The 461373-nt window shown below is 52.6% G+C and carries 460 protein-coding genes, 8 tRNA genes and 2 pseudogenes (2 of these 470 cut by a window edge); 213 read left to right on the top strand and 257 right to left on the bottom strand.

Translation table 11 applies throughout. The annotated features are described in order from the left end of the window. Nucleotides 1-403, bottom strand: partial view of a carnitine 3-dehydrogenase gene (locus AC6CHM_RS03845; protein WP_498172048.1) — the start only. The gene continues 662 nt to the left of window position 1, outside the view; the window shows 403 of its 1065 coding nt (coding positions 1-403); it begins with the start codon at nt 401-403; its stop codon lies beyond the left edge, outside the window. 4 nt (nt 404-407) lie between these two features. Next, nucleotides 408-1313 (bottom strand): beta-keto acid cleavage family enzyme, encoded by a 906-nt coding sequence (locus AC6CHM_RS03840; RefSeq protein WP_115052967.1) that lies wholly within the window; start codon nt 1311-1313, stop codon nt 408-410. A gap of 78 nt (nt 1314-1391) precedes the next feature. Between AC6CHM_RS03840 and AC6CHM_RS03835 the strand changes: the two genes are divergently transcribed. Together AC6CHM_RS03835 and AC6CHM_RS03830 are read left to right on the top strand one after the other, a co-directional pair. Then, nucleotides 1392-2372, top strand: a complete 981-nt coding sequence (locus tag AC6CHM_RS03835; RefSeq protein ID WP_115052968.1) for a helix-turn-helix domain-containing protein — start codon at nt 1392-1394, stop codon at nt 2370-2372. Nucleotides 2373-2451: 79 nt separating this feature from the next. Beyond that, on the top strand, nt 2452-2943 hold the full coding sequence (locus tag AC6CHM_RS03830; RefSeq protein WP_337354703.1) for a thioesterase family protein: 492 nt from the start codon (nt 2452-2454) through the stop codon (nt 2941-2943). On the opposite strand, the gene AC6CHM_RS03825 is transcribed toward AC6CHM_RS03830, so the two are convergent. After that, nucleotides 2930-3838 (bottom strand): LysR substrate-binding domain-containing protein, encoded by a 909-nt coding sequence (locus tag AC6CHM_RS03825; protein ID WP_498172046.1) that lies wholly within the window; start codon nt 3836-3838, stop codon nt 2930-2932. The two genes, AC6CHM_RS03830 and AC6CHM_RS03825, sit on opposite strands and share 14 nt — an antisense overlap. A gap of 151 nt (nt 3839-3989) precedes the next feature. Here AC6CHM_RS03825 and AC6CHM_RS03820 point away from each other — a divergent pair, with 151 nt between their 5' ends. From AC6CHM_RS03820 to AC6CHM_RS03810, 3 genes are read left to right on the top strand one after another with little or no spacing between them, the layout of a single operon-like run. Continuing rightward, complete coding sequence (locus AC6CHM_RS03820; protein WP_498172044.1) at nt 3990-5222, top strand: aromatic ring-hydroxylating oxygenase subunit alpha; 1233 nt, start codon at nt 3990-3992, stop codon at nt 5220-5222. Between the two features lie 28 nt (nt 5223-5250). Continuing rightward, nucleotides 5251-7698 (top strand): GcvT family protein, encoded by a 2448-nt coding sequence (locus AC6CHM_RS03815; RefSeq protein ID WP_354343801.1) that lies wholly within the window; start codon nt 5251-5253, stop codon nt 7696-7698. After that, the gene (locus AC6CHM_RS03810; RefSeq protein ID WP_498172043.1) at nt 7695-10139 is read left to right on the top strand and encodes a GcvT family protein; all 2445 of its coding nucleotides are present in this window, start codon (nt 7695-7697) and stop codon (nt 10137-10139) included. The genes AC6CHM_RS03815 and AC6CHM_RS03810 overlap by 4 nt, the downstream gene beginning before the upstream one ends. Before the next feature lie 395 nt (nt 10140-10534). Here the strand turns inward: AC6CHM_RS03810 and AC6CHM_RS03805 are convergent, their stop codons facing one another. Both AC6CHM_RS03805 and AC6CHM_RS03800 read right to left on the bottom strand, forming a co-directional pair. Further along, entirely contained in the window at nt 10535-10882 is a 348-nt protein-coding gene (locus AC6CHM_RS03805) for an antibiotic biosynthesis monooxygenase family protein (protein WP_115052974.1), read from the bottom strand. After that, on the bottom strand, nt 10879-11208 hold the full coding sequence (locus AC6CHM_RS03800) for an NIPSNAP family protein (protein WP_307285298.1): 330 nt from the start codon (nt 11206-11208) through the stop codon (nt 10879-10881). The genes AC6CHM_RS03805 and AC6CHM_RS03800 overlap by 4 nt, the downstream gene beginning before the upstream one ends. A 192-nt stretch (nt 11209-11400) precedes the next feature. On the opposite strand from AC6CHM_RS03800, the gene AC6CHM_RS03795 reads away from it, so the two are divergent. Beyond that, nucleotides 11401-12096 carry an ArsR/SmtB family transcription factor gene (locus tag AC6CHM_RS03795; protein ID WP_498172041.1) on the top strand — a complete coding sequence of 232 codons (696 nt, stop codon included), beginning with the start codon at nt 11401-11403 and terminating at the stop codon, nt 12094-12096. Here AC6CHM_RS03795 and AC6CHM_RS03790 read toward each other — a convergent pair. Then, nucleotides 12093-12806: an SDR family oxidoreductase gene (locus AC6CHM_RS03790; RefSeq protein WP_498172040.1), complete on the bottom strand. Its 714-nt coding sequence runs from the start codon at nt 12804-12806 to the stop codon at nt 12093-12095. The two genes, AC6CHM_RS03795 and AC6CHM_RS03790, sit on opposite strands and share 4 nt — an antisense overlap. A gap of 187 nt (nt 12807-12993) precedes the next feature. Here AC6CHM_RS03790 and AC6CHM_RS03785 point away from each other — a divergent pair, with 187 nt between their 5' ends. Further along, nucleotides 12994-13656, top strand: a complete 663-nt coding sequence (locus AC6CHM_RS03785; RefSeq protein WP_307285291.1) for a YiaD family glycine zipper/OmpA-like lipoprotein — start codon at nt 12994-12996, stop codon at nt 13654-13656. Here the strand turns inward: AC6CHM_RS03785 and AC6CHM_RS03780 are convergent. After that, nucleotides 13646-14569: a pseudouridine-5'-phosphate glycosidase gene (locus AC6CHM_RS03780; protein ID WP_498172038.1), complete on the bottom strand. Its 924-nt coding sequence runs from the start codon at nt 14567-14569 to the stop codon at nt 13646-13648. The two genes, AC6CHM_RS03785 and AC6CHM_RS03780, sit on opposite strands and share 11 nt — an antisense overlap. 10 nt (nt 14570-14579) lie before the next feature. Then, the gene (locus AC6CHM_RS03775; RefSeq protein ID WP_498172037.1) at nt 14580-15530 is read right to left on the bottom strand and encodes a carbohydrate kinase family protein; all 951 of its coding nucleotides are present in this window, start codon (nt 15528-15530) and stop codon (nt 14580-14582) included. A 319-nt stretch (nt 15531-15849) separates the two neighbouring features. Here AC6CHM_RS03775 and recA point away from each other — a divergent pair, with 319 nt between their 5' ends. The 3 genes from recA (at nt 15850) to AC6CHM_RS03760 (ending at nt 20561) form a co-directional block, all read left to right on the top strand. Further along, nucleotides 15850-16944, top strand: coding sequence for a recombinase RecA (recA, locus tag AC6CHM_RS03770; protein WP_115052980.1), 1095 nt, complete (start codon nt 15850-15852; stop codon nt 16942-16944). A gap of 198 nt (nt 16945-17142) precedes the next feature. Next, the gene (gene alaS, locus AC6CHM_RS03765) at nt 17143-19800 is read left to right on the top strand and encodes an alanine--tRNA ligase (RefSeq protein ID WP_498172036.1); all 2658 of its coding nucleotides are present in this window, start codon (nt 17143-17145) and stop codon (nt 19798-19800) included. A 224-nt stretch (nt 19801-20024) separates the two neighbouring features. Further along, nucleotides 20025-20561, top strand: coding sequence for a hypothetical protein (locus AC6CHM_RS03760; RefSeq protein ID WP_498172681.1), 537 nt, complete (start codon nt 20025-20027; stop codon nt 20559-20561). Nucleotide 20562: 1 nt separating this feature from the next. Here AC6CHM_RS03760 and AC6CHM_RS03755 read toward each other — a convergent pair. The 3 genes and pseudogenes from AC6CHM_RS03755 to AC6CHM_RS03745 all read right to left on the bottom strand — a co-directional run. Then, nucleotides 20563-20691, bottom strand: a pseudogene (locus tag AC6CHM_RS03755) (N-acetyl-gamma-glutamyl-phosphate reductase); the annotation flags it as partial. Nucleotides 20692-20779: 88 nt separating this feature from the next. After that, nucleotides 20780-22000: an aminotransferase-like domain-containing protein gene (locus AC6CHM_RS03750; RefSeq protein WP_498172035.1), complete on the bottom strand. Its 1221-nt coding sequence runs from the start codon at nt 21998-22000 to the stop codon at nt 20780-20782. 154 nt (nt 22001-22154) lie between these two features. Continuing rightward, on the bottom strand, nt 22155-23369 hold the full coding sequence (locus AC6CHM_RS03745) for an NADP-dependent isocitrate dehydrogenase (protein WP_307285273.1): 1215 nt from the start codon (nt 23367-23369) through the stop codon (nt 22155-22157). Between AC6CHM_RS03745 and AC6CHM_RS03740 the strand changes: the two genes are divergently transcribed. Genes AC6CHM_RS03740 through murI form a run of 3 tightly spaced genes read left to right on the top strand, consistent with a single transcriptional unit; the run spans nt 23368 to nt 25316 of the window. Further along, entirely contained in the window at nt 23368-23667 is a 300-nt protein-coding gene (locus tag AC6CHM_RS03740; RefSeq protein WP_307285270.1) for a hypothetical protein, read from the top strand. The two genes, AC6CHM_RS03745 and AC6CHM_RS03740, sit on opposite strands and share 2 nt — an antisense overlap. Further along, complete coding sequence (locus AC6CHM_RS03735) at nt 23654-24520, top strand: TrmJ/YjtD family RNA methyltransferase (RefSeq protein WP_115052986.1); 867 nt, start codon at nt 23654-23656, stop codon at nt 24518-24520. The genes AC6CHM_RS03740 and AC6CHM_RS03735 overlap by 14 nt, the downstream gene beginning before the upstream one ends. Continuing rightward, nucleotides 24513-25316 (top strand): glutamate racemase, encoded by an 804-nt coding sequence (murI, locus tag AC6CHM_RS03730; protein WP_498172033.1) that lies wholly within the window; start codon nt 24513-24515, stop codon nt 25314-25316. The genes AC6CHM_RS03735 and murI overlap by 8 nt, the downstream gene beginning before the upstream one ends. Nucleotide 25317: 1 nt before the next feature. On the opposite strand, the gene AC6CHM_RS03725 is transcribed toward murI, so the two are convergent. Next, entirely contained in the window at nt 25318-26358 is a 1041-nt protein-coding gene (locus tag AC6CHM_RS03725) for an LLM class flavin-dependent oxidoreductase (protein WP_307285261.1), read from the bottom strand. 227 nt (nt 26359-26585) lie between these two features. Here AC6CHM_RS03725 and AC6CHM_RS03720 point away from each other — a divergent pair, with 227 nt between their 5' ends. Continuing rightward, entirely contained in the window at nt 26586-27224 is a 639-nt protein-coding gene (locus AC6CHM_RS03720) for a LysE family translocator (protein ID WP_115053292.1), read from the top strand. 45 nt (nt 27225-27269) lie between these two features. Here AC6CHM_RS03720 and rocD read toward each other — a convergent pair whose 3' ends face one another. Next, nucleotides 27270-28478, bottom strand: coding sequence for an ornithine--oxo-acid transaminase (rocD, locus tag AC6CHM_RS03715; RefSeq protein WP_307286544.1), 1209 nt, complete (start codon nt 28476-28478; stop codon nt 27270-27272). Nucleotides 28479-28502: 24 nt separating this feature from the next. Then, entirely contained in the window at nt 28503-29492 is a 990-nt protein-coding gene (gene rocF / locus AC6CHM_RS03710; protein WP_307285255.1) for an arginase, read from the bottom strand. 133 nt (nt 29493-29625) lie between these two features. On the opposite strand from rocF, the gene AC6CHM_RS03705 reads away from it, so the two are divergent. The 6 genes from AC6CHM_RS03705 to AC6CHM_RS03680 all read left to right on the top strand — a co-directional run bounded on the left by AC6CHM_RS03705 (nt 29626) and on the right by AC6CHM_RS03680 (nt 35797). Further along, nucleotides 29626-30048 (top strand): Lrp/AsnC family transcriptional regulator, encoded by a 423-nt coding sequence (locus tag AC6CHM_RS03705; protein ID WP_115052990.1) that lies wholly within the window; start codon nt 29626-29628, stop codon nt 30046-30048. Nucleotides 30049-30249: 201 nt separating this feature from the next. Beyond that, nucleotides 30250-31644 (top strand): aminodeoxychorismate synthase component I, encoded by a 1395-nt coding sequence (gene pabB, locus AC6CHM_RS03700; RefSeq protein WP_498172032.1) that lies wholly within the window; start codon nt 30250-30252, stop codon nt 31642-31644. Further along, a complete protein-coding gene (locus AC6CHM_RS03695; protein WP_498172031.1) occupies nt 31641-32237 on the top strand; it encodes an anthranilate synthase component II in 597 nt (198 codons plus the stop codon). Before pabB ends, AC6CHM_RS03695 begins: the two co-directional genes overlap by 4 nt. Nucleotides 32238-32387: 150 nt before the next feature. Beyond that, complete coding sequence (locus AC6CHM_RS03690) at nt 32388-33836, top strand: aldehyde dehydrogenase family protein (protein ID WP_115052993.1); 1449 nt, start codon at nt 32388-32390, stop codon at nt 33834-33836. A 50-nt stretch (nt 33837-33886) separates the two neighbouring features. Beyond that, the gene (gene mgtE, locus AC6CHM_RS03685; RefSeq protein ID WP_336440056.1) at nt 33887-35299 is read left to right on the top strand and encodes a magnesium transporter; all 1413 of its coding nucleotides are present in this window, start codon (nt 33887-33889) and stop codon (nt 35297-35299) included. Nucleotides 35300-35410: 111 nt separating this feature from the next. Further along, complete coding sequence (locus AC6CHM_RS03680) at nt 35411-35797, top strand: MerR family transcriptional regulator (RefSeq protein ID WP_115053294.1); 387 nt, start codon at nt 35411-35413, stop codon at nt 35795-35797. 4 nt (nt 35798-35801) lie between these two features. Here the strand turns inward: AC6CHM_RS03680 and AC6CHM_RS03675 are convergent, their stop codons facing one another. Next, nucleotides 35802-36767 carry a heparan-alpha-glucosaminide N-acetyltransferase gene (locus tag AC6CHM_RS03675; protein ID WP_498172029.1) on the bottom strand — a complete coding sequence of 322 codons (966 nt, stop codon included), beginning with the start codon at nt 36765-36767 and terminating at the stop codon, nt 35802-35804. A gap of 196 nt (nt 36768-36963) precedes the next feature. Between AC6CHM_RS03675 and AC6CHM_RS03670 the strand changes: the two genes are divergently transcribed. Then, a complete protein-coding gene (locus AC6CHM_RS03670; RefSeq protein ID WP_498172028.1) occupies nt 36964-38163 on the top strand; it encodes an MFS transporter in 1200 nt (399 codons plus the stop codon). On the opposite strand, the gene AC6CHM_RS03665 is transcribed toward AC6CHM_RS03670, so the two are convergent. After that, entirely contained in the window at nt 38158-38871 is a 714-nt protein-coding gene (locus AC6CHM_RS03665; protein WP_307285235.1) for a DUF599 domain-containing protein, read from the bottom strand. The genes AC6CHM_RS03670 and AC6CHM_RS03665 overlap by 6 nt on opposite strands. 241 nt (nt 38872-39112) lie before the next feature. Between AC6CHM_RS03665 and AC6CHM_RS03660 the strand changes: the two genes are divergently transcribed. Then, a complete protein-coding gene (locus tag AC6CHM_RS03660; RefSeq protein WP_498172026.1) occupies nt 39113-40513 on the top strand; it encodes an L-serine ammonia-lyase in 1401 nt (466 codons plus the stop codon). Between the two features lie 69 nt (nt 40514-40582). Next, entirely contained in the window at nt 40583-41020 is a 438-nt protein-coding gene (locus AC6CHM_RS03655; RefSeq protein ID WP_115052997.1) for a DUF1489 family protein, read from the top strand. Nucleotides 41021-41207: 187 nt separating this feature from the next. Here the strand turns inward: AC6CHM_RS03655 and AC6CHM_RS03650 are convergent, their stop codons facing one another. Together AC6CHM_RS03650 and AC6CHM_RS03645 are read right to left on the bottom strand one after the other, a co-directional pair. Then, nucleotides 41208-41480, bottom strand: a complete 273-nt coding sequence (locus AC6CHM_RS03650) for a hypothetical protein (protein WP_498172025.1) — start codon at nt 41478-41480, stop codon at nt 41208-41210. Between the two features lie 49 nt (nt 41481-41529). Then, nucleotides 41530-42864 carry a serine hydrolase gene (locus AC6CHM_RS03645; protein ID WP_354343772.1) on the bottom strand — a complete coding sequence of 445 codons (1335 nt, stop codon included), beginning with the start codon at nt 42862-42864 and terminating at the stop codon, nt 41530-41532. A 284-nt stretch (nt 42865-43148) separates the two neighbouring features. Between AC6CHM_RS03645 and AC6CHM_RS03640 the strand changes: the two genes are divergently transcribed. From AC6CHM_RS03640 to AC6CHM_RS03620, 5 genes are all read left to right on the top strand, one after another. After that, nucleotides 43149-43481 (top strand): phasin family protein, encoded by a 333-nt coding sequence (locus AC6CHM_RS03640; RefSeq protein WP_498172024.1) that lies wholly within the window; start codon nt 43149-43151, stop codon nt 43479-43481. Nucleotides 43482-43696: 215 nt separating this feature from the next. Continuing rightward, nucleotides 43697-44029, top strand: coding sequence for an ATP-dependent Clp protease adapter ClpS (gene clpS / locus AC6CHM_RS03635; RefSeq protein ID WP_162802512.1), 333 nt, complete (start codon nt 43697-43699; stop codon nt 44027-44029). Between the two features lie 6 nt (nt 44030-44035). Then, nucleotides 44036-46504, top strand: coding sequence for an ATP-dependent Clp protease ATP-binding subunit ClpA (clpA, locus tag AC6CHM_RS03630; RefSeq protein WP_115053000.1), 2469 nt, complete (start codon nt 44036-44038; stop codon nt 46502-46504). Between the two features lie 66 nt (nt 46505-46570). Further along, entirely contained in the window at nt 46571-47329 is a 759-nt protein-coding gene (locus tag AC6CHM_RS03625) for an AzlC family ABC transporter permease (RefSeq protein WP_498172022.1), read from the top strand. Beyond that, the gene (locus tag AC6CHM_RS03620; protein WP_498172021.1) at nt 47326-47670 is read left to right on the top strand and encodes an AzlD domain-containing protein; all 345 of its coding nucleotides are present in this window, start codon (nt 47326-47328) and stop codon (nt 47668-47670) included. Before AC6CHM_RS03625 ends, AC6CHM_RS03620 begins: the two co-directional genes overlap by 4 nt. Here the strand turns inward: AC6CHM_RS03620 and AC6CHM_RS03615 are convergent. From AC6CHM_RS03615 to AC6CHM_RS03600, 4 genes are all read right to left on the bottom strand, one after another. Beyond that, nucleotides 47665-48096 carry an HIT family protein gene (locus tag AC6CHM_RS03615; RefSeq protein ID WP_498172020.1) on the bottom strand — a complete coding sequence of 144 codons (432 nt, stop codon included), beginning with the start codon at nt 48094-48096 and terminating at the stop codon, nt 47665-47667. The genes AC6CHM_RS03620 and AC6CHM_RS03615 overlap by 6 nt on opposite strands. Before the next feature lie 64 nt (nt 48097-48160). After that, nucleotides 48161-49345, bottom strand: a complete 1185-nt coding sequence (locus AC6CHM_RS03610) for a GNAT family N-acetyltransferase (protein ID WP_498172018.1) — start codon at nt 49343-49345, stop codon at nt 48161-48163. Nucleotides 49346-49450: 105 nt separating this feature from the next. After that, a complete protein-coding gene (locus tag AC6CHM_RS03605; RefSeq protein ID WP_498172017.1) occupies nt 49451-50170 on the bottom strand; it encodes a glycerophosphodiester phosphodiesterase in 720 nt (239 codons plus the stop codon). A gap of 2 nt (nt 50171-50172) precedes the next feature. Continuing rightward, nucleotides 50173-50637 (bottom strand): RidA family protein, encoded by a 465-nt coding sequence (locus tag AC6CHM_RS03600; protein WP_115053006.1) that lies wholly within the window; start codon nt 50635-50637, stop codon nt 50173-50175. A 155-nt stretch (nt 50638-50792) separates the two neighbouring features. Between AC6CHM_RS03600 and AC6CHM_RS03595 the strand changes: the two genes are divergently transcribed. The 14 genes and pseudogenes from AC6CHM_RS03595 (at nt 50793) to lpxB (ending at nt 64954) form a co-directional block, all read left to right on the top strand. Further along, nucleotides 50793-51578, top strand: a complete 786-nt coding sequence (locus tag AC6CHM_RS03595; protein ID WP_307286537.1) for a cell envelope integrity EipB family protein — start codon at nt 50793-50795, stop codon at nt 51576-51578. A gap of 177 nt (nt 51579-51755) precedes the next feature. Then, the gene (gene rpsB, locus AC6CHM_RS03590) at nt 51756-52553 is read left to right on the top strand and encodes a 30S ribosomal protein S2 (protein ID WP_115053299.1); all 798 of its coding nucleotides are present in this window, start codon (nt 51756-51758) and stop codon (nt 52551-52553) included. Nucleotides 52554-52770: 217 nt separating this feature from the next. Next, a complete protein-coding gene (gene tsf, locus AC6CHM_RS03585; RefSeq protein ID WP_498172015.1) occupies nt 52771-53694 on the top strand; it encodes a translation elongation factor Ts in 924 nt (307 codons plus the stop codon). Between the two features lie 99 nt (nt 53695-53793). Then, the gene (gene pyrH, locus AC6CHM_RS03580) at nt 53794-54516 is read left to right on the top strand and encodes a UMP kinase (protein WP_115053009.1); all 723 of its coding nucleotides are present in this window, start codon (nt 53794-53796) and stop codon (nt 54514-54516) included. A gap of 36 nt (nt 54517-54552) precedes the next feature. Continuing rightward, nucleotides 54553-55113 carry a ribosome recycling factor gene (frr, locus tag AC6CHM_RS03575; protein WP_115053010.1) on the top strand — a complete coding sequence of 187 codons (561 nt, stop codon included), beginning with the start codon at nt 54553-54555 and terminating at the stop codon, nt 55111-55113. 32 nt (nt 55114-55145) lie between these two features. Next, nucleotides 55146-55874, top strand: a pseudogene (locus AC6CHM_RS03570) (isoprenyl transferase); the annotation flags it as partial. Beyond that, nucleotides 55871-56698 carry a phosphatidate cytidylyltransferase gene (locus AC6CHM_RS03565; protein WP_354343760.1) on the top strand — a complete coding sequence of 276 codons (828 nt, stop codon included), beginning with the start codon at nt 55871-55873 and terminating at the stop codon, nt 56696-56698. The pseudogene AC6CHM_RS03570 and the gene AC6CHM_RS03565, both read left to right, overlap by 4 nt. 55 nt (nt 56699-56753) lie before the next feature. After that, nucleotides 56754-57890 carry an RIP metalloprotease RseP gene (gene rseP / locus AC6CHM_RS03560; protein WP_354343758.1) on the top strand — a complete coding sequence of 379 codons (1137 nt, stop codon included), beginning with the start codon at nt 56754-56756 and terminating at the stop codon, nt 57888-57890. A 230-nt stretch (nt 57891-58120) separates the two neighbouring features. Beyond that, on the top strand, nt 58121-60505 hold the full coding sequence (gene bamA, locus AC6CHM_RS03555) for an outer membrane protein assembly factor BamA (RefSeq protein ID WP_307285180.1): 2385 nt from the start codon (nt 58121-58123) through the stop codon (nt 60503-60505). Nucleotides 60506-60559: 54 nt separating this feature from the next. Next, the gene (lpxD, locus tag AC6CHM_RS03550; RefSeq protein ID WP_337354730.1) at nt 60560-61615 is read left to right on the top strand and encodes a UDP-3-O-(3-hydroxymyristoyl)glucosamine N-acyltransferase; all 1056 of its coding nucleotides are present in this window, start codon (nt 60560-60562) and stop codon (nt 61613-61615) included. Beyond that, nucleotides 61608-62090 (top strand): 3-hydroxyacyl-ACP dehydratase FabZ, encoded by a 483-nt coding sequence (gene fabZ, locus AC6CHM_RS03545; protein WP_115053016.1) that lies wholly within the window; start codon nt 61608-61610, stop codon nt 62088-62090. The genes lpxD and fabZ overlap by 8 nt, the downstream gene beginning before the upstream one ends. Beyond that, nucleotides 62090-62914, top strand: a complete 825-nt coding sequence (gene lpxA, locus AC6CHM_RS03540) for an acyl-ACP--UDP-N-acetylglucosamine O-acyltransferase (protein WP_336440066.1) — start codon at nt 62090-62092, stop codon at nt 62912-62914. Before fabZ ends, lpxA begins: the two co-directional genes overlap by 1 nt. Beyond that, nucleotides 62895-63782, top strand: coding sequence for an LpxI family protein (locus tag AC6CHM_RS03535; protein ID WP_498172004.1), 888 nt, complete (start codon nt 62895-62897; stop codon nt 63780-63782). The genes lpxA and AC6CHM_RS03535 overlap by 20 nt, the downstream gene beginning before the upstream one ends. Beyond that, nucleotides 63779-64954, top strand: coding sequence for a lipid-A-disaccharide synthase (gene lpxB / locus AC6CHM_RS03530; RefSeq protein ID WP_498172644.1), 1176 nt, complete (start codon nt 63779-63781; stop codon nt 64952-64954). Before AC6CHM_RS03535 ends, lpxB begins: the two co-directional genes overlap by 4 nt. A gap of 57 nt (nt 64955-65011) precedes the next feature. On the opposite strand, the gene gltA is transcribed toward lpxB, so the two are convergent. Together gltA and gltX are read right to left on the bottom strand one after the other, a co-directional pair. Continuing rightward, nucleotides 65012-66304, bottom strand: a complete 1293-nt coding sequence (gene gltA, locus AC6CHM_RS03525) for a citrate synthase (protein WP_115053020.1) — start codon at nt 66302-66304, stop codon at nt 65012-65014. A 145-nt stretch (nt 66305-66449) separates the two neighbouring features. After that, a complete protein-coding gene (gltX, locus tag AC6CHM_RS03520; protein WP_115053021.1) occupies nt 66450-67877 on the bottom strand; it encodes a glutamate--tRNA ligase in 1428 nt (475 codons plus the stop codon). A 111-nt stretch (nt 67878-67988) separates the two neighbouring features. Here gltX and AC6CHM_RS03515 point away from each other — a divergent pair, with 111 nt between their 5' ends. Continuing rightward, nucleotides 67989-70430, top strand: coding sequence for a ComEC/Rec2 family competence protein (locus AC6CHM_RS03515; protein WP_498172002.1), 2442 nt, complete (start codon nt 67989-67991; stop codon nt 70428-70430). A gap of 107 nt (nt 70431-70537) precedes the next feature. Here the strand turns inward: AC6CHM_RS03515 and lexA are convergent, their stop codons facing one another. Continuing rightward, the gene (lexA, locus tag AC6CHM_RS03510) at nt 70538-71254 is read right to left on the bottom strand and encodes a transcriptional repressor LexA (protein ID WP_115053023.1); all 717 of its coding nucleotides are present in this window, start codon (nt 71252-71254) and stop codon (nt 70538-70540) included. 152 nt (nt 71255-71406) lie between these two features. Continuing rightward, the gene (locus AC6CHM_RS03505) at nt 71407-72429 is read right to left on the bottom strand and encodes a substrate-binding domain-containing protein (protein ID WP_115053024.1); all 1023 of its coding nucleotides are present in this window, start codon (nt 72427-72429) and stop codon (nt 71407-71409) included. A gap of 284 nt (nt 72430-72713) precedes the next feature. Here AC6CHM_RS03505 and AC6CHM_RS03500 point away from each other — a divergent pair, with 284 nt between their 5' ends. The 6 genes from AC6CHM_RS03500 (at nt 72714) to AC6CHM_RS03475 (ending at nt 78863) form a co-directional block, all read left to right on the top strand. Continuing rightward, nucleotides 72714-73976 carry an ABC transporter substrate-binding protein gene (locus AC6CHM_RS03500; protein WP_440809189.1) on the top strand — a complete coding sequence of 421 codons (1263 nt, stop codon included), beginning with the start codon at nt 72714-72716 and terminating at the stop codon, nt 73974-73976. Nucleotides 73977-74088: 112 nt separating this feature from the next. Continuing rightward, nucleotides 74089-75036: a carbohydrate ABC transporter permease gene (locus AC6CHM_RS03495; protein ID WP_115053026.1), complete on the top strand. Its 948-nt coding sequence runs from the start codon at nt 74089-74091 to the stop codon at nt 75034-75036. After that, nucleotides 75036-75863 carry a carbohydrate ABC transporter permease gene (locus AC6CHM_RS03490; protein ID WP_307285152.1) on the top strand — a complete coding sequence of 276 codons (828 nt, stop codon included), beginning with the start codon at nt 75036-75038 and terminating at the stop codon, nt 75861-75863. Before AC6CHM_RS03495 ends, AC6CHM_RS03490 begins: the two co-directional genes overlap by 1 nt. A gap of 27 nt (nt 75864-75890) precedes the next feature. Beyond that, nucleotides 75891-76898 carry an ABC transporter ATP-binding protein gene (locus AC6CHM_RS03485; protein WP_115053028.1) on the top strand — a complete coding sequence of 336 codons (1008 nt, stop codon included), beginning with the start codon at nt 75891-75893 and terminating at the stop codon, nt 76896-76898. A 38-nt stretch (nt 76899-76936) separates the two neighbouring features. After that, nucleotides 76937-77719, top strand: a complete 783-nt coding sequence (locus AC6CHM_RS03480) for a ThuA domain-containing protein (RefSeq protein ID WP_498172000.1) — start codon at nt 76937-76939, stop codon at nt 77717-77719. Between the two features lie 85 nt (nt 77720-77804). After that, nucleotides 77805-78863 (top strand): Gfo/Idh/MocA family protein, encoded by a 1059-nt coding sequence (locus AC6CHM_RS03475; RefSeq protein ID WP_336440073.1) that lies wholly within the window; start codon nt 77805-77807, stop codon nt 78861-78863. Here the strand turns inward: AC6CHM_RS03475 and AC6CHM_RS03470 are convergent. Genes AC6CHM_RS03470 through AC6CHM_RS03450 form a run of 5 tightly spaced genes read right to left on the bottom strand, consistent with a single transcriptional unit; the run spans nt 78855 to nt 84301 of the window. Then, the gene (locus AC6CHM_RS03470) at nt 78855-80063 is read right to left on the bottom strand and encodes a molybdopterin molybdotransferase MoeA (RefSeq protein ID WP_498171998.1); all 1209 of its coding nucleotides are present in this window, start codon (nt 80061-80063) and stop codon (nt 78855-78857) included. The genes AC6CHM_RS03475 and AC6CHM_RS03470 overlap by 9 nt on opposite strands. Continuing rightward, nucleotides 80064-80564 (bottom strand): cyclic pyranopterin monophosphate synthase MoaC, encoded by a 501-nt coding sequence (gene moaC / locus AC6CHM_RS03465; RefSeq protein ID WP_354343745.1) that lies wholly within the window; start codon nt 80562-80564, stop codon nt 80064-80066. Beyond that, nucleotides 80561-81376: an indole-3-glycerol phosphate synthase TrpC gene (gene trpC / locus AC6CHM_RS03460; protein WP_115053033.1), complete on the bottom strand. Its 816-nt coding sequence runs from the start codon at nt 81374-81376 to the stop codon at nt 80561-80563. The genes moaC and trpC overlap by 4 nt, the downstream gene beginning before the upstream one ends. Nucleotides 81377-81378: 2 nt before the next feature. Further along, on the bottom strand, nt 81379-82398 hold the full coding sequence (gene trpD / locus AC6CHM_RS03455) for an anthranilate phosphoribosyltransferase (RefSeq protein ID WP_498171996.1): 1020 nt from the start codon (nt 82396-82398) through the stop codon (nt 81379-81381). Between the two features lie 13 nt (nt 82399-82411). Beyond that, nucleotides 82412-84301 carry a SurA N-terminal domain-containing protein gene (locus AC6CHM_RS03450; protein ID WP_498171994.1) on the bottom strand — a complete coding sequence of 630 codons (1890 nt, stop codon included), beginning with the start codon at nt 84299-84301 and terminating at the stop codon, nt 82412-82414. Between the two features lie 161 nt (nt 84302-84462). Between AC6CHM_RS03450 and tpiA the strand changes: the two genes are divergently transcribed. The 8 genes from tpiA (at nt 84463) to eno (ending at nt 92044) form a co-directional block, all read left to right on the top strand. After that, nucleotides 84463-85227, top strand: coding sequence for a triose-phosphate isomerase (gene tpiA, locus AC6CHM_RS03445; RefSeq protein ID WP_498171992.1), 765 nt, complete (start codon nt 84463-84465; stop codon nt 85225-85227). Nucleotides 85228-85304: 77 nt separating this feature from the next. Continuing rightward, a complete protein-coding gene (gene secG / locus AC6CHM_RS03440) occupies nt 85305-85745 on the top strand; it encodes a preprotein translocase subunit SecG (protein ID WP_115053037.1) in 441 nt (146 codons plus the stop codon). Between the two features lie 207 nt (nt 85746-85952). Further along, entirely contained in the window at nt 85953-86600 is a 648-nt protein-coding gene (locus AC6CHM_RS03435) for a L,D-transpeptidase (protein WP_115053038.1), read from the top strand. Nucleotides 86601-86746: 146 nt separating this feature from the next. Then, a complete protein-coding gene (gene pyrG / locus AC6CHM_RS03430; RefSeq protein WP_307285123.1) occupies nt 86747-88375 on the top strand; it encodes a CTP synthase in 1629 nt (542 codons plus the stop codon). 53 nt (nt 88376-88428) lie between these two features. Next, nucleotides 88429-89325, top strand: a complete 897-nt coding sequence (locus AC6CHM_RS03425; protein ID WP_336440080.1) for a VOC family protein — start codon at nt 88429-88431, stop codon at nt 89323-89325. A 1-nt stretch (nt 89326) separates the two neighbouring features. Beyond that, complete coding sequence (kdsA, locus tag AC6CHM_RS03420) at nt 89327-90157, top strand: 3-deoxy-8-phosphooctulonate synthase (RefSeq protein WP_498171989.1); 831 nt, start codon at nt 89327-89329, stop codon at nt 90155-90157. Between the two features lie 100 nt (nt 90158-90257). Next, nucleotides 90258-90620 (top strand): PRC-barrel domain-containing protein, encoded by a 363-nt coding sequence (locus tag AC6CHM_RS03415; protein WP_115053042.1) that lies wholly within the window; start codon nt 90258-90260, stop codon nt 90618-90620. 146 nt (nt 90621-90766) lie between these two features. Beyond that, complete coding sequence (eno, locus tag AC6CHM_RS03410; RefSeq protein ID WP_498171987.1) at nt 90767-92044, top strand: phosphopyruvate hydratase; 1278 nt, start codon at nt 90767-90769, stop codon at nt 92042-92044. 57 nt (nt 92045-92101) lie between these two features. Here the strand turns inward: eno and AC6CHM_RS03405 are convergent, their stop codons facing one another. Beyond that, on the bottom strand, nt 92102-92446 hold the full coding sequence (locus tag AC6CHM_RS03405; RefSeq protein ID WP_498171985.1) for a hypothetical protein: 345 nt from the start codon (nt 92444-92446) through the stop codon (nt 92102-92104). A 153-nt stretch (nt 92447-92599) separates the two neighbouring features. On the opposite strand from AC6CHM_RS03405, the gene AC6CHM_RS03400 reads away from it, so the two are divergent. From AC6CHM_RS03400 to AC6CHM_RS03355, 10 genes are all read left to right on the top strand, one after another. Beyond that, a complete protein-coding gene (locus AC6CHM_RS03400) occupies nt 92600-92932 on the top strand; it encodes an FtsB family cell division protein (protein WP_115053045.1) in 333 nt (110 codons plus the stop codon). A gap of 128 nt (nt 92933-93060) precedes the next feature. Next, the gene (gene pdhA, locus AC6CHM_RS03395) at nt 93061-94092 is read left to right on the top strand and encodes a pyruvate dehydrogenase (acetyl-transferring) E1 component subunit alpha (protein WP_115053046.1); all 1032 of its coding nucleotides are present in this window, start codon (nt 93061-93063) and stop codon (nt 94090-94092) included. 13 nt (nt 94093-94105) lie between these two features. Then, complete coding sequence (locus tag AC6CHM_RS03390; RefSeq protein WP_115053047.1) at nt 94106-95509, top strand: pyruvate dehydrogenase complex E1 component subunit beta; 1404 nt, start codon at nt 94106-94108, stop codon at nt 95507-95509. Nucleotides 95510-95524: 15 nt separating this feature from the next. Continuing rightward, nucleotides 95525-96892: a pyruvate dehydrogenase complex dihydrolipoamide acetyltransferase gene (locus tag AC6CHM_RS03385; RefSeq protein ID WP_498171983.1), complete on the top strand. Its 1368-nt coding sequence runs from the start codon at nt 95525-95527 to the stop codon at nt 96890-96892. A gap of 8 nt (nt 96893-96900) precedes the next feature. Continuing rightward, complete coding sequence (locus tag AC6CHM_RS03380) at nt 96901-97539, top strand: SGNH/GDSL hydrolase family protein (RefSeq protein WP_336440084.1); 639 nt, start codon at nt 96901-96903, stop codon at nt 97537-97539. Between the two features lie 18 nt (nt 97540-97557). Then, nucleotides 97558-99003, top strand: coding sequence for a dihydrolipoyl dehydrogenase (gene lpdA / locus AC6CHM_RS03375; RefSeq protein WP_115053300.1), 1446 nt, complete (start codon nt 97558-97560; stop codon nt 99001-99003). A gap of 309 nt (nt 99004-99312) precedes the next feature. Continuing rightward, a complete protein-coding gene (locus AC6CHM_RS03370) occupies nt 99313-99591 on the top strand; it encodes a GlsB/YeaQ/YmgE family stress response membrane protein (RefSeq protein ID WP_115053050.1) in 279 nt (92 codons plus the stop codon). A 9-nt stretch (nt 99592-99600) separates the two neighbouring features. Beyond that, nucleotides 99601-100566, top strand: coding sequence for a lipoyl synthase (gene lipA, locus AC6CHM_RS03365; RefSeq protein WP_115053051.1), 966 nt, complete (start codon nt 99601-99603; stop codon nt 100564-100566). Nucleotides 100567-100569: 3 nt separating this feature from the next. Next, entirely contained in the window at nt 100570-101043 is a 474-nt protein-coding gene (locus AC6CHM_RS03360; RefSeq protein WP_115053052.1) for a type II toxin-antitoxin system RatA family toxin, read from the top strand. A gap of 13 nt (nt 101044-101056) precedes the next feature. Next, nucleotides 101057-101485: a GNAT family N-acetyltransferase gene (locus tag AC6CHM_RS03355; RefSeq protein WP_115053302.1), complete on the top strand. Its 429-nt coding sequence runs from the start codon at nt 101057-101059 to the stop codon at nt 101483-101485. On the opposite strand, the gene AC6CHM_RS03350 is transcribed toward AC6CHM_RS03355, so the two are convergent. After that, nucleotides 101472-101975: a CinA family protein gene (locus AC6CHM_RS03350; protein ID WP_115053053.1), complete on the bottom strand. Its 504-nt coding sequence runs from the start codon at nt 101973-101975 to the stop codon at nt 101472-101474. The two genes, AC6CHM_RS03355 and AC6CHM_RS03350, sit on opposite strands and share 14 nt — an antisense overlap. Continuing rightward, nucleotides 101972-103192, bottom strand: a complete 1221-nt coding sequence (locus AC6CHM_RS03345; RefSeq protein WP_498171981.1) for a bifunctional 2-C-methyl-D-erythritol 4-phosphate cytidylyltransferase/2-C-methyl-D-erythritol 2,4-cyclodiphosphate synthase — start codon at nt 103190-103192, stop codon at nt 101972-101974. The genes AC6CHM_RS03350 and AC6CHM_RS03345 overlap by 4 nt, the downstream gene beginning before the upstream one ends. A 174-nt stretch (nt 103193-103366) precedes the next feature. On the opposite strand from AC6CHM_RS03345, the gene dusB reads away from it, so the two are divergent. The 3 genes from dusB to ntrC are packed head-to-tail and all read left to right on the top strand — an operon-like array spanning nt 103367 to nt 106961. Next, a complete protein-coding gene (gene dusB, locus AC6CHM_RS03340) occupies nt 103367-104359 on the top strand; it encodes a tRNA dihydrouridine synthase DusB (protein WP_498171979.1) in 993 nt (330 codons plus the stop codon). Then, a complete protein-coding gene (locus AC6CHM_RS03335) occupies nt 104359-105498 on the top strand; it encodes a two-component system sensor histidine kinase NtrB (protein WP_115053055.1) in 1140 nt (379 codons plus the stop codon). Before dusB ends, AC6CHM_RS03335 begins: the two co-directional genes overlap by 1 nt. 2 nt (nt 105499-105500) lie before the next feature. After that, nucleotides 105501-106961 carry a nitrogen regulation protein NR(I) gene (gene ntrC, locus AC6CHM_RS03330; RefSeq protein WP_498171978.1) on the top strand — a complete coding sequence of 487 codons (1461 nt, stop codon included), beginning with the start codon at nt 105501-105503 and terminating at the stop codon, nt 106959-106961. A 35-nt stretch (nt 106962-106996) separates the two neighbouring features. Here the strand turns inward: ntrC and AC6CHM_RS03325 are convergent, their stop codons facing one another. Both AC6CHM_RS03325 and AC6CHM_RS03320 read right to left on the bottom strand, forming a co-directional pair. Continuing rightward, nucleotides 106997-107506 carry a DUF1993 domain-containing protein gene (locus AC6CHM_RS03325; protein WP_115053057.1) on the bottom strand — a complete coding sequence of 170 codons (510 nt, stop codon included), beginning with the start codon at nt 107504-107506 and terminating at the stop codon, nt 106997-106999. A gap of 134 nt (nt 107507-107640) precedes the next feature. Next, a complete protein-coding gene (locus AC6CHM_RS03320; protein WP_115053058.1) occupies nt 107641-108429 on the bottom strand; it encodes a GGDEF domain-containing protein in 789 nt (262 codons plus the stop codon). A 214-nt stretch (nt 108430-108643) separates the two neighbouring features. Here AC6CHM_RS03320 and AC6CHM_RS03315 point away from each other — a divergent pair, with 214 nt between their 5' ends. From AC6CHM_RS03315 to hflX, 7 genes are all read left to right on the top strand, one after another. Next, nucleotides 108644-110923, top strand: coding sequence for a sensor histidine kinase NtrY-like (locus AC6CHM_RS03315; protein ID WP_498171975.1), 2280 nt, complete (start codon nt 108644-108646; stop codon nt 110921-110923). Next, nucleotides 110913-112274, top strand: coding sequence for a nitrogen assimilation response regulator NtrX (gene ntrX / locus AC6CHM_RS03310; RefSeq protein WP_115053060.1), 1362 nt, complete (start codon nt 110913-110915; stop codon nt 112272-112274). The genes AC6CHM_RS03315 and ntrX overlap by 11 nt, the downstream gene beginning before the upstream one ends. 4 nt (nt 112275-112278) lie before the next feature. Then, nucleotides 112279-113655 carry a Trk system potassium transporter TrkA gene (gene trkA / locus AC6CHM_RS03305; protein WP_498171973.1) on the top strand — a complete coding sequence of 459 codons (1377 nt, stop codon included), beginning with the start codon at nt 112279-112281 and terminating at the stop codon, nt 113653-113655. 92 nt (nt 113656-113747) lie between these two features. After that, entirely contained in the window at nt 113748-114848 is a 1101-nt protein-coding gene (locus AC6CHM_RS03300; RefSeq protein ID WP_498171972.1) for a lactonase family protein, read from the top strand. Nucleotides 114849-114859: 11 nt separating this feature from the next. Then, nucleotides 114860-115726, top strand: a complete 867-nt coding sequence (locus AC6CHM_RS03295; protein WP_115053063.1) for a D-amino-acid transaminase — start codon at nt 114860-114862, stop codon at nt 115724-115726. Between the two features lie 121 nt (nt 115727-115847). Continuing rightward, a complete protein-coding gene (hfq, locus tag AC6CHM_RS03290) occupies nt 115848-116087 on the top strand; it encodes an RNA chaperone Hfq (RefSeq protein WP_008129219.1) in 240 nt (79 codons plus the stop codon). Between the two features lie 6 nt (nt 116088-116093). Then, nucleotides 116094-117506: a GTPase HflX gene (hflX, locus tag AC6CHM_RS03285; protein ID WP_498171971.1), complete on the top strand. Its 1413-nt coding sequence runs from the start codon at nt 116094-116096 to the stop codon at nt 117504-117506. 1 nt (nt 117507) lies between these two features. Here the strand turns inward: hflX and mazG are convergent, their stop codons facing one another. The 4 genes from mazG to AC6CHM_RS03265 all read right to left on the bottom strand — a co-directional run bounded on the left by mazG (nt 117508) and on the right by AC6CHM_RS03265 (nt 122328). Further along, on the bottom strand, nt 117508-118329 hold the full coding sequence (gene mazG, locus AC6CHM_RS03280; RefSeq protein WP_115053065.1) for a nucleoside triphosphate pyrophosphohydrolase: 822 nt from the start codon (nt 118327-118329) through the stop codon (nt 117508-117510). A 77-nt stretch (nt 118330-118406) separates the two neighbouring features. Next, a complete protein-coding gene (locus AC6CHM_RS03275; protein WP_498171969.1) occupies nt 118407-120077 on the bottom strand; it encodes an ABC transporter permease in 1671 nt (556 codons plus the stop codon). A gap of 48 nt (nt 120078-120125) precedes the next feature. Next, nucleotides 120126-121148, bottom strand: a complete 1023-nt coding sequence (locus tag AC6CHM_RS03270) for an extracellular solute-binding protein (protein WP_307285050.1) — start codon at nt 121146-121148, stop codon at nt 120126-120128. Nucleotides 121149-121269: 121 nt separating this feature from the next. After that, nucleotides 121270-122328 (bottom strand): ABC transporter ATP-binding protein, encoded by a 1059-nt coding sequence (locus AC6CHM_RS03265; protein ID WP_498171967.1) that lies wholly within the window; start codon nt 122326-122328, stop codon nt 121270-121272. Nucleotides 122329-122599: 271 nt separating this feature from the next. Between AC6CHM_RS03265 and AC6CHM_RS03260 the strand changes: the two genes are divergently transcribed. Next, nucleotides 122600-123001 (top strand): GFA family protein, encoded by a 402-nt coding sequence (locus tag AC6CHM_RS03260; protein ID WP_498171965.1) that lies wholly within the window; start codon nt 122600-122602, stop codon nt 122999-123001. 254 nt (nt 123002-123255) lie between these two features. Here the strand turns inward: AC6CHM_RS03260 and AC6CHM_RS03255 are convergent, their stop codons facing one another. The 10 genes from AC6CHM_RS03255 to AC6CHM_RS03210 form a co-directional block, all read right to left on the bottom strand. Then, nucleotides 123256-123726, bottom strand: coding sequence for a YbaK/EbsC family protein (locus AC6CHM_RS03255; protein WP_337354750.1), 471 nt, complete (start codon nt 123724-123726; stop codon nt 123256-123258). Further along, the gene (locus AC6CHM_RS03250; RefSeq protein ID WP_354343713.1) at nt 123723-124529 is read right to left on the bottom strand and encodes an MBL fold metallo-hydrolase; all 807 of its coding nucleotides are present in this window, start codon (nt 124527-124529) and stop codon (nt 123723-123725) included. Before AC6CHM_RS03250 ends, AC6CHM_RS03255 begins: the two co-directional genes overlap by 4 nt. Then, nucleotides 124522-125310: a TatD family hydrolase gene (locus AC6CHM_RS03245; protein ID WP_498171964.1), complete on the bottom strand. Its 789-nt coding sequence runs from the start codon at nt 125308-125310 to the stop codon at nt 124522-124524. Before AC6CHM_RS03245 ends, AC6CHM_RS03250 begins: the two co-directional genes overlap by 8 nt. Nucleotides 125311-125314: 4 nt before the next feature. After that, the gene (gene metG, locus AC6CHM_RS03240) at nt 125315-126862 is read right to left on the bottom strand and encodes a methionine--tRNA ligase (RefSeq protein ID WP_337354753.1); all 1548 of its coding nucleotides are present in this window, start codon (nt 126860-126862) and stop codon (nt 125315-125317) included. 98 nt (nt 126863-126960) lie between these two features. After that, nucleotides 126961-128013, bottom strand: coding sequence for a DNA polymerase III subunit delta' (locus AC6CHM_RS03235; protein ID WP_498171963.1), 1053 nt, complete (start codon nt 128011-128013; stop codon nt 126961-126963). Further along, on the bottom strand, nt 128010-128681 hold the full coding sequence (gene tmk / locus AC6CHM_RS03230; protein ID WP_498171962.1) for a dTMP kinase: 672 nt from the start codon (nt 128679-128681) through the stop codon (nt 128010-128012). Before tmk ends, AC6CHM_RS03235 begins: the two co-directional genes overlap by 4 nt. A 91-nt stretch (nt 128682-128772) precedes the next feature. Next, nucleotides 128773-129981 carry a D-alanyl-D-alanine carboxypeptidase family protein gene (locus AC6CHM_RS03225; protein WP_354343703.1) on the bottom strand — a complete coding sequence of 403 codons (1209 nt, stop codon included), beginning with the start codon at nt 129979-129981 and terminating at the stop codon, nt 128773-128775. Further along, a complete protein-coding gene (locus AC6CHM_RS03220; protein WP_498172643.1) occupies nt 129968-131224 on the bottom strand; it encodes a septal ring lytic transglycosylase RlpA family protein in 1257 nt (418 codons plus the stop codon). Before AC6CHM_RS03220 ends, AC6CHM_RS03225 begins: the two co-directional genes overlap by 14 nt. Before the next feature lie 437 nt (nt 131225-131661). Continuing rightward, the gene (locus AC6CHM_RS03215) at nt 131662-132216 is read right to left on the bottom strand and encodes a cytochrome b/b6 domain-containing protein (protein ID WP_354343701.1); all 555 of its coding nucleotides are present in this window, start codon (nt 132214-132216) and stop codon (nt 131662-131664) included. Continuing rightward, the gene (locus tag AC6CHM_RS03210) at nt 132206-132670 is read right to left on the bottom strand and encodes a PepSY domain-containing protein (protein ID WP_498171960.1); all 465 of its coding nucleotides are present in this window, start codon (nt 132668-132670) and stop codon (nt 132206-132208) included. Before AC6CHM_RS03210 ends, AC6CHM_RS03215 begins: the two co-directional genes overlap by 11 nt. 304 nt (nt 132671-132974) lie before the next feature. Here AC6CHM_RS03210 and AC6CHM_RS03205 point away from each other — a divergent pair. Next, nucleotides 132975-133064, top strand: a tRNA-Ser gene (locus AC6CHM_RS03205). Between the two features lie 91 nt (nt 133065-133155). Here the strand turns inward: AC6CHM_RS03205 and gap are convergent. Further along, nucleotides 133156-134163 (bottom strand): type I glyceraldehyde-3-phosphate dehydrogenase, encoded by a 1008-nt coding sequence (gene gap, locus AC6CHM_RS03200; RefSeq protein ID WP_307285010.1) that lies wholly within the window; start codon nt 134161-134163, stop codon nt 133156-133158. Between the two features lie 178 nt (nt 134164-134341). On the opposite strand from gap, the gene AC6CHM_RS03195 reads away from it, so the two are divergent. Next, on the top strand, nt 134342-134998 hold the full coding sequence (locus AC6CHM_RS03195) for a TetR/AcrR family transcriptional regulator (protein ID WP_498171958.1): 657 nt from the start codon (nt 134342-134344) through the stop codon (nt 134996-134998). On the opposite strand, the gene AC6CHM_RS03190 is transcribed toward AC6CHM_RS03195, so the two are convergent. Then, nucleotides 134988-135563 carry a peroxidase-related enzyme gene (locus AC6CHM_RS03190; protein ID WP_498171957.1) on the bottom strand — a complete coding sequence of 192 codons (576 nt, stop codon included), beginning with the start codon at nt 135561-135563 and terminating at the stop codon, nt 134988-134990. The genes AC6CHM_RS03195 and AC6CHM_RS03190 overlap by 11 nt on opposite strands. Beyond that, nucleotides 135560-136042: a CMD domain-containing protein gene (locus AC6CHM_RS03185; RefSeq protein WP_307285003.1), complete on the bottom strand. Its 483-nt coding sequence runs from the start codon at nt 136040-136042 to the stop codon at nt 135560-135562. Before AC6CHM_RS03185 ends, AC6CHM_RS03190 begins: the two co-directional genes overlap by 4 nt. Nucleotides 136043-136212: 170 nt before the next feature. Here AC6CHM_RS03185 and AC6CHM_RS03180 point away from each other — a divergent pair, with 170 nt between their 5' ends. Genes AC6CHM_RS03180 through AC6CHM_RS03155 form a run of 6 tightly spaced genes read left to right on the top strand, consistent with a single transcriptional unit; the run spans nt 136213 to nt 141727 of the window. Then, complete coding sequence (locus tag AC6CHM_RS03180; RefSeq protein WP_498171955.1) at nt 136213-137202, top strand: LysR family transcriptional regulator; 990 nt, start codon at nt 136213-136215, stop codon at nt 137200-137202. Further along, nucleotides 137199-138680, top strand: coding sequence for an NAD(P)-binding domain-containing protein (locus AC6CHM_RS03175; RefSeq protein ID WP_498171954.1), 1482 nt, complete (start codon nt 137199-137201; stop codon nt 138678-138680). The genes AC6CHM_RS03180 and AC6CHM_RS03175 overlap by 4 nt, the downstream gene beginning before the upstream one ends. Nucleotide 138681: 1 nt before the next feature. Then, nucleotides 138682-139419 carry an ATP-binding cassette domain-containing protein gene (locus tag AC6CHM_RS03170; RefSeq protein ID WP_115053083.1) on the top strand — a complete coding sequence of 246 codons (738 nt, stop codon included), beginning with the start codon at nt 138682-138684 and terminating at the stop codon, nt 139417-139419. A 17-nt stretch (nt 139420-139436) separates the two neighbouring features. Further along, nucleotides 139437-140261 (top strand): transporter substrate-binding domain-containing protein, encoded by an 825-nt coding sequence (locus tag AC6CHM_RS03165; RefSeq protein ID WP_115053084.1) that lies wholly within the window; start codon nt 139437-139439, stop codon nt 140259-140261. A gap of 46 nt (nt 140262-140307) precedes the next feature. Beyond that, nucleotides 140308-141015: an amino acid ABC transporter permease gene (locus AC6CHM_RS03160; RefSeq protein ID WP_307284984.1), complete on the top strand. Its 708-nt coding sequence runs from the start codon at nt 140308-140310 to the stop codon at nt 141013-141015. Between the two features lie 19 nt (nt 141016-141034). Next, nucleotides 141035-141727 (top strand): amino acid ABC transporter permease, encoded by a 693-nt coding sequence (locus AC6CHM_RS03155; protein ID WP_115053086.1) that lies wholly within the window; start codon nt 141035-141037, stop codon nt 141725-141727. A 10-nt stretch (nt 141728-141737) separates the two neighbouring features. Here the strand turns inward: AC6CHM_RS03155 and AC6CHM_RS03150 are convergent, their stop codons facing one another. Further along, the gene (locus tag AC6CHM_RS03150; RefSeq protein ID WP_498171953.1) at nt 141738-142667 is read right to left on the bottom strand and encodes a LysR family transcriptional regulator; all 930 of its coding nucleotides are present in this window, start codon (nt 142665-142667) and stop codon (nt 141738-141740) included. Between the two features lie 104 nt (nt 142668-142771). On the opposite strand from AC6CHM_RS03150, the gene AC6CHM_RS03145 reads away from it, so the two are divergent. The 3 genes from AC6CHM_RS03145 to AC6CHM_RS03135 all read left to right on the top strand — a co-directional run bounded on the left by AC6CHM_RS03145 (nt 142772) and on the right by AC6CHM_RS03135 (nt 145229). Beyond that, the gene (locus AC6CHM_RS03145; RefSeq protein WP_498171951.1) at nt 142772-143668 is read left to right on the top strand and encodes an MBL fold metallo-hydrolase; all 897 of its coding nucleotides are present in this window, start codon (nt 142772-142774) and stop codon (nt 143666-143668) included. Nucleotides 143669-143739: 71 nt separating this feature from the next. After that, a complete protein-coding gene (locus AC6CHM_RS03140) occupies nt 143740-144168 on the top strand; it encodes a BA14K family protein (protein ID WP_115053089.1) in 429 nt (142 codons plus the stop codon). Nucleotides 144169-144356: 188 nt separating this feature from the next. Further along, entirely contained in the window at nt 144357-145229 is an 873-nt protein-coding gene (locus tag AC6CHM_RS03135) for a lipid kinase (RefSeq protein WP_115053308.1), read from the top strand. A 16-nt stretch (nt 145230-145245) separates the two neighbouring features. On the opposite strand, the gene AC6CHM_RS03130 is transcribed toward AC6CHM_RS03135, so the two are convergent. Next, entirely contained in the window at nt 145246-145515 is a 270-nt protein-coding gene (locus tag AC6CHM_RS03130; RefSeq protein WP_115053090.1) for a phosphatidylethanolamine N-methyltransferase family domain-containing protein, read from the bottom strand. Nucleotides 145516-145930: 415 nt separating this feature from the next. On the opposite strand from AC6CHM_RS03130, the gene AC6CHM_RS03125 reads away from it, so the two are divergent. The 3 genes from AC6CHM_RS03125 to AC6CHM_RS03115 all read left to right on the top strand — a co-directional run bounded on the left by AC6CHM_RS03125 (nt 145931) and on the right by AC6CHM_RS03115 (nt 148528). After that, the gene (locus AC6CHM_RS03125; protein ID WP_498171948.1) at nt 145931-147457 is read left to right on the top strand and encodes an ABC-F family ATP-binding cassette domain-containing protein; all 1527 of its coding nucleotides are present in this window, start codon (nt 145931-145933) and stop codon (nt 147455-147457) included. A gap of 116 nt (nt 147458-147573) precedes the next feature. Then, entirely contained in the window at nt 147574-148281 is a 708-nt protein-coding gene (locus tag AC6CHM_RS03120) for a glutathione S-transferase N-terminal domain-containing protein (RefSeq protein WP_115053091.1), read from the top strand. A gap of 121 nt (nt 148282-148402) precedes the next feature. Next, on the top strand, nt 148403-148528 hold the full coding sequence (locus tag AC6CHM_RS03115; RefSeq protein ID WP_307284959.1) for a hypothetical protein: 126 nt from the start codon (nt 148403-148405) through the stop codon (nt 148526-148528). A 25-nt stretch (nt 148529-148553) separates the two neighbouring features. Here AC6CHM_RS03115 and AC6CHM_RS03110 read toward each other — a convergent pair whose 3' ends face one another. Next, complete coding sequence (locus AC6CHM_RS03110) at nt 148554-148877, bottom strand: hypothetical protein (protein ID WP_115053092.1); 324 nt, start codon at nt 148875-148877, stop codon at nt 148554-148556. 245 nt (nt 148878-149122) lie between these two features. On the opposite strand from AC6CHM_RS03110, the gene AC6CHM_RS03105 reads away from it, so the two are divergent. From AC6CHM_RS03105 to AC6CHM_RS03095, 3 genes are all read left to right on the top strand, one after another. Continuing rightward, nucleotides 149123-149368, top strand: a complete 246-nt coding sequence (locus AC6CHM_RS03105; protein WP_115053093.1) for a hypothetical protein — start codon at nt 149123-149125, stop codon at nt 149366-149368. A 204-nt stretch (nt 149369-149572) separates the two neighbouring features. After that, on the top strand, nt 149573-149722 hold the full coding sequence (locus tag AC6CHM_RS03100) for a hypothetical protein (protein WP_162802492.1): 150 nt from the start codon (nt 149573-149575) through the stop codon (nt 149720-149722). A 211-nt stretch (nt 149723-149933) separates the two neighbouring features. Beyond that, on the top strand, nt 149934-150092 hold the full coding sequence (locus tag AC6CHM_RS03095; protein WP_162802493.1) for a DUF5320 domain-containing protein: 159 nt from the start codon (nt 149934-149936) through the stop codon (nt 150090-150092). A gap of 217 nt (nt 150093-150309) precedes the next feature. Here the strand turns inward: AC6CHM_RS03095 and AC6CHM_RS03090 are convergent, their stop codons facing one another. Beyond that, a complete protein-coding gene (locus AC6CHM_RS03090) occupies nt 150310-150756 on the bottom strand; it encodes a baeRF12 domain-containing protein (protein WP_498171945.1) in 447 nt (148 codons plus the stop codon). A gap of 179 nt (nt 150757-150935) precedes the next feature. On the opposite strand from AC6CHM_RS03090, the gene AC6CHM_RS03085 reads away from it, so the two are divergent. From AC6CHM_RS03085 to bfr, 8 genes are all read left to right on the top strand, one after another. After that, complete coding sequence (locus tag AC6CHM_RS03085) at nt 150936-151115, top strand: hypothetical protein (protein WP_115053095.1); 180 nt, start codon at nt 150936-150938, stop codon at nt 151113-151115. A gap of 92 nt (nt 151116-151207) precedes the next feature. Then, a complete protein-coding gene (locus AC6CHM_RS03080; protein WP_115053096.1) occupies nt 151208-151573 on the top strand; it encodes a putative quinol monooxygenase in 366 nt (121 codons plus the stop codon). 108 nt (nt 151574-151681) lie between these two features. Further along, the gene (locus tag AC6CHM_RS03075; protein ID WP_115053097.1) at nt 151682-151912 is read left to right on the top strand and encodes a hypothetical protein; all 231 of its coding nucleotides are present in this window, start codon (nt 151682-151684) and stop codon (nt 151910-151912) included. A 175-nt stretch (nt 151913-152087) separates the two neighbouring features. After that, nucleotides 152088-152396: a hypothetical protein gene (locus AC6CHM_RS03070; RefSeq protein ID WP_162802494.1), complete on the top strand. Its 309-nt coding sequence runs from the start codon at nt 152088-152090 to the stop codon at nt 152394-152396. Between the two features lie 266 nt (nt 152397-152662). Continuing rightward, nucleotides 152663-152908: a hypothetical protein gene (locus AC6CHM_RS03065; protein WP_115053099.1), complete on the top strand. Its 246-nt coding sequence runs from the start codon at nt 152663-152665 to the stop codon at nt 152906-152908. A gap of 143 nt (nt 152909-153051) precedes the next feature. Beyond that, nucleotides 153052-153513 carry an iron-responsive transcriptional regulator RirA gene (rirA, locus tag AC6CHM_RS03060; RefSeq protein WP_115053100.1) on the top strand — a complete coding sequence of 154 codons (462 nt, stop codon included), beginning with the start codon at nt 153052-153054 and terminating at the stop codon, nt 153511-153513. Between the two features lie 622 nt (nt 153514-154135). Then, nucleotides 154136-154447, top strand: a complete 312-nt coding sequence (locus AC6CHM_RS03055) for a (2Fe-2S)-binding protein (RefSeq protein ID WP_307284937.1) — start codon at nt 154136-154138, stop codon at nt 154445-154447. Next, nucleotides 154413-154898 carry a bacterioferritin gene (gene bfr, locus AC6CHM_RS03050; RefSeq protein WP_115053103.1) on the top strand — a complete coding sequence of 162 codons (486 nt, stop codon included), beginning with the start codon at nt 154413-154415 and terminating at the stop codon, nt 154896-154898. Before AC6CHM_RS03055 ends, bfr begins: the two co-directional genes overlap by 35 nt. 107 nt (nt 154899-155005) lie before the next feature. On the opposite strand, the gene AC6CHM_RS03045 is transcribed toward bfr, so the two are convergent. From AC6CHM_RS03045 to pcsA, 6 genes are all read right to left on the bottom strand, one after another. Continuing rightward, nucleotides 155006-156088, bottom strand: a complete 1083-nt coding sequence (locus AC6CHM_RS03045) for a BMP family ABC transporter substrate-binding protein (RefSeq protein WP_115053104.1) — start codon at nt 156086-156088, stop codon at nt 155006-155008. Between the two features lie 79 nt (nt 156089-156167). Next, nucleotides 156168-157088 (bottom strand): ABC transporter permease, encoded by a 921-nt coding sequence (locus tag AC6CHM_RS03040; protein ID WP_498171941.1) that lies wholly within the window; start codon nt 157086-157088, stop codon nt 156168-156170. A gap of 1 nt (nt 157089) precedes the next feature. Then, complete coding sequence (locus AC6CHM_RS03035; RefSeq protein WP_336440118.1) at nt 157090-158181, bottom strand: ABC transporter permease; 1092 nt, start codon at nt 158179-158181, stop codon at nt 157090-157092. Further along, nucleotides 158181-159764: an ABC transporter ATP-binding protein gene (locus AC6CHM_RS03030; RefSeq protein WP_498171939.1), complete on the bottom strand. Its 1584-nt coding sequence runs from the start codon at nt 159762-159764 to the stop codon at nt 158181-158183. The genes AC6CHM_RS03035 and AC6CHM_RS03030 overlap by 1 nt, the downstream gene beginning before the upstream one ends. Nucleotides 159765-159879: 115 nt before the next feature. Beyond that, nucleotides 159880-160857 carry a quinone oxidoreductase family protein gene (locus tag AC6CHM_RS03025; protein WP_498171938.1) on the bottom strand — a complete coding sequence of 326 codons (978 nt, stop codon included), beginning with the start codon at nt 160855-160857 and terminating at the stop codon, nt 159880-159882. Continuing rightward, a complete protein-coding gene (gene pcsA / locus AC6CHM_RS03020; protein WP_115053109.1) occupies nt 160857-161582 on the bottom strand; it encodes a phosphatidylcholine synthase in 726 nt (241 codons plus the stop codon). Before pcsA ends, AC6CHM_RS03025 begins: the two co-directional genes overlap by 1 nt. A gap of 180 nt (nt 161583-161762) precedes the next feature. Between pcsA and AC6CHM_RS03015 the strand changes: the two genes are divergently transcribed. Next, nucleotides 161763-162962, top strand: coding sequence for a UbiH/UbiF family hydroxylase (locus tag AC6CHM_RS03015; protein ID WP_115053110.1), 1200 nt, complete (start codon nt 161763-161765; stop codon nt 162960-162962). On the opposite strand, the gene AC6CHM_RS03010 is transcribed toward AC6CHM_RS03015, so the two are convergent. Then, nucleotides 162963-164309 carry an Nramp family divalent metal transporter gene (locus AC6CHM_RS03010; RefSeq protein ID WP_498171937.1) on the bottom strand — a complete coding sequence of 449 codons (1347 nt, stop codon included), beginning with the start codon at nt 164307-164309 and terminating at the stop codon, nt 162963-162965. An 87-nt stretch (nt 164310-164396) separates the two neighbouring features. Then, on the bottom strand, nt 164397-165341 hold the full coding sequence (locus AC6CHM_RS03005) for an AEC family transporter (protein ID WP_498171935.1): 945 nt from the start codon (nt 165339-165341) through the stop codon (nt 164397-164399). Nucleotides 165342-165430: 89 nt separating this feature from the next. On the opposite strand from AC6CHM_RS03005, the gene hspQ reads away from it, so the two are divergent. Then, the gene (gene hspQ, locus AC6CHM_RS03000; RefSeq protein ID WP_162802495.1) at nt 165431-165763 is read left to right on the top strand and encodes a heat shock protein HspQ; all 333 of its coding nucleotides are present in this window, start codon (nt 165431-165433) and stop codon (nt 165761-165763) included. Nucleotides 165764-165827: 64 nt separating this feature from the next. On the opposite strand, the gene AC6CHM_RS02995 is transcribed toward hspQ, so the two are convergent. Continuing rightward, nucleotides 165828-166448, bottom strand: coding sequence for an invasion associated locus B family protein (locus AC6CHM_RS02995; RefSeq protein ID WP_115053113.1), 621 nt, complete (start codon nt 166446-166448; stop codon nt 165828-165830). Between the two features lie 288 nt (nt 166449-166736). Here AC6CHM_RS02995 and AC6CHM_RS02990 point away from each other — a divergent pair, with 288 nt between their 5' ends. Together AC6CHM_RS02990 and AC6CHM_RS02985 are read left to right on the top strand one after the other, a co-directional pair. Further along, nucleotides 166737-168554 (top strand): extracellular solute-binding protein, encoded by a 1818-nt coding sequence (locus AC6CHM_RS02990; protein ID WP_498171934.1) that lies wholly within the window; start codon nt 166737-166739, stop codon nt 168552-168554. A 9-nt stretch (nt 168555-168563) separates the two neighbouring features. Next, entirely contained in the window at nt 168564-169229 is a 666-nt protein-coding gene (locus tag AC6CHM_RS02985) for a DsbA family oxidoreductase (RefSeq protein WP_354343657.1), read from the top strand. Here AC6CHM_RS02985 and mfd read toward each other — a convergent pair whose 3' ends face one another. Further along, complete coding sequence (gene mfd, locus AC6CHM_RS02980; protein WP_498171932.1) at nt 169230-172730, bottom strand: transcription-repair coupling factor; 3501 nt, start codon at nt 172728-172730, stop codon at nt 169230-169232. Between the two features lie 43 nt (nt 172731-172773). Continuing rightward, nucleotides 172774-173061 (bottom strand): FAD assembly factor SdhE, encoded by a 288-nt coding sequence (locus AC6CHM_RS02975; protein ID WP_354343653.1) that lies wholly within the window; start codon nt 173059-173061, stop codon nt 172774-172776. Nucleotides 173062-173176: 115 nt separating this feature from the next. Here AC6CHM_RS02975 and recG point away from each other — a divergent pair, with 115 nt between their 5' ends. Then, the gene (recG, locus tag AC6CHM_RS02970; RefSeq protein WP_354343652.1) at nt 173177-175285 is read left to right on the top strand and encodes an ATP-dependent DNA helicase RecG; all 2109 of its coding nucleotides are present in this window, start codon (nt 173177-173179) and stop codon (nt 175283-175285) included. Here the strand turns inward: recG and glmS are convergent, their stop codons facing one another. From glmS to AC6CHM_RS02955, 3 genes are all read right to left on the bottom strand, one after another. Then, nucleotides 175286-177109 carry a glutamine--fructose-6-phosphate transaminase (isomerizing) gene (glmS, locus tag AC6CHM_RS02965; protein WP_498171930.1) on the bottom strand — a complete coding sequence of 608 codons (1824 nt, stop codon included), beginning with the start codon at nt 177107-177109 and terminating at the stop codon, nt 175286-175288. It lies immediately after the preceding gene. A 98-nt stretch (nt 177110-177207) separates the two neighbouring features. After that, the gene (gene glmU, locus AC6CHM_RS02960) at nt 177208-178569 is read right to left on the bottom strand and encodes a bifunctional UDP-N-acetylglucosamine diphosphorylase/glucosamine-1-phosphate N-acetyltransferase GlmU (protein WP_498171928.1); all 1362 of its coding nucleotides are present in this window, start codon (nt 178567-178569) and stop codon (nt 177208-177210) included. An 83-nt stretch (nt 178570-178652) separates the two neighbouring features. After that, the gene (locus AC6CHM_RS02955) at nt 178653-179399 is read right to left on the bottom strand and encodes a cytochrome c biogenesis CcdA family protein (protein WP_307284899.1); all 747 of its coding nucleotides are present in this window, start codon (nt 179397-179399) and stop codon (nt 178653-178655) included. Between the two features lie 246 nt (nt 179400-179645). On the opposite strand from AC6CHM_RS02955, the gene AC6CHM_RS02950 reads away from it, so the two are divergent. After that, nucleotides 179646-179721, top strand: a tRNA-Lys gene (locus AC6CHM_RS02950). An 18-nt stretch (nt 179722-179739) separates the two neighbouring features. Here AC6CHM_RS02950 and AC6CHM_RS02945 read toward each other — a convergent pair. Next, nucleotides 179740-180510 carry a class I SAM-dependent methyltransferase gene (locus AC6CHM_RS02945; RefSeq protein ID WP_498171926.1) on the bottom strand — a complete coding sequence of 257 codons (771 nt, stop codon included), beginning with the start codon at nt 180508-180510 and terminating at the stop codon, nt 179740-179742. Between the two features lie 166 nt (nt 180511-180676). Here AC6CHM_RS02945 and AC6CHM_RS02940 point away from each other — a divergent pair, with 166 nt between their 5' ends. Continuing rightward, the gene (locus tag AC6CHM_RS02940) at nt 180677-181534 is read left to right on the top strand and encodes an alpha/beta fold hydrolase (protein WP_115053122.1); all 858 of its coding nucleotides are present in this window, start codon (nt 180677-180679) and stop codon (nt 181532-181534) included. A 14-nt stretch (nt 181535-181548) separates the two neighbouring features. Here the strand turns inward: AC6CHM_RS02940 and AC6CHM_RS02935 are convergent, their stop codons facing one another. Then, nucleotides 181549-182445, bottom strand: coding sequence for a hypothetical protein (locus AC6CHM_RS02935; RefSeq protein WP_115053123.1), 897 nt, complete (start codon nt 182443-182445; stop codon nt 181549-181551). A 241-nt stretch (nt 182446-182686) separates the two neighbouring features. Between AC6CHM_RS02935 and AC6CHM_RS02930 the strand changes: the two genes are divergently transcribed. From AC6CHM_RS02930 to AC6CHM_RS02920, 3 genes are read left to right on the top strand one after another with little or no spacing between them, the layout of a single operon-like run. Beyond that, entirely contained in the window at nt 182687-183472 is a 786-nt protein-coding gene (locus tag AC6CHM_RS02930; protein WP_498171924.1) for an ImuA family protein, read from the top strand. Next, nucleotides 183375-184928, top strand: a complete 1554-nt coding sequence (locus AC6CHM_RS02925; RefSeq protein WP_498171923.1) for a Y-family DNA polymerase — start codon at nt 183375-183377, stop codon at nt 184926-184928. The genes AC6CHM_RS02930 and AC6CHM_RS02925 overlap by 98 nt, the downstream gene beginning before the upstream one ends. Continuing rightward, nucleotides 184925-188173, top strand: a complete 3249-nt coding sequence (locus tag AC6CHM_RS02920) for an error-prone DNA polymerase (protein WP_498172640.1) — start codon at nt 184925-184927, stop codon at nt 188171-188173. The genes AC6CHM_RS02925 and AC6CHM_RS02920 overlap by 4 nt, the downstream gene beginning before the upstream one ends. On the opposite strand, the gene AC6CHM_RS02915 is transcribed toward AC6CHM_RS02920, so the two are convergent. From AC6CHM_RS02915 to AC6CHM_RS02900, 4 genes are all read right to left on the bottom strand, one after another. Next, entirely contained in the window at nt 188157-189269 is a 1113-nt protein-coding gene (locus tag AC6CHM_RS02915; RefSeq protein ID WP_498171921.1) for an alcohol dehydrogenase family protein, read from the bottom strand. The genes AC6CHM_RS02920 and AC6CHM_RS02915 overlap by 17 nt on opposite strands. Before the next feature lie 8 nt (nt 189270-189277). Continuing rightward, complete coding sequence (locus AC6CHM_RS02910; RefSeq protein WP_498171920.1) at nt 189278-190657, bottom strand: aspartate aminotransferase family protein; 1380 nt, start codon at nt 190655-190657, stop codon at nt 189278-189280. Nucleotides 190658-190679: 22 nt separating this feature from the next. Next, nucleotides 190680-192173 (bottom strand): NAD-dependent succinate-semialdehyde dehydrogenase, encoded by a 1494-nt coding sequence (locus AC6CHM_RS02905; RefSeq protein WP_498171918.1) that lies wholly within the window; start codon nt 192171-192173, stop codon nt 190680-190682. A 118-nt stretch (nt 192174-192291) separates the two neighbouring features. After that, nucleotides 192292-192789 carry an Lrp/AsnC family transcriptional regulator gene (locus tag AC6CHM_RS02900; RefSeq protein WP_336440157.1) on the bottom strand — a complete coding sequence of 166 codons (498 nt, stop codon included), beginning with the start codon at nt 192787-192789 and terminating at the stop codon, nt 192292-192294. An 84-nt stretch (nt 192790-192873) separates the two neighbouring features. Between AC6CHM_RS02900 and ehuR the strand changes: the two genes are divergently transcribed. From ehuR to AC6CHM_RS02845, 11 genes are all read left to right on the top strand, one after another. Then, on the top strand, nt 192874-194259 hold the full coding sequence (ehuR, locus tag AC6CHM_RS02895; RefSeq protein ID WP_498171916.1) for a MocR-like ectoine utilization transcription factor EhuR: 1386 nt from the start codon (nt 192874-192876) through the stop codon (nt 194257-194259). Nucleotides 194260-194384: 125 nt separating this feature from the next. Next, nucleotides 194385-195182 carry an ectoine/hydroxyectoine ABC transporter ATP-binding protein EhuA gene (ehuA, locus tag AC6CHM_RS02890; RefSeq protein WP_115053131.1) on the top strand — a complete coding sequence of 266 codons (798 nt, stop codon included), beginning with the start codon at nt 194385-194387 and terminating at the stop codon, nt 195180-195182. Nucleotides 195183-195229: 47 nt separating this feature from the next. Next, a complete protein-coding gene (gene ehuB / locus AC6CHM_RS02885; RefSeq protein WP_370878820.1) occupies nt 195230-196078 on the top strand; it encodes an ectoine/hydroxyectoine ABC transporter substrate-binding protein EhuB in 849 nt (282 codons plus the stop codon). A gap of 72 nt (nt 196079-196150) precedes the next feature. Then, entirely contained in the window at nt 196151-196810 is a 660-nt protein-coding gene (ehuC, locus tag AC6CHM_RS02880) for an ectoine/hydroxyectoine ABC transporter permease subunit EhuC (protein ID WP_498171914.1), read from the top strand. Nucleotides 196811-196819: 9 nt separating this feature from the next. Beyond that, nucleotides 196820-197476 carry an ectoine/hydroxyectoine ABC transporter permease subunit EhuD gene (gene ehuD, locus AC6CHM_RS02875; protein WP_115053133.1) on the top strand — a complete coding sequence of 219 codons (657 nt, stop codon included), beginning with the start codon at nt 196820-196822 and terminating at the stop codon, nt 197474-197476. A gap of 11 nt (nt 197477-197487) precedes the next feature. Then, the gene (eutA, locus tag AC6CHM_RS02870) at nt 197488-198267 is read left to right on the top strand and encodes an ectoine utilization protein EutA (RefSeq protein WP_498171912.1); all 780 of its coding nucleotides are present in this window, start codon (nt 197488-197490) and stop codon (nt 198265-198267) included. 2 nt (nt 198268-198269) lie between these two features. Further along, nucleotides 198270-199274 carry a hydroxyectoine utilization dehydratase EutB gene (gene eutB / locus AC6CHM_RS02865; RefSeq protein WP_440809008.1) on the top strand — a complete coding sequence of 335 codons (1005 nt, stop codon included), beginning with the start codon at nt 198270-198272 and terminating at the stop codon, nt 199272-199274. Further along, entirely contained in the window at nt 199262-200254 is a 993-nt protein-coding gene (gene eutC / locus AC6CHM_RS02860; RefSeq protein WP_498171911.1) for an ectoine utilization protein EutC, read from the top strand. Before eutB ends, eutC begins: the two co-directional genes overlap by 13 nt. Before the next feature lie 34 nt (nt 200255-200288). Next, nucleotides 200289-201470 (top strand): ectoine hydrolase DoeA, encoded by a 1182-nt coding sequence (gene doeA, locus AC6CHM_RS02855; protein WP_115053314.1) that lies wholly within the window; start codon nt 200289-200291, stop codon nt 201468-201470. A 7-nt stretch (nt 201471-201477) separates the two neighbouring features. Further along, nucleotides 201478-202482, top strand: coding sequence for a N(2)-acetyl-L-2,4-diaminobutanoate deacetylase DoeB (gene doeB / locus AC6CHM_RS02850; RefSeq protein ID WP_498171910.1), 1005 nt, complete (start codon nt 201478-201480; stop codon nt 202480-202482). Nucleotides 202483-202628: 146 nt separating this feature from the next. Continuing rightward, complete coding sequence (locus AC6CHM_RS02845; RefSeq protein WP_008123031.1) at nt 202629-202883, top strand: GlsB/YeaQ/YmgE family stress response membrane protein; 255 nt, start codon at nt 202629-202631, stop codon at nt 202881-202883. A gap of 54 nt (nt 202884-202937) precedes the next feature. Here the strand turns inward: AC6CHM_RS02845 and AC6CHM_RS02840 are convergent, their stop codons facing one another. Further along, complete coding sequence (locus AC6CHM_RS02840; protein ID WP_307284843.1) at nt 202938-206024, bottom strand: efflux RND transporter permease subunit; 3087 nt, start codon at nt 206022-206024, stop codon at nt 202938-202940. Beyond that, complete coding sequence (locus tag AC6CHM_RS02835; RefSeq protein ID WP_354343631.1) at nt 206021-207238, bottom strand: efflux RND transporter periplasmic adaptor subunit; 1218 nt, start codon at nt 207236-207238, stop codon at nt 206021-206023. The genes AC6CHM_RS02840 and AC6CHM_RS02835 overlap by 4 nt, the downstream gene beginning before the upstream one ends. Nucleotides 207239-207311: 73 nt before the next feature. Here AC6CHM_RS02835 and AC6CHM_RS02830 point away from each other — a divergent pair, with 73 nt between their 5' ends. After that, nucleotides 207312-207950 carry a TetR/AcrR family transcriptional regulator gene (locus tag AC6CHM_RS02830; protein WP_307284839.1) on the top strand — a complete coding sequence of 213 codons (639 nt, stop codon included), beginning with the start codon at nt 207312-207314 and terminating at the stop codon, nt 207948-207950. Here AC6CHM_RS02830 and tgt read toward each other — a convergent pair whose 3' ends face one another. The 6 genes from tgt to gyrA form a co-directional block, all read right to left on the bottom strand. Continuing rightward, a complete protein-coding gene (tgt, locus tag AC6CHM_RS02825; RefSeq protein ID WP_498171909.1) occupies nt 207951-209084 on the bottom strand; it encodes a tRNA guanosine(34) transglycosylase Tgt in 1134 nt (377 codons plus the stop codon). Continuing rightward, the gene (queA, locus tag AC6CHM_RS02820) at nt 209081-210160 is read right to left on the bottom strand and encodes a tRNA preQ1(34) S-adenosylmethionine ribosyltransferase-isomerase QueA (RefSeq protein ID WP_498171907.1); all 1080 of its coding nucleotides are present in this window, start codon (nt 210158-210160) and stop codon (nt 209081-209083) included. The genes tgt and queA overlap by 4 nt, the downstream gene beginning before the upstream one ends. Nucleotides 210161-210177: 17 nt before the next feature. Then, nucleotides 210178-210687 (bottom strand): peptidylprolyl isomerase, encoded by a 510-nt coding sequence (locus AC6CHM_RS02815; RefSeq protein ID WP_115053142.1) that lies wholly within the window; start codon nt 210685-210687, stop codon nt 210178-210180. Between the two features lie 24 nt (nt 210688-210711). Next, nucleotides 210712-211290 carry a peptidylprolyl isomerase gene (locus AC6CHM_RS02810; RefSeq protein WP_498171905.1) on the bottom strand — a complete coding sequence of 193 codons (579 nt, stop codon included), beginning with the start codon at nt 211288-211290 and terminating at the stop codon, nt 210712-210714. A 13-nt stretch (nt 211291-211303) separates the two neighbouring features. Next, the gene (coaD, locus tag AC6CHM_RS02805; RefSeq protein WP_115053144.1) at nt 211304-211798 is read right to left on the bottom strand and encodes a pantetheine-phosphate adenylyltransferase; all 495 of its coding nucleotides are present in this window, start codon (nt 211796-211798) and stop codon (nt 211304-211306) included. Nucleotides 211799-212138: 340 nt separating this feature from the next. Next, entirely contained in the window at nt 212139-214856 is a 2718-nt protein-coding gene (gene gyrA, locus AC6CHM_RS02800; RefSeq protein WP_370878866.1) for a DNA gyrase subunit A, read from the bottom strand. Between the two features lie 339 nt (nt 214857-215195). Here gyrA and AC6CHM_RS02795 point away from each other — a divergent pair, with 339 nt between their 5' ends. After that, nucleotides 215196-215825 (top strand): MarC family protein, encoded by a 630-nt coding sequence (locus AC6CHM_RS02795; protein WP_115053147.1) that lies wholly within the window; start codon nt 215196-215198, stop codon nt 215823-215825. A 21-nt stretch (nt 215826-215846) separates the two neighbouring features. Here AC6CHM_RS02795 and AC6CHM_RS02790 read toward each other — a convergent pair whose 3' ends face one another. Together AC6CHM_RS02790 and AC6CHM_RS02785 are read right to left on the bottom strand one after the other, a co-directional pair. Next, complete coding sequence (locus tag AC6CHM_RS02790; protein WP_354343622.1) at nt 215847-217142, bottom strand: NAD(P)/FAD-dependent oxidoreductase; 1296 nt, start codon at nt 217140-217142, stop codon at nt 215847-215849. A 110-nt stretch (nt 217143-217252) separates the two neighbouring features. Then, nucleotides 217253-217870: an NAD(P)H-dependent oxidoreductase gene (locus AC6CHM_RS02785; protein ID WP_498171903.1), complete on the bottom strand. Its 618-nt coding sequence runs from the start codon at nt 217868-217870 to the stop codon at nt 217253-217255. 80 nt (nt 217871-217950) lie between these two features. Here AC6CHM_RS02785 and AC6CHM_RS02780 point away from each other — a divergent pair, with 80 nt between their 5' ends. Then, the gene (locus tag AC6CHM_RS02780) at nt 217951-218571 is read left to right on the top strand and encodes a TetR/AcrR family transcriptional regulator (protein WP_115053150.1); all 621 of its coding nucleotides are present in this window, start codon (nt 217951-217953) and stop codon (nt 218569-218571) included. Between the two features lie 104 nt (nt 218572-218675). On the opposite strand, the gene AC6CHM_RS02775 is transcribed toward AC6CHM_RS02780, so the two are convergent. After that, nucleotides 218676-219197 carry a single-stranded DNA-binding protein gene (locus tag AC6CHM_RS02775; RefSeq protein WP_115053151.1) on the bottom strand — a complete coding sequence of 174 codons (522 nt, stop codon included), beginning with the start codon at nt 219195-219197 and terminating at the stop codon, nt 218676-218678. Between the two features lie 425 nt (nt 219198-219622). Here AC6CHM_RS02775 and uvrA point away from each other — a divergent pair, with 425 nt between their 5' ends. The 4 genes from uvrA to glnA all read left to right on the top strand — a co-directional run bounded on the left by uvrA (nt 219623) and on the right by glnA (nt 225449). Continuing rightward, nucleotides 219623-222544: an excinuclease ABC subunit UvrA gene (gene uvrA / locus AC6CHM_RS02770; RefSeq protein WP_115053152.1), complete on the top strand. Its 2922-nt coding sequence runs from the start codon at nt 219623-219625 to the stop codon at nt 222542-222544. A gap of 52 nt (nt 222545-222596) precedes the next feature. Next, on the top strand, nt 222597-223397 hold the full coding sequence (locus tag AC6CHM_RS02765) for a DUF72 domain-containing protein (RefSeq protein ID WP_337354973.1): 801 nt from the start codon (nt 222597-222599) through the stop codon (nt 223395-223397). A 242-nt stretch (nt 223398-223639) separates the two neighbouring features. Further along, nucleotides 223640-223978, top strand: a complete 339-nt coding sequence (locus AC6CHM_RS02760; protein ID WP_008123000.1) for a P-II family nitrogen regulator — start codon at nt 223640-223642, stop codon at nt 223976-223978. Nucleotides 223979-224039: 61 nt separating this feature from the next. Next, nucleotides 224040-225449 (top strand): type I glutamate--ammonia ligase, encoded by a 1410-nt coding sequence (glnA, locus tag AC6CHM_RS02755; protein ID WP_115053154.1) that lies wholly within the window; start codon nt 224040-224042, stop codon nt 225447-225449. A gap of 71 nt (nt 225450-225520) precedes the next feature. Here glnA and AC6CHM_RS02750 read toward each other — a convergent pair whose 3' ends face one another. The 3 genes from AC6CHM_RS02750 to crcB form a co-directional block, all read right to left on the bottom strand. Continuing rightward, entirely contained in the window at nt 225521-226312 is a 792-nt protein-coding gene (locus AC6CHM_RS02750) for an ATP12 family chaperone protein (protein ID WP_498171901.1), read from the bottom strand. A 38-nt stretch (nt 226313-226350) separates the two neighbouring features. Continuing rightward, nucleotides 226351-227337, bottom strand: a complete 987-nt coding sequence (locus AC6CHM_RS02745; RefSeq protein ID WP_115053156.1) for an RluA family pseudouridine synthase — start codon at nt 227335-227337, stop codon at nt 226351-226353. 120 nt (nt 227338-227457) lie between these two features. Then, nucleotides 227458-227835: a fluoride efflux transporter CrcB gene (gene crcB, locus AC6CHM_RS02740; protein ID WP_115053157.1), complete on the bottom strand. Its 378-nt coding sequence runs from the start codon at nt 227833-227835 to the stop codon at nt 227458-227460. 199 nt (nt 227836-228034) lie between these two features. Here crcB and AC6CHM_RS02735 point away from each other — a divergent pair, with 199 nt between their 5' ends. Next, nucleotides 228035-229810, top strand: a complete 1776-nt coding sequence (locus AC6CHM_RS02735; RefSeq protein WP_115053158.1) for a glucan ABC transporter ATP-binding protein/ permease — start codon at nt 228035-228037, stop codon at nt 229808-229810. A gap of 24 nt (nt 229811-229834) precedes the next feature. Here AC6CHM_RS02735 and yidD read toward each other — a convergent pair whose 3' ends face one another. Next, on the bottom strand, nt 229835-230197 hold the full coding sequence (gene yidD / locus AC6CHM_RS02730) for a membrane protein insertion efficiency factor YidD (RefSeq protein WP_354343613.1): 363 nt from the start codon (nt 230195-230197) through the stop codon (nt 229835-229837). Nucleotides 230198-230201: 4 nt separating this feature from the next. Next, the gene (locus tag AC6CHM_RS02725; RefSeq protein WP_307284793.1) at nt 230202-230648 is read right to left on the bottom strand and encodes an iron-sulfur cluster assembly scaffold protein; all 447 of its coding nucleotides are present in this window, start codon (nt 230646-230648) and stop codon (nt 230202-230204) included. A 265-nt stretch (nt 230649-230913) separates the two neighbouring features. Between AC6CHM_RS02725 and folE the strand changes: the two genes are divergently transcribed. The 3 genes from folE to AC6CHM_RS02710 all read left to right on the top strand — a co-directional run bounded on the left by folE (nt 230914) and on the right by AC6CHM_RS02710 (nt 233078). Continuing rightward, nucleotides 230914-231540: a GTP cyclohydrolase I FolE gene (gene folE, locus AC6CHM_RS02720; RefSeq protein ID WP_115053161.1), complete on the top strand. Its 627-nt coding sequence runs from the start codon at nt 230914-230916 to the stop codon at nt 231538-231540. 7 nt (nt 231541-231547) lie between these two features. Further along, nucleotides 231548-231961: a phosphoribosyl-AMP cyclohydrolase gene (gene hisI / locus AC6CHM_RS02715; RefSeq protein WP_115053162.1), complete on the top strand. Its 414-nt coding sequence runs from the start codon at nt 231548-231550 to the stop codon at nt 231959-231961. 145 nt (nt 231962-232106) lie between these two features. Continuing rightward, nucleotides 232107-233078 carry a patatin family protein gene (locus AC6CHM_RS02710; protein WP_115053163.1) on the top strand — a complete coding sequence of 324 codons (972 nt, stop codon included), beginning with the start codon at nt 232107-232109 and terminating at the stop codon, nt 233076-233078. 94 nt (nt 233079-233172) lie between these two features. On the opposite strand, the gene AC6CHM_RS02705 is transcribed toward AC6CHM_RS02710, so the two are convergent. The 3 genes from AC6CHM_RS02705 to AC6CHM_RS02695 form a co-directional block, all read right to left on the bottom strand. Beyond that, on the bottom strand, nt 233173-233724 hold the full coding sequence (locus AC6CHM_RS02705; protein ID WP_498171897.1) for a chloramphenicol phosphotransferase CPT family protein: 552 nt from the start codon (nt 233722-233724) through the stop codon (nt 233173-233175). Between the two features lie 89 nt (nt 233725-233813). Continuing rightward, nucleotides 233814-234245 (bottom strand): CBS domain-containing protein, encoded by a 432-nt coding sequence (locus AC6CHM_RS02700; protein WP_307284786.1) that lies wholly within the window; start codon nt 234243-234245, stop codon nt 233814-233816. 223 nt (nt 234246-234468) lie between these two features. After that, entirely contained in the window at nt 234469-235176 is a 708-nt protein-coding gene (locus AC6CHM_RS02695) for a rhomboid family intramembrane serine protease (RefSeq protein ID WP_336440170.1), read from the bottom strand. Between the two features lie 302 nt (nt 235177-235478). On the opposite strand from AC6CHM_RS02695, the gene AC6CHM_RS02690 reads away from it, so the two are divergent. From AC6CHM_RS02690 to AC6CHM_RS02680, 3 genes are all read left to right on the top strand, one after another. Continuing rightward, nucleotides 235479-236123 (top strand): PAS domain-containing protein, encoded by a 645-nt coding sequence (locus AC6CHM_RS02690; RefSeq protein WP_498171896.1) that lies wholly within the window; start codon nt 235479-235481, stop codon nt 236121-236123. A gap of 57 nt (nt 236124-236180) precedes the next feature. Continuing rightward, nucleotides 236181-236789, top strand: coding sequence for a PilZ domain-containing protein (locus tag AC6CHM_RS02685; RefSeq protein WP_498171895.1), 609 nt, complete (start codon nt 236181-236183; stop codon nt 236787-236789). A gap of 333 nt (nt 236790-237122) precedes the next feature. Beyond that, nucleotides 237123-237728: a transglutaminase-like cysteine peptidase gene (locus tag AC6CHM_RS02680; protein ID WP_115053169.1), complete on the top strand. Its 606-nt coding sequence runs from the start codon at nt 237123-237125 to the stop codon at nt 237726-237728. A 38-nt stretch (nt 237729-237766) separates the two neighbouring features. Here AC6CHM_RS02680 and AC6CHM_RS02675 read toward each other — a convergent pair whose 3' ends face one another. Further along, a complete protein-coding gene (locus tag AC6CHM_RS02675) occupies nt 237767-238294 on the bottom strand; it encodes a gamma carbonic anhydrase family protein (RefSeq protein WP_498171893.1) in 528 nt (175 codons plus the stop codon). A 70-nt stretch (nt 238295-238364) separates the two neighbouring features. On the opposite strand from AC6CHM_RS02675, the gene AC6CHM_RS02670 reads away from it, so the two are divergent. Continuing rightward, entirely contained in the window at nt 238365-239120 is a 756-nt protein-coding gene (locus AC6CHM_RS02670) for a hypothetical protein (protein WP_498171892.1), read from the top strand. A 33-nt stretch (nt 239121-239153) separates the two neighbouring features. Here the strand turns inward: AC6CHM_RS02670 and AC6CHM_RS02665 are convergent, their stop codons facing one another. The 5 genes from AC6CHM_RS02665 to AC6CHM_RS02645 form a co-directional block, all read right to left on the bottom strand. Further along, on the bottom strand, nt 239154-239360 hold the full coding sequence (locus tag AC6CHM_RS02665; protein ID WP_008122972.1) for a DUF3126 family protein: 207 nt from the start codon (nt 239358-239360) through the stop codon (nt 239154-239156). A gap of 99 nt (nt 239361-239459) precedes the next feature. Further along, nucleotides 239460-240284 carry a serine O-acetyltransferase gene (cysE, locus tag AC6CHM_RS02660; protein WP_115053171.1) on the bottom strand — a complete coding sequence of 275 codons (825 nt, stop codon included), beginning with the start codon at nt 240282-240284 and terminating at the stop codon, nt 239460-239462. Nucleotides 240285-240493: 209 nt separating this feature from the next. Next, nucleotides 240494-241255, bottom strand: a complete 762-nt coding sequence (locus AC6CHM_RS02655; protein ID WP_435530128.1) for an alpha/beta fold hydrolase — start codon at nt 241253-241255, stop codon at nt 240494-240496. An 11-nt stretch (nt 241256-241266) separates the two neighbouring features. Continuing rightward, on the bottom strand, nt 241267-241743 hold the full coding sequence (locus AC6CHM_RS02650) for a DUF192 domain-containing protein (RefSeq protein ID WP_498171890.1): 477 nt from the start codon (nt 241741-241743) through the stop codon (nt 241267-241269). 10 nt (nt 241744-241753) lie between these two features. Further along, a complete protein-coding gene (locus AC6CHM_RS02645; RefSeq protein ID WP_115053174.1) occupies nt 241754-242335 on the bottom strand; it encodes a cold-shock protein in 582 nt (193 codons plus the stop codon). 266 nt (nt 242336-242601) lie between these two features. Here AC6CHM_RS02645 and gloA point away from each other — a divergent pair, with 266 nt between their 5' ends. From gloA to AC6CHM_RS02625, 4 genes are all read left to right on the top strand, one after another. Next, nucleotides 242602-243042: a lactoylglutathione lyase gene (gloA, locus tag AC6CHM_RS02640; RefSeq protein WP_115053175.1), complete on the top strand. Its 441-nt coding sequence runs from the start codon at nt 242602-242604 to the stop codon at nt 243040-243042. 138 nt (nt 243043-243180) lie between these two features. Further along, nucleotides 243181-244713, top strand: a complete 1533-nt coding sequence (locus AC6CHM_RS02635) for an acyl-CoA carboxylase subunit beta (protein WP_115053176.1) — start codon at nt 243181-243183, stop codon at nt 244711-244713. Nucleotides 244714-244763: 50 nt separating this feature from the next. Further along, on the top strand, nt 244764-244976 hold the full coding sequence (locus AC6CHM_RS02630) for a hypothetical protein (RefSeq protein WP_307284753.1): 213 nt from the start codon (nt 244764-244766) through the stop codon (nt 244974-244976). A gap of 297 nt (nt 244977-245273) precedes the next feature. Next, entirely contained in the window at nt 245274-245705 is a 432-nt protein-coding gene (locus AC6CHM_RS02625; protein WP_307284748.1) for a DUF2267 domain-containing protein, read from the top strand. Here the strand turns inward: AC6CHM_RS02625 and AC6CHM_RS02620 are convergent. The 10 genes from AC6CHM_RS02620 to AC6CHM_RS02575 all read right to left on the bottom strand — a co-directional run bounded on the left by AC6CHM_RS02620 (nt 245702) and on the right by AC6CHM_RS02575 (nt 253685). Further along, a complete protein-coding gene (locus AC6CHM_RS02620; protein WP_115053179.1) occupies nt 245702-245881 on the bottom strand; it encodes a flagellar FlbD family protein in 180 nt (59 codons plus the stop codon). The genes AC6CHM_RS02625 and AC6CHM_RS02620 overlap by 4 nt on opposite strands. Before the next feature lie 57 nt (nt 245882-245938). After that, nucleotides 245939-246304, bottom strand: coding sequence for a GFA family protein (locus AC6CHM_RS02615; protein ID WP_336440177.1), 366 nt, complete (start codon nt 246302-246304; stop codon nt 245939-245941). A 108-nt stretch (nt 246305-246412) separates the two neighbouring features. Next, a complete protein-coding gene (locus AC6CHM_RS02610) occupies nt 246413-247591 on the bottom strand; it encodes a BaiN/RdsA family NAD(P)/FAD-dependent oxidoreductase (RefSeq protein WP_498172638.1) in 1179 nt (392 codons plus the stop codon). Next, on the bottom strand, nt 247591-248385 hold the full coding sequence (locus AC6CHM_RS02605; RefSeq protein WP_498171886.1) for a YdcF family protein: 795 nt from the start codon (nt 248383-248385) through the stop codon (nt 247591-247593). Before AC6CHM_RS02605 ends, AC6CHM_RS02610 begins: the two co-directional genes overlap by 1 nt. Then, the gene (locus AC6CHM_RS02600) at nt 248385-248864 is read right to left on the bottom strand and encodes a GNAT family N-acetyltransferase (protein WP_498171884.1); all 480 of its coding nucleotides are present in this window, start codon (nt 248862-248864) and stop codon (nt 248385-248387) included. The genes AC6CHM_RS02605 and AC6CHM_RS02600 overlap by 1 nt, the downstream gene beginning before the upstream one ends. Then, a complete protein-coding gene (gene gatA, locus AC6CHM_RS02595) occupies nt 248855-250336 on the bottom strand; it encodes an Asp-tRNA(Asn)/Glu-tRNA(Gln) amidotransferase subunit GatA (RefSeq protein WP_498171882.1) in 1482 nt (493 codons plus the stop codon). The genes AC6CHM_RS02600 and gatA overlap by 10 nt, the downstream gene beginning before the upstream one ends. Before the next feature lie 10 nt (nt 250337-250346). Beyond that, nucleotides 250347-250829, bottom strand: coding sequence for a GNAT family N-acetyltransferase (locus AC6CHM_RS02590; RefSeq protein WP_115053184.1), 483 nt, complete (start codon nt 250827-250829; stop codon nt 250347-250349). 7 nt (nt 250830-250836) lie between these two features. Then, a complete protein-coding gene (gene gatC / locus AC6CHM_RS02585; protein ID WP_115053185.1) occupies nt 250837-251124 on the bottom strand; it encodes an Asp-tRNA(Asn)/Glu-tRNA(Gln) amidotransferase subunit GatC in 288 nt (95 codons plus the stop codon). Nucleotides 251125-251205: 81 nt separating this feature from the next. Continuing rightward, complete coding sequence (locus AC6CHM_RS02580) at nt 251206-252897, bottom strand: hypothetical protein (protein ID WP_498171879.1); 1692 nt, start codon at nt 252895-252897, stop codon at nt 251206-251208. Nucleotides 252898-252980: 83 nt separating this feature from the next. Beyond that, nucleotides 252981-253685, bottom strand: coding sequence for a metal-dependent hydrolase (locus AC6CHM_RS02575; RefSeq protein WP_115053187.1), 705 nt, complete (start codon nt 253683-253685; stop codon nt 252981-252983). Between the two features lie 102 nt (nt 253686-253787). Here AC6CHM_RS02575 and ruvX point away from each other — a divergent pair, with 102 nt between their 5' ends. Then, nucleotides 253788-254288, top strand: a complete 501-nt coding sequence (gene ruvX, locus AC6CHM_RS02570; protein WP_115053188.1) for a Holliday junction resolvase RuvX — start codon at nt 253788-253790, stop codon at nt 254286-254288. Here ruvX and AC6CHM_RS02565 read toward each other — a convergent pair. Beyond that, entirely contained in the window at nt 254252-254575 is a 324-nt protein-coding gene (locus AC6CHM_RS02565; RefSeq protein ID WP_115053189.1) for a DUF6105 family protein, read from the bottom strand. The two genes, ruvX and AC6CHM_RS02565, sit on opposite strands and share 37 nt — an antisense overlap. 272 nt (nt 254576-254847) lie before the next feature. Further along, nucleotides 254848-256479, bottom strand: a complete 1632-nt coding sequence (locus AC6CHM_RS02560; RefSeq protein ID WP_307284726.1) for an acyl-CoA dehydrogenase family protein — start codon at nt 256477-256479, stop codon at nt 254848-254850. A gap of 212 nt (nt 256480-256691) precedes the next feature. On the opposite strand from AC6CHM_RS02560, the gene AC6CHM_RS02555 reads away from it, so the two are divergent. The 11 genes from AC6CHM_RS02555 to AC6CHM_RS02505 all read left to right on the top strand — a co-directional run bounded on the left by AC6CHM_RS02555 (nt 256692) and on the right by AC6CHM_RS02505 (nt 269698). After that, the gene (locus tag AC6CHM_RS02555) at nt 256692-257657 is read left to right on the top strand and encodes an aspartate carbamoyltransferase catalytic subunit (protein WP_354343591.1); all 966 of its coding nucleotides are present in this window, start codon (nt 256692-256694) and stop codon (nt 257655-257657) included. Beyond that, nucleotides 257654-258940: a dihydroorotase gene (locus AC6CHM_RS02550; RefSeq protein ID WP_498171875.1), complete on the top strand. Its 1287-nt coding sequence runs from the start codon at nt 257654-257656 to the stop codon at nt 258938-258940. Before AC6CHM_RS02555 ends, AC6CHM_RS02550 begins: the two co-directional genes overlap by 4 nt. An 18-nt stretch (nt 258941-258958) precedes the next feature. Next, nucleotides 258959-259567, top strand: coding sequence for a glycerol-3-phosphate 1-O-acyltransferase PlsY (gene plsY, locus AC6CHM_RS02545; RefSeq protein ID WP_498171873.1), 609 nt, complete (start codon nt 258959-258961; stop codon nt 259565-259567). Continuing rightward, nucleotides 259564-260697 carry a DNA-processing protein DprA gene (dprA, locus tag AC6CHM_RS02540; protein WP_354343584.1) on the top strand — a complete coding sequence of 378 codons (1134 nt, stop codon included), beginning with the start codon at nt 259564-259566 and terminating at the stop codon, nt 260695-260697. Before plsY ends, dprA begins: the two co-directional genes overlap by 4 nt. Nucleotides 260698-261189: 492 nt before the next feature. Further along, complete coding sequence (topA, locus tag AC6CHM_RS02535) at nt 261190-263799, top strand: type I DNA topoisomerase (protein WP_498171870.1); 2610 nt, start codon at nt 261190-261192, stop codon at nt 263797-263799. 9 nt (nt 263800-263808) lie between these two features. Next, entirely contained in the window at nt 263809-266160 is a 2352-nt protein-coding gene (rnr, locus tag AC6CHM_RS02530; protein WP_370878818.1) for a ribonuclease R, read from the top strand. Next, a complete protein-coding gene (locus AC6CHM_RS02525; RefSeq protein ID WP_115053197.1) occupies nt 266157-266582 on the top strand; it encodes a DUF983 domain-containing protein in 426 nt (141 codons plus the stop codon). The genes rnr and AC6CHM_RS02525 overlap by 4 nt, the downstream gene beginning before the upstream one ends. A 7-nt stretch (nt 266583-266589) precedes the next feature. After that, nucleotides 266590-267330, top strand: coding sequence for an NUDIX hydrolase (locus tag AC6CHM_RS02520; protein WP_115053198.1), 741 nt, complete (start codon nt 266590-266592; stop codon nt 267328-267330). Between the two features lie 3 nt (nt 267331-267333). After that, nucleotides 267334-268506 carry an MFS transporter gene (locus tag AC6CHM_RS02515; protein WP_115053199.1) on the top strand — a complete coding sequence of 391 codons (1173 nt, stop codon included), beginning with the start codon at nt 267334-267336 and terminating at the stop codon, nt 268504-268506. 534 nt (nt 268507-269040) lie between these two features. Next, a complete protein-coding gene (gene rpmG, locus AC6CHM_RS02510) occupies nt 269041-269208 on the top strand; it encodes a 50S ribosomal protein L33 (protein ID WP_008122896.1) in 168 nt (55 codons plus the stop codon). Between the two features lie 82 nt (nt 269209-269290). Continuing rightward, nucleotides 269291-269698 (top strand): GNAT family N-acetyltransferase, encoded by a 408-nt coding sequence (locus tag AC6CHM_RS02505; protein WP_440808931.1) that lies wholly within the window; start codon nt 269291-269293, stop codon nt 269696-269698. A 7-nt stretch (nt 269699-269705) separates the two neighbouring features. On the opposite strand, the gene AC6CHM_RS02500 is transcribed toward AC6CHM_RS02505, so the two are convergent. Next, the gene (locus AC6CHM_RS02500) at nt 269706-271085 is read right to left on the bottom strand and encodes a PleD family two-component system response regulator (RefSeq protein ID WP_115053201.1); all 1380 of its coding nucleotides are present in this window, start codon (nt 271083-271085) and stop codon (nt 269706-269708) included. An 18-nt stretch (nt 271086-271103) separates the two neighbouring features. After that, a complete protein-coding gene (locus AC6CHM_RS02495; RefSeq protein ID WP_008122893.1) occupies nt 271104-271475 on the bottom strand; it encodes a response regulator in 372 nt (123 codons plus the stop codon). Nucleotides 271476-271812: 337 nt separating this feature from the next. Between AC6CHM_RS02495 and AC6CHM_RS02490 the strand changes: the two genes are divergently transcribed. Together AC6CHM_RS02490 and AC6CHM_RS02485 are read left to right on the top strand one after the other, a co-directional pair. After that, nucleotides 271813-272097, top strand: a complete 285-nt coding sequence (locus AC6CHM_RS02490; RefSeq protein WP_115053202.1) for a DUF3572 domain-containing protein — start codon at nt 271813-271815, stop codon at nt 272095-272097. Between the two features lie 84 nt (nt 272098-272181). Further along, entirely contained in the window at nt 272182-273498 is a 1317-nt protein-coding gene (locus AC6CHM_RS02485; RefSeq protein ID WP_115053203.1) for a DNA polymerase IV, read from the top strand. A gap of 110 nt (nt 273499-273608) precedes the next feature. On the opposite strand, the gene dnaE is transcribed toward AC6CHM_RS02485, so the two are convergent. The 4 genes from dnaE to proS form a co-directional block, all read right to left on the bottom strand. Next, nucleotides 273609-277079: a DNA polymerase III subunit alpha gene (gene dnaE, locus AC6CHM_RS02480; RefSeq protein ID WP_115053319.1), complete on the bottom strand. Its 3471-nt coding sequence runs from the start codon at nt 277077-277079 to the stop codon at nt 273609-273611. A 389-nt stretch (nt 277080-277468) separates the two neighbouring features. Continuing rightward, nucleotides 277469-278149: an ABC transporter ATP-binding protein gene (locus AC6CHM_RS02475; protein ID WP_115053204.1), complete on the bottom strand. Its 681-nt coding sequence runs from the start codon at nt 278147-278149 to the stop codon at nt 277469-277471. A gap of 1 nt (nt 278150) precedes the next feature. Further along, the gene (locus AC6CHM_RS02470) at nt 278151-279437 is read right to left on the bottom strand and encodes a lipoprotein-releasing ABC transporter permease subunit (RefSeq protein ID WP_307284673.1); all 1287 of its coding nucleotides are present in this window, start codon (nt 279435-279437) and stop codon (nt 278151-278153) included. Continuing rightward, a complete protein-coding gene (gene proS / locus AC6CHM_RS02465; protein WP_115055280.1) occupies nt 279434-280783 on the bottom strand; it encodes a proline--tRNA ligase in 1350 nt (449 codons plus the stop codon). The genes AC6CHM_RS02470 and proS overlap by 4 nt, the downstream gene beginning before the upstream one ends. A 612-nt stretch (nt 280784-281395) precedes the next feature. Here proS and AC6CHM_RS02460 point away from each other — a divergent pair. After that, a complete protein-coding gene (locus AC6CHM_RS02460; protein ID WP_498171863.1) occupies nt 281396-282370 on the top strand; it encodes a glycosyltransferase family 2 protein in 975 nt (324 codons plus the stop codon). A gap of 2 nt (nt 282371-282372) precedes the next feature. On the opposite strand, the gene AC6CHM_RS02455 is transcribed toward AC6CHM_RS02460, so the two are convergent. From AC6CHM_RS02455 to AC6CHM_RS02355, 21 genes are all read right to left on the bottom strand, one after another. Beyond that, entirely contained in the window at nt 282373-282642 is a 270-nt protein-coding gene (locus AC6CHM_RS02455) for a DUF1467 family protein (protein ID WP_115055284.1), read from the bottom strand. Then, entirely contained in the window at nt 282642-283046 is a 405-nt protein-coding gene (gene mce, locus AC6CHM_RS02450; protein WP_115055286.1) for a methylmalonyl-CoA epimerase, read from the bottom strand. Before mce ends, AC6CHM_RS02455 begins: the two co-directional genes overlap by 1 nt. Nucleotides 283047-283054: 8 nt before the next feature. Further along, the gene (locus AC6CHM_RS02445) at nt 283055-284728 is read right to left on the bottom strand and encodes a ribonuclease J (RefSeq protein WP_115055288.1); all 1674 of its coding nucleotides are present in this window, start codon (nt 284726-284728) and stop codon (nt 283055-283057) included. 22 nt (nt 284729-284750) lie between these two features. Further along, nucleotides 284751-285593, bottom strand: a complete 843-nt coding sequence (locus tag AC6CHM_RS02440; RefSeq protein WP_115055290.1) for a biotin protein ligase-related protein — start codon at nt 285591-285593, stop codon at nt 284751-284753. 10 nt (nt 285594-285603) lie between these two features. After that, nucleotides 285604-287040: an NADH-quinone oxidoreductase subunit NuoN gene (nuoN, locus tag AC6CHM_RS02435; protein WP_307284662.1), complete on the bottom strand. Its 1437-nt coding sequence runs from the start codon at nt 287038-287040 to the stop codon at nt 285604-285606. 19 nt (nt 287041-287059) lie between these two features. Then, nucleotides 287060-288565, bottom strand: a complete 1506-nt coding sequence (locus tag AC6CHM_RS02430) for an NADH-quinone oxidoreductase subunit M (protein WP_307284659.1) — start codon at nt 288563-288565, stop codon at nt 287060-287062. After that, on the bottom strand, nt 288565-290556 hold the full coding sequence (gene nuoL, locus AC6CHM_RS02425) for an NADH-quinone oxidoreductase subunit L (protein ID WP_115055296.1): 1992 nt from the start codon (nt 290554-290556) through the stop codon (nt 288565-288567). Before nuoL ends, AC6CHM_RS02430 begins: the two co-directional genes overlap by 1 nt. A gap of 7 nt (nt 290557-290563) precedes the next feature. Beyond that, on the bottom strand, nt 290564-290872 hold the full coding sequence (gene nuoK / locus AC6CHM_RS02420; RefSeq protein WP_115055399.1) for an NADH-quinone oxidoreductase subunit NuoK: 309 nt from the start codon (nt 290870-290872) through the stop codon (nt 290564-290566). A 2-nt stretch (nt 290873-290874) separates the two neighbouring features. Further along, complete coding sequence (locus tag AC6CHM_RS02415; RefSeq protein ID WP_115055298.1) at nt 290875-291495, bottom strand: NADH-quinone oxidoreductase subunit J; 621 nt, start codon at nt 291493-291495, stop codon at nt 290875-290877. Nucleotides 291496-291650: 155 nt separating this feature from the next. Next, nucleotides 291651-292142, bottom strand: a complete 492-nt coding sequence (nuoI, locus tag AC6CHM_RS02410) for an NADH-quinone oxidoreductase subunit NuoI (RefSeq protein ID WP_115055300.1) — start codon at nt 292140-292142, stop codon at nt 291651-291653. Further along, a complete protein-coding gene (gene nuoH / locus AC6CHM_RS02405) occupies nt 292139-293185 on the bottom strand; it encodes an NADH-quinone oxidoreductase subunit NuoH (RefSeq protein ID WP_115055302.1) in 1047 nt (348 codons plus the stop codon). Before nuoH ends, nuoI begins: the two co-directional genes overlap by 4 nt. A 16-nt stretch (nt 293186-293201) precedes the next feature. After that, complete coding sequence (nuoG, locus tag AC6CHM_RS02400) at nt 293202-295283, bottom strand: NADH-quinone oxidoreductase subunit NuoG (protein ID WP_336441828.1); 2082 nt, start codon at nt 295281-295283, stop codon at nt 293202-293204. Nucleotides 295284-295377: 94 nt separating this feature from the next. Next, nucleotides 295378-295929, bottom strand: a complete 552-nt coding sequence (locus AC6CHM_RS02395; RefSeq protein WP_498171857.1) for a helix-hairpin-helix domain-containing protein — start codon at nt 295927-295929, stop codon at nt 295378-295380. 13 nt (nt 295930-295942) lie between these two features. After that, nucleotides 295943-297247: an NADH-quinone oxidoreductase subunit NuoF gene (gene nuoF, locus AC6CHM_RS02390; protein ID WP_115055306.1), complete on the bottom strand. Its 1305-nt coding sequence runs from the start codon at nt 297245-297247 to the stop codon at nt 295943-295945. Between the two features lie 65 nt (nt 297248-297312). After that, a complete protein-coding gene (locus AC6CHM_RS02385; protein WP_498171855.1) occupies nt 297313-298491 on the bottom strand; it encodes an NADH-quinone oxidoreductase subunit E in 1179 nt (392 codons plus the stop codon). After that, nucleotides 298491-299681 (bottom strand): NADH-quinone oxidoreductase subunit D, encoded by a 1191-nt coding sequence (locus AC6CHM_RS02380; RefSeq protein ID WP_498171853.1) that lies wholly within the window; start codon nt 299679-299681, stop codon nt 298491-298493. The genes AC6CHM_RS02385 and AC6CHM_RS02380 overlap by 1 nt, the downstream gene beginning before the upstream one ends. A gap of 56 nt (nt 299682-299737) precedes the next feature. Then, entirely contained in the window at nt 299738-300346 is a 609-nt protein-coding gene (locus AC6CHM_RS02375) for an NADH-quinone oxidoreductase subunit C (protein WP_498171851.1), read from the bottom strand. A 10-nt stretch (nt 300347-300356) separates the two neighbouring features. Then, nucleotides 300357-300938, bottom strand: a complete 582-nt coding sequence (locus AC6CHM_RS02370) for a NuoB/complex I 20 kDa subunit family protein (RefSeq protein WP_115055314.1) — start codon at nt 300936-300938, stop codon at nt 300357-300359. Continuing rightward, the gene (locus AC6CHM_RS02365; RefSeq protein ID WP_115055317.1) at nt 300929-301294 is read right to left on the bottom strand and encodes an NADH-quinone oxidoreductase subunit A; all 366 of its coding nucleotides are present in this window, start codon (nt 301292-301294) and stop codon (nt 300929-300931) included. The genes AC6CHM_RS02370 and AC6CHM_RS02365 overlap by 10 nt, the downstream gene beginning before the upstream one ends. Nucleotides 301295-301730: 436 nt before the next feature. Next, entirely contained in the window at nt 301731-302942 is a 1212-nt protein-coding gene (locus tag AC6CHM_RS02360) for an MFS transporter (RefSeq protein WP_498171848.1), read from the bottom strand. Nucleotides 302943-303094: 152 nt separating this feature from the next. Beyond that, nucleotides 303095-303442 carry a hypothetical protein gene (locus tag AC6CHM_RS02355; RefSeq protein WP_115055319.1) on the bottom strand — a complete coding sequence of 116 codons (348 nt, stop codon included), beginning with the start codon at nt 303440-303442 and terminating at the stop codon, nt 303095-303097. A 128-nt stretch (nt 303443-303570) separates the two neighbouring features. On the opposite strand from AC6CHM_RS02355, the gene AC6CHM_RS02350 reads away from it, so the two are divergent. The 3 genes from AC6CHM_RS02350 to AC6CHM_RS02340 all read left to right on the top strand — a co-directional run bounded on the left by AC6CHM_RS02350 (nt 303571) and on the right by AC6CHM_RS02340 (nt 307080). Further along, nucleotides 303571-305391: a class I poly(R)-hydroxyalkanoic acid synthase gene (locus AC6CHM_RS02350; RefSeq protein ID WP_115055321.1), complete on the top strand. Its 1821-nt coding sequence runs from the start codon at nt 303571-303573 to the stop codon at nt 305389-305391. 304 nt (nt 305392-305695) lie between these two features. Next, nucleotides 305696-306859: a D-Ala-D-Ala carboxypeptidase family metallohydrolase gene (locus tag AC6CHM_RS02345; RefSeq protein ID WP_498172636.1), complete on the top strand. Its 1164-nt coding sequence runs from the start codon at nt 305696-305698 to the stop codon at nt 306857-306859. Between the two features lie 146 nt (nt 306860-307005). After that, nucleotides 307006-307080: transfer RNA gene (locus AC6CHM_RS02340), tRNA-Glu, on the top strand. A 113-nt stretch (nt 307081-307193) separates the two neighbouring features. On the opposite strand, the gene AC6CHM_RS02335 is transcribed toward AC6CHM_RS02340, so the two are convergent. Further along, complete coding sequence (locus AC6CHM_RS02335) at nt 307194-307370, bottom strand: hypothetical protein (RefSeq protein WP_307284627.1); 177 nt, start codon at nt 307368-307370, stop codon at nt 307194-307196. Nucleotides 307371-307873: 503 nt separating this feature from the next. Between AC6CHM_RS02335 and sfsA the strand changes: the two genes are divergently transcribed. The 3 genes from sfsA to radC are packed head-to-tail and all read left to right on the top strand — an operon-like array spanning nt 307874 to nt 310239. After that, nucleotides 307874-308575, top strand: coding sequence for a DNA/RNA nuclease SfsA (gene sfsA, locus AC6CHM_RS02330; RefSeq protein WP_498171845.1), 702 nt, complete (start codon nt 307874-307876; stop codon nt 308573-308575). Nucleotides 308576-308593: 18 nt separating this feature from the next. After that, the gene (gene map / locus AC6CHM_RS02325; RefSeq protein ID WP_115055327.1) at nt 308594-309424 is read left to right on the top strand and encodes a type I methionyl aminopeptidase; all 831 of its coding nucleotides are present in this window, start codon (nt 308594-308596) and stop codon (nt 309422-309424) included. An 11-nt stretch (nt 309425-309435) separates the two neighbouring features. Further along, a complete protein-coding gene (radC, locus tag AC6CHM_RS02320) occupies nt 309436-310239 on the top strand; it encodes a RadC family protein (protein ID WP_307284622.1) in 804 nt (267 codons plus the stop codon). Here the strand turns inward: radC and AC6CHM_RS02315 are convergent. Continuing rightward, nucleotides 310236-310925: a class I SAM-dependent methyltransferase gene (locus AC6CHM_RS02315; protein WP_498171842.1), complete on the bottom strand. Its 690-nt coding sequence runs from the start codon at nt 310923-310925 to the stop codon at nt 310236-310238. The two genes, radC and AC6CHM_RS02315, sit on opposite strands and share 4 nt — an antisense overlap. A gap of 118 nt (nt 310926-311043) precedes the next feature. After that, nucleotides 311044-312468 (bottom strand): trigger factor, encoded by a 1425-nt coding sequence (tig, locus tag AC6CHM_RS02310; RefSeq protein WP_498171840.1) that lies wholly within the window; start codon nt 312466-312468, stop codon nt 311044-311046. Between the two features lie 572 nt (nt 312469-313040). Here tig and AC6CHM_RS02305 point away from each other — a divergent pair. Both AC6CHM_RS02305 and AC6CHM_RS02300 read left to right on the top strand, forming a co-directional pair. Continuing rightward, complete coding sequence (locus AC6CHM_RS02305) at nt 313041-314225, top strand: efflux RND transporter periplasmic adaptor subunit (RefSeq protein WP_337345122.1); 1185 nt, start codon at nt 313041-313043, stop codon at nt 314223-314225. Further along, nucleotides 314222-317386: an efflux RND transporter permease subunit gene (locus AC6CHM_RS02300; protein WP_336441833.1), complete on the top strand. Its 3165-nt coding sequence runs from the start codon at nt 314222-314224 to the stop codon at nt 317384-317386. Before AC6CHM_RS02305 ends, AC6CHM_RS02300 begins: the two co-directional genes overlap by 4 nt. A 53-nt stretch (nt 317387-317439) precedes the next feature. On the opposite strand, the gene AC6CHM_RS02295 is transcribed toward AC6CHM_RS02300, so the two are convergent. Then, nucleotides 317440-317646: a hypothetical protein gene (locus AC6CHM_RS02295; RefSeq protein WP_115055340.1), complete on the bottom strand. Its 207-nt coding sequence runs from the start codon at nt 317644-317646 to the stop codon at nt 317440-317442. A gap of 115 nt (nt 317647-317761) precedes the next feature. On the opposite strand from AC6CHM_RS02295, the gene AC6CHM_RS02290 reads away from it, so the two are divergent. Beyond that, the gene (locus AC6CHM_RS02290; protein ID WP_307284610.1) at nt 317762-318649 is read left to right on the top strand and encodes a LysR substrate-binding domain-containing protein; all 888 of its coding nucleotides are present in this window, start codon (nt 317762-317764) and stop codon (nt 318647-318649) included. Here the strand turns inward: AC6CHM_RS02290 and AC6CHM_RS02285 are convergent. The 4 genes from AC6CHM_RS02285 to AC6CHM_RS02270 form a co-directional block, all read right to left on the bottom strand. After that, nucleotides 318639-319160, bottom strand: coding sequence for a GNAT family N-acetyltransferase (locus tag AC6CHM_RS02285; RefSeq protein ID WP_307284608.1), 522 nt, complete (start codon nt 319158-319160; stop codon nt 318639-318641). The genes AC6CHM_RS02290 and AC6CHM_RS02285 overlap by 11 nt on opposite strands. Before the next feature lie 73 nt (nt 319161-319233). Continuing rightward, nucleotides 319234-319316 (bottom strand) — tRNA-Leu (locus tag AC6CHM_RS02280). 120 nt (nt 319317-319436) lie between these two features. After that, nucleotides 319437-320009: a GDYXXLXY domain-containing protein gene (locus AC6CHM_RS02275; RefSeq protein WP_498171836.1), complete on the bottom strand. Its 573-nt coding sequence runs from the start codon at nt 320007-320009 to the stop codon at nt 319437-319439. After that, nucleotides 320009-321115 carry a DUF2157 domain-containing protein gene (locus AC6CHM_RS02270; RefSeq protein WP_307284604.1) on the bottom strand — a complete coding sequence of 369 codons (1107 nt, stop codon included), beginning with the start codon at nt 321113-321115 and terminating at the stop codon, nt 320009-320011. Before AC6CHM_RS02270 ends, AC6CHM_RS02275 begins: the two co-directional genes overlap by 1 nt. A gap of 251 nt (nt 321116-321366) precedes the next feature. Between AC6CHM_RS02270 and AC6CHM_RS02265 the strand changes: the two genes are divergently transcribed. Further along, nucleotides 321367-321513, top strand: coding sequence for a DUF1127 domain-containing protein (locus tag AC6CHM_RS02265; RefSeq protein WP_081497128.1), 147 nt, complete (start codon nt 321367-321369; stop codon nt 321511-321513). A gap of 150 nt (nt 321514-321663) precedes the next feature. On the opposite strand, the gene AC6CHM_RS02260 is transcribed toward AC6CHM_RS02265, so the two are convergent. Continuing rightward, the gene (locus AC6CHM_RS02260) at nt 321664-322230 is read right to left on the bottom strand and encodes a hypothetical protein (RefSeq protein ID WP_336441837.1); all 567 of its coding nucleotides are present in this window, start codon (nt 322228-322230) and stop codon (nt 321664-321666) included. A gap of 126 nt (nt 322231-322356) precedes the next feature. Here AC6CHM_RS02260 and AC6CHM_RS02255 point away from each other — a divergent pair, with 126 nt between their 5' ends. Both AC6CHM_RS02255 and trmFO read left to right on the top strand, forming a co-directional pair. Further along, nucleotides 322357-323304: an aldo/keto reductase gene (locus AC6CHM_RS02255; RefSeq protein WP_115055351.1), complete on the top strand. Its 948-nt coding sequence runs from the start codon at nt 322357-322359 to the stop codon at nt 323302-323304. Between the two features lie 87 nt (nt 323305-323391). Continuing rightward, nucleotides 323392-324801, top strand: a complete 1410-nt coding sequence (trmFO, locus tag AC6CHM_RS02250) for a methylenetetrahydrofolate--tRNA-(uracil(54)-C(5))-methyltransferase (FADH(2)-oxidizing) TrmFO (RefSeq protein WP_115055409.1) — start codon at nt 323392-323394, stop codon at nt 324799-324801. 169 nt (nt 324802-324970) lie between these two features. Here the strand turns inward: trmFO and lpdA (AC6CHM_RS02245) are convergent, their stop codons facing one another. The 5 genes from lpdA (AC6CHM_RS02245) to AC6CHM_RS02225 form a co-directional block, all read right to left on the bottom strand. Next, on the bottom strand, nt 324971-326368 hold the full coding sequence (lpdA, locus tag AC6CHM_RS02245) for a dihydrolipoyl dehydrogenase (RefSeq protein ID WP_440806290.1): 1398 nt from the start codon (nt 326366-326368) through the stop codon (nt 324971-324973). A gap of 3 nt (nt 326369-326371) precedes the next feature. Then, the gene (locus AC6CHM_RS02240) at nt 326372-327673 is read right to left on the bottom strand and encodes a dihydrolipoamide acetyltransferase family protein (protein WP_498171832.1); all 1302 of its coding nucleotides are present in this window, start codon (nt 327671-327673) and stop codon (nt 326372-326374) included. A 1-nt stretch (nt 327674) separates the two neighbouring features. Continuing rightward, nucleotides 327675-328691 (bottom strand): alpha-ketoacid dehydrogenase subunit beta, encoded by a 1017-nt coding sequence (locus tag AC6CHM_RS02235; protein WP_354344608.1) that lies wholly within the window; start codon nt 328689-328691, stop codon nt 327675-327677. A gap of 5 nt (nt 328692-328696) precedes the next feature. Then, complete coding sequence (locus AC6CHM_RS02230; protein ID WP_115055358.1) at nt 328697-329944, bottom strand: 3-methyl-2-oxobutanoate dehydrogenase (2-methylpropanoyl-transferring) subunit alpha; 1248 nt, start codon at nt 329942-329944, stop codon at nt 328697-328699. Between the two features lie 288 nt (nt 329945-330232). Then, nucleotides 330233-331381, bottom strand: a complete 1149-nt coding sequence (locus AC6CHM_RS02225) for a DUF2336 domain-containing protein (RefSeq protein ID WP_498171829.1) — start codon at nt 331379-331381, stop codon at nt 330233-330235. 125 nt (nt 331382-331506) lie between these two features. Between AC6CHM_RS02225 and AC6CHM_RS02220 the strand changes: the two genes are divergently transcribed. Both AC6CHM_RS02220 and AC6CHM_RS02215 read left to right on the top strand, forming a co-directional pair. Next, entirely contained in the window at nt 331507-331998 is a 492-nt protein-coding gene (locus AC6CHM_RS02220; protein WP_498171827.1) for a MaoC family dehydratase, read from the top strand. Continuing rightward, on the top strand, nt 331998-332867 hold the full coding sequence (locus AC6CHM_RS02215) for an HpcH/HpaI aldolase/citrate lyase family protein (protein WP_115055362.1): 870 nt from the start codon (nt 331998-332000) through the stop codon (nt 332865-332867). The genes AC6CHM_RS02220 and AC6CHM_RS02215 overlap by 1 nt, the downstream gene beginning before the upstream one ends. Nucleotides 332868-332874: 7 nt before the next feature. On the opposite strand, the gene AC6CHM_RS02210 is transcribed toward AC6CHM_RS02215, so the two are convergent. Beyond that, a complete protein-coding gene (locus AC6CHM_RS02210; RefSeq protein ID WP_115055413.1) occupies nt 332875-333468 on the bottom strand; it encodes a nitroreductase family protein in 594 nt (197 codons plus the stop codon). A 123-nt stretch (nt 333469-333591) separates the two neighbouring features. Here AC6CHM_RS02210 and AC6CHM_RS02205 point away from each other — a divergent pair, with 123 nt between their 5' ends. Beyond that, complete coding sequence (locus tag AC6CHM_RS02205; protein WP_115055364.1) at nt 333592-334659, top strand: RgsD C-terminal domain-containing protein; 1068 nt, start codon at nt 333592-333594, stop codon at nt 334657-334659. A gap of 442 nt (nt 334660-335101) precedes the next feature. Here the strand turns inward: AC6CHM_RS02205 and AC6CHM_RS02200 are convergent, their stop codons facing one another. The 4 genes from AC6CHM_RS02200 to AC6CHM_RS02185 form a co-directional block, all read right to left on the bottom strand. After that, on the bottom strand, nt 335102-335926 hold the full coding sequence (locus AC6CHM_RS02200) for a lysophospholipid acyltransferase family protein (protein WP_307284578.1): 825 nt from the start codon (nt 335924-335926) through the stop codon (nt 335102-335104). Nucleotides 335927-336012: 86 nt separating this feature from the next. Further along, a complete protein-coding gene (gene thrS, locus AC6CHM_RS02195; RefSeq protein ID WP_498171824.1) occupies nt 336013-337995 on the bottom strand; it encodes a threonine--tRNA ligase in 1983 nt (660 codons plus the stop codon). Between the two features lie 282 nt (nt 337996-338277). Continuing rightward, complete coding sequence (locus AC6CHM_RS02190) at nt 338278-339591, bottom strand: AAA family ATPase (RefSeq protein ID WP_115055370.1); 1314 nt, start codon at nt 339589-339591, stop codon at nt 338278-338280. A 111-nt stretch (nt 339592-339702) separates the two neighbouring features. Then, on the bottom strand, nt 339703-341142 hold the full coding sequence (locus AC6CHM_RS02185) for a DegQ family serine endoprotease (protein WP_498171822.1): 1440 nt from the start codon (nt 341140-341142) through the stop codon (nt 339703-339705). A gap of 157 nt (nt 341143-341299) precedes the next feature. Here AC6CHM_RS02185 and AC6CHM_RS02180 point away from each other — a divergent pair, with 157 nt between their 5' ends. Then, nucleotides 341300-342124: an AraC family transcriptional regulator gene (locus AC6CHM_RS02180; RefSeq protein ID WP_498171820.1), complete on the top strand. Its 825-nt coding sequence runs from the start codon at nt 341300-341302 to the stop codon at nt 342122-342124. Nucleotides 342125-342225: 101 nt separating this feature from the next. Continuing rightward, nucleotides 342226-342837, top strand: coding sequence for a LysE family translocator (locus AC6CHM_RS02175; protein WP_115055374.1), 612 nt, complete (start codon nt 342226-342228; stop codon nt 342835-342837). 184 nt (nt 342838-343021) lie between these two features. Here the strand turns inward: AC6CHM_RS02175 and rplQ are convergent, their stop codons facing one another. From rplQ to rpsL, 31 genes are all read right to left on the bottom strand, one after another. Beyond that, on the bottom strand, nt 343022-343450 hold the full coding sequence (gene rplQ, locus AC6CHM_RS02170) for a 50S ribosomal protein L17 (protein ID WP_115055376.1): 429 nt from the start codon (nt 343448-343450) through the stop codon (nt 343022-343024). Nucleotides 343451-343547: 97 nt separating this feature from the next. Beyond that, nucleotides 343548-344561 (bottom strand): DNA-directed RNA polymerase subunit alpha, encoded by a 1014-nt coding sequence (locus AC6CHM_RS02165; protein WP_008124954.1) that lies wholly within the window; start codon nt 344559-344561, stop codon nt 343548-343550. Nucleotides 344562-344685: 124 nt separating this feature from the next. Further along, nucleotides 344686-345075, bottom strand: a complete 390-nt coding sequence (gene rpsK / locus AC6CHM_RS02160) for a 30S ribosomal protein S11 (RefSeq protein ID WP_008124952.1) — start codon at nt 345073-345075, stop codon at nt 344686-344688. A gap of 129 nt (nt 345076-345204) precedes the next feature. Further along, complete coding sequence (gene rpsM / locus AC6CHM_RS02155) at nt 345205-345573, bottom strand: 30S ribosomal protein S13 (protein WP_008124949.1); 369 nt, start codon at nt 345571-345573, stop codon at nt 345205-345207. A gap of 211 nt (nt 345574-345784) precedes the next feature. After that, a complete protein-coding gene (locus AC6CHM_RS02150) occupies nt 345785-346435 on the bottom strand; it encodes an adenylate kinase (RefSeq protein WP_307284552.1) in 651 nt (216 codons plus the stop codon). Continuing rightward, complete coding sequence (gene secY, locus AC6CHM_RS02145) at nt 346432-347772, bottom strand: preprotein translocase subunit SecY (protein WP_115055380.1); 1341 nt, start codon at nt 347770-347772, stop codon at nt 346432-346434. Before secY ends, AC6CHM_RS02150 begins: the two co-directional genes overlap by 4 nt. A gap of 213 nt (nt 347773-347985) precedes the next feature. Then, nucleotides 347986-348462 (bottom strand): 50S ribosomal protein L15, encoded by a 477-nt coding sequence (rplO, locus tag AC6CHM_RS02140; RefSeq protein ID WP_115055382.1) that lies wholly within the window; start codon nt 348460-348462, stop codon nt 347986-347988. 17 nt (nt 348463-348479) lie between these two features. Further along, on the bottom strand, nt 348480-348680 hold the full coding sequence (gene rpmD / locus AC6CHM_RS02135; RefSeq protein ID WP_008124941.1) for a 50S ribosomal protein L30: 201 nt from the start codon (nt 348678-348680) through the stop codon (nt 348480-348482). A 67-nt stretch (nt 348681-348747) separates the two neighbouring features. Beyond that, complete coding sequence (rpsE, locus tag AC6CHM_RS02130; RefSeq protein ID WP_008124939.1) at nt 348748-349314, bottom strand: 30S ribosomal protein S5; 567 nt, start codon at nt 349312-349314, stop codon at nt 348748-348750. 168 nt (nt 349315-349482) lie between these two features. Continuing rightward, a complete protein-coding gene (gene rplR, locus AC6CHM_RS02125) occupies nt 349483-349845 on the bottom strand; it encodes a 50S ribosomal protein L18 (protein ID WP_008124937.1) in 363 nt (120 codons plus the stop codon). A gap of 12 nt (nt 349846-349857) precedes the next feature. Next, complete coding sequence (rplF, locus tag AC6CHM_RS02120) at nt 349858-350391, bottom strand: 50S ribosomal protein L6 (RefSeq protein WP_115055384.1); 534 nt, start codon at nt 350389-350391, stop codon at nt 349858-349860. 25 nt (nt 350392-350416) lie between these two features. Continuing rightward, nucleotides 350417-350815: a 30S ribosomal protein S8 gene (rpsH, locus tag AC6CHM_RS02115; protein WP_008124933.1), complete on the bottom strand. Its 399-nt coding sequence runs from the start codon at nt 350813-350815 to the stop codon at nt 350417-350419. Nucleotides 350816-350827: 12 nt separating this feature from the next. Further along, nucleotides 350828-351133 carry a 30S ribosomal protein S14 gene (gene rpsN / locus AC6CHM_RS02110; RefSeq protein WP_008124931.1) on the bottom strand — a complete coding sequence of 102 codons (306 nt, stop codon included), beginning with the start codon at nt 351131-351133 and terminating at the stop codon, nt 350828-350830. A gap of 25 nt (nt 351134-351158) precedes the next feature. Continuing rightward, nucleotides 351159-351716, bottom strand: coding sequence for a 50S ribosomal protein L5 (rplE, locus tag AC6CHM_RS02105; protein WP_115055386.1), 558 nt, complete (start codon nt 351714-351716; stop codon nt 351159-351161). Next, nucleotides 351709-352020, bottom strand: a complete 312-nt coding sequence (gene rplX / locus AC6CHM_RS02100) for a 50S ribosomal protein L24 (RefSeq protein ID WP_008124927.1) — start codon at nt 352018-352020, stop codon at nt 351709-351711. The genes rplE and rplX overlap by 8 nt, the downstream gene beginning before the upstream one ends. Nucleotides 352021-352030: 10 nt before the next feature. Continuing rightward, a complete protein-coding gene (rplN, locus tag AC6CHM_RS02095; RefSeq protein ID WP_008124924.1) occupies nt 352031-352399 on the bottom strand; it encodes a 50S ribosomal protein L14 in 369 nt (122 codons plus the stop codon). Nucleotides 352400-352483: 84 nt separating this feature from the next. Continuing rightward, nucleotides 352484-352726: a 30S ribosomal protein S17 gene (gene rpsQ, locus AC6CHM_RS02090; RefSeq protein WP_115055388.1), complete on the bottom strand. Its 243-nt coding sequence runs from the start codon at nt 352724-352726 to the stop codon at nt 352484-352486. An 11-nt stretch (nt 352727-352737) separates the two neighbouring features. Continuing rightward, nucleotides 352738-352938 carry a 50S ribosomal protein L29 gene (gene rpmC, locus AC6CHM_RS02085; RefSeq protein WP_008124920.1) on the bottom strand — a complete coding sequence of 67 codons (201 nt, stop codon included), beginning with the start codon at nt 352936-352938 and terminating at the stop codon, nt 352738-352740. A 12-nt stretch (nt 352939-352950) separates the two neighbouring features. Further along, nucleotides 352951-353364 (bottom strand): 50S ribosomal protein L16, encoded by a 414-nt coding sequence (gene rplP / locus AC6CHM_RS02080; RefSeq protein ID WP_115055391.1) that lies wholly within the window; start codon nt 353362-353364, stop codon nt 352951-352953. Nucleotides 353365-353405: 41 nt separating this feature from the next. Further along, nucleotides 353406-354116 (bottom strand): 30S ribosomal protein S3, encoded by a 711-nt coding sequence (gene rpsC / locus AC6CHM_RS02075; RefSeq protein WP_115055393.1) that lies wholly within the window; start codon nt 354114-354116, stop codon nt 353406-353408. Next, nucleotides 354116-354505: a 50S ribosomal protein L22 gene (rplV, locus tag AC6CHM_RS02070; RefSeq protein ID WP_106716807.1), complete on the bottom strand. Its 390-nt coding sequence runs from the start codon at nt 354503-354505 to the stop codon at nt 354116-354118. The genes rpsC and rplV overlap by 1 nt, the downstream gene beginning before the upstream one ends. A gap of 2 nt (nt 354506-354507) precedes the next feature. Further along, the gene (gene rpsS / locus AC6CHM_RS02065; RefSeq protein WP_008124912.1) at nt 354508-354786 is read right to left on the bottom strand and encodes a 30S ribosomal protein S19; all 279 of its coding nucleotides are present in this window, start codon (nt 354784-354786) and stop codon (nt 354508-354510) included. Between the two features lie 15 nt (nt 354787-354801). Continuing rightward, the gene (gene rplB / locus AC6CHM_RS02060) at nt 354802-355635 is read right to left on the bottom strand and encodes a 50S ribosomal protein L2 (RefSeq protein WP_008124910.1); all 834 of its coding nucleotides are present in this window, start codon (nt 355633-355635) and stop codon (nt 354802-354804) included. 20 nt (nt 355636-355655) lie between these two features. Beyond that, a complete protein-coding gene (locus AC6CHM_RS02055) occupies nt 355656-355949 on the bottom strand; it encodes a 50S ribosomal protein L23 (protein WP_008124907.1) in 294 nt (97 codons plus the stop codon). After that, nucleotides 355946-356566, bottom strand: a complete 621-nt coding sequence (gene rplD, locus AC6CHM_RS02050; RefSeq protein ID WP_115055395.1) for a 50S ribosomal protein L4 — start codon at nt 356564-356566, stop codon at nt 355946-355948. Before rplD ends, AC6CHM_RS02055 begins: the two co-directional genes overlap by 4 nt. Continuing rightward, nucleotides 356566-357315, bottom strand: coding sequence for a 50S ribosomal protein L3 (rplC, locus tag AC6CHM_RS02045; RefSeq protein WP_115055397.1), 750 nt, complete (start codon nt 357313-357315; stop codon nt 356566-356568). Before rplC ends, rplD begins: the two co-directional genes overlap by 1 nt. 25 nt (nt 357316-357340) lie before the next feature. Beyond that, nucleotides 357341-357649, bottom strand: coding sequence for a 30S ribosomal protein S10 (gene rpsJ / locus AC6CHM_RS02040; protein WP_008124902.1), 309 nt, complete (start codon nt 357647-357649; stop codon nt 357341-357343). Between the two features lie 63 nt (nt 357650-357712). After that, nucleotides 357713-358888 carry an elongation factor Tu gene (gene tuf / locus AC6CHM_RS02035; protein ID WP_115055874.1) on the bottom strand — a complete coding sequence of 392 codons (1176 nt, stop codon included), beginning with the start codon at nt 358886-358888 and terminating at the stop codon, nt 357713-357715. 65 nt (nt 358889-358953) lie between these two features. Continuing rightward, entirely contained in the window at nt 358954-361041 is a 2088-nt protein-coding gene (gene fusA / locus AC6CHM_RS02030) for an elongation factor G (RefSeq protein WP_115055801.1), read from the bottom strand. Between the two features lie 33 nt (nt 361042-361074). Beyond that, a complete protein-coding gene (gene rpsG / locus AC6CHM_RS02025; RefSeq protein ID WP_008121762.1) occupies nt 361075-361545 on the bottom strand; it encodes a 30S ribosomal protein S7 in 471 nt (156 codons plus the stop codon). Nucleotides 361546-361605: 60 nt separating this feature from the next. Further along, complete coding sequence (gene rpsL, locus AC6CHM_RS02020; RefSeq protein ID WP_008121760.1) at nt 361606-361977, bottom strand: 30S ribosomal protein S12; 372 nt, start codon at nt 361975-361977, stop codon at nt 361606-361608. 500 nt (nt 361978-362477) lie between these two features. Between rpsL and AC6CHM_RS02015 the strand changes: the two genes are divergently transcribed. Beyond that, complete coding sequence (locus AC6CHM_RS02015) at nt 362478-362759, top strand: hypothetical protein (protein ID WP_337353875.1); 282 nt, start codon at nt 362478-362480, stop codon at nt 362757-362759. A 365-nt stretch (nt 362760-363124) separates the two neighbouring features. Here the strand turns inward: AC6CHM_RS02015 and rpoC are convergent, their stop codons facing one another. The 12 genes from rpoC to AC6CHM_RS01955 all read right to left on the bottom strand — a co-directional run bounded on the left by rpoC (nt 363125) and on the right by AC6CHM_RS01955 (nt 377326). After that, nucleotides 363125-367333 (bottom strand): DNA-directed RNA polymerase subunit beta', encoded by a 4209-nt coding sequence (rpoC, locus tag AC6CHM_RS02010; protein WP_115055805.1) that lies wholly within the window; start codon nt 367331-367333, stop codon nt 363125-363127. A gap of 143 nt (nt 367334-367476) precedes the next feature. Then, nucleotides 367477-371631 carry a DNA-directed RNA polymerase subunit beta gene (gene rpoB, locus AC6CHM_RS02005; protein WP_115055807.1) on the bottom strand — a complete coding sequence of 1385 codons (4155 nt, stop codon included), beginning with the start codon at nt 371629-371631 and terminating at the stop codon, nt 367477-367479. A gap of 184 nt (nt 371632-371815) precedes the next feature. Beyond that, nucleotides 371816-372190, bottom strand: a complete 375-nt coding sequence (gene rplL / locus AC6CHM_RS02000; RefSeq protein WP_115055809.1) for a 50S ribosomal protein L7/L12 — start codon at nt 372188-372190, stop codon at nt 371816-371818. Between the two features lie 47 nt (nt 372191-372237). Continuing rightward, on the bottom strand, nt 372238-372756 hold the full coding sequence (gene rplJ / locus AC6CHM_RS01995) for a 50S ribosomal protein L10 (RefSeq protein ID WP_115055811.1): 519 nt from the start codon (nt 372754-372756) through the stop codon (nt 372238-372240). A 343-nt stretch (nt 372757-373099) separates the two neighbouring features. Then, nucleotides 373100-373798, bottom strand: a complete 699-nt coding sequence (gene rplA, locus AC6CHM_RS01990; protein ID WP_115055813.1) for a 50S ribosomal protein L1 — start codon at nt 373796-373798, stop codon at nt 373100-373102. Nucleotides 373799-373802: 4 nt separating this feature from the next. Further along, nucleotides 373803-374231 (bottom strand): 50S ribosomal protein L11, encoded by a 429-nt coding sequence (gene rplK / locus AC6CHM_RS01985; protein ID WP_115055815.1) that lies wholly within the window; start codon nt 374229-374231, stop codon nt 373803-373805. Nucleotides 374232-374396: 165 nt separating this feature from the next. Then, nucleotides 374397-374927, bottom strand: a complete 531-nt coding sequence (gene nusG, locus AC6CHM_RS01980; protein WP_008121728.1) for a transcription termination/antitermination protein NusG — start codon at nt 374925-374927, stop codon at nt 374397-374399. A 38-nt stretch (nt 374928-374965) separates the two neighbouring features. Continuing rightward, nucleotides 374966-375166, bottom strand: a complete 201-nt coding sequence (gene secE, locus AC6CHM_RS01975) for a preprotein translocase subunit SecE (RefSeq protein WP_008121726.1) — start codon at nt 375164-375166, stop codon at nt 374966-374968. Between the two features lie 225 nt (nt 375167-375391). Continuing rightward, nucleotides 375392-375467 (bottom strand) — tRNA-Trp (locus AC6CHM_RS01970). A 205-nt stretch (nt 375468-375672) separates the two neighbouring features. Continuing rightward, complete coding sequence (gene tuf, locus AC6CHM_RS01965; protein WP_115055874.1) at nt 375673-376848, bottom strand: elongation factor Tu; 1176 nt, start codon at nt 376846-376848, stop codon at nt 375673-375675. Between the two features lie 240 nt (nt 376849-377088). Further along, a tRNA-Gly gene (locus AC6CHM_RS01960) sits at nt 377089-377162 on the bottom strand. A gap of 79 nt (nt 377163-377241) precedes the next feature. Further along, nucleotides 377242-377326: transfer RNA gene (locus AC6CHM_RS01955), tRNA-Tyr, on the bottom strand. Between the two features lie 240 nt (nt 377327-377566). Between AC6CHM_RS01955 and rlmB the strand changes: the two genes are divergently transcribed. After that, nucleotides 377567-378424 (top strand): 23S rRNA (guanosine(2251)-2'-O)-methyltransferase RlmB, encoded by an 858-nt coding sequence (rlmB, locus tag AC6CHM_RS01950; RefSeq protein ID WP_307284438.1) that lies wholly within the window; start codon nt 377567-377569, stop codon nt 378422-378424. A 30-nt stretch (nt 378425-378454) separates the two neighbouring features. Here rlmB and AC6CHM_RS01945 read toward each other — a convergent pair whose 3' ends face one another. Further along, nucleotides 378455-380107 carry an FAD-binding dehydrogenase gene (locus AC6CHM_RS01945; RefSeq protein ID WP_307284436.1) on the bottom strand — a complete coding sequence of 551 codons (1653 nt, stop codon included), beginning with the start codon at nt 380105-380107 and terminating at the stop codon, nt 378455-378457. Nucleotides 380108-380372: 265 nt separating this feature from the next. Here AC6CHM_RS01945 and AC6CHM_RS01940 point away from each other — a divergent pair. From AC6CHM_RS01940 to AC6CHM_RS01925, 4 genes are all read left to right on the top strand, one after another. Further along, nucleotides 380373-380448: transfer RNA gene (locus AC6CHM_RS01940), tRNA-Thr, on the top strand. 173 nt (nt 380449-380621) lie between these two features. After that, nucleotides 380622-381428, top strand: coding sequence for an NAD kinase (locus AC6CHM_RS01935; protein WP_354345041.1), 807 nt, complete (start codon nt 380622-380624; stop codon nt 381426-381428). A 201-nt stretch (nt 381429-381629) separates the two neighbouring features. Then, nucleotides 381630-383153 carry a DEAD/DEAH box helicase gene (locus AC6CHM_RS01930; protein WP_307284428.1) on the top strand — a complete coding sequence of 508 codons (1524 nt, stop codon included), beginning with the start codon at nt 381630-381632 and terminating at the stop codon, nt 383151-383153. Nucleotides 383154-383155: 2 nt separating this feature from the next. Beyond that, entirely contained in the window at nt 383156-383563 is a 408-nt protein-coding gene (locus AC6CHM_RS01925; RefSeq protein ID WP_498171806.1) for an NUDIX domain-containing protein, read from the top strand. Between the two features lie 2 nt (nt 383564-383565). Here AC6CHM_RS01925 and AC6CHM_RS01920 read toward each other — a convergent pair whose 3' ends face one another. Together AC6CHM_RS01920 and sufA are read right to left on the bottom strand one after the other, a co-directional pair. Then, a complete protein-coding gene (locus AC6CHM_RS01920; RefSeq protein ID WP_115051639.1) occupies nt 383566-383886 on the bottom strand; it encodes a TfoX/Sxy family protein in 321 nt (106 codons plus the stop codon). A gap of 10 nt (nt 383887-383896) precedes the next feature. Continuing rightward, nucleotides 383897-384271 (bottom strand): Fe-S cluster assembly scaffold SufA, encoded by a 375-nt coding sequence (gene sufA / locus AC6CHM_RS01915; RefSeq protein ID WP_115051640.1) that lies wholly within the window; start codon nt 384269-384271, stop codon nt 383897-383899. Nucleotides 384272-384396: 125 nt separating this feature from the next. On the opposite strand from sufA, the gene AC6CHM_RS01910 reads away from it, so the two are divergent. Then, on the top strand, nt 384397-384975 hold the full coding sequence (locus AC6CHM_RS01910; protein ID WP_336441849.1) for a hypothetical protein: 579 nt from the start codon (nt 384397-384399) through the stop codon (nt 384973-384975). Nucleotides 384976-384998: 23 nt separating this feature from the next. Here the strand turns inward: AC6CHM_RS01910 and AC6CHM_RS01905 are convergent, their stop codons facing one another. The 8 genes from AC6CHM_RS01905 to AC6CHM_RS01870 form a co-directional block, all read right to left on the bottom strand. Continuing rightward, nucleotides 384999-385250 carry a hypothetical protein gene (locus tag AC6CHM_RS01905; protein WP_498171803.1) on the bottom strand — a complete coding sequence of 84 codons (252 nt, stop codon included), beginning with the start codon at nt 385248-385250 and terminating at the stop codon, nt 384999-385001. Nucleotides 385251-385911: 661 nt separating this feature from the next. After that, nucleotides 385912-386313: an SUF system Fe-S cluster assembly protein gene (locus AC6CHM_RS01900; RefSeq protein ID WP_370878865.1), complete on the bottom strand. Its 402-nt coding sequence runs from the start codon at nt 386311-386313 to the stop codon at nt 385912-385914. Further along, the gene (locus tag AC6CHM_RS01895) at nt 386313-387554 is read right to left on the bottom strand and encodes a cysteine desulfurase (RefSeq protein ID WP_498172633.1); all 1242 of its coding nucleotides are present in this window, start codon (nt 387552-387554) and stop codon (nt 386313-386315) included. Before AC6CHM_RS01895 ends, AC6CHM_RS01900 begins: the two co-directional genes overlap by 1 nt. A 38-nt stretch (nt 387555-387592) precedes the next feature. Next, nucleotides 387593-388873 carry a Fe-S cluster assembly protein SufD gene (gene sufD, locus AC6CHM_RS01890; RefSeq protein ID WP_498172632.1) on the bottom strand — a complete coding sequence of 427 codons (1281 nt, stop codon included), beginning with the start codon at nt 388871-388873 and terminating at the stop codon, nt 387593-387595. Between the two features lie 2 nt (nt 388874-388875). After that, nucleotides 388876-389631 carry a Fe-S cluster assembly ATPase SufC gene (gene sufC / locus AC6CHM_RS01885; RefSeq protein WP_115051645.1) on the bottom strand — a complete coding sequence of 252 codons (756 nt, stop codon included), beginning with the start codon at nt 389629-389631 and terminating at the stop codon, nt 388876-388878. 72 nt (nt 389632-389703) lie between these two features. Further along, nucleotides 389704-389913 carry a hypothetical protein gene (locus AC6CHM_RS01880; RefSeq protein ID WP_307284406.1) on the bottom strand — a complete coding sequence of 70 codons (210 nt, stop codon included), beginning with the start codon at nt 389911-389913 and terminating at the stop codon, nt 389704-389706. After that, nucleotides 389913-391442 carry a Fe-S cluster assembly protein SufB gene (gene sufB / locus AC6CHM_RS01875; protein ID WP_115051647.1) on the bottom strand — a complete coding sequence of 510 codons (1530 nt, stop codon included), beginning with the start codon at nt 391440-391442 and terminating at the stop codon, nt 389913-389915. The genes AC6CHM_RS01880 and sufB overlap by 1 nt, the downstream gene beginning before the upstream one ends. Nucleotides 391443-391608: 166 nt before the next feature. Further along, on the bottom strand, nt 391609-392784 hold the full coding sequence (locus AC6CHM_RS01870; RefSeq protein ID WP_498171800.1) for a cysteine desulfurase family protein: 1176 nt from the start codon (nt 392782-392784) through the stop codon (nt 391609-391611). Between the two features lie 205 nt (nt 392785-392989). Here AC6CHM_RS01870 and AC6CHM_RS01865 point away from each other — a divergent pair, with 205 nt between their 5' ends. Together AC6CHM_RS01865 and tyrS are read left to right on the top strand one after the other, a co-directional pair. Then, entirely contained in the window at nt 392990-393664 is a 675-nt protein-coding gene (locus tag AC6CHM_RS01865; protein ID WP_008120868.1) for an alpha/beta hydrolase, read from the top strand. Nucleotides 393665-393773: 109 nt separating this feature from the next. Further along, a complete protein-coding gene (gene tyrS / locus AC6CHM_RS01860) occupies nt 393774-395027 on the top strand; it encodes a tyrosine--tRNA ligase (protein WP_498171798.1) in 1254 nt (417 codons plus the stop codon). Nucleotides 395028-395081: 54 nt separating this feature from the next. Here the strand turns inward: tyrS and AC6CHM_RS01855 are convergent, their stop codons facing one another. Continuing rightward, nucleotides 395082-398516: a YhdP family protein gene (locus AC6CHM_RS01855; RefSeq protein WP_498171797.1), complete on the bottom strand. Its 3435-nt coding sequence runs from the start codon at nt 398514-398516 to the stop codon at nt 395082-395084. Between the two features lie 108 nt (nt 398517-398624). Between AC6CHM_RS01855 and AC6CHM_RS01850 the strand changes: the two genes are divergently transcribed. Further along, nucleotides 398625-399098, top strand: coding sequence for a peroxiredoxin (locus tag AC6CHM_RS01850; protein WP_115052174.1), 474 nt, complete (start codon nt 398625-398627; stop codon nt 399096-399098). Between the two features lie 103 nt (nt 399099-399201). Beyond that, nucleotides 399202-400464: a M23 family metallopeptidase gene (locus AC6CHM_RS01845; RefSeq protein ID WP_498171795.1), complete on the top strand. Its 1263-nt coding sequence runs from the start codon at nt 399202-399204 to the stop codon at nt 400462-400464. A 6-nt stretch (nt 400465-400470) separates the two neighbouring features. Here the strand turns inward: AC6CHM_RS01845 and prfB are convergent. The 3 genes from prfB to AC6CHM_RS01830 form a co-directional block, all read right to left on the bottom strand. Continuing rightward, nucleotides 400471-401599, bottom strand: a protein-coding gene (gene prfB / locus AC6CHM_RS01840; RefSeq protein ID WP_336441854.1) for a peptide chain release factor 2 whose coding sequence is annotated in 2 segments (ribosomal slippage) — nt 400471-401529 and nt 401531-401599 — 1128 coding nt in all. Because the reading frame shifts where the segments join, the coding sequence is not laid out codon by codon here. A 104-nt stretch (nt 401600-401703) separates the two neighbouring features. Then, complete coding sequence (locus AC6CHM_RS01835; protein WP_115051652.1) at nt 401704-404163, bottom strand: penicillin-binding protein 1A; 2460 nt, start codon at nt 404161-404163, stop codon at nt 401704-401706. 249 nt (nt 404164-404412) lie between these two features. Then, nucleotides 404413-405642, bottom strand: a complete 1230-nt coding sequence (locus AC6CHM_RS01830) for an N-acetylmuramoyl-L-alanine amidase (RefSeq protein ID WP_498171794.1) — start codon at nt 405640-405642, stop codon at nt 404413-404415. Between the two features lie 925 nt (nt 405643-406567). Here AC6CHM_RS01830 and AC6CHM_RS01825 point away from each other — a divergent pair. The 8 genes from AC6CHM_RS01825 to AC6CHM_RS01790 all read left to right on the top strand — a co-directional run bounded on the left by AC6CHM_RS01825 (nt 406568) and on the right by AC6CHM_RS01790 (nt 415504). Continuing rightward, on the top strand, nt 406568-409495 hold the full coding sequence (locus AC6CHM_RS01825; RefSeq protein WP_498171793.1) for an Rne/Rng family ribonuclease: 2928 nt from the start codon (nt 406568-406570) through the stop codon (nt 409493-409495). A 171-nt stretch (nt 409496-409666) separates the two neighbouring features. Next, the gene (locus tag AC6CHM_RS01820; RefSeq protein WP_307284380.1) at nt 409667-411076 is read left to right on the top strand and encodes a M48 family metalloprotease; all 1410 of its coding nucleotides are present in this window, start codon (nt 409667-409669) and stop codon (nt 411074-411076) included. Nucleotides 411077-411124: 48 nt separating this feature from the next. Next, nucleotides 411125-411916 (top strand): DsbA family protein, encoded by a 792-nt coding sequence (locus AC6CHM_RS01815; protein ID WP_498171791.1) that lies wholly within the window; start codon nt 411125-411127, stop codon nt 411914-411916. A 114-nt stretch (nt 411917-412030) separates the two neighbouring features. After that, on the top strand, nt 412031-412471 hold the full coding sequence (aroQ, locus tag AC6CHM_RS01810; RefSeq protein ID WP_498171790.1) for a type II 3-dehydroquinate dehydratase: 441 nt from the start codon (nt 412031-412033) through the stop codon (nt 412469-412471). A gap of 39 nt (nt 412472-412510) precedes the next feature. Then, on the top strand, nt 412511-412978 hold the full coding sequence (accB, locus tag AC6CHM_RS01805; RefSeq protein WP_498171789.1) for an acetyl-CoA carboxylase biotin carboxyl carrier protein: 468 nt from the start codon (nt 412511-412513) through the stop codon (nt 412976-412978). 28 nt (nt 412979-413006) lie between these two features. Beyond that, the gene (gene accC / locus AC6CHM_RS01800) at nt 413007-414368 is read left to right on the top strand and encodes an acetyl-CoA carboxylase biotin carboxylase subunit (protein ID WP_498171787.1); all 1362 of its coding nucleotides are present in this window, start codon (nt 413007-413009) and stop codon (nt 414366-414368) included. A 14-nt stretch (nt 414369-414382) separates the two neighbouring features. After that, nucleotides 414383-414997 (top strand): leucyl/phenylalanyl-tRNA--protein transferase, encoded by a 615-nt coding sequence (gene aat / locus AC6CHM_RS01795; RefSeq protein ID WP_498171786.1) that lies wholly within the window; start codon nt 414383-414385, stop codon nt 414995-414997. 84 nt (nt 414998-415081) lie between these two features. Continuing rightward, nucleotides 415082-415504: a VOC family protein gene (locus tag AC6CHM_RS01790; RefSeq protein ID WP_115051659.1), complete on the top strand. Its 423-nt coding sequence runs from the start codon at nt 415082-415084 to the stop codon at nt 415502-415504. A gap of 7 nt (nt 415505-415511) precedes the next feature. Here the strand turns inward: AC6CHM_RS01790 and AC6CHM_RS01785 are convergent, their stop codons facing one another. From AC6CHM_RS01785 to gatB, 5 genes are all read right to left on the bottom strand, one after another. After that, complete coding sequence (locus AC6CHM_RS01785; RefSeq protein WP_307286496.1) at nt 415512-415883, bottom strand: DUF2155 domain-containing protein; 372 nt, start codon at nt 415881-415883, stop codon at nt 415512-415514. 147 nt (nt 415884-416030) lie between these two features. Continuing rightward, nucleotides 416031-416429, bottom strand: coding sequence for an NADH:ubiquinone oxidoreductase subunit NDUFA12 (locus AC6CHM_RS01780; protein ID WP_337353865.1), 399 nt, complete (start codon nt 416427-416429; stop codon nt 416031-416033). Between the two features lie 70 nt (nt 416430-416499). Beyond that, on the bottom strand, nt 416500-416988 hold the full coding sequence (locus tag AC6CHM_RS01775; RefSeq protein WP_498171785.1) for a GNAT family N-acetyltransferase: 489 nt from the start codon (nt 416986-416988) through the stop codon (nt 416500-416502). After that, nucleotides 416985-417494 carry a GNAT family N-acetyltransferase gene (locus AC6CHM_RS01770; RefSeq protein WP_115051663.1) on the bottom strand — a complete coding sequence of 170 codons (510 nt, stop codon included), beginning with the start codon at nt 417492-417494 and terminating at the stop codon, nt 416985-416987. The genes AC6CHM_RS01775 and AC6CHM_RS01770 overlap by 4 nt, the downstream gene beginning before the upstream one ends. Beyond that, nucleotides 417495-418997, bottom strand: coding sequence for an Asp-tRNA(Asn)/Glu-tRNA(Gln) amidotransferase subunit GatB (gatB, locus tag AC6CHM_RS01765; RefSeq protein WP_498171783.1), 1503 nt, complete (start codon nt 418995-418997; stop codon nt 417495-417497). 191 nt (nt 418998-419188) lie between these two features. Here gatB and AC6CHM_RS01760 point away from each other — a divergent pair, with 191 nt between their 5' ends. The 6 genes from AC6CHM_RS01760 to AC6CHM_RS01735 all read left to right on the top strand — a co-directional run bounded on the left by AC6CHM_RS01760 (nt 419189) and on the right by AC6CHM_RS01735 (nt 424720). Continuing rightward, the gene (locus AC6CHM_RS01760; protein WP_336441860.1) at nt 419189-419680 is read left to right on the top strand and encodes an anthrone oxygenase family protein; all 492 of its coding nucleotides are present in this window, start codon (nt 419189-419191) and stop codon (nt 419678-419680) included. Nucleotides 419681-419885: 205 nt separating this feature from the next. Next, the gene (locus AC6CHM_RS01755) at nt 419886-420143 is read left to right on the top strand and encodes a YjhX family toxin (RefSeq protein WP_354344664.1); all 258 of its coding nucleotides are present in this window, start codon (nt 419886-419888) and stop codon (nt 420141-420143) included. Between the two features lie 171 nt (nt 420144-420314). Then, nucleotides 420315-422546 (top strand): phosphoribosylformylglycinamidine synthase subunit PurL, encoded by a 2232-nt coding sequence (gene purL / locus AC6CHM_RS01750; RefSeq protein WP_354344666.1) that lies wholly within the window; start codon nt 420315-420317, stop codon nt 422544-422546. A gap of 12 nt (nt 422547-422558) precedes the next feature. Beyond that, on the top strand, nt 422559-422792 hold the full coding sequence (locus tag AC6CHM_RS01745; RefSeq protein ID WP_008120822.1) for a BolA/IbaG family iron-sulfur metabolism protein: 234 nt from the start codon (nt 422559-422561) through the stop codon (nt 422790-422792). Nucleotides 422793-422907: 115 nt separating this feature from the next. Continuing rightward, the gene (grxD, locus tag AC6CHM_RS01740; RefSeq protein ID WP_115051668.1) at nt 422908-423240 is read left to right on the top strand and encodes a Grx4 family monothiol glutaredoxin; all 333 of its coding nucleotides are present in this window, start codon (nt 422908-422910) and stop codon (nt 423238-423240) included. Nucleotides 423241-423514: 274 nt separating this feature from the next. Further along, nucleotides 423515-424720, top strand: coding sequence for a multidrug effflux MFS transporter (locus AC6CHM_RS01735; RefSeq protein ID WP_337353951.1), 1206 nt, complete (start codon nt 423515-423517; stop codon nt 424718-424720). A 23-nt stretch (nt 424721-424743) separates the two neighbouring features. Here the strand turns inward: AC6CHM_RS01735 and ttcA are convergent, their stop codons facing one another. The 3 genes from ttcA to rpsD all read right to left on the bottom strand — a co-directional run bounded on the left by ttcA (nt 424744) and on the right by rpsD (nt 427284). Continuing rightward, complete coding sequence (ttcA, locus tag AC6CHM_RS01730; protein ID WP_498171781.1) at nt 424744-425601, bottom strand: tRNA 2-thiocytidine(32) synthetase TtcA; 858 nt, start codon at nt 425599-425601, stop codon at nt 424744-424746. 55 nt (nt 425602-425656) lie between these two features. Further along, entirely contained in the window at nt 425657-426586 is a 930-nt protein-coding gene (locus AC6CHM_RS01725; protein ID WP_115051670.1) for a glutaminase, read from the bottom strand. Nucleotides 426587-426666: 80 nt separating this feature from the next. Beyond that, nucleotides 426667-427284 carry a 30S ribosomal protein S4 gene (rpsD, locus tag AC6CHM_RS01720; protein WP_008120815.1) on the bottom strand — a complete coding sequence of 206 codons (618 nt, stop codon included), beginning with the start codon at nt 427282-427284 and terminating at the stop codon, nt 426667-426669. Between the two features lie 295 nt (nt 427285-427579). Here rpsD and AC6CHM_RS01715 point away from each other — a divergent pair, with 295 nt between their 5' ends. Then, a complete protein-coding gene (locus tag AC6CHM_RS01715) occupies nt 427580-428527 on the top strand; it encodes an extensin-like domain-containing protein (RefSeq protein WP_498171780.1) in 948 nt (315 codons plus the stop codon). A gap of 16 nt (nt 428528-428543) precedes the next feature. Here the strand turns inward: AC6CHM_RS01715 and AC6CHM_RS01710 are convergent, their stop codons facing one another. Both AC6CHM_RS01710 and AC6CHM_RS01705 read right to left on the bottom strand, forming a co-directional pair. Continuing rightward, nucleotides 428544-428732, bottom strand: coding sequence for a DUF3008 family protein (locus tag AC6CHM_RS01710; RefSeq protein ID WP_115051672.1), 189 nt, complete (start codon nt 428730-428732; stop codon nt 428544-428546). A gap of 62 nt (nt 428733-428794) precedes the next feature. After that, the gene (locus AC6CHM_RS01705; protein WP_115051673.1) at nt 428795-429211 is read right to left on the bottom strand and encodes a winged helix-turn-helix transcriptional regulator; all 417 of its coding nucleotides are present in this window, start codon (nt 429209-429211) and stop codon (nt 428795-428797) included. Nucleotides 429212-429360: 149 nt separating this feature from the next. Here AC6CHM_RS01705 and AC6CHM_RS01700 point away from each other — a divergent pair, with 149 nt between their 5' ends. Then, entirely contained in the window at nt 429361-430005 is a 645-nt protein-coding gene (locus AC6CHM_RS01700; RefSeq protein ID WP_498171779.1) for an NAD(P)-dependent oxidoreductase, read from the top strand. A gap of 32 nt (nt 430006-430037) precedes the next feature. Here the strand turns inward: AC6CHM_RS01700 and AC6CHM_RS01695 are convergent, their stop codons facing one another. The 7 genes from AC6CHM_RS01695 to AC6CHM_RS01665 form a co-directional block, all read right to left on the bottom strand. After that, complete coding sequence (locus AC6CHM_RS01695) at nt 430038-431282, bottom strand: Y-family DNA polymerase (protein WP_115051675.1); 1245 nt, start codon at nt 431280-431282, stop codon at nt 430038-430040. A 68-nt stretch (nt 431283-431350) separates the two neighbouring features. Then, nucleotides 431351-433141, bottom strand: coding sequence for a single-stranded-DNA-specific exonuclease RecJ (gene recJ / locus AC6CHM_RS01690; RefSeq protein WP_498171778.1), 1791 nt, complete (start codon nt 433139-433141; stop codon nt 431351-431353). Between the two features lie 55 nt (nt 433142-433196). After that, complete coding sequence (gene glpX / locus AC6CHM_RS01685; protein WP_115051677.1) at nt 433197-434186, bottom strand: class II fructose-bisphosphatase; 990 nt, start codon at nt 434184-434186, stop codon at nt 433197-433199. 169 nt (nt 434187-434355) lie between these two features. Next, nucleotides 434356-435672, bottom strand: a complete 1317-nt coding sequence (locus AC6CHM_RS01680; RefSeq protein WP_498171775.1) for a homoserine dehydrogenase — start codon at nt 435670-435672, stop codon at nt 434356-434358. A gap of 72 nt (nt 435673-435744) precedes the next feature. Then, nucleotides 435745-436962 carry an LL-diaminopimelate aminotransferase gene (locus AC6CHM_RS01675; protein ID WP_337353855.1) on the bottom strand — a complete coding sequence of 406 codons (1218 nt, stop codon included), beginning with the start codon at nt 436960-436962 and terminating at the stop codon, nt 435745-435747. Nucleotides 436963-437146: 184 nt separating this feature from the next. Then, on the bottom strand, nt 437147-437329 hold the full coding sequence (locus tag AC6CHM_RS01670; protein ID WP_307284307.1) for a Flp family type IVb pilin: 183 nt from the start codon (nt 437327-437329) through the stop codon (nt 437147-437149). 255 nt (nt 437330-437584) lie between these two features. Then, the gene (locus AC6CHM_RS01665) at nt 437585-438358 is read right to left on the bottom strand and encodes an SDR family oxidoreductase (RefSeq protein ID WP_307284305.1); all 774 of its coding nucleotides are present in this window, start codon (nt 438356-438358) and stop codon (nt 437585-437587) included. A 134-nt stretch (nt 438359-438492) separates the two neighbouring features. On the opposite strand from AC6CHM_RS01665, the gene AC6CHM_RS01660 reads away from it, so the two are divergent. The 7 genes from AC6CHM_RS01660 (at nt 438493) to AC6CHM_RS01630 (ending at nt 442654) form a co-directional block, all read left to right on the top strand. After that, complete coding sequence (locus tag AC6CHM_RS01660) at nt 438493-439401, top strand: LysR family transcriptional regulator (protein WP_307284302.1); 909 nt, start codon at nt 438493-438495, stop codon at nt 439399-439401. An 809-nt stretch (nt 439402-440210) separates the two neighbouring features. Then, nucleotides 440211-440687, top strand: a complete 477-nt coding sequence (locus AC6CHM_RS01655) for a hypothetical protein (RefSeq protein WP_498171773.1) — start codon at nt 440211-440213, stop codon at nt 440685-440687. After that, entirely contained in the window at nt 440680-441354 is a 675-nt protein-coding gene (locus AC6CHM_RS01650; protein ID WP_498171772.1) for an SOS response-associated peptidase, read from the top strand. Before AC6CHM_RS01655 ends, AC6CHM_RS01650 begins: the two co-directional genes overlap by 8 nt. Before the next feature lie 11 nt (nt 441355-441365). Continuing rightward, entirely contained in the window at nt 441366-441719 is a 354-nt protein-coding gene (locus AC6CHM_RS01645) for a hypothetical protein (protein WP_498171770.1), read from the top strand. Beyond that, nucleotides 441716-441958 carry a hypothetical protein gene (locus AC6CHM_RS01640; RefSeq protein WP_498171769.1) on the top strand — a complete coding sequence of 81 codons (243 nt, stop codon included), beginning with the start codon at nt 441716-441718 and terminating at the stop codon, nt 441956-441958. Before AC6CHM_RS01645 ends, AC6CHM_RS01640 begins: the two co-directional genes overlap by 4 nt. Continuing rightward, nucleotides 441951-442127 (top strand): hypothetical protein, encoded by a 177-nt coding sequence (locus tag AC6CHM_RS01635; RefSeq protein ID WP_498171767.1) that lies wholly within the window; start codon nt 441951-441953, stop codon nt 442125-442127. Before AC6CHM_RS01640 ends, AC6CHM_RS01635 begins: the two co-directional genes overlap by 8 nt. A gap of 251 nt (nt 442128-442378) precedes the next feature. Further along, on the top strand, nt 442379-442654 hold the full coding sequence (locus tag AC6CHM_RS01630) for a DUF982 domain-containing protein (RefSeq protein ID WP_498171765.1): 276 nt from the start codon (nt 442379-442381) through the stop codon (nt 442652-442654). Nucleotides 442655-442656: 2 nt separating this feature from the next. On the opposite strand, the gene AC6CHM_RS01625 is transcribed toward AC6CHM_RS01630, so the two are convergent. After that, a complete protein-coding gene (locus AC6CHM_RS01625; protein WP_498171764.1) occupies nt 442657-443502 on the bottom strand; it encodes an NAD-dependent epimerase/dehydratase family protein in 846 nt (281 codons plus the stop codon). A gap of 115 nt (nt 443503-443617) precedes the next feature. Next, nucleotides 443618-444493: a class I SAM-dependent methyltransferase gene (locus AC6CHM_RS01620; RefSeq protein ID WP_498171762.1), complete on the bottom strand. Its 876-nt coding sequence runs from the start codon at nt 444491-444493 to the stop codon at nt 443618-443620. 157 nt (nt 444494-444650) lie between these two features. On the opposite strand from AC6CHM_RS01620, the gene AC6CHM_RS01615 reads away from it, so the two are divergent. From AC6CHM_RS01615 to AC6CHM_RS01600, 4 genes are read left to right on the top strand one after another with little or no spacing between them, the layout of a single operon-like run. Beyond that, the gene (locus tag AC6CHM_RS01615; protein ID WP_498171760.1) at nt 444651-445742 is read left to right on the top strand and encodes an acyltransferase family protein; all 1092 of its coding nucleotides are present in this window, start codon (nt 444651-444653) and stop codon (nt 445740-445742) included. A 16-nt stretch (nt 445743-445758) separates the two neighbouring features. Then, on the top strand, nt 445759-446649 hold the full coding sequence (locus tag AC6CHM_RS01610; protein ID WP_498171759.1) for a glycosyltransferase family protein: 891 nt from the start codon (nt 445759-445761) through the stop codon (nt 446647-446649). After that, the gene (locus AC6CHM_RS01605; RefSeq protein WP_498171757.1) at nt 446646-448550 is read left to right on the top strand and encodes a methyltransferase domain-containing protein; all 1905 of its coding nucleotides are present in this window, start codon (nt 446646-446648) and stop codon (nt 448548-448550) included. Before AC6CHM_RS01610 ends, AC6CHM_RS01605 begins: the two co-directional genes overlap by 4 nt. Next, nucleotides 448547-448729 carry a hypothetical protein gene (locus AC6CHM_RS01600; RefSeq protein WP_498171755.1) on the top strand — a complete coding sequence of 61 codons (183 nt, stop codon included), beginning with the start codon at nt 448547-448549 and terminating at the stop codon, nt 448727-448729. The genes AC6CHM_RS01605 and AC6CHM_RS01600 overlap by 4 nt, the downstream gene beginning before the upstream one ends. A 49-nt stretch (nt 448730-448778) precedes the next feature. Here the strand turns inward: AC6CHM_RS01600 and lysC are convergent, their stop codons facing one another. The 20 genes in view from lysC to AC6CHM_RS01500 are tightly spaced (at most 55 nt apart) and all read right to left on the bottom strand, a layout consistent with a single transcriptional unit that may run on beyond the window. Beyond that, the gene (lysC, locus tag AC6CHM_RS01595) at nt 448779-449006 is read right to left on the bottom strand and encodes an Rz1-like lysis system protein LysC (protein WP_498171754.1); all 228 of its coding nucleotides are present in this window, start codon (nt 449004-449006) and stop codon (nt 448779-448781) included. Further along, nucleotides 448972-449334, bottom strand: a complete 363-nt coding sequence (locus AC6CHM_RS01590; RefSeq protein ID WP_498171752.1) for a hypothetical protein — start codon at nt 449332-449334, stop codon at nt 448972-448974. The genes lysC and AC6CHM_RS01590 overlap by 35 nt, the downstream gene beginning before the upstream one ends. Further along, nucleotides 449331-449816, bottom strand: a complete 486-nt coding sequence (locus AC6CHM_RS01585; protein WP_498171751.1) for a hypothetical protein — start codon at nt 449814-449816, stop codon at nt 449331-449333. Before AC6CHM_RS01585 ends, AC6CHM_RS01590 begins: the two co-directional genes overlap by 4 nt. Next, nucleotides 449794-449982, bottom strand: a complete 189-nt coding sequence (locus AC6CHM_RS01580; protein WP_498171749.1) for a hypothetical protein — start codon at nt 449980-449982, stop codon at nt 449794-449796. Before AC6CHM_RS01580 ends, AC6CHM_RS01585 begins: the two co-directional genes overlap by 23 nt. Nucleotides 449983-449986: 4 nt before the next feature. Then, nucleotides 449987-450220 carry a hypothetical protein gene (locus AC6CHM_RS01575; protein WP_498171748.1) on the bottom strand — a complete coding sequence of 78 codons (234 nt, stop codon included), beginning with the start codon at nt 450218-450220 and terminating at the stop codon, nt 449987-449989. A 4-nt stretch (nt 450221-450224) separates the two neighbouring features. Further along, on the bottom strand, nt 450225-450749 hold the full coding sequence (locus AC6CHM_RS01570) for a peptidoglycan recognition protein family protein (protein WP_498171746.1): 525 nt from the start codon (nt 450747-450749) through the stop codon (nt 450225-450227). A gap of 26 nt (nt 450750-450775) precedes the next feature. Then, nucleotides 450776-451210 carry a tail fiber assembly protein gene (locus AC6CHM_RS01565; protein ID WP_498171744.1) on the bottom strand — a complete coding sequence of 145 codons (435 nt, stop codon included), beginning with the start codon at nt 451208-451210 and terminating at the stop codon, nt 450776-450778. Nucleotides 451211-451220: 10 nt separating this feature from the next. Continuing rightward, nucleotides 451221-451742 (bottom strand): hypothetical protein, encoded by a 522-nt coding sequence (locus tag AC6CHM_RS01560; protein ID WP_498171742.1) that lies wholly within the window; start codon nt 451740-451742, stop codon nt 451221-451223. 3 nt (nt 451743-451745) lie between these two features. Beyond that, nucleotides 451746-452759 (bottom strand): gp53-like domain-containing protein, encoded by a 1014-nt coding sequence (locus AC6CHM_RS01555; RefSeq protein WP_498171740.1) that lies wholly within the window; start codon nt 452757-452759, stop codon nt 451746-451748. Next, complete coding sequence (locus AC6CHM_RS01550; protein WP_498171739.1) at nt 452759-453058, bottom strand: hypothetical protein; 300 nt, start codon at nt 453056-453058, stop codon at nt 452759-452761. The genes AC6CHM_RS01555 and AC6CHM_RS01550 overlap by 1 nt, the downstream gene beginning before the upstream one ends. Before the next feature lie 55 nt (nt 453059-453113). Then, the gene (locus AC6CHM_RS01545) at nt 453114-456086 is read right to left on the bottom strand and encodes a phage tail protein (RefSeq protein WP_498171738.1); all 2973 of its coding nucleotides are present in this window, start codon (nt 456084-456086) and stop codon (nt 453114-453116) included. Further along, nucleotides 456086-456487: a DUF6950 family protein gene (locus tag AC6CHM_RS01540; RefSeq protein ID WP_498171736.1), complete on the bottom strand. Its 402-nt coding sequence runs from the start codon at nt 456485-456487 to the stop codon at nt 456086-456088. The genes AC6CHM_RS01545 and AC6CHM_RS01540 overlap by 1 nt, the downstream gene beginning before the upstream one ends. After that, nucleotides 456484-457092: a DUF2163 domain-containing protein gene (locus AC6CHM_RS01535; protein WP_498171735.1), complete on the bottom strand. Its 609-nt coding sequence runs from the start codon at nt 457090-457092 to the stop codon at nt 456484-456486. Before AC6CHM_RS01535 ends, AC6CHM_RS01540 begins: the two co-directional genes overlap by 4 nt. Next, on the bottom strand, nt 457089-457703 hold the full coding sequence (locus AC6CHM_RS01530; RefSeq protein WP_498171733.1) for a hypothetical protein: 615 nt from the start codon (nt 457701-457703) through the stop codon (nt 457089-457091). Before AC6CHM_RS01530 ends, AC6CHM_RS01535 begins: the two co-directional genes overlap by 4 nt. Then, on the bottom strand, nt 457703-459481 hold the full coding sequence (locus AC6CHM_RS01525) for a hypothetical protein (RefSeq protein WP_498171732.1): 1779 nt from the start codon (nt 459479-459481) through the stop codon (nt 457703-457705). Before AC6CHM_RS01525 ends, AC6CHM_RS01530 begins: the two co-directional genes overlap by 1 nt. Continuing rightward, complete coding sequence (locus AC6CHM_RS01520) at nt 459478-459663, bottom strand: phage tail assembly chaperone (protein ID WP_498172630.1); 186 nt, start codon at nt 459661-459663, stop codon at nt 459478-459480. The genes AC6CHM_RS01525 and AC6CHM_RS01520 overlap by 4 nt, the downstream gene beginning before the upstream one ends. 26 nt (nt 459664-459689) lie before the next feature. After that, complete coding sequence (locus AC6CHM_RS01515; RefSeq protein WP_498171730.1) at nt 459690-460112, bottom strand: hypothetical protein; 423 nt, start codon at nt 460110-460112, stop codon at nt 459690-459692. After that, nucleotides 460109-460540 carry a phage tail tube protein gene (locus AC6CHM_RS01510; protein WP_498171729.1) on the bottom strand — a complete coding sequence of 144 codons (432 nt, stop codon included), beginning with the start codon at nt 460538-460540 and terminating at the stop codon, nt 460109-460111. The genes AC6CHM_RS01515 and AC6CHM_RS01510 overlap by 4 nt, the downstream gene beginning before the upstream one ends. A 53-nt stretch (nt 460541-460593) precedes the next feature. After that, nucleotides 460594-461058, bottom strand: a complete 465-nt coding sequence (locus tag AC6CHM_RS01505) for a hypothetical protein (protein WP_498171728.1) — start codon at nt 461056-461058, stop codon at nt 460594-460596. Next, nucleotides 461058-461373 carry the 3' portion of a head-tail joining protein gene (locus AC6CHM_RS01500; protein ID WP_498171726.1) on the bottom strand. Its footprint extends 5 nt past the window's final position, so 316 of the gene's 321 nt are visible here — the last part of the coding sequence; its start codon lies off the right edge, out of view; the stop codon is at nt 461058-461060. The genes AC6CHM_RS01505 and AC6CHM_RS01500 overlap by 1 nt, the downstream gene beginning before the upstream one ends.

Genomic DNA, 461373 nt, shown 5'->3' with positions numbered 1-461373 from the left:
CCAGCCTCTCCGGGTGTTTCATGGCCGTCTGCATGTCTGACGGAAGAATACCGGACGTCGAAGACCCGATGATCGCGGTCACATCGGCATATTTGTCTATCTCTGCCAGCACTTTGTGTTTCAGATCGAGACGTTCGGGAACGCTTTCCTGGATGAAATTTGCACCAGCAACGGCTTCCTCAATCGACTTGGCAAAAGTCAACTTGCCTTCTTTAGGCAGCCCATCCGGCAACATCGTCTTATAGGCGCGACGCGAATTCTTCATCACCTCGCTGACTTTGCGTTCTGCTTCCGGATCGGGATCGAATATTGAAACATCAATTCCGTTGAGAAGTAGGCGGGCTACCCAGCCAGCACCAATAACTCCGCCACCGACAGCGGCTGCCTTGCGAATGCTTGCCATGATTTTACCAGCCCTTTGTCAATTTCATGCGTTCACGAACTTCTTGAGGACCGAGAATACGGGCTCCCATGCCTTCGGCAACTTTTACGGCTCGTTCTACCAATGGGCCGTTTGTCGCCAGCACGCCTTTATCGAGCCAGATATTATCTTCCAGACCGACACGGATATTTCCGCCCGCAAGCATCGCCATTGCCGCATAGGGCATTTGGTTGCGACCAATAGAAAATGCGGAAAAGGTCCAGTTGGAGGGCAGGTTGTTGGTCAGGGCAAGCAATGTACCAATATCGTCTGGCGCACCCCAAGGAATACCCATGCAGAGTTGAACCATAACAGGATCATCGAGCAGACCCTGATCATAGAGCCATTTGGCGAGAAGGAGGTGACCCGTGTCGAAGATTTCGACTTCAGGGCGAACGCCCAGCGCCTGAATCTGTGCTGCCATTGCTTTCAGCATGGCTGGCGTATTGGTCATGACATAGTCGCCTTCACCAAAATTCATGGTGCCACAGTCGAGCGTGCAGATTTCGGGGCGAAGTTTAGCCACATGTTCCAAACGCTCCGTCGCGCCGGCCATGTCCGTTCCATCTGCGGAAGGCGGCATAGGCTGCTCGACACTGCCGAGCGTCAGATCCCCGCCCATGCCTGCGGTCAAATTGAGCACCATGTCCACGCCAGAGGCCTTTATGTGCTCAACGACTTCCGTGTAGAGAGTTATATCGCGTGAACCCTTACCAGTTTTCGGGTCGCGTACGTGAATATGAGCAATCGCAGCACCCGCATTGGCAGCGGCAATACACTCATCAGCAATCTGGCGGGGAGTTACCGGCACCTTGTCCGAACGGCCTGTCGTGTCGCCAGCGCCAGTAACGGCGCAAGTGATAAATACTTCGCGATTGGGGGTAAGTCCCATTTGTCTGCTCCCATTATTTATTGACCTGATCATGCCCCCATTGCCAAGGAATGCTTTGCGATATACGAATTGAAATTGATGAATAACGAAATATCTCCACTGTTTTTGCCCAATACCGAGCCGTTAAATGTAACGGTTCTCGTATTCAGTGGCGCTTCCCTGATGTGTGTTGCCTCGACGATTGACCCCATGCGAGCAGCGAACCGGGTTTCAGGCGCATCATTGTTCAAATGGCAAGTCGTTTCCCTTGACGGTAAACCCACCATGACGACCTGTGGCTTGCCTATCGCTGTTTCCGGTCAGTTTAATGCATCGGAAAAGGGCGATATGCTGCTGGTCGTCGGGGGCTTTGGCACCGCGGACATTGCACGCACGACATTCACTGCAAATTTGCGGCGGGCAGTACACAATTATCAAATGATCGGCGGCATCGAGGCAGGTTCATGGTTGCTCGGACGTGCCGGACTATTGACCGGGCGTCGCGCAACCACCCATTGGGAAGATATGGAGGAGTTTACCGCAGAGTTTCCTGATGCGGACATCAGACCGGATCGCTATGTCATTGATGGCCCGGTTTTCACGAGCGGCGGCGCATCGCCGACTTTCGATCTCATGCTGCATTTGATCCGCTCGCGCTACGGCATGTCGGTCGCGCTCGATGTTGCAAGCGTGTTCATCTATGACGAGGCCCATGCGTCCAATGATGCACAGCCTTTGGTCTCACTCGGAAGACTGGACAATGTGCATCCAAAGCTAGCGGTCGCTATCCGATTGATGGAAGGTCATATCGAGCAGCCGCTGACGGTTGGAGCAATCGCCAAACGATGCGGACTTAGTGCCCGAAGCCTTGAGAAGATATTTGCAAAAGCTGTCGGGGAAGGGCCGGGGCGGTACTATCTGCGCTTGCGCTTGAAAGTCGCGCGCCGACTAATCACCGATACCAAGTCGCCGCTTGCCGATATTGCTGCACGAACGGGATTTTCCTCTGCCGCAGCGTTCACCCGCACATTTCGGAGTTTTGAGGGCAAGCCGCCAAGTGCTTTCCGGCCTGTTCAATGAGAGTCGCTTTTGACAAAGCGATGAATTGCCCATCCATGCTTCAAGCTAAAACATCAATTTCCAGAGTCAGGAGCACTCGATGCTAATCAATCATCAGTCCGGAGAATTATACAGGTCAGCACCGATCTCCATGGAAAAGGAGTGGATTGACTATAATGGCCATCTGAACATGGCTTATTACAATGTAGTGTTTGATCGTGGTGGCGATGAGTTTCTGGCCGAGCTGGGCTTTGGGCCCCAATATGCCGCCGCACGCAGGCTTACGATATACACGGCGGAAGTGCATATTTGCTACGTTCAGGAAATTCATCTCGACCATCTCGTCACGGTTACAAGCCAACTCATTGATTTCGATGGCAAGCGCCTTCATACCTATAATGAGATTGTTCATGTGGACGGATGGCTGGCGGCGACCGCGGAAGTACTGTCATTGCATGTTGACATGAATGGTCCGAAAGTCGTGCCGTTTCCGGACGATGTGTTGCCAAAGCTTGAATTTTACAAAGAGGCACACGAGAAATTGCCAAGGCCTGAGCGCGTAGGCCGGGCAATAGGCATCAAGAGGAAGTGACACGGCTGAATTGATCGGCCAGCCAGTTCTCGAACTTTTTTATGCGTGCTTCGCCAACGCGCTCTTTGCGGCAGATCATATACCAGGCACCGGGCTGTGGCACCTTCAACGAGAACGGGGCGACCAGCCTGCCAGCCTTGATATCTTCCTGGACCAGAAAGTCAGGGGCAACGACAACTCCCTGACCATCGAGCGCCGATTGTAACGCCGCAAGATAGGTGTCGAACTTCAAAGTATCAGTTCTTGCCGTGTCGGTGATACCAGCAGCATCGAGCCAGGTGCCCCAGTCCTCCGGCGCAGTGTAAAGTGCCAGGCGGGGTACTTTTCCAAGAGCTTTGGCATCGGTATCCCCGGTAATGCGCTCAGCAACTGCCGGACTGCATACGGGTCGCATTTGGGCTTTTACCAATTGGCGATAATGCAGATTCATGCGCTCCGGACGTGTGGTATGGATAATGCCAATATCAGAGCTATCGATGTTCAATTCCCAATCCAGTTGGCTTGTACCGATGCGGATGGCAAGATTTGGATTGATCTTCCGAAAGTCAGTCAAGCGCGGAATGAGCCAGCGAATGGCGAAGGTCGCATAGGTCTCGATGGCAAGATCGTCTGCAGTGCCGATGCGGTTTATAAGTGCCGTGCCGCGCGCAATCTTTTCGAATGCGTCGCGCATATAGGGATAATAAAGCGTTCCGGCATCTGTGAGCGAAACGCCGCGTGGCAGCCGCTCAAACAGCTTGACGCCAAGGATCGTTTCAAGCTCTGCAATGCGGTGGCTTATCGCAGACTGCGTCACCCCAAGTTCATCACCTGCAAGCCGAAAGCTCAAAAGCCGCGCTGATGCCTCAAAGGCTCGGAGTGAACCCAGTGGCGGTATTCTTGGCTTGGACATCATAGGTGAGAACTTTCACATTGAGATGGGTGAGAATAATTCATGTCTTTATGAGTAACCATCGCTTGTATGCTGCGCAATGCGGAATCATTCTAAACTGAGACGCGCACTTTGAGAAAACAAGCGTCCGGGAACAATGCTTTCGGAGAATAAAATGGGTGCAGAACAGGCATTTGCAGAAATTGCGCCGCCTCTGGAGAAGATTGATCGGCTAATCGCGGAACATAGAGCGGGTCATGGTCTCGTTCGGGCCTTCTACATGGACCCGGATATCTATGCGCGGGATATGGAACGTGTGTTCCGCCGCCATTGGCATTGTATCGGGCATGCCAGCATTATCCCGAATGCCGGTGATTTTGAGCTGTTCAAGATTGATACGGAAGCTGTCATTGTTTCGCGCACGGAAGACGGTTCCATCCACGCATTTCTGAATGTCTGCCGCCATAGAGGCGCAGAGGTTTGCACAAAATCCAAGGGCAATGCGCGCTTTTTCGTCTGTCCCTATCATGCCTGGACCTATACGAATGATGGCAGCCTACGAGCTGCACGGCTTATGCCGAGAGATTTTGACCGTGATGCGCATGGATTGAAAAAATTGCATGTGCGTGTTGCTGAAGGTTTGATTTTCATCTGCTTTGCCGACGAACCTCTAGATTTTTCAGTTGTAGAGCAGTCACTGCGCACGACTTGTGGGCAATATGGCTGGGCGGATGCCAAAGTAGCACATCGGGAAACCTATCCAGTTGATGCCAACTGGAAGCTGGCCGTTGAAAATTACGTCGAATGCTATCATTGCGGTCCGGCTCATCCGGAATATTCGCAAACCCATGCGCTGGAGCAGCCCGCAGAGAAAATCGTAGAGCTTAATGCGCGTATGGAGCAGCGCACCTGCGCACTCGGTATAGATATTGCTACGGGAGATCATTGGCAAAGTTCAGCGCAGGGATATGAGGCAATCCACACTTTCCGCTATGCGCTTTATGACGGCGTTTCGAGCGGCAGCGAGGATGGATCGCCAGTTGGTCCGCTAATGGGCCGCTTCACCCAATTTGATGGCGGGGTAACATCCATCCACCTTGGAGGCACGAGCTTTCTGGTCTGCTATCCAGACCATGGCATGATCTATCGCTTCATTCCGAAAACAGTCGATACGTGTGAAATGGAGTTGATCTGGCTGGTGCGAGGCGATGCCGAAGAAGGCAAGGATTACGATCTCGAAAAGCTTACCTGGTTGTGGAAAGTAACCACCGCCGAAGACAAGACGATTATCGAGCATACCTCGCGGGGTGTTCGTTCGCATTACTTTGTGCCGGGGCCAATCGCACCAATGGAATATAACGAGTTGCGGTACATCCAGTGGTACCTCGATGAAATCGCACGGGCCTGAAACAGCATGATAATGCGGGAGACTATGTATGTCTGATTTTCCAACATCGGCGCGCGTCGTCATCATAGGCGGCGGGGCGGTCGGTGTTTCTTCGCTTTATCACCTCGCAAAAGCAGGCTGGACGGATTGTGTGCTGCTTGAGAAAAACGAGCTGACATCAGGTTCCACTTGGCATGCGGCGGGCAACGTACCCACATTTTCGGCTTCGTGGTCCGTAATGAATATGCAGCGTTATTCAGCCGAGCTTTATCGGGGGCTCGCTGCCGAAGTTGACTACCCAATGAATTATCATGTCACCGGTTCGTTGCGCCTTGCTCATACCAAGGAGCGCATGCGCGAGTTTCAGCGCGTCAAGAGCATGGGCCGATATCAAGGAATGGATATTGATGTGCTGGGCGTTGACGAAATCAATGGCCGCTATCCATTCATTGCGACGCATGAGCTGGCCGGTGCGCTTTATGATCCCAATGATGGAGATATTGACCCGGCACAGCTCACGCAGGCTTTGGCAAAAGGCGCGCGTGATTTGGGCGCCAAGATTATTCGGTTCTGTCCCGTTACAGGCGCGCGGCGCGAAAATGAAGAGTGGATCATTACAACCCCGCAAGGCGAAATTCGCTGCGAATATGTAGTCAATGCAGCTGGCTATCGCGCGCAAGAAATTGGAAAATTGTTTGGGCGCGATGTCCCTATGATGGTGATGAGCCATCAATATTTGCTCTTTGATGAAATTCCGGAAATTGCAGCATGGTCTAGGGAGCATGGCCAAAAGCTACCGCTTCTCCGCGATGTCGATTCCTCTTATTACCTTCGACAAGAAAAGAACGGTATGAATCTTGGGCCTTATGAGCGCAATTGCCGTGCGCATTGGGCAACAGCAGACGATCCAATGCCGGACGATTTCTCTTTCCAGCTTTTCCCGGATGATCTTGAGCGATTGGAGTGGTATCTCAACGATGCAATCGCGCGTGTTCCCATCCTCGGGACTGCCGGATTGTCGAAAATCATTAATGGTCCCATTCCTTATGCTCCAGACGGCAATCCGCTGATCGGACCTATGCCCGGTGTTCCCAATGCGTTTGAGGCATGTGTATTTACATTCGGCATTGCACAGGCCGGAGGAGCAGGAAAAGTGCTCGCAGAATGGGTGATGGAGGGCGCGACCGAGTGGGATATGTGGTCCTGCGATCCACGCCGCTTTACCGGCTTTACGGATAAGGACTACTGCGTTGCCAAGGGCATGGAAGTCTACGGGCACGAATATGCCATTCATTTCCCCCGTCATACTTGGCCAGCAGGGCGCAATAAAAAGCTTTCGCCAATCCATGATCGTATTGCAGGATTGGGCGCGCAGTTCGGCGCATATAATGGTTGGGAACGGGCAAACTGGTATGCGCAACCCAGCGACGATATTTCCGAAGAGGCGACACAGACTTTTACGCGGGAAGGGCCATGGCAAAAGCGCATCCGCGAAGAATGCCACGCGGTTCGCGATGCGGTCGGCATTCTCGATCTGCCGGGATTCTCGCGTTTTAAAGTGAGCGGTGAGGGTGCGCGCGCCTGGTTGACGACACTCGTCACAGGGATTGTGCCAAAGCCGGGCCGTATTGGACTCGGATATTTCTCGGATGACAAGGGCCGCGTTGTCACCGAAATGTCCATCATGGCCATTGATGAGGATGTATTCTTTCTCATTACTGCGGGTGTTGCTGAGTGGCATGACCGCGATTGGTTGATGAATCATCTTCCAAAAGATAGCGCCATTACGATCAGCAATGTTACAGATGATTTTTCCTGTCAGATCGTCACGGGGCCAAAAGCACGCGCATTGTTCAGTGATATTTGCGATGCGGACCTTGAGAAATCCTGGCTTTCACATCAGACGACACAGATCGCCGGGCGCTATTGCCAATTGGTGCGCGTGTCTTTTGCCGGTGAACTTGGCTGGGAAATCCATACGAAAATTGATGATACTGCGGCGATTTTCGACGCGGTTTGGGAAGCCGGCCAGAAATACGGGATCAAGCCATTCGGCATGTTTGCACTTGATTCATTGCGCCTGGAAAAAGGTTATCGCGCTTGGAAGGGTGATCTATCGACCGACTATACGCCCCTGCAAAGTGGTCTTGAGCGCTTTATCAAATGGGAGAAGCCAGAATTTCTCGGCAAGAGCGCGCTTGAAAGTGAAAAGCAGCAGGGAGTGAAGAAACGCTTTGTTACACTCACGGTGGAAGCCGGAGATTGTGACGCGCCCTATATGTCCACGCTCTGGCATAATGGATCAATCGTGGGTGAAACCACGTCCGGTGGCTGGGGCCATCGCATTGATAAATCCATTGCCCTCGGCATGTTGAAAACTGAATTGACTGAACCTGGAACCGAAGTCGAAGTGGAAATCTTTGGCGAACGATACAAAGCAATGGTCCATCCGGACGAACCTCTCTGGGACCCAAAGAACGAAAGAATCCGCGCATGAGTTCTCTACCGGCCAAGGCCCGGGCCGTTATCATCGGCGGCGGTATTTCCGGCTGCTCTGTTGCATATCATCTGGCAAAGCTGGGGTGGACGGATATCGTCCTTCTCGAACGCAAACAACTGACTTCCGGCACGACATGGCATGCTGCCGGGTTGATCGGGCAGCTTCGTGCTTCGCAAAACATGACGCGTCTGGCGAAATATTCCGCCGACCTCTACGTCAAGCTCGAGGCTGAAACGGAAGTTGCCACCGGTATGCGACAGGTCGGATCAATTACAGTCGCATTGACCGAAGAGCGCAAGCACGAAATATATCGGCAGGCGTCACTGGCGCGAGCATTTGATGTGGACGTTAGGGAAATATCTCCTAATGAAGTCAAGGAGATGTATCCGCATCTTAATATCGCGGATGTAGTTGGCGCTGTGCATCTGCCGCTGGATGGACAATGTGATCCTGGCAATATCGCCATGGCCTTGGCGAAAGGTGCGCGTCAGCGCGGCGCGAAGATTGTTGAGAATGTGAAGGTCACCGAGGTACTCAAAAAGAATGGCCGGGTTGCGGGTGTGTCTTGGGCCAAGGGCGAGGAACAGGGAACAATCGAAACAGATGTTGTGATCAATTGCGCGGGAATGTGGGCGCGTGATTTGGCTGCCAGTTCCGGCGTCACTGTGCCATTGCATGCCTGCGAGCATTTCTATCTGGTGTCCGAGCCGATTGAGGGATTGGGGCGGTTGCCTGTACTTCGTGTCCCGGACGAATGCGCCTATTACAAAGAAGACGCCGGCAAGATGATGCTTGGCGCGTTCGAGCCCGTTGCCAAGCCATGGGGCATGAACGGCATTTCTGAAGATTTCTGCTTTGACCAGTTGCCGGAAGACTTTGAGCATTTCGAGCCAATTCTGGAAATGGGTGTCAATCGCATGCCCATGCTCGGCACGGCTGGCATTCACACCTTCTTCAACGGTCCTGAGAGCTTCACGCCGGATGACCGATATTATCTTGGCGAAGCGCCGGAATTCGGCGGTTACTGGGTTGCCGCGGGCTATAACTCTATCGGGATCGTGTCATCAGGCGGTGCTGGAATGGCGCTTGCGCAATGGATACATGATGGCGAAGCGCCATTCGATCTTTGGGAAGTCGATATTCGCCGCGCGCAACCATTCCAGAAAAACCGGCGCTATCTGAAAGAGCGCGTTTCTGAAACGCTTGGGCTGCTCTACGCCGATCATTTCCCATATCGCCAGATGGCAACATCGCGCAATATTCGTCGCTCGCCCATTCATGAACACCTCAAGGTGCGTGGCGCCGTTTTTGGCGAAGTTGCAGGTTGGGAGCGGGCAAACTGGTTTGCCCGAGAAGGCCAGGAACGCGAGTATCGCTATTCGTGGAAGCGGCAAAACTGGTTTGATAATCAACGCGACGAGCATTTGGCCGTACGCAACGGCGTCGGTCTGTTCGATATGACGTCATTCGGTAAAATCCGCATCGAGGGCCGCGATGCGCTTGCATTTCTACAAAAGCTTTGTGCCAACCAGCTTGATGTGGAAGCCGGTCGCATCGTCTACACGCAAATGCTCAATAATCGCGGAGGGATTGAAAGCGACCTGACAGTCACGCGGCTTTCCGAGACGTCATTTCTGGCCGTCGTGCCCGGGGCTACTTTGCAACGCGATCTGGCCTGGATGCGCAAACATCTCAAGGACGAGTTTGTTGTCATCACAGACGCAACCGCCGCAGAATCGGTGCTTTGCCTCATGGGGCCAAAATCGCGTGAGCTGATCCAGAAAGTCAGCCCCAATGATTTTTCCAATGAAGCCAATCCATTCGGTACGGCGCGGGAAATCGAGATTGGCATGGGGCTGGCCCGCGCGCACCGCGTAACTTATGTCGGTGAACTTGGCTGGGAGCTTTATGTCTCGACCGATCAGACAGCGCATGTTTTCGAGCAGATCGAAGAGGCAGGACGAGAACTCGGTTTAAAGCTCTGTGGGCTGCATACGCTTGATTCTTGCCGTATCGAGAAAGCCTTCAGGCATTTCGGCCACGACATCACCGATGAAGATCACATTCTGGAAGCGGGATTGGGCTTTGCGGTAAAGGTCGACAAGGGAAGCTTCATCGGTCGTGATGCCGTGTTGAAGAAGAAGGAGGCCGGCCTTGACCGGCGGCTTGTGCAGTTTCGCCTCAGCGATCCAGAACCATTGCTTTTTCACAATGAGGCAATCATACGCGACGGCGCGATAGTCGGGACGATTACATCGGGCAATTATGGGCATCATCTCGGCGGAGCAGTCGGCCTCGGCTACGTCCCTGCAAAGGGTGAGACTGCCGATCAAATATTGGCTTCCTCATACGAAATCGAAATTGCCGGAACGCGCGTCAAGGCGGAGGCTTCGTTGAAGCCGATCTATGATCCGAAGGCAGAACGGGTGCGAATGTAAATTAACGAATGGGGGCAGTTTCGCGTTTGGAAAAGTTTAATTCGAGACATTTGTTAGTCGTCTGAAAACCCAGCAAAACGGGCATAATTCAGCCCGTTGCACTGCAGTTTGCCTTACTGGTTAAAGCTAATTTTTCATGAATTCAGATGATTTTAACCAAATGCGTTCAGGAGCCGTTCATCTTTTTAAGTTAAGTTTTAGCTAATTGATCGCTATCCGGCTTTGTCCGGCAAGCATGAGCATGAACCAAGGCACACGACAATGACCATGATTTTCCAGCTGCGCGATACGCTTCGTATCGTCCGTGAATTTGTTGTTCCAAGCTATCGGCCAGAGCGCCATTATATGCGTGGTCCTGGACCCGCTTGCGCACAACGCAATCACGGATCCAGCGTTCAGGCGTGATGATATACTCTCGCATCAAGCGGAGCCTCATCACGGGCACGCAATCCATAGTCGCGCATAACGGACGCGATCCTCAGCCGATAATCAGCAAAGATTCCGGCTCTGCCATCACTTTGGGCCATTCGATGTTCTTCGGTGTTGCGCCAAGCCGCAACTGACTCCTCGTCGCGCCAGAATGACAGTGACAGATAGCGGTTTTCATCCGATAGGCTGCGAAACCGTTCCACGGAAATAAATCCATCCATTGTTTCGAGTATTGGCCGCAGATTTGCGGCCCGCTCAAAATAGTCTTTGCCGCGTCCCTCTGCTGGCTCGACTTCGAAAATCACCGCTATCATTTGACTAATCCTCCATTCGTACCGGTCACAAGACGCAGAAAGGTTCGATCCTCGCGGCGAATAAAGCGTTTTTCCCTTGCGAATTCATAATTTGCTCGCCCAACCGGATCGGCCATAAGCCGGGAACGATATTCTTCATATGCGGCGAGATTTTCAATATTATATACCCCATAGGCCAGCGTAGATGACCCTTCATGTGGTGCGTAATAGCCGATCAGGTCGGCTCCGCAGCGAGGAATCGCTTCATTCCAATTGCGGGCATATTCCTCAAATGCATCTTTCTGAAACGGGTCTATCTCATATTGGATGAAACAGGTGATAGGCATTTTCGTTGCTCCTTTGTGACTGTCTTCACTATGAGTGAGCAGAACTATTGATGCTTCGAGGATGATCGAAGTGTTGCAGCCTTTTGAACCTGTCAGGAGACTTTGCGATGCGTCTTGATAGTTCGACCATTTCCGAAGCAACATGGCCTTGCTTCGCTCAATGTCTCACAAGTGACAACACGGAACCGCACCATGCCCAACAATGCACGATTTGCAGAAATAGCAGCCCTTGCCGGAGATCCGGGGCGCGCCAGCATGCTTACCGGCCTTATGGACGGGCGTGCGTTGACCGCATCTGAATTAGCGCAGTTGGCCGGGATTACAGCGCAGACTGCAAGCAGTCATTTGATGCGCATGACGGAAGCGGGCCTGTTACAGGTCGAAAAACAGGGCCGTCACCGCTATCATCGCCTTGCTTCCCCGGCAGTGGCGCAGATGATTGAAAGCATCATGCGACTGGCCGCACCTGCCGCATGCGGCAAGTCGGTCAGAACCGGGCCTCGTGATGCAGCATTGCGGGCAGGGCGCACATGCTACGACCACCTGGCGGGACATCTTGGCGTGTCCATTGCAGATACGTTGATCGATGCCGGTCATATTGATCTTGGAATCGATGCAGGCGAGGTGACATTGAGCGGAATCAAGCTGTTTGAAAGCGCGGGAATAAATGTTGAAACGATTACGGCAAAGAGCAGCCGTATTCTTTGCAGGCCATGCCTGGATTGGAGCGAGCGCAGGCCCCATCTCGCAGGCGCTATTGGTGCCGCTTTATGCAGCCACTGTTTCGATCAAGGTTGGATCAGGCGCATAGAAGGCACGCGTGCTGTCTCGATAACCCCCAATGGGCAGCGACAGCTACGCGCGACCTTTGGCGTTAACCTCGCCTAGACATGCCTTGTGATACCGCCATCGACGCGAATGTTTTGGCCGGTGATATAACCTGCATCGTCTGAAAGCAGGAAAGCTGCGGTTTTTGCGATTTCATTCATTGTGCCGACCCGTTTCATCGGCACATTGTCTCCGGTGCCGGGCTTGTGATCTAAACTATCGATAAAGCCGGGTAAAAGCGCATTCATACGGATGTTATTTGCGCCATAACGATCAGCATAAAGCTTGGTATATGCGCCGACAGCAGCCCGATACGCGCAGGACACAGGGAATACCAAGCTTGGTTCAAATGCTGCAAAGGTGGTAATATTCACCCAGGCACCTTTGCCTTGCTTGAGCATATAAGGCGTTACAAGCCGCGCCATGCGAACAACGCTCAGAACCATCAGATCATTGCCAGCGGCCCACTTTTCATCGGTTATGTCGATCAAATCGCCCTTCGGCGGATGGCCGGTGTGGTTGACGACCGCATCCACACGTCCATAGGCCTCGACGGTTTTATTCACGAGTTGCTCCAGATCGCTCGCCTCGCCAGCCGAACCCTTGATACCGATGCCCCCAAGCTCGGCAGCCAGTTCAACAGCGCTGCCCGATGGCGACATCAAGCCAAGCCTGTAGCCGCGATCGTGCAATTCCCGAGCTATGGCGGCGCCCATGCCGCGCCCTCCGCCAGTTATGATTGCGACGGGAGCTTGTGTTTTATCGGTCATCGTATCTGCCTTGATTTATTGAACTGGCAGAGCATGTTCGATCAATGCCATTGAAGCAAATGAATTTCAGGCCATACTTCGCTCAAATATATTGAACGATTGACAGGACAGGCCAAGGGAATTCGTTGGCGTTTTTTCGCCTAAATCAATTGTATATTCGCTGCCATATTCAACGGGGACTGATTCCATGATTAAGAAATTTGCCATCGCCTGTCTTGCGGCGACGTTTCTGGCAGGCTGTACAACGACTGACCCCTATACGGGCGAGCAGAAAATGTCGAACACCGCGGGCGGTGCTTTGATTGGTACGGCGGCTGGTGCTCTTGCCGGTCTGGCAGTTGGTGGCAGTGGACGGGCGCAGCGCAATGCCGTGCTGATCGGTGCTGGTCTTGGTGCTCTCGGTGGAGGTGCTATCGGCAATTACATGGATCGACAGGAATCGGAGTTGCGCGCGCAGCTGCAAGGTACCGGCGTATCCGTTACCCGGAATGGCGATCGCATCATTCTCAATATGCCGTCCGCCATCACCTTCAATATTGATCGCGACCAGGTAAAACCCGAGTTTTTCTCAACATTGGCGTCGGTTGCCGTTGTCTTGCGCAAGTTTGACCGGACCATTGTCGACGTTGCGGGTCACACGGACTCAACCGGCAGTATGGAACACAATCAGTTGCTCTCGGAGCGCCGCGCGCTTTCTGTTGCCAATTATCTGACGCAGCAGGGCATCGACAATCGCCGTTTCGACGTTCGTGGCTATGGCCCGACAGAGCCGGTCGCCAGCAATGCCAGCGAGTCCGGCCGCGCGCAAAACCGCCGCGTCGAGATTCAGATTTCGCCGCTTACCGAGTAGAGAGCGCCACCGCGATTTTTGCGGCGAGACGAGCATTATTTTCTACAAGGGCGATGTTTGCCACAAGACTCTCGCCCTTGGTTATCGTCAGTATTTCCGACAACAGGAATGGCGTTACGGCTTTACCGGTAATGCCATTTCTTGTTGCGCGGGAAAGTGCTTCGCTTATGTAGCCGGCCATGATTTCTGCAGGAATTTCGCTTGCCTGAGGAATGGGATTGGCAATCAACATGCCGCCGACAACGCCAATGGCTTCACGTGCTTTTTGAAAATCAGCAATGTTTTCGGCAGTATCAAGGCGCAGAGGCGCTTTGAGCGGAGATTGCCGCGACCAGAATGCCGGCATTGTATCTGAACCATAGACGACTACCGGCACGCCTTTTGTTTCAAGCACTTCGAGCGTTTTCTCAATGTCCAGAATTGCCTTCGCGCCTGCCGACACGACGATAACGGGCGTGCGGCCAAGCTCTTCCAGATCCGCAGATATGTCAAAGCTGGTTTCTGCACCCTTGTGGACACCCCCGATACCTCCGGTGGCAAAAACCTTGATACCAGCAAGATGAGCGGCGAGCATTGTAGCTGCAACGGTTGTTCCCCCGGTGCGGCCTTCGGACAGCGCAAATGCCAAATCGGCTCGGGAGAGTTTCATCGCTCCCTTCACTTGCGCAAGTGCTTCGCGCTCTTCAATGGAAAGACCAATTTTCAATCTCCCATCGACGATAGCGATTGTAGCGGGAACAGCACCTTCCTGCGTGATGATGGCCTCCACATCGGCTGCCATGCGGCTATTGTCTGGATAGGGCATACCATGCGTAATTATTGTGCTTTCAAGGGCAACTACAGGCTTTCCTGCCGCGAGAGCGTTTTCCACATCACTGGAGATGTCCGTGTATTGGTTCAGGTTCATTGTCATTATCGCTTCCTTATGCGAGCGGATTTGCGGCGGGGATGCACGCAAGCGCTTGGTCGAATTCGTGTTGTGAAAATTTGGGGCTGGCTGAGTGAACCTGTAGCGTCAGCAAGGATGCGGCCATTCCTTCGCGGCACGCCTGCTCAAATGGCTCGCCGCGCATGAGTGCAGCAATGGTGCCTCCTGCTACTGCATCACCGGCGCCCGTTACATCTGCAATACCGGGAACCTCCGGCGGCTGGATCGTAAAGACGTCATCGCTGTTAAAGGCGAGCGCGGCGTTACCTCCATTGGTTATAATTGCGCTACGAAGCCCCTGATCGCGTAAAGCGGCATGAATTTGAGTAAGTGAGGCATCTTGCTCCAGGTCCGAAAGGGCCAAAGCCTCGCGCCGGTTCATGAAAAGGCAAGCAAGCTCGGAAAAGACAGGGCGCAAGCGGATAGACTTTGCAGGGGAAATCGCCAAGGCGAAGATTGGCAGACTGCCGGACAGCTCGGCAAGGCGCTTTAACCCTTCCGGCGGCAGGTTGGCATCGCAGAATATCGCATTGGCGGATGAGATGGCATCGCGCACCTTGCGCCGGCGCAATTGCTTTGGCAGCGCAAGTTCGTAAAGCGCCATATCGGCGATCGCAGCAACCACGTCGCCGTTTTCATCGAGGATAGCCGTATAGCTTGGCGTGGGCCGATCCATAAACACGGCAGAACTGTCCTTTATGCCTGCCAATTCCATTGCCAATGCCACCGCATCTCCGGCAGGATCCGCACCCCGCACCGAAAGAATATCAGCTGAAATGCCGCGCTGCACCGCTAGCCTGAGGGCGTTGAAAACACCGCCGCCGGCTTCTTCGCGCATAATTCCGGGATTGGAGGCTCCAGGAACAAAAGGTACTGTGCTTTGGCCCCGCCGGTCGAGATGAGCACCGCCGACAGCAAAGAGCAGCGGTTTAATATATGTGGCCATGGTTGAAAACTTGCCTGGATAAAACTGAAGGTTGCGACGTTGATCGCGTTCCTCTTTCTCTAGACCGCAGAATCGCCCGACGCAACAATGAGAGCGATTCGACCACATCGAGCGATCTTAACCCCGGTGCTTGGTAAAACAGGTCAAAACAAAATGTGGACGGCAGTGGCAGTCATGACAAGAACATTATCAGAACAAAATTGATTTCTATATTAATTTCAGCCACATAGCGCTATTGCAAAATAAGAACAAAACAGATACAAATAAGTTCACAAACAGGAACATCCGGACTTCATGCATATCACAGGGGTAGTGTAACATGGCTCAGAATTCTTTGCGGTTGGTTGAGGGTAATTCGGTGGATAAAACTAAAGCGCTTGATGCGGCATTGTCGCAGATTGAAAGATCCTTTGGTAAGGGGTCGATTATGCGGCTGGGGCGCAACGAGCAGGTCGTTGAGATTGAAACTGTGCCTACCGGTTCATTGTCGCTCGACATTGCGCTCGGTGTTGGCGGTCTTCCCAAGGGACGTATTGTAGAAATTTATGGACCGGAAAGTTCTGGTAAGACGACGCTCGCACTGCATACAATTGCAGAAGCGCAGAAGAAGGGCGGGATTTGCGCTTTTGTCGATGCGGAACACGCGCTTGATCCAGTCTATGCACGCAAGCTCGGCGTTGATCTGGAGAATTTGCTGATCTCCCAGCCCGATACGGGGGAGCAGGCGCTTGAAATCACCGATACACTGGTTCGTTCTGGCGCAATCGATGTTTTGGTTATCGACTCTGTTGCTGCACTGACACCACGTGCCGAAATTGAAGGCGAAATGGGCGATAGCCTGCCAGGCTTGCAGGCTCGGTTGATGAGTCAGGCACTGCGCAAGCTGACAGCTTCGATTTCGCGTTCCAACTGCATGGTCATTTTCATCAACCAGATCCGCATGAAGATCGGCGTGATGTTTGGCTCGCCCGAAACAACGACTGGCGGCAATGCGCTTAAATTCTACGCTTCGGTTCGCCTTGATATTCGGCGCATCGGTTCGCTAAAAGAGCGTGATGAAGTCGTGGGCAATCAGACTCGTGTAAAAGTGGTCAAGAACAAGCTTGCTCCGCCCTTCAAGCAGGTTGAATTCGATATCATGTATGGTGAAGGTGTTTCGAAGACGGGTGAACTTGTTGATCTTGGTGTCAAGGCTGGCCTGGTCGAAAAGTCTGGATCCTGGTTCTCCTATAATTCGCAGCGCCTTGGTCAGGGCCGAGACAATGCCAAATTGTTCTTGAAGGAAAATCCCGATCTGGCCAATGAGATCGAACTTGCAATCCGCCAGAATGCAGGATTGATCTCCGAGCAGATGCTGGACAAGGGTCCGAATGATATTGAGGATGATGACAATTTGGATGCTGCTGAAGGCTAAGCCGATAAACAGCGTTAGTTGATAGTTGCAATAACCCGCACACCTTCACGGTTGCGGGTTTTTTGTAATCCATTGCCGCGGGAAGAGGGATTTTCTGGACAGCGGCAGAACGCATCGCTACAAGCGTTTCGTTCTATCCCTTCATTTTGGGGAAGTAGTGAATCCGCATTGGATATACAGGATCAGAGGCTGAGAATTATGAGTGGCGTCAACGAGATACGGTCGACATTTCTGAACTATTTTAAGAAGAACGGCCATGAGATTGTCGCGTCGAGCCCGCTTGTGCCCCGCAATGATCCGACGCTGATGTTTACCAATGCCGGAATGGTCCAGTTCAAGAATGTTTTCACAGGTGTTGAGCAGCGCCCCTATAACCGCGCGACGACTTCGCAAAAATGCGTGCGAGCAGGCGGCAAGCATAATGATCTTGACAATGTCGGCTATACTGCCCGTCATCATACCTTCTTCGAAATGCTGGGCAATTTTTCCTTTGGCGATTACTTCAAGGAAGAAGCGATTTCTCTCGCCTGGAATTTGATCACCAAGGAGTTTGGCCTGGACAAGGACAAATTGCTTGTGACCGTCTATCATACGGACGACGCTGCTGCGGAATACTGGAAAAAAATCGCAGGCCTTTCGGATGACCGGATCATTCGCATTGCAACCAGTGATAATTTCTGGGCCATGGGCGATACCGGACCTTGTGGGCCTTGCTCTGAAATATTCTACGATCATGGCGAGGATATTTGGGGCGGTCCTCCCGGTAGCGCAAATGAGGACGGAGATCGCTTTATCGAGATCTGGAATCTGGTCTTCATGCAGTTCGAACAATTGACCAAGGAAGAGCGGATAGAGCTGCCACGTCCCTCTATTGATACCGGAATGGGGCTTGAACGCCTTGCTGCCGTGCTTCAGAACGAGCATGACAATTATGATATTGATCTGTTTCGTGCGCTGATCCGGGCATCGGAAGATGCAACCGGCGTAAAAGCCGAAGGTAAGTTTCGCGCCAGTCATCGTGTGATCGCTGATCATCTGCGCTCGGCAAGCTTCCTTATTGCCGATGGCGTGCTGCCATCTAACGAAGGCCGTGGTTATGTACTTCGTCGCATAATGCGTCGCGCCATGCGCCATGCGCAATTGCTCGGTGCCCGCGATCCGCTGATGTGGCGTTTGCTTCCGGCTTTGGTGCGGGAAATGGGACAGGCCTATCCAGAGCTTGTTCGCGCAGAGTCGTTGATCTCGGAAACGCTCAAATTAGAGGAAACACGCTTCCGCAAGACATTGGAGCGTGGTCTTGGACTTTTGGGCGATGCAACGGAATCTTTGGGTGAGGGCGACAGCCTGGATGGCGAAACCGCATTCAAGCTATATGACACTTTTGGCTTTCCGCTTGATTTGACGCAGGATGCTTTGCGTCAGCGCGGCATCAACGTCGATACCGATGGGTTCTCCGCTGCCATGGAGCGGCAGAAGGCTGAAGCGCGCGCGCATTGGTCAGGTTCCGGTGACGCTGCGACCGAAACTGTGTGGTTCTCGGTTCGAGACAAGGTGGGCTCGACGGAATTTCTCGGCTATGAGACGGAGAAAGCCGAAGGCGTTGTCACCGCATTGGTTCAAAACGGCAAAACGGTCGATAGTGCCAGCGAAGGGCAATCCGTATCTGTTGTGGTCAATCAAACACCATTTTATGGCGAGTCCGGTGGTCAGCAGGGCGATACGGGCGTAATTACCGGTGAAGGCTTCAGCATCACCATCAGCGATACGCAGAAGAAAAATGATGGCGTGTTCGTTCATATTGGCACAGTCACCAAGGGCACAGTAAAAGTGGATGCGGCGGTTGAGCTTGTCGTGGATAGCGCTCGTCGCAACCGCATTCGCTCCAACCACTCGGCAACGCATTTATTGCATGAGGCTTTGCGCGAAACATTAGGAACCCATGTGGCGCAGAAGGGATCGCTTGTTGCGCCTGATCGCCTGCGTTTCGACTTCTCACATCCCAAGCCGATTTCCGACAAGGAACTTGCGGCGATTGAAGATCTTGCCAATGAAATTGTTTTGCAGAACGCGCCCGTTTCAACGCGGCTGATGGCGGTTGATGATGCAATTGCCGAAGGCGCAATGGCATTGTTCGGAGAAAAATACGGAGACGAGGTGCGTGTCGTTTCGATGGGCACTGCGCTTCACGGAGAAAAGGCCGGAAAAAGTTATTCCACAGAGCTTTGCGGCGGCACGCATGTGCGCGCAACGGGCGATATTGGTCTTATTCGCGTTGTTTCTGAAAGCGCGGTGGCAGCTGGTGTTCGTCGCATGGAAGCGTTGACGGGCGAAGCTGCCCGCCGTTATCTCGAAGAGCAGGATGACCGGGTAAAGGCAATTGCGGGCGCACTCAAATCATCGCCCGCAGACGCATTGTCTCGTGTAACGGCACTCATCGACGAACGGCGCAAGCTTGAACGCGAACTTACCGAAGCGCGCAAACAGCTCGCTTTGGGAGGCGCAGCATCTGGCGGTGCCAAGTCTGAAACCATCAATGGCGTGGGCTTCCTTGGTAAAGTTGTTTCCGGTGTCAATCCACGCGACCTCAAGCCATTGGCAGACGATGCCAAGAAAACAGTTGGCTCTGGCATTGTCGCTTTTGTTGGCGTGTCGGACGATGGAAAGGCAAGTGCTGTGGTTGGCGTTACCGACGATCTGCTCGGGAAGTACAGCGCTGTCGAACTCGTCCGCATTGCATCTGCGGCGCTGGGCGGTGCTGGCGGGGGCGGTCGCCCGGACATGGCGCAGGCCGGCGGTCCCGATGGGGCAAAGGCGGAAGAGGCAGTCTCTGCGGTTCGTCAAGCTTTGCTGAATTAATTTTCGTACTCCTACCCAAGCGTAAGTCGGGTAGGAGTACACTTTTTAATTGTTATTGGGCATATATTGGTCATTAGACTTATTGTTTATTGCGTGTTTTGAGTTTTTATTTAAACTCTGTAAGTGCATTGAAATAATTTATATTTCTTATTGATCTTATTGAATTGTATATTTTACGGTCACACGCAAAATTTGTATTTTCTTTTAAATATTTAGGGAATTCCGTGAAGAGAATACTTGGTTTATTGTTTATTTCGATTTCTCTGAGTTCTTGTTTAACTCCACCAAGTATTGTGAACGATGTTCATATGAACGACAAGACGGCATATGGTTCGATTGCCACGGCTTACTATGCAGTATTCTCTTTCTTGCAAGTTCAACCATTCTATTCGACGACGGCCGGTTACGGCTTCAAAACTGTCTATGCGGCTTTTGACAGGGTTAATTTCGAGGAAGCCTGGAGTTTTGGAAAACGGCTTGAATTCACCAAAGGCACTTTCGAGAGGCAGCCATGTTTTCAGGCGCCGTGCATGGTCTTTTCGAATGGCATTGTGATCTTGACCGAAGCAGAGTTCCTGGAGGCGTCGTCCAATGGGTTTGCCTTTGAGCTCGTTGGCAAGTCGGGTAAGGTGGTTGGCAAGGTGAACCCACTGGCCTTTCGCGATGCTCTGAAACTCAAGAGTAAACTCGGTCCACCTGCCGCGCCATCTGTAAGCTCTTCAGCAGAACAGGTTGTGGCCGGGCAGGAGGGCGATCAATAGCATTACCATTAAGATCGCTCGTATAGACCTGCATTTGCACAATCATGCCTTGGACAAGGTCAACGCTGGCGCTGAAAATCGGTTTGCGGTCAAGGCGACCATGCAGCTGCAATTCGGGAACGCGCTTGTGCACTGATTTGTGAATCATCTTTGAACCAATGCCGCCGGGAACTGTCTATGTCCGGCAACATTGTGTGAGCTCATTAAAATGGCGCTTATCAAACAGCCAATTGGTTTTTGATAAGCGTTCCCAAGCGGGCCATACCCGTATCAATGGCTTCGGCATTTGGCAGGGAGTAGTTCAGTCTGATTGTGTTCTTGCCGCTGCCATCGGCAAAGAATGCGGATCCGGGCACGAAAGCCACCTGGATTTCTTTTATCGATTTTGCCAGCAGATCCGCACCGTCCATATGTTCGGGTAGCGTCATCCACACAAACATTCCGCCTTCTGGTTTTGTCCAGGTAACACCCTCTGGCATGTAATTTTGTAAGGCTTGCAACATTTGATCGCGGCGCAGCCTGTAGCTATCGCAGGCCTTGCTGACCTGTTGGTCGAAATGCCGCTCAGCCACATGGTGAATAACCATCTGGTTGATTGTCGGGCTGTGCAAATCGGCAGCCTGTTTTATCAGGACCAGCTTGGAGATGATGGGCTTTGCCGTACAAACCCAGCCCACTCGAAGGCCGGGCGTCAGGGTTTTTGAAAAACTGCCGGAGTAAATAACCCGCGTCTTGTCAATGTCTCCCTCGCGCTCAATATCGAGAGCAAGCATGGAAGGGGCGTTCTCGCCGTTGAACCGCAGTGACCGGTAAGCGGCATCTTCGATGAGGGGAATATCGAGCTCATGGGCAAGCTCGATCAGCTTGGCACGCTCGCTGCGTCCGATTGTTTCGCCAGTCGGATTGGAAAAATCAGCGGTAAGATAGGCGAGTTTTACCTGCCCGCCGGCTTTCTCTGCGCTCTGCATATAAGCTGCAGGGGTCGTATTGCCGCCTTCCGGTGTCAGACGATCATAACGTGGCTCGTAGGCATTGAATGCCTGAAGCGCTCCGAGATAGGTGGGCCAGGTGGTAAGTATCGTATCGCCTGGCGAAATAAACAGCTTGCCGAGATAATCGAGCGCCTGCTGAGAACCCGTGGTAATGATGATATTGTCTATCGTGCATTCAACACCGAGCGATGCCATATGGCCAACGAGCCACTGACGCAGTGGCTTATAACCCTCGCTGACCGAATATTGCAGTGCTGCGCCAGCATTTTCACTCAGGATCGCGTTGTAAGCTTCCTGAATCGCATCTTTCGGAAACAGCGCCGGATCAGGTATGCCGCCGGCAAAAGAGATAATGCCGGGCTGATCCAGGAGCTTGAGCAGTTCGCGAACTTCGGAAGCACGCATATTATCGATGCGCGTTGAATATCGGTCGTTGCGATTGCTCATTTCTTCCTCCGCAATTTTGCAGGCACTCGACTGCAAAACAGATAATATGTCAACAATGCTGTCGTATATTTATTGCTTTGGAGCAAAAAAGACCGCATCTATTAAAAAAGCCCCGTCACAGTGTGAACGGGGCTTTTGAATTCAAGTGGTTTTATCAGGCAGCCATAGCTTTTGTAAGATTTTCGCTGATCTTGTCGAGGAAGCCTGTTGTTGAGAGCCAAGGCTGATCAGGGCCGATCAAAAGCGCCAGATCCTTGGTCATGAAGCCCGATTCAACGGTGTCGACACAGACTTTTTCAAGCGTGCTTGCGAAGCGATCCAATTCGGCATTGCCGTCAAGTTTGGCACGGTGTGCCAGACCGCGGGTCCATGCAAAAATCGACGCGATGGAGTTTGTCGATGTTTCCTGTCCCTTCTGGTGCTGGCGATAGTGACGGGTAACCGTGCCGTGAGCAGCTTCTGCTTCCACTGTCTGGCCATCTGGGGTCATCAGAACGGAAGTCATCAGACCAAGTGAGCCAAAGCCTTGCGCAACGATGTCAGACTGAACGTCGCCATCATAGTTCTTGCAAGCCCATACGTAGCCGCCAGACCATTTCAGTGCCGAAGCAACCATGTCATCGATCAGGCGATGCTCATAGCCGATCTTCTTTTCTGCAAACTTTTCCTTGAACTCGGTGTCGAAGACTTCCTGGAAAATGTCCTTGAAGCGGCCGTCATAGGCTTTGAGAATTGTATTCTTGGTCGACAGATAGCAAGGAACGCCGCGATTATATGCGTAGTTCAATGATGCACGCGCAAAATCGCGAATTGAGTCGTCAAGATTGTACATGGCCATGGCTACACCAGCGCTTGGTGCGTCATAGACATCGTGTTCAATGGTCTGGCCATCTTCGCCGACGAACTTGATCGACAACTTGCCCTTGCCGGGGAACTTGAAATCTGTCGCGCGGTACTGATCACCAAAGGCATGACGGCCAACGATGATTGGCTGTGTCCAGCCTGGAACCAGACGGGGAACGTTTTTGGCGATGATAGGCTCGCGGAAAATAACGCCGCCAAGAATATTGCGGATGGTGCCGTTAGGCGACTTCCACATCTTCTTCAGGCCAAATTCTTCAACGCGCTGTTCGTCAGGCGTAATGGTGGCGCACTTTACGCCCACACCATATTGCTTGATAGCGTTTGCAGCGTCGATCGTTACCTGATCATCCGTTGCATCGCGGTGTTCCATGCCCAGATCATAATATTTCAAATCAATATCGAGGTAAGGATGAATCAGCTTTTCCTTGATATATTGCCAGATGATGCGAGTCATCTCATCGCCGTCGAGCTCGACAACCGGATTTGCAACCTTGATCTTTGCCATGAATATTGGGCCTCTTTTTTGCCGGGTTTGGGATGCCGGCTTTGGTTTGATTGAGGGTTCGCGCCCCTATAGCATTGGAAAACAGTTACGCAAAGACGCTCGCACATGGTTTCGCGCAAACAGTTGGATTGCATCACAACGCCATGCTTGTTTTTTGATGCCCAAAGGTCGCCGCAACGCTTTTAATGGCGCAAAATCCTTCTCCAGCAGTCAAAATAAGATTTTTGGGGTTTTGTGTAAAAAAAACGCGAGCTATTACGGCGCAATCAAAGCAAGGATTGAAAATGGCCGGAACTGACAGACAGCGCACCCTTATTGCGGAAGGCCCGGCAATTATTCTGGTAGAGCCGCAATTGCCGGAAAATATCGGCATGGTGGCGCGTGCAATGGCAAATTTTGGACTGGCCGAGTTGAGATTGGTCAAGCCGCGCGAAACCTTCCCAAATGAGAAGGCGCGTTCGGCTGCCAGTCGTGCCGATCATATTATCGATAATGCAAAGGTTTTTGATGATCTGGCTTCGGCGATCAAGGATTTGCATTTTGTCTACGCGACCACGGCTCGCGAACGTGACGCTTTCAAGCAGGTGCGTGGTCCTGTTGAAGCTGGACAGATATTGCGGCAACGTTTCAACAATAAAGAAAAAACCGGAATTCTGTTTGGTCGCGAACGTTTCGGCCTCAACAATGATGAAATCAGCCTCGCTGATGAACTTGTGACCTTTCCCGTCAATCCGGCTTTTTCTTCGTTGAATATCGCGCAGGCAGTCCTCCTCATGTCTTACGAGTGGATGAAATCAGGACTTGCAAAGGAAACCGATACGGCCTTTCGTGGCCCGGAACTTGAGCCTGCTCCGAAAGAGCAATTGCAAGGATTTTTCAACCATCTTGAAGATGCGCTTCAAGCTCGCGGTTACTTCCGTCCCATGGCGCGTAAGGAGATTATGGTCAATAATTTGCGCGGAGTACTGACGCGAGCTGGTTTTTCCGAGTCAGAATTAAGACTGCTACGCGGCGTTGTTGTTTCGCTGGATTACTTCAGTCCAAAGACCCCGCGCGGTTCCGGCGCACCCGAGGGGCGCAAGCGCGAAAAGTCCATGCCGCCAGAAAATGACATGCAAACTTTGGACAGGGATTCATCAAGCGATGAGTAATGCGGCCAGCGACAGACCAATTATTGCTTTTGACAGCGGTATTGGAGGTCTTACAGTCCTGCGCGAGGCGAGGGTGCTCATTCCAGATCGCCGCTTTGTCTATATCGCCGATGATGCCGGTTTTCCTTATGGCGATTGGGAAGAAGAGGCTTTGAAGCAGCGTATCATCGGCCTTTTCGATGGTTTCATCAAAACCTATGATCCTGAAATAGTGATCATTCCTTGCAATACGGCATCGACACTCGTGCTGGATGATTTGCGTAAAGCATTTCCAGCAGTGCCGTTTGTGGGCACAGTTCCCGCGATCAAACCAGCAGCCGAAAGAACGTCTTCAGGTCTGATCAGCGTTCTGGCAACGCCGGGCACTGTGAAACGCGCCTATACGCGTGATCTCATCCAGTCTTTTGCAACAAAATGCCACGTGAGGCTTGTCGGCAGTCAAACACTCGCTCGAATGGCTGAAATGCACATGCGTGGCGATAAGCTGGATGATGCGGCACTGCTGGACGAAATTATGCCGTGCTTCTACGAGAAGGACGGCAAGCGTACGGATATCGTGGTGCTGGCCTGCACCCACTATCCGCTACTGGTCAATGTATTTCGCCGCCTTGCTCCCTGGCCCGTGGATTGGCTTGATCCAGCTGAAGCCATAGCAAGGCGGGCATTATCCTTGCTCAAGCCCAATGTCGACGGTGTGGAGCCGGAACATGGTGACGATATCGCCGTGTTCACCTCAGGCTTGCCGGATTTTCCAACGCGGCGTCTGTTGCAGGGTTTTGGACTAAATCCGGTCTAGCTCAGCCAAGCTGACCAAGCTCTTTGCGGATGACCGGCGCTACCTTCGTACCGTAAAGCTCAATCGCTTTGAGCGTGTTCTTATGCGGCAAGCTGCCAAGATCAATCTGCAACATGAAGCGATCATGTTTGAAGTAAGTGTATTGCAGCATGATCTTGTCGATGATCTCTTGCGGAGAACCAACCAAGAGAGCGCCCCGAGGCGTGCGTCCAGCTTCATATTGCGCACGATTGCTCGGCGGCCAGCCACGTTCGCGGCCGATTTTATTCATGACAACTTCGTAAGATGGCCAGTATCCATCAGCGGCTTCTTGCGACGTATCAGCCACATAGCCATGCGAGTTGATACTAACCTTGAGCGTCTCCGGGGAATGTCCAGCTTTGCTTCCCGATTCACGATAGAGTTCAACCAAAGGCGCGAAGCGATGCGGCTCGCCGCCGATGATCGCAACGGCAAGCGGCAGCCCCAGCGTGCCGGCTCTGACAACCGATTCCGGCGTTCCACCGACAGCAATCCATACGGGCAAGGGATTTTGCACCGGGCGGGGATATACAGCGATGTTATCCAATGGTGCCCGCAATTTGCCGTGCCATGTCACACGCGTACTTTCGCGTAGCTTCAGCAATAGATCGAGTTTTTCTGTGAAAAGCTCATCATAATCGCGAAGATCATATCCGAATAAAGGGAAAGACTCGATGAAAGAGCCGCGTCCGGCCATGATCTCAGCGCGGCCAGACGAAATCAAATCAAGTGTGGCATATTCCTGGAACACCCGTACCGGGTCTTCTGAACTCAGAACGGTAACGGCGCTGGTAAGGCGAATATTCTTGGTGCGGGCAGCGCCAGCGGCGAGCGCTACTGCAGGTGTAGAGATTACAAAGTCAGGGCGGTGATGCTCTCCAATACCAAATACATCCAGCCCAACCTGATCCGCCAGTTCCATCTCTTCAATGAGATTCTGCATCCTTTGATGAGCATCAATCGCAACACCGGTTGTTGGGTCCGGGCTCATACCCGCAAATGTATAAATGCCAAGTTCCATGATTGTGCTCTTCGTTTTCAAACTAGACCGTAGGTAAGCTTGTCGACTCGTATTGTGAAGAACGCACATTTCAGTGTCCGAGGCACCAAAAAGTGACCGTTCAATTTGCAGGCGAAACGTGATTTGCGTGGAATGCCCGGCTGAACATGCCACCGTGACAAGATTCGCAGTGACTAATTCATGTTCATTTGTCAGATATATGCAAAAGCAAAAGGATGGTGACGCATATGAGCTGGTCAGTAATATTTGCCTTCGTGATCACTGCCACGCTTTTGGTCACATCACCCGGACCCAACGGCATGTTGATTGCCAAGACGGTTCCGACCTCTGGCCGCGCAGCCGGATTTGCCAATATTGCGGGATTCTTTACCGCATTTTACATACATGGCGCTTTGTCAATTCTGGGTATTTCCATCATTGTCATGAAATCCGCAACGGCATTTATGATCGTCAAATATATTGGCGTGGCTTATTTGTGCTGGATCGGAATTAAGGCGCTGATGGCTGCCTTCAAGGGTGTTGAAACTGCACCCAGGATCGCCCCCGCAAAGCGTCAGCGTACTCTTTTGAAGGCGTTCTTCGAGGGGTTGCTGACGAATGGCTTGAATCCCAAAGTATCAATGTTTTATCTTGCGATTTTCCCGCAATTCATTCCTTTGAATGCTCATCCCGTAGCATCGGCTTTTCTGCTCGTTTTCCTGCATTCCATGATCAATATTGTCTGGTTCGGCTCGATTGTGTTTCTTTTTTCAAAGCTGACGGCCTTCACACGGCAAGGAAAATTCCAGCGCTGGCTCAAGGGGGTGACAGGCGTTGTTTTCATCGGGTTTGGGCTGAAACTGGCTACTTACCGGCCAGCTATCTAAAACTGCTCCGCACAACTCAGAGTACAGAGCAGTTTTGGTTTAGTGTTAGTTGAGCCTTGTCAGTACTTCATCAAATTGTTCGAGCGCCCAATCCACCTGATCGCGCTTGATAACTAAAGGCGGGGCAATGCGGATTGTGTCGCCATGGGTATCCTTGGCAAGAATGCCACGCTCTTTCAGCTCATAGCAGAAGCGGTTTGCGCCACCGGCTTCAGGATGCAATTCGACGGCCAGCATCAACCCACGGCCACGGACTTCCCGCACGATGTTGCTACGAATGCCCTTTAGCTGTTCAAGGAAGTACTGACCTTCGACCCGGGAATTCTCGATCATGCCTTCTTCTGTAAGGACGCGGAGCGCTGCTCTGGCAATTGCGCAGGCAAGCGGGTTCCCGCCAAACGTGCTGCCATGCTGACCAGGCTTTAGGACGCCAAGCACGTCGGTATTGGAAAGAACGGCAGAAACCGGATAAAAACCGCCGGAAAGCGCTTTTCCTATTAACGTTACGTCGGCTTCGATGCCTTCATGTTCTTCAGCAAGTAGCGCGCCTGTCCGGCCAAGCCCTGTCTGGATTTCATCAAGAATAAGCGTCACATTATTGCTGGTGCAAAGCTCGCGCACTTTAGTGAAATAGCCTTGGGGTGGAATGATAACGCCAGCTTCGCCCTGAATGGGTTCAACAAGGAAGGCAACAGTATTAGGGGTCAAGGCGGCGCTGAACGCATCGATGTCGCCAAAGGGAACCACCTTGAAGCCGGGAGCAAATGGTCCGAAGTTTTCTCGCGCTGAAGGATCTGTGCTGAAGCCAACAATTCCCATGGTCCGGCCATGAAAATTATCGGAACAGACGATGATTTCCGCACTGTTTTCCGGAACGCCTTTTACTTCATAACCCCATTTGCGAACGGCCTTGATCGCTGTTTCGACAGCTTCCGCGCCGCTGTTCATGGGTAGAATTTTATGGGAGCCGGTCAGTGCCGCCAGTTCTTCATAAAACAAGGCAAGCTGATCATTGCGAAAGGCGCGGGAGGTCAGCGTCAACTTGCTGGCCTGCTCAGTCATGGCCTTTAGAATTTTGGGATGGCAATGCCCCTGATTGACCGCTGAATAGGCAGACAGGCAATCTAGATAGCGATTGCCTTCAATATCCCACACATGGACACCTTCACCGCGCTCCAGCACTACGTCGAGGGGTTTGTAGTTATGTGCCCCAAGACGGGATTCGGTAGAAATGAGATCGGCGGCTGTGTGCAGCAAAATATCCTCCTATTGCCATATTCAAGCATTGATGGCGGTTGTGCCCTGATCAACGCGATTTGGTTTTCCGAAAACTGAGCGGCCAAAAAGGCTGGCCACGAGATCGACGAGCAACAAAGCGCTCTTGCCCCGCTCGTCCAGAAAAGGGTTCAGCTCGACAACATCGAGCGAGCAGACGACCCCTGAATCATGCAGCATTTCCATGACGAGATGTGCTTCACGATAGGTCGCGCCGCCGGGCACTGTGGTGCCAACACCGGGTGCAATGGACGGGTCAATAAAATCAACGTCAAAGCTGACATGGAGAACGCCATTTGCCTTTTGCACGCGTTCGAGAATTCGGCGCAGGAGCGGTGCAACGCCGAACTCATCGATCTGGCGCATATCAACGACATCAATACCCCGTTCGCGCAGAAGCACGCGCTCGGTGCTGTCAATTGAGCGGATGCCAAAAAGGTGGAGGTTTTCCGGTTTGACGAAACCATGCGGTTCATCGCCGAAAACGCCTTCGAGGCCGGGTTCCCGGCACAAAAGAGCCAAAGGCATGCCATGCATGTTGCCGGATGGCGAAGTGGCAGGCGTATTGAAATCAGAATGCGCATCAAGCCAAAGCACGAAGAGTTCACGATTCTGCTCTTCACAATAGCGCGCAATGCCGCCGACCGATCCGATGGAAAGACTATGATCGCCACCAAGAATAATCGGAAAAGAGCCTGATTTCATTGCGTTATAGGTTTCGATCGCTAGCATGCGCGACCATGCGGCGATTTCTTCAATATGATGGGCAAGACCGTTAACCGGCGGGACATTGGGCAATATTTCAGGAAGGTGCAGGTCGCCGCGATCTTCCGCAGCATGGCCGAGTTCTTCAAGTGTACGCACAAGCCCTGCCGTGCGCAAAGCGGCCGGTCCCATCAATGCGCCAAGCCGACCTGCGCCCTCTTCAATAGGGGCGCCGATAATGGTCAGGTTTTGCTTTTGAGTATCATCAAAATTGCCGTGCATATTCATGAATCGTCGCCATTTCGCAGATTGTCGTTTCCTGATGTTCGCATTTTTTAATGGTGACAAAAAGCCAGCATCTTGATAGAAATGCGCAACATAATGAGCAGTTTGCTTAATAATATTGATCGGTTTGATAGGTATGGATGACATTGATCGTCGGCTTTTGTCATTGATGAGAGATGATTGCCGCCTGCCGGTTTCATCGATGGCTACAATCCTGGGCATATCGCGCGCCACCGTGCGCACTCGTATCGACAAAATGACCAATGATGGCACTATTCAGGGCTTCACAATCACCTTGAAAGCTGGCGCTGGTGTCTATGGAGTACGGGCCATCGCCATGATCGAAGTTGCCGGGCAGGGTGGCGAGAAGGTTATTCGCCGCCTTCAGGGTTTCCCGGAAATCCGGGCCATGCATACCACCAATGGGCGCTGGGATATTGTTGCTGAGATTGAGGTCGAGACCCTTGAGGCTTTTGACAAAACGTTGCGTGATATTCGCCACATTGACGGAATCACCTCAACAGAGACAAGTATCCTTTTGTCTACGCGTAAAAGCTAAGCGATTATAATGTTTGCACCAGCATTATGCGTGGTTCGACGGGGCTCACCATGAGGAAGGTGAGTTGATTTTAAGACAGTTTCTATGAGCTGTTTTATAAAGCAGCCAAACCACTTTTCTCATGGTGAGCCCCGTCGAACCACGCATAATGTTACTGTAAAAATATCTAATGTCCGGTGCTGATACTCTCGGGAGAGCCATTTGCATATTCGTGAAATTCCATGGCTGGAGCCTGTCGATGCTGCCGAACGTTTGCGGGCGCTCGGAGGATTGAGCTTTCTCGACAGTGCGATGCGTCACGAATCCCTCGGACGGTACTCCTACGTGGCCGCTGATCCGTTCGGTCAGCTGATCGCCGATCAGGGCAGTGTAAGATGGAATAATGAGCCGGTGAGTATGCCCGCACGGGACGCTATTTCACATTATCTCGAATTATACCGCACGGTAGAACAAGCCGGATTGCCGCCATTCCAGGGAGGCGCGATAGGCTATTTCTCTTATGAATTCGGGCGCTTGCTTGAGCGATTGCCAAAGCCAGAAGTGCCAGAACAAGGGACAATGCTGGATGCCATATGGAATTTTTATGATGTCGTTCTGGCCTTCGATCACACAGAACAAAAAGTTTGGCTGATTTCAACCGGGTTTCCGGAACTGGAAGAAAGTGCTCGTGCAGAGCGCGCTGCGGAGAGGGCAGGACTGTTTTTAGACCAACTCACCAGATTGGAAAGCGGCGTTGCGGAACGAAAGCCAGCCATCCCCCGTACAGAGTGGGACTCCAATTTTGACCGTGAAAGCTATATGCAGGCGGTGAGCCGGGTCGTGGAATATATTCTCGATGGAGATATTTTTCAGGCGAACATTGCCCAGTGTTTCAGCGCAAACATTCCCGAAAATTATGCGCCATGGCAATTCTACAAGCAATTGCGCCAGAAAAATGCTGCAACTTTCGCTGCTTTTCTCGATCATGGTGACATCATTATTGCGTCAAGTTCACCGGAGCGGTTTCTCGCTGTCACTGGAAGCCACGTCGAGACACGGCCGATCAAAGGCACAATGCCGCGATCTTCCGATCCTGTGAAGGATAAGCAACTTGCCGACATGCTTCTTGGATCTGAAAAGGATCGCGCTGAGAATCTGATGATTGTCGATCTGATGCGCAATGATCTGTCGCGCGTTTGTCGTCCACACTCGGTTCTGACGCCAGTGCTTTGCGGTCTGGAAACCTATGCCAGCGTTCATCATCTGGTTTCGGTGGTGACTGGCGAGTTGGCCAAAAACACATCATTGATGGATCTGATCGCTGCATCATTCCCCGGAGGATCAATAACCGGCGCTCCAAAGTTGCGGGCAATGGAGATCATTACCGAGATCGAGCGGCAGGCGCGGGGCATTTATTGCGGTTCGATAGGCTATATGGGTTTCAATGGTAATTGCGACAGCAATATCGGGATCCGAACCGTGTTGTTTCAGGGCGGTAAGGCTGTTTTTCAAGCTGGCGGCGGGATAACAGCGCTGTCGGATCCGGCAGCCGAGTATCAGGAAACCCTTGATAAAGCCGCTCGCATCTTCAGCGTTTTTGAAGAGGATGCGCCGTGATCCTGATCATCGATAATTACGATTCTTTTGTTTTTACCGTTGCACGCTATTTCGCAGAGCTTGGCACGATCCCGAAAGTGGTTCGAAACGACGCCATATCAGCTGAAGCAGTAAAGCACCTCGCTCCAGAGGCCATTATCCTTTCACCGGGACCATGCGGACCGCGCCAGGCCGGGCAGTCGCTGGCAATTATCGAACAGCTGAGCGGGGAAATTCCTATACTCGGCATATGTCTTGGCCATCAATGTATTGGAGAAGTGTTTGGCGGCAGCGTTGTGCGGGCACGCGAACCAATGCATGGTCGCTCGTCGGCAATCCAGCATGACGGCACGGGTGTTTTCAAGGGCCTGCCGAGCCCCCTTAAAGCGGGACGCTATCATTCATTGATCGTGGAGTACGAGCCGCAAGCGGGTCCATTATTGATTAATGCACGTTCCGGCTCGGGTGAAATCATGGGGCTGACCCATGCAAGCCACCCAACCCATGGCGTTCAGTTCCATCCGGAATCCGTATTGACCGAGTATGGTCATGCCATGCTCGGGAATTTTTTGCGGCTTGCACGGCAGTTCAATCGCGAACAAATAAAGGTGTAAATTAGCGCGCGCCGCAATTTTCGCCTCTTTGTTCGATATTCCTGTTGGACGTTTCGCCTATCCTCGCTACACAAACAATATGACGTCCGCCGATCGTGGGCGGTCTTGTTACAATCGCCTTTTATAAAGCAAATGAGCAGGAGACAGATCATGCTGCGCAAGACCGATTTCTATATTGATGGAAAATGGATAGCTCCTATTGTCGCCAAAGAGCTTGAAGTGATCAACCCGGCTGACGAGCAAGCATTTGCCACGATCTCTCTTGGTTCTGCCGCTGATGTGGACAAAGCAGTTATCGCTGCCCGCAATGCCTTCACCACGTGGAGTATCAGCACCCGCGAGGATCGCCTCGCTTGGCTGGAACGCCTGATCGCCATTTACGAATCGCGCCTCTCCGATATGGCCAGGGCAATATCGTCTGAGATGGGTGCGCCCATGACCATGGCGCTCGAAGAACAGGCGGCTTCAGGAATGGGGCACCTCAAGGCCTTTCAGCGCGCGCTGAAGAATTTCGAATTCGAACGCCCGCTTGATGCACACAACAAGAATGTACGTATCGCCTATGAGGCAATTGGCGTTTGCGGCCTCATTACACCTTGGAACTGGCCGATGAATCAGGTGGTGCTGAAAGTCGTTCCTGCGATTGCTGCGGGCTGCACAGTCATTCTGAAGCCATCTGAAGTTGCACCAATGTCCTCCATGCTCTTTGCGGAAATTATTGACGCTTCTGACTTGCCCGCAGGTGTTTTCAACCTCGTCAATGGCGATGGGCCGACTGTGGGCGAAGCTATGTCACGCCATCCGGGCATTGATATGATGTCCTTTACCGGTTCTACGCGCGCTGGCATTGCTGTCACCAAAGCTGCTGCCGATACGGTCAAGCGGGTTTCGCTGGAACTTGGTGGTAAATCACCAAACATTGTTTTCGCTGACACGGATGTTGAAGCAGCAGTAAAGCGCGGCGTCGCCCATGTGTTCAATAATACCGGACAGTCCTGCAACGCGCCGACACGCATGCTCGTCGAACGTTCTGTCTATGACAAGGCAACAGAAGTTGCCGCACAAACGGCCAAAGCGACCAAGGTTGGCGATCCTTCGCAGGAAGGTGACCATATGGGCCCCTTGGTTTCCGAACTTCAGTTCAACAAGGTGCAGGGTCTGATAGAACAGGGCATCAAGGAAGGCGCGCGGCTCATTGCCGGCGGAACCGGACGTCCCGAGGGTTTCAATCGTGGCTACTATGTCCGCCCGACCGTTTTTGCTGACGTGAACAACGGCATGACCATTGCTCGCGAAGAAATATTCGGTCCGGTTCTGACGATGATTCCCTTTGATACAGAAGAGGAGGCTGTCGAAATCGCCAATGACACGCCCTATGGCCTTGCCGCCTATGTTCAGTCCGGTAATGTTGAGCGCATCAAACGCGTATCGAAGCAGCTTCGTGCAGGCATGGTGCGTATCAATGGCGCGAGCCATGCGGCAGATGCACCTTTCGGTGGCTATAAGCAGTCAGGTATCGGCCGCGAAGGCGGTCATTGGGGCCTTGAAGACTTCCTGGAAGTGAAGGCCATAAGCGGTTGGGAAGACAGCACCGCTTGAGCCTGTATTGCCTGAACGACGATTGATGCCAGCAGACGGGTGCGGACAGAATGGATGAAACAGAACGCCTGAGCAATGCCGCGCCTGATGTTGAGGACGTGGACATCTATGGCGAAGATGGCGCTGTGCGCTCGTCTTATCTTGCTCGCGTCGGCGCGGCTATTGCCGATCGCGATGTGCTGTTTCTGCGTTCGCATGTTGGCAAGCTGCATCAATCCGAGTTGGGTCATGTTCTTGAAGCCTTGCAGTCAGAACAGCGGCGCGCATTGGTTGAATTGCTTGGCGATGAGTTCGACTTTGCATCGCTCACCGAGGTGGATGAGGCTGTCCGCCTCGAAATCGTCGATGCAATGCCAAACAGGCAGATTGCCGAGGCCGTTCAGGACCTCGATTCCGACGATGCCGTCTACATTCTTGAAGATCTCGATCAGGAAGACCGCGACGAGATTCTGGCGCAATTGCCATTTACCGAGCGGGTGCGCCTCCGGCGTTCACTGGGTTATCCGGAAGAGACGGCTGGCCGCCGCATGCAGACCGAGTTTGTGGCTGTGCCGCCGTTCTGGACGGTGGGGCAGACCATCGACTATATGCGCGAGAATGATGATCTGCCGGAATCCTTTTCGCAGATATTTGTCATTGATCCGATGTTTCGGCTGCTGGGCGCCATTGATCTTGATCGCATCTTGCGCACGCGCCGCGATACGAAGATCGAAGATATCATGCACGAAACACGGCATGCGATCCCGGCAACGATGGACCAGGAAGAAGCTGCGCAAATTTTCGAGCAATATGATCTGCTATCTGCCGCTGTTGTCGACGAAAATGAGCGTCTGGTCGGTGTTCTGACAATTGAAAACATCGTTGACGTTATTCAAGAAGAGGCCGAGGAAGATATTATGCGCCTCGGCGGCGTCGGCGACGAAGAGCTTTCCGACTCGATCCTTTCCACCTCGCGCTCGCGTACGCCGTGGCTTGTGGTCAATCTGTTCACGGCATTTCTATCGGCATCTGTCATTGGGCTTTTCGACGGCACGATCCAGCAGATGGTCGCGCTCGCCGTGCTCATGCCGATTGTTGCCTCCATGGGCGGCAATGCAGGCACGCAGACGATGACTGTTACAGTGCGCGCGCTGGCCACCCGTGACATGGATATCTATAATGCTGGCCGTATCATAAGACGTGAAGCATCCGTGGGACTGATCAACGGCGTCATCTTTGCAATACTGATAGGTCTGGTCGCGGCTTTCTGGTTCAGCAGTGTCAATCTTGGCGGCATCATCGCTTGTGCGATGATAATCAACATGCTGGCGGCCGCGCTTGGCGGAATCCTCATTCCGCTGCTCCTCCACCGATTCGGCGCAGATCCGGCGATTGCCTCAGCGGTATTCGTGACAACAATCACCGATGTGGTTGGCTTTTCGTCATTTCTCGGCCTTGCAACATGGTGGTTTGGCTTCAAATAAAAGTTGTTATGCACCAAAGTTTTCAACCGAGTACAATCGTTCAATTGACTTTTACGTAAATTCGTGACCACTACATTCAATCGGTTAAAGAGAGAATGATCTGTGTCTGCTATCCGCGAATATTATTCAATTACAGAATTGACACGGGAGTTCGGTGTTTCAACCCGGACATTGCGCTTTTATGAAGATGAAGGACTGATCCACCCTGTGCGTCGCGGGCGCACACGCTTATTCCGTCCCTCTGATCGGCATCTGCTAAAGCAGATTCTTCGTGGCAAGCGCCTGGGTTTCTCGATCTCCGAGATTCAGGAAATCATCCAGATGTACAAGGCACCCCCCGGTGAGCTTGGACAGATTCATCTTATGATGAAGCGCGTGGAAGAAAAACGCAGTGAGCTGCGCCAGAAGCGCCGGGATATCGAAGAAACCTTGGCAGAACTAGATCAGGTGGAAGAGGGTTGCATTGAGCGGCTCGCTGAGCTGGGCGTTAATACCTGAAGTCTCACTGACCGGTTTCGTTAAGACAAATCTGCTGGATTTCCTGCATTTGCGGATCGGTTTGCGGATTTCGCTTTCCCGATAGTGCGTCAGCGAATATTCCGTCTGCCTGAAATCTACCCACGACACATCCGCAGAAGTTTTCGCAAAGGGCCTTGTCATAGGTCACTTCGCAGCTTTGCACACATTCACCCGCATAGCGGCTGGCAGGCAGGAATGGGGGGGAAATCTGCGAAATAACGTAGACAGAACCGATAAGCACAGGTTGATGAATCAGATAGAAGGCAAGGCTATGGCGACCGATAAAGCGCAGCCCTTTGTCCAGCCAAGCCGGTTTGATATTGCCCGCAAACAAGGTCAGCAAATTGAGATGCTGGAATGTTTTGGCGAGGGCCATCCCCACCAATACCGCTCCGAACCAGGGAAATATCGGTACAAAATCATTGGAGCGGATCGAAATTTCGGAAAGACCCAGCGGCCATAGCCACGGGGCATCAAAGGCCGATGATGCCAGAAAATGGGACGCGGCAACAACTCCAGCAGCGGCGAAAGCGATGATAAATGCTGGCAAGCGCAAGAAAAGCAGGCCAAGAAGGCTCGCAGCCGCAATTTGATGGAGTATACCAAAGAATACAAAGCTGTCCGGGGTGAATTGATAGGTGGCAATTGTAATTGCCAGCGCTGCGGCAACAATTTGCGCTAGTCGGATGCCGAAGGGTCGCCAGCGAATGCCGCGACTATGAGCCAGAACGAGACTGAAGCCGACAAGCACCAGAAATGTCGATGCAATACAGCGGGCATAGAGCTTCCACATACCATGTCCGGTTGTGCCGGGCTCCAAATAGCCGAAGAACTCAAAATCCCAACCGGTATGATATGTCGCCATTGCAATAAGAGCGATGCCGCGCAACACATCGAGTTTGCCAAGGCGTGCTTTTACCGGAGGATTTGAGACAGCGTTTTGGCTCATTTTATGGAATCTCGTAGCTAAAGTTTGCCGCAAGCTATTGGAGCTGGCGCTTAAAATCCATGACGTTTCAGCAATCCCATCACGGATTGTGAAAAATCCATCGAAAGTTGCATGTTATGTCGCCTAATTGACTGCTATCGATGGATTCTCGTTCGATGCTTCCTGCAGCGTTCGAATCAATATTCAAAGTCCCATCGTGATAAATCAAGTTCGGCATCCCATCTGGATCAACACGGCCAAGCGTCCAACAGTGCGGGTATTTGCCATCCTTTTCGGCATCGAATCGATGGCCCGTGCGATCATTACTAGTGTGGTGCCGATCCAGACCTATGATCTTTTGCAAAGCGAACGCAGCGTCAGCATTCTTTATACCTGTATGTCTTTGCTCGGGCTTATTTCAACCTTATCGATCCCGCTGCTGATCGTGCGCATTCCACGGCGATGGGTGTACACAGCTGGTTCAGTTTCCCTGATGCTGGGATGCGTCGCATTTGCGCTTGATACAATATCAGGACAGGCAATTGGACTGTTCCTTCGAACCTTCGGGGCAGGAACGCTTTCGATAACGCTCAGCCTTTACATTATGGACCATATCAAGAAAGGCGAACTTGTCCGAGCCGAGTCCGTACGTATGGCAACTGCGACGCTCGCCTGGACGGCCGGGCCTTTTTTGGGTGTTTTTCTTTACACCCGCATCGGGATGATCGCTCCATTTTTGTTATCGATCGGTTTTTCCATTCTTTTGCTGACGCTGTTCTGGTATTTCCGGCTTAGCGATAACCCGGCCTTGCAAAAGGGCCCCAGCCGTCCGGCAAACCCCATTGCAAATGTGCGCCGGTTTGTCGTTCAGCCGAGGTTGCGACTGGCTTGGCTCATTGCCTTTTCCCGCTCTTGTTATTGGAGCACTTTCTTCGTCTACGGCCCGATCCTCATGGTAGCGACGGGGCAGGGATCGCTCGCCGGCGGGCTGCTCGTATCTTTAGGCAATCTGTTTCTTCTTGGTTCCATTCTGTGGGGCAAAATCGGAATGGCGCAGGGTTTAACGCGAACAATATCCGGCATATTTATCCTATTGGCTATTGCCCTGATCGGTGCGGGAATTGCTGGCGAAAGTTTTCCGATGATTGCAGCACTCATGCTGCTTTCCGGTTCATTTTTCTGTGTCGCGCTCGATACATTGGCATCCACGACATTCATTCGGGCTGTACACCCGCATGAACGAGCCCAAATGACCGCTGTATATCGGACTTATCTCGATTTTTCCGAAATACTGCCCGCCTTCTTTTACTCGATCATCCTGACATTCTTCAGCTTCGGCTCGATCTTTATCGCATTGGCAGCGTTGATGCTGTTCACAGCCATATTCGTCTGGCGATATCTGCCACGCCGTCTATAGGCCAGTTTGGGCATTGCGGATGAGAACGTCGCGCGCTTTTGAGAAGAACTGCCGGCGTAAAAGCACGAAGGCAACCAGTGTTGTCGTGACCATGAACAGCGCCGGGTGAAGAAACCAGCCTAAATATCCTATCGAGAAGAATATGCCGCGAAGGCCGCTGTTAAAATGCTGCCCGGCCTGAATGTTTATCCCGGCGGCGCGATTGATTCCGGCAACCACCTGCGGATCATCGGGACCTCTATCGCGGGCCATAGGCACACTGCCGATCAATATGGAGCAATAATTAAACAGCCGGTATGACCAGGCAAATTTAAAGAACGCATAGGCGAACAGGATGAGCAGACCAAGTATCTTTGTCTCAAACAGCTGTTGCGTTGTTTCGCTGATGAATGGCAGTTCGTGAAACAGGGTCAGAACGCGACCCGAAGAGTTGAGAAGGCCGAAACAGCCGCCGATTGCCAGGATCGAAGTTGAGGCAAAGAATCCTGTGCCTTGCTGCAACCCGATCATGATGCTGGTATCGATCATGCGCAGCTCGCGCGTGGCCATTGTCGTCATCCACTGGCTTCGTGCGTGATTCATCTCGGATGTCAGGGATTTTCTGCCACCAAAGCCATTGGCCGTGGTGTGCGAATAAAGCGCCCAGACGGCGAAAAAATACACTAGCGCCACAACATCGAGCCAATAGGACATATTCGGATTCGTCATTGTTCCATCACCCTTGGGGTCGGACCCCAGGATGTGCAGGCTCCGAGAATGGGGTACTATTCAACCTTTATTCGGGCAGTTCTGTTTCGTGTCAATAATTGCTGACACAAATAGCTATTGGACTTTCGTCTCACACACCCTATGTCGTATAAATGCAAGGCTAGGTCGGTGGCTGGCTGCGCCTTTCCTCGCCGACCAGCCATTATCGAATATTCCGGATTCCACCTTTTGAGGTTGCTTGATGTTCCTGTCGGTTTTCGATCTGTACAAAATCGGCATTGGTCCTTCGAGTTCCCACACGATGGGACCGATGACTGCCGGTGGACAATTTCTTGATGAATTGAAGAATGGCCAGTGGCCGCGCCCTACGGGTGTGAAAGTCCACAGGCTGCGTGTGCATCTGCATGGATCCTTGGCCTTTACTGGTATCGGGCATGCTACGGACCGGGCGGTGATTCTGGGTTTATGCGGGCTTTTGCCGGCAACTGTTGATCCAAACGAGATGGATGCCCTGCTTGAGAAAGTTAAGCAGACAAAGACGCTCGCACCAGAAGGTCATCCCGTCTATCGCTTTGATCCGGCTATGGACCTCATCATGGATCGTCGCACTGCGCTTCCCGGCCATGCCAATGGCATGGCTTTCGAGGCTTATGATGTTGATGATAGGTTATTGCTCCGCCGGATTTTCTACTCAATCGGCGGCGGTTTCGTTGTAACCGAAGAAGAATTGGAATCAGCGAAGACACGCACGGCGCCCAAAGCAGATCATTCGGTGCCGTTTCCTTTTAAAAATGCCGCGCAGATGATGAGCATGGCAAAGGAAAGCGGCCTTTCCATCGCTGAAATGAAGCGGCGCAACGAAGAAATGTTCATGAGTCGCGCTGATTTGGATGCTGGTCTTGATCGCATCTGGTCAGCCATGCGCTCATGTATTGATCGCGGCTTGGAGCAGGAAGGCATTATGCCAGGTGGCCTTAAGGTCAAGCGCCGTGCCCGTTATCTGCATGATCGGCTTCAGGAAGAGTGGCGGCAAAATCGCATCAATCCCCTGCTGGCCAATGATTGGCTGTCAGTTTATGCGATGGCTGTGAATGAGGAGAATGCTGCCGGTGGCCGTGTTGTAACTGCCCCGACAAATGGCGCCGCTGGCGTTGTTCCGGCAGTTCTGCGCTATTATCTGCATTTCCACGAGGACGCGGATCAGGATGGCATTCGGGATTTTTTGCTGACATCGGCAGCCATTGGAGGGATCGTCAAAACCAATGCCTCCATTTCGGGCGCTGAGGTCGGTTGTCAGGGTGAGGTCGGCTCTGCATCAGCTATGGCCGCTGCCGGTTTGGCGGCTGTCCTTGGCGGAACGCCGGAGCAGATTGAAAATGCTGCCGAAATTGCCCTTGAGCATCATCTTGGCATGACTTGCGATCCTGTCGCTGGCCTTGTGCAGGTGCCCTGTATCGAGCGCAATGCGCTTGGCGCGGTGAAGGCGGTTACGGCGGCTTCATTGGCGGTTAAAGGCGACGGAACCCATTTTGTCCCGCTGGATGCCTGTATCGAAACCATGCGCCAGACAGGTATGGACATGAATGAGCGGTACAAGGAAACCAGCTTGGGTGGTCTGGCTGTCAATGTGGTGGAATGCTGATTCATTGCCGCTGTGGACGAAACGTTGCCCAAGGTTGACCGAACAACCCGGAAGCGTAAAAGCTAGCCTATGGCTCTTAACCTCGTAAAACTCTGTGTCGGCTGTACGGCAATCGAAGATCTGGCCGCCTGGATTGATTTCCGTCTGGATGAACGCCGCCGCGCGGGTCTGCCTGCGGAACAGTTTCATACAACGCGCATGGTGCCAAAACGTGCTGAAGAGCTTCTGGATGGCGGATCGCTCTATTGGGTCATCAAGGGCAATATTCAGTGCCGCCAGCGCCTGACCGATCTGCGGACATTTACGGATGATGAAGGAATTTCGCGCTGCAATCTCGTATTGGAGCCGCGCATTATCGTAACCGAATGGCAGCCGAGGCGGGCATTTCAGGGGTGGCGCTATCTTACGAGCGAAGACGCACCCTTGGATGAGGGGCAGGGCAAATCCGGCCGTGCCAAACTGCCACCGGAGCTGCGGAATGAGCTGGCCTCGCTGGGGCTACTTTAGTTACCCTGATTGCATTGATTTATTGCGTGGTTCGACAAGCTCACCATAAGGGAAGTTTTATGGGTTGCAGCGACAACTTGCTAGAGTTGGCGCCCTGCAATCAACCCACCTCCCTCATCCTGAGTTTGTCGAAGGGCGCACAATATCGTTGTCACCATTACAAACTCAGCGCATGGCCGGTATTTTATCAGTAAAGACGCAGGCGCACCGCGGTTAAACCATTGCGGCCTTGCGACTGCAAACGCACGCGAACAGCCGGCAAAGCCGCGCGGCGGGTCCGTGCTGCCTGACACAACAACACATTGACGAGATCCATGGTTTTGAAGGCGTTAGTACCGCCCCGGCGCAGATCGGCAAGACGCAATGCTGCCTGCTGCAATGCTCCAATGCCGCTCAGCCGTGGCTTGGCAGACTTGGGGGCAAAACCAAAGGAACTATCTTGTTCTATGATACTCGACATGACCTAAACCCTTAACGCTAAACAATCGGGGCCTTCTTCATCAATCGCCTTACGATTGTGGTGCAATCGCAAAGCAGTTGAAACTTTGACGCTTCAGAGCGGCGCAAGCGCTGTTGGCAGCCTTGGCGGAGGAGATGCCAGCAAAGCGCGCGCGGTGATAGGTAATGGAACCCTTCTGGAATTTTTCCGTATAGGGCGAAAGGCTTGCAACAGGGGCGCCAACCTGTGAGACGGCCTTGGACAGCAGAGCCTTTGCTTCTTGAGGGCTGCCTGTGGAGCCAATCTGCACCATCCAGCCGCCGGGAGATGCCGAAGCAGTCGTTACAGGGTCAACCTCAGACTGATCGCCTTCGCCGACTTCCTCTTTAGGTGTTGGGGCTGGTATGCGCAAAATCTGTGCTGCCGGTGAGGCGGCTGGGGCAGGTGCCGCATAGGCTGTTACAACTTCTTCAGCCTCTACTGGAGCAGCGGCGACTTCGCGCTGGACCGGGACAGGAACATTATCGTTTTCAGGCAATTCGAGAGCAGCAACGCTGATTTGACTGTTTTTGCGGGATGCGAGCAGATTTCCACCATCGCGGCGCGATGCAGAAGGAAGATATTGCGCAATCAACTTGGCCATTTGAGCGTCGCGTGAGCCCCCGCTTGATCCGCCCATTACGACGGCTACGAGCTTTTTGCCGCCTGTATTGACCGACGAAACAAGGTTGAAGCCGGACATGCGGGTGTAGCCGGTCTTGATTCCATCAACGCCTTCGACTTTACCGAGAAGCCTGTTGTGACCAACGATGCGGCGGCCACGATAGCTGAAGCTGCGGGTTGAGAAATAGCTGTAATATTGTGGGAAATGCTCGCGGAGCGCGATGCCGAGCACCGCCAGATCACGTGCTGTTGAATATTGCTGACCATCAGGCAAGCCGCTCGCATTGCGGAATTGAGTATTGCGCATGCCAAGCTGGCGTGCCTTGTTGGTCATCATCACTGCGAAACGCTGCTCTGAGCCGCCAAGATGTTCACCTATGGCAGTTGCAGCATCGTTGGCGGATTTGGTGATCAGAGAAAGAATTGCAGCTTCGGCGCTGATTGTCTGGCCGGGTTTGAAACCGATCTTTGTGGGCGGCTGGGAGGCAGCATAAGCCGACACAGCGATTGGCGTCGATTTTGAAACCTTGCCTGCCGCCATCGCTTCAAAGAGCATATAGAGGGTCATCATCTTGGTCAGTGAAGCGGGATAACGCTTTGCATCTGCATTGGATGAATAGAGGGTCTTGCCCGTATTGGCATCCACGACGATCGAGGCAGCCTTGCTTTGAGCTTCGGCCTGCGTGGCGATGCCCAAACTCAACCCGGATATGATTGCCACTGCGAGCAGGGCATAAGCCATTTTTGTAATTAGTTTTGAAGTCTGGCGGGCCGGGTAAAGCACAATCAACACCTGCTCGGTATATGCGTCGAAATTTACTGATGATCAAAGGCATCAGAACGGATGTGTAGACTTTAGCCGTATCAGCGTTACCAAACCCTTTATGGTAACCGGAAGGTTCACGGTTTTCCGTCGATTTTGATTAATTTTTAAGGTTAAAATCGCAGCTACCTTGAATTTGACTTTTTGTGCAGTGCACACTAACTCCACGCCAATAACAAAAGTTCATTTGAAAGGTCTGAATTATGGTCACCTCACTCAGCGCGCTGAACGAGAAAAGCAAAGAATTTCTGGGCAATAGTATGGCCAGCGTTTCTGCAATGAACGAAGGCTTGCAGACGATTGTAGGCGAAGCTACCGATTATTCGACAAAATCGCTCCAGGATGGCTCAGCATTGGTTCAAAAGCTCGCATCCACTCGGTCCGTCGAGCAGGCCTTCCATGCTCACAGCATTTTTACCAAAAATGCTTACGAAGCATTCGTGGCGCAAGCTGCCAAATTTAGTGAGCTTTACGCGGATATCGCGAAAGAAGCGTTCAAGCCTTATGAAGCAGTGCTGGTAAAACTGCGGAGCTGACACGCTCTCACAAGGTTGATTTTGAGCCTGCTTGCCCTGCAAGCGGGCTTTTTTTATCCTTGAAGCAGCAAATCGCCTTTGCCAAGTGTAACTTGATATTGCAAGCTTCAGGATAGGGCTTAAAATTAGCTCATCGCGACCTACATAGAATGTACAGAGCGACACATGGCGATCAGAATGCAGGCAGCAACAACATGAATACGTTTTCACCCAAAATGCAGGATGAGGACCAAGGCAATGGCAACGGTCCCGGTCGGGGCACGGCTGTTATTACCCGTACAAAACCAAAGCTGAAAAAGCCGAGTCTCTACCGTGTGTTGATTCTTAATGACGATTACACTCCCATGGAATTCGTCATTCATGTTCTGGAACGTTTTTTCCAGAAGAACAAAGAAGATGCCACCAGAATCATGCTTCATGTGCATAATCATGGAGTCGGTGAATGCGGTGTCTTTACCTATGAGGTCGCGGAGTCCAAGATGACCCAAGTCATGGACTATGCGCGGCAAAACCAACATCCGCTGCAATGCGTGATGGAGAAAAAGTGAGGTTTCATGCCATCTTTCTCACCTAGTCTTGAGCGGGCCCTGCATCAGGCGCTGACCATCGCCAATGAGCATCATCACGAATATGCCACGCTGGAGCATCTGCTTCTTGCCCTGATCGATGATCAGGACGCAAGCAGTGTCATGCGCGCGTGCAATGTCGATCTGGTGCAACTTACCCGTACGGTGAACGATTATGTTGATCATGAGCTCGATAATCTTGTTACGGGCTATGATGAAGATTCAAAACCGACTGCCGCTTTTCAGCGCGTAATCCAGCGTGCTGTTATCCATGTGCAATCTTCCAACCGCGAGGAAGTGACCGGCGCAAACGTGCTTGTCGCGATTTTTGCCGAACGTGAAAGTCATGCGGCCTTCTTCCTGCAGGAACAGCAGATGACCCGCTATGATGCGGTCAACTACATTTCCCACGGGATTTCCAAGCGTCCAGGCATGTCGGAGCCGCGCACACCGCTCGGCACTGAAAGTAATAATGAAGAATCACATGCTTCGGAGTCCGATGAAACGACGAAGAAAAAGCAGGATGCCCTGACGGCTTATTGCATCAATCTGAATGACCGCGCCAAGATTGGCAAGATTGATCCATTGATCGGCCGTGATCAGGAGATCAACAGGACCATCCAGATTCTTTGCCGCCGTTCGAAAAACAATCCGCTTTATGTCGGTGATCCCGGCGTCGGCAAGACGGCAATAGCCGAAGGTCTGGCAAAGCGTATTGTGGAAAAGAAGGTTCCAAGTGTACTTCAGGACGCAACAGTGTTCTCCCTGGATATGGGTACATTGCTGGCCGGAACGCGCTACCGTGGCGATTTCGAAGAGCGTTTGAAGCAGGTCATCAAGGAACTCGAAGAGTTTCCGGGTGCAATCCTGTTCATCGACGAAATTCACACCATCATTGGTGCCGGTGCTACATCTGGAGGCGCTATGGATGCGTCGAACCTGTTGAAGCCGGCTCTGTCATCAGGGGCGATTCGTTGCATTGGTTCAACGACTTACAAGGAGTTCCGCCAGTTCTTTGAGAAGGACAGGGCGCTTGTACGCCGTTTCCAGAAGATCGATGTGAACGAGCCTTCAATTCCTGATGCAATTGAGATCATGAAGGGCTTGCGGCCATATTTTGAAGACTTCCACAAGGTCAAATACACTGTGGAGGCGATCAAATCGGCTGTAGAACTTTCAGCACGCTATATCAATGATCGCAAATTGCCGGACAAGGCAATCGACGTGATCGATGAGACTGGTGCAAGCCAGATGCTGCTGCCGGAGGCCAAGCGCAAGAAATCGATTGGCGTCAAGGAAATAGAAGCAACCATTGCAACAATGGCGCGCATTCCACCGAAAACTGTCTCGAAAGATGATGAAGCAGTCCTTTCAAATCTTGAGGCGGAATTGAAGCGGGTTGTCTATGGTCAGGATCTGGCCATCGAAGCGCTGTCTTCATCAATCAAGCTGGCCCGTGCAGGTTTGCGCGAACCGGAAAAGCCGATCGGCTCTTATCTGTTCTCCGGTCCTACCGGCGTCGGCAAGACCGAGGTTGCTAAGCAATTGGCTGCATCACTTGGCGTGGAACTCCTGCGTTTCGATATGTCGGAATATATGGAGCGCCATACGGTGTCGCGTCTGCTCGGCGCACCTCCCGGCTATGTCGGGTTTGACCAGGGCGGCCTTTTGACCGATGGCGTCGATCAGCATCCGCATTGCGTGCTGCTGCTGGACGAAATCGAGAAGGCGCATCCGGATCTGTTCAATATCCTCTTGCAGGTCATGGATCACGGCAAGTTGACAGATCATAATGGCAAGCAGATCGATTTCCGCAATGTCATTTTGATCATGACGACGAATGCCGGCGCTTCGGATGCGGCAAAGGCGGCTATAGGTTTTGGCTCTTCACGGCGTGAAGGCGATGATCTGGAAGCCATCAACCGCCTGTTCACGCCAGAATTCCGCAACCGTCTCGATGCGATCGTGCCATTTGGTCCTCTACCTGTTCCGGTCATTCATCAGGTGGTGCAGAAGTTTGTTATCCAGCTTGAGGCACAGCTTGCCGATCGCGGCGTAACATTCGATCTGCAACAGGAAGCAATCGCCTGGTTGGCTGACAAAGGTTATGATGATCGCATGGGTGCGCGTCCGCTGGGTCGCGTTATCCAGGAGTACATCAAGAAGCCATTGGCTGATGAAGTGCTGTTCGGAAAACTCAAGAAGGGCGGCACCGTCAAGGTTTCCGTTGCCGAGAAGCCGGATGGTTCACGCGGTCTGGTACTCGACTACATAGCCGACGAGGTTGTGGTAAAGCCGAAGAAGGAAATGCCGGTAGAGAAAAAGCCGCTGGCACGTAAGAAGCCAGCGCCTAAAAAACCGGTGCTCGAGAAAGCTTCGGCAGATGCGGTCATCGGGGAACGCTCCACCCCCGTGACCCCCAAGGCATCAGTGCCAAAGGTTCCGCGCAAGAAATAACAGAAAGGCCACCTTCGGGTGGCCTTTTTCTTGCCCCCTATGAAAGTTGCGTTTAACGCTTGAAGCATGTCTGATTCCGATCTTGCCCCCGAAGACACACAGATGACCGAGCGGACACCATTTCAATGGTTTCTGGCAGGTGCTTCGTTGATCGCAAGTATCCCGGCACTTATCCTCATGACCGCTCATGTTGGCTTCGCCGGCTTTGCCAGTGAAAATGGCGTCTCGATGCTGCAAGCGACGTTCATGGTAGCTTCAATCTGGGCGCTTCCGGCTAATATCGTGCTGATAGGTGCCATTTCGGGTGGCTATTCCATTGTCGCAACAGCCATTGCAGTAGGGCTTTCATCCATCAGGCTAATGCCAATGGTTGCGGCGTTCATCCCTGAGGTGCGCGGCCCAAAAACCAGGAAAAGAGCGCTTCTGCCCATTGCGCATTTCATTGCGATTACTGCGTGGGTGGTGGGCATGGAAAAGCTCAAGCATGTGCCGCGCGACATGCGCCTGATATTTTTCGCAGGTCTGGGCATTACTCTAACCACTGTGAACACATTGGTCGTGGCGATGGTGTATTGGCTTTCGGCCAGTTTTCCGCCACTTGTCTTTGCTGCGCTGTTTTTTTTGACGCCGATGTACTTCCTGGCTTCCCTTTGGGGATCGGCGCATGATCGTTCTGTGCATGTTGCCATGGTTTCGGGGCTGTTGCTGTTCCCGCTGATCCATACCATCGCCCCGGCTTATGATCTGCTGTTAACGGGCTTTGCCGGTGGTTTGGTGACAATGGCATATGTGCGATTTGCAGCTATGCGGGGCAGGTCGTCATGACTTGGCAAAGCTATTCCGATTGGTGGTGGCCTTACGTTTTCATTCTGCTGGCAGGAGCATTTCCCACCTATATCTGGCGCTTCATCGGCGTATTTATTGGTGGGCGCGTTAGCGAAGATTCAGAAGCGCTGACGGTTGTGCGCGCTGTTGCAACATCGCTTGTGGCAGGCGTTATCGCCCAGTTGATACTTTATCCAAGCGGCGCTTTAGCAGAGTCGTCAGTCTATTTGAGAATAGGCGCCGCCTTGGCAGGATTTCTCGCCTATCTCTACCTGGGTCGACGGGTCATTATTGGCGTTGTCGTCGGGGAAGCTATTTTGATTGCCGGCTTGCTTTTATAGCTCTGCCAAAGCCGCCCTGATCTTTTCCGCGTTGGCCGCCAGTACGTCGTTGTCTTCCATCGTGCCGCTGTGTGGTTTCAGCGCAATTCCTTCAAAGCGCGGAATGACGTGAAAATGCAGATGGAAAACCGTTTGTCCTGCGGCAGATTCGTTGAACTGTGCAATGCCGACCCCATCGGCATTGAAAGCCTTCACCACGGCTTGCGCAATTTTCTGCGTTGTAGCGATGGCGGCGGAAAGCGCCTCTGTATCGGCGTCGAGCAGGTTGCGGCTTGGAGATTTGGTTAATACGAGGCAATGACCCTTTCCCTGCGGCATTACATCCATCAACGCATAGGTTCTGTCATCTTCGTATATCTTATGAGACGGAATCTCTCCGCGGAGAATTCGCGCGAATATGTTGGTGCTTTCATATTGCTGGTTCATTCTGTGCGTGTCCTTACAAAATCATGGCTGATGTTTTTGATCATGCCCGTTTTGCGGGTCAAGCTCATTGTTCGGATTTTTTGAATGGCGCATGTTCATTGAGCGCATCGCTCATCAAAGCAACATCAGCGCGTTCATGCCTGAGGAAATCATTGACTGCGCGCCGCAACCCCTCATGGGCAATGTAGTGCACTGAATTTGTAATGACGGGCAGATAGCCACGTGCCAACTTGTGTTCGCCTTGCGCACCCGCTTCGACGACACGCAATTTGCGCTCAATAGCGAAATCAATGGCTTGATGATAGCAAACCTCGAAATGCAGGAATCGGTGGTCTTCGATACAGCCCCAGTTCCGGCCATATAATCTGTCTGAGCCGATGAAATTGATGGCTCCCGCGATATAGCGACCATTACGGCGAGCCATGACAAGCATGATATCGTCGGGCATGCGCTCACCAATCAGTTGGTAGAACTTGCGGTTCAGATAGGGGCGACCCCATTTGCGGCTGCCAGTATCCATATAGAACGTATAAAAATCGTCCCAAACCTCTTGAGTGAGTTGGGCGCCGGTCAGTCGCTCAATGGTGATACCATTCGCCACGGCTTCGCGGCGTTCTTTCTTCAAAGCCTTGCGCTTGCGGGATGCAAGCGTATCAAGGAATTCGTCATAATTGGCATAATCATCATTGATGAAATGGAATTGCTGGTCGACGCGATGCAGGAACCCGGCTTCAGTGAAAGACACAAGATCGGTCTCATTCACGAAGGTTGAATGTGCGGACGAAACGTTCAGCTGCGTGGCGAGTTGCTGCAACCCATTAGCCAGCGCGGCGCGGACTGCATCGCCATCCCAATCATAATTGACCAGCAGACGTGGGCCGGTGGCTGGCGTAAACGGTATGCTTGCCTGCAATTTCGGGTAATAGCGCCCGCCCGCCCGTTCAAATGCATCAGCCCAACCATGGTCGAATACATATTCCCCTTGGCTATGGCTTTTTAAGTAGCAAGGAACGGCGCCGACGAGCACGCCGCATTCATCTTCAAGGCGCAAGAACTGCGGTAGCCAGCCTGCCTTGGTGGCAACGCAGCCGGAATCTTCCAGCGACGACAAAAAGGCATGCGAAATGAATGGATTGTAACCCGGTCGATCACGGGAGGTGTCAGTCAGCCGCGACCACTCGGCTGGCGTGAATGCGCCAATGCCTTCGCAGGCACGCAAGGTGAAATTGCCGTGTTCAAGATTTTGCATCAGCAAATTGGGCTTTCCCTAAGCGAAGACGAACCGGAAGCAACGATTCCGGTTCAATCAATAAGCTAGGTGATTGATTTGCCGATACAAGAGGCAAAGCCAGCCTTATGGCAAGCGAGGATCAAAGCCTTCAAATGTGATCTGGTCTACAAGAGCATCGCTTTTCACCTTGTCTGCCGCGCTACGCACAGTCCAGGAGATCACAGGCAGGTCAAGGTGCGAGTTTACAAACTCCAGAAAGCGATTTTCCAGATGGTGGACATTATAGGAAATGAAGTCGATTTCGTAGGCCAGCATTGAGAAGTGCGCTTCCATATCCTCATCGCGCAGGCCCTCGGCTGTCAGCCCGGCTGGAATGCCAGGTGCGTCCTTGCCGAAAAGGCGAATGAGATGGTGATCGAACGACATAATCGCGGCTTGACCTTGATAAGCCGCCAAATCACTTGCGACAGCCTTGACCAGACCGTCGTCGCGTCCGGCAATGCCCTTCAGTTCGATGATAATCGGTACGCGGCCATCAATCAGCTTCAGGGCTTCGGCAAGGGTAGGGATATGGTCCTTGGTTCCGCCGACGCGGATTTCGCAGGCCTGTTGCGCAGTCAGTTCATCAATATTGCCCTTTTGGCCCGTGACGCGGTCCAAGGTGCCATCGTGAAAAACAACCGCTTTGCCATCGGCGGATAGATGAACGTCGCATTCTATGGCGAAGCCCGCGCTTGCTGCGGCGTCAAAAGCAGACAGCGTGTTTTCCCAGCGCTTATTGTTCAAATCATGCAAGCCACGATGGGCTATTGGAGTTTTCTTCAACCAGTCAATTGAGGGCATAATCAGCGAACCTCAATGATAGCTTCGATTTCGACAGGAGCATTAAGGGGCAGTGCCGCTGTGCCAACTGCAGAGCGTGCATGGCGTCCAATATCGCCCAACGCCGCGACAAGAAGATCAGAAGCGCCATTGGCGACAAGGTGCTGTTCGGTAAAACCTGGCGTTGAGGCGACAAAAACAGTGATCTTTATGACGCGAACAATCTTTTCAAGATCGCCAAGTGCAGCTTTTGCCTGAGCCAGAATATTGACGGCGCACGCCTGAGCACAGGCTTGACCCTGTGCCACATCCAGATCCGCACCGAGCAATCCCGTATGAACGAGCTTGCCGCCGACCAAAGGCAACTGGCCCGATGTGAGCAAAAGATTTCCTGTTTGCGAATAGGGCACATAATTTGCTGCCGGCGCTGCGGCGACGGGGAGGCTGATGCCGAGCTCGGCAAGGCGGGATTCGACAGGATTGCTCATGGTTATTGTCCTTGTGTTTCGGAATCGCAATTGATTGTGATGGAAGTTGCGATTTTTGCCTCGCTTCCGCCAAGAGTTTTTTTAATATGCACGTTCAAATAGTGGAGAATCTTTTGATGCGCGTATTTTCAATCCTTGGTTACAGTCTTGGCGTCATGGCTTTGAGTGGTTCTACCATGACATTTGCTGCCGGAACTGCAACGCTTGTTCCTCATCGCGCTATTTATGACCTGAAACTGGACAATGCACAGGATTCTAGCGGCATTACCGGATTGACGGGGCGTATGGTCTACGAGTTCAATGGGTCGGATTGCGAAGGCTACACGACGAACTTCCGCTTTGTGACGCGCGTCGATATGGAAGAGCAGCCGCAAAGGGTGACAGATCAACAAACGACGACGTTCGAAACCGCAAATGGTGAGAAATTTCGCTTCGTCAACAAAACATTTGTCGATCAAAGCCTGACCAAGGAAGTTCGCGGCGATGCATCGCTGTTGAAAGACAAGACGGAAATTTCACTGACAAAGCCGATTGCTTCGAAAGAAGATCTTGATCTTTCCCAATTTCCCACACGTCACATGCAGCAATTGATCGAGAAAGCGCTTGCTGGCGAGGTTTTTTATCAAACCAAGCTTTTCGATGGCTCGGAAGATGCCAACAAGATCATGGCGACGACCGTCGTTATTGGCAAATCAGCCGTTACCGAGCCTGATGACGAGATCAAGCACATGGGCCCATTGGCGAAAGATGCGACCTGGCCTGTATCAATCGCTTACTTCGACGAAAAGGAAAAGGCAGAAGGACTGCCAAGCTACCGCATCAATTTCAAGATGTATCGCAACGGTGTAACCCGCGACCTGAAAATGGATTATGGTGATTTTTCCATGACCGGCAAGCTGGTCAATCTCGAGCTGTTTGATACGCCAAAATGCAAGAAGTAGACCAAGGCTGAGGTCTTTTGTGCTGGACGCCCTTGCGTTTGCCGCAAATATCCATTAACAGCCGCTTCATTCCACACACGGGATTTGGGTTGATATCGGGAGAAATCCGATATGGCCTCCGGTGGCGGGTTTCCCGCCTCTTCCCGTGGAGGTTCAACCGGAAAAGGAAAACACAAGATGGCATTGCCTGATTTCAGCATGCGTCAGCTCTTGGAAGCTGGCGTTCACTTCGGACACCAGACACATCGCTGGAACCCGAAAATGGCACCATATATTTATGGTTCCCGTAACAATATCCACATTCTTGACCTTGCCCAGACCTATCCGCTGCTGAATACAGCGCTGAAGAAGGTTTCAGACACCGTTGCCCGTGGCGGCCGCGTTCTGTTCGTCGGCACCAAGCGTCAGGCTTCGGACATCATTGCCGATGCCGCAACACGGTCTGCCCAGTATTATGTCAACGCGCGCTGGCTCGGCGGCATGATGACCAACTGGAAGACCATTTCGAATTCCATCCAGCGTCTGCGCAAGCTTGACGAACTTCTTTCCGGCGAAGCACAGGGCTTCACCAAGAAGGAGCGTCTGAACCTTGACCGTGAACGCGAGAAGCTCAACCGCGCTCTTGGCGGTATCAAGAACATGGGTTCGGTTCCGGATCTTATTTTCATCATTGATACCAACAAGGAAGCGATTGCAATTCAGGAAGCCAAGCGTCTTGGTATTCCAGTTGTTGCAGTGATCGATTCCAACTGCGATCCGGACCAGATCGATTTCCCGATCCCCGGCAATGATGATGCTTCCCGCGCTATTTCGCTTTATTGCGATCTGATTGCCAAGGCAGCTCTCGATGGCATTCTGCGTCAGCAGGGCTCGCTCGGCATCGATGTTGGCGCACAGGAAGAAGCTCCTGTTGAACCAGCACTCGAAGCAGCGGCTGAAGAAACACCTGCACAGGAAGGTGAAGCCTCCGCTTGAGGCTTCATACACCCGTCTTATCGGGTGTTTAAAAACGATTCGACTGGCGCATGATGCGCCGCATAGTTGGCATGCTGGTTCACCAGTATGCCTTCGTTTTTAAAGTGGTTTTGGTTTCGGTAGATTCTGAAGACACTTTATCTATTTGTTTTCACGCAGTTTCAAACGGAAGGCCGTATCGGTTTTCGTGAGATTGCTTTGAGAAGAGGCGATTAGAATGAGCATTACCGCAGCACAAGTAAAAGAACTCCGCGAAATCAGCGGCGCTGGCATGATGGATTGCAAGACAGCCCTGACAGAAACCAATGGTGATATGGAAGCCGCTGTCGACTGGCTGCGTGCGAAGGGTATTTCCAAGGCCGACAAGAAGGCTGGCCGTACCGCTGCCGAAGGTCTGGTTGGCGTGGCAACAAACGGCACCAAGTCGGTTGTTGTAGAAGTGAATTCTGAAACAGACTTCGTTGCCCGCAACGATGCGTTTCAGGATATCGTTCGCAATGTTGCCAGTGTTGCACTGACAACAGACGGTTCGACTGCTGCTGTTACGGCTGCAACCTATCCTTCAACCGGCAAGTCGATTGTAGACACAATCAAGGACGCTGTCGGCACAATCGGCGAAAATCTTTCATTCCGCCGCTCCACCGCTTTGAGCGTCAGTGAAGGCGTCGTTGCAACATACATTCATAACGCCGTTTCCGACGGCCTCGGCAAGCTCGGCGTTCTTGTTGCTATCGAGACAGCAGGCAATGCAGATGCTGCAAACGCATTTGGCCGCCAGGTTGCGATGCATGTTGCTGCTACTAACCCGCTTGCTTTGACCGCCGCTGAGGTTGATCCGGCAGCAGTTGAACGCGAAAAGGCAGTATTTACCGAGTCTGCTCGTCAGTCCGGCAAGCCAGACAACATCATCGAGAAGATGGTTGAAGGCCGCCTTCGTAAGTTCTACGAAGAAGTCGTACTTCTTTCGCAGGCATTCGTGATCAACCCTGACCTGACTGTCGAAGCTGCATTGAAGGATGCGGAAAAGGCAATCGGCGCGCCAGCAAAGATCACCGCATTTGCCCGCTTTGCTCTTGGTGAGGGCATTGAAAAGGAAGAAACAGACTTCGCAGCAGAAGTTGCAGCGGCTGTTAAGAAGTAATATTCAATAGTTGAAATGAAAGGGCATCGCGTGACAACGCGATGCCCTTCGTGTATCCGGAATTCACATTCAATTAGAAAAGACCCTGAGGGAGACTCCATGGCTGGTACGGCTGTTTACAAACGCGTTCTGCTGAAAGCCTCCGGTGAAGCTCTGATGGGCGACCAGGGGTTTGGTATTGACGTTGCGGTTGCTGACCGCATTGCCAGCGACATTGCCGAGGCGCGGGCGCTTGGCGTCGAGGTTGGAGTCGTTATCGGCGGCGGGAATATTTTTCGCGGTGTGGCAGTGGCATCCAAAGGCGGCGACCGCGTAACCGGCGACCATATGGGGATGCTTGCAACAGTGATCAATTCGCTGGCGCTGCGCACGTCCCTTGTCAAGCTCGGCATTGATACCGTTGTGCTATCTGCTGTTGCCATGCCGGAGTTCTGCGAGACTTTTTCACAGCGTCTGGCGACTGCCTATATGGATATGGGCAAGGTGGTGATATTCGCCGGTGGCACCGGCAATCCATTCTTCACAACAGATTCCGCCGCCGCGCTTCGCGCTGCTGAAATCAGCGCCGATGCCTTGTTCAAGGGAACACAGGTCGATGGAATTTATTCGGCCGATCCCAAAAAAGACCCGAATGCTGTGCGATTTGATCGATTGACTCACAAGGATGTCCTGGATCGCGGCCTTGCAGTCATGGACACAACAGCGGTCGCTCTTGCACGCGAGAACAACATTCCAATTATCGTCTATTCAATCCACGAAAAAGGTGGTTTTGCAGAAGTGTTGCAGGGTAAAGGACGCGCAACAGTCGTATCCGATAGCTAACCAGCCTTGCCGCCCAAGAATATAGGAGCATTGAGTATGAGTGATGCACTCGATTTGAACGATCTGAAGCGCCGTATGGATGGTGCCGTGCAAGCGTTGAAACATGATCTGGGCGGACTTCGCACGGGACGTGCTTCTGCCAGCCTGCTCGAACCGATTACTGTTGAGGCTTATGGCTCGCAAATGCCCCTCAATCAGGTTGCCAATATTACTGTGCCAGAATCGCGCATGTTGTCCGTATCCGTTTGGGACAAGTCGATGGTTGGCAAAGTAGAGCGCGCGATCCGCGAATCCGGGCTTGGCCTCAATCCGATTACTGACGGAAACAATTTGCGCATTCCTTTGCCTGAGTTGAACGAGCAGCGCCGCAAGGAACTCGTCAAGATTGCTCACCAATATGTCGAGCAGGCAAAAGTGGCGGCACGCCATGTTCGCCGCGATGGAATGGACGAGCTGAAGAAACTCGAAAAAGACGGCGACATCAGTCAGGACGATAACCGTATCTTGTCTGAAAAAGTTCAAAAGCTGACAGATGACACCATCGCTGAGATGGATAAGGTTGTGGCTGTTAAAGAAGCGGAAATTATGCAGGTTTAGAACTATAGCCCGGTTCTAATACTCATAGGAGGTCTACACCCATGTCCAACCCGCGCCACATTGCCATCATCATGGATGGAAATGGCCGTTGGGCGAAGGCGAGAGGCCTTCCGCGCGCTGCAGGACATAAGGCCGGGGTGGAAACGCTGCGCGAGACAATCCGAGCCGCCGGGAAGATGGGTATTCCTTTCCTCACGCTTTTTGCTTTCTCCTCTGAAAACTGGTCGAGACCACGATCGGAAGTTTCCGATCTCATGGGCCTGTTAAAACTATTCATTCGCCGCGATCTGGCGGATTTGCACAGGGAAAATGTTCGCGTTCGAATTATCGGAGAACGCGACGGACTGGCAAAAGACATTTTGGGGCTTTTAAACGAAGCCGAAACATTGACGGAAAAGAACCAGGGCCTGACCTTGGTAATTGCCTTTAACTATGGCTCGCGCAACGAAATTACCCGCGCAGTCAAGAAGCTGGTCGATGACGTTTCAGCCGGCATTATCGCAAGTACAGCAATCACGATGGAGGCGATATCGGCCCGTCTCGATACGGCGGATATGCCAGATCCGGACCTGATTATCCGGACGAGCGGCGAGATGCGGCTCTCCAATTTCCTGCTCTGGCAGGCGGCTTACTCGGAGTTCATGTTCCTGCCATGCTACTGGCCGGATTTTCGTCCTACGCATTTGTCAGAAGCGATTGAAGTGTTTCAATCGCGTGAACGCCGTTTTGGCGGGGTTACGGCACAGGAAATCGCTCTGTGAAACTTTCCGGCAATGGGCTTTCCAATCTGCAAAAGCGCATCCTTAGTGCGATAGTTCTGGTAGTCGTTGCAGTCATTCTTACTTGGGCGGGCGGCTTCGGTTTTGGTCTGCTTGCCAGCGCAATAGCGTTTGGCGTGATGTTTGAGTGGCAGTTAATGTCAAAAGGGCGGATGAGCGGCCTGACCGGCGGATTATCCTGGGTGGTTCTGATCGCCACATTGCTGGCTCTGTTATTCACTCAGCATGTGTTGTCAATGTTTCTCATTCTATTCGTTGGTGCGGCAGTTGTGGCCATGCTGGGCGGGCGCCAATCCGGCTATTGGCCAGCGGCAGGTCTGGTCTATGCGGGATTTCCCGCCATTGCTCTGACATTGTTGCGCGGCGATACTGGTGATGGTTTTGCGGCGATTCTGTTTTTGTTTGCCGTGGTGTGGGCAACGGATATTTTTGCCTACTTTAATGGAAAAGCACTTGGTGGCCCCAAGCTTGCTCCGCGTTTTTCACCCAACAAGACATGGTCGGGAGCGATCGGCGGGACAGCGGCGGGCGTTGCCGCCGGTGTGGCATGCGCCTCGTTCATCACTCCTGGTGGCGGGATGTCTCTGCCCTTCATCGCATTGTTGATCTCGATTATCGCCCAGTTGGGTGATCTTGGTGAATCCTGGATGAAGCGAAAGTTTGGAGCCAAGGACTCAGGTACGTTGATTCCCGGTCACGGTGGCGTGATGGACCGTGTGGATGGGCTTGTAGCTGCTGCTGCATTACTATACGTCATCGGTGCAATTCTGGTAACGCCAGAAACCCCATACGACATACTTTTCTAGACGGCTGAGCTTTCGAAGCCTTTTGGCTTATTCTGTTGCGGGCCCGGAGGATAATTTGACAGATCTGTTGCACACCATATTTGGTACTCAAAGCGTGCTCGTTGGAACAATCGTACCGTTTCTTATCGTTTTAACGGTTGTTGTCTTCGTTCATGAGATGGGACACTATCTGGTGGGCCGGTGGTGCGGTATCGGCGTAAAAGCTTTCTCGATTGGTTTTGGGCCTGAGTTGATAGGCTTTAATGATTCCAGAGGGACGCGCTGGAAGCTTTCGGCTATTCCGCTCGGCGGGTATGTAAAATTTGCCGGTGACGAAGACGTAACCAGTTCTACCGCAGCCGATGTATCGACCATGACGGATGCTGAGCGTGCTGTGGCCTTTCACACTCAACCGGTATGGAAACGTGCCGCAACGGTATTTGCAGGCCCGGCGTTCAATATTTTGCTCACGGTCGCGATTTTCTCGGTGTTTTTTGCGCTCTATGGGAGGATGATTTCCGATCCTATGGTCGCCGAAGTGCGTCCTGGTGGCCCGGCAGCCATTGCCGGTTTCCAGCCGGGAGATCGCTTCGTCAGCGTTGATGGCGAGAAGATCGTGACTTTTGCGGATGTGCAGCGCCATGTCTCGGCAAGGGGCGGGGATGCACTTGATTTTGTGGTCGAACGTGCAGGCAAAGAGGTACATCTGACTGCGACGCCTGAGCTTTCCGAGCAGGAAGACGCGCTGGGCAACAAGGTAAAGGTTGCAGTAATTGGCGTTGTTACCAATTTGCAGGCGGGGAATATTCGTCGTATCGAGTATGGCCCAATCGAATCGGTTGGTCAGGCCGTGCGCGAAAGTGGCTTTATCATTGCCCGCACAGGACAATTCTTCAGCCGTTTTTTCGCAGGTCGCGAAGATAAATGCCAGTTGGGTGGTCCGGTCAAGATTGCGACAATGGCGGGGCAGGCGGCCAGTCAGGGCATTGATTGGCTGATTCAGCTTACTGCCATGCTTTCAATTGGTATCGGGCTGCTTAATCTCTTCCCATTGCCTCCGCTTGATGGAGGGCATCTGGTTTTTTATGCTGCCGAGGCAGTTATAGGCAGGCCCGTAAAACCGGCTGTACAGGAGTTGTTTTTCCGTACAGGGTTCTTCCTTGTGCTCGGATTTATGGGATTCGTCATCTTCAATGATCTGTTCGCTTGCTGATGCGAAAATTAAACATTAGTGAAAATTTGAGGCGTGTTATGGCAAAACGACATGATCTGTTTACTATACGTGCTGAATGGCGTGGCATGGATGCCACTGTTATGTGGGAAGTAAACAGTTTTTAACCGTAAGCCTTGCGTGTATATAAAAACCGGCTATGACGGTGTACGAGTAATGCTTAGTCCGGGATCTCGCCCGGGTATAACGAGAAACGAAGGTTCATAAGGCCTATGGCGGCAAGTTCAAAATTTGTAGGTGCGGCGTCAGCGCTCGCCATTTCAGCGGCACTCGTCAGTTCGGGTGCGATCGTAACAACGGTCGCAGGCGTTGCTACAGCTCAGGCAGCTACTGTCAGCCGTATCGAGGTGCGGGGCAATACACGTGTTGATGCGCAGACTGTGCGCGACAATATCGGTATCACGCCTGGCAAGCCATTCTCCAATGGAGATATCGATGCTGCCACCAAGCGTCTTTTCGCTACTGGCCTGTTCAGCGATGTGCGCATCAGCCAGTCGGGCGGTGCTCTTGTTGTTACCGTCAATGAAAATCAGGTTGTGAACCAGGTTATTTTCCAGGGCAACAAGAAGATCAAAGACCCAGCGCTGCAAAACGCTGTTCAGTTGAAGCCTCGTGCCGCTTTCGATCAGGCAACGCTTGATGCAGATACAGAAGCGGTCCGCGCAGCCTATCGCAATGTTGGCCGCAGCGATGCAACTGTAAATTCGCGTTTGATGGACTTGGGCGAAGGCCGCGTTAATGTTGTCTTCGAAATCAATGAAGGCGACCGTACAAAGATTGCCAAGATCAACTTTGTCGGTAACCAGGCATTCGGCAATCGCCGTCTAAGCGACGTGATTTCGACAAAGAAATCCAACCCATTGTCATGGTTGACCCGAAACGACGTTTACAGCGAAGATCGTCTGCGTGCAGATGAGGAAGCGCTGCGCCGTTTCTATTATAACCGCGGTTATGCTGATTTCCGCGTTGTTTCCTCAACTGCCGATCTCGATCCGGCAACCAATGATTATACAATCAATATCACCGTCGAAGAGGGTGAGAAGTATACGTTTGGCGGCGTGCAGATCGAAAGCTCTGTCGAGGGCGTTGATACTGCGCAATTGAATGGTCTGGTAAAGTCTCGCGAAGGCGACACCTACAGCGCCAAGGATGTTGAAGATTCAATCATCAAGGTTTCCGAAAAGGTTGCCGGTCAGGGTTATGCTTTTGCGAAAGTAGAGCCACGCGGTGATCGTAATTTCGAAAATCACACGATTTCCGTTACTTATGCGATCGATCAGGGCCCTCGCGCCTATGTTGAGCGTATTGAAATCCGCGGCAACGAAAAGACCCGCGATTTCGTTATTCGCCGTGAATTCGATGTGAGCGAAGGCGATGCGTTCAATCAGGTTCTCATTCAGCGCGCAAAGCGTCGTCTTGAGCGCCTTGAGTTCTTCCAGACCGTCAATATTTCGACTGCGCCTGGTTCGCAGCCGGATCAGGTAATTCTGGTCGTTGACGTTATTGAGAAGCCGACAGGTGAATTCTCCATCGGTGGTGGTTATACGACCGGCGGTGAAAGCCCAGGGCCTACAGTGGAAGGTTCCATCACGGAGCGTAACTTCCTTGGTCGCGGTCAGTATATTCGTCTTGGCGCCGGTGGCGGTCTCGACAATAACAGAACCTATTCATTCTCGTTCACAGAACCCTATTTCTTGGGCCAACGCGTTTCTGCCGGCTTTGATATCTTCAAGCGCCAGTCAGGCGTCAAGGACAAGTACGACACAGATTTGACCGGCGGTACAATCCGCTTTGGTCTGCCGATCACGGAAGAGCTGACTGCAGGCGTTGCCTATAATCTTACTCGAGAAGAGTATGAGATTGACGGCGATGCCAAGCTTCCAAATGGTGAATATGATCCATCCGAAATATCCAAGGCGTTTGCTGATGCTGCGGAGAAAAGCCCTTGGATCAAGTCATCGGTCAGCTGGTCGCTTACCTACAATACAATTGATGACGTGAAGAACCCGCGCGATGGTATCTATGCGAAGTTCAATCAGGAATATGCCGGTATCGGCGGTGATGCCAACTTCCTGAAGACAACGGTTAAAGCCAGCTATTACAAGACATTGCTTGATGAGTTGGATGTTGTCGGCTTGGTTGGTGTAGGTGCAGGCCACATTGAAGGCTTCGGCGGCGATGATCTGCGCGTGTTCGATACGTTCAAGAACACGCAAGACATGATCCGCGGCTTTAAATATGCCGGTATCGGTCCTCGTGACGCCAATACAGACGACAAGAAGGGTAGCTTCCTTGGTGGTAATACCTACCTGAATGCAAGCGTTGAAACCCAGTTCCCGATACCTGTTATTCCAGAAAGTCTTGGTATTCGTGGTGCATTCTTCGCCGATGCTGCGACCCTGTTCGGTAGTGATTTGAAGGGTAGCGACGGTATCGACGTTGAAGGCGAAAAGATGGAATGGCGTGCATCTGTCGGCGCCAGCATCATGTGGGCATCACCATTCGGTCCGTTGCGCTTCGATTATGCGGTGCCGGTCAAGAAAGTTGATGGCGATCAGGTGCAGAATTTCAACTTCGGCATGTCGAGCAAGTTCTGATAGATTGCTGACCTCCCGGGGGGAGCAAGTTTCCCCGGGGGAGAAAGTTAGTCGATGGCCGATCCGATCTTTTATGAGTCACTGTCAAACGTAACCATTGGTCAGATCGCCGATCTGACCAATGGCGTTCTTGTGGACAGTTCTCTGGCCAACCGGCCAATTTCCCGTTTAGCCTCGCTAAATGATGCCGGTCCTGATGCACTCGTTTTCGTTGAAAGCAGAAAAAGTGCATTGGATTTGAGCGGTCTGAATGCCGCTTGTGTGCTCTGCACCGAAGAAGTCAGACCCAGCATACCAAAAAATGTCGCGATCATTGTCACGCGCCACCCACAGCAGGCATTTGCCGCTATCGGACGTGCGCTTTATCCGAATGCTGTCAATGCGCATTTGTGGAGCGGGCAAACCGGCATTTCATCGCATGCTATTGTTCATGAAACTGCTGAAATTGAAGACGGCGTAACAATTGAACCGGGTGCAATTATCGGCAGTCATGTGTCCATAGGCTCCGGCACTGTGATTGGCGCCAATGTGGTCATTGGTAATGGCTGCAAGATTGGACGCGATTGCTATGTTGCCCCAGGTAGTTCCGTTCAATATGCATTTCTCGGCAATCGGGTGCTGCTGCATCCAGGCGTGCGCATCGGACAGGATGGATTCGGCTATGTGCCGGGCAAAGCCGGTCTTGATAAAATGCCCCAACTTGGCCGCGTGATCATTCAGGACAATGTGGAAATTGGCGCAAATACGACCGTAGATCGCGGTGCTTTGGCTGATACTGTCATTGGCGAAGGCACGAAAATCGATAATTTGGTGCAGATTGCCCACAATGTGCAGATCGGCCGCCATTGCGTTATCGCGGCGCAGTGCGGTATTTCCGGCAGCGTCATTCTCGGCGATATGACGCGGCTTGGCGGCAGTGTCGGAATTAAAGATCACGTCACGATTGGGGCGAGTGTTGAGATTGCCGCGGCAAGCGGCGTTATGAATGATATTCCGGACGGTGAGAGATGGGCTGGAGCGCCTGCCCAACCGTTCAAGCAGTGGTTCCGTGAGATTGCCAGCGTTCGCGCCATGACCCGGACCAAGAAGGAGAGCAGTTCAGATGACTGATGCCATAAAAACAGAGAGCCTTGGCGTTGCGGATATCCAGAAACTTCTGGCCAATTTGCCACATCGCTATCCGTTCCTGTTGATCGACCGGATCGTTGATATTGACGCAGACAGATCAGCGACTGGGATCAAGAATGTCAGCATCAACGAGCCGCATTTTGCCGGACATTTTCCGGAACTGCCCATTATGCCCGGTGTGCTGATCATCGAAGCTATGGCCCAGACTGCGGGTGCTATTGTGTTGTTCAACAATGGTAGCGGCAAGCCTGGTCAGGTTTTCTTCATGACCATCGATAATGCCAAGTTCAGAAAGCCGGTTGTACCGGGTGACCAATTGAAATTGCGCGTCACAAAGCTCAAGCAACGCGGCAATATCCATAAATACGCCTGCGTTGCCGAGGTGGACGGATTCAAGGTCGCCGAGGCCGAAGTTGCGGCCATGGTTAGCTTCCCTGTTGAAGAGACCGGGGTTTAATGTCGAGCATTCATCCCACCTCCATCATTGAGCAGGGCGCGGAAATCGGCGAAGGGGTAACCATCGGCCCGTTTTGCCATATTGGTTCCCAAGCCGTTATTGGCGACAATGTTAGTCTTCTCAGCCATATCGTCATTATGGGGCCAACCACGCTCGGAGATGGCTCTAAAGTCTATCCCAATGCGGTGCTTGGCGGCGAGCCCCAGAATACCAAACACAAGGGTGGGCATACCACCCTTGTTATCGGCAAGAACTGCGTTATTCGCGAAGGTGTCACTATGCATCGCGGGACTGATGGGAGCCGCGGCATCACGACAGTCGGCGACAATTGCATGTTTCTGGCTTATTCCCATGTCGCGCATGACTGCATCATCGGCGATAATGTTACGTTTTCAAACAATGTCATGATCGGCGGTCACGTCACTATTGGAAACAATGTGATTATTGGCGGCGGTGCGGGTATTCATCAGTTTGTACGTGTGGGCCATCACGCCTTTATTGGCGGCCTCGCGGCGTTGGCCAGCGATCTCGTGCCTTATGGCATGGCTATCGGTAATCATGCTTATCTTGGTGGTCTTAACATTATCGGAATGAAACGCTCGGGCATGGCGCGGCCCGAAATCCATAATTTGCGCCATGCCGTGCGCATGTTATTCGATCGGTCGAAATCGATCAAAAATCGTGCCGATGATGTTCGCATCGCATTTCCGGAATCGCCTGCCGTGGCTGATCTCATCGATTTCATCAGCACCGACACAAAGCGCGCCTTCTGTACACCGCCGCTCGATTCTGCAATCGAGATCAGTGACAGTGACGTCAGCTAGAGCGAAGAAATCTCCAGAGCCGATTATTGGCCGCACCGCCATCGTAGCGGGTAATGGTTCTCTGCCGGTCGCAGTTGCAGCCAGTTTGCGAAAGCAAGGCGCTAACCCTTTGATTGTAACAATCAAAGGGGAGGCTGATCCTGAACTTTATGCCGGCGAGCATGCCGAGATATCCATTGTGGAACTTGGCGGGTTGATGAGAATCTTGAAAGCGGAGAACATCACAAATGTTGTTCTTGCTGGTGGTATTCGGCACCGGCCGGAGTTCAGTGCCGCACTTAAGCCCGGAAACGGTAATCTTGTGGCGCTCTATCGGTTTATGCGCGCTTTCAGGCTTGGAGATGATGGGTTGCTTCGGGCTGTCATCTCGACAATTGAATCCTATGGTTTTCGCGTGCTTGGAGCGCACGAAGTCGTGCCTGATATTCTCGCGCCAGCGCCGGGATGCATCACACGTAAGAAACCTACTCAGGAAGGACATGAGAACATCGAAGCCGCGCGTAAAGCAGCGACATTGATTGGTTCTCTGGACATTGGTCAGGCGGCTATTGCCGTAGGGCGGCGCGTCGTGGCGCTGGAGGGCGTCGAAGGGACGGATGCGATGCTACAGCGTGTCGCCGACCTGCGTGAGGCAAAGCGGATAAACCGCAAAGGTGGTGTCTTGGTCAAATGTGCCAAGCCGCAACAGGAGGTTAGGGCGGATCTCCCTGCTATTGGTGTGAGCACTGTTGAAAACGCGGTGAAGGCCGGTCTCAGCGGAATTGCGGTGGAAGCTGGCCGCACCCTTATACTTTCCTACGAAGATACCCTTGCCGCTGCCAATGCAGCCGGCCTGTTTATCCAGACTTTTGAGCAGGAGAAAAGCTGATGACAGCTCGAAAAACACTGCGTCTGGCTATCATAACCGGTGAGGAGTCCGGTGATCAGTTGGGAGCCGATCTGGTCAGGGCGCTGCGCAAAGATTATGATGGAGAGATTACGCTGACCGGCGTTGGTGGCGACCATCTTTCTGAGCTTGGGCTTGATAGCCTGTTTGACCAGCACGAAATAGCGCTTGTCGGGCTTAGTGCGATCATACGCAAATTGCCTCAGTTGGTTCGCCGGATATCTCAACTTGCTGCCTCAATTGTCGCTGCAAAGCCGGATTGTCTTATCATTATCGACAGTCCCGATTTCACGCACCGCGTGGCACGCAAGGTGAGGGCCGCTGATCCATCCATCCCCATCGTTAATTACATCAGCCCATCCGTATGGGCTTGGCGTCCTGAGCGGGCGAAGGCAATGCGCTCGTACATAGATCACGTCCTGGTTATTTTGCCTTTTGAAGTACAGGCATTAAAGGATCTGGAAGGACCCCCATCCACCTATGTCGGGCATAGGCTGGTTTCCTATGCGCCGTTGCTGGAAGCAGCCGAAAAAAACCGGGCACGAAATGCGGGACTTGGCGATCGAGATATCAAGAATATCCTGATTTTGCCGGGTTCGCGAAGATCGGAAATCGCCAGTCTGATTGATGTATTCGGTGAAACGGCAGGATTGCTGGTGAGCCGGGGCAATCGCATAAATGTCACTATACCGACATTGCCCCGGGTTGAGGCAATGGTTCGTGAATTAACGGCAAACTGGACGGTCCGCCCGAATATTGTTGTTGGTGAAGCCGAGAGGCTGCGCGCTTTTTCGCAAGCAGATGCAGCGCTTGCCGCGTCGGGCACGGTATCGCTTGAATTGGCGCTGGCTCGCATACCAACCGTACTTTCCTACAAGGCGGATTGGCTAGCGCGCACTTTTCTTGCGCCACGTATCAAAATATGGAGCGCCGCGCTTCCCAATATCATAGCCGATGAACCTGCTGTGCCTGAATATTTCAATATATTCGTGCGCGCAGGATCGCTTGCCCGCCAAATTGAGCAATTGCTGATGCCAGGTCTGCGGCGTGACGCTCAGCTTGAGAGTTTCGACAAGATCAGCCGATTGATGCAAACGGATCGGCCTGCCGGCGAAATTGCCGCTGAAAAAGTTCTTGAGCTTGCAAAGCGATAATTGTCGCTCATAACTCAAGAAAAAGGCGCCATCTGGCGCCTTTTTCTTTGTCTTCATTTATTTGCGATTTTCAACGCTCACATAATCACGCTGCGTTGCGCCAGTATAAAGCTGGCGCGGACGGCCAATCTTCTGAAGTGGATCTTCGATCATCTCTTTCCACTGGGCAATCCAGCCAACAGTACGTGCAACAGCAAACAGCACTGTGAACATGGTGGTGGGGAAGCCGAGCGCCTTCAATGTGATCCCGGAATAGAAATCGACGTTTGGATAGAGCTTCTTTTCGATGAAATATTCATCAGTTAGCGCAATCCGCTCAAGCTCCATTGCAACGTCGAGCAAAGGATCATCCTTGATGCCCAGTTCTGCCAGAACCTCACGGGTGGTCTGCTGCATGATCTTGGCGCGCGGGTCATAGTTCTTATAGACGCGGTGGCCAAAGCCCATCAAGCGGAACGGGTCGTTCTTATCCTTGGCGCGGGCAATATATTCAGGAATACGATCAACAGTGCCAATTTCACCAAGCATGGTCAGCGCAGCCTCGTTGGCTCCGCCATGGGCTGGACCCCAAAGGCAGGCGATGCCCGCTGCAATACAAGCAAACGGATTTGCGCCCGACGAGCCTGCAAGGCGGACTGTCGATGTCGAGGCATTCTGCTCGTGGTCAGCATGCAAAATGAAGATGCGATCCATTGCACGGGCAAGCACGGGATTTGGAACGTAATCTTCGCAAGGCACTGCAAAACACATGTGTAGGAAGTTGGTTGCGAAATCGAGATTGTTCTTCGGGTAAACGAAGGGTTGACCGATATGATATTTATAGGCCATGGCGGCCAGCGTCGGAATTTTTGCGATCATGCGGATCGATGCGACCATGCGCTGATGCGGATCGGAAATATCTGTTGAGTCGTGGTAGAAAGCCGATAGGGCGCCTACGCAGCCGACCATGACTGCCATTGGATGCGCATCGCGGCGGAAGCCGCTGAAAAAGCGCGACATTTGCTCGTGCACCATGGTGTGGCGCGTCACGCGAAAATCAAAATCAGCCTTCTGGCTCTTTGTCGGCAGTTCGCCGTAAAGCAGCAAATAGCAAGCTTCCAGAAAATCGCCATGTTCGGCGAGTTGTTCAATTGGATAGCCGCGATGAAGCAGTACACCCTCGTCGCCATCAATATAGGTAATTTGCGACTCGCAAGACGCTGTCGAGGTGAAGCCCGGATCATACGTGAATGCGCCAGTGTTCTTGTATAGAGTCCCAATGTCTACGACATCCGGTCCGATGGTCCCCTTTTTTATGGGTAAAGCGAATGCGTGACCATTGAGATCGATGTTTACGCTGTTCTCAGACATTGCCGTTCCTTTCTTGCTTTGACTTGCGCTGAACCAGCGCAAAAGCACCTTCCTCAAATGAGGTTATTTCCGTGATTTTTGCAGGCAGTGCACCGTACCCGAAAGGCATAATGTTGCAATGCAAAATTCGATGAAAAGCGCCTCACTATTGCGCTTTTAACTGATCCTCTATCCGACCGAGTGATTCATCCCGGCCCAGCACAGCCAATACGTCAAAAACTCCCGGAGACGTTGCCTTTCCCGTCAGTGCGGCACGTAGTGGCTGAGCGATCTTTCCGAGTTTCAGGCCGGTTTTTTCAGCATGAACACGAACAGCCGCATCAAGAGCTTCGGCGTTCCAATCACTAACTGCAGCCAAATCGGGCAATACGCCTCGAAGGACGGTCAAACCTTCCTCATTGAGCAGGGTGGAGGCTTTTTCGTCAAGCGGGAGCGGTCGTTCAGCAAACAGATATTTGGCACTGTCGGCAAGTTCCACAAGTGTCTTGGCGCGCTCTTTCAAGCCGGGCATGGCGGCGAGAAGCTGTGCCCTAGTTGTATCATTCAAGCGGGAAATTATGTCAGCCCCACCTTCGATCTCCGGCAAAACGTCGATCATGGCCTTTACCAGATCGGCATCGCTGGAAATTCGCATATAGTGACCGTTAATCGCCTCGAGTTTCTGAAAATCAAAGCGTGATGCGCCGCGATTAATGTCGGATATTTCGAACCATTCGATCATTTGCGCATCGGACATGATCTCGTCATCGCCGTGGCTCCAGCCTAACCGTACGAGATAGTTCCGCAGAGCTGCTGGCAAATATCCCATGGCACGATAGGCTTCAACGCCGAGCGCACCGTGGCGCTTGGAGAGTTTTGCACCGTCTGCGCCATGGATGAGCGGGATATGGCCCATGACAGGCACGGCCCAGTCCATTGCGTTATAAATAACAGTTTGCCGTGCCGCATTGGTCAAATGATCATCGCCACGGATAATGTGCGTGACGCCCATATCGTGATCGTCGACGACGACCGCATGCATATAGGTCGGGTTGCCATCCGAGCGAAGGATAATGAAATCATCAAGGTCTTTATTGGGAAAGCGCACATCGCCTTGCACCTGATCGCGCACCAAGGTTTCACCCTCTTGGGGTGCTTTGATACGAATGACGGGCTTCACGCCAGCAGGGGCTTCCTTCGGATCGCGGTCGCGCCAACGGCCATCATAGCGGGGCGGGCGGCCTTCGGCACGGGCCTTTTCACGCATTTCCTCCAGTTCGGCCTGTGATGCATAGCAATAATAGGCTTTGCCCTTGGTAACCAGTTCTTCAGCTACGTCGCGATGGCGCGGAGCACGATCAAATTGGGAGACAACCTCGCCATCCCAATCAAGACCAAGCCATTTCAATCCATCAAGTATGGCGGTTACAGCTGCTTCGGACGAACGCTCGCGATCGGTATCCTCAATGCGCAATAACATTTTCCCGCCAGTATGCTTGGCATAAAGCCAGTTAAACAGGGCTGTACGGGCGCCGCCAATGTGCAGAAAGCCGGTGGGCGAGGGAGCGAAACGGGTAACGACAGAAGATGACATAGGGTCTCCAGGGCAGTTCGGTCTATTAGTCGAACGTCCAATCGAATTGATTTGGCGTTGATGTACCATAGCGGTGCTGTCGTGCAAGGGCATTGGCAGAAATGGGGATCAATGGCCGAACCGTCAACCGACGAGAAAACGAGCGAAAGGCTTTTCTGGTTTCAACCGGAAAGTCTTGGGCAGCCGCTTGTCAAAACGTCTGGCACCGGAACGATCGATCATTATGGCGTTGGCTCGAATGGCCGCGTCGCCGTATTCAAACGGTCAGTCGAAGGTAAGCTGCAAGCCATTGCCCATGGAATTCCGGCGGCAATCAACGACGAGATTGCGCGAGGCGCGAAATTCTTGTTTTTGCCGGTGTTCGCTGGAACTGGAGCTATCCTTTATTTCGGCGCAAGCGGAGAGCCAAGACTAAGCCCGATGATCCTGGGAATCACGCTGCTTGTCGGATTTTATCTGCTGGCACACAACAGACCTTCGATAAGGATGGTCTGTCTCGGCTTCATGGCAATCACGGCAGGCATGGTTTGCGCAAAGCTGGAAACCAACAGAGCAGCGACGCCTATGCTTGGGTCTGAAGTGACGACCCGGGTGACGGGGCGTATTTCAGCATTGGCAAAGGATGCAAACGGAGGATGGCGGGTGATCCTTGACGTCATAGGCACCGAACGTCCTTCATTGCGTTATGGACCGGAGCGTATTGCGGTTTCTGCACGTCATTTGCCGCGAGATTTGAGCATTGGCGATGGACTCAAAGCACTGGTCCATCTGCGTCCGCAATCGGGCCCGGTTCGGCCAGCCAATTATGATTTTGCCTTTAACAATTATTATCGCGGCATTGGAGCCAACGGCTTTTTGCTGGGCCTGCCTCAAAAAGCCGATGTCGCGCCAAAGGCCGGAATAGCAGCAGCGGCATTCCTGACAATTAGCAATATTCGCCAGCAACTCACCCATCGCATATTGAAAAGCATTAAAGGGGAGCCGGGCGATATTGCGACATCGCTGGTGACAGGGCAGCGCGACGGCATAAGCGAGGAGACCAACAATGCCATGCGCCGCAGCGGCTTGTCACATATTTTGTCCATATCCGGCTTCCATATGGCATTGGTGGCTGCAATCAGCATAGGTTCGCTGCGCGCTGTATTCGCATTCTTTCCAAGTGCATCGGCCCGCTATCCCGTCAAGAAACTCGCGGCTGTCATCGCCCTGTTTGGCTCGGCATTCTATCTTCTGCTTTCAGGCGCCGACGTTGCCGCACAACGCAGCTTTGTGATGCTGGCAGTCATGTTGCTTGCAATGACCGTTGATCGCGCGGCGATATCGATGCGTAATCTCGCAATTGCCGCCTCAATTACAATTGCGGTTTCACCACATGAAATTCTCGGACCAAGTTTCCAGATGTCCTATTCAGCAACTGCTGCCCTTATAGCTTTATATGGCTGGTGGTCACGCTACCATTTGAGACGAGGCCTACGGAAACAGACAAGTGCCAAGGCCGGCATATGGCTGTTTCCATCAAAAGCAACGGCCTATATTGGCGGCATTGCCATGACCTCGCTGGTTGCTGGCGGAGCAAGCTCGATCTTTGCTGCCTATCATTTCAATAATACCGCTCCTTTTGGCCTTGTCGGAAATGCCTTGGCGCTACCAATTGTCTCAATTCTCGTGATGCCCTTCGCAGTGCTTGGCCTGCTCGCCATGCCTTTTGACCTCGATTGGCTTCCGTTTAAAATCATGGGATGGGGCATCGAGATTGTTATCGCCATAGCAAAAGCCGTGGCGTCGCATTCACCAAGTGGAAATCTTGGGTTGATGTCCGAAACTTCGCTTATTCTTATGGCGATAGGGCTTTTGCTTCTTCTATTTCTTTCAACGTGGTTGCGCCTGCTTGCCTTGCCATTGGTAGCATTGGCAATTGGTTTGACGGGACGGGCATCCTATCCTGCGATTATGGTCTCAGAAGACGGAAAACTGGTCGCGTTAAGAACGGACGACGACCATCTGGCGATCAATAAACAAGTGGGCAGCGCCTTCAGCCTCGATAATTGGCAGTTGGGGTATAGGGCCGGGCAGATCATTAAGCCGGCAATGAAAGGCGAGGTTGCAAGCGGCGCTCAATTCGAATGTGCCGATAAGCTTTGCACTGCCCGGGAGCCAGGAGGATTAATCGTTGCCTATACCGATGATGCAACAAGAACAGCAGATGCATGCCTAGAAGGGGATATCATCATTTTGGCTTTTGCCGCGAAGGCTACAAATTGTCCAAATGCTGGAAAATTGTTGCTTTCATCGCAAATGCTGGCGCTCAAAGGCGCTGCGGAGATCAGGTTTGATGCTCCACAATCTGACTCTGTCAAAGCCGATTCCACACCAGTTGGCACCGATTTGGCAAAACAAGAGCTTTCTCAACGCCTGAATTCGGTTGATATAAAGTATGCGATTGGCACGCCCAATCGCCCTTGGAATAATTACCGCATCTATTCCCGCGCCGCGCGCAATCTTGAAGAGCGGCAACTATCCAAGAAACCACCGGATACAAGCAATAAAATGTAGTTCGGCGTTTATGGTAGTCCCAAACATTTTTCGCTAGCTGCTATTCTGTGGCTGTTCGAATGGAGCCTACGAACAAAAGCACACCGTCCAGCGAAGCGTAAACGCCATCAATATCTGCGTATCAGACCGACCAGCTTGCCCTGTACCTGAACGCGGTCCGGTCCAAAGATGCGGGTTTCATAGGCGGGGTTTGCTGCTTCGAGAGCAATGGATGCACCTTTTCGGCGAAAACGCTTCAACGTTGCTTCTTCATCATCCACGAGTGCCACAACGATTTCACCGGGGCTCGCGGTATCTCCGCGCTTGATAACAACAGTGTCGCCGTCAAAAATACCCGCTTCGATCATGGAGTCACCTTTGACCTCAAGCGCATAATGCTCACCGCTGCCGATCATATCGGGCGGGAGATTGAGCATGTGAGTCTGGTTTTGAATTGCAGCGATCGGCACACCGGCAGCGATACGTCCCATAACAGGAATGCTGATCATGTTGGCAGCAACAATATCGGCAGTGCTTGCTTGCGGGCGAGGCGGCGCAACATTTCGTCCCAAACTGCCTTCAATAACGCTCGGAGAAAATTTGCGTTGCGCGTTCAGACCCGGCGCAATTGAGTCGGGCAGGCGAAGCACTTCCAGCGCCCGTGCCCTATTTGCTAGCCGACGAATAAATCCTCGCTCCTCCAGTGCGGTAATCAGGCGATGAATGCCGGATTTAGATGCGAGATCAAGTGCATCCTTCATTTCATCAAAAGAAGGGGGAATGCCCGTTTCCTTCAACCGTTCATGTATGAAGAGCAGAAGTTCATGTTGTTTGCGCGTCAGCATAGGGGCGATCCTTAAGTGTGGAATCGGAAAAACAAAACCAGAACAAACACTATATGTTCCAGTTGTGTTCCACAAGGATTAATATCTGGTATAAACCAGCCCTATATGCCCAATTACTCTGAAAATCAGATGGAATGACGCAAAATATGGGCCTATCCGCTTATCGGAGGACCGCTCGACTGGCGCACTGTGAGTTCTACGGGCCATAATTCATGAATATTGTCCACGGGTTCGCCATCAAGGACGCGCACGAGCATTTCAGCGATTCTCGTGGCGGCGGAGCGCATTGATGATCGCGTGGTGGTCATGGATGGAACCATGTTGCTGGCATTGAGATATGGAAAGACATCGTCATGGGTGATGAGCGATACTTGTTTGCCCAACTGATAACCCTTGTTGCGAACTGCACGTGACACACCCAAAGCGGTCATCATTGATCCTGCAATGATTGCTGTCGGTTGCGGAGTGCATGAAAGCAGCCGTTGCGTTTCACGAAAACCGATTTCATCAGAGAAGTAGTCGTGTACGATGAAGCGCGGGTCGATTTCGACGCCGCGTTCGCTTAGCGCTTGGCGATATCCGAGCTCGCGATGCTCAGAGAACGTAAACCCTCTTAACCCGTCAATCATGGCTATATGCCGATGTCCAAGGTCGAGGAGGTGGCTTGCGGCCTGATAGAATGCGCCCTGATTGTCGATATCCAGCCAGGCATGGGGCCTGTCTATGTTCGTACGGCCATGCAGAACAAAGGGAAAGTTTGCATCGATCAGCATGGATACGCGCTCATCGACCAAAACAGGCCCGGAGACGATGATCGCATCAACCCGTTTGCTCGAAATCAGGCGCTTATAGACCGAAATCTCGTCATTATCGACAATGGGACTGAGCAGAAAATCAATCTCGTCCCGGGAAAGGCGCTCCGCCAAGCCGGCAAGAAATTCCGCGGTATGAGGCCCAAATCGCTGGCTGGAATCTGCGGGGATAACCAGACCGATAGCACCGACACGGCCCATGGCTAGACGTCGGGCATTTGCATTTGCGCTATAGCCAAATTTCAATGCGGCTTTATTGACGCGCTCGCGCGTAGCCTCATTCACTTCCGGATAACCGTTCAGCGCGCGGCTAACGGTCGTCTGGGAAAGGTTGAGCTTTTCAGCGAGTTCTTTCAGCTTCATGCCGGACGGTCCAAAACTGTATTCCTATCTGCGTCGTTCGATGTCTTTGCCTTCGTAATATAATCATACTTCAAAGCGCTTTAAATGATCTGCACAATTTTATTTGCCTGATTAATGGCGTTCATAAACTATTTATTGACATTCGTTTTGCGTTTTGACACCTTTTATCCAAAGCGCTTTGGATAGGTTAATTTCACTGTCTGATGTGCTTGAGGAGGATCGTCAATTGGGGATTGAGTGCCGTCCGGCATGGGTTGATCCATCAAATATTTCTGGGAGGATTTATGAAAAAGAGTTCAGTTTTTGCGGGCATCCTGCTTACAGCGCTGTTGTCTTCAGGTGCCTATGCAGCCAATCTTTCTATTGTTTACAGCTCGACCGGCAATGAAAATGCCGAGTTGCGCAAGCAGCTTGACCGTTTTGAAAAAGAAACAGGCAACAAGGTTTCCATTGTGGCGATGCCATCAAGCAGTTCTGACAATTTCGGTCAGTATCGCCTTTGGCTTGCAGCCGGAAACTCGGATATCGATGTCTATAAGACCGATGTGGTATGGGCGCCTCAGCTATCAGAGCAATTTCTCGATCTGACCGAAGCGGCAAAAGGCGTGGTCGACCAGCATTTCCCGTCGATCATTGAAAGCCAGACAGTGGACGGCAAATTGGTTGCCCTGCCATTATACACAGATGCGCCAGCACTTTATTATCGCAAGGATCTGCTCGAAAAGTACAAGAAGCCGGTCCCCAAGACATGGGATGAAATGGCTGCGACCGCCAAGGAAGTGCAGGATGGCGAGCGCCAAGCCGGAAACAAGGGAATGTTCGGATTTGTGTTTCAGGGAAATGCCTATGAGGGTTTAACCTGTAATGCATTGGAATGGATAAAATCATCCGGCGGCGGCCAGATTGTTGAGGCTGACGGTACCATCTCGGTCAATAATCCGGAGGCGGTTGCTGCGATTGATCGTGCCAAAGGCTGGATAGACACCATATCGCCAAAGGGTGCGCTGGCCTATAAGGAAGAAGAGTCCCGCGGGGTCTGGCAGACAGGCAATTCCGTCTTCATGAGGAATTGGCCTTACGCTTATTCATTGAGCCAAGGCGCTGACAGCGCCGTCAAAGGTAAGTTCGATGTTGCGCCGCTGCCCGTGGGAAAAGAGGGCGAGAAATCTGCCGCAACGCTGGGCGGTTGGAATGTGGCTGTTTCAAAATATTCCAAATCACCGGATGAGGCCATAAAGCTTGCTTTGTTCCTGGCAGATGAAAAGCAGCAAAAGGAAATGGCAATCAATATTTCTCATTTGCCGACCATCAAATCGCTCTACGATGACAAGGATATTGCTGCGGCGCAGCCTTTGATCCCATTGTGGAAGCCGGTTTTTGAAACGGCGGTTCCACGACCGTCTGCTCCGACAAAGGTCAAGTATAACGAAGTCTCCTCAATGTTCTGGAGTGCTGTTCACGACACATTGTCCGGAAATGGCACGGCCGCTGAAAACATTGAAGTACTTGAAGCCAAGATCGCCGAGCTTCAGGGAGGTAGCTGGTAGTTTTCTGCCAGCATAAGGGCACGGTGCGAGCGGTTGGAAGCCTCCTGACAATCCGCTCGCACCGACTGCCTGAGTTCACATCCCGATGTTTTTCCTGGGCAGGAATTCAAACATGACCTCAACAGCATTGCGATCAGATCTGTTACGCCAGCGATCCCGCTCGGCTCAGCTTTTCCTCATACCGATGATCATTGCTTTGGCAATCGTGGCTGGCTGGCCATTGATCCGAACCATCTATTTTTCCTTCACCGATGCTTCGCTCACAAATATGGGGGAAGCTAAATGGGTGGGATTCAAGAACTATCTTTCATGGGTCCAGCTGAAAAGTGGGCGCACGCTTTATTCCGGCCTGCTCGTCGATCCAGCATGGTGGAATGCAGTCTGGAACACAGTACGCTTTGCTGTCATTTCGGTGGCGCTTGAAGCCTTTTTCGGAATGATTATCGCCCTCGTGCTGAACGCCGAATTCAAGGGCAGGGGCATTGTCCGCGCAGCAATTCTTATCCCTTGGGCGATACCGACTATCGTCTCTGCCCGCATGTGGGGCTGGATGTTGAACGATCAGTTCGGCATTCTCAATGACCTTTTCATGCGCCTTGGCTTTATCGACAATCCAATCGCATGGACCGCAAGTTCCGATACGGCAATGATCGCCGTGTTGATCGTGGATGTATGGAAGACCACACCTTTTATGGCGCTTCTGATCCTTGCAGGTCTGCAAATGGTTCCGAACGATGTTTACGAGGCTGCAAAGATTGACGGCGTCCATCCTGTAAAGCAGTTCTTCCGTATAACGCTTCCTCTCGTAAAACCGGCGCTGATGGTCGCAATCATCTTCCGGCTGCTTGATGCCATGCGTATTTTTGACCTGATTTATGTCCTGACGCCAAACAGTGCTCAGACGAAAACCATGTCGGTGCTGGCCCGCGAAAATCTCATTGAATTCGACAAGTTTGCCTATGGCTCGGCGCAATCGACACTGCTTTTCGTCGTTATTGCTCTCATGACCATTGTCGCAATCTGGGTCGGCCGAGTTCGGCTGGATGGGGGAGATCGCTGATGCCCGTAGCTATCAAGAATACAGCATTTTATGCGCTTGTGGTGCTCATTGTCCTGTTTGCGGTGTTCCCATTTTACTACGCGATCATCACGAGCTTCAAAACGGGCAGTGCGCTTTTCACGATTGAATATTGGCCGACGTCATTTTCCCTGGCCAATTATGTCAGTGTTATCGAAGCGGGCAGCTTTCCCCGCAATCTTCTGAATTCGCTTATTGTCTCCGGCCTCGTTGTAGCCTTGTCGCTGCTTATGGCGGTTACGGCAGCCTTCGCTTTGGCGCGTGTGCGGTTTCGTGGCCGCTCGCTTCTATTGCTGACAATTCTTTCGGTTTCCATGTTTCCGCAGATTGCAGTGCTGGCGGGGCTGTTCGAGGTTATCCGTTTCCTCGGGCTTTATAATACATTGTGGGGCCTGATCTTCTCGTACACGATATTCACATTGCCTTTTACCGTGTGGGTGCTCACTACATTCATGCGCGATCTGCCGATTGAAATCGAGGAGGCGGCTATTGTTGATGGTGCCACGCCTTGGGTGATCATCACCAAAGTATTCCTGCCGCTCATGTGGCCAGCGCTGGTAACAACAGGCCTTCTGGCATTCATCGCTGCATGGAATGAGTTTCTGTTTGCCTTGACGTTTACATCGTCCACGGAAACGCGAACGGTTCCCGTCATCATTGCACTTCTATCCGGCGCCAGCGCTCACGAGGTACCGTGGGGTCTGATCATGGCTGCATCCGTCATCGTAACGGTACCGCTGGTGGTTCTAGTGCTTATTTTCCAACGCAAGATCATTTCCGGTCTCACCGCCGGCGGCGTCAAAGGCTAGAGCCTTGCGCTCAGGGGAGTTTCAAAAATGACAGTTATTCGTTTGAACAATGTACGCAAATCCTTCGGTACCTTTGATGTGATCAAGGGCGTGGATCTCGAAATCAATCCTTGCGAGTTCATGGTTTTCGTGGGGCCGTCCGGCTGCGGAAAATCGACGCTCCTTCGCTTGATTGCAGGGCTTGAAGACATCACCTCCGGCACGCTGGCTTTCGACGAGAAGGTTGTAAACAGCCTCACTCCATCGCAGCGTGGCATCGCCATGGTGTTCCAATCCTATGCGCTTTATCCGCATATGACTGTTTACGACAACATGGCTTTCGGGCTGAAGCTGGCAAAGGGTGGCGCGGACGAAATCAAGCGCCGGGTGAACGAGGCGGCGGAAATGCTGCAAATCACCGATTACCTCGACAGATTGCCCAAACAACTCTCAGGAGGGCAAAGGCAGCGCGTCGCCATTGGCCGGGCGATCGTGCGAGATCCGAAAGTATTTCTCTTCGATGAGCCGCTTTCGAACCTCGATGCCGCATTGCGGGTGCAAACGCGTCTTGAAATCGCCAAGCTCCACGCGAAAATGCATGAGACGACGATGATCTACGTCACGCATGATCAGGTGGAAGCCATGACGTTGGCTGATCGCATCTGTGTATTGCGTGATGGCAATGTGGAGCAGGTCGGTACGCCGATGGAGCTATATGAGAAACCGCAATCGACTTTCGTTGCCGGATTTATAGGATCTCCAAAGATGAACTTCCTGACTGAAAAATTCGCCGATGCCTATAAGGCGCACACGCTTGGGGTGCGTCCGGAGCATCTTGAAGTTCGGGAAAAGGCTGGCACTTGGGCTGGAAAGCTCATCCATTCTGAAAATCTCGGTTCTGAAAGCTATCTCTATATCGATATTGGCGCAAAGGAACCGCTTGTCGTTCGTCAGGACGGGAAGCCAAGCCGGCAGCCGGGGGATCTTCTCCATGTTTCGCCCATCAACGACAATGTTCACCGCTTCGACCAATCGGGCTACCCGGCCCGGGCATGAAGCAAAAGCAGCACACAGCATAAAGTAAGGAAATAATCATGCCGATTCGTACGCTCGTCTGGGGTGAAAACGTTCACGAGCATATCAACAAGACCGTTGCCGACATATATCCGGAAGGTATGCACAATCAGATAGCCAAATTGATTGGCAAGGATGCCAATATCAGTGTGAAGATCACGACGTTGCAGGAACCCGAACATGGCTTGACCGACAAGGCACTTGAAGAGACGGACGTTTTGGTCTGGTGGGGCCATCGCGCTCACGGCGATGTTGCCGATGAAATCGTAGAGCGTGTTGCAAAGCGTGTTTGGGAGGGAATGGGCCTTATTGTTCTTCACTCCGGGCACTTTTCCAAGATTTTCAAGCGTCTGATGGGATCACCTTGCGCCCTGAACTGGCGTGAGGCAGGGGAACGCGAGCGTCTTTGGGTGGTCAATCCAGGACATCCGATTGCCAAGGGGTTGCCAGCTTATTTCGAGCTCGAGAATGAGGAAATGTATGGCGAACCGTTTTCGGTTCCAGAACCTCTGGAAACAGTTTTCGTGTCATGGTTTCAGGGTGGCGAAGTTTTCCGCTCGGGACTGACCTATCGCAAGGGCGCGGGTAACGTTTTCTACTTCCGTCCTGGTCATGAAACCTATCCTACCTATCATGATGAGACAGTGGGCCTGGTCTTAAGAAATGCCGTCAATTGGGCCTATAATTCCAATCGGTTCCCGCACATTACGGATGCTCCGAATGTGCCTGTAGAGAAGGCTCTGGAGCCTATCAAGGCTCGGGGTGAAAGTTTGCACGAGGCTGGCGAAGAAGGCTTCCGCTAGACCTTCAAGTACGATTAGAGATGATGAATATCGATCGCGGCGCTTGCACTCGGGGAGTGCAGCGCGCGTTTAAAGGACCGCAAGCATGCGTTTATTGATCCTAGGAACCGGCAGCATGGCCAATGCCCATGCAAAGAATTTCTCTGAAATTGAGGGGGTGACACTTGCGGGTGCTGTCGATGTGAACATCAATAGTGTCGAAGCGTTCCGCGAAAAATACAATATTGAGCGGGCCTTCACATCGCTCGATGACGCGCTTGCATGGGGTGATTTTGATTCGGTTGCCAATATCACGCCCGACAACATTCACTATGCAACCACTATGCAATGCCTAAGGGCTGGCAAGCATGTTTTCTGTGAAAAGCCTCTGGCCGTGAACCATCAGGACGCGATGGAAATGGCTCAGACGGCGGAAGCGGCACATCTGGTCGGTATGGTCAACTTGACCTATCGCAATGTCGCGCAGTTGCAGGCTGCTCGTAAACTCGTGACCAGCGGTCAGATCGGGCAGGTCAAGCATGTCGAAGCTTCATATCTGCAAAGCTGGCTTGTTGCGAAAATGTGGGGCGAATGGCGCACTGAAAGTCGTTGGCTTTGGCGGCTGTCGAAAAAGCACGGCTCAAACGGAACTCTGGGCGACGTTGGCGTCCATATTCTGGACTTTGTGGTTTATGCCACCGACACAGAAATTGACGAAATATTCTGCCGGTTGAAAGCCTTCGACAAGGCTGACGGCAACAGGATCGGCGAATATGATCTTGATGCGAATGACAGCTTTACCATGACAGTCAGCTTCACAAACGGCGCGCTGGGCGTCGTGCATTCAAGCCGTTGGGCAACGGGCCATGTCAATGAATTGAGGTTGCGGGTCTATGGCGACAAGGGATCGCTGGAAATCCAGCATCGGCATGATGGCTCAAAATTGATGGTTTGTCTCGGCGACGATGTTGAAGCTGCAACGTGGAAAGAACTTGATGTCGAGCCGGTCTCAACAAATTATCAGCGTTTCGTTGAAGCGGTTGGACAGGGCAGAACATTAGAGCCGTCATTCCGCCACGCCGCAAAATTGCAAAAAGCAATAGACCTTGCCACGATCACGGAGATGGATCGCAAGGAACATCAGCTGGAAACAAATTCAGCGTAGCAACATCACCTTGCACATGGTTCCGGCCCTGAGGGCGGGGGCATGTGGTTCGCGGATGATAAGGCATTCGGCATCGCTCAAAAACTTCAGCATTGACGAATCCTGCAAGGGAAAAGGCGTGGCTGTGAGCGTGCCGTCGGCATTTCGTGTAAGCGTGGCGCGCACATAGTCCTGACGTTGATCATTCGTGTCCATGTCACGACCCAAAACTGCTGCACGCAGGTTGGAGTGGTGCTCCAGCCCAAGCATCGCGCGGATCAGCGGTACCAGGAAGATGTGACCGCATATCAAGCTGGATACGGGATTACCCGGCAGGCCCAGAATATTCATGTCGTTCAATCGCCCGAACATGAGTGGCTTGCCGGGGCGCAAAGCAATCTTCCAGAAATCGAGTTTCATGCCCTTGGCAGCTAAAGCAGGCTGAACCAGATCATGATCACCAACGGATGCGCCGCCGAGCGTTACTAGAATATCCGCTTGAGCTACCACGGCGCGGTCTACAGCCTCGCTCAAAGCTTCCAGTCGGTCTTCTGCTATGCCAAGATCAATAGGCAAACCACCTGCCTGGCGTATGATTTCGGCCAGACCAAAAGTGTTTGAGGCAATAATCTGGTCGGGCCGGAACACTTCGCCAGGATTCACCAATTCATCGCCGGTTGCAAGAATTGCAACTTTTGGTTGCCGATATACCCGCACTGCGGGATAATTTGCTGCGGCAGCCAGTGCAAGGGCCGAAGGATCGAGCGTTCGGCCATTTTTCAACAGCAGATCACCCTCCTGAAAATCCAGTCCCGCCTTGCGAATATTTTTGCCGAGGGTAATCGTCTCTTTGATTTCGACTTGGGAGCCGTGGGCAATGGTATTTTCCTGAATTACCACGCTATCAGCACCAGCAGGAACGGGCGCGCCGGTGAAAATTCGAACAGCCTCTCCAACGCCCAACGAACCTTGAAAGGCATGACCCGCTGCAGATTGGCCAATCAGTTTCAAGTTGACGGGGACGTTTGCGATATCGGCAGCGCGAACAGCATAGCCATCCATCGCCGATGCGGCGAAGGGCGGTTGTTGCCGTTTTGCATAAAGGTCTTCAGCCAGAACACGCGCCCCGGCTTCGCTTAGCGGAACTGTTTCCGCATCTGTTCTGACAGCGGCACCGACGATGCGCGACAGGGCTTCATCAACGGGGAGGAGTCCAGCCATTTAACGCTCGCTGGCAGTAATATTGGCAGACCAATCGCCAGATTTTCCGCCGGTTTTCTGCAAGAGCCGAATGTTTTGAATATTCATGCCCTTGTCCACGGCTTTTGCCATGTCATAAATCGTCAGACAGGCCACGGAAACAGCGGTTAGAGCCTCCATCTCAACACCCGTCTTGCCCGTCAATTTAACAGTCGCAGTGACGTGCAGGCCGGGCAATGTCTCATCGGCTTCAATATCGATCGATATTTTGCTCAACAGCAGTGGATGGCATAGCGGGATGAGTTCGTGCGTCTTCTTGGCGGCCATGATGCCAGCGATGCGTGCGGTGCCGATAACATCGCCTTTAGCGGCATTGCCGGTCTGGATAAGCTTTAGCGTCTCTGGGAGCATGGAAACAAACCCCTCAGCTGTTGCCAGACGCACTGTTTCAGTCTTGTCGCCAACATCCACCATATTGGCTGCGCCTGTCGCATCGAGATGGGACAGTTTGGAGGGCGTCATGCGGCATCCGTTTGCGATGTATTGCCGAATAGAAGTGATTTGGTTGCAGCTGTCACGTCGACTTGACGCATCAGGCTTTCGCCAACGAGGAATGAGCCGATATTGGATTGTGCCAACCGCCGACAATCGTCATGAGTGAACACGCCACTTTCGCTGACAAGGAATTTAGAGTCCGGCACCATGGCAGCCAGTCTTTCTGATACAGCCAGATCAACTTCAAAGGTGCGCAGATTGCGATTATTGATACCCAGAAGCGGCGAGGATAGTTTCAGCGCGCGCTCCATCTCTGCTTCGTCATGAACCTCGACAAGTACGTCCATACCGAGCGAGAACGCAGTTTCTTCAAGCGCAATCGCCAGATCGTCAGTCACGCTGGCCATAATGATCAAAATGCAATCAGCACCCCAGCTCCGCGCTTCATAGACCTGGTAGGTATCGAAGAGAAAATCTTTACGCAGGGCAGGGAGCTTCACCGCAGCACGTGCTGTCTTCAAGAATTCCGGCGCACCTTGAAATGATGGGCCATCGGTCAAAACCGAAAGACATGCTGCACCGCCGAGTTCATAGGCTTTTGCCAAAGCAGGCGGATCAAAGTCTGCCCGGATCAATCCCTTGGATGGGCTAGCCTTTTTAATTTCGGCAATCAGGGCAAATTCGCCCTTGGCGCGTTTCGACTTCAGAGCATCGAGAAAGCCACGGCAGCTATCTTGATCGGCGATATAGGCTTTGAGATCTTCCAGCGACGCGGTGGCCTTTGCGGCTGCGATTTCCTCGCGCTTATAGGCCTCAATCTTGCGAAGAATATCTACCATGGTCAGGCAACCCTGCTGTTTGACACTTGCACGAGGTTCTTTAGCACATTTCGCGCCGCGCCGCTGTCAATGGAATGAGCGGCCATCTCAATACCAGCCTTCAGATCGTTTACAGCTCCGGCTATTACAAGTCCTGCACCGGCGTTGAACAGTGTGATATCGCGATAGGCGCCATGTGCCCCATCCAGCACGGAAAGCAAGGAAACAGCATTCTCATCGGCTGTTCCGCCTTTCAGGTCCTGGGGGTCAACCCGCCTTAAACCAAACGTTTCCGGTTCAATTTCGAAGGTACGGATTGTACCGTTTTCGAGAGCGGCAACCTTGGTCACCCCTGCGGTGGTGATTTCATCCAGACCGTCGCCATGCACCACCCAAACCGACTGGGAGCCGAGATTTTTTAGCACATGCGCAATCGGCTCGACCCATTCGGGTGCGTAGACGCCAACCAATTGACGTTTTACGCCTGCCGGATTTGTCAACGGTCCCAAAAGGTTGAAAATAGTACGTGTTCCAAGCTCAACGCGCGCAGGGCCAACATGCTTCATTGCCTGATGGTGCATTGGCGCGAACATGAAGCCAATTCCCGCCTGCTCAATGCAGGTTGCTATGAGTTCCGGACCAATTTCAATATTAATACCAAGCGCGGCTAGCGTATCGGCGGCCCCTGATCGGGATGATAACGCCCGGTTGCCATGTTTTGCGACCGGCACACCGGCTCCTGCAGCGACGAAGGCAGCACATGTCGAAACGTTGTAGGACCCTGACTGATCACCGCCGGTGCCAACAATATCAATCGCGTCGACGGAAATGGCAACCTTGAGCATCTTCGAGCGCATGGCAGCAACGGCGCCTGTGATCTCATCAATGTTTTCACCGCGAACACGCAAAGCCATCAGCAGCGCGCCAATCTGGGCCGGGGTAGCCTGTCCCGACATCATGATGTCGAAAGCTTCAACCGCCTCGTCCTGGGAAAGTGCGTTGCCGGAAGCGGCAATACCAATGAAACGCTTTAGCTCAGCCATTATTCACACATTCTTACCGGGCGAGCGCCTGATCGATGACTGTCTTGTTGACTGTCACCGGATAGACGGTCTGCAATTGCGCTATCAACTGGTCGAGGAGATCATCTGCAAGACGCGAACCAAATGCATCTTTCTCTGCGGCTGTAAGAGATTCAGGACCGACATTGGCGGGTTCGATTGCCTCGGTAACCTTAAAGATCAACTTCGATCCATCGCTTGCCGATTCACTCATTCCAACCAAGCCCTGAGGTCCATCGAAAACAGAATCTACGCCACCTTGACCGAGGTCAGCATCCTTGCTTTCGCGCGTAATCCCACGCTTGGTTTCCTTGGTGAATTTGAACTCAGTGGCAATGTCGTCGAGTGACGTTCCATCCGCAACGCGCTTGCGAACTTCCTCAGCTTTCGCATTCAGCTGTTTTTCGAGTTCGGCTGTCTCCCAATGCTCGATGACCTTGGCTTTAACTTCGTCCAATGGCCGTTCACGGGCTGGCGTTACGCTGTCGACATCGTACCAGAGATAGGCATTCGTGCCGAGGCTGAACGGCTCATTGTCAAAACCGACATCAGCCTGGAAAATTGCGGCCATCTGGTTTTCATCAAACGGCAAGTTTGGAACGTCTTTTTCGTCGGGCGAGCGACCATTCTGGTCCACCGCATCGATCGTTACCACCTTCAGGTTTTGAGCTGCGGCAGCTTCCGCCATGGTCTGGCCATCAGCGCGCGCATTTTCGTAGGCGTCATGGACATCCGCTACGGCATTTGTCGCCTGTGCAAGGGCAATATTCTCACGAATTTCTTTTTCAACTTCAGGAAGCTGCTTGACTACTTCAGGTGTGACCGCAGTGACGCGAACAATCACAGGACCAAACGTTCCCTTCAATACGTCGCTTACGCCATTGGCTTGAAGCGCGGAGATTGGCTCGGCGATGGATTGGTCGGGCAGGGCACTCTTCGGGAATGTGCCAAGATGCACATCATTCATGCTCTTGCCTTCGGCCTTGACCAAATCCTCGAAGCTCATGCCTGTTTTAAGCTTTTCCAATCCAGCTTTCGCAGCAGCTTCGTCGGCAAATGACAGCTGTTCGATAGTGCGCGTTTCCGGTGTGGAGTAGCGGGCAATGTTCTTTTCGTACTCTGCCTTGATCTCTTCAGGCGTTACCGTTGCCGGGTTTGCAATATCCGACGCCTCAAGTTTGACGTAGCTGACCTTGCGGTATTGCGGCGCGCCATAGACTTCTTTGTTGGCTTCGAAATATGTCTTCAGGTCCGCATCACTTGGGTCGGCAACGCTTGAGACGAAGTTTTTCGGCATAGCTACATATTCAATGGTGCGCGATTCGCCTTTGTAAATAGCGATGGCTTTAACCAGCGTTTCTGGAGCCTTGATCCCGTCTGCGACAGCCTCGACGATCTGTTGGCGGCGTGCAACCTGGGCGCTATTGTCCAGATAGTTTTGCGGCGTCATGCCAGCATTGCGCAGAACGGCGTCAAACTGTGCGCTGCTGAACTGTCCGTTTGCGCCCCGAAATGCGGGATCTTCGGCTGCAAGCTGGGCCAGACGGTCTTTTGACAGACCCAAAGACATCTTGCGGGCCTGCTCATCAAGCAAGGCGCCGGCAACAAGCCGCCCCTGGACCTGATTGCTAATGCCGATGGCATCAGCCTGTTCGCGTGTCAGCCGTTGACCAAAGCGTTGCGACAATGACGCAAGCTCGCGGTCATAAGCCAAGCGGTAATCGAGAGGCGATACTTCGGAATCTCCCGCCTTGATGGCAGCATTGCCGTTAATGGCGCCAAGCAGGGTGCTCGACGCGCCCCAGCCTATAAAGCTGAGTCCGAGAAGAGCTAGAAGCAACTTGGCTACCCAGGTCTGGGCAACATTGCGGAGGGAGTCGAGCATATTAAAGTCACCGTATTAAACGAAACGCAGTTGAATCCTAGCGGGAATAGCGTGATGCAAAGCTTGTGTCGATTGCTTTATCAAGTGAATTTGCTAGTCAGGCAATCAAAGACTTCAGAAAATCGCCCAAACCATGACTTTCGTGACTTAAGGAAGAGAAGATGACCCCCAATATTCGCCCTCTCGTCGCCGGTAACTGGAAAATGAATGGCATGGGAGATCAGCTTGATGAACTTCGCGTGATCATTAATCGTCCCAACTCGGCAATCGGCGAAAAAATAGATGCTCTCATTTGCGTGCCTGCAACGCTTGTCTGGCGAGCTGCGCAATCCGTAGAGGGTGAGAAGTTGAGCATTGGTGGTCAGGACTGCCACGCAAAGCAGTCTGGCGCTCATACAGGCGATATTGCTGCCAGCATGCTGAAAGACGCGGGAGCATCGCACGTCATCGTCGGTCACTCGGAGCGCCGCACCGACCATGGCGAGACCGATGCCATCGTCAATGCCAAGGCGCGCGCTGGCTGGGAAGCTGGTCTTACTGCCATTATCTGCATCGGAGAAACCGAGTTGCAGCGCAAAGCAGGTTCGACGCTGGAAATCATCGCGACGCAACTTGCCGGGTCAGTTCCCGATAATGCCACCGCAGGAAATACGATTGTCGCCTACGAGCCCGTCTGGGCAATCGGAACCGGACTGACACCGACTGCCGAAGACGTGCGGGAAGTCCACGCATCTATTCGGGCGGCATTAAGCGATAGCTTTGGTGAGGAGGGTAGGGCAATGCGCATCCTCTATGGCGGGTCGGTGAAACCATCCAATGCTGTTGAACTTCTTGGTATAGAGAATGTCGATGGCGCACTTGTGGGTGGTGCGAGCTTGAAAGCACCGGACTTTCTAGCCATCTGTGAAGCATATCATTCCCTCTAAGCGTAAAACCGGGCTTGGTTTATCGACCGATACGGTGTAAAGAGCCGCGTCCGACACTTGAGAAGCAGAAAATACCCATGCAAACCGTCCTTATTGTGATTCATCTTCTGATAGTACTTGCCCTCGTTGGGGTTGTGCTCGTGCAGCGTTCCGAAGGCGGTGGTCTGGGTATTGGCGGCGGGTCCGGTTTGATGACGGCACGGGGTGCTGCAAACGTGCTGACCCGCGCAACAGCCATCCTGGCAACAGGGTTCTTTATCACTTCCTTGGCGCTCGGCATTCTTTCGCGCTATAGCGAAACGCCCACTGACATTCTCAACCGTATTCCGACGACGACAGGCAGTCAGCCTGCCGGTCAGCAGCCTCCTTCAAGCGGCGGTGTTCTTAATCAGTTGGGCGGCGCATCGTCGACCGCCCCGGCAACGCCAGCGGCACCAGCCCCCGAATCGACCGCGCCCGCGCCTACAGCACCGGTTACTCCAGCGCAGCCTGCAAATCCTGTTCCGAACTCGCAGTAAAACGCATACGGTTATATAGTTACGCGGAACCACAACAATGTGTTGCGGTTCCGCAACTTCTTTGATGCATCCATCATTCGTCAGGAATGATCACAGCGATTTGCATTGAGAAGGGCCCTGTCTTCAGTTATCGCAATATCAAGTTGGCCTAGGGGGCCCGGCAAGCGTCGCTTGGGACGCTTTGCAATCCATTCGGGAATACACATCATGTTGTCACGTCGCTCATTGCTTATTGGAATGTCGGTACTGGCCTTGGCCGGCCCTGCATCTGCCGAGCCGATCCTCAAGAAACTTACAAAGCCTTTCACTGGCGAACGCGATGCAGCAAAGCCGGTAGAAGTGGCGGAGGTGCGCACGCCAGCCCGTCCGAAGAAAACAAAATATGGCATTGACCCAAAATACATGCCGCAGGAAGTTGAATTCTCCGGGTACAAGCCGGGCACGATCGTGATCGATCCGCAAGCGAGATTTCTCTATCTGGTCCAAAGCGCCTATTCTGCCCGCCGTTATGGTATTGCCGTTGGCAAGGAAGGGCTCGAGTTCAAGGGTACGGCTGTTGTCCAGACAAAGCGCGAATGGCCTCGTTGGATTCCAACCAAGGAAATGATCAAGCGCGAGCCAGCTCATTATGCCAAGTATGAGAACGGTATGGATGGCGGTCCTGGTAATCCTTTGGGCGCCCGTGCAATCTATCTGTCACAGGGAAATCGTGACACCTATGTGCGTATCCACGGCACCGTGCAGCCTTGGACTATTGGTAGCTCAGCTTCCAATGGCTGCTTCCGCATGGTCAACGATCACGTTATTGATCTCTATGATCGCGTGAAAATCGGCACGGAAGTTGTTGTTCTATAACAACTAATACCGGATTTAATTGAACGGCCAGACTTTGCGTCTGGCCGTTTTGTTTGAAATGAAGAAAAGATTTGTGCGGGAAAACGGCGCTTCAGCCGAATTTTTTTGTGGCCAAATCACTTGCAAAGGACTAACGAGATAAGCCCATGGCCCGATATGTTTTCATCACTGGTGGCGTGGTTTCTTCCCTCGGAAAAGGCATCGCTGCAGCCGCTTTGGCGGCACTCCTCCAAGCTCGTGGATACCGTGTACGGATTCGCAAGCTTGATCCTTATCTCAACGTCGACCCCGGAACGATGTCGCCCTATCAACATGGCGAAGTGTTTGTAACCGACGATGGCGCCGAAACTGACCTTGATCTTGGTCATTATGAGCGTTTCACGGGGCGTCCTGCCAATAAGCAGGACAACATCACGACAGGGCGGATTTATCGCAACATTATCGAAAAGGAACGCCGGGGCGATTATCTCGGTGCGACGGTTCAGGTAATTCCGCACGTCACTGATGAGATCAAGAACTTCATTGTCGAAGGCAATGAGGATTATGATTTCGTTCTTTGTGAAATCGGCGGTACGGTCGGTGACATTGAAGCAATGCCTTTCCTTGAGGCGATCCGCCAACTTGGCAATGATTTGCCGCGCGGCAGCGCTGTTTATATCCACCTGACCCTCATGCCCTACATACCGGCTGCGGGTGAACTCAAGACCAAGCCAACCCAGCATTCGGTAAAAGAGCTGCGTTCCATTGGTATTGCTCCCGATATTCTTCTCATTCGCGCTGATCGCGAGATTCCGGAATCCGAGCGCCGCAAGCTATCGCTGTTCTGCAACGTCCGGGCTTCTGCCGTTATTCAGGCGCTTGATGTGGATACAATTTATGATGTGCCTATGGCCTATCATAAAGAAGGTCTGGATTCAGAAGTCTTGGCCGCATTTGGGATCGATCCGGCACCGAAGCCTCGCATGGAGCGTTGGGACGAAGTCAGCCAGCGCATCCACAATCCGGAAGGCGAGGTTACGATTGCCATTGTTGGTAAATATACCGGCCTGAAAGATGCGTATAAATCGCTGATTGAAGCGCTCCATCATGGCGGCATGGCCAATAAGGTAAAGGTCAATCTGGACTGGATCGAATCCGAAATATTCGAACAGGAAGATCCTGCGCCTTACCTGCAAAAGGTTCACGGTATTCTCGTGCCTGGCGGGTTTGGCGAGCGCGGTTCGGAAGGCAAGATACTTGCCGCCAAGTTCGCCCGCGAAAAAAAGGTTCCGTATTTCGGTATTTGTTTTGGCATGCAGATGGCTGTGATCGAAGCCGCTCGTTCCTTGGCTGGCGTCGAAAAGGCATCTTCTACCGAGTTTGGCCCAGCGAGCGAGCCCGTTGTTGGCCTGATGACCGAGTGGCTTAAAGGCAATATGCTTGAAAAGCGCGCGCAGACCGGGGATTTGGGCGGAACGATGCGTCTTGGCGCCTATGATGCGTTGCTCAAGTCGGGCACACGGATTGCTGATATTTACGGTTCTACCGACATTTCCGAACGGCACAGACATCGGTATGAAGTGAATATCGAATATAAGGACCGTCTTGAAGAATGTGGTTTGGTATTCTCGGGCATGTCGCCGGATGGCGTTCTGCCTGAAACGGTGGAATATCCTGACCATCCCTGGTTCATCGGTGTACAGTATCATCCGGAATTGAAGTCGCGTCCGTTTGAGCCACATCCATTGTTTGCATCGTTCATCAATGCGGCGATGGCGCAAAGCAGGCTCGTTTGATCGGCAAGGGTGTGACTTGAATTGCAGTCAGCATTGAGGCACACCCTTTCATCATGAGTAATTTGTCACCCCGCACGCCCCGTCCTGTCGACCATCTGGTTTTGCCCACGGCAGATCTGGAAATCGCACGCGTGCGATTGGAACAACTTGGGTTCACGGTCGCGCCTGTAGGGGTACATCCGTTCGGAACCGAAAATGTTTGCGTATTCTTCGGCGATAATAGTTTCCTTGAGTTTTTGGCCATAGGTCAGCGCGAGACATGCGAGGCTGAGGCGATTAAAGGCAATGTGTTTGTCGCGCGGGATCAGGCCTATCGGTTCCGTAACGGGCAGGAAGGTTTTTCTGCACTCGTCATGGGCAGCGAGAACGCAAAAGCTGACCATCAATCTTTCGCAGAGGCAGGGATTTCTGCCGGCAATATTCTGGATTTTTCCCGGCCGTTCATTTTGCCGGATGGCAAAGAGGACCGAGCGGGATTTCGCTTGGCTTTTGCCGCGGACCTGCGCGCGCCCGATATATTCTTCTTTACTTGCGAGCGCATAAACACCCCAAAGGTAGATCGGAGCGCGTTGCAATTACATGCAAATGGTGCTGCCGTTTTGCGGGAAGTGGTTCTTTCTGAGGTCAATCCCACGGATTTCCAGTATCCTTTGCAGGAAGTGATCAATCAGCGGGACGTCAACGCGCATTCATTCGGCATGGATATGGCTGCGGCCAATGCAAATATTACCGTGCTTACGCCATCCGGATTGAAGGCATTCACCGGCATAGAATCATCAACAATGGAGCGCGGTCTGCGCCTGCAAGCTTTCGTGCTTGGCGTTCGTGATCTGGCGGCAGTTGAATCTTTGCTCATCAGCAACAATATTCCAATCGAAAAGCGTGGCTCCCGCCTGATCGTGCACAAGGCACCAGGGCAGGGCGCTGCCATCGCATTTGAGGCCCTCTAATATGTCCCAGAATTCCATCGTTTCCGCTGGCAATGTCGCATTTTCCAATAGCGGCAGACTTTCGCTCATTGCGGGCCCTTGCCAGATGGAAAGCCGCCAGCACGCTTTCGACATGGCAGGCGCATTGAAAGAAATGACCGAAAAGCTTGGCATTGGCCTCGTCTATAAATCCAGCTTTGACAAGGCAAATCGCACGTCGCTCTCCGGCAAGCGCGGCTTTGGCCTTGAAAATTCCTTGCCGGTATTTGCTGATATTAAAAAGGAGCTTGGTCTTCCAACGCTCACCGATGTTCACACGGAAGAGCAATGCGCAATTCTCGGCGAAGTTGTCGATGTTTTGCAGATTCCAGCCTTTCTTTGCCGCCAAACCGATCTTCTGATTGCCGCCGCCAAGACAGGTAAAATCGTGAATATCAAAAAGGGTCAATTTCTTGCGCCTTGGGATATGAAGAATGTCGTGGCCAAAGTGACAGAAAGCGGCAACCCAAATGTGATGGTGACCGAGCGCGGAGCTTCCTTCGGTTACAACACGTTGGTGTCCGACATGCGATCCCTGCCAATTATGGCAAGCTTTGGCGCGCCGGTTATTTTTGATGCGACTCACTCCGTGCAGCAGCCGGGTGGCCAGGGTGGTTCGACTGGCGGTCAGCGCGAATTCGTTGAAACTCTATCGCGCGCGGCAGTGGCCGTTGGTGTGGCGGGTGTCTTTATCGAGACGCATCAGGATCCCGATAACGCCCCGTCAGATGGTCCCAATATGGTGCCGCTGGATCAGATGCCTCGTTTGCTTGAAAAACTGCTGGAATTCGACCGCATAGCAAAAGCTGTTTGACCACGCGCGACATTGTTCCGCAATTAAAGTTGGAGTTTTTTGCAACCATGGGCCAATTCACTCATTAACCCTTCATGCAAAAGCAAGAAGGAGTAGTAAAATGCCAACCAGTTCAGGTCATACAACAGCTATCCGCGCTTCACGTGTTATTGGCACCAATGTCTATAACACTGCCGGCGAAAAGATGGGCGAGATTGAGGATGTCATGCTTGATAAGACATCCGATAAGATAATGTTCGCAGTCGTCGGCTTTGGAGGTTTCTTGGGCATTGGTGAAAAGTACCACGCCATACCTTGGTCACTGCTCGACTATGACAAAAACAATGGCGGTTACACAGTTGGGTTCACCCGCCAGCAGCTGGAACAGGCTCCTGTGAACACAATCGCCGAGCTTACGGAAAATGATGGCCGCAAGGTAAGGGATATGTCGTTCTCTTATTATAAGGTCGATAAGGCGGCTTAACGTCGCTGATCTTCAAAAGAGGCCGCTTTCGAGCGGCCTTTTTTCCGTTTTAATGCACAAATCGACTTGTCAGGGTTTTCCTTGTCATCTTCATTCGCTATTCAGGGGCCAGCTTATGCTGTCCCACGTTTTCAAAAGGAACTCCCATGACTGCGATTGTCGATATTATTGGCCGTGAAATTCTGGATAGTCGCGGTAACCCGACTGTGGAAGTCGATGTCATCCTCGAAGACGGTTCCATGGGCCGCGCTGCTGTACCTTCGGGCGCATCGACTGGCGCACATGAAGCTGTTGAGTTGCGCGACGGCGGAACCCGTTATCTCGGCAAGGGCGTTCAAAAAGCTGTTGACGCAGTGAATGGCGAACTGTTTGACGCGATTGGCGGTCTAGAAGCAGAAAACCAGATCCATATCGATCAGACCATGATTGAACTTGATGGCACGCCGAACAAGAGCCGTCTTGGTGCCAATGCCATTCTCGGCGTTTCGCTCGCTGTTGCCAAGGCCGCCGCTGAGGCATCGGGCCTGCCGCTTTATCGCTACCTCGGCGGTCCAAACGCTCATGTCCTGCCAGTGCCCATGATGAACATCATCAATGGCGGCGCCCATGCCGACAACCCAATCGACTTTCAGGAATTTATGATCCTGCCAGTCGGCGCGTCATCTTTGGCAGAAGCCGTGCGTTATGGTTCGGAAGTGTTTCACACGCTGAAGAAGCGCCTCAAGGATGCGGGCCATAGCACAAATGTCGGCGATGAAGGCGGCTTTGCTCCAGATTTGAAGTCTGCTGAAGAAGCGCTCGATTTCATCATGGAGTCGATTGAAAAAGCTGGATTCAAGCCAGGTGAAGAAATCGCGATCGGTCTTGATTGTGCCGCCACTGAGTTCTTCAAAGGCGGAAACTACGTATACGAAGGCGACAACCAGAGCCGTAACCCGAAGGCGCAAGCTGAATATCTCGCTCAGCTCGTTGGCAATTATCCCATCATAACGGTCGAAGACGGCATGTCGGAAGATGATTGGGAAGGCTGGAAGCACCTCACTGATCTTGTTGGAAAGAAATGCCAGCTCGTCGGCGACGATCTTTTCGTGACCAACTCGGCCCGTCTTCGTGATGGCATCAAGATGGGTGTTGCCAATTCGATCCTCGTCAAGGTCAACCAGATTGGCACATTGTCTGAAACTTTCGATGCTGTGGAAACGGCCCATCGCGCTGGCTATACATCTGTGATGTCGCATCGTTCTGGCGAAACCGAAGATGCAACCATTGCGGATCTTGCAGTTGCTACCAATTGCGGACAGATCAAGACCGGATCGCTGTCACGTTCCGACCGGATCGCGAAGTACAACCAGTTGATCCGTATTGAAGAAGAGCTTGGTCCGCAGGCCAGCTATGCGGGCCGCGGCATTTTTCGCTTCATCTAATATTTGAACCTATCGAATCTAAATGGCGGGCTCAGGTCCGCCATTTTTTTGGGCGGATTAGAGCCCGCTGCCGCATGTTTCCTGATACGCATCAGTTTGAAGCTCATGAATGCTCAAGGCGATCTGAATGCCAAGCGCACCGCAAATAATCAGGCTGGATGCGGCTATCAGGATTCTCAATGCTGGCGACTTCGGAAATGCGGATATCGCGAAAATGCCAATACCCAGTGCATAGACAACAAGAGCCGCCAGCGCGAAAACGAGAACCCCAAATGGCCCGTCACAATCCACACCGGATTGCCCCATCGCCGTGTACTCATTTGGTGTTGTTATTAGTGCTATTATGGCGAGTGGAACTGCCAGTACCGGCAAAGCAATTGCGCTGATGTTTCGAATGCTCATACCGGCGCCATTAGATGTTTGTCAAAAGATGCCCGGACTTCGTAACATGGTTTTGAGGTGGCTGGTAATCGCCTGTTAAGCAAAACACTGTTTTATGAGTGTGTGACAAATCAGGCCATCGTGACCTGATTCCGTAGCGATCCGGATAAGACAATGTGGACAAAACAGAGACGTAAAACCAGGCGGGGGCGCTTAATTGTTCCGCTGCTCGCCACCCTGTTTTTCGCCTATTTCGGCTTCCATGCCTATCACGGCGAATATGGTCTTTATTCCACCATTAAACTGCAGGAGCGAACCCAGCTGCTTCAGGCTCAGCTTGCTGCTGTCGTCGAGAATCGCAAGGAGCTTGAACGACAGGTTAAACTTATGCATGATGGGACAATTGAGAAGGATATGCTGGACGAGCAAGCTCGCAAAGCACTGAACGTTTCCCGTCCGGATGAGGTCACGATAATGCGTGGTTCCGGAGATTTAGCTATTAACTGATATCCGGTTAATAGCTATTTTGTTGTGTATTTTGAACGTCTTATTTGCATAGCACTTATTCGATTCTGCGTATTGTAAGTTCTGTCTCTGCTGCTATTCTCTTGCGACCAAGTCACAGGGAGTGAGATATGGCCACGAGGGCGAAAAAAAGCCCTGCGCGTTCCGCGCAGACTTCTGCTGCTAAAGCACCAAAACCAATCGAATTCACCAAAGAGCAAGAGCTGGAAGCCTACCGGCAGATGTTGTTGATCCGCCGCTTCGAAGAGAAGGCTGGTCAACTCTATGGCATGGGCTTTATCGGCGGCTTCTGTCACCTTTATATCGGACAGGAAGCGGTCGTCACAGGCATGCAAATGTCGCTCAAGGAAGGTGACCAGAATATCACCGGCTATCGTGACCATGGTCACATGCTCGCTTGCGGCATGAGTCCGCGGGGCGTGATGGCTGAACTGACTGGACGACGAGGCGGTCTTTCGAAGGGCAAGGGCGGCTCGATGCATATGTTCTCCAAGGAGAAGCATTTCTACGGCGGTCACGGTATCGTTGGTGCACAGGTTTCGCTCGGTACAGGTCTGGCATTCGCCAATCGCTACCGCGACAATGGCAATGTCTCGCTTGCCTATTTCGGCGACGGCGCCGCCAATCAGGGCCAGGTTTATGAAAGCTTCAACATGGCATCGCTATGGAAGCTTCCTGTCGTCTACATCATTGAAAACAATCGCTATGCGATGGGCACCTCGGTTTCTCGTGCATCTGCCGAAACTGACTTCTCCAAGCGTGGTCTCTCGTTCAATATTCCCGGTATTCAGGTTGATGGTATGGATGTTCGTGCCGTTAACGCTGCGGGCGAGGAAGCAACAGCCTGGGCCCGTTCCGGCAAAGGCCCGATGATCCTTGAGATGCAGACATACCGGTATCGTGGTCACTCCATGTCGGATCCGGCCAAATACCGTTCGAAGGACGAAGTGCAGAAGATGCGCTCCGATCATGACCCAATTGAGCAGGTGAAGAACCGATTGATCGAAAAAGGATGGTCCACAGAGGACGATCTGAAGAAGATCGATAAGGACGTTCGCGATATCGTTGCAGATGCAGCTGATTTTGCGCAGTCCGATCCGGAGCCGGATGCATCCGAGCTCTACACCGACATTTTGCTCTAAGGGAGGCGCGATCATGCCTGTAGATATTTTGATGCCAGCACTCTCGCCAACTATGGAAGAGGGCAAGCTGTCCAAATGGCTGAAGAAAGAAGGCGATAAGGTCACGTCCGGTGACATTCTCGCCGAAATCGAAACCGACAAGGCGACGATGGAGGTCGAAGCTGTTGACGAAGGTACAATCGGCAAGATTCTTGTCGCCGAAGGTACTGACGGTGTAAAGGTGAACACCGTGATCGCCGTGCTGCTTGGTGATGGTGAAAGCGCTGATGATGCCGCAGCGCCCAAGGCAGATGCTTCCGCCAAGGCAGAAGCTGCGCCAGCACAGGCTGAGCCGGAAGCTCCCAAGCAAGAGACTGCTCCTGAAAAGACCAGCGTTCCTGCTGCGCCGAAAACTGAAGTTGCCGCTGATCCCGATATTCCGGCAGGCACCGAAATGGTTTCGACGACCGTTCGTGAAGCTTTGCGCGATGCGATGGCTGAAGAAATGCGCCGCGACGACTCGGTGTTTGTCATGGGCGAGGAAGTCGCTGAATATCAGGGTGCCTATAAGATCACTCAAGGCCTGCTTGATGAATTTGGTCCGCGCCGCGTTGTCGATACGCCAATCACGGAGCATGGCTTTGCCGGTGTTGGCGTCGGCGCTGCGATGACCGGCCTTCGTCCAATCGTTGAATTCATGACATTCAACTTTGCCATGCAGGCAATCGACCAGATACTCAACTCTGCTGCCAAGACGCTCTATATGTCTGGTGGTCAGATGGGTGCGCCGATGGTTTTCCGTGGCCCAAGCGGTGCAGCCTCACGCGTGGCAGCCCAGCATTCGCAATGTTACGCTGCATGGTATAGCCACATTCCCGGTCTGAAGGTCGTTATGCCTTATTCGGCTGCCGATGCAAAAGGCCTGCTCAAGGCTGCAATCCGCGATCCTAATCCGGTGATCTTCCTTGAGAACGAAATCCTCTACGGTCATTCCTTCGACGTGCCGAAGCTTGATGATTTCGTACTGCCAATCGGCAAGGCCCGTATCCACAAGAAGGGTAAGGACGTTACGCTCGTCTCGTTTGGCATCGGCATGAACTATACGGTGAAGGCTGAAGTCGAGCTTGCCAAGATGGGTATTGATGCGGAAATCATTGATCTGCGCACAATCCGCCCAATGGATATTCCAACAGTGGTTGAATCTGTGAAGAAGACAGGTCGCCTTGTGACCATTGAGGAGGGCTATCCGCAGTCTTCAGTTGGTACGGAAATTGCCACCCGCGTTATGCAGCAGGCCTTTGATTATCTAGATGCTCCAATCCTGACGATTGCGGGCAAGGATGTTCCAATGCCTTATGCTGCCAATCTGGAAAAGCTGGCGCTGCCAAACATTCAGGAAATTATCGACGCCGTCAAAGCTGTGACCTACACAGCATAAGGGGAGGAAACCGATATGCCGATCAATATCACCATGCCGGCGCTTTCTCCTACGATGGAAGAGGGCAACCTTGCCAAATGGCTCGTCAAAGAAGGCGATAAGGTTGGTCCCGGCGATGTTATTGCCGAGATCGAAACCGATAAGGCAACAATGGAAGTTGAAGCCGTTGACGAAGGTACCGTTGCCAAAATCGTCGTTCCGGCAGGCACTGAAGGCGTCAAGGTCAATGCCTTGATTGCTATTCTTGCGGCTGATGGCGAGGATGTTGGCGCTGCTGCCCAAGGCGGTGGCGATGCTGCTCCTGCCAAAGCAGAAGCAAAAGAAGAGAAGAAGGCTGAGCCAGCCGCAGAAGCCCCCAAAGCCGATGCACCCAAATCAGAACCGGCCAAGGCAGAAGCGCCAAAGCAGGAAGCACCTGCTGCTGATGCCAAGGCGGGCGATCGTCCATTTTCATCGCCGCTTGCGCGCCGCATAGCCAAGGATGCAGGGATTGATCTTGTCGCGGTTACGGGCACTGGACCGCATGGCCGCGTTATAAAGAAAGACGTTGAAGCCGCTATTGCCGGAGGCGGTGCCAAATCGGCTGCGCCTGCCGCTGCAGCGCCAGCTACTGCTGCATCCGCGCCCAAGCCGATGTCTGATGACGCTGTGCTTAAGCTGTTTGCCGAAGGCTCTTACGAGCTTGTACCGCATGACGGCATGCGTAAAACAATCGCCAAGCGTCTTCTCGAGGCAAAATCGACGGTTCCTCACTTCTACCTAACTGTCGATTGCGAGTTGGATGCCCTTCTGGCCCTACGCCAGCAGATCAATCTTGCTGCACCAATGCGCAAGACCGACAAGGGCGATGTTCCGGTCTACAAGCTCTCGGTCAATGATTTCATCATCAAGGCGATGGCTTTGGCCTTGCGCGATGTACCGGAAGCCAATGTTTCCTGGACCGAAAGCAATATGGTCAAGCACAAGCATTCCGATGTGGGTGTGGCTGTCTCCATCCCCGGTGGATTGATCACACCAATCATCCGCAAGGCAGAAGAGAAAACCCTGTCGGCAATTTCCAACGAAATGAAAGACTTGGCCAAGCGCGCGCGTGATCGCAAGCTGAAGCCCGAGGAATATCAGGGCGGCACGACAGCAGTCTCCAACCTCGGCATGTTCGGCGTGAAGGATTTTGCGGCGATCATCAACCCTCCACATGCCACCATCCTTGCCATTGGGGCAGGCGAAGAACGTGCTGTGGTGAAAAAAGGCGAGATCAAGGTTGCTACGGTAATGTCCGTTACGCTTTCAACCGATCATCGTGCGGTTGACGGGGCCCTTGGGGCAGAACTCGCTCAGGCTTTCAAGCGGCACATTGAAAACCCGATGGGTATGCTGGTCTGAGAAAAGATATGAAAACAGTCCTCTGCTATGGCGACTCACTGACCTGGGGATATATCCCGGGAGGATCGGGTCGCCATGCACTGGCTGATCGTTGGCCAAATGCGCTTCAGGCAGAGCTTGGAGCGGGCGTCAATGTCGTCGCGGACGGTTTGAACGGTCGCACGACTGCCTATGATGATCATCTGTCAGGATTTCAAAGGAATGGTGCCAAGACACTGACCACCGTTCTTGGCACCCATTTCCCTCTCGATCTGATCATTATCATGCTTGGCACAAATGATATGAAAGCATTTATCTGCGGCAATGCGCAGGGTGCAAAACGAGGCATGCAGCGGCTGATTGAGATCGTCCGCACAGCGCCATACCAGTTCAATGCCCAGCCACCGCAGATACTTGTCATGTCGCCGCCCGCATTGGGCGAAACGGAAGGGCCGGAATTCCGGCTGACCTTCGAGCAGGGCATTGAGCAGTCGCGCTTGCTTGCTGCGTTTTATCGTGATGCCGCAGATATTGCCGGTTGCGCTTTCTTTGATGCCGGATCCGTTGTGAAAACATCACCGCTTGATGGCGTACATCTTGATGCAGAAAATACCCGGGCAATCGGCAAGGCCGTTGCACCCATCGTTCGAGACATACTCGATCTTTAATTCAGGAGGATAATGGTCTTGGCCAATAATTACGACGTGATCATCATTGGTTCTGGCCCTGGCGGCTATGTGACCGCAATTCGTTCCGCGCAGCTTGGCCTTAAGACCGCTATTGTCGAGCGGGAGCATCTGGGCGGCATATGTCTCAACTGGGGCTGCATACCGACCAAAGCATTGCTGCGTTCAGCGGAGATTTTCCATTACGGCCAGCACGCCAAGGACTACGGTCTTACTATTGAAGGCAAGATTTCCGCCGATATCAAGGCTGTTGTGCAGCGTTCGCGCGGCGTCTCTGCCCGCCTGAATGCCGGCATCGGCTTCCTGATGAAGAAGAACAAGGTCGATGTGATCTGGGGCGAAGCAAAGCTTTCAAAGCCTGGTGAGATCGTCGTCACAAAGACTTCAAAGAAGCCCATGGAGCCCCAAAATCCGGTTCCGAAGAACGCGCAGGGCGAGGGCACTTATACTGCCAAGCATATTATTCTCGCCACCGGCGCGCGCCCTCGTGCGCTGCCAGGTATCGAACCGGATGGCAAGTTGATCTGGACATATTTCGAAGCCATGATCCCGCCGGAAATGCCTAAGTCCCTTGTAGTCATGGGCTCGGGTGCGATTGGTATCGAATTCGCATCATTCTATCGCACCATGGGTGCGGAAGTCACAGTCGTCGAGCTTCTGCCAAATGTCATGCCTGTGGAAGACGCGGAAATATCCGCCATTGCCCGCAAGCAATTCGAAAAGCAGGGTATGAAGATCATCACGGAGGCCAAGGTAACCAAGGTTGAGAAAGCGGCAAATTCCATCACAGCCCATGTCGAAACCAAGGATGGCAAGGTTGAGAAAATTACTGCCGACCGTTTGATTTCAGCTGTGGGCGTTCAAGGCAATATCGAAAATCTTGGGCTTGAAGCGCTCGGCGTGAAGACAGATCGCGGCTGTGTGGTCATTGATGGTTATGGCAGGACCAATGTTCCGGGCATTTATGCCATTGGGGATGTGGCTGGCCCCCCCATGCTGGCGCACAAGGCCGAGCATGAGGGCGTTATCTGCGTTGAGAAGATAGCAAATGTCCCCGGGGTGCATCCAATGGAAAAAGACAAGATTCCTGGCTGCACTTATTGCCACCCGCAGGTCGCGTCTGTCGGTCTGACCGAAGCCAAGGCCAAGGAAGGCGGCCGTGAAATCCGCGTGGGCCGGTTCCAGTTTGCTGCAAATGGCAAGGCCATTGCTCTTGGTGAGGATCAGGGTTTGGTAAAGACCATCTTTGACAAGAAGACCGGCCAGCTGATCGGCGCTCATATGGTTGGTGCAGAAGTGACTGAACTGATACAGGGCTTTGTCGTTGCCATGAATCTGGAGACGACGGAAGAAGAACTCATGCATACGGTATTCCCGCATCCAACCTTGTCGGAAATGATGAAGGAAAGTGTGCTGGATGCTTATGGGCGCGTGCTTAACGCCTGATAGTTGAGGCGACAGGAAAGGAACCGAAGCTGGTAGTCATCAAAGACAGCAGGCCGTGGATCAGCTTTTCATGGTTGATCCTAAAATGGTCGACCCTGATCGGCATCGTGCTGGGGTTTGTGCCTGCTGCCTTGAGTCTGGTTTCAGGCAACACCATATCAGTCAACGGTTTGGCAATTACTGGCTGGACCGGAGTTTGGATGGTAACTTTTGCCTTTGGCTTGGGCGGGTTTCTTTTCGGTGCTATATGGGCCTTGGTATTTCGCGCCATTGCCATGGCGTCTGGACGCTAAAAAAGGGAACGAAGAGATGGATCAGCCAGTCGGAATAATGGGTATGCCCGAAGTCGGTTTCTTCGGCATGCTGCTTATCGGCTTCCTTGCTGGCTATATTGCCGAGAAGGCGATGAGCCGCAATCATGGGCTTTTCACCAATATTTTGGTTGGCATCGCCGGTTCCTTTGTTGGCGGGACGCTGGCAGGTCTGGTGAATTTCAATTTCTATGGATTCTTTGGAAATCTGATCGTTGCGACAGTTGGCGCAATTCTCATCCTGTGGGTCTTTGGTAAAGCCAAAGCCGCAAATTAGGATATTCTAATGGTAACGGTACTCGACACCATCGATCAAAAAAGGCGCTTGCGCCATCCGGAAAAAGCTAACCGTCCGGACACGGAGCTTCTCAAGAAGCCTGATTGGATACGTGTAAAAGCGCCCGTATCGAAGGGATACTCCGAAACCCGCGATATTGTGCGTTCCCATAACCTTGTCACGGTTTGTGAAGAGGCCGGCTGTCCGAATATTGGTGAATGCTGGGATAAGAAGCACGCGACCTTCATGATCATGGGCGAGATCTGCACGCGTGCCTGTGCATTCTGTAATGTCGCAACTGGCCTGCCGAAGGCGCTGGACCCTGAAGAGCCGGAGAATGTTGGCAAAGCAGTCCTGAAAATGGGTCTGCAACACGTCGTGATTACATCTGTTGATCGTGATGATCTGGCCGATGGCGGGGCGCAGCATTTTGCCGATGTCATCCTGGCCATTCGCCGCATTTCTCCCGGCACGACCATTGAAATTCTGACCCCCGACTTCCTGCGCAAGCCCGGCGCACTGGAAATCGTTGTTGCTGCCCGTCCAGACGTCTTCAACCATAATCTTGAAACTGTGCCTTCGAATTATCTGAAGGTTCGTCCGGGTGCGCGATATTTCCATTCCATAAGGTTGTTGCAGCGCGTCAAGGAAATCGATCCCACCATCTTCACTAAATCCGGCATCATGGTTGGGTTGGGCGAAGAGCGGAACGAAGTTTTGCAACTTATGGATGATCTTCGCTCTGCGGATGTGGATTTCATGACGATTGGCCAATATCTCCAACCAACGCGCAAACATCACGCTGTGCTCAACTATGTCACGCCTGACGAGTTCAAGTCTTACGCCACTATCGCCAAGACCAAGGGCTTTCTTGTTGTTGCCTCGAGCCCGCTCACACGTTCCTCGCACCATGCGGGCGAAGATTTTGCCAGATTGAAAGCTGCGCGCGAGGCGCTGCACGCAAGCCGCGCCTGACAAATGCCGAAGTTTGACACGACTCGACCTGTCGCCCACCGCGCAGAGCAGATGTTCGACCTTGTTGCCGATGTGGAAAGCTACCCGCAGTTTTTGCCGATGTGCGAGAGCTTGAAAGTACGCTCGCGCAAGGAACGGGACGGCAAGGTGCTGCTGATTGCGGATATGACAGTCGGCTACAAGCTTATCCGTGAAACCTTCACCAGTCAGGTTTTGCTGAAGCGCGAAGAAAACATCATCGAAACCAAATATATTGATGGTCCATTCCGCTATCTCGATAATCGCTGGCAGTTCGTTCCGGATGCAAATCCTGAGCGATCGACAGTGAAATTCTATATCGATTATGAGTTCAAAAGCCGTACGCTCGGATTTCTGATGGGCTCGATGTTCGATATTGCGTTCCGAAAGTTTACCGAGGCGTTTGAAAAGCGTGCGGATGCCATTTACGGTGTCGACGGCAAATCGCCAATTGCTTGAGAAGAGTTTGCCCGTGCAGGACGAAAACACCGAATATCAGCTTTGTGTCGAAACGCCATCCGTGGATGACTATCTTCGTCTTCGAATAATCTCGGGGTTAAGTCCGAAGGGCAGGGAAGCTGCCGAAATCGGACTACCGAACACCATTCACGCCGCGATCATTCGATATCAAGGCCAAGCAGTTGGAATGGGCCGGATTGTCGGCGACAAAGGCTGTTTCTATCAGGTCGTTGATATTGCAGTCGATCCGGAGCACCAGGGCAAGGGGCTAGGCAAGATCATCGTGGAAAATCTGGTGGACTATGTGCAAAACAATGCACCGGATGGTGCCTATTGCAGTTTGATTGCCGATGGTCCCGCTAAATATCTCTACGAAAAATTTGGTTTCGAGCCGGTCACTCCCAAATCGATTGGTATGGCGCTGAGGGTCAAGCGGACTTAGTTTCAAGTGCCGAAAGTGCCATATCTAGCGCAGTATTGACCGCGGCCATGCGAATTGAGGCCCGTCCCTTATCTTCAAACAGGTGGTGTGCGGCAACGGGCTCCTGACCCTTCAGTGCCAGTCCAAACCACACAAGTCCGACCGGCTTTTCCTTCGACCCGCCGCCGGGTCCCGCAATGCCGGTGACAGAAAGCGCAATTGCTGCGCGGGAGTGGGCAAGCGCACCCGTGGCCATTGCCAACGCCACTTCCTTTGAGACAGCGCCGTATTTCTCGATCATTTCCATAGGAACGCCCAGCATGTCATGTTTGGCTTCGTTAGAGTAGGTAACGAAGCCTCTGTCGACAACATCGGAAGAGCCGCCAATATCTGTCAGCGAAGCGGCAATTAGTCCGCCAGTGCAGGATTCGGCGGTAACCAGCAGGATACCCTCACGCCGGCACGCTTCAAGCAATGCTATTGCCTTGGTTTCTGCAATAAGTGTGCTCATTCAGGTAGTCCGCCAGGATATATGACCGAGGCAGTTGCTATTGCGGCTATCCCTTCCTCGCGTCCGATAAAACCGAGTTTTTCATTTGTCGTCGCTTTTATAGAGATACGATCCGGCGTAATGCCCAGCATTTTTGCCAAAGCTGCGGTCATAGCTTCGCGGTGGGGCCCAACCTTGGGTGCCTCGCAGATTAAGGTAATATCCGCATTGGCGATCCTTCCGCCAGCCTCTTTCACAATCTTCACTGCATGTTCAACGAAGATGTGGGAAGCGGCGCCCTTCCACTGGGGATCAGAGGGCGGGAAGTGCGTCCCGATATCTCCGGCGCCGCGCGTCGCCAGCAGGGCATCAGTTAGGGCATGCAGGGCGACATCAGCATCTGAATGCCCCGAAAGCTTCCTATCGTGCGGGATGAACACGCCAGCCAACCAGACACCATCGCCCGGTTCGAATGCATGAACGTCATATCCATTGCCGGTGCGCACGTCCGGGAAGGAGAATTGCTTTTGCGACAGACGATCATCGGCCATTTCAATATCCTTTGCCCAGGTGAGCTTTGTATTATCAGCGGACCCTTCGACTATGCGCACGGGCAGACTGTGCCATTCGGCGATGGCGGAATCATCTGTAAAGTCAGAGCGTCCGGCGGCATAAGCTGCATTATGGGCATCAAGAATGGGCTGGTAGGGGAAAGCTTGAGGGGTTTGCGCTGCATATAGGCCTGCACGAGGAACCGTTGCACTCACCATTGCATCGGGGCCAGCAGCCTTCAATGTATCGGACACCGCCAGTACCGGCAGGACACCGATATGAGGAGTAAGATTAAAGATAACACGCTCGAGCAAATCTGCAGCTATGAAAGGCCGCACGCCATCGTGAATGAGTACGTGATCGATTCCCGCATTGTTCAAAGCCAATAAGCCAAGACGGGTTGATTCCTGCCGCGTTGGTCCGCCGGTAACAGCCTTCACTTTATCGGCGACATCGCCCAGCGCCTGGGCAAACAGTGCGCCATCCTCTTTGTGAATGACCACGACAATTTGATCGATCATGGGACAGCCAAGAAAAGCCCGAACCGTATGCATCAGCACGGCTTCGCCGCCGATCCTGCGATATTGCTTGGGACCTTCGACGCTTTGGCCAGCGCGTTCGCCGCGTCCTGCTGCCACGATGACAGCAGCTACTCGCAGTTTATTGTCGTCAGTCTTGGCAGGCACAATTCTCTCCGATCAATCAATCTGCGTTACCCTTTGCCAAACCGAAAGGCTAGAGGCCTTAGTTATTAAAGGTCGAAAACTGATCAGAGAAAGGCGTGGATTGCCTTGCGAAGCAGCATGATCCTGTCTAAAGGTTAGGCTATTATAAAATTGCATACGAAACAGGCAGACGTGGTGATCGATTTAAAGCAACCATTGACCGTAGGCGGCGTCAAATTGCGCAATCGCGTATTTCTGGCGCCGATGTCCGGCGTATCGGATTTGCCGTTCCGCCAGCTTGCGTGGCAGGCTGGCGCGGGAATGGTCGTATCCGAAATGGTCGCGAGTGCGGAGCTTTGCACGCGGGAGCGTGGAAATCTGCTGCGGCTGAAGGGCGATGGATTAGGCACCCATGTCGTGCAGATTGCTGGTCGTGAAACCAGATGGATGTCGGAGGCCGCTCGTATTGCCGAGGGTGAAGGCGCCCATATCGTGGACATCAATATGGGCTGTCCTGCAAAAAAAGTAACTGGAGGCCTGTCCGGATCTGCGCTTATGCGTGACCTTGATCACGCTTTGACGCTGATTGAGGCAACCATCAATGCCGTCAAAGTGCCCGTAACGTTGAAAATGCGTCTAGGCTGGGACGATAATAGCATCAATGCGCCGGAACTTGCATCCAGAGCGCAGCAGGCGGGTGTACAGATGATAACGGTGCATGGGCGCACACGCTGCCAGTTTTATGAAGGCAAGGCGGATTGGCGGGCGATTCATGCGGTGCGTGATGTTATCTCCATACCGCTTGTTGCCAATGGCGACGTTCTGACCCGTGATGATGCTATTGCGATCCTGAGAGATTCTGGAGCCGACGCTGTCATGGTGGGGCGGGGATCATATGGGCAACCGTGGTTGCCGGGCTGGATTGCTGGCGATAGCAGCACGACGGGCCCCGAGACGGTGGCTGACTATGCGATTGCCCATTACGAAGCAATGCTGGCGCATTATGGATCAACGACAGGTATCCGCCATGCGCGCAAACATCTTGGCTGGTATCTCGATTTGCACGGGGTTGATATCGGCCCTGCCACGCGCGGTTCCATCATGACGGAAACCAATCCACTCCTTGTGGCAAAACGTTTGCACGATGCTTTGAGCCGCCCGCAGACAGATTTGAAGAAAGTGGCTTGATGACGGTACCTGAAAATACGCTTGCGAGCATGGTTCTCAATTCACTGCGCCATCCCGTGATAATGCTGGATGAAGCGGGTTATATCTCCTACGCCAATGCGGATGCGGAAGCTTTTTTTCGTTCAAGCGCCACAATCTTGAGCCGCAATACACTTGATATGCTGCTGCCCTTTGGCAGCCCTCTATTGGCTCTTGTTAAACAGGTGCGCGAGAGCCCATCGCCGGTAAATGAATATCGCGTGGATGTCTCATCGCCGCGCCTTGGCCAAGACCGGATCGTCGATCTTTACGTGACGCCGGTGAGCGAGTCTCCGGGGTCCATCGTTATCCTGTTCAAGGAACGTTCCATGGCGGAAAAGCTTGACCGCCAGATGACGCATAGGGGCGCTGCGCGTTCGGTTACGGGCCTTGCCTCGATGCTCGCACATGAGATCAAGAATCCTCTGTCAGGCATACGCGGTGCAGCCCAGCTGCTGGAAACCGGTCTTAATGACGATGACAGAGCTTTGACGCGGCTGATAACCGACGAAACTGACCGTATTGTATCGCTTGTAGATCGCATGGAAGTGTTTTCGGATGAGCGACCGATTGAACGGGAAGCAGTCAATATCCACGTGGTTCTGGATCACGTCAAAGCTATCGCCAGAAACGGTTTCGCCAGCCACATAAAGTTTCATGAGGATTATGATCCCTCGCTGCCCTATGTTTTCGCCAATCGCGATCAACTTGTGCAGATATTTCTCAATCTCGTAAAAAATGCAGCCGAATCCATAGGCGCAAACGAGCCCGGTGAAATCACACTCTCCACGGCATTTCGCCCCGGAATCAGGCTGTCGGTACCGGGGATGCGCAACCGCGTTTCGCTCCCGCTTGAATTTTGCGTTTCCGACACCGGCGCTGGCGTTTCACCCGATATCATGCCGCATTTGTTTGATCCGTTTGTCACGACAAAACCCAACGGTTCTGGCCTTGGGCTTGCACTTGTAGCGAAGATCGTTGGTGACCATGGCGGTGTCATTGAATGCGATTCATTTCCCCGCAAGACAACATTCCGGATTTTGATGCCTGCTTGGCAAAACGGTCCGCTTGACGATGACCACGCAGATGACAATCCATACCCCACTAAGACAGGATTCTGATAATGAGTTTGGGTAGCATTCTCGTAGCCGATGACGATGCGGCAATCAGAACGGTTCTCAATCAGGCGCTTTCGCGTGCCGGTTATGATGTTCGCATAACGTCGAATGCCGCAACGTTGTGGCGCTGGATCTCGGCAGGTGACGGCGATCTCGTGATTACCGATGTGATCATGCCGGACGAAAATGCCTTTGATCTTTTGCCGCGTATAAAGAAATCCCGTCCGGATCTGCCGGTTATCGTTATGAGCGCGCAAAACACGTTCATGACAGCTATTCGCGCCTCGGAAGCTGGTGCTTATGAGTATTTGCCAAAACCGTTTGATCTGACCGAATTTGTCAGCATTGTTGGCCGGGCTTTGGCTGAGCCGAAAAAGAAGCTCGACAAACGACCTGTAGATGAGCAACCCGATACATTGCCGCTGGTGGGTCGTTCTCCCGCCATGCAGGACATTTACCGCGTGCTTGCCCGTATGATGCAGACTGACCTGACGGTCATGATTTCCGGTGAATCCGGTACGGGCAAGGAATTGGTGGCTCGTGCGTTGCATGAATATGGTCGGCGACGTAAAGGGCCCTTCGTTGCAATTAATATGGCGGCAATTCCTCGTGATCTGATTGAATCAGAATTGTTCGGGCATGAGCGCGGAGCCTTTACCGGAGCGCAGAACCGCTCAAGCGGGCGTTTCGAACAAGCCGATGGTGGAACACTTTTTCTCGACGAGATTGGCGATATGCCAATGGAGGCCCAGACGCGCCTGCTACGTGTCCTGCAGCAGGGCGAGTACATGACCGTCGGTGGACGAACACCGATCAAGACGGATGTCCGTATAGTTGCGGCAAGCAATAAGGATCTTCGCACCCTCATCAATCAGGGGTTGTTTCGCGAAGATTTGTACTACCGCCTTAACGTGGTGCCGCTGCGTTTGCCGCCGCTGCGTGAACGCGGGGAGGACATTCCTGATCTGGTCCGGCATTTCTTCAAAATGGCGGTCAAGGATGGTCTTCCGGAAAAACGCATTACCGGCGCCGGTTTGGATCTTATGCGCCGTTATCCCTGGGCGGGAAATGTGCGTGAACTCGAAAACCTCGTTCGGCGCTTGGCAGCGCTCTATCCGCAAGAAGAAATCAATGCGGATGTCATTGAAGTTGAACTGAAAGCGGATTTGCGCCCCGCAGAGCCATCATCGAATGGCTTGGCGAATGAAGACATTACCATTGCTCAAGCAGTGGAATTGAATATGCAGCGGTACTTTCTGTCCTACGGAGACGACCTGCCGCCAGCGGGACTTTACCAACGCGTACTAGAAGAGGTTGAGTACCCGCTTATCCTGTCGTGTCTGACTGCCACTCACGGCAATCAGATCAAGGCCGCCGAGCTTTTGGGGTTGAATCGCAATACGTTGCGCAAGAAAATTCGCGAATTGGGAGTCAATATCTACAAGAACAATAAAAGCGACCGCTAAGGGCGGCCGCGTAAACGGCCACCCGAATATTTCTCTCAGGCAATCGGTCCGAGATAGTCGAGCTTGCCTACTGAAACGCCATTATGGCGCAGGATGTTCTGCGCGGTTGTGACGTGAAAATAGAAGTTGGGCAAAACGAACTTGGTGATGTAATCATCGCCGCTCAGCGTTGTCTTCAATTTGCCGAAGCTCAGCGTGACTTCTTTTGAAGAAGCGTCACGAAACGCGCTTTCATCCACGCTTTTCAGAAAATCCACTGTTTTTGCAACGCGCTCCTGCAACTCTGCAAACGTCTTCTCTTCGTCGGGCATTTTAGGTGGTTCGATAGAGGTAAGGCGGCCAATAACACCTTTTGAGGTATCGCTTACCCGCTGTACCTGACCGGAAAATGGCAGCATGTCCGGTGCAAGCCGCGCATTGATAAGTACGTCTGGGCTTATTTTCTTCTCAGTCGAAAACGCTTCTGCCTTATCAATCAGCGATGAAACAATGGAAAGCCCGCGTAACAGAGCGGGTATTGAAATAGCGTAGGTTGAATTGGACATGGGTGTCTTTCTTGGAAGGTCGTTGCAACTGCATGGATGCCAACTTCACGCGCAGCTGGCTGAGTGGCAGATACGCCTCAGCTTTGTTTTTTCAAGGCCAGCGCCAAAGATTGCCGCCATTCAGACGTATCTGTCTACACTGTTTGGCGCTTTGGCTGATATATTTCTATGTATTCGCTGTTTGCGTGAACGATCCGGTTTCGCCCTTGATTTTTGGCGGCGTAGAGGCACTTGTCAGCTGCCACAAGCGCTTCTTCCAAAGGCTGGCCTGGCTGGTGAATAGCAATACCGACACTCACGGTGACGTTCAGTTCAGAAATGCGCAAGTAAGTGGGGATTTCCCGCATACCCATAAGAATTTTGTGTGACAGCCAATCAGCTTTGCCAATGTCGGCATTGGTGAGAAAAAGAGCAAATTCTTCGCCGCCGAACCGTGCGGCAAAATCCCATTCGCCAATAACGGATCGCAGCAAGATGCCGATTTCCTGTAAAACGCTGTCGCCGACTGCATGTCCATAACGATCATTGATTGATTTGAAATGGTCGGCATCAATGTAGAGGATTGCGCCTGCACTTTTCGCTGGGTCGCACAACGTAATTTGCCTTTGCGCTTGGAGATAAAATTCATTCCTGTTTGACAGTCCCGTCAAATCATCTCTGCGCGATGCAAGATCAAGCAGCGATGCGGTCTGTTTCAGGCGATAGTTCAAGCCAACCAGAAATGAACCGAGTGGAGCACTAACAATTATGACGATGGCCGTTGTCACGATCAGAACATTGTTAATTTGGCCCAGATCAACCAAGGCAAAGAACGCCACAGCTAGGACATTTGCCGCGATAGTTGCCATTAAGACCATTATGACGACCTGTCGATAAGGCGACATATTGCCAAATTTGGTCATCCAGAAGTCGTAGGTCGTCATTGCACCCACCGCGAAGTTGATACACTTAATTACAACCGTGATTTGTGAAGAAGCTATGCGTAAAACGCCGTAAATTTTAATAGTTGGCTGAATTGTTGATGTTTCATGTCGACTATTGCAAATGGTTGTGCATTTCACACAACCCAAACGATAAAGCGTTGCATTTCCGCCACAATGTGTTGCATGAGTGCCACTTGGTTGGGGTCACATAGCAATGCTCTTGTCAAACTCGGTCAACACATTGAATGGTTCTGTATCCGGCGCTAGGGGCGGCGTTACGCAGAGGTTCTTTTCACGTCTGGGTATTGCAACAGTAATACTGGCGTTGCTGACCACAGGCGTAACATTCCTTATTCTGACCGGGGTTACACCGATCCATCCGGATAGCGATGTAACTTTGCTGCTGACCAGCATCAATGCGGTTTTAATCGTCGCGCTCATTTTGTTGATTGGCCGCGAAATTTACCGTGTTGTCCAGGCGAGGCATCGGGGAAAGGCGGCATCCCGTCTTCACGTGCGTCTCGTTGTGCTTTTTTCGCTCGTGGCTGCCGTGCCGGCAATGATCGTGGCAATTGTCGCCTCCATCACCCTGGATATGGGGCTTGATCGGTGGTTCGAAATGCGAACCTCAACGATTGTAAAATCGTCGATCAGCCTGGCGGAAGCCTATATTCAGGAAAGCGCACGGAATCTGCAGTCCACGAGCCTCGAAATGGTCGATGACCTGGACACGCAACGCACATTGTTTGATCTGGACCGCAGCGGTTTCGTCCGGCTAATGACACAGCAGGCACTCGGGCGGAACATGATTGCGGCGTCGATAATCCGTACTGACGGAAGCACGGTGGTGCGCGCTGATATTCAAACGGCAACACCGATACCGACAGTTGCAAAGTCAGTTCTTGAAACTGCCTCTGACGGAAAACCTGTGCTTATTCCGCCAGATCAGACCAATCTGTTGAGTGCCGTCATCAAACTGCGTGAGATCCCGGGCGTATTTCTCTATGCGATACGGCCGGTCGATCCGGATATTCTCAATACCAGTCGGGCGATGGAGAAAAAGACCGCTGACGCTGCAATCGCCGCCGACGGCAATGGCATCACAACACAGATTCTCTTTGCGATGCTGTACTTCGGATTGACGCTTACTCTGCTTCTCTCTGCAATTTGGACCGGCATTGCGGTAGCGGATCGTCTCGTTCGCCCAATACGCTTGCTCATCGGTGCAGCCGATAATGTTGCGACTGGCAATCTGAATGTTTCTGTTCCTGTTCACCGCTCTGACGGTGATGTCGGGTCATTGTCCCAGACGTTCAATACAATGGTCCGTCAATTGGGCAGCCAGCGCAAAGACCTTGTTTCGGCGAAAGATCAGATCGACGAGCGGCGCCGCTTTTCAGAGGCTGTGCTGTCAGGCGTTACCGCAGGTGTCATCAGCGTCAATGCTGATGGCGCGATCGGCATTTTAAATCGCTCTGCTGAAACCATGCTGGCACTCGATCCGATTGCCTCGCGTGGTAAAAACCTGTCCGCTCTTGTTCCGGAAATCGGTCTGGTATTTGAAGTGGCGCATGCCACCGGACGATCCGTCTATCGTGAACAGGTAACCATGTCGCGTCGTGGCAGCGCCCGGACATTTAACGTTCAGATTACCGTGGAAGATGCTGAATCCATAGAACACTCATATGTTGTGACCGTCGATGACATAACGGATCTGGTTGAAGCGCAACGCTCATCTGCCTGGGCCGATGTGGCGCGGCGCATTGCGCATGAAATCAAGAATCCGCTTACGCCCATTCAGCTATCGGCAGAACGCTTGCGCCGCCGTTTTGGCAAGGTGATCACTGAAGACCGGGAAGTTTTCGACCAATGCACCGCAACCATTATCCGGCAGGTCGGCGATATTGGTCGCATGGTTGACGAGTTTTCGTCGTTTGCGCGCATGCCCAAGCCGGAGATTAAGGCGATGGACTTGCGTGAAGCGCTTCGTGAAGCTTCGTTCCTCGTGGAAGTAAGCCGCAGCGATATCCGTTTTGAACGAGATTTCGGTACCGTGCCGTTAATTGGTCAGTTTGACAGCCGTCTTTTGGGGCAAGCCTTTGGCAATGTTATCAAGAACGCCGCTGAAGCGGTGGAGGCGGTTGTCAAGGAAGGGCATGTTGACGGCCATATCCTCATCAGATCACGCGCGCAGGAGGGTTCGATCGTTGTTGAAGTTCTCGACAGCGGCAAAGGATTGCCGCGCGAGCATCGTCAACGTCTGCTCGAACCCTATATGACGACACGCGAAAAAGGGACTGGCCTTGGCCTTGCTATCGTCAAGAAGATCGTTGAGGACCACGCCGGTCACATAGAACTACACGATGCGCCGGACGATTTTTACGGGGGGCGAGGCGCAATGATCCGCATGATTTTTCCAATGAACCAATCTGCTTCCGCAGATTCAGAAAATCCCGATAAAACGGCAAAACAGGTGAATTCAAATGGCATCTGACATTCTTGTAGTCGACGACGAAGTCGATATCCGCGAGCTTGTTGCAGGCATACTGAGCGACGAAGGTTATGATACGCGCGTGGCATCGGACGCCGACAGCGCTCTGGCTGCCATAGATGAACGAATTCCGCGTCTCATATTCCTTGATATCTGGATGCAGGGTAGCCGTCTTGACGGTCTGGCCCTGCTTGATGAGATCAAGCTGCGTCATCCGGAAATTCCCGTTGTCATGATTTCGGGTCACGGAAACATCGAAACAGCTGTCTCGGCAATCCGCCGGGGTGCCTATGATTTCATTGAAAAACCATTCAAGGCTGACAGGCTTATCCTGATTGCCGAGCGCGCGCTTGAAACCTCCAAGCTTCGCCGCGAAGTCTCCGACCTGCGCAAGCGTTCGTCGGAGAGCTTCGAGCTTTTAGGCTCTTCGCTATCCATGAATCATTTGCGGCAAACAATTGAGCGCGTGGCGCCAACCAACAGCCGAATCATGATTACCGGTCCATCAGGCGCCGGTAAGGAACTGACGGCCAGGGCAATTCATGCCTTGTCCAGCCGGTCGAAGGGTCCATTCGTCAATCTCAATGCTGCGACCATCACGCCTGAACGTATGGAGGTTGAACTTTTCGGTACGGAATCCGATGGCGGCGAACGCAAGGTTGGCGCGTTGGAGGAGGCACATGGTGGCATTCTTTATCTCAATGAGATCGCTGATATGCCGCGTGAAACGCAAAACAAGATTCTGCGCGTTCTCGTCGATCAGCAATTTGAGCGTGTGGGCGGTACCAAGCGGATCAAGGTTGATGTGCGGATCATCTCGTCGACGGCGCAAAATCTTGAGGCGATGATCGCAGAGGGCCGTTTCCGCGAGGATCTTTTTCACCGGCTTGCAGTTGTTCCGGTTATTGTTCCGCCGCTTGCGGACCGCCGCGATGATATTCCCGCTCTGGTAGACTTTTTCATGGCACAGATCGCTGATCAGGCCGGTATCAAGCCACGCAAGATCGGCCCCGATGCGATGGCGGTTTTGCAATCGCATTCCTGGCCGGGCAATATTCGGCAGTTGCGCAACAATGTTGAGCGATTGATCATCCTTGCTCGCGGCGATGATCCTGACGCTGTTATCACCGCAGATCTGCTTCCAGCGGAAATTGGCGATACTTTGCCCAAGGCTCCTACAGAATCTGACCAGCACATTATGGCCTTGCCGCTGCGCGAGGCGCGTGAGCGTTTTGAGAAGGAATATCTGATCGCGCAAATCAACCGATTTGGCGGAAACATCTCGCGTACGGCGGAATTCGTTGGTATGGAACGTTCGGCACTGCACCGGAAGTTGAAGTCCCTCGGGGTATAGCAAAATGCGAGTAATTATCTGCGGGGCGGGCCAGGTAGGTTATGGCATAGCTGAACGGCTTGCCGCCGAAGATAATGATATTTCCGTCATCGATACGTCTGCGGAACTCATTGAGGTTATTCGCGATACGCTGGACGTACGCGGCTTCGTTGGACATGGCGCTCATCCGGATGTTTTGGCGGCGGCAGGCGCTGATCAGGCGGATATGATTATTGCCGCGACGCTTTATGACGAAGTAAATATAGTTGCGTGTGAGGTCGCGCACGCGTTGTTCAATGTGCCTACCAAGATTGCGCGTATCCGCGCGCAGGCCTATCTTCAATCGCACTATCAGGATCTATTCTCACGCGATCACATGCCCATCGACGTGATCATTTCGCCGGAATTGGAAGTGGGCGAGATGGTGTTGCGGCGCATCGCGCTTCCCGGTGTTAGCGATGTCGTTCGGTTTGCCGATGAGAATGTAGCGGTATTGGCCATCGAATGCCTTGAGGACTGCCCGGTCATCAACACGCCCTTGTTTCAGCTTACCGATCTTTTCCCCGATCTGGTTGCGACAGTCATGGCAATTGTGCGTAATGACAAGCTGTTCATACCTCACTCGACAGACCAGATGTTTAGCGGCGATATCGCTTATGTCGCTTCCATTAAATCGCAGATCCATCGAACATTAGCTTTATTTGGCCATGAAGAACCTGAGGCGACCCGCATTGTCATTGCTGGCGGCGGCAATATCGGCCTTCATGTTGCGCAGACTATCGAAGCGAAGCAGTCAAAGACCAAGGTCAAGCTGATAGAGCCAAATCTCAAACGCGCCAACACGATCGCGGACGAGCTTCGCCGGTCCCTGGTTCTGCACGGCAGTGCGCTGGATCAGAAACTTCTCTACGAAGCCGAAATACAGGATGCCGACCTGATGGTCAGCCTGACGAATGACGATCAGGTCAACATGCTTGCAGGTGTCATGGCAAAGCGCATGGGCTGCAAGTCCAATCTCGTGCTGATCAACAATCCTGATTATCTCGACTTGAGCAAATCACTTGGCATAGACGCGCATATCAGCCCGCGCAGCGTCACGATTTCCCGTGTGTTGCAGCATGTCCGCCGAGGCCGAATTCGCGCTGTTCATAGCGTGCAGAAAGGGCAGGCGGAAATCATTGAAGCGGAAGCGTTGGAAACCTCGCCGATGGTTGGTGCTCCTTTGCGCGAGCTTGATTTGCCGGCTGGCTTGCGGATAGGCGCAATCTATCGCAATGGTGAAGTTATCAAGCCCGATGGTAACGTTCGCATAAAACCAAAAGACAGAGTGGTGCTTTTTGCCACGGCGGAGACAGTCAAGCAGGTTGAGCAGATGTTCCGGGTCAGTCTCGAGTTCTTCTAGCGTAGTTGAGCTGAATAAAAACAAAGAGTTGCATTGTAGACCTGCATTCAAGAAATCCTCCATCTCACAGCTTCCAATCCATGAGTATGACAATGCCCAAAACATTTGCTTTCGTCGGAAACCTGAATCGCAATGCTTTGCCCGGTCAGGGCAAGGGCATCAGTGTGTATCAGTTCGATACCGAAACCGGCGATCTCGCGCTTGCGAGTGAGTATCTGGCAATCGATAATCCTGGTTATCTGGCAATAGATGAGCAGCGCAAGCGTCTCTATGCAGCAGTTGAAATTCCCGAGTGGAATGAAAATCTCGTAGCCGCGTTCGACATTGATCCCGAAAACGGTGCGCTGTCCTACATCAACATGCAGTCCACACTCGGGAATACCACGTGCCATCTGGGCTTTGATCAGACGGGTGAGAAGATTTTCGCATCCAATTACACCGTGGCTCCGTTGGGAGAGCGTCCGGGCAATGCAATTGTTGCCTTCGCCATTCGTAATGATGGCGCTATTGACCCTGCCTTTGCAGCCGCTTGCCATGAAGGCCGAAATGCCATCCTGCCGACCAAGAAAAGACAGCATGGTCATTGTGCGGTGGCTAGTCCGGATAATAGGACATTATTTGTCTGTGATCTTGGGTTGGATCAGATCCTTGCTTATGAAATGCCCAAGCAGGGCGCAAAGCTGAAACTCGCCGCGACGCCGTTTACCCAGTTTCCGGAAGGTGCAGGGCCGCGCCATTTGACATTTCATCCCAATGGCAAAATTGCCTACGTTATCAATGAATTAAACTGCACTGTTTCTGTTTTGGATTATGATGCTGAAAAAGCCAGCCTGACAATATTGCAGACTTTGCCAACAATTCCTGACGATTTCACCGAAACAAATACATGCGCGGAGATTGCTGTCAGTGCCGATGGTCGTTTCCTTTACGGATCAAACCGTGGCCACCACAGCATCGTAACGTATTCCATCGAGGATTCCGGAAAGATTTCACTGGTCGGATGGACGCCATCGCAAGGTATTGGCCCGCGTAATTTCATTATCGATCCTTCCGGAAAATTCATGCTGGTGTCGAACCAGAAGGGCGGCGGTATTGCAGTGTTCAGACGCGATATCGAGACGGGAGCGTTGGAAGACACAGGCAAGCGTGTTGATTTGCCGACACCCATGCGTATCGTCTTCGGCACGTTTTAAGGAGCCTCAGAATGTCCCGAATTGCCTATGTAAACGGACAATATGTGCAGCATTCAGATGCCGGGGTGCATATTGAGGATCGCGGCTACCAATTCGCTGATGGCGTCTACGAGGTATGCGAGATTGCCCGCGATAACATTATGGATATGACGCGGCACCTAGACCGGCTTGGTCGTTCATTGTCAGAACTGAAGATCGCCTGGCCGATGGAGCGCAAGGCATTGCAGCTCATCATCAGGGAAGTGGTGCGACGGAACAAGGTTCACAATGGTCTTGTCTATTTGCAGGTGACACGCGGCGTTGCCCGCCGCGACCATGTGTTCCCGTCAGCTGATACGCCGCCCTCGCTCGTCATTACTGCCAAGCGCACCAGCCCGGCGGCATCCGCAGCACGTGCTGCAAAGGGCATCAAGGTAATCACAGTTCCTGAAAACAGATGGGAGCGGGTGGATATCAAATCGGTAGGGCTGCTTCCAAACGTGCTTGCCCGCCAGCAAGCCAAAGAGCAGGGGGCTCAGGAAGCCTGGTTTGTGGATCCGGATGGGACCGTTAAGGAAGGCGCTGCCACCAATGCGTGGATTGTCACAAAGGACGGCGTTCTTGTTACGCGGTCAGCGGAAACCGGTATTTTGCGCGGCATTACCCGAACGACAATCTTTGATGTGGCTAAAAAGCTTGGTTTGAAAATTGAAGAACGGGGATTTTCAGTAGACGAAGCAAAAAATGCAAAAGAGGCTTTCATCAGCGCCGCAACCACTGTAATTATGCCCGTTGTTGACATCGATGGCGTTGTGGTCGCAAACGGGCACCCCGGTACTATAACACTTTCGTTACGCGAAGCGTTTTTTGAGATTGCGGAAAAAACGCCATCCTGTTAACCCGTGAGTGAGGGGACTTTACAAACGCTGTTTTCCACCTCCTGTTGGAGCAGGGTTACCTGTTTCCACTGCAGAATTTTGCACGAGACACATTTGCTGATCGCATAAAAGGATAAAAACAATGGCTGAACGATCGCAGAATCTTCAAGACCTTTTTCTGAACTCCGTCAGAAAACAGAAGATTTCTCTGACAATCTTCCTGATAAATGGTGTAAAACTGACCGGTATTGTTACTTCGTTTGACAATTTCTGCGTGCTTTTGCGCCGTGACGGCCATTCGCAGCTTGTTTACAAGCATGCCATTTCGACCATCATGCCAAGTCAGCCTGTGCAGATGTTCGAAGTTGAAGAAAGTGACTAACCGCATTTGACCAAAGAAAATACGCGTAACGCAGACAAAAAGGGCGGAATTGCCGAGGATGGCGATACCGCCCGCGAAGCTACTCGCGCGCTCGTCATAGTTCCAGTGTTGCCGCATCGCTTTGCAGATGGTGGCAAGCAGGAAGATCACAAAACACCTGCCTACTACCGCGAATTTCAACGCAGCGATGAAGCACGCCTGGAAGAGGCCAAAGGTCTCGCTCGCGCCATTGATCTGGATATTGTCCATTCCGACATCGTACAGGTCTCTGCGCCCCGACCAGCAACGCTGCTCGGTTCAGGCAAAGTCGACATGATCGCTGAGATCATTGAAGAAACGCATGCCGAACTGGTGATTGTCGATCACGCACTGACACCCGTACAGCAGCGCAATCTTGAAAAAGCGTGGAATGCCAAGGTTCTTGATAGAACTGGACTTATTCTGGAGATTTTCGGTCGTCGTGCCCAAACAAAAGAAGGCACGTTGCAGGTCGAACTGGCGCATCTGACCTACCAGAAAGGCCGGTTGGTTCGAAGCTGGACCCACCTTGAGCGGCAGCGTGGCGGCGGCGGATTTTTGGGCGGGCCGGGTGAAACACAGATTGAGTCTGACAGACGCGCACTGCAGGAAAAAATTCTGCGTATCAAGCGCGAGCTGGAAACTGTTGTCCGCACACGCGCCTTGCACCGTAGCAAGCGCCGCAAGGTTCCGCATCCCATCGTTGCGCTCGTAGGCTATACCAATGCCGGTAAATCCACGCTTTTCAATCGCATGACCGGCGCCGGAGTGGTCGCGGAAGACATGCTCTTCGCAACGCTTGATCCAACCTTGCGGCGAATCCGCCTGGAACATGGCGAAATGGTTATCCTGTCTGATACGGTGGGATTCATATCAAACCTGCCGACGCATCTTGTTGCGGCATTCCGGGCGACACTTGAAGAAGTTGTCGAGGCGGATCTGATCTTGCACATACGCGATATTTCCGATCCGGATACCGCTGCGCAGGCCGAAGATGTTCATGCCATCATGGCCGATCTTGGTATTGAGCGAGGCGATACGAAGCGCATTATCGAAGTCTGGAACAAGATTGACCTACTGGATGAGCCGGGCAGGGAATCTGCGCAAAGGCTTAGTGCCGCTGCCACAGGCAACGAACACCCAATTCCTGTTTCGGCGATCACGGGAGAGGGCGTAGACACCCTTCTGGCTGAAATTGAAAACCGCATCGCCGGAAAGCTTGCTCATGTGAAGCTTACATTAAAGCCAGAGCAAATGGGCCTCATTGATTGGATTTACCAGCACTCCAGCAATCTGAAGCGCAAAGATGAGGATGATGGCTCAGTTGTACTGACCATGGATATGACGGTGACTTCAAATGCCGTTTTACAAGAGAAACTGCTGACCAAAAACAAAGCCTAATTCACTTCTTGGTCTTTGCTTCGCTCCAGAGTGCCTCCATTTCGTCCAGTGTAGCATCTTCAAGGGATTGTTGGCGTTCTGTCAGCTTGCGCTCAATATAATGAAAGCGTGTGCGGAATTTCTCGTTGGTTCCGCGCAATGCGCTTTCCGGTTCCAGTTTCAAATGTCGACCAAGATTGACCATGGCGAACAGCAAGTCGCCATATTCCTCTTCGGTCTTTTGCTGGTCGCCAATGCTTATTTCATGTCTCAACTCGGCGATTTCTTCTTCAATCTTGTCAAGAATGGGAAGGGCTTCCGACCAGTCGAAGCCCACTTTGGCGGCTTTTTGCTGTAATTTCAGGGCCCGCATCAGCGATGGAAAGCCCTGAGGAATATCGTCAAGAAATCCACTCGGCTCGGCAGTTTCAAGCTGCAATGCCGCCCGTCGCTCGCGCCGTTCTGCCTTCTCTTCAGCCTTGATCTTGTCCCACATGCCCTTGGCCATGCCTGCGCCACGGGCATTTTCGTCGCCAAAAACATGCGGATGGCGCCGTATCATCTTGTGCGTGATGGCTTGCACCACATCGCCAAAATCAAAAGCCTTCATTTCCTCCGCCATTCGAGCGTGAAATACGACCTGAAGCAACAGGTCGCCCAGCTCCTCGCGCAAATCATCAATGTCATTGCGTTCGATGGCATCAATGACTTCAAACGCTTCTTCAAGCGTATACGGGGCGATTGACTTGAAATCCTGCTCGATATCCCATGGACAGCCGGTAACAGGCGTGCGCAAAGCGGCCATGATGTCGAGGAGACGTGTAATTTCGCGCGATGGTTTCATTGCACGACCATAAGCGAGGTCACTCCTTACAGCCATCTCACATGCAAAGGCCGGGTCAATTGTCCACAACAAGCGGATCAGGCTCTACGCCCGATTTTCGACAATAGAATGACTGGCAATATGCCTATGACAACAATAGCAAGCGCCGCGATGGATGCTTCTTCATAAGTGCCACGTGCAGCTTCACCGTAAAGGTGCGTTGCAAAGGTTTCAAAGTTAAGCGGTCGTAGCAGCAATGTGGCTGGTAGTTCTTTTACGCAATCCACAAAAACGAGAAGGGCGGCCGCAGTCAACGCCGCTTTTGACAAAGGTAAATGGACATGCCGGAACGTACCGCTGGCACTTTGACCGAGCGTGCGCGAAGCGTGGTCGAATGAAAGCGGTATCCGCGTCAGCCCGGCGTCCATGCCGCCCGCCGATATGGCGAGGAAACGGGTAGCGTAGGCATATATCAGCGCTGCGCCTGATCCCATAAAAAGCAGACCGGTCGAAACGCCGAACCAGGCTATGGCATTTCTGTTTATGAACTGGTCCAGCCCCGCCAGCAGAATAAGGACACCAATGGCAATAACAGTGCCGGGTGCGGCATAACCGATAGTCGCCAGCCTGAAAAACCAGGCGGAAGCTGGTCCTGGCCGCAGACGGGCAACATAGGCAAGCAAGACGCCAAGCCCCACGGTGACTATTGTCGCTGTAAAAGCAAAAACGACAGTGTTGGCCGCCTCAATAAGAAACCGGGGCGAAAGCCCGGCAAATTGGAAACGGCGCCAAGCTTCGGTTACAAGATATATGGCCGGGAAAACAAATCCTATGAGAACTGGAATGGACCCGATGCAGAAAAATATCAGCCCTTGCCGCGAGGTTACTTTTAGCGGCTCGGAAATGCGGCTTCTCTGCGCGCTGATGGAGTAGCGTTGTTCGCGTCTTGCCCAACGCTCCATTGCCACCAGTGCAACGACGATGAAAAGCAGCGAAAGCGCGATCTGCGAAGCGCCCGGCAAATCGGCGCGCGTTATCCATGTTGTATAGATCGAGACCGTAAGCGTGCGGATGCCCAGGAATTCAGAGGCACCGATATCATTTAACGCTTCCATGAGTGCCAGACTGACACCAACTGCTATGGCGGGACGGGCGAGGGGCAGGGCCACCCGCCAGAATATGTGACGTCGCGAAACGCCAAGCGTACGGGCGGCCTCGATCAAACTGGACGACTGCATCAGGAAAAGTGCCCGTGTTGGAATATATACGTAAGGGTACAGGACGAAACCAAGCAGGATGATGCAGCCCGTCATGTTGCGTATATCCGGAAGGCGGAACTCACGCGGGCTGGAATAGCCGAAGAGCCAGCGTATCGCACCTTGCACAACGCCTATCGGGTGAAGAATATCCAGATAGGCGTAGGCGATAATATATGTTGGTACTGCCAGGGGCAGGATGAGCGCCCATTCGAGGATGCGCCTGCCCGGAAAATCATAGGCAGTGACGAGCCAAGCGGCTCCTGTGCCCAAGATTGCGACGAGCAGTCCCACGCCGCAAAGCAAAATAAGCGTATCGGCGAGTGCTGTGGGTAGGGTGGTCACAAGCAGATGAGACCATAATCCGGCTGAGCCTTGAATAGCCTGTAGCGCCAGTGCAAAAACAGGCAGGAGAACCAGAACAGCTATAATTGCTGCCGAGACGATCCATCCCGATCCGCTACGGCTGTGCCGCCGGTTTGTTGTTAACGGGGTGGTCAAACGCGCATCCATTCAAGGTAAGGACGAGCGCCCGTGAAGCCGGGCGCTCGTCCTTTTTGATTAGTTGTCGAAACCGACTTTGTCTACGAGTTCGCTTGCTTCTTTGCGATGGCTAACAACTTCGGTCAACGGGGTTGAGTCGATCTTGAGCTCGCCAAAAGAGGCAATGATCGGATCTGCTTTGGCACCGGCCTTTACAGGATATTCGAAATTGGCTTCGGCATAGATTTTCTGTGCTTCATCAGAAACCAGATATTCGAGCAGCTTGACAGCCTCGGCCTTGTTTGGAGCATGTTTTGCAACTGCTGCGCCGCTGATATTGACCTGCGTTCCTCCATTTTTGAAGGTTGGAAGTACGACCTTGATTGCTTCGCCCCATTTGACCTGGTCTTCGCCGCCCTTTCCAGAGCGCATCAAACCAACATAGTAAGAGTTTGCAATTGCGATATCGCAGATCCCGCCAAGAATGTCCTTGGCGCCGTCGCGATCACCGCCGCCAGCTTTGCGGGCGAGGTTGCCTTTTACGGCTGCAAGCCACTTTTCGGTCTCGGCTGCATCATAATGGGCCAGATAGCTGGCAAAAAGCGCTGTGTTGTAAGGATGCTGGCCGGAACGAATGCAAATCTTGCCCTTCCATTTCGGGTCTGCAAGGTCTTCATAATTGAAGCTGGCTAGATCGAGGTCCTTGGCCGCATAAAGAACGCGGGCACGCATGGACAGGGCAAACCAGTTACCCTTTGGATCGCGCAAAGTTTCCGGAATGGATTCTGTCAAAACTGCGGATTCGACCGGCTGTGTGACACCTTTATCAACCAGATCGACGAGGTTGCCTGCGTCAACTGCCATCAAAATGTCTGCAGGAGAGCTTTCGCCTTCGCTGGCAACGCGTTCAGCAAGTCCGTCTTTCATAAATACGGTATTGACCGTGATTCCTGTCGAAGCCTTGAACGAGTCCAGCAAGGGTTGAATCAGGCCTGGTTCCCGGGTGGTATAAATATTGAGTTCGGCAGCGGATGCTGCGCCCGCACCAATGGCAAGAACGCCGGCCAGTACAATTGATTTTGCCGTATTGGATGGATGCATTGTAACCCCCTTGGAAAATGAAAAAACACAGTCATGGCAAAACCATACTTGATTGATCTTATCAAGTTTTTAGGATGTAGCTGGTTCCATATCACGAAATGTTGATTGGGTTTGTCTTTGGCTAGAGGGCTGGGAAAACCAACAAACCTTCTGCTTTTACCGTAAGGCCTATATGGTCTGCCGTGCCGGGAAGCCGGTCGAATGTCTTCACATGCAATGGCTCAGTCAGCCCTTCAACATTGACCATGATCTGTTCGGTATCGCCCAGGAATATCCGTTTGGCTATTTTCCCTTTCAGTTGGCTCTGGTCAGTGCTGACCGAAATCGCCTGAGGGCGCAAATAGGCGGTGACTGCTGTCCCGTCATTTACCGGGGCTGTACAAGCATAGGTGCCTATCGCTGTTTCAATATGCCCGTTGCGATAGATGCCCGGGACCTTGTTAAAATCTCCAAAGAAGTCTGCTGCATAGGGTGAATTTGGCGCGTCGTGCAGTTCATACCCTGTCCCTGATTGAACGATACGTCCTTGCCGCATAAGGATAATGCGATCTCCGGTTGAGAGCGCCTCTTCAGGATCATGCGTTACCATGATGACCGTTGTGCCCAACTCCCGCAGCAACCCGAATGTATCGTTTCGAACTTTCTGCCGTAATCCCGAATCCAGACTGGAGAATGGCTCGTCCATGAGCAGGATATCAGGGCTGGGGGCGAGGGCACGCGCCAAGGCCACGCGTTGCTGCTCGCCGCCGGAAAGCATGTGCGGGTAGCGCGTGATAAGCGATGCGATTCCTACATGCTCGATGACTTCTTGGGCGCGCTTAAGCGCTTGCTGCTTGGGCAAAGCCTTCAAACCAAACAAAATATTCTGTTCGGCCGTCAAATGCGGGAAGAGGGCGTAATCCTGAAATACAAACCCGATCTTGCGCATTTCAGGCTCAACGAAACGCTGCGGCCCGGCGATTTCCTCACCCTGCATTAACAGGACGCCACTGTCGGGGCTGTCGACGCCTGCAATAATTCTTAGAAGCGAGGACTTGCCGCAACCAGAATGACCTGCAAGGCAGATGATTTCACTCGCCTGGATCGACAGCGATATGTCTTTAAGCGCATCAACTGCCCCAAAGCGTCTGCTGACCGTGTCTAGCTGAAGAATCGCCGCTTGGTGCTCAGGTTTTTGCATGTTCATTTCGTTTGTCTCGGTCTGCTGCCATTGCATGTTGCCTTGATCTGTTAAATTGCGATGAAATGCAAATGATGTGCGGCTTTTCAAGGTAGGGCGCGGACAGGTTTTAGATGCGGCGGTTGACAATTCCGTGAAGCTATACAATCGTTGATACTGCGCATCCCGGTCCTACGGGCCGATAAATCATGCTGTCCGCCTGTGACAGCGATCAAACTGCGCCTCACCAAAATCCCAAAATTTCATTACCGAAAAGACGGAGGGTTTTCCCATGACTGATGCTCAATGCGTATGCGGTGGACTTAGACTGACAATGCGAAAGCCAACAAAGTTGGTTGCCGTGTGTCATTGTTTCGCTTGCCAGAGGCGAACAGGCACATCATTCAGCGTTAATGCGTTCTATGCGGCTGATAGTGTCGAGATTTCAGGAGCTGTAACGGAGTACAGCCGTGTTGCCGAAAGCGGGCGCAAGGTTCGCATGTATTTTTGCCCGAGCTGTGGTTCAACGGTCTATTGGAAACCCGATGCGGATCCGACAATTGTTGGTGTAGCAGTGGGTACTTTGGCTGACCCAAATTTCCCGGCGCCGACGATGTCAGTTTTCGAGCAATCAAAACATCATTGGGTGAGTTTTGCCGAAGGAACCGAATGTTTCCAGGCAAGTCCGGTGTAGGATTGCAATTGGCACGTCGACGCCAAAAACAACCGGGCGACCGTGCGGCGTTCGTCCACACTCAACTGTACAAGAGCGAGATTGCTCATCCGCAATTTCCTGGATGTCGTATGATCCGGGGAGTGTGACATTTCAACTTTACAGAGCGCCTACACTTAAGTCGCATAAGATAGATTATGGAACTAATGGGATGACCAAAACCCAGCTATGACGCGGTTTTGCTTGATCAAAAACCTTGATTAATGCATCGAGATCTAAATTGTAATGTCAGCAATATGCGCTTTGGCGGCTGTTGCCAGCCTGTGTGGTTCACATGGAAAAACAAAGTTCGTTCCACCTGCTGCTGCCCATACAATATCAAACTGCATCAGGCTTTCATCTGCATATGTCTTGATGTCGATCAGATGTCCCAATGGCGATACTCCGCCGATAGCAAAGCCCGTTTCCTTGCGCACATATTTCGGGTCGGCCCGATGCAATGGCTCGCCTGTCAGTTTGGCGGCCTTGTCGAGGTCAAGCTTGCGCGGCCCGGATACAAGGAAGAGATAAAGACTATTGCTGTCTGCACCCTGGAAAACCAAGGATTTGACGATTTGCGCTACCGTGACGCCGCATTGTACTGCCGCATCTTCAGCCGTATGCGTTGAATCAGCCATTTGGCGAATTTCGATGTCGAGACCGGCGGCTACGGCGGCCTGGCGGACACGTTCAACGCTCTTGCTCACAATTCGACCTCAAAAGACAGCCCGTCATAGGCCGGTTCGACACTGTCTGGAGTTTCGCGCAGCACAGTTCCATAATCCAGGGGTATATGCATATGTGTAAGATATGCTCGACGAGGCTTCAACTTATCAATCCAATCCATTGATTCTTCGAGTGAAAAATGGCTTGGATGTGGACGATACTGCAAAGCGTCGATGATCAAAGTATCAAGGTTGAAAAGCTGAGCTGCAGTTGTGTCGGGAAACGCATTCACATCGGAACAATAAGCAACATCGGCGATCCTGAAAGCCAGGGAAAGAATGTCGCCATGTATCTGAGGCAAAGGTAAAAACCTGATTGGTCCGCCCGGCCCGTCAATTTCGAAGGCTTCGTGATGGATAATCTCATGCGGTCGCAAGATCGGCGGATAGCTTGAGCCTTCCGGTGTTTTGAAACAGTAAGAAAATCCCTCCATCAAGCGTCTTTGCGTCGCTGCGTCGGCATAGATATTCACAAGATCGCGTCTGTCGATGACAAAGGTGCGCAAGTCATCGAGCCCATGAATATGGTCGGCATGGGCGTGAGTATAGACAACGGCGTCCAGCTTGCCGTGACCAAAATCGATCATCTGCGAGCGGAAATCCGGCCCCGTATCAACAATGACTGTTGTGGTGCCATGATCGCCAATACGCTCGACAAGCATCGATGCGCGCCGGCGTTTGTTTTTTGGCTCGTTCGGATCGCAATTGCCCCAGTCACCATTAAGCCGCGGCACGCCGGGCGACGAACCGCATCCAAGGATAGTGAAGCGCAAGCGATCAGGCATGAGCTGGCCTTGGCATCTTTGTAAACAGGCGGAACACATTGTCAGACGTTATATTGGCGATTTCAGCCTCGCTTACGCCAATCGTTTCGGCCAGAACAGCAGCCGTATGGCGAACGAAGCTCGGCTCGTTGCGTTTTCCGCGATGCGGCATGGGTGCAAGATATGGAGCATCGGTTTCGACCAAAAGCCGGTCGCGCGGAACATTTCGTGCAATCTCCCGAATTTCGGGCGAGTTTTTGAAAGTCAGAATACCGGAAAATGAGATATAGCCACCAAGCTCTACACCCACTTGTGCAAGTTCGGCACCGGACGAAAAGCAATGTAGAATGAAAGGGAAGGCGCCCTTCCCTGTTTCTTCACGCAAGATCGAGATCATGTCTTCGTCGGCGCTGCGCGCGTGAATGACCAATGGCAGCTGCGTTATTCTGGATGCCGAGATATGTGTCCGGAAACCCTGATCCTGCGCTGCGGGCGGCGCATAATCATAGTGATAATCAAGTCCTGCCTCGCCAATGGCCACGACCTTTGGATGTTTTGACAACTCGACAAGCTCGTCAACCGTCACATCCAGCTCTTCGTGGGCATTATTGGGATGCGTGCCAACGGAGGCGTAAACGCTCTCATAGGCCTCCGCGATCGCAATGATGCTATCGAAACGGCGAACACGCGTGCAAATCGTTACAAGGCGCTTGATGTCATTATCAAGCGCCCGCTGAACGATGGCATCGCGTTCCTCGGCGAAATCTGCAAAATCCAGATGGCAGTGACTATCAACAAGCATCAGTCTATTCCGCTTTGTCTGCTTCGACGTAGCGAGGGAAAATAGGCTGCGGTGCAGGCAAATCGCCACCCGGAACAAGTTGGCTTTCCACGAGGTCAGTAAAGTTGCGCTCGTCTGCCGGTACCGCCAGAATATCGAGCAATTTCTCAGCCGAACCCGGAATGAATGGCTGGCAAAGAATACCGATACGCCGGATCACTTCTGCTGTCACATAAAGAACAGTTTCCATGCGGGCCGGATCGGTTTTCTTCAGCGCCCAAGGCTCCTGCCCTGCAAAATAGCGGTTTGCTTCGGCCACGACGCCAAAGATTGCCGCCAAGGCCTGATGCAGTGCCTGAACGCCAACAGCTTTGCGCGCCGTGTCCAATGCCGCGATTGCCTGATCGAGAATTGCCTTGTCGGCTTCAGTCAATTCGCCAGGTTTTGGCACTTTGGCCTCGCAATTCTTGGCGATCATCGACAGCGAACGCTGCGCCAGATTGCCAAGATCATTGGCAAGATCGGCATTTGTACGATTGACGATCGCTTCATGGCTGTAATTGCCATCCTGACCGAACGGTATTTCCCTCAGCAGGAAATAACGCAACTGATCAAGCCCGTAATGTTCCACGAGCGCAGTTGGATCAATCACGTTGCCAACCGATTTCGACATTTTCTCGCCGCGGTTAAAGACAAACCCATGCCCGAAAACCCGCTTAGGCAATTCGATCCCGGCAGACCAGAGAAATGCTGGCCAGTAAACCGAGTGAAAGCGGATAATGTCCTTGCCGATAATATGCACATCAGCGGGCCAATAATGCCAAAGATCTGCATTTTCGTCCGGGTAACCTGTTGCCGTGATGTAATTGGTCAGGGCATCCACCCATACATACATCACATGCTTTTCGTCGCCGGGAACAGGGACGCCCCAATCAAACGTGGTTCGTGAAATTGAAAGGTCTTTCAGTCCGGATTTGACAAAGGACACAACTTCATTGCGTCGCTCGTCGGGTCCGATAAAGCTTGGATTCTCGCTGTATAGTGCAAGCAGGCGGTCCTGATAGGCTGACAGACGGAAGAAATAACTCTCCTCTTCAAGCCATTCCACAGGCGTGCCCTGCGGGCCGTAGCGCACATTGTCCGCACGCAGCTCCGTCTCTTCTTCCTGATAATAGGCTTCGTCGCGCACGGAGTACCAGCCGGCATAACCGCCCTTATAAATGTCGCCCGCATCGGCCATTTTCTGCCAGATCGCTTGCGAAGATTTATAGTGGCGCTCTTCCGTCGTGCGAATGTAGTCATCAAACGAAGCATTCAAAAGATGCCCCATGTCACGGAAAAGTTTAGCATTTCTATCAGCGAGTTCACGCGGGCTGATGCCTTCTTTGCGCGCCGTCTGCAGCATCTTGATACCGTGCTCGTCCGTTCCACTCAGGAACATGACATCCTTACCGTCATGGCGGTTGAAGCGTGCAATAGCGTCGGTAGCAATCACCTCATAGGCGTGACCGATATGCGGGCTTCCGTTTGGATAAGCGATGGCAGTCGTGATGTAGAATTTTTCGCGGCTCATGGGTACCTGACTCTGTCTCTTCTTTCCGCATCTTGGGAAAAGTTGACATAACGCAAGTCAGACGTGATTGCCATAGTGGGCGGGTTCGCTGTGCGGCTCTAATTGAATGCCCGCTGGCTACGCTCAAGAAAAATCAAAACGGTTTGTTTGCGATCAAGATTGAAGGCCGCAGCATCCCTCGCCTCATTCTGGATTTCCCGCCATAGCAATGACCAGCGATTGGCTTCGTCGGCACTGCCCCGCTCGGCGGCAAGTCGTGCTTTTACGGCGATCCGCGCCAGCAAATCATCGAGGAACAAGTCGTATTGAATCTCCGCGTCACGGCCCGAGAGGGCTGTTGCCAGAGCGTGAGCCTTCGGCACGTCAAACACGCGTTTTGCCAGTATGCTGTCCACCTCCGCCGAGATTTCGAGCCCGCCAAAGGCGAGCAATAGCGCGGCCTTGCGCACGCTGCCATCCGCATGAGCCATCAATTGATCTGCATCGGGCAGTGTTTGGGTGTCGAGATTAATCGCCTGTAATGCCGCTGATAGATCCTCGTTCGCCAGTGGTTCGAAACGAATCGATTGGCAGCGCGAACGAATTGTCGGCAATAGCCGCCCTGAAGAATGCGATATCAAAATGAAAAGTGTTCGCTTGGGTGGTTCTTCAAGAGTTTTTAGTAAGGCATTGGCAGCATTACGATTCATGTCATCAGCTGGATCCACGATTACAATGCGCCATGCGCCATCATGCGATGTCCGGTTTAGAAAATGTCCTACGCGCCGAATTTCTTCAACCGGTATTCCGGTCTTGAATTTTCCGCCTTTTGCATCAAATGGCCGGCTTATATGCAGAATGGAAAGATGCGTTCCGGTCGCAATTTGCCTGTAGGGTGCGGTTGCGAAATCAGGTGTTGCAAGCGTCAATGGTGCGGTTTCAGGCTGGGGATATTTCAGCATATGTCCAGCGAGATGAAATGCCAGCGTCGCCTTGCCAACACCTGGAGGACCTTCAAGAAGCAAGGCGTGGTGCATTTGGCCGGACTGATAGGCTTGAGCCAAAAAGGCTCGTATCCCTACATGACCAAATAGTGCTGGATTTGCTGAAGGCGACGGAACGCCATCAATAGCGTCATGTGTGGCTGGTACGTCCAGAACTGGCTCGCTCACTTCGCCGCCTCAACTGTTTGAGTGTCTTTGTGCTCGTTTGCAGCCCTCACCTGATCAACATAAGCGATGATCTCGGCCGATATTATATCGATAGGCCGATCCGCAGCGATAACTTTGCAGCGCTTCGGCTCTGCATTGGCGATAGCAAGATATGCCTCGCGCCGTTTTATATGCAGTTCCACGGTCTCTTTTTCAAAGCGGTCCGCAATGTCAGTGCCGCGCCGCTTATTGGCCCGTTGAAGGCCAAGTTCCGCAGGCAGGTCGAGAATGATCGTCAGGTCCGGAACTAGGCCGTTAATAGCTGTTCGTTCTATGGCACGCATAAGCTGAGGATCCAGATTTCCCGTAACGCCCTGATAGACGCGGCTTGAATCAATATAACGATCGCATAGCACAGTACGCCCAGCCTGCAATGCCGGACGGATAACCTGCTCCACGTGGTCATTTCTCGCAGCGGCAAACAAAATTGCTTCCATTGCGGGCCCCAGTGATTCTGCCGCACCGCTCAGAATAACGTGGCGGGCAGCTTCAGCTCCTGGCGTCCCGCCGGGCTCGCGCGTTACCAGCACATCTTCGCCGTCAGAACGCAAATACTCGCTCAACCGGGCAATCTGGGTGGATTTGCCAGCGCCCTCGCCGCCTTCAAATGTAATGAACAATCCCTGCACGCCTCGATCTCTTCGTTACTGGCATGAACCACGTACTGCAAACATGCAATATGGCATGTCTACTGATATTGGGAGGCAATTGCCAAGAAGTTTAAAAGTTCAATCGACGCATCCAGCCCGTGGTCAGCTCGAATACCGCATTCAGCGAGCGTTCCGTGAGATCGCCGCTTTCTACGGCTTCCGCTGTATAGACCGGCGTTTCCTGCACGAGTGCATCGCCAATCCAGATACGTAATGTGCCAACTTTTTGATCCGCTTCGAGCGGTGCCACCAATGGTCCATTATAGACCACATGTGCCTTGAGGCGGTCGCGGTTAGCCACGGGAACAAGTATGCTCACTTTCTCATGCGCTTTTAGTGGAACGCCGGACTTTACGCCGCCAAATACGCTGGCCTCGCCAACAGATTCGTTGGGTGCGAAAATGTCGACTTCTTCGAAGGCCTGATAAGCCCATTCAAAAATGCGCTTGGCTTCCTCGGCACGTTCTTTGTCTGTCGCAAGGCCGCTCAATGCAACGATGTAACGCCGGCCGCCCCGCTCTGCTGCACCGACAATGCCATAACCGGATTGCTCGGTGTAGCCGGTACCCATGCCGTCTGCGCCAATATCAAGCCGCAACAGCGGATTGCGGTTGCGCTGAAAAATGTTGTTCCAGGTAAAATTGTCCTGCGCATAGGTTTTGTAATATTCAGGGTATTCCTTTTTTATGTGTCGCGCCAACTTCACAAGATCGGTTAGCGATACCCGCTGCTTTGGGTCCGGCAGCCCGGTGGAATTGACGAATGTCGAAGCGGTAAGCCCTATTTCCTTGGCGCGCGCGTTCATTAATTCGGCAAATTTCGCCTCTGAGCCCGCAATTCCTTCCGCGAGAATGATGCAGCCATCATTAGCCGACTGCACGATGACGCCTTGTATCAGATCGCCGACCGCGAGCTGGGATTTAAGTTTGGCGAACATGGTCGAGCCACCAGATGGCGCGCCGCCCGTGCGCCAGGCATTCTCGCTGACAGTATATTGCGTCGTCTGCGAAATCCTGCCCGCCTTCAACTCATGAAACACCACTTCCATCGTCATGAGCTTTGCCAGAGCCGCCGGCTCGATCAGCGTGTCGGGCGATTTGGCGAATAATATTGTTCCGGTCTGGTCTTCGACCATAAGAGCCTGCTTGGCTTTGGTGTCAAACAGCGCTTCCTCGGCATTGGCAACCAAGGGCGTGAGCAAAATACCAATACTCAAAGCACAGGTATGAATATGCTTTGTCAGATAAGAGAATGTCCTGCCGGGCTTAGCTTCTGTCATCGCGAACAACAAATGCGTCTGTTGCGCCAGCCTTCCAGGCTGCCTGTAACAATGCATCAGTCTGTTTTGCGGTGTCAGCCTTCGCGGCGAGCGCGATACGGCTACCGGTAGGGCTGGCGACTTCGGAAAGTTTTATTTTGCCAAGTGGCGCAAGTGTGTTCATCAAGCGCGTGGCTTCTTCCTTGTCGGCAAAAAGGCCAATATCAACATACTCGCCCTGGAATGCGCTTTGCGAGGCGCTCATTGATTTCCAAGCGCTTGTTACAGCTTCCGACGTCAACAGCATTTCCGTCGCTGCGGCAGGCGCATGCGCCATTTCTATACGCTCGCTGGCATAGGAATTGACGAAGGGTGAGGATGTAGGCTTCTGGGCCTTATATGAGCCTACGAGTACCGCAGGTTTATCGGCAATAAATGGTCCGATCAGAGGCAGAACCGGATCAATATCCGTGTTGAACGACAGGCCCGTGTCATCGACCAGACTTGGCTGGGATTGCGGCATCGCCAATTGATTGGCCTGCTCCCCTAAAGAAATTGGCTGTGTGCCAAGGCTCGCGACCTGAATACCGGCTGGTTCAGGACGCACCATACCAGGAACGGGCGTCTGCTTTCTCGCTGTTGGCGTGGTGCCATTCATTGCGATCATGACGCCGGATGCCGGTTGCCCCCAAGGATCGGATGCGCCTGGTCCGCGATAGGAAGCCATGAGAAAACGATCATCATCGCCCTCAAGCGGTGCGCGGCCAACATATTCAACTTTTACATCTGCAGTGCCTGTATGCTGATAGTCCAGCATAGTGGCAGCACGCTGCGACAGATCGATTACCCGGTCGCTATGATAGGGTCCGCGATCATTGACGCGCACAATAACTGACGCGCCATTTCCAAGATTGGTGACGCGTGCATAGCTTGGCAGCGGCATAGTTGGGTGCGCTGCGGAAAGTTGTGCCGTGTCATAGACTTCGCCATTGGCGGTCAAGCGCCCGTGAAATGCCGAACCATACCATGAGGCCCTGCCCTTGCGCACATAGCCCGGCTCTTCCTTGGGGTAATACCACTTGCCTGCAACCTGATATGGACGTCCGACCTGATTGCGGCCACCGCCGCGTGTGATCTTTCCGCCGGTCCAAACGCGCGGGCTTGCCTTCACACCATATTTGGATTCGGCAAAATATTCCTTGCCGTGGGACTTCTTGGCGATTTTGGCCTTTGGCGAAGCGCAGGCTGTCATGAGAACACCCATGGCCACGACGCCCGCAATGCGGCTGAACTCGAAAACTCGGAAGGTTTTGGCTTTTGGCAATGCAAACCACCGGCCTGCACGGCCGTCCCCACAATTTTACATCAAGGCATAAATACCAGATTGAAACATCTGCGCAAAGCCGAGACACATAACCGGATTTGTACGACGTCCATCAATGTCATCCAGAGGTTGATACGTTGTTAACAAATGCTTTGCGGGATTGATAATATTACGCATGTTTATGGATGGATTTGCAAGCGTAAGTCAGGTGATCTTGAGCACGCGCCCCGACGTCTAGGAGATGGCCTCCAGACTGCCATCTCCATAAACAATTGTTAATGCTGTTTCCCAACTGAAAATGACGTCTGGTCGCATTCTCCCAATGACGACAACCCTTTTCCAAGCGTTGCAGTATATTTCTGAGGGATTCGGGTGCCCTATTTCAGTCTCTTCCGCCCCGTAATCATCGCTGCGACGAGATTTTCCTTGTGACGAACACTGGCGAGAAGGACGCCGGCCAAATGAAGCGCCACAAGAAAAATGACACCGTTGGCAAGAAACTGGTGCACATCTTCAAGTAACTCTTCGCCAAAGAAACGATCTGTTGTTAACAGCCAGCCGGTCAGCCCTGTCATGCTTATGGTGAGCAATAGCGCCAGGATCATTGCGCCACCGGCAGGATTATGCCCGATATGACGCTCTTCTTTTCCCCGCCAGATTTGCTTGAGATACCCAACTGTCTCGGCAGGTCCTTTCACAAAGTTTGTAAATTTGACAAAGCCACCATCCAAAAAACCGGCAAAAATACGGATGGTAACGATGGTAACGGCGCCATAGCCCAGATATTCATGAACCCAGCGGATATTCTCGGACATTATCCAGGCGCCCAATACACAGGATGCGAGTGTCCAGTGCATGGCCCGGATATATCCGGGCCATGTCTTAATGGATTGTCGCTCTTGCGACGCTATTTCTGATAGCTCACTTGTCATCGCCCATGGCCTTGAAGCTTACTGGATCAAAGAACCTTTCCAGTTTCTCACCACTCGCTTTGGTCGCATAGGCTTCATAGCAACCATTCTCTGTCTTGATCTTTTTGACTTTCCATCCCTCACCCTCAAGCTGTTTCTGCAGCGCCTCTTTTGGCTGCCACTTCTCTTTAGGGGCATCGCATTTGGGGGCAGCCATTGCGGTGCTGGCAACGAGAGAAAGTGTCAAAGCGGCAAAAATGGATTTCATGGTCTTGTCCTTCTTCAGGTTGTGACGTGACCTGTCTGAAGGCAATTGCTGACACGACACTGAATGGTGAGCGCTGGTCCCTTCATAATTGAACGTGCTGATTTTCGCCGATTTTTTTGGAATCAGAAAATTCGTCAATAGTGAATTAATTACTGGAACCAATCGTGCGGAGATGGATTTTACTAATATCAGGACGGCATCGAACATGTTTCGGAAAGCATCCTGATAGAGGCTCAGTATCGTCCATGAATAAAATCATGCGGCAATCTGGGCCTCACTTTTGAGTGGTTTCAGTCCCACCTTGAGAGCCTGACATTGTTTCCCATTTGGGGCTCGTCTGGCCTTTATTCACATCTAATATCGCCAATGCAAATAGTCGCTGCAGAACAGGTTGACGCGGCAATCCGAAAGGCTATAAAGGCCCCCGAACAACATTCGGCAGACAAGTAATTGCAATTGCTTTATCCCCGAAATGACCCTGAACCAGGTCATCAAGTGTTTTCAACAGGTTGGAGGGGTGGCCGAGCGGTTTAAGGCACCGGTCTTGAAAACCGGCGTAGGTGAGAGCCTACCGTGGGTTCGAATCCCACCCCCTCCGCCATTTTATTGCAGTAAATGATAAAAAGGCAGGTTAGCGGACAAAGGCAGAGTTTACTTTCGTTCGGCTTTTTCTAATCGTTCCAATCCGGCTGCTACCTCGCGCGCGAAACATGCGCTGCCAAGTCGAGGCAACGGCAGGCATATCCCCATTCATTGTCATACCAGGCAACGACCTTGGTCAGTCCGCTTTCAATCTGCATGCCGGCGAGCGCGTCGATGATTGAAGAATGCGGATTACCGCGCATATCGGTAGAGACGACAGGCTCATCGCAATAAGCGAGAATGCCATGCATCGCGCTTGCCGTCTGCTCGCGGAGCATCGCGCAAATGTCCTTATAAGACACGCTTTCCCTAAGCCGGCATGTAAGATCAATCATCGAGACGTCCGACACCGGCACGCGCACCGCCATGCCGTTGATCCGTCCATTCAGCTCGGGGATAACTTTGCCCACCATGCGCGCCGCACCGGTGGTCGCCGGGATGATGTTTTCAAGGATGCCACGCCCGAAACGCCAATCCTTGCGCGCCACGCCATCGACTGTGTTCTGGCTCGACGTTGTCGCGTGAACCGTAAGCATCAGCGCTTCCTCAAGGCCGAAAGCGTCATTCAGTGCTTTGGCGAGCGGCGCTACACAATTCGTCGTGCATGACGCATTCGAAACAACGTTTTCACCGGCGTAGTTGACCGCATTGACACCCATCACAAAGACAGGTGTGTCGTCCTCTGGCGGTGCGGAGAGCAATACTTTACCTGCACCGGAAGCAAGGTGTCCTTCCACGGCCTTTTTTGTCAGGAACAGACCGGTGGACTCAATGACGAGATCGACGCCGACGTCGCCCCAACGGATCGCGCCCGGTTCCCGTTCGCCGAAAGCCCTGACCTTGCTACCATTGATATCGAGGGCGTTATCCGCAGCGGCTAGACTGGCCCCGAAGCCGCCATGCACGCTGTCATATTTGAGGAGATAAGCCAGATGATCGATTGGCAGCAGATCGTTGATTGCCACGACCTCGACGTCGTCGCGCGCCATGGCAGCCCTTAGAACTGTCCGGCCAATACGTCCGAACCCGTTAATGCCGATGCGGATTTTATCAGTCATGGATTGTCCTTTTCCGGGACGGTTCGCCGCTTGCGTATGCGGCCTGAGCGCTGCAGGGCGGAATGCAAGCGCCTATTCGCCCGACTTCTTCCAGAGCGGTGTTTTTTCTGAGTCACTTATTTTATACTAGTTCGCATAAAAATATGGCGCAACGAATTTATTGCGATACGGTACAAAAATGAATGAGAAATCCACCCGTGGGCGTCCACGCAAATACGACACCAGGGCAGCGCTCGACGCTGCGCTCCTGGAATTTAGGCGCCATGGCTACACCGCCACGTCGCTGGATCATCTGTCGGAGGCCACGAAAATGGCGCGGCCGAGCCTTTATGCCGCCTTCGGTCACAAGCGCAGCATCTATCTGCGGGCAGTCGGACAGTATGTCGAGGACAAAGCCGTAGACTGGAACCGTGCCCTCTTCGACGAACCTTCGTTTGCAAAAGCGCTCGAAGCCTATTTCCTTATACTTGTTGCTATCTATTCGGAAGGTGATGATCGCCCGCTCGGTTGCCCCATGCTCAGCGTCATAGCCGGCGAAGCTACGGCCGATCCTGTGATGAGCGCGGAACTGTCTGCCGCTCTCGAACGCACCGACGCGCGGTTTCGCAATCGTATCGCGGTGGCACGCGACGACGTTCAGTTACCGCCTGAAACCAATGTAGATGCCCTCGCCGACCTGCTCGCCGCCTTGCAGCACAGTCTTGCATTGCGCGCCCGTGCCGGGACAGAACAGCCGGAACTTGAGCGCATCGCACGCAACAGTGTTGCGCTGATCCTCAGGTCCGCAGGCGCTATCCCGGTATCAGCCTACGCTACAGTCGCCCCTAATCCTTGATCGGTTCGCCGAGGGTGTGCATCAGGCGGTTGGCCCAGCCGAAGATTGCGGATGAGAGAACGAGGTCAAGAACTTCGAGTTCGTTGAGCCCGACATCCGCCAGAGCCCGCACATGGGCCGCTGTTGCCTCGGGCGGTGTCGGCGATAAATGTGCTGAAAAATCAAAAATGGCTTGTAGATGCTCGTCAATTGTTGCGTTCAGCCCATCAGCGAAGATCGCGTCAATTACGTCGCTGCGTTTCGTCTGGGCGGTGAATCGCGAAGCGTGAACGGCGGCACAGTAGACGCAGCGGTTAACGATGGATGCCGCAACTGCGCCCAGTTCGCGCTCGCTCGATGCCAAGCCGTCTTTTCCATACATGATCAGGTTGAACAGGGGCGAGCGAACAGCAAGTGTCTCAGGATCGTGCGCCAAAGTAAGCACATAGGGCGAAATGCCCTTGTTCGACGGCGTTGTCTGCATCGCCGCATGCTGCTCTTCTGTCGCGGTCGCGAAATCCACCGGGACAACATAGGGCTGCCAGCGCGGAACCGTTGTAGTAAAAGTATGGACAACCTCGCTCATCGCATTTCTCCCATCAGTTTCAAGCCTGCAAGAACACGCACCTGATAATTGACAAAGGCCGCAAGCTCCGCGAGCCGAACGATATCGGCGTCGGTGACGCCGACCTGACGCAAAGCCTCGATATGAGCCTGCGTCGCATCTCGTGGCGCGACTGTCAGCCGGTCGGCATGGCGGACAATCTCCGCGACACGTGGTTCGGTAACGGTGGCTTCGGGATCAGCAAGCGGGGCCGTGGCCGGTTCGGCAGCGCGCGCAACCAGCGTGTCATAATGGTCTGCGAGCGCGGCGTTGCGGTTCTGCCGCGCCATTCGAGCGGCAAGTGCTGCCCTTAATCCAAGCGAAAGACCACCTGGATCACGCGGTAGGACAACGGCGTCGTGCGCTGCTTCACTGAGGCGCAATATTTCCGCGCGTTTCTCCATAGCGTCCGCCAGGGCGGTGCCCGGCCTGACGGAGGCAAGGGTTTCGATGAGTGTCAAAACTAGCTCCTCATATTGATGGCTGGTGTGCCATGTAATTAGGCACGACCTGTTATCATGTCAATTTATCATGATACATCGCTAATGATGCGGAATAATAATCCAATTTCGTGACTAAATTGAGCATCATTATACTGTACGTGCATTGAGATGGGTGCTTAATATAAAATATGCATTCTAGATTATTTGACATTCGGCAACTTGAAGCATTCGCAGCAGTCATGTCCGCTGGTAGCGTGACCGGGGCAGCGAGGCTCCTTGGCCGCTCGCAACCTGCCGTCAGCAGATTGATTCAAGATCTAGAAGCCGATCTAGGCTACGCACTGCTCCATCGCAGTGGACCGCGCATCACGCCGACGTCGCGAGGCTTGCAGTTTCATGCGGAAGTCGAACGCCACCTTGCCAGCTTGACGCATATCCGCGAGCGGGCAAACGCTATTGGTCTTGATGAGCCAATCTCGCTCACCATCGCCGCCACGCCCTCGCTTGCGGCTGGCGTTCTTCCGCGGGCACTTGCGGCTGTCTCGCCGGATCTCATTCCTCGCCATCTCCATATCCAGGCATTGGCTGCCGAAAATGTCGTGCAGGCCGTTCTCGCCCGCTCGGCGGACTTCGGCATTGCCAGTCTCCCTTTGGAACATCCGGGCCTGGATGTGCACTGGATTGCCGATGCGCCATGCGTCGTCGCTCTTGCCGTAGACGATCCTCTCGCAGGAAATGACGTGGTGAGTCTCGCCGATCTTGCCGAGCGCCGTATCATCACTTTGGCCAATCCGTTCCGATTGCGCCATCGCATTGACGAAGCTTTGGCGCGGGCGGGCGTCGTGCCGCAGCGGATTATCGACGTTAATTCCTCCATGACAGCACTCACGATGGTCCGCGTCGGACTTGGGGTGGCGCTCGTTGAACCAGCGACCGTTGTTGGCGTGCCGCTGGAGGGGATTGTGATGCGAACGCTCGACCAAACTATCCCCTTTCTGTTCGGCGCGATCTCGCCTGCCGCACATCCGCTGAGCCCGACCGTCGCCGCCGTGATTGACGCTGCCCGTGCCGTCGCACTGGCCATGCCTGGCTGTCGCCTGCGCGAGTTGGGTGGCGACGGGGCATTGGCCGAAGCCATCTATGGAAATAGCATAGTGCCGGAAGGAACGCTGTCATGAGCGAGCCTTCCATTTTGCCAACCGGCCTCGATGCATTGGAGGCACGCCTGCGGCAGGATCTTACCTGGCTGGAGCTGCCTGCCAAGTCCTGGGTTCCCCCGCGCATGGCAAATGGCAAAGCAATTGTCGATGTCGTCATCATCGGCGGCGGCATGGCTGGCCTTGTCGCCTCCGGTATGCTCAAACGGCTCGGCGTTGCCAACCACATCGTTCTCGACAAGGCACCTGCTGGACAAGAGGGGCCGTGGATCACGTTTGCGCGCATGCGCACCTTGCGCTCACCCAAGCAATTGACCGGACCCGCCATGGGGCTGCCTGCCCTCACTTTCCGGGCATATTATGAGGCCCGCTATGGTATTGAGGCTTGGGCTGCTCTCGACCGGGCGCCGCGCGAAATCTGGATGGACTATCTGATCTGGTATCGCCGGGTGCTTGAACTGCCGGTCCGCAACAATATCTCGGTGGATGCAATTCTTCCGCGCGACGACGGCATGCTCGATCTGATTTGCCAGCAAGACGGCCGCACCGAAACGATAATCGCCCGCCATGTGGTGCTCGCGACAGGTCGAGATGGTCTGGGCGGTCCATATGTGCCCCCTATCGCCGACGGCATTGAACGGAAATTCTGGGCTCATACCGCCGATGAGATTGATTTCGCGGCGCTGAAAAACAAGCGTGTCGGGGTTATAGGCGCTGGCGCATCGGCGATGGACAATGCTGCGACAGCGCTTGAAGCTGGGGCGGGACGCCTGGACATGTTTGTGCGCCGCAAGGAACTGCCACGGATCAACAAGTTCACCGGCATTGGCAGCCAAGGGGTTGTGCACGGATTTGTGGGCCTTCCGGATGAGTGGAAGTGGCGATTCCTGGACTATACGATGGGCCAGCAGACGCCGCCGCCCCGCCCGAGTGTTCTGCGGGTCAGCGCGTTCGCGCAAGCTCATCTTCACCTGGGAAGCCCCATCACCTCGTTGGAGCACCACGGAGACCATATCGTGGTGGTGACTCCGAAAGGGCGTTATCCCCTCGACTTCCTGATTTTCGGGACCGGCTTCAGGATCGACGTGATCAATCGGTCGGAACTTGCTGCGGTCGCACCGTCTATCCGCTTGTGGCGCGACAGGTTCCCCGTCCCGGCAGATATGCAAAACAACGAGCTGCAGGCGTCGCCCGATCTTGGAGAAGCATTCGAATTCCTCGAAAAAGAGCCCGGTGCATGCCCGGCCCTGTCAAAGATTCACTGCTTTAATTTCCCGGCGACCCTGAGCCACGGCAAGCTCACGGGCGACATTCCCGCAGTCAGCGAGGGCGCCGATCGTCTCGCGCGCGGCATCGTAAAAGCGCTCTTCGTCGAAGATCGCGAGCGTCACTTCGCTGATCTTCAGGCGTTCGACACACCCGAACTAAATGGAGACGAGTGGGTCGACAGCGAAACCCCGACGAATTGTGCAACACCTTCCGAAAGGACATTGATCTGAAATGCTTGAGCTCAAGAACCTAAAGCTGTCCTACGGAAAGACGCAGGTCCTCAATGGCGTTGATCTCGTTGTCAATCGCGGGGACGTGGTTTCGATCATCGGCCCCAGCGGCACCGGCAAGACCACGCTCCTGAAGTGCATCAATTATCTGGCAAAGCCGGCATCCGGCACAATCGCCTTCGATCAAATCCGCATGGACTATGAAAAACCGGATAAAAACGCGATCCAGGCGATCCGGCTTCGCACGGCCATGGTTTTTCAGCAGTTCAATGTCTTCAAGAACATGACGGTCATCCAGAATGTGATGGACCCGCTCATAGTTGTACAGCGAAAGTCAAAAGACGAAGCTCATGCCATTGCGCTGCAAGAGCTTGACCGTGTGGGCCTGTCCGACAAGATCGACAGCTATCCATCCCAGCTTTCAGGCGGGCAACTTCAGCGTACCGGCATTGCGCGCGCGCTCGCCGTCAAGCCGGATGTCATGCTGTTCGATGAACCAACGTCATCACTCGATCCTGAACTTGTCGGCGAAGTTCTCAAGGTTATTCGTGACGTCACATCGTCTGGAATCACCTCGCTCCTTGTCACCCATGAAATGCAGTTCGCCAAGAATGTCTCGAACCGCATCGTGTTTATGGATCGCGGCGTCGTCGCATCTCAAGGTAGTCCGTCCGAAATTTTTGACGCGCCGTCAAATCCGCGTCTTACGCAATTTCTCAACTCTGAACACGCCTTTTAAAGAAAGGATACCCCGATATGTCTTCATTCCAATCAATCTCCCGTAGAGCCTTTGGCCTTGCCGTAGCTGGCGTCGCAATTGCCGTCGTTACCACTGGCGCAGCTCTTGCCCAGGATGTTCGTACGATAAAGATCGCCACTGCAGCGGAATCCAAGCCGCTGTCCTGGGGTGCAATCGGTGTCGAGCCGCAGGGTTACGAACCTGATGTGCTCAAGGCGATCAATGCCAAGCTGCCTCAATACAAGTTCGTCATGGAAGGCGCTGCAGACATTGCGCAAGAGACCGGCCTCGTCACCGGCAAATATGATATCGCGACCGGCGGCTACTACCGGGCGCCCGCTCGCGAAAAGCAGTTCCTCATCCCTGAAAGCCCAATCGGCGCAAGCCTGATTAAGATTTACAGCCGTAAGGACAGCGGCATCAACGAGATGAAAGATCTGGTCGGCAAGAAGATCGTGCCCGTCACGGCTGGCGGCGGCATCTACAAGTTTGCCACGGCGTGGCAGGAAAAGAACCCCGACACCAAGATCGAGATCACTGCATCCAGTGCCGGCATCCCTTATCCTGACCGTCTGAAAGAAGTCGAGAACGGCAAGTATGATGCGCTCGTCCTGCCTTCCAATCTCGGTGAGCAGACTGTGATCGACCAGCAGAAGCTCAACATCAAGGCGAGCGAACCAGTTGCGATCAACAGCACCTTTATCCTGATCCATCGCTCCGAAGAAAATCAGGCTCTCTCCGATGGCATCGACAAGGCTTTGAAGGAACTCAAGGCGGACGGCACACTCGCCAAGCTGTCGCAGAAATGGTTTGGCGAAGACATCACCACCTACATGAAATAACGCCGCGCCTGACGGTCAAAGCCCAAACTGAAATAAGGAGTGCAAGGTGGATCTTTCGATAATGGTTCCCGAGTTGTTGAAGGCATTGCCGCTGACGCTCGCGATAACATTCACGGCCATGATCGTCGGCTTCTGCCTGGCGTTGATCGCAACGACGTTCCGGGTGCGCAGGATACCAGTGATCAGCCAACTGGCTGACCTTTACGTGTCCTATGCCCGGAGCGTCCCTGTGGTGCTCCAGTTGTTCGTAGCGTTTTACGGGCTTCCTCTGGTGGTAGCCTTATTCGAGGTTGAGGATTTCGTGTCACCGAACGTCGCTGCGATTGTCGGTCTAAGCCTCTATCATGGCGGTTATCTGTCGGAGGTCCTGCGTCCAGCCTACCTTGCCATTGACCGGGGCCAGCATGATGCAGCCGACAGTCTCGGCTACACATTTCTAAAGAAGCTTTTGCGCGTCGTGGGCCCGCAGGCTATCCACATCGCCCTGCCCGGCTACGGCAATGCCATCATCTATCTCATCCATAACGTGGCACTGGTCATGTATATCGGCGCGGCTGATGTGATGGCGACGGCGCATCTTGTTATGGAGCGGGATTACAACCAGTACCAGTTCGAAACCTACCTCGTGCTGGCGGTAATTTATTCGCTCTTATGCTTGGTGGCATGGCTGATTGTACGCTTTTTTGAAGCGCGAAACGCAAAGTTTACCTCCAACACCACGCCGGCCGCAGCCACACTGATGCCAAGCGTCTGATTGAAGAGAAGTTCATCACATGTTCGCTTCCGAAGTCCTCCTCCCCGATCTGTACGACATTCTCGGCGCTGTTCCCGTTACACTCGGCATGGCGCTGATCATCTTTGTTTGCTCAACGATTATCGGCAGTTTGTTCGCGATGATCGAATACCGACGGATTCCCGTACTGCGTGAAATTGTGGTCGCCTATAAGGTCGCTTTCAAGGGTGTCCCAATGGTTATCGTGATCTTCCTCGCCTATTACGGGCTCCCGCCAGCCACGCGTTTCCTCGCTTCCCTTGTCGGGTTAGATTACAATGGCCATGCAACTCCAAACTGGGTGACGCTCATTGTCGCCTTGACCGCTTGTGTTGCAGCATTTCAGGCAGAGGTCGTGAAGGGTGCGCTGAATTCTTTTGACACTGGCCAAGCTGATGCGGCCTACTCGTTGGGCTACAAGAAGAGCCAGGTGTTTCGGCGTGTCATGCTTCCGCAAGTGATTGTTGCGGCCATCCCGGACCTTGCCAATTCAATCATGGTGATCATGAAGGCGCTATCCCTGGGGTTTGCAATCGAGGTTGTCGATATTTTTGCCCAATCACAATTGAGCGCCGCGCTGAATTTCTATTATCTGGAAGCGTTTCTCATCGCCGTCGTAGTTTACATGGTCATCGCCTATATCGTCACATATGCCGCAGACCGAATGGAACGTGCCCTTAGGGTTTGGGCGTAGCGACCAAAGATTACAAGTTTGAGGGTGTTGCGCTTTCGCGCATGCGCTGACGCTCTGCGACCACCAGCATGTCCAGAAATGCCTTGACCTTGGCGGGGCGAAACCGGGCGGCAGGAAATACGGCATGAATACCTCCTTGCGGCAATGACCATTCCGGGAAAAGTCGTACGAGTTTTCCAGCTTGCATATCGGCCTTGGCCAAGTAGTCGGGAAAAACCGAAACTCCAATTCCTGCCAGCGTGCAGGCATAGGCTGACGGTGTCTTGTCGGCCATCATGATGGCACGAATTTCAACGGTCAAAGCTTCCGTTTGTCCGCGTGAAAACGTCCAGCGAAAAGGGTTCTTCAAAGCCCCATTGGCGATCCATGGTAGGTTGCACGCGTCTGCTGGGGTTAAGTCAGCTGGAATGCGAGCGGCAACAGACGGTGTTGCGGCAAGTATCTGTTCAAACGTGCCGATCCGACGTGCCTGATGACTGGTATCGGTTAGCCATCCGACTCGAATCGATAAGTCGATTTGGTCAGCCATCAGATCGCTCACGCTGTCGTCGAAGATCACGTCGACCCGCATCTGCGGATATGCCTGCATATACGATGCAATCGTGGGTGCTACGACAGCAGTGCCATAGTCGAGCGGGGCCGTTAACGTCAGCGTTCCTGAAGGCTCCGTGCTGCGAAGCGACAATTCCCCGTAGGCGGCTTCCGCCTCTCTTAAGATGAGTATGCAACGCTTATAGAACAGATTGCCCTCTTCGGTTGCATGTAGACGGCGTGTCGTACGCAAAAGCAGCGTTACGCCCAGTTCCTCCTCAAGGCGCGCGATTTGATGACTGACGACCGCCTTGGCGACGCCGAGACGATCAGCAGCCACTGTGAATGAGCCCGCTTCGATAACCGAGGTAAAGAAGATGAGCCGGTTCAGATTGAGAAGATCACGCATGTTTGTCTCATTAAATCGTACAGTCTGTATGATTGATTGATATTTATTACCGCATCAAGGCGTGAAATAAAGCAGGAAGAGAAATCAGCCTCGGGAAACATCTCATGATCACGCGCCGCGAAACCTTTAAGCTCGCCGCTATTGCCGGCTTGGCGACAGTCCTGCCCCTCGCCTCCGCTCGCTCTAGTAGCAGTGCCCTTGCATGGACGTTTTTCCAGGCAAACGAAGCTGGATTCCGCCGCACGCCGGTGCTTTTGACCGGTGAGAAAGACGCAATTCTGATCGATGGTGGTTTCACTCTTTCCGACGGTAAAGCCGTCGCGGCCGCCATCAAGGCGACTGGCAAGAACCTGACTACGATCTATGTGAGCTGCAACGACCCGGATTATTATTTCAGCCTACGCCCGATTGTTGAAGCCTTTCCGATGGCGGCGGTCATTGCCAAGCCGGTCACTGTCGCGGCGATCAAAGCCAATGTTGAGGCCAAGCTGGGTGTTTGGGGACCGCAATTAAAGGAAAACGGTCCGCAGACACTCGCAGACGTCGTGATTCCGGAAGCATCGAGCGCTGCCTCGCTTGACCTTGAGGGAAATACGATCGAGATCGTTGAAATCCCGGACATGCATGACCGTCGCTATCTGTACGTTCCCGCACTCGAAGCGGTGTTCGGCGGCGTGCTGGTCGATTCCGGGAATCATGTCTGGATCGCAGATACAGCCACCATTGAACTGCGCGCGGCATGGGTCAAGGCGCTCGACGGAATCATCGCGCGCGCACCGAAAATCGTCGTTCCTGGACATCAGGTCGAAGGGGCCCCGCAAGGCATTGATGCCGTCATGTTTACGCGTGATTATCTTATTGCTTTTGACAAAGAAATGGCTCGCACGAAAAACAGCGCGGAACTGATCGCAGCCATGACCAAGCTTTACCCGAACCTCGCCGATGTCTCTTCGCTCGAACTCGGCGCGAAGGTGGCAAAGGGCGAGATGAAGTGGGGCTGAACCTCTATTATATTCATCCAATATTCATCTGAAAAAGCTCATTCTGGACGCCTCATTCAGGAGGAATAAGCATGAGGAAAATAGTATCTGGAATTTTCGCAGGCGCTTTAAGCTTAGCAATGGGCGTCACCTCCATCATTCCGGCATCGGCGGCTCCATTTGTCCCTGCCCCGCTCGAAATCAAATCGAGTGTCGAGCAGGTTCAATACCGTCATGACAGGCGCTGGCGTGGCCATCATTGGCGGGGCCATCGCGGTTATCGCCACTCCCGTCCAGGCTATCGCCGCCACAATGATGGCTGGTGGTATCCATTGGCTGCCTTTGGCGCGGGTGCGATCATTGGAGGTGCAATCGCCAATCAGCCTCGCCGGGTTGCCCCGGCCCGCGGCAGCGCCCATGTGGAGTGGTGCTATAACAAGTATCGCTCGTACCGTTCATCGGACAATAGCTATCAGCCCTATGGCGGCCCGCGCGCCCAGTGTTATTCACCCTATAATTGATAGCGATGCGTGAAAGGCGGCTTTCGAAGCCGCCTTTTCCTTTGTTTTCCTCTCGCAAATACCTCCCCGACGAGACCATTTGTTGAATATAGCCCCTGCCCGCCACATATGCGGATGACTGCCGGAAAATGACCAGAATCATATTGGCAGTGTGATTGATGAATTTAATCCCCAATCTGGAGACCGGTTTGACAGCGAAAAGAGCTTTGGTTCTGGTGAACCCCTATGCACGCCGTGGCAAGGCCGGCATTGTTCAAGTCCGGCAACTGCTCGATCAGGCTGACATTGATGTCATCGAAGATACGCCCAGCCGCGGCCAACCCCTTTCCGACCTTATTCACAAACATTCCGGAAACATTGATCTGGTGATTGTCGGAGGCGGTGATGGGTCGCTGAACGACTGCGCCAAGGCTTTGCTCGATACCGGTCTTCCGCTGGGTGTCCTACCGCTCGGTACCGCCAATGACTTTGCCCGTACAATTGGTATTCCTCTGGATATTCCCGCTGCCATCAACAGCATCGTCAAGGGCAAAACGACACTGGTCGATCTCGGCGACGCCAATGGATTTCCGTTTTTCAACGTTGCCAGCATTGGTTTCAGTGCAGATCTGGCTATGTCACTGACAGAAAAAGCCAAGAAATATTGGGGCAAGCTTGGTTATGGTCTGGTTGCAGCGCGGCTTCTGGCGGACTCCCGCCTTTTTACCGCAACCCTTGAACATGATGGGATAAGCGAAGAGCTGCGCACCTTACAGATCGCAGTAGGCAATGGCAGGCATTATGGCGGCGGCATGACTGTTCATGAGGATGCGACGGCGACCGATGGCCTGCTCGATTTTTACAGTCTTGAGGTTGATCACTGGTGGCGTTTGCTCACTCTGCTGCCAAGTCTGCGGAAAGGCACCCATGGTCAATGGGATGATGTGCGGGCCTTTTCCACCAAGGACCTGACGATTCGCACACGCAAACCACGTCGCGTTAATCTCGACGGTGAGTTGAAAACAGAAACGCCGGTTCGCTTTACCATCCGTGAAAAGGCAATCGCCGTTTTTGTGCCCTGAGCCGGCCACACGCCAGTTAAGGCAGAACCAGCACTACCGGCAAATGGCCGGATGCGTGCAGCGCTTGCAGCAATAGTGCGAATGGTAAGGCTGCGAAATAGTGAAGCGAGTCGAGAAGACCGGTGGCTGCGGCTTCAGTTGAATAGCTGGGCAGTCTTCCGGGGTGCCAGTGGCGCAATCCGGGAATGAATCGCCGGACGTGCCGCCTGTAATATTCATATTCGGTACCGTGCAAGTTAGCCAGAAAGCGCTCTTCTCTGGCGATTTTCGATGAAAAGATCATCATTGCCGTGATGCCCGCAGCAATGCCATGACATATTTCCCCCGACCACTATGAACTACACAGTCAGATAGGGCTGTCAGATTGCGCTTGCATTACGCTGAAGCGATTGCGCCTATCAAAAAGCAATGTTATCCATGCGTCGAACATTGAGTATTTTACCAAGAAAGGAGGGCTGCACATGAACGGACCATTCCACCAGCATCGTCGGCGCGGCCCTGTCTACGCCCTGCAATCGCGTTTGCAGGGCTGACCGGAATCTATTTCAACTTCATATCCTGGTCTGCCCTTCGTTGAGAGCAGCGCCCAACCTGAAATTCAGGCGCGCTGCCAATCGATAATCACCGAGTAATCGCGGGAATATCCCGCCATGGATTCGCATCAAAGATGCAGTATCTGCTCGGCAGACCAGAGAATGAATATGACTTTGATCAACGTCAGAAACCTCGGCATCACCCTTGGTGCGCCACTTTTCTCCAAACTTAATCTTTCCATCGCAAATGGCGACCGCCTGGGTATTGTCGCGGCCAACGGGCGGGGTAAATCCACCCTTTTACGCTGTCTTAACGGCGATCTCGAACCAACGACCGGCGATATCACCCGCACACGAGGTCTGCGGGTTGGGCATGTCGAGCAGGTCGTTCCGCACAAACTCATGGGCGTGGCTTTTTATGAGGCGGTGCGCCTTGCCCTGCCTGCTGACCAGATCGACAGTGAGAGTTGGCGGGTTGATATTGTACTGGACTCGCTCAATGTGCCCGAAGAGCTTCGCCAGCGTGCGCTATCGAAACTCAGCGGAGGCTGGCAAAGGCTGGCCATGCTTGCCCGCATTTGGGTGACAGAGCCGGATGTTCTGTTGCTGGATGAGCCGACAAATCATCTTGATCTCTCCAAGATCAACCAGCTGGAGCGTTGGATTAATGATCTGCCGCGCGATGTGCCGCTTGTCATCTGCAGCCATGACCGCGCATTTCTCGATGCGACGACAAACCGGACGCTGTTTCTTCGACCTGAGAACTCGCAGATATTCTCGCTGCCTTATAGCCCTGCCCGCCAGGCTTTGGACGAGATTGATGCATCGGAAGCGCGCCGTTTCCAGCGCGATATGAAGGTCGCGCAGCAACTGCGCCAACAGGCTGCAAAACTCAACAACATCGCCATCAATTCGGGTAGCGATCTGTTGACAGTCAAGACCAAGCAACTCAAGCAAAGGGCGGAGCGGCTGGAGGATGCCGCCAGACCGGCGCATCAGGAACGCTCTTCCGGGGCAATCAAGCTTGCCAATAGCGGCACTCACGCAAAGGTTCTGGTAACGCTGGATGAGGCAGCCGTGTCAACGCCCGACGGTATGCTTCTGTTCAACTCGGGAAAACGCTGGATATGTCAGGGTGACCGTATCGTCCTTCTGGGCTTGAACGGCGCGGGAAAGTCACGCCTTGTCGATATGATCCGCAAGTCTATCATTGATCCGGCAACATCTCAGGTTGGGGTAAAGGCAACGCCTTCTCTGGTTCTTGGCTATGGCGATCAAGCATTGTCAGACCTCTCTGACAGCTCAACGCCGTTCAATACAATCAGCCGCCGGTTTGATATTGGCGATCAGCGGGTTCGCACGCTTCTTGCAGGCGCTGGCTTGGGAATCGATATCCAAAACAAGCCAAACAGCATTCTTTCGGGCGGACAAAAAGCCCGGCTTGGAATGCTGGTTCTGCGCCTGTCAGACCCCAACTTCTATCTTTTGGATGAGCCGACAAATCATCTGGATATTGACGGTCAGGAAGCATTGGAAAACGAATTGATGGCGCATGAGGCAAGCTGTCTGGTTGTTTCGCATGATCGCAGTTTCGTTCGGGCAATAGGCAATCGCTTCTGGCTTATCGAGAAGCGTCGCCTGATTGAGGTTGAAAGCCCGGAAGAATTTTTCGCGTCCTTTGCCAAGACCGCCTGATGACGCAAAAATGTTCCGGCGAAGCCCCCATTTCGCCGGAACATTTTAGTGGATGATTGTGGTAGCTTTTCCACGAGTCGCACACACCAGAACAGGTCTTTTCAAGGGAATATCAAATGACTGATCTATCGTCCTTCCCCATTACTAAAAAGTGGCCGGCACAACATCCTGATCGCTTGCAGCTTTATTCCTTTGCCACGCCCAATGGTGTGAAGGTTTCCATAGCCTTGGAAGAACTTGGCCTCGCCTATGAAGCCCACACGGTCAATATCGGTGCCAATGAGACATGGACGCCGGAGTTCCTGTCGCTAAACCCAAATGGCAAGATTCCGGCGATTATTGATCCGAACGGGCCTGGCGGCGAGCCACTAGCCTTGTTTGAATCAGGCGCGATCCTGCTTTACCTTGCCGAGAAGACCGGCAAATTGCTTCCCGCTGATCCTGCCAAGCGCTATGAAACCATCCAATGGGTATTCTTCCAGATGGCAGCCATCGGGCCAATGTTCGGTCAGGTCGGTTTTTTCTACAAGTTTGCCGGTCGTGAGTATGAAGACAAGCGGCCGCTTGAGCGCTACCGCGCTGAATCGCAACGTCTGCTTGGTGTTCTTGAAACGCGCCTCGAAGGGCGTGAATGGATTATGGGCGAAGAATACACAATCGCAGATATTTCGATGCTTGGTTGGGTGCGAAACCTTATCGGCTTTTATGGAGCTCGCGAAATCGTGCAGTTCGACGCGCTCAAGAATGTTCCAGCTTGGCTGGAGCGTGGCCTGGCTCGCCCCGCTGTGCAACGTGGTTTGGATATCCCCAAACGTCCAGCATGAAGCTCACAATCAGGCAGTGTTGAAACTGTTTGCATTGAGAAGCGTTATCCTACACCATAAATAATCTGAGGCCGGGGTCGTTATAATCCCGGTCCCGGCCCATCCCGAAAGGATTGGATATTTGGTAGTAGATGATTTTGATGAAGACGATGAAGATGCATGGGCTGTTCATAATTCCCAGGGTTGGTATCTTGCGATCTTCGGTATCGGTGTCGCCTTCGCAGCTTTGGTCGTCTATATTTGCTGAATTGCCGGTCGCAATTCAGCCCGTACTAATCCAGTGCTGCACGCGCATTTTCTAAAGCGCGCATTGCCGCAAACAGCACTTCCCTGTCGCGCTGATGAGCCTCAAATAACTCGACAAAGGCGGGGTTGCTGATTTCATGCGGCCGTGGTGCAGATTTTGCACGCAAAAGGCTTTGATCGGCCGCAATTTTAGCAATGGAAACCTGATGTTTGGCCGCGTCGATGCGGGAAAGCGCCTGACGCATTTTGGTATTGATGGTCGTGCGTATTGCCTGCCCTGACAGCACAGATGCCAGAAGCTTTTCGCCGGCCACCGCCGGATTTTCATTTGGAACGACTCGTTCGTTCATCTTGGTTACGCTTTCTGTCCACGATTCAATTTTCCCCAATTATAGGCATTGTTCATGACAGCAGAACGATGGGCCGGTTAAATTCCATGACAAATGGGGTAGGCAATTCCTGTTTTTGTGCAAATTGTGGAATTCAGTTGCAGTTGCTGGACGAAGCCGGGCAAGAGCGCAAACTGATTTGACTGTGTAGACTTATTCAGTTGTAATCGCCGCCGATTGATACGCATGGACTGCAGGAGTGAAATATGGACCGCTATGAAACTTTCGCAACGTGGATATTTATTGTCTTCGGGGCGCTCATCATTGCTGGCCTGATGGCTTTCGCCATTTCCACCGGCGACAAGCCGGCATTTATCTTCGCGCTTGCTGCAGCCTGCAGTGCCTTTTTCCTCGGTTTCGCAGTTATTTTCGACCGGCCGCGGCTTTACGGGCTGATCTTGTTTGTTTCATTTGTAATGATTGCCGGTTCAGTGACCAATATTGTCACTTGAGACGCCAGGGCGGTGGGGCGGACAGCAGATCGCCCGAATCCTTCTGCTAACCGCCCTCAAACTGCAATTCTCCAGTGAATTTTTTCGCTGTTTGGTCGTTTAGTAAAAAATTTGTTCGATAATACAGGGTGCGGGGTAATCTCTATCGTTTCAATCGTGTATCAACTGTTGCATATTGCCTCCAACTCAATGTGAGATCTCGGCATGGCACTGATTGATGTTACCTCCTGCGAAACGTCACCTTTGAAAAGGCAGCAACTTATTCGCACGGATCGTCTCGGCGTTATTCTCATTTTCGCCGGTGCTGTGGTGTTCCATCTGGCGATACTCTTCAATCTTTTGCCATCGGTGTAAATTAACCAAATATTTTTTACCAAGGCCGGAACCAATTTTCGGCACATGCATTCTGCATGTACTGGTTCCCCCAAACCAGTTTTGGCTAGACCCCACAAGCCAATAGCCCAATCCTCATGCCCCTGAGGGTTGGGCATTTCTTTTTGGGCTGGAGCGCTCTGGCAGGCGCGGTTTTAACGGGCCAGTTTATACGGGACCTTGGAGGAGAAAGATGTCGCTCGAAAATGCCAGACAGGCAATTGAAGCTGCAATTCACAGTGGAGACTTCAAAAGTATGGGCGTGGCAGTATTTAAGGCCATCAATGCTTTGGAAGAAAGAATTAAAGCGTTAGAAGAAGAAAATGAACGGCTAAAGGCGCAATTGAAATAATACGTGCTCAAGCTGATTGTTGAATCTACTGACGATTGTGCTAGACTATAGTTAAGTTGAGTGTAGCGGTGTCTTGAGCCTGAGCCGCACTGAAACGATGCGCGATATATTTATCCAGAGTCCAGTTTGTTAGAGCCGAATCAAGCCTCAACTTGCAAAACCCTTGACCGATTGGCCAGGGGTTTTGTTTGACTGCTTTATATTTGCGATGAATTCATTACGCCGCGAGAATTGACTGAATATCGTTGATCGAATGGTTGGTCAGCGTTTTTGGAATTTCGCTTACGATTTTGTCTGAAACTTCCTTATGAAATTCCTGACGCATCTGGCCGAGCACGACGGGCGGTGCGATAATTATAAGCCGCTCGAAGTTTCCTTTGTGAGCGAAACCGTAAAGTTCGTCGGCGACTTCCTTTGCAAACCGTTTTTTTGAAATTGCATGCCAGTCTGTCTCTTCAGTGGCGCTCCTATGTGCGCTTGGTCCATCGGAAAAGCGGCCCGGTTTATCTGTCCCCTGCTCGCGCGTTGCCGGATTAGACTGGTTCATTTCATGGATTGTATGTAATTCGACATTGTTTACCTCGCGCTCGTTGCGGAGAAATAAAGCCTTCTCACCGTCTGCCACTATAACCCACGTGTGACGGTTCAGCATGACATCCACCATTTTACGCTCCACCTTTCCTGTTTGGGTCCTGGATAAATTTCATTAGGAGTTTCCTTCCATGTGAGGTTGGCTGCGAGCACCGCTTTGAAATAAGCGGATAAAAACTAACGTCTCGAATCTTGAGATGTTCCAGATTTTTTAGACAGACTGATTGCGCCGAGAGCGTAGTGGAGGACCGAATGAAAATGGTTTTACGTGTTGTTGCAGCCTTGCTGATCATCGCTGGTTGCATATGGACGTTGCAAGGACTGAGTCTGATTGGCGGCAGCTTCATGGTCGGGCAGACACGTTGGTTGGTCATTGGCCTATGCACGATGATCATGGGTGCGCTTTTGTTGATTTTCCTCCGCCGGCAATAAGCCCTTGTCTGGATTTAAGCCACCTCGCCTGTTAGAAAACAAAGAGTTAGAACCGCGACTCTGTTGCGGCTAAAAATTCCGGGGAGAGAAAAATGACGGCATGGACCATTATCGTTGAGTTTGAAACGAACGAGGGCAAGGAAGAGGAGTTCCTGACGCGCATTCGCGAACATGCCAGAAAGACGCTTGAAGAAGAGCCCGGTTGTCTGCGTTTTGAGGTTATCAAGCCAGTCCAACGTGACGGAACGCCCATACCCAACAAGGTAATGGTCAATGAGCTTTATGCAAATGAAGCGGCTGTGACCGCCCACGAATCCAATCCTCGGATGCCCAAAGTGCGCGAGGCGAACAAGCCTTTGTTGAAGTCGAGCAGGCTTATTTATGCGCAAGCTGTAGATGGAAAAGTCGCAGCCGAAGGTTTGCGGCCGCAAGAACTCAATGCCAGCAATGATGATTGATTTCGATCATCTGCAACGAAAGTATCATGGTGCAAGTTGCACGTTATGTGTCATGCTTATTTCAAGCCTTGTCATGTTTGCGGGCGGCCATATTGAGAGTCTGGGACGATGAAAATACTTGCCACGGTTGTTATCTTGCCATGTGTATTGGCGCTGACGGGATGCGGAGCAATGCGTTGGGCCGATAAGAACCCGCCAAGAACTTCGAACTGCGCAGGCTGGAACAAGATAAGAATTAAAGCTGAAACAGCGGTTTATCTGGCGAAGAATGATTTTTCTGCGGGTATCGACATCGATTCACACAATTTGAATGGTCAGAATAATGGCTGCTGGAAATAGCTCTCCAGCTTTGTGCGGAACCAAACATATCCTTCGACGTTTTCCAAACGATAGAACAGCGGAGCGAAATGCCGAATTTCGGTTTTCGACTAATTTGCTGTTTGAATAAATGAACGATCACCATTTGCCGCAGAAAGGCATTCGGCGATCGGGAAATCACAAAGGAATGTTTGGAATGGCAACGAATACATCGAAAGTTCGCGACGCAATTGAAGATGATCTGGAAACGCAGATCGCCTCCTTGCGCAAAGAGCTTTCCACAATCAGCAAATCTTTGTCTGACCAGGGATATGATCTATATGATCAAGCCAGTTCTACATATGATAGTGTGAAGCAAGGTGGGCGCAAGGCAGTGCGGTTTGTTGGTGATGAAGCGCAATATGTGGCGGAAAAAGCCAAGGAAAACCCTTTGACAGCTGTTGCTATTGTGTCCGTCGTGGCCGCAGTCGGGCTGCTGATTGGCCTTAGCGCATATCGCCGCTAAAGCAAATTCCGGGAACGCGAAGCTGGGTTTTTTTCGCCCGCATCGTGAGTAACAACATTGGTTTATACGTTACGAGGCCGGGGCTCTGCCCGGCCTTTTTTATGTTGATACTGAACCTGCCACTATTTTACCGGCTTGCATCGCCAATATTGCTTTCGCAAGGCTGAACAGTTTATGTATTGCGAAATTCATCGGCTTTGTACCGAGGTTGTGTTTGGAAGGCTATGTTTTCAAAATAGCCAGTTCGAGAGTGAGTTATATCCGCGATGGACAAGTTCGAGAATTATGCACTGGCTCTGATGGTCGTGTTCGGTGCACTGATCATTGGCGGCCTTATGGCTGTTCACATAGCCATGATGCATAAGGCTGGCTTTATTCTGGCTCTGAGTGCTGCCGTAGTCGTGTGGGCCGCCGGGTTCGCCGTGCTTTTTGACAAGCCGCGGCTCTACGGTCTTTCGCTCCTCGTTGCAATTGGTCTGATCGCTGGTTCTATAGCAGTACTCGTTGTCTGACGTATTCAACATCATAATCGTGCAATGGCGATAATATGAATATTGTCGTCATATTTTTTTATTTACTTTATTGAGAATAGTTCTAAAGTAGAATGCGTAGAGAGTGAACGTACCTGAAACTTCAGGTTGAGAAAGACATTCCCATGCGACTGACACGTCAAACAAATTATGCCATCCGTATTCTCATGTATTGCGCTGCCAATGATGGCAAGCTTAGCCGTATTGGCGAGATTGCGCAGGCCTATACAGTCTCGGAGCTTTTTCTTTTCAAGATCCTCCAGCCCCTCGTAGAAAATGGTTTCATTGAAACAGTGCGCGGCCGCAATGGCGGCGTGAAGCTTGGCAAGCCTGCGACCGACATTACGCTGTTTGATGTTGTTCGCGTGACTGAAGAGAATTTTGCAATGGCCGAATGCTTTGAAGCTGATGGCGCCGATTGCCCACTGATCGACAGCTGCGGTTTGAACTCGGCACTGCGCAAGGCGCTCAACGCGTTCTTCGAAGTGCTGGCCCAATACTCAATCGACGACATCGTGGACAAGCGTGATGTTCGCGCTTTGCTCGGAATAGATGCGCTTGCGCCGCGCCTAGCCACCGCGAGTTGAGTTGGCATTAGCCGGGCGCCCTGCCCGGCATTTTGAAAATAGCGGCGCCATTTTTGTGGCGACTCGCCAGATGCTTCCAGCGATTCGGGGAAGATCGAAGTGTTTTTGCTCAAAAATTGATTGTTTTTGCTGAAGAATTTCCATCAGAAGTGGTAAAAAGATTGTGCCGGGTTGCATGCTTCGGCATTCGCAGCTGGAAATGACGCCAATTTTCACCGGTTGAGACGTTATGACACACGCCATCTCGCGTTAAATTTTACAACCTTTTACAGCCCATTTTGGTCAAATATGATTGAAATGGTTATGTTATTTTCCTAGTTTAGAACTATTCTAAGTTATTGAAATCATGGCGCAATCTGGCCTCCCCGTTTGACACATTGCCCAAAAATCCGTTTTATAGAGCCAGCGTTGCACAAACGCACAACCTTTAATGTTTGGGCCTTGAACCCTTGCGATTGGAGGAACCATTGTCTGGTTCGGAAGTATTACCCGCTTGCGGGAACGTCTTTACAGGTACAAAAAACTGGCTTGAGATCAATTCTCGGCTTATTTTTCGTATTGTTGAGAAAAGATTCAGCATTTCCAATAGTTTGTCTACTTTGCAAAACGGCATTGAACCACGATGCTAGTTTGCCATTGCAATATCATTACCCAGAAAGAGATCGAGAATACTATCATTGAGTTTCTCGATGCTGATCCTTGGCAGCTTCTTGTCCCTGCAAAAATTTACCATGCCCTGAAGAAGCGCGGTCGCTGCTGCGGTTGCTTCCCAAACGTCGTTGAAACCATCATAAAGGTGACGGAAGATTATCACCTCCGCCATGGTCCGAACGACTCCAATGCTGTGTTGTTCATAGACCGTGTGCGGTCATTACGGCACGAATACGGGAGTTCACGACATGAAGGGCGATCCAAGGGTCATCGAGCGGCTTAACGAGGCACTTTTCCTCGAACTGGGAGCCGTCAATCAGTATTGGTTGCATTACCGTCTGCTCGACGACTGGGGCTTCAAAAAGCTGGCCAAGAAAGAACGCGCTGAATCCATTGAAGAGATGCAGCATGCGGATCGTATTATCGAACGCATTATTTTTCTTGAAGGCCACCCAAACCTGCAATCCATTGGCGCATTGCGTATCGGCCAGAACATCAAAGAAGTTCTGGAGGCGGATCTACAAGGCGAGATGGATGCTGTGGCATCCTACAAGAAGTCCCGTGAGATTTGTTCTGAATTGGGCGACTACGTCAGCAAAGAACTCTTTGACGAACTTCTTAAAGACGAGGAAGGTCATGTCGACTTCCTGGAGACCCAGCTTGATTTGCTGAACTCGATTGGTATCGAGCGCTATGGCATGCTCAATGCCGCTTCGGCTGACGAAGCCGGCTGATATCGTTTTTACGAGTTCCGGGAAAAATGCCTAAGGGCTTTTCACCCGGAGTTGTAAAAACAAAAAAGGGCGCCAAAAGCGCCCTTTTTATTATGGTTGGTTCAAGCTCAATTGGGCAGCTTGTCGTCCACGCCTGCGACGTAGAAATTCATGCTCAAAATGGTCTTGTCGTCGGCGGTCTCACCGGCCTTCAGCCATTCGGAACCATCCTGCTTTTTCAGCGGGCCGGTAAACGGCTTCAGTTCGCCGGAAGTGATCTTCGCCTGTGTTTCTTCGGCGAGCTTCTTCACATCCTCTGGCATATTTGTGTAGGGCGCCATGACGACCAGCCCTTCCTTCATACCTTCGAAAACATTGTGCGACTTCCAACTGCCGTCAATAACAGCCTTGGCACGTTCAATGTAGTATGGGCCCCAATTATCGACGATTGATGTCAATTGAGTTTCAGGACCGAATTTGATCATATCGGAGGCCTGACCGAAGGCTTTGATTTTGCGCTCAGATGCCACCTGCATTGGTGCTGTCGAATCCGTGTGCTGGGTGATGATATCAACGCCCTGATCGACGAGCGCCTTAGCTGCGTCGGCTTCCTTGCCAGGATCAAACCAGGAGTTCGCCCAGATTACTTTGACCTTGAAATCTGGATTGACCGACTGCGCGCCAAGCATGAATGCGTTAATGCCCTGCACGACTTCCGGGATCGGGAATGAGCCAATATAACCGGCAATGCCTGCCTTCGACATTTTCGCAGCTATGACGCCCTGTACGTAGCGGCCTTCGTAAAAACGCGAATTATAGACCGAAACATTTTCAGCAGTTTTATATCCCGTAGCATGTTCAAACTTCACGTCCGGGAACTTCTGCGCGACTTTGATAGTCGGATCCATATAACCGAAAGATGTTGTGAAAATCAGCTTGTTACCAGCACGGGCAAGGCGTTCAATTGAACGCTCTGCATCTGCGCCCTCTGGAACGCTTTCGAGAAATGTCGTCTCAACCTGATCGCCGAGCGCCTTCTCCATCTCCTTGCGGCCTTGATCGTGCTGGTATGTCCAGCCAAAATCACCGGGCGGTCCGATATAGATAAAGCCAACCTTCAGCTTTTCCGCTGCGAAGGCAGCGCCTGTCACAGCAAAGCTGGTAACCCCAAGGGTCGCAGCTATTGTCAGCCCCATAATCAGTTTTTTCATTAAAGTTCACCTCTCTGTTAAAGCAATGCGTTGTTTGGTCCTGTTCCCGCGCGAGGGATGTGAATGTTAATTCACTCCACTAGCGAGCAGGTACAAAAGCTTTGCCAAGCGATGTTGGCGTATTCATCAGCGTCAGACGCTTGTTTCGAGAAATCAAGACAAGAACGATGATCGTTGCAAGATAGGGCAATGCTGACATGAGCTGCGACGGGACACCGATACCTAGAGCCTGAGCATGCAACTGCCCAATGGTAACTGCTCCAAACAGATAAGCACCTGCCATGATGCGCCAGGGCCGCCACGAAGCAAAAACCACCAGCGCCAATGCAATCCAACCGCGCCCGGAACTCATATTTTCAACCCATTGCGGCACGTAAACCAGCGATAGCTGTGCACCGGCAAGACCGGCGCAGGCGCCCCCAAACAGCACGGCGAGGTAGCGAATCCGGATTACCGGAACCCCCAAAGCATGGGCTGAAGTGTGGTTGTCGCCGACAGAGCGAAGCGTCAATCCGGCGCGAGTTTTGAACAGGAACCACGCGACGCCGATGGTCAGAAGAATGGAAATGTAGAAGATAGGGTCCTGTCCAAAGAAGAACTTTCCGATATAGGGTAAGTCTGTAAGCCCTTGAATATAAAGAGACTGCATGCGTATTCCGGGCAATCCCACAAAGCTTTCACCGATCATTGCGGAAGCTCCGAGGCCAAGCAAGGTGAGTGCCAGACCGGTAGCAACTTGATTGGTCGCCAGGGTCAATGTCAGAAAACCGAAAAGCAGTGAAAAGGCAGCGCCGGCAAGCACGGCAGCCAGAAGGCCAAGCCAAGCAGAGCCGGTCATTTGCGCGGCAGCAAAGCCAGAAACCGCCCCCATGATCATCATGCCCTCAACGCCGAGATTGAGAACGCCGGAACGTTCAACGACAAGCTCGCCCAAGGCAGCGATCAGCAGCGGTGTGGCAGCCGTTGCAATCGTCAGAAGAATGGCCTCGAACATCGTCATTTCACGCGCCTTTCGCCGCTGCATCGCCCAAACGGGACACAATCCGGATGCGATAATAAATCAAGGTGTCACTGGCGAGGATAAAAAACAGCATTATCCCTTGGAAGATTCGGGCTGATTTTTCCGAAATACCCAATGAAATCTGGGCTGCTTCGCCACCAAGATAAGTTAGCGCGAGCACTAAACCTGCAGCAACTATCCCCAGCGGGTTGAGCCGGCCGAGAAATGCCACGATGATCGCCGTAAAGCCGTAGCCCGGCGAAATGCTGGTGCGAAGTTGCCCGACGGCGCCGGACACTTCAGCTATTCCTGCAAGTCCCGCCAGGGCACCTGAGATCAGGAATGCAAAAAAGGTCAGTCGCCCTGCGCTGAATCCAGCAAAACGCCCTGCCCGAGCGCTACGCCCGAATACCTTTATTTCAAAGCCGCTTAGCGTGCGCGAGAGCGTGAACCACACGGCAAGGGCAGCAATCAACGCCAGTATAAACCCCCAATGGGCCCTGCCCGATTCTGTCCAGATTTCCGGAAGAACCGCACTTGCGTTGAACTGTATTGTTTCGGGAAAATTATATCCTTGCGGATTGCGCCATGGACCGCGCACCAGCCAATCCAAAAACAGCTGCGCTACATAAACCAGCATCAGACTTGTCAGGATTTCGTTGGTGTTGAACCGCACTTTCAGGAAAGCCGGAATTGTTGCATAGGCCGCGCCACCGGCCATGCCCAGCAGAAGCATCAGTGGCAAGACGTACCAGCCTTGAAAGTCAGGAAAAACAATTGGAAGAAACGAACCAGCAATGCCACCGGCGATAAACTGCCCTTCCGCACCAATGTTCCAATTATTCGAAAGAAAACAAACCGATAGGCCAACCGCAATGAGGATCAGCGGCGCTGCTTTTATCAGTAGCTCGTGAATGGACCAGACTTCGGTCAATGGCTCAATGAAATAGGAATAAAGAGCAGCAAACGGGTTTTTGCCAAGAATGGAAAACAGGATCGCGCCTGCTATCAGAGTCAGGAATAGCGCGATGAAAGGAGATAATGCGCTGAACAAAGCCGAATGCTGCGGGCGCCTGACAAGTTCTATCCGCATCAAGCCGCTCCTGCATGTGAAGTAGCCGATATATCCGCGCCGCCCATCATCAGCCCTGCGCGCTCCATTGTCATGGCTTCGATTGGTATGGGCTGGGACAATCTTCCATGGACCATGGCTGCCATCATGTCGGAAATTTCAAACAATTCATCAAGATCCTGGCTTATGACCACGACAGCGGCGCCGTTACGGGCAAGATTGACCAAGGCCTGCCGAATGAGCGCAGCAGCACCCGCATCGACACCCCATGTTGGCTGATTGACGACCAGCACTGACGGATTGCGGTCAAGCTCCCTACCGATGAGGAATTTCTGCAAATTTCCGCCTGAAAGTGCCGAAGCATCAGGATTATCGGCGCTTTTGCGTACATCCATGCGAGCCACTATACGTTTGGCTGCCATTGCAAGGCTTGATTGGGCAATAAGTTTGAACAAACCGCCGGAAACGAATACTTTCTTATCGGTAGAATGGCGCGACAACAGCAGATTTTGCGTCAATGCCATGTCCGGCACGGCTCCATGCCCGAGGCGCTCTTCCGGTACGAATGCTGCGCCAAGCTTGCGACGCGCGGAAATACCGATCTGACTGGCATCAATCCCGCGAATTGTCACTTTGCCAGATTGTTCCTGTCGTATCTCGCCGGAAATTGCGTCGAATAATTCACCCTGCCCATTGCCGGCAACGCCAGCAATACCAAGAACTTCGCCCGCATTCACTACAAGGTTGATGTCGTGCAACGCGATGGAAAAAGGTCCGCGTGGTCTTTGTGAGAGGCTGTTTATCTGCAATAGCGGCAGCGGCTTGTTATCCGATTTTTCTACTGCCGGTCGTTCAATGATATGAATGTCGCTTCCAACCATCATGCGCGCCAGTGAAGAGGCTGTTTCGCCACGCGGGTCGCAATGACCGACTACTTTACCGTGCCGCAATACCGTTGCCCGGTCGCAGAGCCGCCGCACCTCTTCGAGCCTGTGGCTGATGTAAAGGATCGACTTTCCTTCAGAACGCAGCCGCTCCAGCGTGAGGAATAGCAGATCAGCCTCCTGTGGCGTGAGCACTGAAGTAGGCTCATCAAGAATGATCAGGTCGGGGTTTTGCAGGAGGCAGCGAATAATCTCGATCCGTTGACGCTCCCCAACGGAAAGATCACCCACCAGCGCTTCCGGATCAACCGGCAATCCATAGGTTTGACCAATCTGTCTGGCGCGCTCGGCAATGCTATCGAGCGGCGCTTTCTCGTCGAGCGACAGGGCAATATTTTCCGCTGTAGTCAGCGCGTCGAAAAGCGAAAAATGCTGGAAAACCATGCCGATACCGAACGATCTTCCCACAGCAGGGCTTGCGACCGTGACCGGCTGCCCCTTCCAGAAGATTTCGCCGGATGTTGGCTGCAATGCACCGAACAGCATTTTAACGAGCGTGGATTTGCCCGCACCATTTTCCCCAAGCAACGCATGAATCTCACCGGCGCCGATTGATAAATCGATCCCGTCACACGCTTTCAACGTTCCAAAAATTTTGGTGAGCTTGTTTGCTTCCAGTAGCGGATTTTTAGAGCCGTCTTTTGTTGTTGTTGTTGTCATCGTTCCCCGCGGCCAAGACCGGGATTGATCCTACGTCAGGCATATTCCGCTTGGGAAGTGCAAACTGTAAGTTGCGGCTATTTGCGCACATTATTCGTGCATCAACAAAAAAGGATTAAGGAATAAGCACCGTCGTGCCTGTTGTTTTGCGCGATTCGAGTTGCTGATGTGCTTCAGCAGCGTCTTTTAACGGAAAGCTCTGCCCCACTTCTATGCGAATAATGCCTTTCGCAACAAGGTCAAACAGTTCGCTTGATGCTTTCACGAGCGCTTCGCGCGCAGCTACATAAGTTACCAGTGTTGGGCGAGACAGGAAGAGAGAACCTTTCCGTGCCAGCACGCCAAGGTCGAATGGCGGAACCGGTCCTGAAGATTGCCCAAAACAAACCAGCATGCCCAGGGGCCTCAGGCAATCCAGCGAGCCTTCAAATGTATCCTTGCCGACAGAATCATAAACGACATCGACACCCTTGCCGCCGGTTAATTCTCGAACCCGCTCAATAAAGTTTTCGCTTCGGTAATTGATGACATGGTCGTAACCATGTTCCAGCGCCAGCTTGACCTTTTCATCAGAGCCGGCAGTCCCGATCACTGTCGCTCCGAGGTGTTTTGCCCACTGCCCTGCGATTAATCCCACGCCTCCCGCGGCAGCGTGAAACAGAATAGTGTGGCCTTGTTTTACCGGAAAAGTCTGCCGCAAAAGATATTGCGCGGTCATTCCCTTAAGCATCATGGAAGCGGCCTGCTCAAACGCTATAGCGTCGGGCAGTTTGACGAGCCGTACCGCCGGGATCAGCCGTTCTTCGGCATAGGAGCCCATTGGATCGGCATAGGCCACGCGGTCACCAGGTTTAAAATCTTGCACGTCAGCTGCAACAGACAAAACGACACCGGCACCCTCATTGCCCGGGACAAAGGGCAAGCCCTTAGGCGCGGGATAGAGTCCAGTGCGAAAATAAACATCGAGGAAATTCAAGCCTATCGCTTCATTGCGGATATGAACTTCGCCGGGCCCGGGAGCGGCAATCGATATATCTTCATAGGTCAGAACCTCAGGACCGCCTGTGTGATGAACTCGAATAGCTTTAACCATTATGCCTTCTCCGTCCGTCCCAGATTGGGAAATAGCTGCATCACCGCGCCGATGCAGAAGAGATAAATACCGGTCGCCGAAATGCCGACGCGCACCCATAGTGGCGAATCCAGCTGCTGATACAGGGATAGAGCACCAAGTGCGCACCAGATGAAAAATATCGCCAGATTAAGCGGGCGTAGCCGCTGAACGCGCACTGGATGAAGAAAATAAATCGGCAGGAAGGAAACGATTGCGGCAGCCAGTACGATGGCGAATGCGACCCATTCGCCGGGCCGAACGATGAACAAGGTGAAAACCACCATATTCCAAACAACAGGAAACCCCTTGAAGAAGTTCTCTTTGGTTTTCATGCCCGTATCGGCATAGTAAATTGCACTTGAAACGACGATAATCGCAGCGGCAAGAAATGACAGCCCCTCGCCCATGAAACCACGCTGATAGAGCGCGAAGGCGGGTATGAGCACATAGGTCATATAATCAATAATATTGTCCAGCAATTCGCCAGACCAGTTGGGAAGGACATATTTCACGTCCAGCTTACGGGCAATCGGCCCATCAATCCCGTCGACAAAAAGGGCCAGCCCCAGCCACCAGAACATTGCAGTCCAGCTTTCTTCGCTGGCGGCGACTACGGATAAAAAAGCCAGGAAAGAGCCGGAAGCTGTAAGAAGATGGACGGAAAATGCCTTTGCCTGCGGTGCGGTGACCTTCTTTGGCTTCATGCCTTTGGGTAAAGTCGGTTTTTTCACAGTCCGCGCCAATCTGCTGCATGATAATTTTCTGCTCACCATCATATCTTATGAGGAGATGAGCAATTTGTGAGAAGCTTTTCTTGAAAACGGCCCAAAGTGCAAGCAAAGAAGCTTATATAAGCTGTTGAAAGCTATGAAATGGAGAAAACCATGACCGATATCAGAACCGATCCGATTATTGTCGCCGGCGCAGGTCATGTTGGATTGATTGCTGCGCTTTCCTTGGCGCGCTCTGGCCATAACGTTGTCAATCTTGGCGAAACACCCGGTCAAAGCGATAAGCGGACCACCGCTTTGATGATGCCGGCCATCCGTTTTCTTCAAAGCGTTGATCTTTGGCAGGATATTGAGCCGCATGCTGCGCCCATGACGACCATGCGAATCCTCGACGGTACGAGGCGGCTTGTCAGAAGCCCTTCGGTCACGTTTGAGGCCAGCGAAATAGGTGAGACTGCTTTCGGCTACAACGTACCGAACAGCACACTTACCGCAGTGCTTAGTGATGCGTTGAAGAGATCGACGGTAGACCATAAGCCAGTGTCGGTCGTGAAATATAGCCATGTTGGCGATACAATTCGCGTGGAAACCCGCGATGGTTCAACATTAACGGCGAATATTGTCATTGCTGCTGATGGGCGCTCTTCGCTGGCCCGGGATGCCGCGGGGATCGACGCGCGTACATGGAGCTACAATCAGACCGCTGTCGTGCTGAGTTTCGCCCATACCCGCGATCACCATGATATTTCAACCGAATTTCATACCGAATATGGCCCCTTTACCATTGTTCCGTTGCAAGGGCAGCGCTCCAGCCTTGTCTGGGTTACAACGCCGGAAATGGCAGCGGAACTGCTTGCCATCAGCCATGACGAGCTTGCAAGACGCGTAGAGGATCGGATGCAATCCATGCTCGGGGCCGTGACCATTGAAGTTGCGCCGCAGAGTTGGCCGCTGTCGGGTCTCGTACCAACTTCGTTTGCGCGTAACCGGATATTTCTGGCTGGGGAAGCAGCCCATGTATTTCCGCCCATCGGCGCACAAGGTCTCAATCTCGGCATTCGTGATGTCGAAGCGCTGACCGAAATATTGCCTGAAGACGGTAGTGACCTTGGCGGTGCAAACGTAATTTCGGCTTATAACCGCAAGCGTAGTCCCGACATTCTTGCGCGAACAGGGGCAGTCGATGCCTTGAACCGTTCCCTGCTCTCAGATTTTTTACCCGTTCAGATGGTTCGCAGCGGAGGCTTGGAACTCTTGCGGGCTTTTTCGCCATTGCGCAGCTTTGTCATGCGCGAGGGTTTGCGGCCCGGAAGTGGCTTTCGCCTTTCCGGCCGCGGCGCGGACCAGCAGTGATCAGCCGATAACAAAATCGCTTAGCAGCTTCACATTCAGTAAAGCGATAACGATCGCGATAAACATGGCAAAGGTCGAAAGCCAGCGCGGCGAAACCAATTCGCCCATCTTTGACTTGCTTGCCGTGAATATCACCAATGGAAACACGGCAAATGATAGCTGAAGACTAAGCACCACCTGCGTCAGGATCAATAGTCTGGCCGTCCCCTCATCGCCAAACCAAATGGTAACGATAGCTGCGGGAACGATGGCAATGCCACGTGTGATCAGTCGGCGTAACCAGGGCGACAACTTGATGTGAAGAAAGCCTTCCATCACAATCTGGCCAGCCAATGTCGCTGTCACGGTCGAATTGATACCGCAGCAGAGCAATGCAATGCCAAACAGCGTTGGTGCAAGTGACCAACCCAGCAAGGGCGCAAGTAGCGAATGAGCATCGCCAAGTTCGGCAACCTCGGTTTGACCGGTTTTATGAAAGGTAGCTGCCGCGAGAATAAGGATCGATGCGTTGATCAGCAGAGCAAACATCAGGGCGACGGTCGAATCTATCGTGGCATATTTCAATGCCTGCCGCTTTTCAGGAATTGAGTGCCCATAGTCGCGCGTTTGTACGATACCTGAATGCAAATAGAGATTATGCGGCATGACGGTTGCGCCAAGAATCCCTAAGGCCAGATAGAGCATTTCCGGGTTGCGGACAATTTCAGTTGTCGGCGCGAAGCCTTTGATAACTTCGCCCCATACGGGATCGGCAAGGAAAATCTGTATACCGAAGCAGACGGCGATGACGCCGAGTAAAGTGATAACCAGCGCTTCAACCCAACGAAATCCGAGTTTTTGCAGATAAAGAATGAGAAAAACATCAAGCGCAGTGATCAGAACGCCAATTTCCAGCGGTATTCCGAATATCAGATTGAGGCCAATTGCTGTCCCGATTACTTCAGCAATATCCGTCGCGATAATGGCTATTTCCGCCAGAAACCAAAGGATATAGGCGACCGGCCGGGGAAACGCATCACGGCAAGCCTGGGCGAGATCCCTTCCAGAGCCTATAGCCAGTCGGGCACATAGCGCTTGCAGAACAATAGCCATGATATTCGAAATAAGCGCGACGACCAGCAGCGTGTAGCCGAATTTTGAACCGCCAGCGAGCGAAGTCGCCCAATTACCGGGGTCCATATATCCAACCGCGACGAGATATCCCGGCCCTACAAAGACAGCGACCCTACGCCAACCGGGGCCGCGGGTCTGGACAGCGATGGAGCGGTGAACATCCGACAACGAGGCCTCACCTCTCTTGCGCAGCCAACCTTCCGGCTGGACGTCCAACTCTTTCTGCTGATCCATGATATTTATCCGCAACTGCAAATCATTTGCAATTATAAGCATTCCAAACTGCCGACTGCAAGTTATCGCCGGAAGAATCTGAATATTTTATGGGATAAGTCCGTTCGTCATGGCATAGAGCCAAAGCGTCAAAGTCAGGATCGAAAAAAGCGTGGTGGCAAGAATGCTGCTTGATGCGCGCTCGACCCAAACTCCATATTGTTGCGCTATGACAAATACATTCGTGGCTGTAGGTAGTGCAGCCATGAGCATTGCCGTATGAATCCAGACTGGTGGAAAATCTCCGGTCAGATTCAGCATGGCGTAAATCATGAGCGGTTGGACCAGGAGCTTTAGCGGCACAATAAGATATAGCTCCTTTGGTACTCTTTTGAGCGGCCGCAATGCGAGAGTGGCACCCATTGCAAATAAGGCGCATGGCGCGGCGGCTGCTGCCAGCAAGTCGATCATTCTGGTCATTGCCAATGGAGGCGTTAGCCCGGCAACGGCAGCTCCAATGCCCAAAATTGTAGCAATAATAAAGGGATGGAAGAAAATCTTCTTCAAGACACCGAGCATCAACTCAGATTTTGAACGCTTGTCATTTCCGGAGATAGCCATCATCAGAGGTGACATGACAAAATGAAATATATTGTCGAAGCAAAAGATTAGCGCTACCGGCACAGCGGCGGGAGCGCCAAACGCCAATATCGCCAGTGGTGGCCCCATATATCCAATATTGCCATATGCGGCAGCCAGCCCCTGAATTGTGCTTTCATCAATCCTGCGAGTTCGTACCATTCCGATTAGGAACATGATCGCGAAAATGCAGAAAGTGGATGCAGTGCAACCAATAATGAAACCCCATTGCGTCAATTCAGATACTGGCGTGCGCGACAATATCTGGAAAAACATGGCAGGAAGCGCCACATATACGATGAAGGTGTTCATCCATCCCAGCGCTTCAAGCGGCTGGCGATTGATTCGCGCCACGAAAAAGCCGAGAAAAATCAGTCCAAAGAACGGCAGTACAAGATTGAAGACGCTGAGCATGATGGGCTTTTATCGTTGTGGCGGGCAAGAACCCATGATTTATGCTCGCGTGTTTTAACAGAAACCGATAGTTATAACGAATGAACACAATGACACAGATACGACATGCAAAATTTCAGATCGGCCAGGTGGTCAGCCATCGAATCTTTGCGTTTCGCGGCCTGATTTTCGATGTTGATCCGGAATTCAACAATACGGAAGAGTGGTATCGCTCAATTCCTGAGGATATCCGTCCTCGGCGCGATCAGCCCTTCTATCATCTTTTTGCTGAAAATGCAGAGAGCGAATACGTGGCGTATGTTTCAGAACAAAATCTGGTGGCTGATACGACAGGAATACCGCTCAGGCATGCCCAAATAGCGGCAATGTTCGATAAATCCGAAGACGGCTCCTACCGCGTGAAGAGGCCGCATATCAACTGAAAACCCTTTTAGGCCAATAAAAAAAGGGGATGCATCTGCATCCCCTTTTTATTGCAAGACTAAATTATTGCGGTGCTTTTGCTTTTTCCTGCTCCGCCTTCATTTTTTCCTCAAACTCTTTTTGACGCTTCTGCACTTCATCCTGAAGTGTCTTTTGGCGTTGTTCGAGTTCATTTTGCTGAAGGCCGGGGCCATCATAAGCCTGTGTGAAACCCGTCAGCGCAACATTGATCGGATTTGGCTTGTTCTGGAAATTGACCGAAGTTAGCGTAAGCTGGCTGCCCTTCTTGAAGGAAGCAAGTAATTCGTCGGACAGGGCAACTTCGGAAATGCAGCGATCCGGGAAGCAGATGGCGTAATCAACCTTGACCGCCTTGGCACCATTAACCTGAAGTCCGACGCCAGGACCGATCAAGCGCCCGGTTGGAACTGAGATCTGGAAGATTTTGCGGTTAACTTTGCCCTTGATCTCAATGAGATTGACGGCTGTCAAAAGCTGGCCGCTGTCGGCAGTTACGATATTCTGCGTATTGCAGATGTCATTGTCTTCCTGCTTGGAGCAAACCTTGAACCAGCCCTGCGGCGCTCTCTGCTGCTGGGCTGATGCTGGTACTGCAGCTGCGGCGAGCAATGCAATAGCACCCGCGATAGATGTGGTTGCAGCGAAAATCTTAGGGCTGGACATGGTCAACTGGTTCCTTTCAGCGCACTTATCCGAAGTGTGACTTGGTCACGTAAAGTTGCTCGTCTGGCTTTTGGGTGCCAAATAAGGCAACAGAGTGACCCCTTGTTATCGAACGCCGTGTTACACTGCAAGACAACGCAAATCCAGCCACCTTTTGCTGTACTTATCGATTCAATCCCGGGTTAAGCGGCGTGACGCCCTATAATTGTCGTCAAATGATAGTCTTTGACACGAATCATAATAAACCGCTCGAAAGAGCGCAGAATGAACGGGCACAGGGTCCAAAGAATGATCAGGCAGAGTTTCAAGGTTTTGGCGTTGGCTTTAGCCTTTTTGGCGACGGTAGCCACAGCAATAGCCGAGCCGAGTTATGGCCTTGCAATGCGGGGCGAACCCGCCCTGCCCGCTGACTATACGCATTTTCCTTACGCCAATCCTGATGCTCCCAAGGGAGGATCTATAACCTATGGTGTGGTTGGTACATTCGACAGCCTGAATTCCTTTCTGGTCAAAAGCTTGCGAACGACGGCACGCGGTGTCTTCAACGATCCGCAGTTTGGAAACCTGGTTTACGAAACGCTGATGCAGCGGAGTGCCGATGAGCCTTTTACGCTTTACGGTTTGCTGGCGGAAAAAGTTGAAACCAATGACGAGCGGACATGGGTTGAGTTTACGCTCAATCCAAAAGCCAGATGGTCCGATGGAAAACCTGTCACCACAGATGACGTAATTTTCACGTTCGAGCTTCTCGCCGAAAAAGGCCTGCCGCAATATAAACAGCGCATGGATCGCATCGACAAGATCGAGAAGATCGGGGAGCGCGGCATCAGGTTCACGTTCAACGATCAGGCTGACCGAGAATTTCCGCTGGTGCTTGGTTTAATGCCGGTTTTACCGAAACACGCCATAGATCCAGAGAAATTCGACCAGTCTCCTTTGCGTATTCCGGTAGGCAGTGGCCCCTATATCATTTCCAAGGTTCAGCCAGGCCAGCGAATTATTTACAAGCGCAATACCGACTATTGGGCCGCCGATATACCCAGCAGACGTGGATTTAATAATTTCGATACAATTACTGTTGAGTATTTTCGAAACGAGCAATCGCAATTCGAAGCCTTCAAGAAAGGTGTCTTCGACATTTTCATGGAGGGTGATCCCAATAAATGGGCCTCTTCGTATAATTTCCCTGCGTTTAAAGAAGGCCGTGTCGTCCAGGAGACGTTCGAAACTAAAGCACCGTCCAATATGTTCGGTTTTGTTTTCAATACGAGACGGGCCAAATTTGCTGATCGTGATGTGCGCGCTGCCTTGGGATTGATGTTTGATTTTGAATGGACCAACCGAAATCTCTATGCGGATCGTTACAAGCGTCTTGCCAGCTTCTGGCAAGGATCGGATTTGTCGGCGTTGGGTGTCCCCGCCAATGAAGCAGAGCGGCAACTGCTAGCGCCTTATCCTGATGCCGTGGCACCTGACGTAATGGACGGCACCTATGTGCCCGCAAAGACAGATGGATCCGGACGCGACCGCAAGGAGATGAAGCGTGCTTTTGATATCCTGACGGATAAAGGCTTTTCCATCAAAGATGAGAAGATGCAGGATGCCAAAGGTAACGTTCTTAGCTTCGAGATATTAACCAGGTCCGTGGCGGAAGAGCGTCTTGGACTTGCCTATAAGCGCACGCTCGAACGGCTGGGCATTGGAGTCACCATTCGCACTGTTGACGATGCGCAATACCAAAAGCGGCTCGAAACATTCGATTATGACATGATATTGGGCGCTTATTCCGGTTCATTATCGCCTGGCTTTGAGCAATTCCGACGTTGGAGCAGCCAGTTCCGCGATATTAATGGCAGTTTCAATTATGCTGGCGTAGCCGATGCTGCAGTTGATGCTTTGATCGGCAAAATGCTTTCGGCGCGTAAGCAGAATGAGTTTGTCGATACAGTACGCGCGCTGGATCGAGTGCTCATGTCCGGAAATTATTTTGTACCGATCTATTTTCAGCCATCACAGTGGGTGGCAAGATGGACTCATATCAAACATCCAGACAAGACATCGCTTAATGGCTACCAATTCACCACCTGGTGGTCAGACAAAAAATAGGCCCCTATAATGACCGAAAAGAAATTCATAATAGATGTTGTGTCCGACGTTGTTTGCCCATGGTGCTTTCTAGGTAGAAAGCGTCTGGAAAACGCCTTAGCAATGAACCCTGATATCGAGGCCACCGTGAATTGGCGGCCGTTTCAGCTTGATCCGACCATTCCGCGCCAAGGTAAGGATCGCAATCGATATATGCAGGAGAAATTCGGCAGCTCCGACAAGATATTCGAAATCCATCAGCAACTGATTGAGCTTGGCAAGGAAGAAGGCATTGAGTTTGATTTTGAAGCGATCAAAATCAGCCCGAATACACTTGATGCGCATCGGCTGATCCGATGGGCATCGCAAGCCACGCCCAATGTTCAGGACGCAGTGGTTGGAATTCTCTTTTCGTATTATTTCGAACAGGGAAAGGACATTGGTGATCGTCAGGTTCTGCTTGAAGCTGCTGAAGAAGCAGGCATGGATGTCGCCATTGTCGATAGCCTGCTTGCTACGGATGCTGACACTGTCGGTGTCCAACAGGAAATTGATACCGCCAATCAGGTGGGCGTGCGCGGCGTTCCCTGTTTTATTCTCGACCAGAAATATGCGGTTATGGGCGCGCAGTCAGCAGATGCGCTTGCCGATGCCATTCGCCAGACTGCCGATGGATACGAGCCGCGTCCTGTTTGATCAGGACGCCTCGGCCAATTTGGCAAGCTGGGTCATTACGACTGCCGCTCCGTTAAGCCGCTTCTCCGCCGTCGGCCAATCGCGAACAAAAACAACGCTCTGGTCGGGGCGAATCTTCGCCATAGACCCCTGTTCGCCAATCATCCTCACCAAGGCAGCAGGGTTGTTGAACGTCTTGTTGCGGAACTGAATGACGACGCCCTTTGGTCCAGCATCGACCTTTTCCACATTCGCCCGGCGGCAAAGCGCTTTGATGTAAACGATTTTAAGCAGATGCTGGACCTCTTCCGGCAATGGACCAAATCTGTCGATCATCTCCGCACCGAAGCCGTCAATGTCCTGAAGTTCTTCGAGGTCTGCCAAACGGCGATAAAGGCCGAGGCGCAATTGCAGATCAGGAACATAGGTTTCCGGTATCATCACAGCAGTGCCTACAGCAATTTGCGGTGACCAATGTCCGTCTTCAACCTCACCTGTTCCCTTGATTTCGGCGACTGCCTCCTCAAGCATCTGCTGGTAAAGTTCGAAACCGACCTCACGAATATGGCCCGATTGTTCTTCGCCGAGCAGATTACCGGCTCCGCGGATGTCCATATCGTGGCTCGCAAGTTGAAAACCTGCGCCAAGCGTATCAAGAGATTGCAGAACTTTCAGTCTGCGATCCGCCATCTGGGTGAGAACCTTGTTTGCAGGTAGTGTGAACAAAGCATAGGCGCGCTGTTTCGATCGCCCCACACGCCCACGCAATTGGTAAAGCTGAGATAGGCCGAACATGTCGGCGCGATGAATAATCAACGTGTTGGCAGTGGGAATATCAAGCCCTGACTCAACGATCGTGGTCGATAGAAGCACATCATACTGGCCATCGTAGAATGCATTCATAATGTCATCGAGCTCGCCCGGTGCCATTTGCCCATGAGCCACAGCCACTTTGAGCTCCGGCACCTGTGCATCAAGGAACTCCTTGATTTCATTGAGATCCGAAATGCGCGGGCAGACGTAGAAGCTTTGCCCGCCACGATAGCGTTCGCGCAACAATGTCTCGCGAATAACGAGCGGATCGAAAGGCGAAACAAAGGTACGTACAGCCATGCGATCCACTGGCGGTGTCGTGATAAGCGAAAGCTCGCGAACGCCGGTCAAAGCCAACTGTAAAGTCCGCGGAATTGGTGTCGCAGACAAAGTGAGCACATGAACATCCGATTTCAGTTCTTTAAGCCGTTCCTTGTGTTTGACGCCGAAATGCTGCTCTTCATCGATAATCAGAAGGCCTAGATTCTTGAACTTGATGCCCTGCCCGAGCAGCGCATGCGTACCAACCGCTATGTCGACCTGACCTTCGGCGATGCCTTTTTTGTTCTCGGCAAGCTCTTTCGAACCGACCAGTCGTGAGGCTTGCACAACATTGACTGGCAACCCCTGAAACCGGGACGTAAATGTCTTGAAATGCTGCCGGGACAGCAAGGTGGTAGGCACGACCACCGCGACCTGAACGCCGTTCAGCGCTGCTACAAAAGCTGCGCGCAGCGCCACTTCTGTTTTGCCGAATCCCACATCGCCGCAAATCAGGCGGTCCATCGGTTTTCCAAGCGATAGATCATCAATCACCGCATCTATCGCGCGGTCCTGGTCTTCGGTTTCGTCATAGGGGAAGCGAGCCGCGAACTCGCCATAAAGACCCTCAGGTGGCAGTAATACCGGTGCGCCGCGCATTTGCCGTTCGGCAGCAATGCGTATCAGATGCCCCGCAATATCGAGGAGACGCTTCTTGAGCTTGGCTTTACGGGCTTGCCATGCGCCGCCGCCGAGCTTGTCCAGAATGGCAGTCGATGTCTCCGAGCCGAACCGCGATAGAAGCTCGATGTTTTCAACAGGTAGAAAAAGCCGATCATCACCAGCATAATGCAGTTCCAGACAGTCATGTGGCGCCCCCGCTGCCGTAATCGTACGCAAGCCGATGAAGCGGCCGATACCGTGGTCAACGTGAACGACAATGTCTCCGGCATTCAGGGCAGCAACTTCGCTGATAAAGTCCCGGTCCCGCTTACGCCGCTTGGAATGGCGAATGAGACGATCACCAAGAATATCCTGTTCGGCGACAACAACGAGCTCGCCTGCATTGAATCCAGTTTCAAGCGACAAGACGCCTGCTGTAACTTTGTCGCGAGCAAGCGCTTTAACGGTGCGCAAATCTTCGACCAACTCGATCTTCTCAAGACCATGCTCGCTCAGAACTTGAACGAGCCTGTCCCGCGTTCCCTCGCTCCATGCAGCAACAAGAACTTTCTTACCGGCAGCACGTTCATCGGAAATGTGCTTGACCACACTGTCAAAGACGTTGGTATCCTTGGCGGTTCGTTCTTCGACAAAAGTACGTCCGCGATGCACACCCGCGTGAATCGTCGAGCGCCCCGTTACAAATGGCGCATCAAATGGAGTAAAGTCTATCTTTAGTCCTGAACTAAGTGCTGCTGCTTCAACCTGGTCCGGCGTTAGATAGAGCGTTTCCGGTTCAACAGGTTTGTATGGAATTGTATCGCCCGGTTCCTTGCCATCGGACTGCCGCTTGCGGGCTTCATAGTGATCGACCACCATTTTGTGGCGCTCAGCCATGGATTCATGTGCAAGATGATCGAACACAACGGGCATATCGCCTGCATGGTCGAAAACGGTTTCGAGGTTGTCGTAAAATAACGGCAACCAATGTTCCATGCCCGCGAAACGGCGGCCCTCCGAAATCGACTGATAGAGAGCGTCATCACGTGACGGTGCACCGAATTTTAGAACATACTGAGTGCGAAAGTGGCTGATGATCTCAGGCGACAGCGTAATTTCGCTCATCGGCTGCATCGAAAATTCAGTTTTCTGGCTGGATGTACGTTGCGACGCGGGATCGAATGTGCGGATCGTTTCGAGCGTATCGCCGAAAAAATCCAGACGAAGCGGCTCTTCGGCGCCCGGTGCGAAGAGGTCCAATATGCCGCCGCGTACCGCATATTCACCAACATCACGAACTGTCGGAACACGCTCAAAACCATTGCTTTCAAGGCGTTGCACGAGAGAGTTCATATCGATTCTATTGCCTGGCTTTGCCAGAAATAGCTGTTTGCTGAGTATTTTTCGTGGCGGAAGTTTTTGCAGGACCGAATTGGCAGTCGCCAGAATTACGCCCGGATGCTTGCCCTGCCGCATGGCAGCAAGGCCAGCAAGTGCGCTCAGACGGCGAGCAGAGGTATCCGCCCCGGGGGAAACGCGATCATAGGGAAGGCAATCCCACGCAGGAAGTTGCAACACTGGCAATTCCGGCGAGACAAATCCCAATACCTGCTCAATATCCGCAATACGTTGTCCATCACGCGCGATGAAAAGCACGGGTCCACCGGCCCCCGCTTCCGCAACGACCTTTGCCAGAGCAAATGCCTCATAACCATCGACAACGCCGTCAACAACAATGTGTCCACGTGCATCCGGTTTCAGTCCGAGTTTGGTAAAAGCAGTCATTTCGATTTCAGGATTTCATTTCAGAGTCAGGCCTTGGCACGACCTAATATTTCAGACTATGGCGAGAGGCGACAACCTTGTGAAAAATCGGCGTGTCGAATTCGGCGGGTACTTCTGCTTCGCCTGTCACCCATTTTAGCAGGTCACGGTCCAGCGCTTCCATGAGAGACTCATATTGGTCAAGCTCTTCTTCAGACAAGCTGTCAATGTTGGCGTCGGCAAATTGACCTAGAATCAGATCCATTTCACGCATTCCGCGATGCCAGCAGCGAAAAAGTATCCGTCTTTGCCTTGGTGGCAAGTCAGCGGTTGTGCGACTGCTTCCAGTCATGAGCAAGCTCCGTTTGTAATATTCAAGGCACCGATCAACTGATGCGGCTGGGTATAGCCTGCCTTGTGGCATCTGTCAGCCTTGCAACGCAAATCGAACGCGTTAAACGTTACATATGCGTCCTTCCCTGCTTGATCCTTTATTCGCCTCGGTTCGTTCGCTTTCGGGTATTGGCCCGAAAGTATCCATCCTTTTGGGGACATTGCTCGGAACACAGCCGCCGGGAGCCGAGCCGCGTGTCGGCAATCTTGTGTACTTGCCGCCCCATAGCGTCATAGATCGTCGTAATCGTCCCGGCATCGCCTATGCGCCCGAAGGTGCGATTGTGACCCTTGAAGTCCGCATCGACCGCCACCAGCCAGCGCCAAGCGGTCGCAGCAACGTCCCCCATCGCGTTTACGCCCATGATGATACAGGTGAAATCAGCCTGACATTTTTTCATGCAAAGCAAGCCTGGCTGGAAAAAGTCATGCCTGTTGGTGAAACAATTATCGTTTCCGGCACCATGGAATGGTTCAACGGACGACCGACGATGGTCCATCCGGATCATATTGCAAGTTTGGAGGATGCGGCTTCACTTCCATTGGTTGAGCCGATCTACCCACTGACAGCCGGATTGTCACCCAAAGTCCTGGCAAGAAGCGTTCAGGAGGCACTCGGCAAAACGCCAGACATGCCCGAATGGATTGATCCACCTGTCATTGAAAAATACAATTTGCCCTCCCACCGCCAGGCTTTGCAAACGCTGCATAATCCGCAAGACCCAAGTGATATCGCGCTTGATCACCCCGCAAGGCAGCGGCTAGCCTATGATGAGTTTCTGGCCGGGCAATTGGCGCTTGCTCTGGTTCGTATGAAAACGCGCCGGCTTTCCGGTCGCAAGCTTGAGGGAGACGGTCATCTCAAGGCGAAGATCATCGCTGCACTTCCCTATAAGCTGACCAATAGTCAACAACAGGCAATCGAGGAGATCATAACCGATCTGCGTGCGCCGGACCGCATGCTGCGGCTGTTGCAAGGCGATGTTGGTTCCGGCAAAACTATTGTTGGTCTGCTGGCCATGGCTCATGCAGCAGAGGCTGGCGGCCAGTCAGCGCTCATGGTGCCAACGGAGGTTCTTGCCCGGCAGCACTTTGCAACAATTTCGCCCTTCGCGCAAAAGGCCGGGCTGCGGGTTGCATTGTTGACGGGGCGCGAAAAGGGCCGCGAACGGGAGGAGATTCTTGAGGGACTAAGAACCGGCGCGATCCATATTATCGTTGGAACGCACGCGCTCTTCCAGGAAAAGGTCAATTATCACGATCTGGTATTGGTGATTGTCGATGAACAGCATCGTTTTGGAGTGCACCAGCGCCTGCTTTTGACATCCAAAGGCACTGCCCCTGACATGTTGGTTATGACAGCAACTCCAATTCCACGTACCTTGGTACTCACCGCATTTGGCGATATGGATGTGTCAAAACTGACGGAAAAGCCTGCTGGACGCCGCCCGATTACCACAGCAATCCTGCCGATGGAGCGGTTGAGCGAACTTGTCGAACGCATGCGTACAGCCATCAATGAGGGGCAGAAGATTTATTGGATCTGTCCTTTGGTGGAAGAATCCGAATTGGTCGATCTTGTTTCTGCCGAGGAGCGCTTTCAATCTTTGCAGCCACTGTTGGGCAGTCGCATCGGGCTGGTTCACGGCCGAATGAGCGGTGCCGAAAAAGATGCGGCAATGGCTGCTTTCAAGAGTGGTGAAACGCGGTTGCTTGTTGCCACTACCGTCATTGAAGTCGGGGTTGATGTTCCCGATGCAACCATAATCGTTATCGAGCATGCAGAACGCTTTGGCCTCGCGCAATTACATCAGCTACGGGGGCGTGTTGGTCGTGGAGACAAGCCTTCCACCTGTCTTTTGATCTACAAAGGCCCGCTTGGCGAGGTCGCGCAAGCACGCTTGAAGATCATGCGCGAGACTGAAGATGGCTTCCGTATTGCGGAAGAAGACCTGAAATTACGCGGTGAAGGTGAACTTCTAGGTACACGTCAATCCGGCGTACCCGGCTTCCGGCTTGCAAATATCGAAGCGCATGCGGAGTTTCTTGAAGTCGCCCGCAAGGATGCGCGCTATATTCTGACGCGAGACCCGGAACTGCAGAGCGCGCGCGGCGAGGCCCTACGCGTTCTGCTATATCTTTTTGAGCGAGACGAAGCAGTCAGGCTGCTTCGCGCTGGCTAATCATTCCACTGTGACCGATTTGGCTAGGTTGCGTGGCTGATCAACATCCGTTCCCATGAAAACGGCTGTGTAATAGGCCAGCATCTGGATCGGCAGCGTATAAATGATCGGCATGATAATCTCCGGCATGTCGGGCAGGACAATCGTATGCCAGGTTTTCAAACTATTGGCCGCAGCGCCCTTTTCGTCAGTAATGAGAATGATCTTGCCGCCGCGCGCTGCTGCTTCCTGCATGTTGGATATGGTTTTTTCAAACCAACGATCATGTGGAGCAATGACAATGACCGGCATCGATTCATCAATCAGCGCGATTGGTCCATGCTTTAATTCACCTGCGGCATAGCCTTCTGCGTGAATATAGGAAATTTCCTTGAGCTTCAGCGCTCCTTCAAGAGCCAATGGATAATTGGTGCCACGACCGAGATATAAGGCATGTTTGACTTGGCTGAGTTCACGGCTGATCGCCTCGATCTGGCTCTCAAGTTTCAATGCCTGGGTGGCATAACGTGGGATCTCGGATAGCTCACGCACAAGCTGGCGTTCTTCCTGATCGGTGATGGTCCCTCGCATTTTGCCAGCAGCGACGGCAAGGGAGGCCAGAACGGAAAGCTGGCATGTAAACGCCTTGGTGGATGCGACACCCACCTCTGGTCCGGCAAGAGTCGGGAAAATTGTGTCTGACTCACGCGCCATCGTCGATTCTTTGACATTGACGATGGTGCCGACTGTGAGGCCCTGCTCCTTGCAATAACGTAACGAGGCCAGCGTATCGGCTGTTTCTCCCGACTGCGAAACAAACAGAGCAAGACTGTCTTTCGACAGCGGCATTTCGCGGTAGCGGAATTCAGAGGCAACGTCGATATCTACCGGTAATCTTGCAATGCGTTCAAACCAGTATTTACCAACGAGACCGGCATAAAAAGCAGTGCCGCAAGCCGAAGCTGCAATCCGGTCAACTTTTGCAAAATCAATTGGCGCGGCATCGGCCCGAATGGTTCCGTTGGCAAAATCCAGATAGTTGGCAAGCGTGTGAGAAATAACTTCCGGCTGCTCATGGATTTCCTTTTCCATGAAATGTCTGTGATTGCCCTTGCTGACCAAAAATGCCGAGCCGGCGGATTTTTGCATGGCTCTATGCACTGTTGCGCCGGATTCATCGTAGATCGTCACGCCGTTACGGGTCAAAACTGCCCAATCACCATCTTCAAGATAGGATAGATTATCCGTGAAGGGCGCGAGCGCTATAGCATCGGAACCCAAGTACATTTCGCCTTGCCCGTACCCTACGGCAAGCGGCGGCCCGTTGCGGGCTGCAATCAGCAAATCCTCCTGTCCCTTGAACATGATGGCGATTGCAAAAGCGCCCCGCAACAAGGGCAGTGACTCACGAACAGCTTCGATCGGGGCAAGGCCACGATCTAAAGCACGCGTCACCAGATGGGCGACAGTTTCTGTGTCTGTTTCCGTTTCGAAAACATAGCCGTCAGCTTCCAGCATGGAGCGAAGCTCAGCAAAGTTTTCGATAATCCCATTGTGAATGACAGCAAGGCGCGGCGTTGTATGTGGATGAGCATTGCGGACGATCGGCGCGCCGTGCGTGGCCCAACGCGTATGGCCAATACCAATTGTTCCGCCAAGCGGGTTTTCTTTGAGCAGGTTGTCGAGGTTTATAAGTTTGCCTTCGGCCCGGCGACGGTCAAGCAGGCCATTTTCCAACGTTGCCACACCAGCAGAATCGTAACCACGATATTCGAGCCGCTTGAGCGCATCGACCAGAAGGGGGGCAACCTGTTCCCGTCCGATTATTCCTACAATTCCGCACATATAAAACTCCGATGCCTCAATTTACCACTTCTGCCTATGGCTCGTCGCCATGGCAGAAAGCCTATTACCTAACCCTTGCATGATTTAAAGGGACTGCCCTACTCTGCCTTTTTCGACAGCTTCAAGGCAGCATATCGCGCCCGCAATTGGACGGCACGCCCTTCCTTAATTTCTTGACGCGCTCTACCAAAGGCCAGCGCATCTGCCGGCACGTTTTCTGTAATCACACTGCCGGAAGCAACATATGCATTATCACCTATCGATACCGGCGCAACGAGAGACGAGTTGGACCCTACAAATGTGTTGGTTCCAATTTCAGTATGGTATTTGTTGTAACCATCATAATTACACGTAATCGTGCCTGCGCCAATATTTGCGTCCGCACCAACGGTAGCATCTCCGATGTAGCTCAAATGATTTAGTTTGGCGCCCTGCCCAATCTTGGCGTTCTTCACTTCAACGAAATTGCCCACTTTTGCTTTTGCCGCGAGATTTGCACCCGGACGAAGACGGGAAAACGGGCCAATACTTGCGTTTGCTCCAATGCTTGCACCTTCAATATGCGAAAATGCGTGGATTACAGTACCGGACGCAATCGAAACACCCGGGCCAAAAACAATATTGGGCTCCAGCGTAACATCTGCCTCAATCACTGTATCATGAGAGAAAAATACTGTTTCCGGCGCTTGCATGGATACGCCTGCCAGCATCATTTCGCGGCGTTTGCGGTTCTGCCAGATTGCTTCCGCTTCCGCCAGTTCCAGGCGCGTATTAATGCCGATCACATTGTCCGGAGAAATCTCGATGGCAACAACAGACTTCCCTTGCGAATTGGCGATCTCCACCACATCGGTCAGATAATACTCACCTTTTGCATTCTCATTCTTAATCATGTGAAGCAATGCCAAGGCACTATCACCACGCAAAGCCATCAGACCGCCATTGCAAAACCCAATTTTCTTTTCGGACTCGCTTGCGTCCTTTTCTTCACGAATCGCAATTAAGCGGCCATCCTGTTCAATAAGGCGGCCATATCCATGGGGGTTTTCAGGCCGAAATCCCATCACCACAATGTCTGAACCGCCAGCCAGTTTCTCACGAGCCATTTCCAGCGCAGATGTTTCGATGAGCGGGGTATCACCAAAAACCACGATGATGTCGTCGTAACCTGCCTCTATGGCAGATTGTGCGGCAAGAACGGCATGTCCCGTGCCAAGGCGCTCCACCTGCTCGTGAACGGTGATATTGCTGACGAGCGCGCGCACGGAGGTTTCAACCTTGTCGGCGCCACGGCCCACCACCAAGGCTATATCGCTGCCTCCAGCACCTTGCACTGCCTTGGCGACGTGTCCCACAATTGGTAATCCGGCTATTTCATGCAGCACTTTCGGCAATGAGGACTTCATCCGCGTGCCCTCTCCGGCAGCGAGAATAACCGTAAGACAAGTGCGTGATGTCATGGTTCAGACTTTCAGTTTGGCCAAAGCGTTATCAGGCTGCAACATGGCACAATGCTGGTTGCAATTTGGTAACTTGCGCTTCTTTAGCCAAGTTGGCCGAGGATGGGAAATGTTTCAAGCAGCCAGAATGAAAATGTCTGCAGCCCTCCGGTCAGGAAAAGTACTCCTGTAATCACCAGCAGTCCTCCCATGATTTTTTCGACCTTGCCAAGATGCATGCGAAACCGGGATAGGAATCGCATGAACACACCGGAAAATAGCGCGGCAATAATGAAGGGAATGCCGAGCCCAAGAGAATAGATCGCAAGCAGTAGCGCCCCGTCAGCGACAGTATCGCGTGCTCCAGCCAGCGCCAAAATTGGACCAAGCACCGGTCCTATGCATGGGGTCCAGCCAAATGCGAATGCCAATCCCATAATATAGGCTGCAAAGGGATTGGCCGGTGCTCCTTTGCTTTGAAAGCGTGCCTCGCGGGATAGAAAAGCTAATCTGAACACACCGAGGAAGTTCAATCCCATAATGATGATGATGATTCCGGCCAGGATGGCTATTTCCTGCTGCCACATGCGCAGGAATGCCCCAATTGTCGATGCGCCTGCACCCAGTAGAACAAAAACTGTGGTGAATCCCAAGACGAAGCAAAAGGACGATAAAAGGAGCGCGCGCCTGACCGGTGAAATTTTGGCGGTGGAAGCATCAGCTCGGAAGTCTTCTACAGTCACCCCTGCCATGTAGCACAGGTACGGCGGCACGAGAGGCAGCACACAAGGTGAAAGAAATGAGAGCGCCCCGGCCCCGGCGGCAGTCAGATAGGAAACATCCAGCGCCATATGCGCTCCTTCATGGTCATTCAGGTTGCGCCGGATTAAGCCGAATCTGTTCGGATTTCCAATCACCTTTTCGCCATTCCTCTGATCAAATACCGCATTACGGGGTAGCTCTGCCGGGGAAATTTGAAGAAAGCTGTAAAAACAACGCTTTTTATCACAGAAACTATGCACAATAGCTGTTGACCGATTGCCATCTCGCACCTATGTTCCGCCGCACTTCCCGAGGCCAGTTTATGGCTTTCAAGGGAGCGCGTAGCTCAGCCGGTAGAGCAACTGACTTTTAATCAGTAGGTCCGGGGTTCGAACCCCCGCGCGCTCACCATCATTCCCGCAAAATATCCTATTCTCTTCGAGCGGTAATTATCCAGGCGCGGGAGTCAAAGAGCACCCCGTCAGTGGTCATATGAGTCTCAAGCAGATTGCGCAGCCGTTGCAAGGCAGGTTCGGGTGCTTCATTCGTTTGAGCAAGCATATCCTTTATAGAGAAGATTTTCATGAGAGCGTCAAACGCGCTGTCGACAGATGCTCCGTAGAATACCGGTTCCCGCACGTCGATAAAATCGACGGATACAAACCCTGCGGTATTGAGAAGCTCTTTGGCGGTAGCAGGCTCACCAAGGGAAAACGCCTTCCGGGTTTCCGGTGAGGCCATCGTGGTCGGAGCTACGGTTCGCCGAATGGCGCCAGACCATTCATTTTTATCCTGGTTCTGCCATACCATCCATGCCAGTCGCGCATCGGGACGCATGGCGCTGGCAATATTTGCAAACGCGGCAGCCGGATCAGAGAAGAACATAGCGCCAAACCGGCTGATGCAAAGATCGAATCTGGCTTGGGGAAATACGTGGCTTTGGGCGTCGCCCTGCTCAAATGAAACATTTTTGAGCCCAGAATCATTTGCCCGTTGCCTGGCAACTTCCAGCATATCGCTTGACGTATCCACACCAATCGCCTTGCCATTGACAGCAAGGCTGGCGGCATCGCGCGTGGTTTGTCCTGCCCCGCAACCCACATCAAGCACATGGTCACTCACTCCAACGCTGGCAGCGGCAATCAAGTGTTTGGTGTGACGTTTTAATTCTGCGTCATAGAAATCTGCACGATCCAACATTTGAACCTCTTCTGGTTTCTGCTGTCATTGCCGGCGGTTGCTTCTTTGGCAAGACTGGTTGCATTATAGGATCAGTTATGTAAGTTCACAACCAATGTAGTTGCTGTTCGTTTGAGACGAGGCTCGAGGCATTGACACCTCAGATGCTGTGCAGGGGGATGACGAAATGAATGAACGGATCATCATTGCTGACAATGTAGAGATCGCCACGCAGGCTTTTGGAGATCCAACCCATGAGCCTGTTCTGCTTATCATGGGCGCCATGGCTTCCATGTTGTGGTGGCCGGAGGGGTTTTGCAAGCAACTCGCCGCCCAAAATCGCTACGTCATTCGTTATGATAATCGGGATACCGGCCTTTCGACCGCTTATGAGCCGGGAAACCCTGACTATACAATGGACGACATGGCTCAGGATGCATTTCGCGTGCTCGACGCCTACAATATCAAAACCGCACATCTGGTCGGTATGTCGCTGGGTGGTATGATCGCGCAAATGGCCACTTTCGCCCATCCTGAACGCGTAAAAACGCTGACCTTGATCTCAACCACGCCCATCGGCGTTGATACCTCCAACCTTCCGCAGACGAGTAGTGCCTATATGGAGCACGCAGCGACAGGCGAGAGTGTTGATTGGACCGATAGCGCTCAGGTCATAGATTTTATTGTTAAAGATACGCAGATGATTGCAGGTACACGGCATCCCTATAATGAGATGCAGGCCCGTAAACTCGTAGAGCATGATGTGAAGCGTGCTAAAAACTTTGCCAGCGCTACCAATCATTTCATGTTGAAAGGTGATGACAGCTGGGACAACAAGCGCGACGAATTAGCTAAACCTCTTCTCGTTGTCCACGGCACAGCGGACCCGATTTTTCCGATCGAGCATGGCGAATTGCTGGCACAAAGCGTTCCAGGTGCAGAACTTCTCCGTGTTCCAGGTGGCGGCCATGAAATTCACCTTGAGGATTGGGATGACATTATTCGCGCTATCGGCGCTCACACAGGGCTTAACTGCCGCGCCTAACTTTTCAGGCGGACTTAGTTTTCTTGTTCCGTTGGGCCAAGAAGCCTGTCTCTTTCGCTTATAAAAGTATCAAGCGCCTGATGACCCTTGACTGTCCAGAAAGCGGCTTCCGGCTCGTAATCATATCCCATGAGTTTGGGGGGAATATCCACAGTGGAAAAATTCTGAATCGTTTTGCTTGCAAATTCGCAGACGTAAAACGGTAGAATCTGGTCGATATGATATTTGGGTTTCTTCCCCAAGCTAACTGCTATCGAAACGGCAATTGCATTTGCCAATCGCATTGAACCTGGCGAATTATTTAAAAGAACGGCAGATGCAAGAATTTTGCGCCACGGATGTTTTTCATTCCTTCTAAATATGAATGCTCCGCTTTGATGGTCGAAATCAGATGGAATTATTGGCCAGGGAGACCGATTCATCACGGCGTCGACATCAATCATAAGAAGGCGTTCGACACCAGCTTCCAGAATTAAAGGCGCTAGCAGGAAGCGTGCGGCGGTATAATAGATTTCACGGCGTGGCAGCCCCTCTGCCAGTGCGCATGGATCAATAGAATAGGTCAGCCTCACGTGCTTGAGAGTCTTGGAAAGGGTAGCCGCTTCCTCGATGACCTTGCCGGAAGGTTGAAGAAGCAGAAGATGGAATGCCTCAGGCTGACCTAGACGTTCGATGGATTTGATCAGTCCCAGAGCGAAATTGTAGAAATAGCGATCATCGCATGCTGCCAGGAGAACATTACCTGAATTTGGCAAATTTCCCTTTATACTTTCACGAAACAGCTCTGTTTCTCGGGCTCTGACCTGTGGCAGCTTTAGCGCCTGCCGAGCATTCCGCCTCAACATCCAGCGAAATAATAGTGAATGTCTCTTTTCCGATTTAGGTATGGGAGCGGTGGATTTGGCAGACATGCGATCATTTCTATAACTTTGAGCGTAGTTTCACCTCAATCTATAACACAACCATTATCGCGAAGAAGGGCTTCAGAACCAGATCAGAAATCCTTCCCATGAGTCTCAACAGCGAAAGGCTGGATGCCTCTGAAATCTGCAATTGATGATCTGATTCTAACCATTCGCATCGGGAAGCGCTTGACACCGGATACCTTAAATTTGATAATGGAACATATCATGAACAAACGAGGGTTCTATAGTGGCGATCGTCGATCTAACGGCGTTAAGACGCGATATTGCGTCTTTAAATGAGCAAGGCACGCAAGGTGTGTCTGGCTCTGCCTTTGATCTTGGCTGCCGGACTGTAGACGGCATATTTCGGGGTGGCCTTCAGCGGGGCGCTCTGCATGAGATTTTTGCGAAGGAAAGTGGGGACGCAGGTGCCGCAACAGGTTTTGTTATTGCCCTCGCCTTGCGCGCATCAGCCAACCGAAGCCCCATTCTTTGGATTGAAGAAGATTTTACAGGCAATGAACATGGCTTTCCCTATGCTCCCGGCCTGCATTATTTGGGTCTCGACCCGGAACGGGTGATTTTCGTTCGGTGCTCCTCGCCTCATAATGTTTTAAAGGCTGCAGCAGACAGCCTTGGCATTCGCGGTATGGGAGCAGTTATTATTGCGCCGTGGGGCCATCCCAAATGTCTGGATTTGACTGCCTCGCGAAAATTACTGCTTAGCGCACAACAGGCCGAAGTGCCCGCCTTTCTCCTGAGGCTGGGAGCTGTTCCGGGTGAAAATGCTGCCGTCACACGGTGGTTAATTCGTGCTGCAACCTCACAATCCCCTGGTGCAAACGCGCCGGGCAACCCTGTTTTTCAAGTCCAACTCATTCGCAACAGGCAGGGCAACACAGGCCAATGGCTATTACAATGGGAGAGTGAAAATCATGTTTTCCAACGGATCGAGCCGGTTTTTGGCTCTGTGGTTTCCACATCTTCCTACGGATCGTCTCAAACGCGAAAATTCGCAGCGCGACCGTTCTGATCAGTATCTCATTGTTGTTGACAAGATTGCCAATACTTTACGGCTGGTAGCGGTTGATCAGAGAGCTGCAAAAGCAGGTCTATACAAAAGCATGACTTTGGCTGATGCACGTGCGCAGTTTGAAAAGCTGGATATCGCATTTGCCTCACCTCGTCAGGATTCCGCATTTTTGGAGCGTCTGGCAGATTGGTGTGATCGATACACGCCTCTGGTCGCTTTTGACGATCCGGATGGTCTTATCCTCGACATTACAGGCTGTGTTCATCTTTTTGGGGATGAGCACACTATGCTCAAGGATATTCACAATCGTCTCAATCAACAGGGCGTGGCAGTAAAATCAGCCATCGCAAGCAATGCAGCCTCTGCCCGTGCCTTTGCACGCTATTCATCCGGCGGTGTCATCGGCGATGATGAAGAAAAGAGACTATATAAACTGCACCTTGCCTGTCTTGAGATAGAAGCAGCACATCTTGCTGGTCTGAAGCGCGCAGGTCTGCTGCATGTTGGCGAAGTCGAGGTTCTGCCCCGTGCTGCCCTTGCTGCCCGTTTCGGAAAAGAGCTGATCAATCGCCTGGACAGTCTTTTTGGCAGGCAAGACCAGCCAATTTCTCCGCGCCGTATTGTGCCTGTCTGTATGGTTGAGCGACGCATGGCCGAACCATTGGTTGTTATGGATTCCGTCGAGCTTTTACTTCAATCCCTTGGCGATGAACTTTTCAGGCAATTGCAAACCCGTGTTCAAGGTGCGCGTGAAATCGAAGCGAGCTTTTTTCGTGTTGATGGAAATGTGAGACGGATTCGTATTGAATCCGGAAGGCCGCTTGTAGAGACAAAAACATTACTGCGATTGCTCAAGGAGAGGCTATCAAGCTTGGCAGAACCTCTGGATGCAGGCTATGGCTTTGATATTGTTCGGCTCTCTGCTATTCGAACAGAACAAACACATGCGCTGCAGAAAAGTCTCGACAATACGCGGCAAGAGACAGAAGCATTTGATGCGCTCATCGATAGACTTTCTATAAGATTGGGCAGTTCGCGTGTGTTGCGACCTGTTGCTATTGATACGCACATTCCTGAACGTGCTGTCATGCTTGAAGCTGCAGCCGGGAATAGATCGGATCAATCAGTTCAGTGGTCACCAGAACATTACCCTGGAAATCCTCCCGAAAGACCAATCAGACTGTTTAATCCACCCGAACGCATTGAAACGACATCAGGAGTTCCTGACGGTGCACCGGCGCGCTTTACGTGGCGCCGCGTACAGCACACGATTGTTTTAGCTGAAGGACCCGAGCGTATTGCACCAGAATGGTGGCGCGAGCATGCGGGTGCTCTCACACGCGACTATTACCGGGTTGAAGACAATCAGGGAAAGCGTTTTTGGGTATTCCGCGAGGGTCTTTATGAGCGAGGCGATCCCACCCCCCGATGGTATTTGCATGGGATTTTTGCCTGATGGATTATACTGAGCTTGCCGTCACCAGCAATTTTTCCTTCCTCAAGGGGGCGTCGCAACCCCAGGAACTGGTTCTGGCTGCAACTCTTCTGGGGCTTAAAGGCATTGGTATTGCCGATTGCAATACACTTGCTGGCGTGGTGCGAGCCCATAGCGCCAGAAAAGAAATCAAAAAAGAACAGGGTCTTTCAATAGACCTCTATATTGGTTGTCGGCTAAGTTTCACTGACGGCACGCCTGACCTTGTTGTTTATCCGCGAGATCGCCCTGCTTACGGTCATCTCTGCCAGATTTTGAGTGTGGGAAAGCACCGTGCCAAGACCAAAGGGGAATGCCATCTGCTTTTCGAAGACTTTCTGTTCAAGGCAGACAATTTTCAGATAGCTGTAATGCCTCCCGAAAATCCCGACGAAAGCTTCACGGGCTTCCTAAAAAAACTAGCTTTTGCGGCGGCGGATTGCGTTTGGCTTGGTCTGGTGATGCCGCGCAAGGGAGCCGACAGGCGTCACGGTGAAAAACTGGTTCGAATTGCAGCCGATGCAAACATTCCATTTTTGGCAGTTAATGATGTGCTTTATCACACTCCTGCCCGGCGACCACTTCAGGATGTGCTGACCTGTATCCGTGAGCATGTTACGATAGAGACAGCTGGCCGCAAACTGGAAAAGAATGCAGAGCGGCATCTGAAATCACCAACCGACATGCTGTATCTCTTTCGGTTTTTTCCGGAAGCACTTGAAGAGACGCAGCGCTTTGTGAAGCCGATCAGTTTTTCTCTTGATGATTTACGCTATCAATATCCTGATGAACCTGTTCCACCCGGCAAAACACCCCAGCAACATCTGATCGATGAAACATGGATCGGCGCCAATAAACGCTATCCGGATGGCATTCCCAAAAATGTGTCTACGATCCTGGAAAAAGAACTGACCCTGATCGGGGAGTTGGAATATGCGCCCTACTTCCTGACTGTTTATGACATTGTTACCTATGCCCGCTCACAAAATATCCTTTGTCAGGGGCGCGGTTCCTCGGCCAATTCTGCTGTCTGTTATTGTCTGGGCATTACGGCCGTTGATCCCGCCACAAGCAACCTGCTTTTTGACCGGTTTCTTTCGAAAGAACGTAAAGAACCGCCCGATATTGATGTGGATTTCGAGCATGAGCGCCGCGAAGAAGTCATGCAATGGATTTTCGAGCGATATGGGCGCGACCATGCTGCTATTATTGCAACCGTCATCAGTTATCGGCCGCGCAGTGCAATCCGTGATGTTGGGAAAGCACTGGGCCTGACAGAAGATGTCACTGCCGCTTTGGCCAATATGGTTTGGGGTAGTTGGGGATCGGTCGTTGAAAAGCAGGAAATAAAGCAGGCTGGACTTGATCCTGATAATGTCATGATCCGCCGCACCATAAGGCTTGCCAAGGAACTGCTTGGTTTCCCACGTCATCTTTCCCAACATGTTGGCGGTTTCGTCCTCACGCAGGAACGTCTTGATTTGACCGTTCCGATAGGGCCCGCCGCCATGAAAGACCGTACTTTCATCGAATGGAACAAGGATGATATTGACGAACTCAATATCATGAAAGTCGATGTTCTTTCGCTTGGCATGCTCACTTGTATCCGCAAGGCCTTTGATCTCATTCATCTACACGGTGGTAAACGCTATGGACTTGCGGACATCCCATTGGATGATGACGACGTCTACGACATGCTCTGCAAGGCAGATTCCCTTGGGGTCTTCCAAGTGGAAAGCCGTGCTCAAATGAATATGCTGCCGCGTCTTCGTCCGAGGAAATTTTACGATCTGGTTATTGAAGTCGCCATAGTAAGACCGGGACCCATTCAGGGGGATATGGTTCATCCCTATCTGAAACGCCGTAATAATCCTAACTCAGTGACTTATCCCTCACCCTCGCCTGAGCATGGTCATAAGGACGAATTGAAAGAGGTTCTTGTCCGAACCCTTGGCATCCCTCTTTTTCAAGAGCAGGCAATGAGTATTGCCATCGTAGCAGCAGGTTTTACCGGCGATGAAGCCAATCAATTGCGCCGCGCCATGGCAACTTTCCGGCATGTGGGAACTATTCACAAACTGGAAAACAAGATGGTGGAAGGCATGGTTCGCCGAGGCTATGAAAGGGATTTCGCTCAAAACTGCTTCAACCAGATCAAAGGATTTGGTGAGTATGGTTTTCCTGAAAGCCATGCTGCGAGTTTTGCCATCCTGGTCTATATTTCATCTTGGATTAAGTATCATTATCCCGCTGCTTTCGCGGCGGCATTGTTGAACTCACAGCCTATGGGTTTTTATCCGCCAGACCAGATTATTCGCGATGCGCGCAAGCATGATGTCGAAGTACGTCCTGTAGATATTAATTTCAGTCATTGGGACAACACATTGGAATCAAAGGAAAATGGTGTTTTATGCACAAGACTCGGTTTTCGTCAGGTCGACGGTTTTTCAAAGCCTTGGGCCGACTTGATCTGTGAGAGAAGAAAGCAAGCCTATACCGATATTGAACAGGTAAGGCGTCTGACGAAACTTGAAAGACGGGCTTTTGTCTTGCTTGCCGATGGAGATGCATTTCGTTCGCTAGGTATCGACCGGCGAGAGGCACTTTGGGCCGTGCGCCGCTTCCCTGACAACACGACGTTGCCCCTATTTCATGCGGCTGAAACAAATGAGTTGGCTACGGAAGTCAAAACGGTTCTTCCTCAAATGAAACTCTCTGAGCACGTCATTGCCGATTACGAATCGACAAGGCTTTCGCTCAAAGGGCATCCGATGCAGTTTTTGCGAGAAATGTTTGCGTCAGAAGGCGTTTCCACATGCCAATTTGCAAATAGTCTGGCGAATAATAAGCGCGTCAAACTGGCTGGAGTGGTGACTGTTCGGCAAAGGCCTGGAACTGCAAAAGGCGTAGTCTTTATGACTATTGAAGATGAAACAGGCATCTCCAACATTGTCATCTGGCAAAAACTCCTCAACATTTATCGTAAGGAAGTGATGGGATCTCGGCTGATCCAGATCGAAGGAATAGTTCAAAGCGCCGATAATGTGGTGCACATCGTTGCCAGAAAGCTTATCGATCGGACTGGCGACCTTTATCGTCTCTCTGAGCAGCGGGCCATTTTGCCCGTATCACGCAGTGACGAAGTCAACCATTCTGTCCAGGAAGACGCGCGGGCGCGTCATCCCAGAAATGTTCGCATAATGCCGAAATCTAGGGATTTCCATTAATTCGGATATTGTCGAATTTGGCATCCGGCACGACAACCAGTTTCCCGACAAAGGATTTGGCCATGAAATCCGTTTGTGCGCGGTGAAACTCAGAAAGCGGATAGACGCCGCCAACAAGCGGCCGGATCTTGCCTTCTTCGATATAGCGCACGATCCGGCGGAAATCTCCCCGCGTGCCCTGCGATGAGCCATGCAAAGCCAGTTGTTTAAGATACATGGTGCGAAGATCGAGCTGCACAACAGGTCCAGCAATTGCTCCGGCTGTGGTGTAACGACCCTCAGCTCTGAGAATGCGCAGCAAATCGTTGAATATTGAACCGCCAACAAGATCGGCTACGACGTCAATTGGCTCTCCGCCGGTCGCATCATTCACCGCTGCCACAAGGTCATTGGTGCCCCGTGTGATCACTGCTTCAGCGCCAATGTCGAGCAATGCCTGTTCTTTGCCCGCTCCCACAAGCGCATAGGGAATTGCACCCCGAGCCCTTGCAAGTTGAACAATACCGGAGCCCACGCCACCTGATGCGCCAGTAACAAGCACTCGCTCTCCTGCCCGCAATCCGGCACGTTCCAGCATCTGTTCGCCGGTTAAATATGCACAGCAGAAGGTGGCAAGTTCGATATCGCTCAAATCCGTGTTGACGTAATGGGCATTTTCAACCGGCACGGTTACATATTCGGCATAACCGCCATCGCGTCCATGACCAATATAATCGATATCGGCAAGACTATCATCATCGCGATTATAGATGGAAAAATCGACCATTACGCGTTGCCCGATTCGCGCCTTGTCGACGCCCTCGCCAACAGCAACAATCGTCCCGACTATGTCAGTCCCCTGAACGCGCGGAAACCTTAATGTCGGCTCTTGTCGGCGCCAGGTTGAAACGGCGCCAGCATCTTCCTCGGTGCCGTAGGCGCCTTCCCGCACCCAGACATCCGTATTGTTCATACCGCAAGCGGTTATTTCGATAAGAACCTCGCCCGGCGCAGGTGTAGGAACCGGCGTGTTCTCATTGTAAATCAGCTTGTCGAGCCCGCCATGGCCAATGAGTTGTATAGCGGCCATGGTCTGCGGAATGTTTTGCTCTTTCATTCTGAACCTCAGAGCGTTTTTGCAATCGACTCGACCGCTTTGGCCGCGGCATTGACAACCGTATCAGCCTCGTCCCGGGTCAAACATAATGGTGGTGCAAAGCCCAGAATATCGCCTTGCGGCATGGCCCGCCCAAGCACGCCAAGTTCAGCCAGAGCTGCCGCAATGCGTGGTCCGACTTTCAATGCAGGGTCAAAAAATTTCCTATCGTCTTTGTCAGCAACAAATTCTACGGCGGCGAGCATCCCGTCACCGCGCACTTCACCGACGATGGCATTCTCTGCCAAGGCTTCAGTCAACTGCTTGCGGAAATAAGCACCGGTTTCACCGGCATTTGCCACAAGATCGAGCTTGTCGATAAGTTCGAGATTGGCGATACCAGCCGCGGTGCAGATCGGATGTGCTGAATAGGTCCAACCATGCCCGATTGCACCAAGCATATCGGATCCCTTGACCAGTACCTGCCAAACCTTGTCTGAAACGATGACGCCCGAGAGCGGTGCATATGCTGAGGTGAGCCCCTTCGCGATGGTGATCAGATCGGGCTTAATGCCATAATGATCCGATCCGAACATTGTACCCAAACGGCCAAATCCGGTAACCACTTCATCAGCTACGAGTAAAATGTCGTATTTGTTGAGTACGGCCTGAATTTTTTCCCAGTAACCTGCTGGCGGCGGGACAATGCCGCCTGTCCCAAGAATTGGCTCACCGATGAAGGCTGCGACTGTTTCCGGTCCTTCTGCAAGGATCATCTCTTCCAGCTTGTCGGCACAATGTTGCGAAAATTGCTCTTCGCTCATCGAACGATCTTCGCGGCGGAAGTAATAGGGTGCTTCCGTGTGGAGAATTGGCGCACGCGGCAGATCAAAGGCATTATGGAAAAGCTCAAGCCCTGTCATGCTGCCGGTCATGATTCCCGAGCCATGATAGCCACGCCAACGGGAAATGATTTTCTTCTTTTCAGGACGACCCAGAACATTGTTGTAGTACCAGATCAATTTGATGTTGGTTTCATTGGCGTCAGAGCCGGAAAGCCCGAAATAGACCCGGCTCATTCCTTCCGGCGCGCGATCAATGATCATCTTGGAAAGTGTTATTGATGCATCCGTGCCATGCCCGACATAGGCATGGTAATAAGCGAGCTCGTGAGCCTGTTTTGCAATGGCGTCGGCGATTTCGGTTCGGCCATAGCCAACATTGACGCAGTAAAGCCCCGCGAATGCATCAATACTGGTGCGACCGGTACTATCGGTAATATGAACGCCCTCACCGCTTTTGATAATACGCGTTGGTGTTTCACCGCGCGCATGAGCGCCCATATGAGTTGACGGGTGAAAGAAGTGGTCCCGATCCCAGGCGTTCAATTCGTTCGAGCGTTCAAGCATGGTACTATCCTGTTCTTCTAAATCAGTGAGTGTCGATGCAGAGATATTTTAGTTCTGTGAAAGCCTCGATTCCGTGCCGCGATCCTTCGCGCCCCAGCCCGGACTGTTTAATGCCCCCGAAGGGAATTGGCGCGCCGGTGATTTTCACCCGGTTTATCGCGACCATTCCATATTCGAGGCTACGGCCAAGACGCAGCATTCGCGCCCCATCCTTGGTCACGGCATAAGCAACCAAGCCATATTCTGTATCGTTGGCGCGCTGAACGACCTCTTCTTCCGTATCAAATACGGCAAGAGCCGCCACAGGGCCGAATGTCTCTTCGCGCATGATCAGTGCATCTTCTGGTACATTCAAAAGAAGCGTGGGCTCATAAAATAATGCACCGGCGTGATGGCGCTTGCCGCCGGCAGCGCATTTCGCGCCTCGTGCCACGGCATCCTCAACCTGCTCTTCAACCTTTTGAACGGCTCGTTCATGCATCAGTGGACCGATATCAACGCCCTCAGTCAGTCCCGGAGCGACCTTCAGCTTAGAAATCCGCCTGGCAAATGCTGCAGCAAAAGCCGCATGTATTGGGCGCTCAACGTAAATCCGGTTTGCAGCGAGACAATCCTGTCCCGAAGTGGCGAACTTTGCATCAATGGCGATGTCTACGGCGCGATCAATATCCGCATCGGCAAACACGATAAGCGGTGCATGACCGCCCAATTCCATCACGAGAGTTTTCATGGTTGGCGCACATTGCGCCGCGATAAGCCGGCCAATTTCTGTTGAACCAGTGAAGCTTAACGCCCGAACGCGCGGGTCTTCGCACATGCGTCCAACCACTGTTGCAGCGTCGCCTGTGACAATATTGAAAACGCCAGCAGGAATACCTGCACGATCAGCAAGCTCTGCCAGAGCAAGCGCCGAAAGCGGCGTTTCCGATGATGGATGCGCAACGACAGTACAACCAGCGGCCAAGGCGGCGGCTGCCTTTCGCGTCAGCATGGCTGATGGGAAGTTCCAGGGCGTAACAATCCCGACAACGCCAATTGCCTCGCGGCGAACAATCATCTCAGCGCCGGAAAGATGACTTGTTACATTCTCGGCGTTTAAGCGCTTGGCCTCTTCCGCATACCACTCGATAAAGGAGGCGGCATACTCGATTTCGCCGCGCGATTCACTGAGCGGCTTACCCTGCTCAAGGGTCATGATCAAAGCCAGATCATCCTTCGCAGCCAATATGAGTTCGTACCACTTCCGCAATCTTGCCGTTCGCTCTTGAGGGAGAAGCGCCCGCCAAGCCGGCCAAGCTCTCACGGCAGCATCAACGGCAATCGAAGTTTGATCCGCATTGAGCTTGGATACCCAGGCTATAGCAGCACCGGTCGCAGGGTCAGAAACTTCAAAGGTCTGTCCTGCGTCACCTGCAGTCCAATGGCCATCGACATAGGCCAATTCGCGCAGCATGCGCCGGTCGGTCAGGCGATCAAGTGCGGCATGGCGATCTGGTCGTGCAAAGTGAGCGGACATTCAACTCTCCCGGAATTGTTCGGTGCAAGGGTCGCACAAATCGGAAGAGAGACAGCCTATATGAGACGCCGGGTTAAGAGAGATTGTCTTTATTTCGTAACACTGAAAGAGAGATTGACTAGCTATTATCCGCGTCGGTCAACAACTCTGCCACAGGCAATACCGCGTCATCTTTGACGGTCTTTGTCACGATATAGGTAAAATACCGGTCTATGCCGATTTCGCGTTGCAAAAGGTCATCCACCAGTCGCTGATATGCATCGATATCGCGAGTCATGACTTTGAGAACGTAGTCGACGCCTCCTCCGACCGACCAACAGGCAACCACTTCTGGCAGCGTTTTGATTGCGCGTTCAAACCGTTCGAAATCCGCTTGTTTGTGCGCACCCAGAGTAACTTCCATGAGCACGGTCGTAATGGGCGCGATAAGCCGCAACGCGATACGGGCATGATACCCTGTAATGACACCTGCCTTTTCCAGGCGGCGCAGGCGTGTCCAGCAGGGTGTCGGAGATATTCCCACCCGTTCGGCCAGTGCAAGCTTGGTGATCCGGCCTTCCTGCTGGATTTCATCAAGGATGCGTATATCGATTGGATCTAGCTTGATTGAGGTCATGATACGCCCGTTGGATTCATGTTATAATCATGACGTTGTGATTTTTTGATTGTCAATTGCACTGACTTCGATCACTTATAAATCATGACATTGTGGCAACCAGATCCGACAAGCCTTCGCCGTCCAGCCTATCTATCGCTGGCAGAACAGATTGCACGTGCTATCGCTGATGGCAAACTGGAAGGTGGCGCCCGTCTGCCAACGCATCGACGAATGGCCGATGATTTGCGACTTTCGGTACAGACTGTCAGTCGCGCCTATGAAGAATTGATTCGCCGCAATTTGATTTCGGGTGAAACCGGGCGTGGTACATTCGTCTGTCAAAACAGCCGTGAGCCGGATCCTCCCTATCTGCCGGAACGACTTGGCGAGGTTATCGATCTGTCCATCTTGAAGCCCATATGCGAGCCAATGCATTTGGAGCGCATGAAAAAAGCCCTGGCGTGGCTGTCGGAAACCCTGCCTCCAAGTTCGGCTTTGTCATTCCGGCCAAATGTTGTTTTCCCACGCCACCGTACCATCGCAGTGGAATGGCTGCGCGCGTGCGGGCTGGAAGTGGCGCCTGCGAATATCAGTGTAACAAACGGTGCGACTGCTGCCATGACGGTCGCCTTGATGAGCGCAGCGCCACCCGGTTCAAAGGTGGCGACGGAAGGGATAGGGCATCACACATTGACGCCGCTAGCCTCCTATCTTGGCCTTACGCTTGAAGGCCTTGCCATCGATGATCAGGGCATTATTCCGGAATCGCTCGACGAATGCTGCAGGGTTACCGGTATCCAAGCAGTTTTCGTTCAGCCCTCGGTTATCAATCCGACCGGGACACTGATGGGCCTGGAGCGGCGAAATGCTCTGGTGGCTATTGCCCGCAAGCATGACATCGCGATCATCGAGAGTGATGTGCTGGGCCCGCTTGTCGAGCATCGTCCGCCTCCCATCGCATCAATTGCGCCAGAGCGAACGCTCTATTTCACCAGTTTCACCAAGATCGTCATACCCGGCCTGCGGATCGGCTATTTGGTGGCACCTGATCGGTATGTCGCTGCTGTTGCCAACAGGCATCTTGTTTCAAACTGGATGGCGACACCGATCGTTGCAGAAATTGCGAGCCGATGGGTATCGGACGGCACGGCCATGGAATTGGTCAACTGGCAGCGTGAGGCGCTGCGGGCCAGACATTCCGTTGCTGCCGAAGTCTTAAGCGGCATTCCTTTCTTGTCACATCCGCAAAGTCTGCACATCTGGTTACCTCTGACTGGCGAGCGGACTGAAGAAGCTTTTGTGGCGCATGCAAGGCTGCAAGGAGTTGCCATCGCACCCGGCGCGTCCTTCCGCATCTCAAATTATCCGTGGCATCCGGCGGTACGGATCTCGCTCGGCTCAACAACTGAGCAGGAGCTGCGGTCCGGACTTGGTGTTGTTGCCAATCTTCTTCGTGGCGACCTTGAACATCTGCTCCTTGCTATTTGACCAAACTGCCTGATTTTTCATCACGATCAGTTAAATTGTCATGATTTAATTTTAACAATTGACATGATTTCATAAGTCTCCCATCGTTAGCGCATGAGGTTGTCTCAACCAGAAGGGAGACACGCATGCCACCATCCGCAGCCGCACCAATCATCGAGATTGACGGCATCAGTAAAAGTTTTGGTGCGTTCAAAGTTTTGAACGACCTGTCATTCAGTGTAGCACCGGGCGAAAAGCTCGCTCTCATTGGACCATCGGGCTCGGGAAAGACTACGATCCTGCGCATCCTCATGACGCTTGAGGGAATAGATTCCGGAACGATCCGCGTTGCCGGCGACAATCTTTATCAGATGGAGCGTAACGGAAAGCTGCAACCAGCGGATGACGCGCATCTTCACAAAATGCGCGAAAAGATTGGCATGGTCTTTCAGTTGTTCAATCTGTTTCCGCACAAATGCGTGCTCGATAATGTGACGTTAGCGCCCATGCTGACAAAGGGCGTCGCGAAAAAAGATGCCGAGCAGCACGCAATGGAATTGCTGGACATGGTTGGGCTTGCGGATAAGGCGAAATCCATGCCGTCGCAACTCTCCGGTGGCCAAAAACAGCGCGTCGCAATTGCCCGTGCTTTGGCCCTCCAACCGAAGATCATGTTGTTTGACGAAGTTACATCTGCCCTCGATCCAGAACTCGTGGAGGAAGTGCTGAACGTGCTTTGGCGTCTGTGCCGCGAAACAGACATGACAATGCTTCTCGTTACCCACGAGATGGGTTTTGCCCATGATTTTGCTGATCGCGTTCTGTTCTTTGATCGCGGTCGAATTGTCGAGGATGGCAAGCCGGACGAAATTTTCAGACATCCGAAGCAGGAAAGAACACAGGCCTTCCTGAAAAAGATCATCGCCGCAGGTCACCGCATCTAACAGGCCCTCGGCGATCCTACAAAAAAGAAAACCAAGGAGTTGGGAACATGATGAAACTACAAACGATCAGTGCATTGTTGGGAGCCGCAGCATTGTCTGCTCTGGTTTCTTCAATGCCGGCAAAGGCTGACGAAGCGCTCGACAAGTTGAAAGCGCAAGGCTTTGCCCGCATTGCAATTGCAAATGAACCGCCATTCACGGCCGTTAAGGCCGATGGCAGCGTATCGGGTGCCGGTCCGGATGTTGCTCGTGCGGTGTTCAAAAAGCTCGGCGTCAACGATGTCGTTGCTTCAATTTCCGAGTATGGCGCCATGATCCCCGGTCTTCAGGCTGGCCGTCATGATGTTGTTACTGCTGGTCTTTTCATGAAGCCAGAACGCTGCAATGCAGTGTCCTATTCGGAACCGATCCTTTGTGACGCCGAGGCATTCCTCGTTAAAAAGGGCAATCCAAAAGGCTTCAAGAGCTATGCGGATATTGCCAAGGATGAGAAAGCTACAATCGGCGCGCCGGGCGGCGGTACGGAAGAGCGCCTGGCTCTTGAAGCAGGCGTACCACGTGAGCGCGTTATTGTTGTGCCGGACGGCCAGAGCGGTTTGAAAATGCTGCAGGACGGTCGCATCGATACATATTCCCTGCCCGTTCTTTCAATCAATGATCTGGTCAAAAAGGCAAATGATCCGAACATCGAAGTCATTGCGCCGGTACAGGGTGCTCCTGTTTATTGCGATGGCGCAGCTTTCCGCAAGGGCGACACTGCTCTGCGTGATGAGTTTGACAAGGTTCTTGCCGAGATGAAGACATCTGGCGAATTTGCCAAAATCATAGAGCCATATGGTTTCTCGGCAGCGGCAGCCATCTCGACCAATCGCGAAAAGCTTTGCGCCGCCAAATAAGGCCGCAAGCAATGCCGCTTCGCTTAAAGGTGAAGCGGCTCTTTCCTTTACTCTTACAAAGGTGGCGAAGCGATGGGCCAATGGGCCGGCTATCTGCAACTTATCCTCGACGGCGCAATCGTCACCATCCAGCTGACGCTGATGGGCTCAGTGCTGGCATTGGCAATGGCATTTCTCGCCGGGCTTGGGAGATTATCTCGCATCGCTCCCGTTCGCTGGCTTGCGACGGCCTATATTGAATTTTTTCGTGGCACGTCGATTTTCGTACAATTATTCTGGGCCTATTTTGTGCTGCCGCTCTTTGGCTTTTCGCTCACGCCGTTGCAGGCGGGCGTGCTTGCGCTGGGCCTGAATGTAGGCGCTTACGGCGCAGAAGTGGTTCGCGGAGCAGTCAAGTCCATTGGTAAAGAGCAATACGAGGCTTGTATCGCGCTCAATCTGACACGCTGGCAGGGCCTGCGCAAAATCATCCTGCCGCAGGCATTCGTCCTGATGCTTCCGACATTTGGTAATAATGCCATTGAGCTTTTAAAAGCTTCAGCTGTCGTATCGCTCATATCGCTTTCGGATATGACATTTCAGGCCCAAGTCGTACGTGCGCAAACCGGCAATACACTCGTCCCGTTTCTTACGATCCTTGTGCTGTACTTTCTTATCGCCAGCATCATCTCCCTCGCAATCCGTGGTCTCGAGCGTTACCTGACGCGCGGCCTAGACGGCATCAGGTCATAGGAGGCGAAAATGGAATGGGATTGGGCTTTCGTCGTTCAAATTCTTCCAACGCTGATCGAAGGCGTGAAAATTACCATTATTGCCACCCTGCTCGGGTCGGTCCTGGCCGCGATTGTTGGGCTTGTTATTGCCATTATACGCCGTTCCAGCAACCGGCTGATATCAATGCCAATGGGTTTTATTGCCGAGTTCATTCGCGGCACGCCATTGCTGGTGCAGCTCTACTTCATTTTCTACGTGTTGCCGGACCTCGGCGTTACGCTTTCGCCGCTCGTTGCAGGTGTCATCGGGCTCGGGCTGCATTACGGCACATACACGGCTGAAGTATACCGCGCTGGCATTGATAATGTGGCGCGCGGCCAATGGGAGGCGGCAAAGGCATGCAATCTTAGCCCTTTCCAGACATGGACCCAGATTATTATGCCGCAGGCATTGCCGCCAATGATCCCGGCTTTGGCTAACTATTTCATCGCCATGTTCAAGGAAACCCCGCTGCTTTCAGCGATCACGGTACTTGAGTTGATGAACCAGGCTCGCAGCATCGCCAACTACAATTACAGATATATTGAACCAATCACGATGGTTGGTGCGTTCTTCCTCGTCATTAGTGTCGTTTCTGTAATCGGGCTGCGTTGGCTGGAACGCCGATATGGCAAGATCGATTGAGGAGTACAAAGATGGACTCGATCCCGACTATTCGCCAGACGGACTTGCATCTTGATTTTGATGATCGGCCTTTATCAAAGCGCGTCGGCCTCCTCATTCTTGCCACCGATCACACGACCGAGCCGGACTTTCAGCGTATGGTGGCCAGCAGCAATATTGGCCTTTATACGTCACGCATTCCCTATGCCAATCCAACCACACCTGGAAATCTGCGGCGTATGCTTCGTCCGATGAGCGAAGGCGCATGGATGATCCTGCCCGACGAAGAGCTTGATGCAATCTGTTATTCCTGCACGTCAGCCTCTGTGGTCATTGGCGATGATGAAATTGAGCATGCCATTCGGCAGGCCAAACCGAACGTGCCTGTGGTTACGCCCACATTGGCCGCCGTTAAGGCATTGGAGGCGTTCGATGCGAAAAGGATCAGCATTCTTACGCCTTACACGCTAGAGACCAGCACTCCAATGGCGAGCTATTTCAGCGACAAGGGCTTTGAGATTGCGAATTTCAGCTGCTTTGGACTGGATGATGACCGGGAGATGGCAAGGATCAGCACAAAGTCATTGATCTTGGCTGCACGCGAAACAATCGCCAGCGATGCGGATGCCCTGTTCATATCTTGTACTGCCGTTCGCGCAGCAATTGTGGCGGCAGAAATCGAACAGGCGATTGGCAAGCCAGTTGTGACCAGTAATCTTGCAACCGCATGGGCAATTCTGCGTATATGCGGTGATCACTCGTTTAAGCCTGAACACGGCAGCCTGATGGCTCAGCCCATGGCAAGCTGGTGAAAATGGCTTCAAACCTCGTCAGCATAAACGATATTGAACGGGCGCATGATGCCATTGCGGCTAAAGTCGTGCGAACACCTACAGTTCAATCCGCATATCTTACTCAACAGCTGGGCGTCCCCGTCTGGCTGAAACTTGAACATCGGCAAACAACCGGTAGCTTCAAATTACGCGGCGCGACCAATGCATTGAGCCAGCTTTCCGAGGCTGAAAAGCGGCGCGGCGTTGTTGCTGCGTCAACAGGAAATCATGGCCGTGCACTTGCCTATGCTGCAAGGCTGGAAGGCATGCGAGCTGTTATCTGCATGTCCCGTCTCGTTCCCCAGAACAAGGTTGATGAAATTCGCCGCCTTGGTGCCGAGATACATATTGTCGGAAAATCGCAGGATGACGCTCAAGAGGAAGTCGAGCGCCTGGTTCTTCAAGACGGTTTGGTGATGGTGCCGCCTTTCGACAATGCACATGTCATTGCAGGACAAGGCACGCTCGGACTGGAGATGGCCGAAGACGTTCCAAATATTCACACGGTCTTTGTTCCTCTGTCAGGTGGCGGGCTGGCCTCCGGCGTTGCCTGTGCGATCAAGTCGAAGCAGCCGAATGCAAAAGTCATTGGTGTTTCCATGCAGAATGGCGCCGCTATGCACGCAAGTTTGAAAGCAGGCAGACCCGTGCTCGTTGAGGAAAGCGCTAGTCTGGCGGATTCGCTCGGTGGTGGTATCGGCCTCGATAATCGTTTCACCTTCGCAATGGCTCGTGACCTTCTTGACGATGTAATTTTACTGACCGAGCCGGAAATCGCAGCAGGCATGCGTCATGCCTATCAACATGAGCGCGAAGTGATAGAGGGTGCCGCTGCTGTCGGTATTGGCGCGTTGCTTTCAGGCAAAGTGCGCGCGGACGGGCCAATCATTGTCATTTTATCCGGGCGCAACGTCGATATGAATCAGCACAAGAGTGTCATCTGCGCTGATCAGTCCAGTGGAAGAGCAGAACAATGCCCCGCATGATCATTCTGACAGAAGCAGAACTACGCAAAATCATCTGGTTGAATCTTGACGCTGTCGCCTGCGTTGAAAACGCTTTTGAGGCACTCGCAACAAAAGCAGTGGCCATGCCATCTATTTTGCGCCTCGATATTCCCGAACATCGAGGCGAAGTTGATGTCAAAACCGCCTATGTGCCGGGCATTGATAGTTTTGCAATAAAGATCAGCCCCGGTTTCTTTGACAATCCAAAACTTGGTTTGCCGAGCGTCAATGGAATGATGGTTTTGCTGAGCAGTAAAACCGGGCTCGTAGAAGCATTGCTTCTCGATAATGGCTATTTGACCGATATTCGTACCGCCGCTGCCGGTGCAGTGGCAGCCAAGCATTTGTCGCGCCCCGATTCTACCGTCGCGACGATTTTCGGTGCGGGTGTGCAGGCACTGTTACAGTTAAAGGCGCTCACTCTCGTTCGGCCTATCGAGAAGGCATGTTTCTGGGCAAGAGATTACGCCAAGGCCGAACAGATTGCCGATAGCGCAAGCAAAGAATTTGGTTTTCCGGTTAAAGCGATTGCCGATCCGGAACATGCGACGGCTCTTGCAGACATTATTGTCACGACTACCCCCTCCTCCGATCCCCTTCTGCAAGCTGCCTGGCTACGTGCCGGGCAACACGTCACCGCCATGGGGTCAGACGCCGAACATAAGAACGAGCTGGCTCCCGACATCATAACTAAGGCTGATCTCTACATTGCTGACAGTCTCAAGCAGACCCGCATTTTGGGCGAACTGCATCACGCAATCAAAGCCGGCTTAGTAGGTCCAGACGCTGCATATGGTGAGCTCGGGGCAGTCATTGCCGGTTCCGCAAAAGGCCGCGCCTCATCGTCCCAAATCACATTGGCTGACCTGACGGGCACGGGCGTGCAGGACACAGCCATCGCCACGCTGGCACGGGAACGCGCAGCCCACGCAAATGCTGGAACCAGTTTCGAAAGTTGATAAGGGGCTTTTGCCCAAGCATGAGGAAATAGAAATGACCGGACCTAACCTGAAGTTTACGAGGCAGGAGTTTGCCGATCGATTGAAGAAGACACGCGCTGCAATGCAGGCACGCGGAATCGATCTTTTGATCTGCAGCGATCCATCCAATATGGCGTGGCTTACCGGATATGATGGCTGGTCGTTTTACGTTCATCAGGCTGTCCTTGTGCCGCCAGAAGGAGAGCCTGTCTGGTATGGTCGCGGGCAGGATGCGAATGGCGCCAAACGCACAGCCTATCTGAACAATGACAACATCATTGGTTATGCGGACCACTACGTTCAGTCAACAGAACGCCATCCCATGGACTTCCTGTCGCAAATTATTGAGGAGCGCGGTTGGGACAAGCTCACTATCGGCGTCGAGATGGATAATTACTGGTTTTCCGCCGCCGCCTATGGCTCGTTGCAAAAACATCTGCCCAAAGCCCGCTTTGTTGATGGGACGGCTTTGGTGAACTGGCAGCGCGCAGTCAAAAGTCCCACCGAAATTGATTATATGCGCAAGGCTGGGCGTATTGTCGAACTGATGCATCAACGTATCGTCGATAAGATCGAGCCCGGAATGCGTAAATGCGATCTGGTGGCAGAGATTTACGATGCTGGAATTCGTGGAACGCCAGAGTTTGGCGGCGACTATCCCGCCATCGTGCCTTTGCTTCCTTCCGGTGCGGATGCTTCCGCACCCCACCTCACCTGGGATGACAAGCCAATGAAGCTTGGCGAAGGGACATTCTTTGAGATTGCAGGTTGCTACAACCGTTATCACGTACCACTTTCCCGCACAGTGTTTCTCGGCAAGCCGACACAGGAGTTCCTGGATGCGGAAAAAGCCACGCTTGAAGGTATGGAGGCAGGTCTTGCGGCAGCGAAACCCGGTAATACATGCGAAGACATTGCCAACGGCTTCTTTGGTGTCTTGAAGAAATACGGCATCGTGAAAGACAATCGTACCGGCTATCCAATCGGGATTTCCTATCCACCGGATTGGGGCGAACGCACCATGAGCCTGCGTCCCGGCGATAAGACGGTGCTTGAACCGGGTATGACATTTCACTTCATGACCGGACTTTGGCTGGAGACGATGGGGCTTGAGATCACCGAGAGCATTTTGATCACCGATACCGGCGTTGAATGTCTCGCCAACTTCCCGCGCAAGCTTATCGTCAAAAACTGAGGCTACGATGCAGTTACAGACACTTCGGCCGTCACCTGTCACGCCCACCATTGATCTCGACAAGCAGGGTGTACAGCATGGTTTCTTGAGATTGCCTTATAGCCGCGACGACTCTGCGTGGGGATCTGTAATGATCCCTATAGCGGTTCTGCGTAATGGAGATGGACCGACGGCACTTCTAACGGGCGGCAATCACGGCGACGAGTATGAAGGTCCGATAGCCCTGTTCGATCTTGCCCGGACACTCGACATCAATACCATCAATGGCACCGTCATCATTGTGCCCGCGATGAACTATCCGGCATTTCAGGCTGGCACGCGGACATCGCCCATCGATAAAGGCAATATGAACCGAAGCTATCCCGGGAAGCCAGATGGCACGGTAACGCAGAAGATCGCCGACTACTTCACTCGGGAATTGCTCCCGCGTGCGGATGTGGTCCTGGATTTCCATTCAGGCGGCAAGACGCTTGATTTCGTGCCTTTCGCTGCGGCTCATATTCTGCCTGACAAGGTCCAGGAGGCCAAAGGCTTTGATGCGGTCAAAGCATTTTCCGCCCCATGGTCCATGCGGATGTTGGAGATCGATGCCGTCGGAATGTATGACACGACCGTGGAAGAAATGGGCAAGGTGTTTGTCACCACTGAACTTGGTGGTGGCGGTACGGCTCGCGCCGAAACGGTGGCGATAGCAAAGCGCGGCGCAGCAAATGTTCTTCGGCATGCGGGCATTTTGCACGGCGCAATTGAACATCGTGAGACCCGTTGGCTCGACATGCCATCTGGAAACTGCTTCTCATTTGCCGAGGATGCAGGCCTCATTGAAACCATGGTCGATCTTGGCGAAGCAGTTCAGGAAGGGCAATTGATTGCTCAAATCTATCCGATTGGCCGCACTGGTGCTGCTCCCGCGGAAATAAGGGCTAGGTTAACCGGCGTTCTTGCGGCTCGACACTTCCCAGGCTTGGTCAAACCGGGTGATTGTGTAGCTGTCGTTGGAACTGTTGACTAAGCAGCGGTTTTGGCTCGATCAAGTTTCGTTATCCAAAAGCACGGGCTCAGCGTAAACTTCGTCTTGATGATTCTCTTGCCGATTATGGATTGAGGAATCCAGGCCTGCGAACCATCGTGGTGAAACCGGTTATTGGAGAACTTGATATGGGCGGAGAAGGTCTTCTCGTATTTCTACTGGTTGGACTGATTGCTGGCTGGCTGGCCAGCATGCTGGTTCGCGGCGGTGGCTTTGGCCTCGTCGGCGACCTTGTCGTCGGCGTGATCGGCGCTTTTATTGCAGGGTTCTTGTTTCCAAGGCTCGGCATCTCGTTGGGTGCGGGCATAATCGGACAGATTATCGCTGCAGCAATTGGCGCGATTATCCTGCTTGTAATCATCCGCGCCGTTAAACGCGCCTGATTACTGTACCGTAAAAAAGGCCTCCGGATCGATCTGGTCCGGAGGCCTTTTTGTTTATTGGTTTACTCTGCCGTAGTGGCCCGCCGCAGTGGGCTCAGGGTCGGCGGCCTCTGACTTCAAATCCTTTCTGGAAATGAAGGTGTAGAACATCGGCACCACAAACAGTGTGAAGATCGTTCCGACCAAAATACCGGAGAAGATCACCAGACCGATAGAGTAACGAGCGGCTGCACCTGCGCCTGTTGCCGTGATCAATGGGATAACGCCCAAGGCCATAGCTGCAGTTGTCATCAGGATCGGGCGAAGACGTGTCTTTGCCGCCAGAATAATCGCGTCATGTCGCGAAATTCCATGAAGCTCACGTTGCTGATTGGCAAACTCCACCATCAAAATACCATGCTTGGTAATCAGCCCGACGAGCGTGATCAGTCCAACCTGCGTATAGATGTTCAGAGTGCCCAGCCCGAGATTCAGCGGTACGATAGCACCAAAGATCGACAGGGGAACCGACATCATGATGATGAACGGATCACGGAAGCTTTCGAACTGCGCCGCAAGCACGAGATAGATAACCACCACAGCCAAAGCAAATGCGATCAGGATTGTGCTTCCCTGTTCGATTTCAAGACGAGACTGGCCTGAATAATCCATGAAGAACCCATCCGGCATCAATGGACGTGCAGTGTCGATAACCGTTTGCAGGCCCTGACCGGTCGTCACGCCAGGCAGTGGCAATGCCGAGATGGTCGCGGAATTGAGCTGGTTGAACTGCTCGATAGCCGCTGGCGATGCATTCTCGCTGATTTTCACAACCGCAGACAGAGGAACCATTGTTCCCGATGCACTCCTGACGAAGTACTGTCCCAGTTTATCCGGATTGGACCGGAAATCCTGCGGGACCTGCGGATAGATATCATAGCTGTTGGAGTCGCGATCAAACTTCGACACTTTCGGCTCACCAACGAGCAAACCGAGCGTCTGACCTATCTCGCTGACGGGAACGCCCAAGGCCGAAGCCCTGTCACGGTCGATCGTGATCGTGACTTGAGGTGCGTTGAATGACAGCGAGTTCTGGACGATAATGAACTGACCAGACGCCTGCGCCTTGTTCTTGATCTCTTCGGCAACTTCAAAGACCTTGTCAGCCGGTCCCGTTGACTGAATGACCACCGAGATAGGCAAGCCACCGCCTGTACCCGGAAGCGTTGGTGGTGAGAAGATGAATGCCTCCGCGCCGGCTATAGGCGAAATACGGCCTTGCAACTCTTCCTGCAATTGCTTCTGCGACTTGTCACGATCAGACCAGTCCTTGAACACCCAGATCGCAAATGCCGAATTTGTCGTTCCCAATCCAAGAATATTGAAGCGGGCTTTTAGCTCCGGCAAATCTTTGGTCAGATTGTCGATCTGATCGGCATAAAGCTTCGTATAAGCAGAGGTAGCATATTGCGGAGCGTTGACGATTGAGAACAGAGCGCCGGAATCTTCTTCCGGAGCCAGTTCAGAAGACGTCTTGGTGAAGAGGAAGCCGGTCAAAGCAACAAGTGCGATAACAATGAACAATGTTACCGGGCGGAAGCCCAGCGACCCGGCAACGCGCCGTTCATATGCACCTTCAAGCCAGCCAAAAGCACCATCGACGATCCGCTGGAACCGGCTATGGTTGCCGCCGCGAAGCAGGAGAGCGCACATCATTGGAGATACGGTCAGAGCGGCCACACCGGAGATGATAACCGAGCCTGCGAGCGTAAACGCGAATTCGCGGAACAATGAACCCGTAAGACCACCCGTAAAGCCTAGCGGTGCGAACACAGCGGCAAGCGTTACAGTCATAGCGATGATAGGGCCGGTAATTTCCTTCATACCGCGCAATGCGGCATCGACTGGTTTCAGCCCCTCTTCGATATGGCGATGAATATTCTCCAAAACGACAATCGCGTCATCCACCACCAGCCCGATCGCAAGAACCATCGCCAGAAGCGATAGAAGATTGATCGAATAGCCAAGCAGGAAAAGGAAAAAGCACACACCGACAAGCGAGATCGGAATAGTTACGACCGGAATAATAACCGACCGGAACGAGCCGAGGAACAGCAAGATAACCGCGACAACGATCAGCACCGCTTCAACAACAGTCTTCAACACTTCTTCGATGGACGAGCTGATTTGCTCAGTAGCATCATAAAGCATGGTGATTGTCATGCCTTCCGGAAGCGACTGTTGAATCGACGGAAGTTCTTCTCGAACAGCGGCGGTCATATCAATCGGATTGGCCGCCGGTGTCGGGAAAATGCCCAGGAATGTACCGCTGGAACCATTGAAGGTCACAACTGTGTCTTTGCTTACCGCACCCAATTCCACGCGCGCAACGTCACGCAGACGCACGATATTGTCGCCTTCGGATTTGATCGGCATCGCGCCGAATGCTTCAGGCGTCTGCAATGTTGTCTTCAGGGTAATTGGTGAAGCGACATAAAGGTTCTTCACCTTGCCCGGCGCTGACAGGAAGTTTGACTGATTGATCGCAGTCAGAACTTCCGTTGCGGTTGTCCCGCGTGCTGCAAGCTTGATCGGATCGATCCAGACACGCATCGAGAATACCTGACCACCAAGAATCTGAGCGTCTGCAACACCTTGAATCGTCGACATGCGCGGTTGAATAACGCGTTCGAGATATTCAGTGATCTGCTCACTGCTCATATTGGGGTTCTGCACGGCGAGATACATCGTCGCGAAGTCCTGACCTGTTCCCTTTGTGATGATCGGATCATCGGATTCCGTTGGCAGATCGCCGCGAACCTGATTGACCTTGGAGATAACTTCGGTCAACGCAGCATCGGGGTCAGCGCCAAGCTTCATCTGTACAGTAACTTTACTGGACGATGGCGACGAGGACGAGGTCACATAGTCGATGTTTTCAGTCGTCGTTACCGCTTTTGCGATAGGCGACGAAATAAAGCCCTGCATCAGATCCGCGCTCGCGCCCGGATAGGCTGTTGAAATGGTGATAACCGTTTCCTCGACCTTCGGATATTCGCGAACGGACAAGTTCACGAGACCCTGGGCGCCAAGCAGAATGATCATCAATGCTACAACCGTCGAGAGGACTGGACGGCGAATGAATATCTCGGAAAAATTCATTTCTTTGGCAGTCCTGCGTCGGTTGTATTGGCTGGGTTAACGGAGTTGTCGATCTTCACCGCAGCGCCGGGGCTCAAGCGGTTTTGACCTGCGGTTACAACTATATCGCCCTTTTTCAGGCCCTTGGTGACTTCAACCACCAATCCAGAGCGACGGCCGGGCGTAACGAAGACCTGAGCTACGACGAGCTTTTCTTCTTTCTTCTCGCCCTCAGCCGGCTTTGCTGCGTCTACAGGTTTTGCTTCGTCAGACTTTGCGGCGTCTGCAGGAGCCGTGCCTTCAGCTGGCTTTTCTGGAGCAGGACGAACAACAAACACATAGTCGCCATACAAGCTGGAAACGAGCGCTGTCTGAGGCAAGGTCACAACGTTCTCTTCCTTGGGAAGCGTTACGCGAACCTGAGCAAACTGGCCGGGACGAAGCTTGCCGGACGAGTTTTCAACCTTGGCACGTACAGATACAAGCCGGGTCGATGGGTCGATACGTGGTTCAATAGCGGTAATTACGCCATCGAAGCTTTCATCATTGTCTGTCAGATTGAGCTTGATCGGTTGATCAATGTTGATCGAGGCAAGCGACTGTTCGGGCACAGTAAAATCAACACGCATTGTGTTAAGATCCTGCAACGAAACAACGACCGTGCCTGGCGACAAATACTGACCAAGTTCGATACGAGGAATACCAACCGTCCCCTTGAATGGAGCTTTGATGAGCTTTTGATCAAGTACGGCCTGCAACTTGGCGATTTCTGCCTTCTTGGCCAAGGAGGCCGACTGGGCTTCATCTACGCTCGAAACCGCACCGACGCCGCGTGTATTCAGCGTACGTGCGCGCTCCAGCGTCTGGTCAGCCAGAACATCCTGTGCCTTCGCAGCAACGATATCCGCCTTTTCGATGGCATCATCGAGTTGCAACAGAGCTTCACCCTTCTCGATCATCTGGTTGGCTTTGAAAGGAATATCCTTGACGATACCAGCCACCTCTACGGCCAGCTCAACACCCTGAATGGCGCTAACTGTACCAATTGCTTCGATATTGGGCGTCCACACGCCAGGCTCAACCGTATAAGTTGATACGGGAGCGGCTGGCTGCTGCATGGTTGCGAAGAAATCTTTGATAGCCTTATCCCGGAACAGATTGAATCCAACCAATCCAACACCGAGCAATACGACCAGGATCAGAACGATCACGGGGACTATGTAGCGCTTAATCATGGGGGAAACCGCTCCGAAACAAAACAATGGCCAGCAAAATTTCTGCCAGCCTGTCATATGACATTAACGTGGTGTGGACTTGATTGCCACATGTAATGTACTGTACCGTCTGGACGGTATTGTCAATATCAGTTGGCAGGTTGACTACAACGAAAGTTTTAGAATGAAGGCGGACACGCTCTCCACGAAAGATAAAATTCTCCAGGCAGCAGCCGAAATAACTATGGAGATCGGGCCGGTTAATCTTTCGCTTGATGCGGTTGCACGCAGAGCGGGACTTTCAAAAGGAGGGCTTCTTTACACTTTCCCGACCAAGGCAAAACTGCTGGAAGCCCTTGTTGAACAACATATGGCTGAGTTTGACGAATCATTAAAGAAAGAAGAGGCAGCCAGAAATCACGGCAGGAATAGCGTCATTCTCGCTTGTATTGCGGTTTTCAGGGCGCAATTTATCTGCAATGAAAAAGAGCCATCGGGCATTCTGGCGGCGATTGCCAATGACCCGACATTCCTTGATCCGATTCGTCGTTATAATAAGCAGCTATTTCAACGTATTCGTGAAAATTCAGACGATCCGACGCTTGCACTGATGGCATTTCTGACCATTGAAGGCATGCGCAGCCTCAAACTCTTTGAGATGGAGGGTTTAAGCCATGATGAGCAGATCGCAACAATCGATCGTTTAAAACTGCTCTTTCAATCAGCAGATTAATCAAACAACAGGAATGTCGCCAGTCGCCCAAGCAGCCTGTGTTTCACCGACAAAATCATCAAATCGTGTTGCTTCAATTGCACTACGCACGCCCTGCATGAGTTGCTGGTAATAGGCAAGATTATTCCATGTCAGCAACATTCCACCGAGCGCTTCACCTGATTTGACGAGATGGTGAAGGTAGGCGCGGCTATAATCCCGTGCTGCCGGGCACATCGACTCTTCGTCAAGCGGACGGGGGTCATCCGCGTGGCGCGCATTGCGCAGATTGACTTTACCTCGCCGGGTAAAGGCCAGCCCGTGCCGCCCTGCCCTGGTTGGCATTACGCAATCGAACATATCAATACCGCGCGCGACCGACTTCAAAATGTCATCAGGCGTACCAACACCCATCAGGTAGCGGGGCTTTTCTGATGGCAGCTCGGGGCAAGTCACGTCCAGCATATCGAGCATGACTTCCTGCGGTTCGCCAACCGCCAATCCGCCAACTGCATAGCCCTTCAAGTCCATAGATTTGAGAGCTTGCGCCGAGCGAATACGCAGATCCGGTACGTCACCACCTTGCACAATGCCAAACATTGCCTTTCCCGGCTGAGTACCAAACGCAATTTTGCATCGTTCTGCCCAACGCAACGAAAGCTCCATGGCGCGTTGAATATCTTTTGGCGTGGAAGGCAGCGCAACGCACTCATCCAACTGCATCTGAATATCCGAATCCAAGAGGCCCTGAATTTCAATCGAGCGCTCAGGTGTCATTTCATAGGCGCGGCCATCTATATGTGACCGGAAGGTAACGCCCTTCTCGTCAAGCTTGCGCAGTTGCGCCAGCGACATAACCTGAAAACCGCCGGAATCAGTGAGAATGGGGCCGGGCCAACGAGCGAAATCATGAAGCCCGCCGAGTTTGGCGACACGTTCCGCGCCCGGACGCAGCATTAAATGATAGGTATTGCCCAGAATAATATCGGCGCCGAGATCCCGCACCTGATCCATATACATGGCTTTGACAGTTCCCGCCGTGCCAACAGGCATGAAGGCAGGTGTACGAACAGTACCGCGCGGCATGGTGATTTCACCACGCCGGGCTTTGCCGTCAGTTGCTATCAATTTGAATTCAAAGTTTTCGCTTGTCATGATGCCGATCGCCATAACAGGCTTGCGTCACCATAGGAATAGAAGCGATAGCGGTTTTTGATCGCATAGTCATAAGCGGCATGCATGCGTTCAAACCCGCTGAATGCCGAAACAAGCATGAACAGGGTCGAGCGCGGCAGGTGAAAATTGGTCATCAGCATGTCCACTGCACGAAACTGATAGCCGGGGGTAATGAATATGTCGGTCGGCCCGGACCAAGCCTTTATGGTTCCGTCAACATCCGTCGCACTTTCAAGCAAGCGTAATGATGTCGTGCCAACAGCAACAATACGCCCGCCCCGCGCTCTTACGGCATTCAATGCCTCTGCAGTTGCCGCATCGACCGTGCCAATCTCTGCATGCATCTTATGATCGGCCGTGTCATCGGCTTTAACCGGCAGAAAAGTCCCCGCGCCAACATGCAAAGTGACAAAATGTTCTTCAATCCCGCGCGTTTTCAGTTCCGCCAGCAACTCCGGGGTAAAATGCAGTCCGGCAGTCGGGGCAGCAACAGCGCCTTCTTCACGGGCATAAACAGTCTGGTAGTCTGCCTGGTCCCGCTCATCTTCCGCGCGTTTGGAGGCAATATAAGGCGGCAAGGGAATGTGCCCCACCGCGGCAATGGCTTGATCAAGATCAGGGCCACTGAAATCAAACACGAGCAATGCTTCGCCAGCATCACCTTTTTCGGCGACAGTCGCCTGTAACGAACCGAGCAGGCAGGCATTATTGCCATGTCCGAAATCGATACGCTCGCCCTGCTTGATGCGCTTTGCCGGTCGCAGAAAGGCCTTCCAGCGATCAGGCCCGACCCGCATATGCAGCGTCGCGCTTATTTGTGCTTTCACACCCTCCCGTTCACGAAACCCTTCAAGTTGAGCGGGTATCACTTTGGTATCATTGAATACCAGAGCATCGCCTTCCCGAAGAAAATCCCCAAGGTTGCGCACGCTGCTGTCCTGAAATTCGGAACCATCATTCTTCACAAGCAAAAGCCGCGCTGAATCGCGCGGCTCTACTGGTCTCAATGCAATGTTGTCTTCCGGCAGGTCGAAATCGAAAAGATCAACACGCATGATAGATAAACAATGCCTTATTCAGCGTCGGCTGCGACGCGCATGGAAACGATTGAGTCAGGATCCTGCACTGGCTCGCCGCGCTTGATCTTGTCTACATTGTCCATGCCTTCAATGACCTGACCCCAAACCGTATACTGACGATTGAGGAAAGCAGCATCATCAAAGCAGATGAAGAATTGCGAATTGGCTGAATTCGGGTTCTGGGAACGAGCCATCGAGCAAGCGCCACGACCATGATTGGCATTGGAGAATTCGGCCTTCAAGTCTGGCTTATCCGAACCGCCCATACCGGCACGCGATGGATTGAACGAGCTGCCGCCCTGCTTGCCGAATTTGACATCGCCGGTTTGCGCCATGAAACCGTCGATCACGCGGTGGAATACAACGCCATCATAAGCGCCTTCGCGTGCCAATTCCTTGATGCGCTCGACATGTCCAGGAGCAAGATCTGGATACAGTTCGATAACAACATTACCCTTTGTTGTTTCCAGCAGGATGGTATTTTCTGGGTCTTTATAAGCCATTTCAGGCAATCTCCTTGTTAGTAATTATTGGCCAACTGTGACCTTGAGCATCTTGTCGGGGTTATCGACAGAACCATTATCCGCCTCAGAACCCTTCTTGATTTTGTCCACGGCTTCCATGCCGCTCGTCACCTTGCCGACGACCGTGTACTGGCCGTTGAGCGATGGATATTCGGTGAACATGATGAAAAACTGCGAGTTTGCGGAGTTTGGATTTTGCGAGCGGGCCATACCCACCACGCCACGAACAAACGGCTCCTTGGAGAATTCCGCTGGAATATCCGGGCGGGTTGAACCGCCAGTACCGGCAGCCGCCTGGTTGTATCCCTTTTCGGTATTGCCATACTGAACATCACCGGTTTGGGCCATGAAACCTGAAATCACACGGTGGAACACGACATTATTATAAGCGCCCTCTTTGGCGAGCGCCTTGATCTGCTCAACATGTTTTGGCGCGAGGTTGGGGAGAAGCTCCACTTTGACGTCACCATCCTTGAGTTTGATCGTCATTGTGTTGGCATCGTCAGCCCAACTCGAGTTTGCAGTAGCAAAAGATAGAGACGTAACGGCAGCAACAAGCAATGCTGTGCGGAATACGGACATGAAAGACTCCAGATCAGGATTTGAATTTAGTCTTGAGCGCATCAGCGACAAGCGCGGGAACAAAGTGCCGGACGTCGCCGCCCATGGACGCAATCTGGCGAACCAATGTGGCAGTAATTGTGCGGACCGATGGATCAGCAGGTAGAAACACAGTTTGCAGTTCCGGCGCCATCTTGCCATTCATGCCAGCCATCTGCATTTCGTAGTCGAGATCAGTGCCGTCACGCAGGCCCCGCACCATCAGCGAAGCCTTGTGTTTGCGGGCAGCATCAATAAGCAGTCCATCGAATGCTACGACCTTGATCCTGGCACCATCCTTGCCCAGTACATCGAGAGCAACCTGTTTAATCAAGTCCATTCGCTCTTCAAACGAAAATAATGGTGCCTTGCCCGGATGAATACCTATGGCAACGAACACTTCGTCGGCAAGTCTCAGCGATCCTTGCAAGACATCCATATGGCCATTGGTGATGGGATCGAATGATCCGGCATAGATTGCTATCGTCATGAGCGCTTACTAGCGGTTTTGCCAAGGGGTTTCAATGGCCCGAACCAATTGCCCTGAACAGGGAATGAACAAGCAGATCAGTAAGCATTCATCCCCTTTCAACTATGCGTGAACCCAAATGGTGAAACCATTTCATAGTTACTGCGTTGTTAACCATGAAATGAACTGTAATGATTCCGAAGGGAAGACCAATGTTTATTCTTCTGAGTATTGCCATGATGATTGCAATGGTAGTGTCCGCTATCATTATGATTGTTGAAGAAAACAAAAAACGGGAAGCTCCGTTAAGAACCTCCCGCTTTGGTGTTTATCACATACGCGATAACTAGGTTGTCGCGTATTATTCTTCGTTGGCACCCTGATCTGATGTCGGTGTAACCACTTCTTCTCCGACCGTCCCCTCGTCCTCAATGTCTTCGGACTCGGTTTCAGAAATACGCTCCACTGAAACGACCTTTTCACCATCGGCAGTATTGAAAATAGTGACGCCCTTTGTGGACCGCCCGGCAATTCGAATGCCGTTTACGGGGACCCGAATGAGCTGACCGCGATCGGAAACCAGCAAGATTTGATCCGCTGCTGCGATCGGGAACAAAGCTACCAGCTTACCAATTTCATCCGTCTTTGACGTATCGGTGGCGCGAATCCCCTTGCCTCCGCGGCCCGAAACGCGGAACTCATAAGATGATGAGCGCTTGCCATATCCAAACTCACTGACCGTCAACACTGTCTGTTCACGATCGCGAAGTTCTGCATAGCGTTCAGCCGAAAGGCTGGTCAGTTCAGTTGCCTCTTCGCCGACCAGTGCGATTTCCTCAACATCATCAGCACCTTGCGCCCGGCGCTCCGCTGCCGCCTGCTTCAGGTAAGTCGAACGCTCTGCCGGACTTGCGTCCACATGGCCAAGAATTGCCATGGAAATGATCTTGTCCCCCGGTGCGAGGGTAATACCGCGCACACCAATGGAGTTGCGACCGACAAACACACGAACATCGGTTACCGGGAAGCGTATGCACTGTCCGCCAGCGGCTGTCAGCAGCACGTCGTCAAACTCGTTGCATGTATCGACGCTGAGAATTTCATCGCCTTCTTCTTCCAGCTTCATCGCAATTTTACCGTTGCGATTGACCTGAACAAAGTCTGACAACTTGTTGCGACGAACCGTGCCACGTGTCGTCGCGAACATGACATCGAGATTTGCCCAGCTGGCTTCATCCTCGGGCAGAGGCATGATCGTTGTAATGCGTTCGCCCTGTTCGAGCGGCAGCATGTTGATCAAAGCCTTGCCGCGTGACTGCGGCGTGCCAATTGGCAAGCGCCAGACCTTTTCCTTATAGACAATGCCGCGTGACGAGAAGAACAGCATAGGCGTGTGCGTATTGGCGACGAAAAGCCGTGTTACAAAATCTTCGTCCTTCATCGACACACCGGAGCGGCCTTTGCCACCACGACGCTGGGCGCGATAGGTGGCGAGTGGCACGCGCTTGATATATCCGGCGTGACTTACCGTAACCACCATATCTTCGCGGGCGATAAGGTCTTCATCATCCATATCTGCGCCGCCCTCCGTCAGCACAGAGCGACGGGGCGTTCCAAACTCATCACGAATGGCGATAAGTTCGTCCTTGACGATGCCCATGATGCGGGTACGTGAGGCGAGAATTTCAAGATAATCGGCGATTTCAACACCGATCTTATTCAATTCATCAGCGATTTCATCGCGTCCGAGAGCTGTCAGCCTCTGCAAGCGCAGATCAAGAATGGCTCGGGCCTGCTCTTCTGACAGATTATATGTGCTGTCATCATTCAACTTGTGACGAGGATCGGCGATCAATGTGATCAAAGGCGCAACATCATTGGCTGGCCAACGACGCTCCATCAACTGATCGCGTGCAGTCGCTGGATCTGGAGCTTTCCGGATGAGCGCGATGATTTCGTCAATATTCGCCACAGCAATGGCAAGACCAACCAATACGTGTGCACGGTCGCGAGCCTTGCGCAGCAGGAATTTAGTACGGCGGCTGACCACTTCCTCGCGGAAGCTGACAAAAGCGCGCAATATATCGAGCAGGTTCAAAAGCCCGGGCTTGCCGCCATTCAATGCCACCATATTGGCACCAAACGAGGATTGCAGTGGGGTAAAGCGGTAAAGCTGGTTCACGATGACATCGGCAACCGCGTCACGCTTCAACTCAACCACAACGCGATAGCCGTCACGATCCGACTCATCCCGGATGTCCGAGATGCCTTCAATCCGCTTTTCACGGACAAGATCGGCCATCTTCTCGATCATCGTCGCCTTGTTCACCTGAAAAGGCACTTCGGTAATGATGATCGCTTCGCGATCGCCGCGCATGCTCTCGATGGCAACCTTGCCGCGCATCAAGATAGAACCACGCCCGGTGCTATAGGCCGATATGATACCGGAGCGGCCGAGGATCAAACCGCCAGTCGGGAAATCTGGACCGGGGATATATTCCATCATTTCCGGCAGGTCGATTGCCGGATTGTCGATCAAGGCAACGCAACCATTGATGACTTCAGTCAGATTGTGCGGGGGTATGTTTGTCGCCATGCCAACGGCAATACCGCCGGAGCCATTGACGAGCAGATTGGGGAAGCGCGCCGGCAGAACCGTTGGCTCTTGCTCGCGGCCATCATAATTGTCCTGGAAGTCGACAGTTTCTTTGTCGATATCGGAGAGCAAAGACTCCGTAACTTTTTCAAGACGGCATTCGGTATATCGCATCGCAGCCGGGCTATCACCATCGATGGAACCGAAGTTTCCTTGCCCATCCACGAGCGGGTCGCGCAGCGACCAATCCTGCGCCATGCGCACAAGCGCATCATAAATCGAAGCATCGCCATGAGGATGGTATTTACCCATCACTTCACCGACAACACCGGCGGACTTACGATAAGACCTGTTCCAGGAGAGGCCCATTTCATTCATCGCATGAAGAATACGGCGATGAACAGGCTTCAAGCCGTCGCGCACATCAGGTAGCGCACGGCTGACGATCACGCTCATTGCATAATCGAGATAGGAACGCTGCATCTCCTCGATGATGGAAATGGCTTCAATACCGGAGCCAGGTCCGGTCTTGTCGTCTTCTGGGCCAGGAGGTGGAGTTAAATCAGACACGAGGCACTCATCTTTCGAATAGAATCAATCTTTGATCTTATAGCGGCTTTCCAAACCAAATGCCAATTAACACGTCGGTAATGCACAGATGAAAACCCTTTAAAATCAAGAACATAAAATGGAGTTTCTCATGCAGTGAAAAAGTTGCATAAGGATTTTCATCTTTATCGACGCTGAACAGCAAATCCGGTAAGTTAAGGCGGGGACAGCCATGGGCTTGCATGGCATTAATCAGAAAAGAAAAGCAAAATCGTGGCATTATATGACACAATTCTAAATGCGCTCGTTACCCTCATGGTAACGATTGATCCGCCGGGGCTTGCTCCGCTTTTCCTCGCCCTTACTCAGGGCATGAACCGGAAGGAACGCGGCCAGGTTGCGTTGCGCGCCAGCCTTACAGCGTTCATTGTACTCACGGTTTTTGCAATTGCAGGCGCGCAAATATTGGCGCTTTTCGGCATAACGCTCGGAGCTTTCCGCATTGCCGGTGGCCTGCTCTTGTTCTGGATTGCCTTTGAAATGATTTTCGAAAAACGTCAGGATCGCAAGGAAAAGAGCGCCGCCGTCGCAATCACCAAGGATCACATTCGAAATATTGCAGCCTTTCCTTTGGCAATACCACTTATTGCAGGCCCCGGAGCCATATCGGCAACGATCCTGTTGGCCGGAACGATGGCCACTCCAGCTTCGCGTATCGCCCTTATTGGCGTTATTCTCGTATGTATTGCCTCGGCTTATCTCGTCTTTTTCGTTGCGGAACGTGTTGATCGTTTTTTGGGAGAAACGGGACGTTCGATCCTGACACGCTTGCTGGGCGTGATCCTTGCCGCGCTGGCAGTGCAGTTCGTTGCAGATGGCATCAAGACGTTCATTACGACCTGATCAAATAGCCCGAGCCAACCACTATAGCGGCTTGTCTTCTTCCGCAGCTTCCCGCTGAGTGATCAGGCGGGCACTGCGTGCGCCGGTGAACGATATCCATAGCCAGCTTAATGCAACGGCGAGCCGGTTGCGCACGCCTATCAAAAAATAGATGTGCGCCAGTCCCCACAACCACCATGCGGGGTAGCCCTTCAACTTTATGAATCCGAAATCTGTCACCGCAGCCCGCTTGCCTATCGTTGCCAGATCGCCTGAATGTCGATACCGGAAAGGCTTCGTCGCAGTATCGCCAGCAAGGCGCGCCTTGATGATTTTCGCAACATGCGCACCTTGTTGCTTAGCCGCAGGTGCTATTCCCGGAACAGTGCCCTTATCGCCATTTGCCACCGTTGCGGTGTCGCCAATGACAAAAATTTCGGGGTGACCTGGTGCGGTCAGGTCCGGATTAACGGCAAGGCGCCCTGCCCGGTCTGCCTGCGCATTCAACCATTTGGCGGCTGGCGACGCCTGAACGCCTGCTGCCCAAATGATTGTTTTTGCGCGCAGGGAATGTCCTGCAAATTCGACGCCGTCTGCATGACATTCGGTTACCGGATTGCCGACATGCACGATAACGCCGAGCTTCTCGAGCGCCCGTTGCGCATAGGCAGAAAGATCCTCGTTGAATGCGCCGAGAACACGCGGACCGCCTTCGATCAGCACCACGCGGGCTGTGGCTGGATCAATCACGCGAAAATCACCCTTCAATGTATCACGTGACAAGTCAGCCAAAGTTCCGGCAATTTCCACGCCGGTTGGTCCGCCACCTATGATTACGAATGTCAGAAGTTCCTGGCGCTTTGCCGGGTCAGGTTCGCGTTCAGCTTTTTCGAATGCCGTGAGAATACGCCGGCGGATCATCGTGGCATCTTCGAGCGTCTTCAATCCGGGAGCATAGGGTTCCCAGTCATCGTGACCAAAATATGCATGCCGCGCACCAGTAGCCAAGACGAGCGTGTCATAAGCAATCACCTCGCCGTCGAGCGTCGAAACAGTTTTTGAGGCGGTATCAACCCCATCGACTGTTCCCAGCAGTGTCTTCACATTCTTGAATTTGCGCAAAAGATGCCGGATCGGCCAGGCAATTTCGGAGGTCGCCAGCGTTGAGGTTGCGACTTGATAAAGCAGCGGCTGAAACAGGTGGTGATTTCGCTGATCAATCAGCGTCACATCGATATCGACATTGCGAAGGTTTTGAACTGTAACCAGACCACCAAAACCTGCGCCGACGATCACGAGGCGATGACGAGATGCAACTGGTGTTTCGACTTGTGTCATAACCGGGCTCCGATGCACTATCGCGACTGGTCTAACAGACCAGCCTTTCCACGACAATTGCGTCAAACGCCGGACAGCAATGCGTTATGTATTGGTCCCAGTGAACCGCTTCAGGCTGCCACTGTTGGCTTGACCTGCATGTGCTTATCGAAAAGGGACGCACCAATATTGCGAGCAGTATTGAAATGTTGAAGCGGGTCTCGCGAATCTGCCTCCAGCAGCCGTGTTGATGATATGACACGAGCCCCGCAATAATCGAAAATTCCGTGATCGATCTGTCTTTCCATAGCGATATCATAGCCATGTTTCTCGTAAGTCCTCGCGTCTGCGCCACCTATCCCGACGAGATGGATTTGAATATCGCCAAGCTTTTTCGACAGCTTCCCTTCGAAATTGTCGTCATATGCCCAACCATTCGAGAAAACACGATCGATCCAGCCCTTGAGCAAGCCCGGCATTGACCACCAATAGACCGGAAATACGAGTACCAAGCTGTCTGCCCGGTCTATCCGTGCTTGCTCGGCTGCCACGTCTGGCGGCGTCTTGGCACGTCGTTTGTGGGAAGCAATGTCTGCCTGGCTAAATCGCGGATCAAAACCCTCTGCGGCAAGGTCTGCAATCTCAAATGTATGGGGGCCGCTCTGCGACAGACCTTCGCCAATCTTTAATGCAATGCTGTTGGTCAGTGATTTGGATTCTGGATGCGATGTAACAATGAGCGCATGCATGTCGATAACTCCATGATTAGAGATTGTGGAACCGTCCGAAACCTTATATACTTTTAGTAAGTTACTTTTGGTATATAGTGATGTCAAGCTCAGTTTCAAAAAACTCCTCATCTCAAACATCTCCCCGCCAGCGTCTTTCCCGCGAGGCACGCCAGCGGCAATTACTGGATGTTTCATGGAAATTAATTCGTGACGAAGGTACGGAAGCTTTGACGCTTGGTCGCCTGGCTGAGTTGTCCGGTGTTACAAAGCCCGTTGTCTATGACCATTTCGGCACAAGGCCAGGACTTCTCGCGGCCCTTTTCAAAGAGTTCGATGCGCGTCAGACCGTTATAATGGATGCGGCGCTTGAGCGTGCCGCACCCAATCTCACCGACGTCGCCAAAGTGATCGCCTCGTCTTATGTTGATTGCGTTCTTACACAGGGACGCGAAATTCCCGGTATCACTGCCGCATTAAAAGGCTCGCCGGAACTTGATAAGATAAAGCACGACTTCGAGGCCGTGTTCATAGAAAAGTGCAGGCATCTGTTAAATGCGTTTACCGGCGCAGAAGGTGTTTCATCGGCTGGGCTGTGGGGAATGCTCGGAGCTGCAGAAGGCTTGTCAAATGCTGCAGTAAACGAGGATATCGCTCCTGCTCAGGCAAAAGATGAGCTCTATGAAATCATTATTTCAATGGTGAAGCGCTCCGGAAACTAGGAGAAGTTGTTTTCTCATCTAAAAACAAACATCGGGCAGTCTTGGACTACCCGATGCCTGCATAATAATGAGAATACGATCAAGTCCGGTCTTTTGAACTCAACTCAGAACGGGATTTCATCATCGAGATCGCGTGAGAAATTACCGCCGCTCGAGCTTGAGGATCCGCCTGCATTGGACCGGCCAAAGTCGGAGCCGCCACGATCGTCGCTCATCTGTCCGCGCCCGGAATTGCTCTCGAAGGACCGACCGCCGCCAGCTCCCGCACCTTCTCCGCGTGAATCCAGCATCTGTAGTTCACCCCGGAATTTTTGCAGTACGACTTCGGTGGAATAACGATCATTGCCCGTCTGGTCCTGCCATTTACGGGTCTGAAGCGCGCCTTCCAGATAAACCTTCATACCCTTCTTAAGGTACTGCTCGGCAACTTTTGCGAGATTGTCATTGAAAATGACGACGCTGTGCCACTCGGTCTTTTCCTTGCGTTCGCCGCTATTCTTGTCGCGCCAGCTTTCCGAGGTCGCAATGCGTAGATTCACGACGGGATCACCTGAACCGAGCCGCCGGACTTCTGGATCAGCGCCAAGATTTCCTACCAAAATGACCTTGTTGACACTGCCTGCCATGTTCAAACTCCACAAATTCCAATTTTAAATTTTGCCTATCATACAGAAGCCATGGGTGTGGCGGGCAATTGATTGCCACTATCCACAATATACACCTCATATCGGCATCGTCTGCTGCGATCACTCTCCTGCCAGATTTGTCAGGAGACATTTTTCGATCATGCAGCCGACTATCTCAGCTCAAAGCGTCCTTTTACAATCAATTCGCAGCCGTATACATCCGGATATGGCGAAGACCGCTGTCAATATTATTTGTTCTTTCTTTGTTCTAGCACTTGCTCTAATAATGTCAACATGGCTATGGTGATTCAGGATGGTTGATAAAGTCCGGCCTCGTAAATTATCCATGAAGCACTAGATAAAGGGAACTGTTCTCTTAAAGAACAATTCCCCATAACAGCATGCCCTCTTAAAGGCGAACCGACATGAGCGATCAGAAGTACATTTCCATTCGCGGCGCGCGCGAACATAATTTGAAAAATATCGATCTTGATCTGCCGCGCGACAAGCTGATTGTCATGACCGGCCTTTCGGGTTCGGGCAAGTCTTCGCTCGCCTTCGATACGATCTATGCAGAAGGCCAAAGACGCTATGTCGAAAGCCTGTCGGCCTATGCCCGGCAGTTTCTGGAGATGATGCAGAAGCCAGACGTGGATCAAATTGACGGTCTTTCTCCGGCAATTTCGATTGAGCAAAAGACAACCAGCCGCAACCCCCGCTCAACTGTGGGTACAGTCACCGAGATTTACGACTATTTGCGCCTGCTTTATGCGCGTGTCGGTGTCCCTTATTCACCGGCAACAGGCTTGCCTATCGAAAGCCAGACCGTCAGCCAAATGGTGGATCGTGTCATGGCGCTCGAGGAAGGCGCCCGTCTATTCATCCTTGCGCCCATAGTACGCGGGCGTAAGGGGGAGTATCGCAAGGAGCTTGCGGATCTGCAGAAACGCGGTTTTCAGCGCGTGAAGGTCGATGGTATTTTTTATGAAATTGCCGATGTTCCGGCACTCGATAAGAAGTACAAGCATGATATCGACGTTGTGGTTGACCGCATCGTCGTCCGACCTGATATTTCCGCACGTCTTGCCGATAGCCTCGAGACCTGCCTGAAGCTTGCAGATGGTATCGCTGTCGCAGAATTTGCGGATAAGCCGCTGCCTGCTGATGAAACCTCGAGTGAATCAGCCAATAAATCCAAGAACGAAACACATGAACGCATCATGTTTTCGGAGAAATTCGCCTGTCCTGTTTCGGGCTTCACCATTTCGGAGATTGAACCGCGCCTTTTCTCGTTCAATAATCCCTTCGGTGCCTGCCCGACCTGCGATGGCCTGGGTACTCAAAAGGCGATTGATCCGACGATGATCATTCCTGACGAGGCCCTGACGCTTAAGAATGGTGCAATTGCGCCTTGGGCAAAATCGAGTTCTCCTTATTACAGCCAAACATTGCAGGCGCTGGGCGAAGCCTACGGTTTCAAGCTCGCAGATCGCTGGCGTGATTTGAATGAAGAGGCGCGCGAAGCCATACTTTACGGCACTGGCAGCCGTGAAATTGCATTCTCCTATGATGATGGTTTGCGATCATATCGCACAACAAAATCTTTCGAGGGTGTCATTCCCAATTTGGAACGCCGCTGGAAAGAGACGGATTCAGCATGGTCGCGCGAAGAGATCGAGCGTTTCATGTCTGGCACGCCTTGCCCCGCTTGCAAGGGTTACCGCCTGAAACCCGAGGCTCTTGCGGTAAAAATTGGCGGTCTGCATATCGGCCAGATTACTGAAAAATCCATTCGTCATGCGGATGCCTGGTTCAGCGATATTGATAAAAGCTTCAATGAGAAACAGACAGAAATCGCTGCGCGCATTCTTAAGGAAATTCGCGAGCGTCTGCGCTTCCTGAATGATGTCGGCCTGGACTACCTGGCGCTTTCACGCAATTCGGGCACTCTTTCCGGTGGTGAAAGCCAGCGTATCCGCCTTGCATCGCAGATCGGTTCCGGTCTGACTGGTGTTCTCTATGTTCTGGACGAGCCATCCATTGGCCTGCATCAACGCGACAATGAGCAGTTGCTGAAGACTTTGCGTCATCTGCGGGATCTCGGAAATACGGTTATCGTTGTTGAGCACGACGAGGATGCGATTTTGACCGCGGATTATGTCGTCGATATCGGTCCGGCCGCCGGTATTCACGGTGGTCAGATAATCGCCGAAGGCAGTCCAGCGGACATTATGGCCAGCCCGAAATCCTTGACCGGCAAATATTTGTCAGGCGAAATCGAGGTGGCCGTGCCGGCAGAACGCCGCAAGGTCAATAAGAAACGGATTAAAGTTGTCGGCGCGCGTGGCAATAATCTGAAAAATGTCTCGGCAGAAATTCCGCTTGGCACCTTCACCGCTGTAACCGGCGTGTCGGGTGGCGGAAAATCCACCTTCCTTATCGAGACATTATTCAAGGCCGCCTCACGCCGGATCATGGGCTCCCGCGAGCATCCTGCAGAGCACGACCATATTGATGGTCTGGAATTCCTCGATAAAGTCATCGATATCGATCAATCGCCAATCGGACGTACACCCCGGTCCAATCCGGCAACTTATACGGGTGCGTTTACTCCAATCCGTGACTGGTTTGCGGGTTTGCCTGAAGCCAAGGCGCGTGGCTATCAGCCGGGTCGTTTTTCGTTCAACGTCAAAGGCGGGCGCTGTGAAGCCTGTCAGGGCGATGGCGTCATCAAGATTGAGATGCACTTCCTGCCGGATGTCTATGTCACGTGCGACGTATGCCATGGCAAGCGCTATAATCGCGAAACGCTGGAAGTTCTGTTCAAGGGCAAATCAATCGCTGATGTGCTCGATATGACTGTTGAAGAGGGTGCGGAGTTTTTCGCCGCCGTTCCTGCCGTTCGCGATAAGTTGCAAACATTGGCGAAGGTCGGCCTTGGTTATATTCATGTCGGGCAACAGGCAAACACGCTTTCCGGCGGTGAGGCGCAACGAATCAAACTCGCCAAGGAACTGTCCCGCAAGGCAACTGGCAGAACGCTTTATATTCTTGATGAGCCGACAACAGGCTTGCATTTCCATGATGTAGCCAAGCTTCTTGAAGTTTTGCATGAGCTTGTGGATCAAGGCAACACGGTGGTTGTGATCGAGCATAATCTCGAAGTCATCAAGACCGCTGATTGGGTGATTGATCTTGGTCCGGAAGGCGGCGACGGCGGCGGTGAAATCGTAGCGGTTGGTCGTCCTGAGGATATTGTCGATGTTGAGCGTTCTTATACGGGTCAATTCCTGAAGGAGCTGTTGCGGCGCCGTCCGGGACATAGGGTGCAAGCAGCGGCGGAATAGCTGCTTGCAGAGATGTCGTGGCGTTGGTCTGGATACGGTCAGGGAGGAAACTATGACTGCAGGAACTATTCGGGCGGGCATCGGCGGCTGGATATTTGAACCTTGGCGCGGGACCTTCTACCCGGAAGGTCTTTCAAAGGCCAAGGAGCTTAATTATGCAGGACAGCATCTCCAGACGATAGAAATCAACAGCACCTATTACGGCACGCAAAAACCGGAGACCTTCGCCAAATGGGCTGGCCAGGTGCCGGATGGTTTCATTTTCTCCGTTAAAGGAAATCGTTTTGTCACCAATCGAAAGGTGCTGGCGGAGGCTGGAGAGTCCATGGAGCGATTTATCAAATCGGGACTTGCAGAACTTGGTGACCGTTTAGGACCGCTTATCTGGCAGTTCGCGCCGACAAAAAAGTTTGATATTGAGGATTTCGGCGCTTTTCTCGACCTCCTTCCCCGAAAGGAAGCGGGCTTGCATTTGCGGCACGCGGTTGAAGTGCGCAATCCATCTTTTATCGATCCTGATTTCATTGCCTTGGCACGCAAGAAGAACGTGGCCATCGTCTATGCCGAGCATTTTGAATATCCGGAGATCGCTGATGTGACGTCCGATTTTGTCTATGCACGACTTCAAAAAGGCGATGATAATATTGAAACGGCTTATTCAACTGACGCATTGGACAAGTGGGCTGAGCGAGCGCAATTATGGGCCAAAGGCGGGGTGCCGGATGATCTTCCCTTGGCTGCTCCCAACGAGAAGACGCAGAAGCATCCTCGTGATGTGTTCGTTTACTTCATCCACGAAGGCAAAGTGCGCGCTCCGCAGGCAGCGCAAGCGCTCACAAGGCGAATCCAGTAAGTCGCCGCCCCTGCCCGGCCTAATAATGTTGCAATTCGCCTAATTTTTAGGCTGCGCAACGGTCTGATTTGTGCATTCATGGTTCAATTCATCGACGGGAAATAAAATTCCCTCTGCCAAAGCGGCATTAAAATTGCCATTTCAAGAATATTCTTCAAAAGCGATGGAATTGGCACGCTTCATGCTTTTATGATGGGCAAGCGGGCATAGGCCCGCCGGTTATATAGGGAGATCGATCTCTGATGAAGAAAATCGAAGCCATCATCAAGCCGTTCAAGCTGGACGAGGTGAAAGAAGCACTGCAGGAAGTGGGGCTTCAAGGCATCACGGTCACCGAAGCCAAGGGCTTTGGCCGTCAAAAGGGTCACACGGAATTGTATCGTGGCGCGGAATATGTCGTCGACTTTTTGCCCAAGGTTAAAGTGGAAATCGTTCTCGGCGATGAATCTGTCGAAGCCGCAATAGAGGCAATTCGCAAGGCTGCGCAGACCGGGCGCATCGGCGACGGAAAAATCTTCGTCTCGAATATCGAGGAAGTCGTTCGCATTCGTACTGGTGAATCCGGTATCGACGCCATCTGATCCAACTGTTGCCGGCGATGAATCCGGTACCCAATCATCGTGCTTAATAAGGAAAATTGGTATGACGACTGCAAATGATATTCTCAAGCAGATCAAAGACAACGACGTAAAGTTCCTTGATCTTCGCTTCACAGATCCCAAGGGCAAGCTGCAGCATGTGACAATGGACGTTGCTGAAGTTGATGAGGATATGTTCGCCGATGGCGTTATGTTCGACGGCTCGTCCATCGCCGGTTGGAAAGCCATCAATGAATCGGACATGGTGCTGATGCCAGATACCGAAACGGTTCACATGGATCCGTTCTTTGCTCAGTCAACCATGGTTATTCTTTGTGATATCCTTGATCCGGTTTCTGGCGAATCCTACAATCGTGATCCGCGCGGCACTGCCAAGAAGGCTGAAGCCTATATGAAGGCCGAAGGCGTTGGCGATACAATTTTTGTTGGCCCAGAAGCGGAATTCTTCGTCTTTGACGATGTGAAGTACAAGGCTGACCCTTATAATACAGGTTTCAAGCTGGATTCAACGGAACTGCCGTCAAACGATGACACAGACTATGAGACCGGCAACCTCGGTCACCGTCCGCGTGTCAAGGGCGGCTACTTCCCGGTTCCTCCGATTGACAGCGCACAGGACATGCGCTCGGAAATGCTTACCGTTTTGACGGAAATGGGCGTGCGCGTCGAAAAGCACCACCACGAAGTGGCAGCTGCTCAACACGAGCTCGGCATCAAGTTCGATCACCTGACACGCAATGCCGACAAGATGCTTATTTACAAGTATGTCGTTCATCAGGTTGCCAATGCCTATGGCAAGACGGCTACCTTCATGCCAAAGCCGATCTTCGGCGATAATGGCTCGGGCATGCACGTGCACATGTCGATCTGGAAAGATGGCAAGCCGACATTCGCTGGCAATGAATATGCGGGCCTGTCAGAAAACTGCCTGTTCTTCATTGGCGGCATTATCAAACACGCCAAGGCAATCAATGCCTTCACCAACCCGTCGACCAACTCCTACAAGCGTCTGGTACCGGGTTATGAAGCTCCGGTCCTGCTGGCATATTCTGCGCGCAACCGCTCGGCTTCATGCCGTATTCCATTCGGCTCTTCGCCAAAGTCGAAGCGCGTTGAGATCCGCTTCCCTGATCCAACAGCAAATCCATATCTCGGGTTTGCTGCCATGTTGATGGCCGGTCTGGATGGCATCAAGAACAAGATTCATCCTGGTCAGCCAATGGACAAGGATCTTTATGATCTTCCAGCAAAGGAACTCAAAAAGATCCCGACTGTCTGCGGTTCGCTGCGTGAAGCGCTCCAGAGCCTCGACAAGGATCGCTCCTTCCTCAAGGCAGGCGGCGTATTTGACGACGATCAGATCGACTCCTTCATCGAGCTGAAAATGGCTGAAGTGATGCGTTACGAAATGACCCCGCATCCGGTCGAATATGACATGTACTATTCGGTCTGATAGCGACCTCTGCCTACGAAAAACCCCGGCTCGCGCCGGGGTTTTTTATTGAGTCAAATCGGGCAAAATGCCTATACCGAAACCGCTTGCAACATTTGCACGGCGGCCTGCATTTCACGCTTACGTATATCACGGCGAATAGCGGCTTCGGCATCTTCGCCCCACTGCTCTGATGTCCAGTCCTCCTCCAGATGGGCAAGTTCCCAAGCCTCGTCGCCGGAGATTTCACCTTTGGCTACCGCTAGCGCCAAAATGGCCGAACCCGTTAGGGTTGTGATCGTATGGAGCGCCGCAATCGCAAAGGGATCGGTAAAAGCTCCAAGGTGAACACCAAAAGCGCCAAGCGCTTCGCGTGGCTGCTCCACATGGATCACACCTTCGGCCAAGATAAAACGCGCATTAAGCACAGCCGCCGCCCAGTCGATAATCGGATCCCAGGACTCAGTCTGGCGTTGGACCAGACGTTGCGGAGAACCGGCGCGATAGCAAAGCATATCCGACGAGGCAAAACGCAAAACATCTTCCAGCACCGCCTGTGGATCATTGATGATACCGTCAATTGCTGTGTTGGCCAGTCGTGTTGCGGGCATCTGCGCCGGATCGATTTCCTTCTCCTGTGCGGTAAATTCGTCAGCGATGAGTTGTGCTGCGGCACGTGTTGGCAGAACCAGATTTTGCCGGGCGGGGGTTTTAACCACACGCCCATCCAGCTCCACTGAAAATCCGCCATCGCGCTCTGCAACAGCGGCCTCTTTGTAGAATCGCTTTGGCAGAGGCAGTTTTGAGGTTATTTGCGCACGGCGAACAGGGTCCGGATCGGAAAGCTCCTGTTTTGCATCCATGCTGAAAAGTTCATCGCGCATTGTTAAAGTCCATTTCTACGCCTGAGAGGTTATCCCTCTCAATTGTCTTCGTCTGCATCATTTTCGTCCAGACCCAAGAGGTTCCATGTCTGGACCATATGTGGTGGCAGAGGTGCTGTAACATCAATGATACCACCGGATGGATTTGGTATGCGAATGCGCCTTGCATGAAGATGCAGGCGATTTTGGATGCCGCCCGGAAATGACCAGTTTGTATCGGCTTCGAAATATTTCGGATCACCGATGATCGGGCAACCAATATGGGCTGCGTGAACGCGAAGCTGGTGCGTGCGCCCGGTGTAAGGCTCCATTTCAAGCCAGGTCAGCACCTGCCCTGCAGATTCAATAACCCGGTAGTAGGAAATCGCATGATCGGAATCCGGCTCGCCATGAGGGACAACGCGCATTCGGTCGCCATCTTCCGTTGCTTCCTTGGCTAGCCAGGTGGCGATTTTGTCTTCCCGCTTGCGTGGAATACCCTTGACCAGAGCCCAATAGGTTTTCTTGGTTTCACGCTCGCGAAATGCAGCGGTCAATGCCTGCGCGGCACCGCGCGTGCGGGCAACGACCAGCACACCCGAAGTATCGCGGTCAAGCCGGTGCACAAGCCGAGGCTTTTCACCTCTTTTGTTGCGCCATGCTTCCAGCATATCGTCCACGTGGCGGTTAACGCCCGAACCACCCTGAACGGCTAGACCCGCAGGTTTGTTGAAAACATAGACTTTCGGATCTTCATAAAGCAGCATCTGCTTTAGAACATCGCCATCATCGCGGCCGCGTATGCTTTTGCCTGTCAGATGGCCTTCAGCTTTGGAATCTACGGGCAGCGGCGGGATACGGACCGTCTGTCCTGCCTGAAGCCGCGTATCGGATTTGGCGCGCGACCCATCAATTCTTATCTGGCCGGAACGCAGCAATTTTTGCAAATGCCCGAAACCGAGGCCCGGATAATGTACTTTGAACCAACGGTCGAGGCGCATTTCCGCCTCACCCGTATCGACTGTTTTTTGTTCTACCGCTGCCATCAGCTCAAGCCTTTTAATCGCAGACCTTTAGATTCGGCGTGTCCTCAAGCGTATGAAACGCGGAAATCGCATCGAATGATTATTTATGGAATTACATAGGTCTTGCGGCAGCGCTTAGCACTATGCGACGGTTCTTGCGAGCCATAATCCTAAAAACACTGCGCAAATGCTCAATACGACGCTTATTAGCACGTAAAAAGCGGCGCTTGCCGTCTCGCCGCGCTGCCAAAGCATAACAACATCGAGCGAAAACGACGAAAAGGTTGTGAAGCCGCCCAGTATGCCAACCGCAACGAACAGGCGAAGCTCTTCCGAACCCTCAAATCGCCGCGTTAGCAGTTCGATAAACAGGCCCATGATCAGCCCGCCAACCACATTGACCACCAACGTGCCATAGGGAAACGCGGTACCAAATAGACGTGTCATTGCCAGACCGGTGAGATATCGCAGAACCGAGCCAATGGCTCCTCCAGATGCGACCAGTAAAATTGCGTTCATGTTACATTCAGTTCGGCTGGATTAATTTGCGATCTCAGTAAGTTGACTCATCACGGGACGTTACGAGCCGTAGAAAAATGTTCCCACTTACGACAGGGAACGATCAAGACTTTAGAGCATTGAATATTGCGGTGCACAAGAGTCTGATGCAGTGTCATTTCTACGCGTTAGTGGCGGACCAAGCAATCGGAGTGGCAAAGTGTCATTATTAAACATCTATTGGAGATCCCTCCAATATCTCGGCGCCGAAAAGCGCGCGACCATGTTTATATGCATCGCCAATATTGCACTCGCTGCAAGCATGATCGTAGAACCATGGCTTGCTGGCCGGGTGATTCAGGCTATCGCAACAAAAACCGCCATCATTCCCCCGCTTAGCCAGTTGGCTGCTGTGGGCTTGTTTCATATTGGTGCCAATGTTCTGGTTTCTCGTGAAGCCGACAGGCTGGCCCATCGTCGCAAGCTCGCCGTACTAACTGAATCCTACAATCGCGTGATCAGCATGCCGCTCGCATGGCATCATCAGCGCGGCACATCAAACGCGCTGCATACATTGCTGCGCGCAATCGAAACTCTGTTCGGCCTGTGGCTCGAATTCATGCGCACCCATCTGGCAACTGCCGTTGGCCTGGTGCTGCTGTTCCCGCTTGCTCTCAGCCAGGATTGGCGTTTGACCTCAGTGCTCGTTGTGCTCGGCGTGGTCTATATGATGGTTGTCCGTGTCGTTACCAGCAAGACCAAGGATGGTCAGGCTCAGGTGGAACGTCATCACATCACAGCTTTCAGCCATGTCAGTGACTCCATGAGCAACATCTCGGTATTGCAAAGCTACAACCGTGTTGAAGAAGAAACACGGGCGTTGCAGACCTATACAAAGAACCTGCTGGATTCCCAGTATCCGGTTTTGAACTGGTGGGCTCTCGCCGCTGGTATCAACCGCATGGCCTCAACAATTTCCATGATCATAGTTTTGCTGCTTGGTTCTTATTTCGTCATGCGTGACGAGATGAATGTAGGTCAGGTTGTTGCGTTCACAGGTTTTGCCGGTTTGCTGATCGGCCGTCTCGACCAGTTGAGTGCCTTCGTGAACCAGATTTTCGCGGCTCGTGCCAAGCTTGAAGACTTCTATGCAATGGAAGAATCTGCTGCCTATGCAGTCGAGCCGAAGACTGTGCACGATATCGACAATGTAACCGGTGATGTGGAATTCGAAAATGTCTCGTTTGAATTTCCGAACTCTACGCAGGGCTTGAAGAATGTAAGCTTCAAGGCAAAGGCTGGTGAGACTGTTGCCATTGTTGGACCGACAGGTGCCGGCAAGACAACGCTGATCAATCTGTTGCAGAGGGTTTATGATCCCAAGGAAGGCCGTATTCTTGTCGACGATATCGACACGAAGACAATCAGCCGCCGCTCGTTGCGTAATGCCATTGCGACAGTGTTCCAGGATGCTGGCATGTTCAACCGCACGATTGAGGACAATATCCGCGTTGGTCGCCCCAAAGCTTCTGATGAAGATGTCTTTGCCGCTGCGGAAGCTGCCGATGCAAGCGACTTCATCCTTTCGAAGTCTGCAGGCTATAACACTGTTGTCGGCGAACGTGGCTCGCAATTGTCCGGCGGTGAGCGCCAGCGTGTGGCTATCGCCCGTGCGATCCTGAAGGATGCTCCCATCCTCGTATTAGATGAGGCAACGAGTGCTCTGGACGTTGAGACAGAAGCCCGAGTTAAAGTTGCGGTCGACAAGCTTTGCCAGAACCGTACAACGTTCATCATTGCGCACCGTCTGTCGACCGTCCGTGACGCTGACCTCGTACTGTTCATGGATCAGGGTGAAGTTGTTGAATCCGGCAGCTTTGATGATCTGGCCCGTCAGAATGGCCGCTTTACCTCACTGCTGAAGGCTGGCGGTCTGAAGCTTGATGATGACACAGCCAATGTCACGCCCTTCCCGCGCAAGCCGGAAGCGGCCTGAAAGGCTGAATAAACAAAAGGCCGCTCATGAGCGGCCTTTTTCTTTTGCAGCGATACGCCAATAGCGCCAAGGCAGGTACCAGACGAAACGCTTATCAAGCGCTACGGGCACCGGGTCCAACCCGCTGGTGCCGCCCGGCCCGCAACGGGCAAACCTGAACAATCCCATCCACCCGCCCGCCCAAAATCCATGACGCGCAATTGCCTCATAGGCATATTCCGAGCAGGTCGGCAAATGCCGACAGGAATTCCCGATGAATCCAGACAGGGTGAGTTGATAAAAGCGAACCAGCCCGGTTCCGATCAGGCGTCCCGGTGTCTTGCGCCATGGACCGCCCCAATTGCGGGAATATTTTACCGGATGCTTATGCGCGGGATCATTGCACATCCCGTCAGGCTGCGGCTTCAGCGTTTTTTCTATCGATCTGATCAAGACAATCCACAACTGCATCGAAGGTCAGCATTGTGGAGTTGTGCCTGGCTTTATAATCGCGGACAGGTTCCAGAAATTTCAAATCTTCAAAGCGACCTTCCGGGGGTGGACCATTTTCTTTCAACATGCGCAACATCGTCAGGCGTAATGCGCGAAGTTCTTCGGGCGTTGCGCCGATCACATGACGGGCCATGATTGAAGACGAAGCCTGACCGAGCGCGCATGCTTTCACATCGTGAGCAAAATCGGAAACTACGCCATTTTCGACCTTGAGATCGACGATGACAGTGGAACCGCACAGCTTGGAATGCGCCTTTGCAGACGCATCGGGAGCGTCCAAACGGCCAAGCCGTTGAATATTGCCGGCAAATTCCAGAATTCGCGTATTGTAAACGTCATTGATCATGATTTGCCACTCTTGACACAGTGTTCATCTCAAAGGCGTCACAACTCGCCGTTGATGCTCTATGAATTTCCTATAGACTACCTATATAGTATGCGAGCAGGCCCTCATAAAGTCGCGTAGATTAATTTTGCGATGGCATGTATGCCTACGGGGTGGATGATTGATCCGCTCATGCTTCAATACACCGTCCGTTCCCGCGAGGAACGATTATCGTGTATTGCCGTTTAACTCGTCGCTCCTTTGAGGGCGACTACGGGAGATCGCGATGGATGCGGTAGTGAAAAACTTGCAGCCTATAACTGCAAAGCAAAATAATATTCGCCGACCAACTCAGGAAGAAGCAGAAGCAGCGGTACGCACCCTGCTTCTTTGGGCTGGCGATAATCCTGACCGCGAGGGCCTGCTCGACACGCCTGAACGCGTCGTCAAATCATACAAGGAACTCTTCTCCGGCTATGCACTCGATCCTGCTGATGTGCTGGGGCGGACCTTTGAAGAAATAGCTGGCTATGAGGATATGGTCCTCATTCAGGACATTCCTTTCTTTTCACACTGCGAGCACCACATGGTTCCGATCATCGGCAAGGCCCATGTCGCCTATTTGCCTGATGGTGAAAAAGTTGTCGGACTTTCGAAAATTGCGCGCGTTGTCGATATTTTCGCGCATCGCTTGCAAACGCAGGAAAGCATGACTGCCCAGATTGCCAGCGCGATACAAAGTTCCCTGCGTCCGCGCGGTGTTGCCGTCATGATCGAGGCCGAGCATATGTGCATGGCCATGCGCGGTATCCGCAAATCGGGCTCCTTAACAACCACGACGACATTTACCGGATCGTTCAAGGACGAGGTCAATGATCAGGTTCGTTTCATGACCATGGTCCGAGGTCGTTGAGGACAAAATGGCAGAAACGTCTTTTCCTCGTCCTGCAGCGCATAATCATGACGTTGAAGAAGGCAATGTTTTCACCCCGCGGTTTGACGCTGCGGGGTTGATAACCGCTGTTGTTACCGATGCCAGGGACGGTGAACTTCTCATGGTCGCGCATATGAATGCCGAAGCTCTACAATTGACCATCGAGACCGGCATTGCTCACTATTGGTCACGGTCGCGGCAATCACTGTGGAAGAAGGGGGAAACCTCCGGCAATCTGCAAAGCGTTGTCGAGCTCGGCACAGATTGCGATCAGGATGCCCTCTGGCTGAAGGTTCGAGTCGCAGGAGACGGGCCGACATGCCACACCGGCCGCAGGTCATGTTTTTATCGCAACATCGTTGCGCATGACGGAAAGCCGTCGCTGGTCATGAAGTTTTAGATGGCGTAATGCCTCGCATCTGCCGTTTTCTGCGTTTGTAGTCAGGTTTCATTGGTCAGCTAAGAATTGTTATTCACGCAATATTCAGCTTTTGGTTACCACAATCGAAATTGAATGAAAGTCCACGACTCTAGGAGTTCATGCCATGCTCGAATGGGCATCGCGCCGGACACGTGCGGCGGAATCTATCGGCATCAGCAATGCCACTGATGAGAAGATCGCAGCACCTGAAAGGCCCGTTCAAAGCAAAACACCCATAGCACTTGCTCTGGGAGGCGGAGCTGCTCGTGGTTGGGCGCATATTGGCGTGCTTCGTGCTCTCGATGAAGCGGGCATAGAAATATCGATGATCGCCGGCACTTCGATTGGCGCGCTCGTTGGCGGCTGCTATCTCGGCGGCAAGCTCGACCAGCTTGAGGAATTTGCCCGAAGCCTTACCAAGCGTGGCATTTTCAGTCTGCTTGATCTGCGATTTGGTGGAAATGGGTTGTTCGGCGGTATGAAGCTGGACCGCCGATTGCGTGACCATCTCGAAGAATTATCCATCGAAGACCTGCCCAAGCGGTTCATCGCGGTGTGTACAGAAATCAATACGGGTCATGAAATCTGGCTGACGCGTGGCAGCCTCATCACCTCGATGCGTGCATCCTACGCCCTGCCCGGCGTATTTGAGCCTGTCGAGTGCAATGGCCGCATCCTTGTAGATGGCGCTCTGGTCAACCCTGTGCCCGTCGCCGTCTGCCGCTCCTATGAGCAGCCACTGGTCGTCGCGGTTAACCTGCATTACGATCAGTTTGGCCGTGCAGCGGTCATAAAACATAGCGCCGAGGCACCTCATCCGCAAACTGGCGATATTGAAAATTCCGGCTTGCGGCGCCCTGCTTATTCCAAGCGCCTGGGCATTACAGGTGTGATGATGGAATCGTTCAATATCATTCAGGACCGGATTTCACGCGCTCGCATGGCGGGCGATCCGCCGGATATCGCATTATTGCCAAAAGTTGGCAAAATCGGTCTTGCTGAATTCCATCGCGCTGATGAAGCGATCCGAAGCGGATATGAAGAGACCATGACCCGCCTCGGCGAGCTTGAGCGCATGCAAAAGCTTGTTTTCTAGTATCAGCATCACTCGCGGAAATGATGTCAATCAATACAGTAGCATCGCGCTAAACGTAGGCCTTGCTTAAAAATTTCCACAGGCTGAACAATTTCTATTCCAGCAACTGCTGAAAAACAGACGGCATCCGTCGATTGGCCCACGTTGACAGTACTTGGTTCGCGTATTCCTGCGTAGTCTGCCCTGCAGGCAGCTCCAAATCATATCTCTGACCAACATGAATCCGATGATAATCATCGGCAGCGCTTCCCATCGGCCGATCTGCTCGCAATGTTTCCCTTTTTACGAGTTCATCAAGATCGCAATGAAGCCCGACGAAGAAAACATCGAACGGTTTGAAAAGCTGGGCCAGATTGGTGACCCACCAATCTTCCTCGAGAATATGTTCAAGCAAAATATTATTGCCTGCTGAAGCATAAGCCACGAGCGAACGATGAAATCCGTCAAAGAATTTGGTGCGATTCTCCCTCCAATTGAAGTCGCCGTTCCGAAAACGGTCCAGAGGCAACATCCCGGAATCACGGAGATGATCAATAGAAACATGCCAGAATGGTTCTGGCAGTTGTGCCTGAAGGACTCGCGCAAGAGTAGACTTCCCGCTGCTTGATGCCCCGTGGATAAAGATTATCTTTGCCGTCTTTTCCAATTCAAGCCTAATCCCCGTAATGAACCATTACGGTATTAGGTCGGCTTCATTGCAGCAAAATGAACCTCACTACGTCGATAAATCTAGAACTAAGCCGTCGCGATATAGCTCCGAATCTCTTGTGACTCGCGTTCCACTTCCTCGATCCGCAGCTTAACAACGTCGCCGATCGATACGATGCCATAAAGTTGGCCATCCTTTTCAACCGGCAAATGGCGGAAACGGCCTTGCGTCATCGTTTCCATGACCTGATTAATCGTATGACTTTCGTTGCAGACCTTGACCTTTATGGTCATTGTTTCTGAAATCGGCTTCCATAGAGCATCGGCACCGTCGGCCGATATGGCGCGAACCACATCGCGTTCGGACAAGATACCTTTGATAGCCTTGTTCTGATCGCAAACGACAAGTGCGCCGATTTTGTGCTTGGCCAAAACCGTAATTGCATCCGCTAGCGACACATCAGGCGTAATGCTGAAAACGTCATAGCCCTTGCGTTCAAGAATCGATCTGACTGTCATGCGCATCCTCCTTACATGTTTGATTGCTGCATCTCCCCCGATGCTTTTAGCAACCTAACTCATCGTGCTTATATGTTGCACCCATTGCAAGTGCATTGCAATTGCGCATGTCGCCTCCATAGTTATCTTTACACAAGAACACTTGGCTCAGATCGATTTGATAAACGCAATCCAATCTATTGATTATAAAACATCTTTTGCATTCAAAAATTGATTGCACTTATCAGGCGCGGTGCCGGTCAAACAGCGATATTCCGAAGAAACCGACCACAAATCCGCCTATATGCGCCTCCCAGGCGATCGACGCAGATTCCTCTACTCCCAATGATAAAAGCCCGGCCGCAATATTGGTGACAAACCAGACTCCAAGAAACGTCAGCACTGTGCGCATGCGCAGTGCAACGGCAATCGGCAATATGTCACCAACAAAGGCTGCCGAGTTGCGCGATGTTGAGCGACGAAATCCAAAACGCGCTGCAGCGCCCATCATGCCGGACACTGCACCGGACGCGCCTACCAGGGGAGCCATGCTATCAGGGTAAATAGCATAATGCGTCAATGCGGCGGCGATGGATGTCGCGATCCAAAAAAGTGTCAAACGCACCGGGCCAATGCGCGCCGCAAGCGGGGATCCGAATGCTGCCAGCCAGATCATGTTTAATGCGATATGAGCCACGCTTCCATGCATGAATGAATAGGAGATCGTCGTAAACCATGTCCACACGTCGCCCTGGCCGCCCATTTGCGCAAAGCGTGCAGGAATAAAGGCATAGTACCAAAGAAACTCGACAGCCTGTCCATCGTCAAGAATATAGGTCTGGTAGAGAAATACTGCGATGCAGATGCCGATAGCTGCGAGGATAATACCCGGAATGTTGAACATCGGCTCTCCGCCTGATGGTTTGTCCCGCGCTATGTCTGGTTCGGTCATTCTGTATCGGCCTCGTTTCGGTCCCGGCAAGCTATAGTATCAAGCCGGCAAGTGGAATCCCGGTTTTCGAATAATCCGATGCATAAACAGAAAGAAGGCCGCCCGGTTACGGACGGCCTTAAATTTAAGGTCAGGTATGAAATCTCGTAAACCCTTGTCTCACATTCGTTGCGACACCTCAACGTAAACCACTTGTTAACCCTAACAGCCCGCCACGGTGGACATGGACACATGAAACGTGGCGTTACCCTGCCGTCGGTGACACAGTCCGTGGACATCCGATCAGACAAACAGACAAATTTATGCAGCACGGAAGATCAAACGAGCTTATCGCTTATTGGGAGCAGTTGCGTGGCACACGCGCTGCGCCCGAACGCAGCGAGATAGCGCCTGCTGCCATCCCCCGCCAATTGGCCGATATATTCATTTTGCAGGCCAGTCAGGATACCGAAGCAAAGTTCCGGCTTGCGGGCACCCGGATTTGCTCAATTCACGGCCGCGAATTGAAAGATTCAGCTTTCGAATTGCTTTGGCAGGCACGAGATCGCCGCAGTATCTCGCGTTTGCTTGTCAATTCGATAACCCGAAAAAGCCCCGTCGCTATAAACGCCGAAGGCATAAGCGCACGCCAGCGCACCGCGCTGTTTGAATTCATCCTCTTGCCGCTTGCCAATGAAGTGCATGAACAATTTCTGATCGGAATGATTGTCGCCTTGGGACAGCCGTTCTGGCTAGAGTCAGACTCTATCGTCGAAAGCCGCATAAGATCAATCACGACGCTGGATACAAGTCGGAGCCAGTATGCTGGCGGATCGCGATCATCGCCAAACCCGAAAGGCGCTATTCATACAATTATCGGGCAAAATACTGACCGCCTGCAATTGCTCGATGGCGGAAAATCCTCGCGACCACTTAAAACGCGCGCGAAACCATTACCGCCACATTAAGAATCATGGAATAGCTTGTCATCAAGGCTAAACGAATTCTGCCAGTTGGACGTGACTATGCAACCTACCCACGATGGCTCAAGTCCAAACCCTACCGCTCCGACAAGGTATTATAGCGTTAAAGTGCAGCTCTATGGGCGTTTTATGCTCGAAGACCGCACGGAACATGTTTGCCAGATCAGCGAAATGTCGCCTGGCAATGTTGTCATCGGCACAGATATCATGGCCAATAATGGCGAGCGCATTATCGCTTATATAGACCATATTGGCCGTGTCGAAGGAACTGTCGAAAAGCTGGTTAGTGGGGGCTTTCTCCTGTCGCTCATCGTTTCTGACCGCAAGAAAAACAAGATAGCGGCGCAGCTGACATGGCTTGCAAACAAACATGAACTGGATACGCCTGAAGATCGCCGGCATCAGCGTATCGCACCGCGCAACCCAATCACCACGCTATCCATGGCCGATGGTCGGCAATATCCCTGCCGTATTGTTGATCTATCCATATCGGGTGCAGCGGTGGAACTGCGCATGCGCCCTGCCCTGAACAGCCAGGTCATTCTCGGCACCATGAGGGGCCGTGTTGCCCGGCATTTTGACGAAGGCGTGGCAATCGAGTTTGCCTCGGTGCAAAGCCGCGACGCCATTGATGCGGCCTTTGAGAGTTAAAGCCAGTTTTTCTCTGACTTAGTTTTTCTTCACACGGCAGAAATATTTTTGGCGCGATTGCTGCGAGAGAACGGCATTTGTCTGGCATCTGTATGGAGCGCGTTAAGCCAATGGAAATAATGACATATTTATTTAAACCGATGCTTAATTCTAATATTCTGCAACTTACTTAAATCTATACTTTGTTAAACCAAATAATAATAAACATTAATACATCGTAATTGCCTAATTCCTTTATTTTTTACTACCTAATTCGATCAGATTTACTCGCCATCGTTTCCGCTCAATCAAACTCTGTCTGCCATTGTCGCCTCAACCGGGGAGACGACGGTAATGATAAAAAAGACAATCCTATTTGGCGCTGCATTCCTTTTAATGTGCATCGCCGCCTATGCTGAGGCAGGCACTTCGGCAATGATCATGAAGACCGGCGGTCGCACCTCGCAGCCGATTGGTCATTATGAATTCTGCCAGACATATCGCGGCGAATGCAGCGTCAAGAGTAGCAATGATACGCCGCTTAGCCTGACATCAAAGACATGGAATTTGCTGGTTCTGGTCAACAGTCAGGTAAACGCGCAGGTTCGCCCAGAGACGGACATGGATATCTGGGGTAAAGCAGAAGTCTGGTCCTATCCGACAACAGTTGGAGACTGCGAGGATTATGTTCTCCTGAAGCGCAAGCTGCTGAATGAAGGCGGCATTCCGCTCAGCGATCTATTGATCACCGTCGTTCGGCAGATGAACGGCGAAGGTCACGCCGTATTGACCGTGCGCACCGGCCAGGGCGATTACATTCTTGATAATCTCGAAGCCCGTATCAAGCCATGGAATGAAACGAACTATGATTACCTCAAGCGCCAATCAACGAAGAACACCGGCGCATGGGTTTCAATCAATGATGATCGCCAGGTGCTGGTCGGCAGTATCGAGCAATGAGTCCAGATCCAATTGGCCGGTGTATTTACACCGGCTTGTTAAGCAATCTCCAGACCGCTCATGAAACGCTTCCCGTTTTCGACATAGTGAGCGGCAGAAAGCTTCAACTGTTCTACCGCTGCCTCGTCCAGCGTACGGACCACCTTGGCCGGTGATCCCACGATCAGGGAATTATCCGGAAATTCCTTGCGCTCGGTGACCAAAGCCCCCGCACCCACCAGAGAATTCTGGCCGATTTTTGCACCATTGAGAATAATCGCTCCAATACCGATCAGGGTATTTTCCCCAATAGTACAGCCATGCAGCATGGCGCGATGCCCGATGGTGCATCCGTCGCCGATTGTCAGCGGATATCCCAGATCGGTGTGCATGATCGTGTGTTCCTGCACATTCGTATTGCGACCAATGTGAATGAGCTCGTTATCCCCGCGCAATACAGCGCCGAACCAGATCCCGGCATTTTCACCTAGAAAAACTTTGCCGATAATCGTCGCATCAGGCGCTATCCAGTTTGACTTTCGGTGCTCAAACTGCGGTGCTTGGCCGTTAAGCGTATAAATCGGCATTTGGCGTCCTCCAGAATCACGCGGTTCATTGATACTCAATTAACCATAAATCAGCACATGAGCAGTTAGAATGCGCCGAAGGAAACCTTCGGGCCACATCATGCAGGCGACCACAGAGAAAATAGAGGCAATTTCGGCAAGCTTTCTCTTGCGAAAGGTCTTCTATGGCGTGGTCGCACTTGGCTTCTTGTCCCTATGTCTGGCTCTTGCCGGCTTTTTCCTTGGACACATAATTTCCCTTGGCGGCCATACGGAAGATCGTTCTGCGCAGCAAATCGTCATTGGCAATGACGTGCTCGAGATTCCCGCAAATATGATCCGGTTTGATAGGCAGCGGCGCGATGGCATAGCCGAGCGCGTTGACCTTTATCTGCACTGGCCGGAAATGCAGGGGTACGCCGCAGAATTTAAAAATGATTTCAATGGCGCGGGACCAGACAAGAAATTGATCTTCCTGACATTTGAGGCAAGGCAGGGATCGCAGGATATGCCGGGGCGTTATGGTCCCGTCTATCTTCCACTGACCGAAGGGCCCGGCGCTGCCGGTCCTGCCGGTTTAACGCTCCAACGCTTCAGGGGCGATAGCGGCTTCATCAATGAGGAGCTTCTCGTTGCACCGGATCACGGTGCGAAACCTTCATTTGTTGCGCGTTGTCTTGATGAACCGTCATCCCGCGATAATCTTGCATCCTGCCAAAGCGATATTTTCGTCGGCGGTGATTTGCAGCTGACCTATCGGTTTCCGAGAGAAATGCTTGAGGATTGGCCGCTTCTGGACAAAAAGATTGCAGAATTTGCGCGTGGCCACATCAAAAGTGTTGAGTGATGCTCGAGCACCACTCAACATAGTAAGAATGGGCTAAAGGTCCATTTCCAGGATTGCCATGGAGAAATTATAAGACAATTCGCCTTCGTCTTCATCCTTGTAGATCAGACCGAGGAACTCGTCGCCCAGATAAAGTTCTGCGGAATCATCTTTCCGCGGGCGAGCCTTCACTACCAATTCCGTGTTGCGGAATGTCCGCTTGAAGTAGCTGTCGAGTTTTTTCAGTTCTTCGGGTTTCACCTAAAATCTCCTGTCTTATTCGTCGAGTCAGAGCGGTTTGCCATGTGGCATGGCGCCCTGTAAAGGGTTGACTGCAATCGTTAGTGGTAAGAACCAGGCTTATTCGAAGTTGGTAACGAGCTGATCCATGGCGCGCGAAGGCTCCGAGCAGCCTGCTTCCCCGACAATACGGGCAGGCACACCAGCCACGGTCACATTATGCGGGACAGGCTTCAGAACGACCGAACCGGATGCCACCTTTGAGCAATGACCAATTTCGATATTGCCAAGAATATTGGCTCCTGCGCCAATCAGCACGCCATTACGAATTTTCGGATGACGGTCGCCGGTCTCTTTTCCCGTGCCGCCAAGGGTAACACCCTGCAGGATTGAAACATTGTCTTCAATAACAGCCGTCATGCCCACAACGATGCCCGTTGCATGGTCGAAAAACACGCCCTGCCCCATGGGAACTGCGGGATGAATATCTGTCTGGAAAACTGAAGATGAGCGGCTTTGCAAATAAAGCGCAAAATCATGACGACCCTCATGCCACAACCAGTGCGCAAGACGATGGGTCTGGATAGCCTGAAACCCCTTGAAATAAAGGATGGGCTCCATAAACCGCGTGCATGCCGGATCGCGGTCATAAACAGCCTGTATGTCGACGCGTAAAATCTGCGACCAGGAAGGATTGGCGTCAAGCATGGCTGTAAACGTCTGGCGCAGCAGTTCAGACTCCACATCCGGGTGGTCAAGGCGCTGGGAAATACGATGTATAACCGCCTGTTCCAGCGACTGATGGTTCAGGATGGTAGTGTAAAGAAATGTCGCAAGCAGCGGTTCATTGCGCACGACCTCTTCTGCCTCGGCCCGGATCGCATGCCAGATCGGGTCGATCTGTTTGATCGATCCAGTCATCTTTATAGGAAGGCTTGCTGACATTTTCTAGCTCCAGGCATTCAGCCGAATTTTATACTCTGCAACGGATTATACGGCAAAAGTGGTTTCTTGACACCTCAAAATCCAGTGCCGCAAGCGCAAGAAATTTTGAAGATACCATTCATCTGCCTGATGCTGATCAATGCCAGCATCGCCATGGGTAAGTTAAACTGTGCTTTTTCGCAAGGAATGAAGCGTTTCCGGATCGCAAATCACACAGTAATGGGATTACGCTTCAGAAACTCCAGCACCGCCTCTTTAAAGACCTTGTCGCCTACTGCCAGCATATGGTCACGGTTCGGAATGTCGATTGCTTCACCTTGGGGCATCAGCTCTGCAAGCTTTTGCGCGCTGCCGCCAATGTCATCCTTGGTGCCGACAGCTACAAGCGTTGGCTGCTTGATGCGCGCCATGTTTTCTGCGCTAATCTCTTCCTTGGAGGTGATAACGCACGCAGCCAGCGCGATCTTATCGCTCTTGGTCTTGTCGGCAAACATCCTGAACATTTTGCCGCGTGGATGAGTAATTGCATCAGGGTCGTCTGCCAGAAGAGCCTCGGCTATCGGCGACCAGTCCCCGGCACCTTCGACCATGCCAATACCAAGGCCGCCAAACACCAGATCATGCACGCGATCCGGATGCTTAAGGGCAAGAAAAGCACTAATGCGTGCACCCATGGAGTAACCCATGACATGAGCCGACTTTATACCGAGATGATCGAGCAGCGCCGCAGCATCCCCAGCCATGCGGGTTGGTGTGTAAACTGACTTGTCATGTGGCTTATCGGAATTGCCGTGACCACGATTGTCGATAGCAATTGTCCGGTATCCCGATGCGGTCAAAGTGGAAATCCAGCCCGGCTGAATCCAGTTGTATAATGACGACGATGCAAAGCCGTGAATAAGCAGGATCGGTTCGCCCTCGCCTTCATCAATATAGGCAAGTTTTAAGCCGTCATTTTCAAAGAATTGCATTTTTCCGTCCGTTATTTGGCTGCAATTGCGGGATGCCACACCTTATCGCCAACTCTTAAACCGAGACGCTGCACGGTTCCAGCCTTTACCTCAACAACAAATTTCACCGGACCGCCGGACGAAATCACATCACGCGAAAACGGCACGGCGTTCTGATGAATTGCAGTAATGCGCCCGCCATGATCGAGAAACAGCATATCCAAGGCCGATGGCGTATTTTCCATCCACATGGAGATCAGCCTGGCCTGGTCAAAAACAAACAGCATCGCGCTATTGTCTTTAAGGTCCGTGCGGAACATCAATCCGCGCTGACGTTCCTCCTCATTATCGGCGATTTCGACCGTGAAAGGCACATCGCCCTTGGCCGTATTAATGGTCAGCGCAACAGGATCGATGGGCAAATGCATGGGCATCTGCTGTGCCAGCACCGGAAAAGCGGAAATCAAGCAGAATATGACGGCGGCCAGAGATAATCTCAGACGATTCATCAACTGATCTTCAGTGGGAGACCGGCATCTGCGTGCCGATATCAGGATGAATTTCCGAAGCCATAAGACCTTTTTCGCCATTGCCGAAACGAATAAGGACGACCTGTCCGGGCCGCAGCTCAGTGAGACCGAAATGACGCAGCGTTTCCATGTGAACGAAAATGTCTTCCGTACCCTCGCCCCGCGTTAGAAACCCGAAGCCTTTCGTGCGATTGAACCACTTGACGAGAACCCGTTCAAGCCCGCTCGAAGGCGTTACCGTGACATGGGTACGCACAGGCGGTAACTCGGTCGGATGCACCGCAGTCGAATTGTCCATCGACTTTACGCGGAAGCACTGCATACCACGCTCGCCCTGCTTGACCTCGCAAACAACGCGGGCACCCTCCAGCGCCGTCTGGAAGCCATCGCGGCGCAGGCAGGTTACATGGAGCAAAATGTCGGGAAGATCAGAATTGTCGGGAACTATGAAACCATATCCCTTGGCAACGTCGAACCATTTTATCGAGCCTGAAATCTCGACAAGATCAAGACTGTCGCTTGCGCCTTGGTCGTTATGAGAGATCTGGGTCGATACTGTTCTGTCTGACATGAAGCGATCCCCTCCTCTCCATAAACTAAACACTGATTCTCTTGTTGAAGAATAACACCGGTCCGATAGCGGAGAGCAAGCATCATCTTGATGTTTTCTTTCAAACTATAACCAAAACCCGTGTTTATCCTCAATCAGTCTCGTCAAATTAGCTCACAGATTTGTTTGCGTAAGCAATTAGTGTTATCGATATTGCCAGTCACTTGCCCTTGCTGGCGAGCAGACGTTGCTATTTCAATCCCATGAAAAGAATTCAAAGGCAAAAGATGCGTTATCTTCACACTATGGTTCGCGTTCGCGACATCGATGAATCGCTGGATTTTTACTGCAACAAGTTCGGCTTGAAAGAAGTTCGCCGCACGGAAAACGAAAAAGGCCGGTTTACATTGATCTTCCTGGCCGCGTCGGAAGATGAAACCCGTTCTGCCGCTGAACGTGCTCCCGAGCTTGAATTGACCTATAATTGGGATCCTGAAGAATATACGGGCGGACGCAATTTCGGTCATCTCGCCTATGTCGTGGATGACATTTATAAAACTTGTCAGGATTTGTCAGACAAAGGCGTGGTGATCAACCGGCCTCCCCGCGATGGCAATATGGCGTTCATTCGCTCGCCCGATGGCATCTCGATTGAGCTTATCCAAAAAGGGCCTGCACTGGCGCCACAGGAACCATGGCTATCCATGCCAAACACCGGCTCCTGGTAATCTGCACTACTACACAATACATCGCCTGCCCGGTCGTTCGGGGCAGGCGAAAACCGCAACCCGGCTAAATTCAATCCCCGGCATCTTCCAAGCCTTGACGTCTCCTGTTATCAGAAATGGTCAATGTGGAGGAACGCTATGAAGGATGTGCTTATCGAGCTTGAGCGTCGCAGGACCCTTGCGCGCGAAGGTGGCGGAAAGGCCCGTATCGAAGCGCAACACAAGCGCGGCAAACTCACAGCGCGTGAACGTATCGATATTTTCCTCGATGAAGGCTCTTTTGAAGAGTTTGACACATTCGTCGAACACCGCTCCACTGATTTTGGTATGCAGGACACCAAATTTGCAGGCGACGGTGTTGTTACCGGCTGGGGCACCATCAATGGCCGGACTGTCTTTGTCTTCGCCAAGGATTTCACCGTGTTCGGCGGCTCACTCTCTGAAGCCCACGCGGAGAAAGTTCAAAAGATCCAGGATATGGCATTGCGCAATCGCGCGCCGGTCATCGGGCTTTACGATGCGGGCGGTGCACGCATTCAAGAAGGCGTTGCCGCGCTGGGCGGTTATGCGGAAATTTTCCAGCGCAATGTACTGGCCTCCGGCGTCATTCCGCAAATCTCGGTGATTATGGGTCCCTGCGCGGGCGGCGATGTTTATTCGCCAGCCATGACCGATTTCATCTTCATGGTCCGCGACACTTCATACATGTTCGTCACAGGGCCGGACGTTGTGAAAACCGTCACCAATGAAACTGTGACGTCAGAACAGCTTGGCGGAGCATCAATCCACACGACCAAATCATCTATCGCCGATGGCGCTTATGACAATGACGTGGCGGCACTGCTTCAGATGCGCCGTCTGATCGATTTTCTCCCGGCTTCGAACACTGCCGAACTGCCTCAAATCGAATGCTATCAGCCAACAGACGAAATGGATTACTCATTGGATCGTCTGGTGCCCGATAACGCGAACAAGCCCTATGACATCAAGGAACTGGTTCGCAAAACTGTCGATGAGGCTGACTTCTTTGAAATTCAGGAAAGTTTTGCCAAAAACATCGTGGTCGGCTTCGGCCGTATCGAAGGTCGCACCGTCGGCATAGTCGGCAATCAACCAATGGTTCTGGCCGGCGTTCTCGATAGTGATGCGTCGCGCAAAGCCGCGAGGTTCGTCCGGTTCTGCGACTGTTTCAACATTCCGATCGTAACCTTTGTCGATGTACCGGGCTTTCTTCCGGGCACCGCGCAGGAATATGGCGGGCTTATCAAGCATGGCGCCAAACTGCTTTTTGCCTATGCGGAAGCAACGGTTCCTAAAATCACGCTCATTACCCGCAAGGCCTATGGCGGCGCCTATGATGTGATGGCCTCCAAACATCTGCGCGGCGACCTCAATTACGCCTGGCCATCCGCCCAGATTGCCGTCATGGGCGCAAAAGGCGCTGTCGAGATCATTTACCGGAAAGACATTGGTGATGCCGAGAAAATCGCCGAGCACACCAAGCGTTACGAGGATCGCTTCCTGTCACCGTTCGTCGCTGCCGAGCGCGGCTATGTTGACGAGGTGATTATGCCCCATTCCACTCGTAAGCGGATTTCACGGGCATTGCGCATGCTGCGCAATAAGGATCTCGAAAATCCCTGGAAGAAGCACGATAATATTCCGCTCTAATAATACCGAGCAGAACCACACAATAAAAAGGCTCCCATGGGGAGCCTTCGATGCCGTTTATGAAACTTCAAAATTACCTGCGGAAGCTGAAGCCGCCGCTTGAGTCACGTAAAATCTGGGAAATTGTACGCTTGTCACATGGCTCGCTTAGTTTCGCCGCAGCTTTTACCAGCGCAGGCTTAACTTTGGCCACTTGTGCAATCTTAAGTGCATTTGTTCCAATTGTTGACGATGTATCTTTATTTATTGTTATCATTCTTTGATACCTCCATTAAAAATACTCTCAGCGAGAGTAATCCTCTACCGGCATACAGTTTATATTCCGTTGCATAGTGAACTTCTAGAGAAACTAAACCGATTTAACAAATCACTATTTGTATCCAATTTTGACTTGTATTTGAATAAACCGATCCCGAGGTAAAAGGTTCCGCTAAGCCCAGAAAAACGCCTGCGACGTCGGCATCCGCGCTTTCGCCTGCTATCGGTGGTGGCCTGACCCGAAAAATGTCAAAAAATGACGCTTAATTGGCTTCTACATCATGAGGAAAGCGAGACCGCGCATGACACAACCACAAGAGATCGTTCAGGCTTCGAAACAATTTCAAGATTGGTTGGCTGCGCTCAAAGCGAAATCCATGTTTTCGACCCACAATCAGAGCTTTGCGAGCATGCGCGGCGTTATGCATGGTTTGCGCCGCCACATGGACACGGACCAGATACTGACATTTGCGGACGCGCTGCCGCCTTTGCCGCGCGGCCTATTTCTAGAAGGATGGCGGCCCGCTCTTGCGCTTCCTTTGCAGTCGGAAGCGCAACTTGCCAAAGAAGTCTATGATAATCTCACGGCGCATCACAGCCCGCCCGAGACCATTGTCAGCGATGTGCTCGCCACTATCGCCCAGCATCTCGATCCGCATAATGCCAAGATGGCAGGTGAGCAGTTGCCAACTGCGCTAAAGCCGATCTGGTCAAAACATCGACAAGATCTCTAGCTGCTTTTTACGCCAACCTTGTTTTGGATGTCTTCGGCGGTTTCTTTGACGAAGAAGGTAAGTCCTTCCGTGATTGTCACGATATGAGTCCCCGTCCCATAGGGATTGAACGAAACAACATGGTCGAAATTCAGCGTGATGTGATCGCCATTAACGTCTGTGAGTTTGATCCACATGGCCATACCTCCCTGTATAGGACCAAGGAAGCAGGATTCTCTCAATGAAGCAATAATTTACCAGAGATTCCTTCCGTCAATATGATCTACCCTTAACGACGCAATATCAAAATCATCGAAGAGCCGGACATTCACGCTGACGCGCGGATTCTCAAAATCCGGTTTGAAATCCACCCAGTTGGGTACTTCCGAAAAAGTACCGCAGCCGCAAACATTGCAATGATGATGCTTGTTCATGCCGTTGCGGGAATAAATGGCATCGGCTTCCGGCTTCACCGAAATTGTCACTTGGTCGGGTGTGTAATAAGCCCAGAGCGCACCCCGCTTGGTGCAGAAAGTGCAATTGCACACCGTGACCGACTCCGGCGCTTCGCTGATTTCGAGCTTGATTGCACCGCAATGACAACTGGCAAAAATGGCCATGATTTCCTCCCGTTTGAACATGTCTCCTGGAATCGATATAGCACATCCACTGACAACCTCATGTCAGCAGGCTTTGTGCTCATTCGTTCTTATCGCGAGTGATTTGCCCTAAACCACTTGCCCTGACACCCAGCCGGAAGACCATGCCCATTGGAAATTATATCCACCTAGCCAACCGGTTACATCGACAACCTCACCTATGAAATAAAGACCTTTCGCTGACTTTGCTTCCATGGTTTTTTGGTCCAGGCCATCCGTATCAACACCGCCAAGTGTCACTTCGGCAGTCCGGTAGCCCTCCGAACCTGCAGGTTTCACCTGCCATTCATTCACCGCTTTTTCGACCGCCAGCAATTGCTTATCGGTCAGGTCAGCCAGATGCCGGTCAATGCCGCTATTTTCCGCAATCAACTGCGCCAGACGCTTCGGCAGAAGCTCACTTAGGGCTGTTTGCAATGCCTGTCGGCCATTGCGGACTCGCGCTGCGCGCAAAGCATCAAACACTTTCACACCGGGCAACATGGCGACGCTGATCGTATCGCCTTCCCGCCAATAAGAAGAAATCTGCAATATGGATGGACCACTCAATCCGCGATGGGTGAAGAGCATTGCCTCTGCAAATTTTGTCTTGCCGTGGCTTACCACTGCATCGACCGAAATACCCGATAGCGGTTTCAACGGAGCAAGTGTGTTTTCGTCAAAGGTAAGCGGAACCAGTGCAGGACGTGTGTCTGTAATTTTCATGCCGAACTGCCGGGCGATATCATAGCCGAAGCCGGTTGCACCCATTTTCGGAATGGATTTCCCACCGCACGCGACGACCAGTGACGTGCATCTCACCTTGTCTCCGGCCAGATCAACCAGATACCTATTATCTTCTCTTACGATGGAATCGATCGTAGTGCGCAACCGTAACTCGACCCCGGCCTGCCTCATTTCTGTTACCAGCATATCGATGATCTGCTTGGCTGAACCATCGCAGAAAAGCTGACCGAGGGTCTTTTCGTGCCAGGCAATACTGTATCTGTTTACCAGAGCGAGGAAATCGCGCTGCGTATAGCGGCGCAAAGCCGAGATACAGAAATGCGGGTTTTTGCTGATGTAGTTTTGCGGCGCCGCGTTAATATTGGTGAAGTTGCAGCGGCCGCCACCGGATATGCGTATTTTGTCGCCTGGTGTTGCGGCATGATCGATGATCAGCACGGAACGTCCACGCTTGCCCGCCTCAATAGCGCACATCATGCCAGCCGCGCCTGCGCCTATGATGAGAACGTCAACTTGTTTTATCATGGCGCAGGCAATAATTGTTCAGTTCGACCAGCCAGCCAATAGGCCAGCAGCCCTGCCCATTCGCGCGCAGCAATCGCCATATTCTGCAATGAATCCTGTGGGTTGTCTTCTGCAAGTCGAATGGTTTCGGCACCAGATGCGCGATAATCCGCTGGCCATGGCACCACGTCAAACCCCGCTTTGCGAAACAGGCCGATCGAACGCGGCATATGGAATGCCGAGGTGATGAGCAGCCAGGTTTCGCCCGGCTTCGCGTCTACCATCTGCTTTGTGAATAGTGCATTTTCGTAAGTGTTGCGCGACTTGCTTTCGAGAATGAGGCGCTCTGGTGCTACGCCAAGAGCTGTCAGCAGGCGCGGCGCGGTCACGCCGTCGGCTTCGCCATCCAAAAGCAATGTGCCTGTTCCACCCGTAACGACAACCTTCGCTTCCGGATGTTTGCGCGCCAAAATGGCAGCCTCGACAAAGCGGTCGCCACTGGCATTGAGTTCATAGCCGCCGCGCACCAGATTTACACCGCCTTCAAAGCCGCCGCCAAGAACGATTATGCCATCCACCTTTGCCGGAAGTGCGTCTGGGCGTTGGAAACGATCCTCCAACGGATTGATCATTAAAGCACCAAGCGTCGTCCACGCGCCAAGTCCCAGAACAAGAAATGCGATAGCAGCCGTTGCCATTGCCAGACGCCGCCAGCGCCAGATGAGCAGCAGGAAAGTCAATCCCATGAAAATGATAGCGAAGTTCAGCGGTTGGGCGAAAAACCAGAAGACCTTTGAAAGCACGAAAAACACTATTTGAGCTCCGCCAGCATCTGCACTTTGTCGATTTCACGTTCAAGACTTGTAGACCATTCCGGTCCTCGTTCGACAATATTGAAGCCTTCGCGCTGATAGAGTCTGATTGCGCCGATATTGCGGGCATGCGTGCTGATGCGCGCCTTCAAGTACCCCGCATGTCGAATTGCCGCCATCATTTCACGCAGCAGCGACGATCCGACCCCTTGCCCCTGCACGGCTGGGTCCACCCAAAGATCGGAAATATAGTCGTTATTTTCTTCCCGAGCGCCCCAGCCAAGCACCGTCTGCTCCAATTGAGCCACCAGCACCGTATTATAAGAGCTTCGTGCGAATTCCCTGAAAGCCTTTTCGACATGCATGCGCATGCCGGGCAGTTCCGGTTCAAACGAAAAGATATTTGATGCCCAAGCGCTGGAGCCGACAGCAGCGATTGCTGTTATGTCAGCTTCTGTGGCGCGCCTGATTACCACCATTTCGGCGCGTTGAACTTGCCTGCCGCCTGTTCAATCACATAAGCGGTCTGAAACAGAGTTTCTTCGTCGAATGGACGGCCGATCAGCTGGAGACCCAGCGGCAGTCCGCGGCTGTCCAGCCCGGCAGGAACGGCGATACCCGGCAAGCCCGCCATGTTCACGGTCACGGTGAAAATATCATTGAGATACATTTTCACCGGGTCGGAATTCATTTCCTGATCAGCGATGCCGAAAGCAGCAGAAGGCGTAGCTGGCGTAAGGATAGCATCGACACCTGCATGGAAGGCGTCTTCGAAATCCTTCTTGATCAGCGTGCGCACCTTCTGAGCCTGCAAATAATAGGCATCGTAATAGCCAGCCGAAAGCACATAGGTGCCAATCATGATACGGCGCTTCACCTCTTCGCCAAATCCCTTGGCGCGAGTGTTTTCGTACATGTCGACAATGTCCTTGCCGGGAACGCGCAGGCCATAGCGAACGCCGTCATAGCGCGCCAGATTTGACGATGCCTCGGCAGGCGCAACAATATAATAGGCCGGCAGTGCATATTTCGTATGCGGCAGCGAAATATCGACAATGGTTGCCCCTGCATCCTTCAGCCAGCTAATGCCCTGCTGCCAAAGCTTTTCGATCTCTTCCGGCATGCCGTCAACGCGGTATTCCTTGGGAATGCCGATCTTTATGCCCGCAAGCGGCTTGCCGATAACCGCCTCATAGTCAGGCACCGCAATATCGACCGAGGTTGTATCCTTGGCATCGACGGAAGCCATGGACCTCAACAGGATCGCGGCATCGCGCACATCGCGTGCAATCGGCCCCGCCTGATCCAGCGACGATGCAAACGCGACAATGCCCCATCGCGAGCAACGGCCATAGGTAGGCTTGATTCCGACCGTGCCGGTAAAAGCCGCAGGCTGGCGGATTGAACCGCCCGTATCGGTTGCGGTCGCTCCTGCGCAAAGCCGTGCGGCGACAGCTGCTGCAGAGCCGCCCGATGATCCACCCGGAACGAGATCAACATTGGAGCCTTTTGCGCGCCAAGGGTTTTTCACTGGCCCGTAATAGGAACTTTCATTGGAAGAGCCCATTGCGAACTCGTCCATGTTGAGCTTGCCGAGCATCACCGCGCCGTCAGCCCATAAATTTGCTGTTACAGTGGATTCGTAATGCGGCTTGAACCCATCCAGAATATGCGATGCAGCCTGCGTATGGACACCTTCCGTACCGAATAGATCCTTGATGCCAAGTGGAATGCCTTCCAGCGCGCCGCCATTGCCAGCCGCCAGCCGTGCATCGGATGCCTTCGCCATTTCCAGCGCCTTCTCAGGCGTGGTGACGATATAGGCGTTCAGCGCCTCATTTGCGTTCTCGATTGCCTGAAGATAGGCGCTAGTAAGTTCCGTGGCGGTAATCGCCTTGGCTTTCAGCTGGTCGCGCGCCTCTGCAATGGTGAGAGCGGTAAGATCGTTCATCTTAAAGTCCTTATTGAGCAACTGCTAAAGCGAGCCGCTTTTCGTAAAATGCACTATATTCGGAATCCGGATAGTCAAGCAGCACACCGCAGCGGGTAAATCCGGAGCGTTCATAAAGTCGCCAGGCCGGTTCAAAGCCCGGTGTAGTGCCCGTCTCCAGAACGAGGCGATTCATGCCCTTTTCATTGGCCAGCGCCGTAATTGCATCGAGCAAAGCAGAACCAATGCGCTGTCCGCGCACGGTGGGCCGGGTGAACATGCGTTTCACCTCACCAATTCCATCATCATGTTCTTTGAGTGCGCCGCAGCCGATAGCCTTGCCTGTTTCATCGCGAGCTACAAAAACAGTCGTGTCTTCATCTGCCATCTGCTCGACAGTCATTTTGAACTGGAATTCCAGCGGTGAAAGCGGCGAAAGGTGATCATTGAGATCGCTTACCAGCGAGCGCACATCGTCCTGCAAGGGTGTCTCTATCGCAATGGAAACAGCCATGGTTCAATTACTCCACGACTTTTGGCACAACAAAGAAATTTTCTTCGGTTGTCGGGGCATTGGCGACGATATCTGCAACCTTGTCGCCATCGGTGACAACGTCCTGGCGCTTCTTCATCGCCATGGGGGTTACCGACGTCATCGGCTCCACGCCTTCGACATTCACTTCGTTCAACTGTTCCACGAAACCAAGGATCGCATTCAATTGGCCGGTCATCCGGGAAACATCATCCTCGGTGACCGCGATGCGGGCAAGATTCGCAACGCGTTTTACAGTGGCAGTATCGACGGACATAGGGATTCCTGAATTCAGATTTTGATGTTGAAGCTATAGTGTCCGTTACGCCCAAGCGCAACGGACAACAACAGATAAGCGCTACTGCGCCGCGTCTGGCGCAACTTCCTGCTGCTCGCTATCCAGCGGGGCATCTTCAGTGTCCAAGGCATCATCATCCGATGCAGCGGCACCGTCATCTGTCGCAGTTGTATCATCATCGGGAGCAATCCCGAAGATGGAACTGTCAAACAGCGGCTTTCCAGCGGCATCGGGACCTTTGACGGCATTGCCGTTAACCTGGATCGATCCATCGCTTTTCTGGTCGACAATCCACTGAATGCGGCCATCGGGCAGCTCATTGCCAAAGTCTTTGGCCAGTTTGACGAAGACGATGTAATTCTTGATCTCAGGCTCTTCTTCTGATGCCTTGTTCAGCCGGTCGACCAGCTTGTCAAACCCTGCCATTTCCCAAGTTGTCCGGCTCTGCGGCTTTAGCGTGGCAAATGTGACCTCGCCTTCGACGGTAAGTTCAGCATCTACGGTTCTCACAAGGCTTTTCGAGATCGTGACCTTTGGCGGATTGAGCATGAAGGCGGTGCCCATTTCCTCGGCAAACGCATCCGAAATCGGCTTCTCCTTGCTCAGATCCATCTCCTTGATCCCACCACGCACCACCGTATCGAGATCAAGCCCTGCGGCGCCGAAAGAAAGCTCCACATCGGTTGGAAGGAAAGGAATGGTCCAATCAGGAATTGGCAGAGGCGGATACTGAAGTCCATTTGTGCGCACTGCGTAATTATAGGCGCCGCTTTTGCTGATGCCGTCGAAGTTCACCTCCTGAGAAATGTTCTTCGTTACGAATGGGCCGATCGGGGTGTCGACGCTCATATCCGAGAACCGATATGAGCCAGCCAATTTTTCCCAAAGCGGCAAAGCGGCAAGCAATTTTGTTTTCAACTCGGCTTGTTCAGCGTCGCTAAGCTTCGTCTTTTCTTCCGGTGTTTTTGCAAAGTCGTCGGAATGGGCGACGAAAAACGCCCAAAGATCCAGAATCTCAACATTCCTCACACCGCTGCCTTTTGCGTCGACACCAAGGTTGGCAGCACTGATACCCACCTTCATAAACTCTTCCGGTGTTGTCGGGACGGCTGGTTTGGCTTCACCATCCGTCACTGTCTCTTCAACTGCCGGGTCAGATTTGAATGAAATCGTTTCCTTGAAGTTCTCGGCTGTCTGGACTTGAGTGAAGTCCACTCCTCCCGACGCGCCAGCAGATGCAGCCATTTCAGCCTTTGCCTTGCCGGCAGTGGCTTCCATTTCCTGCGTCGACGATGACGAACTCATTTTAAAACCGTCATACGTGGAAGTAGCCTTGGAGAAAGTGCCGATTTTCGGATCAAAGACGCCGCGAAGGTCCATATTGTCGATAGACCACTTGAAGCTTTCCTTGCCGGTTGGCGCATTTATCTCGACAGAACCGTTCACGGTGGTTTTCGACGAAACGTCCCACGAGCCGTCAGCCAGCGGCTTGGTCAAAAAGCTATATTCGCCGAAGTCACCTTTGAAGAGGTCCTGCTTCGGCAAAATCTCCAACAGCTTGGCTGTGCTGAAGGTGATTTTGTAGCTGTCTCCTTCCGGCTTGACACTCAGAACCTTCTTCTCAAGAGCGGTTTTACCAAAATACTTCGACAAGGTAGCTGACAGTTCTTTTGCCCCATTGGCATCGACCGTTTGCGCACTGGCAGGTGTTAGCGCCAGCAGAGAACAGGAAATCAGCAGCAATTTACGCAAGATATTCTCCAAAGCTCGGTTATCTGACGATAGGGTCAACAACCCTAGCGATCATCTTTTGCAACGGCTCTAACAAACTCAAATCAAACAGTAAAATGCTTATTTGGTTCGGCGACGATTACTTCGCTCGTGCCACCTTCCATTCCGGCAACAAACTTGTCGGCCGTCTGATCTATTATCGGAAAGGAAGCATAGTGACAGGGTATGACCTTGCCAAACTTGAAGTAGCGCCGCGAAGCAAGCGCTGCTACCGCACCGCCCATGGTGAAGCGGTCTCCAATCGGCACAATACCGATTTCCGGCTGGTGCAGCTCATTGATCAAGGCCATGTCGGAAAAGATATCCGTATCGCCCATATGATAGAGCGTAGGTTCATCGTCAAAATGCAGCACCACGCCATTTGCATTGCCGAGTGAATGCGAAACGCCATCCTCGGTCATTTGCGCAGATGAGTGCAGCGCATTGACGTAAGTCACTGTAAATCCGTCATAAGAAACGGTTCCGCCTGTATTTGTCGGATCGACGCGCGCCACGCCTTTCGAGCCGAGCCATGTCACAAGATCAGCATTGCCAGTCACCAGCGCACCTGTATCCTTGGATATATCAACAGTATCGCCCACATGGTCGCCATGGCCATGTGTGAGGATAATGTGATTGGCGCCCTTGGTTGCATCCTTGAAGTCCACGCCCTTGGCGCCGGGATTCCCATTCAGAAACGGATCAATGAGGATGATGTTCTTCGCAGTTTCGATACGGAAACCGGATTGTCCCAGCCAGGTAATTTTCATTGTTCAGAATCCTTCATCATTTAGGTCAGGCCTCGCCAGAGGCGTCTAATAGCGTTATGTGAACAGATTAAACCGATCAGACAACCGCAGGAAGCAAACAGTTTGACAATTTTGGCGATTGAGCAGTTGGAAGAGCATGTTGCGGACGGTAAGACTGTTGCTGGTCTTGATCTTGGCACAAAGACGATTGGTATCGCCATATCAGATCGTGGCTTTTCCTTTGCCAACCCGCGTCCGGTTCTCAGGCGCAGCAAGTTCACCCATGATGCGCAAGACCTGCTGAAGGCGCTCGCCGCAGACAATGTCGGGGCAATTATCATCGGACTGCCGGTTAATATGGATGGTAGCGAAGGACCGCGTGTCCAGGCCACCCGCGCCTTCGTCCGCAATATGGAGAAACTTACCGATCTGCCATTTGTCTATTGGGATGAGCGTCTATCCACTGTTGCAGCGGAACGCGCTCTCATCGGCATGGATGTTTCAAGGCAAAAACGGGCGGAGCGGATTGATTCCGCCGCCGCCGCCTTCATTCTGCAAGGCGCATTGGACCGCCTGCAAGGCCTGCGTCAGGAAGCTGATGCAGTCGGCAATTCTTCAGAATAACGCGCACGCTCCGCGCGCCATGCCTTGACCCATGCGATAATCTTGCGGCGACGCCGGAAGGCGATCAGCAATAGAACCAATCCTGTGTCGAAAACACATGCTCTGGCGACCAGCGGAGGAATGCTCTCAGGCGCTATTCCGAGGATGTTGCCGTAGATCATGAAGACCTGATCATGCAACTCACGGCTGAAAAAATGCATGCCCATGTTGAGATCGTAATAAGACAGAAAATACCATCCCCACAAGAAAACCAGCGGTCCGCCCCAGAAAATCAGGAAATTGCGCATTCAATGCTCCTCGAAGGGCTTGCATGGTTCATTGGCTAACCCTCGGTTTTTATGAAGGCTTTTCGACTCAGAGTGATATCTGTTAAGACGTTAGCCGCAACGTAAACCGTTTGTTAAGGTTAATTTAAGAAAATTTAATTCAAATTGAAGGAATTAGCGAGGGCCCTATCCGAGCCTTCGGCAAATTTTTTCAGCTATTTTAGGAAAATTTGACTCAAATGCCACGCAAGCGGTGGCAAGAGGCTCGCCGGTCGGCATCTCTGCTACTCGAATCAGCCTGCAGATGGATAGAGTGAATTAACGATATTGGCGGCGTTATGCCGGGCGTCCAGCATGCCGTAGGTCGTGCGCCATTGACCACCAAGGCGCGTTTCAATAAAGGCGTCTGCAATATCTTCGGACTGAAGATAGCGCAATTCCGCTCCTGCCGCAGCCAATGCCAATTGCTCGGTCAGGATGCGTGCTGCACCTTCATCATTTTCAGCCACACGCATGGCGGCGCGGAGCACTTCCACCGTCCCCTGCCCGCCACGGCCAAGCTGGGAGCCGATCCAGTTCAGCACTTCATCGAAAAGCTGCGGTCCGCGCTTCAATACGCGAAGCACATCCAGCGCCATGACATTGCCGGAGCCTTCCCAAATCGCATTGACCGGCGCTTCACGATAAAACCGCGCCAGATTGCCTTCTTCGATGTAACCATTTCCGCCAAGGCATTCCATTGCCTCATAGAGCATTGCCGGGGCAATTTTGGCCACCCAATATTTAACGACAGGGGTCATGACGCGCGCGAATGCCGCCTCGCCGCGATCTCTGGCTGCATTATCAAATGCCCGTGCCAGACGCAGTGTCAGTGCTGTTGCGGCAGCAGAATCCAGCGCCATGTCCGCCAGAACGCGCAGCATTAAAGGCTTGTCTATCAGCGGACCGCCAAAAACGACACGGTGTCTGGCGTGATGCACTGCCTCGGCCAGGCCCGCCCTCATCAAACCAGCTGAAGCAATGGAGCAATCGAGCCGTGTCAACGTCACCATATCGATGATGGTTTTAACGCCATCACCAGGATTGCCGACCATCTGGCCAAGCGCATTCTCAAATTCCACCTCCGATGAGGCATTCGAGCGATTGCCGAGCTTGTCTTTCAACCGCTGGAATCGAAAGCCATTGGACGAGCCATCAGGCAGTATGCGCGGCACCAGAAAGCACGACAGACCTTCGCGGGCTTGCGCCAATACCAAAAATGCATCCGACATTGGCGCGGACATGAACCATTTATGCCCGGTCAGACGATAAAAGCCGCTGCCAGCGGGCTCCGCCTTGGTTGTATTCGTATTGACGTCTGTTCCGCCCTGCTTTTCCGTCATGCCCATGCCGAGCGTCAGGCCTGTTTTCTTCGCGGGCGATTTATTACTGGAATCATATTTGCGCGGCAGGATCAGCGGCGACCATTCGCGGTAGAGATGAGGCGCAGCCATGAGCGCTGCCAGTGAAGCGCTTGTCATCGTCAATGGGCAAAGATGCCCGCATTCCAGTTGCGACGTCAGATAGAAACGGCTTGCGCGCGACTGATGCCGCAAACCGGATTCCGCCTTGCCATCTTCCCAGATCGAAGAATGCAGTCCTTGCCCGACAGACCGCCGCATGAGCGCATGGTATGCTGGATGATACTCAACCACATCAGACCGAAAGCCCTGGCGATCATGGGTGCGCAGACGGGGTGCTTCCGTATTGGCGAGCCTTGCCAGATCCAACGCATCAGCCGACAGCACAAAACGACCGCTCTGTTCCAGCTCGTCACGTACGCTTTTCGGGAACCGCTTGGTGATCTGCATCAGCAATGGATCACCCAGATAAGCGTTTTGCCCGGTCATTGGTGGTGTCTGGTTAAGAACGTCGTGGGTTTTCAAGAAACTGTCCTGATTCAAATTCGCTTTTCTTTTATATGGAGCGAACATTCTGACAAGCGGTTAATATATGGACTCTTCGATGATAGTCGATATTCATCATACCTATGCTAAGTCCGTTCCGGCTTTTCAAAATTTTTATTGGGGAGCGATGGACAATGACGCATGGCAGCGCTTGCAGCCGTAAGCTATCGCGCTTATAGGGGGGACTTGATATGACATCAAAAACATCTCCTTTGCTTTTCCCCCATCGCCACTTGCTTGGCATCAAGGGCCTTTCCCCGCAAGATATCATCCATCTTCTCGATCTCGCCGACAGCGAAGTCGCCGTTTCGCGGCAATCGGAAAAGAAAAAGAGCGTCCTGCGGGGCCGCACACAGATCAATCTGTTCTTTGAAGCATCCACCCGCACGCAATCATCCTTTGAGCTTGCGGGCAAACGCCTTGGCGCTGATGTGATGAACATGTCGGTCGGCAATTCGTCGGTGAAAAAGGGTGAAACGCTGATTGATACAGCGATGACGCTCAATGCAATGCGCCCCGACATTCTTATCATCCGTCATGCGTCTGCCGGTGCCGCGGCGCTCCTTGCCCAAAAGGTAGGCTGCTCGGTGGTCAATGCCGGCGACGGCGCCCATGAACACCCGACGCAAGCCCTACTTGATGCGCTCACCATCCGCCGCGCCAAGGGCAAGGTCGCACGGTTGACGGTGGCGATCTGCGGTGACGTTCTTCATTCCCGGGTCGCGAGATCGAATATCATCCTGCTAAATGCGCTGGGTGCGCGGGTGCGCGTGATTGCGCCGTCCACCCTCTTGCCTGCCGGCATTGCCCATATGGGTGCAGAGGTCTTCCACAACATGGAAGAAGGCCTGAAGGATGTGGACGTCATCATGATGCTGCGTTTGCAGCGCGAGCGTATGGCCGGCTCATTCGTCCCGTCCGTGCGCGAATATTTCCGCTATCACGGCCTTGATCGCGAGAAGCTCAAATATGCCAAGCCGGATGCGCTTGTCATGCATCCCGGCCCGATGAATCGCGGCGTCGAAATCGCTTCCGATGTTGCCGACGGCTCGCAAAGCGTCATTCAGGAACAGGTGGAGATGGGCGTTGCCGTTCGCATGGCGGTCATGGAAGCCCTGCTTGATCCACGCCGTAATCCGGAAGGAGTTGCCGGATGAACACCACGGTTCTTAACAATGCCCGCATTGTCGACCCCTCGCGCGGTCTCGACGAAATTGGCACGCTGATTATACAAGACGGAAAAATTGTTGCCAGCGGCGCCGATGTCCGCAATCAGGGTACACCTGAAGATGCGACCATCATTGATTGCCGTGGCAAGGCTGTGCTTCCGGGCCTCGTGGATGCGCGCGTTTTCATCGGTGAGCCCGGCGGCGAACACCGCGAGACTATCGCATCGGCAAGCCATGCAGCTGCGGCAGGCGGTGTTACCTCAATCATTATGATGCCGGACACCGATCCGGTCATCGATAATGTTGCACTGGTCGAGTTCGTCAAGCGTACCGCGCGCGACACGGCAGTCATCAATGTTTATCCGGCGGCGGCGGTCACCAAGGGCTTATCCGGCGAAGAAATGACCGAGATTGGTCTGCTGCGGGAGGCTGGCGCGGTGGCTATCACCGAAGGGCGCCATTCCATCGCCAACACGCAGTTGATGCGCCGCGCCCTCACCTATGCGCGGGATTTCGGTGTCGTCCTTGCCCATGAAACGCAGGATGCTCATCTGGGCGTCAATGGCGTTATGAATGAGGGCCTTTACGCCAGCTGGCTCGGCCTTTCCGGCACACCGCGCGAAGCCGAAGTCATTCCTCTGGAGCGGGACATGCGCCTTGCTGCCTTGACGAAGGGCGCCTATCACGCTGCACAGATTTCCACCGCCATGTCTGCGGAAGTCGTCAATCGTGCAAAACAGAACGGCTTGAATGTCACCTCTGCGGTGTCCATCAATCACCTTTCGCTCAATGAGAATGACATTGGCGAGTTCCGGACATTCTTCCGCCTGCAACCTCCTCTGCGTCTCGAAGAAGATCGCCTCGCCATGGTTGAAAGCCTGCGGGACGGAACGATTGACATTATCGTATCGGCACATGATCCGCAGGATGTCGACACGAAGCGCCTGCCTTTTGCCGATGCGGCAGCGGGTGCGATCGGTCTTGAAACCCTGCTCGGTGCGGCGCTGCGGCTTTATCACAATGGCGATGTTCCGCTTCTTCGCATCATTGAAGCATTGTCCACCGCCCCGGCCCGGATTTTCGGTCTGGATGCGGGATCGCTTCGTCCGGGTTCGGTCGCGGATATGACCATAGTCGATCTTGACGAACCATGGATTGTCAGAGAAGAAGATTTGACGTCACGCTCCAAGAACAGCTGTTTTGAAGGCGCGCGTTTTCAAGGCCGTGTTGTCCAGACATTTGTTGCTGGAAAGTCAGTTTTTTCCATCTAAAACCCGAGGGGATGGGTCATGTCGGATTTCTTCAATGCCGGAATTCCACTTTTACTCCTCTCATTGATTTTCGGTTACCTGCTGGGTTCGGTTCCCTTCGGGCTGATTCTGACACGCATGGCTGGTTTGGGTGATGTGCGCAGCATTGGCTCCGGCAATATCGGCGCGACCAATGTGCTTCGAACCGGCAATAAAAAGCTGGCCGCAGCGACGTTGATCCTTGATATGCTGAAGGGAACTGTTGCCGTGCTGGTTGCCGGTATTGCCGGTCCCGAGGCTGCAATCGCTGCTGGGCTGGGCGCTTTTCTTGGTCACATTTTTCCGGTCTGGCTGAAATTCAAAGGCGGCAAGGGCGTGGCCACATATCTTGGCGTATTGCTTGGACTGTTCTGGAAAGGTGCGCTTATCTTTGCCGCCGTCTGGCTGCTGATTGCCTTTGCCACCCGTTATTCATCTCTTGCGGCTCTTGTAGCAGCCGTCGTCACACCTATTGCCTTATACTTTTTGGGTTATCATCAGATCGCATTTCTATTTCTCATTTTGACAATCATCGTATTCCTTAAACACCGAGCCAATATTCAGCGGCTTGTTTCGGGTACCGAAGGTAGAATCGGCTCCAAAAAATGAACGAAGAGAAGAAAGGCATTCGCCTTTCTGATGAGCAAAGGTTGAGCTGGGTTCGGCTCATCCGCAGCGAGAATGTGGGTCCGGCTACATTTCGTGAGCTGATAGCCCATTGCGGCTCTGCGTCGAACGCCATTGAGATGCTGCCTGATCTCGTTCGGCGTGGTGGCAGAGGAAAGCCCATCCGCGTCACCAGCAAAGAAGATGCCGAGCGGGAAATTCATGCCGCAGCCAAAATGGGCGCTTTCTTCATCGGCATCGGCGAACCCGATTATCCGCGTTACCTCAAACAATGCGACAATCCTCCGCCTCTAGTAGCAATAAAGGGAAATCCTGATGTTTTCCGTTTGCCGCCCGTGGCAATTGTCGGCGCACGAAATGCTTCATTGGTCGGAATCAAATTTGCCCGAACCATCGCTCGCGAGCTTGGTGAGGTTGGGTTTGCCACGATTTCCGGGCTTGCACGAGGTATCGATACCGCTGCCCATGAAGCAAGCCTGCATCACGGGACTGTCGCTGCTATGGCGGGCGGTCTTGATCACCCCTATCCCCCGGAAAATCTGGGATTATACAAGGCTATTCCCGAACATGGCGGTGCCGTCATCAGCGAAATGCCTTTGGGATGGGAGCCACGCGCCAGGGATTTTCCACGACGGAACAGAATAATCGCCGCTTTGTCTCTTGGCCTGGTCGTTGTGGAAGCAGCGGAGCGGTCAGGTTCGCTCATCAGTGCAAGACTGGCCGGTGAGCTTGGCAGACTGGTGTTCGCCGTGCCCGGATCGCCGCTTGATCCAAGAGCAAAAGGTACCAATGCACTGTTGAAAAACGGTGCGATTGTTACAACGGGCGCCGAAGATATCATCAGCGCTATTGTGCCGCTGATTGACCGTCCCACTCTCGACGAGACCGGCTTTCCTGCCCCTTCAGAAGATTGGATCTCGCCAGTGCCTCCCGATCAAACCGAGAGAGACCGGCTGTTTAATCTGCTGGGGCCGGTGCCGGTGGATATCGATGATTTGATCCGAACCAGCCAGTTACATCCGTCAGTGGTAATGCTGATTTTGCTGGAACTTGATCTGGCCGGTCGACTACAGCGCCACTCAGGAGGTAACGTTTCTCTTGCGTGGGACTGACTTCACGCCCATTTGCTTGCGCAATTGGTCATTGCTCTCTATATACGCGATCTCGATCAAATAGCTTAACATATCCATATTGTTGGTTTTTGCCATTACACGTAATTCACCAAGCATTTGCTGAATAAATCTCGCGCTTTCGATTTCATTAATTTCCTTGCTGCTCATAAATGTTACCCTCAAATACAATTTAATATCTAAAATATATGTTATACGCGGCTAAGAGCATTCAAATTTAAGTTAATATAAGCTTCTGTTTTTAATGCTTTTTCCACGCAACCAAAAACAGTTGCATGAATCAGTTCTCCCTTTGCACCTGAATTCAAATTACCATTAATTGCACAAGACCGGCGAGCAACTCAGGGTTGTATTTCACGATTTTTCGCTTACAGACCTTGACGTTGTGTGTAAGCCTGTTCATTTCACAGGCCAATTCCGAACTGAAATTAGTGCTTTTGTAATCTGACAAGGGCAGGAAAGCTCAATTCTGCAATGAACGTTGTTGTCGTCGAATCGCCTGCCAAGGCCAAAACCATCAATAAATATCTCGGCTCGGGTTACACCGTCCTGGCTTCGTTTGGCCATGTCCGTGACCTGCCTGCCAAGGATGGGTCTGTGCGCCCGGATGATGATTTTTCCATGTCCTGGGAGGTGGATTCAGCCTCATCCAAGCGCCTTGGGGATATTGTAAAGGCTCTCAAAGACAGTGACGGCCTCATTCTCGCAACCGATCCGGATCGCGAGGGCGAAGCCATTTCGTGGCATGTGCTGGAGGTTTTGCAGCAGAAAAAGGCGATCGGCAAAAAGTCGGTCAAGCGTGTTGTATTCAACGCAATAACCAAGGGTGCCGTGCTTGAGGCCATGGCCAACCCGCGTGACATTGATATGCCGTTGGTTGACGCCTATTTGGCGCGCCGAGCGCTGGATTATCTGTTCGGCTTTACGCTTTCGCCCGTACTTTGGCGCAAATTACCCGGTGCTCGATCCGCTGGGCGTGTGCAGTCGGTTGCATTGCGGCTTGTCGCGGATCGCGAAGCGGAAATCGAACGTTTTGTTCGCGAAGAATACTGGAACATCGCTGCGCTGCTCAAGACTCCGCGTAATGATGGCTTTGAAGCGCGTCTGGTTTCCGTCGATGGCAAGAAGCTCGGCAAGCTGGACATAAAGAACGGCGAGCAGGCAGGCGAGATTCGCACCATGCTTGAAGGCGCAGCTTTCAAGGCGGCGTCTGTTGAAGCCAAGCCGATCAAGCGCAGCCCTGGACCTCCCTTTACCACATCCAGCTTGCAGCAGGCGGCATCGGGCCAACTCGGCTTCTCCGCTTCGCGTACCATGCAGATCGCGCAAAAGCTTTATGAAGGTATGGACCTTGGCAATGAGACTGCCGGTCTGATCACCTATATGCGTACGGATGGCGTGCAGATGGCACCGGAGGCTGTCCAGGCAGCGCGCCAGACCATCGGCAAGGTATTCGGCGAGAAATATGTGCCGGAAAAGCCGCGCTTCTACTCGACTAAAGCCAAGAATGCGCAGGAAGCCCACGAAGCAATCCGCCCGACGGACTTCAACCGGCATCCAAAGGATATGCGCAAGTTTCTTGATGCGGATCAGGCCAAGCTTTACGAGCTGATCTGGAAACGTGCGATTGCCAGCCAAATGCAATCGGCTGATATTGAGCGGACCACTGTCGAAATCGATGCAAACAATGGAGCGCGATCGGCCCAGCTACGTGCCACCGGTTCTGTCGTTCGTTTCGACGGGTTCCTGGGTGCCTACACGGATCATCGCGAAGAAGAAGATGTCGATGAAGACGGCGCACGTCTTCCTGAGGTTCGCGCTGGCGAGGCTCTTGCCCGCGAAAAAATCAATGCCACACAGCATTCGACCGAACCGCCGCCTCGCTATTCGGAAGCCACGCTCATCAAGAAAATGGAAGAGCTGGGCATTGGTCGCCCTTCCACCTATGCCTCGACGCTCGCTACGTTGCGGGATCGTGAATATATTACGATTGAAAAGCGCAAACTCATCCCTGAAGCCAAGGGCCGTCTGGTCATCGCGTTTTTGGAAAGTTTCTTCCAGCGTTATGTCGAATATGATTTCACGGCGGACCTCGAAGAGAAGCTTGATGAGATTTCCGATGGCAAGCTCAAGTGGAAAGATGTCCTGCGCGCCTTCTGGACGGATTTCTTCGGTTCTGTCGATGGAATCAAGGAGCTGCGCGTAACCAATGTGCTCGACGCACTGAATGATCGCCTCGGACCGCTTGTGTTCCCTCCCCGTGAGGACGGTAGCGATCCGCGCATTTGTCAGGTCTGCGGTACGGGTAATCTGTCGCTCAAGCTTGGGAAATACGGCGCTTTCGTCGGTTGCTCGAACTATCCCGAATGCAAATTCACCCGTCAGCTGGGCGGTAGCGAGACTGCAAGCGAAAATGGCAATGGCGGCGATGAGCCGAAACTGCTTGGTAAAGATCCTTATACGGATGAGGATATTACTGCCCGCAATGGCCGGTTTGGTCCTTATGTGCAACGCGGCGAAGGCAAGGAAGCCAAGCGCGCCAGCTTGCCAAAAGGCTGGACATTCGATGCGCTCGACCATGAAAAGGCGCTGGCACTTCTGTCGTTGCCGCGCGATGTCGGCCAGCATCCTGAAACGCAAAAAATGATTTCGGCTGGTATTGGCCGTTATGGCCCCTATCTTACCCATGATGGCACTTATGCCAATCTGGAAAATGCCGATGAAGTTTTCACAATCGGTCTGAACCGGGCTGTGACAGTCATTGCGGAGAAGCAGGCCAAAGGTCCAGGACGTGGGCGGGGTACGCCAGCGGCTCTTAAAGAACTTGGCGAGCATCCCGATGGCGGCCCGATTACAGTTCGCGATGGCAAATATGGGCCTTACGTTAATTGGGGTAAGGTCAATGCCACGCTGCCCAAAGGCAAAGATCCGGCTGGCGTCAGCGTTGAGGAAGCGCTTGTATTGATTGCCGCAAAAGCTGGTTCGGCGCCGAAAAAGAAAGCGCCAGCCAAAAAAACAGCGGCAAAAAAGCCCGCAGTCAAAAAGGCGGCTCCTAAAAAAGCCGCAGCGAAAAAAGCAAGTTAGGATAAAGAATTGGCACGCCGTATCTCTCCACCCAGCGGAAAAAAAAGGCCTGCCCATTCTGCCACTTCCGGCCTTATCAAGCCAGTTCGTGAAGCTCGCATGCCCAGCCGCGAGGAAATTCTCCAGTTCATCAAGGAGAATCCCGATCTGGCCGGAAAGCGGGATATCGCCAAGGCCTTCAATCTGAAGGGCGATGCCCGTATTGCTCTGAAAGATATTCTGCGCGATCTGGCTGGCGACGGTCTGGTTGAAAAACGTGCCAAGCGTCTCGCCGTGCCTGGAAGCCTGCCAAGTGTAGCAGTTCTTGACATTACCGGACGCGAAGGCGATGGCGGCTTGATAGCAAAACCAACCGAATGGGAAGCAACCCATGCGGACGAACGCCCGCCGGTCGTTTTCATCCGCGCCTCGCGCGGGCACAAAGGCCCTGCTGTCGGCGTTGGTGATCGCGTGCTTGCCCGTATCTTCCAAGGTGCTGATCCAAGCGGTCCAGCCTATACGGGCCGCGTCATCAAGAAGATTGAGCATCGCAAGGATGCCGTGCTTGGCGTTCTGCGCAAACTCGACAATGGCGAATGGCGTCTTGAACCTGTCGAACGTCGTCAGGCTGAACTTGCCATCGATCCGGCACAACTCGACAACGCCAAGGTTAATGATCTGGTCGAGGTCGAGGTCTCGAAGATAAGCCGCTACGGTCTTGCCCTTGGGCGCATTACCCAGATCATCGGTTCAGTTGCCAGTGAAAAAGCACTGTCCATGATCGCTATTCATGAACATGAGATACCGCACGTCTTTCCCGACAGTGTGATGGCCGAGGCTGAAAAAGCCAAGCCGGCAACCATGGCGCATCGCGAGGACTGGCGGAAGGTGCCGCTCGTGACGATTGATCCGGCCGATGCCAAGGATCATGATGATGCTGTATATGCGGAGCCCGATACGGACGAGAAGAATATCGGCGGATATATTGCGACCGTTGCCATTGCCGATGTTGCGGCCTATGTGACGCCGGATTCACAGCTCGACCGGGAAGCATTGAAGCGGGGCAATTCTGTTTATTTCCCTGACCGGGTTGTGCCGATGCTCCCTGAGCGCATCTCCAACGATTTGTGTTCACTCAAAGAATTGGTGGATCGCCCTGCCCTGGCCGTTCGCATGATTTTCGACAGCGAGGGGCGTAAAATCTCGCATACATTCCATCGCATCATGATGCGCTCCCATGCGCGCCTGTCCTATCCGCAGGCGCAGGCTGCGATTGATGGCGCAACGGATGAGAAAACAGCGCCTATTCTCGATACGATCCTCAAGCCGCTTTGGGCTGCATATGCCGCTTTGAAACGTGGACGCGATGCGCGCGAGCCGCTCGAACTTGATTTGCCGGAAAAGAAGATTTTGCTGACGCCCGAAGGTGGTGTCGACAAGGTCATTATCCCGCCCCGCCTTGATGCGCACAAGCTCATCGAGGAATTCATGATCCAGGCGAATGTTGCTGCTGCCGAAACGTTGGAGCGCAAGAAACAGCCGCTCATCTTCCGGATTCACGACGCCCCATCTTTGGCAAAACAGGAAGGCCTGCGGGAATTCCTGCGCACGCTCGACATCTCGCTCGCTCGCGGCGCCGATATGCGTCCCAGCCACTTCAACAATATATTGAAGCGCGTTGATGGTTCTGAACAGCAGGACATGGTCAATCAGGTCGTGCTGCGTTCGCAATCGCAGGCCGAGTATAATCCAGCCAATATCGGGCATTTCGGCCTCAACCTGATGCGCTATGCGCACTTCACCTCGCCGATCCGCCGCTATGCCGATCTTATCGTGCATCGTGCGCTTATTTCAGCATTAGGTTTGGGCCCCGATGGCATCACGCCCAAGGAGGAAGCCGCGCTAGCCGAGATTGCAGCGCTCATTTCCACCTCTGAACGACGCGCCATGGCAGCCGAACGGGCCACCGTGGACCGCCTGATAGCGCATCATCTTGCCGATAAGATCGGTGCGAGTTTCGAAGGCCGCGTGCAGGGTGTGACCAAAGCTGGTCTTTTTGTCTCACTTGCGACATATGGTGCCGATGGCTTCATCCCCATTTCAACTCTGGGTGATGACTACTATCATTATGACGAAACCAATCACGCGCTGTCCGGCGAACGCAGCGGCAAGGGATTTCGTCTCGGTGATAATGTCGAGGTACGTCTCGTGGAAGCCTTGCCCGTCGCCGGTGCGTTACGATTTGAAATGCTGACAGAGCCACACCCGGTTCCCAGCGGCGTGCGCTCGCATCACAAGGCGACACGCTCTGCACGCAACGGCCAGAAACGTTTTCCTGGCGGGTCGCGCGGCAAGCCGGGAGGCCGGAGAGGTCGAGGATGACAGAACAGCTTATTGGAAAAAGCATCGCACAGGCGAAACCGCATCGGCCTGTCGGTCAGGCCATGTGGCGCGGTTTTCTAGGCCGCTGCCCGCATTGCGGCCAAGGAAAACTCTTCCGAGCCTTCGTGAAATCAGTCGATAATTGTTCCGTATGCGGTGAAGATTATACGCATCATCAGGCCGATGATTTCCCCGCCTATATAACCATCACAATTGTCGGGCATATTGTGCTTGGCGGCTTTCTGGCGATGGAAACACTTGTCATATTGTCGAACTGGGCGCATCTGGCAATATGGGTACCGCTGACGATCATCATGTCGCTCGCGTTGCTCCAGCCGGTAAAAGGCGCGATTATAGGCTTGCAATGGGCAAATTACATGCACGGGTTTGGCGAGAGCAGCGATCCAAAATCATCGGAATAACAATTTAATGGCCGTGAATGAGCTGAGGAAGCCGGTTCTTGCACAACAGGGCACCCTGAAGAAGCGGATACGCCCGCGCGATGCTGCTTCTCTTCTGATTGTCGACCGTTCCGGCGATGAGTTGCGCATTCTCATGGGAAAGCGTCACATGCGGCATGTCTTCATGCCAGGGAAATTTGTTTTTCCAGGTGGCCGGACAGAGCCGGCCGATGGGCGCATGCAGGCAATCGCAGAATTGTCGGAGCAGGACAGGACCAAGCTTCTCGATGATATGGCGGGGCGTTCGAGCATCACGCGCTGCCGTGCGCTGGCTCTTTCGGCCATCCGCGAGACCTATGAAGAGGCCGGGCTGTTTCTTGGTCAAAGAACTGAGTTCTCGAATGTTTCCCATCCGGACTGGGCTGCTTTTGCCGAGCGCAATGTCATGCCAGACCTTTCCGCGCTTCGCTATTTTGCGCGAGCAATCACCCCGCCCGGCATGCCTCGCCGCTTCGACACGCGGTTTTTTCTGGCATTTCGCGAGGCCGTTGCCGATTCGCTTCCCGAACAAACCGGCCCCTCACAGGAACTCGAGGAACTGGCATGGCTTTCCTTTGCTGAAGCGCTGGAACTTGATATTCCGGACATCACCAGAATTATCATCCGCGAAGCGCAAGGTTTGCTTGAAGCAAATCCTTCTCTTGATCCCGGTAATCCTGTGATCCGTTACCGTTTAAAATACGGGCGATTCGTCCGCGAGGTTATTTGATCCATGGATGCACTTAATTCTGACCGCGTAAAAGTCGGTTCGTCCTGGCGCGCGCTTGTAGCGGCCATAGCAACGATCAGCGCTGTTGGTGTCGCCATCGGCCTCGGTATTCCGCTTCTTAGCGTGATCCTCGAAAACCGCGGCCATTCCGCCACGATGATTGGCCTGAACGCCGCTGTTGCCGGCATTGCCTCCATTGTGGCAGCTCCGTTCGCGGCTCCAATCGCTGCGCGATTCGGCGTCGTGCCCACTTTGCTGGCAATGCTACTTATGGGCGGCCTCGCCTTTTTTGGCTTTCATTTTTTCACCGATTTCTGGATGTGGGTGGTCTTGCGTGTGTTTTTGCACTTCGCACTGACCATGCTCTTCATCCTGTCTGAATACTGGATCAATGCTGCCGCTCCACCCGAAAGGCGCGGCTTGGTGCTCGGCATTTATGGAACAGTGCTTTCCATGGGCTTTGCGCTTGGGCCATGGCTGTTTGCGCAAATAGGCAGTGTGGGAATCACGCCTTTTGCAGTTGGCTTCGGCATTATTGTTGTAGCCATGCTGCCCGTGCTGTTCGCATGGAAAGAGAGCCCTGATTTTCACGAAGAAGAACATGTTCCATTCGCCCCCTTCATCTGGGCAGTACCAACTGCAACCGCTGCTGTCTTTGTTTTCGGTGCTGTCGAAACAGGCGGCTTCGCCTTGTTTCCGGTATTCGGCGCCCGCATCGGCTATAGTGAGGCCAATGCAGCCCTGCTTTTGACAACAATTGGGCTTGGTAACGTTTTGATGCAGATTCCGATTGGTCTGCTCAGCGATCACGTGAAAGACCGACGCAAGATCCTTTTAGCCTGCACGTTGATCGGGCTTCTCGGCATGGGGCTTTTGCCCTTTATCTACTATAGCTGGTATCTTGTCGCTGCCCTGTTGTTTGTGTGGGGCGGTGCCGTGGCCGGGCTCTACACGGTTGGCTTGGCACATCTTGGATCACAATTGACGGGACGTGAGTTGGCCTCCGCCAATGCAGCCTTTGTGTTTTGCTATGCAGTGGGCATGCTCGTTGGCCCGCAGGCAATCGGCATTGGCATGGACATGATGGGACCAAGCGGCTTCGCCGTTGCTCTGGCGCTGTTCTTTGCTGCTTATGCGCTATTGGTTGGCTCGCGACTCATCAGCCGAAAGGGTTGATTGTTATAACTGCAAGGTGCTGGGACTTTCTCTAAAAGTGCCATATATTGGTTATCGGAGCGAGAGGCGAGCTTTCGCCCGCCTCTCTTTTCCTTAGTGTTTGAATTGAACCCGGACGGTCATTGACCAGCTCGTCCGGGTTTTCTCACAATAAGGCTGATACAAAACGGCAGATACCGCATCGTTCAATTCCAAGTTTGAAGGCAAGGCTTGTTCCTGTTGTTGGAGAAGCCAATCTCCCCCAATGCACCGCTGGCCGAGTGCTTTCTGCTTTTGCCTTCAAAACCTGAAATTACTCGAGCTATTGATGACGTGGTTCTTCACGCTGAACAACAAACGCAGGGTTGAATGTGCCAGACACAAATCATCGCGCCGGTTGTCCATGCACTTGGTGACGCTTTAAAAATCGGGAGATCGCCAGCCAAGGGTTGACTTTTATCGAGGTTGGTTTATGTGTCCGACCAACTTTCCGCTTGATGCCACACTGCTGGACTTGAATAGCGGTCCTTCATACTCAGAACAGGTAGTTTTAAAATGGCTAAGGCTGCGAATATCAAGATCAAGCTTCTGTCGACCGCTGATACCGGTTTCTTTTACGTTACGAGCAAGAACAGCCGTACAAAGACGGAAAAGATGTCTTTCCGCAAGTACGACCCGGTCGCACGCAAGCACGTTGAATTCAAGGAAACCAAGATCAAGTAATCTTGCTTTCTTCAAACAAATCAGCCGCCTTCGGGCGGCTTTTTTGTTGTGGTATTTATTGCTGTTATATTTTGGAAAATGCATGGAAATCGATATTTTAACCGGTGATACGCTTCGTGAAGACGAAGTGGTTAGCATTTACAAAGCCAATAATTGGTCCTCCGCGCAAAAGCCGCAAACCTTGCTGGCAGCACTCAGTAACTCCCACACTCTCCTTACGGCACGTTCCAATAACCAGCTGCTGGGATTAGCCAATGCTATTTCTGATGGCCATCTGGTAGTCTATTTCCCCCATTTGATTGTGCACCCCGACTATCAGGGGATGGGCATCGGTCGGAAGTTGATGACAGCCATGCTGCAGCGATATGCTGATTTTCATCAAATTATGCTGACGGCAGATATTGGCGCTCTATCCTTTTACGAAACGCTTGGTTTCGTAAAAGCCGGCAAAACCGTTCCCATGTGGATCTATGCAGGCGACGACCACTAAGGCGCGGTCACGCGGCCGCAGACACGACCTTGTTGCGCCCCGATGATTTGGCTCCGTAAAGCGCATCATCGGCACGTTTCATCAGATTATGCACCGTGTCGCCCTCCTGCAGAACGCTTGCAATACCAATGCTGATTGTCACAGGTATGGCTGGGCCCATATTGTTGATCTGGAAAGGCGTCGATGCTACCTCGCGACGGATTCGCTCTGCGACGATGGAGGCCAGTGTCTGATCTGTATCTGGCATCACTATGAAGAATTCCTCGCCGCCATAGCGGCTGGCCAAATCGCTGCCGCGCACATTGCGACGCAGCCGCCTGGCAAATTCACGCAGAACCTCATCGCCGCCATCATGTCCGTATGTATCATTTATCAATTTGAAGCGATCAATATCAGTCATGAGAATCGATAGTGGACGACGACGCTCTACCGCGCGTTTGAACAGCGTTGCCAGATGAGTCTCGAGATAAAGCCGGTTGTGCAGGCCCGTCAGACTGTCAGTCACAGCCATTTCATAGGTTTTCACGACGCTGGCGCGCAGACCGTCATGATAGGCCTTACGGCGCAGCTGGGTGCGTAGACGCGCGAGAAGCTCGTTCGGATTGACCGGCCGCACCAAATAGTCGTTTATCCCTAGTTCTAAAGCCCGTCGGATCAATGGCTCTTCCCCCATATCCGCCACCAAGATGATCGGCAACGATCTGGTATTGTCCAGCGAGCGCAGCTGCGCGCAAATCCGCAATGGATCAAATGCGGCGAAGCTTGAAGAAATAATAAGGCAATCATGATTGCCTTGCACGGCCTTGAAGAAACCGGTTTGCGGATCACTCTCCACGTCGACCGAACATTCTTCGCCCAATACGCGTTTTATCTTTTCGGTGCTTTCCGGACGTTCATCAATCAACAGAACGCGTGCAAATTTCATCGCCTCGTGGACGCCAGTTGGCAGGCGCAGAATGGATTCGAGCCCCACATCACGGGTCGTTGCCACACGAAGACGCAGTTCATCCGTCAGGTTTTTCAGCCGAACCAGGCTTTTAACGCGCGCCATGAGCTGGAGATCATCGACAGGCTTGGTCAGAAAATCATCAGCACCAAAATTCAAGCCAGTAATCCGGTTTGAATCCTGATCAAGCGCGGTCACGAGAATCACCGGGATGTGGGCCGTTGCCGCTCTCGATTTTAACCGGCGGCAAACTTCAAATCCGTCGAGACCGGGCATCATTACGTCAAGTAAAATGACATCGATATTGCCGTTTTCAGAAATCTCGAGCGCTTCATAACCATCGGTCGCCGTAACCACCTCATAATACTCGGCACGAAGCCGGGCTTCCAGAAGCTTTACATTGGCTGGAACGTCGTCAACGACAAGAATACGGGCCGTCATGTTCAATTCTCCCGACGTTCAAGCGTCGCCAAGGTAGGATTTGATTGTTTCGATGAATTTGGGAACTGAGATAGGTTTGGAGATGTAAGCTTCACACCCACCTTGGCGGATGCGCTCTTCGTCGCCCTTCATTGCAAAGGCCGTCACCGCGATAATGGGAATAACATGAAGGTCGTCATCGGCCTTCAACCACTTTGTGACCTCAAGACCCGACACTTCGGGAAGCTGTATATCCATGAGGATAAGGTCTGGACGATGCTCGCGAGCAAGGTCCAACGCTTCCAAGCCATTGCGTGTGCGTATGGTTTCATAACCACTGGCTTCAATAAGATCGCGGAAGAGCTTCATATTAAGCTCATTATCCTCGACGATCATGACTTTCTTTACCATCGGCAATTTCCTGTTGGTCACTCTCGAATGATAAGGTCCACGCCATGCAAATCTTACGGCGAGACACACAATCCTACCTTTACCAGTTTCTGAAATAACGTCTGATGATTGATGAAAAGAAAACTCTGCCGTTTAATTCAGAAATGCTGCTGATCATGTTTAACCAAGCATTTATTCAACATGTTCTTTTGGATATGTTCAACTGCTATTAGGCTCAAGACTCATTAATCTGGTCTAAATGGATTGAAGCTTTTCATTTGGATAGCAGCGCCAAGGCTTGAGGTAATGTGGTTTATTTTCAAGACCTTCAACACAACTTATGGATGAAATATTCTAGATGCAGAAGATTGACTTGGATGGAGCACACGACCTTGCCATCAATTCGCTTGTGTTCATGTCGCAAGACAGCGAATTGTTCTCCCGTTTCCTGGCTTTGACCGGCATTACCGCCGATCAAATCCGCACGGCCGCACAAGAGCCGGGTTTTCTTGCGGGCGTGTTGCAATTCTATCTGGCGCATGAGCCGACGCTGATGCGTTACTGCACTGAGACCGGCACAGATCCAGCGCTGTTTCAGCAGGCATTGCGCCTGTTGCCCGGCGGGCGTCAGGATGCTTATTGAAACGGTTGGTAAGTCACTGAGGCTTGTTGCAACGCCTCCTACTGTTCGCTAAGGTCCAGACGTTCATTTTATGTTCCGGGCATCATGGCCAGTCTTAACAATCCGCAATTCGGTTTTTGCCGTGACTGCCTGGCCAATCAGGCGCACGAGGCCAAGCGTTGCCAATCATGCGGTAGCCCTCGCTTGCTTCGGCATCCCGAACTTTATCGCCTGGGTATCGCCCACGTGGACTGTGACGCCTTCTATGCGTCGGTCGAAAAACGCGACAACCCCGAACTGCGCAACAAACCTGTCATCATTGGAGGCGGAAAACGTGGCGTTGTTTCAACGGCTTGCTACATTGCCCGCATCCATGGTGTTAAGTCCGCCATGCCTATGTTCAAGGCGTTGGAAGCATGTCCGCACGCCATTGTCATCAAGCCGGATATGGAAAAATATGTCCGAGTCGGGCGCGAGATCAGGCAGATGATGCGCGACCTCACGCCTCTCGTTGAGCCACTGTCCATTGATGAAGCTTTTCTCGATCTTTCCGGTACGGAACGGCTCCACCATGATCCTCCGGCGCGGGTCATGGCGCAATTTTCTAATCGGGTTGAACGTGAGTTGGGATTATCGGTTTCGGTCGGTCTTTCCTATTGCAAATTCCTCGCCAAGATCGCCTCCGATTTCGAAAAACCGCGTGGCTTTTCTATTATCGGTGAAGAAGAGGCCCTCACCTTTTTGCGCGACAAGCCCGTGACAATGATCTGGGGTGTCGGCAAGGCTTTTGATGCAACCTTGGAGCGAGATGGCATTCGTACCATTGGTCAATTGCAAACCATGGAGCTTGGTCCCCTGATGCGCTCCTATGGCACCATGGGTCAGAGGCTGTACCGTTTGTCTCGCGGCATGGACACAAGACGGGTTGAGCCTGAAGGTGAAAGCAAGAGTGTTTCCGCAGAGACAACGTTCAATGAAGACATCTCGTCAATGGAAGAGCTCGTCGCCATTTTGCGGGCCCTGTCAGAGAAAGTATCCCGACGGTTAAAAGCAGCCGACATTGCTGGGCGAACCATCGTTCTCAAGTTGAAGTCACGCGACTTCAAATTGAAGACCCGTAATCGTCAGCTCGCCGATCCGACCCAGCTTGCCGACAGGATTTTTCGGACAGGTGTTTCGCTGCTTGAAAAGGAAATTGACGGCACCCGATATCGCTTGATCGGGATCGGAGTGAGCGATCTCACCGACGACGGCAGAGCCGACCCGCTCGATCTTGTTGACGTGCAGGCTACTAAACGCGCAGTTGCCGAAACTGCCATAGACAAGCTACGCGGGAAATTTGGCAATCAAGCCGTGGAAACAGGATATACATTCGGCAAGATAAAATCGCGCGCAAAAGAAGCGCCGGATGAAATAGATTAGCGGAAAAAAGCTGAGATAGTCTGAACTTTTGCTCAAAAATGCCAGAAAACAGGCGATTTTTGCTGAAAAAATTCAATCTGCAATTGCAATATAGTTGCGCTAAGTTGAATTCACCCCATTTCAACTTCGACAATGCCCGGAATAGCCTTCATGGCGCTCGCAATTTGCGGGCCTATCCGGTAGCGGTTAGGCAGTTCAATCTCAACTTCATTGGCACCGTTCTGCTTAATCAGAATAAGGCTGACAATCTGCCCGTCATTTTGCGGCGTCAAATAGGGCGTAATAGCCGCCAGAGGCTCGCTGGAGCGCATATATAGCCGCAACGCCTTCTGCATGCGTGTAGCTTCATCTTCAAGCGAATGTGCCGTCTGTATGCGCAGGCTAATGCCCTCAGGCCTGTCCTCTGCGCCAACTGTGATGACAACGGAACGGCCCGGTTCCAGCAAGTCGCGGAATTGCGCCAGCGCTTCTGAAAATAGGATCGCTTCAAATTGCCCTGAGGAATCAGAGAATTGGATAATTCCCATCTTGTTGCCAGTCTTGGTACGGCGTTCCTGCTTTGCGGTAATTGTACCTGCCAGCCGCCCGGCATTTGCACCTCGCTTTACAGCTGCTGAAAATTCAGACCAGGTTTGAACGCGCATTTTGTCGAGGATGGGTTGATATTCATCAAGAGGATGCGCGGAAAGATAAAAGCCCGCCGCTTCAAATTCCCGTCGCAGTTTTTCTGATGAAAGCCAAGGGCTTACGGACGGAAGCTGAATTGTTTGTGCAGTTGCTGCCATACCGCCGAAAATGTCCGTTTGACCGCTGACACTGTCTTCTTGTGTGCGTTGCGCATGACCAATTATACGATCCAGACCGGCGATAAGTGCTGGCCGCTCCCGTCCAAAACAGTCAAATGCGCCGACATTGATAAGGCTTTCGAACACCCGCCTGTTGACGACTCGCGGATCGATCCGCTCACAAAAATCTTCAAGGCTGGCATAAGGCGTCGATCCGCGCTTTTCGACAATATGATCGACAGCAGCTTCGCCAACGCCTTTGATGGCGGCCAACGAATAGTAGATGCGGTTTTCGCCGACTTCAAACAGCCGGTAGGACGTATTGACCGAAGGCGTGACAACCTCGATACCGAGCCGCACCGCTTCCCGGCGGAAATCATTGAGCTTGTCGGTGTTCGACATATCGTAAGTCATTGACGCGGCTAAGAATTCAACCGGATAATGCGCTTTCATATAGGCGGTCTGGAACGATACGATAGCGTAAGCGGCCGCATGGGATTTATTGAAACCATAATCGGCAAACTTCGCCAGGAGGTCGAAAATAAAGTTGGCCTGCGGCTTGGTTACGCCGCGTTCCACCGCACCATCAACAAAGCGCACTCGCTGCAAATCCATTTCAGAGCGGATTTTCTTACCCATGGCGCGCCGCAGAAGATCGGCTTCACCGAGCGTATAGCCCGACATTTCCTGCGCGATCTGCATCACCTGTTCCTGGTAGATGATGACGCCCTGCGTTTCCTTGACGAGATGGTCGATTTTGGGATGAATCGACGCCATTTCTTCATCGCCGTTTTTACGCGCATTGTAGGTCGGGATGTTTTCCATTGGACCTGGACGATAAAGCGCAACAAGCGCGATAATATCCTCGATCCGGTCAGGTTTCATACCAATCAGCGCCTTGCGCATGCCGGTACTTTCCACCTGAAACACGCCGACAGTCTCGCCGCGCGACAGCATCTCGTAAGTCGGTTTATCGTCGAAAGGCAGATTTGAGAGATCCACGATTATATCGCGGCGACGGACCAGATTCACCGCAGTTTGAAGAACTGTCAGCGTTTTCAGGCCGAGAAAGTCGAATTTGACCAGCCCGGCCTCTTCCACCATCTTCATGTTGAACTGCGTAACCGGCATATCGGAACGCGGATCCCGATACATCGGGACGAGTTCAGAAAGTGGGCGGTCACCAATGACGATACCGGCGGCATGTGTCGATGCGTGCCGGTAAAGGCCTTCAAGTTTCAAAGCAATATCAAGCAACCGCTCGACAACGGGTTCCTTGTCACGTTCTTCGCGAAGTCTTGGCTCGTCCTCGATAGCCTTTGAAAGCGTTACCGGATTAGCGGGATTGGCCGGAACCATCTTTGTCAGACGATCCACCTGCCCGTATGGCATCTCAAGAACGCGCCCGACGTCACGCAAGACAGCGCGCGCCTGCAATGTTCCGAATGTTATGATTTGCGCTACCTGATCGCGCCCATATTTTGCCTGAACATAACGGATGACCTCGTCACGCCGTTCCTGACAGAAGTCGATGTCAAAGTCAGGCATAGAAACGCGGTCGGGATTGAGAAAGCGTTCGAATAGAAGTGAGAATCGCAGCGGATCGACATCCGTAATAGTCAGAGCGTAGGCAACAAGCGAGCCAGCACCGGAACCACGCCCCGGCCCAACAGGAATATCATGCGCCTTTGCCCATTTGATGAAGTCCGAAACGATAAGAAAGTACCCCGGATACTTCATTCGGGTAATGACGGAAATCTCATATTCGAGACGTTCGGCATATTCTTCCCGTGTATGGGCTCCCGCAAGCCCTACAGTCGCAATCCGCTGTTCAAGCCCTTCGCGGGCCTGGCGCGCAAGCTCTTCCGCCTCTGCTGCCAATGCAGCTTCAGGATCGGCGCTTTCTCCGGTAAAACGCGGCAAAATCGGAGCGCGATTCTTCGGGTAGTACGAACAGCGCATGGCGATTTCGACAGTGTTTTCTACAGCCTCCGGCAAATCAGCGAAGAGCTCCACCATCTCATCTTCGCTCTTGAGATAGTGGTCCGGACTAAGGCGGCGCCTGTCGTCAATCGATAGCAGCGATCCGGATGCGATTGCCAGCAAGGCATCGTGGGCTTCATAGTCGGCACTCTTGGAGAAGAACACGTCGTTGGTGGCAACAAGAGGTAGTTCCAGCTCATAGGCCAGGTCCACCTGTGTCGCTTCCAACGCCTTGTCATAACCGCGATGGCGCTGCAACTCGACATAAAGTCTGTCGCCGAACAGTGATTTCAGCATCAAAAGCCGCTGGCGGGCACGATCAATCCGATCATCCTTGATTGCCTTGGCAATAGCACCCTCTGGTCCGCCGGATAGCATGATAATGCCATCCGTTTTTCCTGCCAGCCAGCTGGAAACTATGTGGACCGGATCACCAGAGGGAGTTTCAAGATAAGCCCGGCTGACAAGCCGAACGAGATTGGCATAGCCCTCTTCCGTCGCCGCCAGCAAAACTAGTGGCGCGAGCCCGAGCGCTTCACGCCGGTTTACATTGCGGCTCTCCTCGGTCTGGTCGTGAAATGCGATATCCATCTGACAGCCGATGATAGGCTGCAATCCGGCTTTAGAGCCTTTCTGCGCAAACTCAAGAGCGCCGAAAAGATTGTTTGTGTCAGTAATTGCAATGGCGGGAGCCTTGCTGGCCACAGCAAGGTCGATCACCTTGGGAACCTGCAACGCGCCTTCAAGCAATGAATATGCGGAATGAACTCTCAGATGGACAAAGCGCAATGGGCGCTTGCCTGCATTGCTCATATTGCCGTGCCCATCTGCCACTTTCTATCTCCGATACTGAACGGAGAACCGATTCCACCGCGCGCATATAGTCCGATATGCGCGATGAGGTGTCTACTCAAATTGAACGTTTGGGCCGCGTGAACAGTGGATAGTTAAGGCTCGCTCAATCATCCCCGAAGGTCTGTTTCTTCAGATGACGCTCACCCACATCGCGAATGTCGCAATGAAGAGACTGACGGTAACAAATGACATCACATCCTGGAAAAGTTCGCTCATCGGTAAAACCCTTCTTCGTTTGCACTATGTATATGTTTTGTTCCATTTTTGTTCTAAAGTCAAGCGCATCTCCCGCATGGTGAGTGCTATGGTTTTCAAATTGCTAATGAGAGGTAAATACTGCTGACTAATCAGAGATTGGTGATCTTGCCGTCTTTCAACGTAACACGTCGATCCATACGCCGGGCAAGTTCATGATTATGCGTAGCAATCATTGCCGACAGGCCGGATTGACGAACAAGCGCCTCCAGTGCTTCGAACACGTAAGATGAGGTAACGGGGTCGAGATTGCCCGTAGGCTCATCGGCGAGTAATACAAGCGGCGCGTTGGCCACAGCGCGGGCAATCGCCACTCTTTGCTGTTCACCGCCGGAAAGTTCGCTCGGGCGGTGAGCTGCCCTCGCCCCGACCTTCATATAGTCGAGCAGCTGCTGAGCACGTTCCGAGGCAACGCCCGGCTTCATGCCGCGAATCATCTGAGGCATCATCACATTCTCGAGAGCAGAAAATTCGGGCAGAAGATGGTGGAACTGATAAACAAATCCGACATCATTGCGACGGATGGCCGTCCGCTCTTCGTCCGACAAAGAACCGCAGGAGCGCCCGTCAAGAATCACATCGCCACTATCGGGCCGCTCAAGCAAACCGGCAGTGTGCAGCAATGTGGATTTCCCTGCACCCGAAGGCGCAACAAGCGCAACCATTTCTCCCTTGCCCAGAGAAAAACTGGCATTGTCGAGAATGATGAGTTCGCGGCCGATTTCATCATAGCGGCGACCGACATTCGTCAGCTGCAAAATAGGCCCGGCCATTTTATTCGTACCTCAGAGCTTCAACGGGATCGAGTTTGGCTGCGCGCCAAGCGGGGAAAAGCGTCGCCAAAAACGATAGGACAAGCGCCATGAGAATTACAGTAAAGGTCTCGTTGAAGTCCATTTTGGCCGGAAGAGTACTTAGGAAATAGAGTTCAGGATTGAAGAGTGTCGTTCCGGAAAGCCAGGAGAAAAACTCCCTGATCCGTTCGACATTGAGGCAGACGACGACGCCAAGCACGACCCCGGCAATCGTACCAGTCACGCCGATGGCTGCGCCAGTCATCAAGAATATGCGCAGGATGGAATTTCGCGTTGCACCCATGGTTCGAAGGATGGCGATATCGCGGCCCTTGTCTTTCACGAGCATGATGAGTCCCGATATGATGTTCAACGCCGCGACGAGCACGATAAGCGTCAGAATCATGAACATAACATTGCGCTCAACTTGAAGTGCGGAAAAGAAAGTCTGGTTGCGTTGTCGCCAATCGGTCAACATGACAGAGCGCTGTGCCGCTTCTTCAATCGGCTTTTTCAGTGCGTCAACATCATCCGGTTTGTCGGCAAATATTTCGATCGATTGAACCTTGTTGTCCTGATTGAAATAGAGCTGCGATTCTTCGAGCGGCATGAGCACGATTGAGGCGTCATATTCTGACATGCCGATCTCAAAAATGGCAGTCACCGGGTAGGATTTGACCCGTGGCGCCATCCCAAGCGGCGTCACATCGCCATCAGGAGAAATCAGCGTCAGTCGGTCACCGAGGCCCAAGCCCATATTCTCGGCCATGCGCGTACCTATTGCTACGCCGCCTGCGGTGTTAAAACCCTGAAATGTGCCCTGCCGCACGTTCTTTGCCACAAGTTGCAGCTTGGCGATATCGTCTTCGCGCAAACCGCGGACAAGCGCACCTGATCCGGCCCCCACATTGCCTTTGGCCAGAACCTGACCTTCAACGACGGGGATGGCAAAAGATACGCCTGGCACGGCATCGACACGCTTGATAACAGCATCAAAATCATCCAAAGGCCGATCCATTGGCTGCATGATGACATGGCCGTTGATTCCGAGAATTCGGGTCAACAGCTCGGCCCGAAAACCATTCATCACCGCCATGACGATGATAAGCGTCGCCACGCCAAGCATGATACCGGTAAACGAGAACCCGGCGATAACTGAAATAAACGTTTCCTTGCGCCGAGCACGCAGATAGCGCCAGGCAATCATACGCTCAAAGGCTGAAAATGGCTTTGAACCAGAGGGCGCGGTCGCTGCTTTTTCTGTCATAAAGTTCCCGCCTGAAAGTCCGCAGGGCCGGCCAATTTGTTGATTGCGGCTTCGATGGAGAGCGTTTCACGCTCGCCTGTAGCACGATCCTTGATCTCGACTTCGCCAGCGGCCACACCACGCGGACCAACAATTACCTGTGTCGGCAAACCGATCAGATCCATCTTGGCAAATTTTGCACCCGGACGATCATCCGTATCATCAAGCAGCGGCTCAAGGCCGGCCCTCGTCAAGGCGTCATAGAGCTTCAGCGCAACTGCATCACATGCATCGTCGCCGGGCTTCATGTTCACAATACCCGCACCAAACGGAGCAACTGCCTTGGGCCAGATGATTCCGTTTTCGTCATGTGAGGCCTCGATGATCGCTGCAATAACGCGCGACGGCCCGATGCCATAAGACCCCATCGAGACCAAATGCTCCTTTCCGTCAGGACCGCTTACCTTGGCCCCCATTGGTTCGGAGTATTTTGTGCCGAAGTGGAAAATGTGGCCAACTTCAATACCGCGTGCGGCCATCTGGTGGGAGCCATCCACCTTGGACCAAGCCGCCTCATCGTGCATTTCGTCAGTGGCAGCATAGGGCGTCGTCCAACGCGTGACGATATCGGCAATCTGCTGATTATCGTCGAAATCCGTATCAGCACCTGGCACTGGCAGATCGAGATAGGCGCGATCGCAAAAAACCTGGCTTTCTCCGGTTTCGGCAAGAATAATGAATTCGTGGCTCAAATCACCGCCGATTGGACCCGTATCCGCGCGCATCGGAATGACCTTGATACCTAGGCGCGAGAATGTCCGTAAATATGCAACGAACATACGATTATACGCAGCCTTGGCACCCTCAAAATCCATATCGAAAGAATAGGCATCTTTCATAAGGAATTCGCGCGAACGCATAACACCAAACCGGGGACGGCGCTCGTCGCGGAATTTCCACTGAATATGATAAAGATTGAGCGGCAAGTCCTTGTAAGATTTGACATAAGCCCGGAAAATCTCGGTGATCATTTCTTCATTTGTCGGGCCAAACAACATTTCCCGATCGCCGCGATCTTTAATACGCAGCATCTCGTCGCCATAAGCATCATAACGGCCGCTTTCACGCCAAAGATCTGCTGACTGAATTGTCGGCATCAGCAATTCAATTGCGCCCGAGCGATTCTGTTCTTCGCGGATGATGTTGCTTACCTTGTTGAGAATGCGCAGTCCCGCCGGCAACCAGGCATAAATGCCTGCTGATTCTTGGCGAATCAGTCCGGCACGCAGCATGAGCCGGTGCGAGACGATTTCAGCCTCTTTAGGATTCTCTTTAAGGATGGGCAGAAAGTAACGGGAAAGCCGCATTGAGGGTCACCAAAATTGAACAACGCCTGAGTGCTTGAAGAATCAGGCAAAACCAAGTGCAAAGTCGATATTTCTTATCGGCTTCATGGCTGATTGGGAACCCGCAACTGCATATAACACAGGATGATATTGAGGGGTGATTCACTCTGCTGCAAGATTTCTAATCAAAAGATGACAGTAACGAATATTTTTCGTGACATTTCGAAGGCAGTCCGCTATTTTTTTAAGCATAAGGAGAAAGTAAGAATATTTCTGCTTTCCTACGCGGTCAAAGTCTTGGGAGGATGTGACCCTTGGCGCGGTTTCCGCAGCCGCCACGCAAGTGGATGGGTCAGACGCGATCTTTAAATGCAAGGCGAAAGCCTTGCATTTTTTTTGTCTTCATTTATGGGTTTGACGAATGTTTTTCATTTTAAATTCAATACCTTATTTTTCGTGCCTAATATCCTAATTTTAAAATAGGTGTGATTCCCGATTGACGGTCGGCTGCAACAGCGCTGTAAGTAGAAATTAAATTTATTTTAGCGCACCCATTCAATGAACTTGCACGGTCGCACGTGCGAACAGCATTTTTAGTCCAAGCTATTTTATTTATTTCAGGCAGATTATTTCATGACAGAATTATTGCGCAGAATTTGCGTGGGAACCGTTACCCGCAATCGCCCGATCATGTTGCAAGTACTCCTCGCCTCCTATGCGAAAATGGCTATCCCTGCCAACACGCAGCTGCATTTTGTTATTGTTGAGAACAATTCCTTTCCGACGCTTACCGAAATTATAGAGCGCTTTCGTACGAGCGTTCCCAACTGCAGCGTACAATATGAAGTCGAATCGCGCCTTGGAATTGCATATGTACGCAACCGCGTGCTCGATATTGCAATTTCCAGCGGCCACGATCTGCTTACCTTTGCCGATGATGATGAAACAGTAGAACCGGATTGGCTGGTTGAGCTGCTCGCGGAACGGGATGCTTCAAATCTTGATATTGTCGGCGGACCAGTACGGCCAGCACAAGTAGAGCAAATGTCGTTTTTCGAAAAGGTCGTTTGGAAAGGACTGTTTGAGAGTACTCAAAAATACGAGCAACGAGCAATTCAGCGACGAGAGGGCGGTAAGGCTGACAGGATTCTTATTGCCACAGGGAGTTGGATGGGAAATTTAGCGTTCTTTCGTGCAACCGGATTGAGATTTGATAATCACTTGGCTCTAAATGGCGGAGAGGATTGGAAGCTCTATCGGGAGGCCACGAGAATCGGCGCGCGGACAGGTTGGACACCTCATGCCGTAGTTTTTGAAACTGTTCCCCGCGAACGCTTGACTCTGACCTATCAATTTAGACGAAGCAGAGATCATAGCGCTTCTGATTTACGGGCAAGATTCGCCGAGGATCGCACTACCGCTCTTCTTCGTTTACCGGGCTCAATTCTATCGCGATTTTTAAAACTGATGACCCATCTTCTGAAGCTGCCATTGAGACCCAGCCGATCGCTCGTCTTAGCGGCATCTAATCTTGGTCATATCGCTGGATCTTTCCTGGCATTTACTGGGAAAGCTTCGCCACATTATCAAACAACTACCGGCAAATAAGATCAGTCCAATTGTGGAAAAAATACCGGCAGGTCGTTGACGCCATAACCAAGCCGTTGATTGACCACGTAGAAAATTGCGAAAATGACTGCGGATACAAGCGTGGTCCACAGGAAGACTCGTCCCATGCGATGCTTGTGCGGCGCGCTTGGCGTTGTGCCCAGTGTTACGTCATTCTCTTCAGCCTGCGTGCGCAGGCCAATCGGCAGCATGGTAAAAAGCGTCAACCACCAGAAAATGAAATAAACTGCCAGCGCTGTTGCAATCGGCATTACTCTTGCTCCAGTTCGATCAACGTTCCGTTGAAATCCTTCGGATGAAGAAACAGAACAGGTTTGCCATGAGCTCCAAGCTTCGGCTCGCCATCACCCAAAACCCGGGCACCCTGCTCTTTTAGGCGATCTCGCGCGCTCAGTATATCGGGCACTTCGTAGCACACGTGGTGAATACCACCTGACGGATTTTTCAGGAGGAAAGCCGATATGGGCGACTCGGAAGAAAGCGGTTCAAGCAGTTCGATCTTGGTGTTTCCGACATCGATGAACACAACTGTAACGCCATGCTCAGGCAATATCTGCGGTTCTGTCAGCTTTGCTCCGAGCGTATCCCTATAGATGGCGGACGCAGCCGCCATATCTGGAACTGCGATAGCCACATGGTTGAGCCGTCCCAGCATTGCTTACCTCAGACCTTGGTTACGAACACGGTGACAATCGGCTTCTTGCCCCATGCTTCGTTGGCGGCGGAGCGAACCGCACGGCGAATTGCCTCACGCACCATGGCAAGATCGCGTCGCTTCTCCCTCGGGATACTTTGGACCGCACCAACAGCAGCATCGTAAAGAAGATCCTCCAGGAGCTCACCTTCATCGTCGACTTCCGGAACTCCGAAAGGGACAAGCTCCGGATCTTCAAGAACGTTGTACTTGGCGTCGAGAATAAATGACACCGCAACATGGCCGACATAGGAAAGCTTTCGGCGATCAACGATTCCGACCTCTTCCTCGTCGCCGATCAGCCTGCCGTCTTTGATCAAGCGTCCGAAGGGCGCTTCACCAATGATCTCTGCCTTGCCCGGGGCAAGGCGCAATATATCGCCATTGCGCACTTGCGGCACTTCTGGAATGCCTGCCATTGCAGCCAGTGATCCCTGCCCGACAAGATGCGCAGCCTCACCGTGAACAGGAACAAGAATGCGCGGGCGAACCCACTCATACATCCGCTTCAATTCGTTGCGTCGCGGATGCCCCGACACATGCACCAATTGATCACCATCGGAAATGATCTGAACACCCTGCTCTATCAGAAGGTTTTTGGTGTCATTAATCGCCTTTTCATTGCCGGGAATGGCACGCGATGAGTAAATAACCGTATCGCCGGGCGAAAGTGCAACACTGCGCATTTCATCGCGCGCCAGTTTGGCAAGGGCAGCACGTGGTTCACCTTGGCTGCCGGTCAATATGATGACCATGTTTTCCCGCGGAATATAGCCGTAATCATCCTCCGACAGGAACTCAGGCACACCATCCAGATAACCAAGCTCGGTCGCGACATCGATCATGCGCTTCATCGAACGTCCGAGCACAAGCGTTTGCCTGCCGGCATCGCGCGCTGCCAGGGCAATCGAACGGATACGCCCGACATTGGATGAAAACGAAGTTATCGCAACGCGTCCACGGGCGTTTTCAATGATTTGCCGCAGGCTTTCGCCAACTTCTTGTTCGGATGGCGATTCGCCATCACGCAAGGCGTTGGTAGAATCGCACATCATGGCAAGAACGCCTTCGTCACCCAGAGCGCGGAATCGCGCTTCATTGATCAGCGGTCCGATCGAGGGTTCCGGGTCCATCTTCCAGTCGCCCGTATGGATGACTGTTCCAAGCGGAGTCTTGATTGCCAATGAAACCGGCTCAGGAATGGAATGCGTCACAGCCAGTGCTTCGAACTCGAAAGGGCCGACATTGAAGGTTTCGCCAGCACGGTAGATTGTGACTGGGATATCCGGTGCACCGGGTTCCGAGTGCCGCTTGGCGGCAAGAAGTCCGGCAGTAAATGGCGTGGCATAAACAGGAACATTGAGAAGTGGCCAGAGATCAAGCAGCGCTCCGTAGTGATCTTCATGCGCGTGGGTGATAACAATACCCTTGAGGTTGTTGCGCTCAGCCTGCAAAAAACGAATATCGGGCAGGATCAGGTCAGCTCCGGGAAGATCCGGGCCAGCAAAGCTCACACCCATATCGACCACGACCCATTCGCGTTTGCGCGCGGGGCCATAGCCGTAAAGGGCCAGATTCATGCCGATTTCGCCGACACCACCTAAAGGCAGGAAAACAAGTTCCGCTTGATCGGAATTTGCCATTTATGCTCCTAAAAACTGAAACTCATTCAGCGTTTGCCGATGCCACTGTTCCAAAATGGACGTCACCGGCTGCAATTTTTTGCCGTACACCGTCATTATCACGAATGACGAACTGGCAATCTTCGTCAATTGTTTCGAATATACCACGCAGTACAGCTCCGTCTATTCGAACGGCGACTTCACTGCCAATTCCTGCCGCCTGCGAGAGCCAACGTTTGCGAATGTCACTTAAGCCCCGTCCATTCGCCCAAATGCGATAGTTTTCTTCCCAGGCGTCCGACAAGGCCAGAAACACTGTTTCGGCATCGCAGTTCGCACCAAGCCGTGCCAATGACGTAGCTGGATAAGGGACATCCTGCGGATAGGCAACAACATTAACGCCGATGCCGATAACTACTGCCAAATGCCCATCCGGCATCAAGGTCGATTCAAGCAGGATACCGGCGAGCTTTGCGCCACCCGCCAGCAAATCGTTTGGCCATTTAAGCTCCACCCGTAATGGCGATTTTCCAGCACCTGCATTGCTGGCGCCATCAATGCCAACGGAAAAATTTGCTGAAGGACATACTGCGTTGAGCGCATCAGCAAGCGAAAGGCCAGCTACAAAGCCGAGCGTCGCCGCACTTTTCAGTTCAAGATTTCCAGTAAGCAATAAGGAAGCCGCCAGATTGCCCTCGGGAGAAGACCAAGCCCGGCCGCGCCGCCCTCGCCCGCTCGCCTGCTTCTTGGATACGATCCACAGCTTGCCAGGATCACCCGCCTGTGCGCGCTCGAGCGCGACAGCATTGGTGGATCCAATCGTTTCGAAAGCTTCCAGTCGAAAACCATTCTGCTCTGCGATAGGCGATAGGGCAAATCCCGTCAAATTCTTCGCCCTAGAAGAAGGACTTGGATGCCGCTTCCGCGTAGGTACTAATCGGACCGCCGATCAGAACATAGAGCAGAACAAGCAGACCGGAGGCACCAAGCACGAGTCGAAGTTCGCCAGCGACTGGAACGAAACCGCCAACCGGTTCATCGAACCACATGATCTTGATGATGCGCAGGTAGTAGAATGCGCCCACAACCGAGGCCACAATGCCGATAATGGCAAGCGCATAGAGATTGGCCTGCATCGCTGCAAGGAAGGTGTACCACTTGCCCCAGAACCCGGCGAGCGGTGGGATACCTGCGAGCGAGAACATGAGGATGGTCAATATGGTCGCCATAATCGGATTTGTACGCGAGAGACCGGCAAGGTCGCTGATCTGTTCGACATTTCCATCCTTGCGGCGCATTGCCAGAATGAATGCAAATGTACCAAGCGTTGTGACCAGGTAGATCAGCATGTAAATGGCAACGCCTTTAACGCCAACCTGCGTACCTGCAGCAAGCCCAACAAGGGCATAGCCCATATGGCTGATGGAAGAATAAGCCATCAGCCTCTTGATATTGCGCTGGCCGATGGCCGCAAAAGCGCCAAGGATCATCGACGCAATGGCAATAAACACGACAATCTGTTGCCAGTCATGCGTGATCGGCTGAAAGGTATCCACTGATACGCGTGTCAGCAGCGCCATCGCCGCCATTTTCGGCGCAGTTGCAAAGAAAGCTGTTACCGGTGTCGGCGCGCCTTCATAAACATCTGGCGTCCACATATGGAATGGAACTGCCGATATCTTGAATGCAAGACCAGCAAAAATGAAAACCAATCCAAAAACAACGCCGAGCTGACGTTCGGAGCTGGCGAGAGACTGGGCAATACCTTCAAAGCCGGTATGACCCGTAAAGCCATAAACCAGTGAAATACCATAGAGGAGCATGCCGGATGACAGCGCGCCAAGAACAAAATATTTCAGGCCAGCTTCCGTGGAGCGAACGCTGTCGCGATTGATGGCGGCGACGACGTATAGCGCGAGTGATTGCAGCTCAAGGCTCAGATATAGAGAAAGCGTGTCATTGGCTGAAATCATCAGCAGCATGCCGACATTGGCCAAAAGGATCAGGATCGGGAATTCGAACTTGTCGAATTTCTCGCTTTTGGCAAAGCCGGACGACATGATGAGAGTAACGATCGAGCCTGCCAGTGTGAGCACTTTCATGAAGCCGGAAAAGGAATCATTGATGAAAGCACGACCGAAAGCGTTTCCCTGTTGAGGAAACACGGCAACAAGCACCAGTGCCAGCAACAGCAATATGATGCTGAGACCATTGACCAGCTTGTACGACTTCTCGCCGGAAAATGCTCCGACCATCAGGAGAGCCATCGCTCCCACTGCTAGAAGCAGTTCGGGAGCCATGAGCGTCAGGTTGGCAATCATATCGGTCTGCATCGGCCTTGGCCTCTTCCTGCTATTTCAACGCCAAAGTGGCCGCTGAGGACAGCGCGTTATTATATTGATTGATAAGTGCATGGACGGAGCTGGCCGTCGCATCGAATACTGGCATTGGATAAACACCGTAGAAGATCGTCAGGATCAGCAGCGGATAAATCACTGCCTTTTCCCGCGGCGACATATCCAGAAGCGCCTTCAGGCTTTCCTTGTCGAGTGAACCAAACACAACGCGCCTATAGAGCCACAATGCATAGGCCGCCGAGAAGATAACACCCGAGGTGGCAAAAAGAGCAACCCATGTGTTGACACGGAACACGCCCATCAAGGTCAGGAATTCACCGATGAAACCGGATGTGCCAGGCAAGCCGACATTGGCCATGGTGAAGATCAAGAACACGACCGCATATTTCGGCATATTGTTCACAAGGCCACCATAGGCAGAGATTTCGCGCGTATGGGTGCGGTCATAGACAATACCGACACACAGGAACAGCGCTGCCGAAACCAGGCCGTGGGAAAGCATCTGGAACAATGCACCCTGAATGCCCTGCTCGTTTGCTGCGAAAATACCCATGGTCACATAGCCCATGTGAGCGACCGAGGAGTAAGCGATCAGCTTCTTGATGTCTTCCTGCATGAGGGCGACAAGGGATGTGTAAACAATAGCGACAACCGAAAGAGTATAGATGATCGGCGCGAAATCAGCCGATGCTATCGGGAACATCGGAAGCGAGAAGCGCAGGAAGCCATAGCCGCCAAGCTTCAACAGAATACCGGCAAGAATGGCGGAAGCTGCGGTCGGCGCTTCAACGTGCGCATCCGGCAACCAGGTGTGAACCGGCCACATAGGCATTTTCACCGCGAAGGATGCGAAGAAGGCGAACCAAAGCCATGTTTGCATTGAAGCGGGGAAAGAATGTGCAAGCAAGGTAGGAATATCGGTCGTTCCAGCCTGCCAGTACATTGCCATGATGGCGAGCAGCATCAGAACCGAGCCGAGCAGCGTATAAAGGAAGAACTTGAAGCTGGCATAGACCCGGCGCTTTCCGCCCCAGACACCGATGATAATGAACATCGGGACCAGTACTGCTTCAAAGAACACGTAGAATAGCACGATATCGAGTGCGCAGAACACACCAATCATCAGCGTTTCCAGAACAAGAAACGCGATCATATATTCTTTAACGCGGTTCTGGATCGCTTCCCAGCTGGCCAGAATGCATAGAGGCATAAGGAAAGTGGTGAGGATAACGAACAGCATGGAAATGCCATCGACGCCCATATGGTACGATATACCACTATCGAGCCATGCGGCCTTTTCCACAAATTGAAATCCCGCTTCTGCATTGTCGAAATAATACCAGATCGGCAATGACAGAAGGAAGGTAATGATCGTCGTCCACAAAGCGACATTGCGAATGTTGCGGCGTGCAGCATCGCTGTCATCCCGGATGAGCAGGATCAGAAAGGCACCGACCAATGGTAAGAAGGTAACGGTGGTAAGAATTGGCCAGTCGGTCATCAGAAGTTGCTCCCGAGCATCATCCACGTGACGAGTGCGGCGACCCCGATGAGCATCGCGAACGCATAGTGATAAAGGTAACCGGTTTGCAGGCGCACCACGCGGTTGGTGACATCAACAACACGGGCGGAAATACCATCCGGGCCATGCCCATCAATCAGCCAACCATCGCCGCGCTTCCAGAGGAATTTGCCGAGTGCCATTGCCGGGCGAACGAAGAGGAAATCATACAGCTCGTCAAAATACCATTTGTTCAACAGGAACTGGTAAAGTCCGGAATGCTGCTCTGCCAGACGCCGCGGCGTTTCTGGCGAGCGAATGTAGAAGTACCAGGCACCGATAAAGCCCGCTACCATTGCCAGGAATGGCGACATGGCAACGATGAATGGCACGTGGTGATACTCCGCCAATATTTCGTTTTCAGGCCCGGTAAACAGCGCACCCTTCCAGAACTCGGCATATTCGTGGCCGAAGAAAAACTCTTTGAACACGACACCGGCAAAGAGAGCGCCAATGGCCAGAATGAACAGAGGCACAAGCATGATGTAAGGCGATTCATGGACGTGATGCATCACATCATGGCTTGCACGCGGCTTTCCATGGAATGTCATGAATATCAGGCGCCATGAATAGAAGCTGGTAAATACAGCCGCAATCACAAGCAGAATGAAAGCGTAGCCTGAAACCGGACTATGCGAAGCAAAGGCCGATTCGATAATCGCATCCTTGGAGAAGAACCCTGCCGTGCCGATAACGGTACCTGGAATACCAAGCCCAGTCAGTGCAACTGTTCCGATGATCATCATCCAATAGGTCTTGGGGATGAGCTTACGCAAACCACCCATGCGGCGCATGTCCTGTTCGTCGGAAACGGCATGGATAACCGAACCGGCGCAAAGGAAAAGCAGTGCCTTAAAGAAAGCATGCGTGAACAGATGAAACACACCTGCGCCGTAAGCACCAAGACCGAGCGCCACAAACATATAGCCAAGCTGCGAGCAGGTTGAATAAGCAATGACGCGCTTGATATCGTTCTGGACCAGACCGACGGTCGCAGCAAAGAAAGCTGTTGTTGCGCCGACGACCGTCACGAAGATCAAAGCGGTATGCGACAGCTCGAATATTGGTGACAGACGCGCCACCATGAAAACGCCGGCCGTGACCATCGTTGCGGCATGGATCAGCGCCGACACAGGCGTCGGGCCTTCCATGGCGTCCGGCAACCATGTGTGCAGCAAAAACTGTGCCGACTTACCCATGGCGCCCATGAACAGTAGCAAACAGGCAATGGTGATTGCGCCCTGCTTGTCGAGTTCATAGCCAAGGAAGTTCAAGACAACCTTCCCTGCATCCGCAGCGCCTTCAGCAGGAAGATAGGTAGCAGCGGCGCTAAACAATGTGTCGAACTGAACAGTATCGAAAAGCACGAAAAGCGAGAAAATGCCGAGCAAGAAACCAAAGTCACCGACACGATTGACTATAAAGGCTTTCATGGCGGCAGCATTTGCCGAAGGCTTCTTGAACCAGAAGCCGATAAGCAGATAGGAAGCAAGACCAACACCTTCCCAGCCAAAGAACATCTGGACAAGGTTGTCGCCGGTCACAAGCATCAGCATTGCGAAGGTAAAGAGCGAAAGATAGGCGAAGAAACGCGGGCGATGCGGATCGTGATGCATATAGCCGATAGAATATGTATGCACGAGGGCCGATACAGTATTGACCACGACGAGCATGACAACCGTCAGCGTATCAATACGAAGAGCCCAGTCGAAGCTCAACGAGCCGGATTCCACCCAATGCAGAACCGGAACTTTGAACGCCTCGCCGTGACCAAGACCTACGCTTACAAAGGCTACCCAAGACAGGATAGCGACAATGATCAGCAGACCAGTCGTTACATATTCACTCGCCTTGGCACCGATTGACGAGCCAAAAAGGCCCGCTATCAGAAAGCCGATCAGCGGCAGGAAGACAATCGCCAGATACAGCATGCCCCCGTCAACCTTTCATCATATTGACGTCTTCCACGGCAATCGACCCACGATTGCGGTAGAACACGACGAGAATTGCAAGACCGATCGCAGCCTCAGCAGCAGCAACAGTCAGAACAAACAATGCGAAGATCTGGCCAACCAGATCACCCAACGCGGCTGAGAAAGCCACGAAATTCAAATTAACTGCCAGAAGGATCAATTCGACCGACATCAGGATAATGATCACGTTCTTCCTGTTAAGGAAAATGCCGAAGATGCCCATCGTGAACAACAAGGCAGAGACAGTGAGATAGTGAGCGATACCGATTTCCATCATCAAATACCTTTGCCTGTTTCAACCTGTTTGATCTCGACCGCCGTTTCAGGCGTGCGCGCGACCTGCTGCGAGATATTCTGACGCTTGATGCCTTCCTTGTGGCGCAGCGTCAGGACGATCGCACCGATCATTGCAACCAGAAGCACAAGACCTGCAATCTGAAAGAAATAAACGTAATCAGTGTAGAGAATATCGCCGAGCGCCGCCGTATTGGACCGTGTGGCAATGTCCGGCGTTGGCTGAACGACGACCGACGCAACATTTGGCGCAAAGACTGAACCGCCGAGCACCACAATCAATTCAACTGCAAGGATAATACCAACAAGCGCTCCAACCGGAGCATACTGCAAGGCGCCGCTTTTCAGTTCGGCAAAGTCCACATCCAACATCATGACAACGAAGAGGAAGAGAACAGCCACCGCACCGACATAGACAACAAGAAGGATCATCGCCAGGAATTCAGCGCCGGTCAGCAGGAACAGTCCCGCCGCATTAAAGAAGGCAAGGATAAGGAACAGTACGGAATGCACTGGATTGCGGGCTGCAATCACCATGAAAGCACTGGCGATTGTTATGAAGGCGAAGAGGTAAAAAAACGCCGCCGCTATACCTGTCAGCATGGGTTCCCCCGATTTCCATTCCGGCAGAATGTTCTGCCATTTTCAACGAATCGGCCGCACATTCGGCAACCGGTCCTTCCAAATTTCATGCGTCTTAGCGCATGTTCATGTCTGGTTGAAGCGACCGGACATGGACACAAGCGCGCAGTCGTCAATTAACGGTAAGGCGCGTCCAGAGCGATATTGCGCGCCAGTTCCCGCTCCCATCGATCGCCATTGGCGATCAACCGTTCCTTGTCGTAGTAAAGTTCTTCACGGGTTTCCGTGGCGAACTCAAAATTCGGCCCTTCGACAATCGCATCGACCGGGCAAGCTTCCTGACAGAAGCCGCAGTAAATGCACTTCACCATGTCGATATCGTAACGAACGGTGCGGCGCGTTCCATCATTGCGGCGTGGGCCAGCTTCGATGGTTATCGCCTGCGCCGGACAGATCGCCTCGCAAAGCTTGCAGGCAATGCAGCGCTCTTCCCCATTGGGGTAGCGGCGCAGCGCATGCTCACCACGAAAGCGCGGGCTGATTGGTCCCTTTTCATAGGGATAATTCAATGTTGCCTTCGGCGCGAAGAACTGCCGCATCGACAAAAAGAATGCGTTGACGAACTCTAAAAGGAGTAGCGATTTGGCAGCTTGTGCGAGCGAACTCATGGTGTAAGCCCCGTGATTTTGAGAAAGGCTGCGGTCGCAACAACCATGAACAGCGAGATCGGCAGAAATACTTTCCAGCCAAGACGCATCAATTGATCATAGCGGTACCGCGGAACAAATGCCTTCACCATGGCGAACATGAAGAAGCACATAAAGAGTTTCAGCAGGAACCAGACAACACCCGGAACCCAGTTCAGGAACCAGACATCGACCGGCGGCAACCATCCACCGAGGAACATGATGGTCGTCAATGCGCACATCAACGTGATGGCAACATACTCGCCGAGGAAGAAAAGCAAAAACGCTGTCGAGGAGTATTCGATCATATGACCGGCAACGAGTTCGGATTCAGCTTCAACCAGATCAAAGGGTGGGCGATTGGTTTCAGCCAAAGCCGAAATGAAGAAGATGATGAACATCGGGAAGAGGCCGAGCCAATACCAGTCAAGGAAAGAGCTTGGCAGGCCAGCCATTGTGCCTAGGCCATCCCTCTGCGAATTGACGATATCCGTCAGGTTGAGTGAACCCACGCAAAGCAGGACGGTGACAATCACGAAGCCGATGGAGACTTCATAAGAGACCATCTGCGCTGCAGACCGGAGCGCGCCGAGGAACGGATATTTCGAGTTGGACGCCCAACCAGCCATGATCACGCCATAGACTTCCAGTGACGAAATCGCGAGAACATAAAGAATACCGACATTGACGTTGGCAACGGCCCAGCCTTCATTGACCGGGATAACAGCCCATGCAGCCATGGCCAGAACCGATGAAACCAAAGGCGCAAGAAGGAAAATACCCTTGTTTGCACCCGATGGAATAATCGGTTCCTTGACAACAAACTTGAGAAGATCGGCGAAGGACTGCAGCAAACCGAAGGGGCCGACGACATTTGGGCCACGACGCAACTGTACAGCGGCCCAGATCTTGCGATCTGCCAAAAGCAGGTAAGCGATGATCAACAGCATCACGACCAGCAGCAGCAGTGATTTTCCGAGGATAATCAGCAGAGGGACGATGTACGTGTAGAATATGTCTTCCATGTCAGTCTCTTCCCGCCTACTCGGCTGCCTGCTTGAAGCCGCCCTTGGCAAGCGCAGAGCACTCCGCCATGACAGCAGAAGCCCGCGCTATCGGGTTGGTTAGGTAAAAATCAGCGATCGGCGAAACGAAGGCCGTCTTTTCAATCGAAAGGGATGCATTTGCCAGCTTTGCAACATCGGCAGAGGCACCAGATTCGATTGCATCGACCGCTGCCAGATGCGGATACTCTGCATAGAGCTTCGAACGCAAGGCCACGAGAGAGTCGAAGGGCAGTTTTTTACCGAGAACATCAGACAGGGCACGCAGCACGGCCCAATCTTCTTTGGCATTGCCCGGAGCAAAACCGGCGCGATTGGTCATCTGCACCCGGCCTTCCGTGTTCACATATGTTCCGGACTTTTCAGTATAAGTTGCCCCAGGCAGAATAACGTCCGCATTATGCGCACCTTGATCGCCATGCGTGCCGATATAGACTGTGAACGCACCGCTCTTGCCCGACCATGGAAGTTCGTCAGCACCGAGCAGGAACAATACATCCAGTGCGCCGTTCATCTCGGCAACAGTCTTGCCGCCCTCACCCGGTACAAAGCCAATATCGAGCGCACCGACACGGCTTGCAGCCGTATGCACGACGCCAAAACCATTCCACTCATCGCCAAGCGCGCCGGTATCAGCAGCGATTTTCGCCGCAAGACCGAGAACTGCCGCACTATCAGCACGGTTAAGCGCGCCCTGACCGATAAGAATCAGCGGATTCTTTGCTTTCTTAAGGACGCCATGGAACTTCAGCGAACCGGCGGCAAGGTCAGCCAGGGTTTCAGCACCCGCGCCAAGATATTCGTACTTGAAGCGCATATCGGCCTGCTCGCCGATAACTGCAATCGGTATCCCAGCAGCTCGCCAACGCTTGCGCAGACGCGCATTGAGCAAGGAAGCCTCAAAGCGCGGATTCGAACCAATGATCAAAACCGCATCGGCTTGCTCAATTCCATCAATCGATGGGTTGAAAATGTAGGATGCGCGGCCATTGGCCGTGTTGAGCACCGAACCATCCTGGCGCGCATCGGTATTGGCTGAACCAAGCGACTGCATCAGCAGCTTCAGGGCATACATTTCTTCGACGGTTGCCAGATCGCCTGCAATCGCGCCGATCTTTTCGCCGCTTGTCTTCGCAACAGCGGCCTTGATCGCCTCAAAGGCTTCCGGCCAGCTGGCAGCAACAAGACGTCCGTCCTTGCGGATATATGGCCGGTCAAGACGTTGTGTACGCAAACCGTCCCAGATGAAACGTGTTTTGTCGGAAATCCATTCCTCGTTCACCTGCTCATTGACGCGCGGCAGAATGCGCATCACTTCGCGGCCTCGCGTATCAACGCGGATCGCTGAACCGACAGCGTCCATCACATCGATGGATTCAGTCTTCGTTAGTTCCCAGGGCCGCGCCTGGAAAGCGTAGGGCTTGGATGTCAAAGCACCAACCGGGCAAAGATCAATCACATTGCCCTGCAGTTCGGAGGTCATCGCCTGTTCAAGATAGGTGGTGATCTCGGCATCTTCGCCGCGACCAATCAGACCGAGCTCGGAGATACCAGCAACTTCAGTGGTAAAGCGAACGCAACGCGTGCAATGAATGCAGCGTGTCATGATCGTCTTGACCAATGGGCCGATATATTTGTCCTCAACGGCGCGCTTGTTTTCCTTGTAGCGTGATGAATCCACGCCAAAAGCCATCGCCTGATCCTGCAGATCGCACTCGCCGCCCTGATCGCAGATCGGGCAATCCAGCGGATGGTTGATCAAGAGAAATTCCATCACGCCTTCGCGGGCCTTCTTGACCATAGGCGTATTGGTAAATATTTCGGGCGTCTCGCCATTTGGACCTGGACGCAGATCGCGGACACCCATGGCGCAGGACGCGGCAGGCTTGGGCGGTCCACCCTTGACCTCGATCAGGCACATGCGGCAATTGCCGGCGATCGACAAACGCTCATGGAAGCAGAAACGCGGCACTTCTGCACCAGCCGTTTCTGCGGCCTGCAGAAGCGTGTAGTGATCCGGTACCTCGATTTCATTACCGTCGACTTTGATCTTCGCCATCGTCTGTCCAACCTCGCGGAACATTCCGCATTCTTTTCCGGCTGCCTTAAAGGTCGCCAACAATTTCATACCGCCGGTACGACCGGCATGCTCTTTATTTTACTTCACTTACAAAACGGTTTGCCTGACCAACCCAGTCATCCCGCGAAATCCGGCCATTCAACTTCAGCTGTCCATCAATCTTGGCAATATCATCCGCTGTCCATGCTGCGATCTGCGCATAAGAACGAATGCCCATGGAGTTGAGAACTTGTTCAAGCTTCGGCCCTACCCCCGAAATCTTTTTAAGATCGTCGATTGCTGCCGATGAAATATTTTCCAACGAATTGGCGATAACGTCGTTCTTGCTGCGCTGGGCCGGTTCGGAAGCCTTTGCTGCCTCGCCTGTCTTCTCACGAATGGCCGCCTTAAGATCAGCAATAGCGACAGGAGCGGTTTGTTTCCCGCCTGTCGCCTTTACATCGAACGAGCCAAGCATGGCATTTGTCCAAATACCGAACATGCGTGTGGCAATAGCAGTGCTCGCAACGGAAACAGCCGCGGCCACCTCAAGCTGAGGTGCCAATAGATTGGCAACCGGAATCATCTGTTTCGGCAAGAAAGCCGCCCAGTCAGATCCCAGTGGTTTGTTTCCGATGTTGGACATCAATCCTTCAATCCTATTCCGCAGCCACAAGCACAGGACGGCTTGCATCTGCGTTACGTGAAAACTCGTCGATACGGCGTTCGATTTCCGGGCGGAAATGACGGATCAATCCCTGAACCGGCCATGCAGCGGCATCACCCAGAGCACAAATGGTGTGGCCTTCAATCTGCTTTGTTACATCAAGCAGCATGTCGATTTCGCGCTTCTGCGCATTACCGGTCACCATGCGCTCCATAACGCGCCACATCCAGCCAGTGCCTTCACGGCAAGGCGTGCACTGACCGCAGCTTTCATGCTTGAAAAAGTAGGAAAGACGGGCAATTGCGCGAACAATATCCGTGGACTTGTCCATGACGATAACCGCAGCAGTTCCGAAAGATGATTTCACGGCTCGCAGCCCGTCAAAATCCATCGGGCAATCAATAATGTCAGCCGCAGGAACCACCGGACACGAAGCACCGCCTGGAATTACGGCGAGCAGATTATCCCAACCGCCGCGAATACCGCCCGCATGACGTTCGATCAATTCGCGGAAAGGGATGCCCATTTCTTCTTCAACGGTACATGGATTGTTGACATGACCGGATACCATGAAAAGCTTGGTGCCGACATTGTTTGGACGGCCAATACTCGAAAACCAGGCAGCACCACGACGCAAGATGGTCGGCGCAACAGCGATGGACTCGACATTATTTACAGTTGTCGGGCAGCCATAAAGACCCATATTGGCCGGAAATGGTGGCTTCAGGCGGGGTTGACCCTTCTTGCCTTCAAGGCTTTCAAGCAGCGCTGTTTCTTCACCGCAAATATAAGCACCCGCGCCGTGATGGACGTAGATGTCGTAGTCCCAGCCATTCTTGTTATTCTTGCCAAGCAGACCGGCATCGTAGCATTCATCAATGGCGAGCTGCAGCGCTTCGCGTTCACGGATATATTCGCCGCGCACATAGATATAGCAGGTATGTGCAGCCATGGCGAAACCGGCGATCAGGCAACCCTCGATCAGTGTATGCGGATCGTGCCGCATAATATCACGATCCTTGCATGTGCCCGGCTCGGATTCATCCGCATTAATAACGAGATAATGCGGACGGCCGTCGCTTTCCTTCGGCATAAAGGACCATTTCAGACCGGTCGGAAAGCCTGCCCCGCCGCGTCCGCGCAAGCCGGAGGCCTTCATCTCGTTGATGATCCAATCACGGCCCTTGGCAATGATGCCCGCGGTGCCATCCCAATGGCCGCGTGACATCACGCCCTTCAACGACTTGTCGTGAAGGCCATAAATATTATTGAAGATGCGGTCCTTATCAGCAAGCATTTCGCACCGGTCCTACTCTCTTCGTCCATACTCGCGAATGCAAATTGCGCATCCGCCAATCCAATTTATCTCGGCTTCTTGCCGAAAACCTTGATGTATTCGGCTTCGCCGCCCTTGGCCAAAGCCTTGGCTTGCTTGACCCAATCGTCGCGCTCGATACGTCCCTTGAAATTCAGGTAATTATCAACCCATTCACGTTCGGCTTTTTTCCACGCCGCGACCTGCGCGTAGGTGAATATACCAAGATCGTGAAGAATGCCTTCAATCTTCGGGCCAACACCGGCAATCAACTTGAGATCGTCAACGATCGCTGGCTTTTCGATGCCGGCCGGGCGGTTATTGTCAGTGAGCGAAGCTGCCTTGGCAGGCGCCTTGATGGTCTGCACATCGGGCTTCTCGCCAAGCGAACCTTCCGCCAATGGCGGGTTCTTGATCATCCGGGCCGCTGAACTGGCTGTCGGCGCTGGCTTTGATGTCGCCGCCTCACCACCCTTTGCCGCCTTCACCGGAGAAGGTGTTTTGATTGCCGGATTAGTTGCATCATCATGCGTTACTGGCTTGCTCGCATTGGAGGGCGGAACCTGCGACGTTGCGCTGGCCGCCTTGCTTCCACGGCCTGATTTGGCAGTTGCGGCAGTATCAATAAGCGAAGTCGGAAGACCTTGGGGAGCCGAGAAATGGCGATCGATCTGAGGACCAACGGGCACGGACGCGCCGTTTCCTGCCTCGAACGCATCGATAATCTCTTCAAGACGTTCTGGCGTCAGATCTTCATAAGTGTCTTTGAACACCATGATCATGGGGGCATTGACACAGGCCCCGAGGCATTCAACCTCTTCCCATGACAAAGTACCAGATTCATTCAAATGAAACTGCTCATGATGAATCTTGCTCTGGCAGACCTTTTTCAGGTCTTCCGAACCGCGAAGCATGCAAGGCGTTGTACCGCAAACCTGAACATGCGCACGCGTACCGACCGGCTTCAGCTGAAACTGCGTGTAAAAAGTTGCGACTTCAAGGACACGGATCATCGGCATGTCGAGCATTTCTGCAACATGCTCAATGGCTGCTTTGGTGACCCAGCCATCCTGTTCCTGCGCCCGCATCAAAAGCGGGATGACAGCGGACTGCTCGCGGCCTTTGGGATATTTCTTGATTGCAAGCTTCGCCCAGGCGCTGTTTTCGCGATTGAACGCGAAGGTAGCTGGCTGGACGTTATCTTCGGCTAGACGACGGACTGACATTAACGATCAACCTCACCAAATACGATATCGAGCGAGCCGAGAATGGCGGAAACGTCGGCTAGCATGTGACCACGGCATAGAAAATCCATGGCTTGAAGATGGGCAAAACCCGGCGCGCGCAGCTTGACGCGGTAAGGCTTGTTCGACCCGTCGGAAACCAGAAACACACCAAATTCACCCTTTGGCGCTTCGACTGCGGCATAAACCTCGCCAGCAGGCACATGGTAACCTTCAGTATAGAGCTTGAAGTGGTGAATCAGCGCTTCCATGGAGCGCTTCATCTCACCACGCTTCGGCGGAACGATCTTTGCGGACGTATTGGAAACAGGCCCTACCCGCTCCTTGCCAAGCAATTGCTCGACACACTGACGCATGATGCGAACCGACTGGCGCATCTCTTCCATACGGATCAGATAACGATCATAGCAATCGCCATTCTTGCCGATTGGAACATCAAATTCCATTTCCGAATAGCATTCATAAGGCTGCGACTTGCGCAAATCCCAAGCAGCACCGGAGCCGCGAACCATCACACCGGAAAAACCCCAAGCCCAGGCATCTTCCAGTGTTACCACGCCGATATCGACGTTACGCTGCTTGAAAATGCGGTTTGGCGTAATCAGATCATCGAGATTTTTCACGGTTTGCAGAAATGGATCACACCATTTGCCGATATCTTCGATGAGCTGGTCCGGCAGATCCTGATGCACTCCGCCTGGACGAAAATAGGCAGCATGCATGCGTGCGCCACATGCGCGCTCATAGAATACCATCAGCTTTTCGCGCTCTTCAAAGCCCCAGAGCGGCGGTGTCAGCGCACCAACGTCCATCGCCTGCGTCGTCACGTTCAGCAGATGGGAAAGAATACGGCCGATTTCAGAAAAGAGCACGCGGATCAGCTGGCCGCGCTTCGGGACTTCGATCTTGAGCAAACGCTCCACAGCAAGCGCGTAGGCGTGCTCCTGATTCATCGGCGCCACATAGTCCAGGCGATCAAGATAAGGCACAGCCTGTAGATAGGTCTTGGCTTCCATCAACTTTTCGGTGCCACGATGCAGCAGGCCGATATGAGGGTCGACACGTGCTACAACTTCGCCGTCAAGCTCCAGCACGAGGCGCAAAACGCCATGCGCCGCAGGATGTTGCGGGCCAAAGTTGATGTTAAAGTTACGAACTTGAGTTTCAGCCATTGTTGGCTTCCTGACATTGTGCGGATGGATTGCCGTGCTCGCTCATCGGGCGGACCTCAATTCACCTTGGCCTTCTCATCGCCCGGAAGCACATAATCGGTGCCTTCCCAAGGAGACTGGAAGTCGAAGTTGCGGAATTCCTGCCTGAGTTCAACCGGCTCATAGACAACGCGCTTTACTTCGTCGTCGTAGCGAACCTCGACAAACCCGGTCAACGGAAAATCCTTGCGAAGCGGGTGACCCTCAAAGCCGTAATCGGTCAGAATGCGGCGAAGATCCGGATGACCGGAGAAGAGAACACCATAAAGATCATATGTCTCGCGCTCATACCAATCAGCACCGGGATATACAGGCGTAGCTGAAGGAACAGGCGTATCTTCATCGGTTGAAACCTTCACCCGGATGCGCAGATTCTGACGGGGTGAAAGCAAGTGATAAACCACATCGAAGCGATGTACGCGCGATGGATAATCAACGCCGCTAATGTCAATCAACGAGATGAACTGGCACTGCACATCGTCGCGAAGGAATGCCAGCGTTGCGAGCAGCGCATCAGCATCCACCTCTACGGAAAGATCACCATAGGCAATACCAACCGACTTCAATGTGAGACCCGGCTTTTCCGTCAGATAGGTCGCAAGTTCACTCAATGCTTCTTCAAACATCGCACCCACCCTATCGCTCGATCGTGCCGGTTCGGCGAATTTTCTTCTGCAGCATCAACACGCCATACAAGAGCGCTTCAGCAGTCGGTGGGCACCCGGGGACATAAATATCTACCGGAACCACCCGATCGCAGCCGCGAACGACAGAATAGGAATAATGATAGTAACCGCCGCCATTGGCGCAGGAGCCCATCGAGATAACATAGCGGGGTTCTGGCATCTGGTCATAGACCTTGCGCAGCGCTGGAGCCATCTTGTTGGTCAGCGTTCCCGCGACGATCATCACGTCGGACTGGCGCGGTGAAGCGCGTGGGGCAAAACCAAAACGCTCGCCGTCATAGCGCGGCATCGAGGTATGCATCATTTCGACCGCGCAACATGCAAGACCGAAGGTCATCCACATCAGCGAGCCGGTGCGCGCCCAGGTTACCAATGCATCAGCGGAAGTAACGAGAAAACCCTTATCGGCCAATTCATTATTGATCTCGCCGAAGAAAGCATCGTCAGAACCAATTGGCTTGCCCGTATTGGGATCAATGATGCCCTTTGGTTGCGGTGCCACAAGGGTGGTGGTGCTGTCGGTCAATCCCATTCCAGCGCTCCCTTTTTCCACTCATAAATAAAGCCGACCGTGAGGACGCCCAAGAATACCATCATTGACCAGAAACCGAACCAACCCACGTCACCGAACGATATCGCCCAGGGGAAAAGAAAGGCCACTTCCAGATCAAAGATAATGAAGAGGATGGAGACGAGATAAAAGCGCACGTCGAACTTCATGCGGGCGTCGTCAAATGCGTTAAAGCCGCACTCATAGGCCGACAATTTTTCAGGGTCAGGCGCGCTGTATGCAACCAGAAACGGTGCAATCAACAGTGCCAGACCGATTACCAGCGCCACACCGATAAAGATAACGATGGGCAGGTAGGAACTTAAGAGCTCGTTCATGATCCGTCTTTTTCTGCCTTGTGAACTCAGGCTGACAAGAATGCCATGTCATACACATGACTGCCGATAATGCACGGCAGATCGCGCCGTCTTTTGAAGTTGGCTCGATGGCCGAGGGTTAGCGCGTTAGCGCCATGCACGCAAGTGCAACAATCGTCGCGAAGCTGCGCGCGTATTATCATCCACACGCTATTCCGCCACGGAAATATCGTCTCATTTAGGCATTTTTACCCCCATTTTAGTGTAAAAAGGCCGCAAAAAGCTTTTTAGAATGATATTAATGTAGATTGCAGGTTGCAGCGGCCCGGCATGGCAAATCCCAACTGCGACATTCGGTCCTACAACCGATTTAGCCCTAAATGCGGACATGCATAAGTGGGCCGCAAGGCCCTTTTGACTTCCACGTGATTTGCAGACTTTACGCACTGGCAGAAGTTCAAATACCGGCAAGCGGTTCAAGGCCGAATTGCTGACCTTCTTCTGAGATCATCCTGGCGTGATGCGCCTTGCGGTCAAGCAAAGTTGACCATACCGCCACAGCCAGCCCCATGAGAGCCAGGGCAGCACCAACGAATGGCAAATACTGGTACGGAACGCCCAGAGTAAGCGCTGCCCCACCAATCCAGGCACCGGAGGCATTCCCCACGTTGAAAGCACCCTGATTGAGCGTAGCTGCAAGATTTGGTGCTTCATCTGCAGATTCGACGACTCGCATCTGCAAAGGTGGAACAATGATAAAGGTCAAAACACCCCAGAAAAACACGGTAATGATTATCGCTGTCGGCAAACCCGAAATCTCGGCCAAGATGACATGTGTCAGCACCAGCGCAATCAAAGTCCCTATAACGGTATGCATAAGTTTCCAGTCGGCGAGTTTACCGCCGATAACATTGCCGACAGTCATGCCCGCACCGAAAAGCAGGAGAACCCATGTTACTGCCGAGGTCGAAATGCCGGAAACATCTGTCAGGATTGGCTTGATATAGGTGAAGACCGCAAAAAGACTGGCCGAGGCAAGCGCCGATATTACCATGGCAAGCCAGACCTGCAGCTTGCCCAGCACCTTGACCTCGCTGAGAATGCCGCTTCCTTTCGGCTCATTCTTGGAAGACGGTACCAGCGCTATAATTGCAATCACAGCCGCAACGCCAATAGCGACAACGGCAAAGAAGGTGGCGCGCCAGCCGTAAACTTCACCGAGAGCCGTTCCAGCCGGAACACCAAGAATGTTGGCAAGCGTTAGCCCTGCAAACATCAGCGCAATAGCGCTCGCCCGCTTATGGCGTGGCACGAGGTTTGCGGCCACAACCGAGCCGATACCAAAGAAAGCGCCATGTCCGAAGGCAGTGACAACGCGGGCGATCATCAGCATCCAGTAATTAGGCGCGATGGCGCAAAAAAGATTGCCGACAACAAAGAGCATGGCAAGCCCTATGAGCACGGGCTTTCGCGGCAGGGAAGCCGTGGCTATTGCGATGATCGGTGCTCCAATGACCACGCCTAGCGCATAACCCGTCACGAGTAGTCCGGCACTGGGGATCGATACACCAAGATCAGCCGCAACTTCCGGCAGCAGTCCCATGATGACAAACTCGGTGGTGCCTATGCAAAAGGAAGCAATGGCCAGGGCAAGAATCGGTAAAGGCATAGCGAGCAACCGCAAATGAGAGAAAGCATGATGCTGCCTATTCCGCGATGGCTGCACAACCAATTTTTGTGCAATGCAGCAATGCATTATCGGATGGCTACTTAATCGCCATTGGAAATAGCGGTCAGCGCAGCGGCAAAATGAGAACGGTCCTACTGCTGGCCGCTTTCAATAGCCTTCAGATCTTCTGCCTGCTGCTGACGCAGCAAGCGGATTTCGGCCTGTTTGCGCGCAGCGGCCGCGGGATCGGCGGAAGGACCTCTTTGGCTGTTCTTTGCCGCAGTCGTGCGGTTGCGCAAAGCGTCTTTCTCTTCCGGCGTAAACTGGGTCGTTTCACCTTTAGGGTCAGGCGTAAAATGCGGATAGGTTCCGGTGTTGACCGGCCCTGTCATTGGAGAATTCGACATTGGCGCAGGGCTTGTATTGGCGCACGCGCTCAAGCCAACGATCATAACGGCGCTTGCCGAGCAGCGCATGAGCAGTTTGAGCGAGATTTTCATTGTGTGTCCTGACTCAGAAAAACGATATTTATCATGGCTACAATAAATGCACCTTGGAGGGATAGCACCAACTTATGTTATCATGTCAATAATGCTGATCGGGAGAATTGGCGGGAGGATGCCACTGTATGGATAATCAAGGCGATAAAAGCACAAAGATACCCAGCCTGGATCACTATGTGGTCAAGGACCCGGAGGCCTTTGCCCGCAATGTCGCCCATATGATCGAACAGGCTGGCAAAGCGGCCTCTGCCTGGGTCGAGCCGCGCGAAAAAGGCTTGAAGCGCGACACGCTCGCAGATCCTGTCACCGATATTGTCAAAACATTATCGAAGGTCTCCGAATATTGGCTCTCAGAACCCAGCCGCGCGCTTGAAGCCCAAACAAAATTGTTTTCGAGCTATATGGCGATCTGGTCAAACTCCATCAGGCGCATAAGCGGCGAGGAAGTTGAGGATATTGCTGCGCCGGAAAAGGGCGATAAGCGATTCACCGACGAGGATTGGGGACGAAACGCATTCTTTGACTTTTTAAAACAGGCCTATCTGGTCACTGCAAGGTGGGCAGGTGATCTGGTTGAGAATGCCGAAGGGCTCGATGATCACACGCGCCACAAGGCGTCATTTTACGTCAAACAGATCACAACCGCGGCTTCACCAAGTAATTTCCTTTTGACCAACCCGGAACTCTATAAGGAAACAGTTGCCAGCAATGGCGAGAATCTCGTTCGCGGCATGAAAATGCTTGCGGAGGACATTGTTGCTGGCGGCGGCGATCTTCGCTTGCGCCAATCGGATTTGACCAAGTTTGCTCTTGGAGAAAACGTGGCAACGACACCAGGAAAGGTCATCGCCAGAAGCGACGTTGCGGAAATTATTCAATACGAGCCCACCACCAAGGATGTGCTCAAGCGCCCTCTCCTGATTTGCCCGCCCTGGATCAACAAGTTTTATATTCTCGATCTGAACCCTGAAAAATCATTTATAAAATGGGCAATTGATCATGGTCATTCGGTTTTTGTCATTTCATGGGTGAACCCGGATCAACGGCACGCGCACAAGGATTGGACAGCCTATATCAATGAGGGCTTGCGCTTTGGCCTTGACGCAGTTGAGGCTGCAACCGGCGAACGGGCGGTCAATGCGATCGGGTATTGTGTAGGTGGCACATTGCTTAGCGCTGCGCTCGCTCTCTTTGCCAAGGAAGGCGAAGATCGAATCAAAAGTGCCACTCTGTTTACAACGCAGGTAGACTTCACCCACGCCGGTGATTTGAAAGTGTTTGTTGACGAGGATCAGATTCGCGCCCTCGAAAACGCAATGTCTGCGGAAGGCTATCTTGACGGAACCCGCATGGCGACCGCTTTCAATATGCTGCGGTCTGGCGATCTTGTCTGGCCCTATGTCGTCAATAATTACATGCGCGGGCGCGATCCCGTGCCATTTGATCTGCTATACTGGAATGCAGATGCGACGCGTATGAGTGCAGCCAACCACTCCTATTACTTACGCAATTGCTACCTTGATAATAACCTCGTTAAAGGAATGATGAAGCTGGCCGGCGAAAGCCTGTCACTGGCTGATGTGAAGATTCCCATCTACAATCTTGCGGCAAAAGAAGATCACATCGCTCCCGCATTGTCCGTATTCACCGGCTGCCAGTATTTTGGTGGCGACATCACCTATGTCCTTTCCGGTTCCGGCCACATAGCTGGCGTGGTCAATCCTCCTGCCAAGAACAAGTATCAATTCTGGACCGGAGATACACCTGTTGGTTCATTCGAATCATGGCTGGAGAAGAGTGTCGAGCACCCGGGATCATGGTGGAATCACTGGCATGCCTGGATAGAAAAACAGGATAATACGCGTGTCGCGCCGCGCATACCGGGCGAAAATAACGTGCAGGTATTGGCAGATGCGCCCGGCACTTACGTGAGAATACGCGTGTAATTACGCAGCTATAGCATTAAATTTCACTGTAACTTTCGATTAAGGACCATGGCAGGAAAGTGTCAGATCACGCTTTTGCCTCATTGTGTATATAGTTCGTGTCTTGTGCGGATCGCTAAAAACAACTAGTTATTGTTGCTCTCTGCCGGTGTATTTGCGCCTCAATAGAACTTCGTGGGCTTAATGCTCTTATAAACGGGCCGGATTGAATTATCGAATCGTGCCGGACGTCCAGACGGGGGAATCGTTGAAAACACTGCCGCGTTCAGTTTCAGCCTTACGGGCAAGCACAGTCGTATGCGTTATGAGCCTTGCAGCTCTTATAGCAACTTCTTGCACATCTACTGGCTCCAATCCCAGCGTTACTTCCGCATTGACTGTTGCCCCAACTGATCAAGCTGCTGCGAGCGATACCCAAACCTCCCTGCCCTCTGGCGGTAATGCGCAAGTTTCCCCTGAGGCGCTGGCATTGGCTGGATCAACAGAAACAAACGCCCTGCAGGCGGTCAATGGCGCGGTAAAGCCAGGCGAAAGCAAGCCTGAGCTCGCCAAGACGGATGCAAAGACCGATGTGGCGGCTGATACCGGGACAAAAACAGAAGAAGTACAAGTGGCAAGTGCAGCGACCGTTGTTGCGCTACCTCCCGTCAGGACTTCTCTTTTTGGAAGCATGACGAAAAAAACAGAGACTGCACCGGCTCCCGCGCCTGAAACACCTGCAGCGGCAGCAGAATCCACAAAGCCTGAACCCAAGGCTGCAGAAACAACCGTTGCGGACACGGCTCCTCCGGAAGAAACCAAACCGGCGGCTGCTACACAGAAGAACAATGGCGCACTTTTGCGACTGTTCTCCAATAATCGCTCCAAACCCGCCAATCAGCGGCTTGTTGCGGTAATCGAGCCTAAATCAAAGCCTGCCGGGGCATCTGAAAGCGACCTTCCATCCGCTGATTCCTTTGCTGGCCGGACTGAACATCTTGCATCCCTGCCCGGTGTACGGCCAAATGCTGGCATCCAGATCATGCAGCGCGATAGTCTCTATGAAGATGACGACATTGAAGCAGCGGGCGCTCCTGTAATTTTGGCTTCGGCGGCGGGTCTTGCACGCCTGGCACCCAATGGCCTGAAAGTTCAACGTGAAAGCGTTGATGTTGCCTGCCTGAAACCGCAACTGGTGGGCATTTTGAAGCTGATCGAGCGCAAATATGGCAAATCCGTCATTGTAACCTCCGGCTATCGCAGTCCTCCCTATAATCGCAAAGTAAACGGCGCCAAGGCTTCTCTTCATATGTCATGCGCCGCCGCTGATATTCAGGTCCCTGGAATCAGCAAGTGGGAATTGGCCAATTTTGCTCGCGCCATGACAGGTCGTGGCGGCGTCGGCACTTACTGTCATACCGAATCGGTACATGTGGATATTGGCCCGCGCCGGGACTGGAATTGGCGCTGTTCGGGCAGAAAAGGCTGATTCCAATTGGCTTTTCTCGTGGGGTTGACGGTTTCCGGGCAACCGTCTTTTCAATAAATTTCGCATAAACTGCACTTTTTCTAAAAAAGAATGCATTATGGGGTTGCGGCGGAAATACTGTTTCACTATAAGCCGCTTCACCGGAGGCGCCCATCGTCTAGCGGTTAGGACGGCGCCCTTTCACGGCGCAAACAGGGGTTCGATTCCCCTTGGGCGTACCAGTCTTTTTCCAATAAAAATCAGCACTTTGTACGGCAAAGATAATTGCCTGTGCTTTACGCATATAAAAACGGCCAGCTCTGGTGAGCGGGCCGTTATTTCAATCTCGGATAGATTAATTCGCTGGTGCAGGTTGCGATGGAGCAGGCTCTGCTGGGGCCGGAGCTGCCGGTGGGGTTGCAGGCTCCGTAGTGGTCGCAGGCGGGGTGCCTGTGTCTGCAGGCTTGTTATCGCAGGCTGCAAGGGAGAAAGCCGCCACTGCCATCAGAGGCAGGAAAATCTTGTATTTCATCAAAGTCCTCCTAACGTTTGTCCCTCCGCGCAGCATGTGACACTCTGAAGAATTAGAACAGCCCGGTTTTTTCAAGCTTTGTCACGACATGTTAGACAAAGTTATGAGGCTGAAATGGTGAGCTGGCATATCATAAATTGTTGCCACGATTCCCATCGTGACAACAGGACTCGCATTTTACCTCCAACGAGTCCGATTCTCCCACCCCAGAGCAAACTTACCTGCCTTTCCCAAGGCAGGTTTTTTGTATGACGGTCGCCATTGTACAAACGTCATTGGAACACATTATAGGCTCGTTTTCCGCTAGGATGAATTCATGCAGGAAATCACGAGTATGAATAATAATATCAACACTACATTGAAATTTCTCGCGGCCGGATTGGCCGCTGCGACCATGGTCCTAATGGCCAACACCACTTTCGCAGATGTCATTAATGCTGTGTTGCGAAACCACTGAATTTAAACCTATCGATTTAATGACCGGCTTGCGCTAGTTCTGCCGGATGATCTTTGCTTCCCCACTTGTTACCGGCACTTTGGTGCAGCGCTATAAACGCTTTCTTGCAGACATCGTTCTGGATGATGGCAAGGCTATTACCAGTTCGGTCCCCAATACCGGGTCCATGTTGGGTTTGACCGATCCGGGAATAAAGGTCTGGCTTTCCCATAGTGACGATCTGAAGCGAAAATACCCGCACACGCTTCAAATGGTTGAAGTCTCCGGGCACATAGTTGGAATCAATACCGGCATGCCCAACCGCATTGCAGAAGAAGCGATTATTGCCGGATTAATCCCGTCGCTTGCTGGTTATGCCGCTCTTAAGCGCGAACAACGTTATGGTGCCAATTCACGCATCGATATATTGCTCACCGACCCGAACCGTCCAACCGCCTATGTCGAAGTGAAGAACGTACACTTTTCGCGTACGCCCGGCTTGGCCGAATTTCCCGATTCTCCCACCGCTCGCGGCGCAAAACATCTGGACGAGCTTGGCAACATGGTGGAAACTGGCCATCGTGGCGTGATGCTCTATGTGATTCAGCGAGGAGATTGCGATCAATTGAGGATATGCGGCGATTTGGACCCGGTTTACGCGGCGGCTTTTGAGCGGGCGATGCGGCGCGGGGTTGAAGCTTACGCCGTAAAATGCCACATCACGCCTGCAGGTATCGCTGCAGTCAGCACGATGCCGATTATAGATTAACGTCAACCGGTCAGTTCAATGGTTACCTATCTCGACGCACAAAGCGCGCCCCTGAAAAATACAGGGCAAATTCGGCTTCATGGCCCCGAAGGCTTCGAAGCGATGCGTAAGGCTTGTCAGTTAACGGCACGCTGTCTGGATGAACTCGCCTCGATCGTAGCTCCGGGCGTTACAACCAACACAATTGACCGCTTCGTGTTCGAGTTTGGTGCCGATCAAGGTGCCCTGCCCGCAACGTTGAATTATCGCGGCTACACTAAATCCAGTTGCACGTCGATCAATCATGTCGTCTGCCACGGTATTCCTGATGACAAGCCGTTGCGCGAGGGCGATATCGTCAATATCGACGTTACCTATATCGTTGACGGTTGGCATGGTGATTCCAGCCGCATGTACCCGGTTGGCGAGATCAAACGCGCCGCAGAGCGGCTTATGGAAGTAACGCATGAAAGCCTGATGCGCGGCATTGCCGCCGTTCGTCCAGGCGCACGCACTGGTGCCATCGGCGCAGCCATACAGACCTACGCTGAAGCGGAACGTTGTTCCGTCGTTCGCGACTTCTGCGGCCACGGTGTGGGGCAACTGTTCCATGACGCACCTAATATCCTGCATTACGGCACGCCGAACGAGGGTGTGGAAATGCGCGAAGGCATGATTTTTACCATTGAGCCTATGATTAACCTTGGCCGTCCGCATGTGAAGGTTCTTGCCGATGGTTGGACCGCTGTTACCCGCGACCGGTCACTGACGGCTCAATATGAGCATACTGTGGGTGTCACGAATGAAGGCTGCGAGGTTTTCACCCTGTCTCCGGCTGGCCTGTTCGCACCTGGATTAAAACTCGGATAGATGGAAGCCGTATGAGTGAAGAAAAGCCCAACCTGACCTTCTTCCTCAACGAAACTTCCGCAAAACTCTCCTCAGAACAACCTGCCGTTGATATAAACAGGACCTCGCGCAACGCACAGCCGCAGTCGGCCGAAGTCGAACCCATTCCGCACTACGTCGGACATCGCGAACGCATGAAGGAGCGGTTTCAAAGCGTCGGCCACGTCGGCTTTGCCGATTATGAAATGCTGGAAATGTTGCTCTATCGCTCCATAAGACAGGGTGACACAAAACCTTTGGCGAAGGCACTCATTGCGCGCTTCGGCTCTCTGGCAGAAGTCCTTGGGGCACCTGAGCACCTCTTGCGTGAGGTCAAGGGATGCGGTCCAGCTATTGCCTTCGACCTTAAGTTCGTCTCCGCCCTCACCCACAGGATGATCCGCAGCGAAATTCGCGATAAGATCGTGCTTGGTTCATGGGCCAAAGTCATGGATTACTGTGTCGCAGCAATGGCTTATGAGTCACGGGAACAATTTCGCGTCCTGTTTCTGGACAAGAAGAACGCCCTTATCGCCGACGAGGTCCAACAGGTGGGTACTGTCGACCACACACCTGTTTATCCGCGCGAGGTTATTGCTCGCGCCTTACAGCTCTCTGCCAGTGCTATCATTCTTGCACACAACCATCCCTCCGGCGATCCGACACCATCGAAAGCTGATATTGAGATGACAAAGACAATCGCCAATATCGGCACACAGATGGGTATTGTCGTGCACGATCACATCATTATCGGCAAAAGCGGGCACGCCAGCCTGAAAGGGCTTGGCCTCTTTTAGGCTGGCTTACTTTCAAACAAATAGACCGCACTTGTGTCCGTCGAAGCGGCGCTGCCATTGCCAAAATCGGGCACTGAATATTTTGATAAGGTGCGCAAGCGGTGGTGAGGCAGATATTCTCTTCCGGGATCACCTATGAGCACTTTGATACCTGCGGTGATGCATCTGTCGAGATAGGCAACGACCCTTCCGGCAATATCTGACGCATAGAACAAGTCACCCACAGCAATCATATCCACCTCTGGCGGATCATCGTCGAGAATGTCCTTACAAATTGTGTCGATGTTCACCGCATTAACCGCTGCATTCATACGGCTCGCTATAGCAGCGTAAGGATCAGTATCGACGCACACCACTGTGGTTGCTTGCGCTTTGGCAGCCGCAATTCCAACAATTCCGGAACCTGCCCCCAAATCGAGCACATGCAAGCCCGCGACCATTGCCGGATGGTCTAAAATATACCGGGCTAAAACTGTCCCGCCCGCCCAGCGATAGGCCCAGTATGGCGGATGATCATTGCCATATATGTCTTGATTTCCAAGTTTACCCAATCCGCTTGCTGGATGCGCCGTATAGAGCAATATCTCCGCCACAGCAGGAGTGGGCAGAATATGCAGGTTCTCCAAAATGAAAGCGCGTGGATCAGCCAAGGGGGCGCCGAGGTGAGCCAATTTGGGTTTTTTCAATTTCAACTTTCTGGGCTGTAAATATTAAACTAGGCTATCGCCCTGGGATGGAAAGAAAAACGGCCCCGCAATGCGGAGCCGTTTTTCTTAACTGGCGATAAGCCGCTTACCGAGAAGCTTACGCTTCGTCTTCAGTCTTCTTCTTGGCTGCCTTTTTTGGCGCTGCCTTTTTGGCAGGCTTCTTGGCTTCGCCGGACTTTTCTTCCGACTCGTCTTCAGCCATCAACTCTTCCTTGGTCACCTTCTTGTCGGTGACATTGATGCTGGCGAGCAGGTGGTCAACCACCTTCTCTTCGAAGATCGGAGCGCGAAGATTGTTGATCGCCTCCGGTGTCTTGCGGAAGAATTCATAAATCTGCTGTTCCTGACCAGGATACTGACGAACCTGATCGTAAACGGCGCGCTGCATTTCTTCTTCGGTTACTTCGATACCGGCCTTGTTGCCGATTTCCGACAGAACGAGGCCAAGACGAACACGGCGTTCAGCAAGCTTGCGATATTCGGCGCGTGCTTCTTCTTCCGTTGTATCTTCGTCTTCAAAGGTCTTGCCAGCCTGTGCAAGGTCCTGACCGATCTGAGCCCAGATATTGTTGAACTCGGCGTTGATCAGACGCTCTGGCGACTCGAACTGGTATTCGCCATCCAGCGCATCCAGAATCTGACGCTTCACTTTCTGGCGTGTGAAAGAACCGTATTGGCTCTCGATCTGCTCGCGAATAACCTGACGCAGACGATCAGCACTTTCAATGCCGAGCTTCTTTGCGGTTTCGTCGTTGATTTCGAGTTCGCCTGGCTTTGCAACTTCCTTGACAGTGATGTTGAAAGTAGCGTCCTTGCCTGCAAGATGAGCAGCCTGGTATTCAGCCGGGAAAGTAACCTTGATCTGCTTTTCATCGCCAGCTTTTACGCCGATCAATTGATCTTCGAAGCCTGGAATGAACTGGCCGGAGCCAAGAACCAATGTTGCATCGCTATCTGCGCCACCGTCGAAAGGAACATCATCGACCTTGCCGAGATAATCCATGGTAACGCGATCGCCGCTTTCAGCCTTGCCCTTCTTCGTTTCGAAGGTCTGGGCAGAGCTTGCAACACGCTTAACCTGCTCTTCGACTTCCTCATCGGAAACGTCAACGATCTCGCGGGTAATGCTGATCTTGGAAGTGTCTTTGATTTCAATCGCTGGCAGAACTTCATAGTTAAGCGAGAATTCAAAGTCGGCTTCGCCGGAAAGAACCTTGTCAGCTTCCTTTTCGTCTTCGGTCATGACGACTTCAGGCTGGGTAGCCGACTTTTCGTTACGATCCGAAAGAATGGTGCGCGAAGAATCGCTCAGGATTTCATTGACGACTTCAGCCATGAATGACTTGCCGTACATCTTGCGAAGGTGGCTCATTGGCACCTTGCCGGGACGGAAGCCATTGATGCGCGCCTTTGCGCTGGCACCCTGGAGGCGTTCGGAAAGCTTTGCTTCCAGATCCTTGGCCGGAACAACGACCTTGATCTCGCGCTTCAGCCCTTCATTGAGCGTTTCAGTAACCTGCATGTCCAAACCTTCACTTTTTTAACATTTGTCCCGCCGTCGCCGGCTCGTTCGCCAAATTGCGGGAGAAAAACTGTTGCCTATGTGGCTTCGGGTGCGGATGAGCAATTTTTGCTTGGCCATCCACGCTGATTCTATTGCCGTATTTCCAACTCAACTCTCGATTTATGCCACGCATTGTATCACAGACTGTGGCACAAAGTTGGGTGAGAAATCGCACCTTCACCGACTGGTCGCTCCCTTTACTCGGCTCGGGTATAAAAATCAATGGCACTGCCATGCAGGCTGGCAAAATAGCATTGTTTGGTGCCGCTACGGCCTGAGATTGCAGGGTGACAAGAAAATGGAACTATGCAAATCTATTCATGTGGGGATTTTCGGATAGGTCAATTATGGCTGCACTATGTTAAAATTGTGCAGAGCCCTCTCGTAAACGCTCCCCGCCAGCATTATGTGACTTCGCTCTACTCGACCTTATCGTCCGCAAAGACTGATCAAAGTTGATACCGTTTCAGCATTGCTGACACACCTTTGCGACACGCGTGGGACGTCTTACTGTCATGGAGGCCTACCCTTTGTCACGATCACTTTTAACAATAATCAAGGTTGGTTTGACAGCCGCTCTTCTGTCCTCTGGTGCTTCATTTGCCCAGGAAGCAGCGGCCCCGCCACCTCCCCCGCCGGTATCGGTCGCCAAGCCGGTCGTCCGTGATGTCGTTGACAGCGACGAATTCATTGGCCGCTTTGAACCTGTTGATGAAGTATCCATACGTTCCCGCGTCGCCGGATATCTCGACAAGATCGAATTTACCGATGGTGCGCTGGTTAAAAAAGGCGATCCGCTTTTTACAATCGACCAGCGACCTTTCGAAACAGCCCTGTCGCAGGCGCAGGCCTCGCTCGAAGTGTCAAAGACCACGCTCGTCTATGCCGAAGCGCAATTTAAGCGCACCGAGTCACTGGCTGCAAACGGCACGCTTTCCGCTTCGCAACTCGACGACAGGCGCCGCGACTTCATTTCGGCTCAGGCAAATGTCCGCGGCGCAGAGGCAGCTCTTGCCCGTGCGCAGCTTGATCTTGAATATACAAAGATAACAGCCCCCTTGAGCGGGCGCATTGATCGCCGCCTGATCTCCGTTGGCAATCTCGTTCAGCCAGACCAAACGATCCTTACGACAATCGTCTCACTCGACCCGATTGATTTTTACTTCAATGTCGATGAGCGTAACCTGCTTTCCTATGCACGCACCGCTCGTGAAAACGGCAGCACCTTGCAGGAAGGCGCCTCCGGTCTGGAAGTCACCGTCCGGCTTACCGATTCCGCCGAGCCGCCCGTAAAGGGCAAGGTTGATTTCGCGGAAAATCGTCTGGATGACCAGACGGGCACAATGCGTGTGCGTGCTCGTTTCAGCAATCCGAACTTCGTTTTGCAGCCAGGCCTGTTCGGCCGCGTCGATGTTGCCGCATCCAATACCTATAAGGGTATTTTGATCCCGGATGAAGCAATCGGCTCTGACCAAAATGAACGCATCGTCTTCACAGTCAGCGAAGATGGCACTGTAACCCCGAAGCCGGTTCGCCTTGGACCGAAGCTTCATGGCTACCGCGTGATCCGCTCCGGAATGACGGGCGATGAAACCATTGTGGTGAATGGCCTGATGCGGATTCGCCCCGGCGTAAAAGTCAAGCCGGAACTGGTGGTGCTACCACCGGAAGCTGTAACGGCTGATGCGACCAAAGCGCCGGAGGCTGCGCAATGAGATTCGCGCACTTTTTCGTCGACCGGCCGATCTTTGCGAGCGTTCTTTCGATCGTCTTGCTGATCGTCGGCGGCATAGCTTACACACAGCTGCCAGTTGCGCAGTACCCCGAAATAGCCCCGCCAACCATTGTCATCCGCACTTCCTATCCGGGCGCCGACGCTGAAACCATTGCCAACACGGTGGCGACACCAATCGAGCAGGAAATCAACGGCGTTGAGGGCATGTTGTATATGTCCTCCTATTCCACGGCCGATGGCTCCATGGCATTGACCGTGACATTTCGGCTGGGAACAGATCTCGATAAGGCGCAGGTTCTTGTACAGAACCGCGTGTCCATTGCGGAGCCGCGCCTTCCGGAAGAAGTCAGACGTCTTGGTATCACCACCACCAAAAGCTCGCCTGATCTCATGATGGTTGTGCATATTCTTTCGCCAAATGGTCGTTATGATCAGCTTTACGCCTCCAATTATGCACGCTCGCGCGTTCGCGACGTGTTGTTGCGTCTGGATGGCGTCGGCGATCTGATCATTTTCGGTGAGCGAGAATACTCGCTGCGTATCTGGCTCGACCCTGAGAAACTCTCAGCCTATGGCATGACATCAAGTGATGTTGTGCAATCGCTGCGAGATCAGAATGTGCAGGTTTCGGGCGGTTCCATTGGCGGTCCGCCAACCTCCGGCACCAATGCGTTTCAATATACTGTCACCACTGAGGGCCGCTTCAGCGATGCCCGGCAGTTCCGCTACGTCATCGTCAAGGCGACAGAAAGCGGGCGCCTCGTGCAGTTGCAGGATGTGGCGCGCATCGAACTTGGTGCCAAGGATTATGTCACCAACTCCTATCTGAACGGCAATCCGGCAGTGGCCTTGGGTATTTTCAGCCGCCCGGGCACCAATGCCCTTGCTGCTGCGGATTCAATCCGAAGCACAATGGAGGAACTTAAGAAGGATTTTCCTGACGGGCTGACCTACGATATCGTTTACAACCCCACCGAGTTCATCGCGGAATCGATCAATGAGGTGTACAAAACGATCATTGAAGCCGTCATTCTCGTGGCGCTCGTCGTCCTTGTCTTCCTGCAATCGTGGCGCACCGCGATCATACCGATTGTCGCAATTCCCGTCTCCCTTATCGGAACGCTGGCATTGCTGCTCGCCTTCGGCTTCTCGCTCAATATGCTCACATTGTTTGGATTGGTCCTTGCCATCGGCATTGTCGTCGACGACGCCATTGTGGTTGTCGAAAATGTCGAACGAAACCTTGCAGCCGGCATGACGCCCAAGGAAGCCTCGCACGTCACTATGGACGAGGTCGGCACCGCCGTTATTGCCATTTCGCTGGTGCTGATTGCGGTCTTCGTACCGACTGCTTTCATTCCCGGCATTACGGGGCAATTCTACCTGCAATTTGCGATCACAATCGCAGTGGCAACGGCAATCTCCGCTCTTAATTCGCTGACACTTTCGCCAGCGCTTGCTGCGATTGTGCTGCGGCCACACAACCACAGCGAATCGAAAAACCCGGTTGCCCGTTTTGGCCGGGCCATGGCCAATGGCTTCAATACCGGCTTTGACAAGATGGCGAATGGCTACTCTTGGGTCATTCGCCACCTCGTCAGTTCAGCCATTGGTATCACGGCCTCCCTGCTTGTCTTTGTCGGGTTGCTTGTCGCCACATGGTATATGGCAACCGCTGTTCCACGCGGCTTTATCCCGACCATGGATCAGGGTTACGCCATCGTCGTGGTGCAGTTGCCTGACGGTGCGTCTCTCAATCGAACCGATGCAGTCATTGAAAAGGTTTCAAAGATCGTTCGGGACGTGCCGGGTGTAAAGAATGCCGTCGCCTTCTCTGGCTTTAACGGCGCGACTTTCACCAATGCGTCAAACTCCGGCGTGGTTTTCGCCGCCTTCGACTCCTTCGAAAATCGCCTGGAGGAAGGTCATAACGCCAACCAGATTATCGGTCAGCTTTATGGCAGTCTGCAAAGTATTCAGGAAGCCTTCATCATTGCCGTTCCTCCACCCGCCATCAGCGGTATAGGCAATTCCGGCGGCTTCAAGATGCAGCTGCTGGACCGTGACAGCTCCGACATGCGCCGCGTGCTGGCCCTGGCCTATCAGATGATGGGCGAAGCCGCACAGACACCGGGTGTAACTGGCGTTTTCACCACCTTCTCTGCCTCCAGCCCGCAATACTTCCTTGAAGTAGACCGGGACAAGGCAAGAGCGCTTAATGTGCCCATTCCAAGCATCTTCGAAACGCTTTCGACAAATCTTGGAACATCATATGTCAATGATTTCAATGCTTTCGGGCGCGTTTATCAAGTTCGTGCGCAGGCGGATCAGCAATACCGCCTCGACCGGCAGGATATTTTGAACCTGAAGGTGCGATCAGCCACGGGGGCGCTTGTTCCGCTTGGCACATTGATCGAGATCAGGGACACCACAGGCCCGTCGCTCGTGCAGCGCTACAATATGTACGTATCCGTACCGTTGCAGGGCAATGCTGCTCCGGGCGTGTCGACTGGCGCGGCTCTTGATCAAATGGAAGCGCTGGCCGCCAAAACGCTGCCACAAGGCACATCGTTCAATTGGACGGAACTTGCCTTTCAGGAACGCGCAACCGGCAATACGGCGGTGTTTATCTTCGCCCTGTCTGTCATCTTCGTGTTCCTGGCCCTTTCAGCCCAATATGAAAGTTGGGTATTGCCGCTGGCAATTATCCTGATTGTTCCACTGGCTGTCCTAGCCGCGCTGATAGGTGTGGCGTTGCGCGGGATGGACAATAATATCCTCACGCAAATCGGGCTCGTGGTTCTCATTGGTCTGGCGGCGAAAAACGCCATTCTTATTGTGGAGTTTGCCCGTCAACACGAGGAAGAAGGCGCAAACCCGGTAGAAGCAGCGATCGAAGCCAGCCGCTTGCGCCTGCGTCCGATCCTGATGACCGCCTTTGCCTTCATCTTTGGCGTTGTACCTTTGATGATTGCAACTGGACCCGGTGCGGAAATGCGTCAGTCGCTCGGAACAGCGGTGTTCTCCGGAATGCTTGGGGTCACATTCTTCGGTCTGTTCCTGACACCGGTGTTCTACGTCGTGCTCAGATCCTTCCGGCGCAAACCGAAACCTGCGGCAGAACAAGCCGCAGCGCATTAAAATAAAAGCGCGGGGCCTTAACTGCCCCGCGCTTTTGCATTGGCTTCAATATTCTATGGGAGACGATATCGATAGGCCGGTGAAAGCATATCGCGCGTCTTATATGTGAATGCGGCACGCTCGCTTGGCGTAAGATTGATGTCGCGCAGCATATAGGCATTCAAATCCCCAGGGTCGCCTGCCGGCACTGAAGTCTGCTTGGAAAAGCCCGCCCAAAAAACCGCAAGCGAACTCAATCCGAATAATCGCAATTCGGTCATGACACTCTCCATCAAGCTATTAATTGTCCTGTTGTGTGGACAGATGTATTATCTTATTAACAGGCATACCAACGCGAATTTGATGATTAGACATCAATAGATTTAATGGCTCGACATGACGTCACTTCCTCTTGGTTCTATCCGGGTTTTTGATAGTGTTGCGCGGTTGCAGAACTTTACGAAAGCAGCCGATGAGCTCAACATGACCCAATCGGCCGTCAGCTATCAGATCAAATTGCTGGAAGATTTTGCCGGTACGCCCTTGTTTCAGCGCCGCGCACGCGGCGTTACCTTGACGCCGAAGGGCGAAGTAATAGCGCCGGTGATACGCAGGGCTTTGGCTGATATGGGCGAGACATTCCGCGCCATTCGCGAAGAACAAAATTCCGTGCTGGTTATTTCAGTCATCCATACATTTGCCAGCAATTGGCTGACGCCGCGCATTACCGATTTTCAAAACCTGCATCCCGAGGTTTCGGTGCGCTTCGATATTTCCTCCCGCTTGGTTGATTTTTCCAGTGAGGGAATCGACTGCGGCATCCGGCTCGGTCGTGGAAACTGGCCAGGCTTGACCTCACATCGGCTTTTATCGGGCGGTTTCACACCCTTGGCCAGCCCCGCCTATCTTGAACGATATGGCAGACCGCAAACACCGGCAGACCTCCTGCAATGTCATCTGATCACGCCAGACGATAATTGGTGGCCCGTCTGGTTTCGCCAAGCAGGTGTCGAAGGGCCATTGACCATGACCAAACCCGGGGTAACGATTGATACCCAGCAGATTATCGGCGGATTGGCATTGTCCGGCGGCGGCGTCGGACTGGTTTCTTCAGCTTTTTTCCAGAATGAAATAGAGTCGGGCACGCTGGTAAAGCTTTTCGATATCGAAGCCTCAACCGGCACCAATTATTATCTGGTCTATCCCGAAGCCGGGCAATTGCCAGCCAAGGTGAAGTTCTTTCGGGACTGGATCATAGACTGCTCATGCAACACTAAGTTTTGACGATACGATCAAGCAACACGACATCACTGTCCTTGTAGATTGCACGTGAAAACTCGTTGAACCCGAGTTTTCCGGCCAGCTTTAACGAAGTGTCGTTCCAATGATCAATCATGCAAACGGTTCGCTCGGATATTTTCCGGGCATCGTACCATTGCAAGGCCGCGTACGCTGCTTCTGACGCCAGGCCTTGGCCATGGCGGGTATATTTGATCCTCCACAATGCCTCCGGAACTCCGTCGAAAGCCGGGCCATTGGCGCGGTGAAACCTTGCCACCCCCGTTTCTCCGACCAGCTCCCCGGTTTGACGGTCGATGACCAGAAGCGGACCATAGCCAAAAACGTTCCAATGCCCGATCCAGCGCAGCAGCCTGTCCCAGCTTTGCTCATCGGTAAGTCCGGGCAAGACTTGAACACCCTCGCTTAGGTTGGGATCATTGATCCATATCGCCTTATAGAGTTCGAAATCCTCAATACGTTGCGGGCGCAACAAAAGGCGGCTTGTTTCAATCATGATCAGGTTTCCCCCACATGCACGCGAGTTTATCTGTCCAGTGCCTTATTCTCAATTGTGTTTGGAAAGATTGTGGTGCGGATAGAGGGACTCGAACCCCCACGGTCTCCCGCCAGAACCTAAATCTGGTGCGTCTACCAATTTCGCCATATCCGCATCCGAGGCACGTAGCCGAACCTCAAGCGCGGGTCTCTATAGCACCGTCTTTCTGAGGGTCAAAGGAAAAAGCCGGGTAATCGACACTATTATTTCAAACCCGTAATTTCCCGCTTATTTCTAATAGAGGGGTTCCTCGTACAGAACCTTTCCTTCGCTCCTTAAAGCCCGGATCTGAGCATCTCCCTCATTCGATACGGCAATAACGACATCGATCTTTCTCTCGCGCTGCTGTTCTTCGATTGCCAGGCCCTTACCTTCCGGAACGTAATAGCGCTCAATGCCATAATCGACATGATAGGTGTTGTCGGAGGCAAAATAAGCGTAGTTTGGCGTACGTCCCCGAAGCTGCACTTCATCGGGCTTCAGGTCAGTGCGGGCCTGCCACGAAGCACTTGCAAAGTTCCAACGCTCATCTGCCCCTTTGACCAGTGTGACATAGACGTCAATGAGGCCCTTCGCCTCCGGGCGCGTGCCGGATATCTTGTCGATGCTGACATTGGAGATATCATAGGAGAGGATCACATAGTCTCCGCGCAGGAAATCCCGGGGATCAATGGGCTGGCTTAGCAGGATCACGTCTTTGCCGCTCCGCAGGATGGATGCGCGCTGCTCAACCATTGCGTATAAAGCGCCCGATTGCAGCAAGGCGACGATAATACCCAGCCAGATAATGCGCTTGCCAGTGAACATCAGGCGGCTCCTTCCGCTTGCGCAATCTTCTTTTGCAGCCGCCGCTCCATGCGCACAACAAAGGCGGCAAGCAGCAATACCAGCACGCCCGCACTCAAGAAGAAGCTCGCGGTTCCGATAAGCGTCCCTATCGTCTTGAATGCCAGATAAAGCACTTCGAGCGAAAATACGGTGTAAGACATCCATCTGACGGCAAGATTGCGATAACCGGAGAGAACCAGCCCGGCAATCGCACAGGCCAATATACCAAAGCCGATAATGACCTGATCGCTTACTTCACTATCGAAGCGATCAAACTGAAAATAGCTCAGCACCAGAAGAAGCATCAGAAACCCGTAAGCGCCGATTGCCTTGCTCCAGCCGGTGAGCCGTTGCAGCACTGCAGTCGACAGCGCATCGCCAAGAAAGAGCGCCCCGCCCGCCATAGCGGCGAGCCACAATATCCAATCACCGCTCAAATCATCATAAAGGGCGAAAACATAGGCCATCAGTACAAGCGCGATAAAATGGCGGGCGATCTGCGCCTTGGTATACCAGACAAGTCCCGCACTGATGAAAAGCAATACCGGCAGAAGCCAGCTATAGGTGTGCGAGTCATTGGTATCCAAAACCATGAAAAGGTAGAGCGCAGTTATCGCCACCCCGGTTGCGACCAACACAGGCGAGCGTAGCAAAAGCGCCGCAACCATTGTTCCCGCCGTCCAAAGCAACGCGGCTTCCGTTGCATCGCCTGATAAATGATACATCTGCCCGATGAGCGCTATACCGGCTCCAAAGGTGATTGCAGCAATCAGATAAAGCGCCTGACTAAAACGATTATCGCCGAGGCTCGCCCGCCATGCGCCGCCAACATAGCCGATCCATAGCACCAGGATGATCATCACGACGCGAACAAGGCGCGGCATTACTTCCCAATTTGCCGCGACGAGCGAAATGATGGCAGCACCCAAGAGAACTGCGCCGAGCACCGCAAGAATCCCGCCAAGGCCAAAGCCGGAGCGGGTTTTCTCTACGTCCTTGCGCAAAAGATCGGCTGTCACCTCGTCTATCAGACCTGCCTGCTGCCAGCGGGTAATGTGTTTTTTGATGCCGATCGAAAATGCCACGAAGTGCTCCTGAGTCGTACAGGGATTCAAATAACGCCAGCGACAGGAAAAACGCAATTGCCACCGCAGTGCCGAACCGATCGCGATTTTGACATTTGTGCGCCGCAGCAATTAAAATCGATTAATGATGCAATGCAACATATGCATAGCTGATCTGCAATCTTGTCTCTGCAAATTCTGCATGGGCTGCACTATCTTCAGTTCAACGATCAAGAGTGATCAACCGAACAACAACCGAAGTGGTGATTGAAATGAACCTTATCCGCTCTTACAGCAACTGGCGCCGTTATCGCGACACGGTTACTGAATTGAACCGTCTGTCGACCCGCGAACTTAGCGATCTGGGCATTGCCCGTTCGGACATTCCGTTCGTCGCCAAGAAGTCCGCAGTACGTTAATAGTTTGACGAATATCGCCGGGGCTTTACCTCCTCCCAAAGCCTCCCGCGATCAAAGCCCGGCACTCCTCCTCCCAGCCGGTCTTTATATAACGACACCCACCGCACCTCCTCCCGCGGTGGGTGTTGTTGTTTGTAGGATGCGCTGACATCAGCGTTGCCCGCCATAACCCCGCTCTTTCCATTCCGACAAACGCATCACATCTGGCGCCCCTCCTGCTGGTTCGTACCAGGAGTCAACGGCCCAGGATGTACCCGAGCGATCCCGCAACACTGCGGTGAAATGCGGATAGCGGCCATCGAGGAAACTCCCGCGTGAATCCCTGTTTCCCACTGTGTGGTGGCGCAACAGCCCGGCGCGCTGCAAATAGCTGAGGAAGCCGCCTGTATTGGCTGCCTCGTCGACGCAATCCATTTGGCCTCTCTCGCGCCCTTGGCCAAAATCCATTTTCGGGCGATCCCGGATACCGATTATTTGAGCGCTGCGACGCTCAAATATCTGCACAGCGCGCCGCACCGCAGCCCGTTCGGCTTGTGCCGACTTGCCTCCGCTCTTCATGATTGACGCGATTCTGCCGCGATCGGCAGGAGAAAGCGTCACACTGGTTTTGAACGTACAGCCATAGCCATGGCAAACGCTGAATGTTTGCGCATTGGCGTTTGATACGCATGCCCAGGCAATGGCAGCGGGCAAAATAAGAAAGGCATATCTCATCATGAGAGAATATATCAGAAATTGCCTTTCGGCCTGTTGAAGAAATTGTGTTTGCAATGACGGGGTGGAAACCCGCATCGTCACGTCCTACATTCAAGCTCCCACCTCAATAATCCCCGGGAGTTCATCATGGAACAACGTCGTCTTGGCCGTACGGGCCTCACTATCGCTCCATTGGTCTTTGGCGGAAACGTCTTCGGCTGGACCGCCGACAAGAAAACTTCCTTCGATCTGCTTGATCGGTTCGTTGATGCGGGCCTCAACGCCATTGATACTGCGGATGCTTATTCGCGCTGGGTGCCGGGCAATGAAGGTGGCGAGTCCGAAACCATAATCGGCGAATGGATGAAAGAACGCAAATCCCGCGACAAGGTGGTGATAATCACCAAGGTTGGCTCCGATATGGGACAAGGCAAGAAGGATTTGTCTCCCGCCTACATTGCAAAGGCCGCCGAAGCCTCCTTGAAACGGCTTCAGATTGAAGAAATTGACCTTTATCTTTCGCATTGGCCGGATCCGGACACACCATATGAAGAAACCCTTGCCGCGCACGAGAAGCTGCTCAAGGCTGGCAAAATCAAATCAATGGGCTGCTCCAATCTCGACGCTGATCAATTGCGGAAATCGCTTGATGTGGCCAAGAATAAGGGGCTGCATCGCTACGATGTTTTGCAGCCGGAATATAACCTTTACGATCGCGCAAGCTATGATGGCCCACTGCGCGATCTCTGTATGGCTGAAGATATCGGCGTCATCACATATTTCAGTCTCGCGAAAGGCTTTCTGTCCGGCAAATATCGCAGCGAAGCCGATCTTGGCAAAAGCCCGCGGGGCGGCGGTGTGAAGGATTATCTCAACCCCCGTGGAAATCGTATCCTCGCAGCCCTTGATGATATATCCGCCAAGCATAAGGCAAAACAGGCCGAAGTCGCATTGGCCTGGATCATCCACCGCGATGGCGTAACTGCACCAATTGCCAGTGCAACATCGCTTGAACAGCTTGATAGTCTGATCAAGGCGGCCACTATGGAACTCAGCAAAGATGATCTGGCGACGCTTGATACTGCCAGCGCCTGATCTGCCCTAGGCGTCATGAAAGCCGTCACAATCACCTGTGACGGCTTTTTCATTGAAGCCAGCAATCAAAAAGACTATTGGTGCGCCATGTCACATAAACCCGTACACATTATTGGCGGCGGTCTCGCCGGTTCCGAAGCATCATGGCAGCTCGCAGAGGCTGGCATTCCCGTTATCCTGCACGAAATGCGTCCTGTTCGCGGCACAGATGCCCATAAAACGCAGGACCTTGCAGAGCTCGTATGCTCCAACTCCTTCCGTTCCGATGACGCCGAAACTAATGCTGTTGGCGTGCTTCATGCGGAAATGCGTCTGGCCAATTCACTCATTATTGCCTCTGCCGATGCCCATCAGGTTCCGGCCGGCAGTGCGCTTGCTGTTGATCGCGATGGTTTTGCGCAAGCAGTTACCGCGAAAATCGAAGCTCATCCACTTATCACTATCGAGCGCGAAGAAATTACCGGCCTGCCGCCAGCGGAGTGGGACAAGGTTATTATCGCCACCGGCCCGCTGACGGCGCCTTCACTTGCCGAAGCAATCGGCAATGAAACAGGGGCGGACTCCCTCGCCTTTTTCGATGCAATTGCACCGATCGTGCATTTCGATTCCATCGATATGAACACTTGCTGGTTCCAGTCGCGCTACGACAAGGTTGGCCCCGGCGGCAATGGCAAGGACTATATCAACTGCCCCATGTCAAAGGAGCAATATGAAGCCTTCATTCAAGCATTGATTGCGGGCGACAAGACCGAATTCAAGGAATGGGAAGGCACGCCCTATTTCGATGGCTGCCTGCCAATCGAGGTCATGGCAGAACGCGGACCGGAGACATTGCGTCATGGACCGATGAAGCCAATGGGTCTGACCAACGCCCATAATCCGACAGTGAAAGCCTATGCGGTGGTGCAGTTGCGTCAGGACAATGCGCTTGGCACGCTCTATAATATGGTCGGTTTCCAGACCAAGCTGAAATATGGCGCGCAGACTGACATATTCCGCATGATCCCGGGCCTTGAAAATGCGGAATTTGCCCGGCTGGGTGGACTGCATCGCAACACTTACCTCAATTCACCGATTTTGCTTGATCCGACCTTGCAACTGAAATCCCGGCAAGGACTGCGGTTTGCCGGACAAATCACGGGATGCGAAGGCTACGTCGAGTCCGCCGCTATCGGACTTTTGGCCGGCCGTTTCATGATTGCCGAGCGTTTGGGTCAGCCTGTGACACCACCTCCTGCAACGACGGCTTTTGGTGCGCTTCTTGGACATATTACTGGCGGGCATATCGTATCGGATGAAGAACCCGGCAAACGTTCATTCCAGCCAATGAATGTTAATTACGGGTTATTCCCGCCGATTGAAGCGCCCGTCTCTGAGGGCAAGCGTTTGCGTGGCAAGGAAAAGACCAATGCCAAAAAACGCGCCATGAGCGCCCGCGCACTGGCAGATTGCCGTGCCTGGCTTGGCCTGCCCGCTGTCGCCGAGGCCGCTGAGTAACCCAATTTATTCAGCAGTAGCGCTTTGCGTGCTTCGACAAGCTCAGCATGAGGTGACATTGCGCCTGGCATAATAGTCTCAAAGATTGCAGGATTTAGCGTCCTGCAATCAGACCCCATTCCTCATGCTGAGCTTGTCGAAGCACTCAAATTGCTTTTGCAAAGGTGCTTTAAATATGCAGCGCGTGTCCCAGTGCTTTCAGCGCAGCTTCCTGGAAGCCCTCGCTCTGTGTTGGATGGGCATGGATTGTCCCGGCTATATCTTCCAGGCGCGCGCCCATTTCCAAGGCCAGTGCAAACGCTGCTGACAGTTCGGAGACTCCGGTTCCAACCGCCTGAATTCCCAATACAAGATGATTGCCCGCAGCAGCAACCACACGGACAAACCCCTCCTCGCCTTCTTGTGTCATGGCGCGGCCATTGGCAGCAAATGGGAACAGACCAATTTTGACCTCGTGCCCGGCCTGCTTTGCCTCTTCTGGCGAAAGGCCGACAGTCACGATTTCCGGATCGGTAAAGCAGACAGCTGCAATGGCTCGCTTGTCCCAGCTGCGATTATGCCCGGCGACGATTTCTGCCACCATCTCGCCTTGTGCCATGGCACGATGGGCCAGCATTGGCTCGCCTGTCACATCACCGATGGCATAGACGCCGCGCATCGAGGTACGGCACTTGTCGTCAATGCGAACAAACTTTCCGTCCATGTCCAAAACAACTTCCTCAAGCCCCCAACCGGTGGTCACAGGCTTGCGGCCGACAGTTACCAGTATTTTATCCGCTGCAATCCTGTCATCCTTGCCATCAGCCGTTTCGATGAGCAGGGCATCACCCTTGGCGCTCATCCCTTTTGCTTTAACTCCGGTAAGAACTGTCATACCTAAGCTATTGAGACTCTTCACGATTGGCCGCGTCAGCTCTGCATCATATTGCGGCAGTATTTTTGCTTGCGCTTCAACAACAGTGACCTTTGATCCGAGTTTGGCATAGGCAGTGCCAAGCTCAAGGCCAATATAACCACCTCCCACAACCACCAGTTTTTCGGGCACAGTCTCAAGTGAGAGAGCTTCGGTGGATGAAATGACATTGCCGCCAAATGGCAATGAAGGCACCTCCACGGGCGCAGAGCCTGTTGCGATTACAATGTTTTCAGCGCGGATGATTTGCTGGCCCGTAAGGGTTTCCACTTCGACGGTTTTTCCGTCGCGGAACTTTGCCCTGCCCGTGACGATCTTCACATTGGCCTTCTTCAAAAGTCCGGCTACGCCGTTGTTCAAACGGCTGACAATTCCGTCTTTCCAAGCGATAGTTTGCGTGAAATCGATTGCCGGGTTGCTGACGGATATGCCTAGAGGCGTCTGATTTGCTGCAAAATGCGCAACCTTTGCAAATTCATCAGCGGCGTGAATCAACGCCTTGGAGGGTATGCAGCCGACCATCAGGCAAGTGCCGCCGACCTTGGCCGCTTCAACGATCACCGTATCAACATTCAGCTGCCCGGCACGAATAGCGCAGATATAGCCACCCGGACCGGCGCCAATGACCAGCAGTTTGCAGGAAATATCCTTCATGGCTCAGTCCTCAACAAATATCATGGCTGGCGTTTCGAGAAGAGCCTTGATGCGCTGGATGAATACGGCGGCATCCCAGCCGTCGATAACCCGGTGGTCGAAGCTTGACGACAGGTTCATCATCTTGCGCGGTATGAAGGCAGTGCCGTCCCACATGGGCCGGATCATGATCTTGTTGACGCCGATGATTGCTACTTCCGGGTGATTGATCACAGGCGTGGTCACCACGCCGCCCATGCTACCGAGTGAAGTGATCGTTATCGTCGAGCCACTCAGCTGTTCACGTGTCGCTGTACCCGTTTTTGCAGCATCTGCCAGCAGATTAACCTCTGCAGCACAGTCCCAAAGCGTTCTTGCCTCGGCATGTCTGACCACCGGCACCACGAGACCGCCAGGCGTCTGCGCGGCAATCCCGATATGCACGCCCCCATGCTGATGAATAATATTCGCCTCGTCATCATACAGAGCATTGAGCTGCGGCTGATCGGCAATGGCCTTGACCATGGCCCGCATCAAGAACGGCAAGATCGTCAGCTTGGCCTGATCCGGGCGCTTTTTGCTATTCAGGGCTGCCCGCAGCTCTTCCAAGGATGTCACGTCGATTTCTTCGACATAGGTAATATGCGGAATCCGGGATTTCGCGATTGCCATTTTCTCGGCAATCTTGCGGCGAAGCCCGACAACCTTGATCTCCTTGACGGAATTGTCCGGGCTGAGCGCTGCACTACCGGGTTTCTGCGAGCCGCGCGCGAAGAAGGCATCAAGATCTTCGTGAGTGATCCGGCCTGCCGGTCCTGTACCGCTTACTTGACGCAAATCAACGCCGGAATCACGCGCACGCTGGCGTACAGCTGGAGAAGCCAAAGGCTTTTCACCTTCGCTACGGGGCGCGCTCGTATTGAAAACAGGTTTGGCAGCGGGCTTTACAGTTTCCTGTGGCTTTGCAGCAGCTGTTGCAGGCTTGCTCTCGGACTTTGCGGCCTCGGCAGGCTTTTCATCCGGTGCGGGCGCTTCAGCCTTGGCAGGCTTGGAGGGCTCCGCGGCGGCTGATGCGTGACCCTCGCCGTCGATCTTCAGGCGAATAATCGGCGAGCCGATCGGAATGACCTCACCGATCTCACCGCCAAGCCAGATGATCTCGCCATCGACCGGCGACGGGATTTCCACCGTTGCCTTATCGGTCATCACGGCGGCAAGAACCATATCCTCGCGTACCAGATCACCGACCTTTACATTCCATTCGACAAGCTCTGCTTCTGCAACGCCTTCGCCGACATCCGGCAGCTTGATGACATATTCGCCCATCTTAGAGCCCCTCCAGCGTTTCAACCAGCGCACGCCCGACCCGCGATGGCCCGGGGAAGTAATCCCACTCCTGGGCATGGGGATAAGGCGTGTCCCAACCGGCAACGCGAGCCACCGGCGCTTCAAGCTTATAGAAACAATGTTCTTGCACGAGTGCCGCCAGTTCCGCGCCAAAGCCCGATGTCAAGGTCGCCTCGTGAACCACGACACAGCGCCCGGTTTTTGAAACGGATTCAATAATCGTTTCGAGATCGAGCGGGAGTAATGTGCGCAGGTCGATGATTTCCGCATCAATATTATGTTCCGCTGCAGCGGCCTCTGCCACGTAAACCATGGTGCCATAGGTCAGGATCGTTAGCTGTGAGCCTTCACGGCGCTTGATAGCTTTGCCCAGCGGCACCGTATAATGACCATCAGGCACTTCGCCGAGATCGTGCTTGGACCACGGCGTGACTGGCCGGTCGTGATGTCCATCAAACGGACCATTATAAATGCGCTTGGGCTCAAGGAAGATCACCGGGTCCGGATCTTCTATTGCTGCAATAAGCAGCCCCTTGGCATCATATGGGTTAGACGGCACAACCACCTTCAGGCCCGAAACATGGGTAAAAAGCGCTTCCGGGCTCTGGCTATGTGTTTGCCCACCGAAAATGCCGCCGCCCACCGGCATGCGCACGACCATCGGGCAGGTAAAGTCGCCATTCGAGCGATAGCGCAAGCGTGCAGCTTCCGAGACAATCTGGTCATAGGCGGGGTAGACATAGTCGGCGAATTGGATTTCGACACATGGCCGCAGACCATAGGACGCCATGCCAATTGCAGCTCCGACGATGCCCGCCTCATTGATGGGCGCATCGAAACACCGCGTCTTTCCATATTTTGCCTGCAGCCCTTGCGTGCAGCGAAAGACGCCACCGAAAAAGCCGACATCCTCGCCGAACACAACCACGTTTTCGTCGCGTTCCATCATTGTATCCATCGCATCGCGGATGGATTCGATCATTGTTTTACGTGGCATTTGGCTTAAACCCCCGCCTGCTGACGTTGACGGCGCAGATGCGGAGGCATTTGTTCATAAACACCCTCGAACATATCGCGCGCTGATGGCTTGCCTCCGGCATGCAATGTTCCGAAGCTTTCGGCTTCTTTCTGCGCAGCGATAACTGTGTCGAGTATCTCGGCTTCGGTCTGGGTATGACGCTCTTCCGACCATGCGCCGCGTGCAATCAGGTGGTTCTTCAACCGAACAATAGGATCGCCCAGAGGCCAGGCTTCCGACTCCATCTTGGGCCGATAAGCAGATGGATCATCCGAGGTCGAATGCGCGCCGGCGCGATAGGTGACATATTCCACCAGCGTCGGGCCCAGATTGCGGCGCGCGCGCTCGGTTGCCCACTGCGCCACTGCAAAAACCGCGAGGTAATCATTGCCATCGACGCGCAGCGCCGGAATACCGAAACCAAGGCCACGCGCTGCAAAGGTACCTGAGCCACCGCGCGCAATGCCTTGAAATGTCGAAATCGCCCATTGATTATTGACGATATTGAGAACTACCGGCGCCTTATAGGTTGAAGCGAAAACCAGCGCGGCATGGAAGTCAGACTCGGCCGTTGAGCCATCGCCGATCCATGCGGCAGCTATCTTGCTGTCTTTCTTGATGGCGGACGCCATGGCCCAGCCCACACCTTGAATATACTGGGTGGCCAGATTGCCAGAGATCGAGAAAAAACCGTGTTCTTTGGAAGAGTACATGATTGGCAGTTGCCTGCCCTTCAACGGATCGCGCTCGTTGGAGTAGATCTGGCACATCATTTCGACCATGGGATACCCGCCGGCGATCAACAGACCAGCCTGACGATAGGTCGGAAAATTCATATCGCCCTGCACCAGCGCCTTACGGAAAGCGCAACTGACTGCCTCCTCGCCAAGATGCTGCATATAAAATGAAGTCTTGCCCTGCCGCTGGGCGATCTGCATACGCGCATCGAACGTGCGCAGCGTCATCATATGGCGCAGACCTTCAACTAGTTGATCGTCGGTCAGCAGATTTGCCCATGGCCCGACTGCCTCGCCTTCAGGGTTAAGCACACGAATAATCGAAAATGCGAGGTCACGCATGTCTTCAGGGTTTGTATCGACATCGGGGCGTCTCACCGAGCCTGCATCGGGAAAGGTGACGTTGGAAAAATCCGGCGTACCGCCCGGACGCACAGCCGGTTCAGGGACGTGCAGACTTAGCGGGCCAAACTCAACACTACCATTGTCCGACATTATGCAGACCTCCCAATCGATTATGCCTTTGTCCATAATAGCATAAAAGACCAATGGGACGGCAACGGGCCGTTTGGCACAATCGAATTGCTGTATCTAGAGTTTTGAATCAGAAGTCAGACATAAACGCCTGATTTAATTAGGTTTACCAGGTATGATAATGGAAATCCCGGCTTTCAATGCCAATAAAAAAGCAATGATGCGCCGGTTCTGGTGCGGCGCATCGATTATTTCATTCAAAGAGTGGCACTATTTTGTAATGAAATGTTCGATCAAGCGGTCAGAAGCCTATGCCGCCGCTATCGACAACATGCTTCGGCGCGCATTTTCGCGAATAGCATCGCGGTGAATACCGTTGAGCAAGGAAAGCAAATCATCATTTGCGGCGGCGGGAACAGCCCCTGCATAGGCTTCTACCCTCGCGATCTGCTCAATCATTGCGCGTGCGACATCATGCAAACCCAGCTTGCGCTTGCCGTTGATAATATCGCGCCATGCCTGAACTGCGGTGCACAGGGAAGCGTGTGTGCTTTCGGCCAAACCTGCAGCGCTAAACAGCGCCCCCAGCACGTTCGGACGGCCATCAATGAGCAGGCCGCGCACGCGACTATGCTTGTAACCGGACAGCGCAACAAGGATCGCGCCGAAGAAATCGATCTGTCCTTTCGCAACCACCCGAATGACAAAAGCTGTTGTTATGTCACCGCGCAGTTGTAGGTGTTCAACGAGAGCCGGATATTCTTCGATAGGCGTTGCGGCAACGAGGCCGATGGATGCTTTAACACAGGCATCATGTGTCATTCGTTCCGCTCTGCGACCTCCCATGAGTGCCTGCACAATATCCATCTGGCACAGCGCCTCTGCGGTCTTGACTGCAAGCGAGTGGCGGCAATCGGCTGGCAGGCTTTCATGATCGACGAGCAATGCACGTACTTCGGCAATATGTCCTGACCGTTCAAGCAGCCGACGATAACTCACCGGCATTATTTTCGCCTGTGTATTGGCCAGCAGCTCCAGTATGGCATCGATCTCGCCAACTTCGATAATGGCGGCACAAACAGTTGGCGAAACGCGTGCCCGACCGGCAATGACGCGTTGCGCCTCTCCGCAACCACTCACAACACAGTCAATCAGGTCGCTATCGCTGAGCAAAACCGAGCGGCCGAGCATATAGGTCGAGATTTCAATCTGGTCGCGTGCGAGACTAGCAACGATATGGGCAGGAGCGCGGACACTTGTAGAAAACGCCTCAGCCAGCGCGAGGCGCACTTTTGGCGAAGAATCGTCCAGCAGGAGCGTTAGTACAGCCTCTGTCGCGCAACGCTCATCATTGTCGAGTTCTGAATGCAGATAGATATGCGCCAAAGCCGCCGTTGCATGACAACGTTGCGCCACTGACGCATTCTCGATCATTCTGAGATATTGCTGTACCGGCATCCCTTATCGCCCCCATTTTTTCTAGCAAAAGCCTAGCGGAAAAAGGTTTACGATCAGTTCACCATATCCATTAACCATGACGACAAGGGTTTTGCCCCTGTTGCGATCCGCAGAGCACCGTCATAATGTCCCGCAAATCATTGCGGAGGTTCGAAATCATCATGGCTGGATTGTATCTGGAAGAGTTCGAGGTCGGACGCGTTTTCAATCATTCGCTTCGCAAAACGATCACTGAAAGTGACAATATGCTATTTTCGGTCATGACATTGAACACCCAGCCGCTGCATATTGACTTTGATTTTGCCAGCAAGACAGAATGGGGAAAGCCTCTCGTCAACTCATTGTTTACGTTGGGTTTAATGATCGGTATTTCTGTCAATGACACGACGATTGGCACGACAATTGCCAATCTCGGCATAACCGATGTCACTTTTCCTTCCCCGCTATTTCATGGCGATACAGTACATGTTGAGACTGAGGTTATTTCAACACGCCCGTCCAAATCCAAGCCTGATCGCGGCATTGTCGAGTTCGAACACCGTGCCTTCAACCAGCATGGTGTTCTCGTTGCAAAATGCACGCGGCAAGCCATGATGAAATCAAAGAGTGCGGCGTGATGCGCTCGCTCCTGTTTGTTCCCGGCGATTCGGAGAAGAAACTTGAAAAAGGACTCGCCAGCGAAGCCGACATGCTTTTGATCGATCTTGAAGATTCGGTAAGCGCAGAGCGCAAGGCCGCCGCGCGGCAGATCACCGCTGATTTTCTGAAATCGAACCGCGGTACGGCCTCGCCTCGCCTTTTCGTTCGCATCAATGATCTCTCCAGCGGTTTCGCCGATGATGATCTTGCCGCCATTATGCCGTCGCTGCCCGTTGGCATTCTTCTGCCCAAATCCAATAGCGGTAAGGATGTGACGCGGCTTTCGGTGAAACTGAATGTGCACGAAGCGCAGGCAGGGCTTTCTGAAGGCGTCACGCAGATCATTGCAATCATTACCGAGACTGCAATTGGTACCTTGTCTGCAGCCACCTATCCGGATGCATCCAAACGATTAATCGGCCTCAGTTGGGGTGCGGAAGACCTTTCGGCAGTTATCGGCGCAACCGCGGTGCGCAACGAGGCGGGTCATTACACGGACGTGTTTCGCATGGCTCGCGCCTTGACAGTCCTTGGCGCATCCGCCGCTGATGTTGCGGCCATTGATACGGTCTACATCGACTATCGCAATGAAGAAGGTCTTGCCCGCGAATGCACCGAAGCCGCGCGCGATGGTTTCACAGCCAAACTGGCAATTCATCCGGCCCAGGTCGCAATCATCAATCAGATTTTCACGCCTTCGGCTGAAGCGGTCGATCAGGCAGAGCGTATCGTTGCAGCCTTTGCGGCTGAGCCCGCTGCCGGTGTAATTGGTATTGATGGTAAAATGTTCGACCGCCCGCATCTGAAGCGGGCGGAGCGGCTCATTGCCAGAGCGCGATCATTTTGATCTTACGCTAGCCTTTCCACGGCCCCGAATATTCGGAAAGTACCGCATCCACTTCCGGGCGAGGCCGCTCCGGCACTTTCTGCGCGCAAGTTCCAATATGAACAAACCCCGTGACCCGCTCATGTGGGGCCAGCCCTAGCAGCGCCCGGCCCTTTTCGTCCGACGAGTACCAATTACTGATCCAATTGGTGACATAGCCCAATGCATTGGCAGCCAGGCAAAGCTTCATCGCCGCCGCACCCGAGGAAAGAAACTGCTCCCACTCCGGAATATGATGTTCAACTGGAGAGAACACCACACCAATGACCAGCGGAGCGCGAGCAAAGCGCTTCAGTTCCTGCTCGCGGCGTTGTTCAGTCAGTGGCCCTTCACGTTCTTCACAAAGTTCGGCGAGATATTTCCCGACTTCGACACGTGCATCACCCCGATACAGAATAAAGCGCCAGGGCGTCAGACGACCATGATCCGGCACACGCGAAGCAATCGTAATGATCTTGCGAATCTCTTCGTCAGATGGTCCTGGAAGGCCGATGGCCGAGATCGGGGTGGAGCTTCGTGTCGACAAAAAATCGAGGATTGGATTGGATGAGGAAGTGTTCATGGAATAATCGTAGCGACCCTGTTGCACTATTGCGCGGACAATGGCTTCGTTTTGTCGGTCAAGTAAAGACATGAGAGCGAGAAAAGCCTTGAAATTGCCATCGGCTTCGGATCAAAAGCTTGCATGGGCGTATTCCAGACAATTGCCACGGGCAGCATTTTCCGCAAACCCTTGTTTGCTATCGCGGCATGTGCGTGTCTGGCGTCGGGACCAGTCGCATTTGCACAGTCGCTGACACCGGATTCACCGGAAGTCGCCCCGCTTGAGCTACCCACCATTGCGCCGCCCGCCGGTAAAGGCGATATACCTAAAATTCCCAACCTGAATGAGTATGCCAATCCAAAGGCTCCGCAGAACAATCCGCTGGTCAATGAGCCCGAGCTTGTTCTTACTGCAAAACTTTCAGACGAGAGTGAAGCGATTGGCCGGGGGCTGGTATGGCGGGTATTCTCACCCGATCCAGGCCCCGACGGCAAGCTGGCGCTTCTCGCCACTGCCAAAGGCGGTACCACTTCGTTCAATCTTGCTCCCGGCAGCTACCTGATCCACGTCGCCTTTGGCCGTGCTGGCGCAACCAAGCGCATTTCCATGACACGCGCCAAGCGCACTGAAACAATGATTCTCGATGCTGGCGGGATCAAGCTTAATGCTGTGCTTGCTGGCGGTGGTCGCATTCCTCCCGATCGTCTGCGATTTTCGATTTATGAGGATCATGAAGACGCCAATGGCGAACGCGCTTTGATCATTCCCGATGTCAAGCCGGACAGCGTTGTCCGTCTGAACACTGGAACCTATCAAATCGTGTCAAACTACGGCACGGCGAACGCCGTCATTCGGTCTGACATCCGCGTTGAGGCAGGTAAAATCACGGAAGCGAATGTTGAACACCGCGCGGCACTGATGACGATGAAACTGGTGCGCGAAGCTGGCGGCGAAGCGCTTGCCGATACGGCTTGGTCTGTTCTCACCACGTCAGGTGATATTGTCCGGGAAAGCGTGGGGGCTTTCGCATCCATGGTGCTTGCGGAAGGTGATTATGTCATCATCGCCAAGAACAAGGACAAGATTTACCAGCGTGACTTCAAGGTTGTTGCCGGTCGCAATCAGGATGTGGAGGTCATCGCCTCCAATGGCGCAAGCACGGCGGCAAGCGCCAACCAGCCGGCGAAAGGCGAAGAGCCGCTGGACTGACCCCTAACATCTGCTCAAAACAGGCTGCATGGCTGCTTTGCGTGGTTCGACAAGCTCACCATGAGGAGCGTGGTGAGCTAGCATGCCAATCTCCCCCTACCTCAAATCCCTCCCACCTGATGCATGCCAGCCTCCACCTTTCCTCATGGTGAGCGTGTCGAACCACGCATCACACATTTGCAAATCTTGTTTGCTCGGTAACATTCAGCTCATCGCACATTGATGGATTTGCCGGGGAAAAAGGCTAAATCTCGCTTATTAGCTGCATAACCGCTTTGCGTGGTTCGACGGGGCTCACCATGAGGAAGTGTGGGGATTGCAGGGGCAAATCTCCTGCGCTGGAAGCTGGCGGGCAATTCACCACCTTCCTCATGGTGAGCTTGTCGAACCATGCACCACATGCGCAAATTCACCACATGCCAGCGACATGAGTATTGAGCTCTTATTTGCTCGATGAACCCGGCTGCAGCGAAAAAACAGCATTATAGAGATATTGCAAAAGCGTCTGGCGATCTTCCAGCACCTTCAATTCATCCCAACTGATGATATTGCCGATCCGCACATTGATGGATTTGCCGGAAAGACGCCGGAATTCTCGAATCAACAATGATATGCGCAGCGTCATCGATACTTTGCTGGCGAGGTGAAATAGCCAGCCATTCTGCCCGCTGAAGTAGACTGGAATGACAGAAGCCTGTGCTTGCCTGATGAGCTTGGCAGGGAATATTTTCCAAGGCAGATCTTCCGCACGACCAAAACCCTTGCGCGCTGTCGCAACACCGCCTGCTGGAAAGACAATGATTGTCACGCCTTCCTTGAGCAAGCGCACTGCTTCGTGCCGCGTTGCCATGTTCATCGCCATGGCTTCCTTGGTTTCGTCGAAACATACCGGCAAGGCATAAGGGCGGATTTCCGGTACTTTCAGCAGATCATTATTGATCAGCACGCGGAAAGGCCTGCCCAATTGTTCGGCCAGCGCCAAAGCTGCGATGCCGTCTCCAATACCGAATGGATGATTAGCAATAAGCACCAGCGGCGTGTCAGGCAGATTTTGCGGCGGCCACTGATCGGGGCCCTCAAGCCTGATGTTGATCAGTTCCATCATGCGGCAAAAAACATCGATACCAGCAGGGACGATCTCAGTTCGCCATACATTATACAGCCCGACATAATGATTTCTGCCCGAGATCGCCTCAATCGAGCGGATCAGCCATTGCGTAAGGCGCGTCTGAGTATCGTTGGCATAGGAAAGTTCGGAAAACTGCACCGCGTGAAAACCCCGGAGGTTAATTCGGGGATTATCCCGGATATTTGTGACAGCGCGATGAAATCACCGCGCTGTCAACGGCATTGTCATTCGGCAGCCAGACGCAGAAGATCGGGAGGCGTAGCCTCGTGCTTCAATTGCTGTATTGCCTCGTCCAATGAGAGAGAAGTCTGGTTTTGCGAACCAAGACGGCGCATATTCACTGTTCGCTCTTCCGCTTCACGCATGCCGCAAACGAGAATCACCGGAACTTTCTGCAAGGAATGCTCACGCACCTTGTAGTTGATCTTCTCATTGCGGAAGTCGGTTATGACCTGAAGACCTGCGGCTTTCAGCTCCTTGGCGACCTGACGGCCATAATCATCGGCTTCCGTCGTGATCGTCGCAACCACAACTTGCACCGGCGCGAACCATAGCGGCATGTGACCCGCAAAGTTCTCGATCAAAATGCCGAGAAAGCGCTCCATGGAACCGCAAATGGCGCGATGGATCATAACCGGCTGCTTCTTCTCCGATGTTGAGTCGATATAAAATGCACCGAAACGCTCCGGCAGGTTGAAGTCGACCTGAGTCGTGCCGCATTGCCACTCACGGCCAATAGCGTCCTTCAGGGTATACTCGAATTTGGGGCCGTAAAACGCACCCTCGCCCGGCAGAATTCCAGTTTTGATGTCGTTTGACTGTTGCTGGATCTGCTCAAGTACGCCGGTCATGACCGCCTCGGCACGGTCCCATAATTCATCCGAGCCGACTCGCTTTTCAGGACGTGTCGAGAGCTTGATCGTGATGCCTTCGAAGCCAAAATCCTTGTAGACTGAAAGAATGAGATCATTGATGCGCAGACATTCGGCGGCCATCTGCTCATCCGTGCAGAACACATGCGCGTCATCCTGCGTAAAGCCACGCACACGCATCAAACCATGCAACGCGCCTGATGGCTCATAGCGATGCACATTGCCAAATTCTGCAAGGCGCACCGGCAGATCGCGGTATGATTTCAGGCCATGCTTGAATATCTGCACATGACCCGGACAGTTCATCGGCTTAAGCGCAAAGACGCGTTCATCGTCGGTCTCGTCGCCTGCGACCGTGACCTTGAACATATTGTCACGATACCAGCCCCAGTGACCGGAAGTCTCCCAAAGCGACTTGTCGAGCACTTGCGGTGCGTTGACCTCCTGATAGACGCCATCAAGCCGCCGACGCATATAGCTGACCAGAGACTGGAACATGCGCCAGCCCTTGGCATGCCAGAACACGACGCCCGGCCCCTCTTCCTGGAAATGAAACAGGTCCATCTCACGGCCGAGCTTGCGATGATCGCGCTTTTCTGCCTCTTCCAGCATATGAAGATAGGCGTTGAGATCATTATCATTGGCAAAGGCTGTGCCATAGATGCGGCTCAGCATCGGATTATTGCTATCACCGCGCCAATAGGCACCTGCAACCTTCATCAACTTGAAGGAGTTGCCGATCTGCCCTGTTGAGGCCATATGGGGTCCACGGCATAGATCATACCAGTCGCCCTGCGCATAGATTTTCAGGTCCTGCCCTTCGGCAATCGCATCAACGAGCTCAACCTTGTAGACTTCGCCCTTTTCGGCAAAGACCTGACGGGCCTTTTCACGCGACCAGATTTCCTTGGTGAAAGGCTTGTTGCGGGCGATGATCTCCCGCATCTTCTTCTCGATCAGCGGAAGGTCTTCCGGCGTAAACGGCTCGTTCTTGGCAAAGTCATAGTAGAAACCGTTTTCGATAACCGGTCCGATAGTGACCTGCGTTCCGGGGAAAAGCTCCTGGACCGCTTCCGCCAGAACGTGCGCGCAATCATGACGGATGAGTTCAAGCGCGCGCGGATCATCACGGGTCAATATTTCGATAGCGCCTGACGCACCAAGCGGATCAGACAAATCGCGGACCGTGCCATCGACAGCATAGGCCACAGCTTTCTTGGCGAGCGATTTTGAAATGGATTCTGCAAGTTCCGCACCGGTCATGGCGGCGTCATATTCACGCTTTGAGCCATCGGGGAATTGCATGGATACAGTTTTGGCAACTGCTTGCGACATAAGACTTCTCCTATCCAGTCCCGCCAACGATTGCGGGTGGTTTTCTAAAACTCCCGGATTTCTTATCCGGTCGCGGACTTCTAAATGCAGATTGCTTTGAGGTAAAGAGGTTTGGGATAAAAGCATGCATAGATCATGTGCGTGGTTCGACGGGGCTCACCATGAGGAAACTCGTGGATTGCAGAAAGTTGAATTTTCCACGCTGGAGACCATTATTGCAGCACACCGATCTTCCTCATGGTGAGCTCCGTCGAACCACGCATAGCGATTGTGCAGCCAACGCTACTCCTCGCCGCGCTCCTGGCGCAGCTTTTGCCAATATTCCATGCGCTTGCGGATTTCCCGTTCGAACCCGCGCTCCGGCGGATCGTAGAAGCTTTGCCGTCCAAGCGCTTCCGGAAAATAGTTCTGCCCGGAAAAGGCGTCAGGCTGGTCATGATCATAGGCATAACCCTTGCCATAACCCTCACCCTTCATCAGCTTTGTCGGCGCATTGAGAATATGTTTGGGCGGAAGCAGTGAGCCATTGGCTTTGGCCGCTCCCATTGCTGCCTTATAGGCTGTATAAACCGCATTGGATTTCGGCGCCGTAGCGAGATAGACGCAGGCTTGCGCCAGCGCCAGTTCACCTTCAGGCGACCCCAGATAATCATAGGCATCCTTTGCTGCATTGCAGATGACCAGAGCCTGCGGATCGGCAAGGCCAATGTCTTCGCTTGCCATGCGAACGAGCCTGCGTCCCAGAAACAACGGGTCTTCACCAGCATCGAACATGCGGCACAAATAGTATAATGCCGCGTCGGGATCAGAGCCGCGCACGGATTTATGCAAGGCAGAGATCAGATTGTAATGGCCATCCTGCCCCTTATCATAGACAGGAGCGCGCCGTTGCACGATCTGCTGCACCCGTTCCGCATCAAAAACCTCGCCTTCACGCGCCGCGCGCCAAACCTCTTCAGCCAGCGTCAAAATTGCGCGGCCATCACCATCCGCCATGCGTACCAGACTTGCCCGCGCCTCGTCATTCAACGGAAGCGCTTTGCCCTCATGGCTTTCCGCCCGCTCGAGCAATGCCACAAGACTGGTTTCATCATGGGGTTTAAACACCAGAACCCGCGCCCGCGATAGCAAAGCCGCATTGAGTTCAAAGGAGGGATTTTCCGTCGTGGCGCCCACCAGCACGATCGTTCCATCCTCCATGACCGGCAGAAATGAGTCCTGCTGGGCGCGGTTGAAGCGATGAATTTCGTCAACAAAGAGCAATGTCTGGCGGCCGGACATTTTCCGTGACCGTGCCATCTCAAAGACCTTTTTCAGGTCGGCCACACCGGAAAATATCGCAGATATCTGCTCAAATGCGAGATTTGTCTCATTGGCGAGCAGCCGGGCAACGGTGGTCTTGCCTGTTCCGGGCGGTCCCCAGAAGATCATCGATCCGAGCGAACCGGAATCGATCATCCGCGTCAGCGCGCCTTCCGGTCCCGTCAGATGTGTCTGGCCGGTGACCTCGCTCAGGTTACGCGGTCGCAGGCGGTCAGCAAGCGGCCTGCTTCTGTCCGAAGCAGGATCGCCGCTTACTGAAAATAAATCCGCCATGCTCTTGCTGCCTTGTCGCGTCTAAAGCAATTCCAGCAAAAGTGTGAAGCGGTTTTGCGTCCGAAATTGCGTAAAAAAGTTTAGAGCGTCGTTTTTAAAAAGCAAAACGCTCTACCGAATGATCTGACGAATTATGGCACCCCCGCGCTCAAATTCGAAGCGCCAAAGCGCGGGATTGGTCGACATTGCCTTGCTAAGATCGGCAATACTGTCAATTGAGGTGCCATTTATGCCCCGGATAATATCGCCGGGTTGCAAACCGATACGCGCAGCTGGAGAGTTTGGATAGACCTTGTCAACAGCAACACCGTCCGTCCCCTCCGGCAAGCGCAAACGCGCGAGGCTTGCAGGGCTTAGCTTGAGAACAAGTGCACCCGAAAGCGGGTTCTTGCCTTGAATCATCAGTTTATTGTCCGCAGAGTCAGGATCGGGCTTTTGCAAAGTCACTGAGACGGACTTTTCCTTGGAACGGCTCAATATGTCGAACTTGACTGTCTTGCCGATGCCCGCCGTCGTCATGCGATATCCAAGCCCATCCGGATTTTCAATGCGAACGCCATCAACATTCAACACCACGTCACCAACCTGCAATCCGCCTTTATCAGCCGGGCCACCTTTGGTGATATCGGTTACGAGCGCGCCGTAAGGCTGTCTCATTCCAAGACTTTCGGCCACATCAGCGGTCACGTTTTGGAAAGCAGCACCGATATAGGGGCGCTCGAATGTGTCTGCGCCGCCCTTGGCTGTATCAACAACTGCGCGCACCATATTGGCCGGTATGGCAAATCCGATTCCAACGGAGCCACCGGACTTGGAGAAAATTGCGGTATTCACGCCGACAAGTTCTCCATCCATGCCAATCAAGGCGCCGCCCGAATTACCGGGATTGATGGCCGCATCGGTCTGAATGAAAAAATCAAAGTCGGAAATACCGACGCGCGTGCGCGCCTGTGCCGAGACGATGCCGCTCGTCACAGTCTGACCGACACCGAACGGGTTACCGATAGCCAGAACCAGATCACCCACCTCAACCTTGTCGGAATCTGCAAGTTTCAAAGATGGCAGCGGTTCGCCGGCATCAATTTTCAATATGGCCAGATCTGTCGACTCATCCTTGAGAAGGACTTTCGATTCAAACTCGCGGCCATCTGACAGCGCGATTTTTACGGTGTCAGCGTCGCGGATGACATGATTATTGGTTACGATAATGCCCGAACCGTCCACAATCACGCCGGAGCCAAGCGATGACTGAACGCGAGGCGGACCGCTAAACTGTCTCCCACCGAAGAACTGTTCAAAAAATGGATCCCCCGCAAAAGGCGAGCGTTGCTGAACCGAATGGGCCGCATAGACATTGACCACAGCGCCCGCTGTCTGTTTGACCAGCGGCGCAAAGGATAGTTGCGCCTCGGTACGGCTTTCCGGCACTTGCTTTGTAGTATCTGCAGTTTGCGCATAAACCGGAAGAGCGGTAGCGGAAAAGACAGCCGCACCAAGCAAAATCGCCCGGGCCGAAGCGCCTATTGTCGAGCTTCGCGAAACAGAACCCATATTAATCTCCGATAGCTAATGAATCAGTCAAACTGCTTCGACCAATGTGGTGATTTCGAGCGAGGATACCAGCTATTAAACAAAGCAAATTTGAGACATATCGTTTCACCATCAGCTTATTTGATGCGACTTCATCTTTAATAGGCATTCAGATAATATGCACGAAACAGGCGATGGACGATTGGGCAATATAAGAGGCCATTTCCGGATTTATCCGAGCGGCAATCCTGGCATACAAATTGTCGAGGCGGCTACGCGCCATTCTTTTGCCCGCCATACACATGACCAGTTCGGCATTGGCGTCATTCATCAAGGGGCACAAAAATCCCTTAGCGGGCGCGGTACTGTGGAAGCCGGACCGGGTTATGTCATCACCGTCAATCCCGGCGAAATACATGATGGCGTACCAATCGGCGATTCAGGCCGCTCTTGGCGGATGATCTATTTTGACCCCGCTCTCATTGAAAATATCATTGATGATATTAACGAAGGTGGTGCGACCACAACGGAATTCACTGAACCGGCCATGGATAACGCCCTCGCCGCCAAACAATTTCAGGAGCTTTTCAGCGCTTTGACGCGCAATGCGCATGAGCCGCTTCTTCCTGAAGAAAAACTGATTGACCTGCTTTCCATCACGCACAAAAAACCAGCTAAATCAGAACCGATCCCCCCTACCATTCATATGGTGAGGCAGCACATAGATGATGCACCAACCGCATCATATACTTTGTCGGATCTGGCAAAAATAAGTGGTCTCAGCCGCTTTCAAATTCTGCGAGGCTTTGCAGCGGCAACTGGCTTTACCCCCCACGCCTATCTTATGCAGCGACGCGCCGATATTGCCCGCCGCCTGATCTTGCAAGGCATGGCGCTTGCAGAAACTGCGGTAGCAAGCGGCTTTGCCGACCAAAGCCACATGAACCGCATTTTCGCGCAAAAGTTTGGATTATCGCCCGGTTCCTATGCGGCATCGCTATAGTAAGCCTCCGGCCATCTGGCGATAAGCGCTGCAATCCTGTCCAAGACGCTGCCAGCATTCCTTGATTTAATCCTTCTCCATAAGAGTAAGGAGCTTAGACTATGAGTCTGGAATTTATCATCACATCACTGATCATTGTCATATCGCCCGGTACCGGCGTGGTTTATACGCTGGCGACCGGATTGACGCGGGGCGCAAGAGCGAGCATCGCCGCGGCGTTTGGTTGCACAATCGGCATAATTCCCCATATGGCAGCGGCGATAGGCGGGCTGGCTGCTATCATGCATACGAGCGCCATTGCGTTTCAGACGCTCAAATATCTCGGCGTTATCTATCTTTTGTTCATGGCGTGGAATGCTTTGCGCGATAACGGCTCACTACGGGTGGATCAGGAAAACACCGAAAGCTCATTTAGTCGTGTAACTTTGACCGCAATCCTCATTAATATTCTTAATCCGAAACTATCGATCTTCTTTCTCGCTTTCCTGCCGCAATTCGTAACCGCAGATGAAAGGCGACCCGTGCTGACCATGCTCGGTCTCAGCGGTGTATTCATGGCAATGACATTCGTTGTCTTCGCCATTTATGGGCTCTTTGCAGCTTCTGTTCGAGACAAGGTAATTTCCCGGCCCATCGTTCTCACATGGATGCGCCGCTCATTCGCCGCTGCTTTTATCGGGTTGGGTATAAAGCTTGCTTTGACACAGCGCTAAGTTCGGGTGGGTGGCTTCAAGATATCCACAATCACTAAGCTATCGATAGGCAGTCGATACGCCTCGCTTACCAACGAGACCCACAATGTTGCGCACCCTCTGCGCTGGTTGGATAGCCCCCAAAGCCACAAACAGAAAAAGGGAGCCGAAGCTCCCTTTAAACTTTCTACCGTAGAAGCGTTGATTACGCTGCTTCGGCTTCGTTAGCGCGCTCTTCTTCAACGCGGGCCAAATCCTTGGAACCCTTTGCGCTGACATCACGATCAACGAATTCGACAACTGCGAGCGGTGCATTGTCACCGGTGCGGAAGCCTGCCTTCATGATGCGGATGTAGCCGCCATTACGCTGACCATAACGTGGTGCAAGCGTATCGAACAGCTTGGCAACCAGCTTGGCATCGCGGATAGCCGAGATGGCCTGACGACGAGCGTGCAGATCACCGCGCTTGCCGAGTGTGACAAGCTTTTCTACGATTGGACGAATTTCCTTGGCCTTGGGCAGCGTTGTCACGATCTGCTCATGCTCGATCAAAGATGCAGCCATATTGGCAAACATCGCCTTACGATGGCTGGCAGTCCGGTTAAGCTTGCGGCCTGAATTACCGTGGCGCATGAGCCTTCTCCTTCAGTTTTCTTTTCGGGCTCATTGCCCGGGCTAATTATTCAGTTCGGGCTCATTGCCCGGGCTTATTTGTCGGGCAGAGCCCGGATTAGTACTGGTCTTCGTAACGCTTGGCGAGATCTTCGATGTTCTCTGGCGGCCAAGCTGGAACTTCCATACCAAGATGGAGGCCCATGGAAGCCAGAACTTCCTTGATTTCGTTCAACGACTTGCGACCGAAGTTCGGTGTGCGCAGCATTTCTGCTTCTGTCTTCTGAATGAGATCGCCAATGTAGACGATATTATCATTCTTCAGGCAGTTTGCCGAGCGAACCGAAAGTTCGAGTTCATCGACCTTCTTGAGCAGAGCAGGATTGAACGCGAGTTCAGTAACCTGTTCCTGCTGAACTTCTTTTTGCGGCTCGTCAAAGTTGACGAAGATCGCCAGCTGGTCCTGAAGAATACGTGCTGCGTAAGCAACAGCATCTTCACCGGAGATCGAACCATCAGTCTCGATCTGGAGGATCAGCTTGTCATAATCGAGAACCTGACCTTCACGGGTGTTCTCGATTTTATAGGAAACCTTGCGGACCGGTGAGTAAAGGCTATCGACTGGAATAAGACCAATCGGAGCATCTTCAGCGCGGTTGCGGTCAGCTGGAACATAACCCTTGCCGGTGTTGACAGTGAATTCCATGCGGATTTCAGCGCCTTCATCGAGCGTGCAGATAACGTGTTCCGGGTTGAGAATTTCAATATCGCCAACAGTCTGAATATCGCCAGCTGTTACAACGCCTGGGCCTTCCTTACGGACGACCATGCGCTTTGGACCATCACTTTCCATGTGGATAGCGATTTCCTTGATGTTGAGGACGATGTCTGTAACATCTTCGCGAACGCCAGGGATCGACGAGAATTCATGCAGAACGCCGTCGATCTGTACCGCAGTCACGGCAGCACCGCGCAGCGAAGACAGAAGAACGCGGCGCAAGGCATTGCCCAGCGTCAAGCCATAACCGCGCTCTAGCGGTTCAGCGACGACAGTAGCCTTGGTCTTCGAGCCGGAAGTCTGAAACTCGACCTTGTTCGGCTTGATCAATTCTTGCCAGTTTTTCTGGATCATCTATGTTTTCCTTATCCTTGCCAGTGCCACCATCCAATCGTGGCCTTGAAGCGTGGAAACCCCGTCAGGGGCTTGAAGCCGATGAGTTGAAATCAACCCACCGGCCAAATCCTAGAGCAAAAGACTAGACGCGACGACGCTTGCGCGGACGGCAGCCATTGTGCGGGATCGGTGTCACGTCACGGATCGATGTGATTGTGAAACCTGCAGCCTGCAATGCGCGCAAAGCGGATTCACGGCCGGAGCCAGGTCCGCAAACTTCAACTTCCAAAGAACGCATGCCGTGTTCCTGTGCCTTCTTTGCACAATCTTCAGCAGCCATCTGAGCAGCAAATGGTGTGGACTTGCGCGAGCCTTTGAAGCCCTGCGCACCAGCCGACGACCAGGCAATCGCATTGCCCTGCGCATCAGTGATGGTGATCATTGTATTGTTGAATGTCGAATTCACGTGGGCAACGCCCGACGAAATGTTCTTCCGCTCGCGGCGGCGAACGCGTGTGGCTTCCTTGGCCATAGTAGTCCTTTCAGTTGATCTCGACGCCTCCGTATTTCCAGAGGCTCCACCGTGGTTCAGTTAACGTGTGAAACCAGCACGTCCGCCCCAAAACGCAGAACCGGCGCAGCGAACCGCGCCGGACAATAATTACTTCTTCTTGCCGGCAATTGCCTTGGCAGGACCCTTACGGGTGCGCGCATTTGTATGCGTGCGCTGACCGCGGACCGGAAGCGAGCGGCGATGACGCAGACCGCGATAGCAGCCCAAATCCATCAGACGCTTGATGTTCATGGAAACTTCACGACGCAGATCACCCTCAACGTGGTAATCACGATCGATCGTTTCACGGATCTGCAGCACTTCGGCATCGGTCAACTGATTGACGCGACGCTCTGCAGGAATGCCGACTTTCTCGACGATTTCCTGTGCAAATTTTTGACCAATCCCGTGAATGTACTGAAGCGCGATAACAACGCGCTTGTTCGTCGGGATGTTGACGCCAGCGATACGAGCCACGTCTGTTCTCCTTGTTAACCGGCAGAGCTGGATTACCGATACGGCGGCCAGATGACGGGATGAAAATTAATATTCGAGGACAAACATAAACGATCAGCCCCGAACCTTTATTACCGGATCGGCGCCGACCGCTTTATATCCAAGCGAATTTGCGCCGTACTTGAAGGAATCGCTGTCAAAAGTCAACTCCTCCAAGAAAATTAAGTCAGTCCTAGAGTTCCGACAGAATTTTCTCGATCGATGCCGTGACCTCTTCAAAGTCGGCCATGCCATCAACCTTCTTCAACTTGCCCTTGGCATAGTAGTAGCCAATCAACGGCGAAGTCTGCTTGTAGTATGCCTCAAGGCGCGTGCGCACCGTTTCAGCATTGTCGTCCGGACGGCGTTTGAATTCCGTCGAGCCGCATTTGTCGCAGACACCCGCAACTTTCGGCTTTTTATTGGTATCGTGATACCCGGTTCCGCATTTTGCGCAGGTATATCGGCCCGATATGCGCTCGACGAGAACGTTGTCGTCCACTTCAAGCTCGATCACGCAATCCAACTCCAGATCCTTATCAGCGAGCATGCGCTCTACTGCATCGGCCTGAACCAGAGTGCGCGGATAGCCGTCGAGAATAAATCCCTTGACTGCATCCGGCTGATCAATGCGTTCGGAGACGATCGCATTGACGATCTCGTCAGAAACCAGATTGCCGGCATCCATGACGGCTTTGGCCTTCAGGCCTACATCTGTTCCCTTAGTGACTGCTTCGCGCAACATGTCCCCCGTGGAGAGTTGCGGTATGCCTAACTTTTCGACCAAGCGCTGAGATTGAGTTCCCTTACCTGCCCCCGGTGGTCCGAGAAGTATTAATCTCATCTGTTGCGTTTCCCTCCACGGAGCTTCGACTTCTTGATAAGCCCCTCATATTGATGCGCGATCAGGTGCCCCTGGATCTGTGCAACCGTATCGAGCGTAACGCTCACGACGATCAGCAGCGACGTGCCGCCGAGATAGAAAGGAACACCAGCCCACGAAATAAGGAACTCCGGCAGCATGCAGATCAGAACCAGATAGGCTGCGCCGAGGACTGTGATACGGGTGAGCACAAAATCGATATATTCTGCTGTACGCTCACCGGGACGGATGCCAGGAATGAAGCCTGAATGCTTCTTCAACTGATCGGCAGTGTCCTTCGGATTGAAGACAAGCGCCGTGTAGAAGAAGGCGAAGAAAACGATCATCGCAGCGTAGAGGAACATATAGGCAGGCTGGCCATGGCCGAGCGAAGACAGGATGCTCGTCGCCCAGGCAGGCATTTGTTCATTCTGGGCAAATCCGGCAACGGTTGCAGGCAAAAGCAGCAACGAGGAAGCGAAGATCGGCGGGATAACGCCAGCAGTGTTCAGCTTCAAAGGCAGATGCGAAGTATCGCCCTGGAACATGCGGTTACCGACCTGACGCTTCGGATACTGGATCAGAAGGCGGCGCTGTGCGCGTTCAACAAAGACGATAATACCGATAACAGCAATCGTCAGCACGATAATCGCCAGAATGACGCCCGTGGACAAAGCGCCGGTACGGCCAAGTTCCAGCGTACCGGAAATGGCTTGCGGCAGGTTGGCGACGATGCCCGAGAAGATGATCAGCGAAATACCGTTACCGATGCCGCGCGCAGTAATCTGCTCGCCAAGCCACATCAGGAACATTGTGCCGCCGACAAGAGTGATCACCGTCGAGAACAGGAAGAAGGGTCCCGGATCGGTGACAATGCCCTGACTGCCCTGCAAACCGACAGCAATCGCATAGGCCTGTACAGTCGCAAGCAGCACGGTGCCGTAGCGTGTATATTGATTGATAACCTTGCGGCCCTGCTCGCCATCCTTCTTCAACTGCTCGAGAGCAGGAATGACGGACGTCATGAGCTGGACGATGATCGATGCCGAGATATAAGGCATGATACCAAGCGCAAAGATCGCCATGCGTTCAACCGCACCGCCCGCGAACATGTTGAACATGCCGAGGATACCCTGCGCCTGATTGTTGAAAGCCTGAGCGAATGCGCCGAGATTGATGCCCGGCAACGGGATATAGGTGCCAAGCCGGTAAACCAGCAATGCGCCAAGTGTAAACCAGATACGCTTCTTGAGCTCACTGGCTTTTGAAAAAGCTGAGAAATTGAGATTTGACGCGAGCTGTTCAGCGGCTGAAGCCATTATAGTCTCCGGTCTGTGCCGTCAGAGCGGTATCCCGCTTCGACTTTTGTTCTTTCGCCATTTCAAACGGAAAACCGGCAGCCACTTTTCCTGAAATTGCGTTAGAGCCCGTTCTAAACCCGGTATCGAGAATCGACGGTCTTACCCCCAAATATGATGTGGGGAGAAAAGGTACAAGCGGCGATCGTAAAGATCGCCGCTTGCCTGTCCGTATTATTCTGCTGCTGCAGGTGCAGCTGGCAGCTTGACTGTACCGCCGGCCTTTTCGATCTTTTCGATCGCAGCCTTTGATGCACCGGAAACTTCGAAAGTTACCGCAGTCGTGATTTCGCCGTCAGACAGAAGACGAACGCCATCCTTGGCGCGGCGGATAACGCCGGCAGCCTTGAGCGTTTCAATCGTGACAGCAGCCTTCGGGTCGAGCTTCTTGGCATCGATTGCAGTCTGCACGCGGCCGACTGAAACGGTGTTGAAGTTCTTCGAGAAGATGTTGGTGAAACCGCGCTTTGGCAAGCGACGGTAAACTGGCATCTGTCCGCCTTCGAAACCGTTGATGGCAACGCCCGAACGGGACTTCTGACCCTTGACACCACGACCGGCTGTCTTGCCGGAACCAGAACCAATACCGCGGCCGACGCGCTTGCGAGCCTTGGTTGCGCCTGGATTTTCACTCAGATCATTGAGTTTCATTTGTCTAATCTCCGGTATCAAGCCTCGTCCACGACGCGGACGAGATGTTGAACCTTGGCAATCATGCCGCGAATTGAAGGCGTATCTTCAAGTGTGCGACGACGATGCATTTTATTGAGGCCCAGGCCAACAAGCGTTGCACGCTGTTCTGCCGGACGGCGGATAGGGCTGCCGATCTGTTCGACCGTAACCGTCTTACCCTTCTTCTTCTCAACCATGACTTTGTCCTTTAGTCTCTACAGTGAGCAAAGCCGTAGGCCCTGCCCTGCTGCGCCACTTTATGGCCTATTCTTCCGAACCGACCACATCGCGGCGGCGAGCCTGCAGTGTCGAATACTTGATACCGCGCTGTGCAGCGATGTCCTTCGGGTGCATCTGATGCTTGAGAGCATCGAATGTCGCGCGAACCATGTTGTATGGGTTCGACGAACCGAGTGACTTGGCAACAACGTCCTGTACGCCGAGAGTCTCGAAGACTGCGCGCATTGGACCACCGGCGATGATACCCGTACCAGCTGTAGCTGCACGAAGCAGAACCTTGCCGGCGCCGTGACGGCCATGCACATCGTGATGCAATGTACGGCCCGAACGCAGCGGAACGAAGATCATTTCGCGTTTGGCAGCTTCAGTTGCCTTACGGATAGCTTCCGGCACTTCGCGCGCCTTGCCATGACCAAAACCAACGCGGCCCTTCTGATCGCCGACAACGACGAGAGCAGCAAAACCGAAACGACGTCCGCCCTTAACAACTTTGGCGACGCGGTTAATGTGTACGAGCTTGTCAACGAATTCGCTATCGCGCTCTTCGTTACGGCCACCACGATCGTCGCGGCCTCTCTTTTCCTGTGCCATGCTCCTAATTCCTTTTTCTTTTCCGGTAGCACGAATGACATTACAGCGCCGTGGATATCAATTGATCCACATAGATCGCGGTAACAGTTTTAGTACGCGAAGTCCGGCTTACAAGAGACGAGCCCTTGCAGTCCCGGACTTCGAAAGTCTTGACCCTGAAGTCCGATCTTAGAAACTAAGACCTGCTTCGCGGGCAGCTTCAGCAAGCGCCTTTACACGGCCGTGGTAAATATAAGCGCCACGATCGAAGACAACTTCCTTGATGCCAGCCTTGACGGCGCGCTCTGCAACGAGCTTGCCAACCAGTGCCGCTGCATCCGAATCTGCACCGGTCTTCAGCTTGCCCTTGAGGTCAGCTTCGAGAGTGGATGCGGATGCAATAGTGTGACCATGCGCATCATCAATGATCTGCGCATAGATATTCTTTGAAGAACGGTGGACGCTGAGCCGCGGACGGTCACCGGCAACCGCCTTGAGCTGGCGGCGAACACGCGAAGCGCGACGCTGAATGATTTCTTTCGGCGATGCCATGACACGAGTTCCTTACTTCTTCTTACCTTCTTTGCGAACGATCTTCTCGCCCGCATATTTCACGCCCTTGCCCTTGTAAGGCTCTGGGCTACGATATTCGCGAATTTCAGCTGCGACCTGGCCTACCTGCTGCTTGTCGATGCCGGTTACGACAATTTCCGTCGGCTTCGGCACTGCAACTGTGATGCCTTCCGGCACCTGATAGACAACTTCGTGGCTGAAGCCAAGTGACAGCTGCAGGTTTTTGCCCTGCATGGCTGCACGATAGCCGACGCCGCTGATTTCAAGACGCTTTTCAAAACCGTCCTTAACACCCGTGAAGATGTTGACGACCATAGTGCGGCTCATGCCCCACTTTGAACGAGCGACTTTGGAGTTGTCACGCGGGTTAACGCTGACAGCACCGTCTTCAAACTTGACCACTACGTCGTCATTGGCAACGAAGGACAATTCGCCCTTCGGGCCTTTGGCCTTGATGGTCTGGCCGTCTACGCTGGCTGTTACGCCTTGCGGGACTGCCACTGGTTTTTTACCGATACGAGACATTTTTCAAACCTTTTCAAGCCGGTGCTTAGAATATACGGCAGAGCAGTTCGCCGCCGACATTCTGTTCACGTGCCTCGTGGTCTGCCATAACGCCCTTCGGCGTCGACAGGATCGAAATACCAAGACCGTTCGCAACCTGCGGGATCGACTTGACCGACACGTAAACGCGGCGACCGGGCTTCGAAATACGGGTAATCTCACGAATTACCGGTACATTCTCAAAATACTTCAGTTCGATTTCGATTTCGGACTTGCCGTTGTCGAAGTCTACCTGGCTATATCCACGGATATAGCCTTCGGACTGAAGAACATCCAGAACGCGAGCGCGAAGCTTGGAGGCTGGTGTTGAAACCTTGCCCTTCTTGCGCATGATTGCGTTACGGATACGTGTCAGCATATCGCCGAGAGGATCTGTCATAGACATCGCGTTCTCTCCTTACCAGCTCGATTTCACGATGCCAGGCACCTGGCCGAGCGAACCCAGCTGGCGCAATGCGATACGCGACATTTTGATCTTGCGGTAATAACCGCGCGGACGACCCGATACTTCGCAACGATTGCGAATACGAACCTTGGTGGAATTGCGTGGCAGTTCTGCCAGCTGGATGGTGGCGCGGAAGCGCTCATCCAGAGGAAGCGACTGATTCATCACGACAGCCTTCAGGCGCGCCCGCTTTGCAGCGAAACGCTTAACCAGAAGACCGCGGCGCTTGTTCTTTTCGACTGCGCTCGTCTTTGCCATTTCAAATACCTCGCTACGCTTGCCGTTACTGGCGGAAAGGGAAGTTGAAGGCGCGCAGAAGAGCGCGGGCTTCATCATCCGTTTTTGCAGTCGTGCAAACGATGATGTCCATGCCCCAGATCTGATCAACCTTATCGTAGTTGATTTCCGGGAACACAATGTGTTCCTTGATACCCATGGCAAAGTTGCCACGGCCGTCAAAGCTCTTTGGATTCAGGCCGCGGAAATCTCGAACGCGTGGAAGCGCGATCGTGATCAGGCGGTCAATGAATTCGTACATGCGCTCTTTACGAAGAGTTACCTTCGTACCGATCGGCATATTCTCACGCACCTTGAAGGTAGCGATCGAATTGCGCGCACGGGTAATAACCGGCTTCTGGCCAGCAATCAATGCCAGATCTTCAGCTGCGACAGTTGGCTTCTTCGAGTCAGCTGTTGCTTCGCCTACACCCATGTTGAGAACAACCTTGGTGATGCGTGGGATCTGCATCTCGTTTTCGTATTTGAACTCTTCGAGAAGAGCTTTACGAACCACGTCGAAGTACTGTGTCTTCAGACGAGGTGTAATGTTTGCATCAGCCATCGATCAGATCTCCTGAACGCTTTGCTACACGTACCTTCTTGCCGTCCTCTAGGACCTTGAAACCAACGCGAGTTGGCTTGCCGTCCTTGTCGGCAATAGCAATGTTCGACAGATGGAGCGGCGCTTCTTTCGAAATAATGCCGGCTTCCTGGCTCTGTGTCTGCTTCTGGTGACGCTTTACAAGATTAACGCCGCGAACGAGCGCTTGCTCATCCTTCGGCAAAACTTTGATTACTTCGCCGGTACGGCCCTTGTCCTTACCAGCCAGAACGACAACGCGGTCGCCTTTACGGATCTTCTGCATCGTCTGCTCCTTACAAAACTTCTGGAGCCAGCGAGATGATCTTCATGTGGCTCTTTGCGCGAAGTTCGCGCGGAACCGGTCCGAAGATACGCGTGCCGATAGGCTCTTTCTTATTGTCGATCAAAACAGCAGCGTTCTTGTCGAAACGAATTACGCTACCATCTGCGCGACGGATGTCTTTGGCTGTACGAACAACCACAGCCTTCATCACGTCACCCTTTTTAACACGGCCGCGCGGAATTGCTTCCTTGATCGAAACGACAATAATGTCGCCGACCGAAGCATATTTCCGCTTCGAGCCGCCCAGCACCTTGATGCACATGACACGACGTGCGCCGGAATTATCCGCCACGTCGAGGTTTGTTTGCATCTGAATCATGACTAGCCGCCTTCTTCTTGTTCAACCGGACTGGGCTTTCTTTGCCCCTCGCGATTGTTGCGTACTTACATACAGATATTAATATTAACTTGCCGGGGCGTCAGTTACGACAACCCAACACTTGTCTTTCGAAATTGGCTTGGATTCCTCGATGGAAACCCGGTCGCCAACCTTGAACTGGTTGCTCTCATCATGCGCCTTGTACTTCTTGGACTGGCGCACAGTCTTCTGGAGGAGCGGGTGCGAATAGCGCCGCTCGACCTTGACCACGATGGTCTTGTCGTTTTTGTCGCTCACGACAACGCCCTGCAGAATGCGTTTAGGCATGGTTTTCTTCCTTAAGCCTTGCTCTCGACCGCTTTTTGGCGGGCGACAGTTTTGATGCGCGCAATATCACGGCGGATCTGCCGAACGCGAGCGGTTTTTTCCAACTGACCGGTTGCCTTCTGGAAGCGCAGGTTAAACTGCTCTTTCTTCAGCGAACCAAGTTCTTCATTCAACTGATCGAGGCTCAAGGCCCGAACTTCTGCGGATTTCATAACATCCACCCCTTATTCTGCGATGCGCTGAATAAAGCGCGTCTTGACCGAAAGTTTCGCAGCTCCGAGGCGAAGTGCCTCACGGGCGGTTTCTTCCGAAACACCGTCGAGCTCGAACATGATGCGGCCTGGTGCGACACGGGACGCCCAATAATCAACCGAACCCTTACCTTTACCCATGCGGACTTCAGTAGGCTTCGATGTAACTGGCACATCCGGGAAAATCCGGATCCACACGCGACCGGCACGTTTCATGTGACGGGTAATTGCACGGCGAGCGGCCTCGATCTCACGCGCTGTAACGCGGTTCGGCTCGAGGGCCTTCAGGCCGAAAGCACCAAAATTCAGATCCGTGCCGCCCTTCGATGCGCCGTGAATACGGCCCTTGAACTGCTTGCGGAACTTTGTGCGCTTAGGCTGCAGCATTGTTCTCTACTCCAAAATTCTCAGTTACGAAAGACGCTATTTTAAGCGTTTTCGCGACGACGGCCTGAACCCTGATGACTGGCATCGCCTTCAACAGCACGGCGTTCGGAAGCCATTGGGTCATGCTCTAGGATTTCTCCCTTGAATACCCAGACTTTAACACCGCAAATGCCGTAGGCAGTGTGCGCTTCAGCAGTTCCGTAATCGATATCGGCACGAAGGGTATGCAGAGGCACACGGCCTTCACGGTACCATTCCATACGAGCAATTTCCGCGCCGCCAAGACGACCCGAGCAATTGATACGAATGCCTTCTGCACCAAGACGCATTGCCGACTGAACGGCACGTTTCATGGCACGGCGGAAAGCGACGCGGCGTTCAAGCTGCTGCGCGATCGACTGAGCAACCAGAACAGCGTCTGTCTCTGGCTTGCGGACTTCGACGATATTGAGCGTTGTATCCGCATTGGTCATTTCTGACAGCTTCTTGCGCAACTTCTCGATATCGGCGCCCTTTTTGCCGATGATCAGACCTGGACGGGCAGCATGGATCGTAACGCGGCACTTCTTGTGCGGACGCTCGATAACTACCTTGGAAATGGCAGCCTGCTTCAACTCATCCATCAGATACTTGCGGATCTTCAGGTCTTCGTGCAGCAGCTTGCCATATTCACCAGTGTTCGCGTACCAACGCGAGTCCCAGGTGCGATTGATGCCCAGGCGGAAACCAATCGGATTAATCTTCTGGCCCATTATGCGGCCTCCCCTTTTTCCTCAGCTTCGCGAACAACGATCGTCAGATGCGAGAATGGCTTCTCGATCCGGCTTGCACGACCGCGGCCACGAACGTGGAAACGCTTCATCACGATTGACTTGCCTACATAGGCTTCAGCAACAACCAGAGTATCAACATCCAGATCATGGTTGTTCTCTGCGTTGGCGATAGCTGATTCGAGAGTCTTTTTCACCGTTCCTGCAATGCGCTTGCGCGAAAATTCCAGATCGGCAAGAGCGGCGTTAACCTTCTTGCCACGGATCAGAGCAGCCACCAGATTGAGCTTCTGAGGGCTGATGCGGAGCGTGCGGGCAACGGCTTTCGCCTCGTTGTCCTTTAGCTGGCGCGGAGCCTTAGCCTTGCCCATCGTTATTTCCTCTTCGCTTTCTTGTCCGCGCCATGACCGTAATAGGTACGCGTCGGAGCGAATTCACCAAACTTGTGTCCGATCATCTCTTCGTTGACCGAAACCGGCACATGCTTGTTACCATTATACACACCGAAGGTCAGACCGACGAACTGTGGCAGGATCGTGGAGCGACGGCTCCAGATCTTGATAACTTCACTGCGACCGCCCTCACGTACCTTCTCAGCCTTCTTGAGAAGATAGCCATCGATGAACGGGCCTTTCCAAACTGAACGAGCCATTTCAGACTACCTCTCTTACTTCTTGCGCTGATGACGCGAACGAGCGATGAACTTGTCCGTCGACTTATTGGAGCGCGTCTTCTTGCCCTTCGTAGGCTTGCCCCACGGAGTAACCGGATGACGTCCACCGGATGTACGGCCTTCACCACCACCATGGGGGTGATCGACCGGGTTCATGGTGACACCACGATTGTGAGGCTTGCGACCGAGCCAACGGCTACGACCTGCTTTACCCAGGTTGATGTTGCCATGGTCGGGGTTCGATACTGCACCAACCGTTGCAAAGCAAGAACCATGTACAAGACGCTGTTCGCCCGAGTTCAGGCGAAGGATCGCCATTCCCTGGTCGCGGCCAACGAGCTGCGCATAAGTTCCAGCCGAACGGGCAATCTGACCGCCCTTGCCTGGCTTCATCTCCACATTGTGGATGATGGTGCCGACTGGCATGGCTGACAATGGCATCGCATTGCCTGGCTTCACGTCTGTCTGTGCGCCGGCAATAACACTGTCGCCAACTGCAAGACGCTGCGGAGCAAGGATGTAGCTCAGCTCACCATCTTCATAGCGGATCAGCGCAATGAATGCGGTCCGGTTCGGATCGTATTCAAGCCGTTCAACCTTTGCAGCCACGTCATGCTTGCGGCGCTTGAAATCAACGAAGCGGTATGTGCGCTTGTGACCGCCACCCTGGAAACGCACGGTAATGCGACCAGTGTTGTTGCGACCACCCTTCGACGACAGACCTTCGGTCAATGCCTTGACAGGCTTGCCCTTGTAAAGCTCCGAACGGTCCACGATGACCAGCTGGCGCTGGCTTGGCGTGGTTGGATTATAATGTTTGAGTGCCATTGTCTTTACTCCACGGCCCCTCAGAGACCAGTCGAAATGTCGATTGACTGGCCTTCGGCCAACGTCACGACTGCTTTCTTGACATCACTCTGGCGTCCGACGATGCCGCGAAAACGCTTCACCTTGCCTTTGCGCACAGAAGTATTGACTGCAGTAACCTTCACGCGGAACAGCGCTTCGACTGCGGCCTTGATTTCCGGCTTCGTCGCCTTCTTGGCTACATTGAAGACAACCTGGTTGTTTTCGGAAACCATGGTCGACTTTTCAGTAATTACCGGGCTGACGATCACGTCATAATGGCGAAGATCGGTCATTTGAAACGCTCCTCGAGTGCTTCAACTGCAGCTTTGGAAAGCACGAGCTTGCCGCGACGCAGAATGTCATAAACATTGATGCCCTGAATTGGTAGAACATCGATGTTCGGGATGTTCGAAGCAGCGCGAGCAAAGTTCGCATCAATCTCGGCACCGCCGATCAGGAGCGCATTCTGCAAGCCAAGCTTGGCGAACTGCGAAACAAGTGTCTTTGTCTTGGCTTCTGTCGCGAGCAGATCATCGATGATGATCAGATCGGATGCCTTGACCTTGGCGGACAGGGCATGACGAAGTGCAAGAGCGCGAACCTTCTTTGGCAGGTCATGGGCATGGCTGTGAACAACCGGTCCATGAGCCTTACCACCGCCGCGGAACTGCGGTGCACGTGCTGAATGGTGACGAGCGCGGCCCGTACCCTTCTGCTTGTACATCTTGGCGCCGGTCCGTGCGATTTCCGAACGGGTCTTTGCCTTATGCGTGCCCTGCTGCTTGCGTGCAAGCTGATAGCGGACCATGCGCTGAAGGATGTCGTCGCGTGGCTCAAGACCGAAAATCTCTTCGGAGAGTTTCAGCTTGCCGGCGTCCGCGCCTTCAAGTGTTGTAATCGTGAGATCCATTATTCGGCCCCCTCAGTTGTCTGCGCTACTTCTGCATCAGACACAGCTGCTGCGGCGTTTGCGGCATCGTCGATCAATGCGCGAAGGCCAGCTGGCTTCGGAGCATTCTCGGGCAGCGCTACCTTGACGGCATCACGCACGAGGATCCATGCACCCTTCGAACCAGGAACAGCACCACGAACCAGAATAAGGCCGCGATCCAGATCAGTCGAAACAACTTCGATGTTCTGGGTGGTGATACGGGTTGAACCCATATGACCGGCCATCTTCTTGCCCTTGAACACTTTGCCCGGGTCCTGACGCTGACCGGTAGAACCGTGAGCGCGGTGAGTAACCGAGTTACCGTGTGTTGCGCGGTGACCGCCGAAGTTATGGCGCTTCATTGAACCGGCAAAACCTTTACCGATTGAAGTACCAGTCACATCGACCTTCTGGCCTGCAACATAATGTTCGGCGGTGATCTCGACGCCGACATCTAGAAGATTGTCAGCAGAGACGCGGAATTCCGCTACTTTCGCCTTTGGTTCGACCGAAGCTGTCGCGAAATGACCGCGCAAGCTCTTCGTCGTATTCTTTACCTTGGCCAGACCAACACCGAGTTGAACGGCAGTGTAGCCATTCTTCTCGACTGTACGCTGAGCCACAACCTGGCAGTTCTCCATGCGAAGAACTGTTACCGGCACATGCTCGCCAGCGTCGTTGTAGACGCGAGTCATACCCAGTTTCTGTGCAATTACACCTGAACGCATCGGTTCATCCTTCCGTCCTCAAGCCTTACAGCTTGATCTCGACATCAACACCAGCAGACAGATCGAGCTTCATCAGCGCGTCCACAGTCTGGGGGGTCGGGTCTACGATATCGAGAAGACGCTTATGTGTGCGCATCTCGAACTGCTCGCGGCTCTTCTTGTCGATGTGCGGCGAGCGGTTAACCGTGAACTTCTCGATCCGTGTAGGTAGCGGGATCGGTCCGCGCACATTGGCACCGGTACGCTTGGCAGTCGACACGATTTCCCGCGTCGAATCGTCAAGGATCCGATGATCAAACGCCTTGAGGCGAATGCGGATGTTTTGACCGTTCATTTCATCTTTTCCTTGTTTAGCGGAGACGCCCTATAACAGGCGTCTTCCGCATAAAACCTTAATTTACTCAATGATAGAAGCGACGATGCCAGCACCGACGGTGCGGCCACCTTCACGGATAGCGAAGCGGAGCTTCTCTTCCATGGCGATTGGCACGATCAGCGTCACATCAACCGAGATATTGTCGCCAGGCATGACCATTTCCGTACCTTCCGGCAAAGTCACTACACCCGTCACGTCAGTCGTGCGGAAGTAGAACTGTGGACGGTAGTTGGAGAAGAATGGCGTATGACGGCCACCTTCGTCCTTCGTCAGAATATAGGCTTCTGCCTTGAACTTCGTGTGCGGCTTGACCGAACCTGGCTTGGCAAGGATCTGACCGCGCTCAACGTCTTCACGGCCAACACCGCGAACCAGTGCACCGATGTTGTCGCCTGCCTGGCCCTGATCGAGCAGCTTGCGGAACATTTCAACGCCGGTAACTGTTGTCTTTGTCGTCGGCTTGATGCCGATGATTTCAACTTCTTCACCAACCTTGACGATACCGCGTTCAACGCGGCCAGTCACAACCGTACCACGACCCGAGATCGAGAACACGTCTTCGATCGGCATCAGGAATGGCTGGTCAATCGGACGTTCTGGTGTTGGAATGTACTTGTCAACTTCAGCCATCAGCGCGCGAACTGCGTCTTCGCCGATTTCCTTGTTGCTGTCTTCAAGCGCAGCCAAAGCCGAACCCTTGACGATCGGTACATCGTCGCCCGGGAAATCATACTTGGAAAGAAGCTCACGAACTTCAAGCTCAACCAGTTCGAGCAATTCAGCATCGTCAACCTGATCAACCTTGTTCAGGAACACGACGATCGCTGGAACGCCAACCTGACGGGCAAGCAGAATGTGCTCGCGGGTCTGTGGCATCGGGCCGTCAGCGGCAGACACAACCAGAATAGCGCCATCCATCTGCGCAGCGCCGGTGATCATGTTCTTCACATAGTCGGCGTGGCCAGGGCAATCAACGTGTGCATAGTGACGCGCAGGCGTCTCATACTCAACGTGTGCCGTCGAAATGGTGATGCCGCGTGCCTTCTCTTCCGGTGCAGCGTCGATCTGGTCATACGCCTTGTACTCACCAAAATACTTCGTAATCGCTGCCGTCAACGACGTCTTGCCATGGTCAACGTGACCAATCGTGCCGATGTTTACGTGCGGCTTATTACGTTCAAACTTGCTCTTAGCCATCTGAGCTCTCCGTTATATGTTCGCCTGCTCAGGCTTAACTTCAACTGTCACGCGCAACCTTATGGTTACGCAAACTTCTTCTGAATTTCCTGCGCGACTGCTGCCGGGACAGGTTCGTAGTGGTCGAACTGCATGGTGTACTGTGCACGGCCCTGGCTCATCGAACGCAGATTGCTCACATAACCAAACATGTTGGCCAGTGGGACGTTTGCGTTGACAACAGTGGCAATACCACGCGCTTCGGTACCCGAGATCTGACCACGACGTGAATTCAGATCGCCAATTACGTCACCGACGTAATCTTCAGGCGTAACAACCTCGACCTTCATGATCGGCTCGAGAAGCTGGGCACCAGCTTTCTGTGCACCTTCGCGGAATGCAGCGCGAGCTGCGATTTCGAAGGCGAGAACCGAGGAGTCGACATCATGGTAGGCACCGTCGATCAGCGTGGCTTTCACGCCGAGCATCGGGAAGCCTGCGAGCGGACCCGCACCCATAACACTTTCAATGCCCTTCTGTACGCCTGGAATGTATTCCTTTGGTACAGCACCACCGACGATCTTCGATTCGAAGATGAAATCATCACCTTCATGCGGCTCGAAGATAACCTTGATGCGAGCGAACTGGCCCGAACCACCGGACTGCTTCTTATGCGTGTAGTCGATTTCAGCCTTGCGGGTGATCGATTCACGATAAGCAACCTGTGGGTTACCAATGTTTGCTTCAACCTTGAACTCGCGACGCATACGGTCAACGAGAATGTCGAGATGAAGCTCGCCCATGCCGGCGATGATTGTCTGACCGGATTCTTCATCCGTCTTGACGCGGAATGAAGGATCTTCAGCTGCCAGGCGGTTGAGCGCGAGGCCCATCTTTTCCTGGTCGGCCTTGGTCTTTGGTTCGATCGAAATCTCGATGACCGGATCCGGGAAGATCATGCGTTCAAGAATAACCGGCTTCAGAGGATCGCAAAGCGTATCACCTGTTGTCGTTTCCTTGAGGCCAGCAAGAGCAACGATATCGCCAGCAAAGGCTTCTTCGATGTCTTCGCGGGAATTGGAGTGCATCTGCAACATACGGCCGATACGCTCACGCTTCAGCTTAACAGTATTGTCAAGCGAAATGCCCTTGGTCAGCTTGCCGGAATAGATGCGGCAGAATGTCAGCGAACCAACAAACGGATCGTTCATGATCTTGAACGCGAGCATTGACAGTGGCTCTTCGTCCGAGGACTTGCGAACTGTTTCCGCATCGGTCTTCGGGTCGATGCCCTTGATCGAAGGAACATCAACAGGCGAAGGCAAGAAGTCAACAACACCGTCGAGCAGAGGCTGTACGCCCTTGTTCTTGAATGCCGAACCACAGAATACCGGATGGAATTCAACGCGGCATGTACCGATACGGATCAGTTCACGCAGCTTGTCATTGTCTGGCATATTGCCTTCGAGGTAAGCCTCGGTAGCAGCTTCGTCGACTTCAACAGCGGTTTCGATGAGCTTTTCGCGGAATTCTTCAGCACGATCCTTAAGATCGGCAGGAATTTCAACGATATCCCATTCAGCACCGAGCTGTTCGTCGCGCCATACAAGTGCCTTCATCTCGATCAGATCGATAACGCCCTTGAACTCTGTCTCAGCGCCGATTGGCAGCTGCATGACGAGTGCCTTGGCACCAAGACGTGTCTTGACCATATCAACGCAGCGATAGAAATCGGCGCCGGTCTTGTCCATCTTGTTGACGAAGATCATGCGTGGAACGTGATACTTCTCAGCCTGACGCCATACGGTTTCAGTCTGTGGCTCTACACCGGCGTTTGCATCGAGAAGTGCAATCGCACCATCGAGCACGCGCAGTGAGCGCTCTACTTCAATCGTGAAGTCAACGTGACCAGGCGTATCGATAATGTTGAAGCGACGCTTCTTGCCATCACGGCCAGTCCAGTAAGTCGTGGTTGCAGCGGAAGTGATCGTGATACCACGCTCCTGCTCCTGCTCCATCCAGTCCATCGTAGCGGCGCCGTCATGGACTTCACCGATTTTGTGCGACTTGCCGGTGTAATAAAGAATACGCTCGGTCGTCGTTGTCTTGCCGGCGTCGATGTGCGCCATGATACCGAAGTTACGGTAGTCTTCGATTTTATATTCGCGGGCCATGATCTGGTGCCTCTAAGAATAGGGTTTCGACGATTACCAGCGGTAATGCGAGAATGCGCGGTTGGCTTCTGCCATGCGATGCGTGTCTTCACGCTTCTTCACAGCCGAGCCACGGTTGTTTGCAGCATCCAGAAGTTCACCCGACAGGCGATCAACCATTGTCGTCTCGTTGCGGCCGCGGGCTGCATTGATCAGCCAACGGATTGCAAGAGCCTGACGGCGCTCCGGACGAACATCGACCGGAACCTGGTAAGTCGCACCACCAACGCGGCGCGAACGTACTTCTACGTGTGGCGCTACATTGTCGAGAGCCTGATGGAACAGGGCAACTGGCTCCTGCTTGCTCTTGGCTTCGACTGACTCAAGCGCACCGTAAACGATACGCTCAGCAATCGACTTCTTGCCATGATGCATGACTGCATTCATGAACTTTGTCAGAACGAGATCGCCGAACTTTGGATCCGGGTTAATCTCACGCTTTTCTGCACTATGGCGTCTGGACATATTCTCTGTCTCTTATCTGCATCGGGTTGACCTACCTGGTGGCCAAATTCCCGGAAAATCTTACTTCGGACGCTTTGCACCGTACTTGGAACGGCGCTGCTTACGATTCTTGACGCCCTGAGTATCCAGAACACCACGGATGATGTGGTAACGAACACCTGGCAAATCCTTTACACGGCCGCCGCGGATCATCACGACAGAGTGCTCTTGAAGGTTGTGACCCTCACCCGGAATATACCCGATAACTTCGAAGCCGTTGGTCAAACGCACCTTGGCGACCTTACGGAGAGCCGAGTTTGGCTTCTTCGGTGTCGTCGTATAGACGCGAGTGCAAACGCCGCGCTTTTGCGGGTTTTCCTGCAATGCAGGGACTTTATTGCGCTTTACCGGCGCAGTGCGCGGCTTGCGGATCAACTGGTTTACGGTAGGCATTCAACCTTCCCTCTTTGTAATGCGTATCAAAGCGCTAGCGCTTCGGCACAAATCTCGTATCTTCGCCCGTCAGGGCCGTTTCAGCGCCATGCTCATGCACGAATTCGGGCAACTAAACCACCCCAAGGGTGGTTGCCCGAATAAAAGCAGAGGAAGCCATAAGGCCTCATGCGAGCGGCAAATTGCATTTCGTTCGTAAAACGAACCCTGTTTGAGATGAACTCCAGAGCGTGTCGCTCCGAAATGGCCAATCTCACATCGGCTCAGATGGGCTGCTGATACTGGTGTTTCAGCCTTTCGTCAAGCCTGAACCCCCAATATTCTTTGAGCGCACAGCATTTGCTGGCGCTTTTGCATCTCGACGACCGATAGTTTCGTTGAACAATCGTTAATTCAAGTTAAATTTCGTCTTCTTCACAGGGATTCTTGCCGACTCGCATGCCAGACCGACTCGTTACGTCTATTCTGACCGTAGAATCGAAGAATCGGGAATCAAACCAATGCCATCAGACAAGCCTGAACCGAAAATCGTCCATCTCGTCGTTGCCGATGTATGGAAAGAGAAGCAGGATGAGCCGCGACAGGTTCATCTACTTCTTATGCGGGACGATTCTGAAGGGCTGGTCGACTTCGCCCTGCAGATTCTCGCCAATGAAGGCTATGATGAAGCAGAGCTACTCGAGATCGGCACCCTCACCGAAGAGCCAACTGAAGAGCCCCATCTGTCAGCCTACAAGAATGCCCTGACTGGGCAGATCGCGATGATAGAGTTCAACGAATAGCTGTCACCGGCCGATCTACAGATTTTTTGAAATTCGCACCAGAGCACCACAGTGGGTGTTTGCTTCCGACAACGCAGGTACTGCCGAACAATACAACTGGATACTCTTATTGATTGCGAGCTCATGGGCGTTTCGGGACAATCCTTCAGATCGCCTCCGTGCCCTTTCCGACATATTTCTTCATTATCTCAAACATCGGCAACGTCTCTGAGAGATTTGAAGCATTTTTGCCGAAAAACCGCCGATTTTTGCTGAAGATTTTCCATCGTGAGTAATAGTTTGATTGCGGTTGGTTGAAAAGCCCATGAAAAAGGCCGCCTCGGATTTCTCCGGTGCGGCCTTTTGATTTGGTGCAGCTAACCAGCTTACTCGGCTGGCTGGCCTGTCATGTCTGTCAGCATCGGGCCAGCCTTCGCGGCGCTTGCTCCAGCTTCCTTGCGGCGCTCGTCGATGATCAACTCGTCGCGAGCTCCGGCAATGCGGCGGATCTGCTTGACCGTTCCGCCTGTACCTGCCGGGATCAAACGTCCAACAATGACGTTCTCCTTCAGGCCCTGCAGAGCATCCATCTTGCCGGCAACAGCAGCTTCCGTGAGGACGCGTGTTGTTTCCTGGAAGGACGCTGCCGAGATGAACGACGGTGTCTGCAAAGAAGCCTTGGTGATGCCGAGCAGCACCGGAGTGCCGTAGCCTGGCTTCTTGCCATCTTCTTCAAGACGCTCGTTAATTTCGTCCAGCTCGATCCGGTCAACGTGATCGCCAGCAATAAAGCCGGTGTCACCAGACTCGGTGATTTCGACCTTCTGCAGCATCTGACGGACAATCACTTCGATGTGCTTGTCGTTGATCAGAACGCCCTGCAAGCGATAGACTTCCTGAATTTCATTGACGAGATATGAAGCCAAAGCTTCCACGCCCTTGATCGCCAGAATGTCGTGCGGTGCCGGGTTGCCGTCGAGGATATAATCGCCCTTTTCGATCGCATCGCCATCCTGAAGATGGAAAGGCTTGCCCTTGGGGATCAGATACTCGACAGGCTCTAGTGTCTCGTCGTTCGGTTCGATGACAATGCGGCGCTTGTTCTTGTAGTCGCGGCCAAAACGAACCGTACCATCAATCTCAGCGATGATAGCGTGGTCCTTCGGACGACGGGCTTCGAACAGTTCCGCAACGCGTGGAAGACCACCGGTGATGTCCTTGGTCTTGGCGCTTTCCATCGGAATACGCGCAAGAACGTCACCAGCCTTAACGTGCGAGCCTGGCTCGACCGAAAGGATGGATTCCACTGACAGCTGGAAGCGTGCGTCGCCGCCCTTTGCCAGTTTCAGAACCTTGCCTGCCTTGTCCTTGACCACGATTGACGGTTTCAGATCCGAACCACGCGGTGTTGAGCGCCAGTCGATAACCACACGCTTGGTGATACCGGTGGACTCATCCGTCGTTTCCGTAACCGAGAGACCGTCGACCATGTCTTCGAATTCGACGTGACCTTCGACTTCCGTCATGACCGGGCGGGTATAAGGATCCCACTCGGCAACGCGCTGACCGCGCTTAACCGTGTCGCCGTCATCAACATAGATGCGCGAACCATAGGTAACGCGGTGTGTTGCGCGTTCCTTGCCCGTTGCATCCAGGATGACAACTGCCATGTTGCGGCCCATGACAACCAGATGGCCATCGGAGTTACGCACCACGTTGCGGTTGCGGATTTGTACGGTGCCTTCATAACTGGCTTCGAGGAACGACTGATCGACAACCTGCGCTGTACCACCAAGATGGAACGTACGCATGGTCAACTGCGTGCCTGGCTCACCAATGGACTGAGCAGCGATAACACCGACCGCCTCACCCTGGTTGACCGGCGTACCACGGGCAAGATCGCGGCCGTAGCACTTGGCGCAGATACCGCCGCGCGTCTCACAGGTGAGAGCCGAGCGAATGCGGATCGACTGAACACCAGCCTTCTCAATGGCATCGATATCGAACTCGTCGATGATATTGCCACCAGTTACAAGCACGTCGCCTGAAATCGGGTGCAAGATATCTTCAAGCGCGGTACGACCGAGAACGCGCTGGCCAATTGTCGCAACGACCTGACCCGCATCAACGATCGGCTGCATTGTGAGACCGGTTGTGGTGCCACAATCAACAGAGATGACGATGCAATCCTGAGCGACGTCAACCAGACGGCGTGTCAGATAGCCGGAGTTAGCCGTCTTCAATGCAGTATCTGCAAGTCCCTTACGGGCACCGTGGGTCGAGTTGAAGTACTCGTTCACAGTCAGACCTTCCTTGAAGTTCGAAATGATTGGCGTTTCGATGATTTCGCCCGAAGGCTTGGCCATCAGACCGCGCATACCGCCCAGCTGACGCATCTGGTTCGGAGAACCACGAGCGCCGGAGTGCGACATCATATAGATCGAGTTCATCTGCTTCTGGCGACCAGTAACAGGATCAAACTCAACGGCCTTAATGCGAGCCATCATTTCGTCGGCGACCTTCTCGGTGCACTTGCCCCAAGCGTCAACAACCTTGTTGTACTTCTCGCCCTGAGTGATCAGGCCGTCATTGTACTGCTGTTCGTATTCGGTCGCCAAAGCTTCGGTTTCAGCAACCAGCTTCGCCTTGGTTTCCGGAATAACCATGTCGTCCTTGCCGAACGAGATACCGGCGCGGCAAGCATGGCTGAAGCCGAGCTGCATGATGCGGTCGCAGAAAATGACCGTCTCTTTCTGTCCGCAATGGCGATAAACCGTGTCGATCATCTTGGAGATGTTCTTCTTGGTCATTTCCTGATTGCAGATATCGAAAGGCACATTGTGATGCTTCGGCAGAAGCTCACCGATGATCATGCGGCCAGGCGTCGTGTCGAAAATCTTTGACGTTGGCTTGCCATCAGCATCGATGCTCTTGAAGCGGCCCTTGATCTTCGTGTGAAGAGTGACCGAACCATTGCCGATAGCATGATGAAGTTCGCCCATATCGGCAAACGCCATGCCTTCGCCCGGCTCTTTAACCGCAACGATCGACAGATAGTAAAGGCCGAGAACCATGTCCTGAGACGGTACGATAACCGGCAGACCATTTGCAGGATGCAGGATATTGTTCGTCGACATCATCAGAACGCGGGCTTCAAGCTGCGCTTCCAACGAAAGCGGTACGTGGACAGCCATCTGGTCACCGTCAAAGTCCGCGTTGAAAGCGGTACAGACGAGCGGGTGCAGCTGGATAGCCTTGCCTTCGATCAGGGTGGGTTCGAATGCCTGAATACCAAGACGGTGCAACGTCGGAGCGCGGTTCAACAGAACCGGATGCTCGCGAATGACCTCATCAAGAATATCCCAGACTTCCGGCTTTTCCTTTTCAACCAGCTTCTTCGCCTGCTTGACGGTTGAGGAATAACCCTTTGCGTCAAGACGGGCGTAGATGAATGGCTTGAACAGTTCGAGCGCCATCTTCTTTGGCAGACCGCACTGGTGAAGCTTGAGTTCAGGACCAGTCACGATAACCGAACGGCCGGAATAATCGACGCGCTTGCCTAGAAGGTTCTGACGGAAGCGGCCCTGCTTGCCCTTGAGCATATCGGACAGCGACTTCAGCGGACGTTTATTGGCACCGGTGATAACACGGCCACGACGGCCGTTGTCGAACAACGCATCGACCGATTCCTGAAGCATGCGCTTCTCGTTGCGGATGATGATGCCAGGAGCACGCAGTTCGATCAGGCGCTTCAAGCGGTTGTTACGGTTGATTACGCGACGATACAGATCATTAAGATCGGATGTAGCGAAACGTCCGCCATCCAGCGGAACCAGAGGACGAAGATCCGGAGGAATGACCGGAACGATCTTCATGATCATCCATTCCGGACGGTTACCCGACTCCAGGAAGTTTTCGACGATCTTAAGACGCTTCATCAGCTTCTTCTGCTTCAGATCAGACGTTGTTGTCGCCAGATCTTCCCGCAGATCGCCAGCAATCTTTTCCAGATCCATGGAAGCGAGCAGCTCATGAATTGCTTCCGCACCGATCAGCGCAGTGAAGGAATCTTCACCATACTCATCGACAGCAATCATGTATTCTTCTTCCGAAAGAAGCTGGTGCTCCTTCAGTGCAGTCAGACCTGGCTCGGTCACAATGTAGTTCTCGAAATAGAGAACGCGCTCGATGCCCTTAAGGGTCATATCAAGCAATGTGCCGATACGGCTTGGCAGGGACTTCAGGAACCAGATGTGCGCAACCGGCGCAGCAAGTTCAATATGGCCCATGCGCTCACGGCGAACGCGTGACAGCGTGACTTCCACACCGCACTTTTCGCAGATGATGCCCTTGTATTTCATGCGCTTGTACTTGCCGCACAAGCATTCGTAGTCCTTGATCGGCCCGAAGATCCGAGCACAGAAAAGACCATCCCGCTCCGGCTTAAAGGTGCGGTAGTTGATCGTCTCCGGCTTCTTGATCTCACCGTATGACCAGGACAGAATCTTCTCAGGGCTGGCGATCGAAATCCTGATGGAATCGAATGCCTGCACAGGCGCCTGAGGATTGAAAAGATTCATGACCTCTTGGTTCATGCCGTTTCTCCATGGGGCAAAAAGTGCCCTCTCCTTGCGATGAATATCCGCCACCGCGGTCCATCTAGATCAAATGCCGCTTCTTCAGCGGCTCGAAACGAATGCCGGGGTGCGCGGAAACTAATCGCGCACCCTGACGTTTTTTACTCTGCAGCGTCAGGCAATGCCTGTTGCTGTTCCTGCTGGCGTGTATCGTCCAGCTCGACATTAAGTCCGAGCGAACGCATTTCCTTGACGAGAACGTTGAAGCTCTCGGGAATGCCTGCTTCGAACGTATCGTCGCCGCGGACAATCGCCTCATAGACCTTGGTACGACCGGCAACGTCATCGGACTTGACCGTAAGCATTTCCTGCAGCGTGTAAGCCGCACCATATGCTTCCAGTGCCCAGACCTCCATTTCACCGAAGCGCTGACCGCCGAACTGGGCTTTACCACCCAGAGGCTGCTGCGTAACGAGCGAGTAAGGTCCGATCGAACGAGCGTGGATCTTGTCATCAACCAGATGGTGCAGCTTCAACATATAGATGTAGCCGACAGTCACCTGACGATCAAAAGTTTCACCCGTACGTCCGTCGTACAGTGTCGACTGACCGGAGGATTTTAGGCCGGCCTGCTCCAGCATCACATTGATGTCTGGTTCATGCGCACCGTCAAATACCGGCGTTGCAATCGACACACCGCGCTTCATCTGTTCGCCAAGACGAATGATGCTTTCATCATCATAGTTGCGAACCGGTTCGTTGCGGTCATTGTCCGGGATGATCGACTCAATCGTCGCCCGAAGCGGAGCAATGTCGCCCTGCTCGCCTAGTGCGTGCTGTGCCTTATAGGCTTCGATCAGTTCCCCGATCTTCTTGCCCATTCCGGCGCAAGCCCAGCCCAAATGCGTCTCAAGGATCTGACCAACGTTCATTCGGCTTGGCACGCCAAGCGGATTGAGAACGATGTCAACATGCGTTCCATCTTCAAGGAACGGCATATCCTCAACAGCAGCAATACGCGAAACAACACCCTTGTTGCCGTGACGGCCAGCCATCTTGTCGCCTGGCTGGATCTTGCGCTTCACAGCGACAAAGACCTTGACCATCTTCATGACCCCTGGAGGCATCTCATCGCCGCGCTGGACCTTTTCGACCTTGTCCATGAAGCGCTGTTCAAGCAGCTTCTTGGAGTCGTCATACTGGTTGCGCAGAGCTTCGATTTCGCCCTGAATCTTTTCGTCTTCGACAGCAAACTGCCACCACTGCGAACGTGGGTATTCACCCATGATGTCCTGCGTAACGACTGTGCCCTTCTTGAACGCTTTCGGTCCAGCAACAGCAGATTTGCCGTTGAGAACATCAGCAAGACGGCCATAGACGTTGCGGTCCAGGATAGCCTGTTCGTCGTCGCGGTCCTTGGCCAGGCGTTCGATTTCCTCACGCTCAATAGCCATGGCACGTTCGTCCTTTTCAACGCCGTGGCGATTGAAAACGCGAACTTCCACTACCGTACCGTAAGTCCCGGGCGGCATGCGCATCGAGGTGTCACGAACGTCCGAAGCCTTTTCACCGAAAATGGCGCGAAGAAGCTTCTCTTCCGGCGTCATTGGGCTTTCGCCCTTCGGAGTGATCTTGCCGACAAGAATATCGCCCGGCTGAACTTCAGCACCGATGTAGACGATACCGGCTTCGTCCAGATTCTTCAGCGCTTCTTCCGAAACGTTCGGAATGTCACGCGTGATTTCTTCCGGTCCAAGCTTCGTGTCGCGAGCCATAACTTCAAACTCCTCGATATGGATCGAGGTGAAGACGTCATCCGAAACGATCTTTTCAGAAAGCAGGATGGAATCTTCGTAGTTGTAGCCATTCCACGGCATGAACGCGACCAGCACGTTACGGCCAAGAGCCAAATCACCCAGATCCGTCGAAGGACCGTCAGCAATGATATCGCCCTTTTCGATCCGGTCGCCTACACGTACCAGCGGACGCTGATTGATGCAGGTGTTCTGGTTCGAGCGCTGGAACTTCATCAGGCGATAAATATCAACGCCAGACTTGCCCGGTACGAGATCTTCCGTCGCACGGATAACGATACGGGTTGCGTCAACCTGATCGACGATACCTGTACGGCGGGCACCAATAGCAGCACCGGAGTCGCGAGCAACAACCGGCTCCATACCTGTTCCGACGAATGGCGCCTCAGCACGAACCAGAGGAACGGCCTGACGCTGCATGTTCGAGCCCATCAGAGCGCGGTTGGCGTCGTCGTTTTCAAGGAACGGAATAAGTGCGGCGGCAACCGATACAAGCTGCTTTGGTGAAACGTCCATCAAATCCACGTTTTCACGTGGGGCCATCAAGACTTCACCCGCATGACGGCAGACAACGAATTCATCTGTGAATCCGCCGGAAGAGTCGAGCTCCACATTGGCCTGCGCCACGTGATACTTGGCTTCTTCCATTGCCGACAGATAAACAACGTCGTCGGTAACCTTACCATCAATGATCTTGCGATACGGGCTTTCGATAAAGCCGTACTTGTTGACCCGAGCAAAGGTTGCAAGCGAGTTGATCAGACCGATATTCGGGCCTTCCGGCGTTTCAATCGGGCAGATACGGCCGTAATGTGTCGGATGAACGTCGCGAACTTCAAAGCCTGCACGTTCGCGTGTCAAACCGCCGGGTCCCAAAGCCGAAAGACGACGCTTATGCGTAATCTCGGACAGCGGGTTGGTCTGATCCATGAACTGCGAAAGCTGCGAAGAACCGAAGAACTCACGAACCGCAGCTGCTGCTGGCTTCGCGTTAATCAGATCCTGCGGCATGACAGTGTCAATTTCGATGGATGACATACGTTCCTTGATGGCACGCTCCATGCGAAGCAGACCAACACGATACTGGTTTTCCATCAATTCGCCGACCGAACGCACACGGCGATTGCCGAGATTGTCGATGTCGTCGATTTCACCACGGCCATCGCGCAGATCAACCAGCATCTTGACCACGGCAAGAATGTCTTCCTTGCGCAGGATACGGACAGTGTCTTCCGCATCCAGATCAAGGCGCATGTTCATTTTGACGCGACCAACAGCCGACAGATCATAACGTTCGCTGTCGAAGAACAGCGACTTGAACATGGCTTCAGCCGAGTCAATTGTCGGTGGCTCACCCGGGCGCATGACACGGTAAATGTCGAACAATGCGTCCTGGCGGCTCTCGTTCTTGTCAACAGCGAGCGTGTTACGGATATACGGTCCGATATTGACATGGTCGATATCGAGGACGTTGATTTCCGAAACGCCCGTGTCAAGCAGAACCTTCAGTGTCTTTTCGTCAAGCTCGTCGCCTGCTTCAAGATAAACTTCACCGGTTTCCATATTGACAATATCTTCGGCAAGATATGAGCCGAGCAGATCGTCTTCGGTCGCCTTGATGAACTTCAAGCCTTTTTCAGCAAGCTGCTTGGCACTACGCGCAGTCAGCTTCTTACCGGTTTCGAGGATAACCTCGCCAGTATCAGCATCGATAACGTCAGTGGTCGCCTTGAAGCCGCGGAAACGGTCGACTGAGAATGGAATACGCCATGTCTCGCCGTCACGGTTGAATGTGAGCGAGTTGTAGAAAGTCGACAGAATCTCTTCTGGATCCATGCCGAGCGCCATCAACAGCGATGTCGCCGGAATTTTGCGGCGGCGGTCGATACGCGCATACACAACGTCCTTCGCATCGAATTCAATATCGAGCCATGAGCCGCGATACGGAATGACGCGCGCAGCAAACAGAAGCTTGCCGGACGAATGGGTTTTGCCCTTGTCGTGATCAAAGAAGACGCCCGGTGAACGGTGCATCTGCGAAACGATCACGCGCTCGGTGCCGTTTACAATGAACGTACCATTATCGGTCATGAGCGGCATATCGCCCATGTAAACGTCCTGTTCCTTGATGTCCTTGATCGACTTCGCGCCGGTATCTTCATCGATATCGAACACTATAAGGCGCAGCGTCACCTTAAGCGGCGCAGCATATGTCAGATCGCGCTGACGGCATTCGTCAACGTCGAATTTTGGAGCTTCGAACTCGTACTTGACGAATTCGAGCATGGAAGCACCAGAGAAATCCTGGATCGGGAAAACAGACTTGAATACAGCCTGCAAACCTTCGTCCAAACGTCCGCCCTTGGGCTCTTCCACCATCAGAAACTGATCGTAGGAAGCCTTTTGAACCTCGATGAGGTTCGGCATCTCTGCGACTTCCGGAATCTTACCGAAAAACTTGCGTACGCGCCTACGACCATTGAAAGAATGGGTCTGAGCCATCGTCGCTCCTCGTCTTTATGCCAGAAACTGGCCTGTTTCTTAAAACCGCGTATGCGGCCCCGTGAACGGGACAAAACCCGTTTCCTGAAAGCACCAAATTGCCATCAGGAAAAGGGTTGAGTACCGGGCCCTCCGGAGAGGGTAGTCGGCGGACAGGTCACCCTGCCCGCCAATAACGCAAGGATTACTTGAGTTCAACCTTGGCGCCAGCTGCTTCGAGCTGTGCCTTGATCTTGTCAGCTTCGTCCTTAGTCGCTGCTTCTTTAACTGCCTTAGGAGCAGCTTCAACGAGGTCCTTGGCTTCTTTCAGGCCAAGACCGGTGATTGCGCGGACTTCCTTGATCACGTTGATCTTGTTAGCGCCGGCATCGGTCAGAACGACGTCGAATTCAGTCTTTTCTTCAACAGCAGCTGCAACTGCACCACCGCCAGCAGCGGCAACAGCAACAGGAGCGGCAGCAGAAACGCCCCACTTCTCTTCAAGAAGCTTGGAAAGTTCCGCAGCTTCAAGAACTGTAAGGTTGGACAGGTCTTCTACGATCTTTGCGAGATCAGTCATTGTGATATTCCTTTACAAGGTTCGATATATTGACAGCGAGAACGGCCTTATGCCGCTTCGTCCTTCCGGGCATAGGCGCCAAAAACGCGGGCAAGCTGAGCTGCCGGTGCGTTTACGACCTGAGCGATGCGAGAAGCTGGTGTCTGGATCATACCAACCAGCTTTGCGCGCAACTCGTCGAGTGATGGAAGTGCGGCCAGAGCCTTCACGCCATCTGCATCAAGAGTTGTTGCTCCCATTGAGCCACCGAGGATAACGAGCTTTTCGTTGCCCTTGGCAAATTCAATGGCGATCTTTGGTGCCGTAATCGGATCATTGGAATAGGCAACAAGTGTCTGACCTACGAATAGATCAGAAATGCCTTCCGATTCCGTGCCTTGAAGAGCGATCTTGGCAAGGCGGTTCTTCGCGACTTTAACAGTGCCACCAGCATCACGCATCTTGGAGCGAAGATCGCTCAGCTGCGCAACGGTGAGACCGGTATAGTGGGCCACGACAACTGAACCGGAATCCTTGAAGACCCCATTCAGCCAAGTGACAAATTCGCGCTTTTCCGCTTTTTCCACTGTCTCTCTCCATTTGACAGTAATGCGATATTGCATTCCTGCCGGGTTGCCTTTTGTTGCAAGCCTTCAGTCCGAAAACTGAAACCAAACAACAGTTGAGGATCCTGTCCCCCCTGCTTCGCCGGATTGGCTGCAAGCGAAAGGCAACTACGGTTCGAACCTTGTTCTTTGGGCAAAGCCCTCAAATCAAAGTTTTTCCACGTCTCATGCAGGTTCTTACGAATTAAGGCGAACCACCCGCAATCTCGGACAGGATAACCGGATTTTCATCCGGTTATCCAGGCCCCGAAAGGCCTGGAATTCTTTTCAATCAAGCAGTTAAGCTTGAAAACTCAATCAACAGTTACGCAATGCGTACTGTTGCCGGGTCGATCTTTACGCCAGCGCCCATTGTCGAGGAAATCGCGACGCGCTTGACATATTCGCCCTTGGAACCAGCAGGCTTGGCCTTGGTTACCGCATCAGCGAAAGCCTTGATATTCTCTTCAAGCGCCTTGGCATCAAAAGAAGCCTTACCGACGCCAGCGTGAATAATACCGGCCTTCTCAACGCGGAACTCAACAGCGCCGCCCTTCGAAGCCTTAACTGCAGCTGTAACGTCAGTCGTAACCGTGCCAACCTTTGGGTTTGGCATCATGCCGCGAGGTCCTAGAACCTTACCGAGACGGCCAACGAGCGGCATCATGTCCGGTGTTGCAATGCAGCGATCGAAATCGATCTTGCCGCCATTGACGATCTCGAACAAATCTTCTGCACCAACGATATCTGCGCCGGCAGCCGTGGCTTCATCAGCCTTGGCACCGCGTGCAAACACGGCAACACGAACGGTACGGCCAGTGCCGTTTGGCAGATTGACAACACCACGAACCATCTGGTCCGCATGACGAGGATCAACGCCGAGATTCATTGCAACTTCGATAGTTTCGTCGAACTTGGCGACTGCACGCTCCTTGACCATGGCAATTGCCGAAGTCAGATCATAGAGCTTGTTGCGGTCAATGCCTTCACGAACCTTCGCTACGCGCTTTGCTACTTTTGCCATCGGATCAGCCCACCACTTCCAGGCCCATCGAACGGGCAGAACCTTCGACCATGCGCATTGCAGATTCAACATCTGCTGCGTTCAGGTCTTTCATCTTCGCTTCAGCGATTTCGCGGACTTTCTCGCGCGTAACCTTACCGGCAACTACCTTACCTGGTTCTTTGGAACCGGACTTCAGATTTGCAGCCTTCTTGAGGAAGTAGGAAACCGGAGCGGTCTTCATTGCAAAAGTGAAGGACTTGTCCTGATAATATGTGATCACGACTGGAACGGGCGAGCCCTTTTCCATTTCCTGCGTAGCCGCATTGAAGGCCTTGCAGAATTCCATGATGTTGATGCCGCGCTGACCAAGTGCCGGTCCGATTGGCGGGGATGGCGTTGCCGATCCTGCCGAAACCTGCAGCTTGAGCTGGCCTGCTATTTTCTTAGCCATTGTACTCTGCCTTATGGTTATGCCGGATAAACCGGCACCTTTACATTATGCTGGAAAACCAGCGGTTGCAGTTTGGTGGTTCGGTTTAAAACCCGGCTAAGGTTTCTCGCCTCCCACCTCTTCGTCACCGGAGTGACAGGACAACTTCGAGAGCCGCCCTTATGGTCAGACTTTTTCCACCTGACCAAATTCCAGATCGACAGGGGTTGCACGACCAAAGATCGAAACCTCGACCTTGAGGCGCGAACGCTCCTCATCAACTTCCTGTACCGTACCGTTGAACGACGCAAAGGGTCCATCAGCAACACGAACGCTTTCACCAATCTCAAACGAGATCGATGCCTTAGGACGCTCAACACCCTCCTGAACTTGGGTCAGGATGCGCTCTGCTTCCTTGTCGGAAATTGCGATCGGCTTATTATCCGAACCCAAAAAACCGGTTACCTTCGGCGTGTTCTTGATCAAATGATATGCATCATCCGTCAAATCAGCACGAACCATGACATAGCCCGGGAAGAATTTACGCTCAGCATCAACCTTACGGCCACGGCGCACTTCAACCACTTTTTCGGTCGGAACAAGGATCTTTTCAAAAAGATGCGACAGACCCTTCTGTCGCGCCTTTTCTTCGATCGACTCGGCGACCTTCTTCTCAAAATTCGAATAGGCGTGAACGATATACCAGCGCGCGGTCATTGTTGAATTCCCAATCCCGATTTTCTTGTCAGCCTGCGTTAACGACCAAGACCGAGAATGAGATCAATCCCGTATGCCATCAACTGATCAGCTGCGAAAAAAAAGATCGCAGCAAAGAACGCCATTATCATCACCATCGCAGTGGAAATGAGCGTTTCGCGACGCGAAGGCCATGTGACCTTTGCGGTTTCAGCGCGCACTTGCTGAAAAAAAGTTATTGGATTCGTTTTGGATGCCATTTACCGCTCGTGCGTGTCATTTCGCTGCAAACACACTGCATTAATATTTAAATGCCGACTGTTCACACCATTACGGCCCGTAAAGCTGATTATTCAGCTCCACGCACCGCGTGTCTGTTGACGTTACATAGAACCGATTCCGGTAAAACACAAGGCCCCGGAGTCAATTCCTTCTCAACATCTGCAGTTACACCATCCAATCGTGTACCCAGCAGACTATATAGATGGCAGGGGAGACAGGATTCGAACCTGCGACCTACGGTTTTGGAGACCGCCGCTCTACCAACTGAGCTACTCCCCTATCTTCGGGGCGTACATTCCACAAAGCCGTGGCCTTTTCAAGGGCCAATACGCGACTTCTTGCGCCTTGCTGAAAAATTATCTGTTTAGCTTGCCAACAATTGCGCCTGGCTGCGCCTATTTTCGATTCGAAACCAAATTCTTTGCAAACAAAAAGGGCGATCCAATGGACCGCCCTTCCCGATTCGAACTGTCAGGCGACAGTCTTACTCAATGATAGAAGCGACGATGCCAGCACCGACGGTGCGGCCACCTTCACGGATAGCGAAGCGGAGCTTCTCTTCCATGGCGATTGGCACGATCAGCGTCACATCAACCGAGATATTGTCGCCAGGCATGACCATTTCCGTACCTTCCGGCAAAGTCACTACACCCGTCACGTCAGTCGTGCGGAAGTAGAACTGTGGACGGTAGTTGGAGAAGAATGGCGTATGACGGCCACCTTCGTCCTTCGTCAGAATATAGGCTTCTGCCTTGAACTTCGTGTGCGGCTTGACCGAACCTGGCTTGGCAAGGATCTGACCGCGCTCAACGTCTTCACGGCCAACACCGCGAACCAGTGCACCGATGTTGTCGCCTGCCTGGCCCTGATCGAGCAGCTTGCGGAACATTTCAACGCCGGTAACTGTTGTCTTTGTCGTCGGCTTGATGCCGATGATTTCAACTTCTTCACCAACCTTGACGATACCGCGTTCAACGCGGCCAGTCACAACCGTACCACGACCCGAGATCGAGAACACGTCTTCGATCGGCATCAGGAATGGCTGGTCAATCGGACGTTCTGGTGTTGGAATGTACTTGTCAACTTCAGCCATCAGCGCGCGAACTGCGTCTTCGCCGATTTCCTTGTTGCTGTCTTCAAGCGCAGCCAAAGCCGAACCCTTGACGATCGGTACATCGTCGCCCGGGAAATCATACTTGGAAAGAAGCTCACGAACTTCAAGCTCAACCAGTTCGAGCAATTCAGCATCGTCAACCTGATCAACCTTGTTCAGGAACACGACGATCGCTGGAACGCCAACCTGACGGGCAAGCAGAATGTGCTCGCGGGTCTGTGGCATCGGGCCGTCAGCGGCAGACACAACCAGAATAGCGCCATCCATCTGCGCAGCGCCGGTGATCATGTTCTTCACATAGTCGGCGTGGCCAGGGCAATCAACGTGTGCATAGTGACGCGCAGGCGTCTCATACTCAACGTGTGCCGTCGAAATGGTGATGCCGCGTGCCTTCTCTTCCGGTGCAGCGTCGATCTGGTCATACGCCTTGTACTCACCAAAATACTTCGTAATCGCTGCCGTCAACGACGTCTTGCCATGGTCAACGTGACCAATCGTGCCGATGTTTACGTGCGGCTTATTACGTTCAAACTTGCTCTTAGCCATAATCGTCGTTCTCTCGTCATCACAACCGGTCTAGAGGCCGGTACCATGTTTGTAGTCAGACGAGACAGCGAGCCGTCCGTCAGCACAGTCACCCGCCCGGCCAAACACGACCGATCCGGGTTGGGTTTGTCTTGGGATATGCTCGTTCATATGGGGACACATGAGCGGCGTACAAGCTCAAGACAAAATCGAAGAGCACCATACGCGCTCTCGCGTGTACGCGGTGCTCTCTGTCGAAACTGGAGCGGGTAGCGGGAATCGAACCCGCATATTCAGCTTGGAAGGCTGCTGCTCTACCACTGAGCTATACCCGCACAACACTCAAATTGGCACATAATCTCCACCAAGACCAATTCGTCTTGGGATTATGCGCCAGGCGGGCGGTTCCGGCAGTGGTGGAGGAGGTTGGATTCGAACCAACGTAAGCCAAGCTAACGGATTTACAGTCCGTCCCCTTTAACCACTCGGGCACTCCTCCGGTCACTGCCGATGGAACCGCGCCATTTGGCACTTCGCAAACACCCGCCGGACAGTTCATCAGGCTGCTGCTTGCGGAGGGCCTTATGCCGACTAGGTCACGTGGTGTCAACACTTACTGGCAGAAAATGAATGAGTTGTGGAAATTGCCTGACAAATTATGCGGTTCAACCGACCGAAGCCAATAAATTCAACGAATAGTCGTATCGCTGAACGAAGTGAAAGCGTATATGGTCGCGTTATGACGACACAAAAACCCACACATACGCAAAAAGATTCCCATTACGCGACATTGCGCCGCCAGTACCGCGATCAGAAGGCTGGCGGTACACCGCAACAGGCTGAACGAGCTTCGCGTCCTCAAGTCGCCGGCACACAAGCACCGGAAGGGCTTGTCCGGCTCTATGGTTTGCATACGGTCCGCGCAGCACTGGATAACCCTGCCCGCCAGATCAAACGCATGCTGGTCACGAAGAATGCTCTCGATCGACTGGAAATCGCTGATCCAGACGCCCTGGGATTCGACGTTGAAATTGTTGAGCCCCGCGCAATCGATAAGGAAACCGGCTCTGATGCCGTGCATCAAGGCGTGATGATCGAAGCAAAGCCTTTAAAAGCCCAATCTTTGAAAGTGCTTCAAGAAAGCGATCTCCTGCTGATTCTTGATCAGGTTACTGATCCACACAATGTCGGCGCAATCATGCGGTCCGCAGTGGCCTTCGGCGCTGGAGCTATCATCACAACGGCAAGGCACAGCCCACAAGAATCAGGCGTCCTTGCAAAAGCCGCTTCTGGCGCGCTTGAACTTATTCCCCATATAGAAGTTCGCAATCTTGCTGATGCGATCAGTGAATTACACGAGCTCGGCTTCACAACAATTGGGCTTGATTCGGAAGGGCCGCTCGAACTCGAAAAAACGATGAAGCCAGGACGCATTGCCTTGGTCCTCGGCGCAGAAGGCAAAGGCTTACGTCAGAAGACGCGCGAGACAGTTACCCACCTCGCCCGTCTTGATATGCCCGGCGCTATCAAATCATTGAATGTGTCCAACGCGGCTGCAATCTCACTTTATGCAGCCCAACGCTATCTGACGCGATGAAGGAACTGCCCACCACGGTATTGGCGTGATCTAAACAACCTTGGCGGCTGCCCGACCAGCAATACGGCCGGAAAATATGCAACCGCCAAGAAAAGTTCCTTCAAGCGAGTTATATCCGTGAACTCCTCCACCGCCAAAGCCAGCCGCCTCGCCCGCCGCGTAAACTCCCGGTAGCGGCTCGCCGCCTTGTTTCAGAACACGTGCATTCAGATCAGTCTCTATGCCGCCCAATGACTTGCGCGTCAGAATATTGAGTCTCACCGCTATCAGGCGCCCATGTTTTGGGTCCAGTATCTTGTGGGGAGGCACGACGCGAACGAGCTTGTCGCCGATATAATTGCGCGCGCCCCTTATCGCCGTGATTTGTGCGTCCTTCGTGTAGGTGTTCTCGACTTCGCGATCGCGTGCGGCAATTTGTGCGTGAAGTTTTTGCTCATCAATCAAATTATCCCCGCTCAGAGCGTTCATTCGCCGCACCAGATCAGTCAGATTATTTTCAACGATGAAATCTTCGCCCTTATCGAGAAACGCTTTAACAGGTGAGGGAATGCCACCGGTGGCTCGCTTCAATACCTGCCGCCAACTCTTGCTGGTGAAATCAGGGTTTTGTTCTGAGCCTGATAGCGTGAATTCTTTTTTCACAATGGTCTCGTTGAGTATGAACCAGGAATAATCATATCCCGTTTTCATGATGTGACTGAGTGTGGCCAATGTGTCGAAGCCCGGCAAGCATGGTGCAGGCAAGCGATTTCCATTGGCATCAAACCATAAGGATGATGGCCCCGGCAAAATACGGATAGCATGCCTAGACCAAATCGGGTTCCAATTGTGCACGCCTTCGACATAGTGCCACATGCGATCGCAGTTGATTAGATGCGCGCCGCTTTGTTCGCTTATGCCCAGCATCAATCCATCAACATGATCCGGCACCCCGCTGATGAGGCGTTTAGGAGCTTCACCCAAGCGTTTTGGCCAATTTTTGCGCACAAGATCGTGATTGGCTCCCATGCCTCCACTGCAAACAACAATTACCTGCGCCCTTAAAATGAACGAGCTGGCAACCACACGTGAACTGGGCTCACTGCGCTTGACATTGCTAGGCTCAAGCACCTCACCCTCCACGCTGTCCACAATGCCGCCATTCGTGCCGAGCGACGTGACCCTGTGGCGAAATCGGAAACTTAAAAGTCCTTTTTGTTCAGCCTCACGGGCCCGCCGGACAAAGGGCTCGACTACGCCCAACCCCGTTCCCCACGTAATATGAAAGCGTGGCACAGAATTTCCGTGGCCCGTCGCCAATGAACCGCCCCGTTCCGCCCAACCGACGATAGGAAACCAGCGCATCCCTTGCGCATGCAGCCATGAACGTTTTTCGCCGGCAGCAAAATCGACATAGGCCTCAGCCCATTTTCGCGGCCAATGGTCCTCCTCGCGATCAAAGCCCGCAGATCCCATCCAATCCTGCAATGCCAACTCGTAAGAATCTTTAATTCGCAGTCGACGTTGTTCGGGACTATTTACAAAAAACAATCCACCAAAAGAGCGCCACGCCTGTCCGCCCAATGTCTGCTCGGGTTCCTGATCAACAATGATTACCCGCTTGCCCGCATCGGTCAGTTCCGTGGCAGCTACCAACCCCGCCAGCCCCGCTCCAATCACAATAGCATCAGCATCATATGTCATCTCTGAGATCTCCCCCTTCAGCAACATTGAACTACAGATAACCTTTACGTCAACGTTATTACGCACGTCGATTCTTCGAGCGCCTGATTATCGTGGCGCTTACGCGCGCTTCCGATGATATCGAGACATGCTTGGCCAGACTGCCCTATTCGACTAACCCTGAAAGACAATATCGGCCCGGTTTTCGAGCTTTTCGTAAAATTATTTCGTATAAACCACATTTTCCGTTTTACACTTCGGAGCTTTGTGCTAATCGAACGCCGCTGCCCTTATAGCTCAGTTGGTAGAGCATCTGATTTGTAATCAGAGGGTCGGGAGTTCGAGTCTCTCTGGGGGCACCACCTTTTCCTTTAATATTTGCACGCGAGTACGCTGGTAATTCTTTACCTGCTTCACGCATGATGCACGCTCCAGATCTTTTCGCCGGCTAGTTGTCCAAGCGCTGCAGCGGCGTTGTTTCTTTACCAATATCACTTTCGCGTTTTGCCAGATCACGCCCAGCGTGCTAGGCGATATATCCTTATTCCTTTACATTTCGCAGGCAGTCATGAACCGGAAAATTGAAACATTTGCTTTTCTTTCCTCCGGCACGCCGGATTCGGATGAAGCTGCTCAAGAACTCATCAAATTCTACGGTCAGTCCGACCCTCGCGATGCTGATGTGATCGTTGCGCTCGGTGGTGACGGTTTCATGCTGCAGACATTGCAGCACTACATGAACCAAGGAAAAATGATCTATGGCATGAACCGCGGATCCGTTGGCTTTCTAATGAACGAGTTCAGCAGCGTTGGCCTGAAGGATCGAATTGAGGCTGCGCAATCCGAGACGATCCGGCCACTGAAGATGGTAGCGGAATCGGTGGAGGAAGGCACTGTCACGGCCTTCGCCCTCAATGAAATCTCCTTGCTTCGCCAATCATACCAGGCAGCGAAAATCCGCATCAGCGTTGACGATCAAATCCGGCTGGAAGAACTCATTTGCGATGGTGTCATGGTTGCCACGCCTGCAGGTTCGACGGCTTACAATCTTTCAGCCCAAGGGCCCATCCTGCCGCTTGATGCACGCCTTCTTGCGCTTACACCTGTCTCGGCTTTCCGGCCGCGGCGCTGGCGTGGTGCGCTCCTGCCCAATAAGGTGACTGTGCGTTTCGATATTCTTGAGCCGGAGAAACGACCTGTCAACGCCGTTGCAGATCATACGGAAGTAAAGTCGGTTTTATCGGTCACCATTGAAGAAGCTTCCCAGCTGCGAGCTACCATTCTCTTTGATAAAAACCATTCGTGGAACGAACGAATTCTAAAGGAACAGTTCCTTTATTGACAACATTAGAATAAAATGACGGACAATTGTAACAAACGCTTAAATGTGACCATACCAAAGAGTTGACTTTTGCTGGTATGCGCCGTAACGCAATTACAGCAAACGTTATGCAATCAAGCGTCAGATGCTTCTGGCAAATGCAGCTTTACGCCACTAACAGGCATGTATGGTACCGACTGCAGATAGAAAGTTAAATCTCCATTGACCACCTTTGCTGATCTGGGCCTTTCACCGAAAGTGCTCGATGCTGTAGAAGCAGCAGGATATACGATCCCGACCCCCATCCAGGCAGGCGCAATTCCACATGCGCTGCAACGCAAGGATGTCCTCGGCATTGCCCAGACGGGAACCGGCAAAACCGCTTCATTTGTATTGCCTATGCTGACACTGCTCGAGCAGGGGCGCGCCCGAGCCCGCATGCCCCGCACGCTCATTCTCGAACCTACGCGCGAACTCGCAGCGCAGGTCGAGGAAAATTTTGTTAAATATGGAAAAAACCACCGCTTGAATGTTGCGTTGCTCATCGGCGGCGTTTCTTTCGACGACCAATTGCGCAAGCTTGAACGTGGCGCAGACGTACTGATCGCTACGCCAGGCCGTTTGCTTGATCATTTCGAGCGCGGTAAACTGCTGCTGAGCGCAGTAGACATTCTCGTGATCGATGAAGCTGACCGGATGCTCGACATGGGCTTTATCCCGGATATTGAGCGCATTTGTAAACTCATTCCCTTCACACGGCAGACACTGTTTTTCTCGGCTACCATGCCACCTGAGATCACCAAGCTGACGGAACAGTTTTTGCACTCGCCAGTACGCATCGAAGTGGCGAAGGCTGCAACGACTGCAAAGACGGTTGAACAGAAGCTAGTAAAGTCCGGCAAGAAGGATTGGGAGAAACGGGCAATATTGCGCGATCTTATCCGCGCTGAAGCCGATGGACTTAAAAACGCAATCATCTTCTGCAACCGCAAGAAAGATGTATCGGAGCTCTTCCGCTCGCTCGTTAAACATGAGTTCGACGCTGGCGCACTCCACGGTGATATGGATCAACGTGCACGCACGACAATGTTGGCGAATTTCAAGGATAACAAGCTTAAAATACTTGTTGCATCCGATGTCGCCGCGCGCGGGCTCGATATACCCGATGTGAGTCACGTGTTCAATTTCGATGTACCAATTCATTCCGAGGATTATGTTCATCGTATTGGACGCACGGGACGCGCAGGACGCTCCGGAAAGGCGTTTACGCTCGTAACACAAGCAGACGTCAAATATCTGGCATCCATAGAAAAACTGATCGGCGAAGATATCGTCTGGTACGATGGTGATCTGTCGACACTGCCCGTATCGAACGAGCCGGATGAGGCCCCTCGTCGTGGACGCGGTGGCCGTGACAAGCCAGCACCAAAGCGTCGCCGCAATGAAGGTCGTGAGCGCGAGCGCCCACAGTCCGAAATTGACATCATAGCGGCTGCTGAGAAGGCAAAAGACATTGAAGTCGAGCCTTTGGACGATCAGCCTGTTATTCGTACAGCTGATAAGCCCAACAAGGTTGCGATTAAAACTGAGAATGAACAACGTCGCGCTCGCCCCGCTGCAGCTCGGCCCGAGCAACGGCCGGAACCACGCCGCGACCATCGCAGAGACCGTGATGATATGGGGACAGCCCCCATTGGCTTTGGCGACGAAATTCCTGCGTTTATGCTGATTGATACTAAAATCTGAGCATGAATAGTCCGGGCGTTGGGTGCGGCATCGTATTTCTGAAAGAGGGGCATATTCTTCTTCTGCAGCGTAAGAAGAGCCCGGAAATAGGTTGTTGGGGCATACCAGGCGGTAAAGTAGATTTTCTTGAAACCGCCGAACAGGCTGTGCATCGCGAAGCACTCGAAGAAACCGGGCTTTACGCCAAAACCATGAGTTTGCTCGGCATCAGCGAACAGCTATTTCATGATGAACAGCAACACTGGCTGGGAGTGTTGTTTCTTGCTGAAAATTTTTCAGGTGAAGTGCAATTGCTGGAACCCGAAAAGCATGCGGGAGTAGGCTGGTTCCCGTTTCAACAATTGCCAAATTTATTGACCTTGCCCACAAGGCATGCTCTCGGCTTTCTCGAGCAGCGCGGCTTGATCTGAGACTACTTGGCCACGCGCAGAGCGGCTTCATAAGCCCGCTTGGCCCATTCGGTCATGATATCCGGGTCATCAAAAGCCTCCTCCGGAACGGACCAGTAGGGCATTTTTACCTGCTTGGACTTACCTGTATAGGTCCATTGCTCACAGCCTGCTGCTTCAAATTCCGGAATTGATACCTCATCGGCTTTAAGAAGGACATTTCCGGTTGAAAGTTCAAGGGCGATAATTACCCCCTCGAAATAGATGCCCTTACCACCAAACATCCGCCGGATGCTAACGCCGCCCAATCCCGCAAACAAATCGTGGATCGCATCATTATCCACGTGACGACTATCAAGAAATGGCAGGCGTCAAAGCTTCGGGGCGAGCCGGTGTCAATTCAACCGATTCGCCGCAGCCGCAAGCTGACGTTTGATTTGGGTTATTGAATACAAAACCAGTGCGCAGTTTGGTAATTTCGAAGTCCATTTCGGTGCCAAGCAAGTAAAGCACTGCTTCAGGCGCAACAAAGACCTTGGAGCCATTTTTCTCGATAACGTCATCGCCCGGCTTGGCCTCAGTGACGAGATCGATTGTATATTCCATACCTGCACAACCGCCCTTCTTGATTCCGACGCGGATACCCAGCGCATCTTCACGCGACGATGTAATTTCGTCGACGCGGCTCGCAGCAGCGTCAGTCAATGTTATGACAGAAAAACGACCCATTTATCAGCTTTCTTGTTCAGACGGTGCAACAATCACCTGCCACTATAATTAGTGTTACACGGACGTCACTGCAAGTGTTCACAATAGGCATGGGCTCGAAAACAGACAAACGGAAGGCAATGACCATGAAAAATCGTTATTGTGTCCTTATCGGCATTGCAATGCTGGCTCTCCACACGGCTCCAGTTATTGCACAGGAACCAAAAGCACCTGCCTCAAGCAGCGAAACACCTGCGGTGTCTGACACACCTTCCAAAATCGAAACGGCACTGAGTCCAACTCAGACGCCCCCCGAATACCTGGATAATCGAAGCACGCCGGAAACTCTTATCAAATCCTACTACAATGCTATCAATCGACAAGAATATGCGAGAGCGTACAGCTATTACTTACCTGAAAGCCCTCCCCAGCCATTTCCACAGTTTCAGGCTGGATATGAAAATACCAAATCGGTGACGGTTCAGTTTGGAAAGGTGGAAGGCGAAGGTGCTGCAGGATCAGCCTATTGGAGCCAACCCATTGCGGTAAAATCCGAAGAGAAAGATGGCTCAATCAAAGTCTTTTACGGTTGCTATCGACTAAAGCTTGCGAACCCCGCCATACAGGGCGTTCCATTCGTGCCGCTTTCATTGATAGACGGCACGCTGCAAAAGTCCGAAAAAAGCATGGAAGAAAGTGTGCCGGAAGGTTGTGAAGCCCCTTGAATTCCGGCACTCTTTTTCGTGGATTAGATGAAGCAGATTACCGCTCCGATGATCGCAGCGATACTAAGCAAGTCGATGGTGCGATTTTTTCTGTCCTTCATCGTTGCACGGCTACTATGCACCATGATCAAACGCTGGATGCCATGAGCGCCCGAAGCACCGACCCAGCCATTTCTAGCGGGAGTTCGGCGATACCACAGCGCTTGCAGCACGAAGCAACCGAAGAAAATTGTGATCAAAAAATTGATATTCGCTAAGGTTACATAACTGGTCATCACTATCGCTCCAACAACCACAAACAGTGCAGCTTTTAAAAAAGAAATGTCCTTGCATGACATTCGCTCTCATCTGCTGGTTGCAATAGAATGGAATAATTGCAGTAACAATCCGTACCTTAGTCGTACGCCTATAGTCTAATACCCTGCACGCGACTCATTAAAACGATTTATGAATTCGTTGAAAGTTTAGAAATTTACAGGAGCGAGTGCCACAGATCGGGACCATTGGTGCGGTATAATCGCGCCCATCAATCGAAATAACAGTATAATATTGTTGCTGTAATGACAGCCGTGCTAGCTAAACCTATTGAAACCAACGTCTCGCGCAACAGTTTTTTCCGCTCCTTTGCCACGTCGGCCAAAAGGGTCAACGTGCAGCGCCCGTCTGACAGGCCCGCAATATCTGCCGCATTTAATATCTCAGATAATTTGTGGCTGTGCCAACACGCTTTTATTATGAATGAGAGGCTAACGGAGACCAAAAGGATCCGAGCCACAGACACACCATCAAACATTCTTATTCCACTGTAAAATAAGCAGCAAAAATGGATAAATCAGAACGAAAATTTCTGTTCCGGGAATAATGTAATGTATCGAAAAGAATAAGCTGATTCCAGCCAGACTTTAGTCTAACTCGTTGAAAAATAAAGACTGCTTATTAATACCAACCAACGGCGACTTGGGCTTCTTCAGACATCCGGTCTGGCGTCCATGGTGGATCGAACGTCATCGTTACGTCGACAAAACTAACGCCCTCTACGGCGCTGACTGCATCCTGCACCCAGCCCGGCATTTCACCGGCAACGGGGCAGCCCGGCGCGGTAAGCGTCATCTCAATTTTCACCGAACGATCATCTTCGATATCAATCTTATAGACGAGGCCGAGTTCATAAATATCGGCGGGAATTTCCGGATCATAGACAGTTTTTAACGCGCCAATAACATCATCTGTCATGCGCGCCAATTCGTCGGCAGGGATGGCAGAGACTGGTTCCGAGTCGACTATCGGCGCGGCTTCGAGGGCCACATTTTCTGTTTCGACTTTATCGGTCATGATCATCACCCAAAAAACTTTCGCGCTTTTTCAAGCGCATCGGCGAGAACATCGATCTCGTCTCTGGTATTGTACATTGCAAACGATGCACGGCATGTGGAGGTTACGCCGAAGCGTTTCAAGAGCGGCTGTGCGCAATGCGTTCCCGCACGGACAGCCACACCGGCACGGTCAATAACCATCGACACATCGTGTGCGTGAATGCCCTGAAGCTCAAATGAGATAATGGCACCTTTGTCTTTGGCATCGCCAAAAATACGCAGTGAATTGATCTCGCGCAGCCGTTGGTGGGCATAGTCGCGCAGATCTTCTTCATGTGCCAAAATGGCATGGCGTCCAATTTTCTCGACATATTCAATTGCCGCGCCAAGCCCGATCGCCTGCGCTATCGGTGGCGTACCGGCCTCAAAACGATGCGGCGGATGATTATAGGTGACATAATCCTCAGTCACCTCCTCAATCATTTCGCCTCCGCCCTGAAACGGTCGCATCGATTCGAGTATCTGTTTGCGGCCGTAAAGCACGCCGATACCGGACGGACCATAAATCTTATGGCCTGTGAAAATATACCAATCGCAACCGAGCTCCTGGACGTCGACCGGTAAATGCACGGCGCCCTGACTACCGTCGACAAGAACCGGAATGCCTCGCGCGTGGGCGATACGCACAATATCTTTGATCGGCGTTACGGTTCCCAGCACATTCGACATATGCGTAATAGCGACCAGCTTGGTACGATCCGTCAGACGCCTCTCAAATTCTTCGATGTGAAACGCGCCCTGTTCATCGACCGGTACCCACACAAGTTTGGCGCCTTGCCGTTCACGAATGAAATGCCAAGGAACAATATTCGAATGATGCTCCATTATCGACAGAACGATCTCGTCGCCCTCGCCGATATTTGGCATACCGTAACCATAAGACACTGTGTTGATGGCTTCAGTGGCTGACTTCGTGAAGATGATCTCGTCAACCGATGCGGCATTTATAAAACGCCGGACACTTTCCCGTGCTTTTTCATATGCGTCGGTGGTAGCGTTAGAGAGAAAATGCAGCCCCCGATGCACGTTAGAATATTCATTGGAGTAGGTCTGTGAGATCGTGTCGATAACGGCCCGCGGTTTTTGTGCCGAAGCGCCATTGTCAAGATAGACGAGTGGCTTGCCATAGACTTCACGCGATAGGATCGGAAAATCCCTACGGATCGCGTCTACATCATAGCCGCTATTGATGATCTTCGTATCCATGATCGCTGCACTTGTCCTTGGGATTGTCGCGTTATCGATCAGATATGCGCGCTCAGCCATTTGTCGAGAATTGCTTCAAGCGCTTCTACCAATGCTTCGCTTTCAAGTTCTTCAATAATCTCAGCAACGAAAGCTTTGATCAAAAGTCCACGCGCTTCATTTTCAGGTATTCCGCGCGCTTTTAGATAGAACAGATGATTACCATCGATTTCAGTGACAGTTGCACCATGACCGCAAGCGACATCATCAGCGAAGATTTCAAGTTCAGGCTTTGCATCGAACTCGCCATCATCGGATAATAGAAGGGTATTGCACGCCATGCGTGCATCGGTCTTCTGGGCGATCCTGTTCACCTTAATCTGACCCTGAAACACACCGCGAGCACGATCCGTAACAACGTTGCGAACAACCTGCACCGAAGTCGTATTTTCAACCAAATGACCCAGCGTCATAGTAACGTCGGTGTGCGTATCGCCAGCAAGGAGGTTTACGCCGCGCAACTGGAAATCAGAGCCTTCGCCTTTTACCAGCACATGCACTTCCTGGCGTACGAGCTTACCACCTGCATTAACAACATAGAGTGTGAGCTTTGAATTGGTGCCAAGCGTCGCCGTTAATTGCGCCAACTGCGTTGCATTGGCACCCTGTTCACGCAAAATGATCCAGTTTACTTCCGCATCATCAGCAACAGTCAAATTACTGACGCTTGTCGAAAATCCTTCGCCATCGCCGCCGGTTTGGCGCTCTATGACTGTAGCCTTGACGCCTTTTCCGAATTGAACCGGAAAACGAACATGGCCCTGCCCGCGAAGCTGCGCATTTTGTATCTCTAATGGCGCTTCGAGTTCCACGCCATCGTCAACAATGATGTTCCAACCGTCAGTGACATAAGCTGCGTTGATCTGACCAATAGCGTCATCGCCATCCCGAATAGCCAGATGCCGTATCGCGGAACCATTGGCGAGTAACTCGCTGAACTTCGTGAACGTGACAGAATCAATCTTCGGGGCGTTCAACGCAGTACCGTTTGAGACGGTTGCTACTAATGATCCTGCGATAACCGAAGGTAGGGCCGCGCTACCGGCGGATGAATCATAGTCAGGTATGCCGCGTAACAAAGTGCGAAGATCGGTATAATGCCAAGCTTCGACGCGCCTTGATGGCAATCCTTGCGTCTTCAAAGCCTCAATTGCGTTATCGCGAGCACTAACAACCTCGGCATCGCCAGGCAACTCACCCATGCGATCAACAAAAGCGTCGACCAAAGCCGATTCCGCTGCAGTGGGCTGACGCCCTGTGTGAACATTCATGACATCAATCCTCAAGCGGCCTCACCGATGATATCGGCGTAGCCATTCTCTTCGAGATGAAGTGCAAGATTCTTGTCGCCAGACTTGATGACCTGGCCTTTGTAAAGCACGTGCACGCTATCTGGCACGATATAGTCGAGCAGACGCTGATAGTGGGTAATAACTATCACGGCCCGATCAGGCGAGCGCAGTGCATTCACGCCGTCGGACACGATCTTTAGAGCATCAATGTCAAGCCCAGAGTCTGTTTCATCGAGCACGCAAAGCTTTGGCTCCAACAGTTTCATCTGCAGGATTTCAGCACGCTTTTTCTCACCGCCCGAAAAACCAACATTCAGGGGACGCTTGAGCATTGCCAGATCCATGTCGAGCGATCCAGCTGCTGTTTTAACACGTGAAATGAATTCAGGAATCTTCAAAGGCTCTTCACCGCGCGCCTTGCGCTGCGAGTTCAGAGCAACTTTCAGGAATTCCATCGTTGCTACGCCAGGTATTTCCATCGGATACTGGAATGCCAGAAAGATGCCTTTTGCGGCACGCTCGGCTGGATCAAGTTCCAGAATGGACTCGCCATTATAAAGAATATCGCCTTCAGTAACTTCATAATCGTCACGGCCAGCAAGAATATAGGACAAAGTTGACTTACCCGACCCGTTCGGTCCCATGATGGCCGCAACTTCACCAGCCTTCACCGTCAAATTAAGACCGCGAATGATTTCGGTATCTGTGTCTGCGATCTTCGCATGGAGATTTCTGATTTCCAGCATTTTAGTACCCTTTGATATTCCGTGGATCCACACTCGTGATCCCAGTTAAATTTTATGGTAGTCGGCGCCGAGCTATGACGAACTTTCGCCACTTAAGCTTTTGAGGCGCTCGACCACCGAAACAAGCTCCTTGCGAGCTCTCATCAATTCCGGTTCGAGGACACGTTCCGTCGCGGTGGAAGCCCGACCAAGCGTATCGGTCAGTTCATCGATGACATCGCCAAGCTCTTTATAGCGCTTGCGTAGCCGATCCAGTTCTTCCTTCGTGACGGTTACAGCCATTAGCCGACGCTCCCCTCGAGACTGATACCGATCAGTTTTTGAGCCTCAACGGCGAACTCCATCGGCAATTCCTGAATGACTTCCTTGACAAAACCATTAACGATCAAGGCAATCGCCTCTTCCTCGGGAATGCCGCGTTGCATCACGTAGAACAACGCATCTTCGGAAATTTTCGACGTTGTGGCTTCATGCTCGAACTGAGCGGTCGCATTTTTCGCTTCGATATATGGCACCGTATGCGCACCGCAATCATTGCCGATCAGCAGCGAGTCACACTGGGTAAAGTTACGCGCGTTTTCAGCCTTGCGATGGGCGGAAACTTGACCGCGATAGGTATTGTTAGACTTACCTGCGGAAATGCCTTTAGAGATGATGCGGCTTGATGTGTTTTTACCAAGATGCAACATCTTGGTGCCGCTATCGATCTGCTGATGGCCATTGGAAACCGCAATCGAATAGAATTCGCCGCGAGAATTATCACCGCGTAGAATAACTGACGGATATTTCCAAGTGATCGCTGAGCCCGTCTCAACCTGCGTCCAGGAAATCTTGGAATTGACACCGCGGCAATCACCACGCTTGGTGACGAAGTTGTAAATGCCACCCTTGCCTTCCGCATCGCCCGGAAACCAATTCTGGACGGTTGAGTATTTGATCTCGGCATCGTCCAGTGCAATCAGTTCGACAACTGCGGCATGCAACTGGTTTTCGTCACGTTGCGGTGCGGTACATCCTTCCAAATAGGACACGTATGCACCTTCCTCGGCGATGATCAATGTACGTTCGAACTGGCCTGTATCGCGCTCGTTAATACGGAAATAAGTGGAAAGTTCCATCGGGCAACGCACACCCTTGGGTACATAGACAAACGAACCATCCGTGAAGACTGCCGAGTTCAGCGTCGCATAAAAATTATCCGAGACTGGAACGACCGTGGCAAGATACTTCTTCACCAGTTCCGGATGCTCGCGAATGGCTTCGGAAATGGAACAGAAGATGACACCCGCTTTTGCCAGCTCGGCCTTAAATGTCGTTACAACGGAGACGCTGTCGAACACGGCATCAACTGCAACGCGGCCTGATTTATAAACGTTGTCACTGGCTTCTTCGTCTTCATCGCTTGGGCTTGGTTCACCGACCTTGCGGACACCGGCTAGGATTTCCTGCTCCTTCAGCGGAATACCTAATTTTTCATAGGTACGCAGAAGCTCCGGGTCGACTTCAGCAAGCGAGGTGGGGCCTGTCTGATTCTTCGGACCGGCGTAGTAAACCATGTCCTGAAAATCGATCTTGGGATAGTTGACCCGGGCCCATGTGGGCTCTTCCATCGTCAACCAACGCTCATAGGCTTTAAGGCGCCATTCCAGCATCCATTCTGGCTCATTTTTCTTGGCTGAGATGAACCGGATAATGTCGGCGTTCAGGCCCTTTGGCGCTTTATCCATTTCGATAAGCGTTTCAAAGCCATACTTATATTGGTCCACGTCAAGCGTACGGACCCGATCAATGGTTTCCTGCACTGCAGGCATTGGCGTTCTCCATCCTCGCGGGGTTCAAGGTCCCGCAGTTGCAAACGTCAAGGCAGTATGTCGTCTTGAATATTTGCCTTTATGTAATGTGCATTCGCACGATTTAACACCGGCATTTACCGGATTTTTTGCAACTATCGACGAAAAACGTCAATAATTGAAATTTTTATGCTGCATCAGCAGCGGCGGTTCCCGAACGGTCGCTTCGAATAACGATTTTCTTCAGCGCGTCGAGAAATAATTCGATGTCATCATCATCCGTGTCCGGCGCGGTAGACACACGAATCCCTCCGGTACCGTCGCCATGCCCCATGGCTGCCAGAACGTGACTAGGGCCAACTTTACCGGATGAGCACGCAGAGCCCGCAGATAATGCGATCCCTGCCAGATCAAAAGCTATTTGCACCGTTTCTGCTTTGGCGTGTGGCAAGGAAAAGAAGGTCGTATTCGGGAGCCGTTCTACATCCGAACCGTAGATTATTGCATTTGGAGCAATGACACGAATACCACGCTCAATCTTATCCCGCTGTAAAACGGGCCAACCGCCCTGCTCAAGGCGCTCGCGCGCAATTCGCGCAGCAGCTGCAAAGCCAACAATCAACGTCAAGGCTTCAGTTCCGGCACGATGCCCTTTTTCTTGCCCTCCACCACGTATAAGCGGCTTGGGCATGATCAAGTCTGACACAGCGATAATTGCCCCAATTCCTTTAGGACCACCAATCTTGTGCGCTGAAAAAATGAAGTAATCCACGGAACTCGTTGTAATATCTAATGCAATTCGACCAGCAGCCTGGACGGCATCCACGACAAATACACCGCCGAACTGCTTTACCAGAGCGCCGATTTCTGCAATTGGTTGCAAAACACCGGTTTCATTATTGGCTGCTTGTACGGCCACTAACGGCAAGCCTTCGTTGCGATCATGAAGTGCCAACAGTTCCCGCAACCGATCACAATTCAACAAACCACTGCCGTCAACGGGGATAATTTCAATCCGTTCCGCTGCAAACCGACCACCAGCAAGTATGCAAGGATGCTCGCTTGCACTGACATATAATTTGGACAGGCGCATTTCTGCACGTCCCATCAAATATTGCGGTGTTAGAAGGGTTGAAGCTGCCTCGGTTGCCCCCGATGTAAAGAATACATGATCAGGTTTGGCGTTTACGAGTCCTGCCACGTCGCGTCGGGCAGCTTGCAGAGTTGCTTTAGCGGCACGGCCCTCCATATGTACCGATGAAGGGTTACCCGGCAATGCCAGCGCATCGACAATTGCATCGCGCGCGGCTGTTATCAGCGGGGCGCTAGCATTGTAGTCGAAATAGGCGCGGTTGCGGGCCATACGCGGTCAAATCCTGTTCTTTTGCGATCAATGTAGTCTTAAAGCGCAATTTTCTTGAAATTGCACCTCAGACCAGCCTATTAAGCCGCTTCGATATAGTTTCTACACCAGTTTTGAACGGTTCTAAACTGGTTTTATGGGCGCTATTGATTGCCGTCAAGCCCGGCTGGTCAAGAAGCACCCGTTGGCGAAGACTGGAGTATACATGCCTGAAGTAATTTTCAATGGACCTGCGGGACGCCTTGAGGGCCGCTATCAGCCTTCTATGGAAAAAAATGCTCCTATAGCCATCATCCTGCATCCGCATCCGCAGTTTGGCGGCACGATGAATAATAAGATCGTCTATGATCTTTTCTACATGTTTCAGCAGCGCGGTTTTACGACACTGCGGTTTAACTTTCGTGGCATTGGGCGCAGCCAAGGTGAATTCGATCATGGTTCTGGCGAACTGTCTGACGCTGCAGGAGCGCTTGATTGGGTGCAATCCCTACATCCGGACTCAAAAACATGCTGGGTTGCGGGTTATTCTTTCGGCGCCTGGATTGGCATGCAGTTACTTATGCGCCGTCCTGAAATCGAAGGTTTTATCTCCGTTGCGCCGCAACCCAATACCTATGACTTCTCGTTCCTGGCGCCCTGCCCCTCATCCGGTCTGATTCTCCATGGCGATCAGGACAAGGTCGCACCACCCAAGGATGTACAAGGGCTGGTTGACAAGCTGAAGACGCAAAAAGGCATAACCATCACTCAGAAAACGATGGTTGGAGCAAACCACTTCTTTTCCGGCATGACTGATGAAGTTATTGCTGAATGCTCTGACTATCTCGACCGTCGCCTCAATGGGGAATTGGTCGAAGCCAAGCCTAAACGTCTACGTTAAGCCACTAGATGACGCGCCCTGAAAATTCGGGCGCGTCACACATTGCCTAAAAAGCACAGACGCCTCGTAGCGCTTCTTTCGCAGCGCCGATCTAATCAGGAATAAATCTATGTCTGCCTTCAAATCCGAATTCTTGCATACGCTTTCCACGCGTGGGTTCATCCATCAGACCTCCGATGATGCGGGTCTGGATGCACTGTTCACCAAGGAAACTGTATCGGCTTATATCGGCTTTGATCCTACAGCTTCCAGCCTGCATGCGGGCGGTTTGATTCAGATCATGATGCTGCATTGGATGCAGAAGACGGGGCACAGACCTGTCGCGCTGATGGGTGGTGGCACAGGTATGGTTGGCGACCCTTCGTTTAAGGATGAAGCGCGCAAACTGATGACGCCTGAAATTATCCAAAACAATATTAACGGCATCAAACAGGTTTTTACCAATTACCTGAATTTTGGCGACGGCCCGCAGGATGCCCTTATGGTCAATAATGCCGAATGGCTGATGCCTCTCAATTACCTTGAGTTCCTGCGTGATGTGGGTCAGCATTTTTCCGTCAACCGCATGTTGTCGTTCGACTCTGTCAAACAGCGGCTTGATCGTGAACAATCGCTTTCATTCCTCGAATTCAACTACATGATTTTGCAGGCCTATGACTTTGTCGAGCTTAACAAGCGGTATGGACTTCGACTACAGATGGGCGGCTCAGATCAGTGGGGAAATATTGTCAATGGCATTGATCTGGGTCATCGCCTTGGCACGCCGCAGCTATATGCCTTGACCTCACCTTTGTTGACCACTTCTTCAGGTGCCAAAATGGGCAAATCGATGAATGGTGCGATCTGGCTGAACGCGGACCTGCTTACCCCATACGATTTCTGGCAGTATTGGCGTAACACAGAAGACGCCGACGTAACCCGCTTTCTCAAGCTTTACACGACCTTACCACTTGATGAAATTGAACGGCTCGGGGCGTTGGGTGGTGCGGAAATCAACGAAACCAAGAAAGTTCTTGCAACGGAAATTACGGCTTTGTTGCATGGCAGACAAGCTGCCGAAGATGCGGCTGAGACTGCTCGCAAAACTTTCGAAGAAGGTGCGCTGGCAACCAATCTGCCGACTGTCGAAGTCGCTGCCAGCGACTTGGAAACAGGAGTGGGCATTCTCACCCTTCTGGTTAAAGCTGGCCTTGCAGCATCAAACGGTGAAGCGCGCCGCCATGTTCAAGGCGGTGCCGTACGTGTGAATGATGAGAGCGTCTCAGACGAAAAACTCCAAGTCGGAGCATCCGAAGTGACGACTGATGGCGTAATCAAATTATCGCTCGGCAAGAAGAAGCATATTCTGGTTCGCCCAGCGTAAGTAAAATGCCGATGTTTGTGCGTGTTCAAAGTCACGCACAAACTTCGAGGAAAACTATTGAAACTCGAATATTGAGCGGAAAATACCCGGTGCAATTACCGAAATCGGGTTGACGATGATCTGAGGTTGCTTCAGAGGCCCCACCAATTTGTAGGTGATGCCTATCAAGCCCCGATCACGACCATTCCCTAGAAACAAACCCAATACGGGCAAGTCGCCAAATATACGATTAAGGCCATAGGCTGGCATGAAGGTACCCGTGAGAGCCATATTTCCGCTGGGATCGCTTAATACACCTTGAAAAGTCGTTCCGATAGTGGAGCCGCGGATAACCCCGTTTGCCAAGTTAATATAGTTTTCTCCCTTTTCGATTTGGGAGAAACCGCGCTCGAATGTAACTGTCGAAACATCGATATTCTTTTTCACTGCCTCATTGAGACTTGTTCCGTTAGGAGAAGACGACACAAGGCTTGCCAGTCTTGGCTCGTTGACAAGCGTGAAATTTCGCGCATCAATTTGACCGCGCAACGGCCCATCGCCTTTAGAATCCAGCGTTACATTGATATCGCCACCCTGCATCTTGTCGTAAAAGCCAAAGAAACGGAGCACGGCACCGGCATCCTTCGACTGCAGACTTATAGAGCGGGAACCGCTTTCGGAGCTGTCAGCCGCAAATATCTTTCGACCGGCCTTCGTCGATGCGTTGAACGCGAGGCCGGAAACAGCGGTCCCCACCCCCTCATAAGACAGCGACACGTTGCTGAGATCTTCTGAATAAAATCCGGTAACAGAACCTATGTCTGCATTGACCAGAATACGTTGTTTACCGCCCGCATTGGCGCTTTCGCCACGCTGTTTTCGCTCGGTAATCTGATTGAGCAGAGGTCTTGCGTCGAATGTATCGCCTTTCACATCGACACGATAACCATACTGGGTCCGCGTAACTTTAACTGCAACATCATCGCCGCGATTGAGTTTAGCTGTACTGAATTCCGCAGTTGTCAGATCACCATTGACGACGCTCACATCACCTCGGAGGCGGAATGTGTCTCCGGCCACATCGAGATTGCTGATTTCCACATTGTCGCCGTCCTGTTTGATGGCAAACTTTGCACTCGCTTTGACGCCAGCTCCCTTCGTCCAGCCGAGTTGCGCCAATCTGATCTCGGCCTTGCTCAAATCTGCCACCGCGAGCTTTGAGCCATTAGGCGCTTTTTCAATATCTACAGAAATTGGCCCAGACAGAAGCGGGGTGAGCGCCGGGAAAAGAGTGTTGCGGGTTTTATCGTCGAGCTTAAGCGTAACTTTCTGTTCACGTTGGGCGGTGTTATCGCCCAAAGGCTCGAAAAGCTCGATTTCAGCTGGCACACTGTTGAGCTCCGCCTCTGCATCTATACGCGCTTCCGACTGGGTAACAAACAAGCTGCCATTGGCATTATCTACCTTTTGGCCATCGATTTTCTTTCCGATCGAGATATCGGACAGTTGCATATCCGCGGACCATTTAAGACTACCTGGCGGCGAATGCCTGGTGACTGGAAATGTTACCAATACATGTGACTTCACATTGCCTTTGATGTCGTCCGGACCAAAAGGCAGACTTTTCAAACCATTTATTGGCTTGAAACCAATAATTTCGGCAACAGCAGAGGCATCCCCCTCCAGATTAAGATCAAGCTCTGACAATACTGGCCTTTGCGGACCCCACGGAATGATAAGCTTGCCATTAATGATCCGCGCCTCTCGATTATTCGGCGTGAAGGACGATCCCTTTTCAAGCGTGATGGTTGTATAGGCACCACGCACGCTAATCTTTCCATTGGCATCGCGCACCGGCGGCAAGTCGCCGACAATATCAAACCGCGAATGCTCAACAGCAAAATCAACCTGAACCTCATCTTTGGTTAAAGGTGGAGGTTTTCCAGGACCGTCAAAGTGCCCTGCCTGGAATGCGACATCAATACGACCATCTTTCGCTGTGCCGCCGAAAAGGTTGTCGAGAACCCAACGCCGTGCTCCGGTAGCCGCCCAAATCGGCCATAATTGCTTAACCTGCGAAACGGGCATTTGGGGAATTCGCAAATTTAAATTCATGGCAGGCGACCCCTGCCCGAACGTTGCTCCTGCCTGTCCGTAAAGTTCGCTTTCATCATTACTGCGAACAGCAATTTCGGAAACATCCAGCCGTTTCACTGTGGGATCATATCGGCCAGCGACCCTGGCATTGAAGATCAGTGGTTGTTCGGTCGAATCCTGTGGCGCGGATTTGGCCCGTTCTGTTACAAGCTCGAACCGGTAACCGGGGTTCGAGGCGGCACTGCCGTCTATTTTAGCTGGCTCTGGTCCGATCGCTCCTTCGAGCACGCCGTCAAAAGCACCAAAATGAAGTCTCGAAGGTTTTATCTCGATTTTATCCGAACCGGAGACGTGTTCAAACGCAATGACAGAGGCAACGGTCATGTCATCAACATTGCCTATAGTGACAGGTCCTTCTCCAATATTGACAGTTCCCCAGAGTCTTGCTGACCCGGTGGCATTTGCTGCGATACCATCAAGCTTCAGATCGGAAACATTGTCGTAAGAAAGGTAAGCTCCGTCCGGCTTGATCCCATCAATATCCGGGACGGGCGCGGTTCCGAGCTTTGCGGCCAGCGGGATCTTGTTGATTGCCAGTGAGAAAGCCTCGATTTTTCCACCGGTGGCTGACCTCTTCGCCTGCGCAGATACTTCAATCTCTTTGCCTTCCCACTCGACAATTCCCTCGATGGACACAGGGCCTCCGGTCTCTGACAGATCAAGCTTTACTATGCGCAAGCGCTTTGATTCACCGGCTAAAGTGAAGTCAAACGCAGTGTCCAAGATGGAAATATCCCGCGTCTCACGTTGATCAAGCAATGATACTGCGCTTTCCAGACCGGTAAAAATCGCCGCCGCTGCTCCGTCCAGATCAATAAGTCCGCGTTCATCCTTAGGAACAAGGCTCATGAAATCGAACGGCGCGTGTGACGTTACCTTTATTTGAGCGCCTTCGAGCTCCAAACGTTGCACGCGCACCTTGCCCTGAAGCAAGGGCAAGGTCGCCAGACCAATACGCACCGCGCGCACATTACTGATCGCGATCCCGCGCTTGTTATCGGTAATATTGACATTGCGAGCTTCCAAAGCCACATGCCGGCGCTGATCAAGTGAGATTTGCGCTGACTGGATTGTCGCATACGCATCGGGACCTGCGACCGATTTCAGAGCTTGTTCGGCACGCTGTGTCAGCGCTTCTCCGCCTATACCGGCAAGCAGCACTGCAAATGCTATCCCAGCAAGCACAGCAAAAAGAATAATAAAGGAAATACAAGCACTTGTGAGCTTGTGCAGAAGCGATCGCTGGCGCAAAGTGGCAACAGGCGCCTGAGCTTGAGTGCTGGCAGACGGGTGCTTATGCAGCTTAGTGAAATCACGCTTTGTAAAGCGGACTTTTTCCGGTTTCTCTGTCAAATTCCCAAGCCAATTGAGGAATCAATTGGGAAACCGTAGATGATTCCCGTACCTCGCTATAGTTGCGTAATTGAAGACTGCACACAAGAATCAAAGAAAGGCATTCCTATGACAATTCTCGAAATTGGTAACACACCTCCGGATTTTACGTTGCCGAAAGATGGTGGTGGCGCGATCACATTGTCAGCGCTACGCGGCGGCCCTGTGGTTCTGTACTTTTATCCCAAGGATGATACCAGCGGCTGCACACAAGAAGCCATTGAATTTTCTGGACTGAAAACCGAATTTGAAAAGCTGGGAGCAAAGGTCATTGGCATGTCGCCTGACCCCGTTAAAAAACACGACAAGTTTATCGCCAAGCACGATCTGAAAATCGCTCTGGTCGCGGATGAAGACAAAAAGATTGTTGATGCATATGGCCTCTGGGTTGAGAAAAGCATGTATGGCCGCAAATATATGGGAGTCGAGCGTACAACAATTCTCATTGGTGCCGACGGCAAAATTGCAAAAATTTGGAACAAGGTCAAAGTTCCTGGTCACGCAGCCGAAGTATTGCAAGAAACCAAGGCTCTCATTGCCTGACAGCCATCGAAAGCATTGATATCTTGCACTTTATTAGAGTTTATTAACCTTACTGAAGTCTAATAGTTGAAAGATTGAAGCTGCTAACAATGGTGTAGCCGCAGTGAAGAAACTTCAAAATCAACGTATCTTCAACGGCGCAAATGAGCCCCACACGATTATTGTCGCGCGGGGCGATACCATTCGCCATTTCACTTTGAAACCTTGGATGACGATTGCGGTGGGGACCCTCGCGATCGGACTGGCTGCTTGCTATCTGTTGGCCACATCCTATCTGGTCTTTCGTGACGACCTGATCCACGGCAGTGTTGCACGCCAAGCACGTCTGCAACAGGCTTATGAGGATCGCATCGCTGCGCTTCGAACGCAGCTGGATCGGGTAACAAGCCGCCAGATGCTCGATCAGAAGCTTATGGAAGGCAAAATAAGCGAACTCATTGATCGCCAGAAAATATTGAGCGAACAGAATAATCGTTTGGCACCTGTACTCCAGCGCGCGAGCGAAAGCCTACCCTTACAACTTCGGGCCGACAACACTGGTCCTGGCATTGATTCAGAAGAATCCGATGGATATTATGGAATTGATCCCATTATTACAGGTCCAACGACAACGAGCCGGAAGATCGTCCCGACCCAAGGTAAGCCGTCAAAGCTTGGCGTTGATAAGGCTGAGCTGTTATTCGACCGTGTTGATTATTCACTTGGTAAACTTGAAACACTTCAAGCCAAGCGATTGCAGGCATTATCAATTAAGGCTTATGAACGCGCGAATTCAATTAAAGGCGCACTTGCAAATGCAGGTATAACCTCTCCTGCGCTCGGCGAGCGGGCTGGCACCGGAGGGCCGTTGATCCTGGCAAATGCGAGCCAGGCTACCGATTTTGAGTCAAATATTTCTGATCTTGATGCTGCGCTTGTAGAGCTCGAGCAAGCTAAAACACTGGCGAACTCAACTCCCATCGCTCATCCTGTACCAGGCATGCCGGTTTCCAGCTCATTCGGTATCCGCAGAGACCCCCTGCTCGGGCTATTGGCATTCCATTCCGGCATGGATTTTCGAGCGGCAAGTGGAAGTTCTGTCTATGCCACGGCCAAGGGAACAGTCACTGCTGCCGATTATAATGGCAGTTATGGTAACATGATTGATCTCGACCACGATAATGGTCTTTCGACGCGCTATGGCCACTTGAGCCAGATTCTTGTAGCACCTGGGCAACAAGTCAATATCGGCGATATCATTGGCAAAGCTGGCAGCACCGGGCGATCGACTGGCCCTCACCTTCACTACGAAGTCCGCAAAAGCGGTAATGCTGTAAACCCAGCCAGCTTTCTCAGCATCGGCCGCCAGATTGCAGCCGAGCTATAGTAATCCTTAGGCGATATCTTCCACTTCGACATCGGTACCATGCACCCGGTGCGCAAGTGCGGCTTCCATGAACATATCGACTTCGCCGTCGAGCACATCCTGAGGACTGGTGCTTTCAACGCCTGTGCGCAGATCCTTCACCAATTGATAAGGCTGAAGAACGTATGAGCGAATTTGATGCCCCCAACCAATATCGGTTTTCGAAGCGGAAATGGCGTCAGCCGCTTGTTCGCGCTTCTCCAATTCAGCTTCATAAAGCCGCGCGCGCAACATTGACCATGCGGTTGCGCGGTTCTTATGCTGCGAACGTTCAGCCTGACACTGCACAACGATTCCAGTGGCAATGTGCGTGATACGCACTGCAGAATCGGTAGTGTTTACGTGCTGGCCTCCGGCACCAGACGCACGATATGTGTCGATGCGCACATCTGCTTCCGTAACCGCGATGTCGATATTATCGTCAACAACGGGATAGACCCAAATGCTGGAGAACGAAGTATGTCGCCGTGCATTCGAATCGTAAGGCGAAATACGAACCAGCCGATGCACACCCGACTCTGTCTTCATGAGACCATAGGCATTGTGTCCCTTAACGAGAATTGTCGCAGATTTAATACCTGCTTCTTCCCCGTAATGAACTTCCAGTAATTCTACCTTATAGCCCTTACGTTCCGCCCAGCGTGTATACATGCGCAAGAGCATATTGGCCCAGTCCTGGCTTTCAGTACCACCGGCACCGGAATGCACTTCGACATAGGTATCGTTGGCATCGGCCTCGCCTGACAGGAGTGTATCAATCTGACGCCTGTCGACTTCGGTTTTAATGTCGCGGATAGCGGCCTCAGCTTCGTCGACAATGGACTTGTCGCTTTCCTCTTCGCCCATGGCGATCAACTCGATGTTGTCTTCGAGCGTTTGCGACAATGTACGAATGGAATTGATGCTGTCTTCGAGCTGTTGACGCTCACGCATCAATTTTTGTGCTTCCTGCGCGTCGTTCCATAGCGCAGGATCTTCTGCAAGCTGGTTCAGATAGCCCAAACGTTTGATTGAAGTATCCCAGTCAAAGATGCCTCCTCAGCAGGCTTATGGCCTGCTTGATCTCATCGACCAGCGTCTCGATTTCGGCGCGCATGGGGTATTATTCCTTAAAGTTCATTCAAATTTCGGCGGACCATATTGACTGGTCCGCGCGATGTAAAGTCTTGAAAACTTCGACCAAGACACAAGGATTGAGGATCAGAAGAGTCCGCCGCCGCCGCCCTGTATTGCCCGGTTGACGTTAGGTGACTGAACTTCAACAGGTGAACCTTCGGAGAAAGTATCCATGCCGATAACTGAATAGCTGCCTGCTGGGCCAGTACCCGGCTTGAAAGCCTCCATTATGACATTGGCACCACCTTCGGACGCCTGCATACCAGTTTTACGATCAATAGGCAGAACCGTCATCCCGTCGGGTACCCGGAAATCAACTGACCTTTGATCTTTCAAGGCAGCTTCAGCAAAGGCCTTAAATACGGGAGCAGCAAGACCGCTACCTGTAAAACCGTGTCCCATGGGTTGAGGATTGTCGTACCCGAGATAAACACCGAAAACGAGATCAGGCGTAAAGCCTATGAACCAGGCGTCTTTTTCATCATTCGTCGTTCCGGTCTTTCCAGCAATCGGACGGTTCAGACTCTTAAGAATAGTGGCAGTGCCGCGCTGGACCACGCCCTCCATCATGGAAGTAATCTGATAAGCAGTCATCGGATCGAGCACCTGATCCCTATCATCGATCAGTTCGGGTTCGTCCTGACCATTCCATTGCTCAGCGGAGCACTTTTCGCACTTGCGTTCGTCGTGCTTGAACACAGTCTTGCCGTAGCGGTCCTGAATGCGGTCAACCATGGAAGGCGTGATCTTGCGACCACCATTGGCGATGATTGAATAGCCAGTTACCATACGCAAGACCGTCGTTTCGCCAGATCCAAGTGACATTGCCAGAACTGGCAGCATTTTGTCATAAATGCCAAAGCGTTCGGCGTATTCCGCAACGAGCTTCATGCCCATGTCCTGGGCAAGGCGAACAGTCATCAAATTGCGAGACTGTTCAATGCCGTAGCGCAGAGTCGATGGTCCAGCAAATTTGCCGCTGTAGTTCTTCGGTGCCCAAACGCCGAGGCTTCCACCTTGGTCAACCGAGATTGGTCCGTCGAGAACCACGGACGCCGGTGTATATCCATTATCGAGCGCTGCTGAGTAAACAAACGGCTTGAAGGAAGAGCCTGGCTGGCGCATGGCCTGCGTTGCGCGATTGAACTCAGATTGAGCGAAGGAGAAACCGCCAACCATTGCGAGGACACGTCCTGTATGTGGATCCATCGCAACAGCACCACCTTCAATCTTGGGAATTTGGTGCAGATCGAATTCAGCCTCGCTGCCTTCTTTTTTCTGGACAAATACGACATCGCCGACTTTGAACACACCCTCCAGCGATTTGGCAGTGGTGCGCTTGTCACCGTCTATGATGCGGAACGCCCATTTGACATCATCAGCAGCGATTGTGCCCTGTGTGCGTTCCTGCACAACTTTGCCAGATGCATCCAGTTCCGGTCGCAATCCGATTACCGCCTGCTGCGGTGTAACTTCCAGAATAACGGCTAGCTTCCAATCCGGGACGTCCGAAAACTCTTTGATTTCGGAAAGTGGAATACCCCAATCGCCTGCTGTCGAAATGGTTTTATATGCGCCGCGATAGCCTTTGCCTTCGTCAAACTTGAAGAGGCCATGCTGCAATGCGGCGCGTGCCTGAACCTGCATTTTGGGATCGAGGGTGGTGCGGACAGACAGTCCGCCCTCATACAATGCATTCTCGCCATAACGTTGAATGATCTGACGGCGCACTTCTTCAGTGAAATACTCCGACGCAAAGAGGTAATTGCCCGTGTGACGCGGTGTTACACCCAAAGGCTCTGTCTTTGCTTCCTTAGCTTCTTCCATCGTCACATAGCCATTTTCGGCCATGCGATCGATAACCCAGTTTCGGCGCTCGATTGCGCGATCTGGCTGGCGGAAGGGATGATAATTCGAAGGGCCCTTTGGCAGCGCGGCGAGATAGGCTGCCTGCGCGATAGTCAGTTCATTGACTGACTTGTTGTAGTATGTAAGCGCCGCTCCGGCGATACCGTATGAGTTCAAACCGAAGAAAATCTCATTGAGATAAAGCTCAAGAATACGGTCCTTTGAATAGGCTTGCTCAATACGGAACGAAAGAATGGCTTCCTTGACCTTCCGGCCAATGGTCTGATCGTTACTGAGAAGAAAATTCTTGGCGACCTGTTGCGTGATGGTCGAAGCGCCGACAGGACGCCGTGCACCCCAATTCTGGATATTTACGACAATGGCGCGCGCCAAACCGCTGATGTCGACACCTGGATGCTGATAGAAATTCTTGTCTTCGGCTGAGATAAAGGCGGCCTTCACCCGATCCGGAACTGCCTGAATTGGCAGATATAGCCGGCGTTCCCGAGCAAACTCCGCCATCAGTTGCCCGTCCGATGAGTGAACCCGCGTCATAACTGGCGGTTCGTATTTCGCCAAAACCTCGTAGTCCGGCAAATCCTTGGAAATACTGACAACGTAAAGTGCCACGCCTGCGGCACCCAGCAGTGCCATCACCGTGCCGATTCCGAAAAAATATCCGATCAAGCGTATCATTTGTATCCGGAATCCATTTTACCCAGTTGGCATTTAACATTGCTGCACTTGAATTTATGCAGGTCGTGTTGCGGAAAACACCAACCCCCGAAGGGTTTTCCATATCCGGTATCACATTGGCGAACGCCGGATGTTGCTGACGCAATTGGGCGACAAATGTGACAAAGGCAAGGACAACCCATCTGCGTTCACAATTTAAATACTAATTGTGGAGTTTCGGCAACGCACGCATGGATGAACTCACGCGGCCTAATTCTGCGCGCCAGCAGTCTTTAATCCGGAAAATGCAGCGACTGCCGTTGCAAGTCTAGTTGCTACATGGGCGCGCCATGCCGGATCAAGCATGAGTTTTTCATCTTCAGCGTTCGACAAGTAGCCGATTTCAACCAGCACCGAAGGCACATCGGGGGCGCGCAAGACCTGAAATCCTGCAAATCTGTGCGGATTATTGATCATGTTCACTTCTTTTCTGAGGGAATCCACCACATTTTTGGCAAACCTCAGTGAAAAATTATGGGTTTCACGCCGCGTCAGATCCATAAGGATATCGGCAATCTCCGGCGCCTCACCGTCAAATGTAATACCTGCCACAGCATCGGCTCGATTTTCTCGATCCGCCATAGCGCGCGATTCGGCGTCAGAAGCCTTGTCGGAAACAGTATAAACCGTGGCACCGCGAATATTGCCCCGATTGATCGTATCCGCATGCAGCGAAATAAACAGATCCGCCTCATATTGGCGCGCAACACGAACCCTCTCGGTAAGCCGCAGGAATGTATCGTCCGTTCTGGTCATTTCGATGCGCATACCGGGTATTTTGGCAAGCTCATCGCGCAATTGCTGGGCAAACATCAGCGTAACATTCTTTTCCATGATGCCGCCCGCGCTTTCCGCGCCACTATCGATGCCGCCATGCCCCGGATCAATGACCACGGTAAAAGGCTTGGCAGTTTTGTTCGTTTCGTCCGGCGTAGCAGCGACGACCCTATCCCGCGTTGGGGTGCTTTCAGTAGACGCGGTGGTAGCGTTCTGTGTTCTCAGATCATCAGCAAATTTTCTATCTGAAGACGCGACGAGATCGGCAACCAGCCGGTAGCCAGGACTATTGTCGTTCTTGATGACATCAATACGCTCTACGGCGAAGGGACCCTTGAGGGAGAAAATGAGCCTGGAACGCTCCGAATCGAGCATTCCATAACGCACATCATCTACAAGCCCCCGTGATTCAACGGATTTTTTATCGAAGGCAAAAACGGTCTTTGGCATGTCCACGACAAGCCTGTGCGGATGGTCAAGCAACATGGTTGAGATATCGGGTTCACGGTCAAAATTGATAACAACGCGTGTGCGCAACTCATCACCAGCCGCCTGGTAGGTCAGAGCAGCCAATCCATCGGACGCATAAGAACTTCCAGTCGCCGATATAAAAATGAGTAAGCCTGCAAATGCGGCTACAACTATCCGACAGATCACATTCATCTCTTTACCGATCGAGACCAACTGGGGCGAATACCCCCGCGGGCGCCTCTTCTGTATCAGATCAGGCAGGTGCCTGCACCCCGCAGGGGCCATATCCTACAATAGTAGGTAGAGAGCTATGGTTAATATTGTCTTATGGGCCGCATCCTGCACATTGAATCCTTCTTTGTTCAAATAGAATTTAAAAACGATCAGTTCCAACTCGCGGATGGCAAGACAGACGACCGTCCATGGTGCGAAGCTAAACCGAACATTCGGTCCAAATTCTCTTCCAAAGAACGATCCTATTTAAACAAGAAAGACACTAGAATGACACGATTATGAAGAAGCCCTTGTCATAATGCAGCACACCTCCTAAAAGCAAAGGTGGGTTAGTTTCATGCCCCTTGGAATCAGGAACTTTAATGTCACGGCTAAGACCGGATGACAAAAGTACATGATCTGGAGTGGCGAGAGCGATTTCGCTGTGGCTAACCGAAAAAGAATTTGGCGCGAGCGGACAGGGAATGTCTGTAGCGCTTTTTGTGAACGGCAGATCGCCCGGACAAGGCGCATCACGCCAGCCCTATCAAGGGTGTTACCGCATGGTCCAGAAATCTACGATTTTTGAATCATGCAGAATCTTAAGTTTGTTACTGCGTCCTTAGTGCGTTTAAGGACGCACGACGCAGTAACGGGTCGGCACAGCGTGAAAAGCGTGCCATTCATGAGGTCGTTTCGTCAGGAACAGGAATGTTTGTAACAGACAGTATCATAACCGGCTTGCAAGCCGCGGTTGCCTCAGGGCAGCTTCGCGCGACGCCAGTTTTGTCTGTTCCTGCGAACTTTAATAAATCCGGCAAATGTGAACTCCCCGCGCCAGGAGCCCCACGGGCATCCTGGCTGTTGAGGGTTGCCAGCGTTTTAGCCGGGGAGAACAGATATAATGTCGGACAAAATGCTAATCGACGCCTCCCACCAGGAGGAAACACGCGTTGTCGTGGTTCGCGGCAATCGAATTGAAGAATTTGATTTCGAATCAGAACACAAGAAACAAATCAAAGGTAATATTTATCTTGCGCGAGTAACGCGCGTAGAGCCGTCTCTTCAGGCAGCTTTTGTGGAATATGGCGGCAACCGCCATGGTTTCCTGGCCTTTAGCGAAATTCACCCGGATTACTATCAGATCCCGGTTGCAGATCGTCAGGCTTTAATCGAAGCGGAAGCGGAAGCAGCCAGCCAAGATGAAGATCATGACGAAAACGCCAGCGAACAACGCACACGTGATCGTAATGATCGTGGCTCGCGTAATCGGCGGCGCGGACGCCGCGGTTCGCGTCAGGGCGACGATGCTGCAAAACTAGAGTCCGGCGATTCGGATGATAACACTGTGGCCGGTGAAGTCAGCGATGTTTCTGAAACATCTGAACAGCCCCACGTCGATCTGGAAGATAGTGATTCATCTGATAACGGCAACGGTCAGACCATGGCTGCAGCCATTGAGACGGACGTTATTTCAGAGGCAATCCAGTCTGATTTGGATGACGTGTCCCACGATGACGACAAGATCGTGGAATCGGAAGGTGGTCAAACACGCTCCAGGCGTTCACGCCACCGTTCGAACGACGATAAAGAAGAAGCACATGATGAGCTCGACGAAGTCGAGTCCGTTGGAGCCGAAGATGCCATGGAAGAGGTTCCAACGCATCAGCGCTTTCAGCGCCGTCAGTATAATATTCAGGACGTTATCAAGCGTCGTCAGATATTGCTGGTTCAGGTCGTTAAGGAGGAGCGCGGCAACAAGGGTGCTGCCCTTACAACCTATCTATCTCTAGCCGGGCGCTATTCTGTGCTTATGCCAAATACTGCCCGCGGCGGTGGTATTTCACGCAAGATTACCAGCATTCAGGACCGCAAGCGCCTCAAGGATATAGTCAAGGATCTTGAAGTACCGAAAGGTATGGGTGTTATCCTACGCACTGCGGGCGCCATGCGCACGAAGCCTGAAGTCAAACGCGATTATGAATATTTGATGCGCCTTTGGGAAAATGTGCGCAGTCTTACTTTAGCATCCAGTGCACCTACCCTCGTTTACGAGGAAGGCAGCTTGATTAAGCGCTCAATCCGGGATCTTTACAATAAAGACATCACCGAGATTCAGGTGGCTGGCGAGAATGGCTATCGCGAAGCCAAGGATTTCATGCGCATGCTTATGCCGAGCCATGCAAAGGTTGTGCAGCCTTATCGTGACATGACGCCAATCTTTGCCCGCAATGGGATTGAGGCGCAACTCGACCGCATGCTGCAGCCGCAAGTTACGCTGAAATCGGGTGGCTATATTATCATCAATCAGACGGAAGCTCTGGTCGCGATTGATGTCAATTCCGGTCGCTCGACCCGAGAACATTCAATTGAAGACACAGCGCTCCAGACAAATCTTGAAGCAGCAGATGAAATAGCGCGCCAATTGCGTCTGCGCGATCTCGCCGGCCTCATCGTTATCGACTTCATCGATATGGAAGAAAACCGCAATAATCGTGCGGTTGAAAAGCGGATGAAGGATTGTCTTAAAGATGATCGCGCCCGCATCCAGGTCGGACGCATTTCGCATTTCGGATTGCTCGAAATGTCTCGACAGCGCATTCGCGCCAGTGTTCTGGAAAGCACGACACAGGTTTGCGCCATGTGTGGTGGTACGGGCCATGTTCGTTCCGCTTCATCAATAGCGTTACATGTTATGCGTTCAATTGAGGAATACTTGCTGCGTCATTCGCAGAACAACATCATTGTCCGCACAACAGTTGCAACGGCCCTTTATGTATTGAATCAGAAGCGTCAAAATCTTGCAGATCTTGAAACTCGCTTTGGTTTGACTATCAGCATTGAGGCCGATGATAGCGTCGGTGCCCAGCATTTCGCCATCGACAAGGGTTCCTTGGCGGTCGGTCCAATTGTACCCCTCTCGGAAACGCAGGCACTTAATATCGCTGAAGATTTTGATGAGAGTGACCCGGTCATCGAAGAAGTTGACGACGAAACCGAAACCGTTTTGACTGAAACTTCGCGTTCAGACGATGATGCATCGCGTAAGCGTAAGCGTAAGCGGCGGCGGCGCGGCGGTCGTGATCGCCACGAAAACGGCGGTTCTGAACAAGGTGATCAGCCAATCGGCGAAGACGACTCCGATGATGCCGAGCAGCCACCTGTAGAGGGTGAAAACGCTGCTCAGGCAGCAGCCCGTGAAGAAGAAAATGAGCGTCGCAAGAAACGTCGTCGTGGACGTCGCGGCGGGCGCAAGAACAAGCGCTTTGATGAGGGTGACAATTTAAATCGTCCCCTTGTAAATGCGGTGCCGGACGCCGAGCCTGTTTTTGTCTCGATCCCTCTTCCAGATTTCTCCAAAGCCAAGCTTGCGGATGTTTCTGTTGTGATCGCAGAAGCGCCGGTAGTTGCCCCCGAAAACTCGGAAACGGTGGCCGCTGAAGCAATTGCTGCTGAAGAAACACCGGTAAAAGCACCCACCAAGCGTCGTTCGCGTGCCAAAGCGAGCCCTGAAAAGGTTGAGACTGTTACTTCTGAAGTGCCTGCAAACGAAGCAGATGCAGAGACTCCGGCGAAGCCGAAGCGTGCGCCACGCAAACCTAGAAAAAAGGCTGAGACCACTGTTGTCGACGATGCTGTTGTTACGGAACCTATTGCCGCAGCGCCGGAGCCGAAGATCGAGCCGACACCCGAACCCGCAGTTGAGGCTGCACCTGCACCCAAAAAAGTTGAGGACAGCACGCCTGTCGTCACCTCTACTGGAAAAGATAAGAATGCTGATAACGAACCAGCTCCCAAAAAAGGCTGGTGGCAAAAGAAGGGCTTCTTTTAGAAACCCAAAAAAATCTTAGAATGAAGAGAAACCGGCAAATAGCCGGTTTTTCTTTTTGGCAAATATTTCATAAAAAAAATCAAACTTTACCTAAATAAACCTAGTTTTCACATTTCAAGGAGCTTTTGAGAGCGCTCTTTCTTTCAAAGATTGATTTGGGTACGAATAGATATGATCGTATTACAAAAGACAGTTTTGTTTGGGTCCATCGCGAGTTTTATGCGCGGAGCCGTTGCCGTCGTCACAGCCAGTGTGGTTGGTATAATTCAGACTGGCAATGCATTCGCCCAGTCATCCTCTGTACCCATTGTTCGCGACGCTGAAATCGAGGCACTGGTCACAGACTATGCCGCACCGATTATCAAGACGGCTGGCCTCGGCAAACAGTCGATTAAAATCGTTCTGGTCAATAGTCCCAGCTTTAACGCGTTTGTCGATGGCCGACGCATATTTATCAATACCGGTGCGCTTCTTGAAGCCGAAACACCCAATGAAATCATCGGTGTATTGGCCCACGAGACAGGTCATCTGGCCGGAGGTCATCAGTTCAAACTGCGCGAACAGCTTGCAGCAGCAAAGACAATGGCCGTTGTTGCCGGCTTATTAGGCATTGGGGCTGCAATTGCCGGTGCTGCCAGCAAGCAAAGTGGTTTGGCTCAGGCTGGCGGTGGTATTGCCATGGGCGCTCCCGAAGCTGCAATGCGCAATCTTCTAAACTATCAGCGCACCGAAGAAATGGCTGCTGATCGTTCCGCGATTACCTATCTGGCAAATACTGGTCAGTCTGCCAAAGGCATGTTGACGACATTCGAACGTTTCTCGAATGCCTTGTCCCTTACAGGAACGCGGGTTGATCCATACCGTATCAGCCATCCCATGCCACGTGAACGCATTGCCAATCTAGAGACATTGGCGCGGGGAAGTCCGAATTTCGATAAGAAGGACAGCCCGGCGCTGCAACAGCGACATGATCTTATGCGGGGCAAAATTGCCGCCTATACCGCCGGAGGAGCCAGAGTCCTTCAAACATTCCGCAAAGACCCAACCAACATTGGCGCGCGTTACGGAGACGCAATTGCGACTTTTCTCAATGGCTCTACAGAGTCGGCGCTCAGCAAGATCAATGCGTTGATTAAACAGCAACCCAAAAATCCCTATTTCGAAGAAATTCGCGGCGAAATATTATTGAAACAGAGCAAGCTTGATCAAGCTGCGAAAGCTTTCCAAAGGGCGAGCGACCTGGATCCGAGAAAGTCGAGTCTGATCAGGATGAATTACGGGCGAACATTGATGCTTACCGGGAAGCCTGATAATTTGAAAATCGCGGTGAGCGAGTTGAAGGCAAGTATTGGCCGCGACCGCGAATCACCCACAGGCTATGCTTATCTGGCGCAAGCTTATGGACAGCTTGGGGATGCGGCACGTTCCGATTTAGCGAGCGCTGAGGAAAAATACTATTCCGGGAAAATTCAAGACGCTCAAATCTTTGCGATCCGCGCCCAACGCGCCTTGCAAAAGGGTTCGCCCGAGTGGATACAAGCGCAAGACATAATCAATGCCAAGCGCGGTAAGAGCAAGTGATCTGCCAAGGGCAGGCAATCTGCCTACGGAACGAAAAGGACGAATAACATGACAAAAGCCCCCCTCATCGGCATTGCCGCCGGGCTTATTGGTATCGGCGCTTTGGTATTGGGTTATCAAGCGGGCCGCTCGGAAATCGCGCTTGCTGCGCCTGAACCAGTAGCTATCGCAGCGCCCGCAATCGACCGCGCCGAGGTTGAGGGTATTGTCAGGAACTATCTGATCAACAACCCGGAGGTTATGATCGAAGTTCAAACAGCACTTAATGAAAAACAGGAAGCGGCTCAGCAGGCAGCTTCTACAGAAATAATAAGTGAGAATAACAACAAGATTTTTCAATCGCCGATGGATGCTGTTTTCGGAAATCCGGAGGGCGACGTTACGATAGTGGAGTTTTTCGATTATAATTGCGGCTACTGCAAAAAGGCCCTGCCAGATATGGACGCGCTCCTTAAAAGCGATCCCAATCTCCGATTTGTCATGAAAGAGTTTCCAATTCTTGGTCCGGATTCAACACGCGCTCATCTTGTTGCGAAGTCCTTTAAAACTCTGATGCCCGAAAAATATCTTGAATTTCACCGGGACCTTCTTGGCGCGGAGGGGCGCGCGACAGAAGAATCTGCGATGGCAATCGCCGTTAAACTGGGAGCCGATGAGGCCAAGATGCGCGAAACAATGAAGCAGCCCGAGATTGCCAATGCTTTCCGCACCAATTTCGAATTGGCGCAAAGCCTGAGCATTACCGGCACGCCCTCTTATATTATAGGCAATGAAGTTGTCCCCGGGGCACTAGGAGCAGATGCATTGGCGGAGAAAATCAGCCACATTCGCAACAAATAATTGTTGCTTCTTGCCAAAACGAATTGTGGACAAGCAATAAGGCGTATTTGCAGGCTTTCCGCGTGGCCGTAAGCCGTCTATATGGGACCAGAACCTTTAACCTGCCCGGTAAACATGAAAAAGCAAGTCTTCATCCTCAACGGCCCGAATCTCAACATGCTGGGAAAGCGTGAACCCGGGATTTATGGTGCAACGACATTGAGCGATATTGAAGCTATGTGCCGGGCCGAGGGCGAGGTTCTCGGTGTGGACATCGAGTTTCGCCAATCCAATCATGAAGGTGATCTGGTAAACTGGATTCAGGAAGCGGGAGAGCGCCGTGCTCTCGTGCTGATAAATCCCGCGGCCTACACGCATACTTCCATTGCGCTGCATGATGCCATTCGTGCTGCTGGTGTTACCCTAGTGGAAGTTCATATTTCAAACATTCACGCGCGCGAGTCATTCCGTCATCACTCTTACGTTTCCTCTTTGGCCAAAGGGGTGCTATGTGGCTTTGGAGTTGATGGCTATGTCATGGGTTTACGCGCACTCATCAAGCTGGCGCCGCAATAATCGGCATTCGCCAAACAGTAATAAGGGGCTTGAACAAGCATGGCTACCAAAACCAACGGGATCGATAAGGTCATGATCCGCGATCTTGCGGAAATCCTGAACGAGACAGACCTTACAGATATCGAAATTGAACAGGGCGATCTTCGCATTCGCGTATCGCGGCAAATAACGATGCAGGCCAGTGCTCCTGTTTACGCTCAGGCTCAGGCACCGGCAGCGGTTGCGCCCCCGGCTTCCGTCGCTGCGCCCGCTGCTCCAGCCAGTGACCCGTCGAAGAATGCGGTTCCTTCTCCCATGGTTGGCACAGTGTATTTGTCTCCTGCCCCTGGCGCTCGCGCATTTATCGAGGTTGGCACTCAGGTCAAGGAAGGTCAGACACTCCTGATCATCGAAGCCATGAAGACGATGAACCAGATCGCCTCACCTCGCGCTGGCACGGTTACCTCGATCCTCGTTTCAGACAGCCAACCGGTTGAGTATGGCGAGTTTCTGGTCGTTATCGAATAGACGGAACCGTTATTAGATCGAGAGCGCAATGTTTCAAAAAATACTCATAGCCAATCGCGGTGAAATTGCCCTGCGCGTGCTTCGCGCATGCAAAGAGCTTGGCATTCAAACGGTTGCCGTCCATTCCACCGCCGACGCAGATGCCATGCATGTACGTCTCGCCGACGAAAGCGTTTGTATTGGACCGCCGCCTTCACGTGATAGCTATCTGAATATCCATCAGATCGTTGCTGCATGCGAAATCACCGGGGCAGATGCAATTCATCCCGGTTATGGCTTTCTTTCGGAGAATGCAAAGTTCGCAGAAATTCTTGAAGCGCATAATATTACCTTCATTGGACCGACCGCAGCTCATATCCGTATCATGGGCGACAAAATCGAAGCCAAGCGGACTGCAAAACGTCTTGGCATTCCCGTCGTCCCTGGCTCTGATGGCGGCGTGACGGATGACGCTGAAGCAGCGCGTATTTGCGCCGAGATCGGTTATCCGGTCATCATCAAAGCTTCGGCTGGTGGCGGTGGGCGCGGCATGAAGGTCGCGCTCAACGAGGACGAGCTTTCAGTTGCTCTGTCGACTGCACGTTCTGAAGCTGGCGCAGCTTTTGGCGATGATGCGGTCTATATTGAAAAATACCTACAGAAGCCACGCCACATCGAAGTTCAGATCATGGGCGACGGCTTCGGTAATGCCGTGCATCTCGGTGAACGCGACTGTTCGCTACAGCGCCGCCACCAGAAGGTATGGGAAGAAGCAAACTCTCCTGCCCTGAATTCCGATGCACGCGAAAAGATCGGTATGATCTGCGCCAATGCCATGGCCGATATGGGCTATCGCGGTGCGGGTACGATCGAGTTTCTTTATGAAAATGGCGAGTTCTATTTCATCGAAATGAACACACGCCTTCAGGTTGAGCATCCAGTGACCGAAGCCATAACCGGCATTGATCTTGTTCACGAGCAGATACGTGTTGCCTCTGGCGGCGGCCTTTCAGTCAAGCAGGAAGATATCCGTTTTTCTGGCCATGCGATTGAATGCCGGATCAACGCAGAAGATCCTCGGACGTTCACGCCGTCTCCAGGCAAGATCACGCATTGGCACACGCCGGGCGGGCTTGGTATCCGTGTCGATTCGGGTGTCTATACGGGTTATAAAATCCCGCCATATTATGATAGCCTCATCGGCAAGCTCATCGTGCACGGCCGCAATCGCGTCGAATGTATGATGCGTCTACGCCGTGCGCTCGATGAATTTGTTGTCGATGGGGTTAGGACAACCCTGCCCCTTTTTCAGGATTTGATTAACAACCCTGACATTGCCAATGGCGACTATGATATTCACTGGCTTGAAAAATATTTGGCTGGTGATGCTCCAGTTACGGCCGAAGAATAATTCAAGGCGTAAGCATGGCGGGTAACAACCCGGAAAAATCATTGATACTGGACCCCGAATTGCTGCTTCGTGCATATGCAACCGGGATCTTTCCTATGGCAGAAGAGGCGGACAATCCGGAAATCTTTTGGGTTCGCCCTGAAAAGCGCGGTATTATCCCGTTTGAAAACTTCCACGTCTCACGTAGTCTGCGCAAAACGGTGCGTAAGGCACTTTTTGATATTCGCTATGATACGGATTTCGCCGGCGTAATCGATGGTTGCGCAAGTGGTAGCGGCGAGCGTGCTCGCACGTGGATAAACCAGCCAATTCGCGAAGCCTATGGCAAGCTGTTCAAGCTTGGCTATTGTCATACGGTCGAAGCCTGGCGCGATGGCCGGCTCGTGGGTGGACTTTACGGAATATCTCTTGGTTCTGCCTTCTTTGGCGAAAGCATGTTTTCACGAGAGCGTGATGCTTCAAAGGTCTGTCTCGTTCATCTGGTTAGCCATTTGATCGAAAAGAACTTCACGCTGCTGGATACACAGTTTACCACCGATCATCTTGAGACGTTTGGCGCTGTTGAAGTACCCCGCCGCCAGTACCAGAAGATGCTGGAGAACGCGCTCACCCAACCTGCTGAGTTTTGACCTAAAAATATTTTCGTCACGGAGTAGGATTTATAGTTTTTCATTCGTCCTTTGACCGGGAATAAACCCAACAGGAGAACTCTGATGAAAATCAATGCTTATCTCAATTTCGATGGAAAATGCGAAGAGGCTTTCAAGTTTTATGAAAGCGTTCTGGGCGGTAAGATAGAAGCGATTATCCGCTATGATGAAATGCCGGAGGGCGGAGACTTCCCACCTGAATCGGCAAAGAACGTCATGCACGCCTTATTGACGATAGGCGACAATGTATTGATGGGATCGGACGCACCGCCGCCCTATTTCCAAAAAGCACAAGGCATGACGGTCGCGATCAATGTTGACACGCCTGATGAAGCAAAACGTTTGTTTGCAGATCTTTCAAAAGATGCAGAGGGCGTGATGATGCCTCTTGGTGAGACATCATGGGCTCAGCAGTTTGCAATGTTTACGGATCGCTTTGGTACACCGTGGATCGTTAATTGCGCAAAACCAATGCACACAGCATGAAATGAATCTAGCTTTTGTCGGGCGCGGGTATGTCCGACTTTAGCTTACAAGATTTTAGCCAGACGTCATAGACCGGGTGCTCGACAGCGTTCAGCCCCGGGCTATCCGCGAACATCCAACCAGAAAAAATCTTGCGAATTTTCCGGTCTAGCGTGATCTCATCCACTTCCACGAAGGTGTCAGTTTTTGGTGCTTCCGTGTCGGGACGCGTGTAACAAACGCGGGGCGTCAATTGTAATGCGCCAAACTGCACCGTCTCGTTGATGTAGACATCAAAGGTTGTGATCCGCCCGGTGATCTTGTCGAGGCCGGAAAATACGGCAATTGGGTTAGCAATCTTTTCCTGAGCCAACCCCACAGTAGGATAGCTCGCAACCATGGCGATACCCGCAAACAGTACGCTGACAATTTGAGAGAAGGGAAAGAACTGGGTCAGACGGATCATTTCACTTCCGGTTTAGCGGGACGACAAAGGGGGCATTTCCCCCTCGTCGATAAAGATTAATTGTGGCGACAAAAAATCAGCCTAGCTGCCTGGTGTCCAAGCATCGTAATCGCCAGTAACAGTCGGTCGATTATCGCCATGGGCGATCGAACCCTTTGGCCGGTATGCCGCAGAAGAGCCCGTCAAATTCTGCTGATGATTCTTTTCCCACGGATGTGGCTGGTAATCTTCCTGAGAAGGCGCTGTCGCAACGCGGTGATGCATCCATCCATGCCATCCGGCAGGAATGGCCGACGCCTCTGCATATCCATTATAAATCACCCAGCGGCGCTTACGGCCCTCTGAATCGAAGGTACCTTCATAGTAAACATTACCAAACTGGTCTTCGCCAACCTTCGTGCCCTTGCGCCACGTAAAGAAACGCGTGCCGATGGTCTGGCCGTTCCACCATGTGAAAATCTGGGTAATGAGGTTTTTCATGGCAATCCTGCTTGCAACGAAGTCATTTTGTTACCGGGTTTATGGCCGTATCATTGGCTGATAGCAAGGGTCAAGTTGACGCTGGACCTGCTTGTAGTTTCAACTTGAAGCCCGCATGAGATTTCTTGAAACCCAGCCGCTCATAAAAACGGTGGGCATCCTGTCTCTGATTGTTCGATGTCAATTGCGCCGAATTTGCTCCACGTTCCTGTCCGATTTTCAGGCAATGTGTAATCAACAGGCCTCCAATACCCTTGCCGCGCATATCGGCGCGGGTTTGAACCGCTTCGATGATCATGCGCTTGCTTCCACGCCCAACAAGTGACGTTACGAATGTCACTTGTGCCGTTGCAACAATTTCACCGCTCATGATTCCAACAAAAATCAGATCATTCGGGCTATTTTGAATTGCGGCAAAGGCACTCTCATAGATGGGAAGAGCGGCAATATCCGTGGTGTCATTATGGCCGCCAACAACATCATCTGCAAACAATGCAACAAGCGCAGGCAAATCCTCAATCGTTGCTTCCCGAAAGCTCAAACCACTTTCGATGTTCATGGCGCCAGTTCATACCCAGTCAAAGACTTTTCGAGAACGATTACCGAAATGCCCGAATTGGGTTGGCCCCAATCATCGATCTTGGTGCTGGTTTTCTCAAACCCTCTGCTCTCATAAAACTCAACAGCATTCCGATTCTTGTCGATTACTTCCAGCTGTAAAGCGAATACACCGGGAAATGCACTTTCAACCTCGGCGAGCAACAGAGAGCCGACACCTTTTTTCTGATGCTCGGGATGAACATAAAGCTGATTCAGGATCGAAAGCTTGTGATCTTTTTGCGAAGCATAGGCCATACCGAGAATGTCGGCGCCATCATCCGCAATAATGAATTCCGAGTAAGGCTTGGCCAATTGTTTTTTGAGCGCCTCCAACGAGTGATAGCGAGATGTGATCTCGTTGACCCTTTCAACGCCGTAGACATCGTCATAGGTCGCATGCCAAGTTTCGACCAGCAAGTCGTGAACAGCGTTCAGATCTTCCTTGGTTGCGCTGCGAACCCACATTTATTCTGTTATCCCAAGCTTGGCTTTGACTAGATCGCTGAGAACCTGCGGGTTGGCTTTGCCGCCCGTCGATTTCATCACCTGCCCGACGAACCAGCCTGCAAGGCTGGGCTTAGCCTTTGCCTGTTCGACCTTATCAGGATTTGCAGCGATGATTTCATCAACGGCCCGTTCTATGGCTCCGGTATCCGTGACCTGTTTCATGCCTCGGCTTTCGACCACTTCTCTTGGATCGCCGCCTTCGTTCCAGATAATCTCGAACAGATCCTTGGCAATCTTACCGGAAATCACGCCTTCCTTGATGAGGTCAATTATCGCGCCGAGCTGACCCGGTGAAACTGGCGATTCTTCAATGCCTTTTCCTGCCTTGTTCAAGGCTCCGAGAAGATCATTAATTACCCAGTTGGCTGATAACTTGCCATCACGACCTTTGGCAACCGCTTCATAATAATCGGCAATCGCCTTTTCAGTAACAAGAATAGAGGCGTCGTAAACGGATAGCCCAAGACTGGATACCAGCCGCGCCTTCTTGTCATCAGGTAATTCCGGCAGATCAGCCTTCAACTCGTCAACATAGGCCTGCGTGAATTCGAGCGGCAGCAAATCTGGATCGGGGAAGTAGCGATAATCATGCGCCTCTTCTTTCGAACGCATCGAACGTGTTTCGCCCTTGGACGGATCAAACAGTCGAGTTTCCTGATCGATGGAACCGCCATCTTCGAGAATAGCTATCTGGCGGCGGGCCTCATATTCGATCGCTTGACCGACGAAGCGGATGGAGTTCACATTCTTGATCTCGCAGCGCGTGCCAAATTCCCCGCCTGGCTTACGGACAGAAACGTTAACGTCGGCCCGCATGGAACCTTCATCCATGTTTCCATCGCAAGTGCCCAGATATCGCACGATAGTACGCAACTTGGTCAGATAGGCTTTGGCCTCGTCCGACGAGCGCATATCGGGTTTGGATACGATTTCCATCAACGCAACGCCAGAGCGGTTCAGATCCACATAAGACATTGTGGGGTTCTGATCATGGAGCGACTTGCCAGCATCCTGTTCCAAATGCAGGCGCTCAATACCGATTTCTATATCTTCAAACTCGCCTTTCTTATCGGGACCGACCGAAATGATCATCGTGCCTTCGCCGACGATTGGCTGCTTGAACTGTGAAATCTGATAGCCTTGCGGCAAATCAGGATAAAAGTAATTCTTACGGTCGAATACGGATTTCAGGTTGATTTGCGCTTTCAGGCCAAGACCGGTGCGAATAGCCTGGCGCACACACCATTCATTGATAACCGGAAGCATGCCGGGCATAGCAGCATCTACCAGCGATACGTTCTCATTGGGGCCAGCACCGAATGTCGTGGATGCACCGGAAAACAGCTTTGAATTAGACGTTACCTGGGCATGGACTTCCATACCGATGACGATTTCCCAATCGCCTGTGGCACCTGAGACAAAACGCTTGGGTTCGGGCGTGCGGGTATCAACAAGAGTCATGCTGGTCTGTCGTTCCTGGCTGAAAATATCTGAATACTGGCTAGTGCAATCCGGCTTATGAGGCAAGTGATTCTGACGTTTTCGATCGGGATGTTCGTATCTTCCATCACCCCGCATATAGTTATACGCTCGAAACGTTCAACGACCAGTACTACCACAATCATAGCAACGGGAATTTGGGAGAAGAGATAATGATCATGCTTTTGCCCGTTCTAACGATGCTTGCTGCCTTGGGAAGCGGCATCATGGCTGGCCTTTTCTTCGCATTCTCCAGCTTCATCATGACGGCATTTTCAAAACTTCCGCCCGAACAGGGCATTGCGGCAATGAATTCAATCAACGTGACAATCCTAAATGCTACATTTGGCATGGCCTTCTTCGGTACAGCCCTACTTTGTATTGTGCTGGGCATTGCCAGCATCGTGCTTTGGTCGCAGCCAGGATCTGCGTGGTTGCTCATAGGTAGTTTGCTTTACCTGATCGGCGTCATCGCTATTACCGTAGTGTTTAATGTTCCACTCAATGATGCACTTCAAGCCATCTCACCGGCGAGTCCGGAAGGCACGGCACTGTGGACACGTTATTTTGCAGAGTGGGTGCCATGGAATCATGTACGCACCTTTGCCAGCACAGGATCGTTAATTGCGTTTATTCTGGCCTATGGGAAGCTGAACGCTGTCTAACAAGGTTGCACTCTTTGACAGCCACTCTGCACACCATTATATAAACGCCATCCACGATGGAGTTTTTATGTTCAATCAGTCTGAGTCCCGCTAAAGCCCCGACTTCTTTGAAGTCAGGGGCATGAAAACAGGAGCCCCGAGCCAATTCAAACCGGCTGCGGATGTGTTTCTCATGGGCATTTGCCCGTTTTCCAGGACTCAACAAATGGACATTTCGCGCGATGAACAGCGCATTCTTCACTTGCTCGCTCAAGGCGGTAAAATTCTGCTTGAAAAGGACGAGGACAAAACCATTCGGGATATCATCTGCCTTACACGCGATGGTGCCCGCTATACTGCCTGCGATTTAAGGCTGTTTCGCAAACTGAAGCAAAAAAAGGCCATAGCCTCTTCGGGCGGTGGACCTTATCGGGTAACGCGACGGGGTCTGCAACTGGTCCGGTCGGAACTCGACAATCGCTGAAACTGAGGGCTGGTGGCGGAAAACCGCCGCCAGCCCTCACAGCGTCACGTCTCAGGCTTGATCGGGCATTTTTCAGTGGTTCCCTGTTCTTTTTTCTCTCGAACATGGTGTATTCCCGTTGCAAATTGCTCTAAGAGAACCGCTTAACACACAACGGAACTGATATTGCTCATGGGTCTTTCCAACACTGTTCAGATCACACCGGAACTAATTGCCTCGCACGGGCTGAAGCCGGATGAATATCAACGCATTCTCGATCTGATCGGACGCGAGCCCAGCTTTACAGAGCTTGGTATTTTCTCCGCCATGTGGAACGAGCATTGTTCCTACAAGTCGTCCAAGAAATGGCTTCGTACATTGCCGACCACCGGTCCCCAGGTTATCCAAGGTCCCGGCGAAAATGCTGGCGTCGTAGACATTGGTGACGGCGATTGCGTGGTTTTCAAAATGGAAAGCCATAACCACCCCTCCTATATTGAACCCTATCAAGGCGCTGCAACAGGCGTTGGCGGTATCTTGCGTGATGTATTCACCATGGGTGCCCGCCCGATTGCTGCCATGAATGCATTGCGCTTCGGCGAACCTGCACATCCCAAGACCCGTCATCTTGTATCGGGCGTGGTTGAAGGCGTTGGCGGATACGGCAATTCCTTCGGAGTGCCGACCGTAGGCGGCGAGGTCAATTTCGATGCGCGCTATAATGGCAATATTCTTGTAAACGCTTTTGCTGCCGGTTTGGCCAAAACCGATGCGATTTTCCTGTCGGAAGCCAAGGGTGTTGGCCTTCCTGTCGTTTATCTCGGAGCTAAAACCGGACGCGACGGCGTTGGCGGCGCAACGATGGCTTCTGCCGAATTTGACGAGTCAATCGAAGAGAAGCGCCCTACCGTTCAGGTTGGTGACCCCTTTACTGAAAAGTGTCTGCTGGAAGCGTCACTTGAATTGATGGCTTCGGGCGCTGTTATCGCTATTCAGGACATGGGCGCTGCGGGCCTGACCTGCTCTGCTGTTGAAATGGGCGCCAAGGGCAACCTCGGTATTGAACTCATTCTGGACAAAGTTCCCGTACGTGAAGAGCGTATGACCGCTTATGAGATGATGCTGTCCGAAAGCCAGGAGCGCATGCTTATGGTTTTGCGCCCGGAAAAAGAAGAAGAAGCCCAGGCCATTTTCAAGAAATGGGGACTGGATTTCGCCATCGTAGGGCATACAACCGACGACCTTCGCTTTCGCGTCATTCATCAGGGCGAGGAAGTTGCCAACCTCCCCATCAAGGATCTCGGCGATCAGGCTCCGGAATATGACCGCCCATGGATGGAACCGGGCAAGCACGCTCCGCTGCCTGCTTCAAACGTTCCACAGGTTGAAGATTATAACGCAGCATTATTGCAGATGCTTAATTCGCCAGATTTGTCATCGCGCCGCTGGGTGTACGAGCAATATGACACGCTCATTCAAGGCAACTCACTGCAATTGCCGGGTGGCGATGCTGGCGTGGTTCGCGTCGAAGGTCATCTTACCAAAGCACTCGCATTTTCATCAGACGTCACGCCGCGTTATTGCGAGGCTGATCCATATGAAGGCGGCAAGCAGGCTGTCGCTGAATGCTGGCGCAATCTTACAGCTGTTGGCGCCGAACCTCTCGCCGCCACCGATAATCTCAATTTTGGTAATCCGGAACGACCGGAGATCATGGGCCAGTTGGTTAAAGCTATTGGCGGCATAGGCGACGCTTGCCGTGCGCTCGCCTTCCCGATCGTTTCGGGCAATGTCTCACTCTATAATGAAACAAATGGACAAGCCATTTTGCCAACCCCGACCATTGCTGGCGTCGGACTGATCCCTGATTGGTCCAAGATTGCCAAGATAGGCGGCATGGCAAACGGAAATATCTTGATCCTCATCGGCACAGACGGCAGCCATCTTGGGCAGTCGATTTATTTGCGCGATCTTCATGGTCGCTCAGATGGACCGGCTCCCAATGTCGATCTCGCAGTCGAGAAGAGGAATGGCGATTTCGTCCGCTCCGCAATACGCAATGGCCAGGTTACTGCCTGCCATGACTTATCGGATGGCGGACTTGGCATCGCTCTGGCTGAAATGTGCATGGCCTCTGGCAAAGGTGCATCTGTTTCGGTTGGTGAAGATGCCCCGCATGCCCTGCTCTTTGGTGAGGATCAGGCTCGGTATATTATCGCCGTGCCCGCCGATATGGCAAACTTCGTAACGCTCAATGCTGAGGGCTCGGGCATTCCGTTCCGCAAGCTTGGCGTCGTAGAGGGCAATGCATTGACGATCGGAGAGTTGGTCTCCATATCAGTAGCAGACCTGACAAATGCCCACGAATCGTGGTTCCCTGACTATATGAACGGTCCGGCGAACCAAAAAGATCAGGCCGCCTGAGGAGAACGACACATGGCAATGGACGCGCGTGATATCGAAAAAATGATTCAAGATGCCATTCCCGATGCGAAGATTACCATCCGCGATCTGGCGGGTGACGGAGACCACTATGCTGCTGAGGTTGTCGCTGAGAGCTTTCGGGGCAAGTCACGAGTTCAGCAGCACCAGATGGTCTATGATGCATTGAAGGGCAATATGGGCGGTGTGCTGCATGCCCTCGCCCTGCAGACCAGCGCACCGGAATAAACCAATTCGGGAACACCGAGCCTTGTTTTGCCAGAATTGAAGCGCTATTTGTTAGGAAAGTTCAATTTTGACCAGCGATGACGATTCGTCGTGTTTGGTAGGAAGGTTTGCCGAAATGAGCGGTATTAGCGAATTTATCGATAACGAAGTGAAGAGCAACGATGTTGTTCTGTTCATGAAGGGCACCCCAGGGTTTCCCCAGTGCGGCTTTTCCGGTCAGGTTGTGCAGATACTTGATTATGTTGGCGTGGATTATAAAGGCGTGAATATACTGACCTCCGACGAATTGCGTCAGGGCATCAAGGAATATTCTAATTGGCCAACCATCCCGCAACTTTACGTTAAGGGCGAGTTTGTTGGCGGCTGTGATATTATCCGCGAAATGTTTCAGGCTGGCGAACTGCAATCCCTCTTTAGCGAAAAAGGTGTTGCCACCAAGGCAGCCTGATTACGCAAATAAATCAGTCAGTTCCGCGGTTTAGTGGAATTATATTCTAAAGGCGTCGGATATACCGACGCCTTTGTCGTTGTTTCAGGTTCTGTAGGAATTCAAGAGGTGACAGCACCATGGTGTGTTTTGAGCGGTTAATGAAATGAGCGTCAGGCCCGTTAACCGATTGCAAGAGCGACCCGGCGGTCATCGCTCGGGCATTTTATAGATGATGTTTGCAGGTTCGAAAATGAAAACCCCCTCTACAGGATTAACTCCTAAACTTGGCGCAATGACCAAGATTGAGTTTATCGCAATGATGGCAGCGCTCATGGCGCTTAATGCCCTTGCAATTGATATTATGCTGCCAGGATTGCAGGAAATCGGTGCCAGCCTTGGCGTTGCCAGCGAAAATCATCGTCAATATGTAATTTCGGCCTATCTCATGGGCTTCGCGGTTTCGCAATTATTCTATGGTCCAATTTCTGATCGTTTTGGTCGCCGCAAACCTATGTTCGTTGGTTTGGTGATTTACATTCTGTCCGCGCTAGCGTGCGTATTTGTGCCGAGTTTCGCCTCCTTGCTATTTTTTCGCTTGCTTCAAGGCATCGGATCGGCAGCCACACGCGTCATCACGATTTCGATCGTTCGTGACGTTTATGGCGGCCGGATGATGGCAGAAGTCATGTCTCTCATCATGATGGTGTTTATGGTGGTTCCAGTCATCGCCCCGGGCACGGGGCAAGCAGTCATGCTGTTTGGAAACTGGCATCTCATCTTCATTTTCATGGCAATTATCGCAGCTGCCGTGATGTGCTGGTTCTATATCCGTCTCCCAGAAACACTTGATCCAGCCGACGTGCGGCCGTTTACATTGCGATCGGTCAGCCGGGGCTTCATCATCGTTCTGACGAACCGTGTGGCTCTTTGCTATACACTAGCGAGCGCATTCATTTTCGGCGCTCTTTTCGGCTTCATCAATTCTGCCCAGCAAATTTACGTCGGCATTTATGAACTCGGCGTATGGTTCCCGGTAGCGTTTGCGGGTGTCGCTGTAACTATGGCATTCTCGTCATTCGTCAATTCGCGTTTCGTCGGTCGTTTTGGCATGCGCCGCCTCTCTCACGGAGCGCTCCTGGCCTTTCTGACGGTCAACGGCCTCTGGCTGCTGGTTACATTGTTTGGACCACACCCAACGCCGTTTGTGCTCTATTTCCTGTTTTTCGCTGTGGCCATGTTCCAGTTCGGCTGGATCGGTTCCAACTTCAATTCGCTTGCCATGGAACCGCTGGGGCATGTAGCGGGCACAGCTTCATCGGTCCTTGGCTTTATGGGAACAGCCGGTGGCGGCGCAATTGGCGCATTGATTGGACAGGCTTTCGATGGCACGACAACGCCGCTGGTAGCAGGCTTCTTCGTGCTTTCATTAATCGGGCTGGTGTTTGTTCTCATTGCCGAGCGGGGCAAATTATTCAAGCCACACAATCAACCCGTTTAAGGTCTTAGCAAACCCGGGCATGTTCATTCGCCGGGGTTTGCCTTCGGTGACAGTCCTGTAAAATCGAAAATCTTGCGGTCCAGCAGATGGCTTGGACGTGTGTTGGCAAGGGCGCGAATCATAATCTCCTTGCGCCCTGGCATGCGTTTTTCAATGTCGGAAAGCATTGCCTTCATCATGTTTCGCTGAAGTCCGTCCTGACTTCCGCACAGGTCGCAAGGTATGATGGGAAATTGCATCGCCTGTGCAAATTTTTCCAGATCGTCCTCAGCACAATAGCTTAAAGGCCGAAGCAGCATCAGATCACCATCATCATTCAATAATTTCGGAGGCATTGCCGCGAGCCTGCCACCGTGGAAGAGATTCATTAAAAACGTTTCGAGAATGTCTTCCCGATGATGCCCGAGAACCAATGCAGAACAACCTTCCTCCCGCGCTACCCGATAAAGATGGCCACGCCGCAACCGTGAACACAGCGAGCAATAGGTCTGGTTTTCGGCAACCTTTTCTGTGACGATTGAATAGGTGTCTTTATATTCAATACGATGTTGAATTCCGTTTCGTGTCAGAAAATCCGGCAAAATATGTTTCGGAAAATTGGGCTGGCCCTGATCCAGATTGCAAGCAACAAGCTCGACCGGCAGCAGCCCGCGCCACTTCAAATCAAGCAACAGTGCTAGAAGCCCATAGGAATCCTTACCGCCCGAAAGCCCAACAAGCCAACGTTCGCCTGGATTGATCATGGCAAAATCTTCAAGTGCCTGTCGTGTATTGCGCAGCAGACGCTTGCGCAATTTGTTGAACTCAACTCCGGGCGGCGCATTTAGAAACATAGGATGACAGCCGGAATCTTGGGCAATATTCAGATCATGAACAGTCATGGGAACACCTCATTTCATCTTCATTGCCCATAAATGCAGGCGGATACAGACCTTGTTATTGTCCGAATACCGACCAGCCGGTCCGTTGTGCCAAAAGTTCTAGCGCTGCCGAACCCAACTGCGAATTGCCGTTTTCGTTCAACCCCGGAGACCATACTGCTATCGAAGCCTTACCGGGTGCAATGGCCAGAATTCCTCCACCAACGCCACTCTTGCCGGGAAGACCTACGCGATAAGCAAAATCGCCAGAACCATCATAATGACCACACATGAGCATCAGAGCATTGATCCGGCGTGCGCGGCTGGGGGAAACCACACTTCCACCACTCAAAGGATTGCGACCAGCCGACGCAAGATAGAGTCCGGCATGGGCAAGTTGGTGGCAAGACATCGCCACCGCGCAGTGATGGAAATAAACGCCGAGCACGTGCTCGGCGGGGTGATTGAGATTGCCGAACGATCTCATAAAATTTGCGAGCGCAACATTGCGATACCCGGTATTTGTCTCCGAACGCGCGACATTGTGATCAATCGCTATTGTATCATCGTCGGCCAACTGACGAATAAATTGCACGATCTCGCCGATGGCCTCTTTAGGCACATGCCCCGCCAAAACTACATCTGCCACCGCAATTGCGCCAGCATTGATGAAGGGATTACGCGGCTTTCCCTTTTCTTGCTCAAGCTGCACAATGGAATTAAACGAATTGCCTGATGGCTCACGGCCAACTCTTTTCCACAGCCCATCGCCAATCTTGCCGAGCGCCAAAGTGAGCGTGAAAACCTTTGAGATACTCTGGATCGAAAAGGCTGTAGCCGCATCGCCGGCAGAGTAGAGTTTTCCATCGGTCGTGACCAAAGCTATGCCAAACTGCCTTGGGTCCACTGTCGCCAACTCGGGAATATAATCAGCAAGCTTGCCTTCCCCGATCCTGTCTGAAAGATCGTGATAAACACTATCAACAATGGATTTTAGGTCAGTCATTCCCGCATCCTCTATGATTCTGGAACAAAAAAGCCGCCAGGATTGCTCCAGGCGGCTTCTTCAAAAACTTCAAAACCCGATTAACGCGAATAGAATTCGACGACCAGATTTGGTTCCATCTGTACAGCATATGGCACATCGGAGAAGGCCGGAACGCGATTGTACTTGGCAACCATCTTGGTGTGATCAACTTCGATGTATTCTGGAACATCACGCTCAGCGAGCTGAACGGCCTCCAAAACAATCACAAGCTGCTTTGACTTTTCACGAACTTCAATCACATCACCCGCCTTGCAGATGTAGGACTGGATGTTGGTGCGACGGCCATTAACATTTACGTGGCCGTGGTTGACGAACTGACGCGCTGCGAAGATCGTTGGAACGAACTTTGCGCGGTACACAATCGCATCCAGACGCGACTCAAGCAGACCAATGAGCTGCTCACCAGTATCGCCCTTGCGACGTGATGCTTCTTCATAGGTCTTGCGGAACTGCTTTTCCGAAATGTCGCCGTAGAAGCCTTTGAGCTTCTGCTTTGCGCGCAGCTGAACACCGAAGTCGGACAGCTTGCTCTTGCGGCGCTGACCGTGCTGGCCTGGGCCATATTCACGACGATTTACAGGGGACTTCGGGCGGCCCCAGATGTTTTCGCCAAGACGGCGGTCAATTTTATATTTGGACGATTCGCGCTTGCTCATCGCATTTCCTTTCAACAAAACCAAACCAAGACTAAATACCCTGGTTCAAGGAAACGCGCCCTCCTCTGCCTTCCGTTTTCGAAGACTGACAGAGCGACCCACGCACGCTTTGCGAGATCACCCACGGGACACGTCAAATGAAACGCAGAGCTGTTAGGCCCTGCGCTGTTGTGGCTTCTAGTGCGAAGGTCTTAACATGTCAAGCGCAGGCGATGTTTCAGCGACTCATATAAATTGAAACCGATATTGGTATTCGCACGTTAGGATAGACGCTCAAACAGGAGTAGAGCCGATAATGACCCTATTCTCGCGTCCAACGCGTTTTCATCTATTCATCCTTTTATCTCTTGCAGCATCCGTTTCAAGCCTGACATTGGGGAGTTTCACCAGCGATGCGGATGCGCGATCCCGGCGCAACCACCAAACCAGAATCGCGAAGCCTGCCTTGCCTATTATTCCCCCGCTTCCGCTGGATAATCCGCGAGCAACCGTCGCGCCGGAGCAAAAGGCTGAAACGCCCGTACCGGACCAAAAACCGGCGATGGAAGCTGAACCTGCAGCAAAACCTGATGAAAAGCCAATTATTGCGCCCAAGGCGGAGCAACAAGGTCCTAAACCGGATCAGACAGAAGACAACAAGAAGCCGGACGAAGCCACTGAAACAAATGACGCCGCAACTTCACCGGATCGGATTTACCAAAATGCGTGCCCCGCAATTATGAATGGCGATATCCAAGGCGAATTGATACCTCCCCTTTCGGAAGGGGCTTGCGGCGAGCGTTCACCATTGAAGGTGACGGCGATTGGCAAAGACAATCCCGTGAAATTTGCCGCGCCAATCATAACGAATTGCGCAATGGCTGGATCGTTGGCCAATTGGGTTGTCGAAATTCAAAAAGAGGCACAGAAAAACTTCGGTGCCGAGATAGAAAGCATTGCGACCGGTTCCGACTATCAGTGCCGAAAGGTCAATAATGGTCATAAGGGACGCGTTTCAGAGCATGCCTTTGCCAATGCGTTGGACATTATCTCGTTCAAGTTCAAGAACGGAAAAACGACAGAACTCGGATCAGGCTGGAAAGGCAAACCGGAAGAGCAGGCGTTTTGGTCATCACTGCACAAGCTTAGCTGCGAGCGATTCATGACGGTTATCGGCCCGGACGGGGACGCCGCACATCAGGGTAACCTGCATCTTGATCAAGGGTGCCACGGAAAGAGCTGCGAGGCGCGCATCTGCCAGTAATGCGCGCTCGCAGGGATCAATGCTTGGTTTTCTTCTTGGGCAGATCCTTGCGATCAGTTTCAGCGAACTCCTCGAGCTGTTTCTCGCTCATGGACTCATACATGCCCTTTGATGCGCCTTTGAGCTCGCTCTTCTTGGTGTCGCCTCGTTTTGCTGAAAGCGCTGCACCTGCTGCTTTCTGTTGAGCCTGGGATTTTGCCGGCATTTTCGTTCTCCCTTTAAACATTCCTTGAGGTGGAGAAACGCAATGCACTTGGGAGGGTTCCGTTATTCTGACTTTGCCGCATCAAACTCAGCGCGCGCCTTTCGCAGGTGATCGCGATTGGTCACCGCCCATTCACCCAAGGCTCCCACTGGCACCGCTATTGAATGTCCAATATCCGTGAGTGCGTAAGTGACTTCCGGAGGAGATGTCGGCTTTACGGTGCGCAACACAAGTCCGTCGCGTTCCAGCGAACGCAGGGTCACGGTCAGCATACGTTGCGAAATGCCTTGGATCATACGTCGCAATACATTGAAGCGCCGTGGTCCGGACTGCAGATTGATGATCGTCAAAAGACTCCAGGAATCACCGACAAGATCAAGCACCTCACGCATGGGGCACAAACCACCCTCTTCCGCCTTCATAGCGGGCATTGATTCGAGCAAGGGGACGTTTCGACTGGTATTTGCGTGTATCGTCATAGCTTCATCACCAAATTTGGATATCACCCGGGCGGTTACCTAGGTGTGCCTTAAAACGGAAAAAGTGCGTTCTTTTCAGACCCACGCATCTAGCATAGATAGTTATTGTTAGTAACCAGAAAACGATGCGTACCTGCATCAAGGAGCATATGATGAAAATTGCATTGATCGGTGCCACCGGTTTTGTCGGCCAGGAAATTTTGAAAGAGGCCATTTCTCGCGGAGACAGCGTTACTGCTTTGGTGCGCAATCCCGCAAAGGTTGAAAAATTGGATGGCGTGACCGCCATCGAGGCGGATGCCTTGGATACAGCAGCTTTATCGGAGAAGCTCAAAGGGCATGACATCGTGGTTTCTGCTTATAATCCAGGCTGGACAGATCCAAACATTCAGGCTGTCCACATCAAAGCAAGCAAATCAATTACCGAAGCGACCAAATCGGCAGGCATAAAACGTCTGATCGTCATTGGCGGCGCAGGAAGCCTGTATGCTGAGGACGGCACACAATTCGTAGACGGCGAACATTTTCCCGCGGAGTATAAGGAAGGTGCACTTGGCGCACGTCAGGCACTGAATGATCTTCGCACTGAAACCGAACTTGACTGGAGCTTCGTTTCACCCCCGTTCCATCTCGTACCTGGTCCTCGCACCGGAAAATACCGTCTGGGTAAGGAAAACCCGGTTTTTGACGCTGAAGGTAAAAGTGCAATCAGCGCAAGCGATCTTGCAGTTGCGATTGTCGATGAAGTTCATAGTCCAAAGCACAAGCAGCAACGTTTTACCGCGGCTTACTAATTTTTTAGCTGCCCCACTTCACCTTGGGGCAGCTAAAAATCTTCGGGTTCAGGAATACGCCCGAATGCAATTTTTGAGCCTATATAATCACCGGGGCCCTGAGTGGATCCCAGGCTGAGCGCTTTCGACCCGTGGCGGACACGAATCTTGTCTATCAAATCAGAAACGCTTTCCCACTGAGCCCGTTGTTTCACGCTCTCGCCCGTATCGAACAAATCGTGAGTGCCTTCTTGTTCGGCCGAAAGGTCGTGAAGAACGACAGTGACCGAGCTTATATTTCGCATTTCCCCTGCCTCAACCATTTTTTGGTGCAGATTGTTCAGGCAATCCAAAAAACTGCGATCATCACGCGCGGGTCGAAATTGTCCCTCCAGCGTCACGCGGTTATCGCGTCTGACGCCAACCGTATAGCTCATTGCTGCCGCTCGATAATGGGAACGACGCAAACGCCGCGCCGCGCTCAACGTCAGCAGCCTTGCGCATTGCAGTACCTTTTCAGGCGCCCTCCAATCGGCAGGCAAGTTGCGACCATGTCCGAACATGCGTTTTACGGTCTCCGGCTTTTCAATCGCATAACCGTGCAGCGCTGAAACAAACCGCTCACCTTCAACGCTGTTCCAGATAGCCCGAGCGTGCTTGGGTGCAAGGCTCCACAAACCTTTGATGTCAACGATCCCGGCTTGGTCCAACCTCGCCTCCATACCCTTGGAGATACCAGGCAGGTCGCGCAACTCCAGATCAAACAGCCTGCCTGGCAGGTCTTCGTGATCAAGCAAGACAAATCCATCCGGCTTATCCATCTCCGCTGCAATCTTTGCCAAAAGCTCGTTGAGAGAGATGCCTATCGAGCAGGTAAGAACTGGCCCAATTTCATCGCGCAGCACGCGTTTTATTCTCACTGCAAGAGCTTGCGCTTGGCGTGCCTCGGACTCCAGCAAATGGCAGGCGACCTCATCAATTGAACGCACCGCAGCAATTGGAACACATCTTTCGATTGTTTCCAGAATGCGGTTATGCAGCTTTACATAGACATCCGGTCTCGCTGACACAAACACGATATCCGGGCATTTCTCGCGTGCTTCCCGCACCGATGTACCCGTCTTGATGCCATAGGGTTTGGCTTGGCGACTAGCAGCAATAACACTTGTGTGCGGGGAGTCCAGCGGCACTACGGCGACGGGCCTGTCCCGCAGCGCAGAATTCAACTGTTGTTCAGCGCTGGCAAAAAAGCTGTCAAAATCCAGATAAAGCTTCTCAGCATGTGTCGGCTTGCGCATTTTCAATGTTCCCACATGAGAACAAAAACAGAACATAGTTACCCTGCAAATGCAAGCACAATATTGACTCAGACAGCCTTTGCCGCATCAAGAATGCGAAATTGTGTTGTCGTTGAGCCGTTCCAATGATTAAGAGCCAGATTGCCTGCGACATGCAAAGATTGACCTAATTGCCTGAAAAGGAAGTCGCCGAGGTCACTTCCCACCGCACGAAAGGCAATTGCATTGATACGCTTACCGTCTGCACCAGCAAGCGTCACCTTGATGTGGTTGATGCCGACTGACCGAGCGTCAATCAGCCTGTGATGGGGAAGGACAAGAACCGGTTGGGGATGACCCGACCCAAACGGACCAGCTTTTTCCATCGTTTCGTAAAGGGGTACGGTCGCACCTGCAGCGCTCAAAGCTCCGTCAATTGCCAGTGAGGCATTTCCACGCAATTGTCCCACCATCTCTGCGGATTGCTCTTCGAAAAATGCGCGCAAAGCACCCATTTTCCCACGTTCAACGGTAATTCCGGCAGCCATTGCATGGCCGCCACCCTTAACCAACAGACCCTGCTCTACCGCGCCTCTGACAAGCTTCCCCAAATCAAAGCCGTTAATAGACCTCCCGGAGCCGCTGCCGGTTCCGTTTGCGTTGAACGCGATGGCAAAAGCAGGCCGACGTGCTCGCTCCTTTAATCGCGCGGCGATCAACCCGACGATACCGGGATGCCAGTCGTCATTGGCTGTAATGAGAATAGCCGGACCAGATGAGGAGGAAAGCTCGGCCATAGCCTCGGCTTCTGCCTGTTCAAGCATGATCGTTTCCATCGCCTGACGCTCTTGATTAAGCCGATCAAGCTCCTGCGCAATGCGCATGGCTTCATCCGGGTCGTCGAGCGTTAAAAGGCGCGCGCCGAGACCTGCATCGCCGATCCGCCCACCGGCATTGATTCGCGGACCGATCAGATAAGCAAAGTGAAACGCATTAAGCGGCTCTCCAATCCGCGAGACGCGCGCCAATGCCGCAAGTCCGACATTCTGCTGAGTGCGCGCGACAAGGAGCCCCTTCACCACAAAAGCACGGTTCAATTCTTTTAATGGGACAACGTCGCAGATCGTGGCCAAAGCAACGAGATCGAGTAAAGACAGCAGATCTGGTGGATTGATATTAAGTTTTACCCCCTGCTCCCGCAGGATTCGCGAGGTTTGCACCAACGTCAGAAAAACTACGCCCGCAGCGCAGAGATGTCCCTGGCCGGACAAATCGTCCTCACGGTTGGGATTAACGATAGCGAGTGCGGCCTCGGGCAGATTACCACCCACTTGATGGTGATCCAGAACGACAACGTCGGCACCAGCGGCTTTGGCCGCATCAATTGCGGCGGCACTATTTGTTCCGCAATCAACTGTGACTATCAGCGAGGCTTGTTTTGCCAATTCCTGCATAGCAGCGGGGTTTGGGCCATAGCCCTCAAATATCCTGTCTGGAATGTAGATTTGATTTGCGATGCCATAATGGGCGAGAAAGCGCGATAGAATGGCTGAAGAACAAGCGCCATCAACGTCATAATCGCCGAAAATAGCAACTGTCTCACGAGCAATAATAGCTTTGGCGATGCGCGCTGCTGCCGGTGCCATATCCGTCAACGACGTCGGGTCTGGCATCAAACTTTTCAGAGTCGGCTCCATAAAAGCCGCCGCGTCATCCAAACCAACGCCCCTCCCAGCCAGGACGCGAGTGACGATATCGGGGAAGCCATGATTTTGCGCCATGGCCAGCGCAATATTTGCCTCGCGCTGGCCGAGTCGATCGACCCACTTCAGACCGGTTGCCGATTGTCCAACGCCGAGAAAAAGCCGTTCAGATGTCATCTGAGCGTTCAATCACTCGGCGGCCCGGAATGCAATGCCCCGAAAGTTCATTCTATTATTGGAACTTGCTCATATCCTGATGCTTCGCTTTGATTTCGCGAACTGTCTGAGAATGTGAGCGCATCACCACTGTGTGGGTCTGAATATAGTCGCGGGCGAACTTGACGCCGGAAAGCATATTGCCATCGGTCACGCCGGTTGCGGCAAAAAGCACGTCACCTTTGGCCATTTCTTCCATCGTATAGATTTTCTTGGGGTCGCTGATGCCCATTTTGGCTGCCCGGGCGATTTTGTCATCGCTGTTGAGTTGGAGCCGCCCTTGCATCTGCCCGCCAATGCAGCGAAGCGCCGCAGCAGCCAGAACGCCTTCAGGCGCGCCACCAATGCCAATATAAATATCAATGCCAGTTTCGTCGGGGTCAGTTGTATGGATAACGCCGGCGACATCACCATCGCCGATCAAACGGATGGAAGCGCCCGTGGCGCGGACTTCCTCAATCAAACGTGCATGGCGAGGACGGTCCATAATGCAGGCTGTTATCTCACTGACGGGCACGCCCTTCGCTTTGGCAACTGCCATAATATTCTCAATGGCAGGCGCATCGAGATTGATGATTCCGGCTGGATAACCCGGTCCAACGGCAATCTTCTCCATGTACACATCCGGTGCATAGAGCAGGTTGCCTTTTTCGGCGATCGCGATAACTGCCAGGGAATTTGGCAAGTTCTTGGCGCAGATAGTCGTGCCTTCCAGTGGATCGAGCGCAATATCAACCTCAGGCCCACTGCGTGTTCCAACTTCCTCACCAATGTACAGCATTGGTGCTTCATCGCGCTCGCCTTCGCCGATAACAACAGTTCCCGCGATGGGCAGGCGATTCAATTCCTGACGCATTGCATCTACAGCAGCCTGATCGGCTGCCATTTCATCACCGCGCCCGCGCAGGCGAGCGGCGGCAACGGCTGCACGCTCGGTTACACGAACCAGCTCAAGGGTCAAAATACGATCGAGGCCTACATCAGTCTGGTCGGAAGTTTTCGGCATAGTTTTTCCTGCTTTTGTGGATATGGCCGCATTTCAAGATCAGCAATGCGGCTTTAGTAGCATCGCTATGCAAATCTTTTGTCAAAGTCGCAACCACGCGGCAAGGGCTTGAGCCGAAGAAAAGCCACTTGCCGAAAAAGCTAATCGATTAAACGCACTATGCCGGTTTTTAACCCGCTCTTTCAATACGAATCATCTGGGGTTTATCGGTTGCGTGACCATCCTTGACGATTCCTTCGAGAGCTTTTTTAACCGCGGCTTCCGTCGTTTCGTGCGTTACCAGAATGACTGTCTTGGTCGCCTCTGCCTGGCTATTGGCACTTTGCCGCTGCACAATCGATTCAAGCGAAATATCATTATCTGCCATGCGTTTTGCGATCGCAGCGAACACACCTGCCCGGTCATGGACAGTCAGGCGGATAAAATACCCCCCCTCATGGGCACGCATTTTAGCACGCTTATAGGGTGCTAGCGCTTTCGCAGGTGTGCCAAAAACAGGGCCATGCTGAAAACCAGGTCGGCTTTTCGCGATATCAGCTAAATCGCCGATAACCGCAGATGCCGTTGCCGCTCCACCAGCCCCAGGGCCGGATAGCAACAGCTCACCCAGGAGATCCGTTTCGATAGCGACGGCGTTAGTAACGCCGTGGACCTGTGCGATAACCGATTCAACCGGCACCATCGTTGGATGCACACGCTGTTCAATGCCGCTTTCAGTCTTCAACGCAACGCCAAGCAACTTGATGCGATAACCAAGTTCGTCGGCAGCCTTGATATCTGCCAATGATATATTGCTGATACCTTCCAGATAAATGTCATCTGCTGCAATCTGCGTTCCAAACGCGAGGCTCGTCAGGATTGCGAGCTTGTGCGCTGTGTCATTTCCTTCGATGTCGAATGTCGGATCAGCTTCTGCATAGCCAAGGCGCTGTGCATCGGCGAGACAGTTCTCAAAAGAGATACCCTCGTCCCACATCCTTGTAAGGATATAGTTGCAGGTGCCGTTCATGATGCCGTAAACGCGCGAAACCGTATTGCCCGTCAATGATTCGCGAAGCGCTTTAATGACTGGGATACCGCCTGCTACGGCAGCTTCAAAGTTTAACAGCACGCCTTTTTCTTCAGCGATCTTGGCGAGATAGACACCATGCTTTGCTAATAGCGCTTTGTTTGCAGTGACGACGTGCCGTCCCGATTTAAGGGCTGCTTCAACAGCTGCCCGAGCCGGCCCCTCGTCGCCGCCGATCAACTCGATAAAAACATCAATCTCATTCGATTTGGCCAGCTCAACCGGATCATCGAACCAGGTCGCCGCTGAGAAATCCACACCACGATCACGCTTGGCATCACGCGCTGATACTGCCGTGACGATAATCTGCTTCCCGCACTGACGGGTGAGCATTTCACCCTTGTCCCGCAAAATTTTCAGAACCGAGGCACCAACGGTACCCAATCCGGCGATTCCTACGCGCAGTGCTTCACTCATCGTTCACTTCCTTGGATTTTCATTAAAGCGGCGCCAGACAGCGCCGCTGATTCCGCTTCGGTCTACGCCAACTTAACGGCGCGCATTCAGCGGAATAACATTATGTAGTTTTTCGTCAGCTGTGCTGAGGAAACGCTTCAGATTACGGGCGGCCTGACGAATACGATGCTCGTTCTCCACCAGGGCGATGCGGATGTAATCATCCCCGTGTTCGCCAAAGCCGATACCAGGCGCGACGGCTACATCCGCATGCTCAATCAGAAGTTTGGAAAACTCCAACGAACCAAGGCTGCGGAACTTCTCCGGTATTGGTGCCCAAGCAAACATTGTCGCTGCAGGAGCTGGTATGGGCCAACCAGCGCGGCTGAAACTTTCCACCAGAACATCGCGGCGATGTTTGTAGATGGCGCGAACCTCAGCAATATCTGAGCCATCACCGTTCAGCGCAGCGGCTGCTGCGACCTGAATAGGGGTGAAAGCACCATAATCGAGATATGATTTGACCCGCGTCAGCGCTGAAATCAGCCGCTCATTACCAACCGCGAATCCCATACGCCAACCGGGCATGGAAAATGTCTTCGACATCGAAGTAAATTCAACGGCGACATCAATAGCGCCTGGAATCTGCAATACGGATGGCGGTGGCGCATCGTCAAAGTAAATTTCCGAATATGCCAAATCCGAAAGAATGATGATTTCGTTCTTCCGGGCAAAAGCTACCACGTCCTTGTAGAAATCAAGCGAAGCAACGTGAGCCGTAGGATTGGACGGATAGTTCAGGATCAATGCCAGCGGCTTTGGAATGGAATGGCGGATACCGCGTTCCAGAGCCGGGATGAAATGATCGTCCGGCATTGCAGGAATCGAGCGAATAACACCGCCGGACATGATGAAACCGAATGCATGGATTGGATAAGTGGGATCTGGGCAAAGAACGACATCACCGGGCGCAGTAATGGCTTGCGCCATATTTGCGAAACCTTCCTTCGAGCCGAGGGTCGCTACGATCTGCGTGTCCGGATTAAGCTTTACTCCGAAACGGCGCTCATAATAGGCCGCCTGTGCGCGGCGCAAACCTGGAATACCCTTTGATGACGAATATCGATGCGTGCGCGGATCCTGAACAGCCTCGCACAATTTATCTACAACACTCTGAGGAGTTGGAAGATCGGGATTGCCCATACCAAGATCAACAATGTCCGCACCCGCGGCTCGCGCACTGGCCTTCAGGCGATTAACCTGCTCGAAAACATAAGGCGGGAGGCGGCGAACTTTATGAAATTCTTCCATATTTTTGGGTCCGGTTAAAAATAGCTGCAATGGGCGTGCGCTATACACCTAAACGGAACCACGGTCGAGAGATCATTGTGATGAGAGGGTATTGATAACACCAAACGAAAAACCAGACCACTGGACAGCGGTCTGGTTTTTTGAGCCCCGGATATCAGATAATCTCGCGCCTCATCTTTAATTTTTATTCAGCTGGTGCGCCCGGAACCAACTTTTCGGAAACTTTGCCGAACGTAGCAGAAATATTGCCACCCAATGTCGTTGCCGCACTGATGATGGCGACGGAGATTAGAGCTGCAATAAGACCGTATTCAATTGCAGTCGCGCCGGATTCGTCCTTGAGGAAACGTGTGATGAGAGTTGTCATGTGCCTGTCCTGTTTTAAAATATAATTGGTTTCGTTGAACCGTCGTGAACATAGGGTGACAGGAATTGAGCACGCATTAATGGAGATGGTTACCAAAAACTATCTGATTTTATTGCTTAATCGGCCTTTACTGCGCATGATTAAATCTAATTAAAATTCGCTGCTGAAATGGTTGCGCTTGGCAAATCCTCCGGCATCCATCGGATTCCGGAGGAATAATCAGGTCGGCCTGCATACGCAGAAACCAAGCGGGCTTTATTTCGTCGTATAGCCGCCATTTACGAGAATAGTCTGTCCGGTCATCCACCAGCCCTCCGACACCATGAAGCGGATATAGGGCACGATATCCTCAATGTCGGTGAGTCCTGTTTTGGAGAACTTTGAGAGCGCAGCAGCCGTTTTGTGATAAGCGACAGCATCTTCACCTTCAGCGGGATAGAAAAACGGCGTGTCCATTGGGCCTGGACCAATCGCCGTCACCGAAATGCCTCGCTCACCAAATTCCTTTGAGGCTGCCCGCGTGAAATGCTCCACGGGCGCCTTAGTCCCCGCATAGGCTGCGTAAAATGGCGTAAACGCTCCCAGCAGCGAAGTGACAAGCGTACAAATCTTTCCGTTATCGTTGAGATTTTTGCCTGCTTCCTTGAGGAAGAAAAAAGCGGTCTTGGCATTAACTGCGCTCATCTCGTCATATTCAGATTCTGAAATCTCTGCGATAGGTTTCTTCAACACCTTGCCCACGGTGTTAATAGCAATATCTGGACGCCCTATCGCATTGACCACATCATCGAAAAGCTTTTCCATGGCGCCTGCAGTCGTCAAGTCGGCTTGAAACGCCACCCCTGTCGAACCCGCAGCCTTGATTGCAGCCAAGGTTGCCTCCGCATCTGTCTTCGTCGCCAAGCTGTTATAGTGCACAGCGATTGATTTGGCTCCATGGGCAGCCAGATCGCGAGCGATCAACCCACCGAGGTTCTTTGCGCCACCTGCGATGATGATAGTTTTTCCTTTGATCCCGTGATCAGGCATGTGTCGGCTCCTTTTGGTGCGCTCACATCATGCGGGCGCTTTCAGGTAACCAGAATATAGGCTAGGTTTTCTGGATAAAGCTGGAGAATTGGACATCACCTGTCAGAATTTCCGCACAATGGGGCGACAGCAATTTGGATCGTATTGACCTCTTCCGTATCTTTTCTCGGGTCGTAGAATGCTCAAGCTTCACACGCGCGGCAGACACGCTTGGCGTTCCGCGATCTTCGGTTTCAGCGGCGATCGCAGAACTTGAGGGACGAGTCGGCGCCCGCCTCCTCCATAGGACCACGCGCAAGGTATCCCCTACTCAGGACGGCACTGTTTTCTATGATCGCTGTCAAAGGCTCATTTCCGACGTAGAAGACGCCGAAAACCTTTTCAAGCAAACAGCAGCTCAGCCGTCGGGAAAGCTCAGAATCGATGTGCCAGGTCGGATTGGGCGATTGATTATCGCGCCTGCACTTCCGGATTTTCTTGATCGATATCCACAAATCCACATTGATCTCGGTGTTACGGATCGCGCGGTTAATCTTGTAGAAGATAATATCGATTGTGTGCTCCGCGTTGGACCGCTTTCAGACTCAAGCTTGATAGGCCGGACCATCGGCGCATTGCCGCTGATAAATGTTGCAACCCCGGAATACCTGAAGCGGTTTGGCATTCCTGATTCTCCAGCCGAACTACATTCTCACTGGGCCGTAAATTACGCATCTCCGTCCTCCGGGCGTACGACGGAGTGGGAATGGACTGAAAATGGCGAGCAATTTGCTTTGCAAATGCCCAGCCGCGTCACCGTAAACAGCGCTGAGGCCTACATAGCCTGTTGTTTAGCAAGCCTCGGACTCATTCAGATACCAGCCTATGATGTCCGTGCCCATATTAATGCTGGTGATCTTGTCGAAGTTTTACCCGAATATCGAGCAGCTCCCATGCCCATGACCTTGCTCTATCCCCATCGCCAACACCTCTCGCGGCGATTAAAGGTTTTTGCGGATTGGCTCGAGGAGCTTCTAAAGCAAGACTGTTTGCGGCCCAGCTAAAATATATTGAGCACGAGCGGGATTCGACGCCGGCCACGCGATCAGCCATTTTTCAAATTGGTGTTTTAGAAGTCCGGGAAGTATCGAATGCGGCGGGGCCCGCCACTTTTCCAGTAGTCAAACAATATTTGATTTGTCTAAGGGAAAAGTGGCGCGAGTGACGGGGCTCGAACCCGCGACCTCCGGCGTGACAGGCCGATAGATTGCTTTGTTATTTCAAGGAATGTTTCAAATATCCCGCTGCAATAACACGTAGCAAAACACGAAAAAGTTGAAACCTAAATCGGTCATTTATTTGTACGATCCGAGATCATTAGTTCCACGTCTTTCGAGCCACATGGGGAGCATTTTAGTCTTGCCCTTAATTCGTAAATATCTGTGGCGTTGGTAAGATCGGCGCTGACTGATTGAGGATCGATATCAGCAATGTGGCCACAGCGATTGCATTGGGCTGACAGCTGTTGACATCTGCCGAGGATGCGCCGTGGTCCTCGTATTCGAAATACACCCATCACATTTCAACTGGTCGCCAGACCAGCACCTTTTTGTTTGATCGGTCCCGGCACACTTCATAGGCCATTACATCGGTCGCCCTTGCATCACACCTCGAACACCGAAACGGCAATTGCTCCAGCGGTGTCTCTGGATTGCAAATCAAAGCAACGTCTCGGGCGAAGAAGGTCGTCTCCTTTTCGCAAGCGCGGCAGCACACGAGCAAAAACATGCCGTGCCGTGCCGCCTGACCTAATCTTCTAATGGTGGTTGTCATGAGAACAGAATGAGAACATAATCCCAAACCGTCAAGATCAATGATGCCGCAGGACACTATGAAAATACGATGGAAGCCGACTTGCATCGGTGGCGAAGTGAAGCCAGACGATTTCTGCGCCTACTTATTAGGCGTGAGTGTCGGACGTGTCTACGGCCAGTACCAAGCCGGAATGACCTTGGTATGGAACTGGAGCTTTTGGTGCGGAAGCCCGGAGTTTATGAGAGCAAGTTCCGGAGCCGAACAGACTAGCCAAGCTGCATCAGAGCAGTTGCGGCAACGGATTAAACTCTATCTTGCAACACCAATTGAAGACGGCGGCGGGAAAGGACTCGAGCCGGAAGAGATGCGGCCAAGCGAATCTTCGGATAGGCTTCGCTGGATGAAGGCAAACCGGCCGGAAGAGTTCTGGCAGCGGATCGAGGATATTAGAGCAGGCAGAGTTGACCGGAATTACAATCGGTGGATTGATGACAAGTCGCCGCTGCACGCTTTGACCGAGGAAGACTATGTGTAACCTCTACAAGATATCGACTGGCTTCGATGCGGTCCGTAACCTCTTCAACGGGATCGGAAACCGGACAAACATCACAGATTTCAATATCGACATTTATCCGGACTATCCCGCGCCGGTCGCGCGTAAGGATGAAAACGGCGAGCTTGAAGTTTCAATGCTGCGTTGGGGAATGCCAACGCCTCCGGCCTTTATCAAGGGCGAAGTTGATTATGGCGTGACCAATATCCGCAACGTGAAGTCTCCCCATTGGCGCCGCTGGTTGGGGCCTGAAAGCCGATGCATTGTCCCGGCAACGAGCTTTTCCGAATATGGTCAGGTGCGCGATCCGGAGACGAAGAAGTTACCGCTGTACTGGTTTGCCCTCAATGAAGAGCAGCCATTGTTCTGGTTTGCTGGCATTTGGACGTCTTGGTACAGCATGCGAAAGAAGAAAGAAGGCCCTGTCCAGGCTGATATCTTCGCATTCCTGACCACTGAACCCAATGAGGTTGTGAAGCCGATTCATCCCAAGGCAATGCCCGTCATTCTCAGAACTCGCGAAGAGCTCGATATCTGGATGAACGCTCCGGCCGAGGAAGCGCTACAGTTGCAACGGCCGCTGCCCGACAATGATTTGGTTGTTCTCGCACCGCCAAAGAAGATCGAAGAAGAGCCGCTTTTGCTTTAGGAGGGATGGTCATGCCTTGGAAAGTCAGATTTCGCGGGAAAAACTACAGCATCGAGAGCTATTTCGATGAAGATTATATGGGAGAAGTCGAGGCGGACATGACCGATGTCGAAGAACTGCCGGGTTCATTCGATGTCGCCTCGCACGGCGAGGAAATTGTAGAGAATATCACCATTGCCGAATCCGCCGATCCCCACGAATTTCCATTTGACGCTGTCCGTGCCAATCATCCTGAACTGGGCGAGATTTTCATTTTCAAGGGCGTGCCGGATGAAACCGAGGGTGAGCTGCACGTTCTCTATACCAATGCGGCTGCGAACGATCCCGCTTACAACGAGACAGCATTTGAGGGCGATGGCACATGATTATCATCGCTCCAAAGCTGGTAGGCCGGTATCCGGAAAGAGAAATCGACTGTCAGATGGCTATCGAGGATGCGCTGTTGAAGATTTTGGGAGATGCGAACACCTTGGGCTGGACGAAGGCCGAGGTTTTAACCGCTATGATTGCCGTAGCTGACAATACTGCGCTCGCGCTTGACGCAACCGTGGCCGAGTCCGTGAGAATACATATGTCGAAATTAATGAAGAAACCTGATGTCTGAAAAGCAAGACGAAGAGATTGAGGCGGTGTGGGCTGATAAATCTCAAGAGTCCAAGGCGGTTTGGCCGAACGGCTACTATCAACTTGGGGTAATTTGCGTCGGAATAATCCTGTTGGTCATGGTCATACTTGCCTTGGAATATGACCCCATCTTATCGAAAAAGTTCTGATGTCTGAAACACCGCCCTCGCCTAAGTCAGAATACCCTGCACATATGGAATCCGCACCTGCCGGGTTGTTCGAACATTGGTGCGATCATAAAGACTGCAAGCAATGGGGCAGCTTTGGGTTCTCAGGGCGATATGGAATTGTTTGGTACTGCGGCGAGCATAAGCACAAAGGCAAGGTTTAGCGGAACTGATTCGCTGCAAAAGTCGTTCACTGACTCATGGAAGATTTACAGTTCAAAGAAGTAACAGTTATGACCCGCCAGCTCGGCAAGATGAAGGTGATAACCTCCATAGTGCAGGCAGCAGAGTTCATTATGAATGAATGGCCGGGCACGGATACTGAAAGGCTCGATATCGCCAAGCATGCGCTGTTGGAAAGTTATGACGGTAAGCTGTCACCCGGCGTTGCGCGTATGGCTTTCATCGAGGCCGCCAAAGAAGCTGACATTTACGTCGAGGCAGTTGGCCGGCCGCCATCAACCGGCAAACTGGAAAAATGGCACAAAGGAAAGATGCGGAAAACTTAGTTTCACCGCAGAATGAGAGTGCCTTTATCATTCAGGGAGTTGAGCTTGGATGTATCTCCCCATATCGCACGAGAGTCATACGGCCTCAACGGAAACGCTCCCCAAACAGGTTGTATTTTAAGTTTATTGTTGGCAATAAATCTCAAAACCATCGTCTTTAGAGAGACAGGATCGCCCGAACAGCAGTTGATGATACCCGAAATTTCACGCTGTTGCGCAACATCGGCTATCATTCGCCCAAGCTCATCTACCGGAGTAAAGTCATAAAGCAGTTCGCCAGTGTTGAGCGGAAACTCGGTTCTTCCTTCAGCTTCGGCCTTTAGCAGTTTCGAGAATATTGAATTGTTCAAAATGTCATCGCCATAAATATAGTAACAACGTATCCAGTGATCGATGGCGTGATATTCGCGACAGAGAAGGGACTGAACCAGACGCAAATGATTTTTTGCGATGCCATATGCATGTTGTGGAAATGTGGGTGTTGTCTCGAACACTGGACCAACATGATATCCGATCTCATGCATCGTACCTACACCCACGACATGTTTCAGTCCCGCTGAAAGCATATTCCTTAGGAACGTGATGTGCTTCGGGAGGTTTTCCAGATGTTTGTAGCTCGAATGGTTAAACCCATCTTCCCACGCAAGGTGGATTAAAACATCGGGGCGCCCTGAGAGTTCGTAGATTGCCTCGTTAGAATCCAGGATGTCTAATTCAAGAAATGTCGCTCCTGATGGTACGGAAACAGCACTGCGACTTGCAACAACAACCTCGTTTCCTCTATCAACCAACGCCTTGACGACGTGTTGACCAACGTATCCGGTGCCACCAGTAACAAGGTATTTCACAGATATAATCCTAAATTTGAGAGCAGCTCAGAAAGATAGCGTCGGTTTCACACTTTCAAGTACAAGTGTCAATAAATCTAACGCTCAATTAGACATAACCTGGCAATGATTCTGATCAGCGCCTCCGCATCCAAAACGCCCCGCCGCCAGCCCTTAAAGCACTCAATGGTGGATTCTTGGTAATCGGTTCTAATATCGCCCGCAAATGTTGCTGCTGCGTGATGTGCGCCATAGGTAAAACAATTTCATCCCCTCCCGCCCCGCCTAGTAAATACATCATGAGCAAATATTGCTCGTTATAAAATCGCCCTAGCCAAATTTCGGGGTAATCCAAGGGAAGGAAAATATCGTGAATTCCATAATGGCAACCTGATTTCAGCGCTGGCAATATTTCAGTGAAAAATACCGTAACATCAGAATTCTGAAAACTACGATGAGAGTTATCGATGAATACAACGTCTTCCGGCCCAAGATCATAGAAAACGGTGAGGTCGATGTCCTGTAATCCTGAGCGGATCACTTGATCGCAGATGCCATCGATTTCCGCACGGGGAAAAGGATCAATCGAAATGATTTTGGTTCTTAAGCCATTGTCTTCAATCGCACGCCTGACAAACTTGGTTGAATTACCAGAGCCAACTTCGACGTAGAGTCGCGGGTTTAGTTTGGTGACCAACCCATACAGGCTTATCCCATCGAGCGGCGGCAACCAATCGTTAGACCAATAGGGCTGGCGAACGTCGGCTGGTTCTTCTGCTGAAATTAGAAGAAGTTGGTCTCGAAAGCCGAGAAACTCGACTAATATTTTGCTGTAAGCTTCGTCATGGGCACTGATTAAGGACCGAACAGGGTTTCCCGCCGGAAGCTCATCCCATTTCCTCACGCGAGGTTTATACGGATAATCCATCTCGATGGCGAACCCGTGGCTCAATCGCTCTCGGAAATAGGCATTGTCAGCCTTGAGCCTGATGATTTCTTCTGAGTCTACCATAGTGAAAATTCCTAAATTAGAATGTTGCATAGTTGCTTTTACGATAAACTTGAAATCATTTTTATATCGGCAGAATTACGAGAACCTTTATTAATTTCTATTGTTGAGATGACCGCTCGATGATATGGGGTCTCAAAAACGAGGCACCCGGGAATTTATGGAAGCGATCCACAATAGAGAGAACAATCTAAACTTTGTCAGATTTATTGCGGCATCCATTGTGGTATTCGGACACGGTCAAGCAATTGTTACTTTGTCGCAAACTCAAGTTTTCGGCGGATCGATCGCTGTTATCGGAGTGATGACTTTTTTCGCAATAAGCGGTTATTTGATAACAGATAGTTGGGAGCGAAATCCGTCGCTCTGGGTATTCTTTGCTAACCGGTGTCTGCGCATATTCCCAGCTCTGGTTGTAGTGACGATCCTGACGGCCTGTGTATTAGGTCCCCTAGTTTCATCGCTTTCAGTGGGCGATTATTTTAGTAACCCCAACTTTTTCCACTTCTTCCGAAATATCTGGCTCTATTCTACCTATTTTTTGCCAGGGGTGTTCGAACACAATCCAATCGCCAACGCAGTCAATGGCTCACTTTGGAGCCTAGCGCCAGAATTCCTTTGCTACATGATTGTCGCTGCAGTGGGATTCGCCAACGCGCGATTGCGTCCGTATATATTTGTTGCGCTTTTACTCATTCTCGTCGGAGTCAACTTTTACTTCCCAAGTTATAAAGGTCCGCAGATTGTACTTTATGCAACGGACGTGTTTCAAGCAGCAGCCGTCATGGTCTATTTTATGATCGGTGCAATTATCCGCTTGTTCAGAATTCCGTTGAACATCTTCGCAGCCGTCGCATTGCTCATCGCTTATTATCTTATTCCGAAAACGGTCTCTCCATACCTGACGCTGTCCATGAACTGGATCGTCCTTAGCTACTTCGTTCTCTCATTGGGAATGTTATCGACACCAATTCTAAATAACTGGGGAAGACCGGGCGACTTCTCTTACGGCATCTATCTTTATGCATTTCCTATTCAACAGGCACTCTATTGGTTTACGGAGGGAAAGATATCCGCACTGTGGCTGATAGTTATTTCGTTCGTACTGTCTTTAATTTGCGCTATTGGGTCTTGGCATCTTGTGGAAAGCCAGTTTTTAAAGCTAAAGCCAAAGCGCCGATTGCCTGCTGCTCAAATCGCTACTTCACTCGCCAACCAAAAGCGGGATGTCATATCTCGTCCGATTGCGTAGAAACCGGTAAAAACTGATGGCCGTATCCATTCAACAACAATCCGTTCTTTTCAATAACGAATTCGACGCAATAGTTAGATCTCTCGAAAGTATCGATAGAACAGCCCAGCTCGGTCGTGAATTTGGTATCACCCAGATGATGGTTGCCTATGGCGACTCTTCTCCCCATCCGTGCTTGTCTGAAGAACGACTAGAAGCACTGAGGGAGAAATTTCATAACATCACAATAAGTTACGACTTTTTCGGAGCTAACCTTGGATCGGCTGCAGGCCATAACAGGCTCGCAAAAAGCGGTGAGTCCGACTTTATTTTGATTCAAAATCCCGACATTGTACCGTCCCCTCGGCTATTAGAAAACTTGGTGGCTCCTTTTTCAGATAAGAGTATTGGTTTCGTGGAGGCCAAACAGCTCCCGATTGAGCACCCAAAAGACTATGATGAGGCTACCGGGGACACGTCTTGGGCGAGCACAGCTAGCGCGATGGTGCACAGAGCCACATTCGAAAGACTTAAAGGCTTCGACGCTGATACTTTTTTTCTATATTGCGACGACGTCGACTTCTCTTGGCGGGTGTGGGAGCTTGGCTTGCGAGTGGTATTCCGGCCATCCGCTGTTGTATTTCATGATAAACGGCTTTCAAACGAAGGCACATGGCAGACTACTTCTACAGAACGGTATTATTCCGCAGAAGCTGCACTCCTCTTGGCCCACAAGTGGTCCCGGTCTGATTTAACTGAGCATATTGTTAAAAGCTTTTTGGATCACGGTGATGAGTTCCAGAAAAGAGCAGTTACCGAGTACGAGCGCCGAAAGGATGCGAATCTCCTTCCGCTTCAACGTGATCCAGATCATAAAATCGCGCAGTTTATTAATGGCAACTACGCAAAACATAGGTACGCGCTGTGATCACCAACCCGTTCCATGAATACAAAAACGATTATGCCTTTGACAATGTTTATGGGCATGCGTTGGAGCTCTTAAAGAGAAACTTGGATTCGGCGCCCCTTAATGACGCAACCATTCACCTCGACATCGGATGCGGTTACGGAAGCATCGCTGATGAAATTGCCTCCCAATTGGGAAGGAAGTACGTTGGCATTGATGCGAATGCCAACGGCCTAACATCACTCAAATCGCGGGGTTTTGAAACACATCAGTTCACCCTCACGGATCAGAGCACGAACGTAGAATTTTTGCGTCGTATAATTGGTGAGCGAACCGTAGGCTCAATCACCCTACTCGATACGTTGGAGCATCTTCCAAACAGCGAAGAGATTCTTGCTGCGCTATACGATGTGGCCAAGGCCCATAGTTCTGTTGTTGTAATAAGCGTGCCAAACATGGTGCATCGCGATATCGGCTTTAAGTTGGCCCTCGGCAGACTGAACTACACAGACGCCGGCCTCTTAGATCACACCCATGTGCGCATGTTTGACGAAAAATCTCTAACCAATACTCTGCGATATTCAGGTCTGCACATTGTCGATCGCAAAGACGTTCGGATGAACCATAGCGATCAGTTTTTCCCCCCTGAACATCCCGTACTACAAGACGCAACAATGCTCCGGTCGTTCCTCAAGACGATACGAGGAAAGATTGACGACCAAGACTTAGTCAACCAGATTGTAGTAGCTTGCCTACCGGGAGAGAAAATACAAACACCACCATTCGTGACTGAAAGGGAGACGCCGCGTCCGTTCTTGACCATCGTCACTAGAACGCAGGGCAACAGAATTCACTGCCTCACAGAGTACTTTACATGTTTAGCCGCGCAAACGTGTCGCGACTTTGAGGTGATAATTGCTGGTCATAAGCTTTCAGTCGAACAACAAATCGCGGTCGAACGGGTAATCGGGGACCTTCCAGGCTGGCTCCGAGAGAAAACTCGCTTAATTCGAGTTTTTGAAGGGAATCGGACTCATCCACTCAACGTGGGCTTTGAAAATGCAAACGGTAGATACATTGCAATTCAAGACGATGACGACATACCCCTAGGAAATTGGGTAGAGGAGTTCGAAAAAGTATCGAAGAAGCATGACGGCTGCTTGCTTCGTTGCGTCGCTGTTTTGCAGTCTGTAAAGACGGTGGCAATCGATAAGCGGAACGGTGTCCGCGCGATCGGCTCATTCCAAAAGATATACGCCTCTACTTTCGATTTTATTGACCACCTCAAACAAAATCAGTCACCCAACAATACGCTCGCATTCCCCAGAGGCGTGTTCCATGACTTGAACATGAGGTTTGACGAAGAGTTAACGACCACAGAGGATTGGGACTATATATTGCGCGTCGCGGCAGTTGTCGGTGTTGGCTCCAATCCAGTGATTACCGGAATCTACCAGTGGTTTGATCTGAATAATTCAAAGAGTGCACATGCCGAACATGAGTGGAGGGTTAATCATCTCCGCATCGAACAGAAGTTAGATACTAGACCTCTTCTCTTGCCGTCAGGTTCACTTCGAAGGATTCTAAAACTCGTTGATGAGCGCGACAATCTTTTTCATGAAACCAGTATTCTAAGACAAACCGGTCATTCAAACAGGCCTTCCGAATACGGGAACATGCAAAAGAATACTCGTGAAATTTATGCTATACTTAACTCGACTTCATGGAAGCTAACGAAGCCGTTGCGCATGTCACAAATTCTCGTCGGGCGCGGATCTGGCCTTAAGTTCAGCGACTGTTTATATTTCACGGAGGAGCAGTTGGAAAATGCCGTTTCTCAATTAAAGAATTCCACTTCATGGCGTTTGACCAATGGCTTTAGGAGAATTGGCACAAAATTGAGGGGATTACATAGATCATGAGCGATTCTGACCCTTTCGCACGCGAAATGGCGGCTATTCCCAATGAAATAAAACTTAATCGCATTTCGGATGATGGACGTAAGTGGGCAATCTGGGAGCAAAAATACATCTCGCCATACCAGGCATTGCATCCTGACGCTGTTGCCAGGATTGCCAAGCTGGATGAGCAATCTGACTGACGCTCTGGAAGCTGATTAATACTAATGTAAAGCGCCGCCAGGCGAAAATTCAGAACGGCGGTGAACTTCGCCAAGACCTAATCCCATCGACCTGAGCGGAGCACGTACTCAGTGCACTTTCCGTTGCATTGAGACGCTTGACCAAATCGCCGGTAGTTTTTACCGCGCGGTATGGTTTCGGGCATGGTGCCATCAAGGCGGAAGGCGGATAAACTTCAACAATCTTTGTTGCTTGATATGCTTCAGGGCTGGTTGTTGAGCACCCGGCGCAAAGCATCAGGAATAGGCTCATCAAGATACTTGTGAACGTCTGCATCGGTTTTTTCCAGTCCTGAAATTGTTTCATTGGTTTTGGCAAGGCTTTGGTTGATGCCAGAGAGCTTTGTAGAAATATCTGCGAGGATCTGATCGTCACGCGCCTTTCGCGCCGTGAGCTGCTCAATGGCTTTTGCCTGTTGAGCATTTGATTCCTTCGCGACAGACAAAGCAGCGGTTGCCTTCGCCTGTTCAGCTTCAGCATCAATAAGATTTCCGCGATACCAAAGCACCGCGACAACCAGAGCGGCGATGACAAAGTAAGGGGTGAGTTTCAGCCAGGTCATCATGTCCCCCACTGCTGAAGTGTTATTGTTACGATGGCAACGAGAAGGCCGATGGTCACGCTTGCCCAAAGTACGCGTCTGTCGCGTCCATGGAAGAGACCAAGGCCAAAGTCCGGCGCAGTCACCTGAAGCATGGCTGCGATAATGCTGAGATAGCGTGCGGCGGCTGTCAGGTCCGTCATGGGAATGTCAGCGCCCATAGAGCGTAGGTAGATAGAGTTCGATGCCCCGACACAGATGGCACACCAGCAAACCACGAAACCGATGGTCATCTGCCGAACGCGATTGTATTCCCCTATACCAAGCAGCGCGTACCAGATCAGCTTGCCGTAGGCCACGAGAATGGCAACAATCGATCCCGCGAATATGCCATTCAAGAAGATGATAAGTTCAACCGGCGCGAAGATCATCCGCAACGCAAAGAACAGGGAAGTGCCGAGCACGATCCCGTAAAGCACGCGATTAAGAGCGAGGCTTTTGAACATTTCGCTTCCTTCCTGTTATGCGGTCGTTTTCTTCGAGCAAATCCGCGACCACCACTTCGAGGCGGTTGGCGGCTCGTTCAACGTCTTTTCGCGCCTCGATGACACGGGCGACGACAGCCCGGCGCGAGCCGTCATTCGGGTTGAAAATTCTCTGGAAAAGTCCCATTCGCTTACTCCGGTACTTTGCCGCGTAGAAGCAAATCGGACAGCCTGTTGATCGACGCTGTTGCAGCTTCTTGGGCTTTGACGGTTTCGCGGCCGGTTTCGACCATCGTGTCGAGTAGTTCTTGATTGCGGTTGTAAAGACGGTGCACGGCAAACCCGAGGGCAATGATAATCACCCCCGGCAGACCGAGACCAATCAGCAGATTAACAACTGCATCAACAGGTCCTGTCCCTTCCATTTGATTAGCCCTTGAGTTTGGCGGACACTTCGGCTCGCAGCTTGTCGCCGCACGCCTTCGCACCCTTCACCGATGGATCGAATGAAAGACGCGCTATGTCCCATTTCTGACGTTGGGGGATGCCGAGATTTGTCTGCACTTCGGCGTGCGTAAGTACTGTCTTGGGCGTGACGGCGATTTTGTATTGCCGACAGAGTTCAGCAACTGCCGTTGTCAGCGCATCCCACTGGGCGCGCACCATAGGGGCCTTGCCGGAACTGAAAGGATTTTCAACAGCGCCAGCCATGCAGCACAGAGAAATACCGATCGAACCTGTGTTGCAGTCCTTTGTATGGGCGGCATATTTACCGTCCGCGATGTTGACGTTATCGGCGATTGAGGTGATGCCCCGAATGAGCTTTCCATCATCCTCAATCAGGAGGTGATAGTGCTCGCGGTCAAATTTACTCGCCTTGTGCCCGCCAGCCGTCCAGTGACAGATGATGCGCAGCATGGATACCTTCGGCATCCATTCCGTTGGAATGTTCATAGCGATTTCCTGATTTGAAAGGGTGGTTAGGGCTTTTCAGGCCAGATGGCTTGCAACGGATCGTCCAGACCGTTGGTCAAGTCACGAAGTGCTTGCCGGTACGCTGCCCATGCTGCCGTATCAACTGGCGCATCGGGCATTTGCGTCCAGTCGGTTTCGGAAAGGATGGCGTTGCGCCGGGCGCGCAGAGTCGCCCATGCTTCATCAACGAGGATCGCAGTATCAAAGGTTTTGATCTCATTCCCTTTGGCAATCCAGTCCAGAACCTCTTGACTAAGTGTGTTTTGCGCCTTGCCATCCACCACGTCGAATAGGATGGTCTGCGCCCTGCCGTTGCGGATAATTTCTACCGTATCATCGCGGTTAAAGGCAGCAGCGGTAATGCCCGTGCTGGTAGCCCCGGCCTGCGAACTGTATGCCACAGCATTGAGCCAGTTCTGCACTTCCTGAAGCGTTTTCATAGTTTGAGCCTCAGAGGTTCACAGCGCTTGTGAAGAACTGATTGATCTGCTCTTCCGTGAAGCCAAGACCACTAAACCCTTGCTGCAGCATTTCATCCGTACGCAGAAACGTGCTGCTATCCGCATAGGCTGCTTGCGTGCGAATATCTTGGGTAGCCACCCAGCCCTCGACCTGTTCGAGCAGACCGGCGTCGATCAGTGCAAGGCGGAATTGACGCCGGGACAGGCGGTCAGGGATGACGGGTTCGGGAGCCGGTGGCTCGTAAGGCACGACATGGCCATCCAACCATTTGCGCCGACCGTTGTTGTTAATGAACGCTTGCCATTGCTGTTCAGTAATAGGAATTGCGTTGGTCGGTATGCAACAATCCGGGTTTGGCTCTTCGCCAATCACCGGGGCAACAGGATTTGGTTCATCTTCTGTTGGTTCCGGGACAGGCCCGTAAACAGGACGCATACGATTGCCGTGAAGCTCCTCGATATAGAACCCAGCCGGAAAACCTTCATTGGTGAAAACTGCGAATTTTGTCATGGTCTAGAATCCAAACGCTATCCAGAAAAAGGGAAGATTGGCCTGTGCCGACAAAAGACCACCATTGGAAATTGCACGCGCTCTAGTATCGAACGTCGAAGCGCTTACGTTGCTGGTGTTGATGACATAGGCATTCGTACTTGCTGTGTTGAAGTTCGGGTTTTGAAAGACACCGACACATGCGGTGGGAAAGGCAACCGGAAAGGCCGTGGCAAAATCCGACAAAGCGTTAAACGTGCTCCCCCATTGTACCATGATGCCGCTTGGGAAGCGGTACCATCCACCATTGCCGGTTAGATTTTTAGTGATACCCAAGCTCGCGAGAGCGCTTCCGCCATCGGTATCATCGAGCAGAGCTTTAATGAAATTAGAGATGCCTAACGTAGTTTGCGCAGCACTTGCGCTCGGATCGTCTAGCAAAGTTTTGATGAATGCGGATATTCCGAGGACCGCCTGCTGATCGCCAACGCTAACAGCCGCCAGCAACGCGCGTGCCTGCACCGTAAAGTCAGCCAACGCTACGGTGTTTGCGCCAGTGCCATAAACTAGCTTGTCAGCGGCCATCGTCAGGCCGAAGAGCGATGTGGTCCATGCTTTGGCATTGGCCAAGGTGGCGCGAGCATTTGCGCTGAAGTCCGCAAGGCCCATCGTGGTTGCGTCGATGAAATATGGAAGCTTGTTGGCTGCCCCATTCAGAGCCGAGAATGCAGCCAATGTCGCCTGAGACAGCATCTTGCGAACCTGACCAAGCAACACCGAATAGCGCGAACTGTCCGCCTGATACCGTATCCAGTAAGGCGAACCAGCAGGTAACGTTGGACCCCGCCAATTATCCTTGAGCGTGAGGGAGGTGTTGCTGTTGACAGTATCGATGCGAGCGCGAGGATGACCGTCGCTGCCGAATAGATCGCCGGGCTGAATTCCGTCAGAAAGCCATAGCGTGTCAACGCCGGTGACAATCTTAGTGCCTTCTGTAACAGCTACTGTGCCGTCAATGATATCTGTATTCTCAGCCATCAGTGCGCCTTTCCGGATTTGGCTGCAATCTCCGCGAACTCTTCGCGAAGCTCTTCCATTCCCTTTTGTGCATCGGCTAGTTGCGCGGACAATTCGTCATTGATTTTCAGAAGTTCCGCATTTTTTTCTGTTTCGCGCCGCAATGCCCCGCGAAGACCAATAGTTCGAGCCTCGTAGTAGGATTTGAGCGCCATCAACTCTTCAGCATGATCTATGGGTTGAATAGCAGGCTCTGGCGGTGTCATTGCAGCAGCCATAGCCTCGAAGGGGCGGGGTTCCACAGATTGATCAGTTGACATGGTTTCTCCTGCCCGCGATCAGCGGGACGCAGCAGTTGGATTGTTGGGTCTGGAGTTACTTCTTCCACCAAATGGATTTGACGAATGCCCTTACTTGGGCAAAGTTCGGACCTTGTGTCTGGTTTCGATACTCCAGAATGTAAGTGTTCGTGCCCAAAGCGGGCGCGTCATGCAGGAAAAAGCCAGCGTCGTTAAGAACGGCTTCCCCGGCGTTGCTTATAAAGTTCGATACTTGTTTTAGAATTGCGCCGCTTTCAACGTGACGCCATCTCGCCTCGGCAAAGTTGGAGAACCCGGTCGTGCTTTTGACGTTCGTATATAGGCTATACTCACAGAAGACCGGGACCTGCTCTGGGTTTTGCGTGGTTACTGAAGCGCCCACTGTCCATGAGGTTTGCGTACCTGTCTGCGTCGGGAAACTGTAACTTATGTTTGCCGTAACAGCACGGAATCCGAGGTTCGAAGTATTTACGATCAGATTGCCGATGACGGCATTGCTGATATCAACATTGCCGAGAACGCTCGAAATAGCCGCGAGATTGTTTGCCCGAACGTCATTGAGGTAGAGAACGCCACCTTGAAATATCAATGGATACTTCTTGTCAGTTCCGTTGATAACCGCGAAGCGATCGGCATAGACAAGAGCTTCACTCAATCCTCCTGCGATGGCATTGAGTATGATGGCAGCTTGACTTGTCGGTCCCGTCCCTGTGGCAGACACACTCATGGCGCCAGTGGATAGCGCCCCCGCCATTGTTGCAATCTGTTCAAACCGAAAAATGCCGTTGGCGTAAAAGTTCCCGACTCTCGCCTCGTTGACATCAACCCGTTGGGTTACTGCTGTAAGCTCCCCATCAATGGTGCTGACAGAAGCTGACAGTGTGTTGGTGATCGTGGCGAGAGCAGCGAGACCCGTTTCAGGATCATTCATGCGGGCAGTGAGTTCGGTAATGCTGAAAACCGCTGCTGCTGTATCTGTGGCAACAACTGATATTTGCTGGGTGAACGTCGCCGCGAAGTTTCCAACCTCCGCTTTAAGTTCCTTCTTATCATTCTCCGATTGAGCGCCAGCTTCGGTAATCAGGTTCATGTGCTGCTGGCGCGCATCGGAAGCAATTCGCAATGAATTTCCGATCCAAGCAAGCTTCTGATCGAGCTTCTTAATTACATCCTCGATTACGCCAGGCGGGTAGGCGTCTGTGTAAGGTTGATCCGGAGTAGTAACCGGGAAAGGTGCTGCCCAAGGAACAACCCTTGGCGGATCGGTCACAAGCCTTGTTTGCACTTGATACTGGGTTTTAGAAACGACGCCCTCGACCAATGGCACAACTTGAACGTCTGCCTTGGCAGAATGATTGAAGATAACGGCGGGCTGCAATGTCGGCCAATAGCGAAAATCAACCGCGACGACAGTGTCATCCTCGATCGGATCGCGCTGCGTTCGGATGGCAACGTATTTCTTGCCGTCGCCAACATCGACAACGACGCCCACTGCGCTGAAATTCTGCACTTCCGACAGGTAATCGGGCGGGTCGCTTGGTATAGGCGGAAACAGAATGTCCGGATTGGCAGTCGCGTCGTAGATGCTGCCATTTCGTTCCTGCAACTGCACATTGATATTGCGCGGCCCCTCCGAATCCAATGAAGCAAGGGATGAATCAGTGATCATGAATGTGAAGTTGCCGTAGCGTTTGGAATTCAGTCTGATCCAATCGCCGCCTTCCAAGCCCATCCAGCGCGGGCGGAATGTCCACGATGCAGTTGCTTCCAGCCGGTTTTCCAACAAATAGATGGAAGCCAGTTGCGCCGCCTGACGTTTCGACGGCACCATGGGGAAGTCCATCGGCACATCACGCGAGCGGCGATCCGACGCCAAAAGGTTTGTGGCAATTTGCGCCGGATAGCCTTCCATGGCCCAAAGGTTGTCAGGGTTGGGATGCGTTCCCGAGATCTTGTTGACAAGTTGCCCTTGGGAGCGCCAGCGCTGAAACCGGCCACGACGCGGACGCACAATGTCATCATCGGTCAAAGTGGCAACGATCGGCTGATCCGACCCGACGACAGGCCAGATACCGTCAACACCGTCCATCATATAGCCGCCACAGGATTTCAGGAGCGATTCCACATTTGTCCGGTGTGTCGCATCAGGACCGCAATCCAGTATTGCTGCAACCTGATAGCGCGGCTCGTTTTCCACAGTCTCGTCACACAGCGACATAGCCAATGACCATTTCGACAGCGGAAGGTCAGCAGCCGGTATGCCCATGCCGCAGAAAAGGTCATCACCCACTTTCAGGCCGCGCATGTAGCAGTACAGTGCAACCATGGGGTTTCTTGTGGGCTCCCACGTCGATACGTCATTCCAGCGGTGCGGACCACTGCCGCCGACCGAACTATCCTTGCGGAAATCGTAAAAGACGCTGCCCCGGTTTTCGAAGAATATTTCCGGAAACTGATTGTTCTTTTCCTGATCATATTTCAGCGTAACGACCGCCATCGCCATACCGATGCCGCGATGCTCGACAGTCCATCGGGTCTGCGGATTGGCATGCGCCAGCAAATATGGATCAACAGGCTGCGCGAGGCTTCCGGGAATATCCCTCACCCAAATGAGATTTTCCCATTCGCCTTTGACGCCACGGCCTTTTTCATCATCGATAGGCCCGAGAACTTCCCACTTGCCATTGATGCCGATGCGATCGGTCAAACCACCGCTTGGCCAGTCACCGAGAATGTATAGGTTTTGCAGCCGCTTGTTCGATTTGTCCCACGTATTAACATAGCAGTCATGCCCTGCCTGGCCGACCGTTCCGACCGGCACCTGACGCGGCACATCCTGCCCGTACTGCTTGTCGAACTGCACGCCGGCAGCTTCTTTTCTTGCCTTTTCCTGCGCTTTCTTGTCGAGATAAGCCGAGACAAGGTTAAGCCCGAGGCCGATCGCCAGCTTGCCGACAATCCCGATGCCCGCCAGAAACGAGCCTATGGGTGCCGCGATTGCAGCTATGATGGGAGCGATAAATGGCATTATATCACTCTGAAAGCAGTCTTAGCATCGGTGACAGGGCGGAATTGCACGCGTTGCGTGTCACGTACGGCAAAGCCAAGCGGTGTAAATACGCCGCCCGAAACAATGCCATCAATCTCGATGACTCCGATATCGCCACGCTGCACAGTGAGCACAGGGATCTCTTCAAACTTGGACCGAAAGGCTTCCTCGACATTGGCAAAACCCTTGCGACGCAGCGACTTGCCCGCACCTAGTTCCGTCCGGTACTGGCGGCAATCAGACCAGAAGCGCTCACCAGTGATGGCCTCGACGCAGTCCATAGGAAAAACAAAGCAATCGGAAATCCCATATTGCGAGGGCAGCGCCATATGTTTCTCGACGGCTGCGGTCAGCAGACGTTCCCAACCGTTCACTCTCATCGTTTGGATGTCCTTCCCCAGAACACTTCGACCCGTCCGCGCGTGACTGCGTGTTCAAGTATGCGGTCGCGCGCGATGCCGAGCTGCGTTTTGATGCTGGCAATGCGGCGCTGTTGATCTTCATCGGAGCGCACGCGACCATTGGTGCGGGAATAGTCCAGACCGCGTGTCTCGCAATTGGCGACAAGCGTGTAGCCGTCCTTGTCGTTTTCCTCGTGATCAATCACGTCTACATAGCCGCGACGAATGCCGCGAACATCGATCAGTGCGCCGGTATCGGGATGAAAGAAGGCGTCGTAGATGCGGACAGGCCGGTCGCGATAGTCTTCGTTTTCGATTGTCTGCAAGACCGCCGGTGTCAAAGCATCTTCCGGTGATGCCGCAAGCCGGATGGTGAATTTGCGCGCTTCAAGCCCAGTGCCGCCCGGCAGGTCTGACACTTCAATGACACCGCCAGGCACATAGTCGAGGCCGCCGTAGGTGAAGACTGAACGACCACGGATAAAACCATACGTTCCGGTGCCGAACTCGAAACGAAGCAGGCCGCGCACATCGCAAAGCCCCTTGTCGAGCAGTTCGAGAACTTCTGCAGAATGGTTGATCATGCAATTGACTCCACAAGCTGCCAGCTCATCACTGGCAGATTGCCGGATGGCGGCGTGAATGAATTGGGGACAAGCCGCATTACTAGCGATGGATTTTCAAAGATGACGGTCGCGCCCACCTTTGCCGCATAGTCTGGCGGAATCGGTTCGACGGTGACGGAACGCGAATTGGCAGTCGGAGAGCTGACGGTCTGGATGCGGCAAAGCGCTCGGAATTCATTGAGCTTGATGCCGAACATATCGTCCGGCGCGAGAACTAGTCCTGCTTGAACCCCGCCAAACGTGATAGCATTGCCGTTGATTGCCGTGATGGTTCCGGTTGTGCGGGCCGGACTGGCATTTGCCGGATCGGCATGCGCACGTGGGCGGCAAATGGTATTCTGCACACCGAGAACAGAGCGAAGACTGCCACGTCTGCGTTCCTTCCATGCCAGAACTTTTTGCACATCCGGCTCGCGTAGCGGAAGTGTCTCGCAATTGAGCGTCCATAGCGGATCATTGGTCCGGACGATATTGAACAGATGACCGCCAGATGCCGAAGCTGCGCCTTCGTCGCCGATCACAAAACGCATGGCGCGGAAACCAACGTTGGGGAGTGCTTCTGCGGCCATCAGATCATGTTCCGTCTTGCAGCTTCCGAATAGCCCTGCGCTACGCGGGCCGTGTTTCCACGGTCGTATTGGTCGAGAGCTTCGCTCACTGCATCTTTGATTTTCTGTTCAACGCCGGCTTCGGAGCCGCGCGCATCGATATGGAATATGGGCGCACCGCCAGAACCTGCGCCGGAGCCGCCACCGCCAGCCGGGATTATGCTTCCATGCGTGCCGGGACTGAAAAACTCCTCACCCTTTTCGTTGACCTTATAGAAGCTTCCGGGAGAGACAGGCCCGCCCGCAGCCTTCGGGCCACCGAAGAACATGCTGAAGAAACCACCAAGGCCACTGGTTGCAGACGTGGTACCAAACAGATTTGCAAATGGCCCCTGCCCGGTTAGCAATGCCCGTGCCATGGATTTCGCCAGCCCGGACAAAGCTTTTTCTGCCGAGAAAGTCCCGTCAATAATTTCGTCGATGCCATCCATCGCCATGTCGGCGAAGTCCTCGGCAGCATCGGCATTGCGTTTTTGCTGATCTTCAACAGCCTTTAACGCCGTTTCTTCCCGGTATCGCGTCTCGATAAGGCTTTCGATCTTTTCTTTCTGATCGGCGGTCGCGGCAGAACCCGCCTTGCGCAACGCAACTTCAATGTCGCGCTTTTCATCCGACAATCCGGCGACCGCCGCTTCGGTTTCCAGCGCTTCAATCAGTTCTTCGATTGCCTTCTTTTCGCGTTCAGCCTCGGTAATCTTGGGTTTGCGCGAGCCGTCGCCGCTTTCGCCCGAGCCGATTGTTATCGGAGCAAGCTTGATCGGTTTTTCCTCAGCTGCCGCCTTGCGGTCGGCAATGACCTTTTCCATTTCAGCAATTTCAGCTTTGAGCCGGTCAATGCCGCCGCCGTCGGAACCATTGACGACAAAGCGGGCCATTGTGGACCTGTCGGTTTTGGCAAGTTGCTTGCGTTTCGTCGTGAGCTGCTGTTCAAGCGTCGATATGCTGCGGCTGTCGACATCATTCAAAAGGTCAATGAAGTAGCGCAGCTGGTCGGCTGCGGTGACAATCGCCTGTTTCAGATTGCTGCCGACAGTCGTGACGATCGTATTGAACGCCTGGTCGAGCTCGGTTGCCTTGCGGATCAATTCTTCATCAATGATAACGCCGAGGCGATGACCTTCGGCAATGGTCTCGCGGATGCCTTCAGCACCCTGATCTATCAGCTGGACAAAGCGTTCACCGGCAGAACCACCGAACAATTCATCGGCAATGCGAATCTGCGCAGCGCGATCGAGCTTTTGCAGCTTGCCAATAATCTCGGTAAACAGGGCTGAGGGGTCCTGCAGTTTGACCGCCACTTCATCAACGGTGAAGCCGAGACGTTTGAAGGATTCCGCTGCAACGCCGGACTTGCCAGCATTTTGCAGATATTCATCCGTGCGCAGACTAAGTTCCTTGATGCCGTCGACCATGGCGTCGACTTCAATACGGTTGCGCTCGCCGACAAATTTCAATTCCTGAAACGCCCGGACACTGACACCAGCCCGCTTTGCCTCGCGGTCAAGATCAGCAAATTCGGATATGGTTTGCGTTATGCCCTGAATGCTGAAACCAACCCCGGCGACGGCAAGAGCACCTTTGACCATGCCCAGCGAGCGGTTAATGCCGGAAGATAATCCCGAAAAATCCCGCTGCGCCTTGTCGGCAGTGTTCTTGGTATCGGAGCGAACACGCCGCATGGCATCAAAGAAGCCTTGAGCGTTCGCGCCGATGAACGCCATAATGTCCGTGCGGCTCATGTCGTCACCTGTTTTCGGATGCTGGTTGTCGGCGGGTAATGTCTGACGATTTCACGCGCCCGTTCCGGCGTGATCACTTCGTCGCTACGCTTGCCGGTATGCCCTTCGATCGCAGCCTCAAGCTCCGGCCATGTCGAGCGCCAAAACTGCGAGGGTGACCATTTCAGGATACCCGTCGCAATGCGTTGGCACTGGCCGATACTGTCGGCTACAAGCGAGGGCTTTTGCGTTTTTTTCCGGAGGCTGCTCTCTGCACGGCGGCTTCAAGATCTGAAAGAATATCAGGTTCTCCCCGAAGCTTCTTTCCAGCATCGATATGGCCCTTGAGCGCCATGGTTATGGCATCGCGAAATTCAGGTTCATCAGCTCCGGTCAATTCGCCGATTGCCTTGTAGGCAAGCTCGCGGGCTTCCTTGTCGCCGTCCGGATGAATGGTCAGAACCCGGATGGCTGAAATGACGGTTTTCGGATGAAAGCCGATCAACCGCGTATAGAGCAGGTCCATCGTGTCACAACCTGCCACCTCGCAAAGTGTCGCAAGGCGGGCAAACTCGACGACAAGCACGATATCAACTGACCCGATCTTGCAGGCCGCTTCGCCGCGCAGCGGGTTGGCGATCGCATCCATCATGGTGCAATTGCCTCAAAGCCGACAACACCGGTTGCCGACATGCGGCCCTGACATTGCAGCTCGTTGGTTTTGTCGCCGGAGAATGTCAAAGACACGAGGAAATTTGCTTCGAACGTACCGACGCCAGGCACAACAATCTGGTATTCCGACAGCACCTGATTGACCGCATCTGCCGTCATCGCTGCGCGGGCAGTATTGTTGACAACCGCACCGTCGATCTGGACGTTGATGCGCTGAACGCCATACATCAGCGCCAGCACAAGTTTGCTGCCGGGATCGGCACAGTTTGGCTTGGTGATGTCGATTTCTTCGTTGTTGATTTCCAGCGAGCGCGCTTCGGTCACACAGACCGAAACAAACAAGCCTTCCGTTTCCGGGGCAACAGGCGGCATTCTGCGTTTGATAACAAGCTCACGACCGAGGGCCATGGTCATCTCCTATGGTTAATGAAAGGTTTTTGCCGGACGGTTTGCCGTTTTGGTCAGGCTGGTCGGTCAGGCACGCCAGCAAAGGTGCGGTAGCGGACGGCAAACACCATGCGGCCTGCGCCGAGGCTCAAGGCCGTTTGCGGATCTATGAAATGATCGGTAGCGGTCAACAGCACATCAATGGCAAGACCGCCAAGGGTAGACGGTGGCAGGGCGACTTCAACGCGTTCCGCCAGAGCATCAAATTCGCGCGATGGGTCTTTCCTGCCCTTGAAATGCAGGACGATGTTGACCGTCAGGTTATGATTGTAGCGGGTGAGTTCCTCGCCGGTGACCTCATCAAAAACAATGCCGTCAGGCTCTGACGTGTCATTGGTATAGAGCACGGTGAAACCGGGCATATCTTCTTCCGGAACCGAGCCGGTACGCATCGGCGATACGTTCCCGCCAACTTCGGTAGCGACCGGCGCTAGCCGTTCACGGAATTCGTCAAGGATTTGCTGGCGGACGTGAACCATCACTCATCCTCGCTCAGATAAAGCCTTTTCATGGCGCGGCCATCATCAATGTGGCCGACAATCCCGTAGGTTTTCCCGGCAATTAAAACGGTGTCCGTGCGCTTGATACCGTCGAGAAGATGACCCTGCGCGGAAAATACATATTTTACGCCTTCAGCGCTGACACCTTCAAGGTCGAGTAGATCGGTTTCGCGAACCCCGCGAAAAATACCGCGCAAGCTGGGCAGCGGGACGCCGCCCACAGTGACAGTCGCGTCAACATTGCCGAGGGCGGCAACAAATGCCGCCCCCAACGGTGAAAAGATGGCGGGACGG

The organism is Phyllobacterium sp. GQ127, assembly GCF_059758635.1.
Note: the sequence above shows the minus strand (reverse complement) of the source record. Positions and strands in the feature narration are given on the sequence as shown.

Coding starts and splice junctions, on each gene's coding strand:
- AC6CHM_RS03270 (WP_307285050.1), bottom strand. CDS start 121,148: ATGCATCCATCCAATACGGCAAAATCAATTGTACTGGCCGGCGTTCTT.
- AC6CHM_RS03210 (WP_498171960.1), bottom strand. CDS start 132,670: ATGTTCGATGCCGTCCTGATATTAGTAAAATCCATCTCCGCACGATTG.
- AC6CHM_RS03610 (WP_498172018.1), bottom strand. CDS start 49,345: ATGCAAAATCTTGAACACGGCAATTTCACCTTGCGTGCCTGCGAAGGC.
- yidD (WP_354343613.1), bottom strand. CDS start 230,197: ATGTGCAATGATCCCGCGCATAAGCATCCGGTAAAATATTCCCGCAAT.
- gltX (WP_115053021.1), bottom strand. CDS start 67,877: ATGTCATCTTCTGTCGTTACCCGTTTCGCTCCCTCGCCCACCGGCTTT.
- AC6CHM_RS01735 (WP_337353951.1), top strand. CDS start 423,515: ATGACCAAGATTGAGTTTATCGCAATGATGGCAGCGCTCATGGCGCTT.
- AC6CHM_RS02945 (WP_498171926.1), bottom strand. CDS start 180,510: ATGTTGGATCGTGCAGATTTCTATGACGCAGAATTAAAACGTCACACC.
- pyrG (WP_307285123.1), top strand. CDS start 86,747: ATGGCCCGATATGTTTTCATCACTGGTGGCGTGGTTTCTTCCCTCGGA.
- AC6CHM_RS03180 (WP_498171955.1), top strand. CDS start 136,213: ATGCATTCTAGATTATTTGACATTCGGCAACTTGAAGCATTCGCAGCA.
- recJ (WP_498171778.1), bottom strand. CDS start 433,141: ATGACATCTGAACGGCTTTTTCTCGGCGTTGGACAATCGGCAACCGGT.
- AC6CHM_RS01835 (WP_115051652.1), bottom strand. CDS start 404,163: ATGATACGCTTGATCGGATATTTTTTCGGAATCGGCACGGTGATGGCA.
- AC6CHM_RS03080 (WP_115053096.1), top strand. CDS start 151,208: ATGACGGCATGGACCATTATCGTTGAGTTTGAAACGAACGAGGGCAAG.
- sfsA (WP_498171845.1), top strand. CDS start 307,874: ATGATCTTTGCTTCCCCACTTGTTACCGGCACTTTGGTGCAGCGCTAT.
- AC6CHM_RS02190 (WP_115055370.1), bottom strand. CDS start 339,591: ATGGCGGATTTATTTTCAGTAAGCGGCGATCCTGCTTCGGACAGAAGC.
- rplV (WP_106716807.1), bottom strand. CDS start 354,505: ATGGGCAAGGCTAAGGCTCCGCGCCAGCTAAAGGACAACGAGGCGAAA.
- AC6CHM_RS02295 (WP_115055340.1), bottom strand. CDS start 317,646: ATGACCGAATTGCGATTATTCGGATTGAGTTCGCTTGCGGTTTTTTGG.
- AC6CHM_RS02700 (WP_307284786.1), bottom strand. CDS start 234,245: ATGACAGTCAGATCGATTCTTGAACGCAAGGGCTATGACGTTTTCAGC.
- pcsA (WP_115053109.1), bottom strand. CDS start 161,582: ATGAAGCCAAAGAAGGTCACCGCACCGCAGGCAAAGGCATTTTCCGTC.
- AC6CHM_RS02630 (WP_307284753.1), top strand. CDS start 244,764: ATGCCGTTTATGAAACTTCAAAATTACCTGCGGAAGCTGAAGCCGCCG.
- AC6CHM_RS02840 (WP_307284843.1), bottom strand. CDS start 206,024: ATGAATTTTTCCGAGATATTCATTCGCCGTCCAGTCCTCTCGACGGTT.
- AC6CHM_RS01515 (WP_498171730.1), bottom strand. CDS start 460,112: ATGATGGATGCGATCGCCAACCCGCTGCGCGGCGAAGCGGCCTGCAAG.
- frr (WP_115053010.1), top strand. CDS start 54,553: ATGAGTGATGCACTCGATTTGAACGATCTGAAGCGCCGTATGGATGGT.
- AC6CHM_RS03620 (WP_498172021.1), top strand. CDS start 47,326: ATGACTTGGCAAAGCTATTCCGATTGGTGGTGGCCTTACGTTTTCATT.
- AC6CHM_RS01665 (WP_307284305.1), bottom strand. CDS start 438,358: ATGCCTGATCACGGGATCAAAGGAAAAACTATCATCATCGCAGGTGGC.
- AC6CHM_RS03105 (WP_115053093.1), top strand. CDS start 149,123: ATGGACCGCTATGAAACTTTCGCAACGTGGATATTTATTGTCTTCGGG.
- ntrX (WP_115053060.1), top strand. CDS start 110,913: ATGGCATCTGACATTCTTGTAGTCGACGACGAAGTCGATATCCGCGAG.
- rpsL (WP_008121760.1), bottom strand. CDS start 361,977: ATGCCTACCGTAAACCAGTTGATCCGCAAGCCGCGCACTGCGCCGGTA.
- AC6CHM_RS02300 (WP_336441833.1), top strand. CDS start 314,222: ATGAGATTCGCGCACTTTTTCGTCGACCGGCCGATCTTTGCGAGCGTT.
- rplC (WP_115055397.1), bottom strand. CDS start 357,315: ATGCGTTCAGGTGTAATTGCACAGAAACTGGGTATGACTCGCGTCTAC.
- AC6CHM_RS01900 (WP_370878865.1), bottom strand. CDS start 386,313: ATGATCATGACCGATAAAGTCGAAACAGAAAATGTGGCCCTCGAAGCC.
- AC6CHM_RS02460 (WP_498171863.1), top strand. CDS start 281,396: ATGACAGAATTATTGCGCAGAATTTGCGTGGGAACCGTTACCCGCAAT.
- AC6CHM_RS02490 (WP_115053202.1), top strand. CDS start 271,813: ATGCAGAAGATTGACTTGGATGGAGCACACGACCTTGCCATCAATTCG.
- rplD (WP_115055395.1), bottom strand. CDS start 356,566: ATGGATCTCACGATTACAACACTTGAAGGCGCGGACGCCGGCAAGCTG.
- doeB (WP_498171910.1), top strand. CDS start 201,478: ATGCAGTTACAGACACTTCGGCCGTCACCTGTCACGCCCACCATTGAT.
- AC6CHM_RS03640 (WP_498172024.1), top strand. CDS start 43,149: ATGGTCACCTCACTCAGCGCGCTGAACGAGAAAAGCAAAGAATTTCTG.
- AC6CHM_RS02430 (WP_307284659.1), bottom strand. CDS start 288,565: ATGACCGACTGGCCAATTCTTACCACCGTTACCTTCTTACCATTGGTC.
- AC6CHM_RS01770 (WP_115051663.1), bottom strand. CDS start 417,494: ATGTGGGTTCGCAGCGCAACCAAGGAAGATCTGAACGCTGTTCACGAC.
- AC6CHM_RS03065 (WP_115053099.1), top strand. CDS start 152,663: ATGGACAAGTTCGAGAATTATGCACTGGCTCTGATGGTCGTGTTCGGT.
- AC6CHM_RS01780 (WP_337353865.1), bottom strand. CDS start 416,429: ATGAAAAACCTCATTACCCAGATTTTCACATGGTGGAACGGCCAGACC.
- AC6CHM_RS03190 (WP_498171957.1), bottom strand. CDS start 135,563: ATGAGCGAGGTTGTCCATACTTTTACTACAACGGTTCCGCGCTGGCAG.
- rpoC (WP_115055805.1), bottom strand. CDS start 367,333: ATGAACCAAGAGGTCATGAATCTTTTCAATCCTCAGGCGCCTGTGCAG.
- AC6CHM_RS02240 (WP_498171832.1), bottom strand. CDS start 327,673: ATGGGCGAATATGTCATCAAGCTGCCGGATGTCGGCGAAGGCGTTGCA.
- AC6CHM_RS03840 (WP_115052967.1), bottom strand. CDS start 1,313: ATGGGACTTACCCCCAATCGCGAAGTATTTATCACTTGCGCCGTTACT.
- AC6CHM_RS03415 (WP_115053042.1), top strand. CDS start 90,258: ATGCCAACCAGTTCAGGTCATACAACAGCTATCCGCGCTTCACGTGTT.
- AC6CHM_RS02285 (WP_307284608.1), bottom strand. CDS start 319,160: ATGATTGAAACAAGCCGCCTTTTGTTGCGCCCGCAACGTATTGAGGAT.
- topA (WP_498171870.1), top strand. CDS start 261,190: ATGAACGTTGTTGTCGTCGAATCGCCTGCCAAGGCCAAAACCATCAAT.
- clpS (WP_162802512.1), top strand. CDS start 43,697: ATGCAGGATGAGGACCAAGGCAATGGCAACGGTCCCGGTCGGGGCACG.
- AC6CHM_RS03495 (WP_115053026.1), top strand. CDS start 74,089: ATGACCTCAACAGCATTGCGATCAGATCTGTTACGCCAGCGATCCCGC.
- AC6CHM_RS02260 (WP_336441837.1), bottom strand. CDS start 322,230: ATGATGAGATATGCCTTTCTTATTTTGCCCGCTGCCATTGCCTGGGCA.
- AC6CHM_RS03025 (WP_498171938.1), bottom strand. CDS start 160,857: ATGGTTAAAGCTATTCGAGTTCATCACACAGGCGGTCCTGAGGTTCTG.
- AC6CHM_RS01525 (WP_498171732.1), bottom strand. CDS start 459,481: ATGAGCCGCACGGACATTATGGCGTTCATCGGCGCGAACGCTCAAGGC.
- doeA (WP_115053314.1), top strand. CDS start 200,289: ATGACCGGACCTAACCTGAAGTTTACGAGGCAGGAGTTTGCCGATCGA.
- gatC (WP_115053185.1), bottom strand. CDS start 251,124: ATGTCCGTCGATACTGCCACTGTAAAACGCGTTGCGAATCTTGCCCGC.
- AC6CHM_RS02765 (WP_337354973.1), top strand. CDS start 222,597: ATGACTGCAGGAACTATTCGGGCGGGCATCGGCGGCTGGATATTTGAA.
- tgt (WP_498171909.1), bottom strand. CDS start 209,084: ATGACAAGCGAAAACTTTGAATTCAAATTGATAGCAACTGACGGCAAA.
- mazG (WP_115053065.1), bottom strand. CDS start 118,329: ATGAAACCATCGCGCGAAATTACACGTCTCCTCGACATCATGGCCGCT.
- AC6CHM_RS01675 (WP_337353855.1), bottom strand. CDS start 436,962: ATGGAAGAATTTCATAAAGTTCGCCGCCTCCCGCCTTATGTTTTCGAG.
- AC6CHM_RS01620 (WP_498171762.1), bottom strand. CDS start 444,493: ATGGTAGACTCAGAAGAAATCATCAGGCTCAAGGCTGACAATGCCTAT.
- AC6CHM_RS02505 (WP_440808931.1), top strand. CDS start 269,291: ATGGAAATCGATATTTTAACCGGTGATACGCTTCGTGAAGACGAAGTG.
- AC6CHM_RS03260 (WP_498171965.1), top strand. CDS start 122,600: ATGACTGATGCTCAATGCGTATGCGGTGGACTTAGACTGACAATGCGA.
- AC6CHM_RS02380 (WP_498171853.1), bottom strand. CDS start 299,681: ATGGCTGAAACTCAAGTTCGTAACTTTAACATCAACTTTGGCCCGCAA.
- AC6CHM_RS01615 (WP_498171760.1), top strand. CDS start 444,651: ATGGAAGCGATCCACAATAGAGAGAACAATCTAAACTTTGTCAGATTT.
- AC6CHM_RS02710 (WP_115053163.1), top strand. CDS start 232,107: ATGCTCGAATGGGCATCGCGCCGGACACGTGCGGCGGAATCTATCGGC.
- aat (WP_498171786.1), top strand. CDS start 414,383: ATGGCGGGTAACAACCCGGAAAAATCATTGATACTGGACCCCGAATTG.
- AC6CHM_RS02620 (WP_115053179.1), bottom strand. CDS start 245,881: ATGTGGATCAAACTCACAGACGTTAATGGCGATCACATCACGCTGAAT.
- AC6CHM_RS03035 (WP_336440118.1), bottom strand. CDS start 158,181: ATGCGGATAGAACTTGTCAGGCGCCCGCAGCATTCGGCTTTGTTCAGC.
- hfq (WP_008129219.1), top strand. CDS start 115,848: ATGGCTGAACGATCGCAGAATCTTCAAGACCTTTTTCTGAACTCCGTC.
- AC6CHM_RS02575 (WP_115053187.1), bottom strand. CDS start 253,685: ATGAAAATTACCTGGCTGGGACAATCCGGTTTCCGTATCGAAACTGCG.
- AC6CHM_RS03725 (WP_307285261.1), bottom strand. CDS start 26,358: ATGGAACTTGGCATTTATACATTTGCGGGTATGAGCCCGGACCCAACA.
- AC6CHM_RS02235 (WP_354344608.1), bottom strand. CDS start 328,691: ATGCCACGTAAAACAATGATCGAATCCATCCGCGATGCGATGGATACA.
- AC6CHM_RS03810 (WP_498172043.1), top strand. CDS start 7,695: ATGAGTTCTCTACCGGCCAAGGCCCGGGCCGTTATCATCGGCGGCGGT.
- AC6CHM_RS02650 (WP_498171890.1), bottom strand. CDS start 241,743: ATGAATCGTCTGAGATTATCTCTGGCCGCCGTCATATTCTGCTTGATT.
- AC6CHM_RS03335 (WP_115053055.1), top strand. CDS start 104,359: ATGACGGTACCTGAAAATACGCTTGCGAGCATGGTTCTCAATTCACTG.
- rocF (WP_307285255.1), bottom strand. CDS start 29,492: ATGAATATGCACGGCAATTTTGATGATACTCAAAAGCAAAACCTGACC.
- AC6CHM_RS03215 (WP_354343701.1), bottom strand. CDS start 132,216: ATGACAAGTGAGCTATCAGAAATAGCGTCGCAAGAGCGACAATCCATT.
- AC6CHM_RS02745 (WP_115053156.1), bottom strand. CDS start 227,337: ATGGCAGCGGTAGAACAAAAAACAGTCGATACGGGTGAGGCGGAAATG.
- accB (WP_498171789.1), top strand. CDS start 412,511: ATGGCTACCAAAACCAACGGGATCGATAAGGTCATGATCCGCGATCTT.
- tuf (WP_115055874.1), bottom strand. CDS start 376,848: ATGGCTAAGAGCAAGTTTGAACGTAATAAGCCGCACGTAAACATCGGC.
- AC6CHM_RS02815 (WP_115053142.1), bottom strand. CDS start 210,687: ATGGCTTATAAAGACCCAGAAAATACCATCCTGCTGGAAACAACAAAG.
- grxD (WP_115051668.1), top strand. CDS start 422,908: ATGAGCGGTATTAGCGAATTTATCGATAACGAAGTGAAGAGCAACGAT.
- AC6CHM_RS02225 (WP_498171829.1), bottom strand. CDS start 331,381: ATGCCGGTACAGCAATATCTCAGAATGATCGAGAATGCGTCAGTGGCG.
- trpD (WP_498171996.1), bottom strand. CDS start 82,398: ATGGCTGAGCTAAAGCGTTTCATTGGTATTGCCGCTTCCGGCAACGCA.
- AC6CHM_RS02055 (WP_008124907.1), bottom strand. CDS start 355,949: ATGACCGATCTTCGCCATTATGACGTGATCGTCAGCCCGGTAATTACT.
- AC6CHM_RS02990 (WP_498171934.1), top strand. CDS start 166,737: ATGATCAGGCAGAGTTTCAAGGTTTTGGCGTTGGCTTTAGCCTTTTTG.
- AC6CHM_RS03145 (WP_498171951.1), top strand. CDS start 142,772: ATGATCACGCGCCGCGAAACCTTTAAGCTCGCCGCTATTGCCGGCTTG.
- AC6CHM_RS03165 (WP_115053084.1), top strand. CDS start 139,437: ATGTCTTCATTCCAATCAATCTCCCGTAGAGCCTTTGGCCTTGCCGTA.
- rplO (WP_115055382.1), bottom strand. CDS start 348,462: ATGAAACTCAATGATCTGAGTGAAAATCCAGGCGCAACCAAGGCTCGC.
- mfd (WP_498171932.1), bottom strand. CDS start 172,730: ATGACTGCTTTTACCAAACTCGGACTGAAACCGGATGCACGTGGACAC.
- AC6CHM_RS02375 (WP_498171851.1), bottom strand. CDS start 300,346: ATGTTTGAAGAAGCATTGAGTGAACTTGCGACCTATCTGACGGAAAAG.
- AC6CHM_RS01530 (WP_498171733.1), bottom strand. CDS start 457,703: ATGGCCGCAGAAGCACTCCCCAACGTTGGTTTCCGCGCCATGCGTTTT.
- AC6CHM_RS03505 (WP_115053024.1), bottom strand. CDS start 72,429: ATGAAGCTGAAAGAACTCGCTGAAAAGCTCAACCTTTCCCAGACGACC.
- AC6CHM_RS02180 (WP_498171820.1), top strand. CDS start 341,300: ATGCACGAAACAGGCGATGGACGATTGGGCAATATAAGAGGCCATTTC.
- AC6CHM_RS02230 (WP_115055358.1), bottom strand. CDS start 329,944: ATGTCGGACAATGGTAGTGTTGAGTTTGGCCCGCTAAGTCTGCACGTC.
- hspQ (WP_162802495.1), top strand. CDS start 165,431: ATGACACAGATACGACATGCAAAATTTCAGATCGGCCAGGTGGTCAGC.
- AC6CHM_RS03475 (WP_336440073.1), top strand. CDS start 77,805: ATGCGTTTATTGATCCTAGGAACCGGCAGCATGGCCAATGCCCATGCA.
- AC6CHM_RS03350 (WP_115053053.1), bottom strand. CDS start 101,975: ATGAGCACACTTATTGCAGAAACCAAGGCAATAGCATTGCTTGAAGCG.
- AC6CHM_RS01785 (WP_307286496.1), bottom strand. CDS start 415,883: ATGGTTGCGAGCTATCCTACTGTGGGGTTGGCTCAGGAAAAGATTGCT.
- rplL (WP_115055809.1), bottom strand. CDS start 372,190: ATGACTGATCTCGCAAAGATCGTAGAAGACCTGTCCAACCTTACAGTT.
- AC6CHM_RS01710 (WP_115051672.1), bottom strand. CDS start 428,732: ATGCCGGCAAAATCCCAGGCTCAACAGAAAGCAGCAGGTGCAGCGCTT.
- clpA (WP_115053000.1), top strand. CDS start 44,036: ATGCCATCTTTCTCACCTAGTCTTGAGCGGGCCCTGCATCAGGCGCTG.
- AC6CHM_RS03675 (WP_498172029.1), bottom strand. CDS start 36,767: ATGAGCCAAAACGCTGTCTCAAATCCTCCGGTAAAAGCACGCCTTGGC.
- AC6CHM_RS03075 (WP_115053097.1), top strand. CDS start 151,682: ATGAAAATACTTGCCACGGTTGTTATCTTGCCATGTGTATTGGCGCTG.
- AC6CHM_RS02165 (WP_008124954.1), bottom strand. CDS start 344,561: ATGATCCAGAAAAACTGGCAAGAATTGATCAAGCCGAACAAGGTCGAG.
- AC6CHM_RS03140 (WP_115053089.1), top strand. CDS start 143,740: ATGAGGAAAATAGTATCTGGAATTTTCGCAGGCGCTTTAAGCTTAGCA.
- queA (WP_498171907.1), bottom strand. CDS start 210,160: ATGCGTGTTGATCTTTTCGATTTCGACCTGCCGGAAGACAACATTGCA.
- rplE (WP_115055386.1), bottom strand. CDS start 351,716: ATGGCTGATGCAAACATTACACCTCGTCTGAAGACACAGTACTTCGAC.
- AC6CHM_RS02185 (WP_498171822.1), bottom strand. CDS start 341,142: ATGGGTTCTGTTTCGCGAAGCTCGACAATAGGCGCTTCGGCCCGGGCG.
- AC6CHM_RS03175 (WP_498171954.1), top strand. CDS start 137,199: ATGAGCGAGCCTTCCATTTTGCCAACCGGCCTCGATGCATTGGAGGCA.
- AC6CHM_RS03825 (WP_498172046.1), bottom strand. CDS start 3,838: ATGATGTCCAAGCCAAGAATACCGCCACTGGGTTCACTCCGAGCCTTT.
- AC6CHM_RS01700 (WP_498171779.1), top strand. CDS start 429,361: ATGATGAAAATTGCATTGATCGGTGCCACCGGTTTTGTCGGCCAGGAA.
- rpsG (WP_008121762.1), bottom strand. CDS start 361,545: ATGTCCAGACGCCATAGTGCAGAAAAGCGTGAGATTAACCCGGATCCA.
- AC6CHM_RS02360 (WP_498171848.1), bottom strand. CDS start 302,942: ATGCCTTTACCGATTCTTGCCCTGGCCATTGCTTCCTTTTGCATAGGC.
- AC6CHM_RS01790 (WP_115051659.1), top strand. CDS start 415,082: ATGAAAATCAATGCTTATCTCAATTTCGATGGAAAATGCGAAGAGGCT.
- AC6CHM_RS03785 (WP_307285291.1), top strand. CDS start 12,994: ATGATTAAGAAATTTGCCATCGCCTGTCTTGCGGCGACGTTTCTGGCA.
- AC6CHM_RS02590 (WP_115053184.1), bottom strand. CDS start 250,829: ATGGCTGTTTCCATTGCGATAGAGACACCCTTGCAGGACGATGTGCGC.
- uvrA (WP_115053152.1), top strand. CDS start 219,623: ATGAGCGATCAGAAGTACATTTCCATTCGCGGCGCGCGCGAACATAAT.
- AC6CHM_RS03085 (WP_115053095.1), top strand. CDS start 150,936: ATGAAAATGGTTTTACGTGTTGTTGCAGCCTTGCTGATCATCGCTGGT.
- AC6CHM_RS03220 (WP_498172643.1), bottom strand. CDS start 131,224: ATGGGTGTTCTCATGACAGCCTGCGCTTCGCCAAAGGCCAAAATCGCC.
- secE (WP_008121726.1), bottom strand. CDS start 375,166: ATGGCATCCAAAACGAATCCAATAACTTTTTTTCAGCAAGTGCGCGCT.
- lpxD (WP_337354730.1), top strand. CDS start 60,560: ATGGCCGATCCGATCTTTTATGAGTCACTGTCAAACGTAACCATTGGT.
- AC6CHM_RS01755 (WP_354344664.1), top strand. CDS start 419,886: ATGGACATTTCGCGCGATGAACAGCGCATTCTTCACTTGCTCGCTCAA.
- AC6CHM_RS03705 (WP_115052990.1), top strand. CDS start 29,626: ATGGATGACATTGATCGTCGGCTTTTGTCATTGATGAGAGATGATTGC.
- AC6CHM_RS01830 (WP_498171794.1), bottom strand. CDS start 405,642: ATGAATGTGATCTGTCGGATAGTTGTAGCCGCATTTGCAGGCTTACTC.
- lpdA (WP_440806290.1), bottom strand. CDS start 326,368: ATGAAGGATATTTCCTGCAAACTGCTGGTCATTGGCGCCGGTCCGGGT.
- AC6CHM_RS02670 (WP_498171892.1), top strand. CDS start 238,365: ATGCGCCGAAGGAAACCTTCGGGCCACATCATGCAGGCGACCACAGAG.
- AC6CHM_RS02645 (WP_115053174.1), bottom strand. CDS start 242,335: ATGTCAGACAGAACAGTATCGACCCAGATCTCTCATAACGACCAAGGC.
- tyrS (WP_498171798.1), top strand. CDS start 393,774: ATGTCTGCCTTCAAATCCGAATTCTTGCATACGCTTTCCACGCGTGGG.
- AC6CHM_RS02915 (WP_498171921.1), bottom strand. CDS start 189,269: ATGAAAGAGCAAAACATTCCGCAGACCATGGCCGCTATACAACTCATT.
- AC6CHM_RS03125 (WP_498171948.1), top strand. CDS start 145,931: ATGACTTTGATCAACGTCAGAAACCTCGGCATCACCCTTGGTGCGCCA.
- AC6CHM_RS03360 (WP_115053052.1), top strand. CDS start 100,570: ATGCCGAAGTTTGACACGACTCGACCTGTCGCCCACCGCGCAGAGCAG.
- aroQ (WP_498171790.1), top strand. CDS start 412,031: ATGAAAAAGCAAGTCTTCATCCTCAACGGCCCGAATCTCAACATGCTG.
- eutC (WP_498171911.1), top strand. CDS start 199,262: ATGCCCCGCATGATCATTCTGACAGAAGCAGAACTACGCAAAATCATC.
- rpsQ (WP_115055388.1), bottom strand. CDS start 352,726: ATGCCTAAACGCATTCTGCAGGGCGTTGTCGTGAGCGACAAAAACGAC.
- sufB (WP_115051647.1), bottom strand. CDS start 391,442: ATGCCTGCAGTGCAGGAAACCATTGATCGGGTCCGTACGCTTGACGTG.
- AC6CHM_RS03625 (WP_498172022.1), top strand. CDS start 46,571: ATGTCTGATTCCGATCTTGCCCCCGAAGACACACAGATGACCGAGCGG.
- folE (WP_115053161.1), top strand. CDS start 230,914: ATGGATGCGGTAGTGAAAAACTTGCAGCCTATAACTGCAAAGCAAAAT.
- AC6CHM_RS02975 (WP_354343653.1), bottom strand. CDS start 173,061: ATGACTGGAAGCAGTCGCACAACCGCTGACTTGCCACCAAGGCAAAGA.
- AC6CHM_RS03650 (WP_498172025.1), bottom strand. CDS start 41,480: ATGTCGAGTATCATAGAACAAGATAGTTCCTTTGGTTTTGCCCCCAAG.
- glnA (WP_115053154.1), top strand. CDS start 224,040: ATGACGACTGCAAATGATATTCTCAAGCAGATCAAAGACAACGACGTA.
- rplF (WP_115055384.1), bottom strand. CDS start 350,391: ATGTCTCGTATCGGTAAAAAACCAGTGGCAGTCCCGCAAGGCGTAACA.
- nuoG (WP_336441828.1), bottom strand. CDS start 295,283: ATGGCGAAGATCAAAGTCGACGGTAATGAAATCGAGGTACCGGATCAC.
- AC6CHM_RS02255 (WP_115055351.1), top strand. CDS start 322,357: ATGGAACAACGTCGTCTTGGCCGTACGGGCCTCACTATCGCTCCATTG.
- AC6CHM_RS03450 (WP_498171994.1), bottom strand. CDS start 84,301: ATGCTCGACTCCCTCCGCAATGTTGCCCAGACCTGGGTAGCCAAGTTG.
- rpsH (WP_008124933.1), bottom strand. CDS start 350,815: ATGTCTATGACAGATCCTCTCGGCGATATGCTGACACGTATCCGTAAC.
- AC6CHM_RS03790 (WP_498172040.1), bottom strand. CDS start 12,806: ATGACCGATAAAACACAAGCTCCCGTCGCAATCATAACTGGCGGAGGG.
- sufA (WP_115051640.1), bottom strand. CDS start 384,271: ATGGGTCGTTTTTCTGTCATAACATTGACTGACGCTGCTGCGAGCCGC.
- AC6CHM_RS02750 (WP_498171901.1), bottom strand. CDS start 226,312: ATGCGCGATGAACTTTTCAGCATGGATGCAAAACAGGAGCTTTCCGAT.
- AC6CHM_RS02385 (WP_498171855.1), bottom strand. CDS start 298,491: ATGTCAGTCCGTCGTCTAGCCGAAGATAACGTCCAGCCAGCTACCTTC.
- AC6CHM_RS03615 (WP_498172020.1), bottom strand. CDS start 48,096: ATGAACCAGCAATATGAAAGCACCAACATATTCGCGCGAATTCTCCGC.
- AC6CHM_RS01630 (WP_498171765.1), top strand. CDS start 442,379: ATGACCCGCCAGCTCGGCAAGATGAAGGTGATAACCTCCATAGTGCAG.
- AC6CHM_RS01535 (WP_498171735.1), bottom strand. CDS start 457,092: ATGATCAACCATTCTGCAGAAGTTCTCGAACTGCTCGACAAGGGGCTT.
- AC6CHM_RS02675 (WP_498171893.1), bottom strand. CDS start 238,294: ATGCCGATTTATACGCTTAACGGCCAAGCACCGCAGTTTGAGCACCGA.
- AC6CHM_RS01570 (WP_498171746.1), bottom strand. CDS start 450,749: ATGAACATTCCAACGGAATGGATGCCGAAGGTATCCATGCTGCGCATC.
- gatA (WP_498171882.1), bottom strand. CDS start 250,336: ATGAACGATCTTACCGCTCTCACCATTGCAGAGGCGCGCGACCAGCTG.
- AC6CHM_RS03600 (WP_115053006.1), bottom strand. CDS start 50,637: ATGAGCAATCCTGTCGAATCCCGCCTTGCCGAGCTCGGCATCAGCCTC.
- purL (WP_354344666.1), top strand. CDS start 420,315: ATGGGTCTTTCCAACACTGTTCAGATCACACCGGAACTAATTGCCTCG.
- AC6CHM_RS02015 (WP_337353875.1), top strand. CDS start 362,478: ATGCCATCAGACAAGCCTGAACCGAAAATCGTCCATCTCGTCGTTGCC.
- rplQ (WP_115055376.1), bottom strand. CDS start 343,450: ATGCGCCACGGTAATTCAGGCCGCAAGCTTAACCGGACTGCCAGCCAT.
- AC6CHM_RS01550 (WP_498171739.1), bottom strand. CDS start 453,058: ATGTCAACTGATCAATCTGTGGAACCCCGCCCCTTCGAGGCTATGGCT.
- AC6CHM_RS03195 (WP_498171958.1), top strand. CDS start 134,342: ATGAATGAGAAATCCACCCGTGGGCGTCCACGCAAATACGACACCAGG.
- AC6CHM_RS03480 (WP_498172000.1), top strand. CDS start 76,937: ATGCCGATTCGTACGCTCGTCTGGGGTGAAAACGTTCACGAGCATATC.
- AC6CHM_RS01760 (WP_336441860.1), top strand. CDS start 419,189: ATGATCATGCTTTTGCCCGTTCTAACGATGCTTGCTGCCTTGGGAAGC.
- ehuA (WP_115053131.1), top strand. CDS start 194,385: ATGCCACCATCCGCAGCCGCACCAATCATCGAGATTGACGGCATCAGT.
- AC6CHM_RS02500 (WP_115053201.1), bottom strand. CDS start 271,085: ATGACGGCCCGTATTCTTGTCGTTGACGACGTTCCAGCCAATGTAAAG.
- AC6CHM_RS03595 (WP_307286537.1), top strand. CDS start 50,793: ATGGCTTTGAGTGGTTCTACCATGACATTTGCTGCCGGAACTGCAACG.
- AC6CHM_RS01715 (WP_498171780.1), top strand. CDS start 427,580: ATGACCCTATTCTCGCGTCCAACGCGTTTTCATCTATTCATCCTTTTA.
- AC6CHM_RS02625 (WP_307284748.1), top strand. CDS start 245,274: ATGACACAACCACAAGAGATCGTTCAGGCTTCGAAACAATTTCAAGAT.
- rpsN (WP_008124931.1), bottom strand. CDS start 351,133: ATGGCAAAGACGAGCGCAGTCGAAAAGAACAAGCGCCGCGGTCTTCTG.
- AC6CHM_RS01650 (WP_498171772.1), top strand. CDS start 440,680: ATGTGTAACCTCTACAAGATATCGACTGGCTTCGATGCGGTCCGTAAC.
- AC6CHM_RS02635 (WP_115053176.1), top strand. CDS start 243,181: ATGAAGGATGTGCTTATCGAGCTTGAGCGTCGCAGGACCCTTGCGCGC.
- AC6CHM_RS01640 (WP_498171769.1), top strand. CDS start 441,716: ATGATTATCATCGCTCCAAAGCTGGTAGGCCGGTATCCGGAAAGAGAA.
- AC6CHM_RS01580 (WP_498171749.1), bottom strand. CDS start 449,982: ATGGGACTTTTCCAGAGAATTTTCAACCCGAATGACGGCTCGCGCCGG.
- AC6CHM_RS03720 (WP_115053292.1), top strand. CDS start 26,586: ATGAGCTGGTCAGTAATATTTGCCTTCGTGATCACTGCCACGCTTTTG.
- bamA (WP_307285180.1), top strand. CDS start 58,121: ATGGCGGCAAGTTCAAAATTTGTAGGTGCGGCGTCAGCGCTCGCCATT.
- rlmB (WP_307284438.1), top strand. CDS start 377,567: ATGACGACACAAAAACCCACACATACGCAAAAAGATTCCCATTACGCG.
- AC6CHM_RS02335 (WP_307284627.1), bottom strand. CDS start 307,370: ATGAAATACAAGATTTTCCTGCCTCTGATGGCAGTGGCGGCTTTCTCC.
- dnaE (WP_115053319.1), bottom strand. CDS start 277,079: ATGAGCAATGCAGGCAAGCGCCCATTGCGCTTTGTCCATCTGAGAGTT.
- AC6CHM_RS01645 (WP_498171770.1), top strand. CDS start 441,366: ATGCCTTGGAAAGTCAGATTTCGCGGGAAAAACTACAGCATCGAGAGC.
- AC6CHM_RS03130 (WP_115053090.1), bottom strand. CDS start 145,515: ATGATGATCTTTTCATCGAAAATCGCCAGAGAAGAGCGCTTTCTGGCT.
- rplK (WP_115055815.1), bottom strand. CDS start 374,231: ATGGCTAAGAAAATAGCAGGCCAGCTCAAGCTGCAGGTTTCGGCAGGA.
- AC6CHM_RS02175 (WP_115055374.1), top strand. CDS start 342,226: ATGAGTCTGGAATTTATCATCACATCACTGATCATTGTCATATCGCCC.
- dprA (WP_354343584.1), top strand. CDS start 259,564: ATGAACGAAGAGAAGAAAGGCATTCGCCTTTCTGATGAGCAAAGGTTG.
- AC6CHM_RS03655 (WP_115052997.1), top strand. CDS start 40,583: ATGGCTCTTAACCTCGTAAAACTCTGTGTCGGCTGTACGGCAATCGAA.
- rpmD (WP_008124941.1), bottom strand. CDS start 348,680: ATGGTTGAGAAGAAGAAGGGTAAGACGGTTACGGTCGAACAGATCGGC.
- AC6CHM_RS02790 (WP_354343622.1), bottom strand. CDS start 217,142: ATGACACAAGTCGAAACACCAGTTGCATCTCGTCATCGCCTCGTGATC.
- AC6CHM_RS02265 (WP_081497128.1), top strand. CDS start 321,367: ATGAACCTTATCCGCTCTTACAGCAACTGGCGCCGTTATCGCGACACG.
- cysE (WP_115053171.1), bottom strand. CDS start 240,284: ATGTCAGCAAGCCTTCCTATAAAGATGACTGGATCGATCAAACAGATC.
- nuoK (WP_115055399.1), bottom strand. CDS start 290,872: ATGGAAATCGGTATCGCTCACTATCTCACTGTCTCTGCCTTGTTGTTC.
- AC6CHM_RS02475 (WP_115053204.1), bottom strand. CDS start 278,149: ATGGCCGGGCCTATTTTGCAGCTGACGAATGTCGGTCGCCGCTATGAT.
- AC6CHM_RS02150 (WP_307284552.1), bottom strand. CDS start 346,435: ATGAGATTAATACTTCTCGGACCACCGGGGGCAGGTAAGGGAACTCAA.
- rplA (WP_115055813.1), bottom strand. CDS start 373,798: ATGGCAAAAGTAGCAAAGCGCGTAGCGAAGGTTCGTGAAGGCATTGAC.
- trmFO (WP_115055409.1), top strand. CDS start 323,392: ATGTCACATAAACCCGTACACATTATTGGCGGCGGTCTCGCCGGTTCC.
- AC6CHM_RS02845 (WP_008123031.1), top strand. CDS start 202,629: ATGGGCGGAGAAGGTCTTCTCGTATTTCTACTGGTTGGACTGATTGCT.
- AC6CHM_RS01695 (WP_115051675.1), bottom strand. CDS start 431,282: ATGCGCAAGCCGACACATGCTGAGAAGCTTTATCTGGATTTTGACAGC.
- AC6CHM_RS03370 (WP_115053050.1), top strand. CDS start 99,313: ATGGATCAGCCAGTCGGAATAATGGGTATGCCCGAAGTCGGTTTCTTC.
- kdsA (WP_498171989.1), top strand. CDS start 89,327: ATGTCCCAGAATTCCATCGTTTCCGCTGGCAATGTCGCATTTTCCAAT.
- nuoI (WP_115055300.1), bottom strand. CDS start 292,142: ATGAGTTCGCTCGCACAAGCTGCCAAATCGCTACTCCTTTTAGAGTTC.
- AC6CHM_RS03095 (WP_162802493.1), top strand. CDS start 149,934: ATGTCGCTCGAAAATGCCAGACAGGCAATTGAAGCTGCAATTCACAGT.
- AC6CHM_RS03385 (WP_498171983.1), top strand. CDS start 95,525: ATGCCGATCAATATCACCATGCCGGCGCTTTCTCCTACGATGGAAGAG.
- AC6CHM_RS02835 (WP_354343631.1), bottom strand. CDS start 207,238: ATGATTAAGCGCTACATAGTCCCCGTGATCGTTCTGATCCTGGTCGTA.
- murI (WP_498172033.1), top strand. CDS start 24,513: ATGAGTAATGCGGCCAGCGACAGACCAATTATTGCTTTTGACAGCGGT.
- lpxA (WP_336440066.1), top strand. CDS start 62,090: ATGTCGAGCATTCATCCCACCTCCATCATTGAGCAGGGCGCGGAAATC.
- AC6CHM_RS02445 (WP_115055288.1), bottom strand. CDS start 284,728: ATGGCAAATTCCGATCAAGCGGAACTTGTTTTCCTGCCTTTAGGTGGT.
- secY (WP_115055380.1), bottom strand. CDS start 347,772: ATGGCTTCAGCCGCTGAACAGCTCGCGTCAAATCTCAATTTCTCAGCT.
- AC6CHM_RS02470 (WP_307284673.1), bottom strand. CDS start 279,437: ATGACAGAAAAAGCAGCGACCGCGCCCTCTGGTTCAAAGCCATTTTCA.
- eutB (WP_440809008.1), top strand. CDS start 198,270: ATGGCTTCAAACCTCGTCAGCATAAACGATATTGAACGGGCGCATGAT.
- rirA (WP_115053100.1), top strand. CDS start 153,052: ATGCGACTGACACGTCAAACAAATTATGCCATCCGTATTCTCATGTAT.
- AC6CHM_RS03400 (WP_115053045.1), top strand. CDS start 92,600: ATGTGGACAAAACAGAGACGTAAAACCAGGCGGGGGCGCTTAATTGTT.
- AC6CHM_RS01510 (WP_498171729.1), bottom strand. CDS start 460,540: ATGGCCCTCGGTCGTGAGCTTGTTATCAAACGCAGAATGCCGCCTGTT.
- AC6CHM_RS02680 (WP_115053169.1), top strand. CDS start 237,123: ATGATAAAAAAGACAATCCTATTTGGCGCTGCATTCCTTTTAATGTGC.
- AC6CHM_RS03315 (WP_498171975.1), top strand. CDS start 108,644: ATGCTCTTGTCAAACTCGGTCAACACATTGAATGGTTCTGTATCCGGC.
- AC6CHM_RS02810 (WP_498171905.1), bottom strand. CDS start 211,290: ATGTCCGTATTCCGCACAGCATTGCTTGTTGCTGCCGTTACGTCTCTA.
- lysC (WP_498171754.1), bottom strand. CDS start 449,006: ATGCTTTGCGCCGGGTGCTCAACAACCAGCCCTGAAGCATATCAAGCA.
- AC6CHM_RS03745 (WP_307285273.1), bottom strand. CDS start 23,369: ATGGCAAAGATCAAGGTTGCAAATCCGGTTGTCGAGCTCGACGGCGAT.
- AC6CHM_RS02520 (WP_115053198.1), top strand. CDS start 266,590: ATGGCCGTGAATGAGCTGAGGAAGCCGGTTCTTGCACAACAGGGCACC.
- rplX (WP_008124927.1), bottom strand. CDS start 352,020: ATGCAGAAGATCCGTAAAGGCGACCGCGTTGTCGTTCTGGCTGGTAAG.
- AC6CHM_RS02495 (WP_008122893.1), bottom strand. CDS start 271,475: ATGGTAAAGAAAGTCATGATCGTCGAGGATAATGAGCTTAATATGAAG.
- AC6CHM_RS02940 (WP_115053122.1), top strand. CDS start 180,677: ATGAATGAACGGATCATCATTGCTGACAATGTAGAGATCGCCACGCAG.
- AC6CHM_RS03300 (WP_498171972.1), top strand. CDS start 113,748: ATGCCCAAAACATTTGCTTTCGTCGGAAACCTGAATCGCAATGCTTTG.
- rplB (WP_008124910.1), bottom strand. CDS start 355,635: ATGGCACTCAAACATTATAATCCAACCACGCCAAGCCAGCGCCAGCTG.
- AC6CHM_RS02205 (WP_115055364.1), top strand. CDS start 333,592: ATGGGCGTATTCCAGACAATTGCCACGGGCAGCATTTTCCGCAAACCC.
- AC6CHM_RS03425 (WP_336440080.1), top strand. CDS start 88,429: ATGAGTAATTTGTCACCCCGCACGCCCCGTCCTGTCGACCATCTGGTT.
- AC6CHM_RS02695 (WP_336440170.1), bottom strand. CDS start 235,176: ATGACCGAACCAGACATAGCGCGGGACAAACCATCAGGCGGAGAGCCG.
- AC6CHM_RS03835 (WP_115052968.1), top strand. CDS start 1,392: ATGAATAACGAAATATCTCCACTGTTTTTGCCCAATACCGAGCCGTTA.
- AC6CHM_RS02925 (WP_498171923.1), top strand. CDS start 183,375: ATGTTTTCCAACGGATCGAGCCGGTTTTTGGCTCTGTGGTTTCCACAT.
- pdhA (WP_115053046.1), top strand. CDS start 93,061: ATGGCCACGAGGGCGAAAAAAAGCCCTGCGCGTTCCGCGCAGACTTCT.
- nuoL (WP_115055296.1), bottom strand. CDS start 290,556: ATGCTGTATCTGGCGATTGTCTTCCTGCCGCTGATCGGCTTTCTGATA.
- AC6CHM_RS01945 (WP_307284436.1), bottom strand. CDS start 380,107: ATGACATATGATGCTGATGCTATTGTGATTGGAGCGGGGCTGGCGGGG.
- eutA (WP_498171912.1), top strand. CDS start 197,488: ATGGACTCGATCCCGACTATTCGCCAGACGGACTTGCATCTTGATTTT.
- AC6CHM_RS02780 (WP_115053150.1), top strand. CDS start 217,951: ATGTCAAGCTCAGTTTCAAAAAACTCCTCATCTCAAACATCTCCCCGC.
- AC6CHM_RS03780 (WP_498172038.1), bottom strand. CDS start 14,569: ATGACAATGAACCTGAACCAATACACGGACATCTCCAGTGATGTGGAA.
- coaD (WP_115053144.1), bottom strand. CDS start 211,798: ATGACGATAGCAATCTATGCCGGATCATTCGATCCCATCACCAATGGC.
- AC6CHM_RS02350 (WP_115055321.1), top strand. CDS start 303,571: ATGGATAATCAAGGCGATAAAAGCACAAAGATACCCAGCCTGGATCAC.
- mgtE (WP_336440056.1), top strand. CDS start 33,887: ATGGATGAAACAGAACGCCTGAGCAATGCCGCGCCTGATGTTGAGGAC.
- AC6CHM_RS02760 (WP_008123000.1), top strand. CDS start 223,640: ATGAAGAAAATCGAAGCCATCATCAAGCCGTTCAAGCTGGACGAGGTG.
- AC6CHM_RS01600 (WP_498171755.1), top strand. CDS start 448,547: ATGAGCGATTCTGACCCTTTCGCACGCGAAATGGCGGCTATTCCCAAT.
- rplP (WP_115055391.1), bottom strand. CDS start 353,364: ATGCTGCAGCCTAAGCGCACAAAGTTCCGCAAGCAGTTCAAGGGCCGT.
- AC6CHM_RS02345 (WP_498172636.1), top strand. CDS start 305,696: ATGAGCCTTGCAGCTCTTATAGCAACTTCTTGCACATCTACTGGCTCC.
- AC6CHM_RS03775 (WP_498172037.1), bottom strand. CDS start 15,530: ATGGCCACATATATTAAACCGCTGCTCTTTGCTGTCGGCGGTGCTCAT.
- rpsD (WP_008120815.1), bottom strand. CDS start 427,284: ATGAGCAAGCGCGAATCGTCCAAATATAAAATTGACCGCCGTCTTGGC.
- AC6CHM_RS03040 (WP_498171941.1), bottom strand. CDS start 157,088: ATGACGATGTTCGAGGCCATTCTTCTGACGATTGCAACGGCTGCCACA.
- AC6CHM_RS01655 (WP_498171773.1), top strand. CDS start 440,211: ATGATGCCGCAGGACACTATGAAAATACGATGGAAGCCGACTTGCATC.
- rpmG (WP_008122896.1), top strand. CDS start 269,041: ATGGCTAAGGCTGCGAATATCAAGATCAAGCTTCTGTCGACCGCTGAT.
- AC6CHM_RS03100 (WP_162802492.1), top strand. CDS start 149,573: ATGGCACTGATTGATGTTACCTCCTGCGAAACGTCACCTTTGAAAAGG.
- AC6CHM_RS01680 (WP_498171775.1), bottom strand. CDS start 435,672: ATGAGTGAAGCACTGCGCGTAGGAATCGCCGGATTGGGTACCGTTGGT.
- nuoN (WP_307284662.1), bottom strand. CDS start 287,040: ATGCAGACCGATATGATTGCCAACCTGACGCTCATGGCTCCCGAACTG.
- AC6CHM_RS03005 (WP_498171935.1), bottom strand. CDS start 165,341: ATGCTCAGCGTCTTCAATCTTGTACTGCCGTTCTTTGGACTGATTTTT.
- AC6CHM_RS03435 (WP_115053038.1), top strand. CDS start 85,953: ATGTTGTCACGTCGCTCATTGCTTATTGGAATGTCGGTACTGGCCTTG.
- AC6CHM_RS03120 (WP_115053091.1), top strand. CDS start 147,574: ATGACTGATCTATCGTCCTTCCCCATTACTAAAAAGTGGCCGGCACAA.
- secG (WP_115053037.1), top strand. CDS start 85,305: ATGCAAACCGTCCTTATTGTGATTCATCTTCTGATAGTACTTGCCCTC.
- AC6CHM_RS01610 (WP_498171759.1), top strand. CDS start 445,759: ATGGCCGTATCCATTCAACAACAATCCGTTCTTTTCAATAACGAATTC.
- AC6CHM_RS01775 (WP_498171785.1), bottom strand. CDS start 416,988: ATGAACATCGAAAGTGGTTTGAGCTTTCGGGAAGCAACGATTGAGGAT.
- AC6CHM_RS03155 (WP_115053086.1), top strand. CDS start 141,035: ATGTTCGCTTCCGAAGTCCTCCTCCCCGATCTGTACGACATTCTCGGC.
- AC6CHM_RS03660 (WP_498172026.1), top strand. CDS start 39,113: ATGTTCCTGTCGGTTTTCGATCTGTACAAAATCGGCATTGGTCCTTCG.
- AC6CHM_RS02525 (WP_115053197.1), top strand. CDS start 266,157: ATGACAGAACAGCTTATTGGAAAAAGCATCGCACAGGCGAAACCGCAT.
- fabZ (WP_115053016.1), top strand. CDS start 61,608: ATGACTGATGCCATAAAAACAGAGAGCCTTGGCGTTGCGGATATCCAG.
- AC6CHM_RS03500 (WP_440809189.1), top strand. CDS start 72,714: ATGAAAAAGAGTTCAGTTTTTGCGGGCATCCTGCTTACAGCGCTGTTG.
- AC6CHM_RS02515 (WP_115053199.1), top strand. CDS start 267,334: ATGGATGCACTTAATTCTGACCGCGTAAAAGTCGGTTCGTCCTGGCGC.
- tuf (WP_115055874.1), bottom strand. CDS start 358,888: ATGGCTAAGAGCAAGTTTGAACGTAATAAGCCGCACGTAAACATCGGC.
- AC6CHM_RS01925 (WP_498171806.1), top strand. CDS start 383,156: ATGAATAGTCCGGGCGTTGGGTGCGGCATCGTATTTCTGAAAGAGGGG.
- metG (WP_337354753.1), bottom strand. CDS start 126,862: ATGAGCCGCGAAAAATTCTACATCACGACTGCCATCGCTTATCCAAAC.
- AC6CHM_RS02290 (WP_307284610.1), top strand. CDS start 317,762: ATGACGTCACTTCCTCTTGGTTCTATCCGGGTTTTTGATAGTGTTGCG.
- AC6CHM_RS02355 (WP_115055319.1), bottom strand. CDS start 303,442: ATGAAAATCTCGCTCAAACTGCTCATGCGCTGCTCGGCAAGCGCCGTT.
- AC6CHM_RS01880 (WP_307284406.1), bottom strand. CDS start 389,913: ATGGCTGTAACCGTCACGAAGGAAGAACTGGATCGGCTACGCAAGCGC.
- hisI (WP_115053162.1), top strand. CDS start 231,548: ATGGCAGAAACGTCTTTTCCTCGTCCTGCAGCGCATAATCATGACGTT.
- AC6CHM_RS01815 (WP_498171791.1), top strand. CDS start 411,125: ATGACAAAAGCCCCCCTCATCGGCATTGCCGCCGGGCTTATTGGTATC.
- AC6CHM_RS03750 (WP_498172035.1), bottom strand. CDS start 22,000: ATGAGCAATCGCAACGACCGATATTCAACGCGCATCGATAATATGCGT.
- gyrA (WP_370878866.1), bottom strand. CDS start 214,856: ATGCAGCGTTCCTATCTCGATTATGCAATGAGCGTGATCGTCAGCCGT.
- AC6CHM_RS02365 (WP_115055317.1), bottom strand. CDS start 301,294: ATGAACGAGCTCTTAAGTTCCTACCTGCCCATCGTTATCTTTATCGGT.
- AC6CHM_RS03030 (WP_498171939.1), bottom strand. CDS start 159,764: ATGACAACAACAACAACAAAAGACGGCTCTAAAAATCCGCTACTGGAA.
- recG (WP_354343652.1), top strand. CDS start 173,177: ATGCGTCCTTCCCTGCTTGATCCTTTATTCGCCTCGGTTCGTTCGCTT.
- AC6CHM_RS01820 (WP_307284380.1), top strand. CDS start 409,667: ATGATCGTATTACAAAAGACAGTTTTGTTTGGGTCCATCGCGAGTTTT.
- glmU (WP_498171928.1), bottom strand. CDS start 178,569: ATGACATCACGCACTTGTCTTACGGTTATTCTCGCTGCCGGAGAGGGC.
- AC6CHM_RS03015 (WP_115053110.1), top strand. CDS start 161,763: ATGACCGATATCAGAACCGATCCGATTATTGTCGCCGGCGCAGGTCAT.
- ehuD (WP_115053133.1), top strand. CDS start 196,820: ATGGAATGGGATTGGGCTTTCGTCGTTCAAATTCTTCCAACGCTGATC.
- AC6CHM_RS01555 (WP_498171740.1), bottom strand. CDS start 452,759: ATGGCTGAGAATACAGATATCATTGACGGCACAGTAGCTGTTACAGAA.
- AC6CHM_RS03830 (WP_337354703.1), top strand. CDS start 2,452: ATGCTAATCAATCATCAGTCCGGAGAATTATACAGGTCAGCACCGATC.
- AC6CHM_RS03250 (WP_354343713.1), bottom strand. CDS start 124,529: ATGCCTGATCGCTTGCGCTTCACTATCCTTGGATGCGGTTCGTCGCCC.
- sufC (WP_115051645.1), bottom strand. CDS start 389,631: ATGCTGGAAATCAGAAATCTCCATGCGAAGATCGCAGACACAGATACC.
- ehuC (WP_498171914.1), top strand. CDS start 196,151: ATGGGCCAATGGGCCGGCTATCTGCAACTTATCCTCGACGGCGCAATC.
- rpsK (WP_008124952.1), bottom strand. CDS start 345,075: ATGGCCAAGGAAGCCACACGCGTTCGCCGCCGCGAGCGGAAGAACATT.
- AC6CHM_RS03110 (WP_115053092.1), bottom strand. CDS start 148,877: ATGAACGAACGAGTCGTTCCAAATGAAAATCCGGCGGTGGCCGGCGAA.
- AC6CHM_RS01590 (WP_498171752.1), bottom strand. CDS start 449,334: ATGATGACCTGGCTGAAACTCACCCCTTACTTTGTCATCGCCGCTCTG.
- AC6CHM_RS03245 (WP_498171964.1), bottom strand. CDS start 125,310: ATGCTTGTTGATAGTCACTGCCATCTGGATTTTGCAGATTTCGCCGAG.
- eno (WP_498171987.1), top strand. CDS start 90,767: ATGACTGCGATTGTCGATATTATTGGCCGTGAAATTCTGGATAGTCGC.
- AC6CHM_RS03815 (WP_354343801.1), top strand. CDS start 5,251: ATGTCTGATTTTCCAACATCGGCGCGCGTCGTCATCATAGGCGGCGGG.
- AC6CHM_RS01635 (WP_498171767.1), top strand. CDS start 441,951: ATGTCTGAAAAGCAAGACGAAGAGATTGAGGCGGTGTGGGCTGATAAA.
- AC6CHM_RS01870 (WP_498171800.1), bottom strand. CDS start 392,784: ATGGCCCGCAACCGCGCCTATTTCGACTACAATGCTAGCGCCCCGCTG.
- AC6CHM_RS03390 (WP_115053047.1), top strand. CDS start 94,106: ATGCCTGTAGATATTTTGATGCCAGCACTCTCGCCAACTATGGAAGAG.
- map (WP_115055327.1), top strand. CDS start 308,594: ATGGTTACCTATCTCGACGCACAAAGCGCGCCCCTGAAAAATACAGGG.
- AC6CHM_RS03470 (WP_498171998.1), bottom strand. CDS start 80,063: ATGGCTGGACTCCTCCCCGTTGATGAAGCCCTGTCGCGCATCGTCGGT.
- nusG (WP_008121728.1), bottom strand. CDS start 374,927: ATGACCGCGCGCTGGTATATCGTTCACGCCTATTCGAATTTTGAGAAG.
- AC6CHM_RS02775 (WP_115053151.1), bottom strand. CDS start 219,197: ATGGCAGGCAGTGTCAACAAGGTCATTTTGGTAGGAAATCTTGGCGCT.
- AC6CHM_RS03010 (WP_498171937.1), bottom strand. CDS start 164,309: ATGGATCAGCAGAAAGAGTTGGACGTCCAGCCGGAAGGTTGGCTGCGC.
- AC6CHM_RS02935 (WP_115053123.1), bottom strand. CDS start 182,445: ATGTCTGCCAAATCCACCGCTCCCATACCTAAATCGGAAAAGAGACAT.
- AC6CHM_RS02655 (WP_435530128.1), bottom strand. CDS start 241,255: ATGCAATTCTTTGAAAATGACGGCTTAAAACTTGCCTATATTGATGAA.
- AC6CHM_RS03800 (WP_307285298.1), bottom strand. CDS start 11,208: ATGCCTATCACCTGTTTCATCCAATATGAGATAGACCCGTTTCAGAAA.
- AC6CHM_RS01865 (WP_008120868.1), top strand. CDS start 392,990: ATGCCTGAAGTAATTTTCAATGGACCTGCGGGACGCCTTGAGGGCCGC.
- nuoF (WP_115055306.1), bottom strand. CDS start 297,247: ATGCTTGCTGATAAGGACCGCATCTTCAATAATATTTATGGCCTTCAC.
- glpX (WP_115051677.1), bottom strand. CDS start 434,186: ATGCCGAAAACTTCCGACCAGACTGATGTAGGCCTCGATCGTATTTTG.
- AC6CHM_RS01575 (WP_498171748.1), bottom strand. CDS start 450,220: ATGGAAGGGACAGGACCTGTTGATGCAGTTGTTAATCTGCTGATTGGT.
- rpoB (WP_115055807.1), bottom strand. CDS start 371,631: ATGGCTCAGACCCATTCTTTCAATGGTCGTAGGCGCGTACGCAAGTTT.
- AC6CHM_RS03325 (WP_115053057.1), bottom strand. CDS start 107,506: ATGTCCAATTCAACCTACGCTATTTCAATACCCGCTCTGTTACGCGGG.
- AC6CHM_RS03070 (WP_162802494.1), top strand. CDS start 152,088: ATGGCAACGAATACATCGAAAGTTCGCGACGCAATTGAAGATGATCTG.
- AC6CHM_RS03795 (WP_498172041.1), top strand. CDS start 11,401: ATGCCCAACAATGCACGATTTGCAGAAATAGCAGCCCTTGCCGGAGAT.
- radC (WP_307284622.1), top strand. CDS start 309,436: ATGAGTGAAGAAAAGCCCAACCTGACCTTCTTCCTCAACGAAACTTCC.
- gatB (WP_498171783.1), bottom strand. CDS start 418,997: ATGACTCTTGTTGATACCCGCACGCCCGAACCCAAGCGTTTTGTCTCA.
- AC6CHM_RS02900 (WP_336440157.1), bottom strand. CDS start 192,789: ATGACCTCAATCAAGCTAGATCCAATCGATATACGCATCCTTGATGAA.
- AC6CHM_RS01705 (WP_115051673.1), bottom strand. CDS start 429,211: ATGACGATACACGCAAATACCAGTCGAAACGTCCCCTTGCTCGAATCA.
- AC6CHM_RS03665 (WP_307285235.1), bottom strand. CDS start 38,871: ATGACGAATCCGAATATGTCCTATTGGCTCGATGTTGTGGCGCTAGTG.
- trpC (WP_115053033.1), bottom strand. CDS start 81,376: ATGGTAGATATTCTTCGCAAGATTGAGGCCTATAAGCGCGAGGAAATC.
- AC6CHM_RS01565 (WP_498171744.1), bottom strand. CDS start 451,210: ATGAAAACGCTTCAGGAAGTGCAGAACTGGCTCAATGCTGTGGCATAC.
- AC6CHM_RS02370 (WP_115055314.1), bottom strand. CDS start 300,938: ATGGGATTGACCGACAGCACCACCACCCTTGTGGCACCGCAACCAAAG.
- AC6CHM_RS03820 (WP_498172044.1), top strand. CDS start 3,990: ATGGGTGCAGAACAGGCATTTGCAGAAATTGCGCCGCCTCTGGAGAAG.
- AC6CHM_RS02785 (WP_498171903.1), bottom strand. CDS start 217,870: ATGCATGCGCTCATTGTTACATCGCATCCAGAATCCAAATCACTGACC.
- AC6CHM_RS02210 (WP_115055413.1), bottom strand. CDS start 333,468: ATGAACACTTCCTCATCCAATCCAATCCTCGATTTTTTGTCGACACGA.
- AC6CHM_RS01725 (WP_115051670.1), bottom strand. CDS start 426,586: ATGACTGACCTAAAATCCATTGTTGATAGTGTTTATCACGATCTTTCA.
- AC6CHM_RS01910 (WP_336441849.1), top strand. CDS start 384,397: ATGAAAAATCGTTATTGTGTCCTTATCGGCATTGCAATGCTGGCTCTC.
- trkA (WP_498171973.1), top strand. CDS start 112,279: ATGCGAGTAATTATCTGCGGGGCGGGCCAGGTAGGTTATGGCATAGCT.
- gltA (WP_115053020.1), bottom strand. CDS start 66,304: ATGTCTGAGAACAGCGTAAACATCGATCTCAATGGTCACGCATTCGCT.
- AC6CHM_RS03055 (WP_307284937.1), top strand. CDS start 154,136: ATGCTAGTTTGCCATTGCAATATCATTACCCAGAAAGAGATCGAGAAT.
- recA (WP_115052980.1), top strand. CDS start 15,850: ATGGCTCAGAATTCTTTGCGGTTGGTTGAGGGTAATTCGGTGGATAAA.
- AC6CHM_RS02485 (WP_115053203.1), top strand. CDS start 272,182: ATGGCCAGTCTTAACAATCCGCAATTCGGTTTTTGCCGTGACTGCCTG.
- AC6CHM_RS03170 (WP_115053083.1), top strand. CDS start 138,682: ATGCTTGAGCTCAAGAACCTAAAGCTGTCCTACGGAAAGACGCAGGTC.
- rpmC (WP_008124920.1), bottom strand. CDS start 352,938: ATGAAATCCGCAGAAGTTCGGGCCTTGAGCCTCGATCAGTTGAATGAA.
- thrS (WP_498171824.1), bottom strand. CDS start 337,995: ATGTCGCAAGCAGTTGCCAAAACTGTATCCATGCAATTCCCCGATGGC.
- AC6CHM_RS01850 (WP_115052174.1), top strand. CDS start 398,625: ATGACAATTCTCGAAATTGGTAACACACCTCCGGATTTTACGTTGCCG.
- AC6CHM_RS01560 (WP_498171742.1), bottom strand. CDS start 451,742: ATGACAAAATTCGCAGTTTTCACCAATGAAGGTTTTCCGGCTGGGTTC.
- rplR (WP_008124937.1), bottom strand. CDS start 349,845: ATGGCATCGCCGAAAGAAATCATTCAGCGTCGCGCTTCGCGTGTTCGC.
- AC6CHM_RS02910 (WP_498171920.1), bottom strand. CDS start 190,657: ATGCTTGAACGCTCGAACGAATTGAACGCCTGGGATCGGGACCACTTC.
- AC6CHM_RS03735 (WP_115052986.1), top strand. CDS start 23,654: ATGGCCGGAACTGACAGACAGCGCACCCTTATTGCGGAAGGCCCGGCA.
- rpsJ (WP_008124902.1), bottom strand. CDS start 357,649: ATGAACGGTCAAAACATCCGCATTCGCCTCAAGGCGTTTGATCATCGG.
- crcB (WP_115053157.1), bottom strand. CDS start 227,835: ATGAACGCAATTTTACTGGTCGCATCTGGAGGAGCCATTGGCTCGGTT.
- AC6CHM_RS03320 (WP_115053058.1), bottom strand. CDS start 108,429: ATGACGACCTACGACTTCTGGATGACCAAATTTGGCAATATGTCGCCT.
- gloA (WP_115053175.1), top strand. CDS start 242,602: ATGCGTTATCTTCACACTATGGTTCGCGTTCGCGACATCGATGAATCG.
- AC6CHM_RS03805 (WP_115052974.1), bottom strand. CDS start 10,882: ATGATAGCGGTGATTTTCGAAGTCGAGCCAGCAGAGGGACGCGGCAAA.
- AC6CHM_RS03740 (WP_307285270.1), top strand. CDS start 23,368: ATGAATATTGGGCCTCTTTTTTGCCGGGTTTGGGATGCCGGCTTTGGT.
- AC6CHM_RS01545 (WP_498171738.1), bottom strand. CDS start 456,086: ATGCCATTTATCGCTCCCATCATAGCTGCAATCGCGGCACCCATAGGC.
- lexA (WP_115053023.1), bottom strand. CDS start 71,254: ATGCTGACGCGCAAACAACATGAACTTCTGCTCTTCATACATGAACGG.
- AC6CHM_RS02955 (WP_307284899.1), bottom strand. CDS start 179,399: ATGGCGCTGGATGTTTCCTATCTGACTGCCGCCGGGGCCGGGGCGCTC.
- AC6CHM_RS02215 (WP_115055362.1), top strand. CDS start 331,998: ATGCGCTCGCTCCTGTTTGTTCCCGGCGATTCGGAGAAGAAACTTGAA.
- AC6CHM_RS02275 (WP_498171836.1), bottom strand. CDS start 320,009: ATGTTCACTGGCAAGCGCATTATCTGGCTGGGTATTATCGTCGCCTTG.
- glmS (WP_498171930.1), bottom strand. CDS start 177,109: ATGTGCGGAATTGTAGGAATAATCGGACGGGAACAGGTTGCCCCCCTT.
- AC6CHM_RS02985 (WP_354343657.1), top strand. CDS start 168,564: ATGACCGAAAAGAAATTCATAATAGATGTTGTGTCCGACGTTGTTTGC.
- lipA (WP_115053051.1), top strand. CDS start 99,601: ATGGTAACGGTACTCGACACCATCGATCAAAAAAGGCGCTTGCGCCAT.
- alaS (WP_498172036.1), top strand. CDS start 17,143: ATGAGTGGCGTCAACGAGATACGGTCGACATTTCTGAACTATTTTAAG.
- AC6CHM_RS02455 (WP_115055284.1), bottom strand. CDS start 282,642: ATGCCGATTGCAACAGCGCTGGCAGTTTATTTCATTTTCTGGTGGTTG.
- plsY (WP_498171873.1), top strand. CDS start 258,959: ATGTCGGATTTCTTCAATGCCGGAATTCCACTTTTACTCCTCTCATTG.
- AC6CHM_RS01540 (WP_498171736.1), bottom strand. CDS start 456,487: ATGAGAGTGAACGGTTGGGAACGTCTGCTGACCGCAGCCGTCGAGAAA.
- AC6CHM_RS03275 (WP_498171969.1), bottom strand. CDS start 120,077: ATGGATGCGCGTTTGACCACCCCGTTAACAACAAACCGGCGGCACAGC.
- AC6CHM_RS01895 (WP_498172633.1), bottom strand. CDS start 387,554: ATGGATACGAAGATCATCAATAGCGGCTATGATGTAGACGCGATCCGT.
- AC6CHM_RS03225 (WP_354343703.1), bottom strand. CDS start 129,981: ATGACAGAAGCTAAGCCCGGCAGGACATTCTCTTATCTGACAAAGCAT.
- ntrC (WP_498171978.1), top strand. CDS start 105,501: ATGAGTTTGGGTAGCATTCTCGTAGCCGATGACGATGCGGCAATCAGA.
- fusA (WP_115055801.1), bottom strand. CDS start 361,041: ATGGCCCGCGAATATAAAATCGAAGACTACCGTAACTTCGGTATCATG.
- AC6CHM_RS02395 (WP_498171857.1), bottom strand. CDS start 295,929: ATGTCCAACATCGGAAACAAACCACTGGGATCTGACTGGGCGGCTTTC.
- proS (WP_115055280.1), bottom strand. CDS start 280,783: ATGCGGCTTTCCCGTTACTTTCTGCCCATCCTTAAAGAGAATCCTAAA.
- AC6CHM_RS03515 (WP_498172002.1), top strand. CDS start 67,989: ATGGCCGAACCGTCAACCGACGAGAAAACGAGCGAAAGGCTTTTCTGG.
- AC6CHM_RS01745 (WP_008120822.1), top strand. CDS start 422,559: ATGGCAATGGACGCGCGTGATATCGAAAAAATGATTCAAGATGCCATT.
- AC6CHM_RS02725 (WP_307284793.1), bottom strand. CDS start 230,648: ATGATCAATGACGTTTACAATACGCGAATTCTGGAATTTGCCGGCAAT.
- rpsS (WP_008124912.1), bottom strand. CDS start 354,786: ATGGCTCGTTCAGTTTGGAAAGGCCCGTTCATCGATGGCTATCTTCTC.
- AC6CHM_RS03265 (WP_498171967.1), bottom strand. CDS start 122,328: ATGCAAAAACCTGAGCACCAAGCGGCGATTCTTCAGCTAGACACGGTC.
- AC6CHM_RS02600 (WP_498171884.1), bottom strand. CDS start 248,864: ATGGTGGTAATCAGGCGCGCCACAGAAGCTGACATAACAGCAATCGCT.
- AC6CHM_RS03295 (WP_115053063.1), top strand. CDS start 114,860: ATGTCCCGAATTGCCTATGTAAACGGACAATATGTGCAGCATTCAGAT.
- mce (WP_115055286.1), bottom strand. CDS start 283,046: ATGCTGGGACGGCTCAACCATGTGGCTATCGCAGTTCCAGATATGGCG.
- rpsE (WP_008124939.1), bottom strand. CDS start 349,314: ATGGCACAGGAAAAGAGAGGCCGCGACGATCGTGGTGGCCGTAACGAA.
- AC6CHM_RS03090 (WP_498171945.1), bottom strand. CDS start 150,756: ATGGTGGATGTCATGCTGAACCGTCACACGTGGGTTATAGTGGCAGAC.
- AC6CHM_RS03690 (WP_115052993.1), top strand. CDS start 32,388: ATGCTGCGCAAGACCGATTTCTATATTGATGGAAAATGGATAGCTCCT.
- nuoH (WP_115055302.1), bottom strand. CDS start 293,185: ATGGAAGACATATTCTACACGTACATCGTCCCTCTGCTGATTATCCTC.
- AC6CHM_RS03380 (WP_336440084.1), top strand. CDS start 96,901: ATGAAAACAGTCCTCTGCTATGGCGACTCACTGACCTGGGGATATATC.
- bfr (WP_115053103.1), top strand. CDS start 154,413: ATGAAGGGCGATCCAAGGGTCATCGAGCGGCTTAACGAGGCACTTTTC.
- gap (WP_307285010.1), bottom strand. CDS start 134,163: ATGACTGATAAAATCCGCATCGGCATTAACGGGTTCGGACGTATTGGC.
- AC6CHM_RS01585 (WP_498171751.1), bottom strand. CDS start 449,816: ATGTTCAAAAGCCTCGCTCTTAATCGCGTGCTTTACGGGATCGTGCTC.
- tpiA (WP_498171992.1), top strand. CDS start 84,463: ATGACCCCCAATATTCGCCCTCTCGTCGCCGGTAACTGGAAAATGAAT.
- AC6CHM_RS02415 (WP_115055298.1), bottom strand. CDS start 291,495: ATGCTGACAGGTATAGCGGCGGCGTTTTTTTACCTCTTCGCCTTCATA.
- AC6CHM_RS01670 (WP_307284307.1), bottom strand. CDS start 437,329: ATGACAACTCTCATCACACGTTTCCTCAAGGACGAATCCGGCGCGACT.
- AC6CHM_RS03485 (WP_115053028.1), top strand. CDS start 75,891: ATGACAGTTATTCGTTTGAACAATGTACGCAAATCCTTCGGTACCTTT.
- AC6CHM_RS02615 (WP_336440177.1), bottom strand. CDS start 246,304: ATGGCCATTTTTGCCAGTTGTCATTGCGGTGCAATCAAGCTCGAAATC.
- AC6CHM_RS02995 (WP_115053113.1), bottom strand. CDS start 166,448: ATGTCCAGCCCTAAGATTTTCGCTGCAACCACATCTATCGCGGGTGCT.
- AC6CHM_RS02685 (WP_498171895.1), top strand. CDS start 236,181: ATGCAACCTACCCACGATGGCTCAAGTCCAAACCCTACCGCTCCGACA.
- ehuB (WP_370878820.1), top strand. CDS start 195,230: ATGATGAAACTACAAACGATCAGTGCATTGTTGGGAGCCGCAGCATTG.
- AC6CHM_RS03045 (WP_115053104.1), bottom strand. CDS start 156,088: ATGAAAAAACTGATTATGGGGCTGACAATAGCTGCGACCCTTGGGGTT.
- AC6CHM_RS02550 (WP_498171875.1), top strand. CDS start 257,654: ATGAACACCACGGTTCTTAACAATGCCCGCATTGTCGACCCCTCGCGC.
- AC6CHM_RS02220 (WP_498171827.1), top strand. CDS start 331,507: ATGTCCCGCAAATCATTGCGGAGGTTCGAAATCATCATGGCTGGATTG.
- ttcA (WP_498171781.1), bottom strand. CDS start 425,601: ATGACTGTTCATGATCTGAATATTGCCCAAGATTCCGGCTGTCATCCT.
- AC6CHM_RS02565 (WP_115053189.1), bottom strand. CDS start 254,575: ATGCGCAATTTCCTGATTTTCTGGGGCGGACCGCTGGTTTTCTTGTGG.
- AC6CHM_RS02905 (WP_498171918.1), bottom strand. CDS start 192,173: ATGTCCGCTCACTTTGCACGACCAGATCGCCATGCCGCACTTGATCGC.
- AC6CHM_RS02555 (WP_354343591.1), top strand. CDS start 256,692: ATGACATCAAAAACATCTCCTTTGCTTTTCCCCCATCGCCACTTGCTT.
- AC6CHM_RS03645 (WP_354343772.1), bottom strand. CDS start 42,864: ATGGCTTATGCCCTGCTCGCAGTGGCAATCATATCCGGGTTGAGTTTG.
- tsf (WP_498172015.1), top strand. CDS start 52,771: ATGAGCATTACCGCAGCACAAGTAAAAGAACTCCGCGAAATCAGCGGC.
- pyrH (WP_115053009.1), top strand. CDS start 53,794: ATGGCTGGTACGGCTGTTTACAAACGCGTTCTGCTGAAAGCCTCCGGT.
- AC6CHM_RS03490 (WP_307285152.1), top strand. CDS start 75,036: ATGCCCGTAGCTATCAAGAATACAGCATTTTATGCGCTTGTGGTGCTC.
- AC6CHM_RS03405 (WP_498171985.1), bottom strand. CDS start 92,446: ATGAGCATTCGAAACATCAGCGCAATTGCTTTGCCGGTACTGGCAGTT.
- AC6CHM_RS02690 (WP_498171896.1), top strand. CDS start 235,479: ATGCAGCACGGAAGATCAAACGAGCTTATCGCTTATTGGGAGCAGTTG.
- rpsB (WP_115053299.1), top strand. CDS start 51,756: ATGGCATTGCCTGATTTCAGCATGCGTCAGCTCTTGGAAGCTGGCGTT.
- AC6CHM_RS03605 (WP_498172017.1), bottom strand. CDS start 50,170: ATGCCCTCAATTGACTGGTTGAAGAAAACTCCAATAGCCCATCGTGGC.
- accC (WP_498171787.1), top strand. CDS start 413,007: ATGTTTCAAAAAATACTCATAGCCAATCGCGGTGAAATTGCCCTGCGC.
- moaC (WP_354343745.1), bottom strand. CDS start 80,564: ATGACGCCCTCCAAACTGTCCCATCTCGATGCGACAGGCGCAGCCAAT.
- AC6CHM_RS03150 (WP_498171953.1), bottom strand. CDS start 142,667: ATGCGTGATCTTCTCAATCTGAACCGGCTCATCTTCTTTACCTCGGTT.
- rplN (WP_008124924.1), bottom strand. CDS start 352,399: ATGATTCAGATGCAAACAAACCTCGACGTGGCGGATAATTCCGGCGCA.
- ehuR (WP_498171916.1), top strand. CDS start 192,874: ATGACATTGTGGCAACCAGATCCGACAAGCCTTCGCCGTCCAGCCTAT.
- AC6CHM_RS01905 (WP_498171803.1), bottom strand. CDS start 385,250: ATGACCAGTTATGTAACCTTAGCGAATATCAATTTTTTGATCACAATT.
- AC6CHM_RS01825 (WP_498171793.1), top strand. CDS start 406,568: ATGTCGGACAAAATGCTAATCGACGCCTCCCACCAGGAGGAAACACGC.
- AC6CHM_RS01505 (WP_498171728.1), bottom strand. CDS start 461,058: ATGGTTCACGTCCGCCAGCAAATCCTTGACGAATTCCGTGAACGGCTA.
- rpsC (WP_115055393.1), bottom strand. CDS start 354,116: ATGGGCCAGAAGATTAATCCGATTGGTTTCCGCCTGGGCATCAATCGC.
- tig (WP_498171840.1), bottom strand. CDS start 312,468: ATGCAGGTTACTGAAACGCTCAATGAAGGGCTGAAGCGCGAGATCAAG.